At 60.5% G+C, this 456,172-nt stretch carries 436 protein-coding genes, 3 tRNA genes, 1 pseudogene and 1 riboswitch (2 of these 441 cut by a window edge); of the genes and pseudogenes, 179 read left to right on the plus strand and 261 right to left on the minus strand.

Translation table 11 applies throughout. From position 1 onward, the window contains the following. From ACZ25R_RS15700 to ACZ25R_RS15715, 4 genes are all read right to left on the minus strand, one after another. Positions 1-2,814: the 5' portion of a bifunctional [glutamine synthetase] adenylyltransferase/[glutamine synthetase]-adenylyl-L-tyrosine phosphorylase gene (locus ACZ25R_RS15700; RefSeq protein ID WP_472461489.1), read on the minus strand. Its footprint begins 159 nt before the window's first position; the window shows 2,814 of its 2,973 coding nt (coding positions 1-2,814); the start codon lies at positions 2,812-2,814; its stop codon lies off the left edge, out of view. After that, positions 2,811-4,214 carry a sensor histidine kinase gene (locus ACZ25R_RS15705; RefSeq protein WP_463011476.1) on the minus strand — a complete coding sequence of 468 codons (1,404 nt, stop codon included), beginning with the start codon at positions 4,212-4,214 and terminating at the stop codon, positions 2,811-2,813. Before ACZ25R_RS15705 ends, ACZ25R_RS15700 begins: the two co-directional genes overlap by 4 nt. After that, positions 4,211-4,897: a response regulator transcription factor gene (locus tag ACZ25R_RS15710; protein WP_223611368.1), complete on the minus strand. Its 687-nt coding sequence runs from the start codon at positions 4,895-4,897 to the stop codon at positions 4,211-4,213. The genes ACZ25R_RS15705 and ACZ25R_RS15710 overlap by 4 nt, the downstream gene beginning before the upstream one ends. A gap of 157 nt (positions 4,898-5,054) precedes the next feature. Then, positions 5,055-6,590 (minus strand): Do family serine endopeptidase, encoded by a 1,536-nt coding sequence (locus tag ACZ25R_RS15715; RefSeq protein WP_346307422.1) that lies wholly within the window; start codon positions 6,588-6,590, stop codon positions 5,055-5,057. A 185-nt stretch (positions 6,591-6,775) separates the two neighbouring features. Between ACZ25R_RS15715 and ACZ25R_RS15720 the strand changes: the two genes are divergently transcribed. Beyond that, positions 6,776-7,642 (plus strand): MBL fold metallo-hydrolase, encoded by an 867-nt coding sequence (locus tag ACZ25R_RS15720; RefSeq protein WP_472461490.1) that lies wholly within the window; start codon positions 6,776-6,778, stop codon positions 7,640-7,642. 10 nt (positions 7,643-7,652) lie between these two features. On the opposite strand, the gene ACZ25R_RS15725 is transcribed toward ACZ25R_RS15720, so the two are convergent. The 12 genes from ACZ25R_RS15725 to ACZ25R_RS15780 form a co-directional block, all read right to left on the minus strand. Further along, on the minus strand, positions 7,653-8,132 hold the full coding sequence (locus tag ACZ25R_RS15725) for a cytochrome c-type biogenesis protein (protein ID WP_346307420.1): 480 nt from the start codon (positions 8,130-8,132) through the stop codon (positions 7,653-7,655). Further along, positions 8,129-10,123, minus strand: coding sequence for a heme lyase CcmF/NrfE family subunit (locus tag ACZ25R_RS15730; protein WP_472461491.1), 1,995 nt, complete (start codon positions 10,121-10,123; stop codon positions 8,129-8,131). Before ACZ25R_RS15730 ends, ACZ25R_RS15725 begins: the two co-directional genes overlap by 4 nt. Further along, positions 10,120-10,566: a cytochrome c maturation protein CcmE gene (ccmE, locus tag ACZ25R_RS15735; RefSeq protein ID WP_346307418.1), complete on the minus strand. Its 447-nt coding sequence runs from the start codon at positions 10,564-10,566 to the stop codon at positions 10,120-10,122. Before ccmE ends, ACZ25R_RS15730 begins: the two co-directional genes overlap by 4 nt. After that, a complete protein-coding gene (gene ccmI, locus ACZ25R_RS15740; protein ID WP_472461492.1) occupies positions 10,566-11,756 on the minus strand; it encodes a c-type cytochrome biogenesis protein CcmI in 1,191 nt (396 codons plus the stop codon). Before ccmI ends, ccmE begins: the two co-directional genes overlap by 1 nt. 86 nt (positions 11,757-11,842) lie before the next feature. Beyond that, on the minus strand, positions 11,843-12,280 hold the full coding sequence (locus tag ACZ25R_RS15745) for a hypothetical protein (RefSeq protein ID WP_288194122.1): 438 nt from the start codon (positions 12,278-12,280) through the stop codon (positions 11,843-11,845). Positions 12,281-12,368: 88 nt separating this feature from the next. Further along, complete coding sequence (locus ACZ25R_RS15750; RefSeq protein WP_223612369.1) at positions 12,369-13,712, minus strand: ATP-binding protein; 1,344 nt, start codon at positions 13,710-13,712, stop codon at positions 12,369-12,371. Between the two features lie 80 nt (positions 13,713-13,792). After that, entirely contained in the window at positions 13,793-14,464 is a 672-nt protein-coding gene (locus ACZ25R_RS15755) for a response regulator transcription factor (RefSeq protein WP_105736062.1), read from the minus strand. Positions 14,465-14,516: 52 nt separating this feature from the next. Then, positions 14,517-14,816, minus strand: coding sequence for a hypothetical protein (locus tag ACZ25R_RS15760; protein WP_374042749.1), 300 nt, complete (start codon positions 14,814-14,816; stop codon positions 14,517-14,519). Between the two features lie 99 nt (positions 14,817-14,915). Next, entirely contained in the window at positions 14,916-15,134 is a 219-nt protein-coding gene (locus tag ACZ25R_RS15765) for a hypothetical protein (RefSeq protein WP_223611376.1), read from the minus strand. A 28-nt stretch (positions 15,135-15,162) separates the two neighbouring features. Beyond that, the gene (locus tag ACZ25R_RS15770; RefSeq protein ID WP_472462499.1) at positions 15,163-17,559 is read right to left on the minus strand and encodes a phage tail protein; all 2,397 of its coding nucleotides are present in this window, start codon (positions 17,557-17,559) and stop codon (positions 15,163-15,165) included. Further along, a complete protein-coding gene (locus ACZ25R_RS15775; RefSeq protein ID WP_472461493.1) occupies positions 17,444-17,980 on the minus strand; it encodes a hypothetical protein in 537 nt (178 codons plus the stop codon). Before ACZ25R_RS15775 ends, ACZ25R_RS15770 begins: the two co-directional genes overlap by 116 nt. Positions 17,981-18,123: 143 nt before the next feature. Further along, a complete protein-coding gene (locus ACZ25R_RS15780) occupies positions 18,124-18,759 on the minus strand; it encodes a LysE family translocator (RefSeq protein WP_472461494.1) in 636 nt (211 codons plus the stop codon). A 276-nt stretch (positions 18,760-19,035) separates the two neighbouring features. On the opposite strand from ACZ25R_RS15780, the gene ACZ25R_RS15785 reads away from it, so the two are divergent. The 9 genes from ACZ25R_RS15785 (at position 19,036) to ACZ25R_RS15825 (ending at position 28,544) form a co-directional block, all read left to right on the plus strand. Further along, on the plus strand, positions 19,036-21,204 hold the full coding sequence (locus tag ACZ25R_RS15785) for a transglycosylase domain-containing protein (RefSeq protein ID WP_472461495.1): 2,169 nt from the start codon (positions 19,036-19,038) through the stop codon (positions 21,202-21,204). 579 nt (positions 21,205-21,783) lie between these two features. Then, entirely contained in the window at positions 21,784-22,299 is a 516-nt protein-coding gene (locus ACZ25R_RS15790) for a Csu type fimbrial protein (protein ID WP_472461496.1), read from the plus strand. Positions 22,300-22,394: 95 nt separating this feature from the next. Beyond that, positions 22,395-22,697 (plus strand): spore coat protein U domain-containing protein, encoded by a 303-nt coding sequence (locus tag ACZ25R_RS15795; RefSeq protein ID WP_472461497.1) that lies wholly within the window; start codon positions 22,395-22,397, stop codon positions 22,695-22,697. Next, entirely contained in the window at positions 22,684-22,989 is a 306-nt protein-coding gene (locus ACZ25R_RS15800; RefSeq protein WP_472461498.1) for a spore coat protein U domain-containing protein, read from the plus strand. The genes ACZ25R_RS15795 and ACZ25R_RS15800 overlap by 14 nt, the downstream gene beginning before the upstream one ends. Positions 22,990-23,154: 165 nt before the next feature. Continuing rightward, positions 23,155-23,892, plus strand: coding sequence for a fimbrial biogenesis chaperone (locus ACZ25R_RS15805; RefSeq protein ID WP_472461499.1), 738 nt, complete (start codon positions 23,155-23,157; stop codon positions 23,890-23,892). After that, positions 23,858-26,275 (plus strand): fimbria/pilus outer membrane usher protein, encoded by a 2,418-nt coding sequence (locus ACZ25R_RS15810; protein ID WP_472461500.1) that lies wholly within the window; start codon positions 23,858-23,860, stop codon positions 26,273-26,275. The genes ACZ25R_RS15805 and ACZ25R_RS15810 overlap by 35 nt, the downstream gene beginning before the upstream one ends. A 14-nt stretch (positions 26,276-26,289) precedes the next feature. Then, complete coding sequence (locus tag ACZ25R_RS15815; protein ID WP_472461501.1) at positions 26,290-27,351, plus strand: Csu type fimbrial protein; 1,062 nt, start codon at positions 26,290-26,292, stop codon at positions 27,349-27,351. 70 nt (positions 27,352-27,421) lie between these two features. After that, positions 27,422-28,006, plus strand: a complete 585-nt coding sequence (locus ACZ25R_RS15820) for a DUF1214 domain-containing protein (protein WP_464663051.1) — start codon at positions 27,422-27,424, stop codon at positions 28,004-28,006. Then, a complete protein-coding gene (locus tag ACZ25R_RS15825) occupies positions 27,999-28,544 on the plus strand; it encodes a DUF1254 domain-containing protein (protein WP_346305130.1) in 546 nt (181 codons plus the stop codon). Before ACZ25R_RS15820 ends, ACZ25R_RS15825 begins: the two co-directional genes overlap by 8 nt. 41 nt (positions 28,545-28,585) lie before the next feature. On the opposite strand, the gene ACZ25R_RS15830 is transcribed toward ACZ25R_RS15825, so the two are convergent. Then, the gene (locus ACZ25R_RS15830) at positions 28,586-29,515 is read right to left on the minus strand and encodes a TauD/TfdA dioxygenase family protein (protein WP_472461502.1); all 930 of its coding nucleotides are present in this window, start codon (positions 29,513-29,515) and stop codon (positions 28,586-28,588) included. 183 nt (positions 29,516-29,698) lie between these two features. Then, the gene (locus ACZ25R_RS15835; protein WP_472461503.1) at positions 29,699-29,986 is read right to left on the minus strand and encodes a YciI family protein; all 288 of its coding nucleotides are present in this window, start codon (positions 29,984-29,986) and stop codon (positions 29,699-29,701) included. 161 nt (positions 29,987-30,147) lie between these two features. Here ACZ25R_RS15835 and ACZ25R_RS15840 point away from each other — a divergent pair, with 161 nt between their 5' ends. Next, the gene (locus tag ACZ25R_RS15840) at positions 30,148-31,200 is read left to right on the plus strand and encodes a YdcF family protein (protein WP_472461504.1); all 1,053 of its coding nucleotides are present in this window, start codon (positions 30,148-30,150) and stop codon (positions 31,198-31,200) included. Positions 31,201-31,269: 69 nt separating this feature from the next. Here ACZ25R_RS15840 and ACZ25R_RS15845 read toward each other — a convergent pair whose 3' ends face one another. Further along, complete coding sequence (locus ACZ25R_RS15845) at positions 31,270-35,103, minus strand: autotransporter outer membrane beta-barrel domain-containing protein (protein ID WP_472461505.1); 3,834 nt, start codon at positions 35,101-35,103, stop codon at positions 31,270-31,272. On the opposite strand from ACZ25R_RS15845, the gene ACZ25R_RS15850 reads away from it, so the two are divergent. Further along, complete coding sequence (locus ACZ25R_RS15850; protein ID WP_472461506.1) at positions 35,102-35,437, plus strand: hypothetical protein; 336 nt, start codon at positions 35,102-35,104, stop codon at positions 35,435-35,437. The two genes, ACZ25R_RS15845 and ACZ25R_RS15850, sit on opposite strands and share 2 nt — an antisense overlap. 353 nt (positions 35,438-35,790) lie before the next feature. Here ACZ25R_RS15850 and ACZ25R_RS15855 read toward each other — a convergent pair whose 3' ends face one another. Beyond that, entirely contained in the window at positions 35,791-35,982 is a 192-nt protein-coding gene (locus ACZ25R_RS15855) for a hypothetical protein (RefSeq protein ID WP_403170910.1), read from the minus strand. Between the two features lie 255 nt (positions 35,983-36,237). On the opposite strand from ACZ25R_RS15855, the gene ACZ25R_RS15860 reads away from it, so the two are divergent. After that, entirely contained in the window at positions 36,238-37,215 is a 978-nt protein-coding gene (locus tag ACZ25R_RS15860; protein ID WP_472461507.1) for a DUF2336 domain-containing protein, read from the plus strand. Between the two features lie 17 nt (positions 37,216-37,232). Here the strand turns inward: ACZ25R_RS15860 and ACZ25R_RS15865 are convergent, their stop codons facing one another. The 3 genes from ACZ25R_RS15865 to ACZ25R_RS15875 are packed head-to-tail and all read right to left on the minus strand — an operon-like array spanning position 37,233 to position 40,303. After that, positions 37,233-37,580 carry a DUF1491 family protein gene (locus ACZ25R_RS15865; RefSeq protein ID WP_472461508.1) on the minus strand — a complete coding sequence of 116 codons (348 nt, stop codon included), beginning with the start codon at positions 37,578-37,580 and terminating at the stop codon, positions 37,233-37,235. A 28-nt stretch (positions 37,581-37,608) separates the two neighbouring features. Beyond that, entirely contained in the window at positions 37,609-38,517 is a 909-nt protein-coding gene (locus ACZ25R_RS15870; protein ID WP_472461509.1) for a peptidoglycan-binding domain-containing protein, read from the minus strand. Beyond that, a complete protein-coding gene (locus ACZ25R_RS15875; RefSeq protein ID WP_472461510.1) occupies positions 38,492-40,303 on the minus strand; it encodes a sensor histidine kinase in 1,812 nt (603 codons plus the stop codon). Before ACZ25R_RS15875 ends, ACZ25R_RS15870 begins: the two co-directional genes overlap by 26 nt. Positions 40,304-40,678: 375 nt before the next feature. On the opposite strand from ACZ25R_RS15875, the gene ACZ25R_RS15880 reads away from it, so the two are divergent. After that, positions 40,679-41,161: a DUF5330 domain-containing protein gene (locus tag ACZ25R_RS15880; RefSeq protein WP_472461511.1), complete on the plus strand. Its 483-nt coding sequence runs from the start codon at positions 40,679-40,681 to the stop codon at positions 41,159-41,161. A 76-nt stretch (positions 41,162-41,237) separates the two neighbouring features. Further along, the gene (locus ACZ25R_RS15885) at positions 41,238-41,678 is read left to right on the plus strand and encodes a SufE family protein (RefSeq protein ID WP_472461512.1); all 441 of its coding nucleotides are present in this window, start codon (positions 41,238-41,240) and stop codon (positions 41,676-41,678) included. 186 nt (positions 41,679-41,864) lie between these two features. On the opposite strand, the gene ACZ25R_RS15890 is transcribed toward ACZ25R_RS15885, so the two are convergent. Together ACZ25R_RS15890 and ACZ25R_RS15895 are read right to left on the minus strand one after the other, a co-directional pair. Then, positions 41,865-42,671 carry a DUF6456 domain-containing protein gene (locus tag ACZ25R_RS15890; RefSeq protein WP_472461513.1) on the minus strand — a complete coding sequence of 269 codons (807 nt, stop codon included), beginning with the start codon at positions 42,669-42,671 and terminating at the stop codon, positions 41,865-41,867. Beyond that, a complete protein-coding gene (locus ACZ25R_RS15895) occupies positions 42,668-43,123 on the minus strand; it encodes a helix-turn-helix domain-containing protein (protein WP_472461514.1) in 456 nt (151 codons plus the stop codon). Before ACZ25R_RS15895 ends, ACZ25R_RS15890 begins: the two co-directional genes overlap by 4 nt. Before the next feature lie 196 nt (positions 43,124-43,319). Between ACZ25R_RS15895 and ACZ25R_RS15900 the strand changes: the two genes are divergently transcribed. Next, on the plus strand, positions 43,320-43,607 hold the full coding sequence (locus tag ACZ25R_RS15900) for a cytoplasmic protein (RefSeq protein ID WP_464663039.1): 288 nt from the start codon (positions 43,320-43,322) through the stop codon (positions 43,605-43,607). 94 nt (positions 43,608-43,701) lie between these two features. Here ACZ25R_RS15900 and ACZ25R_RS15905 read toward each other — a convergent pair whose 3' ends face one another. Next, positions 43,702-44,139 (minus strand): Ros/MucR family transcriptional regulator, encoded by a 438-nt coding sequence (locus ACZ25R_RS15905; RefSeq protein WP_091880604.1) that lies wholly within the window; start codon positions 44,137-44,139, stop codon positions 43,702-43,704. 757 nt (positions 44,140-44,896) lie between these two features. Between ACZ25R_RS15905 and ACZ25R_RS15910 the strand changes: the two genes are divergently transcribed. Further along, complete coding sequence (locus ACZ25R_RS15910; RefSeq protein WP_472461515.1) at positions 44,897-47,002, plus strand: S9 family peptidase; 2,106 nt, start codon at positions 44,897-44,899, stop codon at positions 47,000-47,002. Between the two features lie 170 nt (positions 47,003-47,172). Then, a complete protein-coding gene (locus ACZ25R_RS15915) occupies positions 47,173-47,511 on the plus strand; it encodes a metallophosphoesterase (RefSeq protein ID WP_346307906.1) in 339 nt (112 codons plus the stop codon). A gap of 2 nt (positions 47,512-47,513) precedes the next feature. Here ACZ25R_RS15915 and ACZ25R_RS15920 read toward each other — a convergent pair whose 3' ends face one another. Then, the gene (locus ACZ25R_RS15920) at positions 47,514-48,617 is read right to left on the minus strand and encodes an FAD-dependent oxidoreductase (protein ID WP_472461516.1); all 1,104 of its coding nucleotides are present in this window, start codon (positions 48,615-48,617) and stop codon (positions 47,514-47,516) included. 73 nt (positions 48,618-48,690) lie between these two features. Between ACZ25R_RS15920 and ACZ25R_RS15925 the strand changes: the two genes are divergently transcribed. Continuing rightward, on the plus strand, positions 48,691-49,137 hold the full coding sequence (locus tag ACZ25R_RS15925) for a MarR family winged helix-turn-helix transcriptional regulator (RefSeq protein ID WP_472461517.1): 447 nt from the start codon (positions 48,691-48,693) through the stop codon (positions 49,135-49,137). Positions 49,138-49,156: 19 nt separating this feature from the next. Here ACZ25R_RS15925 and ACZ25R_RS15930 read toward each other — a convergent pair whose 3' ends face one another. The 5 genes from ACZ25R_RS15930 to ampC form a co-directional block, all read right to left on the minus strand. Then, a complete protein-coding gene (locus ACZ25R_RS15930; protein WP_472461518.1) occupies positions 49,157-50,128 on the minus strand; it encodes an aliphatic sulfonate ABC transporter substrate-binding protein in 972 nt (323 codons plus the stop codon). A gap of 186 nt (positions 50,129-50,314) precedes the next feature. After that, positions 50,315-51,238 carry a cytochrome c gene (locus ACZ25R_RS15935; RefSeq protein ID WP_472461519.1) on the minus strand — a complete coding sequence of 308 codons (924 nt, stop codon included), beginning with the start codon at positions 51,236-51,238 and terminating at the stop codon, positions 50,315-50,317. Positions 51,239-51,259: 21 nt separating this feature from the next. Further along, a complete protein-coding gene (locus ACZ25R_RS15940; RefSeq protein ID WP_472461520.1) occupies positions 51,260-51,712 on the minus strand; it encodes a c-type cytochrome in 453 nt (150 codons plus the stop codon). A gap of 188 nt (positions 51,713-51,900) precedes the next feature. Further along, on the minus strand, positions 51,901-52,245 hold the full coding sequence (locus ACZ25R_RS15945) for a hypothetical protein (RefSeq protein WP_464663031.1): 345 nt from the start codon (positions 52,243-52,245) through the stop codon (positions 51,901-51,903). Positions 52,246-52,461: 216 nt separating this feature from the next. Beyond that, the gene (gene ampC, locus ACZ25R_RS15950) at positions 52,462-53,640 is read right to left on the minus strand and encodes a class C beta-lactamase (protein ID WP_472462500.1); all 1,179 of its coding nucleotides are present in this window, start codon (positions 53,638-53,640) and stop codon (positions 52,462-52,464) included. Positions 53,641-53,864: 224 nt separating this feature from the next. On the opposite strand from ampC, the gene ACZ25R_RS15955 reads away from it, so the two are divergent. Continuing rightward, positions 53,865-54,734 (plus strand): LysR family transcriptional regulator, encoded by an 870-nt coding sequence (locus ACZ25R_RS15955; protein WP_223611406.1) that lies wholly within the window; start codon positions 53,865-53,867, stop codon positions 54,732-54,734. Here ACZ25R_RS15955 and ACZ25R_RS15960 read toward each other — a convergent pair whose 3' ends face one another. Then, complete coding sequence (locus ACZ25R_RS15960) at positions 54,735-55,208, minus strand: SRPBCC family protein (protein WP_472461521.1); 474 nt, start codon at positions 55,206-55,208, stop codon at positions 54,735-54,737. 195 nt (positions 55,209-55,403) lie between these two features. Here ACZ25R_RS15960 and ACZ25R_RS15965 point away from each other — a divergent pair, with 195 nt between their 5' ends. From ACZ25R_RS15965 to ACZ25R_RS15985, 5 genes are all read left to right on the plus strand, one after another. Beyond that, a complete protein-coding gene (locus tag ACZ25R_RS15965) occupies positions 55,404-56,288 on the plus strand; it encodes a carbon-nitrogen hydrolase family protein (protein WP_472461522.1) in 885 nt (294 codons plus the stop codon). A 178-nt stretch (positions 56,289-56,466) separates the two neighbouring features. Then, positions 56,467-57,135: a hypothetical protein gene (locus tag ACZ25R_RS15970; RefSeq protein WP_472461523.1), complete on the plus strand. Its 669-nt coding sequence runs from the start codon at positions 56,467-56,469 to the stop codon at positions 57,133-57,135. A gap of 61 nt (positions 57,136-57,196) precedes the next feature. Next, a complete protein-coding gene (locus tag ACZ25R_RS15975; protein ID WP_472461524.1) occupies positions 57,197-57,889 on the plus strand; it encodes a helix-turn-helix transcriptional regulator in 693 nt (230 codons plus the stop codon). 69 nt (positions 57,890-57,958) lie between these two features. After that, complete coding sequence (locus ACZ25R_RS15980) at positions 57,959-58,345, plus strand: VOC family protein (protein ID WP_472461525.1); 387 nt, start codon at positions 57,959-57,961, stop codon at positions 58,343-58,345. Continuing rightward, entirely contained in the window at positions 58,342-58,851 is a 510-nt protein-coding gene (locus ACZ25R_RS15985; RefSeq protein ID WP_472461526.1) for an EVE domain-containing protein, read from the plus strand. The genes ACZ25R_RS15980 and ACZ25R_RS15985 overlap by 4 nt, the downstream gene beginning before the upstream one ends. Here ACZ25R_RS15985 and ACZ25R_RS15990 read toward each other — a convergent pair. Next, complete coding sequence (locus ACZ25R_RS15990; RefSeq protein ID WP_472461527.1) at positions 58,769-60,061, minus strand: MFS transporter; 1,293 nt, start codon at positions 60,059-60,061, stop codon at positions 58,769-58,771. The genes ACZ25R_RS15985 and ACZ25R_RS15990 overlap by 83 nt on opposite strands. Before the next feature lie 134 nt (positions 60,062-60,195). Between ACZ25R_RS15990 and ACZ25R_RS15995 the strand changes: the two genes are divergently transcribed. Then, positions 60,196-60,639, plus strand: a complete 444-nt coding sequence (locus ACZ25R_RS15995) for a winged helix-turn-helix transcriptional regulator (protein ID WP_346307893.1) — start codon at positions 60,196-60,198, stop codon at positions 60,637-60,639. 215 nt (positions 60,640-60,854) lie between these two features. Here the strand turns inward: ACZ25R_RS15995 and ACZ25R_RS16000 are convergent, their stop codons facing one another. From ACZ25R_RS16000 to ACZ25R_RS16020, 5 genes are all read right to left on the minus strand, one after another. Further along, on the minus strand, positions 60,855-61,454 hold the full coding sequence (locus ACZ25R_RS16000) for a superoxide dismutase (protein WP_105737248.1): 600 nt from the start codon (positions 61,452-61,454) through the stop codon (positions 60,855-60,857). Positions 61,455-61,881: 427 nt separating this feature from the next. Further along, a complete protein-coding gene (locus ACZ25R_RS16005) occupies positions 61,882-62,760 on the minus strand; it encodes a branched-chain amino acid aminotransferase (RefSeq protein WP_472461528.1) in 879 nt (292 codons plus the stop codon). Between the two features lie 383 nt (positions 62,761-63,143). After that, positions 63,144-63,851 carry a L,D-transpeptidase family protein gene (locus ACZ25R_RS16010; protein WP_223611415.1) on the minus strand — a complete coding sequence of 236 codons (708 nt, stop codon included), beginning with the start codon at positions 63,849-63,851 and terminating at the stop codon, positions 63,144-63,146. Positions 63,852-64,082: 231 nt separating this feature from the next. Then, positions 64,083-64,979, minus strand: coding sequence for an alpha/beta hydrolase family protein (locus ACZ25R_RS16015; protein WP_472461529.1), 897 nt, complete (start codon positions 64,977-64,979; stop codon positions 64,083-64,085). 29 nt (positions 64,980-65,008) lie between these two features. Then, on the minus strand, positions 65,009-66,544 hold the full coding sequence (locus ACZ25R_RS16020) for a helicase HerA-like C-terminal domain-containing protein (RefSeq protein WP_223611417.1): 1,536 nt from the start codon (positions 66,542-66,544) through the stop codon (positions 65,009-65,011). Positions 66,545-66,817: 273 nt separating this feature from the next. On the opposite strand from ACZ25R_RS16020, the gene ACZ25R_RS16025 reads away from it, so the two are divergent. Beyond that, on the plus strand, positions 66,818-67,180 hold the full coding sequence (locus ACZ25R_RS16025; protein WP_403170800.1) for a DUF2267 domain-containing protein: 363 nt from the start codon (positions 66,818-66,820) through the stop codon (positions 67,178-67,180). A 188-nt stretch (positions 67,181-67,368) separates the two neighbouring features. Here the strand turns inward: ACZ25R_RS16025 and mctP are convergent, their stop codons facing one another. Further along, positions 67,369-68,841: a monocarboxylate uptake permease MctP gene (gene mctP / locus ACZ25R_RS16030; protein ID WP_223611418.1), complete on the minus strand. Its 1,473-nt coding sequence runs from the start codon at positions 68,839-68,841 to the stop codon at positions 67,369-67,371. Then, positions 68,831-69,028: a DUF3311 domain-containing protein gene (locus tag ACZ25R_RS16035; protein WP_223611419.1), complete on the minus strand. Its 198-nt coding sequence runs from the start codon at positions 69,026-69,028 to the stop codon at positions 68,831-68,833. Before ACZ25R_RS16035 ends, mctP begins: the two co-directional genes overlap by 11 nt. 339 nt (positions 69,029-69,367) lie before the next feature. Here ACZ25R_RS16035 and ACZ25R_RS16040 point away from each other — a divergent pair, with 339 nt between their 5' ends. Further along, entirely contained in the window at positions 69,368-70,846 is a 1,479-nt protein-coding gene (locus tag ACZ25R_RS16040) for a DUF2778 domain-containing protein (RefSeq protein WP_472461530.1), read from the plus strand. Positions 70,847-71,201: 355 nt separating this feature from the next. Beyond that, on the plus strand, positions 71,202-72,731 hold the full coding sequence (locus ACZ25R_RS16045) for an ABC-F family ATP-binding cassette domain-containing protein (protein ID WP_472461531.1): 1,530 nt from the start codon (positions 71,202-71,204) through the stop codon (positions 72,729-72,731). A gap of 42 nt (positions 72,732-72,773) precedes the next feature. On the opposite strand, the gene ACZ25R_RS16050 is transcribed toward ACZ25R_RS16045, so the two are convergent. After that, positions 72,774-74,729: an elongation factor G gene (locus ACZ25R_RS16050; protein ID WP_472461532.1), complete on the minus strand. Its 1,956-nt coding sequence runs from the start codon at positions 74,727-74,729 to the stop codon at positions 72,774-72,776. A gap of 202 nt (positions 74,730-74,931) precedes the next feature. Beyond that, on the minus strand, positions 74,932-75,141 hold the full coding sequence (locus tag ACZ25R_RS16055; RefSeq protein ID WP_162700345.1) for a cold-shock protein: 210 nt from the start codon (positions 75,139-75,141) through the stop codon (positions 74,932-74,934). Between the two features lie 231 nt (positions 75,142-75,372). Between ACZ25R_RS16055 and ACZ25R_RS16060 the strand changes: the two genes are divergently transcribed. Next, a complete protein-coding gene (locus ACZ25R_RS16060; protein ID WP_472461533.1) occupies positions 75,373-76,581 on the plus strand; it encodes a TIGR03862 family flavoprotein in 1,209 nt (402 codons plus the stop codon). Here ACZ25R_RS16060 and ACZ25R_RS16065 read toward each other — a convergent pair. Then, complete coding sequence (locus ACZ25R_RS16065) at positions 76,509-77,726, minus strand: MFS transporter (protein ID WP_472461534.1); 1,218 nt, start codon at positions 77,724-77,726, stop codon at positions 76,509-76,511. The two genes, ACZ25R_RS16060 and ACZ25R_RS16065, sit on opposite strands and share 73 nt — an antisense overlap. 106 nt (positions 77,727-77,832) lie before the next feature. On the opposite strand from ACZ25R_RS16065, the gene pdxR reads away from it, so the two are divergent. Then, positions 77,833-79,326, plus strand: a complete 1,494-nt coding sequence (gene pdxR / locus ACZ25R_RS16070; RefSeq protein ID WP_472461535.1) for a MocR-like pyridoxine biosynthesis transcription factor PdxR — start codon at positions 77,833-77,835, stop codon at positions 79,324-79,326. Positions 79,327-79,759: 433 nt separating this feature from the next. On the opposite strand, the gene ACZ25R_RS16075 is transcribed toward pdxR, so the two are convergent. Both ACZ25R_RS16075 and ACZ25R_RS16080 read right to left on the minus strand, forming a co-directional pair. Continuing rightward, positions 79,760-79,900: a hypothetical protein gene (locus tag ACZ25R_RS16075; protein ID WP_223611426.1), complete on the minus strand. Its 141-nt coding sequence runs from the start codon at positions 79,898-79,900 to the stop codon at positions 79,760-79,762. A gap of 384 nt (positions 79,901-80,284) precedes the next feature. Beyond that, a complete protein-coding gene (locus ACZ25R_RS16080; protein ID WP_472461536.1) occupies positions 80,285-81,049 on the minus strand; it encodes an SDR family oxidoreductase in 765 nt (254 codons plus the stop codon). A gap of 226 nt (positions 81,050-81,275) precedes the next feature. Here ACZ25R_RS16080 and ACZ25R_RS16085 point away from each other — a divergent pair, with 226 nt between their 5' ends. The 19 genes from ACZ25R_RS16085 to ACZ25R_RS16175 all read left to right on the plus strand — a co-directional run bounded on the left by ACZ25R_RS16085 (position 81,276) and on the right by ACZ25R_RS16175 (position 94,004). Further along, positions 81,276-81,455 (plus strand): hypothetical protein, encoded by a 180-nt coding sequence (locus tag ACZ25R_RS16085; protein WP_472461537.1) that lies wholly within the window; start codon positions 81,276-81,278, stop codon positions 81,453-81,455. A gap of 40 nt (positions 81,456-81,495) precedes the next feature. Further along, positions 81,496-82,344, plus strand: a complete 849-nt coding sequence (locus ACZ25R_RS16090) for a class I SAM-dependent methyltransferase (RefSeq protein ID WP_472461538.1) — start codon at positions 81,496-81,498, stop codon at positions 82,342-82,344. 131 nt (positions 82,345-82,475) lie between these two features. Further along, on the plus strand, positions 82,476-82,865 hold the full coding sequence (locus ACZ25R_RS16095) for a DUF930 domain-containing protein (protein ID WP_464663013.1): 390 nt from the start codon (positions 82,476-82,478) through the stop codon (positions 82,863-82,865). 161 nt (positions 82,866-83,026) lie between these two features. After that, positions 83,027-83,356, plus strand: a complete 330-nt coding sequence (locus tag ACZ25R_RS16100) for a hypothetical protein (RefSeq protein WP_472461539.1) — start codon at positions 83,027-83,029, stop codon at positions 83,354-83,356. A gap of 74 nt (positions 83,357-83,430) precedes the next feature. Continuing rightward, positions 83,431-83,682, plus strand: coding sequence for a GlsB/YeaQ/YmgE family stress response membrane protein (locus ACZ25R_RS16105; RefSeq protein ID WP_223611432.1), 252 nt, complete (start codon positions 83,431-83,433; stop codon positions 83,680-83,682). A 288-nt stretch (positions 83,683-83,970) separates the two neighbouring features. Further along, a complete protein-coding gene (locus tag ACZ25R_RS16110) occupies positions 83,971-84,396 on the plus strand; it encodes a hypothetical protein (protein WP_472461540.1) in 426 nt (141 codons plus the stop codon). A gap of 67 nt (positions 84,397-84,463) precedes the next feature. Next, complete coding sequence (locus tag ACZ25R_RS16115) at positions 84,464-84,976, plus strand: hypothetical protein (RefSeq protein WP_464663010.1); 513 nt, start codon at positions 84,464-84,466, stop codon at positions 84,974-84,976. 108 nt (positions 84,977-85,084) lie between these two features. Continuing rightward, entirely contained in the window at positions 85,085-85,348 is a 264-nt protein-coding gene (locus tag ACZ25R_RS16120; RefSeq protein ID WP_223611436.1) for a hypothetical protein, read from the plus strand. Positions 85,349-85,661: 313 nt separating this feature from the next. Next, positions 85,662-86,006 carry a hypothetical protein gene (locus tag ACZ25R_RS16125; protein WP_472461541.1) on the plus strand — a complete coding sequence of 115 codons (345 nt, stop codon included), beginning with the start codon at positions 85,662-85,664 and terminating at the stop codon, positions 86,004-86,006. Between the two features lie 84 nt (positions 86,007-86,090). Then, complete coding sequence (locus tag ACZ25R_RS16130) at positions 86,091-86,405, plus strand: cupin domain-containing protein (RefSeq protein ID WP_472461542.1); 315 nt, start codon at positions 86,091-86,093, stop codon at positions 86,403-86,405. Between the two features lie 92 nt (positions 86,406-86,497). After that, positions 86,498-86,905, plus strand: a complete 408-nt coding sequence (locus ACZ25R_RS16135; RefSeq protein ID WP_472461543.1) for a hypothetical protein — start codon at positions 86,498-86,500, stop codon at positions 86,903-86,905. Between the two features lie 163 nt (positions 86,906-87,068). Then, complete coding sequence (locus ACZ25R_RS16140; protein WP_204276690.1) at positions 87,069-87,299, plus strand: hypothetical protein; 231 nt, start codon at positions 87,069-87,071, stop codon at positions 87,297-87,299. A gap of 51 nt (positions 87,300-87,350) precedes the next feature. Then, on the plus strand, positions 87,351-87,917 hold the full coding sequence (locus ACZ25R_RS16145; protein WP_472461544.1) for a GNAT family N-acetyltransferase: 567 nt from the start codon (positions 87,351-87,353) through the stop codon (positions 87,915-87,917). A gap of 183 nt (positions 87,918-88,100) precedes the next feature. Next, complete coding sequence (locus ACZ25R_RS16150; protein WP_472461545.1) at positions 88,101-88,463, plus strand: hypothetical protein; 363 nt, start codon at positions 88,101-88,103, stop codon at positions 88,461-88,463. 303 nt (positions 88,464-88,766) lie between these two features. Beyond that, the gene (locus ACZ25R_RS16155; RefSeq protein ID WP_472461546.1) at positions 88,767-90,209 is read left to right on the plus strand and encodes a methylmalonyl-CoA mutase subunit beta; all 1,443 of its coding nucleotides are present in this window, start codon (positions 88,767-88,769) and stop codon (positions 90,207-90,209) included. Beyond that, positions 90,206-92,338 carry a methylmalonyl-CoA mutase gene (gene scpA, locus ACZ25R_RS16160; RefSeq protein WP_472461547.1) on the plus strand — a complete coding sequence of 711 codons (2,133 nt, stop codon included), beginning with the start codon at positions 90,206-90,208 and terminating at the stop codon, positions 92,336-92,338. Before ACZ25R_RS16155 ends, scpA begins: the two co-directional genes overlap by 4 nt. Before the next feature lies 1 nt (position 92,339). Next, positions 92,340-93,332, plus strand: coding sequence for a magnesium/cobalt transporter CorA (gene corA, locus ACZ25R_RS16165; protein WP_223611443.1), 993 nt, complete (start codon positions 92,340-92,342; stop codon positions 93,330-93,332). 64 nt (positions 93,333-93,396) lie between these two features. Further along, positions 93,397-93,627, plus strand: a complete 231-nt coding sequence (locus ACZ25R_RS16170; RefSeq protein WP_472461548.1) for an AbrB/MazE/SpoVT family DNA-binding domain-containing protein — start codon at positions 93,397-93,399, stop codon at positions 93,625-93,627. Beyond that, positions 93,624-94,004 carry a type II toxin-antitoxin system death-on-curing family toxin gene (locus ACZ25R_RS16175; protein ID WP_472461549.1) on the plus strand — a complete coding sequence of 127 codons (381 nt, stop codon included), beginning with the start codon at positions 93,624-93,626 and terminating at the stop codon, positions 94,002-94,004. The genes ACZ25R_RS16170 and ACZ25R_RS16175 overlap by 4 nt, the downstream gene beginning before the upstream one ends. A gap of 13 nt (positions 94,005-94,017) precedes the next feature. Here ACZ25R_RS16175 and ACZ25R_RS16180 read toward each other — a convergent pair whose 3' ends face one another. Continuing rightward, positions 94,018-94,503, minus strand: coding sequence for a GreA/GreB family elongation factor (locus ACZ25R_RS16180; protein ID WP_472461550.1), 486 nt, complete (start codon positions 94,501-94,503; stop codon positions 94,018-94,020). A gap of 107 nt (positions 94,504-94,610) precedes the next feature. Between ACZ25R_RS16180 and ACZ25R_RS16185 the strand changes: the two genes are divergently transcribed. Then, the gene (locus ACZ25R_RS16185; RefSeq protein WP_472461551.1) at positions 94,611-95,939 is read left to right on the plus strand and encodes a TIGR03808 family TAT-translocated repetitive protein; all 1,329 of its coding nucleotides are present in this window, start codon (positions 94,611-94,613) and stop codon (positions 95,937-95,939) included. Here the strand turns inward: ACZ25R_RS16185 and ACZ25R_RS16190 are convergent. The 4 genes from ACZ25R_RS16190 to ACZ25R_RS16205 form a co-directional block, all read right to left on the minus strand. Further along, positions 95,932-96,951 carry an asparaginase gene (locus tag ACZ25R_RS16190; RefSeq protein ID WP_472461552.1) on the minus strand — a complete coding sequence of 340 codons (1,020 nt, stop codon included), beginning with the start codon at positions 96,949-96,951 and terminating at the stop codon, positions 95,932-95,934. The two genes, ACZ25R_RS16185 and ACZ25R_RS16190, sit on opposite strands and share 8 nt — an antisense overlap. A gap of 103 nt (positions 96,952-97,054) precedes the next feature. Then, positions 97,055-97,765 (minus strand): class I SAM-dependent methyltransferase, encoded by a 711-nt coding sequence (locus ACZ25R_RS16195; protein ID WP_346305655.1) that lies wholly within the window; start codon positions 97,763-97,765, stop codon positions 97,055-97,057. A 113-nt stretch (positions 97,766-97,878) separates the two neighbouring features. Then, the gene (locus tag ACZ25R_RS16200; protein ID WP_472461553.1) at positions 97,879-99,045 is read right to left on the minus strand and encodes an acetyl-CoA acetyltransferase; all 1,167 of its coding nucleotides are present in this window, start codon (positions 99,043-99,045) and stop codon (positions 97,879-97,881) included. 1 nt (position 99,046) lies between these two features. Continuing rightward, positions 99,047-99,370, minus strand: a complete 324-nt coding sequence (locus ACZ25R_RS16205) for a hypothetical protein (protein ID WP_472461554.1) — start codon at positions 99,368-99,370, stop codon at positions 99,047-99,049. 84 nt (positions 99,371-99,454) lie between these two features. Here ACZ25R_RS16205 and betI point away from each other — a divergent pair, with 84 nt between their 5' ends. The 4 genes from betI (at position 99,455) to betB (ending at position 104,885) form a co-directional block, all read left to right on the plus strand. Then, positions 99,455-100,048: a transcriptional regulator BetI gene (gene betI, locus ACZ25R_RS16210; protein ID WP_464662999.1), complete on the plus strand. Its 594-nt coding sequence runs from the start codon at positions 99,455-99,457 to the stop codon at positions 100,046-100,048. After that, positions 100,045-101,568, plus strand: coding sequence for a choline-sulfatase (betC, locus tag ACZ25R_RS16215; protein WP_472461555.1), 1,524 nt, complete (start codon positions 100,045-100,047; stop codon positions 101,566-101,568). Before betI ends, betC begins: the two co-directional genes overlap by 4 nt. Before the next feature lie 11 nt (positions 101,569-101,579). Beyond that, on the plus strand, positions 101,580-103,229 hold the full coding sequence (gene betA, locus ACZ25R_RS16220; protein WP_472461556.1) for a choline dehydrogenase: 1,650 nt from the start codon (positions 101,580-101,582) through the stop codon (positions 103,227-103,229). Between the two features lie 192 nt (positions 103,230-103,421). Further along, positions 103,422-104,885 (plus strand): betaine-aldehyde dehydrogenase, encoded by a 1,464-nt coding sequence (betB, locus tag ACZ25R_RS16225; RefSeq protein ID WP_472461557.1) that lies wholly within the window; start codon positions 103,422-103,424, stop codon positions 104,883-104,885. Positions 104,886-104,924: 39 nt separating this feature from the next. Here the strand turns inward: betB and ACZ25R_RS16230 are convergent, their stop codons facing one another. Next, positions 104,925-106,118 (minus strand): serine hydrolase domain-containing protein, encoded by a 1,194-nt coding sequence (locus ACZ25R_RS16230; RefSeq protein WP_472461558.1) that lies wholly within the window; start codon positions 106,116-106,118, stop codon positions 104,925-104,927. Positions 106,119-106,203: 85 nt separating this feature from the next. Here ACZ25R_RS16230 and ACZ25R_RS16235 point away from each other — a divergent pair, with 85 nt between their 5' ends. Then, positions 106,204-106,845: a TetR/AcrR family transcriptional regulator gene (locus ACZ25R_RS16235; protein ID WP_472461559.1), complete on the plus strand. Its 642-nt coding sequence runs from the start codon at positions 106,204-106,206 to the stop codon at positions 106,843-106,845. Here ACZ25R_RS16235 and ACZ25R_RS16240 read toward each other — a convergent pair. Then, complete coding sequence (locus ACZ25R_RS16240) at positions 106,842-109,076, minus strand: AGE family epimerase/isomerase (RefSeq protein WP_472461560.1); 2,235 nt, start codon at positions 109,074-109,076, stop codon at positions 106,842-106,844. The genes ACZ25R_RS16235 and ACZ25R_RS16240 overlap by 4 nt on opposite strands. A 257-nt stretch (positions 109,077-109,333) precedes the next feature. On the opposite strand from ACZ25R_RS16240, the gene ACZ25R_RS16245 reads away from it, so the two are divergent. Next, positions 109,334-109,410 (plus strand) — tRNA-Pro (locus tag ACZ25R_RS16245). Between the two features lie 56 nt (positions 109,411-109,466). Here ACZ25R_RS16245 and ACZ25R_RS16250 read toward each other — a convergent pair. Further along, positions 109,467-109,745: a hypothetical protein gene (locus tag ACZ25R_RS16250; RefSeq protein ID WP_472461561.1), complete on the minus strand. Its 279-nt coding sequence runs from the start codon at positions 109,743-109,745 to the stop codon at positions 109,467-109,469. A gap of 188 nt (positions 109,746-109,933) precedes the next feature. Between ACZ25R_RS16250 and ACZ25R_RS16255 the strand changes: the two genes are divergently transcribed. Together ACZ25R_RS16255 and ACZ25R_RS16260 are read left to right on the plus strand one after the other, a co-directional pair. Next, entirely contained in the window at positions 109,934-110,578 is a 645-nt protein-coding gene (locus ACZ25R_RS16255; protein ID WP_472461562.1) for an FMN-binding negative transcriptional regulator, read from the plus strand. Further along, positions 110,550-111,488: a phosphotransferase gene (locus ACZ25R_RS16260; protein WP_472461563.1), complete on the plus strand. Its 939-nt coding sequence runs from the start codon at positions 110,550-110,552 to the stop codon at positions 111,486-111,488. Before ACZ25R_RS16255 ends, ACZ25R_RS16260 begins: the two co-directional genes overlap by 29 nt. Before the next feature lie 15 nt (positions 111,489-111,503). Here ACZ25R_RS16260 and ACZ25R_RS16265 read toward each other — a convergent pair whose 3' ends face one another. From ACZ25R_RS16265 to ACZ25R_RS16310, 10 genes are all read right to left on the minus strand, one after another. Then, complete coding sequence (locus ACZ25R_RS16265; protein WP_464662990.1) at positions 111,504-112,607, minus strand: GGDEF domain-containing protein; 1,104 nt, start codon at positions 112,605-112,607, stop codon at positions 111,504-111,506. Between the two features lie 213 nt (positions 112,608-112,820). Continuing rightward, positions 112,821-113,609, minus strand: a complete 789-nt coding sequence (locus ACZ25R_RS16270) for an ABC transporter ATP-binding protein (protein WP_472461564.1) — start codon at positions 113,607-113,609, stop codon at positions 112,821-112,823. Beyond that, positions 113,606-114,412, minus strand: coding sequence for an ABC transporter ATP-binding protein (locus ACZ25R_RS16275; protein ID WP_472461565.1), 807 nt, complete (start codon positions 114,410-114,412; stop codon positions 113,606-113,608). The genes ACZ25R_RS16270 and ACZ25R_RS16275 overlap by 4 nt, the downstream gene beginning before the upstream one ends. Continuing rightward, positions 114,409-115,227 carry an ABC transporter permease gene (locus ACZ25R_RS16280; RefSeq protein WP_472461566.1) on the minus strand — a complete coding sequence of 273 codons (819 nt, stop codon included), beginning with the start codon at positions 115,225-115,227 and terminating at the stop codon, positions 114,409-114,411. Before ACZ25R_RS16280 ends, ACZ25R_RS16275 begins: the two co-directional genes overlap by 4 nt. Next, positions 115,224-116,204: an ABC transporter permease gene (locus tag ACZ25R_RS16285; protein WP_472461567.1), complete on the minus strand. Its 981-nt coding sequence runs from the start codon at positions 116,202-116,204 to the stop codon at positions 115,224-115,226. The genes ACZ25R_RS16280 and ACZ25R_RS16285 overlap by 4 nt, the downstream gene beginning before the upstream one ends. Before the next feature lie 121 nt (positions 116,205-116,325). Then, positions 116,326-117,942, minus strand: a complete 1,617-nt coding sequence (locus tag ACZ25R_RS16290; protein ID WP_472461568.1) for an ABC transporter substrate-binding protein — start codon at positions 117,940-117,942, stop codon at positions 116,326-116,328. A gap of 13 nt (positions 117,943-117,955) precedes the next feature. Next, on the minus strand, positions 117,956-119,077 hold the full coding sequence (ppaT, locus tag ACZ25R_RS16295) for a pyridoxamine--pyruvate transaminase (RefSeq protein WP_472462501.1): 1,122 nt from the start codon (positions 119,075-119,077) through the stop codon (positions 117,956-117,958). A 261-nt stretch (positions 119,078-119,338) separates the two neighbouring features. Next, the gene (locus ACZ25R_RS16300; RefSeq protein WP_472461569.1) at positions 119,339-120,217 is read right to left on the minus strand and encodes a transglutaminase family protein; all 879 of its coding nucleotides are present in this window, start codon (positions 120,215-120,217) and stop codon (positions 119,339-119,341) included. Positions 120,218-120,228: 11 nt separating this feature from the next. Continuing rightward, complete coding sequence (locus tag ACZ25R_RS16305) at positions 120,229-122,625, minus strand: circularly permuted type 2 ATP-grasp protein (protein ID WP_472461570.1); 2,397 nt, start codon at positions 122,623-122,625, stop codon at positions 120,229-120,231. A gap of 186 nt (positions 122,626-122,811) precedes the next feature. Continuing rightward, the gene (locus ACZ25R_RS16310) at positions 122,812-126,132 is read right to left on the minus strand and encodes a transglutaminase family protein (protein WP_472461571.1); all 3,321 of its coding nucleotides are present in this window, start codon (positions 126,130-126,132) and stop codon (positions 122,812-122,814) included. Between the two features lie 154 nt (positions 126,133-126,286). Continuing rightward, positions 126,287-126,499, plus strand: a riboswitch (cobalamin riboswitch). Positions 126,500-126,605: 106 nt separating this feature from the next. Between ACZ25R_RS16310 and ACZ25R_RS16315 the strand changes: the two genes are divergently transcribed. The 4 genes from ACZ25R_RS16315 (at position 126,606) to ACZ25R_RS16330 (ending at position 129,868) form a co-directional block, all read left to right on the plus strand. After that, positions 126,606-126,968 carry a DUF1636 family protein gene (locus ACZ25R_RS16315; protein WP_472461572.1) on the plus strand — a complete coding sequence of 121 codons (363 nt, stop codon included), beginning with the start codon at positions 126,606-126,608 and terminating at the stop codon, positions 126,966-126,968. A 126-nt stretch (positions 126,969-127,094) separates the two neighbouring features. Then, complete coding sequence (locus ACZ25R_RS16320; protein ID WP_472461573.1) at positions 127,095-127,901, plus strand: ABC transporter ATP-binding protein; 807 nt, start codon at positions 127,095-127,097, stop codon at positions 127,899-127,901. Then, the gene (locus ACZ25R_RS16325) at positions 127,901-128,848 is read left to right on the plus strand and encodes an ABC transporter substrate-binding protein (RefSeq protein WP_472461574.1); all 948 of its coding nucleotides are present in this window, start codon (positions 127,901-127,903) and stop codon (positions 128,846-128,848) included. Before ACZ25R_RS16320 ends, ACZ25R_RS16325 begins: the two co-directional genes overlap by 1 nt. A 33-nt stretch (positions 128,849-128,881) precedes the next feature. Continuing rightward, complete coding sequence (locus ACZ25R_RS16330) at positions 128,882-129,868, plus strand: FecCD family ABC transporter permease (protein WP_472462502.1); 987 nt, start codon at positions 128,882-128,884, stop codon at positions 129,866-129,868. Between the two features lie 174 nt (positions 129,869-130,042). On the opposite strand, the gene cysQ is transcribed toward ACZ25R_RS16330, so the two are convergent. From cysQ to cysD, 3 genes are read right to left on the minus strand one after another with little or no spacing between them, the layout of a single operon-like run. Then, on the minus strand, positions 130,043-130,855 hold the full coding sequence (cysQ, locus tag ACZ25R_RS16335; protein WP_472461575.1) for a 3'(2'),5'-bisphosphate nucleotidase CysQ: 813 nt from the start codon (positions 130,853-130,855) through the stop codon (positions 130,043-130,045). Positions 130,856-130,859: 4 nt separating this feature from the next. Next, positions 130,860-132,797, minus strand: a complete 1,938-nt coding sequence (gene cysN, locus ACZ25R_RS16340; RefSeq protein WP_472461576.1) for a sulfate adenylyltransferase subunit CysN — start codon at positions 132,795-132,797, stop codon at positions 130,860-130,862. Beyond that, positions 132,797-133,702: a sulfate adenylyltransferase subunit CysD gene (gene cysD, locus ACZ25R_RS16345; RefSeq protein WP_472461577.1), complete on the minus strand. Its 906-nt coding sequence runs from the start codon at positions 133,700-133,702 to the stop codon at positions 132,797-132,799. The genes cysN and cysD overlap by 1 nt, the downstream gene beginning before the upstream one ends. Between cysD and ACZ25R_RS16350 the strand changes: the two genes are divergently transcribed. The 6 genes from ACZ25R_RS16350 to ACZ25R_RS16375 all read left to right on the plus strand — a co-directional run bounded on the left by ACZ25R_RS16350 (position 133,701) and on the right by ACZ25R_RS16375 (position 139,675). After that, positions 133,701-133,844 carry a hypothetical protein gene (locus ACZ25R_RS16350; RefSeq protein WP_472461578.1) on the plus strand — a complete coding sequence of 48 codons (144 nt, stop codon included), beginning with the start codon at positions 133,701-133,703 and terminating at the stop codon, positions 133,842-133,844. The two genes, cysD and ACZ25R_RS16350, sit on opposite strands and share 2 nt — an antisense overlap. 238 nt (positions 133,845-134,082) lie before the next feature. Continuing rightward, positions 134,083-134,880 carry a glycosyltransferase family 32 protein gene (locus ACZ25R_RS16355; protein ID WP_130268888.1) on the plus strand — a complete coding sequence of 266 codons (798 nt, stop codon included), beginning with the start codon at positions 134,083-134,085 and terminating at the stop codon, positions 134,878-134,880. Between the two features lie 197 nt (positions 134,881-135,077). Continuing rightward, a complete protein-coding gene (locus tag ACZ25R_RS16360) occupies positions 135,078-136,013 on the plus strand; it encodes a sugar ABC transporter substrate-binding protein (RefSeq protein ID WP_464662973.1) in 936 nt (311 codons plus the stop codon). Between the two features lie 73 nt (positions 136,014-136,086). Beyond that, entirely contained in the window at positions 136,087-137,646 is a 1,560-nt protein-coding gene (locus ACZ25R_RS16365; RefSeq protein WP_472461579.1) for a sugar ABC transporter ATP-binding protein, read from the plus strand. Next, positions 137,633-138,634, plus strand: coding sequence for an ABC transporter permease (locus ACZ25R_RS16370; protein WP_472461580.1), 1,002 nt, complete (start codon positions 137,633-137,635; stop codon positions 138,632-138,634). The genes ACZ25R_RS16365 and ACZ25R_RS16370 overlap by 14 nt, the downstream gene beginning before the upstream one ends. A gap of 57 nt (positions 138,635-138,691) precedes the next feature. Continuing rightward, positions 138,692-139,675, plus strand: coding sequence for a LacI family DNA-binding transcriptional regulator (locus ACZ25R_RS16375; RefSeq protein ID WP_472461581.1), 984 nt, complete (start codon positions 138,692-138,694; stop codon positions 139,673-139,675). A 165-nt stretch (positions 139,676-139,840) separates the two neighbouring features. Here the strand turns inward: ACZ25R_RS16375 and ACZ25R_RS16380 are convergent, their stop codons facing one another. From ACZ25R_RS16380 to ACZ25R_RS16405, 6 genes are all read right to left on the minus strand, one after another. Continuing rightward, positions 139,841-140,296 carry an RbsD/FucU family protein gene (locus ACZ25R_RS16380; RefSeq protein WP_472461582.1) on the minus strand — a complete coding sequence of 152 codons (456 nt, stop codon included), beginning with the start codon at positions 140,294-140,296 and terminating at the stop codon, positions 139,841-139,843. Between the two features lie 31 nt (positions 140,297-140,327). Then, complete coding sequence (gene rbsK, locus ACZ25R_RS16385) at positions 140,328-141,257, minus strand: ribokinase (protein ID WP_472461583.1); 930 nt, start codon at positions 141,255-141,257, stop codon at positions 140,328-140,330. A gap of 72 nt (positions 141,258-141,329) precedes the next feature. Then, entirely contained in the window at positions 141,330-142,325 is a 996-nt protein-coding gene (locus tag ACZ25R_RS16390) for an ABC transporter permease (protein ID WP_130268883.1), read from the minus strand. Between the two features lie 17 nt (positions 142,326-142,342). Beyond that, a complete protein-coding gene (locus ACZ25R_RS16395) occupies positions 142,343-143,320 on the minus strand; it encodes an ABC transporter permease (RefSeq protein ID WP_472461584.1) in 978 nt (325 codons plus the stop codon). Beyond that, positions 143,317-144,816 carry a sugar ABC transporter ATP-binding protein gene (locus tag ACZ25R_RS16400; protein WP_223611482.1) on the minus strand — a complete coding sequence of 500 codons (1,500 nt, stop codon included), beginning with the start codon at positions 144,814-144,816 and terminating at the stop codon, positions 143,317-143,319. Before ACZ25R_RS16400 ends, ACZ25R_RS16395 begins: the two co-directional genes overlap by 4 nt. A gap of 181 nt (positions 144,817-144,997) precedes the next feature. Further along, positions 144,998-146,041 carry an autoinducer 2 ABC transporter substrate-binding protein gene (locus ACZ25R_RS16405; protein ID WP_223611483.1) on the minus strand — a complete coding sequence of 348 codons (1,044 nt, stop codon included), beginning with the start codon at positions 146,039-146,041 and terminating at the stop codon, positions 144,998-145,000. Between the two features lie 428 nt (positions 146,042-146,469). Between ACZ25R_RS16405 and ACZ25R_RS16410 the strand changes: the two genes are divergently transcribed. Then, positions 146,470-147,438: an NAD-dependent epimerase/dehydratase family protein gene (locus tag ACZ25R_RS16410; protein ID WP_472461585.1), complete on the plus strand. Its 969-nt coding sequence runs from the start codon at positions 146,470-146,472 to the stop codon at positions 147,436-147,438. 46 nt (positions 147,439-147,484) lie between these two features. Here ACZ25R_RS16410 and ACZ25R_RS16415 read toward each other — a convergent pair. Beyond that, positions 147,485-147,559: transfer RNA gene (locus ACZ25R_RS16415), tRNA-Gln, on the minus strand. A gap of 442 nt (positions 147,560-148,001) precedes the next feature. Here ACZ25R_RS16415 and ACZ25R_RS16420 point away from each other — a divergent pair. Next, a complete protein-coding gene (locus ACZ25R_RS16420; RefSeq protein WP_472461586.1) occupies positions 148,002-149,003 on the plus strand; it encodes an MraY family glycosyltransferase in 1,002 nt (333 codons plus the stop codon). On the opposite strand, the gene ACZ25R_RS16425 is transcribed toward ACZ25R_RS16420, so the two are convergent. After that, on the minus strand, positions 149,004-149,927 hold the full coding sequence (locus ACZ25R_RS16425; protein WP_472461587.1) for a glycosyltransferase: 924 nt from the start codon (positions 149,925-149,927) through the stop codon (positions 149,004-149,006). Between the two features lie 86 nt (positions 149,928-150,013). Beyond that, positions 150,014-151,882: a polysaccharide biosynthesis protein gene (locus tag ACZ25R_RS16430; protein WP_464662967.1), complete on the minus strand. Its 1,869-nt coding sequence runs from the start codon at positions 151,880-151,882 to the stop codon at positions 150,014-150,016. 253 nt (positions 151,883-152,135) lie between these two features. On the opposite strand from ACZ25R_RS16430, the gene ACZ25R_RS16435 reads away from it, so the two are divergent. After that, entirely contained in the window at positions 152,136-153,311 is a 1,176-nt protein-coding gene (locus ACZ25R_RS16435) for a DUF2793 domain-containing protein (RefSeq protein ID WP_472461588.1), read from the plus strand. Between the two features lie 163 nt (positions 153,312-153,474). Here ACZ25R_RS16435 and uraH read toward each other — a convergent pair whose 3' ends face one another. The 7 genes from uraH to ACZ25R_RS16470 form a co-directional block, all read right to left on the minus strand. Then, a complete protein-coding gene (gene uraH / locus ACZ25R_RS16440) occupies positions 153,475-153,831 on the minus strand; it encodes a hydroxyisourate hydrolase (protein WP_472461589.1) in 357 nt (118 codons plus the stop codon). A 10-nt stretch (positions 153,832-153,841) separates the two neighbouring features. Further along, positions 153,842-154,345 carry a 2-oxo-4-hydroxy-4-carboxy-5-ureidoimidazoline decarboxylase gene (gene uraD / locus ACZ25R_RS16445; RefSeq protein WP_223611490.1) on the minus strand — a complete coding sequence of 168 codons (504 nt, stop codon included), beginning with the start codon at positions 154,343-154,345 and terminating at the stop codon, positions 153,842-153,844. Then, positions 154,332-156,677 (minus strand): xanthine dehydrogenase molybdopterin binding subunit, encoded by a 2,346-nt coding sequence (gene xdhB, locus ACZ25R_RS16450; RefSeq protein ID WP_472461590.1) that lies wholly within the window; start codon positions 156,675-156,677, stop codon positions 154,332-154,334. The genes uraD and xdhB overlap by 14 nt, the downstream gene beginning before the upstream one ends. Continuing rightward, the gene (gene xdhA / locus ACZ25R_RS16455) at positions 156,674-158,089 is read right to left on the minus strand and encodes a xanthine dehydrogenase small subunit (protein WP_472461591.1); all 1,416 of its coding nucleotides are present in this window, start codon (positions 158,087-158,089) and stop codon (positions 156,674-156,676) included. Before xdhA ends, xdhB begins: the two co-directional genes overlap by 4 nt. Before the next feature lie 203 nt (positions 158,090-158,292). Further along, positions 158,293-158,793, minus strand: coding sequence for an ureidoglycolate lyase (locus ACZ25R_RS16460; protein WP_472461592.1), 501 nt, complete (start codon positions 158,791-158,793; stop codon positions 158,293-158,295). Next, positions 158,790-159,707, minus strand: a complete 918-nt coding sequence (puuE, locus tag ACZ25R_RS16465) for an allantoinase PuuE (protein ID WP_472461593.1) — start codon at positions 159,705-159,707, stop codon at positions 158,790-158,792. The genes ACZ25R_RS16460 and puuE overlap by 4 nt, the downstream gene beginning before the upstream one ends. Before the next feature lie 72 nt (positions 159,708-159,779). Then, entirely contained in the window at positions 159,780-160,367 is a 588-nt protein-coding gene (locus tag ACZ25R_RS16470; RefSeq protein ID WP_346306500.1) for a biotin transporter BioY, read from the minus strand. Positions 160,368-160,472: 105 nt separating this feature from the next. Between ACZ25R_RS16470 and ACZ25R_RS16475 the strand changes: the two genes are divergently transcribed. Further along, positions 160,473-161,378 carry an MBL fold metallo-hydrolase gene (locus tag ACZ25R_RS16475; RefSeq protein WP_472461594.1) on the plus strand — a complete coding sequence of 302 codons (906 nt, stop codon included), beginning with the start codon at positions 160,473-160,475 and terminating at the stop codon, positions 161,376-161,378. Here the strand turns inward: ACZ25R_RS16475 and ACZ25R_RS16480 are convergent. Together ACZ25R_RS16480 and ACZ25R_RS16485 are read right to left on the minus strand one after the other, a co-directional pair. Next, entirely contained in the window at positions 161,363-162,163 is an 801-nt protein-coding gene (locus ACZ25R_RS16480) for a DUF1499 domain-containing protein (RefSeq protein ID WP_472461595.1), read from the minus strand. The genes ACZ25R_RS16475 and ACZ25R_RS16480 overlap by 16 nt on opposite strands. Before the next feature lie 117 nt (positions 162,164-162,280). After that, a complete protein-coding gene (locus ACZ25R_RS16485) occupies positions 162,281-164,569 on the minus strand; it encodes a phosphocholine-specific phospholipase C (RefSeq protein WP_472461596.1) in 2,289 nt (762 codons plus the stop codon). 341 nt (positions 164,570-164,910) lie between these two features. Between ACZ25R_RS16485 and ACZ25R_RS16490 the strand changes: the two genes are divergently transcribed. Both ACZ25R_RS16490 and ACZ25R_RS16495 read left to right on the plus strand, forming a co-directional pair. Further along, positions 164,911-165,252, plus strand: coding sequence for a hypothetical protein (locus ACZ25R_RS16490; protein WP_223611498.1), 342 nt, complete (start codon positions 164,911-164,913; stop codon positions 165,250-165,252). 92 nt (positions 165,253-165,344) lie between these two features. Further along, positions 165,345-166,739 (plus strand): aminotransferase, encoded by a 1,395-nt coding sequence (locus tag ACZ25R_RS16495; protein WP_472461597.1) that lies wholly within the window; start codon positions 165,345-165,347, stop codon positions 166,737-166,739. Positions 166,740-166,827: 88 nt separating this feature from the next. Here ACZ25R_RS16495 and ACZ25R_RS16500 read toward each other — a convergent pair whose 3' ends face one another. Together ACZ25R_RS16500 and ACZ25R_RS16505 are read right to left on the minus strand one after the other, a co-directional pair. Then, a complete protein-coding gene (locus ACZ25R_RS16500) occupies positions 166,828-169,662 on the minus strand; it encodes a glycosyl hydrolase 2 galactose-binding domain-containing protein (RefSeq protein WP_472461598.1) in 2,835 nt (944 codons plus the stop codon). 39 nt (positions 169,663-169,701) lie between these two features. After that, entirely contained in the window at positions 169,702-170,493 is a 792-nt protein-coding gene (locus tag ACZ25R_RS16505) for a hypothetical protein (RefSeq protein ID WP_472461599.1), read from the minus strand. 351 nt (positions 170,494-170,844) lie between these two features. Here ACZ25R_RS16505 and ACZ25R_RS16510 point away from each other — a divergent pair, with 351 nt between their 5' ends. Beyond that, a complete protein-coding gene (locus ACZ25R_RS16510; protein WP_472461600.1) occupies positions 170,845-171,309 on the plus strand; it encodes a GNAT family N-acetyltransferase in 465 nt (154 codons plus the stop codon). Here ACZ25R_RS16510 and ACZ25R_RS16515 read toward each other — a convergent pair. From ACZ25R_RS16515 to ACZ25R_RS16525, 3 genes are all read right to left on the minus strand, one after another. Further along, positions 171,306-172,565: an RNA polymerase sigma factor gene (locus ACZ25R_RS16515; protein WP_472461601.1), complete on the minus strand. Its 1,260-nt coding sequence runs from the start codon at positions 172,563-172,565 to the stop codon at positions 171,306-171,308. The genes ACZ25R_RS16510 and ACZ25R_RS16515 overlap by 4 nt on opposite strands. Before the next feature lie 53 nt (positions 172,566-172,618). Then, positions 172,619-173,029, minus strand: a complete 411-nt coding sequence (locus ACZ25R_RS16520; RefSeq protein ID WP_472461602.1) for a YciI family protein — start codon at positions 173,027-173,029, stop codon at positions 172,619-172,621. Between the two features lie 137 nt (positions 173,030-173,166). Then, positions 173,167-174,315 carry a citrate synthase gene (locus ACZ25R_RS16525; protein WP_472461603.1) on the minus strand — a complete coding sequence of 383 codons (1,149 nt, stop codon included), beginning with the start codon at positions 174,313-174,315 and terminating at the stop codon, positions 173,167-173,169. Between the two features lie 87 nt (positions 174,316-174,402). On the opposite strand from ACZ25R_RS16525, the gene ACZ25R_RS16530 reads away from it, so the two are divergent. Further along, positions 174,403-175,494, plus strand: coding sequence for a citrate synthase/methylcitrate synthase (locus ACZ25R_RS16530; protein ID WP_472461604.1), 1,092 nt, complete (start codon positions 174,403-174,405; stop codon positions 175,492-175,494). Positions 175,495-175,711: 217 nt separating this feature from the next. After that, the gene (locus tag ACZ25R_RS16535) at positions 175,712-176,128 is read left to right on the plus strand and encodes a hypothetical protein (protein ID WP_472461605.1); all 417 of its coding nucleotides are present in this window, start codon (positions 175,712-175,714) and stop codon (positions 176,126-176,128) included. A 72-nt stretch (positions 176,129-176,200) separates the two neighbouring features. On the opposite strand, the gene ACZ25R_RS16540 is transcribed toward ACZ25R_RS16535, so the two are convergent. Together ACZ25R_RS16540 and gnd are read right to left on the minus strand one after the other, a co-directional pair. Next, the gene (locus ACZ25R_RS16540) at positions 176,201-177,196 is read right to left on the minus strand and encodes an OmpA family protein (protein WP_472461606.1); all 996 of its coding nucleotides are present in this window, start codon (positions 177,194-177,196) and stop codon (positions 176,201-176,203) included. 337 nt (positions 177,197-177,533) lie between these two features. Then, entirely contained in the window at positions 177,534-178,556 is a 1,023-nt protein-coding gene (gene gnd / locus ACZ25R_RS16545; RefSeq protein ID WP_472461607.1) for a phosphogluconate dehydrogenase (NAD(+)-dependent, decarboxylating), read from the minus strand. Between the two features lie 333 nt (positions 178,557-178,889). On the opposite strand from gnd, the gene ACZ25R_RS16550 reads away from it, so the two are divergent. Further along, positions 178,890-179,924, plus strand: a complete 1,035-nt coding sequence (locus ACZ25R_RS16550; RefSeq protein WP_464662944.1) for a calcium:cation antiporter — start codon at positions 178,890-178,892, stop codon at positions 179,922-179,924. On the opposite strand, the gene ACZ25R_RS16555 is transcribed toward ACZ25R_RS16550, so the two are convergent. Then, a complete protein-coding gene (locus tag ACZ25R_RS16555; RefSeq protein WP_472461608.1) occupies positions 179,914-180,813 on the minus strand; it encodes a LysR family transcriptional regulator in 900 nt (299 codons plus the stop codon). The genes ACZ25R_RS16550 and ACZ25R_RS16555 overlap by 11 nt on opposite strands. Before the next feature lie 175 nt (positions 180,814-180,988). Between ACZ25R_RS16555 and ACZ25R_RS16560 the strand changes: the two genes are divergently transcribed. After that, positions 180,989-182,197 (plus strand): MFS transporter, encoded by a 1,209-nt coding sequence (locus ACZ25R_RS16560; RefSeq protein ID WP_472461609.1) that lies wholly within the window; start codon positions 180,989-180,991, stop codon positions 182,195-182,197. A gap of 51 nt (positions 182,198-182,248) precedes the next feature. Here the strand turns inward: ACZ25R_RS16560 and ACZ25R_RS16565 are convergent, their stop codons facing one another. From ACZ25R_RS16565 to ACZ25R_RS16595, 7 genes are all read right to left on the minus strand, one after another. Beyond that, positions 182,249-183,001: a polysaccharide deacetylase family protein gene (locus ACZ25R_RS16565; RefSeq protein ID WP_472461610.1), complete on the minus strand. Its 753-nt coding sequence runs from the start codon at positions 182,999-183,001 to the stop codon at positions 182,249-182,251. An 89-nt stretch (positions 183,002-183,090) separates the two neighbouring features. Next, positions 183,091-185,754: a pyruvate, phosphate dikinase gene (ppdK, locus tag ACZ25R_RS16570; protein WP_472461611.1), complete on the minus strand. Its 2,664-nt coding sequence runs from the start codon at positions 185,752-185,754 to the stop codon at positions 183,091-183,093. Positions 185,755-185,928: 174 nt separating this feature from the next. Further along, positions 185,929-189,387: a chromosome segregation protein SMC gene (gene smc, locus ACZ25R_RS16575; RefSeq protein WP_472461612.1), complete on the minus strand. Its 3,459-nt coding sequence runs from the start codon at positions 189,385-189,387 to the stop codon at positions 185,929-185,931. Between the two features lie 72 nt (positions 189,388-189,459). Then, positions 189,460-190,173 (minus strand): DsbA family protein, encoded by a 714-nt coding sequence (locus ACZ25R_RS16580; RefSeq protein WP_223611515.1) that lies wholly within the window; start codon positions 190,171-190,173, stop codon positions 189,460-189,462. Between the two features lie 138 nt (positions 190,174-190,311). Then, positions 190,312-190,812 carry a DUF721 domain-containing protein gene (locus ACZ25R_RS16585; RefSeq protein ID WP_472461613.1) on the minus strand — a complete coding sequence of 167 codons (501 nt, stop codon included), beginning with the start codon at positions 190,810-190,812 and terminating at the stop codon, positions 190,312-190,314. A gap of 35 nt (positions 190,813-190,847) precedes the next feature. Continuing rightward, positions 190,848-191,822, minus strand: coding sequence for an SDR family NAD(P)-dependent oxidoreductase (locus ACZ25R_RS16590; protein ID WP_472461614.1), 975 nt, complete (start codon positions 191,820-191,822; stop codon positions 190,848-190,850). Between the two features lie 27 nt (positions 191,823-191,849). Continuing rightward, positions 191,850-193,160, minus strand: coding sequence for an O-antigen ligase family protein (locus ACZ25R_RS16595; protein WP_472461615.1), 1,311 nt, complete (start codon positions 193,158-193,160; stop codon positions 191,850-191,852). 87 nt (positions 193,161-193,247) lie between these two features. Between ACZ25R_RS16595 and mutY the strand changes: the two genes are divergently transcribed. Both mutY and ACZ25R_RS16605 read left to right on the plus strand, forming a co-directional pair. Continuing rightward, positions 193,248-194,327 carry an A/G-specific adenine glycosylase gene (gene mutY / locus ACZ25R_RS16600; RefSeq protein WP_472461616.1) on the plus strand — a complete coding sequence of 360 codons (1,080 nt, stop codon included), beginning with the start codon at positions 193,248-193,250 and terminating at the stop codon, positions 194,325-194,327. After that, positions 194,324-194,935, plus strand: coding sequence for an HAD family hydrolase (locus ACZ25R_RS16605; protein WP_472461617.1), 612 nt, complete (start codon positions 194,324-194,326; stop codon positions 194,933-194,935). The genes mutY and ACZ25R_RS16605 overlap by 4 nt, the downstream gene beginning before the upstream one ends. Before the next feature lie 89 nt (positions 194,936-195,024). Here ACZ25R_RS16605 and ACZ25R_RS16610 read toward each other — a convergent pair whose 3' ends face one another. Beyond that, positions 195,025-196,158, minus strand: a complete 1,134-nt coding sequence (locus tag ACZ25R_RS16610; protein WP_472461618.1) for a DNA methyltransferase — start codon at positions 196,156-196,158, stop codon at positions 195,025-195,027. A 213-nt stretch (positions 196,159-196,371) separates the two neighbouring features. Between ACZ25R_RS16610 and ACZ25R_RS16615 the strand changes: the two genes are divergently transcribed. After that, positions 196,372-197,058 carry an HAD family hydrolase gene (locus ACZ25R_RS16615; protein ID WP_223611522.1) on the plus strand — a complete coding sequence of 229 codons (687 nt, stop codon included), beginning with the start codon at positions 196,372-196,374 and terminating at the stop codon, positions 197,056-197,058. A 246-nt stretch (positions 197,059-197,304) separates the two neighbouring features. Here the strand turns inward: ACZ25R_RS16615 and ACZ25R_RS16620 are convergent, their stop codons facing one another. Then, on the minus strand, positions 197,305-197,898 hold the full coding sequence (locus tag ACZ25R_RS16620; RefSeq protein WP_223611523.1) for a hypothetical protein: 594 nt from the start codon (positions 197,896-197,898) through the stop codon (positions 197,305-197,307). A gap of 127 nt (positions 197,899-198,025) precedes the next feature. Between ACZ25R_RS16620 and thrC the strand changes: the two genes are divergently transcribed. The 4 genes from thrC to ACZ25R_RS16640 are packed head-to-tail and all read left to right on the plus strand — an operon-like array spanning position 198,026 to position 204,249. Further along, positions 198,026-199,423 carry a threonine synthase gene (gene thrC / locus ACZ25R_RS16625; RefSeq protein WP_472461619.1) on the plus strand — a complete coding sequence of 466 codons (1,398 nt, stop codon included), beginning with the start codon at positions 198,026-198,028 and terminating at the stop codon, positions 199,421-199,423. Positions 199,424-199,433: 10 nt separating this feature from the next. Next, positions 199,434-200,729 carry a M16 family metallopeptidase gene (locus tag ACZ25R_RS16630; RefSeq protein WP_464662931.1) on the plus strand — a complete coding sequence of 432 codons (1,296 nt, stop codon included), beginning with the start codon at positions 199,434-199,436 and terminating at the stop codon, positions 200,727-200,729. 20 nt (positions 200,730-200,749) lie between these two features. Further along, positions 200,750-201,334, plus strand: a complete 585-nt coding sequence (locus ACZ25R_RS16635) for a GNAT family N-acetyltransferase (protein ID WP_426137223.1) — start codon at positions 200,750-200,752, stop codon at positions 201,332-201,334. 35 nt (positions 201,335-201,369) lie between these two features. After that, the gene (locus ACZ25R_RS16640; protein WP_223612378.1) at positions 201,370-204,249 is read left to right on the plus strand and encodes an EAL domain-containing protein; all 2,880 of its coding nucleotides are present in this window, start codon (positions 201,370-201,372) and stop codon (positions 204,247-204,249) included. A gap of 3 nt (positions 204,250-204,252) precedes the next feature. Here the strand turns inward: ACZ25R_RS16640 and ACZ25R_RS16645 are convergent, their stop codons facing one another. Then, positions 204,253-204,855, minus strand: a complete 603-nt coding sequence (locus ACZ25R_RS16645; RefSeq protein ID WP_223611527.1) for a YqgE/AlgH family protein — start codon at positions 204,853-204,855, stop codon at positions 204,253-204,255. Between the two features lie 115 nt (positions 204,856-204,970). Here ACZ25R_RS16645 and ACZ25R_RS16650 point away from each other — a divergent pair, with 115 nt between their 5' ends. Together ACZ25R_RS16650 and ACZ25R_RS16655 are read left to right on the plus strand one after the other, a co-directional pair. Then, complete coding sequence (locus tag ACZ25R_RS16650) at positions 204,971-205,837, plus strand: protein-disulfide reductase DsbD domain-containing protein (protein ID WP_472461620.1); 867 nt, start codon at positions 204,971-204,973, stop codon at positions 205,835-205,837. A gap of 76 nt (positions 205,838-205,913) precedes the next feature. Next, the gene (locus tag ACZ25R_RS16655) at positions 205,914-206,399 is read left to right on the plus strand and encodes a peroxiredoxin (RefSeq protein ID WP_223611529.1); all 486 of its coding nucleotides are present in this window, start codon (positions 205,914-205,916) and stop codon (positions 206,397-206,399) included. Between the two features lie 55 nt (positions 206,400-206,454). Here the strand turns inward: ACZ25R_RS16655 and rnhA are convergent, their stop codons facing one another. From rnhA to coxB, 11 genes are all read right to left on the minus strand, one after another. Next, positions 206,455-206,898: a ribonuclease HI gene (gene rnhA / locus ACZ25R_RS16660; RefSeq protein ID WP_105737018.1), complete on the minus strand. Its 444-nt coding sequence runs from the start codon at positions 206,896-206,898 to the stop codon at positions 206,455-206,457. Beyond that, the gene (locus ACZ25R_RS16665; RefSeq protein ID WP_403170403.1) at positions 206,895-207,875 is read right to left on the minus strand and encodes a homoserine kinase; all 981 of its coding nucleotides are present in this window, start codon (positions 207,873-207,875) and stop codon (positions 206,895-206,897) included. The genes rnhA and ACZ25R_RS16665 overlap by 4 nt, the downstream gene beginning before the upstream one ends. A gap of 2 nt (positions 207,876-207,877) precedes the next feature. Then, the gene (ispH, locus tag ACZ25R_RS16670) at positions 207,878-208,885 is read right to left on the minus strand and encodes a 4-hydroxy-3-methylbut-2-enyl diphosphate reductase (protein WP_346306381.1); all 1,008 of its coding nucleotides are present in this window, start codon (positions 208,883-208,885) and stop codon (positions 207,878-207,880) included. A 51-nt stretch (positions 208,886-208,936) separates the two neighbouring features. Next, complete coding sequence (locus ACZ25R_RS16675) at positions 208,937-209,704, minus strand: SURF1 family protein (protein ID WP_472461621.1); 768 nt, start codon at positions 209,702-209,704, stop codon at positions 208,937-208,939. Between the two features lie 7 nt (positions 209,705-209,711). Further along, complete coding sequence (locus ACZ25R_RS16680; RefSeq protein WP_223611534.1) at positions 209,712-210,107, minus strand: DUF983 domain-containing protein; 396 nt, start codon at positions 210,105-210,107, stop codon at positions 209,712-209,714. 193 nt (positions 210,108-210,300) lie between these two features. After that, complete coding sequence (locus ACZ25R_RS16685) at positions 210,301-211,179, minus strand: cytochrome c oxidase subunit 3 (protein WP_223611535.1); 879 nt, start codon at positions 211,177-211,179, stop codon at positions 210,301-210,303. A gap of 58 nt (positions 211,180-211,237) precedes the next feature. Beyond that, on the minus strand, positions 211,238-211,879 hold the full coding sequence (locus ACZ25R_RS16690; RefSeq protein WP_223611536.1) for a cytochrome c oxidase assembly protein: 642 nt from the start codon (positions 211,877-211,879) through the stop codon (positions 211,238-211,240). Then, positions 211,879-212,034, minus strand: coding sequence for a hypothetical protein (locus ACZ25R_RS16695; RefSeq protein WP_165401776.1), 156 nt, complete (start codon positions 212,032-212,034; stop codon positions 211,879-211,881). The genes ACZ25R_RS16690 and ACZ25R_RS16695 overlap by 1 nt, the downstream gene beginning before the upstream one ends. A 1-nt stretch (position 212,035) precedes the next feature. Continuing rightward, complete coding sequence (gene cyoE / locus ACZ25R_RS16700; protein ID WP_223611537.1) at positions 212,036-212,980, minus strand: heme o synthase; 945 nt, start codon at positions 212,978-212,980, stop codon at positions 212,036-212,038. A gap of 77 nt (positions 212,981-213,057) precedes the next feature. After that, complete coding sequence (gene ctaD, locus ACZ25R_RS16705; RefSeq protein ID WP_346306384.1) at positions 213,058-214,710, minus strand: cytochrome c oxidase subunit I; 1,653 nt, start codon at positions 214,708-214,710, stop codon at positions 213,058-213,060. A 39-nt stretch (positions 214,711-214,749) separates the two neighbouring features. Further along, positions 214,750-215,595, minus strand: a complete 846-nt coding sequence (gene coxB, locus ACZ25R_RS16710) for a cytochrome c oxidase subunit II (RefSeq protein WP_105737343.1) — start codon at positions 215,593-215,595, stop codon at positions 214,750-214,752. A gap of 363 nt (positions 215,596-215,958) precedes the next feature. Here coxB and ACZ25R_RS16715 point away from each other — a divergent pair, with 363 nt between their 5' ends. Further along, positions 215,959-216,498, plus strand: a complete 540-nt coding sequence (locus tag ACZ25R_RS16715) for an invasion associated locus B family protein (RefSeq protein ID WP_464662927.1) — start codon at positions 215,959-215,961, stop codon at positions 216,496-216,498. A gap of 80 nt (positions 216,499-216,578) precedes the next feature. Next, on the plus strand, positions 216,579-217,991 hold the full coding sequence (gene tldD / locus ACZ25R_RS16720) for a metalloprotease TldD (protein WP_472461622.1): 1,413 nt from the start codon (positions 216,579-216,581) through the stop codon (positions 217,989-217,991). A 16-nt stretch (positions 217,992-218,007) separates the two neighbouring features. Here tldD and ACZ25R_RS16725 read toward each other — a convergent pair whose 3' ends face one another. The 6 genes from ACZ25R_RS16725 to ACZ25R_RS16750 form a co-directional block, all read right to left on the minus strand. Then, on the minus strand, positions 218,008-219,237 hold the full coding sequence (locus ACZ25R_RS16725) for a class I SAM-dependent RNA methyltransferase (protein WP_464662926.1): 1,230 nt from the start codon (positions 219,235-219,237) through the stop codon (positions 218,008-218,010). Positions 219,238-219,244: 7 nt separating this feature from the next. After that, positions 219,245-219,982, minus strand: a complete 738-nt coding sequence (locus ACZ25R_RS16730; RefSeq protein ID WP_472461623.1) for a TlyA family RNA methyltransferase — start codon at positions 219,980-219,982, stop codon at positions 219,245-219,247. 6 nt (positions 219,983-219,988) lie between these two features. Continuing rightward, positions 219,989-221,908: a 1-deoxy-D-xylulose-5-phosphate synthase gene (gene dxs, locus ACZ25R_RS16735; protein ID WP_472461624.1), complete on the minus strand. Its 1,920-nt coding sequence runs from the start codon at positions 221,906-221,908 to the stop codon at positions 219,989-219,991. A gap of 102 nt (positions 221,909-222,010) precedes the next feature. Continuing rightward, positions 222,011-222,934: a pirin family protein gene (locus ACZ25R_RS16740; protein WP_472461625.1), complete on the minus strand. Its 924-nt coding sequence runs from the start codon at positions 222,932-222,934 to the stop codon at positions 222,011-222,013. A 65-nt stretch (positions 222,935-222,999) separates the two neighbouring features. Continuing rightward, positions 223,000-223,254 (minus strand): exodeoxyribonuclease VII small subunit, encoded by a 255-nt coding sequence (locus ACZ25R_RS16745; RefSeq protein WP_472461626.1) that lies wholly within the window; start codon positions 223,252-223,254, stop codon positions 223,000-223,002. A gap of 4 nt (positions 223,255-223,258) precedes the next feature. Continuing rightward, a complete protein-coding gene (locus tag ACZ25R_RS16750) occupies positions 223,259-224,185 on the minus strand; it encodes a histone deacetylase family protein (RefSeq protein ID WP_472461627.1) in 927 nt (308 codons plus the stop codon). 249 nt (positions 224,186-224,434) lie between these two features. Between ACZ25R_RS16750 and ACZ25R_RS16755 the strand changes: the two genes are divergently transcribed. Both ACZ25R_RS16755 and ACZ25R_RS16760 read left to right on the plus strand, forming a co-directional pair. Beyond that, complete coding sequence (locus ACZ25R_RS16755; RefSeq protein WP_472461628.1) at positions 224,435-225,478, plus strand: hypothetical protein; 1,044 nt, start codon at positions 224,435-224,437, stop codon at positions 225,476-225,478. Then, positions 225,475-226,152 (plus strand): hypothetical protein, encoded by a 678-nt coding sequence (locus tag ACZ25R_RS16760; protein ID WP_472461629.1) that lies wholly within the window; start codon positions 225,475-225,477, stop codon positions 226,150-226,152. Before ACZ25R_RS16755 ends, ACZ25R_RS16760 begins: the two co-directional genes overlap by 4 nt. Here ACZ25R_RS16760 and ACZ25R_RS16765 read toward each other — a convergent pair. After that, on the minus strand, positions 226,127-227,410 hold the full coding sequence (locus ACZ25R_RS16765) for a cystathionine gamma-synthase family protein (RefSeq protein ID WP_464662919.1): 1,284 nt from the start codon (positions 227,408-227,410) through the stop codon (positions 226,127-226,129). The two genes, ACZ25R_RS16760 and ACZ25R_RS16765, sit on opposite strands and share 26 nt — an antisense overlap. Before the next feature lie 125 nt (positions 227,411-227,535). Here ACZ25R_RS16765 and ACZ25R_RS16770 point away from each other — a divergent pair, with 125 nt between their 5' ends. The 3 genes from ACZ25R_RS16770 (at position 227,536) to ACZ25R_RS16780 (ending at position 228,760) form a co-directional block, all read left to right on the plus strand. Next, positions 227,536-227,994, plus strand: coding sequence for an Lrp/AsnC family transcriptional regulator (locus tag ACZ25R_RS16770; RefSeq protein ID WP_464662918.1), 459 nt, complete (start codon positions 227,536-227,538; stop codon positions 227,992-227,994). A gap of 65 nt (positions 227,995-228,059) precedes the next feature. Next, the gene (locus tag ACZ25R_RS16775) at positions 228,060-228,356 is read left to right on the plus strand and encodes a type II toxin-antitoxin system HigB family toxin (protein WP_464662917.1); all 297 of its coding nucleotides are present in this window, start codon (positions 228,060-228,062) and stop codon (positions 228,354-228,356) included. After that, positions 228,356-228,760 (plus strand): helix-turn-helix domain-containing protein, encoded by a 405-nt coding sequence (locus tag ACZ25R_RS16780; RefSeq protein WP_464662916.1) that lies wholly within the window; start codon positions 228,356-228,358, stop codon positions 228,758-228,760. Before ACZ25R_RS16775 ends, ACZ25R_RS16780 begins: the two co-directional genes overlap by 1 nt. 40 nt (positions 228,761-228,800) lie before the next feature. Here the strand turns inward: ACZ25R_RS16780 and ACZ25R_RS16785 are convergent, their stop codons facing one another. From ACZ25R_RS16785 to aroC, 3 genes are read right to left on the minus strand one after another with little or no spacing between them, the layout of a single operon-like run. Then, positions 228,801-229,013, minus strand: a complete 213-nt coding sequence (locus ACZ25R_RS16785; RefSeq protein WP_472461630.1) for a helix-turn-helix domain-containing protein — start codon at positions 229,011-229,013, stop codon at positions 228,801-228,803. A 20-nt stretch (positions 229,014-229,033) separates the two neighbouring features. Continuing rightward, complete coding sequence (ribB, locus tag ACZ25R_RS16790) at positions 229,034-230,137, minus strand: 3,4-dihydroxy-2-butanone-4-phosphate synthase (RefSeq protein ID WP_229490889.1); 1,104 nt, start codon at positions 230,135-230,137, stop codon at positions 229,034-229,036. 24 nt (positions 230,138-230,161) lie between these two features. Next, positions 230,162-231,256 (minus strand): chorismate synthase, encoded by a 1,095-nt coding sequence (aroC, locus tag ACZ25R_RS16795; protein WP_472461631.1) that lies wholly within the window; start codon positions 231,254-231,256, stop codon positions 230,162-230,164. A 171-nt stretch (positions 231,257-231,427) separates the two neighbouring features. On the opposite strand from aroC, the gene ACZ25R_RS16800 reads away from it, so the two are divergent. Then, the gene (locus tag ACZ25R_RS16800; RefSeq protein ID WP_182547647.1) at positions 231,428-231,682 is read left to right on the plus strand and encodes a DUF1344 domain-containing protein; all 255 of its coding nucleotides are present in this window, start codon (positions 231,428-231,430) and stop codon (positions 231,680-231,682) included. Positions 231,683-231,715: 33 nt separating this feature from the next. Here ACZ25R_RS16800 and ACZ25R_RS16805 read toward each other — a convergent pair whose 3' ends face one another. The 4 genes from ACZ25R_RS16805 to ACZ25R_RS16820 form a co-directional block, all read right to left on the minus strand. Next, entirely contained in the window at positions 231,716-232,306 is a 591-nt protein-coding gene (locus ACZ25R_RS16805) for a histidine phosphatase family protein (protein ID WP_472462503.1), read from the minus strand. A gap of 13 nt (positions 232,307-232,319) precedes the next feature. Continuing rightward, the gene (gene fabI, locus ACZ25R_RS16810; protein WP_091880942.1) at positions 232,320-233,138 is read right to left on the minus strand and encodes an enoyl-ACP reductase FabI; all 819 of its coding nucleotides are present in this window, start codon (positions 233,136-233,138) and stop codon (positions 232,320-232,322) included. 110 nt (positions 233,139-233,248) lie between these two features. Continuing rightward, on the minus strand, positions 233,249-234,163 hold the full coding sequence (locus ACZ25R_RS16815) for a DnaJ C-terminal domain-containing protein (RefSeq protein WP_464662913.1): 915 nt from the start codon (positions 234,161-234,163) through the stop codon (positions 233,249-233,251). Positions 234,164-234,379: 216 nt separating this feature from the next. Continuing rightward, the gene (locus tag ACZ25R_RS16820) at positions 234,380-234,730 is read right to left on the minus strand and encodes an RT0821/Lpp0805 family surface protein (RefSeq protein WP_464662912.1); all 351 of its coding nucleotides are present in this window, start codon (positions 234,728-234,730) and stop codon (positions 234,380-234,382) included. Positions 234,731-234,874: 144 nt separating this feature from the next. Between ACZ25R_RS16820 and pdxH the strand changes: the two genes are divergently transcribed. Next, a complete protein-coding gene (gene pdxH, locus ACZ25R_RS16825) occupies positions 234,875-235,495 on the plus strand; it encodes a pyridoxamine 5'-phosphate oxidase (RefSeq protein ID WP_403177461.1) in 621 nt (206 codons plus the stop codon). A 6-nt stretch (positions 235,496-235,501) separates the two neighbouring features. Here the strand turns inward: pdxH and ACZ25R_RS16830 are convergent, their stop codons facing one another. Further along, the gene (locus ACZ25R_RS16830; RefSeq protein ID WP_472461632.1) at positions 235,502-236,254 is read right to left on the minus strand and encodes a crotonase/enoyl-CoA hydratase family protein; all 753 of its coding nucleotides are present in this window, start codon (positions 236,252-236,254) and stop codon (positions 235,502-235,504) included. A 9-nt stretch (positions 236,255-236,263) separates the two neighbouring features. After that, a complete protein-coding gene (locus tag ACZ25R_RS16835) occupies positions 236,264-238,036 on the minus strand; it encodes an acyl-CoA dehydrogenase (RefSeq protein WP_472461633.1) in 1,773 nt (590 codons plus the stop codon). Between the two features lie 281 nt (positions 238,037-238,317). On the opposite strand from ACZ25R_RS16835, the gene ACZ25R_RS16840 reads away from it, so the two are divergent. After that, entirely contained in the window at positions 238,318-239,568 is a 1,251-nt protein-coding gene (locus ACZ25R_RS16840; RefSeq protein ID WP_464662909.1) for a glycoside hydrolase family 25 protein, read from the plus strand. Positions 239,569-239,637: 69 nt separating this feature from the next. Here ACZ25R_RS16840 and ACZ25R_RS16845 read toward each other — a convergent pair whose 3' ends face one another. After that, positions 239,638-240,702: a calcium-binding protein gene (locus ACZ25R_RS16845; protein WP_472461634.1), complete on the minus strand. Its 1,065-nt coding sequence runs from the start codon at positions 240,700-240,702 to the stop codon at positions 239,638-239,640. Between the two features lie 433 nt (positions 240,703-241,135). Here ACZ25R_RS16845 and ACZ25R_RS16850 point away from each other — a divergent pair. Next, a pseudogene (locus ACZ25R_RS16850) lies at positions 241,136-242,749 on the plus strand (peptidoglycan D,D-transpeptidase FtsI family protein); the annotation flags it as partial. On the opposite strand, the gene ACZ25R_RS16855 reads toward ACZ25R_RS16850, so the two are convergent. Next, entirely contained in the window at positions 242,746-243,276 is a 531-nt protein-coding gene (locus ACZ25R_RS16855) for a GNAT family N-acetyltransferase (RefSeq protein WP_472461635.1), read from the minus strand. The pseudogene ACZ25R_RS16850 and the gene ACZ25R_RS16855 overlap by 4 nt on opposite strands. Positions 243,277-243,283: 7 nt before the next feature. Continuing rightward, a complete protein-coding gene (locus tag ACZ25R_RS16860) occupies positions 243,284-243,826 on the minus strand; it encodes a helix-turn-helix domain-containing protein (RefSeq protein ID WP_472461636.1) in 543 nt (180 codons plus the stop codon). A gap of 177 nt (positions 243,827-244,003) precedes the next feature. Between ACZ25R_RS16860 and ACZ25R_RS16865 the strand changes: the two genes are divergently transcribed. Together ACZ25R_RS16865 and ACZ25R_RS16870 are read left to right on the plus strand one after the other, a co-directional pair. Continuing rightward, the gene (locus ACZ25R_RS16865) at positions 244,004-244,402 is read left to right on the plus strand and encodes a VOC family protein (protein ID WP_472462504.1); all 399 of its coding nucleotides are present in this window, start codon (positions 244,004-244,006) and stop codon (positions 244,400-244,402) included. Positions 244,403-244,520: 118 nt separating this feature from the next. Continuing rightward, positions 244,521-245,153: a LysE family translocator gene (locus ACZ25R_RS16870; RefSeq protein WP_472461637.1), complete on the plus strand. Its 633-nt coding sequence runs from the start codon at positions 244,521-244,523 to the stop codon at positions 245,151-245,153. 1 nt (position 245,154) lies between these two features. On the opposite strand, the gene ACZ25R_RS16875 is transcribed toward ACZ25R_RS16870, so the two are convergent. The 3 genes from ACZ25R_RS16875 to purD all read right to left on the minus strand — a co-directional run bounded on the left by ACZ25R_RS16875 (position 245,155) and on the right by purD (position 248,481). Further along, positions 245,155-245,592: a VOC family protein gene (locus tag ACZ25R_RS16875; RefSeq protein ID WP_472461638.1), complete on the minus strand. Its 438-nt coding sequence runs from the start codon at positions 245,590-245,592 to the stop codon at positions 245,155-245,157. A gap of 109 nt (positions 245,593-245,701) precedes the next feature. Beyond that, positions 245,702-247,033, minus strand: a complete 1,332-nt coding sequence (locus ACZ25R_RS16880; RefSeq protein ID WP_472462505.1) for a TolC family outer membrane protein — start codon at positions 247,031-247,033, stop codon at positions 245,702-245,704. Positions 247,034-247,200: 167 nt separating this feature from the next. Further along, positions 247,201-248,481 (minus strand): phosphoribosylamine--glycine ligase, encoded by a 1,281-nt coding sequence (gene purD, locus ACZ25R_RS16885; protein ID WP_472461639.1) that lies wholly within the window; start codon positions 248,479-248,481, stop codon positions 247,201-247,203. A 139-nt stretch (positions 248,482-248,620) separates the two neighbouring features. Here purD and ubiA point away from each other — a divergent pair, with 139 nt between their 5' ends. Beyond that, complete coding sequence (gene ubiA, locus ACZ25R_RS16890; RefSeq protein WP_472461640.1) at positions 248,621-249,631, plus strand: 4-hydroxybenzoate octaprenyltransferase; 1,011 nt, start codon at positions 248,621-248,623, stop codon at positions 249,629-249,631. On the opposite strand, the gene ACZ25R_RS16895 is transcribed toward ubiA, so the two are convergent. The 4 genes from ACZ25R_RS16895 to ACZ25R_RS16910 all read right to left on the minus strand — a co-directional run bounded on the left by ACZ25R_RS16895 (position 249,628) and on the right by ACZ25R_RS16910 (position 254,278). Then, complete coding sequence (locus tag ACZ25R_RS16895; RefSeq protein ID WP_472461641.1) at positions 249,628-250,920, minus strand: aminotransferase class V-fold PLP-dependent enzyme; 1,293 nt, start codon at positions 250,918-250,920, stop codon at positions 249,628-249,630. The genes ubiA and ACZ25R_RS16895 overlap by 4 nt on opposite strands. 94 nt (positions 250,921-251,014) lie before the next feature. Further along, positions 251,015-251,587, minus strand: a complete 573-nt coding sequence (locus tag ACZ25R_RS16900; protein ID WP_472461642.1) for a DUF6101 family protein — start codon at positions 251,585-251,587, stop codon at positions 251,015-251,017. A 286-nt stretch (positions 251,588-251,873) separates the two neighbouring features. Next, positions 251,874-253,289 (minus strand): FAD-binding oxidoreductase, encoded by a 1,416-nt coding sequence (locus ACZ25R_RS16905; protein ID WP_472461643.1) that lies wholly within the window; start codon positions 253,287-253,289, stop codon positions 251,874-251,876. Then, positions 253,286-254,278, minus strand: coding sequence for an L-threonylcarbamoyladenylate synthase (locus tag ACZ25R_RS16910; protein ID WP_472461644.1), 993 nt, complete (start codon positions 254,276-254,278; stop codon positions 253,286-253,288). Before ACZ25R_RS16910 ends, ACZ25R_RS16905 begins: the two co-directional genes overlap by 4 nt. Positions 254,279-254,445: 167 nt before the next feature. Here ACZ25R_RS16910 and ACZ25R_RS16915 point away from each other — a divergent pair, with 167 nt between their 5' ends. After that, positions 254,446-254,865: a hypothetical protein gene (locus ACZ25R_RS16915; protein ID WP_472461645.1), complete on the plus strand. Its 420-nt coding sequence runs from the start codon at positions 254,446-254,448 to the stop codon at positions 254,863-254,865. Positions 254,866-254,916: 51 nt separating this feature from the next. On the opposite strand, the gene glyS is transcribed toward ACZ25R_RS16915, so the two are convergent. The 4 genes from glyS to ACZ25R_RS16935 form a co-directional block, all read right to left on the minus strand. Continuing rightward, positions 254,917-257,211 carry a glycine--tRNA ligase subunit beta gene (gene glyS, locus ACZ25R_RS16920; protein ID WP_472461646.1) on the minus strand — a complete coding sequence of 765 codons (2,295 nt, stop codon included), beginning with the start codon at positions 257,209-257,211 and terminating at the stop codon, positions 254,917-254,919. Then, the gene (locus ACZ25R_RS16925) at positions 257,211-258,146 is read right to left on the minus strand and encodes a glycine--tRNA ligase subunit alpha (protein ID WP_472462506.1); all 936 of its coding nucleotides are present in this window, start codon (positions 258,144-258,146) and stop codon (positions 257,211-257,213) included. The genes glyS and ACZ25R_RS16925 overlap by 1 nt, the downstream gene beginning before the upstream one ends. A gap of 179 nt (positions 258,147-258,325) precedes the next feature. Further along, positions 258,326-260,143 carry a tetratricopeptide repeat protein gene (locus ACZ25R_RS16930; protein ID WP_472461647.1) on the minus strand — a complete coding sequence of 606 codons (1,818 nt, stop codon included), beginning with the start codon at positions 260,141-260,143 and terminating at the stop codon, positions 258,326-258,328. A gap of 153 nt (positions 260,144-260,296) precedes the next feature. Beyond that, a complete protein-coding gene (locus ACZ25R_RS16935; RefSeq protein WP_223611574.1) occupies positions 260,297-261,313 on the minus strand; it encodes a polyprenyl synthetase family protein in 1,017 nt (338 codons plus the stop codon). A gap of 173 nt (positions 261,314-261,486) precedes the next feature. Between ACZ25R_RS16935 and ACZ25R_RS16940 the strand changes: the two genes are divergently transcribed. The 6 genes from ACZ25R_RS16940 (at position 261,487) to moaB (ending at position 265,129) form a co-directional block, all read left to right on the plus strand. Beyond that, on the plus strand, positions 261,487-261,708 hold the full coding sequence (locus ACZ25R_RS16940) for a putative signal transducing protein (RefSeq protein WP_117282345.1): 222 nt from the start codon (positions 261,487-261,489) through the stop codon (positions 261,706-261,708). A gap of 3 nt (positions 261,709-261,711) precedes the next feature. Beyond that, on the plus strand, positions 261,712-262,485 hold the full coding sequence (locus ACZ25R_RS16945; protein ID WP_472461648.1) for a methyltransferase: 774 nt from the start codon (positions 261,712-261,714) through the stop codon (positions 262,483-262,485). Between the two features lie 79 nt (positions 262,486-262,564). Next, entirely contained in the window at positions 262,565-263,422 is an 858-nt protein-coding gene (locus tag ACZ25R_RS16950; RefSeq protein WP_472461649.1) for a S49 family peptidase, read from the plus strand. A gap of 85 nt (positions 263,423-263,507) precedes the next feature. After that, positions 263,508-263,693: a hypothetical protein gene (locus ACZ25R_RS16955; protein WP_091880998.1), complete on the plus strand. Its 186-nt coding sequence runs from the start codon at positions 263,508-263,510 to the stop codon at positions 263,691-263,693. Between the two features lie 6 nt (positions 263,694-263,699). Beyond that, positions 263,700-264,584, plus strand: coding sequence for a 4-(cytidine 5'-diphospho)-2-C-methyl-D-erythritol kinase (locus tag ACZ25R_RS16960; RefSeq protein WP_472461650.1), 885 nt, complete (start codon positions 263,700-263,702; stop codon positions 264,582-264,584). 2 nt (positions 264,585-264,586) lie between these two features. Continuing rightward, positions 264,587-265,129, plus strand: coding sequence for a molybdenum cofactor biosynthesis protein B (gene moaB, locus ACZ25R_RS16965; RefSeq protein ID WP_472461651.1), 543 nt, complete (start codon positions 264,587-264,589; stop codon positions 265,127-265,129). Positions 265,130-265,132: 3 nt separating this feature from the next. Here the strand turns inward: moaB and ACZ25R_RS16970 are convergent, their stop codons facing one another. Next, positions 265,133-265,639 carry a glycosyltransferase family protein gene (locus ACZ25R_RS16970; protein ID WP_464662892.1) on the minus strand — a complete coding sequence of 169 codons (507 nt, stop codon included), beginning with the start codon at positions 265,637-265,639 and terminating at the stop codon, positions 265,133-265,135. Positions 265,640-265,787: 148 nt separating this feature from the next. On the opposite strand from ACZ25R_RS16970, the gene ACZ25R_RS16975 reads away from it, so the two are divergent. Both ACZ25R_RS16975 and ACZ25R_RS16980 read left to right on the plus strand, forming a co-directional pair. After that, positions 265,788-266,939 carry a PA0069 family radical SAM protein gene (locus tag ACZ25R_RS16975; RefSeq protein ID WP_472461652.1) on the plus strand — a complete coding sequence of 384 codons (1,152 nt, stop codon included), beginning with the start codon at positions 265,788-265,790 and terminating at the stop codon, positions 266,937-266,939. Positions 266,940-267,076: 137 nt separating this feature from the next. Further along, positions 267,077-267,736, plus strand: a complete 660-nt coding sequence (locus ACZ25R_RS16980) for a ribonuclease HII (protein WP_472461653.1) — start codon at positions 267,077-267,079, stop codon at positions 267,734-267,736. A 68-nt stretch (positions 267,737-267,804) separates the two neighbouring features. Here ACZ25R_RS16980 and ACZ25R_RS16985 read toward each other — a convergent pair whose 3' ends face one another. The 9 genes from ACZ25R_RS16985 to ACZ25R_RS17025 form a co-directional block, all read right to left on the minus strand. After that, positions 267,805-268,284, minus strand: coding sequence for a F0F1 ATP synthase subunit B (locus ACZ25R_RS16985; RefSeq protein WP_464663208.1), 480 nt, complete (start codon positions 268,282-268,284; stop codon positions 267,805-267,807). Positions 268,285-268,295: 11 nt separating this feature from the next. Continuing rightward, positions 268,296-268,922 (minus strand): F0F1 ATP synthase subunit B, encoded by a 627-nt coding sequence (locus ACZ25R_RS16990; protein WP_223611583.1) that lies wholly within the window; start codon positions 268,920-268,922, stop codon positions 268,296-268,298. A gap of 93 nt (positions 268,923-269,015) precedes the next feature. Continuing rightward, complete coding sequence (locus ACZ25R_RS16995; RefSeq protein WP_008125314.1) at positions 269,016-269,243, minus strand: F0F1 ATP synthase subunit C; 228 nt, start codon at positions 269,241-269,243, stop codon at positions 269,016-269,018. Positions 269,244-269,314: 71 nt separating this feature from the next. Then, positions 269,315-270,067, minus strand: coding sequence for a F0F1 ATP synthase subunit A (locus ACZ25R_RS17000; protein WP_223611584.1), 753 nt, complete (start codon positions 270,065-270,067; stop codon positions 269,315-269,317). A 35-nt stretch (positions 270,068-270,102) separates the two neighbouring features. Continuing rightward, positions 270,103-270,513, minus strand: coding sequence for an AtpZ/AtpI family protein (locus ACZ25R_RS17005; RefSeq protein ID WP_223611585.1), 411 nt, complete (start codon positions 270,511-270,513; stop codon positions 270,103-270,105). A gap of 603 nt (positions 270,514-271,116) precedes the next feature. Continuing rightward, complete coding sequence (locus ACZ25R_RS17010) at positions 271,117-272,232, minus strand: cell wall hydrolase (protein ID WP_472461654.1); 1,116 nt, start codon at positions 272,230-272,232, stop codon at positions 271,117-271,119. Between the two features lie 252 nt (positions 272,233-272,484). After that, the gene (gene der / locus ACZ25R_RS17015) at positions 272,485-273,957 is read right to left on the minus strand and encodes a ribosome biogenesis GTPase Der (RefSeq protein WP_223611587.1); all 1,473 of its coding nucleotides are present in this window, start codon (positions 273,955-273,957) and stop codon (positions 272,485-272,487) included. 17 nt (positions 273,958-273,974) lie between these two features. Next, positions 273,975-274,655, minus strand: coding sequence for a tetratricopeptide repeat protein (locus tag ACZ25R_RS17020; protein WP_464662887.1), 681 nt, complete (start codon positions 274,653-274,655; stop codon positions 273,975-273,977). A 152-nt stretch (positions 274,656-274,807) separates the two neighbouring features. Next, complete coding sequence (locus tag ACZ25R_RS17025) at positions 274,808-275,389, minus strand: NnrU family protein (RefSeq protein WP_464662886.1); 582 nt, start codon at positions 275,387-275,389, stop codon at positions 274,808-274,810. Between the two features lie 198 nt (positions 275,390-275,587). Between ACZ25R_RS17025 and ACZ25R_RS17030 the strand changes: the two genes are divergently transcribed. Then, positions 275,588-276,580, plus strand: coding sequence for a polysaccharide deacetylase family protein (locus ACZ25R_RS17030; RefSeq protein ID WP_472461655.1), 993 nt, complete (start codon positions 275,588-275,590; stop codon positions 276,578-276,580). A 21-nt stretch (positions 276,581-276,601) separates the two neighbouring features. Here ACZ25R_RS17030 and sbmA read toward each other — a convergent pair whose 3' ends face one another. The 6 genes from sbmA to ACZ25R_RS17060 all read right to left on the minus strand — a co-directional run bounded on the left by sbmA (position 276,602) and on the right by ACZ25R_RS17060 (position 282,689). Further along, positions 276,602-277,852, minus strand: coding sequence for a peptide antibiotic transporter SbmA (gene sbmA, locus ACZ25R_RS17035; protein ID WP_472461656.1), 1,251 nt, complete (start codon positions 277,850-277,852; stop codon positions 276,602-276,604). A 107-nt stretch (positions 277,853-277,959) separates the two neighbouring features. Then, a complete protein-coding gene (locus ACZ25R_RS17040; RefSeq protein ID WP_472461657.1) occupies positions 277,960-279,111 on the minus strand; it encodes a YbfB/YjiJ family MFS transporter in 1,152 nt (383 codons plus the stop codon). Between the two features lie 108 nt (positions 279,112-279,219). After that, positions 279,220-279,810 (minus strand): class I SAM-dependent methyltransferase, encoded by a 591-nt coding sequence (locus ACZ25R_RS17045; RefSeq protein ID WP_464662883.1) that lies wholly within the window; start codon positions 279,808-279,810, stop codon positions 279,220-279,222. A 134-nt stretch (positions 279,811-279,944) separates the two neighbouring features. Further along, a complete protein-coding gene (locus ACZ25R_RS17050; protein WP_472461658.1) occupies positions 279,945-281,315 on the minus strand; it encodes a sensor histidine kinase in 1,371 nt (456 codons plus the stop codon). After that, positions 281,315-281,989: a response regulator transcription factor gene (locus tag ACZ25R_RS17055; protein WP_472461659.1), complete on the minus strand. Its 675-nt coding sequence runs from the start codon at positions 281,987-281,989 to the stop codon at positions 281,315-281,317. The genes ACZ25R_RS17050 and ACZ25R_RS17055 overlap by 1 nt, the downstream gene beginning before the upstream one ends. Before the next feature lie 247 nt (positions 281,990-282,236). After that, positions 282,237-282,689, minus strand: a complete 453-nt coding sequence (locus tag ACZ25R_RS17060) for a MarR family winged helix-turn-helix transcriptional regulator (protein WP_223611597.1) — start codon at positions 282,687-282,689, stop codon at positions 282,237-282,239. Positions 282,690-282,761: 72 nt separating this feature from the next. Between ACZ25R_RS17060 and ACZ25R_RS17065 the strand changes: the two genes are divergently transcribed. Continuing rightward, positions 282,762-283,709 (plus strand): PLP-dependent cysteine synthase family protein, encoded by a 948-nt coding sequence (locus ACZ25R_RS17065; protein ID WP_472461660.1) that lies wholly within the window; start codon positions 282,762-282,764, stop codon positions 283,707-283,709. A gap of 24 nt (positions 283,710-283,733) precedes the next feature. On the opposite strand, the gene ACZ25R_RS17070 is transcribed toward ACZ25R_RS17065, so the two are convergent. Continuing rightward, positions 283,734-284,324, minus strand: coding sequence for a 2'-5' RNA ligase family protein (locus ACZ25R_RS17070; RefSeq protein WP_472461661.1), 591 nt, complete (start codon positions 284,322-284,324; stop codon positions 283,734-283,736). 93 nt (positions 284,325-284,417) lie between these two features. Further along, positions 284,418-285,035, minus strand: a complete 618-nt coding sequence (locus ACZ25R_RS17075) for a TetR/AcrR family transcriptional regulator (RefSeq protein ID WP_472461662.1) — start codon at positions 285,033-285,035, stop codon at positions 284,418-284,420. A gap of 92 nt (positions 285,036-285,127) precedes the next feature. Between ACZ25R_RS17075 and ACZ25R_RS17080 the strand changes: the two genes are divergently transcribed. Further along, positions 285,128-285,745: an NAD(P)H-dependent oxidoreductase gene (locus ACZ25R_RS17080; protein WP_472461663.1), complete on the plus strand. Its 618-nt coding sequence runs from the start codon at positions 285,128-285,130 to the stop codon at positions 285,743-285,745. Between the two features lie 9 nt (positions 285,746-285,754). Here the strand turns inward: ACZ25R_RS17080 and ACZ25R_RS17085 are convergent, their stop codons facing one another. Further along, positions 285,755-286,654, minus strand: a complete 900-nt coding sequence (locus tag ACZ25R_RS17085; RefSeq protein WP_472461664.1) for a LysR family transcriptional regulator — start codon at positions 286,652-286,654, stop codon at positions 285,755-285,757. 102 nt (positions 286,655-286,756) lie between these two features. Here ACZ25R_RS17085 and ACZ25R_RS17090 point away from each other — a divergent pair, with 102 nt between their 5' ends. Further along, positions 286,757-287,746 carry a zinc-dependent alcohol dehydrogenase family protein gene (locus ACZ25R_RS17090; protein WP_472461665.1) on the plus strand — a complete coding sequence of 330 codons (990 nt, stop codon included), beginning with the start codon at positions 286,757-286,759 and terminating at the stop codon, positions 287,744-287,746. A gap of 18 nt (positions 287,747-287,764) precedes the next feature. On the opposite strand, the gene ACZ25R_RS17095 is transcribed toward ACZ25R_RS17090, so the two are convergent. Next, positions 287,765-288,658: an SDR family oxidoreductase gene (locus tag ACZ25R_RS17095; protein WP_472461666.1), complete on the minus strand. Its 894-nt coding sequence runs from the start codon at positions 288,656-288,658 to the stop codon at positions 287,765-287,767. Positions 288,659-288,780: 122 nt separating this feature from the next. On the opposite strand from ACZ25R_RS17095, the gene ACZ25R_RS17100 reads away from it, so the two are divergent. Continuing rightward, positions 288,781-289,761: an AraC family transcriptional regulator gene (locus ACZ25R_RS17100; RefSeq protein WP_472461667.1), complete on the plus strand. Its 981-nt coding sequence runs from the start codon at positions 288,781-288,783 to the stop codon at positions 289,759-289,761. Here the strand turns inward: ACZ25R_RS17100 and ACZ25R_RS17105 are convergent. Further along, entirely contained in the window at positions 289,744-292,503 is a 2,760-nt protein-coding gene (locus ACZ25R_RS17105) for an autotransporter domain-containing protein (protein ID WP_472461668.1), read from the minus strand. The genes ACZ25R_RS17100 and ACZ25R_RS17105 overlap by 18 nt on opposite strands. Before the next feature lie 345 nt (positions 292,504-292,848). On the opposite strand from ACZ25R_RS17105, the gene ACZ25R_RS17110 reads away from it, so the two are divergent. Then, positions 292,849-293,466, plus strand: a complete 618-nt coding sequence (locus ACZ25R_RS17110; protein WP_472462507.1) for a LysE family translocator — start codon at positions 292,849-292,851, stop codon at positions 293,464-293,466. A 22-nt stretch (positions 293,467-293,488) separates the two neighbouring features. Here the strand turns inward: ACZ25R_RS17110 and ACZ25R_RS17115 are convergent, their stop codons facing one another. Continuing rightward, the gene (locus tag ACZ25R_RS17115; protein WP_346307309.1) at positions 293,489-294,151 is read right to left on the minus strand and encodes a response regulator transcription factor; all 663 of its coding nucleotides are present in this window, start codon (positions 294,149-294,151) and stop codon (positions 293,489-293,491) included. 415 nt (positions 294,152-294,566) lie between these two features. Between ACZ25R_RS17115 and ACZ25R_RS17120 the strand changes: the two genes are divergently transcribed. Continuing rightward, complete coding sequence (locus ACZ25R_RS17120) at positions 294,567-295,997, plus strand: hybrid sensor histidine kinase/response regulator (RefSeq protein WP_472461669.1); 1,431 nt, start codon at positions 294,567-294,569, stop codon at positions 295,995-295,997. A gap of 4 nt (positions 295,998-296,001) precedes the next feature. On the opposite strand, the gene ACZ25R_RS17125 is transcribed toward ACZ25R_RS17120, so the two are convergent. The 8 genes from ACZ25R_RS17125 to katA all read right to left on the minus strand — a co-directional run bounded on the left by ACZ25R_RS17125 (position 296,002) and on the right by katA (position 302,822). Then, entirely contained in the window at positions 296,002-296,355 is a 354-nt protein-coding gene (locus ACZ25R_RS17125) for a hypothetical protein (protein WP_223611609.1), read from the minus strand. An 85-nt stretch (positions 296,356-296,440) separates the two neighbouring features. After that, positions 296,441-298,003: a glutamine-hydrolyzing GMP synthase gene (guaA, locus tag ACZ25R_RS17130; protein ID WP_472461670.1), complete on the minus strand. Its 1,563-nt coding sequence runs from the start codon at positions 298,001-298,003 to the stop codon at positions 296,441-296,443. A gap of 128 nt (positions 298,004-298,131) precedes the next feature. Beyond that, positions 298,132-298,461 carry a type II toxin-antitoxin system HicB family antitoxin gene (locus tag ACZ25R_RS17135; protein ID WP_223611611.1) on the minus strand — a complete coding sequence of 110 codons (330 nt, stop codon included), beginning with the start codon at positions 298,459-298,461 and terminating at the stop codon, positions 298,132-298,134. After that, positions 298,458-298,718, minus strand: a complete 261-nt coding sequence (locus ACZ25R_RS17140; protein ID WP_464662861.1) for a type II toxin-antitoxin system HicA family toxin — start codon at positions 298,716-298,718, stop codon at positions 298,458-298,460. Before ACZ25R_RS17140 ends, ACZ25R_RS17135 begins: the two co-directional genes overlap by 4 nt. Positions 298,719-298,772: 54 nt before the next feature. Beyond that, entirely contained in the window at positions 298,773-299,417 is a 645-nt protein-coding gene (locus tag ACZ25R_RS17145; protein WP_464662860.1) for a 5'-methylthioadenosine/S-adenosylhomocysteine nucleosidase, read from the minus strand. Between the two features lies 1 nt (position 299,418). Further along, entirely contained in the window at positions 299,419-299,877 is a 459-nt protein-coding gene (locus ACZ25R_RS17150; RefSeq protein ID WP_472461671.1) for a TspO/MBR family protein, read from the minus strand. A gap of 43 nt (positions 299,878-299,920) precedes the next feature. Continuing rightward, positions 299,921-301,210 carry an RsmB/NOP family class I SAM-dependent RNA methyltransferase gene (locus ACZ25R_RS17155; protein ID WP_472461672.1) on the minus strand — a complete coding sequence of 430 codons (1,290 nt, stop codon included), beginning with the start codon at positions 301,208-301,210 and terminating at the stop codon, positions 299,921-299,923. A gap of 115 nt (positions 301,211-301,325) precedes the next feature. After that, a complete protein-coding gene (gene katA / locus ACZ25R_RS17160; RefSeq protein ID WP_403170232.1) occupies positions 301,326-302,822 on the minus strand; it encodes a catalase KatA in 1,497 nt (498 codons plus the stop codon). A gap of 146 nt (positions 302,823-302,968) precedes the next feature. On the opposite strand from katA, the gene ACZ25R_RS17165 reads away from it, so the two are divergent. Next, on the plus strand, positions 302,969-303,898 hold the full coding sequence (locus tag ACZ25R_RS17165; protein WP_472461673.1) for a LysR substrate-binding domain-containing protein: 930 nt from the start codon (positions 302,969-302,971) through the stop codon (positions 303,896-303,898). Between the two features lie 34 nt (positions 303,899-303,932). Here ACZ25R_RS17165 and ACZ25R_RS17170 read toward each other — a convergent pair whose 3' ends face one another. Both ACZ25R_RS17170 and ACZ25R_RS17175 read right to left on the minus strand, forming a co-directional pair. Continuing rightward, complete coding sequence (locus tag ACZ25R_RS17170; RefSeq protein WP_464662855.1) at positions 303,933-304,358, minus strand: MAPEG family protein; 426 nt, start codon at positions 304,356-304,358, stop codon at positions 303,933-303,935. Between the two features lie 54 nt (positions 304,359-304,412). Beyond that, positions 304,413-305,294, minus strand: a complete 882-nt coding sequence (locus ACZ25R_RS17175) for a LysR family transcriptional regulator (RefSeq protein WP_472461674.1) — start codon at positions 305,292-305,294, stop codon at positions 304,413-304,415. Positions 305,295-305,418: 124 nt separating this feature from the next. Here ACZ25R_RS17175 and ACZ25R_RS17180 point away from each other — a divergent pair, with 124 nt between their 5' ends. Continuing rightward, positions 305,419-306,477: an SDR family oxidoreductase gene (locus ACZ25R_RS17180; RefSeq protein ID WP_472461675.1), complete on the plus strand. Its 1,059-nt coding sequence runs from the start codon at positions 305,419-305,421 to the stop codon at positions 306,475-306,477. A gap of 20 nt (positions 306,478-306,497) precedes the next feature. On the opposite strand, the gene ACZ25R_RS17185 is transcribed toward ACZ25R_RS17180, so the two are convergent. The 3 genes from ACZ25R_RS17185 to ACZ25R_RS17195 form a co-directional block, all read right to left on the minus strand. Further along, positions 306,498-307,037, minus strand: a complete 540-nt coding sequence (locus ACZ25R_RS17185; RefSeq protein WP_472461676.1) for a DinB family protein — start codon at positions 307,035-307,037, stop codon at positions 306,498-306,500. Positions 307,038-307,053: 16 nt separating this feature from the next. After that, the gene (gene guaB, locus ACZ25R_RS17190; RefSeq protein WP_223611621.1) at positions 307,054-308,559 is read right to left on the minus strand and encodes an IMP dehydrogenase; all 1,506 of its coding nucleotides are present in this window, start codon (positions 308,557-308,559) and stop codon (positions 307,054-307,056) included. Positions 308,560-308,735: 176 nt separating this feature from the next. Continuing rightward, positions 308,736-309,155 carry a lysozyme inhibitor LprI family protein gene (locus ACZ25R_RS17195; protein ID WP_464662851.1) on the minus strand — a complete coding sequence of 140 codons (420 nt, stop codon included), beginning with the start codon at positions 309,153-309,155 and terminating at the stop codon, positions 308,736-308,738. Positions 309,156-309,333: 178 nt separating this feature from the next. On the opposite strand from ACZ25R_RS17195, the gene ACZ25R_RS17200 reads away from it, so the two are divergent. Further along, entirely contained in the window at positions 309,334-310,653 is a 1,320-nt protein-coding gene (locus ACZ25R_RS17200) for a chloride channel protein (protein WP_472462508.1), read from the plus strand. On the opposite strand, the gene ACZ25R_RS17205 is transcribed toward ACZ25R_RS17200, so the two are convergent. After that, positions 310,638-311,621, minus strand: coding sequence for an MBL fold metallo-hydrolase (locus ACZ25R_RS17205; protein ID WP_464662849.1), 984 nt, complete (start codon positions 311,619-311,621; stop codon positions 310,638-310,640). The genes ACZ25R_RS17200 and ACZ25R_RS17205 overlap by 16 nt on opposite strands. Before the next feature lie 249 nt (positions 311,622-311,870). Between ACZ25R_RS17205 and ACZ25R_RS17210 the strand changes: the two genes are divergently transcribed. Next, entirely contained in the window at positions 311,871-313,271 is a 1,401-nt protein-coding gene (locus ACZ25R_RS17210; RefSeq protein WP_464662848.1) for an MFS transporter, read from the plus strand. 8 nt (positions 313,272-313,279) lie between these two features. On the opposite strand, the gene ACZ25R_RS17215 is transcribed toward ACZ25R_RS17210, so the two are convergent. The 3 genes from ACZ25R_RS17215 to ACZ25R_RS17225 all read right to left on the minus strand — a co-directional run bounded on the left by ACZ25R_RS17215 (position 313,280) and on the right by ACZ25R_RS17225 (position 316,344). Beyond that, positions 313,280-313,987, minus strand: a complete 708-nt coding sequence (locus ACZ25R_RS17215; RefSeq protein WP_346307323.1) for an RlmE family RNA methyltransferase — start codon at positions 313,985-313,987, stop codon at positions 313,280-313,282. Between the two features lie 20 nt (positions 313,988-314,007). Next, positions 314,008-315,471 carry a Ppx/GppA phosphatase family protein gene (locus tag ACZ25R_RS17220; protein WP_472461677.1) on the minus strand — a complete coding sequence of 488 codons (1,464 nt, stop codon included), beginning with the start codon at positions 315,469-315,471 and terminating at the stop codon, positions 314,008-314,010. A 273-nt stretch (positions 315,472-315,744) separates the two neighbouring features. Next, positions 315,745-316,344, minus strand: a complete 600-nt coding sequence (locus tag ACZ25R_RS17225) for an NADPH-dependent F420 reductase (RefSeq protein WP_472461678.1) — start codon at positions 316,342-316,344, stop codon at positions 315,745-315,747. Between the two features lie 119 nt (positions 316,345-316,463). On the opposite strand from ACZ25R_RS17225, the gene ACZ25R_RS17230 reads away from it, so the two are divergent. Continuing rightward, the gene (locus ACZ25R_RS17230) at positions 316,464-317,393 is read left to right on the plus strand and encodes a LysR family transcriptional regulator (RefSeq protein WP_472462509.1); all 930 of its coding nucleotides are present in this window, start codon (positions 316,464-316,466) and stop codon (positions 317,391-317,393) included. Between the two features lie 56 nt (positions 317,394-317,449). Here the strand turns inward: ACZ25R_RS17230 and ACZ25R_RS17235 are convergent, their stop codons facing one another. Next, positions 317,450-317,638, minus strand: a complete 189-nt coding sequence (locus ACZ25R_RS17235) for a hypothetical protein (protein ID WP_472461679.1) — start codon at positions 317,636-317,638, stop codon at positions 317,450-317,452. A 345-nt stretch (positions 317,639-317,983) separates the two neighbouring features. Between ACZ25R_RS17235 and ACZ25R_RS17240 the strand changes: the two genes are divergently transcribed. From ACZ25R_RS17240 to ACZ25R_RS17270, 7 genes are all read left to right on the plus strand, one after another. Continuing rightward, positions 317,984-318,250 carry a hypothetical protein gene (locus ACZ25R_RS17240; RefSeq protein WP_464662844.1) on the plus strand — a complete coding sequence of 89 codons (267 nt, stop codon included), beginning with the start codon at positions 317,984-317,986 and terminating at the stop codon, positions 318,248-318,250. Positions 318,251-318,296: 46 nt separating this feature from the next. Next, complete coding sequence (locus ACZ25R_RS17245) at positions 318,297-318,437, plus strand: hypothetical protein (protein WP_171974043.1); 141 nt, start codon at positions 318,297-318,299, stop codon at positions 318,435-318,437. 218 nt (positions 318,438-318,655) lie between these two features. After that, positions 318,656-318,853, plus strand: coding sequence for a hypothetical protein (locus ACZ25R_RS17250; protein WP_464662843.1), 198 nt, complete (start codon positions 318,656-318,658; stop codon positions 318,851-318,853). Between the two features lie 50 nt (positions 318,854-318,903). Further along, entirely contained in the window at positions 318,904-319,170 is a 267-nt protein-coding gene (locus tag ACZ25R_RS17255) for a hypothetical protein (protein ID WP_105736820.1), read from the plus strand. Between the two features lie 363 nt (positions 319,171-319,533). After that, complete coding sequence (locus tag ACZ25R_RS17260) at positions 319,534-319,743, plus strand: cold-shock protein (RefSeq protein ID WP_091881096.1); 210 nt, start codon at positions 319,534-319,536, stop codon at positions 319,741-319,743. A 257-nt stretch (positions 319,744-320,000) separates the two neighbouring features. Further along, positions 320,001-321,257, plus strand: a complete 1,257-nt coding sequence (locus ACZ25R_RS17265) for a D-amino acid dehydrogenase (RefSeq protein WP_472461680.1) — start codon at positions 320,001-320,003, stop codon at positions 321,255-321,257. Between the two features lie 201 nt (positions 321,258-321,458). Further along, positions 321,459-321,785, plus strand: a complete 327-nt coding sequence (locus ACZ25R_RS17270) for an RcnB family protein (protein WP_472461681.1) — start codon at positions 321,459-321,461, stop codon at positions 321,783-321,785. Positions 321,786-321,831: 46 nt separating this feature from the next. Here ACZ25R_RS17270 and pbpC read toward each other — a convergent pair whose 3' ends face one another. From pbpC to ACZ25R_RS17285, 3 genes are all read right to left on the minus strand, one after another. After that, positions 321,832-323,916, minus strand: a complete 2,085-nt coding sequence (gene pbpC, locus ACZ25R_RS17275) for a penicillin-binding protein 1C (protein WP_472461682.1) — start codon at positions 323,914-323,916, stop codon at positions 321,832-321,834. A gap of 30 nt (positions 323,917-323,946) precedes the next feature. Beyond that, positions 323,947-329,394, minus strand: coding sequence for an alpha-2-macroglobulin family protein (locus tag ACZ25R_RS17280; RefSeq protein ID WP_472462510.1), 5,448 nt, complete (start codon positions 329,392-329,394; stop codon positions 323,947-323,949). 77 nt (positions 329,395-329,471) lie between these two features. Further along, on the minus strand, positions 329,472-330,368 hold the full coding sequence (locus tag ACZ25R_RS17285; protein WP_472461683.1) for a LysR substrate-binding domain-containing protein: 897 nt from the start codon (positions 330,366-330,368) through the stop codon (positions 329,472-329,474). Positions 330,369-330,479: 111 nt separating this feature from the next. Between ACZ25R_RS17285 and ACZ25R_RS17290 the strand changes: the two genes are divergently transcribed. Continuing rightward, on the plus strand, positions 330,480-330,671 hold the full coding sequence (locus tag ACZ25R_RS17290; RefSeq protein ID WP_472461684.1) for a hypothetical protein: 192 nt from the start codon (positions 330,480-330,482) through the stop codon (positions 330,669-330,671). A gap of 58 nt (positions 330,672-330,729) precedes the next feature. Here ACZ25R_RS17290 and ACZ25R_RS17295 read toward each other — a convergent pair whose 3' ends face one another. The 12 genes from ACZ25R_RS17295 to urtA all read right to left on the minus strand — a co-directional run bounded on the left by ACZ25R_RS17295 (position 330,730) and on the right by urtA (position 345,427). Further along, complete coding sequence (locus ACZ25R_RS17295; protein WP_472461685.1) at positions 330,730-332,385, minus strand: OFA family MFS transporter; 1,656 nt, start codon at positions 332,383-332,385, stop codon at positions 330,730-330,732. A 167-nt stretch (positions 332,386-332,552) separates the two neighbouring features. Continuing rightward, positions 332,553-332,804 (minus strand): formate dehydrogenase subunit delta, encoded by a 252-nt coding sequence (locus tag ACZ25R_RS17300; RefSeq protein WP_223611636.1) that lies wholly within the window; start codon positions 332,802-332,804, stop codon positions 332,553-332,555. After that, positions 332,797-333,732 (minus strand): formate dehydrogenase accessory sulfurtransferase FdhD, encoded by a 936-nt coding sequence (gene fdhD / locus ACZ25R_RS17305; RefSeq protein WP_472461686.1) that lies wholly within the window; start codon positions 333,730-333,732, stop codon positions 332,797-332,799. The genes ACZ25R_RS17300 and fdhD overlap by 8 nt, the downstream gene beginning before the upstream one ends. 2 nt (positions 333,733-333,734) lie before the next feature. Further along, complete coding sequence (gene fdhF / locus ACZ25R_RS17310) at positions 333,735-336,614, minus strand: formate dehydrogenase subunit alpha (RefSeq protein ID WP_472461687.1); 2,880 nt, start codon at positions 336,612-336,614, stop codon at positions 333,735-333,737. A gap of 9 nt (positions 336,615-336,623) precedes the next feature. Further along, entirely contained in the window at positions 336,624-338,180 is a 1,557-nt protein-coding gene (locus ACZ25R_RS17315; protein ID WP_472461688.1) for a formate dehydrogenase beta subunit, read from the minus strand. Continuing rightward, positions 338,177-338,650: a formate dehydrogenase subunit gamma gene (locus tag ACZ25R_RS17320; protein WP_463011657.1), complete on the minus strand. Its 474-nt coding sequence runs from the start codon at positions 338,648-338,650 to the stop codon at positions 338,177-338,179. Before ACZ25R_RS17320 ends, ACZ25R_RS17315 begins: the two co-directional genes overlap by 4 nt. Before the next feature lie 102 nt (positions 338,651-338,752). Then, positions 338,753-339,649 (minus strand): LysR family transcriptional regulator, encoded by an 897-nt coding sequence (locus tag ACZ25R_RS17325; RefSeq protein WP_223611641.1) that lies wholly within the window; start codon positions 339,647-339,649, stop codon positions 338,753-338,755. Positions 339,650-339,714: 65 nt separating this feature from the next. Next, a complete protein-coding gene (gene urtE, locus ACZ25R_RS17330; protein WP_223611642.1) occupies positions 339,715-340,410 on the minus strand; it encodes an urea ABC transporter ATP-binding subunit UrtE in 696 nt (231 codons plus the stop codon). Positions 340,411-340,447: 37 nt separating this feature from the next. Beyond that, complete coding sequence (gene urtD, locus ACZ25R_RS17335) at positions 340,448-341,194, minus strand: urea ABC transporter ATP-binding protein UrtD (protein WP_472461689.1); 747 nt, start codon at positions 341,192-341,194, stop codon at positions 340,448-340,450. Between the two features lie 5 nt (positions 341,195-341,199). After that, positions 341,200-342,387: an urea ABC transporter permease subunit UrtC gene (urtC, locus tag ACZ25R_RS17340; protein ID WP_472461690.1), complete on the minus strand. Its 1,188-nt coding sequence runs from the start codon at positions 342,385-342,387 to the stop codon at positions 341,200-341,202. Next, positions 342,384-344,006, minus strand: coding sequence for an urea ABC transporter permease subunit UrtB (urtB, locus tag ACZ25R_RS17345; protein ID WP_472461691.1), 1,623 nt, complete (start codon positions 344,004-344,006; stop codon positions 342,384-342,386). Before urtB ends, urtC begins: the two co-directional genes overlap by 4 nt. Before the next feature lie 116 nt (positions 344,007-344,122). Beyond that, on the minus strand, positions 344,123-345,427 hold the full coding sequence (urtA, locus tag ACZ25R_RS17350; RefSeq protein WP_223611646.1) for an urea ABC transporter substrate-binding protein: 1,305 nt from the start codon (positions 345,425-345,427) through the stop codon (positions 344,123-344,125). 347 nt (positions 345,428-345,774) lie between these two features. On the opposite strand from urtA, the gene ACZ25R_RS17355 reads away from it, so the two are divergent. Both ACZ25R_RS17355 and ACZ25R_RS17360 read left to right on the plus strand, forming a co-directional pair. After that, a complete protein-coding gene (locus ACZ25R_RS17355) occupies positions 345,775-346,113 on the plus strand; it encodes a protein tyrosine phosphatase family protein (protein ID WP_130268767.1) in 339 nt (112 codons plus the stop codon). A gap of 81 nt (positions 346,114-346,194) precedes the next feature. Next, positions 346,195-347,481, plus strand: a complete 1,287-nt coding sequence (locus ACZ25R_RS17360; protein ID WP_472461692.1) for an aspartate aminotransferase type Ic — start codon at positions 346,195-346,197, stop codon at positions 347,479-347,481. Positions 347,482-347,484: 3 nt separating this feature from the next. Here the strand turns inward: ACZ25R_RS17360 and ACZ25R_RS17365 are convergent, their stop codons facing one another. Then, positions 347,485-348,336 carry an MBL fold metallo-hydrolase gene (locus tag ACZ25R_RS17365; RefSeq protein WP_472461693.1) on the minus strand — a complete coding sequence of 284 codons (852 nt, stop codon included), beginning with the start codon at positions 348,334-348,336 and terminating at the stop codon, positions 347,485-347,487. 2 nt (positions 348,337-348,338) lie between these two features. Further along, positions 348,339-349,529: an acyl-CoA dehydrogenase gene (locus ACZ25R_RS17370; RefSeq protein ID WP_426136772.1), complete on the minus strand. Its 1,191-nt coding sequence runs from the start codon at positions 349,527-349,529 to the stop codon at positions 348,339-348,341. Positions 349,530-349,669: 140 nt separating this feature from the next. Between ACZ25R_RS17370 and mutL the strand changes: the two genes are divergently transcribed. The 3 genes from mutL to ACZ25R_RS17385 all read left to right on the plus strand — a co-directional run bounded on the left by mutL (position 349,670) and on the right by ACZ25R_RS17385 (position 352,291). After that, the gene (mutL, locus tag ACZ25R_RS17375) at positions 349,670-351,529 is read left to right on the plus strand and encodes a DNA mismatch repair endonuclease MutL (RefSeq protein ID WP_472461694.1); all 1,860 of its coding nucleotides are present in this window, start codon (positions 349,670-349,672) and stop codon (positions 351,527-351,529) included. 66 nt (positions 351,530-351,595) lie between these two features. Further along, complete coding sequence (locus ACZ25R_RS17380) at positions 351,596-351,832, plus strand: DUF2093 domain-containing protein (protein WP_223611652.1); 237 nt, start codon at positions 351,596-351,598, stop codon at positions 351,830-351,832. 3 nt (positions 351,833-351,835) lie between these two features. Continuing rightward, complete coding sequence (locus ACZ25R_RS17385) at positions 351,836-352,291, plus strand: hypothetical protein (RefSeq protein ID WP_472461695.1); 456 nt, start codon at positions 351,836-351,838, stop codon at positions 352,289-352,291. Here ACZ25R_RS17385 and lpxK read toward each other — a convergent pair. The 6 genes from lpxK to ACZ25R_RS17415 are packed head-to-tail and all read right to left on the minus strand — an operon-like array spanning position 352,286 to position 357,870. Then, positions 352,286-353,317 carry a tetraacyldisaccharide 4'-kinase gene (gene lpxK / locus ACZ25R_RS17390; RefSeq protein WP_472461696.1) on the minus strand — a complete coding sequence of 344 codons (1,032 nt, stop codon included), beginning with the start codon at positions 353,315-353,317 and terminating at the stop codon, positions 352,286-352,288. The two genes, ACZ25R_RS17385 and lpxK, sit on opposite strands and share 6 nt — an antisense overlap. Then, positions 353,314-354,636, minus strand: a complete 1,323-nt coding sequence (gene waaA, locus ACZ25R_RS17395) for a lipid IV(A) 3-deoxy-D-manno-octulosonic acid transferase (RefSeq protein WP_463011663.1) — start codon at positions 354,634-354,636, stop codon at positions 353,314-353,316. The genes lpxK and waaA overlap by 4 nt, the downstream gene beginning before the upstream one ends. Further along, a complete protein-coding gene (locus ACZ25R_RS17400; RefSeq protein ID WP_472461697.1) occupies positions 354,633-355,406 on the minus strand; it encodes a lysophospholipid acyltransferase family protein in 774 nt (257 codons plus the stop codon). Before ACZ25R_RS17400 ends, waaA begins: the two co-directional genes overlap by 4 nt. 30 nt (positions 355,407-355,436) lie before the next feature. Beyond that, positions 355,437-355,685, minus strand: a complete 249-nt coding sequence (locus tag ACZ25R_RS17405) for a DUF4170 domain-containing protein (protein WP_105736221.1) — start codon at positions 355,683-355,685, stop codon at positions 355,437-355,439. Between the two features lie 45 nt (positions 355,686-355,730). Further along, a complete protein-coding gene (locus tag ACZ25R_RS17410; RefSeq protein WP_472461698.1) occupies positions 355,731-356,540 on the minus strand; it encodes a 3'(2'),5'-bisphosphate nucleotidase CysQ in 810 nt (269 codons plus the stop codon). Continuing rightward, entirely contained in the window at positions 356,527-357,870 is a 1,344-nt protein-coding gene (locus ACZ25R_RS17415) for a TldD/PmbA family protein (protein WP_472461699.1), read from the minus strand. Before ACZ25R_RS17415 ends, ACZ25R_RS17410 begins: the two co-directional genes overlap by 14 nt. A 143-nt stretch (positions 357,871-358,013) precedes the next feature. Here ACZ25R_RS17415 and ACZ25R_RS17420 point away from each other — a divergent pair, with 143 nt between their 5' ends. Both ACZ25R_RS17420 and ACZ25R_RS17425 read left to right on the plus strand, forming a co-directional pair. Beyond that, complete coding sequence (locus ACZ25R_RS17420; protein ID WP_472461700.1) at positions 358,014-359,834, plus strand: monovalent cation:proton antiporter-2 (CPA2) family protein; 1,821 nt, start codon at positions 358,014-358,016, stop codon at positions 359,832-359,834. 81 nt (positions 359,835-359,915) lie between these two features. After that, entirely contained in the window at positions 359,916-360,086 is a 171-nt protein-coding gene (locus ACZ25R_RS17425) for a hypothetical protein (RefSeq protein ID WP_472461701.1), read from the plus strand. A gap of 44 nt (positions 360,087-360,130) precedes the next feature. Here ACZ25R_RS17425 and ACZ25R_RS17430 read toward each other — a convergent pair whose 3' ends face one another. Genes ACZ25R_RS17430 through ACZ25R_RS17450 form a run of 5 tightly spaced genes read right to left on the minus strand, consistent with a single transcriptional unit; the run spans position 360,131 to position 366,318 of the window. Next, entirely contained in the window at positions 360,131-361,033 is a 903-nt protein-coding gene (locus ACZ25R_RS17430) for a patatin-like phospholipase family protein (protein ID WP_464662822.1), read from the minus strand. A gap of 17 nt (positions 361,034-361,050) precedes the next feature. Next, positions 361,051-362,337 carry a M16 family metallopeptidase gene (locus ACZ25R_RS17435; RefSeq protein WP_472462511.1) on the minus strand — a complete coding sequence of 429 codons (1,287 nt, stop codon included), beginning with the start codon at positions 362,335-362,337 and terminating at the stop codon, positions 361,051-361,053. Between the two features lie 29 nt (positions 362,338-362,366). After that, positions 362,367-363,833 carry a M16 family metallopeptidase gene (locus ACZ25R_RS17440; RefSeq protein WP_472461702.1) on the minus strand — a complete coding sequence of 489 codons (1,467 nt, stop codon included), beginning with the start codon at positions 363,831-363,833 and terminating at the stop codon, positions 362,367-362,369. 56 nt (positions 363,834-363,889) lie between these two features. Then, positions 363,890-364,447, minus strand: coding sequence for a 16S rRNA (guanine(966)-N(2))-methyltransferase RsmD (rsmD, locus tag ACZ25R_RS17445; RefSeq protein WP_223611663.1), 558 nt, complete (start codon positions 364,445-364,447; stop codon positions 363,890-363,892). A gap of 11 nt (positions 364,448-364,458) precedes the next feature. Then, positions 364,459-366,318: a pseudouridine synthase gene (locus ACZ25R_RS17450; protein ID WP_472461703.1), complete on the minus strand. Its 1,860-nt coding sequence runs from the start codon at positions 366,316-366,318 to the stop codon at positions 364,459-364,461. 108 nt (positions 366,319-366,426) lie between these two features. On the opposite strand from ACZ25R_RS17450, the gene ACZ25R_RS17455 reads away from it, so the two are divergent. Continuing rightward, the gene (locus tag ACZ25R_RS17455; protein WP_223612392.1) at positions 366,427-366,858 is read left to right on the plus strand and encodes a nucleoside deaminase; all 432 of its coding nucleotides are present in this window, start codon (positions 366,427-366,429) and stop codon (positions 366,856-366,858) included. Here ACZ25R_RS17455 and ACZ25R_RS17460 read toward each other — a convergent pair. The 7 genes from ACZ25R_RS17460 to ACZ25R_RS17490 all read right to left on the minus strand — a co-directional run bounded on the left by ACZ25R_RS17460 (position 366,855) and on the right by ACZ25R_RS17490 (position 375,410). Next, the gene (locus ACZ25R_RS17460) at positions 366,855-367,841 is read right to left on the minus strand and encodes an Lnb N-terminal periplasmic domain-containing protein (RefSeq protein WP_472461704.1); all 987 of its coding nucleotides are present in this window, start codon (positions 367,839-367,841) and stop codon (positions 366,855-366,857) included. The two genes, ACZ25R_RS17455 and ACZ25R_RS17460, sit on opposite strands and share 4 nt — an antisense overlap. A gap of 144 nt (positions 367,842-367,985) precedes the next feature. Beyond that, positions 367,986-368,660 carry a hypothetical protein gene (locus ACZ25R_RS17465; protein WP_472461705.1) on the minus strand — a complete coding sequence of 225 codons (675 nt, stop codon included), beginning with the start codon at positions 368,658-368,660 and terminating at the stop codon, positions 367,986-367,988. A gap of 191 nt (positions 368,661-368,851) precedes the next feature. Then, complete coding sequence (gene ileS, locus ACZ25R_RS17470; protein WP_472461706.1) at positions 368,852-371,770, minus strand: isoleucine--tRNA ligase; 2,919 nt, start codon at positions 371,768-371,770, stop codon at positions 368,852-368,854. Positions 371,771-372,052: 282 nt separating this feature from the next. Continuing rightward, complete coding sequence (locus ACZ25R_RS17475; RefSeq protein ID WP_346307509.1) at positions 372,053-372,901, minus strand: MipA/OmpV family protein; 849 nt, start codon at positions 372,899-372,901, stop codon at positions 372,053-372,055. Between the two features lie 104 nt (positions 372,902-373,005). Then, positions 373,006-373,986, minus strand: coding sequence for a bifunctional riboflavin kinase/FAD synthetase (locus ACZ25R_RS17480; RefSeq protein WP_472461707.1), 981 nt, complete (start codon positions 373,984-373,986; stop codon positions 373,006-373,008). A gap of 12 nt (positions 373,987-373,998) precedes the next feature. Continuing rightward, the gene (locus ACZ25R_RS17485; RefSeq protein ID WP_472462512.1) at positions 373,999-374,847 is read right to left on the minus strand and encodes a TIGR01459 family HAD-type hydrolase; all 849 of its coding nucleotides are present in this window, start codon (positions 374,845-374,847) and stop codon (positions 373,999-374,001) included. A gap of 227 nt (positions 374,848-375,074) precedes the next feature. Beyond that, the gene (locus ACZ25R_RS17490; protein WP_472461708.1) at positions 375,075-375,410 is read right to left on the minus strand and encodes a winged helix-turn-helix transcriptional regulator; all 336 of its coding nucleotides are present in this window, start codon (positions 375,408-375,410) and stop codon (positions 375,075-375,077) included. Positions 375,411-375,543: 133 nt separating this feature from the next. Here ACZ25R_RS17490 and ACZ25R_RS17495 point away from each other — a divergent pair, with 133 nt between their 5' ends. The 4 genes from ACZ25R_RS17495 (at position 375,544) to ACZ25R_RS17510 (ending at position 379,021) form a co-directional block, all read left to right on the plus strand. Then, complete coding sequence (locus ACZ25R_RS17495) at positions 375,544-376,248, plus strand: glutathione S-transferase family protein (protein ID WP_472461709.1); 705 nt, start codon at positions 375,544-375,546, stop codon at positions 376,246-376,248. Positions 376,249-376,382: 134 nt separating this feature from the next. Beyond that, a complete protein-coding gene (locus ACZ25R_RS17500) occupies positions 376,383-377,378 on the plus strand; it encodes a cation diffusion facilitator family transporter (protein WP_472461710.1) in 996 nt (331 codons plus the stop codon). A gap of 5 nt (positions 377,379-377,383) precedes the next feature. Further along, positions 377,384-377,680 (plus strand): ArsR/SmtB family transcription factor, encoded by a 297-nt coding sequence (locus ACZ25R_RS17505; RefSeq protein WP_472461711.1) that lies wholly within the window; start codon positions 377,384-377,386, stop codon positions 377,678-377,680. Positions 377,681-377,776: 96 nt separating this feature from the next. After that, the gene (locus tag ACZ25R_RS17510) at positions 377,777-379,021 is read left to right on the plus strand and encodes an MFS transporter (RefSeq protein WP_472461712.1); all 1,245 of its coding nucleotides are present in this window, start codon (positions 377,777-377,779) and stop codon (positions 379,019-379,021) included. A gap of 44 nt (positions 379,022-379,065) precedes the next feature. Here ACZ25R_RS17510 and ACZ25R_RS17515 read toward each other — a convergent pair whose 3' ends face one another. After that, entirely contained in the window at positions 379,066-380,079 is a 1,014-nt protein-coding gene (locus ACZ25R_RS17515; protein ID WP_472461713.1) for a zinc-binding alcohol dehydrogenase family protein, read from the minus strand. A gap of 100 nt (positions 380,080-380,179) precedes the next feature. Between ACZ25R_RS17515 and ACZ25R_RS17520 the strand changes: the two genes are divergently transcribed. From ACZ25R_RS17520 to groL, 3 genes are all read left to right on the plus strand, one after another. Continuing rightward, on the plus strand, positions 380,180-380,554 hold the full coding sequence (locus ACZ25R_RS17520; RefSeq protein ID WP_472461714.1) for a winged helix-turn-helix transcriptional regulator: 375 nt from the start codon (positions 380,180-380,182) through the stop codon (positions 380,552-380,554). Between the two features lie 240 nt (positions 380,555-380,794). After that, a complete protein-coding gene (gene groES, locus ACZ25R_RS17525) occupies positions 380,795-381,091 on the plus strand; it encodes a co-chaperone GroES (protein ID WP_105736255.1) in 297 nt (98 codons plus the stop codon). 65 nt (positions 381,092-381,156) lie between these two features. After that, on the plus strand, positions 381,157-382,803 hold the full coding sequence (gene groL, locus ACZ25R_RS17530) for a chaperonin GroEL (protein ID WP_105736257.1): 1,647 nt from the start codon (positions 381,157-381,159) through the stop codon (positions 382,801-382,803). 114 nt (positions 382,804-382,917) lie between these two features. On the opposite strand, the gene ACZ25R_RS17535 is transcribed toward groL, so the two are convergent. Continuing rightward, the gene (locus ACZ25R_RS17535) at positions 382,918-383,325 is read right to left on the minus strand and encodes a winged helix-turn-helix transcriptional regulator (RefSeq protein WP_403170093.1); all 408 of its coding nucleotides are present in this window, start codon (positions 383,323-383,325) and stop codon (positions 382,918-382,920) included. Between the two features lie 92 nt (positions 383,326-383,417). On the opposite strand from ACZ25R_RS17535, the gene ACZ25R_RS17540 reads away from it, so the two are divergent. Together ACZ25R_RS17540 and ACZ25R_RS17545 are read left to right on the plus strand one after the other, a co-directional pair. Continuing rightward, positions 383,418-383,978, plus strand: a complete 561-nt coding sequence (locus tag ACZ25R_RS17540; protein WP_464662808.1) for an NADPH-dependent FMN reductase — start codon at positions 383,418-383,420, stop codon at positions 383,976-383,978. A 71-nt stretch (positions 383,979-384,049) separates the two neighbouring features. Beyond that, positions 384,050-384,730, plus strand: a complete 681-nt coding sequence (locus tag ACZ25R_RS17545) for a glutathione S-transferase family protein (RefSeq protein ID WP_223611686.1) — start codon at positions 384,050-384,052, stop codon at positions 384,728-384,730. Between the two features lie 9 nt (positions 384,731-384,739). Here the strand turns inward: ACZ25R_RS17545 and ACZ25R_RS17550 are convergent, their stop codons facing one another. The 3 genes from ACZ25R_RS17550 to ACZ25R_RS17560 all read right to left on the minus strand — a co-directional run bounded on the left by ACZ25R_RS17550 (position 384,740) and on the right by ACZ25R_RS17560 (position 386,357). Beyond that, on the minus strand, positions 384,740-385,093 hold the full coding sequence (locus ACZ25R_RS17550) for a VOC family protein (protein WP_403170087.1): 354 nt from the start codon (positions 385,091-385,093) through the stop codon (positions 384,740-384,742). Between the two features lie 10 nt (positions 385,094-385,103). Then, entirely contained in the window at positions 385,104-385,511 is a 408-nt protein-coding gene (locus ACZ25R_RS17555; RefSeq protein ID WP_464662807.1) for an SRPBCC family protein, read from the minus strand. Between the two features lie 69 nt (positions 385,512-385,580). After that, positions 385,581-386,357 (minus strand): helix-turn-helix domain-containing protein, encoded by a 777-nt coding sequence (locus tag ACZ25R_RS17560; RefSeq protein ID WP_472461715.1) that lies wholly within the window; start codon positions 386,355-386,357, stop codon positions 385,581-385,583. A gap of 159 nt (positions 386,358-386,516) precedes the next feature. On the opposite strand from ACZ25R_RS17560, the gene fumC reads away from it, so the two are divergent. Together fumC and ACZ25R_RS17570 are read left to right on the plus strand one after the other, a co-directional pair. After that, positions 386,517-387,908 (plus strand): class II fumarate hydratase, encoded by a 1,392-nt coding sequence (fumC, locus tag ACZ25R_RS17565; RefSeq protein WP_223611690.1) that lies wholly within the window; start codon positions 386,517-386,519, stop codon positions 387,906-387,908. A 108-nt stretch (positions 387,909-388,016) separates the two neighbouring features. After that, the gene (locus ACZ25R_RS17570) at positions 388,017-388,424 is read left to right on the plus strand and encodes a DoxX family protein (protein ID WP_464662804.1); all 408 of its coding nucleotides are present in this window, start codon (positions 388,017-388,019) and stop codon (positions 388,422-388,424) included. A gap of 63 nt (positions 388,425-388,487) precedes the next feature. Here the strand turns inward: ACZ25R_RS17570 and msrA are convergent, their stop codons facing one another. The 6 genes from msrA to ACZ25R_RS17600 all read right to left on the minus strand — a co-directional run bounded on the left by msrA (position 388,488) and on the right by ACZ25R_RS17600 (position 393,941). Continuing rightward, positions 388,488-389,174, minus strand: a complete 687-nt coding sequence (gene msrA / locus ACZ25R_RS17575) for a peptide-methionine (S)-S-oxide reductase MsrA (RefSeq protein WP_472461716.1) — start codon at positions 389,172-389,174, stop codon at positions 388,488-388,490. A 22-nt stretch (positions 389,175-389,196) separates the two neighbouring features. Further along, a complete protein-coding gene (gene msrB / locus ACZ25R_RS17580) occupies positions 389,197-389,691 on the minus strand; it encodes a peptide-methionine (R)-S-oxide reductase MsrB (protein ID WP_472461717.1) in 495 nt (164 codons plus the stop codon). A gap of 112 nt (positions 389,692-389,803) precedes the next feature. Then, complete coding sequence (hisG, locus tag ACZ25R_RS17585; protein ID WP_472461718.1) at positions 389,804-390,502, minus strand: ATP phosphoribosyltransferase; 699 nt, start codon at positions 390,500-390,502, stop codon at positions 389,804-389,806. After that, positions 390,499-391,629, minus strand: coding sequence for an ATP phosphoribosyltransferase regulatory subunit (locus ACZ25R_RS17590; RefSeq protein ID WP_472461719.1), 1,131 nt, complete (start codon positions 391,627-391,629; stop codon positions 390,499-390,501). Before ACZ25R_RS17590 ends, hisG begins: the two co-directional genes overlap by 4 nt. A gap of 6 nt (positions 391,630-391,635) precedes the next feature. Continuing rightward, positions 391,636-393,150 (minus strand): histidine--tRNA ligase, encoded by a 1,515-nt coding sequence (hisS, locus tag ACZ25R_RS17595; protein ID WP_472461720.1) that lies wholly within the window; start codon positions 393,148-393,150, stop codon positions 391,636-391,638. A 143-nt stretch (positions 393,151-393,293) separates the two neighbouring features. Continuing rightward, entirely contained in the window at positions 393,294-393,941 is a 648-nt protein-coding gene (locus ACZ25R_RS17600; RefSeq protein ID WP_464662798.1) for a DNA-3-methyladenine glycosylase I, read from the minus strand. A 195-nt stretch (positions 393,942-394,136) separates the two neighbouring features. On the opposite strand from ACZ25R_RS17600, the gene ACZ25R_RS17605 reads away from it, so the two are divergent. Next, the gene (locus ACZ25R_RS17605) at positions 394,137-394,931 is read left to right on the plus strand and encodes a L,D-transpeptidase (RefSeq protein WP_472461721.1); all 795 of its coding nucleotides are present in this window, start codon (positions 394,137-394,139) and stop codon (positions 394,929-394,931) included. Positions 394,932-395,007: 76 nt separating this feature from the next. Here ACZ25R_RS17605 and glcF read toward each other — a convergent pair whose 3' ends face one another. From glcF to ACZ25R_RS17630, 5 genes are all read right to left on the minus strand, one after another. Then, entirely contained in the window at positions 395,008-396,333 is a 1,326-nt protein-coding gene (gene glcF / locus ACZ25R_RS17610; RefSeq protein ID WP_472461722.1) for a glycolate oxidase subunit GlcF, read from the minus strand. A gap of 1 nt (position 396,334) precedes the next feature. Further along, positions 396,335-397,546, minus strand: coding sequence for a glycolate oxidase subunit GlcE (gene glcE / locus ACZ25R_RS17615; protein ID WP_472461723.1), 1,212 nt, complete (start codon positions 397,544-397,546; stop codon positions 396,335-396,337). Beyond that, the gene (locus ACZ25R_RS17620; RefSeq protein WP_472461724.1) at positions 397,543-398,115 is read right to left on the minus strand and encodes an ASCH domain-containing protein; all 573 of its coding nucleotides are present in this window, start codon (positions 398,113-398,115) and stop codon (positions 397,543-397,545) included. Before ACZ25R_RS17620 ends, glcE begins: the two co-directional genes overlap by 4 nt. Before the next feature lie 3 nt (positions 398,116-398,118). Continuing rightward, the gene (locus tag ACZ25R_RS17625; RefSeq protein ID WP_472461725.1) at positions 398,119-399,615 is read right to left on the minus strand and encodes an FAD-linked oxidase C-terminal domain-containing protein; all 1,497 of its coding nucleotides are present in this window, start codon (positions 399,613-399,615) and stop codon (positions 398,119-398,121) included. A 117-nt stretch (positions 399,616-399,732) separates the two neighbouring features. Continuing rightward, positions 399,733-400,374: a TetR/AcrR family transcriptional regulator C-terminal domain-containing protein gene (locus tag ACZ25R_RS17630; RefSeq protein ID WP_472461726.1), complete on the minus strand. Its 642-nt coding sequence runs from the start codon at positions 400,372-400,374 to the stop codon at positions 399,733-399,735. A 68-nt stretch (positions 400,375-400,442) separates the two neighbouring features. Here ACZ25R_RS17630 and tet point away from each other — a divergent pair, with 68 nt between their 5' ends. Together tet and ACZ25R_RS17640 are read left to right on the plus strand one after the other, a co-directional pair. Continuing rightward, positions 400,443-401,642: a Tet(A)/Tet(B)/Tet(C) family tetracycline efflux MFS transporter gene (tet, locus tag ACZ25R_RS17635; protein ID WP_472461727.1), complete on the plus strand. Its 1,200-nt coding sequence runs from the start codon at positions 400,443-400,445 to the stop codon at positions 401,640-401,642. A gap of 32 nt (positions 401,643-401,674) precedes the next feature. After that, positions 401,675-402,574 carry a LysR family transcriptional regulator gene (locus ACZ25R_RS17640; protein ID WP_223611704.1) on the plus strand — a complete coding sequence of 300 codons (900 nt, stop codon included), beginning with the start codon at positions 401,675-401,677 and terminating at the stop codon, positions 402,572-402,574. Here the strand turns inward: ACZ25R_RS17640 and ACZ25R_RS17645 are convergent, their stop codons facing one another. Next, a complete protein-coding gene (locus ACZ25R_RS17645) occupies positions 402,575-403,882 on the minus strand; it encodes a DUF3422 family protein (RefSeq protein ID WP_472461728.1) in 1,308 nt (435 codons plus the stop codon). It lies immediately after the preceding gene. Between the two features lie 181 nt (positions 403,883-404,063). On the opposite strand from ACZ25R_RS17645, the gene ACZ25R_RS17650 reads away from it, so the two are divergent. Further along, on the plus strand, positions 404,064-404,846 hold the full coding sequence (locus tag ACZ25R_RS17650) for an FCD domain-containing protein (RefSeq protein WP_472461729.1): 783 nt from the start codon (positions 404,064-404,066) through the stop codon (positions 404,844-404,846). Further along, positions 404,843-405,580, plus strand: coding sequence for a metallophosphoesterase (locus ACZ25R_RS17655; protein ID WP_464662790.1), 738 nt, complete (start codon positions 404,843-404,845; stop codon positions 405,578-405,580). The genes ACZ25R_RS17650 and ACZ25R_RS17655 overlap by 4 nt, the downstream gene beginning before the upstream one ends. A gap of 8 nt (positions 405,581-405,588) precedes the next feature. On the opposite strand, the gene ACZ25R_RS17660 is transcribed toward ACZ25R_RS17655, so the two are convergent. Together ACZ25R_RS17660 and ACZ25R_RS17665 are read right to left on the minus strand one after the other, a co-directional pair. After that, positions 405,589-405,729: a hypothetical protein gene (locus ACZ25R_RS17660; RefSeq protein ID WP_165401767.1), complete on the minus strand. Its 141-nt coding sequence runs from the start codon at positions 405,727-405,729 to the stop codon at positions 405,589-405,591. A gap of 174 nt (positions 405,730-405,903) precedes the next feature. Then, the gene (locus ACZ25R_RS17665) at positions 405,904-406,602 is read right to left on the minus strand and encodes a type 1 glutamine amidotransferase (RefSeq protein ID WP_472461730.1); all 699 of its coding nucleotides are present in this window, start codon (positions 406,600-406,602) and stop codon (positions 405,904-405,906) included. Between the two features lie 72 nt (positions 406,603-406,674). Between ACZ25R_RS17665 and ACZ25R_RS17670 the strand changes: the two genes are divergently transcribed. After that, entirely contained in the window at positions 406,675-407,280 is a 606-nt protein-coding gene (locus ACZ25R_RS17670; protein WP_472461731.1) for a hypothetical protein, read from the plus strand. Positions 407,281-407,295: 15 nt separating this feature from the next. On the opposite strand, the gene ACZ25R_RS17675 is transcribed toward ACZ25R_RS17670, so the two are convergent. Next, entirely contained in the window at positions 407,296-407,823 is a 528-nt protein-coding gene (locus tag ACZ25R_RS17675; RefSeq protein ID WP_472461732.1) for a GNAT family N-acetyltransferase, read from the minus strand. An 86-nt stretch (positions 407,824-407,909) separates the two neighbouring features. After that, the gene (locus ACZ25R_RS17680; RefSeq protein ID WP_472461733.1) at positions 407,910-408,809 is read right to left on the minus strand and encodes a DMT family transporter; all 900 of its coding nucleotides are present in this window, start codon (positions 408,807-408,809) and stop codon (positions 407,910-407,912) included. Positions 408,810-408,942: 133 nt separating this feature from the next. On the opposite strand from ACZ25R_RS17680, the gene ACZ25R_RS17685 reads away from it, so the two are divergent. From ACZ25R_RS17685 to ACZ25R_RS17710, 6 genes are all read left to right on the plus strand, one after another. Continuing rightward, complete coding sequence (locus ACZ25R_RS17685; protein ID WP_472461734.1) at positions 408,943-409,380, plus strand: Lrp/AsnC family transcriptional regulator; 438 nt, start codon at positions 408,943-408,945, stop codon at positions 409,378-409,380. A gap of 46 nt (positions 409,381-409,426) precedes the next feature. Then, on the plus strand, positions 409,427-410,161 hold the full coding sequence (locus ACZ25R_RS17690) for a 16S rRNA (uracil(1498)-N(3))-methyltransferase (RefSeq protein WP_472461735.1): 735 nt from the start codon (positions 409,427-409,429) through the stop codon (positions 410,159-410,161). A 107-nt stretch (positions 410,162-410,268) separates the two neighbouring features. Then, the gene (locus tag ACZ25R_RS17695) at positions 410,269-411,642 is read left to right on the plus strand and encodes a glutamate--cysteine ligase (RefSeq protein WP_472461736.1); all 1,374 of its coding nucleotides are present in this window, start codon (positions 410,269-410,271) and stop codon (positions 411,640-411,642) included. Positions 411,643-411,664: 22 nt separating this feature from the next. Further along, on the plus strand, positions 411,665-412,408 hold the full coding sequence (locus ACZ25R_RS17700) for an SDR family oxidoreductase (RefSeq protein ID WP_472461737.1): 744 nt from the start codon (positions 411,665-411,667) through the stop codon (positions 412,406-412,408). A 75-nt stretch (positions 412,409-412,483) separates the two neighbouring features. After that, positions 412,484-413,422, plus strand: coding sequence for a phosphoribosylaminoimidazolesuccinocarboxamide synthase (locus ACZ25R_RS17705; protein ID WP_472461738.1), 939 nt, complete (start codon positions 412,484-412,486; stop codon positions 413,420-413,422). Between the two features lie 258 nt (positions 413,423-413,680). Further along, positions 413,681-414,640 (plus strand): DUF937 domain-containing protein, encoded by a 960-nt coding sequence (locus ACZ25R_RS17710; RefSeq protein ID WP_472461739.1) that lies wholly within the window; start codon positions 413,681-413,683, stop codon positions 414,638-414,640. 111 nt (positions 414,641-414,751) lie between these two features. Here ACZ25R_RS17710 and ACZ25R_RS17715 read toward each other — a convergent pair whose 3' ends face one another. Beyond that, the gene (locus tag ACZ25R_RS17715; protein WP_223611725.1) at positions 414,752-415,039 is read right to left on the minus strand and encodes a DUF1127 domain-containing protein; all 288 of its coding nucleotides are present in this window, start codon (positions 415,037-415,039) and stop codon (positions 414,752-414,754) included. 206 nt (positions 415,040-415,245) lie between these two features. On the opposite strand from ACZ25R_RS17715, the gene ACZ25R_RS17720 reads away from it, so the two are divergent. Beyond that, positions 415,246-416,202, plus strand: a complete 957-nt coding sequence (locus ACZ25R_RS17720; protein ID WP_346305508.1) for a LysR substrate-binding domain-containing protein — start codon at positions 415,246-415,248, stop codon at positions 416,200-416,202. 4 nt (positions 416,203-416,206) lie between these two features. Here ACZ25R_RS17720 and ACZ25R_RS17725 read toward each other — a convergent pair whose 3' ends face one another. Beyond that, positions 416,207-416,776: a DUF2585 domain-containing protein gene (locus tag ACZ25R_RS17725; protein ID WP_472461740.1), complete on the minus strand. Its 570-nt coding sequence runs from the start codon at positions 416,774-416,776 to the stop codon at positions 416,207-416,209. Positions 416,777-416,860: 84 nt separating this feature from the next. Here ACZ25R_RS17725 and xseA point away from each other — a divergent pair, with 84 nt between their 5' ends. After that, a complete protein-coding gene (gene xseA / locus ACZ25R_RS17730) occupies positions 416,861-418,444 on the plus strand; it encodes an exodeoxyribonuclease VII large subunit (protein ID WP_472461741.1) in 1,584 nt (527 codons plus the stop codon). 1 nt (position 418,445) lies between these two features. Here the strand turns inward: xseA and ACZ25R_RS17735 are convergent, their stop codons facing one another. The 5 genes from ACZ25R_RS17735 to ACZ25R_RS17755 form a co-directional block, all read right to left on the minus strand. Continuing rightward, complete coding sequence (locus ACZ25R_RS17735; RefSeq protein WP_472461742.1) at positions 418,446-419,549, minus strand: ABC transporter substrate-binding protein; 1,104 nt, start codon at positions 419,547-419,549, stop codon at positions 418,446-418,448. Then, a complete protein-coding gene (locus ACZ25R_RS17740) occupies positions 419,546-420,931 on the minus strand; it encodes a sensor histidine kinase (RefSeq protein WP_472461743.1) in 1,386 nt (461 codons plus the stop codon). Before ACZ25R_RS17740 ends, ACZ25R_RS17735 begins: the two co-directional genes overlap by 4 nt. Next, on the minus strand, positions 420,921-421,598 hold the full coding sequence (locus ACZ25R_RS17745) for a response regulator transcription factor (RefSeq protein WP_223612394.1): 678 nt from the start codon (positions 421,596-421,598) through the stop codon (positions 420,921-420,923). Before ACZ25R_RS17745 ends, ACZ25R_RS17740 begins: the two co-directional genes overlap by 11 nt. 207 nt (positions 421,599-421,805) lie before the next feature. After that, positions 421,806-421,882: transfer RNA gene (locus ACZ25R_RS17750), tRNA-His, on the minus strand. Positions 421,883-422,107: 225 nt separating this feature from the next. After that, the gene (locus tag ACZ25R_RS17755; RefSeq protein WP_105736338.1) at positions 422,108-422,563 is read right to left on the minus strand and encodes a phasin; all 456 of its coding nucleotides are present in this window, start codon (positions 422,561-422,563) and stop codon (positions 422,108-422,110) included. Between the two features lie 290 nt (positions 422,564-422,853). On the opposite strand from ACZ25R_RS17755, the gene ACZ25R_RS17760 reads away from it, so the two are divergent. Both ACZ25R_RS17760 and ACZ25R_RS17765 read left to right on the plus strand, forming a co-directional pair. After that, entirely contained in the window at positions 422,854-426,018 is a 3,165-nt protein-coding gene (locus tag ACZ25R_RS17760; RefSeq protein ID WP_472461744.1) for a histidine kinase dimerization/phospho-acceptor domain-containing protein, read from the plus strand. A 183-nt stretch (positions 426,019-426,201) separates the two neighbouring features. Then, entirely contained in the window at positions 426,202-428,142 is a 1,941-nt protein-coding gene (locus ACZ25R_RS17765; RefSeq protein ID WP_472461745.1) for an AsmA family protein, read from the plus strand. Between the two features lie 12 nt (positions 428,143-428,154). On the opposite strand, the gene ACZ25R_RS17770 is transcribed toward ACZ25R_RS17765, so the two are convergent. From ACZ25R_RS17770 to ACZ25R_RS17795, 6 genes are all read right to left on the minus strand, one after another. Next, on the minus strand, positions 428,155-428,973 hold the full coding sequence (locus tag ACZ25R_RS17770) for an ABC transporter permease (RefSeq protein ID WP_223611740.1): 819 nt from the start codon (positions 428,971-428,973) through the stop codon (positions 428,155-428,157). A gap of 1 nt (position 428,974) precedes the next feature. Then, positions 428,975-429,886, minus strand: coding sequence for an ABC transporter permease subunit (locus ACZ25R_RS17775; protein ID WP_288192018.1), 912 nt, complete (start codon positions 429,884-429,886; stop codon positions 428,975-428,977). Between the two features lie 9 nt (positions 429,887-429,895). Next, positions 429,896-431,041 (minus strand): ABC transporter ATP-binding protein, encoded by a 1,146-nt coding sequence (locus tag ACZ25R_RS17780; protein ID WP_426136737.1) that lies wholly within the window; start codon positions 431,039-431,041, stop codon positions 429,896-429,898. 67 nt (positions 431,042-431,108) lie between these two features. Then, positions 431,109-432,200 (minus strand): polyamine ABC transporter substrate-binding protein, encoded by a 1,092-nt coding sequence (locus tag ACZ25R_RS17785; RefSeq protein ID WP_464662775.1) that lies wholly within the window; start codon positions 432,198-432,200, stop codon positions 431,109-431,111. Between the two features lie 166 nt (positions 432,201-432,366). Beyond that, positions 432,367-433,314, minus strand: coding sequence for a DMT family transporter (locus ACZ25R_RS17790; protein ID WP_472461746.1), 948 nt, complete (start codon positions 433,312-433,314; stop codon positions 432,367-432,369). Between the two features lie 96 nt (positions 433,315-433,410). After that, positions 433,411-434,832 (minus strand): helix-turn-helix domain-containing protein, encoded by a 1,422-nt coding sequence (locus ACZ25R_RS17795; RefSeq protein WP_472461747.1) that lies wholly within the window; start codon positions 434,830-434,832, stop codon positions 433,411-433,413. Between the two features lie 250 nt (positions 434,833-435,082). Here ACZ25R_RS17795 and aceA point away from each other — a divergent pair, with 250 nt between their 5' ends. The 6 genes from aceA (at position 435,083) to ACZ25R_RS17825 (ending at position 440,339) form a co-directional block, all read left to right on the plus strand. Next, positions 435,083-436,372 carry an isocitrate lyase gene (aceA, locus tag ACZ25R_RS17800; RefSeq protein ID WP_403170000.1) on the plus strand — a complete coding sequence of 430 codons (1,290 nt, stop codon included), beginning with the start codon at positions 435,083-435,085 and terminating at the stop codon, positions 436,370-436,372. 105 nt (positions 436,373-436,477) lie between these two features. Beyond that, positions 436,478-436,711: an SMc00767 family acetate metabolism repressor gene (locus ACZ25R_RS17805; RefSeq protein WP_027230260.1), complete on the plus strand. Its 234-nt coding sequence runs from the start codon at positions 436,478-436,480 to the stop codon at positions 436,709-436,711. A gap of 149 nt (positions 436,712-436,860) precedes the next feature. After that, a complete protein-coding gene (locus ACZ25R_RS17810; RefSeq protein WP_346307600.1) occupies positions 436,861-437,163 on the plus strand; it encodes a type II toxin-antitoxin system RelE/ParE family toxin in 303 nt (100 codons plus the stop codon). Further along, the gene (locus tag ACZ25R_RS17815) at positions 437,160-437,453 is read left to right on the plus strand and encodes an addiction module antidote protein (protein WP_288192023.1); all 294 of its coding nucleotides are present in this window, start codon (positions 437,160-437,162) and stop codon (positions 437,451-437,453) included. The genes ACZ25R_RS17810 and ACZ25R_RS17815 overlap by 4 nt, the downstream gene beginning before the upstream one ends. Before the next feature lie 155 nt (positions 437,454-437,608). After that, the gene (locus ACZ25R_RS17820; RefSeq protein WP_105736357.1) at positions 437,609-439,042 is read left to right on the plus strand and encodes a glutamine synthetase family protein; all 1,434 of its coding nucleotides are present in this window, start codon (positions 437,609-437,611) and stop codon (positions 439,040-439,042) included. 10 nt (positions 439,043-439,052) lie between these two features. Next, positions 439,053-440,339, plus strand: a complete 1,287-nt coding sequence (locus ACZ25R_RS17825; protein ID WP_472461748.1) for an NAD(P)/FAD-dependent oxidoreductase — start codon at positions 439,053-439,055, stop codon at positions 440,337-440,339. Positions 440,340-440,346: 7 nt separating this feature from the next. Here the strand turns inward: ACZ25R_RS17825 and ACZ25R_RS17830 are convergent, their stop codons facing one another. Continuing rightward, a complete protein-coding gene (locus tag ACZ25R_RS17830) occupies positions 440,347-441,138 on the minus strand; it encodes a crotonase/enoyl-CoA hydratase family protein (RefSeq protein WP_472461749.1) in 792 nt (263 codons plus the stop codon). Between the two features lie 91 nt (positions 441,139-441,229). On the opposite strand from ACZ25R_RS17830, the gene ACZ25R_RS17835 reads away from it, so the two are divergent. Then, entirely contained in the window at positions 441,230-441,853 is a 624-nt protein-coding gene (locus tag ACZ25R_RS17835; protein WP_472461750.1) for a TetR/AcrR family transcriptional regulator, read from the plus strand. Here ACZ25R_RS17835 and ACZ25R_RS17840 read toward each other — a convergent pair. Beyond that, complete coding sequence (locus tag ACZ25R_RS17840) at positions 441,838-442,590, minus strand: YiiX/YebB-like N1pC/P60 family cysteine hydrolase (protein ID WP_472461751.1); 753 nt, start codon at positions 442,588-442,590, stop codon at positions 441,838-441,840. The two genes, ACZ25R_RS17835 and ACZ25R_RS17840, sit on opposite strands and share 16 nt — an antisense overlap. Position 442,591: 1 nt before the next feature. Next, a complete protein-coding gene (locus ACZ25R_RS17845; RefSeq protein ID WP_472461752.1) occupies positions 442,592-443,716 on the minus strand; it encodes a beta-ketoacyl-ACP synthase III in 1,125 nt (374 codons plus the stop codon). 131 nt (positions 443,717-443,847) lie between these two features. Here ACZ25R_RS17845 and ACZ25R_RS17850 point away from each other — a divergent pair, with 131 nt between their 5' ends. After that, positions 443,848-445,452, plus strand: coding sequence for an inorganic phosphate transporter (locus ACZ25R_RS17850; protein ID WP_223611766.1), 1,605 nt, complete (start codon positions 443,848-443,850; stop codon positions 445,450-445,452). A gap of 44 nt (positions 445,453-445,496) precedes the next feature. Here ACZ25R_RS17850 and ACZ25R_RS17855 read toward each other — a convergent pair whose 3' ends face one another. The 3 genes from ACZ25R_RS17855 to ACZ25R_RS17865 all read right to left on the minus strand — a co-directional run bounded on the left by ACZ25R_RS17855 (position 445,497) and on the right by ACZ25R_RS17865 (position 448,757). Beyond that, positions 445,497-446,342: an oxidoreductase gene (locus ACZ25R_RS17855; RefSeq protein ID WP_472461753.1), complete on the minus strand. Its 846-nt coding sequence runs from the start codon at positions 446,340-446,342 to the stop codon at positions 445,497-445,499. 135 nt (positions 446,343-446,477) lie between these two features. Next, positions 446,478-447,227 carry an SDR family oxidoreductase gene (locus ACZ25R_RS17860; protein WP_472461754.1) on the minus strand — a complete coding sequence of 250 codons (750 nt, stop codon included), beginning with the start codon at positions 447,225-447,227 and terminating at the stop codon, positions 446,478-446,480. A 54-nt stretch (positions 447,228-447,281) separates the two neighbouring features. Continuing rightward, positions 447,282-448,757 (minus strand): aldehyde dehydrogenase family protein, encoded by a 1,476-nt coding sequence (locus ACZ25R_RS17865; RefSeq protein WP_472461755.1) that lies wholly within the window; start codon positions 448,755-448,757, stop codon positions 447,282-447,284. Positions 448,758-448,916: 159 nt separating this feature from the next. Between ACZ25R_RS17865 and zwf the strand changes: the two genes are divergently transcribed. The 3 genes from zwf to edd are packed head-to-tail and all read left to right on the plus strand — an operon-like array spanning position 448,917 to position 452,916. Beyond that, complete coding sequence (gene zwf, locus ACZ25R_RS17870) at positions 448,917-450,386, plus strand: glucose-6-phosphate dehydrogenase (RefSeq protein ID WP_223611772.1); 1,470 nt, start codon at positions 448,917-448,919, stop codon at positions 450,384-450,386. A 2-nt stretch (positions 450,387-450,388) separates the two neighbouring features. Further along, positions 450,389-451,087 (plus strand): 6-phosphogluconolactonase, encoded by a 699-nt coding sequence (gene pgl, locus ACZ25R_RS17875; RefSeq protein ID WP_472461756.1) that lies wholly within the window; start codon positions 450,389-450,391, stop codon positions 451,085-451,087. Between the two features lie 11 nt (positions 451,088-451,098). After that, on the plus strand, positions 451,099-452,916 hold the full coding sequence (gene edd, locus ACZ25R_RS17880) for a phosphogluconate dehydratase (RefSeq protein WP_472461757.1): 1,818 nt from the start codon (positions 451,099-451,101) through the stop codon (positions 452,914-452,916). Here edd and ACZ25R_RS17885 read toward each other — a convergent pair whose 3' ends face one another. Together ACZ25R_RS17885 and folD are read right to left on the minus strand one after the other, a co-directional pair. Next, complete coding sequence (locus ACZ25R_RS17885) at positions 452,917-453,879, minus strand: GlxA family transcriptional regulator (RefSeq protein ID WP_105736378.1); 963 nt, start codon at positions 453,877-453,879, stop codon at positions 452,917-452,919. Between the two features lie 38 nt (positions 453,880-453,917). Beyond that, positions 453,918-454,817: a bifunctional methylenetetrahydrofolate dehydrogenase/methenyltetrahydrofolate cyclohydrolase FolD gene (gene folD, locus ACZ25R_RS17890; RefSeq protein ID WP_223611778.1), complete on the minus strand. Its 900-nt coding sequence runs from the start codon at positions 454,815-454,817 to the stop codon at positions 453,918-453,920. Between the two features lie 211 nt (positions 454,818-455,028). Between folD and ACZ25R_RS17895 the strand changes: the two genes are divergently transcribed. Continuing rightward, on the plus strand, positions 455,029-456,172 hold the 5' portion of the coding sequence (locus ACZ25R_RS17895; RefSeq protein ID WP_105736383.1) for a sarcosine oxidase subunit beta family protein. It continues 110 nt past the right edge of the window; only the first 1,144 of its 1,254 coding nucleotides appear in the window; it begins with the start codon at positions 455,029-455,031; its stop codon lies beyond the right edge, outside the window.

The following is a 456,172-nucleotide window of genomic DNA, read 5'->3' on the forward strand; positions in this document are numbered from 1 at the left end:
GTCGCTGTTCAGGCACAGCCGGATGATCTGCGTCAGCTCCGTATAAAGATTGGCCGCGCCCACCAGCTGATCCGTCACGACAGGTTCGGCAAAACCGGCCTTGAGCTTTGTCAGGACTTCCGCCGTCGAATGGGCGATGATCGGACCCTCGACATTGCCGGTGAGTACGGCAAACTGGGCGATGAATTCCAGATCGATGATGCCGCCGGGAACCAGCTTCATGTCCCAGGCATCGCGCGGCGGCTTCTCCGTTTCCAGCAGTGCCCGCATTTCGGCCACGTCCTTGGCGATCTTTGCCGGGTCGCGCGGCAGGCTGAGAATCGCGCTGATTTCTGTCTCGATCTCGCCGAACAGCGCGGTATCGCCTGCCACGGGCCGTGCCCGGGTCAACGCCATGTGTTCCCACGTCCAGGCTTCCGTGCGTTGATACTTACGGAAGGAATCGATATGCGTCGCCACCGGCCCCTTGTTGCCGGAGGGGCGCAGGCGGAAATCCACCTCGTAGAGAACGCCCTCCGCCGTCGGGGCGGAAAGCGCCGCAATCAGACGCTGGGTCAGCCGCATATAGTATTGCGATGGCGCCAGCTGCTTTTCGCCATCGGATTCCTCGGCATCCGCATCATGGTCATAGAGCAGGATGAGATCGATATCCGAGCCTGCGGTCAGCTCGCGGCTGCCGAGCTTGCCCATGCCGAGAATGGCGATGCGCCCGCCGGACACTGTGCCGTGCTTGCTGGCGAATTCGCCGATCACCGCCTGCAACGCCCGGTCGATGACCAGATCGGCGAGATCGGAAAAGGCCTTGCCCGCCCGGATACCGTCGATGGCGCCGGTCAGAAGCCGGATGCCGATGAGAAAGCGATGCTCGGCTGCAAAAATCCTCAGGCGGTCGAGAATATCCTCATAGACCTGGGCCGGCCCGAGAAAGTTTTCCAGCCGCTCGGCCAGATAGGCGCGGGTCGGAATATCGGCAAAGATAGCGGGATCCAGCATGCCGTCAAACACATGCGGCTTGCGGGTGATGATATCGGCAAGGCGCGGCGCGGCGCCCATGATCAGCACAAGCAGGTCGAGCAGCCGCGGGTTGGACTGCAAAAGGCTGAACAGCTGGATGCCGGCGGGCAGGCCCTTGATCATCTCGTCGAAACGCATCAGCGCTTCGTCGGCGCGGCTCGTCGCGCCGAAGGCCTTGAGCAGCACGGGCGTGAGTTCGGTCAGGCGCTCGCGCGATTCCGCCGATTGGGTGGCGCGGTAGCGGCCGAAATGCCAGGTGCGGATGACGCGGCAGATATCGCTCGGGCGTTCGAAGCCGAATTTCGCCAGGGTTTCCAGCGTATCGGGATCGTCGACATCGCCGGTGAACACCAGATTGCCGGCCTCGCCCGCCAGCTCCTGCGCCTGTTCGAACAGCGCCGCATAGTGCGTTTCGACGGTTTTCAGCGACTGGCGGAAATCGGCGGCAAAGGCGTCACCGTCGCGATAGCCCATCATGTGGGCCACCCGCAGGAAATTCTCGTCGTCTTCCGGCAGCATGTGGGTCTGCTCGTCGGCGATCATCTGGATGCGGTGCTCCACATCGCGCAGAAAACCGTATTTCTCCACCAGCGTGTCGCGTGCCTCCGCACTGATCCAGCCAAGGCCGTTGAGCGCCGCCAGCATGTCCACCGTGCGCGAGCCGCGCAGCTGCGGAAAGCGGCCGCCGGCAATCAGCTGCTGGGTCTGCACGAAAAATTCGATTTCGCGGATGCCGCCCCGGCCAAGCTTGACGTTGTGCCCGCGTACGGCAATTTCGCCATGGCCCTTATGGGCATGGATTTGCCGCTTGATCGAATGCACGTCGGCAATAGCCGCATAGTCGAGATATTTGCGCCAGACATAGGGGGCAAGCTCCGCCAGCACCTGCTTGCCCGCCGCGATATCGCCGGCGACCGGCCGCGCCTTGATCATGGCCGCGCGTTCCCAGTTCTGGCCGCGCCCCTCATAATAGTTGAGCGCTGCGCCGACGGGAATTGCCAGCGGGGTTGATCCGGGATCCGGGCGCAGGCGCAGATCGGTGCGGAAGACATAGCCGTCGGCGGTGCGGTCCTGCAGGATGCGCACCAGACGCCGCGTCAGCCGCGAAAACGTTTCGACGCATTCATAGGGATCGGGAATGGCCGGGCTGTGCTCGTCAATGAAGACGATCAGGTCGATATCGGAGGAATAGTTCAGTTCGAACGCGCCGAACTTGCCCATGGCGAGGATGATCCAGCCGCACTGCTTTTCCGGGTGTTGCGGGTCCGGAAGCTTGAGTTTGCCGGACTCGTGCGCATCGCGCAGCAGGAACCGCACCGCCGCCCGCACGCATTCTTCCGCCAGCCGCGACAGCCAGCGGGTTGTTTCTGCCGTATCGAACACGCCGGAAAGATCGCCCAGCGCGATCAGCACATGCCCCTCCAGCTTCAGCTGGCGCAGGACAGCCATAATGCCGGTTTCGGTGATGTTTTCGGCTTCCGAGCTTGCCGCCACGCTCTGCATGAGCGCGTCAAGACGCTGAGCCAGCGGCATGGCGAACAGCGGTTCCAGGATGGCGGGGCGGCGGATGAAGACCGTGCGCAGATAGGGCGAGAGGTCGAGGACAGCCGCGAGGAAGGCCGCCGCTTGTCCATGGCCCTTCACGCCAGCGGTGGCAGGGCATTCCTTCCCGGCGGCGCTGTCGGCGAGCTCGGCCAGAAAGGCGGCGGCCGCCTTCTTGTCCAGCGGTGTCAGCGGGCGCAGATCGCGGGCGAAAAACGCTGCATCATCAAGGCCGGATGCCCTGGTCCTGACATTCATTTGGTCTCCTCCCCCACCGGGAAAGCGAGCACAGCGCGCAGCCCCGGAGCATTGTCCTGCAATTCCAGAGTGCCACCGTGCAATTTCATCACCGCCTTGGCAAGACTGAGACCCAGTCCTGACCCCGGTTGCGAACGGCTTTCCTCCAGGCGCACGAAACGCTCCGTGGCCCGATCCACCTGATCGGGCGGGATGCCCGGGCCATTGTCGGTGACAATCACCCGGATCGTGTGATCCTGCTTTTCCACAGCGAGGGATATTTCCACCGGCTTTTCACCGCCGCCGGCATATTTGATGGCGTTGTCGACCAGATTGGAGATGGTCTGCCCGACCAGTTCGCGGTTGATGCGGACCGGCGTTGCATCCTCCGCGCCCAGAACGAAACGGATGCCCGCCTCTTCGGCCGTGGGCTCGTACAGCTCATAGACGTCCTGCACGACCGTCGACAGCGGCAACAGCTCCATCGTCTCGGATGAATAACCGGATTCCAGCCGCGAAATCATCAAAATGGCATTGAAGGTACGGATCAGCTGGTCGGAATCGGCAATCATCCCGTCCAGCGCCGCCCGATAGGCCTTGGTGGTCGTGGCATTGGCAAGGGCGGATTCCGCCCGGTTGTGCATGCGGGTCAGCGGCGTCTTGAGGTCATGCGCGATATTGTCGGAGACGTGGCGCACCCCCTCGTTCAACTCCTGGATACGCGCCAGCATGCCGTTGAGATTGGCAGCCAGACGGTCGAACTCATCGCCCGACCCGCTGACCGGCAGGCGTCCGGCGAGATCACCGCCCATGATGCGCTGCGACGCGGCGGAAACCTCATCGATCCGGTGCAATGCGCGCCGCCCGACGAAAAACCAGATCAGAAACGCACCGATGCCCATGATGCCCAGCGCCGCGCCAAGCGAACGCCGGACCACGAGCCGGATCTTTTCCGGCTCGCCCAGATCGCGGCCGACCATGACGCGGATGCCATTGGGCATGACGATCACCCGCGCGATGGCGGTATGTACCTGCGGATCGCTGCTGGTTTCGCCGTAGCGTTCATAGGCAATCGGCCGCTCGATCCAGCCGTCTGTCTGCAGAACACCCGCCTCGATGCTCTGCACATTGCCGGCGACGATGCGTCCGGCGGGATCGGCGACGAGATAGAGATAGGCGCCGGGCTGACGGCTGCGCCGGTCAACCGAGCGCACAAGACCGGCAATGCCGGCGCGCTGATAGGACTGGCCGACGCTTTCGACCTCCTCGTTGACGGCGGCTTCAGTCTGGGATGTGAGAAGATTGACGGAAAGACTGGTCATGTAGAAGACCAGCACGATGGCGCAAACGGTAAAAAGCAGAAGATACAGCGCTGACAGCCGGACGGCTGTCATTTTCATCATGGCAAGAAAGCGGCTCATGCATCGATTCCGCCAGCCTTGAGCATGTAGCCGGCGCCGCGCACCGTGTGCAGCAGGGGCGTGTCGAAACCCTTCTCGATCTTGCCGCGCAGGCGCGAGACGTGCACGTCGATCACATTGGTCTGCGGGTCGAAATGATAATCCCAGACATGCTCGAGCAGCATGGTGCGGGTCACAACCTGGCCGGAGTGACGCATCAGATATTCCAGCAGGCGGAATTCACGCGGCTGCAGAACAATGGCCTGTCCGGCGCGCTTGGCCGTGTGGGACAAGCGGTCGAGTTCCAGATCGCCGACCCGGTACATGGTTTCCGCCTCTTTCGGGCTGGAACGGCGCTGCAGCACTTCGATGCGCGCCAGCAATTCCGAGAATGCATAGGGTTTGGTGAGATAATCATCGCCGCCGGCGCGCAGGCCGGTTACCCGGTCATCCACCTGCCCCAGCGCGGAAAGAATGAGCGCCGGCGTATCGATGCCTTGGGCGCGCAGGGCCGCGACAACGGACAGGCCGTCACGGCGCGGCAGCATGCGGTCAACGATCAGCGCATCATAACTGCCCTGCTCCGCCAGGGTATAGCCGGTCTCGCCATCACCTGCCAGATCGGCGGAGTGCCCAGCCTCGGCAAAGGCCTTTTCCAGATAACGGGCCGCTTCACGGTCATCTTCAATAACGAGAATCTTCATGACGTTCATTCTAAGCCGGTTTAGAGACAGAGGTAAGCACCATCGCAATGGCACCCTTTACGGCAAGCGGGCAGCAGATCTGTCGACAATCTGCTGCCCTTTGCTTTGGCGCTAACGGGGGACAGGTGCAGCGCCGCTGCAATCCTATCCGGACCGCTTAGCCCTGGTTGATGGGCAGGGCCACGAACCGCGACTGGTCGTTGGTCTGCACCTGCAGGAGAACGGCCTTGCGTCCGCTCTTCGTCGCTTCGGCTATCGCCGCATCGATGTCGGAGCCGCTCTTGACCGGCTTGTTGTTGACCGAGACGATGATGTCGCCGGTCGTGATGCCCTTGTCGGCGGCATCGCCGGAGCGATCCACATCGGTCACCACGACACCCTTGCCATCGTCGGAAGGAACAACCGTCAGGCCGTAATCATCCAGCACCGAAGCCGGATCCTGATGCTTGCCGCCGCTGTCCTTGTTCGATGCCTGCTTGTCATCGCCGGGCATCGACTTGATCGACACGTTGAGCGACTTGGCCTCGCCCTTGCGCCAGACGGTCAGTTCGGCATCCTTGCCCGGATTGATCGCGGCAATCTTCTTGGCCAGATCGCGCGGATCGGAGACCGTCTCGCCATTGACGGCGGTGATCACGTCGCCCGACTGGATACCGGCCTTGGCAGCGGGCCCATCGGACTGCGGTTCGGCAACCAGCGCACCCTTCTCTTCGGAAAGGCCAAGCGATTCGGCGATTTCCTTGCTGACCGGCTGAATCTGCACACCGATCCAGCCACGGGAGACGGTGCCGGTCTTGATCAGCTGGTCGACGACCATCTTGGCCGTCGTCGACGGGATGGCGAAGGCGATGCCGACGCTGCCGCCGGACGGCGAATAGATCGCGGTGTTGATGCCGACGACTTCACCGTTCAGGTTGAAAGCCGGACCGCCGGAATTGCCCTTGTTGACGGCCGCATCGATCTGCAGGAAGTCATCATAAGGACCGGCGCCGATATCGCGGCCGCGCGCCGAAATGATTCCGGCCGTCACCGTGCCGCCGAGACCGAAGGGATTGCCGACCGCAACGACCCACTGGCCGACACGCATCTTGTTGTCATCGCCGAAGGACACGTAGGTGAACTTGCGCTTGTCGTCGACCTTGAGAACGGCGAGATCGGTACGCTTGTCCTTGCCGATCAGCTTGGCATCGAGTTCGGTGCCGTCATTGAGCACAACGGTGTAGGTGCTGCCGTCTTCGACCACATGGTCATTGGTGACGAGATAGCCATCCTCCGAAATGAAGAAGCCTGAGCCCTGCGCGGTGGGACGCATGCGGTCCGGACGGTTCTGGTGATCGCGCTGACCCTTGCGCGGCTGCATGCCGCGCTGGCCGTTCGGGCCACCGAATTCATAGAAGAAGCGCTTGAGCGGATGATTGTCGGGAAGCTGGTCGAAGCCGGGAATGCCCGAACCGTCATCGGCGGTCTGCTGAACGGAGCTCTTCACCCGGACGCTGACAACAGCGGGGCTCACCTTTTCAACGACATCGGCAAAGCCGGGCTGCTGCGCGCCGTCTACACGCACGGCTTCAGCCTGCGCAGGCACAACGGCAGCAAGCGGGCCTGTGGCCAGCAGTCCCCCGGCGAGCGCCGAGGCGAGCAGCGCGGCAGCAATGCCCTTGCGGTATGTGGAGGACGTACGATTGTTAGACATAAAACTTTCTCCTTGGACGCCCGATCGGAAATCCGACCGTTTAATAACCAACAGTGATACAGATAAGAACGTTACGCCGCCATTTCCGCAACATGACAAATTTGTAAGATAATTTTCTGGCGCTGCGATTCGTCAGCCACTGGAGGATAGCCCATATGCCATCAATGCCGCCGCTCGGATCCACAATGCGCACGCACCAGCCCTATCCGGGCGTTTATGCATTTTACGATGGCAGGATAGACGGCGCGCGCGCCTATTCCGCCGATCCGAACTGGCTGGATGACGGAGCCTATACGCTTGGCCTGTGTTCCTACGCCGTCGTTTCCGGCGAGGAAGCCCTGGTTTATGACACCAGCATTTCAAACCAGCATGCGGCGCTGATCCGCAACACGCTGCAGGAAGCAGGCGTGCGGCATATCCGCGTGGTGCTCAGCCACTGGCATGTGGATCATGTGGCGGGCAATGCGGTGTTTGCCGATTGCGAGATCATCGCCAATGACCTGACGGCCAAGGCGCTCACCGACAACAGGGAACGGCTGGAGAACGGCACGCCGCCCATCCGGCCGCTGGTCATGCCCAACAGCATCTTCACGGGCGAACGCGACCTGAAGATCGGCGATATCGCGGTGCAGCTGCGTCACGTGGATATTCACAGCCATGATGGCACGGTGATGATCCTGCCGCATCTGAAGCTGCTGTTTGCCGGCGACGCGCTGGAGGAGCCGATCACCTATGTGGCGGAACCGAACCGGCTGGAAAACCACCTGCTCGATCTGGAACGGATTTCAACCTGGGATATCGAAAAAATCCTGCCCAATCACGGCGCGGAGAATGTGATCGTGGCCGGCGGCTACGGGCCGGAGCTGATTGCGGCCACGGGGCGCTATGTCAGCAAGCTGATGCGCCTGCGCAACGAACCGGAACTGGCTGGCGATGATCTGCAGGCGTTTACCGCGGACGATTTCCGTTCGGGCGTGCTGACCTATTATGCACCCTACGAGCCGGTCCACAGGCAGAATGTGGAATCGGTCATCGGCGCGCATCGCAAGTAGCGGTTGCGGATCAATCGTTGGAAGCAGCCAGGAGTTTCTTGAGCTGCTTCTTTTCGCTGTCGGACAGCGGCGGCGTTTCCAGTGGAGAACGGCGCCGGCGGCGAATCGAAACCACGATGGCGATTGCACCGGCAACCAGCGCCGCAACGGGAAAGCCCCACAGCAGGATCGTGCTCAGCATCAGGCGCGGCTTCAACAGGACGAATTCGCCGTAGCGGGCGACGATGAAATCAAGCACCTGCTCGTCCGTATCGCCTGCCGTCAGCCGTTCACGCACCAGCACGCGCAAATCCCTGGCCAGATCCGCGTTGGAATCATCGATCGACTGGTTCTGGCACACCATGCAGCGCAGCTCGGTGGAGAGGGTGCGCGCCCGTGTCTCCAGCGCCGGGTTGGCCAGCATCTCGTCGGGCGAGACGGCGCGTGCGCCGGTCGCCGCGAAGCTCAGGGCCGTCAGCAACAGCAAAACCGCGGCGAGCGCGCGCCTCATGCCACGGCTCCCCTCGCCCGCTGCGGCTTGGCAGCTTTTGCCTTGCCGGGTGCGCCGACCCGCAGGCGCCGGTCAGCCAGGGACATGGCACCGCCCGCCATCATCACCAGCGCGCCGAGCCAGATCAGCGTGACATAGGGTTTCCACCAGACGCGCACGACCATGCCGCCATCCGGCGTGGCGTCACCCAGCGAGACATAGAGCTGGCTAAAGAGGAATGTCTTGATGCCCGCCTCGGTGGTCTGCATCTTGCGCACGGGGTAGAAGCGCTTGGACGACATCATCGTGTCCACCTCCCGCGCCGCGCTGTCGAGGATGGTGAACTTGCCCTGATCCTCGGTGAAATTCGAATCCTTGACCGGATCGATGCGATCAAAGCGGAGCGTGTAATCGGCCACACGGACGGTCTGGCCAGGCTTCATCACCGTCACGTCTTCCGTGGCAAAGGTCGAGACGACAACGATGCCCAAAAGGGTGACGCCAAGGCCGAAATGGGCGAAGGCGGTGCCGAACACCGATTTCGGCAGGCCGGCCAGCCGCCGCAGCATGACGCTGACGGGCGCCTTGCCAAAACCGGCTTTCAGGGAAAGATCGGTAAGTGCGCCCAGCATCAGCCAGAATGCCAGGCCGATGCCGAACGCCGAGAAGATCGCCGTGCCCGAGGTCTTGTAGAGAACCACGGCCACCACCAGCAGGGCGAGGAAGAACGCCATCATCAGCCGCTGGGCAACGCCAAGGATATCACCGCGCTTCCATGCCAGCAGTGGTCCGAACGGCACGGCGGCGAGCAGCGGGATCATCAGCGGACCAAAGGTCATGTTGAAGAACGGCGGCCCGACGGAAATCTTTTCGCCGGTCAATGTTTCCAGGAGCAGCGGATAGAGCGTGCCGATCAGCACCGTTGCGGCCGCCGTCGTCAGGAAGAGGTTGTTGAACACCAGCGCCCCTTCGCGCGAGATCGGTTGGAACAGCCCGCCCGGCGCCAGCGTCTGGGCGCGGCGCGCGAACAGCGCCAGCGATCCGCCGATGAAAAGCACGAGAATGGCAAGAATGAACAGGCCACGGCCCGGATCGGTGGCAAAGGTATGCACCGAGGTCAGGACGCCCGAGCGGACGAGGAAGGTGCCGAGCAGCGACAGGGAGAAGGTGAGGATCGCCAGCAGCACCGTCCAGATTTTCAGGGCCGAGCGTTTTTCCATCACCAGGGCCGAGTGCAGCAGCGCGGTTCCCGCCAGCCACGGCATGAACGAGGCATTTTCAACCGGGTCCCAGAACCACCAGCCGCCCCAGCCAAGCTCGTAATAGGCCCAGTAGGAGCCCATGGCGATGCCGCCGGTCAGGAACATCCAGGCCGTCAGCGTCCATGGCCGCACCCAGCGCGCCCAGGCGGCGTCGATACGCCCGTCGATGAGCGCTGCCACGGCAAAGGAGAAACAGACGGAAAAGCCGACATAGCCGAGGTAAAGCAGCGGCGGATGGATGGCGAGACCAATGTCCTGCAGGATCGGATTGAGGTCCTGCCCTTCGATCGGTGCAGGACTGGTGCGTGTGAACGGATTGGATGTGGCAACGATGAACAGCAGGAAAGCCGAGCCGATCCAGGCCTGCACGCCCAGCACATTGGCTTTGAGCGAAGGCGGCAGATTGTTGCCGAAAAAGGCAACCAGTGCGCTGAAGAACGTCAGGATGAGCACCCACAGCAGCATGGAGCCTTCGTGATTGCCCCAGACGCCGGTGATCTTGTACAGCATCGGCTTTTGCGAGTGCGAGTTCTCCCAGACATTCTGCAGGGAGAAATCCGACACGATGTAGGCGGATGTCAGTGCGACAAAGGCAAGTGCGATCAGGGCAAACACCGTGAAGGCAGCGGGAACGGCAACGGCCATCATGCGGTCATCATTGCGCCGCGCACCCCACACCGGCACCACGGCCTGCACGATGGACAGGGCGAGCGCCAGAACCAGTGCGAAATGTCCGAGTTCAACGGTCATGGCTGCTTGTTCTCCCCCTGCCAGACGCCCTTGGCCTTCAGACTGTCGGCAACTTCCTTGGGCATATAGTTTTCATCATGCTTGGCAAGCACACTGTCCGCCTGAAACGCGCCGCCCGGCGCAAACGTGCCCTCGATCACCACGCCCTGATCCTCGCGGAAGAGATCGGGAAGGATACCGTCATAGGTCACCGGAACGCTCTTGATGTGATCGGTGACGGCAAAGGTGATCCGTGTGCCCGTGCCGCGCACCACGCTGCCCTTTTCAACCAGGCCGCCCAGCCGGAACCGCGATTCAGACTGCAGGTCCGCAGCGGCGATATCCGACGGCATGCGGAAAAACGCGATCCGCTGCTGCAGCGCAAACAGCACCAGGCCGGCCGCGCAGGCCAGCACCACCAGGGCGCCGCCGATCACCGAAAGCCGTTTCTGCTTGCGCGTCATTATTTCTTCTCCCGCGGCGTGTCACCGGGCTGATCCACCAGACCCAGATCATCGGCGACTGCGTCGAGACGCGCAACCTTGTCGGCGCTCAACACTTTGCGAGCATTCGCCAGCGCTTCCAGCGCATCGTTGGGGCGGTTGAGAACCACATAGGACCGGACCAGCTTTTCCCAGCCCTCTGCGTCGTCGGGCGACTGCTTGAGTTTTTCGGCAAGGTTGGAGACCATGCCCTCGATCATGGCGGCGCGATCCTGCACATTCATCCCGGCCGCCGCCTCGACCTGCGACGCATCGGGACCTGTCGCCCTGTCGATGTCGCTGACATCGGGTGCATCGCCGGCAATCTCCTTGTCGAGCCGTGTCAAAGCCGCCTGCGCCTCGTCGCGCCACGGCACGTCGCTGGGCGCATCGACCAGCAGCTTGCGGATCAGGTCGCGCGATTCAACCAGCTTGCCCTGCTGCATCCAGCCGTTGATGATGAAGAACTGCGGGCGCATGTCGCCGGGATTGAGCGTGAGCGCCCGGTTGAAACTGGCTTCTGCCTCGGGCGTCATCGTGCCGCCAGCCACTGCGCTCAACGCTTCGCCCAGACCCATTTGGCGCGGACCGCTGTCACCGTTCAGGCGGACGGCATTGCGGTATGCGGTCACCGCATCGGCGGGGCGTCCCGTGCGAAGGTAGATCGGCGCCAGCACTTCCCATCCCTGCCCGTCATCGGGATTGAGGGTGAGATGCGCTTCGGCACGGGCAATCAGTTCGGCGGGTGTCGCCTGATCCGCCGGACGGGACAGGCGCTCGGCCAGCGGCTGCGCCGGCAGATCCGGCGAGCCGGTCTTGGCATAAATGCTCCAGGAAAGCAGCGGAATGGCCAGCACGGTCACCAGCGTCAGCCATTCGCGGGTGGCGCTCTTCTGCGGGCGATAGACCGTTTTGTCGGCTTCGGCGGCTGCCGCCGACTTCAGCAGACGCCGGCTGATTTCAGCGCGCGCCTGTTCGCTGCTGGCAGCATCGATGATGCCGCGCTTCTCATCAGCCTCCAGCTCCCGCAACTGGTCACGGTAAACCTCGACATCATATGTGTTGTCCGACACGCTTGTTTTGACGCGGCGTGTCAGCGGCAATAGCACCACGAGCGTTGCGATAACGGTCAACAGTGCGGCAGAAATCCAGAAAACCATGCGTTGAGACATAGTCTGCAAGCGCCGTAAAATCCAAATGGATTTCACGGCTAGGGCAATTCGCCGCAAAGCGGGCAAATGATCGGGCTATGGAAGCGTCAGATCAGTGGCGTCCAGCTGCCGTCTTCGTTGCGGCAGGCCGTCCCGCGTGACGTCTGCGGCGTTCCGTCGATGCGGATGGTGTGGGTATACTGGCGGCAGTTCTGCGAGCCGACCTGGTATGGCTGCGCCGCCACCACTTCGCCGCTGCGGCTGCCCGAACTGTTCTTCCAGTCGACAGCCTTGCCGGCAGGCGAATATTCCAGCGCCTGATATTCGGCCTGAAGCGCGCTCTTGCGGTCAGCCGGATCGAGTGAAGCCGCCAGGCGGCTGCCGAGCAGGCCATTGCCGAGCGGCGCAAGCACGCCCGAGGTCGCCGGCTGGGACGATTTGCCGGTCAGGCGGGCAAAGGTGCCTCCACCCTTGGCGCCCGACGTGGTCGAGCACGCGGAAAGAAGAAGAACGGCAATAAGCGAAAGAGCAATCTGGGATTTCATCATGGGTCCGTTTTTACGGGGCCTCGCAACAAAGGCAATAGCTGGCAACCATTTATGACCCGATTGGGCGTATGGTTGCAAGCGCCATTCAGTCGCCGGCCACCGGAAGCGTGATCCGCGCGCGCAAACCGCCGAGGTCCTCGCTGCGTTCCAGGCGCAGCGTTCCGCCATATTCGCGCACGGTGTCATGGACGATGGACAGCCCGAGGCCGGTTCCCGGCTTGCTCTCATCCAGGCGTTTTCCGCGCGTCAGTGCATCCTTGATCTGGCCGGGCGCGAGACCCGGACCGTCATCCTCGACGCTGATATCGAATGCATTGTCCATGGTTTCCCGATTGGCGGCCGACACTGTAAGCCGGATGGCGCTGCGTCCCCATTTCCCGGCATTTTCCAGAAGGTTGCCGACGATCTCCTCAAGGTCTTCCTGCTCGCCTGCAAACACGGCATCGGGCATCCTGTTGTCGAAGCGCATATCCATGCCCGGATTGAGCTTGGCGGTGACACGCACGAGACGCGTCAGGATCGGGGTGACGGACGCGCGAAAGACCACGCTGTCGCGCTGCGCCGCCACGCGGGCCCGCTGCAGATAGTGCTGGATCTGCACCTGCATGGCCGCGCTTTGTTCGGCGACGATCTTGCCCTTTACGCCGCCGATCGTCCGGCTTTCATTGGCCAGAACCGACAGGGGCGTTTTCAGGGAATGGGCGAGATTGCCCACCTGCGTGCGCGAGCGCTCCATGATGCGGCGGTTGTTTTCGATCAGCGCATTCATTTCACGCGCCAGCGGCGCAATCTCGATGGGCAGATCCTCGTCAAGCCGCGAAACCTTGCCCTCGCGGATATCGGCGAGCGAACGGCGCACGCGGTCAAGCGGGCGCAAGCCGAACAGGATGACCGCCGCATTGATCAGCGTTCCGGCAATCCCGAAAACGCCGAGGTAGAAATAGAGCGTGTTGCGGAAATCGGCGATTTCGCCTTCCAGCTCGCTCAGATTGCCCATCACACGAAACCGGGCGACGCGGTTCTCCGCATCCAGCACCACTTCCGTCTCGACGATGGAGAGCTGTTCACCCTTCAGGCCCGGCTCCGTATAGGAACGCTGGAACGAGGTGTCGAAGGGAACCATCAGGGTTGATGGAGAATCGATGCTCTTTCCGCCAAGCGAGATCGACCGCAGCGAACCCTTGAGATTGTCCGCGACCGGATCGACGGACCAGTACCAGCCGGAAAACGGGCTGGAATAGCGCACTTCGCCGGGGTCCGGCCGTCCGACCAGCGTGCCGTCATTCACGCTGACGGAGGCGATGACGCTGAACAGATGCGCCGAAAGCAGCTGCTGGAAGCTGTGCTGGCGCGCTTCGCCATAGAGCGCCGAAATGATGGTCGCGATGGCAACGAAGGATACGATGGTCCACAGCGTCGAGAAGAGGATGACGCGCAGGGAGAGTGACCGGACATTGGGGAGGTAGCGGGTCAGCCGTATGATCACGCGTGTGCCCTGCTCCTGCCCCGTCAGGCCTTGTTGTCCTGGGATTTGATGCGATAGCCCATCCCGCGGATGGTTTCGATCAGATCGATACCCATTTTCTTGCGCAGCCGCCCGACAAACACTTCAATCGTGTTCGAATCGCGGTCGAAATCCTGATCGTAGAGGTGCTCCACCAGTTCAGTGCGCGAAACGACCTCGTCCATGTGGTGCATGAGATAGGACAACAGGCGGAATTCATGCGAGGTCAGCTTCAACGTCGTGCCGTTGACCGCCGCCTTCGACGTCTTGGTGTCGAGGCGCAGCGGGCCGCAGGTGATTTCCGACGAGGCATGCCCCGCCGCCCGGCGAATCAGCGCGCGCAGGCGCGCCAGCACTTCCTCGATGTGGAACGGCTTGGCGACGTAGTCATCGGCCCCGGCATCGATACCGGCCACCTTGTCGCTCCAGCGGTCGCGTGCGGTGAGCAACAGCACGGGCATGATGCGCCCGTCGCGCCGCCACTTTTCAAGCACCGTCAGCCCGTCCATCTGCGGCAGGCCGATATCGAGGATCACCGCGTCGTAGGGTTCCGTATCGCCGAGAAAATGCCCCTCTTCGCCGTCGAAAGCGTGATCCACCACATAGCCGGCTTCGGTCGTTGCCTCGACCAGCTGGCGATTCAGATCACGGTCATCTTCAACGATGAGTATTCTCATGCACAACTTTCCCCGCCGGACAGGCTGAACAACAGATCAAACGGCATCCGGCTCAGTTCGCTGGAACCGCAACCTCGACGCGGCGCGGACGTTCACCGTCCTTGCCGGGAATGAGCACCACGACCACGCAAACCTCGCGGCCGTTCTGCGTCTGCGAGGTGGCGCGCGCCAGGGTGCCTCCCTGGGACTGGGCCACCTGCTGGCCGACCTGCGAGCAGTCGGCTGCAGCCAGCTGAAGCAACGCACCGTTCTGCGATGCATCGGGTGCAATCGGAACAGCCCCGGCATGAAGCACGCCGGATGCTGAAATCAGGGCCGCTAGGGGCAAGGAGAAAAGTGTGTGTTTCATCATGGCGCTATTATTATCAATCGCAGTCTGAACGATGCATGAACAGTTGGACGTGGCGTGAGCCTTTGATAACAGGTTTGCCACAGGTCACGTCTTTTAACACTATATTTCTTTACGTGAAATGAGCGCCGTTGCACTCAGCCGGCCAAAAAGCGCGGCGATGCCGCTGAGCGCCGTCAGAAACTGCATGATGGTATCGGCAAGCCGGGCCTCGAGGTCATGATCCAGCGACACATTGAAGAAGCTTGAACAGGACAGGACGATCGTTGCGATTGCTGCCCAGATGGTCTTTGACAGGTACCATTGTTTTTCATTGGTCATAATCAATTCCTTTTGAAACAGTTTGATTTTAAAGGGCTTTTGTCTGCGTATCAAAAACGGCACGGGCGAATCTTCCCGCACCGGCAGCGCTGGAAATCATGGCGACGCTGAAATCGACTGCGCTTGCAAGACTGCCGAAATCCGCCAGGCGCAGCGCCGCCGGATAAAGCCATTCCGGCCGCACAACCTCGGTCGACCGGATCAATTTGCCGCTGCTCCGTATTTCGATCCGATAGGCCTCGCGCTCCTCACCCAGCGGAATTTCCGCAGCCAGCCAGCTGTCCGCATCGATGCGCCCGCGCCGTATCCAGGCAATATGCAGATTGCCCTGCTCATCTGCCCTGCCGCTGAGGTGGACGGGTTCGAGCGGCTCGAGCGCCCGGATGCCTCCCGTCATTGTCACCGTGCTGAAATAGCGGTCGGAAAAATCCTGGCCCGCCGCACCAATGCGCCAGCGCAAGGCCAAGCCCGTTTCCCGGGCTTTCAATCCCGCCGGCATCACCGCACCGTCCAGAAGGATGAAGGGCGTATGCCTTTCCCGCGGCTGCAATGCCTCCCGCTCGGTTCCGCATTGCCCGCGCAGCAGGCCGGACAAACGCCACCGGTCGGCAGCAACCTCCTCGGCATGCAGGAACTGCAGGATTTCCCATTGGCCGTCGGGGGATGCCAGAAGCGCCGAATTCGCCCCGTTGAAGAGCTGCGGCAGCGTGGTGGAACGCAGCTCGCCGAAGTCAAGATCGACCTCCAGACCGGCATTGCCGAGCAGGCGGCCGCTGACACCGCCCGGCAGGGTTTCCGCCAGCCTGCCCATCACCGCCCGATCCGGCAGCGCGGCCCGCGCCTCAAAACCGGTGTCTTCCGGCGAGGCATGAACGGATGCGCCCGCCCACGGCCTGGCAAAGGCGGCAACCCGCAACTGATCAAGCGGATTTTCAGCACCCGGCCACATCGGCAGATCGCACAGATGAAACCGCGGACGGCCGAACACCGCCACCGTTGCCGTTGCCGCGGAAGCGGGCAATCCCGCCCTGTCCGCATACTGTACATGCCGGGGCAGGCCTTTTGCCTCGACACGGCGGGTTGCGCCGTCTTCAATGGAGGTGACGAGATAATCCTTGACTGGCATGGAGCCATCCAGCCGGATGCGGCTGCCCACCTTCAAGGCGGCATGCTTCCACGGCAATTCGAATGATACGGTCCGCCGGGCGGCACGGTGTGCCTGCAGCCAGTCCTCCGCCAGGCCTTTGACCTGACCCGCCTCAAGCATGGCCGCAATGGCGAGATTTTCCGTCCCCTTGCCGTCGGCCCTTCCAGCGGATGCCATCGCCACCTGATAGTCGAGCATCGGATCGCGATAGGCGATTTCGACCCGGGCGGGCTGCTCCATGATTTCATGCAGTTTCCGCTGCACCGGCCCCCTGTCATCGGGCTCGACGAATTCATCGATCAGTGCGGTTTGCGCGGGCATACGCGCCGCGCTTTGAAACACCAGCGTCGCACCGTCTTCGAAAGCGTTGATGCCAAACACCTCAAGCAGCGGCTCAAGGACCGACCGGGCATGTGCAGGCTCTTCGACGATCAAACCGCTGACAAAGCCATCGGCCGCACTCGCATCCACCCCGGCAACGCCGAAATCGGCGAGAACAGCGCCAATCAGCTCATCGAGCGCAACCCCGGAAAGCCTGCCGTTCAGCCAATGCCCCGAGGTCCAGTTGTCGCCGTCGGACCAGAGCTTGCGGTTGAGGGGAAACTCCGGAAACGGCCTCGTATCCCAGGCCCAGACATAGACGCGGCCCGTATTCAGCATGGCGCCGCCATGGCTGTGCCAATGGTCCAGATGGGCACGCAGAAAACGGTTCTGTGCGAGGTCGCTGCGGCCGTGATCGGAAAAATACGGAAACGCTCCCTCGGAGGATTTGGCATCGGGAAAGACATTGGGCTGGTTGGGGCCCTTGTCGACTGCCGGACAGCCCAGTTCGTCGCCCCAGGCGGCATCGAATTGCGGCCCGCGCAGGCTGTCGGGATCCTCCGAGGAGAACATTGCCGCCGTCGCGCCATTGGCCCAGACGAGCCGCCGGCGCGTCACCTCGAAACGCGGCCGCTCGGCCCGCGATACCGCCATGATCCCGGACGGGCCGTCGACCATGACCTCGCGCACATCGGCAAGCGTTTCGCCCACCAGCGCGATGCTGAGGGATGGCCGCGGCCGGAAGGGCGGAAAGCCCTGCACGATGCTGTTGACCCACTCCGCCCCGGCGCGGGTCTTGCCGGAACCGCGCCCGCCAAGGATCAGCCATGTCCGCCAATCCCTATGCGGCGGTTGCTGGTTCGCCCGTCCCTGGAACACCCATTCGTTGATCAGTGCCTGCATCTGCACCGGGCTGAGATTGTCGCTGCACCAGTTCGTCGGCGCGGCAGAGGGCAAGTTCATGGATTCTTCCGTCGATGCGCACCAGCGCTTCGCGCAACTCTTCCGGGCTCAGCATGAGCATGGACCGCTGCTGTTCAACGCGCTTCTCCTGCATGTCGCTGAGGCGATCCATGGTGCGGGCAAGCTGCGCCAGGGCATCCAGCCGTGTCTTCGCCGTCGCCGTCTCGTCTCCCAGTTGCAGTTGCTCCAGCTCCTTGCGCACAAGCGCCATGAGATCGTGAATGAGGGTCATTTCCGTGTTCTGGCATTCCAGATATGCAAGCGTCAGCCCGTCATCGAGGATGCGCTGCTCGAATTCCGTCCGGCCGATGCCGAACACCGGCGCCATTGCATCGGCTGAAATCCCGTAGTGCCGGCAGAGATCATAGGCGTGCCGGCGGCACAGCGCGCTCTCGCCGCGCTCCATCACTGTCATGGCCAATTCCTGGAAGATCAGATCGCCCGCCACCGGAATGATCCGGGCACATTTCTGATGATAACCAGACCCTACACAAGTTCCGTCACGCAGTCAAGGACTATTTTCCTAAATATGATTATTTTCTTTCAATACCCCCGCCGTCAGGCGGATGCCTTCCTCCAGCCGAGCGCCAGCAGCCCTGCCCCGATCATCAGCGAACCGCCGGTGCGGTTGACCACCCGCTGCACCCTCGGCTTGCGGATGGTCTGGCGCGCCATGGAGGCCATCAGCGCATAGGTTCCGGCGTTGAGCGTTGCCAGCACCAGGAATGTCGTCTCGAAGATCAGCATCTGGGTGAAGACCGGCCGTGCCGTATCGAGAAACTGCGGCAGGAACGCCACGAAAAAGATGATGCTCTTGGGGTTCAGCGCCGTCACCACATAGGTGTGCAGGAAGATACGCAGCGCGCTTCCATCGCTCTCCTGCGCTTCGCCTGCGGCGGCGGTGTCCGCCACCGGGGCGCGCCACAGCTTGATGCCGAGATAGATCAGATAGGCCGCGCCGATCCATTTGAGCACGGTGAAGATCGCGGCGGAGGCGGCAAGCAAGGCGCCAAGCCCCAGCATGGAGGCCGTCATGGCGGTGAAATCGCCCAGCGCCACACCCGCAACGGTTGCAGCGGCAAAGCGGCGGCCATGGCCGAGCGCATAGGAAATGACCAGCAGGATGGTCGGGCCGGGAATGGCCAGAAGGAGTGCCGATGCCGCAACAAATGCCAGCCAGTGTTCGATGGACATGCTCTTTCGCTCCCGCCAAAAACCACAGCAATCCATCACCGGAACACAATTGCAAGTGGAATTTTTGCCGCCCCGGACTCCATCAAATCTCGGTGTTGGCGGCTGCGCCCCTTGTCGCCCGATCAGAAAAAGAGTTAAATTTTTCCTTGAGATAGAAAGGGACGAAACGGACTGCCGCGGTCTTATAACGGCCATCATAAGAAGCTGTTAAGCGTAATCGGTTACATCATATCTTCGCGCGCGATGTGGCTGACGACAGGCAGACAAGAGATTGGCATGATGAACGAGCCTCGGGCCAAAAACACTCTGACCGAGAAGAAACGCAAGCGATTCAAGGTCTCGCCTCTGCTTGGACTTGATGCCTGGATCGATTCGTCGCTGTACGAGCTGCGTTTCCGTCTCGCCGAATTCTGGGAAGACACCACCATCTTCTTCCGCCGCTTCCATGTATCGGGCTGGCGGCGCGGCGTCGTCGAACTCCTCAGCGAAGGCTTTACCTGGGGCACCGCCGGTTCCGTGGTCATGCTGACGCTCGCCATTCCCGCCTTCCACGACACGGAAAAGAACTGGCGCACGCGCGACGATTTCGCCGTCACCTTCCTCGACCGCTACGGCAACGAGATCGGCCAGCGCGGCATTCTGCACCGCAGCGCTGTGCCCATCGACGAATTGCCGGACCACGTGATCAAGGCGGTGCTGGCCACGGAAGACCGCCGCTTCTTCGACCATTTCGGCATTGATTTCCTTGGTCTTTCCCGCGCCATGACGGAAAACCTGCGTGCCAATTCCGTGGTCCAGGGTGGCTCCACCATCACCCAGCAGCTGGCAAAAAACCTGTTCCTGACCAATGAGCGCAGCCTCGACCGCAAGATCAAGGAGGCGTTCCTGGCGCTGTGGTTGGAATCCAACCTGTCGAAAAAGGAAATCCTGCAGACCTATCTCGATCGCGCCTATATGGGCGGCGGCACGTTCGGCATCGCCGCGGCCTCCGAATTCTATTTCGGCAAGAGCGTCAAGGATGTGAACCTCGCCGAAGCGGCCATGCTTGCCGGCCTGTTCAAGGCCCCGGCCAAATATGCGCCGCATGTCAACCTGCCTGCCGCCCGCGCCCGCGCCAATGTGGTCCTGAGCAATCTCGTGCAGGGCGGACTGATGACCGAAGGCCAGGTGGTGGGTGCCCGGCGCAATCCCGCAACGGTTGTGGACCGTGCCCGCTCGGAGAGCCCAGATTATTTCCTCGACTGGGCGTTTGACGAGATCCGCCGCGTCGGCCAGAAACTGCCCTCGCACACCCTCGTCGTGCGCACCACGCTCGATACCGGCATCCAGAAGGCGGCGGAGGAATCGGCGGAATATCACCTGCGCCAGTTCGGCAAGGAATACCATGTGACGCAGGCGGCCATCGTCGTCCTGGAAACCAACGGCGCGGTGCGCGCCATCGTCGGCGGGCGCGACTATGGCGAAAGCCAGTTCAACCGCGCCACGGCGGCGCTGCGCCAGGCCGGTTCCTCGTTCAAGCCCTATGTCTATGCCGCTGCCATGGAAAAGGGCATGACGCCCAAGACCATGATTTCGGGGGGCGCCGTGTCCTGGGGCAACTGGTCGCCGCAGAACTATTCGCGGCAATATCTCGGCCAGATCGACCTCACCACCGCGCTGGTCAAATCCATCAACACGGTGCCGGTGCGCCTCGCCAAGGATTATCTGACGACGGCGCCCATCGTGGCGCTGGCGAAAGCCATGGGCGTGGAATCGGTGATCAGTTCGCACAAGACCATGGTGCTCGGCACCTCGGGCATGACGGTCATGGATCAGGCGACGGGCTACAACACTTTTGCCACCGGCGGCCTTGCCGGCGTGCGCCATGCCTTCACCCAGGTGAGCGACCAGAACGGCAAGCTCCTGTGGGACTGGAAAACCGACGGGAACAAGCCGCACCGGGCGCTCACCGAAAAGGCGGCCTTCAACATGAACATCATGCTCAGCCAGGTGCCGGAATGGGGCACGGGACGGCGCGCCGCCCTGCCGATGACGCGCGTGGCGGGCAAGACAGGCACGACCCAGAGTTACCGCGATGCCTGGTTCGTCGGCTTCACCGGCAACTACACCGCGGCCGTCTGGTTCGGCAACGACAACTTTACCCCGACCAAGGAACTGACCGGCGGCATCCTGCCGGCGATGACCTGGCAGCGCTTCATGAACTATGCCCACCAGAACATCGATCTGAAGCCCATTCCCGGCATCGATCCGGCGATGCCGAAGCAGGACAAGGTGGCGGCCGCCAAACCGGCCACGGGTGATGATGCAGAAGCGCTGAAGGCAGCCGAACGCCCGCGCGTGCTCTCCAATGCCACCGTCACTTCGCTGCGTGAAATCGGCCAGGCGCTGAAGGAGGCACCGGCACTGAAACTGCCCGATGTGCCGACGAAAATCTCCGCCCGCTGAAGCCACTTGCCGCGATGCCGTGCGTGGTTCGACAAGCTCACCATGAGGGAGGTGGGGATTGCAGGGATCTAAAATCTGCAAGGTCGACGGCTGGCTTGAAACTCGCTCACCATGAGGAACGTGGGGGATTGCAGGGAGCCAGTTCTGCAACGGTTGTGATTAACCTCGCACCAAACCACCTCCCTCATGGTGAGCTTGTCGAACCACGCACCATGCGGTGAGCTTCCTGAGCTTTTCGAAGGGTGAACCCGCACGAACAACCGCGCGGAATACTGATTCGCCATGCCCCGCGCGCAGCGGAAATGCGGGCCAGGTTGTGCTTGCAGCGATCACCTGCCGCCGCACGGCAACATATTCAAGGTTGAATCTAAGGTTGAATTTAAGCATTAAATGCAATCTATAGTACGCTAAATACGCGATATACTATACTAAAGTATTATGAATAAGTTGAAATTTACGGGTTGAAATCCTGTGTCTTCTGGCTATCGTTGAACCGGTAATTATACTGCTGCGTGAGTAACGTTGTACTCGCCAGTCATTTTCAGACATTGATTTTGAACCATCCCTTTAGGAGAAATGATGAAAGTTTTCGTCCCCATTATCGCCGTATCCGCCCTCCTTGCCTCCACCGTTTCCGGCTGGTCTGCCGGCTCCACTACCGGCAATTTGACCGTCAAGATAACGATCAGCCAGGAATGCAAGGTCAATCCTGACGGCGAGGCCACTCTTAATTTCGGAACGCCGGCTATTCTGAATCAAGATGCCGATAACGCGGGCACCATCAAGGTCATGTGCACCAATAACACGCCTTACAGCATTGGCCTGAATGCCGGTGCCAATCCCTCCAATCTGGGTGATGTTGCCACCCGCCGGATGAAGGGCCCTGGCGCCAATGACTACGTCGGCTATCAATTGTATGCGGACGAGGGCCGCAAGACCGTCTGGGGAAATACTGACAAAAAAGACACCGTTACCTCTAAAATCGGAGACGGCACCGTGCAGTCTTATCAGGTCTACGGCCGCGTGCCGAAGTTGGCAGCGGTCGTTGCTACCGGCGCGTACAGCGACACGGTGACAGTAACAGTCACTTTCTGATTGTCCCGAACATTTTTCGACTTTCATGTGGCGAGCAGCGTGCAGCCAATGCACGCTCTCGATCAGCTACTTTGAACCATATTTTAGGAGCGACAATGAAAATTGTTATCCCCGTCATTGCCCTGTCCGCGCTGATTGCATCCAGCGTTTCCGCCTGGTCCGGCTCCCCGTCCACAAACAACCTGCAAATCAAGATGACAATTGACAAGGGATGTACGGTCAATCCCGGCGGTGATGCCGTTCTTGATTTTGGAACCATTGGTCTTGTGACCGGAAACATCGATATAGAGGGTGCCCTTACGATCCAGTGCACTAAAGGCGTTGATTACACGATTGGTCTTGGTTCAGGTAGTAATGAGGGAGAAAAAAAAGAGCTCACGCCGAATGAAAAACGATAAAGGCGACTATATCGCCTACCAATTATTTTCGCGCGCCACGCGCAATGAGAAATGGGCATCCTACTCAGTACCGATGAATCCGCCGAAAATACCAAAATCAGACCCTTCTTATCCTTCTGTGAGTCAATTATTGCGGGATAAAACCTCTTTAGATAACGGCGCTCTCGCCGGTGGAAAGGCAGACGGCGCTGTGACGTCTGTTCCGGTTTACGGACGTATCGAGGCAACGGATGTAGCCTCGGCTGCCAGTGGTACCTATACGGACACGGTGACTGTGGAGGTTCGTTTCTGATCGGCATTCTGGTCGGCAACAGCAATGTCGCCGATCCGGCCGCGTTGTTCATACGCACCCCTATTCCCCGACCCACCCGGCCGAAAATCGGGCAGACCTGCTTTTTCACGATCCTCTTTTATACCAATTTATTTATATTTTTCAAATATTTAGACTGGATTTTTTATGATTTTTCCCCGTCCCGCGAAGCTGCTCTTCGCCATAGCCTCTTTTACCTCCATGCTGGCTTTCAACAACACCGCCCTGGCAGCGCCGCTGCAGGTTTCGCCTGTCTCCGTCGATCTGACCGCCCCGGGCCAGACGTCCACGGTCAATCTGCGCAATGAGGGTGACCGTCCCGTCAATGTCCAGGTCCGGGTGTTTTCCTGGACCCAGGTGAACGGCGAGGATCAGCTCACACCAAGCCGCGATGTGGTCGCCAGCCCGCCCGCCGCGACGCTGCAACCCGGCACAACCTATACGATCCGCATTGCCCGCATCGCCCCGCCGCTGAAATCCGGCGAGGAAACCTACCGGCTGCTCGTCGACCAGCTGCCCGAGGTCAATATACGCCGCCCGTCAAGCGCGGTGGATCTGGCCATCCGCTATTCCATCCCGGTGTTTTTCGCCGAACGGGCCGCCGGTGCCGAGCTCAAATGGAATATCAGCCGCGCCGGCAAGACCCTCATTGCCGAGGCCACCAATGTGGGCAACCGCCATGCCAAGATCGCCGGTCTCGCGGTCGCCTCCAAGGCCGGGACGGTTTCCTTCGGTGAAGGGCTCAACGGCTATGTCCTGCCCGGCTCGACCCGGCGCTGGACCGTCAGTGCGGGTGCGCAGCGCATCCAGCCCGGCGCCAGCGTCAATGTCACGGCCAAGGGGGATGACTATGCGGTCAATCAGACAGTTGTCGTCACGCCTTGATCTGCGTCTTGCCTGCATGGGGTTTTGTCTGGCGGGCGCCCTGTCGCCCGCCCTGGCCCAGGAGGCACCGCCGATCACACCGCAATTGCCCGCATCCGGGCAGGAGCTCTTGCTTGGCGTCAAGGTCAATGACAATGCCTCGCGCGTGCTTGCCCGTTTCCGGCACCTGCCCGACGGCAGGCTGGCGGCGACGCCGGACGAGCTGCGCAAGGCCGGGTTCCGCGCGGAGCGCGGTGTCGCCGGCAAGGATGGTTTCATCTCGCTCGACAGCCTGCCGGGCGTTGCCTGGGAATATAATGACGTGGACCAGATGATCGCCTTCACCGCGCCGGATCAGGCGCGCGAGCCGACGACGGTCGATCTCGGCAGCGAGAGCGAGCCGATCGATTATTCCGCGGTCCGTTCGGATTTCGGGCTGGTGACGAACTACACCCTCTATGCCACGTCAGGCTCCAACTGGCATGGCGACAATCTTGACGGCAGCCTGAGCGGCAGTGCCGAGTCACGGCTGCTGACGCCCTTCGGCACGCTGTCGACGAGCGGTCTCGGCCGGATGAACCCCTTCGATGCGGGACGCTATGACATCGCCCGGCTGGACAGCAACTGGCGCTATGTCGATCCGAAGCGCATGCTGACCTATCAGATCGGCGATACCGTTTCCGGCGCGCTTTCGTGGAGTTCGTCCTATCGGCTGGGCGGCCTGCAGATCAGGCGCAATTTCGGCATCCGCCCGGATCTGGTCACCACGCCCGTCCCCAGTCTCAGCGGCAGCGCCTCGGTGCCCTCGACACTCGATCTCTATCTCAACAACATGAAGGTCTATTCCGGCGAGGTGCCGTCCGGGCCGTTCGATTTCAGCGGCCTGCCCTTTCTTGGCGGTGGCGGCGATGCGCGCATTGTCATGAAGGACGCGCTCGGTCGCGAATCCGTGATCCAGCGTTCCTATTTTTTTGCGCCGGGCATGCTGCGCAAGGGCTATGTGGATTATTCCGCCGAAATCGGCTTTCCGCGCCTCGGCTATGGCTATACCTCGTTCGACTATGTCAGCGATATCGCCGCCTCCGCCAGCATCCGCTATGGCCTTGCCGACTGGCTGACCCTGGAAGGGCATGCGGAAGGCATCCGCAGTCTGGTCAATACCGGCGCGGGTTTTGTCGCAAGCCTCGGCCCCTACGGGTCCGTCAATGGCTCGGTGGCGGCAAGCCGTTATGAGGGCGATTTCGGCGGCAAGGTTTCGGCCTTCTATCAGGTCTCCCGCAACGGCTATTCCTTCTATATCGGCGGCGACCGCATGGTCGGCGATTATAATGATGTCGGTCTGGTGGCGGACCGGCGCAACAATTACGAGACACCGGTTTCCGCCCGCAGCCGTCAGGTCGATCGCGTCGGCCTCTCCTTCCCGCTCGGTTTCGATCCCTCCTCGCTCAGCCTCGGCTTCTCCCGCATTCATGGCGCCGGGCGCGACAGCGATTCCAGCCTGGTCAGCGCATCCTGGTCGCGCACGGTGTTCGACAAGGTCTCGCTCTATGTCACCGGTTATGGCGATCTCAGCCGCGGCGGGGATTTCGGTGTCTATGCCGGCCTGTCCATGCCCATCGGCAAGGACATGACCGCCTCGGCCAGCCTGTCGCGCAATGGCGATCACATCGGCGTCGATACCAGCCTGTCGCGATCCTCCGGGCTTGAGGAAGGCGCTGTCGGCTGGACCATACGGGATCGCGAGGGTGGCGGCGGCAACAGCGCCCGCTCGGTCAGTGCCAATTACCGCACGCGGCTGGCGCAGCTTTCGGGCTCCGTCGAGCAATCCGGCGATCAGGGCCGCGTGACCGGCACCATCGAGGGCTCCGTCGTTGCCGCTGGCGGCGGCGTGTTCCTGGCCAATCGCGTCGATGATGCCTTCGCCGTGGTCAAGGCAGGCGGTCCGAATGTCGATGTCTCGGTCAACAGCCGCCGCGTCGCCAAAACCAATTCCCGCGGACGCGCCCTCGTTCCCTCGCTGGATTCCTACCGCAACAACCGCATTTCCATCGATCCGGCCAATCTGTCGTTCGATCTGCAGCCGGAACAGACGCAGGCCATTGTCGTGCCCGCCGACCGTTCCGGTGCGGTGGTCGATTTCGGTGTCAGCAAAGTCGATGCCGCCATCGTCAATCTGACCGGGCCGGACGGCAAGCCTTTGCCGCTCGGCGCCGCGGTGCAGCTTGACGGCTCCAGCCAGTTCACCGTTGCCGGCTATGACGGCCGCACGTACCTCACCGGACTTTCCGGCCGCAACAGCGTCACCGTCACCCTGCCCGAAAACGCCGGCACCTGCCGCGCCACGTTCGATTATGCGGCCAAACCCGGCGCGCAGCCGGAAATCGGCCCGATTCCATGCCGCTAGAAAGAGGAAGTTCAATGCCTGGTCCAAGCCCTGCCCGCCACGAACCTGCGATTCTGGCTGGAGCCTTGAAGATCATAATCCTGCGTCGATGGTTTCTCGCCCTGTCGGTCCTGACTGTCCTGCTGTCGATATCACCAGCATCGGCGCATTTCTGCAAGGTCAAAAACACGCCGTCATTTGCTTCCGTAGTGATAGGAAGTTTGGTTTCAGCCGCCAAGGGTCCGCTCTCCACTAAGGCCGAAATCGACTATGAATGCCCTCAGGAAGCCTCTTATAGGAGCGCTTTGATTTGTGCCTATATCGAGCCGGTCAATCCGACAGAGAGAGGCAATGGCAACGTATTTTATCAGGGACAGGACTGGAACGATTCGCGCCTCGCCTGGAGGGGAAAATTCAGTTCGGTAGACTCTGCTCGAGATGACGTAGGCGCTCTGAAAATAGAGAAGCAAGGAAAAATCTCCAATGGCACTATGGATTTGAAGGCCGACTACCTTCCCCGCGCGAACCAGGATAAGGTGCGGGCAGGAAGATATACGTCGACATATAATCTCGTCAGCCTCACGATCCTCGACCCGGGGGACCGCGACTGCCCAGGAGTATCGGAGCGTGATGCCTACCCGATGCGCGTTACGACACCATTCCAGTTGCAAGCCGATGTCCTGACAACCTGCCAGCTCGAGAACAAGGGCGAAAAGCAGGACACGTTCGATCCGATTGATTTCGGCACAAGAGGCGCCCTTTCCGCAGCAAATGCCGGCGCCGGAGCGATCCGCGCAACGACCAATATCGATGTGCGCTGCACCTATGAAACGCCCTACACGCTTGATCTCGACAACGGCAAAAACTTCGACGGCGGCACGCGGCGCATGAAGAATGGTGACAATTTCCTGGCCTATCAGCTGTTCAACAAGTCCGCGTCGGGCGAATCCTCGCCCTGGAGCAAGCTTTCGGGGATTGGCAACACGGTCAATGCGGTCAACAAACATACGGTCGAAGGCCAATTGACCACGCCCATCGCCATTGCGCCCGCTGCGGGCTCCTATGCGGATACGGTTGTCGTGACGCTCACATTCTAGGACATCGGATACAATCGTAATTGTCAGCACCACCTTGCCTCACCGCACCGTTCGCGTGTAGTCATCGTTCATGCTTCGAAATGTGCTTCTTGCCCTCATCGCTCTTGTCATTGCCGTCGGCGGCGGCACGCTGAGCGCATGGTATGCGGTCAACCGCTTCGACGGTTTCGGCACGCTGACCATCGGGCAATGGACCGGCTATCCCGATGCGGGCACGCCGCAGTCCGACCCCTATGCCAAGGCGCGCGCGGCGCGCGAGGGTGCGTTTCCGCTCGGCAGCGCCGAGGGCCTGGCCTTCTACGCCTACCGCGACGACCAGGGGCAGGCGCTCAATCGCCAGTGCACCTACCGCATGGCCGGCAACAGTCCCAATTCGCGCTTCTGGACGCTTTATGCGGCGGATCTGGCGCTGATTCCGCTCGATCCCGGCGCGGACCGGCCGCCGGCCCTGCACTCGCGCCAGATTTTCCGCGGTGACAACGGCGCATTCATCGTTGCCGTCTCGCCCAAAGCCCAGGCCGGCAACTGGCTGGCAACGGCCGGCTCCGGCCGCATGGTGCTGGTGATGACGCTCTACGATACGCCGGTCGGCGGCAATTCCGGCCTGGTCGACATGACCTTCCCGGCGGTGAAAAAGGTGAGCTGCGATGGGTAGACTGATCCGCGCCCTGCTCTTCGGCCTGGTCGGCGCCGGCATCGTGCATGTGGCCGTGGTGCTACTTGTGCCGCTCTATTCCGACCGCAATGCCTGGTCGCGCATATCAGACTATGGCGAAGACTGGGCCTTCCACCCCGTGGTGCGGCAGGCGACGGCGCAGACCGTGCCGCTAGCGCTCGATCCGCTGTTCGAAGCCGTGGCCTGCCGCTTCGACATCACCGACCTTCCCGCCCGCATCACCGGCGTCGGCACCGCGCCCTACTGGTCGATTTCCGTCTATGACCGGCAGGGCGAGAACATCTATTCGATCAACGACCGCACCGCCATTGCCGACCAGCTCGATCTCGTCATCGCCCGGCCCCTGCAGATGATCGAACTCAACAAGACCAAGCCGGTATCGGCGGCCAATTCCGTGCTGATCGAGGCGGACATGAACGAGGGCTTTGTCGTCGTGCGCGGCTTTGTGCCCGACCAGTCCTGGAAAGCCCAGGTCGATGCCTTTCTGAAAAGCGCCAACTGCGCGCCGCTGCTGTGATTGCGTTCAGCGGCGCGCCGGCAGATCCTCGGTGTGGATGATCAGGCCGCCTGCGCTGAAGCCTTGGCTGTCTTGCGGTGGGTAAAGCTGCGCCTTCCGTCGACACTGACCGGCACATCCCCATCGACCGTGGCCCGGCGTACGACACGGTGCTGGTCGCCATAATCATTGACCGCGTAGTGCTGGGTTGCGCGATTGTCCCAGATCGCCACATCCCCGGCGCGCCAATGCCAGCGAATGGTGTTTTCCGGGCTGGTAATGTGGGATTGGAAAAGCGCGTAGAGTTTGGCAGAATCGCTCTTGGAAAGACCGGACAGACGCTGGACAAAATTGCCGAGCAGCAAGGTGCGCTCGCCGGTTTCCGGATGCACCCTGACCACCGGATGCTCGGTTTCGTAGATTGTTGAGGTGAAGACGTCCTCATAGTGCCGGCGTTCCGCCTCGGTCGCATGCGGCCGGGCCGCAGCATAATCATAAAGATTGCTGTGAACGGCCCATAATTGTTCAGCCAGAAGCTTGAGCGGTGCAGGAAGATTCTCATAGGCAGCGTGCGTATTGGCCCAGATCGTGTCCCCGCCCGTTGCCGGGATAACCACCGCCCGCAGGACCGAGAATTTTGGATAGGCATCAACGAACGTCACATCCGTGTGCCACTGGTCCGCGCGTCCCCCGCCCCGGCTTGTGTCCAGGTTGAGAATGGAAGCTGTGCCTTGTACGGCGCCCTGCGTGGGATGAGGAACGAGGTCGCCAAGACGCCGGGCGAAAAGCTCCTGCTGCGCATCGTCAAGATGCCCCTGATCGCGAAAGAAAACCACCTTGTGGCGCAGCAGCAGACTATTGATCGCGGCTATATCGGCATCAGGCAGGTCGCCATCAAGTCGAATATTCTGGATTTCGGCACCAATACGGCCGTTGAGTTCTACTACATTGAATTTGAAAGTACCGGTATCAATAAAATTTGCATGGGTCATCGTACCACCCGTATAAATCGGTTGAAAGATCGCGGCGGGCAGCCGTCCACTGCCCGCCCCATCATTCAAATCCGGCGGAAGCACGATTCACAGGCATAAACGTTTAAAACCGGCGCTCCGGATGAAAAACACCATCGCGCAAATCCCATGAGAGAGCCGGAACCGTTTCAAACCGCGGCGATGTCAATCCAGCAGGCCTTCCAGTCCCTTCTGCGTCTTTGTCGCCGTGAATTGCTGGATGTCATAGGTCGCAAGTTTCTTCTGCCAGAACGGATCTTCAGCCAGAATGGCGCGCAGCGCCTCCTCGCTCTCGCTCCGCGCCAGAATCACCCCGCCGGTGCGCGGCACCTTGCGGCCCGAGGCGAGAAAAGTTCCGCTGGCATAATGGCGGTCGAGAAAGGCGATGTGCGCGGGAACGGCCGCATCGAGCGCGTCGAGCGGCGCGATATAATTCAGCGAAACGATGTACATGGGAGAGCTCCGGCGGAGATGATCGTACCCCTGTCATATAGACGTGCGAGCCCTCGGACAAAACCGGTGCGGCGTCAAAAAGCGGTGATCACGGGCGATTGCAAAACCGTGCGTCGCGGTTAACCTGCGCCCGTCCCAACAGCCCGCTGGAGAAAGCGCCCATGAAACGTCTCGTCCTTGCCGCAACCGCCGCCCTTCTCGCCCTCACCGTAGCACTGCCCGCCCGCGCCTTCGATCCGCAGAATGCCGAGCGCATAAAAACCCTCGTCGACACCGGCATGCAGTATTACTGGTCGGGCGGCGACGTCAAAAAGGCGGAAGCCGAGATTTTCAAGGGCATCACACTGCATGGCCGCTACGACGTGGTGGAACAATCCTTCGCCGAGGCGTCGAAGCTGGCGCCGGAGCAGCTGAATTTCCGCTTTGCCGTCGCCTCCTCGCAGATCCTGCAGAAGAAGGTGAGCGAGGCGCGCGCCACCTATCAGGACATCCTGGCCAAGGACCAGACCTCGTTCGAGGCGCAGGCGTGGATCGAGGCGCTGGCCCATGTCGGCAACGATGAAACAGGCGCCGCGCTGGCGCATCAGGCGCTGGCCGGGCTCGACCGCGACAGGGCCGAAGCCTATCGCCAGCGCTTCGTGCGCGCCGAACAGATCATCGCGGACAAGCCCAATGCCGATGTGCCCGTATTGGCCGGCAAGGTGATGATCGTGGCGCTCGGCTACGCGCTGGCCAAGGATGGCACGATGGAAAAGCCGCTACTCGACCGGCTCGATGTGACGCTGAAGGCGGCGCAGGCCAACCCGGCGGCGCGCGTCATGGTCACCGGCGGCCAGCCGCAGGCGGGTGTCACCGAGGGCGATCTCATGACCAAGTGGCTGGTGGAAAAGGGCGTCGACCGCGACCGGATCCTGATCGAGGACAAATCCAAGGACACGGTCGGCAATGTGCTGAATGTCGCCAATCTCCTGAAGCGGCACACGGCCGACAGCGTCATTCTGGTCACCAGTTCCAGCCATATGCGCCGCGCCCGGACCCTGCTGGAAGATGCGCTGAAGCAGTATGGCATCGGCGCCAATGTCGTACCTGTCGTGGCACTCGATGCACCGTCACTGGACGAAGCGGCCAAGGTTTCGGCGGATGAGCGGCTGGTGATCTATCGCGACCTGATGCGCGTGTCGGGCCTGTGGGCCTATCCCGGCCTGCAGCAGTAGCAGCCTCGTCCGGCCAACAAGCAAACGGTAGGCCACTTGCGCAGCCTGCCGCTCTGTTCAAACCACGGCTCAGAACCGTACCGTCAGATCGGCTTTGACCGCGTTGTCGTTGACGCCGGAGGAGAACTGGCCGGCATAGGTGAGGCCGAGTGTGGTGGCCCTGCCGATATCGAAGGCGAGACCGGCTTCGACAAGCGCCGCATCGGCGGCAACAGGCAGGCCGCTGACGTCGAAGTTTTCGCCGCCGCTGGCAAAGGCCAGCTGCGCCTGCGGTGTCACATCGCCATAGGCATGCCGCCAGCCGGCCATGCCGCGCGCCGTCAGCGTCGTGGCATGGCCGAGGGTGAAGGCGCGCGATGCCCTGAGCCCGAGTGTCGTCGTCGTCAGGTCCGTGCTGGATGATGGCGCCGACAGGGCGGCGATGCCACCGGTTTCGGTAAAGCCTGCCGTCTTCAGGTGGGTATAGGCCGCCGCGGCAAAGGGTTCGAGCGCCGCATAGGGCGTCTCGATGCGGTAGGCGGCTTCACCGAAGAGCTGCACCGTGTTGGCGCTGTAGCCGGCGGTGTCCGTCTCCTCCAGCGTGCCGAACGACACCGTGCGGCGCGTATCGATCTCATGATGCGCCAGCACCGTGCCGAGGCTCAAGGTCAGCGCATCGATCCTCGTGCCGCCATAGATACCAACCTGATAGCTGTCGGCGGAGACGGACGACCCCGCCCCATGCAGCGACGTCGAGCCGTAACCGGCCAGCACGCCCAGCCGCCATGTCCCGGCAATCAGGGCATCGATGCCGGTGACGATGCCGCCGGTGTTTCTGCTATAGGCGGCCGCATTGCCATCGCTGGCGCCATGGCTCCAGCCGCCATAGGCCTGTCCCCACACAGCGGTGGTTGCGGCGACTGGTGCGGGCGTTGCGGCATCAAACGCCTCACCGGCATTCCGCTTGTCCTTCGCCTCCGGCCCATAGGCGAGCGGCGTTGCAACCGGCGCGGCTTTGGCGGCGACGCCGTCAAAGGCGGCGCGCACCCGCTCGCTCGCCGCCCCGCTGACCAGCCCGGCATCCTGCAACAGCGTGCCGCGCAACGAGGCATGCGCCTCGCCCGACAGGCTGTCATAGGCGAGCGCCTGACCCTTTTGCGAGAACAGCACGGTCTGCAACAAACGGTTGCCGAGACCAAGTTGCATCACCGCATGGCCGGTGCTCTTCTGGTTGGGTGTGACCGCATCGACCAGAACGAGGTTCTTGACCCGTTCTTCCAACAGCTGGGTTTTGAGGCGCTCCGCTTCGGCCAGTGCCGCTGCCTCTTGCTTGGCTTTTTCCTCTGCGGCCTTGGCATCGGTTACCAGCTTCGCCTGTTCTTCGAGCTTCTGCTTCTCAGCCTTCAGGCTGCCGGCCTCGTCCTGCTTCTGCTTCAGCTGGCCGTCAAGTTTCTGTATCGTTTTCTGAGCGGCCTGCTTCTCAGCCTTCAGGCTGTCGGCCTCGCCCTGCTTTTGCTTCAACTCGGCGTTAAGCTTCTGTATCTTATCCTCATTGGCCTTCGCCTCGGTTGCAACCTTCGCCCGGTCGGTATCGTCAACGTCTTTCTGCGTCTTCACCTGTTCCTTGAAATTCTGCATCTCGGCCTTCACCCGGTCAATCTCTGCCTCCTTCAGCCTCAGCTGGCCGCCAAGATCCTGTATCGTTTTCTGGGCGGCCTGCTGCTCGGACTTCAGCCTGTCAGCCTCGTCCTTCTTTTGCTTCAGCTCGGCGTTAAGCTTCTGTATCTTATCCTCATTGGCCTTCGCCTCGGCTGCTACATTGTTCCGGTCGGTAAGCTTCTGCTTCTCGTCGATATCTTTCTGCGCCTTCGCCCGGTCAATCTCTGCCTCCTTCAGCTTCAGCTCGTTGCCAAGGTCCTGTATCGCTTTCTGAGCGGCCCTGGCATCATCCTCGTCCTGCTTCTGCTTCTTGGCGGCAAGCTTTTCCGCTGCCTCGTTGTTCTTGGCCGCTTCGGTCAGCTCAAAACCAAGCTTGACTGTCGTGTTATCGTAGGCAAGCGAGGGCGTGATGTACTTATAATTGGCTTGTTGCTCGACCTTCTCGAACTTCCCCACCACGCCGTTCTTGGCTTCCAGAACAACAAAGCTTTTCTGGAACAGTTTCCTGACCTGCTCCTCGCTCAGTATTGCCAGCTTGCCTGTTTCTTTGTCGATATCTTGCGCACGCACCTGGACGACACCACCAAGAAGCTCGGCCTTTCCTTGCACGTCCAGTTTATCGGCCTTGGTGCCGTTATTGGCGATACTCACGGAGAAAAAGCTGTCCTTGTCAAACGTCACATTGCCGGTTGCTTTCAGTGGAGAAAACATGCCGTCTCCCGCGCCCGCGCCAGGAAAGATCCCGCCACCCGCATGCACCATCACATTTCCGACAGTGCCGGCACCGTTGAGACTACCTTTTTTGTTGATCGTGATATTGCCTGCGGTTCCGGCCACCGTCACGACACTGGCATTGATAGCTGATGGACCGCCATTCAGTATGATATCTCCGGCCTTGCCGCCGGGCGCAACACCAAACCGTCCGCCATTGTCGATGGTGCTCTTGCCGGTGATTTGGCCTTGATCAAAGACAATTGCAGAGCCGCCATTCATGCTGATATTAGCCATCTTTCCGCCCGCGTTGACATCGACTGCGCCACCATAGAAGGTACTTCTGCCCGTGATTTCCCCTGAGATCTGAGCATTGCCGCCAGCGGACGTGATGTCAGTCACCGTGCCCCCGGCAGAAACAACAAGTCCACCATTTCCTGTGTTTTCACGCAGGGTGACATCACCGGCCTTGCCGCCAGCCTGAACAGTGAGCACGCCATTCGAATTCACGACGGCTTTGACGATCTCGCCGCTGGTATAGGCGGTGCCGTGATCTTTTACGGTGACATCGTCCGCCTTGCCTCCGGCTTTGACATCCAGCTTGCCGCCTTTGTTGACAGTGGCTTTTACGATCCTGCCCTTGGTCACAGCGCTGCCGCCATCCAGGGTGACGTCCTCCGCCACACCTCCAGCCTCGACACCAAGCGCACCGCCCACATTGATGTGGGCAGCGCCTGCCGTTCCCTCGTCGAGAACATCCAGTACGCCAACCGTGTCACCGTTTTTGCTGACAGTAGCTTTATTGATACGGCCAACGGTTGAGACATAACCGCCATTGACGGTGACATCATCGATCTTGCTTTGTTTTTGTACAACCAGCATGCCGCCATTGTTGACGGTGACAGTGCCAGCGCTTGCCTCACTATAAACCTGCATGAAGCCGCCTTGATTGACGGTACCTGTTTCGAGCCTACTTCCATTGCCGAGGATGTACGCGAGACCGCCGACGCCGCCTTTCCCAGATGCATCCCACGCTTTGTCACCTTGAACGAGGACATCTTTCACCCAACCACCAGTCGAGACATTCAGCCTGCCGCCATTGCGGACAGTGACCTTGTCAGCCGTTGCCTGATTGTAAACTTGCAAAAAGCCGCCAAGATCGACTGTACCGCGTTCAATGCTGCTCCCATTGTCATGGATAAATGCAACGCCGCCAATGCCGCTATTCTCAGTTGTATCCCACGCCTTGTTGCCCTCGACAGTCAGGTCTTTCACTTTGCCCCCATTCCTGGCTACCAGCTTGCCGCCGTTGCGGACAGTGACCGTGTCAGCCGTTGCCAGGTCGCCGACTACTAGTCCGCCGCCCAGATCGACTGTGCCACTTTCGAGGTTGCTCTCTTTGTCGCGGAAAAATACAAAGCCGCCGATGCCGCCATTCTCAGTTATATCCCACGCCTTGACACCCTGAACGAGGACGTCTTTCACCAAACCAAAACCATGATCACCCCAGGTGTTCAACTCGCCGCCGTTTTCGACGACGAAGCTATTGTCCATGTCACCAGGAGAAGCTGCTCTGGTCTCACCGCTTTTAACCGTGATCCGCGTGGCTTTGGGCGTATCGGTTTTTGCTGTCGGAACCGGTGCCAGGGATCTCGCGGCCGGTTCTGCGGTCGCAGTTGCCGCCGGCGTGGTTGAATCAGGTTTTGCGGCAGCGGGCTGCGATGTCGGTGCGGCGGTATCAGCCGCAGGCGGAGGCGTCTCAGGGGCGGCCAACGCTATTCCCCCGGACCCAGCCATAAGCATGGCCGTGCAGACGCTGCACAGGAGATGGTTGCGGAAGGTGGAGATGCCGTTCGGACGTGCGGATACGGCCGCAGCCGTGGCGTGAAAAGGCATGAAATATGACTCCCAATATAAATCTCAGTCAAAAAACAAAAGTACCGTCAAAACGACGAATCGAAATAAAATGTAATGTGTCTCGATAGATTCATAGGAGACTGCAAAGTTCAAGCAAACCTTGCCGAAACGCATACAGTTTTCGCCAGACGTGGCAAAGAAACAATAGTTTTTATACTTATAGTTGTATTGATTTCTAATTTTCTATCATGGGTAATGTCCCGCGACATTACAATCCCTGCGTGAAGCCAAGTGCAATCGCCGCGTGTGCCGGTCAGGCGAAGCGCCGGCAGAACGGGCGCGCGGAAACCCCACAAACGCCTTTGCGCAACAACACGAAAGCCCCTAACCCGGCTGGGGTGTGGGATCAAAAAACCGGTGGCCCGGCTTGTCCGTGTCGCGCGGGCGGGCGGGCAGCGCCGGGCGCTCATAGCGCACGCCGGGAAAAATCATGATCTGCGCGGTTGCCGGCCGCTTCGTCTCGGTGGTGGTGCGGCGCCGCGAGGCGCTGCCTGGAAAGGCAATGACAAACCCCATTTCATCCATCCGTTCGGCTCGTTGATCTCCTTGATACGCAAACGCTCATGCTGGTCTTGGCATCCGGCCAAAGCGCCGGACAACCTGGCTGCCTTGCTCCCCGTCGGGGGTGCGGACCGGTCCCGGTCCGCTCGCGCGCGATCATTTCGCGCATAATTTCATTAGACACCCGCAGGGTTAACGGATTGCTAACGCTTCATGGCTCATTTTAGCCATTGTCTGGCAGCGTCGTGCGTAATCGAGTGGAGTGTGTTCGTGAAGTATCCTGAGTTTCGGGCACTTGAAGACCGCAATGGCGGCAGCAAGGCTGACGATCTCCTGACCGCATCGATCACCGCCTTCTGCTGCGTCGCAAGACCGGCAAAGAGCGATGCCCAGCAGCTGGAGGATCTCGCCGTTCCGCTGCTCGCCCTCGCCTCGCCGCGCGTGCGCCGCCATGCCGCCGCTGCCCTGTCCGAAATGCCGCATGCGCCCAAGCGCCTGATCCTGGCGCTCGCCGAGGATGATGTGGATATCTCCGCGCCGCTGCTCCTGCGCTCGCCGGTGCTCAAGCCCGGCGATCTCATCGGCCTGATCCAGCGCCGGGGCATCGGCCATGCCCGCGTCATTGCCCGGCGCACGGTGGAGGACGCCGCGCTGCTGCAGACCCTGCGCCATTTTCACGACCCGGCCATTGACCGCGCCCTGGCGCTGCAGAGCGGATTGCCCGCCCATGAGGAGAATGAAGCCTTGGACCGTGCCGAACCCGAATCGCCGCGCCTGCGCGAAACCCGCGAGGCGCTGCGCGCTTTGATGCGCGCATCCGATGCCGGCCATTCCGCCGATCAGGCCCTGGCCGACCGGCTGATCGATGCCGCCCTGCTCGACGAAACCCATACGTTCCGCGCCGCCTTCACCACGGCGCTCGATCTCGACGGTGAAACCGCCGAGCGCATCATCGGCCACGGGCTCAATGCCGAACTGACCATCGCGCTCGCCGCGCTCGGACTTTCGGCGGAAGCGGCGCATCTGGTGCTGACCGGCCTGTTCGGCCTCGTGCACAAGGACCTGCATTCGCTGCGCCTGTTCGTGCAGTCCTACCGCCAGATCGACCAGGACAAGGCGCAGGCGACGATCCAGCGCTGGAAGACCGAGGAAAACTCGCAGAAGCTGCGGCAGAAACTGCGGGAAATGGCGGCGGATTTCGAACGCGGCGGCACAGCGCCCGGCCCGGCCAAGCGCCGGGTGTCGTAACAACCGTCCGTCCGTGGTCAGTCGCGGGCGAGCGGAAACAGGTCCCCGCGCTCGCCGCGATAATCCTCAATCTCGACGATCCACAAATCCCGGTCCCAGCGCTTCTGCTTGTCCAGCGCCGCATCCGCCTCGGCTTCGGCGACGGCCGATTGCAGCAGGGTGAACTGCCGTTCGTCCGGCTTGGTCTCGTCATAGACCATCTGCGGCGCCGGGCCGAACAGGTCGTAGCTGCCGTCGGCATTGCGGAACTTGATGAAGATCGCCCCGGCTTCCGCCGCGCCTTTGTTGGCAAGCGCCGCAAAGGCACCGCTGCCGTTGATGCGGCGCACCAGCGCGGAAACCCAGAATTCCGATGTCAGACGCATATGCCGTAACCGCCCATGCCCAGCCTCATCAGTTGATCAGGCCGATTTCCTGCATCTTGGCCAGCAGTTTCGCATCGGGCTCGCCGGTGACCGGCAGCTTGAACAGGTTCTGGAATTCCCGGATGGCGGTCTTGGTGCTGGCGCCGACCTTGCCGTCGATCTCCACCTTGTCATTGCCGAAGGCGCGCAGGCCCGCCTGGATGCGGACGATCTCCGCCGGGGCGAGGCTGTTGCCTGCGGGCGGCTGGGCGGTGCCCGCCGTCAGCTTGTCGGCCGGGGTGGCCGATACGGTCTGGACGGTGGCTTTTTCGGCGGAGTGGCCGGGCTTGGCGGCCGGGATCGCAATGCTGGCGGTGGTGTCGCTGGCGCTGCCGACGGCGGGCTGCGCCGTCTCGATGCCCATGTCGGCCGAAGCCTTGCGGTAGGCCTCGATGGCGGCGCGGGTGCCCTTGCCGGCGAGGCCGTCGACCGCGCCGTTGTAGAAGCCGAGCGACAGCAGTTTCTGCTGCATCTTCGCCACTTCCGGATCGCCGCCAGGTGCCAGCACGGGCGTGCCGCCATTGCCGGCGGCATTGTTGATGGCCGCAGCGACCGGATCAGGATTGCCCTGCGGCACGGGAACCGAATTGACCTTGCGCACCGGCGCATCGACGGCGCTCTGCTTCTGCGGCGTGCCGAACACGCCGCCATCGTGCTTGATCGGCTTGAACACCAGCTCCGGCCGGGTGCGGAAGAACACGCCGTCATGCACCTGCGGCTGATACCACAGCGCATTGGCGGAGATGAAGCCGAGGGTCACCAGAAACGCCGTCGCGCCGCCGGTGATCGTCGGGTTGCGGGCAATCAGCCCGCCTGCCCCGATGGCGATACGGGCCATATGGCCGCGCTTGGGGGCGCGGCGCTTCCTGCTGTCAGGCCGATTTGCGGGCTTGCGCATGCGAACCTCCCTCACTGTCGCCGTCGGCCCGGAATTCGACGATATTGACCGGTTCCGCCGGAACCGGCTCGATCCGCGGACCGGCGAGTGGAATGAGAACATTCACCACCGTGCCCTCACTGGGACGGCTGCGGATGTCCATCTGGCCGCCATGCAGGCCGATCAGGCCCTTGACGGTGGCAAGGCCAAGGCCGGTGCCTTCGTGCCTGCGCGTGTAATCGTTCTGCACCTGGCGGAATGGCTGGCCGAGCGTCAGCAGATCCGCCTCGGCAATGCCGATGCCGGTATCGCTGACGGAGAAGGCCAGCATGTCGCCGTGCAGCCCGGCGTCGATGGTGACCACGCCGCCGCTCTCGGTGAACTTGACCGCATTCGACACCAGGTTGATCAGCACCTGCTGGATGGCGCGCTGGTCGGCAACGACAGTGCCGATGTTGCGGCTGACACGGTCGCACAGCGTCACGTTCTTCTGCGAGGCCTGATGCGCCATCATGTCGTGTACCATGGTCACCGCATCCTTGAAGGCGAAGGGCTCGGCCATGATCGGGTAGGTTCCGGCCTCGATCTTGGATACGTCGAGGATAGCATTGACCACGGAAAGCAGATGCGTGCCGGACTGGTGCACCAGCTCGACATATTCGCGCTGGCGCGCATCGGGCAGCTTGCCGCAGATTTCCTGCAGCAGCACATCGGAGAAGCCGATGATGGAATTGAGCGGGGTGCGCAGCTCATGGCTGACCGAAGCCAGGAAGCGGCCCTTGGTCACCTCGGCTGTCTCGACCTGGGTGCGCGCGGCATCGAGCGCAAAGCGGTCGGCGACTGCGCCGGAGATATCCGTTGCCACGACGACGAAACCATTGTCCCGGCTCTGCGGCACGCCGGAAAGGCGATAGGTGGCAAAGCGCACGGTATGCGCCGGTTTCGCCGCATCGCCCGGTGCAACGCAGCGCAGCTTTATCTCCGCCGCCGTGGCGGCCGTACCGCTGCGCAAATCCGACAGGAACGCCAGGAAATGCACGCGGTCCGAGACGTGCACGCGGTCGACCAGCGCCGTGCCGATCAGCAGGCTGCGGGCCACGCCGAAATGCTCCTGCGCCTTGCAGGACAATGCCGTGATCATGCCGTCGCGGCCAAGCCCGATCACCACGCCGTCAACGGCGCTCTCCAGATCGGCAACACGGTCGTCGCGGCGCGCTTCCTGACCGCGCGCCACCAGCGCACCGGCGGAACGGACCAACAGCGTTGCCCCGTAAGCGAGCGCGGCCAGCAGGGAGAATGCCGTCAGGGTGACGTTGCCGCCCATCCACACGGACACGCCGAGGAGAACGGCAAGCACCGCCGCGGCAATGCCGCCGGAGAGGACAAGCGCCTTTTGCGAGCGCATGACGAACCAGGCTTCGAGCGGGATCGCCGCGCCCATGATCCAGAGCAGGAGATTGGCGGACGGCGCCATGACGGCGATCAGCGCGATGGCAGCGCCGTAGGATGCCAGCGCAGCCAGACCCAACCGCGTGCTGTTGCGAACCAGCGAGAGCGTTCCGCAGAAAATCATCGGCAGGGCAAAAACACCGACGCCGAGGCTGAGCATGCCACCGGCTTCACTGAACAGGGAGTGGCTGGCGGCCAGCGCAACGGCCAGCAGGAACGGCATGGCGAGGAAGGCACCGGCCATGCGGGCGTCCCTGTCGCGTTCGGATGCGCCGGCAACAGATGTGCTCACCCAGCGTTTGCAATGGCGCCGGTAGGCATCAGCAATTCTGGGCAGTGTGACGGAATGAATCGGCACCAGTTTTTTCCTGCTATCCGGACGGTCCGGCCGGGGCCGGATGCGTCACGGTCATTTCAATGTCGCCGTTAACTTTTGCAGACGAGGCTTTAAGGAAAGGATAAAACCGGGGACGCAGATGTCCCGCACAACCGGTTTCAGCCGAATGTGAGGACGCTTTTCAATGCATGGTAAATGAAGGGTTTCGGGTTGCCGGCGATTTGCTGGTCGAATCGCAAAACCGGCATTTCGGGCTCCAAGATTTCTTAATCCTTGGTTTCTATGATCGCTCAAATGCAAAACCGCGTCTCAACCGGTTTTTGCCTTGTCTGTGGCAATGTCTCGGCATGGGCTGCTCCTGGGAAGCGGTTCCGGTGTTGGCAGAGGATATCTGAAATGTTCTTCCTGATCAGGTTTGCGATCAAGTTCTGCTTCTGGATGTTTTTGATTTCGCTGTTCATTCCAGTGGATTCGAAAGACAATCCGCAAGGAGCCCCGCAACCCGGCCCGCTCGAGGCTTTCTTTGCCGCACGCGAGACGATCAGCGATCTCAGCCAGTTCTGCACGCGCAATCCCAATGCCTGCGAAACCGGCAAGGCGGCCCTGAACAATGCGGGCGTTCGCGCCGGCGAAGTGGCCAAGGTCGGTTATCAGTATCTCGATACGCAGCTGGGCGCCAAGGCCAACGGCGCCGATGCGACCGTTGCCGCCGCCCATGGGGACACCGCCGATGCCGCCACTGCCACGGACAAGAGCGATCTGATCAAGGCCAAGCTGCGCGAGATGGCGATGCGCGAAATTCTGGAAGCGGCCATCCGCCAGCGCGAACAGGCCAATGCCGTCGACGGCAAGACAACGGGCACAATCGCAAAGAAGTAGCCTGCGCGACAGGAAAAACGATGACGTACGGCTTTCGCATCACTATATGTGCCACATCACATGCGAGACTGGACCTATGGCACAGACAATTGACGACATCATCGCGGATTTCGACTTCCTGGACGATTGGGAAGACCGCTACCGCTATGTCATCGATCTCGGCCGCGAATTGAAGCCCTATCCGGATGCCGCCCGCGATGCGCAGCACAAGGTGAATGGCTGCGTCAGCCAGGTCTGGCTGAAGAGCACGCCCAGCGACGGCGCCGATCCGGTCATCGATTTCCTCGGCGATTCCGATGCGCATATCGTGCGCGGCCTCGTCGCCATCATGATGGTGCTCTATTCCGGCAGGAAGGCGTCGGAAATCCTCGCCATCGATCCGGAAGCCATCCTGAAGAAACTGGGCCTGAACGAAAACCTGACACCGCAGCGCTCCAACGGCCTGCGCTCGATGGTCGCCCGCATCCGCAACGAGGCGCAGGCAGCCCTCGGATCAGCCAGCGCCACGCAGCACTGAGGACACGCCCTGACAGTGGGATTTTCATCGGGGCATTCCCGCCAATGCGTGGTGCGTGGTTCGACAAGCTCACCATGAGGGACGTTGAGGGCGGCAGGGAGCTACTTTCTGCAACATCTGCAAGTGGCATTGCAGCCCACCTTTCTCCCTCATGGTGAGCTTGTCGAACCACGCACAACAACGCTGCTACCGCGCAAGCGTGGGACGGTAATCCCCGGCTCCCCAGTGAATGATGCGCGGATTGCGCCGGGCGGGCGATGGCGGGCAGTAATGTCTGTCCAACGCCGCCAGCGCCGTCTTGAGGATGAGCTTGGCGGAACGGACCGGCCACTGCCGTTCCCGCTCGACACTCTCGAGGCCCTTGAGAAAGCAGCAGACATCCACCAGCACGCCGGACAGTTCCGGCCCGACCGCATCCAGCGCCCGCTCGACCCGCTGCCGTGCCGCCAGTACGGCATCGGTGATTTCCAGGACACCATTGCCGGATCGGCGGCTGGCACCGCTTCCCACGGCGCTCCAGTTGGCGCCAAGCGGCGGCATGAAATTGCCGAGCGTATAATCGTTGCGCAATTGCTCCCCGGCCTTGAAGGCGGCCTCGCTGATCAGCGGGACGCCGGACGAATCCCTGCGCCGGCGCAACAGGCCAAGCGGCGATTCCGCTTCGTTGCGCCGGACCCGTGCCGCGCCGGGCCGGTTGCCCGGTGCCGCCAGCGTTTCAAGGCGATGCTGGGCGGCGAAGGCATCGGCCCCGCCATCCAGCCGGCGCAGGAACGCCCTGCCCGCATCGGTGATGATGAGCATGCCGTCAGCGGAGCGCGCCAGTCCTTCGCGCAGGACATGGTCAAGCACCGCCGTCCCGATGGAAATCGCGCCGCCCGCGGCACTTTCCAGCGTCATCTTGCCATTGCCTGCAGTTGCAGGTTCTGCAGCAGCCTTAGCCAGAAAGCACAGCACCCGGCGCACGCCGGCACCGCTTTTGCCCCGGACGCTCATTGGCGCACCATGCCGCTGCGCAGGAACGCCGCCCGCAGAATGTTTTCAAGAGTCTGCACAACCCGGTCGAACTCCGGCTCGTCGCGCATATCCTCGATCAGATGACAGGCATGGTTGACCGTGCTGCGGTCGCGCCCGAAGGCACGCCCGACCTCCGTCATGGTCAGCGACAGCGTGACATGCGCCACATACATGCCGATCTGCCGGACGCGGGCCACCGACCGCTCGCAACGGGAATGCGCGCGCAGTTCGCGGCCGCTGACATTGAAGAAGCTGGCGAGAATGTCGATCACGCAGTCGCAGACATGAAAAAGACGGCCGTCCGGCGGTTCGCCCCCATCCGGGGCAACGGGCTCTGCCCGCTTCGGTTTCGGACGCGCTTGACGGAGGATCTCAATCATCGCCCGCGCCTCGGCGGCAGAGCGGATCAGATGGGGGAAATTCTCGGACATGCTCGCTCCACTTCATATATAGGAATATCTTCTTATATTATTCCCAGCAAGACCGTGGATAAGTTTTCCCGCGCACAAACATCATGTCGTTGTTTTCACGGATTCTTTTCTGAAACCACTCACGTAATCTAGGACTTTTGTCCTACATTCCTCAAAGCAAGGCAAAGTGTGTCCATCCACCATCGAGGACGGAAACATGGTTCAAAGCGAATGGACGAAGCAGAGGGCGGCATTCCTGGCTGCGAGGGACGCGCAGCGCAGTATGGCGCGGCAACGCCTGGCGCTGCAAATCCTCTGCGGCGAAGATCTTGACGCGGTGATCGCGCTAGGCGCCGCCGAGAAGCAGACCTATTGCAGGCGGTTAAAGCGTTTGATTGAACGAGAGAGGATCAAGGGCGGCAAGGGGCACTGGAGCTATGACCTCAATCGTCATATCGGTCTCAAGCAAGCCCTGGATACTTTGCTGAAATCCATGAGGGGCTGAAATCCGTGCCGGCGCCCGCGCGCGGGAAACAGAGCCCGGATAACAAAACGGCGCCCGAAGGCGCCGTCTCGCAAATAGTCTGAACCGCTTGCTGTCAAGCAGCCTTCTTGCGCTTGCGGCCGAGGCCCATGTTCTTGGCCAGACGCGAGCGCGCAGCAGCGTAATTGGGTGCAACCATCGGATAGGAGGCATCCAGATCCCACTTTTCGCGATACTGCTCAGGCGTCAGACCGTAATGGGTCATCAGATGACGCTTCAAAGACTTGAACTTCTTGCCGTCTTCGAGGCAGACAATGTAGTCATCCGCAACGGATTTCTTCGGGTTGATTGCAGGCTTTGGCTTTTCCTGAATCGCGACGACTGCTTCTGCACCACTACCGACCCGACCAAGAGCAGCGTGGACATCAGCGATAAGCGCGGGAAGATCGCCAGATGGCACTGAATTGTTGCTTACGTAAGCAGCAACCAATTCAGCGGTCAGTTCCAGGAGAACGTCTCCAGCAGCTGTATTTGAATTGTCGAATGTTGTCATCAAAGTCCAAATCCTTCATCTAATTTGAAAAGTTGGTATTACACGGGAAAGCAAGCAGTATAAATCTGCAAATATCAGAAACCCTGACACTGATGACGACACTGTATTCAGGATGGAGCTCTAATTGTCAAATCAATACTTCACCTAAAAAAGAAATATTTGTAATTTTTCCTTGATATTGAATTTACTGCGAACCTGGCGCTGATTGGACCAGGAAAGCTAAAATCCCGCTACACATATGATAACATAAATGTTCACACGTGAACATCCGCACAACACCACTAAGACCAAAAATGGCAAAAATGAGGAACCAATCCGCATTTCACAAGCATTCTATAACAACGGAGGCCGCTCAGTGCAGTGCCAGACCTACTTTAGTGCAACATGAGACAATATTAAGTAATTCTGTTTTTGATCAAAAAGACAAATTACGTGGAAATATGCGCGAAAAATCCTACTCGCGAGCCCCGATCAGCGGCCGAACGGCTGTAAAACCGGCAAAAGATGCGACTTTCGTCACCGGATTGGCGACGGGCGCGGGAGCGCGGCAATAGTGTTGCAGGCGGCGCGCCACAGTATTCGCAGATGAACCGGCGGATCTCGTCTGTCGGCACGCCCGGAGCAAGGCGCTGTTCCGGACAGGCAGGATTGACGAATCCTTCGCAGATGTGATTGTCATCGTGTTCTCCGGCAAAGTGCGACATTGTTCCGTTGCAAAGTCATCAGCCCGTTCCATCCACTGTACTGAGAGTATTTCATGACCAAAACATCACGTTTCACCTCTCTCCCCGCCCCGCAATCCGCCAAACACCCGGTATCGGACACGCGCCACGGCATAACCCGTGTCGACAACTATGCGTGGATGCGCGCCGACAACTGGCAGGACGTGTTCAAGGATCCGTCCGTGCTCGATCCGGCCATCCGCAGCCACCTGGAAGCGGAAAACGCCTATCAAACTGCGCTGATGGCCGACACGAAGGCGCTGCAGAGCACCCTGTTCGACGAGATGAAGGGGCGGATCAAGGAAGACGATTCCTCGGTGCCCTCCAAGGACGGCCCCTTTGCCTATGGCACGTCCTACAAGACCGGCGGCCAGCATCCGCGCTTCTTCCGCATACCGCGCGACGGCGGCGCGGAGACGATGCTGCTGGACGGCGATCTGGAAGGCGAAGGCAAGGCCTATTTCAGCCTGGCTTCCGCCGATCATTCGCCGGATCACACCAGGATGATCTGGGGTTTCGATGACAAGGGGTCCGAGTTCTACACATTGCGGGTGCGCGATCTGACGACGCTGGCCGACGCGACCGATGTGGTCACGGAAACATCGGGCGACGGCGTGTGGAATGCCCAGTCAACCGGCTTTTACTACACCAAGGTGGATGCCAACCACCGCCCGTCGCGCCTGTTCTACCACGTGCTCGGCCAGCCGGAGAGCGCGGACCGCCTGATCCATGAGGAAATGGATCCCGGCTTTTTCATGGGTGTCAGCGGCAGCGCGCTCGATGATTTCATCTTCATCGATTGTCACGATCACGAAACGTCGGAAGTCTGGCTGCTCGATGCCAGGGATGCCGCGTCCGAACCCCGCCTTGTCGCCGCGCGCCAGTCCGGCGTGGAATACAGCATGACCGAAGGCGGCGATGTCTTCTACATCCTCACCAACATCGACGGTGCCAAGGATTTCAAGATCATGCGCACGCCGGTCACCGCGCCGGAACCGGCCAACTGGACCGAGGTGGTGGCGCACAAGCCGGGACGCCTGCTGCTCGGCCATGGCGCCTACAGGGATTATCTGGTCTGGCTGGAGCGGGAAAACGGCCTGCCGCGCATCATGATCCACAACCGCCACACGGGCGAGGAACACGCCATCGCCTTTGACGAGGAAGCGTTTTCCCTCGGCCTGCAGGGAAGCCCCGAATATGACAGCGAGGTCATCCGCTTCTCCTACTCCTCCATGACCACGCCATCGCAGCTCTACGACTACAATATGCGCACGCGCGAGCGCACGCTGCTGAAAACCCAGGAAGTCCCCTCCGGCCACAACCCGGACGACTATGTCACGCGGCGGCTGCTGGCTCCGGCGGCGGACGGCGAAACCGTGCCGGTTTCCATCGTCTATCACCGCGATACGAAACTGGATGGTTCCGCACCCTGCCTGCTCTACGGCTATGGCTCCTACGGCTCGACCATGTCGGCAAGTTTCAGCACCACGCGCCTGTCGCTCGTCGATCGCGGTTTCATCTACGCCCTCGCCCATATTCGCGGCGGCAAGGACAAGGGCTATGCCTGGTATGAGAACGGCAAGCGCCTGCACAAGAAGAACACGTTCAGCGATTTCATCGCAGTCGCCCGCCATCTCGTGGCGGAAGGCTTTACCAATCCGCAAGGCACCATTGCCCATGGCGGCTCGGCCGGCGGCCTGCTGATGGGCGCGGTTGCCAACATGGCGCCGGAGGCGTTTGGCGGCATCATCGCCGAAGTGCCCTTTGTCGACGTCATCAACACGATGCTGGACGATACCTTGCCGCTCACCCCGCCCGAATGGACCGAATGGGGCAATCCGATCACCTCGCCGACGGACTATGCCTACATGGCGTCCTATTCGCCCTACGACAATATCCGGGCGCAGGCCTATCCGCCGGTTCTGGCGGTTGCCGGGCTGACCGATCCGCGCGTCACATACTGGGAACCGGCCAAATGGGTGGCCAAATTGCGCGAGCTCAAGACCGACGATCATCCCGTGCTGTTCCGCGTCAACATGGATGCCGGGCATGCGGGCGCCTCCGGCCGCTTCTCCCATCTGGAGGAAGTCGCCTATGTCTATGCCTATGCCCTCAAGCTCGTGAACAAGACCGCTGCCTGATCACTGGCACCTCATCCCCGCCGCCCGTTGACACCAGCGGGCGGCTGGGTCGCGCAGATGTGTTCGCCCGTGCACCGCGTCACGGTTACACGTGCTGCGGTTTCGGCTATAAAGACACAAAGCGCTTGTGGGGAAGCAATGTCAGACTTGGTTCACTGCGGAGGTTTATGATGAAACGAAGCGCTCTTGTCCTGATGCTCGGCGTGGCGTTCGCCGCCCAGCCCCTGCTTTCGGTTCTGGATACAACCGGGGTGCAGGCAGCGGTTCGCAAGAATGTCAGCGAATTTGCCGGGCAGCGCTGCAACAACCCGCCGCGCGGATCGGGCGTGATCGTCGGCCGCTATTCCGGCACCACCGACAATCCGATCATTTCCATGGGCAGCGACAATGTGCCGGTTTCCGACTTTCGCTGCTTCCGCACGATGGAAGAATGCCGCGGCTGGCTCTACACCATGCGCAGCAAATATGTCGACGGGAATTCCGTGCTGATCGGGTGCAACAGGCGCTGAGTTCAGGCCGCGCCGCTGATCCGCTTCATCGTTGCTTCCAGACTGTCCTCGGCAAAACCGGCGGCCATCGCCTGCATCGCCTCGCCCGCAGCCGTCGCGGCCCGTTCCCACATCGTGGCTTCGTAAGCCCGCACAGCCGTGTTCCGGTCCTCGTCCCCGGTCAAGGCATCGGCGAGATCGGCGGCATCGCGCAGCGCCAGATTGCCGCCCTCGCCCGCCGGTGGCATGACATGCGCCGCATCGCCGATCAGCGTCACACCAGCGCGGCTCTGCCAGCGGTGCCCGACGGGCAGCGCGCAAATCGGCCAGGGCCGCACCGTGTCCTTTGCCGATTCTATGAGCTGCAGCAGACTGCCGTCCCAGCCGGCGAACTGCGCGGCGAGGCTTGCCTTCGTCGCCTCGAACCCCGGCGTCTCCTCGCCCCGCAGCGCTGCATAGACGCGGATATGCGCATTGGCGTTGCGCTGCGCGAAGACCGACTTGCCGTCGCCCTTGGCAATCATCGTGCCGCGTCCGACCAGCGCCGCGATATCGGGATGGCGCGTGTCGGCATCGTCGATCGCAAGTTCATAGAGGGTCAGTCCGATATGCCGGGGCTTTTCGTCCGACACCAGTGCACGCACCCTTGACCCGACGCCGTCAGCTCCGACAACGAAATCATGCCGGGCGACGGAACCGTTTTCGAAATGCAGTTCGAACGTGCCGTCATTGCACCCCAGGGCTTCCGTCAAACGGCAGCCCCAGCGAACGCTGTCTGCCGGAATGGACCGCAAAAGCAGGTCTCTCAATTGGCTGCGGTCAATCTCCGGGCGGTCCCCGTCGGAGGCATCGTCCTTGTACACAAGCAGGCCGTGCTTATCATAGAGCCGCGTGCCCTGGTCTTCGTAGCGCGCAAAATGCTGAAACTCGGCAAACAGCCCGGCTCGCTTCATGGCATACTGCCCGGTTCCGGGATGCAGGTCGAGCATGCCGCCCTGCCCGCGATGCATGGGCGATTCATCCCGCTCATAAACGGTGAAGGCGACGCCCTTCAGATACAACATACGCGCGAGCAACAGCCCGCCTGGGCCACCGCCGACAATGGCGATCCCTGAATTCTTTGACATGTTCATCATCTCACTGGTAGATTGCATAGGGTCCTATTATTATATCATAGGGTCCTATGCAAGGAGAATCGCCATGCCCGACCCGGACCCGAGACAAACCCCATCTTTCCTCATCAAGCAGGCAGCGCGAGAGCTGATGCGCAGAGGCGAGGAGCGGCTGCGGCCGCTTGGTCTCGGCGCGGCCTATCTCCCGGTTCTGGTGGCGGTGAAGAATGGCGAAGCATCGACGCAGGCCGATCTGGCCCGGCTGCTGCAGGTGGAACAGCCGTCCATGGCCCAGGCGCTGGCCCGGATGGAACGGGACGGCTTCATTCAGCGCAAGCCCGATCCGGCCCATCGGCGGAGCCAGATCATCGAGCTCACCGCGCTCGCCTTCGAGCGCCTGCCGCAGGCTTATGCGGCGCTGAATGAGGGCAACATCCTGGCCATGACGGGTTTTTCCGCCGGCGAGACGGCGCAGTTCGTGGCCTTTCTCAATCGCGTCAATGCCAATTTGCGCAATGAGGACAGCAAGTCCTGACTCCCCCCGAATGGGCGGCTCAGGCGGGCCTGCCCTTCCAGACGATATCGCTGACGTTGAGTTTTTTGGGAATGATCTTCAACGCATAGAACTCATCCGCCAGCGCCTGCTGATAGGCGACAACCTCCGGGGTGACGGCTCCGACATTCCCCAGCTGGGCACCGTCGCGAGTCAGCGTGACCCTCTGGATATCCTCAGGCACGCCGGTGATTTTCGACAGGGCGGCGACGGTTTCGTCCAGATTGTCCTGCGCCGCCCGGCCAACCCGCGCCAGTTCGTCCAGCACATCGCTCAGGATATCGCCATGGGCGGCGGCGAAATCGCCGTTGCTGAGGAAATACGACCAGCTGTCGACGATTCCCCGGCCCGTTGCCAGAACACGGGTTTCGGGACGTTTTTCAGCAACCGCCAGATAGGGGTCCCAGATCGACCACGCATCGATCTGGCCGGAGGAAAAGGCCGCCGCCGCATCCGGCGGCGATAGGTCCGACGCCGTGATGTCGTTCACCGACAGGCCCGCCGTGCGCAGCGCCTTGACCGTAAAATTGTGTGCGCTCGAGCCGCGCTTGAAGGCAACGCGCTTGCCTTTGAGATCGGCAAGACTGTTGATCGGCGAATCCCTGCGCACCAGAATGGCCGATCCGTCCGGCGAGCCCTTGTAGGTGCCGGCATAGACCAGATTGCCGCCCGCGGCCTGTGCAAAGAGCGGCGGCACATCGCCGGTCGGACCGAAATCGACCGCACCGGCACCCAGCGCCTCGAGCAGCGGCGGACCGGAGGAGAATTCGGCCCAGCTCACGGCGATGCCGCGCGCTGCCAAGCGTTTCTCCAGCGCGCCCGTCCCTTTGGCCAGGGCGAGGACACCATTTTTCTGCCAGCCGATGCGTAGTGTTTTGACCGGCACCGTAGCGGCCGCCCGGACGGACAACGGCACGAGCGCAGTCACGGCCGCCGCCCCGATCAGCGAAAAAGTCTGTCTGCGTGTAACCATCGATGCCATCCTTTCCATCTCCTGCGGGCTGCCACGGGCAGACACCTCACACGCAAGGATGGGGTAAACGCGGAACCGGATCGACGTCATAAATATTGAACAATGGGCGGGATCGGGAAAATCATGCTCCGCCAGGCCGGACGAAATGAAATCCTTTGGCCGAAAGGCCGCCCCGGCGGCGTGCGTTCAGGGCTTGGGGAAACCCCGGGGATGGGCAGGAATGGCTTTCAGGTACGCCGCGATCGCCGCCCGGTCGGCCGGCTCCAGATGCGCCGTGTTCAGCACGACATCGGTCATCGACCCGCCGAGCGAGTCGAAATCGGGCGTAAACCCGCTTTCCAGGGCATAGGCGATATCCTTTTCCGACCAGCTGTCGATACCGCCCTCGCCGCCCGTGATGTTGGGAACGACACCCTTGCCCTCGGGTGCCTTTGCGCCGGCCAGCCAGCGGCTCTTGTCCAGCCTGCCAATGGCGTTGCGCGGTGTGTGGCATTCACCGCAATGGCCGGGGCCTTCCACCAGATACTGGCCGCGCTTGATCGCATCCGTGGTATCGGCGATCGTGAGAACCGGATCGGATGCCAGATAGAGCCGCTTCCACAGCCCCAATCCCCGGCGAACGGTGAAGGGGAAACGCAGCCGGTGATCCGCCGCCACATTGTCCGACGGCGGCAGCGTTTTCAGGTAGGCATAGAGATCGGCGATATCCTGCACCTGCATGCGCGCATAGGAGGTGTAGGGAAAGGCGGGATAATAGTGCCTTCCATCCGGCGATACCCCGGCGAGCATGGCATTGGCCAGGTCTTCGAACGACCAGGCGCCGATGCCCTTGCCGGAGGGAGAAATATTGGGGGTAACGAAGGTACCGAACGGCGTGACCAGCTCATGGCCGCCTGCCAGCACCAGGCGCGCATCGCCTCTGGCGCCCGGCGCGGCATGGCAGGAGGCGCAGCCGCCTGCCCAGAATACCCGTTCGCCGCGCTTGGCATCACCGGGAGCTACGGCGGCAAGCCGTGCCGGATCAACCCGCGACGGCGCCGACAGCAACCAGAATCCGGCGCCCCCGGCCAGGGCAACCACAATGACGAGCAGCAGCAGCTTGCGGATCATTGTGTCTCCCCGCCTGTCCGGTCAGTTCTTCTTGACGCGGAAGGTCTGATGGCAGGCGCCGCAATTCTGCGAGACCTGCGCGAAGACAAGCTTGAAGCTGTCAAGGTCCTGCGGTTTGGCGGCAGCCGCCGCTGCGGCATCGGCCTTGTACTTGTTGACAGCCGCGACGAAGCCCGCATTGTCTTCCCAGATTTTCGGCGAAGCGGTGGTCTCGCCGCCGGTGTCGCTGCCGGCCGGAAACAGCGCTGCCGGATCGATCTTCTGCGCATCCTCGTTCAGCCTGCTGAGAGCCGCCAGCACCGCAGCCGCATCAAACGGCTTTTCGCCTTTGGCAATCGGGACGATACTGCCGATGGTCTTGCCCTGATCCTTCATAATCGCCTGCCGGTCCGCAATCGGATCAGCGCCTGCGGCAGCCGAAAACACTGTCATGGCCAGCAAAGGCGCCGCAGCGAATGCAATCAGTCTCTTCATGGATGTCTCCAACTCTCGTGGCTTCAAGAACATGTGGCTTCAAGGGTTTTCAGGGGCATTCTCGGGTCCGAACCCTACAGTAAACATCCCGGATTGCACCCGCCCCATACGATCACATTTTCGTATGACAGAGATTGGTTCGCATACGAAAAACCCCGGCTTTCGGCCGGGGTTTTGCTGTCTGTCCGTCAGATACGGCGCCATCTGCGATCATGGCGGTGATGCCAGTACGGGCGATCCCAACGGCGGTCATAGCGATGATAATAGCGCCGGTCCCAACGACGGTCCCAACGGCGATCATAGCGGTGACGCCAGTGCGGGCGATCCCAGCGGCGGTCATAGCGATGATAATAGCGGCGGTCGTAGCGGCGATCGTAATAGTCACGGTAATACTGAACGCGCTGCACATTGCTGTCTGCAGCCGCTGGCCCTGTTGCGGTGATGGGCCTTTCGACAGTCATCGGGGCGGCGGACACCGGTCCGGCTGCTCCGAGGGCCCCGATCGACATCACGACGGCAAAAAGAGCTGACATCAACTTTTTCATAGTGCCTCCAGTGAAATGCGCCCTGAGTGAACGTGCATTTCGACATGTTAAGTCCCTTGGGAATAGACTTAAGTCTAATCCCATGAACCAGAGATGAATAATCAATATGGCGCAGCAATGGCACGGGGGACGCGGGCGATCACATATAAAAACCGGCCGTGCGAATATGTGAAAACACCTTCGCACGGCCCGCCGGGGCATCCCTTATTCGTTCGCGCCGTTGTTGGCATCCAGCCGTGTCAGTATCTGATAGGCCATGCGGATGCGGTCCTCATTGGGATAGTATTTGTTGGCCAGAATGACGATGCCGAACTGCTTTTTCGGCACGAAGGCGACATAGCCGCCGAAGCCGTTGGTGGAACCTGTCTTGTTGATGAGCACATCGTCGCGGGCAGGCTGCGGCGGCGTCAGCGCGGTCACCGGCGTCGGCTTGAGCATATCGGGAGAGTTGCCGCGCAGCAGCGTCTTCAGATCGACCGGATAGGCATATTGTTCCCAGATCAGATCCTGCGTCATCGCGCCGACCTTGAAATAGCCGGTATGCGTATCGGCGATCGCCCGCTGCAGCTTGCCTTCCAGCCTGGCCATTTTCATGTTGGCTTCCAGGAAGCGGATCAGGTCCGTGCTGGTGGTTTTCACGCCATAGGCTTCCGAGGAAAGGACCGCCTTGCTCACCCGGGCCGGGACATCCTTCCTGGTGTAACCCTGGGCATAGTCCGCCATTTTGGTGTCCGGCACGTTGATATAGGTGCTTTTCAAGCCAAGGGCCGGAAACAGCTGGCCTTCCATCAGCGCGGCAAAATTCCGGTTCATCGCCTTTGCCGCGATGTAACCCAGCATGCCGATGCTCGGATTGGCATAGGTCCGGTATGTTCCGGCGGCATAGGCCGGCTTCCAGTTCTGCAGATAGGTCATCAGCTGGTCGTCGTTCTTCACCTCGTCGGGAACCTGCACCGGGAAGCCGCCCGGCGTATGGGTGCCAAGATGCATCAGGCTGACATTGCCGAAGGCCGTATCCCGCATGGACGGCAGATACTTGCTGGTCTTGTCCGACAGGGAAAGCTGACCGTTTGCCTGCGCATAGGCCGCAAGCGTGACCACGAAGGTCTTGCTGATCGATCCGATCTCGAAGAGCGTATCGGCCGTGACCGGCTTGCCGGTTTCCCGGGAGGAAACGCCGTAGTCAAACAGATAGGGCTTTCCCTTGATCGTGACGGCGACGGCCATTCCGGGAATATTGTATTTTTCCATGACCGGCCTGATTGCCGCATCCACGACGGCCCTGACTGCCGTCGCCGGTTTGTCGGCCGCATGCCCCATGGCGGCCGGCGCACAGGCGGCAAACAGGATGGAGAGCAGAACTCTGGTGGCTTTCGCTGGCATTTCTTCGACTTCCTTTGCTGGTTCGGCATTGTAGACGGGTCCGCGACCGGCGCGGATTGCGCGCCGGTTGAAAACCCCGCAGGTGCTGGTCATGGAGATCGCCTGACATAAGACTGGCTTCCGCATTGCATCGCAGACCTGCTGAGCCGCATCTATCTAACCGGCTGGGATGCCCTGTCAAAACATGATATCTCGGGGCAGACATAAGAAAAACTAGGGCACACATGGTTCGGCCATTTCTCCCTCTCAACGGCCTCAGAGCCTTCGAAGCTTCCGCACGGCACCTGAGCTTCACCCGCGCGGCCATCGAATTGTGCGTGACGCAGGCTGCGGTGAGCCAGCAGGTGAAGAGCCTGGAAATGCGCCTGGGCGTACCGCTGTTCCTGCGTCTGCCGCGCGGCCTGAAGATAACGGCGGAAGGCGAAGCGCTTTTGCCCGTGGTCACCGGTTCCTTCGACCGGATGGCCGACACGCTTGACCGGATCGAGGGCGGACAGGTCCGCGAGCTGCTGTTTCTGGGCGCGGTCGGCACATTCGCCGTCGGCTGGCTCCTGCCGAGACTGCCGGATTTCCAGCGGCAGTTTCCCTTTATCGAGGTCCGGCTGTCGACCAACAACAATCGCGTCGACATGGCGGCGGAAGGGCTGGATTTTGCCATACGGTTCGGCAACGGCGCCTGGCACGGCACGGATGCGACCCGCCTGTTCGAGGCGCCGCTCTCGCCGCTGTGCGTGCCGCAGCTGGCCGAGACGCTGCTGGAGCCCGCCGATCTTGCCAGTCACACGCTGCTTAGAAGCTATCGCATGGATGAGTGGAACAACTGGTTCGCCGCGGCCAACGTTCCCGCCTCGCCGCAATTGAACAAAGCCATCGTGTTCGACTCGTCCCTGGCCATGATGGAAGCCGCCCTGCAGGGGATCGGCGTTGCTCTTGCGCCGCCGATGATGTTTTCACGCCATCTGACCGCAGGCGCCATCGAACAGCCGTTCCAGACCTCGATCTCGCTGGGAAGCTACTGGCTGACGCGGCTGCAATCGCGCACGCCGACACCAGCCATGACCGCCTTTGCCGAATGGATCGTTTCAGCGCCCTGATCAGGCCGGTGCGGCTTGGCTTTTCAATGCCTCGCCGAGATTGTCGAGCATGGCGCTCCAGCCGGCCTGGCGGTATTCCGGCTTGTCTTCATCATCAAGAAAGGCTGCCTGCTCGGTGAGAACAAGGCGGCAGCCTTTGCCCGACGGCGTGAGGTCAACGGTCACGATGCTGCTGGAAATGGGCGTCGTTTCGCGTCTCATCGTGCCGGCGGAAATGATCCGTTCATTCGGCACGATATCCTGGTAGGAACTGGTGCTGATATAGGTTTCGCCGCCGGTCTTGCCGAAACGGAAGATGTCACCGCCGCCGACACGAAAATCGAAGTGATCATAGGCCGCGTGCCAGCCATCGCCCATGGCGTTCCAGCGCAGGAGCGCCTCGACACTGGACCAGGCAGCAAATACGCGCTCCGGCGAGGCATCATAGGTGCGCTCGACAATGATGGTTGCATGGTTGACGGAACCTCCGGTCATGATGTCCTCCCTTGCCGGCCAATTCATTAAGTGATTGCTTAAGTATCACGCGATTGGCGGTCACGCAACTAATACTTAATTGTTGACTTAAGTGTCTTGCCACCGAAAATGTCCGCTGCCAGCGCAGCGCACCGGTTCTTGCATAAGCGGCAATCGGGTAAACTCCATGGTGCTGGTGAGTCGAAGGAAAAGCCTGTGAAGAAAAAACGCGCCGACCATGTCTGGGATGTCCCGCCTTCCGCGCGCGGCAAGCCTGCCCGGCTGACGGTGGCCACCTGCCAGTTTCCGGTTTCGCATGACATCAACGCCAATCTGGCCCACATGCTCGATCTCATCGCCCGCACCGCATCTGCCGGTGCTGATGTCGTGCATTTTCCCGAATGCGCCCTCTCCGGCTATGGCGCCGCGACATGGCCATCCTGGGATGATTTCGAATGGGCAACGCTCAACGCCGCCATGGACAGGGTTGCCGAGGCGGGCCGCACCCACGCGATCTGGATCGTCACCGGTTCGGTGCATTGGGATCACGCGCACACCCGGCCCACCAATGCGCTGTTCGTGTTTGACGATAGGGGAGCGATTGCCGGGCGCTATGACAAGCGGCGCTGCTCGATCAACGATCTGCGCGCCTTTGCGCCGGGCGATACACCGTTGATTCTCGATATCAAGGGCGTGCACTGCGGTTTTCTCATTTGCCTCGACTGGGCCTTTCCCGAACTCTGGCAGGAACACGCCGGCAAGGTCGAGCTGGTCTTCCATTCCTGCTACGCGGACAATGTATCGCGCGACCGGATCGAGGCCCACACGATCCAGCCGCTGATCCAGGGCTATGCCTGGCTCAACCAGTATGCCGTCAGTTCATCGAATTCATGCCGGCCGCGCCAGAATTTTCCCAGCTTCTGGATCGAGCGCACCGGCCATCACGGCGGCAGCGCGGCACGGGACGAAACCGGTTTCATCCTAAACGTGCTGACCGACGATCCGGAGCTTGACGCCTTTTGCCAGCGGGTGCTGGAATTCCGGCGTTCAGCCAGCGACGGCAGCCTCTATGCGCCCTATCTGGAAGCCAACAAGGCTTAACCTGAATACGACCAAAATCGTATAGCGTCCAGGCACGCAATATGCAGATCTGAAGGGATTGAAAAGACGAAGGCGGCGCCTTCCGGCCCGCCCTCACTTTTGTCTGCAGCAGATTTACGCTTGGCGCAGTGATCACATCCGCAGCTCATGCTCGAAATTTAAGATACGGTGGAAAGGAATGCAATATCCGTTTTCGTGCGTGCCGGCCGTCCACTCCGACATCGAAAGCACACTGTCTCCGGCCCGCCTCGCTCGCTACCTGCCAGCCGCTGGAGGCGACCGGCATCTGGCACTGCGGCTCTACATCTGGAACGCGCGTCTTTGCGAATCCTTATATCTGCCGATGCAATTCGCGGAAGTCGCGGCGCGTAATGCCATTCAAAAGCCGGTCGTCGGACGATTTCACAACCGCTGGTACGAGAATCCCCGGTTCATCAATCTTCTTCCGGCGCGAATGAAGGATGAACTGATCGATACCAAGCGAAGGGAGCAAAAGAAGCACGCCGCGATGCTCAGTCAGGACCATATGGTCGCCGGCTTGTCGCTCGGTTTTTGGGTCTCTCTCATGACCGCTGCCTACGACAAGCAGTTATGGGCACAGGGGGTCAAGGCCGCATTCCCGCATGCGGATCCGCGAGAAAGCCGCGAAAGTATCCGTGCCCGTCTCGATAGCATGCGGCGCTTTCGCAATGACATTGCGCATCACGCGGCAATTTTCGACCGCTCTCCGCAGAAAGAATTTCAGAACGTCATCCATATCACCGGCCTTGTATGCGAAAATACCTGCTGGCTTTCAAAGCAACTGTCCAGATTGCAAAACGTCATCAACGACCGACCAAGACTATGAATTTCCAACCACTGCCAAAATATGGCATGATGTGGCAACGCATCCCCGCAGGTGAGTAACCGTGTCCCGATCCCAGCGCCTTCTCGACCTGATCCAGACCATGCGCCGCTATCGGCGTCCGGTCAGCGGCAAGGTGCTGGCGGAGGAAACCGGCATCAGCATCCGCACGCTCTATCGCGACATCGCCACCCTGCAGGCGCAGGGTGCGCATATCGAGGGCGAACCCGGCCTCGGCTATGTGCTGCGCCCCGGCTTCATGCTGCCGCCGCTGATGTTCACCGAAGAGGAGATCGAAGCGCTGGTGCTCGGCTCGCGCTGGGTGGCCAAACAGCCGGACAACCGGCTTTCCACGGCGGCGCGCGATGCCCTCAACAAGATCGCGGCGGTGCTGCCGGATGATCTGCGTGAGAGCGTCGACACCTCTGCCCTGCTGGTCGGTCCCGGGGACGGATCGGCAACCGATGGCGTCGATCTTGCCGACGTGCGCAAAGCGATCCGCAGCGAGCGCAAGCTCGATATCACCTATTGCGACGGCAATGGCAGTCAATCCAGCCGCCTGATCTGGCCCTTCGCGCTGGGTTTCTTCGATAAAATGCGCGTCATCGTTGCCTGGTGTGAACTGCGCCAGGACTTCCGGCATTTCCGCACCGACCGGCTGTCGCGGCTCGAAGCAACGGACATACGCTATCCCAAGCGCCGGCAGGTCCTGTTGCAGGAGTGGCGCGACGCGCAGGGCATCGCCCAGCCGCGCTGATCACTACTGCCAGAAACTGGCAGCATGCCGTTTTATGGTGTTCCCGTCACAACCTGAAGGAGAAATGCCGTGGCCAACCCCAATCTCATCATTCTCTACGTTGCCAATGCCCCTGCCAGCCGCGCCTTCTATGCGGCTCTGCTGAAGCGCGAACCGCTTGAAGAAACGGTCAATTTTGCCATGTTTGCCCTCGACTCCGGCCTGCTGCTCGGCGTCTGGGCGCACAACAAGGTTGAACCGGCCGTTACCAGCATTGGTTCGGGCAGCGAACTCGTGTTCAGCGTGGATACGGACAGCGAAGTCGAGGCAACCCACAGGGACTGGGCGGCACGCGGGTTGCCGATCGTTCAGGCGCCGGTGCACATGGATTTCGGCTATACCTTTGTTGCCCTCGATCCGGATGGTCACCGGCTGCGGATGTTTGCCGCCACCCCGGAACAGGGAACGGCGCAATGAGCCGGCACTGGATCGCAGTTGCTTCGGCGGACCATGTCCGCCGCGGCCTGCAGGACGGCTTCATGCAGGTGTGCCACGGCAAGGAAGGCCCGCTGAAGCGCATCAAGCCTGGCGACGGGGTGGTCTATTATTCGCCGACCGAGATATTCGGCGGCAAGGACCGCCTGCAGGCTTTCACTGCCATCGGCATGGTGCAGGCGGAAGACGCCTACCGCCACGACATGGGCGGAGGATTCGTGCCGTGGCGCCGCAATATCGGCTGGTTCGATGCCACGGAAGCGGACATCCGCCCGCTGCTCGACAGTCTCAGCTTCACCAGGGGCAGGCAGAACTGGGGCTACCAGTTCCGCTTCGGGGTGCTTGCCATCGGCCCGGAAGATTTTGATGTCATCGCCGGGGCCATGCATGCCCATCGCCAAGGGTTTAATGTTGCCCCGCCACTGCCATCGCTCCGGATGGCGTGCGATGACGGGTTGCAGCCCAGAACATCAGGGCAAGCGCACTGATGCCCGCCCCAGCGAGGCTGACCCCTGCCCAGCCGGCGGAGGCGTAGACCAGCGTGGAGCCGAGCGAGCCTGCCGCACTGCCGATCGAATAGAAGATCATATAGCCCGCCGTCAGGCGGCTCTGCGCTTCCGGACGCACGCGGTAGATCAGGCTCTGATTGGAAACATGCACCGCCTGCAGGGCGAAATCGATGGTCACAATGCCGATGATCAGGAACCACAGTGACGTCTGCATGAAGGCGACCGGTATCCACGACAGGAGCATGATGGTCAGGGCAATGCCGGTGGTGCGCTGCGCATGGCCCCGGTCGGCCCAGCGCCCTGCCCGCGAGGCCGCCAGCGCTCCGGCAGCGCCGGCAAGACCGAACAGCCCGATTTGCGTGTGCGACAGCGAAAACGGCGGCGCGCTCAGCGGCAGCACCAGCGGTGTCAGCAGCATGGTGATGTCGGCGAAGATGAACATGGCAATGACGGCACGGATGCGCAGCACCGGCTCTTCGATGAACAGGCGGAAAACCGATCCGATTAGCTTCGGATAGGCGATTTTCGTCCGCCGCACTTCGTTGCGTGGCAGGAAGTGAAACAGCAGCGCTGCAATGATAAGCGTCAGCACCGCCGAGACGGCATAAACCGAGCGCCAGCCCGCCAGATCGGCCATGCCGCCGGCAATGGTGCGGGCCAGCAGAATACCGATGACGATGCCGCTGGTGACGATCCCGACCACCTGCCCGCGCTCATGCGGCTTTGCCAGACTGGCGGCATAGGCGACGAGCGCCTGCGTGACAACGGCGAGCAGGCCGATGGCGGCCATCGCCACCAGCAGCGCGAGCGCGGTCGGGGCAAAACACACCGCCAGCAGGGCCAGCGCGGAGAGAACCGATTGGCCGGCGATCAGCCGGCGGCGGTCGATCAGATCGCCCAGCGGCACGATCAGCAGCAGGCCAAGCCCGTAACCGACCTGCGAAATCGAGACGATCATGCCGATGGTGGCGTGGCTCATGCCAAAACTGTCGGCAATGGCATCGAGCAGCGGCGGCGCAAAATAGACGTTCGCCACGGCCAGTCCGCAGGCGACGGCAAACAGAAGTGCCAGGGGGCGGGAGAATTCTATGGCCTGCGGCCCGCTGAAAGGCGTTTTTTCAGCAATTTCATCCGTATAGACCGCTTGTCCGCCGCCAATGACCAGATTATCGTCCTGCTCAAGCTTCATCGCATCCTCCTGCGAATGTGGTTGCAAATTAAAACCTGTTGCGTCTTAGCTCCATCGGTTTTATATTGCAACTACCCTTCGCAGAGGGAGAAACAAGATGAGCACTGCTCTGCGACCAAAAAAGGGGGACTACAATGGTCAAGCGAACGAGCCACAAGGATGATCCGTGCCCGGTGGCAAGGCCACTGGATGCGATCGGAGACTGGTGGTCACTGCTGATAATACGCGACGCGTTTGAGGGATCGCGGCGTTTTGGGGAATTTCAGAGAAGTCTTGGCCTGGCCAAGAATATTTTGTCGACGCGGCTGCGCAATCTCGTTGCCCATGACATTTTCACCATCGCGCCCTGCGCCGATGGCAGCGCCTACAATGAATATGTGCTGACCGAAAAGGGCCGCGATCTCTTCCCGCTGCTTGTCGCCCTGCGGCAATGGGGCGAAGAATACTACTCCGACAGCTATCAGGCGAAAGTCCAACTGGTCGACCGCGAAACGGGCAAACCGGTGCGGCGGCTGGAGCTGCGCTCCGATGACGGGCGCCTGCTCGGGCCTGACGATACGGTGGTTGTCGGGAACTAGATTTCCCTGCCCTCGCCCTGCCTGACATCGCTCCTCGGTGTCTGGTATGGTCATCGCGATAAAATGCAAATGAAAATCATTTGCAATAAGACTTGACGACGATCCGATTATTCGTATTCTGTGATGGTGCAAGTGGGACGCTGGCTCCGGGCGGACAATAGAAAAAGGCCCCATCCTTGACGGGGCCTTTCCATCGATATCACTCGGGAAAAAGCTTATTTGGCTTTTTCGTAGAGTTCGAGGACGTAATCCCAGTTGATGAGACTGTCGACGAAAGCTTCGAGATATTTCGGGCGGGCATTGCGGTAGTCGATGTAATAGGAATGTTCCCATACGTCGACGCCGAGGATCGGCGTTGCGCCATGAACCAGCGGGTTTTCGCCGTTTGGTGTCTTGGAGATCTCAAGCTTGCCGTTCTTGACGGAGAGCCATGCCCAGCCGGAGCCGAACTGTGTGGTGCCGGCAGCGATGAAATCGGTGCGGAACTTGTCGTAGCCGCCGAGATCCGAGTCAATGGCCTTTTCCAGAGCGCCCGGAAGCTTCTTGCCGCCACCGTTCTTCTTCAGCCAATGCCAGAAATGCAGGTGGTTGTAATGCTGGCCGGCATTGTTGAAAAGGCCGGCATTCTTGCCATAGGACTGCTTGACGATCTCTTCAAGCGAGAGATTTTCAAGACCGGCTTCGGCAGCCAGTTTGTTGCCGTTGTCAACATAAGCCTTGTGGTGCTTGTCATGATGATATTCCAACGTCTCGCGCGACATGAAGGGGGCGAGCGCGTCGTAATCATACGGCAGTGCGGGCAGTTCGAAAGCCATGGAAGTCTCCTCTTCGATTCAATCTGTGATCAGAATTGGTTAGCCCGTCGGGGCGCGCACCAATCCTGACAAAACCTGCGTTCGTTACATAGAGCCTTTCTCACCTAAATAGAATAGTTCTGCCGGAAAGAATTTGGTTCAAGGTCGAGGGGGTTGACGAGACCGATGTTTACCCATCGGGCGAAGTCAAACCCCGATGGATTTGAACCAAATTCATCCGGCCCTTCGGGTTTCCGGCTGGCGGACACCCACTTTGTCAGGCAGCTTCGTCCGATGGGTAAACATCGGCCTCGCTACCTTCCGCGTGGATTGTCTCGCCATCCGAGAAACAGAACTGTTTCTATTTAGGCGAGAAAGGCTCTCGGTCCGTATTTCCCCGGGGGCAATGCGGAACGGATCAATATTTCGGTTTGATCCGGTTTCGGCGTTAAATTTTCGGCGTGGAGTGGGCGAACTCCCAATAGAGCTCCCTCGCCTTCTTGGTGATCGGACCCGGCTGAAGGTCGCGGCCTTCGATACGGGTAACGGGCACGACCTTCGAATGGTTCCCCGTGGAGAAAATCTCGTCGGCGCTGAGGAAATCCTGCACCGTCAAGGTCGCCTGCGTCGTGCGGAAACCGTAATCAGCCAGCACGTCGATCGTGCGGGCGCGGGTGATGCCGGACAGGAACGTGCCATTGGGGGCGGGCGTGAAAATGTGCCCGTCCTTGACCATGAAAATGTTCGAGCTGCCGGTTTCAGCGACATTGCCCAGCATATCAAGCACCAGCGCATTGTCGAAACCGCGGGATTTGGCCTCGAGAATGGCGCGGCCATTGTTGGGGTAGAGGCAACCGGCCTTGGCATTGGTCGGCATCGTCTCGAAGCTCGGACGGCGGAAGGGCGAAACGGTGACGGAAAAACCCGTGGGCTCCTGCATCGGCGATTCGTACAGGCTGAGACAGAAGCGGGTTGAAGCGGGATCGGCGGGCACACCCATATAGCCGCCATGCTCGGCCCAGTACATCGGCCGGATATAGACGGCGATCCGGCCATCGAATTTTTTCAGCCCGTCGCGGGCAAGACCGGCAATGTCTTCCGCGCTCATGGTCGGCTGGAGACCAAGCGCGGCGGCGGAGGCATTGACGCGGGCGCAATGGCGGTCAAGATCGGGCGAGACGCCCTCGAACCAGCGCCCGCCGTCAAAAACCGTCGAGCCCAGCCACATGGCGTGGCTGCGCGGCCCGATCAGAGGCACGTTGCCCTCGTGCCAGTCACCGTCGACATAGGTCCAGGTGGTTGATTGCGCTGCTGTATTGACTGCCATGAGAGTGATTCCGTCGCTGAGAATAGGTCGCCCTATCGAAGGGTTATTCGACCGCAAGGTCAATGGTTCAGACGCTGCGGAAGGCAAATTGCGACAAACGGACCGCCACAACCAGCACTTTTCGGCGTCAAACCAAGACTTCTCATACTTTTGATGAATTGCGCATCGGAATATCGCCGGTCCACTATGACACGGCAGCATTGAGCCGTTTGTCAGTTCCGGACTTCAAATGTTGTGAGAAAACGCACCGTATCATTTCCCCCCGCTCCCCTCAGGATACGGCTTCTTGGCGGACCCCTTGCCGGGTCTGCTCTTCTTTTGGCTCAAAGAAAAAGGCCGGCAACCCCAGGTCACCGGCCTTTCATGTGGATAAAGGCGACAGATTACATCACCAGGATCGGCGTCTTGTTCGGCACGCGATCATAGAGATCGATAATGTCCTGGTTGATCAGGCGCACGCAGCCCGACGAAACCGCCTTGCCGATGGACCACCATTCCGGCGAGCCGTGCAGGCGATAGAGCGTGTCCTGGCCATTCTGGAAGATGTAAAGGGCGCGGGCGCCGAGCGGATTGGTCAGGCCGGGCTGCATGCCGCCATTGCGGGCGCTGTATTGCACCAGTTCCGGCTGGCGGGCAACCATCTCATCCGGCGGAGTCCAGGTTGGCCAGTGGCGCTTCCACTGGATGACCGCGCGTCCGGACCAGGCAAAGCCTTCGCGGCCGATGCCGACGCCGTAGCGGATTGCCTGACCGCCTTCGCGCACCAGATAGAGGAACTTGTTCTGGGTATCGACAACGATGGTGCCGGGCTGTTCGCCGGTCGGGTCCTGCACGACCTGACGCAGGTAGCGCTTGTTCATCCTCTTGATCGGAATGGCGGGCAACTGATAGCCGTCATCCTCGCGCGCCGCATACATGGCTTCGTAGGAGCCAAAGGCCGGATCGACATCCGCCTGCGGTGCGAGCGGCTGGCCATTGTCGTCAACCTTGATAACCGGCATATCCGGGATTGCGGCGCATCCGGCGAGGCCGACGGCCGCTGTTGCGGTCAATGCAGTCAGGAAACCGCGGCGGGAAATCATGTTTTGCATCATTGAACCAATTTAGCGGTGGGAGATGGAGTGTGAGATAGCATGGATCGGGTTTACCAGCTCTAAACGCACATAAAATATGGCAACGGACCGTTGGCAATATGGCGCAAACAAGGCGGGTGGCGGACTGTTGCCCTCCCGCAACAGAAAGGCGGCCCGAAGGATGCCTGCACCGTTCACCGGGCGATAAACAATTCGTGAGACCGCGAAATCCGCATTCCAATCGCCGAATCACCGGGGTTCATAGCGAAAATCCGACACGCCGAACCGCCCGGCAAGGCTGCTGAGCGGCGCATCGCCGGTCTTGCCTCTGACATAGCGATCCATGAAGGCGACACTGGCTTCGCTGATGCGCGTACGGGTGAACAGGCCGAGATCGGTCCACGTCAGATGACCTGCCCCCAGGAATTCCACGTAATATTTCGGGCCTTTCGACAGGTCGTAGCCGCCACCCGGCCTTCTCACCTTGGGCGTGACAAAAATATCGCGCGTGCCGCCCTGGTACATGACCGGAGCTTCGAGATGCCGCAGCGCATCCCGGTGCAGATAGGGACCGACATAGGGCGACAGGGCGAGCGTTGCCTTGACGCCGCTGATGCGCCAGCCGGGCCAGGCGCCGCTCATGCCCAGCACGGTATAGCCGCCGAGGGAATGCCCCGCGAGCCCCATCTCGTTCCAGTTGATCCGGCCGTTCCACTGCCGGTCGCGCTTCAGGGCGGCAATCACCTTGCTGAAATCATCGGCGCGGTTCCTGAACGTGGCCTCCGTCCAGCGCAGCGGTTTGCGCAGGGAAACCTGCGGCTTGTCGAGAATGCTCTGGTCGCCATTGTTGCAGGTCGCGTCGTGATGATTGGGCGCGAAGACGATGTAGCCCGCCTTGGCAAAGGCCCGCATCAGGAATTTCGATTGGGTCGAACAGCCGTGGAACCCGTGCGAGAAGAAAATGACCGGCTGGCGGGCAATCGTCCGCTGGTCGGGTTCCCACACATGGACCGGCACGCCGCCGATCACCGCTTCGCTGTCCCTCGCATGGGCGGTTCCCGCCGTGGCCAGCACGGCGGTGAGAACGACGGCGATCAATCGCAACAGGGGGCGCGGCGGAGCGAAAGATTGGCCTGTGCTGTTCATCGGCGCCCGCCTTGTCCGCTGTCGTAGTCCTAGCGCTTGCTCAGGCTTCCCAGGATGCCGCGCACCAGCGCGCGGCCGAGCGAGCTGCCCACCGAACGGACCACCGATTTCATCGCCGCTTCCGCCACCGTCTGGCGGGCACGGGGCTGGCCGCCGCGCGGACCCGGCGCGCTGCTGCCGCCGCCCAGAATATCCGGCAGGCGCCAGCCGCTGGTGCTGTCGGCTTCCTGTTCCTTCGTGGCTGCAGCTTCCGCCTGTCCCTGCGCCGCCTTTTTCTGCAGGACCTCATAGGCGGATTCGCGATCGATCATCTGGTCATACTGGCCGGCGACCGGGCTGGCGTTGATCAGCTTCTGCCGCTCGTCAACGGTCAACGGGCCGATGCGTCCCGCGGGCGGGCGGATCAGCGTGCGCTGCACGACGGACGGCACGCCTTTTTCCGCCAGGGTCGACACCAGTGCTTCGCCGGTGGACAGGTTGGTGATCGCCGCGAAGGTGTTGAAATCCGGATTGGGGCGGAAGGTATCGGCCGCCGTCTTCACCGCATTCTGCTCCCGCGGCGTATAGGCGCGCAGCGCATGCTGGACGCGGTTGCCGAGCTGGGCCAGCACGGTTTCCGGCACATCCAGCGGGTTCTGCGAGATGAAATAGACCCCGACCCCTTTGGAGCGGATGAGGCGCACCACCTGCTCCACCCGGTTGAGCAGGGCTTTCGGGGCCTCATTGAACAGAAGATGCGCTTCATCGAAGAAGAAGACGAGGCGCGGCTTTTCCGGATCGCCGATTTCAGGCAGTTCCTCGAACAGCTCCGACAGGAGCCAGAGCAGGAAGGTGGAATAAAGCCGCGGATTCATCATCAGCTTGTCGGCGGCCAGCACGCTGACCACGCCGCGGCCATTGGTGCTCGTGCGCATGATATCGGCGATGCGCAGGGCCGGTTCGCCAAAGAATTTCGTGCCCCCCTGCTGCTCAAGCACCAGGAGGGAACGCTGGATGGCACCGACGGAAGGCTTGGTGACATTGCCGTAGCGCGCGGAAATTTCCTCCGCACGCTCGGCGATATTGACCAGCAGAGCCTGCAGGTCCTTCATGTCGAGCAGCAGCAGCCCCTCTTCGTCCGCGATCTTGAAGGCGATGTTCATCACTCCTTCCTGCGCTTCGGTGAGGTTCATCAGGCGCGACAGCAGCAGCGGCCCCATTTCGGAGATGGTGGCGCGGATCGGATGGCCCTGTTCGCCGAAAATATCCCAGAAAATAACCGGCGACGCCTCGAGCGCATAGGGATCGAGCCTGACTTCCGCCGCCCGCTTGACGAGAAAATCCTTTTCCTCGCCCTTCGCGCCGATCCCCGACAGATCGCCCTTGATGTCGGCACAGAAGACCGGAACGCCCGCACGCGAAAACCCTTCCGCCAGAACCTGCAGCGAGACGGTCTTGCCCGTCCCTGTCGCGCCGGTGATCAGGCCGTGGCGGTTGCCGTATTTCAGCAGCAGCGCTTCGGCCTGCTGATAGCTGTCATCCGGTTTGCGGCTCGCACCAAGGAAGATACTGTCGTCAGCGGCCATGGGGGGTGATCCTCTTCACTGTGGTGTTTCTGCCATCCGATATAAAGGCCGGATGCCCGGGGGACAATGCCTTGCGGCCGGGACTCATGCATAAGATTGCAAGGCGGCGCTGAAATTGCTGACGTTTTTGTGTCATCTTCCCGTGCCACAACGGGAGCGGCGCCGCCTGAAGAATGTCATGCCGGCTGATCCAGATTGACGCAGTGGCTTGCAAGGCGGATGATATCCGCATATTACGTAAACGTAATTCATGACACACGGGAGATTAGGCTCATGGACGAACTTATCGCGCGCATTACCGCCAATGTCGGCACCGATCCGGAAACAGCAAAGAAGGCCGTCGGCCTCATCCTTGCTTTCCTGCAGAAGGAAGGCCCGGCCAAGGCAACCGACCTGATCAGCAGCATCCCCGGCGCGGATGCGGCCATTGCCGAAGCCAATTCCGGCGGCGGCTTCCTGTCCGGCCTGATGCCCGGCGTCATGGGCCTCGGCTCCAAGCTGATGGGCGCTGGCCTCGGCATGAGCGAAATCTCCGGCATTTCCAAGGAAACCATTGCCTTTGCCCGTGAAAAGGCGGGCAGCGACGTGGTGGACGAAGTCGTCAATTCGATCCCGGGCCTCAGCCAGTTCGTCTGAGACACGCGGCGCGACCGCTCACAACCAGCATGTCAAACGCGCGCCTCCTGGCGCGCGTTTTTGTTTGGCCATTCCCTCGGTGCGTGGTTCGACAAGCTCACCATGAGGGAGGTGGTTTGATTGCAGCCCACAAGCTTCCCTCATGGTGAGCTTGTCGAACCACGCACCGCATATTTCTGCTCGTTACCTCACGCAGGCTTGCGTGCCGGGACCGTGACGAGATTGACCAGCACCGCCACGACAACATTGGCAGCCAGCGCCAGCAGCCCGATATAGACCGTGAACGGTGCGCCGCCGAGGCTGATGGCCTGCAGCGGTTTCAGGCCGTTGATCCACACCAGATAAGTGCCGCCGCAGAAGCCGACGAGCCATCCGGCCAGCAGGCCCGGTGCACGGAACCAGTTTGAATAGAGCCCGAACACCAGCGCCGGCAATGTCTGCAGGATCCAGATGCCGCCGAGCAGCTGCAGGTCCAATGCAAACTGCGTCGGCAGGAAGGCAATAACCAGCAGCGCGCCGATCTTGATGATCAGCGATGTCACCTTGGCGACCTTCGCCTCCCCCGCATCCGTCACCTGAGGATTGACATAGGCCTTCCAGAAATTGCGGGTGAAGAGGTTGGACGCGCCGATGCTCATGACGGCGGCGGGAACCAGCGCGCCGATGGCAATGGCGGCGAAGGCAAAGCCGGCGAACCAGCTGGGGAACAGGGTCTGGAACAGCGCCGGAACCACCTGGTTCGGGCTGGAGACATTGAGATGGGCGGCGTGGCCCATATAGCCCAGCAGGGCAAGCAGGCCGAGGAGCAGCGTATAGGCCGGCAGCATCACCGCATTCTTGCGGATGGTGTTGCCGCTGTTCGACGCGAAGATGCCGGTCAGCGTATGCGGATACATGAAGGCCGCCAGCGCCGAACCGAGCGCCAGCGTCGCATAGGCCACATACTGGTTGCCACCGAGCAGCAGATTGCCGGAGCCCTTGGCCTTGAAGGCCGCATCCGCCGAGGCGAATACATTGGCATAGCCGCCGAGTTTCGACGGGATCAGCGCCACCGCGGCGATCACCGCGATATAGATCATGATGTCTTTGACGAAGGCGATCAGCGCGGGCGCGCGCAGGCCCGCCGAATAGGTGTAAAGCGCCAGGATGACGAAGGCGACCGCCAGCGGCAGCTCGCCGGTCAAGCCCAAAGCCTGCAGCACGGCAGCCATGCCGACCAGCTGCAGCGCGATATAGGGCATGGTTGCGATGACGCCGGTGAGCGCCACCGCCAGCTCCAGCCCGCGCGAGCCGTACTGTCCGAATACCACATCGCCGGCAGTCACGTAGCCATTGTCCTTGGCCCGTTTCCACAGGAGCGGCATGACCATGAAGACGAAGGGATAGACGATGATCGTGTAGGGCAGCGCAAAGAAGCCATAGGCGCCGACCGCATAGACCAGCGCCGGAACCGCGATCACCGTATAGGCGGTGTAGAAATCGCCGCCGACGAGAAACCAGGTGATCCAAGTGCCGAAATTGCGGCCGCCCAGGCCCCATTCATCGATATGCGCCATGGTCTTGGGCGCCCGCCAGCGGGAAGCAATGAATCCGAGCACCGTGACAAGGGCGAAAAAGAAGACAAAAACCGAAACGGCAACCGGATCAAGATTAGTCGTCATAGCGCACACTCCGGTAGACGATCCACGTCACGAAAGCTGTCAACGGCACAAAAGCCAGCTGATACCAGTAGAAAAAGGGGAAGCCGAGCAGTTCCGGTTCGCGGGAATTATAGAAGGGAACCCAGAGAAGTCCGATGTAGGGAATCGCAAGTAGCCATAATATGGCCTTTTTTGAACCGTTTTCCATGGATATGTCCTCTCGAAATTAACTTTTGAGGAAAGATGAAACCCGAGGGTTTCATTAATAGGCTCCGCCATCATTTGCGCAAGACGCGATCGATGCGGGCAGCGCGCGGATATGGTTCCAAACGCGCATTATCAACAATGTTCTTTTCGGCACTGTGGCAATTCGTGATCAACAAGACCTCGATACATAAAGAAATTAGTAACCAAGATTCTTCATGCTCCCAGGCAGTCGGCAATTGACGCCAGACACGCGTGTTCCGTGCCTGATGGTTGGTATTGGCCGTGGCGGACCCCTTCGGGGCAGTCGCAGGTTTGAGTAAGCGTTTGGAAAAAGAGTACGATGGCGTTCGCGACCGATACATTCAGGCAGGCTGGTTCCTTTAACCCTTCGGCCTTTCGCGTGGGCAAACCGCGCGGTGCGCTTGTCAGCGCGCTGGCCATCGGCGTCGGCATTGCCGCCACCGTGTGGGTTCTGGCAACCGTGAGCACGACGCAGAAAATGGTGGCCTCCTTGGGCGCAAGCCCGGCGGTGCTGCACCATGGCTCCCATGCGCTTGACAGCATCGCGCTTGTCGACCCGAACAATCAGAAGGTCCGCAGGCCAAGCAGCGCCGCACTCGCAGCACTCAATCCCGAATTGCGGCATCGCATTCCCCACGGCGCACCGACGGACGCCAAAAACGCCAATACAGCCGACCGCGTCGTGGTCAGCCATGACGATGCCTTCGCCGAGCCCGCATCCGCACTGGTGATGCTTGAGACATCGCCATTGTCCGAATCCGACGTCACCGCGCTTCTCAACACGCCATCCGGACCGGTCGACGCCGAGGTGCAGAACGCAATCCGCGCCGCAATGGTGAACAGCGCCCTGGCGCTGGCAGCAAATGGCAGATCCGCGCCGGCGCTCGACAGCAGGCCGGTTGGTTCCATACCGCTGCCCGCCAACGCCCCCGACCGGGAAAAACTGGAGATCGCCGCGGCAGGCGCGGCCCTGGCCACGGCATCGGACAATCCGTTCAGCGCCCAGCCTGATCTCGTGGACAAGCGCCGCCACGAACCGGAAATACCGATCCTCGCCAGCTACGCACCCTCTGCAACCGAGAGCAACCCGATGATGGGGCCGCTCGCGCCGGACCTTGAAGTGGCCGTGCCCGTGCCGGAAGATGCGCCGGACAGAAAGACCGCCAGCGTGGCGCCGGACGATGCGGCCTCTTCCGATGATACGCAGGACACGGTTGACGTTCCGCTCCCTTCGAAGCGGCCGAAACTGGCTGCCGGGACCGCTCCTGCAGCCCCCACCGCCCCGGCAAAACAGCGGCCTAACGTGAAGATGGCTTCCATCCGCCCGGATGATACAGCCATCGAAGCCATGCCCAGGTCGAAAAGCCTGTTCGGATCGCTGTTCGGCGGTTCGCGCAACGGTGTCGCTGTCTATGACATCTCGGCGCGCACGGTTTACCTGCCTAACGGCGAACGGCTTGAAGCGCATTCCGGCATGGGACACATGCTGGACAATCCCCGCTATACGCGCGAGTCGAACCGCGGGCCGACACCGCCGCATACCTATAATCTGACCATGCGCGAACAGCTTTTCCACGGTGTCGCGGCGATCCGCCTGACACCGGTCGACGGCCGCAATGCCTTCGGCCGCAACGGCCTGCTCGCCCATACCTACATGCTGGGACCGCGCGGCGATTCGAACGGATGCGTGGTTTTCAAGGATTATCGCCGCTTCCTCAAAGCGTTCCAGCGCGGTGAAGTCTCGCGTCTCGTCGTGGTGGAACGCATGTCGTCGTTCTCACGCATGGCCACGCGCTAAGGTCTGGCTTTAATGTTTTATGCCAAGGCAATAGACATTTATTACGACTGGTGTTATTGAGCACGCAGCTCAATTCAGGAAAGGAGGGCTGCGCATGAATACGTTCTTCCGGCATCATCGCCAGCGTGGCCCCGTCAACGCCCTGCAGATACGTTTGCAGGGCTGACCGGAAACAGCTTTCCATACCCATTCCAGGTCTGCCCTTCGTGGTCACGCAGCGTCTGCTCGCTTTTTGAGCGGCCTTGCGTCTCTTCACAACCCACCGAGCCAACACGGTTACCTCACCGTTTCGTGCACCGACGACAGCAGAAGAGAACTGCGTCGCAGCACATGGCCCGGCAGACCAGAGAATAAAATGGCACTGATCAATGTAAGAAACCTCGGCGTCACCCTTGGAGCCCCGCTTTTCACCAATCTGAGTTTTGTCGTGGGCGCGGGTGACCGGCTCGGCATCGTTGCCGCCAATGGCCGCGGCAAGTCCACCCTGCTGCGCTGTCTCGCGGGAACGCTCGATTCCACCACCGGCGACATCACCCGCACGCGCGGCCTGCGTATCGGTTATGTCGAGCAGGCCGTACCGGACGCTCTTCTTAGCACCACCTTCTACGACATGGTCCTGCAGGCCTTGTCCGCCGAACAGCAGGAGACCGAAAGCTGGCGCGTCGATGTCGTGCTCGCCTCGCTCGACGTGCCGGATGTCTTGCGCGAGCGCACCGTCAGCCAGCTCAGCGGCGGCTGGCAGCGGCTTGCGCTGATTGCCCGCGTCTGGGTGACCGATCCCGATGTGTTGCTGCTGGACGAGCCGACCAACCATCTCGACCTTGCCAAGATCGCGCAGCTGGAAGACTGGCTGAACACGCTTCCCCGCGATGTGCCGGTGGTGATCTGCAGCCACGACCGGGCCTTTCTCGATGCGACGACCAACAGGACCCTGTTCCTGCGGCCGGAGAATTCGCATGCCTTCGCCCTGCCCTACACGCGGGCCCGGGTAGCGCTGGACGAGATCGACGCGGCGGAAGCGCGGCGTTACGAGCGCGATATGAAAGTGGCGCAGCAACTGCGCCAGCAGGCGGCCAAGCTCAACAATATCGGCATCAATTCCGGCAGCGACCTCTTGGTTGTGAAGACGAAACAGCTGAAGCAGCGGGCGGAAAAGCTGGAGGATGCCGCGCGGCCCGCCCATCAGGAACGGTCAGCCGGGACGATCCGGCTTGCCAACAGCGGCACGCACGCCAAGGTGCTGGTGACGCTCGACGATGCGTCCGTCGAGACGCCGGATGGTACGCCGCTGTTCAAAACCGGCAGGAAATGGATATGCCAGGGCGACCGGATCGTGCTTCTGGGTGCCAACGGCACCGGCAAGTCGCGTCTCGTCGGCATGATCCGGCGCGCCATCACCGATCCGCTGAGCTCGCCGGACACCGTCAAGGCGACACCCTCGCTGGTGCTTGGCTATGGCGACCAGGCGCTGGCCGACCTGCCGGACCGCGACACGCCGTTCGACACGATCAGCCGGCGGTTCGATATCGGCGACCAGCGCACGCGCACCCTTCTGGCCGGGGCCGGACTTGGCATCGATATCCAGAACAAGCCCAACAGCGTGCTGTCGGGCGGGCAGAAGGCGCGGCTGGGCATGCTGGTGCTGCGGCTGGCCAATCCGAACTTCTTTCTGCTGGATGAACCGACCAACCATCTGGATATTGACGGGCAGGAAGCGCTGGAATCCGAACTGATGGCGCATGAGGCCAGCTGCCTGCTGGTCTCGCATGACCGCAGCTTTGTCCGGGCGGTCGGCAACCGGTTCTGGCTGATCGAGAAACGGCGCCTTGTCGAGGTGGAAAGCCCGGAAGCGTTCTTCGCTTCCGTCAGCGGCACCCCATCGTGAAAGGGGCACCGGGCCGTCTCGCCGAGGCGGCCCGGTGCCGGTTCAATGGGCGTGCGCGGCCTGCGCCGTGACGATGGCGTCGGCCTCCTTGCCGTAAAGCTCCTCGAAATGATCGAAGGCCTTGGAAAAGCTGCCGATGCCCTGCGTGGCGGAGCGCAAGGCCCGCCCCAGTTCATCCAGCGAACTGCCGGGGATCATCGCCCGGAAAACGTCCCAGCCCTTGGTGTTGTCATCCCGGTCAAAACCCAGAACCTGTCCTTTGAAGGCGGATACAATAGGCACGAGATTACCTGAGTAGACCGATGGTATGTGAATTTCGATGCGGAAGACCGGCTGCATGAGCACGGCCGAGGCTTCCGACAACGCCTGCCGGACACCCATTTTTGCCGCCGCCCGGAAGGCAAATTCCGAACTGTCGACCGAATGGTGCTGGCCATCGGTCAGCATCACGCCGACATCGATGACAGGAAGGCCGAGCGGGCCCCGCTCCATCGCTTCGCGCGAGCCCGCTTCCACCGCGGGGATGTAATTGCGCGGCACCGCCCCGCCCTTCACCGTTTCGCCAAAGGAAAAGCCCTCGCCGCGCCCGTTGGGATGCACGCTCAGTTTCACGTCGGCAAACTGGCCGGCACCACCGGTCTGCTTGCGGTGGCGGTAGTGAACATCGGCGGGTTTGGAGATCGTCTCCCGGTAGACCGGACTTGGCATGCGGTCGGTGACATTGACGTGGAAGACCTCCGCCAGGGTTTTGCACAGGTCGCGCAGATGCACCGGCCCCTGCACGCTGACAAGCTGGGCACCGGAGCCCTCTTCCTGCGCCACCTTGAGCCCGCGGTCCGTTTCCACCAGTTTCGCCAAAGTTTCGGAAAGCTTTGTTTCGTCCCGCTCGCTTTCGGGAACGAGAATACGCTCCAGCATGGGTGTGGGCGGTGTCGTCCATTCCGGCGCCGCTATGGCTGCATCCACTGTCAGCAGGGACGGCACCGGTAAGTGATCCGACTTGACGGTGCTGAACACATCGCCCGGCGCCGCGGTTCCCGACGCCGTGGGGCGCCCGGTTCCAGGGTCCTGCACTGGGCCAAGACGCCCGCCGCCCAGAAGCGCGCCCTGCTTGAGACCCTCCTTCAGCGCGCGCACCAGCACGGTCTTGCCGATGTTCTGGCGGTGATAGGCATGAAAACTGACGGCTGCCAGTGCATTTTCCGGCGTGCTGTTGGCCGCGGCAAGGCGCTTGCGCAGGGCATCGACCGGCGGCGCTTCATGGCGCAGGGCTTTCATCAGGCGCAGCATGCCGTTGCTGTGGCTGGCCGCGCCAAGCAGGACCGGAATGATCTTGTTCTCCCGCAACACGCGCGACGAGATGGCAAAGACGGCGTCACTGGGCGGCTCGCGGTCTTCGATCAGCTCTTCCAGCAGCCAGTCATCGAATTCTGAGAGATGTTCAAGCAGCTCGGCGCGCGCCTCGTGTTCCCGTTCAAGCTCACCTTCCGGTATGGCGATCAGGGCGGATGTCTGGCCTTCGCGATAACGCCAGGCCCGTTCCGAGATCAGGTCACAGGTGCCGACGATCTTGTCGCCTTCGCGGATCGGGATCTGCCGCAGGACAAGGGAATGGCTGCAATAGCCCTGCAGCGAGGCAATGACATCGCGTATCCGCCCTCGCGGTTCATCGATGCGATTGACAAAGACGATGCAGGGCGTTCCCGACGCTTCGATAACTCTGAGGTACGGGGCGGCGAGCACCGCCTCTTCCGGCACGGGCGAAACGCAAAGGATACAGGCATCGCTGGCGATCAGTGCATCCTGCGCGTGGGCCAGGGCTTCATTGCCACCCGGCGTGTCCAGCGCGCACCATGCCTCGTTTCCGAAGGTGAATTCCGTCAGATTAAGCCCGTAGGGCGAGACCGACTTCTTTGGCGCGCCCTCCAGCGCGCCGAGTTTTTCCACGAGCGTGGATTTTCCGGTCTGCGAGGGCCCAAGTACCGTAAAGCAGCGCATTCGCGTCCTCCCCTGCTACGATCATAGTCTCGCCTGACAGGATGCCTCAACATGGCCAAAAGCGCCAGAGTGCGGTTGTTTTTCTTGGTTTGGCAGCGCTTTTCCCGCCATGCAAACGAAAACAGGCCGGACTTTCGTCCGACCTGTTTCATTCCGGTCTGTCATCGCGGACCGCCATGACGGCGGTCCCGCTGGCGACGCTTTAAGCGGCGCTCAGCTGATCCGCTGACATTTTGCCCGACTTCTTGTCGCGCACCAGTTCGTAATTGATTTTCTGGCCGTCGTTGAGATCACGCAGACCTGCGCGTTCAACTGCAGAGATGTGTACGAATACATCTGCACCGCCATCTTCAGGCTGAATGAAGCCGAAGCCCTTTGTAGAATTAAACCATTTAACTGTGCCTGTGGCCATAATGAACCTCCGTAGGGCAGATGTATCGAGTGTCGCGCATAGCGCACGACGCACCCTTGTAGCGATTTTTTATAGAAGCCGTAAAGCCCATATGCGTGAAAGTGTTAACGTGTCTTGCAACTGTTTTATTACAATGGCGCGACAGAGCCCGGTTCTCCGGCCGGATGGCCTTGCACTTGCGGCGCGTCCGCGCCATGAGTGGGCGCAGGGTTTCGGGCGTCGGACAGACATATGCAGGGTAAGAAAATAGCGATTATCGGCGGCGGTCCCGCCGGGCTCATGGCGGCGGAAATGCTGTCCGGCACCGGGCACGCCGTGACCGTCTACGACGCCATGCCGACCGTCAGCCGCAAATTCCTGCTGGCGGGAAAATCCGGCCTCAACATCACCCATTCGGAAGATTATGACCGCTTCGTCACCCGTTACGGCGCCGCATCGGCACGGTTGCGCCCGGCAGTGGACGGGTTCACACCGGCCGATGTGCAGCGCTGGGCGGCAGATCTCGGCACGGAAACATTCACCGGATCATCCGGCCGGGTTTTCCCGACGGCGATGAAAGCCTCGCCCCTGCTGCGGGCCTGGCTGCGGCGGCTCGAGGCACGCGGCGTCCGTATCCTGACCCGGCATCGCTGGACGGGCTTTGCCGAAAACGGCTTCGCCTTCGACACGCCCGAAGGCCCCAAAACCATCGATTGCGATGCCGCCCTGCTGGCACTCGGCGGTGCAAGCTGGCCCCGCCTCGGTTCCGATGGCGCATGGACCGCATGGCTGAGCGGGAAAGGTGTTGAGATCGCCGCATTTCGTCCGGCCAATTGCGGTTTTGACGTCGCGTGGGACGATAGGTTCACGCAGCGGTTTGCCGGCCAGCCGGTGAAATCCGTCACGGCAACGTCGGATGCCGGTACATTTCCCGGCGAGTTCGTCATCACCCGGAACGGGATCGAAGGCAGTCTGGTCTATACCCATGCGGCCAGTCTGCGCGATCGGCTCGAACGCGAAGGCAGGGCCGCCCTTACGCTCGACCTTGCACCGGGCCGGAGCGTGGAAAGGCTGGCAAGGGACCTGGCACGGCAGGACAACAAGGCCAGTTTCGCCAATCGCCTGCGCAAGGGCGCCGGCATCGACGGCGTGAAAATCGCCCTGCTGCGCGCATTCGCGCCTCCCGCGGCTCTCGCCGATCCGGAAAAGCTGGCGCGGCAGATCAAGGCCACGCCGCTGGCGGTCTTGCGCCCGCGCCCCATCGCCGAAGCCATTTCCTCGGCGGGCGGCATTCGTCTGGACGCCATCGATGACGGATACATGCTCAAGGCGCTGCCGGGCGTTTTCGCCGCCGGGGAGATGCTGGACTGGGAGGCACCGACCGGCGGTTACCTCCTGACCGCCTGCTTTGCCACCGGCCGCGCCGCGGCGCGGGGCATGGAAGCCTGGTTGAACCGGTAGGCAATCTTGCCCGTCCACATGGCAAGCGCCAGCTCTGCCAGGCCGCACGCCAGGATCAACAGCAAAAGCCCGTTCTTGCCCGCATGGACCAGCATCCAGCCGCCGACCGACGGGAAGCCGAATACCCCGACAAAATAGGACAGGACGAACCATGTCAGTGCGGCAGGGCGATGGTCGGCAGGCGAGTCGTTGACCGCCTGCGTCTGGATGATGGAGTAGACGAGCCCATAACCGATCCCGAGCAGCAGCGCGGCCAGCACGTGAAACACGGCACTCGCCGGAACGGCAAACATGGCAATGATGCCAAGAACCATGATGAACAGGAGGACTTGCGCACTGATTTCCTTGGGTGCCCGGTTGACCAGCGGTGCCAGCAGCCAGCGCGACAGGACAACCGTAACCGCATAAATGGCAAAGAATGTGCTTGCCCGTGCCGCGGTACCGGCGACCAGCGCGGTCTGGAATGTCAGGATGCCGGAGAAGACGCAGGCGCCAAGGGCAACCATGACAATGGGATAGATCGCCGCCGTGCGGCTGATGGCAGGAAAATCGCGCAGCCACCGGCGTGAACCGCTGGCCGGATGCAATGCCACAGCCACCCGCTGGAAGGCCGCAAGCAGGACCGCGGCAGCAAGAGCAATGCCGCCGACAATCAGGAATGTCGTGACTGTCGCAAAATGCAGCGTGCGGATGGCAAAATCCGCCAGAATCGGACTGCCGCCGATGCCAGCCATCTGGAACGCACCGAACCGGGTGAACCAGAATGCACGATCCGCATCATCCGTTCTTTCAATGACCGCCATGGGCGCCGCGAGATAGAAGGTGCCCCAGCCGAGGCCAATGAGAAACCCGCCAACGGCGATCAGCGGCGTGATGGACGTCAGCATCGCAAGGAGAACAAAACCCGCCGCGACGCTCAAGGCGCCGCAGGCCGCCAGATTTGCGGCACCGGCCCGGCCGGAAAACCAGCCGACAAGCGGCACGCCGACGAAGGTACCGGCCATGGCCGCCGCCAGCGCCAGGCCCGTATCGACTTCATTGCCGCCGAGCGTGTGGAAATAGTCGTTGAGCAGGAAGGTGGCGCCATAACCGGCGGAGGTCAGCAAGGTGCCGAGGAACAGAAAAATCGCAGTGGTGAAGCGCATGGCCTTGACTCGCACGAGGAGGAATAAGTGGCTTCATAAAAGCTGCAATCCTGTATAAAATACAGGTCCACTTCACGCCGCCTGCGTGGACCACTTGGGAGAGGAAATGGCCGTTCCCCGCAAAACGCGCCGGCGTGAAAGTCCCGTGCATTCGTTCCAGCCGTTCATTGACAGGGACGTCGCCTCACCCGTGACGCGCCAACTCTACCTGTCGCTGCGCAAGGCAATTCTGACCGGCCAGATCCGTCCCGCCTCGCGCCTGCCGTCGACGCGCCTTGCCGGCATGGAATGGGGGCTTTCGCGCGGCGTGGTTGCGGAGGCCTATGACATCCTCATCACCGAGGGGTATGCGCGCGGCGTGCACGGTGCGGGCACATTCGTTGCGGCCAGCATTCCTGCCCGGCAGCAGACGCCGAAGACACCCCAGACGGAGAAACCGGCGGAGCGCACCATTTCCGCAGCCGCCCGCCGCGCCCTCGCCAGTGCAGGCAGCTTCGATACCAGCACGCAGGTGCCGTTCGTCACCGGCCGCGTGGTGCACGACGAACGGACGAGCGCGCTGCTGCGCAGGCTTTCGGCCCGTCATCTGAATTTCAGCCGCGACCATTACCGCCATGTGCAGGGCCAGGAAGAGCTGCGTGAAGCCATCGTGGCGTATCTGACGGCTTCGCGCAGCGTCCGCTGCGACGCCAGCCAGATCTTCATCACCTCGGGCACACAACAGGCCATCGATCTGGTGGCCCGGACCCTGGTCACGCCGGGTGACCGGATTTTGATGGAAGACCCCTGCTATCCCGGCGCCCGCCACGCATTCGCGCTGCACGGCGCGGAACTTACAGGCATAGAGGTCGATGAAAACGGCCTGCAGACGGCGCTGCTGCCTCCGCTATCCGGCCAGGTGCGTGCAATCTATGTGACGCCGTCGCATCAATACCCGGCAGGCGCAGCCATGTCGCTGCCGCGCCGCCTCGCACTGCTCAATTGGGCGCGCGACAATCACAGCTGGATCATCGAGGACGATTACGACAGCGAGTTCCGTTATGATGGCAGGCCGCTGGCTTCGCTCCAGGGGCTGGATGAAAACGAACGCGTCATCTACCTCGGCACGTTCAGCAAGGCGCTTCTTCCAAGTTTCCGTGTCGGCTACGCCGTTGTGCCGCATGATCTCGTGCCGGCGTTTGCAGCCATACGCCCGTTTTTGGACCGCTTTCCGCCCCCGTTCCAGCAGAGTGTTCTGGCGGATTTCCTGGCGGAGGGCTATTTTTCCAGCCATCTGCGGCGGCTGCGGGAGAGCTACCGCAAATCACGCGACCTGCTGGTTGCACTGCTGCAGGAGCAGGTTGCCGATCACCTGACGGTCGCGGTCCCGCACCAGGGCATTCATCTTGTCAGCCGCAGCACCGGAACGTGGCAGGCAGATCGGGCAGTTGCGGCGGCCTGTGCCGCTCGAGGGGTCAAGGTGATGCCGGTTTCGCCCATGCATATCTCAGCAATGCCGCGCCAGGGTCTGCTCCTGGGTTTTTCGGCGCTGACATCCGGCGAAGCGGAACCTGCCACGGCGCGCCTGCGTGCGGCACTCGATGAGGTGGCTATCTGTTGACCACAAGCATCTTCATCCGCATGCGCCGGCGCAATCGCCGCACGGCAGCCTGAAAATGGGCGTGGGCCATTTCACTGCATCCCTGCGCCCGGACACATATCTTGTTCCTGTGGTTTTGCGGATCGACGTAAGTAATCCTGGCACGCACAACCATGCTATCCTCACATTGTCTCATGACATTGTATGAGAGATGCTGGTTATGCGCTTTTCCAGTTATTTTTAGAATAGCTCTATTGTGAGTAACGTTAACAGCGCTGGTGCAGACGATACTGCCTCCATAGACCCAAGAGATGGGAGGAGGCTCGACAACAGCTAATTTCGAAGGACTGGCAGCCGTCGAGCCCCATGCTGGCCCCACGACAAACCAGCGCCGCCATGGTGATCCCCGGCGCGGCGCGGGTCAAATTACAAATCGGCAATGAAACCTGTCGGGTTAGATAAACAGCTTGAACGCAACCGGTATCGCAACGCCAACCATGAAGATTGCCAGAGCACAGGTGCGGCAGACGAAATCGGTCCAGATGCTGTCGTTGTCATTGTCGCTTATCATCGGATCAGCCTTCACATCCAACATGGAATATACGCCCTCCAAGGCTTCAAGAATAAGCCTGCATGCTTAACGACCTGTAAATGCGGTGCGGCGGCTGGAGAAAACGTGCCTGCCGGCCACTGCCCGAACCGGCAGTGGCCAGATGATGGAAGACAAAACAGAGAGATTGTGAGGCTCGACACCGGCCATTGCATGTCACTACCATGGAGAGCACCGAGCCTCTGCCAACAGTCGTTCCATATGCGGTCTGGGCACTTTCGTCTTTGGGGGACCAGTTCGACAGATCGCATACTCACCATCAGCATGCTTACATTTATTGAACGGAACAGGGTGTCAATGGAATAGGTAAATGTACCCAGAAATGTCCGTGAGCCAAGTGCGCGCCGTCACCTCAAACGACGCCCGGCACTATGTCCGGTTGATCGATACGCCGCCATCGACCAACATGGCCGTGCCCGTGGTGAAGCTGGAGGCATCCGAGGCCAGATAGAGCACGGAACGGGCTATTTCCGCTGGTTTTGCCAGCCGCTTGAGCGCATGCATCCCTTCGACAAAGGCACGCTTTTCCGGCGTGTCGATCCAGGCTTCCGCCATGGTCGTATCGGTACCGCCCGGCAGCAGTGCATTGACGCGAATACCCTGCGGCCCGAATTCCACCGCCAGCGTCTGCATCAATCCGATAAGCCCCGCCTTGCTGGCCGCATAGGCGGCTGTGCCGGGCATGCCGGCGGTATGTCCGACAAAGGTCGATGTGAAGATCAGCGATCCGCCGCCCCGCCTCTGCATGGCGGGCAACTGATATTTTGCCGCCAGGAAAGCCGATGTCAGATTGATGTCGATGGTCTCCTGCCAGCCGCCAAGCGAAACATCCGGCGTCGGGCCCATTTCGCCATTGGTCGCGGCATTGTTGAAGGCGATGTCCAATCCGCCGAATTTTTCTTCGGCCAGCTCCACCAGAGCCCTGGCATAGGCGGCATCGCCGACGCTGCCCGCGAGCGCCGCCGCCTCACCGCCCTCGCCGGCAATCTCCGCCACCAGTTTGTCCAGTTCATTCCCGCGCCGTGCGGCAACGACCACACGGGCGCCCTCCCGCGCCAACAGCTTGGCCGTTTCGTAGCCGATGCCGGAACTGGCACCGGTGACAATGGCGGTTTTTCCATTCAAACTATGCATATCATCGCCTCTTGGATTTCAAAAATGCCGGCATGACAGCCACGCCAGCGCGGCAATCAATGGCTTTCGTGCCCGCACCGCGCCACCCGAAACCTGCGGGCTCCGCCCCTCGCCTTGACGGCTCATGACTTCACTCCCATAATTGTGCCATGCAACCAGACACTCCCCGGCTTCGACTGCGCCAATGGCGTGCGAAAGATCGTGCGCCGAAGGCCGGAGAATCCCCATGAGCAACGAACAGACCTGCCATGTCGCCGTCAGCCAGAAGAATGATACAAGCTGGTATTATGTTCTGGTGATCGATGGTGACGCCGGCCCGCAGATCGGCCCCTACAGGACCGAGCAGGAAGCCCGCAGCGCCGGCGAAAAGGAACTTGCCGATCTCGATCTCGGCGCGGACGAATGACCGCGGAGCAGTGACGCGCCCGCCAACAGCAAGGATTGCCATGTCAGATCCCCATGCGAGCCAACCGGAGACAGGGACACCGGGTGTTTGGGACGACAGCCGGTCGCACAACTGGATCGTCCTGCAGGACGCACTGGAACGGATGCTCGGCCCGATCGGCGACGCGGCGATCACGGCGCTCGCGCCGCGGCAGGGCGAGACCTTCCTCGATGTGGGCTGCGGTTGCGGCCGCACATCGCTGGCGCTGGCCCGTGCCGTGGGGCCGGATGGCAGCGTCACGGGCGCCGACCTCTCCCCGTCGATGCTGGCCACGGGCCGCGCCGAGGCGGCCGCCGAACGTCTCGGCAATGTGCGTTTCATCGAGGCCAATGCGCAAACCCATGACTTCGGCCCGGCCCGGTTCGACGGCTTGTTCTCGCGCTTCGGCGTGATGTTCTTTGACGATCCCGTCGCGGCCTTTGCCAATCTGGCCAAGGCGCTGAAACCGGGCGGGCGGCTTGCCTTCGCCTGCTGGCGCGACCGGCGTGAGGTGGAATGGTTCGAAATGCCGATCCGGGTTGCAAGCCGGTACCTTCCCGCCCCCGATCTGCCGGGCCAGGGGCCGGGCGCATTTTCGCTGGCAAGGCCGGAGCGTATTCACTCTGTCCTGACAGCGGCCGGTTTTTCCGACATCGGTGTCGCGCCGCTTGATCTGACGACCGGCGGCGGCGACATCGACGAAGTGCTGAGCATCCTCAAGATCGGCTTTGTCGGCGAGCATATCAGGCAGTTTCCCGGCGAGGCAGAGGCCGCCTGGGAGGCCATCCGGCGCGAACTTGCCGCCTATGCGGCACCGGACGGCGTCTTCATTGGAACGGGCACATGGATCGTAACCGCGCGGCGGGCATAAGTTTTTGACATTCCTGCCGCTTTGGGCAAATTTCCTCTCCCCGCGATTCGACAAGCAGGCCACCGCCTGATTCCTCAACATCGCTGCCAAGGGCACGGCCCGCCGGCAGATAGAGAAGGCTGATCCCATCCATGAAAAAGCCAACGCTGCTGTGCGCCATTCTTGCCGTGTCCCTGCAATCGGCAGCTGCCATGGACACGAGAATGGAAACCGGCCTCGAGAAACTCGATCCGCAGACCCGGCTCGAACAGCGCTGCGATGTGGAGGCGATGGAGCGCATCCGCAAGGACCAGAACGGCTACAATCCCGACAAGGTGCTGGCCTACGCCTTTGCCGACCCGAAAGTCGACCAGCACGCGATCAAATCGCGCGGCGCGGCCTTTCGCAGCCGGGGCGAATGGTATCACCTGGCATTCAAATGCGCGACGAATGACGACAATATGGAAATCGTCGCTTTCAAATACCGCATCGGTGAAAAAATCCCCAGGAACGAATGGGGCCAGCACTACCTGGTGCCCTGACCGCATCTTCGGGCAGCGGCGTGCCGGGCGCGCGCCGCAAACCGCGCAAATAAGTTACCTCGGCCCATAATTTTGCAATGCTATGGCAATGGTGCACGCCGATTGCTGTTGCGGACCGATGCCTCTCGCCACTCCCATCGCATCGGTTCCGGAGAACCACCATGCGACGTTTCTGCCATGCCCTGCTCTCAGCCACTCTCGTGATGAGCCTTGCTCCCGCCATGGCGGCCGAGCCGCCGGCCCTTTTCGTCCAGTACGACACGGACCCATGCACCGATGGCCGCTACAGCGACGGCAAACCGCGCAGCTGCCGTGAACTCCTGCGCATGCTCGAGCGCCGTGACCGCTACCGGGAACGGCCGGAGCGCTACGACCCCTGCACCGACGGCCGGATCAGCGATGGCCGCCCGCGTAGCTGCCGCGAAATCAGGCGCTGGCTGCGTGAACGGGACGACGAGGACGACTGGCGGCCGGGCAAACAGTGGAAATAGATTTTGCAGCGCGGAACAAACGGCGCGATCCGCCGTTTGAATGATCGTGAATGTTCACAACGGAGGGTATTGATATGGGAACTGCAGGCGTGGGCTGGATTGCAGCCATCATTATCGGCGGACTGGCCGGCTGGCTGGCCGAGATGTTCATGAAGAGCGACACAGGCATCGTCATGAATATCATTCTGGGTATCGTCGGCGCGGTTCTTGCCAATGCCATTCTATCGGTGTTCGGCATCGTTCTGACCGGCTGGATCGGCTATCTCATCGCCGGATTCATCGGTGCCTGCATTCTGGTCGGTGTCGGGCGAGCCATCCGCCGCTGACAGCCGCTGCCCGGCCGGTTGCGTGTGACCGGGCAGTTTTGACGATTTCAGCCGTTTGCCGAAGCGATAACCCGGCAAATGGCGGTTTTCGTTGTGCCTTCGGGTGCCACCTGCCCCGGTGCAGGAAGACCGAAAAGGAATTTTAAAGCGCTTGATGACAGCCGTTCGAGCTTGCGCGATGCCGGAAAAAGCCTATTAGATCAATGCCAAGACGATTGTTGCAAAATCGTCCAGAAGGGGTGCGGCAGTATCGCGATCCATCCCGACAGGTTTGACCGGAGGGCCCGCATGCATTACCGCTTACTTTATCTCCTGCCCGCCACCTTTTTCATTCTCGCCGCCCAAGGCAGCCAATCACGGGCCGATGGTGACACCTATACAGCCTACAGCAACACGGCCCAGAGCATCACCGGCGATATAGAAATGGACGATTTCAGCATTACCTTTGCCAATGGCGAGGCGCTGGCTTTTTCGTCGTTGCTCGGCGACCACTTCATTGTCGATGGAAAGAATCTCAACGCATCGGTCTACAAGGTCGAAACCCCTGCGGATCCCGAACTGGAAAACGGCAACAGGCTGTGCGGGTCCGGCGATGTTTCCTATGTCGCCACCTGGCGCGCAGGCGAAGGGCTGACGGAGGTTGCCGTGTTCACCGGCGACAAGGCGCCGGCCAGCAACAGCGATATGTGTGCGTCCTATATTTATCAGGATTAGCAGACGTTCTTGCTTTCGCCGGAACAACGCGATTGATTGACCCGGTGAAAACATGCAGGGGACAGTCATGAGTTTGTTGGCCTGGACCGATGAGCGCTGGTACACACTTCGCAGCGGCTATCGTGATCTCTACAACCCGTCCGATGCGCTTCAGGCCCTCGAACAGGGGGATTTCACCCTCGCCTGGGACGAATTGTGGGAAAACCTGCATCATCACGGGGATGTGGACACGGCTGCCTATGCCGCCGTCCCGGAAATCGTGCGGATCGCCTGGCAACTCAAGCTCAGGGATTGGAACGCCTTTGCCCTTGTCGCCACCATTGAAGCGGCCCGCCTGAACAATGACCGCAATCCCCCGATCCCGGAATGGCTGATGGACGCCTATGAACGGGCGTGGGTCGATATGGCAACCCTTGCATTGCACATCTATCCGAAAGCCGAAGACCCGGCCCTGGTGACAGGTCTCCTGTCGGTCCTGGCCTTTGCCAAGGGAAACAGGACCATTGGCACCTTTGCGGTGGATCTGACCGAGGACGAACAGCGCACTCTGCCCGGGTGGCAAGCCAGCGATTCGCCCTAGGATTGCAACAGTGCCTTCCCGGCGCCGCCGAACCTAAAATTTTTGTCATGTGGGAACCGGGCGCAAAGCCAATGTATTGTTGTCGTGTCAACAGCTCAGAGGTTCAACATGAAAAGCCTGATACTTGCCACTGCGATTGCCGTTACATCCCTGATGGCGTTCAACGCGCCGTCCGAAGCGGCCCCGCTCTCCGTACCGCTGGTCCAGACCACCAGCCCTTCCGGCACGACGGGCAGCGTTGTCCAGAACGTCGATTACCGGCCGGGTTACCGGCGTCACTATCGCCGATGGAATCGCCACTGTTTCGTCCGGACGGAGCGGCACCGTGTACATGGCCGAATCATCGTCAGAAAAGTCCGCGTCTGCCGCTGATTTCCATCTGAACCAAAACCCGGCAAGGCTGTTCTGCCGGGTTTTTTCTTGTCTGCATCGCCCATTCGGCGCGCGCCAGCGGACCGAATTTGACCTGCGACCCGATTGCTGCCAAAAAACTGTTCCACAGTCACATCGACGTCACAATGGAGATGCCTGATGAGACACAAATGCCTTGTGATCGGCGTGCTTGTTCTTATGTTTGCCCTTCTGGGAGCCCTTGCGCTGTTCTCAAAGAAACAAGCCGGGCCCGGCCAAGTACCGCCCCATTCCCTGCAGGATCCCCTTCGCGCTCCTTGAGATCACAGTGTTCATGGCAAGCATCCGTCTGAAATGGCTGGGATATTTCATACTGGCTGCAGCATTGCCGCTGGCGCTTCTGGCGGGCGGACTACCCGTCAACGAATACGAGGCGCAGGGCATCGACGGCGTGGATTGCGACGGCCCGATTCAGGTGCTTTTCTATGCCGTGCCGGCCCTGCTGGTGTATGGCGCCGGCCTCGCGCTGCACGCCAGAACGCTGCGAAAGCCGTTCAGTCTGGCCGTCGCGCTGATGTGCGCGGCCCTGTGCCTGTTCGCCGGACTGAATGCGGCGGCGGCACTGCGCGAGCAACGGCAACAGGACCGCACGGCGGAAACCTGCAGCCCCGGGCTGTGACAACGGGCCAAGCCACTTGCATTCCCGCCGCGGGCAGGATTGGATCGGCAACGAAAACTGCACCATCAATCGGGAATATGACAATTGGCCTTCCAGTGCGATCTGCCCGCAATACCGACCGTTCAGCAAGACGATGATGCCGTGCGCATAACCCGCTGGGATTTTCAGCCGGGCGCCGTCACGGGCTGGCATGAGCATGGATGGCCCTATTTCGTCGTCATGCTGGTGGACGGAACCCTGCGCATTCACAACGGAACCGATATCACCGACGTGCCGCTGGCCGCCGGCCAGTCCTATCAGCGCCCGTCCGGCATCAAGCACGATGTCATGAACGGTTCGCCGCATGCGATTGCCTTTGTCGAGATCGAGATCAATAAGCCGGAAGCGCTCATCGCCTAGCTCTTGGCGCAATCCGTAAAATACCATCGTTTCTTGCAATTTTTTATTGGTATGGAGACTATAGATTGCTCGGCAGCCACTGGAGCCTACCGATGTTTCGCAACCTGTTTCTGTCTTTAGCCGCCATCCTCCTGCTTGTTACTGCTGCACAGGCAGAATCGGGGTCATTCGAAGGAAAATGGCAACAAATCGGCTCGAACGCAGGCGATTGCAAAACCTGCAAGATTGAAATCACGAAAACAGGCATGTCTTTGAATGTAATGTCAAACAACGGCTGGGCTGCTACGTTTAAAAAGCCCAAAGCCGACACTGTCAAAGTCGTGGAAGGTACGGGCGAATGGCGCAGCAATAGCGGCGGTGCCTATGCCGGGAAATTGTTCCTCGCCCACATGCAGATCCGCAACGCACGTCTTTATCTGAAAATGATGGTGAGACAGAACAATGGCGTGATCTCGATCGTGGAAGCCAGTTTTCAACGGTCTAAGGCATTGGATATATAGGCTTTCCTTTTAACTTTGATTGTTTCCGGGCTCGTTGCGGTCATGACGATGTCAACATGGACAGCAGGCAGGTTATCCACAGCGCAGGTTTTTCGCAGCTTGGCATTGCTGCCGTTTGCCGTAAAATCGGTGCTCGCAAGTCAATGAGCACCAGGAGCAGACCGTGATCGATCCATCTGATGTCAATCGCGACGCAGAAACAATCGTGCTCACCCTCGACAACAATCTGGCTTCGACAGAGCACAAATATCCAAGTGTTGATCAGGCGTGCATGGCCATTCCCCAGCTTCGGGACGTGTCGAGAATTTACATCAACGGCGATACGCCCATCGAGGCGACCGAGTTCGTGCAGCTGTGCGCCGTACTCGACAAGGGATCTGCCATCCGATCCTGACCGGCCGCTGCCCGCTTGATGAGCTTCATTCGGGCGGATAGGTTGCTGCGCATGATCACAGACCGTACCGCACCCGCCGTCGACGACATCGTCACCCCCCGCCTCACCCTTCGGCTCATGCCCGCCGATGCGGTCACCGCCTGTCTGGCCGGTGATCTCGCCCACGCCGGCCGCATGACCGGAACATCCATACCGCACGAATTGCTTGAGGACCCCGGTGCGCTTGAAGCTGGCCGGATGCGTCTGGACGAAGACCCGGATTATCTACCATGGTCCGTGCGCGCGATCATATTGACCGCGGAACGGCGCATGATCGGTCACATCCGGTTTCATACCCGGCCCGATCCCGATTATCTGCAGTCCTATGCGCGCAATGCCGTCGAGTTCGGCTATCTCATCTTCCGAAGTGACAGGGGCCACGGCTACGCTTCCGAAGCGGCCAAAGCCGTCATGGAGTGGGCGCGCGATGTCCATGGCGTCCAGCATTTTGCCGCCTCCGTATCGCCGGACAACCCGCCTTCGCTTCGCATCGTACAGCGCCTGGGCTTTGCCAAAGTCGGCGAGGAAATGGATGAGATTGACGGGATCGAATATGTTTTCCTGCGCGCGGCGCGTTGATTTTGACGTGGGGCCGCACGCCAACTTTCTATAAAGAACACAATAGATTACCGGAACAGCTGAATTGTGACTGCGCATCGGGTGTTGTCGTACAAAATATGCTGGAACAGCAGAAGAATTTAAGGAACCATTCACGGCTGAACTTGTTTGAGTAAACAAGTATGATGTTCGGGAGTACATCCGATGTCTATCAAGTCTCTTATCGTCGCAGCCGTGATCGGCTTTTCGGGCCTGGCGCTGTCCGGGTGCGTCGAAGGTACCTACTACCGGGGATATAGCGGCTATGGCGGTTATTATGGTGGCTACGGCGGCTACTATGATTCGGTCTATTTTGGCGGTCCGCGCTATGGACGCAGCTATTACGGGCGCAACTACTACGGGCGGAACTATTACCGCCGCGATTATGGCAGGCGCTACTGGGACAACCGCGGCAATCGTCCGGGTTGGAATGGACGTTCCGGAATGGCACGGTCAGACGGCCGCCGGGTCTTCATTCCCCGCTACCGGACCAGCAATGACGGCGGTCCCGGCCGGTCAAATCAATAACCGGATCGAGGCTGCTGCCGGCCGCATCGATCCCGCGAAAGCAGGGATTTACCGGTCCGTCACGTCGACGGTGCCGACAGCTGGACCATATCGACCAGCCGAAGCGGGTTTTCCAGACCCAATATCTCAGGGCCCTATGTTTTGTTTTATTGCGAAGCAGCATAACACCCCCTAAAGTTGGCAGGAAATATCGGGCCTGACGCAAATTGCGTTTTTGCGTACCGAAAACCAACAGTGACGCCGGTTTCCGGCCGAAATGATCTCATTCGGCGGAAAGCCGGTTTGATTCGACCGGGAGTGAGCATGGACGCGTCTATCCTAAAGGACACGGCGTTTGCCGCGGCAAACCGCGAGGGCTGGGTCAAACTGGCGCAAAAGGCCCTGAAGGGTGCGGATTTCCATGAGGCCCTCGTCTCGCGGACCGACGACAACATTCCCATCGAGCCGCTGTATGAACGCCGCAAGAATGCCAAACTGACCCCGCGCCGCAATCCGGCGCAGCCATGGCATATCGTCCAGCGCATCGACGACCCGGACCCGGTTCGCGCCAACAGGCAGCTTCTGGAAGATCTGGAAAACGGCGCGACCGGTATTTCGCTGGTGTTCGAAGGGGCGCCCAATGCGTTTGGCTACGGTTTGCCGTCAACGCGCGAGGCGGTCGATCAGGTGCTGCGCGGCGTGCATCTGGAGATGATCCACCTGCGCATGGACGTGCATCCGAAAAGCCGCGCCTGTGCCGACTGGTTCGTCGATTACATGCGTCCGCGCAACATCAACCCGAAGACACTGAGCTTCTCCCTGGGGATCGATCCCGCGGCAACGCTGGCCGGAACCGGCCGCCTGCGCATGACGCTGGCAGCGCTCAAGGCATCCCTGCCGCAGTCGCTGGCCGGGTTCTTCTCCACCGACCTGCCGGGGATCGTGCTGGAAGCCGATGGCCGCGTCTACCACAATGCCGGTGCAACGGAGGCGCAGGAGCTGGGCGCCATGCTGTCCATCGCATCGGGCCATTTCCGCCTGTTCGAGCAAGCGCGCCAGCCGATTGTCTACGCCGCGCCGCATATCGGTTTTTCCATCGCCGTCGATCAGGACCAGTTCCTGTCCATCGCCAAGCTCCGGGCGCTGCGCCGCCTCTGGGCTCGCCTGCAGGAGGCCTGCGGCATTCCCCCGTCTGCCGCAACCATCCATGCGGAAACCTCCATGCGGATGATGACGAAAAAGGACTGCGAAACCAACACGCTGCGCACCACGATTGCGGCTTTTGCCGCGGCAGTGGGCGGTGCCGACAGCCTCGCCGTCCTGCCGCACACCATCACCCACGGCCTGCCCGACCCGTTTGCCCGGCGGCTTGCCCGCAACACCCAGCTGGTACTGGCGGACGAGAGCAACCTTGCCTTCGTCGCCGATCCGGGAGCTGGTTCGGGTGCGATCGAAGCCCTGACCGACGCCCTTTGCGAGGCCGCATGGAAGGAATTCCAGATGCTGGAAAAGGAAGGCGGTATCCTGCAAAGCCTGGTCGAAGACCGCTTCCAGCAGCGCATCATCGCGGCGCGGGCGGCGCGCACCGAAGAATACCGGTCCGGCACGCGTGCGATCATCGGAACGACACTTTTCCCTGCGAAGGAGGAGCGGCCAGTGACCGTGCTTGATGCCCCCCATATGTCGCTGCCGACGGACGGCGTGGTTCACTGCGAGCCGCTGACCTTCCCGCGCATCGATGAAACATTGCAGGCTTCCGCAGAATGAGAGTTCCCGATTTTACCCAGATCGACTGGCAAGAGCCCAAAGCGTCTGCCCGCAAGCCCGAAGCAGCGGTGTGGAAAACCCCGGAAGGTATCCGCGTCAAGCGTGCCTATGGCGATGCGGCACTGAAGGGCCTGTCCCACCTCGACACGTTTCCAGGATCGGCCCCGTTCATCCGCGGGCCCTACCCCACCATGTATGTCCAGCAGCCCTGGACGATCCGGCAATATGCTGGTTTTTCGACCGCCGAAGAATCCAACGCGTTTTACCGGCGCAATCTGGCGGCCGGCCAAAAGGGCCTTTCCGTCGCCTTCGATCTTGCCACGCACCGCGGCTATGACAGCGATCATCCGCGCGTGGCCGGTGACGTCGGCATGGCGGGCGTGGCCATCGATTCCATTCTCGACATGCAGCAATTGTTCGACGGCATTCCGCTCGGCGAAATGACCGTGTCGATGACCATGAACGGCGCGGTCCTGCCGATTCTGGCGCTTTACATCGTTGCCGCCGAAGAACAGGGCGTCGACCAGAAACTGCTCGCCGGAACCATTCAGAACGACATTCTGAAAGAGTTCATGGTGCGCAACACCTACATCTACCCGCCGCAGCCTTCGATGCGGATCATTTCGGACATTTTCTCCTATACCTCGCAGAATATGCCGAAATTCAACTCGATCTCGATTTCCGGCTATCACATGCAGGAAGCGGGAGCGACCGCCGATCTCGAGCTTGCCTATACCATAGCCGACGGCATCGAATATGTCCGGGCCGGTGTCGCCGCCGGGCTCGACATCGATACATTCGCGCCGCGCCTGTCGTTCTTCTGGGCCATCGGCATGAATTTCTTCATGGAAGTTGCCAAGATGCGCGCCGCGCGCCTGCTCTGGGCGGTGCTGCTGAAGAAGAACTTCAACCCGAAAGACGAGCGCTCGCTCTCCCTGCGCACCCATTCGCAGACGTCCGGCTGGTCGCTGACCGCGCAGGACCCCTACAACAACATCATGCGCACCATGATCGAGGCGATGGCGTCGACCCAGGGGCACACCCAGTCGCTGCACACCAACTCCTTTGACGAGGCGCTGGCGCTGCCGACCGACCATTCGGCCCGCATCGCGCGCAACACCCAGCTGATCCTGCAAAAGGAATCCGGCACCACGCGCATCATCGATCCCTGGGGCGGTTCGGCCTATGTGGAGCGCCTGACCCACGATCTGGCGACGCGGGCGCTCGCCCATATCGAGGAAATCGAGACGCTCGGCGGCATGGCGAAAGCCATCGAACAGGGCATTCCCAAACTGCGCATCGAGGCGGCCGCGGCACGAACCCAGGCACGCATCGACAGCGGCCAGCAGCCGGTGATCGGGGTCAATTCCTACCGGCCGGTCGATGACGTCAAAATCGATGTGCTGAAGATCGACAATGCGGAGGTGCGGGCCCGCCAGCTGTCGAAGCTGCAGCAACTCAAGGGCACGCGCGATGTGACCGCCGTGGACGGTGCCTTGACCGCCCTGACCAGCGCCGCCAAATCCGGCGCCGGCAACCTCCTCGATTTTGCCATCAAGGCCGCACGGGCCCAGGCAACGGTCGGCGAAATTTCGCTGGCACTGGAAAAAGCCTATGGCCGCCATGTCGCCGATATCCGCACCATTTCCGGCGTCTACCGCAAGGAAGTCGGCAAGAGCGCGGTGATCGACCGGGTGCAGGCCAAGGCCGCCGCCTATGAAAAGCGCACCGGCGAAAAGCCGCGCGTCCTCGTTGCCAAGATGGGCCAGGACGGCCACGACCGCGGCCAGAAGGTGATTGCAACGGCGTTCGGCGATCTCGGCTTCGACGTGATCGTCGGCGCCATGTTCCAGACACCGGATGAAGTGGCGGAGCTTGCCATTGAGAGCAATGTCGACATTGTCGGCGTGTCCTCGCTGGCAGCCGGGCATCTCACCCTTGTCCCCGAACTGAAAGAGGCGCTGAAGCGGCGCGAGCACGACGATATCCTGATCATTGTCGGCGGCGTCATTCCGCCCCAGGATTTCGATGCCGTGCTGAAGGCCGGCGCGACTGCCATCTTCCCGCCGGGGACCGTGATCGGTGAAGCCGCGGAAAAGCTGATTGATACCTTGCTGGGTTCATTGTGACATGATCGTTGTTTATACGCTTGAAGCAGATCATCTGGCCGCACGCCCGGCCAAGGCCGGCGATGCCCTGCCTGACAATACGGTCTGGATCGACCTGCTCAATCCCACCCATGACGAGGATGTCCAGACCGAGACCTGGACCAAGACCGCCATCCCTACCCGCGAGGATATGGTGGAGATCGAGGAGTCCAGCCGTTTCTATACGGAAAATGGCGGACAGTACCTGACGGCACCAATCCTCTATTTCACCCAGGACAAGCATCACGCCATCAGTCCGATCTCGTTCATCCTGACGGGTTCGTTCCTTGTCACGGTGCGCTATGCCGAGCCGCGCGCCTTCAGCCTCTATGTCAGCCGGGCGTCGAAGCCCGGCAACGGGCTGATCAACGACAAATGCAGCGGCGTGACCATTCTGCTCGGGATCATCGAAGCCGTGACGGATCGCATTGCCGATATTCTCGAAGGCGTCGCCTCGGATATCGACCAGAACTCCCACACGATCTTCCGCCGTTCCGACAATGACAAGCCGATGACGACGAAGAATTTCCGCGACAGCCTCACGCGGATCGGCGGCCAGGGTGCGTTTCTGTCGAAGGTGCGGGAAAGCATTGCCGGGGTGAGCCGCCTGCTGGTCTACCTCGCCGCCATTACCGAGCAGAACAGCTACAAGAAAGAGACGAAGGCGTGGATCAAGTCGCTGGAGCGTGACACGCAGTCGCTGAGCACCTATGTCGACTTCCTCTCCAACAAGATCACCTTCCTGCTCGATACGGTGGTTGGCCTCATCTCCATCGAACAGAACGCCATCATCAAGATCTTCTCGGTGGCGGCCGTCGCTTTCATGCCGCCAACGCTGGTGGCCTCGATCTACGGTATGAATTTCGAGTTCATGCCGGAGCTCAAGACGATGTGGGGCTATCCCATGGCTATCGGCATGATGATTGCCTCGGCCGTCATCCCGCTGCTGATCTTCCGCAAGAAGGGCTGGCTGTGACTCCACCTTGATTAGCGCCAAACACTAAGTTATAATCTTTGTTATAACATTGGAGTTTGGAGCTATGAACGTGACGGTGAGAAAGATCGGGAACTCGGGCGGCGTTCTTTTTTCAAAGGACGTACTTGAGAGAAATAATATCAAGATCGGTGACCATCTAACCCTAACGGAAGATGCAAATGGCCTGCATTTGCGTCCTTCCGAAGAAGATTCAGAAGAATTTGAAAAAAAGATGAAAGTCGCTCGCGAGCGAATGAAGAAATACGAGGCCGTCTATCGCGTTCTCGCAAAATGACAGAGTTTCATTCACGCGAGTTTATCGAGGCGATACACAGCGAGCAATTGAATCTTTACGGTGGTGCCTTCGGCATACGCGATCAGGGGTTGCTCGAATCTGCCCTTGGCAGGCCACTACAGAAAGAGGCTTACGGCACCCCTGATCTATGCGATCTCGCCGCTGCTTACCTGTTTGGGATCGTAAAAAATCATCCGTTTGTTGATGGCAACAAACGGACTGGTTTTGCCGCCGCCGATCTCTTCTTGTTTTTCAACGGTTATAGCCTTGAAGCGCCGCACGAAGATATCATTCAATTGGTTCTTCTTGTTGCTTCGGGCGAAATCGATGAAACCGGCGCTGCGGCCTTTTTCCGAGACCATATCGAAAAGCTCTGAAAAACTTCTTCTCTTATTCCGATTCAACCTGCGGCAGTCCGATCGCGATGATTTCCCATTCGCGGCCGTTGAGTTCGAAAATATCGCCGAGCGATTTGCCGAACATCAGTTGCGCCATGGGCGAGACGTGCGAAATCTTGCCGTGGCTGGCATCGGCCTCATCTTCGCCGACAATGGCCCAGCTGTGGCGGGCATCATGCTCGTCGGCGATGGTCACCGTCATGCCGAAGCGCACCACGGAGCTGGCGGGGTCGGGATGGGAAACCTCCGCCGTCTCCCGCCGCGCCGTCCAGTAACGCAGGTCACGCGATGCCCGCGCGATCAGGTCGCGGTCGGCCTCGGCATTGCCCTTGGCCAGTTCCTCGTGCAGGGCAGCAATTTCCGCATCGATCATGGCAAGACCGTTTTCGGTCACCAGATTCCGGTGCGGACTGACGGGGCGCTCGCCCAGATCAATCGATGAATTGCTGTCGTCTTCCTTGGTGAAAGCTCTGCTCATCCGGTGAAGGTATGCCTTGCCTGACCAAGCTGCAAGTGCCATCAATCGATTGGCCAAAAGACACACAATCCTCGGCCTGTCCAAACGCTGAACCTGAGGTAAAGCCCGTGATCGACAGACGTCTTGTTCTCGGTGGAATGGCCGGGCTTGGTGCCGGGGCACTCCTGCCCGCCCGGACTTTTGCGGCGGCATCCGCAGGGCTGAATCCGGGATCGCCTGACGATCAGGGCAAGGCGCTCAATGCCCTCCTGCAGAAGGCGAGCGCGACCGGCGACCAGATTTTCCTGCAACCCGGAACCTATATTGTTTCCGGCGTGGATTTGCCCGCTCGGACCAATCTCGCCGGCATTCCCGGCGCAACCCGCCTCGTTTATGGCGGCGGCGGTTCCTTTCTGAGGGCCAGCAGCGGCGCGCAGATCCGCCTCAGCGGGCTTGTCGTCGACGGCGCGAACCAGCCGCTTGCCGGCGGCGCCAAGGCGCTGGTCGATGCTGCCAATGTCGCCCGGATTGTCATCGAGGATTGCGATGTCGCGGCATCGGGCAAAAACGCCATCGCGCTTTCTCAATGCGGCGGCAGTATCCGCAACAACCGTATCAGCGGCGCCCGTGATGCAGGTATTTTTGCGTCGCAATCCGCCGGGCTCGACATCACAGCCAACCATGTCGGCGATTGCGGCAATGGCGGCATCCTGATCTTTCGCGATGCGCAGGGGCCGGACGGGACCATCGTCAGCGGCAACCGCGTCGAGAATATCCGCGCCGATGGCGGCGGCACCGGCCAGAACGGCAATGGCATCAACGTGTTCCGTGCCGGCAGCGTGCTTGTTTCCAACAATGTGCTGGTGGGGTGCGCCTTCTCTGCCGTCCGCGCCAATGCCGGGAACAATGTGCAGATCATCGGCAACAATTGCACGGGCAGCGGCGAGATGGCGCTTTATTCCGAATTCGCCTTCGAAGGCGCGGTGATTGCCAACAACATCGTCGATGGCGCGGCCAGCGGCATTTCCATGGTCAATTTCGATGGCGGCGGGCGCATGGGCACCTGCAGCGGCAATGTGGTGCGCAACCTCACCGCCATCGGGCCCTATCCCGCCGATGCGCCTGGTTTCGGCATCGGCATCAGCGTCGAAGCGGATATTGCCGTGACGGGCAACGTCATCGAGACTGCGGCCCTCTACGGCATCAAGCTGGGCTGGGGCCCCTATATGCGCAACCTCACCGCCACGGGCAATGTGATCCGGCAGGCGGGCACCGGCATTTATGTCAGCGTCGTCGACGGTGTCGGCTCCGCTGTCATCACCGACAATATCATCGAGAAGGCCGTCCGAGGCGGCATTCTCGGCCATCGCTGGATGGATGCGGTGACCAAGGATCTCGCCCGGCAGAATGCCAGCGGTTACGACAAGCTGATCGTCGCGCGCAATATTCTCAGTTGATATCGGCTTCCGTCAGGATATCGGCCGGGCTGACAACACCGTAGGTGATGCCGTTCCAGTTGCGCATTTCGCGGTCGGCAAACCGGTCGAGCTTCGATTCCAGTTCCGCATCCCCACGGAAAATCCGCGCGAGAACCGCTCCGATCATCGCTTCGGAGGCGCGGGTCGCGCCATCATCGCATTTGAGCGCGATGCCGAGACCGAATTCCGGCAAAGCCGCAACAAAAACGCCTTCCGCACCGGTCTTGACGAAGATGCGCCCCGGCGCCATTTCCATCAGCCGCGTGCAGGCGCGGTTGGTGCCTGCGACATAATATGGGGCCGCCATGGTGGCATCGAGCAGACGCTTTGCTGCCTTGGCCCGTACCGGCGGCAGGCCGGTGCCGGTCGCCATGCGGGCAAAGCCATGGGCAAGGCTATTCAATGGGATGGCATAGGTCGGGATGGAGCAACCGTCCGTGCCGCAATGATCCAGCGAATGAACCGCGCCGGTCACGCTCTCCATGGCTTCGCATACCATGGTCTGCGTCGGCGATCCCAGGGTCGAATAGCCTGCGGTCTCGATGCCGAGATGCACGCAGGTGCAGAGAAATCCGGAATGCTTGCCGGAGCAGTTGTTGTGCAGCGCCGTCGGCTCCTGCATGCTGCGGGCCTGGGCGATCAGCACGGACTGATCGGATGACCAATGCGCACCGCATTCCAGCGCGGAGAGGTCGAGACCGGCGCGGCCGAGCATGTCGGCGGCCTTGCTCACATGCAGCGGTTCGCCCGAATGCGACGCGCAGGCCATGGCCAGTTCCTCATTGCCGAAGCCATAGGCATCGGCAGCGCCGCTTTCCACCAGCGGCAGCGCCTGGATTGCCTTGATCGCCGAACGGGGAAAGGTCGGCCGTTCGATATCGCCGGCCGAATAGACAATCCTGCCGTCGCCATCTGTGACAACAACCGCGCCGCGATGGCGGCTCTCCACTGTTTCGCCGCGAAAAACTTCAACCAGAACCGGATTGCTCATAACGCCCTACATTGCTCAGGAAATCGACCGGCGTCCGCCGGAATTGATGGTCTTATAGGATGCCCCGTTTGCCTTTCCAATGGCGAAAACGGCACAATTGCGCTCAGCCGCCCTTCTGCCACTCCATGACAAGGAAATAGGGTACCCGGCGGTAGCGATCGGCCTTGTCGGGATCGCCGCCATAGGGTGCCGGTTCGGCAAAATGGCGCAGGGTGAGACCATGGCCAAGGAGAAGCGACATGTAAGTGCTCAGCGGCCGATGCCAGTTCTGGATGCGGATGCCGCGCCACTCCACCCAGTCCACACGCTCCTCAAGATAATGATCCACGTAGAAGCGCGGATCGCCGTTGATATCGGGCTGCCAGCCCCCCGGTTGTCCCGCCGTGTTGAAACTGTTGAGATTGGCAATCAGCAGGGTCCCACCCGGCGCAAGCACCCTGACCATTTCAGTGATGGCCTTGCGCAGATAGGGAATATCGATGAGCGAGAGGTAGCTTACCACCAGATCGAAAGAGGCATCCGGAAACTCCAGTGCCTCCGCATACCCGAAACGATAGTCCCCTTCGGGGTCCCGGGCCTGCGCCTGCGCCAGCAATTCCTCGGTCGGGTCAATACCGACCGGCTCGATTCCAAGGCCCTTGAGGATGCGGCAGAAGCGGCCTTCGCCGCAGCCGACATCGAGCGCGTTTTTAAAGCCGCGGCCGCTGACGCGTTCCAGCATCGGCTTGTCGAGAACATAGACGCGGCCGTAGTCACCGTCTTCCGCCTGTTCGGCAATCCAGGCGGATGCCGATTCCTTCCATCCGTTCGACATGTCTTTTTCCTCTGCCGGAAAAGATGATTCAATTCATGGATTTGCCGGATGCTTTTGACACGGCGAATCCGGGACTTGAAGTCCCGGATTCGAAAAGAACGCTATTGGACGGTTTATTTGATGCGTTCGAGGATCGACACATAGTTGGCGACGGCAGCGCCGCCCATGTTGAAAATGCCGGCAAGCTTGGCATCCGGCACCTGAATGCCGCCGGCTTCGCCCGTCAGCTGCATGGACGAGAGCACATGCATGGAGACGCCGCTGGCGCCGATTGGATGACCCTTGGCCTTGAGACCGCCGGATGGATTGACCGGCAGGCGCCCGCCCATGGCCGTCTGGCCTTCCAGGGCAACCTTGGCACCCTCGCCCGGCTTGGCCAGACCCATCGCCTCATATTCAATGAGTTCGGCGATGGTGAAGCAATCATGGGTTTCGACAAAGGACAGATCGTCGATGCTGACACCGGCCTGATCGAGGGCGCGCTTCCAACCTTCGGCGCAGCCTTCGAACAGCAGGATGTCGCGCTTGGAGATCGGCAGGAAATCCTGCACATGGGCAGCGCCACGGAAGGCCACGGCGCGCTTCATCTTCAGTGCCGTCTGCGTGTCGGTGAGAACCAGCGCTGCCGCGCCGTCCGACACCAGCGAACAGTCAGTCCGCTTCAACGGACCGGCAACGAAGGGGTTCTTCTCGCTTTCATGCCGGCAGAATTCATAGCCCAGATCCTTGCGCATCTGCGCATAGGGATTGCCCACACCGTTCTTGTGGTTCTTCGCGGCGATTGTCGCCAGCGCATCGGACTGGTCGCCATATTTCTGGAAATAGGCCGCCGCAATCTGGCCGAACACACCGGCAAAACCGGCGGGAATATCGCCTTCTTCCGGCAGGTAGGAGGCTTTGAGAAGGTTCTTGCCGATCTCGGGTCCCGGCGTCGATGTCATCTTCTCGACACCCACCACCAGTACAACACGGGCAGCGCCGGCGCGAATGGTCTTGATGCCCTGATGCACGGCCGCCGAACCGGTGGCGCAGGCATTTTCCACCCGGGTGGCGGGCTTGAAGCGGAAGGCATCGCTGGCCTGCAGGACGAGGCTGGCGGTGAAATCCTGCGGCGAGAACCCGGCATTGAAGTGGCCGAGGACAATCTCGTCGACATCCTGCGGGCCGATGCCTGCATGATCGAGCGCAGCGACGGCCGCCTTGACGATCAGGCTTTCCACGCTCTCGCCTTCCAGTTTTCCGAAAGGCAGATGCGACCATCCAACGATACAGGCTGTCATGTCATTCCTCCAAAATGTCATTCTTGTTGAGGTAACCATGAACCCGCATCGTTTCAAGGTAAAGGGCTTTGTTGCAGTGCAATACCGGAGCCTGTGGTTTGGCAATTATCGTGCGGTTGGGAGCATCGTGGAGAGTCGTTTGTTGCTTGCCGGTGGTTGCACCAGTGCTGCCAGAATGTGGTGCGTGGTTCGACAAGCTCACCATGAGGGAAGTGGTTTGGTGCAGGGCCAATTGCAATCCTTGCAGAATATACTCACTGCAGCCCTCATCCTCCCTCATGGTGAGCTTGTCGAACCACGCACGGAGGCTTTGCGCCGCTCCCATCAAATACCGCTCCAAAACGTCGCTATTTTTATTGATTGATCAGTCAATCAAGAATAATAATTCCTCCGAACGAGGTTTTTCAGCATGCCCAAAGTCGGAATGGAACCACTGCGCAAGCGGGAGTTGATCGATGCGGCGATCCGCACCATCGGCCAGCGCGGCTCGCTTGATGTGACCGTCGCGGAGATCGCCCATGAAGCGGGGGTTTCGCCGGCGCTGGCGCATCACTATTTCGGCGGCAAGGAACAGCTGATCCTGGCCACCATGCGCCATCTCCTGAAAGAACTCGGGCAGGATCTCCTGGCGGCGCTGGCGCCAGCGCAGACACCGGCGCAACGCATTGCCGCCATCATCGCCGTCAATTTCTCCGCCTCGCAATTCGCACCGCAGACCGTGGCGGCATGGCTGACCTTTTACGTGCATGCGCAGCAATCGACCGAAACCCGCCGCCTCCTGCGGGTCTATGCCCGGCGCATGCATTCCAACCTCGCCTTCGCGCTGAGCAGCATGACCGACCGGGCGACCGCTCTGCAGATCGCCGAGGGCACCGGGGCGATGATCGACGGGCTCTATATCCGCCATGCGCTGCGCAATGGCGCGCCTGAGGCAGCTTCGGCAATCGCGCTCGTGGAAGATTATGTGACGACGAAATTAGCCGCCGCCGGAGCATGCCAATGACAAGACCGAATATTCTCATCCTGATGGTCGATCAGCTGAACGGAACCCTGTTTCCGGACGGTCCGGCCGATTTCATCCATGCCCCGCATCTGCTTGCGCTGGCGCAGCGTTCGGCCCGCTTTGCCAACACCTATACGGCATCGCCGCTCTGTGCCCCGGCCCGTGCCTCGCTGATGTCCGGGCAGCTGCCGTCCCGCACCCGCGTCTATGACAATGCCGCCGAGTTCGCCTCGGATATTCCGACCTATGCGCACCATCTGCGCCGCGCCGGTTACTACACCGGCCTTTCCGGCAAGATGCACTTTGTCGGCCCTGACCAGTTGCATGGTCTTGAAGAACGCCTGACCACGGATATCTATCCCGCCGATTTCGGCTGGACCCCCGATTACCGTAAGCCGGGCGAGCGCATCGACTGGTGGTATCACAATCTCGGTTCCGTCACCGGCGCTGGCGTCGCCGAAACCAGCAACCAGATGGAATATGACGATGAGGTGGCGTTTCACGCCACGCAAAAACTCTACCAGCTGTCGCGCACGTCGGATGATCCGGCGCGCCGCCCGTGGTGCCTCACCGTTTCCTTCACCCATCCGCACGACCCCTATGTGGCACGGCGCAAATACTGGGACCTCTACGAGAATTCGCCAGCGCTTGAACCCGCCGTTGCCGCGATCCCCTTCGAGGCGCAGGATCCGCATGCGCAGCGCCTGATGCAGGCCTGCGACTACACACAATTCGATATTACTCCCGATAACATCCGCCGGGCGCGCCAGGGCTATCTCGCCAATATTTCCTATGTCGATGACAAGATCGGCGAGATTCTGGAGGTACTGCAGGCTACGCGGATGCTCGACGACACCATCATTGTCTTCACGTCAGACCATGGCGACATGCTGGGCGAGCGCGGCCTGTGGTTCAAGATGAACTTTTTCGAGGGCTCGGCCCGCGTGCCGCTGATGATTGCAGGCAAGGGCATCACGCCGCAATTGGTTACCCAGCCGGCCTCGACGCTTGACATCAACCCGACCCTTGCGGCACTCGCCGGTATCGACATTGCCGCCGTCAAACCATGGACCGACGGCGAGGACCTGACCGGCGTCATCGCGGGCGGCAAGCGGCAGGGCCCGGTGCTGATGGAATATGCGGCGGAGGGCTCCAATGCCCCGCTCGTCTGCATCCGCGACGGCCGGTACAAGTTCGTGCATTGCGAGATCGATCCGCCGCAACTGTTTGATCTTGAATCCGATCCGCGCGAGCTGACCAACCTTGCCGGTGATCCCGCCCATGCGGCACTGCTTGCCCAGTTCACGGCTGCCGCCAAGGCGCGCTGGGACATAGCGGCCTATGACGCCGCCGTGCGTGAGAGCCAGGCGCGGCGCTGGGTTGTCTACGAAGCACTGCGCAACGGCTCCTATTATCCCTGGGATTACCAGCCGCTGCAGAAGGCCTCGGAGCGCTACATGCGCAATCACATGGATCTGAATGTTCTGGAAGAAAACGCGCGCTTTCCGCGCGGCGAATAATGGGGCCAGCTATGGAAGCAGATTTCGTCATCATCGGTTCGGGTTCGGCCGGTTCCGCCATGGCCTACCGCCTGTCGGAGGATGGCAAGCATTCGGTCATCGTCGTCGAATTCGGCGGCACGGATATGGGGCCATTCATCCAGATGCCTGCCGCCCTCTCCTTCCCGATGAACATGAGCACCTATGACTGGGGCTTTTCGTCCGAGCCGGAACCGCACCTGGGCGGGCGCACGCTGGTGACCCCGCGCGGCAAGGTGATCGGCGGCTCCTCCTCCATCAACGGCATGGTCTATGTGCGCGGCCACGCCCATGATTTCGACCATTGGGCGGAGAGCGGCGCGGCTGGCTGGTCCTATGCGGACGTTCTGCCCTATTTCAAGCGCATGGAACATTCCCATGGCGGCGAGGCTGGATGGCGCGGCACCGATGGCCCGCTGCATGTGCAGCGCGGGCGGCGCGACAATCCCCTCTTCCACGCCTTTGTCGATGCGGGCAGGCAGGCCGGTTTCGAAGTCACCGAAGATTATAACGGTGCCAAGCAGGAAGGCTTTGGCGCCATGGAGCAGACCATTCACAATGGTCGCCGCTGGTCGACGGCCAATGCCTATCTGCGCCCGGCGCTGAAGCGGCGGAATGTGAGTCTCGTCAATGGCTTCGCTCGGCGTGTGGTCATCGAGAATCAAAGAGCGACGGGGGTGGAAATCACCCGGCGTGGCAAGACGGAAATTGTGCGCGCGCGGCGTGAGGTGATCGTTGCGGCATCATCGATCAACTCGCCAAAACTTCTGATGCTGTCGGGCATCGGCCCGGCACAGCACCTGAAGGAGCATGGTATTGCCGTGGTGGCCGATCGCGCCGGTGTCGGCCAGAACCTGCAGGACCATATGGAAGTCTATATCCAGCAGGAAAGCCTGAAGCCGATCACGCTCAATTCGAAACTCGGCCTGTTCTCCAAGGCGAGGATCGGCGCACAATGGCTGTTCTTCAAGACCGGCGACGGCGCCACCAACCATTTTGAATCCGCCGCGTTCGTGCGTTCAAAACCCGGTGTCGACTACCCTGATATCCAGTACCATTTCCTGCCCGCCGCCATCCGCTATGACGGCAAGGCGGCAGCCAAGGGCCATGGATTTCAGGCGCATGTGGGACCGATGCGCTCGAAGTCGCGCGGCAGCGTGAGCCTGCGCTCGTCCGATCCGCTGGAGAAGCCGAAGATCGTCTTCAACTACATGTCGCATCCCGACGATTGGACGGATTTCCGCCACGCGGTGCGCCTGACCCGCGAGATTTTCGGCCAGGCGGCGCTCGATCCCTATCGCGGCCGTGAGATTTCGCCGGGCGCGCATGTGCAGTCCGACGAGGCCATCGACGACTTCCTGCGCGAACACGCGGAAAGCGCGTTCCATCCCTGCGGCACCTGCAAGATGGGTGCGGCAAGCGATCCCATGGCCGTGGTGGATCCGCAATGCCGGGTGATCGGTGTCGAGGGCCTGCGTGTGGCCGATTCCTCAATTTTTCCGCGCGTCACCAACGGCAATCTGAATGGTCCGTCGATCATGACCGGCGAAAAGGCGTCCGATCATATTCTTGGCCGCGATCCCCTGCCGCGCTCCAATCAGGAACCGTGGATCAATCCGCGCTGGGAAGTGAGCGACCGGTGATGGTATCGGATTTTACTTTGCACAACCGGTGTGCGTGGTTCGACAAGCTCACCATGAGGGATGTCGTTTGGCTGCAATGTCAATCGCAAACCCTGCAGAATAGTGCTCCCTGCAATCATCACCCTCCCTCACGGTGAGCTTGTCGAACCACGCACAAAGCCTATGCTGAAATTACAACTCCAGGAGAACACCATGCGCGCGCAGCCGAAGGCATCGCATTTCATCAATGGCCGCTTCGTCGAGGACAAGGCCGGCAAGCCGCTCGATGTGATCTATCCGGCGACCGGCGAAATCATCGCAAAGCTGTTTGGCGCAACGCCGGCCCTGATCGAACAGGCCGTGCAGGCTGCGGCGGCTGCGCAGCCCGCCTGGGCAGCGCTCAAGCCGGTGGAACGCGGCCGCATCCTGCGCCGGGCGGCGGACCTTCTGCGTGCCCGCAATGCCGAGATCGCCGAGCTGGAAACGCTCGATACCGGCAAGGCCATTCAGGAAACGCTGGTTGCCGATCCGGCATCGGCGGCCGATGCCCTGGAATTCTACGGTGGCATCATCGCCGGGTTCAATGGCGAGATGATCGAGCTTGGCGGCTCCTATGCCTATACGCGCCGCGAGGCGCTGGGCGTCTGCGTCGGTATCGGCGCATGGAACTATCCGATCCAGGGTGCAGGCTGGAAATCGGCCCCGGCGCTGGCCGCAGGCAATGCCATGATCTTCAAGCCTTCGGAAAACACCCCGTTGTCTGCCCTTGCGCTGGCGGAGATTTACAAGGAAGCCGGCCTGCCCGATGGCCTGTTCAATGTCTTGCAGGGATTTGGCGATGTCGGTTCGCAGCTCGTCGATCATCCGCTCGTGGCCAAGGTTTCGCTGACCGGCTCCGTCCCCACCGGCAAGAAGGTGCTGGCGCAGGCCGGTTCGCACATGAAACACGCCACGATGGAGCTCGGCGGCAAGTCGCCGCTGATCATTTTCGATGACGCGGATGTGGAAAACGCCGTTGGCGGCGCGCTGCTCGGCAATTTCTATTCCACCGGGCAGGTCTGCTCGAACGGCACCCGCGTTTTTGTCCAGAAGGGCATCAAGGACAGGTTCCTCGACCGGCTGGTGACGCGCACCAAGGCAATCCGCCTTGGTGATCCGCTCGATCCCGAAATCCATCTGGGACCGCTGATCAACGCGGCGCAGCGCGACAAGGTTGTTGCCTATATCGAAAAGGGCAAGGCCGAAGGAGCCACGCTCGCCTTTGGCGGCGGCGTACCGAAGATGCAGGGCTTTGAAGGCGGCTGCTATGTCGAACCGACGATTTTCACCGATGTAACCGATGGCATGACCATCGCGCAGGAGGAAATTTTCGGCCCCGTCATGGCTGTTCTCGATTTCAACGACGAGGACGAGGTTGTCGCCCGCGCCAACGATACGGAGTTCGGCCTGTCAGCGGGCGTCTTCACCAAGGATTTGTCTCGCGCCCACCGGGTCATCAGCCAGCTCAAGGCCGGCACATGCTGGATCAACACCTACAACCTCGCCCCGGTTGAAATGCCGTTCGGCGGCTTCAAGCAGTCCGGTGTCGGCCGTGAAAACGGTCTGGCTGCGCTTTACCACTACAGCCAGATCAAGTCGGTCTATGTGGAAACGGGCAAGGTCGAGAGCCCTTATTGAGGCATGGAGGCGGGACATTTATCTGTCCCGCCATGTCCATCATTTGCCGTAGATGGCGTCGCGCACACCATCGGGAAATGCCCCGATCATGCCGGCATAGGCCGTGTTGGTCAGCGCGACGACGGTGAGCTTGCGCTTGGGGTCGACAAACCACGACTGGCCGTAGACCCCGCCCCATTGCCACGTGCCTGCCGATTGCGGCGAGGCCGCCGCCGCAGGATCTTTCAGAACGGAAAACCCGAGACTGAAACCCCAACCCGGCGGCGTGGCCGTCACGACGGTATCGCCAATCTGGTTGTCGGACAGCAGCTTGACGCTGTCCGCCTTCAGCAGGGGCGAGCCGCCCTTGCGCAGGGTTTCGAGGAAGCTGATGTAATCATCGGCGGTTCCGGCCATGCCCGCACCACCGGACGCGTAGGAAGCGGGATCGAAGATGCGGTCCGGCGCAAAGCTGACGACGCCGTCGAAAAACGGCACGACATACGGTCCGTCCATCCGCACCGGCGGCTGGGCATCGCCATAGGCTACCGCCAGCCTTGCCCGGTCACTCACGCTGAATGCCGTATCCTTGAGACCCAGCTTTCCCGTGACATTTTCGCTTACCAGCTCGGGTAGTGTCTTGCCCGTGGCCTTGGCGAGCACCGCACCCAACACGTCGATGCCAACCGAATATTCCCAGGCGGTGCCGGGTTCGAACGACAGGGGGACCGTTGCGATGCGCCGCAGATTTTCATCGATGGAGAGCCCCGGCTGGTCAAGACCGTCGGATATGTTGGCCTTGCGATAGGGGCCATCGGCGGGTTGCAGGAAACCGTAGCTCAGGCCTGACGTATGGTCCATCAGCTGCCGGATGGTGATGACAGGTTCACGGCCATCGGCCAGTTTTGGCCGGAAATCCGGCAGATAGTGCGTGACGGGATCATCGAGCTTCAGCTTCCCCTCTTCCATCAGCCGCAGGGCTGTAACCGCGACAATCGGCTTGGTCATCGACGCAAAGCGGAAGATGGCATTCTCCCTGATCGCAACCCTGGCCTCGCGATCGGCAAACCCCGCTGCGCGGCGATAGACGATCTCGCCATTCTCGGCGACCAGGATGACGGTGCCCACGATGGTCTGATCGGCGATGGCGCGATCAATCACGGCGTCGAGCCGGTCCTTGAAACTGGCCTGTGTAGCCAGTGCCGGAGCGGTCAAGGCAAGTGTTGTCAGGGCGGTAGCAACTGGTATGTTCATCGGCCTGTTCCTTTTTAATAGTGGTCGCTATATAATAGAACTAGCACAAGCCTGCCTCGCGTCAACAAATTTATTAGTGGTCACTATGAAAATAAATGAGCCATCTGTCAGCACCGTTGAAGAACCCGCCCGCAAGCGCGGCCGTCCGCGCAGCTTTGACCGGGAGGCGGCGCGGGAGAAAGCACTGCAACTTTTCTGGGAGCACGGCTACGAGGGCACGTCGATCAATGACCTGACGGCGGCGATGGGCATTACCCCGCCCAGCCTCTACACGGCCTTCGGTTCGAAGGAAGCGCTCTATGCGGAAGTCCTCGACCTCTACCGCAGCAGCCACGGCGCCTATTTCCCCGCAGCGCTTACGGAGGAAAAGACGATTTATGACGGGATCAGACGTCTGTTGCGCGGCGCGGCGGAAACGTTCACCGCAGGCCCGGGCGGCTGCATGATCTCGACGGCAGTTCTCTCCTGCGCATCGGAAGTGAAAGGGGTCGCCGATAGTCTGGCCGCCATGCGCAGCGGCAGCCTGAATATGATTGAGAACTATATCCGCAAGGGCATCGGCACCGGCGAACTGCCGGAGAACACCAATACACGCCAGCTTGCCCGTTTTTATGGCACGATCATTCAAGGCATGTCGGTGCAGGCGCGCGATGGCGCGACCATCGAGGAATTGACAGGCATTGCCGAAACGGCGATGTGCGCCTGGCCCGTGAAAGCCCCGGATTAAGCCTTGCCGATGTAATCCACATACTGCGTCAGGGCGCAGACGAGATGATAGAAGATCGAGGCCGGCACGTCTTCGGCCCGTGCCCTGCCCTTTTCATCGATCAGGTCGATCCACAGGCCCTTCGGCGCCTGTTCGATATGCCAGCGGAACAGACGGCCCACGCGTGCCTCGACTTCCGGCTTGAGGTCCGGCCCGCCATTGCCGTCCAGTGCAATCGCGGCCTTCACCGCCTCCGTCTGCGGCCAGCTGCGTGAATTGGTGTCGAGCGGCAGGCCGTGCCGGGACACAGCGCCATAGGCGAGTTCCGTGGTGCGGTTCAGCCCGTTGGCAATGGCCGAGGCATAGAGCTTGCGCGCGTGGCGGATGATGTCTTTCTGGCCCGACGCCTTGGCAAAATTGGACAGGAGGTAGGCCCATTCGAAATGGTGCCCTGGTTCGGTCCACTCGCCTTTTTCGCCAGGTGCCCGCTCCCAGTCATCGGTAAAATATTCGCCGAGCGTCCATGTCTCCGCATCGAAGAGGTGATGCCGGAACAGATCGACGATGCGCGCGGCACGCTGCAGATAATCACGGTTGCCCGTCACATCGTACCAGGCAAGGAATGATTCCAGCAGGTGCATATGCGGGTTGGACCGGCGCAAACCGGTATCACCCGGCATTTCCAGAAAACCGCGCAATTTGGAATCGGCGAGATACTCATCGATGAAGGCAAAGGTTTCCGTGGCAAGACCAAGCGCCTGCGGATGGCCCGCCCGATGGGCATGCGCCAGCGCCAGCAGCACGAAGGACTGGTCATAGGCATCTTCTGCCCCGTCAAGCACCGTACCGTCGGGGTTGAAGGTCTTGACCCAGCCGCCGCGCTTCGTCCGGCCATTGGCCGTGATGAAGCGGATACCATGGTCGATCAGATCATGGGCCGGGCCATCCCAGCCCATTTCGTGCGCCACCGCGAAGGCATAGATCTGCCGCGCCGTGGTGCGCATCCGCTTGGTCTTGACGATGGGGGTGGCGTCGAAGGTCAGCGCCTCATGGAAACCGCCATAGCGCCGGTCGACGCCGACCGTCGACCAGAGCGGCAGCGTCTCCTCGAACAGCCAGTGGCGTACACGCTTTTCATAGGCGCCGACCTGTGGCAGCCGGTCCTGCGCTGGCGTGAACTTGGTTTCAAGCCGCCCCGTCTTTTCCAGCTGTTCAACGATCTTGCGGACATTCTGGCTTTCGGTAACGGGAGCGACGAATGTTGCGTCGGAGGTCGACACGACGGCAAGATCGCGCAGGCCGATGGCGGACAAAAGGCGGCCATTGCTGCGCAGATAGCTGTTCTCGCAATCGATGGCCACGACATCGCCGACAATCACATTGCCGCTGCCGTCGCTCGAGCTGACTTCGAGCAGGGATTGCCACGATCCGAGATCGTTCCAGCGGAAGCGCGCCGGGACCAGCGCAATGTCCTGCGCATGCTCCATGATGGCATAGTCGACGGAAATGGATGGCACGTCCGCATAGAGATCGTGCGGCAGGTAGGTGCCGGAGACATTGCTTGTCGCCTCGTCGAGCGCCGTGACGGCACCATCCCAGATTTGCGGCGCATGGGCACGGAAGGCATCGCGCATGGTGCTGGCGCGGAACAGAAAGATACCGGAATTCCAGAGGAAGTTCTTCGATTCGAGATACTGGATCGCGGTTTCCTCGTTCGGCTTTTCCACGAAACGGATGACATCGCGTGTGTTTTCGTTCTGCGGTCCGACCTCGATATAGCCGTAGCCCGTCTCCGGCCGGTCCGGCTGGATGCCGAAGACAACGATCCGGCCGGCCATGGCCGCATCGGTGCCCGCTTCCACCGTGTTCCAGAAATCCCGGTCCGTGGTGATTTCATGATCGGAGGGCACGACCAGCACCAGATCATCGCCATGTTCGCGCAGCGTGATCTCGGTTGCCAGCACGACGGCGGCGGCGGTGTTGCGCCCCATGGGTTCGAGAATCGCCCGCCCGCCCGCCAGATCGACGCCGGAAAGATCCTGGCTGATGCGGTCGGCATGCCGTTCGGAGGCAAGCAGATAGACCGGAACAGGCATTTCGCTGCCGCGTGCGCCCATGCGCTTGACGGTGCGCAGCAGCATAGAACCTTGACCGGAAAGATTATGAAACTGCTTGGGAAAGTCTTCGCGCGACAAAGGCCAGAGCCTCGAACCAACACCGCCACTCATCACAAAGCTGATAATCCGCTTCATTCCCGATGTCATTGCATGCAACCCCATTGTTTCAGTCGATATCTCGTCCGATATACAATTCGCTCTCTTCCGGCAGACTTTGCGATACATCGCATCATCCGTATTTTACCGATACAAGACTTTCTGCAGCGATCACAAGGCCGGTTCAACCATTTCCGGAACAAGGTTTATGTTTGCACGGGTATAATTGAAGAAGTGCTTATGAAACGACTTGCAGGCACAAAAACTCGGCGGTATATACCCCGCATCGCTGGTCACGGAGTGTAGCGCAGCCTGGTAGCGCACGTCGTTCGGGACGACGGGGTCGGAGGTTCGAATCCTCTCACTCCGACCAGCGTTTTCAACAGCTTTCCCATTCGATGTCCGATCTGCGGACATGTCACGCGCATGTCAGTGCAGCGTATCGCCGCCGTCGGGATCGATCAGGCCGGCCAGCCCCTCGTCCTCGACCGCACGCAGAAATTCGTCAAATGCAGCCTGGTCCGTTTCGAACGGATCGTCCCAGACAATCGAATCCTTGTCTTCGGTCACCACTTCGAGCGTCCATTCGCTCTGCTCGGCAAGGCGGTAAATCTCAACGCTGACGGTGATTCCATCGCGCGTGAACTCCTTCGACAAACGCGATACAACCAGTTCGGGTTCTTCGTCCATCATCAGCCCTCGGGACATTCCTTGTTTCTCGCTTCATCATCTTACGACGCGTCGTGAAATAGCAAGCGGGAAAATCCAGATTCATCCGTGCCGGCGGGCACGGCCATGCATGTGCCTTGCGCCGCCGTACCGATCCACTATTATTCCAGTCCACGTTCCATGCATGGCATGAAGCCATGACCACTCCAGATCGAGCGGAGCAATCCATGTACAGACCACCCGCGTTTCGTGAAGATCGCCTTGACGTGATGCACGCATTGATCCGCAAGCATCCGCTGGCCATGCTGGTGACGAGCGGCGAACACGGGTTGATGGCCAACCTCATTCCCTTCGAGCTCGATGCGGATGCGGGGCCGAACGGAACCCTTCGCGCGCATCTGGCCAGAGCCAACGAGCAGGTGGCGGCCTTGCAGGCGGGTGCCGAGGCGCTGGTCATTTTCCAGGGCCCCAACACCTATATCACGCCGTCCTGGTATGCGGCCAAGCGCGAACACGGCAAGGTTGTACCAACCTGGAACTACGTCGTTGTCCAGGCCTGGGGTACACCGCAGATACAGGACGATCCGGAATGGCTGCGCCGGCAGATCGGCAGCCTCACCCGCACCCAGGAAGGCGGCCGCGCCCAGCCATGGGCGGTGGAAGATGCGCCCGAGCCATTCATTGCCGGGCAGGTGAAAGGCATTATCGGCGTTGAAATCCCGATCACGCGCATCGAAGGCAAATGGAAAGTCAGCCAGAACCGGGCTGAAGCCGACAGGACCGGCGTTGCCGAAGGCCTGCAGAGGGAAGGCCCCGAAGCGCAGGCCATGGCGCGGATCGTGCATGAACGGGGAAAAACCGGCGGCGCCTGACCGCCTTCCCGTCATGCAAAAACCTGACATTTCACTGGCCGCCGCCGCAGGCAAGCTCCGGCAATTGACGGGCGAGACCGTCCGGCTCGTCCCGATCGCGGAAGGCGAGGATTCGCGCGCCTTCCGTTACAATCTGGGCAACGAGCGCTTTGTCCTGCGCATCAACCGGTCCGCTGACGGATTTGCCAAGGACGCCTATGCGAGCCGGCATTTTTCCGCGCCCGCGCTGCCCATTCCGGCCGTTGTCGCTCACGGCGCTCTCGATGACGGCAACGGGTTTTGTGTCTCGCACATGGCAGAAGGTGTCACCCTGCAGGATTTGCCGCCGCAGGATCTGCCGCCGGTTCTTGCTCCGGTTGCCAATGTCCTGCACACCATTGCTGTCTCAGACATTGGCTCAGCGCGCGGCTACGGCCCGTTCGATGCGTCGGGAAACGGACGCAATGCAAGCTGGCAGGAATTCCTGTCCACCGTGTCAGCCTATGACTGGGGTAGCGTGACCGGCGATAACCAGGTCGCGGATATGGCCGGACGCTGTGCCGAACTGGCCAGGCACTGCCCCGATGTGCGGGCGCTTGTGCATGCGGATTTCGGTTCGAACAATGTATTGACCGATGGCCGCAGGATCACAGGTGTCATCGACTGGTCGGACGCCATGTATGGCGACCCGCTCTACGATATCGCCAATATCCTGTTCTGGCGGCCGTGGCTGGACTGCATAGAGCAGCAGGCCCGCTATTTCGAGATTCACCGGCCGGATCTCGTCCGGGACAAAACCGTACTCGCGTGTTATCAGCTGCGCATCGGGCTGCAGCAGGTCCATGAGAGCGCCGTCGACGGAGCACTCGACGACATGCGTTGGGCGTTGCAACGCTGCCGCGCCATCGACAGCCTACTGAGGGCAGCGTAAGGTCCAGACCAGACCCTAGGCAGCCATGGCCGCCAGCTCGATGCGGTTTCGACCGAGGCGCTTGGCCCGGTAGAGCGCCACGTCCGCCTCCTCGATCAGTTCCGTCATTGACTGATGCTGCGCTGTAAAAGTGGCGACACCGGCGCTGACGGTGACATGGGCCCGCGTGCGCCCGAGATCGAAAAAGGTCTCGTTGACGCGCCGCCGGATCGCTTCGGCCATCGCCATGGCTTCGCCAGCGGCTGCGGACGGCATCAGGATCGCTATCTCCTCCCCGCCATAGCGGGCGACCAGATCGGATTTGCGCACCAGCGAGCGAATGATGGTGGAAATTTCGACCAGCACCAGATCGCCATTGGAATGGCCCCAACGATCGTTGATGCTCTTGAATGAATCGATGTCGATCATGACAAGCGAAAAGACGTCGCCGCCGGTCGATGCCGCCTTGCGGAAGGTGCGCCGCGCGACCCGGTCAAACAGGCGGCGGTTGGCAAGGTTGGTCAGCGGATCCGTATGGGCGTCCACCTCCAGCGTCTTCACCCGGTCGACACGCAGGCGTTCGCGATGCAGGAACATGGAGATGAGAAAAATCCCGGCAACGCTCAAGGTCAGTATCGGCAAGGCAATGCGCTGGAAAATCGGCAGCGCCTGCTCGAACGGCAGGATGAAGATGCTCAGCGTGTAGAGCGGAACCGTCAGGCCGAGAATGAGGAAATGTTTCCAGGAATAGGTCTGGGGCCGGTAGACCAGCGTGAAGATCAGGCTGATCAGGCCGATGATGACAATGCCGACGACACCAGCCTGCACACCAACCCCTCCGATCAGGACGCGGGACAGGATCGTTAGAGCTGTCGACACCAGCACCGCCACAACGCCGCCGAACGGTGCGCTGAGCGCCAGCAGGATGGAACGCGCATCGACAATGATGCCCTCATCGACGATGACGGGGTCGAGCATGGAAATGATGGCGGCACCGCCGAACAGAAGCCCAACCATCAGGCCGCGCGTCCAGGGCAGGTTGAAAGCGCGAATGATGGAGCCATAGGCCATGCTGACCAGGGCAACCAACCCAAGACGATGGACGAGATCGGCAATGACAGGGAAATATTCAGCGTACAATTATCAACCTCAATTCCACTTCACGCGACACTAGCGTTTGCGGGCTAATTTCGTGCGAAGGACATCCCTAAAAATTGAACTATTGGGCGATACCACGCGAATCTTCTACCACAGGTTGTATTGACTGACGACCTTTGAAACAAATTTTACCAATCGATTGCTTGAAAAGCATGGGAGCGGATTTTCATTCCCGGAGCGGGGATCACCGGGTTCTCAACCGGCGGGAACCTGCAGTCTGGGCACGGCATCGATCAGAACCCGGGTTGCTTCGGCCTGCGGGGCAGCAAGAACCCGTTCGGTCTCGCCGCTTTCGACAATCCGCCCCTCGTCCAGCACGATCATGCGGTCGGCCACGGCCCGGACCACGGCGAGATCGTGGGAAATGAAGAGATAGGACACACCCGTTTCCTCCTGCAGATCGAGCAGGAGATTGAGGATCTGCGCCCGCACGGAAACATCGAGCGCGGATACCGGCTCGTCCAGCACGATCAGGTCGGGACGGGTGGCGATCGCCCGGGCAATGGCAATGCGCTGGCGCTGGCCGCCAGACAGTTCCAGCGGGCTGCGCTGCATCAGATCAGGGCTCAGCCCCACCCGTTCGAGCGCGGTGGCGATAAGCTGGCCATAGCTGTCCCGTGGCGCCAGATCGTGCAGGCGCAGCGGGTCTTCCAGGATGCGCCGGACCGTGGCCCGCGGATTGAATGCCGCCAGCGGATCCTGGAACACCATCTGGAATCTCGGGCGCAGCAGCCGCAAGGCTTCGCCCCGCAGGGCCGTGATATCGTGGCCGCACAGGTGGATTGATCCCGCATCCGGATTGCCCAGCCGCATGACGAGGCGGGCGAGCGTCGTCTTGCCCGAACCCGATGCCCCGACCAGCGCCAGCGTTTCACCGCGCCGCAAGGTAAATCCGATATTCTTCAGGCCCGATGCGTTGCGCTCGCCAAAGCGCTTGGCAACATCCTTCACTTCAAGAACAATTGGATTGTCGATTTCACTCATGGCACGTTCAGGCTGTCAGGGTTGATTTCAACAAGCCGCCTTTGTCGCGGCGTGTCCAGTGACAGGTGCGCGCCGATCAGCGCCCTGGTGTAGGGATGCGCGGGTTGGCCGAGAACATCGGCTGCGGTGCCCTGTTCGACCAGTTGTCCCTTGTAGAGAACAGCGATCTGGTCGGCGCGTTCGGACGCCAGCGCGATGTCATGGGTGACGAACAATAGCGTCAGCCCGTCCTCGCGCACCAGCTCGTCCAGCAGGTTGACGATATGGCGCTGTACCACCGTGTCGAGCGCGCTGGTCAACTCATCGGCGATGACAAGCGACGGATTGGCCGCCAGCGCCAATGCGAGGGCGATGCGCTGGCGCTGCCCGCCGGAGAATTCATGCGGATAGCTGTTGAGGCGCGACAGGGCTTTCGGGATGCGCACCCGGTCCATCAGATCGGCGGCACGCACCCGCGCGGCGATCCAGCTGGTGTCCTCATGCGCCCTGATGACCTCGGCAATCTGGTCGCCGACCCTCATGACCGGATCGAGGCTGCCGCCCGGGTCCTGGAACACCACGCCGATGTCCCGGCCAAGGCGCGGCCGCGCCGACGTGCCGGGAAAGACGATCGAGCCGGTCTGGCGCGCCTGTTTTGGCAGAAGCCCCGCAATGGCCATGGCGAGAGTGGATTTCCCCGAGCCGCTTTCACCGATCAAAGCCAGCCGGCCGCCCCGGTCGAGGTCGAGCGAGATATCCGCCAGGGCAACGGTCTTGCCGTAGGTCACGCCGGCATTTTCCACGCGCAGCAACTTATCGCTCATGGCTGGAGGAACCTCTCATTGCGCGACAGGCCGCGCCCGATCAGATGCACGCTGAGAACCGTCACCACCAGCGCCAGACCCGGCACGATGGAAAGATAGGGCGCCGCGCGCAGCACCGTGCGCCCTTCGGCAATCATGCTGCCCCAGGTTACCCGGTTCGGATCGCCGAAGCCGAGGAACGACAGGGCGGCTTCGATGAGGATGGCCGCGGCCACGGAAATGGCGGCGAGCGAGGCGGCCGGACCAAAGGCATTCGGCAATATTTCCCGGAAGGCAATCTCCAGCGGCCGCATGCCAAGCGTGCGGGCGGCGGCCACGAAATCGCGCTCGCGCAGCGACAAAACCTCCGCCCGTGTCACCCGCGCGGCTTGCGTCCATGTGCCGAGGCTGATGGCCAGAATGAGAGTCGGAACGCTCGGCCCGGTCACGCTGATTGTCGCCAGCGCCAGCAAAAAGCCCGGAACCGTCTGGAACGCCTCGGTGATCCGCATCAGCACCGCATCGGCAATACCGCCGAGAAAACCGGCCAGCGTGCCGACCAGACTGCCGATGACAAGCGATGCCGCAGCCGAGAAGAACGCCACGAGCAGCGTCGTGCGCGTGCCGTAGAGAAGCTCCGACAGCACATCGCGGCCAAGACGGTCGGTGCCCAGCCAATGCGCCTGCGATGCGAAAGGCCGCAGCAATGGTTCGCCGACGATGGCGAGCGGATCGCCCGGCACGATCCACGGGGCGAGCAAGGCCATGAGAACCAGCGCAAGCAACAGCACCAGTCCGGCACGGCCTTCAAGGTTGAGACGCCGCCAGATCGTCATCGGCCGATCCTGACGCGCGGATCGAGCCTGCCATAGGCCAGATCGACCAGCAGATTGGCGATGATCACCGTTATGGCGCTGCACAGAATGACACCCAGCAGCAGCGGCGTATCGCGCCGCGAGACAGCCTCCGCCGCCAGCCGTCCGAATCCCGGAATGGCAAAAACGCTTTCCACCACGACGCTGCCGCCCAGCATGACCGCCGCCTGCAAGCCGAGCATCGTAATGACCGGCAGAACCGCATTGCGCGCCACATGCCGCCAGACGATTCGGCCACGGCTGAGACCGCGCGCCTTCAGGCCGGTGACGAAGGGATCGCGCCAGACCTCGCTCATGCGGTCGCGCATCAGGCGCAGATACAGCGCGAAGTACACCATGGCGAGCGAGGCAACGGGCAGGACCAGATGCGCGGCGATATCCGCCATGCGCGCCCATCCGCTCTTGCCGGACGCGATGGTCTCGATGCCGCCAACCGGCAGCCAGCGCAGATCGACGGCGAAGACCACGATCAGCACCAGCCCCAGCCAGAAGCCGGGAACCGCATAAAGCGCCAGCGAACCGATCGACAGGAAACGGTCGCGCAGGGAGCCGGGTTTCGCACCGGCGATGACGCCGAGCAGCGAACCGAGGAAGAAGGCGAGTGCCGTGGCAATGCCCATCAGCAGCAGCGTCACCGGCAGGCGCTCGAAAATCACCGAAAGCACCGGACGTTGAAACGCCGTCGACCAGCCGAGATCGCCGTGGCCAAGCGCCGAGACATAGGCGATGAAACGATGGACTGGGCCCTGATCAAGGCCCCATGCCTGGCGCAACTGTGCCAGCTGGTCGGCATCCATGCCGCCGGAACCCGCGACATAGGAATCCACCGCATCACCGGATGCCGCCTCCAGCAGCAGAAAGCTGCCGATGAGCACAACGGCCAGAACCGGAATCGCACCCAAAAGGCGTTTCAGGAAAAAGGATGCGAGTGGCGGCAAGAAGGGCTCCGACAGGTCATGCGAATGGAGGGGGACACTAGAGCCAATAATGCCGGAAGACAAACGGGTTTGTGTTCAGGAGGGAAGATGCAGTATCAAGATAAAACCATACCCTCAACCCCTACCCTCTCAGCCAGACATTGGACCAGTTCGACACCGCCCAGCGCGGATTATCGGAAACATTCTGCACGGTATCGCGGGCAACGGTGATGAAGGAGAATTCCGCCACATTGATCAGCGGCAGGTCCTCAGCCACCACTTTCTGCAACTTCTTGTAGAGACCGGCGCGCTTGTCGCTATCCACGGTGGAAGCGGCATCCTTGATCAGCTTGTCCACATCCGCATTGGCATAGCCGTACTGGTTGGAGAACGGCACACCGGCGGGCAGCCCGCTTTCGAACAGGATGGTGGTGGAGATCGCCGGATCGGAACGGTAGACCGGCGTTGCCACGGTGATATCGAAATCGTGGTCGGTATAGACCGCCTTCAGATGGGCTGGCGTATCATTGCTGACCACCTGCGCATCAATGCCCACCTTGGCCAGCGCCTGGCGCAGATAGTCGCCGAACTGCTTGGTTTCATTGAAGAATGGCGCTGGCAGGAGCTTGAGCGTGAAGCGGTTGCCATCGGCGCCGCGCTTGTAGCCCGCCGCGTCGAGCAGCGCTTCCGCCTTGGCCGGATCGAAGGCATGGGCGGCCACATCTGGCTCATAAAACGCCTTGTCATAGGCAGGGACCGGCCCGGTGGACGGTTTTGCATAGCCGAGGAAGATCGTCTTGACGACAAAATCCCGGTCGATGGCATGGGCAAGCGCCTGACGCACCTTCGGATCGGCCAGTTCCTTGCGGCGATGGTTGATTTCGACGATGAGCTGATAGGTCAGCCCTTCATAGCCATTGGCATAGACCTTCAGGCCCGGTACCTTGGAGATGCGGGCGAGATCGGCAAGCGGCACTGCGGAGAAAGCAGCCAGCTGGATCTGTTCGGCCTCCAGCGCATTGCCGGCGGATGAACGGTCGGGCAGGATCTGATACACGATCTCATCCAGCAGCGGCTGGTCCTTCTGCCAGTACGCCTCATTGCGCTTCAGCAGATAATATTCGCCCGGCTTGTGTTCGCCGTATTTGAACGGGCCGGTGCCGACCAATGCTTGGTTGGCCGGATTCTTGGCGATATCCGTGCCTTCATAGAGATGTTTCGGCACGACGGAGGTGACCACCGGCAGCGCATTGCGGATGAGCTGGAACGGTGTCGGCTGGGAGAATTTGAAGATGGCCGTGTGGTCATCCGGTGTTTCGACACTCTCGAGGTTCTTGAAGACCACGCGGCCAAGATTCTGCAGCTTCTTCCACACTTCCAGCGCGGAGAAGGCAACGTCGGCCGAGGTGAACGGCTTGCCATCATGCCAGGTCACGCCTTCGCGCAGTTTGAACGTTGCGGTCAGGCCGTCGGCCGAGCCCTCCCAGGCGGTGGCCAGGCGCGGCGACAGGCCGTCCTTGCCGTCATAGGACTGTTCGGCCAGCGGCTCGACAATCTTGCTGGCGACAAAGAACACGCCGTTGGACGCGACGATTGCGGGGTTGAGATTGGCCGGTTCGCTGTCCCCGGCGACGATCAGACGCCCGCCTTTGACAGGCGTTTCCCCCTGCGCCCAGCCAAGACCCGGCATGGCGGTCAGCGCGGCGGCGCTGGCGGTCAGATGGAGAAAAGAGCGTCGGTTCAACAGGATACGGGACATGCTTGCGATCCTCTTATGCATAGGTTTGGCCGAGGGGGCGGGACAGAATCTGGCTGAGAGCCCTGATGGTGGCGCGGGCAAAATCGGGTTTGGCGGACGCGCCCATGTGCCCGACGCGCAGCAGTTTGCCCGATGTGTCGGCGCGGCCGAGCGACAGGAGGATGCCGTGCTCATCGCGCAACCGGTCGCGCAAGGCCGTGTCGCTGAAACCGTCGGGCAGCTTGAAAGCGGTCGCCGTCGGCGCGCAGAATTCCAGCTTTTTCGGCCACAGCTTCAGGCCAAGCTCAAGCAGGCCGTTGCGGGTGATTTCAGCCGTTTCCGCATGGCGGGCCCAGACGTTTTCGGCGCCCTCCTCGGCATAGAGATCCAGCGCCGCATCCAGCGCATAGATTTCCGCAATGGACGGCGTCACCGGAAAGGGCTTTCCGGGCTCCGAGGCGCCTTTCCAGCCGAGAAGGCTGAGGAACGAGCCGCGCGGCGCATCCGGGTTGGCCTCGATCTTGGCCCAGGCCCGCTCGCTCACGCCGATAAGGCTGAGGCCGGGCGTGCTGCCCAGGCATTTCGATGGCGAGGTGATGAAAATGTCGGCATGCGTCTCACGAGGATGGGCATCCAACCCGCCAAAGGACGACACGGCATCGACAATGAGATAAGCCCCGTGCTCGGCAACGACAGCACCGATGTCCCGCAGCGGATTGAGCGTGCCGGACGGGGTGTCGTGATGGCAGAGTGAGACAATTTTGATATCCGGGCGCTGGCGCAGCACCGCACGCACCGCCTGCGGGTCGATGATGTCGTCATAGGGCACGGCAAGCTCGATGACTTCCTTGCCATAGCGCGCGGCCCAGCCGGCAAACCCCTTGCCATAGACACCGGAGACAAGGTTCAGAACCACATCGTCACGGGCAATCAGCGCGGCAGCAGCGGCTTCGATGCCGAGAATGGCCTCACCCTGCATGATGACGGGCGCCGTGTCCTGCCGCAGCGCCAGCCGCAGCTTTTCGATCACCTCGGCATAGAAGGCCTGGAAGGCGGGATGATAGTCATAGAGAACAGGCTTTCCGAGCGCGGCAAGCACTTGCGGATAGGCGGGAACCGGACCTGTGGTCAGCATCAGCGGCGGAATGGGGAGCATGGATCGCACTTCGAAATTTCATCCCATTCACCGGCGCAAATGGCACTTGAGGCAGACCATATTCTCCCGTTTGCTGGAAACCAAGAAAAACTATTCCAATATTCCAAAACGCGCTGGCAAAACCATCATACGTGGTTCGACAAGCTCACCGTGAGGGAACCCGGTGGGCTGCAGCGCTAATCTTGAACGTTGCGGAATATGGCTCCCTGCAATCCCCCACCTCCCTCATGGTGAGCTTGTCGAACCACGCACAAAAGCTCTTCACTCCAGCGGGATCACATCCACCGATTGCTTCGCTTCCTGCGAGCCGCTGGTTTTCAGCACGCCGACGATGGGCGAAACATCGGCATAATCCCGGCCGTAGCCGACGGTGATATGGTCATTGCCGGCCATCATCGCATTGGTGGGATCGAACTCCTGCCAGCCCGCCTCGCGCCCGCACCAGACACGCACCCAGGCATGCATGGCGTCGGCACCTTCCAGCCGCTCCTTGCCGGGTGGCGGGATGGTGCGCAGGAAACCGCTGACATAGCCCGCCGGAATGCCGATGCCGCGCAGGCCGGCAATCATGATGTGGCTGAAATCCTGGCAGACACCGGCCCGCAGTTCGAACGCCTCGCGCGCCGTGGTGCGCACATTGGTGGCGTCGGAATCATAGGCGAAATCCGTATGGATGCGGTTGCACAGATCGCCCGCCGCCTCCATGACCGTGCGCGTCCTGCCGAGGCTTGTCGCGGCGTAGGCCGATATGTCAGGGTCGATGGCAGCGTGGGAGCTGGATGTCAGAAAGTGATGCGGCGCGTCGGATGCCACCGACCAGACGCCGCGTATTTCCCGGATCAGGCCGGCAAGATCGGGCGAAACATCGAGCATGGTCTGCGGCCGCGCTACATTGATGCGGGCCGTCATCGTCACGTCGAGCGTCTCGTGCGGATTGCGGTAGACGATGGAGGTCACCGTATTGGCGAAGAAATCGGTAAAATCGGAGCGTTCCGCCGCGGCAGGGTCAAAGGAGAGACTCGAGGCGACCACGCGCTGAATACCCGGCAGGGTCTGCGGCATCACCCGGATGTGGTGGCGCCCGCCCGCTGCGGAGCGCTCATAGTCATAATGCAGGTGGAGGCGGATGTTATAGAGCATTCCTCACCCCCTCAGGCAAAATACGTATCGGAGATGGTGTCGGACAATGCACCGATTTCATTGGCGAGTTCATGCAGCTTGTCAGCGGTCAGTTCGCTGGATTCCATGATGGCAAGCTGCGTGTGCAGGCGCAGCACATCCTTGGAAAAGGCGGACATATGCGCGCCCGCCTCGCGCTGCGGCAACAGATTGAACTCGGTTTTGAGCGCATCGAGCTGGAAAATGATCGAGCGCGGATTGAGCGGATCGAGCGCCAGAAGATCGAGCACGCTCAGGCGGCCGGAATAGACGCTGTATTGCCGGCGATGCGTCATGACGCTGTCGCCGATTTCCAGCAGCATTTCCAGCGCCCCTTCCGGCGCTTCATGCCGCGACAGGTTCGCCAGGATGCGCGCCATCTGGATACCGCGCTCCAGCCGGCGGCCGATTTCAAGAAAACGCCAGCCGGTGAAACGATACATGTTCTCGTGCACCAGACCGGAGAACCCGGCCAGCTTGCGCAGGATGATCGTCATGGCGCGGGTGCCGTCATCGCCCTGCGACACCACCCCCTGGAACCGGTGCACGGTCTTCGACAGATCGCGCAGCGCCAGCCAGCCATCGGGTGAAAACCGGTCGCGGATGCGTCCCGCACTGAGCATGGCGCCATCTATGGAACGCAAGAGGCCCTTTGGAATGGCTTCATCGAGATCAATGCCGAGGGGTTTGAGCTGATCGCGCATTTCCGTCAGAAGCGGCAATTCCGCATTGGCCGTCTCGGCATAGCGGGCATGGCACGCCCGCAGGATACGTGCCGTGGCTTCGGCACGTTCGATATAGCGGCCCATCCACATCAGGTTTTCCGCCGCACGGCTCGGCAGCGTGCCCGGCACATTGCGGCGGAAGGCGTCATCCTCGCGCGGCAGCAGCGTATCCTTGCGCACGGGCGCCGAACTGGTGATCCAAACATCCGCCGCCTGCCCGCCGCGCTGCATGGCAATCGCCGCCGTGTCGAGCGTGAACCCGACGCGGGCAAACCCGCCGGGCATGAAACTCCAGCCATCGCCATGACGCGCCGCAAAGACGCGCAGGACAAAGGGGCGCGGTTCCAGCCTGCCGTCCACATAGACCGGCGTCGTCGACAGTTTGACGGCTTCCTGCCCGACCAGTCCGCGGCCGTCGGTTTTGAGCTTGTGCAACAGGGTCTGACGCGCCGCATCGTCGAGGGCGGAGCCCAGAACCGTGGCCTGCACGTCTTCGAACGGCAACCGGGTCGACAGCGCCGGGCCGACCATCATCTGGTCGAGCCGGTTCATGACGTGCTGGCGTTCCTTCTCCTGGCCGCACCACCAGGTGGCGATGCTCGGCAAGGCGAGATCGCGGTCGTGCAGGGCCTTCGAGATCGCAGGAAGGAAGGCCAGCAGCGCCCGGGTTTCGAGAATGCCCGATCCCAGCGCATTGACCAGCGAGACGGAACGCTGGCGCAGCGCGCCGACCATGCCCGGGGTGCCGATCCACGAATCCGACTTCAGCTCCAGCGGGTCCATATAGGCGGCATCCATGCGCCGCCACAGAACATCGATGGGCTTCAGACCGGACACGGTGCGCACCATGACCCGGCCCTTGCTCACGGTCAGGTCGTCGCCTTCCAGCAGCATGATGCCGAGATAGCGGGCGATATAGGCGTGTTCGAAATAGGTTTCATTGTTCGGGCCGGGCGTGAGAATGGCCGCGCGCCCTGCGGGATCGTGGATCAGGCTCTGCAGGGAATCGCGGAAATCCTTGAAGAAACCGGCAAGACGATGAACGTTCATCGCGCCGGAAATATCCGAAAGGGCGCGGGTGGTGGCAACGCGGTTTTCCAGGGCGAACCCGGCACCCGAAGGCGCCTGCGTGCGGTCGCCCAGCACCCACCACTGGCCATTGGGCGCACGCCCCAGCTCGAAAGCACAGAAATGCAGGAAATGCCCGCTGGCCGGCTTGATACCGGCGACGGGATGCAGGAACTCGGGGTTCGAGGCAATCAGATCCGGCGGCAGCAGGCCATCACGCACCAGCCGGTTGTCGCCATAGATATCGGCAACGACAGCCTCCAGGAGATCGGCGCGCTGGGTCAGCCCTGATGTGATGGCGCGCCAGTCATCCTCGTTGATCAGAAGCGGAACATGAGCGAGCGGCCATTCGCGCTCCTGCGTGCCGGTCTCGTCATAGACCCGGTAAAACACACCCGCATCGTGCAGATACTGGTTGGCGCGGGCAAAGCGGGTGGCGAGTTTTTCGGGGCCGAGCGTGTCGAGCGAACGCAGCAGCTTTTCCCAGCCGGGCCGCACTGTCCCGCTGGGATCGATCATCTCGTCCGCCACGCCCTGCAGGGGCTTGTAGCTGGCAAGGAGACCGGGGAGTAGGTTGGTTTTCACGCTCTGTGACATGTGTCTATCGATAACCGGTTTGTGAGTGCTGCAGGACAGGAGTGCGTGGTTCGACAGGCTCACCATGAGGAAAGGCGTGGTTTGCAACGTCAATCTGCCACGTCGCAGGATATGTCTGCCTGCAATCCTCCCGCTCCCTCATGGTGAGCCTGTCGAACCACGCACAGCCATGATGCCAACCATATCTCAATGCCTCGGCCTTCTCAGATCAAGGGTCATCGGAAATTCCCCCGATGGCTGCTCCCTGCGCAATTCATATCCGCCGGCCGTATGGCCGCGCGGCTCGAAACGCGCCAGCCGGCGCGCCTCGGCCTCGTTCGAATTGACCGGGAACGTATCATAGCTGCGCCCGCCGGGGTGTGCGACATGATAGACGCAACCGCCGATCGCCCGTTGCGACCACTGGTCGTAAATGTCGAAAACCAGCGGCGTGTTGACCGGGATCATCGGATGCAGGCCGGAGCGCGGCTGCCACGCCTTGTAGCGCACGCCGGCAACCGCCGTGCCCTGGCTGTCCGTCATCTTCAGCGGCACCTCGCGCCCGTTGCACGCAACGCTGTAGCGGGCCGGGTTGAAGCCGTCGACCTTGACCTGCAGCCGTTCCACCGAGGAATCGACGAAACGCACCGTGCCGCCGATGGCACCCTGCTCGCCCATCACATGCCATGGCTCCAGCGCCTGCCGGATTTCCAGTTTCACACCCTCATTCTCGATTTCCCCGCAGAAGGGGAAGCGGAATTCCAGCTGGGCCTCGAACCATTCCGGGCGGAAATCAAAGCCGTTCTCGCGCAAATCGGCGAGAACATCGATGAAATCCTGCCAGACATAGGCCGGCAGCATGAAACGGTCATGCAGCGCCGTGCCCCAGCGGACGAAACTGCCCTGAATCGGATTGTTCCAGAACCGGGCGATCAGCGCGCGGATCAGCAATTGCTGGGCAAGGCTCATGCGCGCATTGGGCGGCATCTCGAAACCGCGGAATTCGACCAGCCCGAGCCTGCCGGTCGGACCATCGGGGGAGAACAGCTTGTCGATGCAGATTTCCGAACGATGCGTGTTGCCGGTGACATCCACCAAAAGATTGCGGAACAGCCGGTCGACCAGCCAGGGCAAAGGCGGCGTGCCCTCGCCCGGCCGCGGCACCTGCGAGAGGGCAATCTCCAGCTCGTAGAGACTGTCATGCCGCGCCTCGTCGATGCGCGGTGCCTGGCTGGTCGGCCCGATGAACAGGCCGGAGAACAGGTAGGACAGCGATGGATGCCGCTGCCAGTGCAGGACAAGGCTTTTGAGCAGATCAGGACGGCGCAGGAACGGGCTGTTGGCCGGTGTTTCGCCGCCGACCACCACATGGTTGCCGCCGCCGGTACCGGTATGGCGGCCATCGATCATGAACTTGTCGGCACCGAGCCGCGTCTGGCGGGCTTCCTCATAGATTGCCGTTGTCGTTGCCACGCAGTCGCGCCAATTGGCGGCCGGATGGATATTCACCTCGATCACGCCGGGATCGGGTGCGACACGGATGACGTTGATGCGGTGATCCTGCGGCGGGCTGTAACCTTCGATGTGAACCGGCAGCCCGAGCTTGTGGGCGGCAGCTTCCGCCGCCGCAACCAGTTCCAGATAGTCCTCGAGCGCCTCCACCGGCGGCATGAACACGCTGAGACGCCCGTCGCGCGGCTCGACCGATATGGCGGTGCGCACGGCCCCGCCGATTTCCCCCAGTTCCTGCTCGACCCGCTCCTGCTGGTTGCCTTCATCAGCGTTGAAAGAGGCAACCGCCAGGATGTTCTCACGCGCCTGCGGTGCCGGGTCCGGCAGCGCCCCGCGATCCACCGACGGATCGACCGGCACGATATAGGGATATTCCGAGGCCGGAACATGCGGCAGGGCGCCGAGCGGCAGACGGTATCCGACGGGCGAATCGCCCGGCACCAGGAACAGCTTGCCGCGCCGCGTCTTCCATTTTTCGCTGCGCCAGCGCGGGCCGGAGGCCTGGCTGTTCCAGCGCTGCACCGGCAGGACAAAACCGCTTGGCTCGGTCAGGCCCCGCTCGAAAACCCGGGCGATGCGGCTGCGCTCTTCCGGATCCTTGAGCCTGGAGTTGGACGGATCGACATTGTCGGGAAGATTGCCCTCCTTGATGATCCATTCAGCCGGATCTTCATAGGCGGGCGCCACCATCTCTTCTTCAACGCCAAGCGCCTGCGCCAACGCGACGAGGAGTTTTCCGGCATCTTCCGGCTTGACGTCAGCCTTGCCGTTCTCGGGCGCGATCAGATCGGGGTTGACCCAGATCGGCTTGCCGTCCTTGCGCCAGTAAAGCGAGAACGTCCAGCGCGGCAGGCTCTCGCCCGGATACCACTTGCCCTGCCCGTAGTGCAGAAAACCACCCGGCGCAAAACGCTCGCGCAGCCGCCGGATCAGCTTGTCGGCCTTTTCGCGCTTGGTCGGCCCGACCGCATCGGTGTTCCATTCGCCCGATTCGAAATCGTCGATGGACACGAATGTGGGCTCGCCGCCCATAGTCAGGCGCACATCCCTCTCGTTCAGGATCGCGTCCACCTTTTCGCCGAGCGCATCGAGCGCATTCCAGGATTCGTCGGAAAAGGGCTTGGTGATGCGCGGGTGCTCGGATACGCGCGTCACCCGCATATCGAAACCGAATTCCACATTGGCGAATTCCGCCATGCCGGAAATCGGTGCGGCATTGCGGTAATGCGGGGTGGCGGCAAGCGGTACGTGGCTTTCACCGGTCAGAAGCCCGGAGGTGGGGTCGAGACCGATCCAGCCCGCCCCCGGCAGGTAGACTTCGCACCAGGCATGCAGATCGGTGAAATCCTTGTCCGTTCCGGCGGGACCATCGATGGCGACAAGATCGGGCTTCAGCTGGATGAGATAGCCGGAGACGAACCGCGCGGCAAAACCGAGATTGCGCAACACCTGCACCAGCAGCCAGCTTGAATCCCGGCACGATCCCGAGCGCAGGTTCAAGGTTGCGTCCGGTTCCTGAACCCCGGTTTCCATGCGGATGACATAGCCGATCTCGCGCTGGATACGTGCGTTGAGATCAACGACGAAATTCACCGTGTTCGTCGGGCTGCGATCGATGGTTGCAAGGAAAGCCGAAACCAGCGGTCCTGCCGGTTCCGGTTTCATATAGATCGACAGGTCGTCGCTGATCTCTTCGGGATAGCTGAACGGCCAGGTCTCGGCGACCGGTTCGACGAAGAAATCGAATGGATTGTAGACGGTCATATCAGCGACGAGATCGACCTCGATCTTCAGCTCCGTCACCGGTTCGGGAAAGACGAAGCGGGCGAGGAAATTGCCGTAGGGGTCCTGCTGCAGGTTGACGAAATGATTGGCCGGACTGACTTTCAGGGAATGACTGAGAACTTTTGTCCGGGAATGGGGTGCCGGCTGGAGCCGGATGATCTGCGGCCCGAGCATGATGGGCCGGTCATACCTGTAGTGTGTCAGATGATAGACTGCTGCGTGAATTGCCATATCGCCTCAAAAGTCTGATTCAAAAAACTGCGGTTCCACAAATGCTCCCAGCACTCTAACGCGTTACCGGCCAATTGAAATCTTTCATTTGCCAAAAATTTTGGCAGCGGCAAAAATTGCCGCATAAACGTGCTTGCAACTGCGCGGCTGGCCGCATAGCATCCGCGCCGATGGTTTCTTCCGCACGACAACGCGGGAGATGAAAAGGGAACACGGTGAGGCGTACCCAAAAGGGACCGAGACCGTGGCTGCCCCCGCAACTGTAAGCGGTGAGCGATGCCTGACATGCCACTGACCGGAAGGTCGGGAAGGCAAGGCGAAGCTGAGACCCGCGAGCCAGGAGACCTGCCATCTCATCTACAATTCGAACCGGACGGGGTGTGCCGGGAGCGATGCGATGTCCTCTCCCGCATTGTCGCGATGGTGCATTGGCCGCGTTCCCCTAACCTTTGTCCACAAGGCAAGGCACCGGCATGACCACGCCAAGACCCGATCACCAGATTATCGTCTGCACCCTGTGCAAGGCGGTCGACGGCCTGTCACGACCGGGACAGGCCCTTGCCCACAGGCTGCAGGCGGAACTCGATGGCCAGCTCGGCTATGAGGTGCGCGGTGTTGGCTGCATGGCGGGCTGCGAACGACCCTGCACGGTGGCGTTCCGGGCGCCCGGCAAGGCGCAATATCTCTTCGGCGATATCGATCCCGCCACGGACTTTGCCGATCTTCTGGACTTCGCCCGGATGTATCACGCGCTCGCCGATGGCTGGTCCAAGGCATCACAGCGCCCGCAAGGCCTTTGGGACAAGACTCTCGCACGCATTCCGGCGCACCTATGATACATCAGGCATTGACCAATGTTATAACGTTACTATACGAGAACGACGCGTCCGCGATAACGCGACGACGTTTACCGGTTGGGATTTGACACCATGTGCCTTGCCTGCAGTCACGGATATCCGCCCATGAGCCATGTTGCCCTGCGTGCCGACGAGGTGACGTTCCGCACCGCCGGCCAGACGCTGGTGGACGAGGTATCGCTCGACATCGTGCGCGGCGCGCGACTTGCCATTATCGGGCCGAATGGCGCGGGGAAATCCACGCTTTTGCGCATGCTGGCCGGGCTGCTGCGCCCCTCCTCCGGCAACGTCCATCTCGACGGTACGGCAATAGACCGGCTGCCGCCGAAGGAACGGGCCAGGAGATTTGCCTTCGTCGGCCAGACCGACATGCCGGACCCGCAATTGCTGGTTGACGATTATGTCTCCCTTGGCCGCATTCCGCACACCGGCACCCTGACCAAGGCGAAGGACCGGGATATCGTGACGGAAGCCCTGCTCCGCGCCGGGATCGCCGCGTTTTCGCGCCGTCCCATCGGCTCGCTCTCCGGCGGCGAAAGGCAGCGCGTGCAGCTGGCGCGCGCCATCGCCCAGCAGCCTGACATCCTGTTTCTCGACGAACCCACCAATCACCTCGACCCGAAGGCGCGCAGCGAATTGCTGGCGCTGGTGGCCGGTCTCAATGTGACTGTTATAGCGGTGCTGCACGACCTGCCGCTGGTGGCGCCGTTTGCCACCCACGTTGCCGTCATGCATGCCGCCCAGCTCGTCGCCGCCGGCACGCCCGACGAAACGCTGACGCCGCGCATCGTCAGCGATGTCTTCGATCTCGATGTCCTGCGCCTGCGCCATCCCTCGCAGGATCGCGATCTCATGGTGTTCGAAGCACCCGGACCAACCACAAAACAAACTGCTCAGCTACGGAGAATTTGATGAAAAGAATGCTGCTCGCCCTCGCCTTGTCGGCGCTGTCCGCCCCCGCATGGGCGTTTCCCGTGACGGTCGACAGTTGCGGCAAGCCCGTCACCTTCGAGGCCGCGCCCAAGCGTGCGGTCATCCAGGACATCAACATGAGCGAAATGGCCTTCGCCCTGCACCTGCAATCCTCGATGGTCGGGGTTTCGGGCATTACCGGCTGGTACAAGCTCGACGACGCCTTCAAGAAACAGCTGGGCGCCATTCCCGAGCTTGCGCCGAAATATCCGACCCTTGAAAATCTCATTGCGGCGGAACCGGATTTCTTCTTCGCCGGCTGGAATTACGGCATGAAGCCGGGCGGTGAGGTCACCCCCGACACGCTGGCGCCGCACGGCATCAAGACACTTGAACTGACCGAAAGCTGCATCCATCTCGACAAGTCCCGGCCCGCCGCCACCATGGACCTGCTCTATGGCGACATGGAAAAGCTCGGCAAGATTTTCGATAGGGAAGACGAGGCGAATAAACTCGTCAGCGCCTGGAAGACAGAACTCGCGGCGATCAAGACAAAGATCGGCGACAAGAGCGGCACCCGCGTCTTCCTCTACGATTCCGGCGAGGACAAGCCGTTTACAGCGGGCAAGTTCGCCATTCCCACGGCAATGATCAGCGAAGCCGGCGGCACCAATATCATGGCCGATCTCGACACCAGCTGGGGCACCACCTCGTGGGAAACCGTGGCGACGCGCAATCCGGAATTCCTTGTCCTCCTCGATTATCAGGATGATGCGGGTTACCAGAAGCTGCTCGACTTCCTCAAATCGCATCCGGCAATGAAGGAAACCGACGCCGTCAAGAACAACCGCTTCGTCGCCCTGCGCTATGCGGAACTGACGCCCGGACCGGCCAATATCGAGGCCATCGCCAAGATGGCCAAGGCCATGCATCCGGAAGCCTTCTGAGTGCATCTGCCTTTCCGTCAGCATCTGACACTCATGACGGGGGTGATGGCCATTCTGGCCCTCGCCCTCGTGTCGATTGCCTATGGGGCAACGGTCATTCCGCTCGGCGATGTCCTGCGCGCTCTCGCCCATGCCTCCGGCCTCTCCGATACCGCCGTCAATGGCCCGGTCGGCAAGATCATTGTCGACCTGCGCCTGCCGCGGGTCATCCTTGCCATCTGCGTTGGGGCCGGGCTCGGCATCATCGGCGCGCTGCTGCAGACCGTCACCCGCAACGATCTCGCCGATCCGTTCCTGTTCGGCCTTTCCAATGGTGCGGCGGCGGGAGCAGTCTCGGTGATTACGGTCATCGGCGACCGCTTCGGCATCTGGACCCTGCCGATTGCCGCCTTCAGCGGCGGCATGCTGGCGGCCATCGTCGTGCTGATGCTGGTGCGGCGCGTGCAGGGACAGGGGCCGGAACGGCTGATCCTGGCGGGCCTTGCCGTCTCCTTCCTGTTTGCTGCGCTGACCAATTACATGGTGTTTGCCGGCGACCAGCGCGCCGCGCATTCGGTGATGTTCTGGACGCTCGGCGGCCTCGGTCTTGCCCGCTGGGAGAACCTGCCGCTCGCCCTTGTCGGGCTTGCCGCCATCCTGGTCTACGCCCTGTACAACCACCGCAATCTCGATGCGCTGCTGGCCGGCGAAAACACGGCGGAAAGCCTTGGCATAAGGGTGACGCGCCTGCGCAACACGGTGTTCATCGTCTGCGCCTTCTCCACCGCGATCTTTGTCTCGGTGGCGGGCGTCATCGGCTTTGTCGGCCTGATGATCCCGCACATTGCCCGGCGTTTTTCCGGTCAGCTGCATGCGGGACTGATCGTCACCTGCGCCGTGCTCGGCGCCCTGCTGATCCTGCTCAGCGACCTCGCGGCCCGTCTGCTGCTGGCGCCGCAGGAATTGCCCATCGGTATCGTTACCAGTTCCATCGGCGCGTTTTTTGTGGTGACGATCCTGTTGAGGAAGCGACCGGGATAACCGGTGATCGGATGGCAACAGCACAGTGCGTGGTTCGACAAGCTCACCATGAGGGAGGGTATGGATTGCAGGGAATTACACTCTGCAACCTTCGCCATTGATCTTGGACCAATCCACATCCCTCATGGTGAGCTTGTCGAACCACGCACCACGCACAATGGCATTGCGATCAGACTATAGCTTCCCCCAGGCCACGAAATCCGGATTGGCGAAATCGGCGTCGTCGGCCTGATTGCGGCGGCCATAGGTCAGCGGATTGCCGTCCAGCGTGAGCGTGATCCCGCCCGCAGCCCGCAGGACCGCATCGCCCGCCGCCGTATCCCATTCCATGGTCCGGCCGAAACGCGGGTAAATATCGGCCTCGCCGCGCGCCAGCAGGCCGAATTTCAGTGACGACCCGACGGACACACAGTCGGCAATACGGAATTTTTCCAGATAGGCATCGGTTTCCGGCGTGCGGTGCGAGCGGCTGGCAACGGCAATGAGATCGTCCGGACTGGTGCGGCAGCCTATGGCTTTGCGCGCGGTGACCGCACCGCCCTCGCCGATAGCAACTTCCTGTGCACCGGCAGTGCCGCCGGTGAACAGCACACCGCGGACGGGGGCATAGACAACGCCGAGAACGGGCGCTGCGTTTTCGATCAACGCAATGTTGACGGTGAAATCACCGTTGCGGCTGACAAATTCCCGCGTTCCGTCGAGCGGATCCACCAGATAGAAGCGCGCGCCGAGATCGCCGGGCACGTGCCCGCCGGAGATTTCCTCTTCCGCCACGACGGGTATGTCAGGCGTCGCCCTGCGCAGAGCCGCCAGGATGATGGCTTCGGCGGCATGATCGGCTTCCGTGACCGGCGACTGGTCATCCTTCAGCGCGAAATCACAGCCCTCCGCGTAAATGCGCAGGATTTCCTGTCCGGCGGCAATGGCCGCTGTTTCCAGGACGGCAAGAAGGGCGGCATGATCGAGGGGCGGGAGGGTGATGGTCATGCCCTTAAATCGACCACGAGCTTTGATCGTAGTTGAAGATGATGCCGTGTTCGACCAGCAGCTTCTCCACCTCCGAGGCAAGTGCCTCCGTCGTGTGGCCGACCGTGTGCAGATGCAGTTCCGGATTCTCCGGCGCTTCATAGGGCGAGTCGACGCCAGTGAAATTCTTGATCTCGCCGCGCAGCGCCTTCGCGTAGAGCCCCTTCGGGTCACGCCGCGCGCATTCCTCGAACGGCGTATCGACAAACACTTCGAGGAATTCGCCGTCGGCCAGCAGTTCGCGCACCATGCGGCGCTCCGAACGGAACGGCGAAATGAACGAGACCAGCACGATCAGGCCCGCATCCACCATCAGCTTGGCCACTTCGCCGACGCGGCGGATGTTTTCCACCCGGTCCTCTTCGGTGAAGCCAAGATCACGGTTGAGCCCATGGCGCACATTATCGCCATCGAGAATATAGGTGTGCTTGCCGAGCGACGACAGGCGTTTTTCAACGAGATTGGCGACCGTCGACTTGCCTGAACCGGAAAGGCCGGTGAACCATATCACCGCCGGCTTCTGGTTCTTCTGGTCGGCGCGTGAGGCCTTGCTGACATCCAGCGCCTGCCAATGCACGTTCGATGCGCGGCGCAGGCCGAAATCGATCATGCCGGCGCCGACCGTCGCATTGGTCAGGCGGTCGATCAGGATGAACGAGCCGGTCGAGCGGTTCGACTTGTAGGGGTCGAAGGCAATCGGCTCCTGCGTTGAAATATTGACGACGCCGACTTCATTCAGGTCAAGCGATTTGGCCGCCTCCTGGGCGAAGCTGTTGATATCGATTCGGTATTTGAGATCGGTGATCGTGGCTGTCGCCTGATCGGTCTCCGTGCGCAGGATATAGGAACGGCCGGGGATCAGCGCATGTTCGGCAAACCAGACGAGGTGCGCGGCAAACTGGTCCGCCACCTCGGGGCGGGCGCCGGGTGCCACCAGCATGTTGCCGCGCGACACCTCGACCTCGTCCTCCAGCACCAGCGTCACCGCCTGCCCTTCGACAGCCCGGTCGAGGTCGCCGTCCAGCGTCACCACACGCTTGACGCGCGAGGACTTGCCGGACTTGGCCACCACCACCTCGTCCCCCGGCGCGACGACACCGGAGGCGACGGTGCCGGAGAAGCCGCGGAAGTCGAGATTGGGCCGATTGACATATTGCACCGGGAACCGGAACGGGCGCTCCTCATCCGCATCGGCGAGCGGCACGTCTTCGAGATGTTCAAGCAGCGCCGGGCCCTTGTACCAGGGCATGTTGGTGGAGGCGGAAATCACATTGTCGCCGAAGCGGGCGGAGAGCGGAATGGGCTGGATCGACTGGAAACCAAGCTTGCCGGCAAAATCCTGGTAGTCGGCGACGATCCTGTCAAAAATGGCCTGGGAGTAATCGACGAGATCGATCTTGTTGATGGCGAGGACGATGTTGCGGATGCCGAGCAGCGAGGCGATGAAACTGTGGCGGCGTGTCTGCCGCAGGATGCCCTGCCGCGCGTCGACAAGCACGATGGCAAGATCGGCGGTGGAGGCGCCGGTCGCCATGTTGCGGGTATATTGCTCGTGGCCGGGCGTATCGGCGACGATGAACTTGCGCTTGGGCGTGGAGAAGAAGCGGTAGGCGACATCGATGGTGATGCCCTGCTCGCGTTCGGCTTCCAGACCATCGACCAGCAAGGCGAAATCGATGTCCTCGCCATTGGTGCCATGTTTGCGGCTGTCATTCTGCAGGGCGGCCAGCTGGTCCTCGAAGATCAGCTTGGTGTCGTAGAGCAGACGGCCGATCAGCGTCGACTTGCCGTCATCGACCGAACCGCAGGTGAGAAAGCGCAGCAGCGACTTCTTTTCCTGTTCGGCCATGTAAGCGCGGATTTCCTCGGCGGCGGAAGCCTTAATCGGGGCAACGGTGTTCATCAGAAATAGCCCTCGCGCTTCTTCTTCTCCATCGAACCGGCTTCATCCTTGTCGATCATGCGGCCCTGCCGTTCGGAGGTGCGGGCGATCAGCATTTCGCTGACGATTTCCGGCAAGGTCACCGCGTCGGATTCAATCGCACCGGTCAAGGGATAGCATCCGAGCGTGCGAAAGCGAACAAGCTTCTCCTGCAGCTTTTCGCCGGGCAGCAGCTGCATGCGTTCGTCATCGCGCATGATCAGCATGCCGTCGCGCTCCACCACCGGCCGCCTGGCGGCGTAATAGAGCGGGACGATCGGGATATTCTCCTGCAGGATGTACTGCCAGACATCGAGCTCGGTCCAGTTGGAGATCGGGAAGACGCGGATGGATTCGCCCTTGGCGACCCGCGTGTTGTAGATCTTCCACATTTCCGGGCGCTGGTTCTTCGGGTCCCAGGAATGCTGCGCGTTGCGGAAGGAGAAAATGCGCTCCTTGGCCCGCGACTTCTCCTCGTCGCGCCGCGCGCCGCCGAAGGCTGCATCGAAGCCGTATTTGTCAAGCGCCTGCCGCAGGGCGACGGTCTTCATGATATGGGTATGGGTGTTCGATCCATGCACGAAGGGGCTGATGCCCTGGTCAATGCCTTCCTGGTTACTGTGCAGCAGCAGGTCGAAGCCGAGACGTTTCGCTTCTGAATCACGAAACGCGATCATCTCCTTGAATTTCCACGTGGTATCCACATGCAGGAACGGAAATGGCGGTTTGGCCGGATAAAAGGCCTTCATCGCCAGATGCAGCATCACGGAGGAATCCTTGCCGATCGAATACAGCATCACCGGCTTGGTGAATGTTGCGGCAACCTCGCGGAAAATATGGATCGCTTCGGCTTCAAGACGCTGAAGGTGCGTCAGGCTCTTGGTCATGAAAATCACTGTCCACTGTTTTTCGGCGTCTTACGATGCGCCGATACGAGCGGCAACCATAGTGGAACGCATCGCCGGAAGAAAAGGATGGTTTCACAACCCGGGGCAAATTCGCGCCAATTTATTGCTGCCGGCACAATGAATGAAAGAACTTCATTCCAGTGAAGCGGAATGCGGGAGTCCGGCTTTTTTAAAAATGCGGATCCGTGGAAAATTGATCCACCCTGATTTCCGCTCCCCGGCCGTGCCTTCCCTCACGTTTTGCGTCGTTGAAATGCGGCCAAACGTCTACGACTTTAGTCTAACAATGCGATTGACCAGGATGAGCAACTCTCATAGATGGACTGGCACTTTAACAATTTTTTCCGCTGGAATAGTTCATGGATATTTGCACCTTCTGGTATGGCCCGCGCCTTCGGGAGGTGGACCGGGTCTGTCTGGCATCGATGGTGATGACCGGACAGCGGGTGAAACTCTACGCGTTCGACGAGATCGCAAACCTTCCCAAGGGCATCGAGATTTGCGATGCGGCACCGATACTGGACAAAAAATATCTTCGGCGCATCGACCCGGATTTTCCCGATATCGAGAACCCCGGTCACGTCGTATCCCAGTTCAGCGACCTGTTTCGCGTCACGTTGATGAAGAAACAGCAGGGCCTTTGGCTCGATACAGACATCTATCTGATGAAGCAGTTTCATCCGGCGACCGACAAGCCTTACCTCGCCCGGGAAAACCACTTCCGCCTCGGCGTATCGGCGATGTACCTGCCGCCGGACAATCCCGTCATCGGCGAATTCGACGCCTATATGGAAGGAACGGTCGTCGTTCCGCCATGGCTGGGCTTTCGCCGCCGCGTCATGCGCCCTGCATGGTTCCGCATGACCGGACAGAAGGTAACCCCGGCCACAATCGGCATCACGGCCTTCGCCAATGACGGCATTTCGCGCATGGCCAAGCGTTACGGTTTCTTCAAGGATGCCGCGCCGAAGGAAAATTTCTACTACTGGACGGCGCGCGATGCCTTGCGCATCTTTGACCCGGCTTATGGACTGGAACCGCTCGACCATCCAGATTTCATCGGCTTCCACGTCCACAAGAAAGACCCGACCAATCAGCCGCTTGTTCCCGGCAGTTTTTACCACTGGGCTGCCAACCGCGTTGCGGACTATCTGTAAGGTTCTGCAGGCAGCGTTCCGTTAGCAGCAGCCCGCCCATCTCTTGAATGAAACGTTTCATGTTGACAAATCCGTGATCTTCGGGCTCCTATTGAGCTGAGACGCCGCTATTGCGCCCGCGCAATGAAACGTTTCATCGCCATGTTGGAGGACGTGGCAAACCGCTGAACGTCTTTTGTCATTCTGGGAGGAATACAATGAAATTCGCACGTTTTATTGCCGCCAGCCTTCTGGCCGGCACGCTCGCCATGCCTGCAGCCAGCTATGCCGCCGACAAGCCCGTGGTCGGGCTTGTGATGAAATCCCTTGCCAACGAATTCTTCAAGAACATGCTCGAGGGCGCAAAGGCCCACGAGGCCAAGCGCGGCGACTACACGCTGAAAGCCGTCGGCATGCAGTCCGAGACCGATGTCGAGACGCAGATCAATGCCATCGAGAGCTTCATCACCCAAAAGGTCGATGCCATCGTTGTTGCCCCGTCTGATTCCCGCGCGCTCGTTCCGCCGATCAAGCGAGCCGTGGATGCCGGTATCACCGTCGTCAATTTCGACGTGGCGCTCGATGACAAGGCCAAGCAGGAGGCAGGCCTGAAGCTCGCCTTTGTCGGCCCGGACAACCGCGAAGGCGCCAAGATGGCCGGTGATGCGCTGGCCAAGAAGCTCGGTGCAGGCGCCAAGGTCGTCATCATCGAAGGCAATCCCGGCGCCGACAATGCGGCCCAGCGCAAGCTCGGCTTCATGGACTCCGTCACGGCGGGCAAGCTCGACCTGCTCGACTCGCGTACCGCCCACTGGGAAACCGAAGAAGCCAACACCGTATTCTCCAACATGCTGACAGCCCATCCGGATATCCAGGGCGTGATGGCGGCCAATGACTCCATGGTTCTCGGCGTCGTCAAGGCCATTGAAGCGGCTGGTAAAACAGGCAAGATCGAAGTCGTCGGCTTTGACAACATCCCGGCGGTCCAGCCGCTGCTGAAGGAAAAGAAGCTGCTTGCCACGGTCGACCAGTTCGGCCAGCAGATGGCCGCCAACGCCATCGACAAGGCGCTTGGTGTCGTGGCCGGCGGCAAGCCGCTCGAAGGCTGGGTCAAGACCGACATCAAGCTCGTGACATCGGACGACGTGAAGTAACACGGGGTAAACTGCGGCTGTGTCTGGTTCGGCACAGCCGCCAACCGGGTCGATGATCATGGAAAACACTGACATGGCAGGCGCAGCCGCTCCGGCACCGGCCGGTGCTGGTGCCGAGCCGGTGCTCGAACTCTCCGGCGTCAAGAAACGCTTCGGCGGCGTTGTCGCCCTCAACGGCGTCAGCTTTTCGCTGCGCCCCGGCGAGGTGCATGCGCTGGTCGGTGAAAACGGCGCGGGCAAGTCGACGCTGATCAAGATCCTGTGCGGGATCATCCAGCGGGATGCCGGGGAGATCACGCTGGACGGCGGGACCTATGATCCGCACACGCCGGGCGACGCGAAGAAGGCCGGCATTCAGGTGGTGCACCAGGAATTCAACCTGCTGCCCTACCTCTCGGTTGCCGAAAACATCTGCTTTGAGGACATGCCGCGCAAGGCGTTCGGCATGGTTGATTACCCCACGCTCTACGCAAAAGCCCACAAGGCGCTCGATGCGATCGGGCTGGGGGATGTCGATGTGCGCCGCCCGGTGGAATCCCTCGGCGTGGCGCACCGCCAGCTGGTGGAAATCGCCCGGGCGCTGATGGGCGAAAGCCGCATTCTCATTCTCGACGAGCCGACAGCAACCCTGACGGCACGCGAGACCGAACGGCTGTTCCAGATCATCGCCGCCCTGAAGGCCAAGGGTGTCGCTGTCGTGTTTGTCTCACACCACCTCAACGAGGTTTTCTCCATCTGTGATCGGGTCACGGTCCTGCGCAACGGCGAATCCGTCATGACGGCGGATATTGCGGGAACGACGACCGATCAGCTGGTTACCAACATGGTCGGGCGCCAGCTTGCCGCAGCCATGGCCGCCGCGCGCGATCTCGACACGAGCGGCCGCACCGCACTTTCCCTGCGCAACCTGCGCCATCCCGCCTCCCCGCACGCCGAAGGCGTTTCGTTCGATCTGCATTACGGTGAAATCCTCGGCATTGCCGGACTGGTCGGCTCCGGCCGCACCGAACTGCTGCGCTCGATCTTCGCCGCTGACCTGCCGCTGTCCGGCACGATTGAACGCGACGGCCAGCCGCGCCACTACCGCAATCCCAAGCAGGCCATCCGTGACGGCATCGGCTTCGTCACGGAAGACCGCAAGGAGGAAGGCCTGATCCTCGGCATGGCAATTGCGGCCAATGTCACGCTGGCGAGCCTGCGCAAGGTCTCGCGGCTCGGCCTTCTCGACAAACGCGAGGAAACCCGGCTGACGCGTGCGCTCGGCGGCGAGATCAAGCTGAAATACGGCGACACCGCCGATGCGGTCTCCACGCTGTCGGGCGGGAACCAGCAAAAGGTCGTCCTGGCCAAGTGGCTGGCGAACAACCCGAAAATCCTGTTGCTCGACGAGCCGACCCGCGGCGTCGATGTGGGCGCCAAGGCCGAAATCTACGCGCTGCTGCGCGGCCTTTCGGAAAAGGGGCTGGCGCTGCTCATCGTCTCGTCGGAACTGCCCGAGCTCATCACCCTCAGCGACCGCATCCTCGTCATGTCGAAACACCGCATCGCCGGTGAAGTGGCACGTGCGGAGTTTTCCGAAGAGCGCATCCTGAACTTTGCCTACAAGGACGAACGCAACCATGGACACCACTGATTTGACCGCGGCACAGGCGGGCAGCAAAACCATCGCCACCACAACCAAGACCGTGCTGCGCGAAGCGGGCATCGGCATCGCGCTCATCGCGCTGATCATCGTGTTTTCCTTCACGCCGCACTTCCTGTCCTCCAGCAATGTCACCAATATCCTGACGCAGGTGACGATCAATCTGGTGCTTTCCATCGGTATGACCTTCGTCATCCTCATCGGCGGCATCGATCTTTCGGTGGGCTCCGTCCTGTCCTTCTGCGCCGTCGTGGCTGGTACGGTGATGACCCTGCCCGGGCTCGATCCTGCCGTTGCCGTGTTCCTCGCCACCATCAGCGCCATCGTGGCCGGCATCGCCTTCGGCCTCCTCAACGGCCTGATCAGCGCCTGGTGGGCCATCCCCTCCTTCATCGTCACGCTGGGCACGCTCAACATTGCCCGCGGCGCGGCACTGCAGGTCACCAATGCATCGACCATCTATTCCTTCCCGGCCGCCTTCAACGCCTTCGGCTCGCAGACCTTCTACGGCATTCCGCTGCTGTTCCTGATTGCGCTGGTGCTGGTGGCAATCGGCTGGTTCGTGCTGACCAAGACCGTGTTCGGCCGCGTGCTCTACGGCATCGGCAACAATGAGGAAGCGGCCCGCCTCGCCGGCCACAACGTGTTCTTCTACAAGGTGGCTGCATTCACCATCTGCGGCGTTCTCGTCGGCATCGGCGCGATCATCTACATGGCCCGCCTGAACATCGCCAGCCCGATCATCGGCATCGGCTTCGAGCTCAATGCCATTGCCGCTGTCATCATCGGCGGCACCAGCCTGAGCGGCGGACGCGGCAGCATCGTCGGCACCCTGCTCGGCGCCTGCATCATCGGCGTGCTCGCCAACGGCCTCATCCTGCTTGGTCTCAGCGATTTCATGCGCCAGATGATCACCGGATTTGTGATTATCCTTGCAGTAATCCTTGACAAATATCGTGAAAGATTGACGAAAGCATAAGGGGAAAACACAGTTGTCCGCATTGGTCGGCACCCGCAACAGGTCAGGCATGGGAAGATGGTCAACATCAAGGATGTAGCAGCACGGGCCAATGTTTCCGTCGGCACTGTTTCACGCGTTCTGGCAAAGAACGAGACCGTCGGCAAGGAGTTGCGCGAACTGGTGGAAGCCACCATTCGCGAGCTGAATTTCCGGCCGAACGGCGTGGCGCGCGGTCTGCGCCGCAGCCGCACGGACATGATCGGCCTCGTCATTCCCGATATAACCAACCCGTTCTTTGCCGAACTGGCAAAACATGTGGAGGCGATTGCCTCGCAGGCCGGTTTCTCTGTGCTGCTGTCGATCACCAATGACGATCCGAAGATCGAACTGGCGCAGATCGACAGCCTGCTTAAAAGCTATCCCACCGGCCTCATCGTCGTGCCGACGCAGTTCGGCGCCTCAAAGGGCTGGAGCAGCGACGTGGCGACGGTTGCCGTCGACCGGCGCTTTACCGGATTGCCGCTCATTTCCGTCAATCACTACCGGGGCGCAGCGCTTGCCGCTGCGCATCTCGTGGCGCTCGGCCATGAGCGTATCGCCTATATCGCCGGTTCCGCCGATGCGCCGGTTTCACGCGAACGGCGCGCCGGTTTCCTCAACCTGCTTGGTACGGCAGGCGTGCGCTGCGAGGCGGTCGAGGGCCATTTCGACTATGCGTCGGGCGAAACGCTCGGGCGCTTCCTGCTCGACCGTCCGCCGCATGAGCGCCCGACCGCCATTGCCACGGCCAGCGACCAGCAGGCCATCGGCCTTCTGCGCGCCGCCAGCGATCTCGACCTCAAGGTGCCGGACGACGTGTCGATCATCGGGTTCGACGATATTCCGCTGGCCAATCTGGTGACGCCGCGCCTGACCACCATCAGCCAGCCCGTCGAGCAGATCGCCGCGCGGGCGTTTGCCGCCATCACAGGGGCCGACGATGTGCCTCTGCAGGATGACTATCTCGAGGCAACGCTGGTGGTGCGTGGTTCGACAGCTGCACCGCGCCGGGACGTCTGAAGGCGTTGGGTCGTGCGTGGTTCGACAAGCTCACCATGAGGGAAGTGGTCTGGTGCAAGGTTGATCACAAACGCTGCAGAACATAGTTTCCTGCAGCTCGTTCCATCCCTCATGGTGAGCTTGTCGAACCACGCACCACGCTCAGTGCAACGGCAACAAAAGATTTCAGGCTGCGTCCAGCGCAATCACGCCCTTGGTCAGAATAAAACAGCCGTAAAAACGCCGCTCGCCGGTGGCGATGACGCAATAGGCATTCTTGGCGTGCTCGTAGAAGGCCATGCGGTCGATCGAGACCATCGGCCAGTGCTTGCCCTCGGCGGCATCGATTTCCGCCTGCAGTTCCTTCTGCACATCCGGAATCTCATCGGGGCTGCCGACGATTTCCATGCGCGCGGCGGCGTCATCGATGAAGGTATCGAGCGGCATGACCGAAAGAATGGCCCTGGCGGCGCGCGGCGCGCTCACATTATCGATCCGCAGCAGGCGGCCGAGACGGGTCTGCCGGGCGACGGAATCGCCGGGGAAATTCGTATCGCAAATGACCAGGCGATCGCCGTGCCCCATGGACTTCAGCGCATAGAGGACATCGGCATTCAGCAGCGGATCGAGATTTTTCAGCACGGTTGTTTCCTCATTCTAGCGGGTATTGGCCTTAAGCCCTGTTGGCAGCGACGAAGGCCTCGAACTCCGCCGTCGTCGCATAGGATTTCTGCGTGCCCGGACGCGTGATGGAATCCGCCGCATAGAGCGCCGCCTTCTTCAGCGACGCTTCCAGCTCCTTGGTCTCGACGTAGAAGCGGGCAAAGCTGCCGATGAAGGCATCGCCGGCACCGGTCGTGTCCTTTGGCTTGACCTTGACCGGTTCGATCATGGTTGACTTGTCGGCGGTGATCAGCCGCGCACCGCGCGAGCCGAGCGTGACGATGACGGTGCGGATACCCCGGGTGATCAGCGCATGGGCCGCCTGTTCGATCTGTTCGTCGGTATCGGTGGGCATGCCGGTCAAAAGCGCCAGCTCGCTCTCGTTCGGCACCACGAAAGTGACTTTGGCAACCTTCGCGGCATCCAGATCGGGCGCGGCGGGGGCGGGATTGAGGATGGTCTCGATACCGTGTTTCTCGGCAAAGGCAGCGGTGTAGTAGACCGTCTCCAGCGGCACTTCCAGCTGCATCAGGATCAGGTCGCATTGCTTCAGGTCTTCGGCGGCCGCATCGATGTCGGCGGGCTTGAGATCATTGTTCGCGCCCTTGATGATCAGGATCGAATTCTCGCCTGTTTCGTCGACAAAAATCGGTGCGACGCCGCTCGACTGCCCGGCCACCATGCCGACATGGCTGATATCGATACCGTTGTTCCGCAGATTGTCGATGGTGCTCTGGCCGAACACGTCATCGCCCACCTTGGTGACCATCATCACGTCGGCATCAAGCCGGGCGGCGGCCACGGCCTGATTGGCACCCTTGCCGCCGAACCCCATGGCGAATGCCGGTGCTTCCAGGGTTTCGCCGGGCGCCGGCATGCGGATGATCGACGTGACGAGATCGGTCATGTTGCTGCCAACGACTGCAATGCGACGAGCCATATTATGTTCCTTGCCTTATCCGTAGTGTTTGAAATTGCTCTATATCAATGACTTCACGAAAGAAACATGCCCCTACCTGTCGCTGTTCCTGAAAGCGTTGAGCGCGATGACCAGCAGCAGGAAACCACCCCAGATGAAGTCGATCAGGTGGTTGGAAAAGCGCAGGATCTGGAAGCCGGAGGACAGCAGCATCAGCGCGATCAGGGCAATCGAAACCCCGAGCACCCTGCCCTTGCCGCCCGCCGGATTGGTACCGCCGAGCACGGCAATCAGAATGGCCTGCAGGAGATAGGACGCGCCGTAATCCGACTTGGCCGCGTTGGTCCGGCCCGACAGGATGATCCCGGCAATGGCTGCGAGCAGCCCCGTCATCATGTAGGAGTAGAAAATCATCCGGTCCTTGCGCAGACCGGCAAAGATCGCGGCGCGCGGATTGGTACCGATCAGCATCAGGTTGACGCCAAGCGTGGTGCGCGTCAGCAGGACAGCGACGGCACCCGCAACGATGACAAACAGGATGAACGGGGTGGCAATGCCCAGAATCTTGCCGTTGCCGATGAAATTCCACGCATCCGGGAAGCCGACAATCGCCGGGCCGCCGGTGAGGACCACGGCAAGACCGGTAAAGATCTGCCCGGTGCCCAGCGTCGCCAGGATCGGCGTGATGCGCAGTTTCGAGATGAGGAAGCCGTTGAGCACCCCGGCGAGAAGGCCGATGGCGAGCGCCATCAGGACGCCGATGCCCGTATAAAGCAGTACCATGCCGGTGGACTGGCTGGTTCCGACGATCACCGAATGGAAGAACACACCAGCGAGGATGCCGGCGAGATTGGCAATGCCCACCACCGAAAGGTCGATGCCGCCGGTCAGCATGGCGATCATCATGGCAATGGCGAGGATGCCCAGTTCCGGCATGATGTAGGTGATGGACTCGAAATTGTAGTAGCGCAGGAACTTGTCCGGGTTGAGATAGGACATCAGCGCGAAGACGAGCACGGTGATGACGAGCAGTTGCAGGATGTTGCGATCCTGTCCGAAAATGCGCTTGGCGAATGAGCTGTTTTGCATGATGACGTTCTCTGCTCTCACACCAGTTTCTTGCGGTCGCGCCAGGCGGTCAGCGCTGTCGCAACGATAATGATCAGGCCGACGACGACACGCTGCCACGTGGTGTCGACCTTCATGATGATCAGGCTGTTCTTGACCATGACAAGCATGAACACCCCGAGCAGCGTGCCCATAACGCTGCCGCGTCCGCCGAAGATCGAGGCGCCGCCAAGCACGACGGCGGCGATGACGTCGAGTTCGAGCCCGGCAAAATCACGCGGATTGGCGAGCCAGATCATCGAGCCGTGCAGGAGACCGGCAAAACCGGCCAGCGCCCCGGCAAAGCAATAGACGAAGAACAGCGTGCGGCGGGTGTTGAAGCCGACGCGGCTCGCCGCTTCCGGTGCGCCGCCCAGCGCAAAGATGCTGCGCCCCGCCATGGTGTAGCGCAGGAAAAGGTGGGTGACGAGGGCAAGGCCGAGATAGATCAGGATCATCGCCGTCAGGCCGAAATTGGTGCCGGTGGCCGAGGTCAGGCTGATCAGATCGGTCTTGGCGAACGCGATCAGCTGCTGGGGCATTTTGTCGATGTTGATGACGCTGGTGCCGACAAGGCCAAGCAGCAATCCGCGCACCACACTGCCGGTGCCCAGCGTGACGATCAGCGGGATCATCCGGAACGTGTGGATGAAAAACGCATTGAACGCGCCGAGAAACAGGCCGATCAGCGTCGCCGCGACGAAGGGCAGAAACACGCCCTCATAGCCCATATAGATCATCAGCTTGATGGTCAGATACATGGCCGCGGCGGCAAAGGCCGTGAACGACACGTCGATGCCGCCCGAGATCATCACCACGAGCACGCCGAGCGCCATGATGCCGATGATGACGTTGCTGCGCAGAAGCCCGAACAGGTTGTCCAGCGACCAGAAGGCCGGGTTGATCAGTCCAATGATGATCATGGCGGCAAAGAGGATGCACGCGATGATGAATTCCGATCGGCGAAACAGAGTCATTTCAAGGCCTTCAGGCGGTCGTTTAGAGTGTCTTCATCCAAAGCATCAGGTCCGACTTCATCGACGAAACGGCCGCGGTGCATGATGATGACGCGGTTGCAGTTCTGCACAAGCTCGGGCACATCGTCGGATATCATCAAAACGGCAAGGCCATCCTGGGTGGCGAGATCGCGGATCTTGCGATGAATCTGCGCCTTGGAACCGACATCGACGCCGACGGTCGGGCCGTTGAGGATGAGCACCCGCGCCCCGGTCAACAGCCAGCGCGCCAGAACCACGCGCTGCTGGTTGCCGCCGGAGAGATGGTTGACGGGCGTATAGGGTCCGGGCGCGGCAATCTGCATGGCACCGAACATGGCGGTGGTGGCCTTCGCCGTCTTCTTGCGGTCGATGAACAGGCCCCGGACAAAATTGTCGAGCGATGTCGCCAGCATGTTGCGCTCGATCGACTGGGTCAGGAACAGGCCTTCCGTCAGCCGGTCTTCCGGCACATAGGCCAGGCCGCTGGCAATGGCCTCCTGCACGGTCTTCGGATGCACGCTGGTGCCGTCGATCTTGACGGTTCCGGTAAACTTGGGATGCATGCCGAACAGCGCCAGGGCCAGTTCGGTGCGGCCGGAGCCGATGAGGCCGGACAGGCCGACAATCTCGCCCGCATGCAATGTCAGGTTGATGTCATCGAGGCTGCCGGCAATGCTGAGGTTGCGCACGTCGAGACGCGGCAGCGTATCGCCCTTTGTCGGCTGCCAGCGATAGACCTGATCGGTCAGGTCATGACCGGTCATGGCGCGGGTGATCGCAGGCTCATCGAAATCGCTGATCGGGCCTTCGGCGGCCTTCTTGCCGTTGCGCAGGACCGTCAGCCGTTCGCTGATCTCCAGCATTTCGCGCATCTTGTGACTGACGAACAGCACGGCGATACCCTGCGCCTGGATATCGCGCACAATGCGGAACAGCGCGTCGACCTCGTGCCGGGTCAGCGCCGTCGTCGGCTCATCCATGATGATCAGGCGCGCATCGGCCATGACCGCACGGGCGATCGCCACGATCTGCTTGCCGGATGTCGGCAGCGTCTCAACATCGGCGTCGAGGTCCATCGTCACACCGAGCCGGGCGAGCGCCTTTTCGGCGAGTTCACGCACACGGCGCCAGTTGACGGTGCGCTTGCCTTCGAGAAGCAGCGTGTTCAGCGCCAGATTTTCTGCGACGGTCAGATTTCCGAACAGGGAAAAATCCTGATAGATGACCTGAATGCCATGCTGCACCGACTGGGCAGGCGTCATGCCGGAGACCGGCTTGCCATCGATCAGGATTTCACCATCGGTCGGCTGGTAAACACCGGCCATGATCTTGATGATCGTCGATTTGCCGGAACCGTTCTCTCCGGCGAGACAGTGGATTTCACCCGGCTTGATCGAGAGCGAGACAGCATCCAGCGCCACAAGGCCACCAAAGCGCTTGCCGATATTTTTCAGTTCCAGAAGGTGTTCGCTCATGTGTTTCCTTTTACCCCCCTCTGGGCTGCCGCCCATCTCCCCCACAAGGGGGGAGATCAGCCTTCACTACTGTATCGATCATTTCTGAAATGTTGCAAAGTAAGTGAGAGAGTTGATGGCAATGTGATCTCCCCCCTTGTGGGGGAGATGTCCGGCAGGACAGAGGGGGGTGATTGTTCCCTTAGAAGTTGTAATCGCCCATATTGGCCGAGGTTACGCCAACCCAGCCTGCACCATAGAGCAGGTTTGGCTTGGATGCATCGGGAACGAGCAGGCTGTTGTAGCCGGGCAGGCCCAGATCAAGACCGGCCTTGATCTCGCCGTTCTTCTTTTCCAGCGCCATGACGGCCAGTTCGTTCATGGCGTAACCGGCAACGGCCGGATCCCAGAACTGGATGTACTGGATGTCGCCATTCTTGAGGTATTGGCCCGCAACGGAAACCAGACCCGTACCGGCAAAGAAGACCTTGCCCTTCAGACCGCCTTCGGCGATCAGGCGGCCAGCGCCGGCGGAGGTCGGCATGGGCGCACCCAGGATGCCCTTGACATCCGGATAGGTGGTCATGGCTTCCTTCAGCTTGGTGTAATCCTGGTTGGCATCGTCATAGGTTTCCAGACGCTCCGTTGCCAGGGACATGTCAGGGAAATTCTTCTTCTGGTATTCGATGGCACCATCGATCCAGTCCATCTGCGACTTCGAGGTCAGGCTGCCGACGGTGGCGAGATACTTGCCCTTGCCGCCCATATCCTTGGCCAGAACTTCCATCAGCTTCGCGCCGTAGGCCTTGTTGTCGAAGGCTTCGAGCTCATAATCGACATTGACGATGTTGGAGGCTTCGTGCGCGATGACGACGATGCCGCGATCGCGCGCCTTTTTCAGAACCGGCTCGACCGCTTCCACCGAGAACGGCACGATGCAGATGGCATCGACGCCCTGGGCGATCAGATTTTCAACGATCTGCACCTGCGCGGCGGCATCGGCCTGGCTTGGGCCGACCATCCATGCGTCTGCGCCGGTTTCCGCCTTGAACTGTGCAACGCCGGTGCGCATGCGATCGAACCAGGCGATGCCGTCGACCTTGACGACCGTGGCAATCGAATAGGTCTTGCCGCTGGCGGAGGTGACGTATTCCTTCTTCACCTTGGATGTATCGACAGCGCTGTCGGCCATGGCCGGTGCGGCCAGTGCCGCAACGATGGCGAGTGATGCGAGCAGTTTCTTCACAGGTTTATCCTCCCTTGGTTTTGCCTTGTATTTTCCCGGCTGTGCGCGAAGCGCCCACCCTGAAATCCTTCTCATGTCGCGGAAAATGCCTTGGCCTGACGATGCACATCAAAACCGGTCCGCCCTCGATGGGTGCCGCGGTACGATGCCAAAAACTGTCAGATCAATTTGCGCCCGAGATTCTCCCAAACCGGCGCAAATGTGCCTCTCCCTGCGATTCATGCCTTCATGAAACGTTTCATTTAACATTTCGGATCATGCGGGACTTGTCAATACGACTCGGCCGAGATTGAACAAATGTTTATCGGGATATTGAATTGTCACGAATTTTTGGCGCGGCCGCAGCAGGAAATCCGCTTTCCCGGCGATGAATATGGATTGGCGCATTGATTGGCGGCGACACCTCTTGATATGAGTGAGGTTCAGGAATGGGGTTTCACACAATGGTCAAGGGCAAGGTCCTCGTCACGGGCGCTTCCGGCTTCATCGGACAGGAGCTTGTGCCGCACCTCATGGCCGCCGGTTATCAGGTGACCGGCGCTTCGCGCTCATCGGCGAGCCCGGCGACCCTCCCGATTGAAACGATTCCTCTGCCCTCACCCGCCGCCCCGGACGACGATTTCGCGCGGCTGCTCGCCGGGTTTGATCATGTGGTGCATCTGGCCGCCATCGCTCACACGCGGCTGCCGGAGGCGGCACAGCTCTACCACGATGTGAACTGTGTCCTCGCCGCCAAACTCGCCAGGGCTGCGGATCAGGCGATCATCGGCAAGCTGGTGTTCCTTTCGTCGATACGGGCGCAATCGGGGGCCACGCAGGAGGGTCTGGTCACCGAGCTGTCGCCGCCCCGGCCAAGCGATGATTACGGCCGGACAAAACTTGCCGCCGAGGCGGAAATCGCCGCGGCGATGCCAAGGCGCAACTTTACCATCCTGCGTCCCGTCCTTGTCTACGGGCCCGGCGTCAAAGGCAACATGGCGGCCCTGATCAGGCTCGCGGCCCGCAAGATACCCCTGCCGCTGCAATCACTGACGGGACAACGCTCGGTGCTTGACCGCTCGGCGCTGTGCCGCGCCATCCTGCACAGCCTGTGCAGCACGAACACGGACGGGGGCATCTATATCGTCGCGGACAAGAGGCCCATGACAGCGGCGGCAATCGTCAGGGCGATCCGGCATGGCCTGGGCCGGGATGCCGGACTGGTCAGCATTCCCGCCGGACTGCTGCATCTCGCCGCCGCCGTGACCGGCCAGCAGCAGCGCTGGCAGACACTCAACGGCAATCTCGTGGCAAGCGCCGCCCTGCTGGAATCAACCGGCTGGGAACCGACTATTGATTCCGGGTTGCGGATCGCGCAGTCAGTTTTGCCCGCGAGCCGTGCAGCCGCACGCGATTGATTACGGTTATATGAATATATTCAATGGCTTGGATATTGCTGTGACATGGCTGGGGCGCCTGGATTCGAACCAGGGAATGGCGGTACCAAAAACCGCTGCCTTACCACTTGGCTACGCCCCAAAATGCCGATGCGGGTGCATTGCACCGCAGGACAGCGCGGCCTTATAACCTCTGGTTCCAGCTTGCGCAACGTGAATGATTGCCCAGTTTGTCGCTCTTTCACAATTGTTTCGGCATTATTTTCATGACAAGGGTGTGAACAATTCGCCAAGCTCTAGGGGCAGGACTCATTAATATGATCGAAATGGCGCCTGAAACGGCAAGAAGATGCGAGGAGAGATGCGAAGGGCGGGGTCTTCCCCCCGGCCGAGCAGTTCGACACGGCAGCTTGCAGCCGTTTCGGCGTCCGCAGGATATGGTCCATTTGCCCGGCTCCATCGTCGCAAAGACTCGACAATGAACCACATTGCCTTCGTCTTTGCTCCTTGTAACCAAACAAATGGCCTCATACCATTTCGACCAGATTAATGGGTCCTGACCCTAGATTAAGGGTGCCGCTGCCTTGTCGCCGATCCTCACCATCTTTGTCCTTGCCGCCATTGCCAGCGCCGTGCTTCTTGCCGTTCTCATCCGGTTGCTGCCCCGTCATTTCCTGGCCGCCGGAATCAATGAACGCTCCAACCACACCCAGCCTGCACGCCAGCTTGGCGGCCTTGCCATCGTGCCGGTGGTCGTGGCGCTCCTCTGGCTGTTCGGCGCGCGGATGGGTCTCGACCAGCGCTTTCTCGTCACCGCGTCCATCGGTGCGCTGATCCTCTGGATCACCGGGATGCTCGACGACCGGCATCACCTGCCGGAAAGCATCCGGATCATCGCGCAGCTGATCGCCGCCTGCCTTTGCGTTTACGGCCTCGGGCCGGATTTTCGCCTGCTGCCGGATTTTTTCCCGGTCCTGCTTGAGCGGGGCCTGCTTGTTCTGGCGCTGGTCTATTTCATCAACCTGACCAATTTCATGGATGGCCTCGACCTGATGGTCGTGTCCGGCATGGGCATTCCGCTTGCCTTTCTCGCGGGCTTCGCGGCCTTTGGCCTGGCGGGCGTGGCCAGCGGCAGCATCGCAGCGGCCATAGCCGGGGGGCTCTGCGGCTTTGCCCTGTTCAATCGCCCCAAGGCCACGGTTTTTCTCGGCGATTCCGGCAGCCTGCCGCTGGGGCTGCTGTGCGGCCTCGCTTTTTTCATGGTTGCCCGCGATATGCGCATTGCCACCGGACTGATCCTGCCGCTGTTTTTCATTGCCGATGCGACGACGACGCTGATCAAGCGCCTGCTCGAGGGCGACAATATTTTCGCCGCCCATTCCAAACATGCCTATCAGGTTGCCAAACGCGCGGGATGGAGCGTGTGGCAGGTGGTGCTGACCGTGGCTGCACTGAATGTCATTCTGGGCATCTGCGCATTTGCCGCGAGTTCCACCAGCATTCCGGTCCGCCTCACCGGTATTGTGGTGGCGGTTGTATGCGTTTCCGCCGTGCTGCTGCGCTTCCGCCGACGGATAGCGGCCTGATCAGAGCCTGCGGAAGATGGCGGCGAGATAAAGCCCGACCTGGCCCGGGAGGGTCTGCCGGTAAACACCAGACTGGCGCAGGGCGAGAATGCGCCGGATGACGTTGTCCGATCGCACCTTCCAGTAGAGATCGCAGGTCGCCTGCGCTTCGGCGGTCAGCAGATCGCGGTTGCGCACCAGCCCCTGAATGTTGAGATCGGCCCGATCGGCAAACCGGACGGCGAAGCGGGCGCGCAAGGCAGCCAGTTGCCCCTGCCAGCCCTCGCCACGGCTCGGCTGGCGGTGCCGCACCAGCGGCTGCGGGTCAAAATGCACCACGCCACCGGCGCCGGAGACAATCAGATACAACCACCAGTCATGGCTGGAAAATTGCGTCGTCCGGCACGACGCCGTGAGCAGATCATGCGCCTTGCGGTTGAAAAGCATCGTGCTGCCCGCGGCGATGTTCTGGACCAGCGCATTGCGGAATTCCGCCGGGCGCGCATAAAGCGGCGACGAACCGACGATGGCGCCATTTTCGGCAATGGTAAGCGTCCGCGAACAGAAGAGGGATGGCACGGCAAAGGCATTGTGCTCGATCCAGCGGATGGAGGCGGCAAGCTTTTCCGGCTCCCAGATATCGTCCTGATCGGCAAAGGCATAATATTCCGCCTGGATGGCCGGATTGGTGATCAGTGACCGGAAGTTTTCGCTTCGCCCTTCACCGGCGCCGTGCAGCAGGGTCACCCGGCCCTTGGTCCAGCGCCGTGCCCATTGCTGCAGGATCGCCCGGCTGCCATCCGCCGATCCATCGTCCGACACCCACAGATCGATATCGGGATAGGTTTGCGCGGCGATGGAGGCCAGTTGCGCGTCGAGACATGCGGCACCATTGAAGGTTTCCAGGAGGACGGCAACCGTTCCTGATGATGGAGCCCTTTTCAACAACCGCTATCCCGCTCTGTGTCTGTTTCGGTGAAACCAGTGCAGCCGTTTCTGCACGGGAATCTCGCCAAGATTGAGGTCCCGTGTTAACTGAGAGCCTTCTCGAAAAGCAGGGCCCGCACGGCGTCCGGGTTTTGTTGTGCGATCAGCCCGCGCAGTTCTTCGACCGCTGCAGGCAGATGGTCGACCGGCGCCACCCGCCGTCTGGCGCGCAGAATCTTGGAATGGCTCGTCGCCGAAACACCCGTCGGATCGTAGAAGAGTTCCTCATGCAGCTTTTCGCCGTCGCGGATACCGATCGTGACGACCTCGATGTCGCCATGGGGGTTTTTGCCGTCCTTCACCGACAGCCCCGCCAGGAGGATCATATTTTCGGCGAGATCACGGATACGCACGGCGTCGCCCATTTCCAGAAGCAGGATGTCGCCGCCCTCCGACAATGCGCCGGCCTGAATGATCAGTTCCGCCGCCTCGCGGACGGACATGAAATAGCGGGTCATCTCGTCATGGGTCACCGTCAGCGGACCGCCATGGGCGATCTGCTCGCGGAACAGCGGAACGACGGAACCGCTGGAACCAATGACATTGCCGAAGCGGACGCAGGTGAAGATCTGGCCGGTGCCGTGCGTCTTCGCCACGTCGCCATGGTAGCGCACGATCAGCTCGGCCCAACGCTTGGTTGCACCCATGACATTGGATGGACGCACTGCCTTATCAGACGAGATGAGGACGAAATTGCGGACACCCGCCTCGCGGGCCACGGCCGCCAGAACATCGGTGCCGATGACATTGTTGCGGGCGCCTTCGACGACGTTTTCCTCGACCAGCGGCACATGCTTGTAGGCGGCGCAATGGTAGACGTTCTCCACCTTGTGCTGATCGAGCACCACCTTGAGCAGCGGGCCATCGCTGATCGAGCCAAGGACAGGCACCAGAACGCAATCGCTGATACCGGCGAGTTCGCGGTGAAGCTGATAGATGCTGTGCTCGTTCACATCGAACAGCACGAGTTTGGCCGGGGCCAGCTTGACGATCGTCCGGCAGAGTTCCGAACCGATGGATCCGCCGGCACCGGTCACCAGGATGACGCGGTTTTCCACCGTCTTGTCGAGAAGGTCAGGGTGGGCCGGCACCGGCGAGCGCCCCAGGAGATCGTCGATATCGATATCGCGCAGATGGCTGACGATGTATTTTCCGGCCGTCAGGTCGGAAATCGCCGGCAGAATGCGCACCTTGACATTGAGCGACTTGAGCTTGCCCATCAGCAAACGGCGCTGATTGCCGCTGAGCGACGAGGTGGTCACGATCATTTCGTTGATGCCGAAACTGTCGATGAGATCTTCGATCTGCGCGGTCGGGTAGACGCGGATGCCGAGGATGTCCATGCCGTGCAGCGTGGCATCGTCATCGATGAAACCGGCGACGAAAACCTCGTTCTGGCTGCGCAACGCATTGGCCAACTGCCGTCCCGCATCGCCGGCGCCGAATATCAGGCACTGCCGGGCCAGGAGTTTTTCGCGAATCGGGCTCCACAGCAGCCATTTGGCGGCAAAACGGCTGCCGCAGATCAGGACAACGGCGAGGACCCAATACAAAAAGGGGACGGCGCGCGGCACGCCTTCGGCACCGGTCATCTGGGTCAGAAACGCGACAACCACCCAGATGATCACCGAAAAGGTCACCGCCTGCATCATGGTCCAGATGGCTTTATCCGGCAGATAGCGAATAACCGCCCGGTAAAGGCCAAACCGGATAAACACCGGCGATGCGATCAGGGGGGCAGCGATCATCAGCATCGCCTGCTCGGTATTGGGCATAAACAGGGTGTTGAACCGCAGCACGTAGCTGAACCAGGCCGCAAATGTCAGCACCACCATGTCAAAGCTGACAAGGAGCACCTGCTTGTAACGACGCGGCATCATGGCGATGCGTTGCCGAAAATTTTCCAATTTCATTGATCCTCGGTGCTTACGGAATGCCTGGGTGACATGAGAAACTGCAATTTTCCTTAAAGTCCAATTTGAGGCATTTGTGAGATGGAGATGCTCATCCCTGGATTCCCCAATAGTTTCAAGACCAGTAACATAGGGTTACATAAATGCAATCATCGTCTGGCGGTCAATCGGCGGTTGTCCTTTCAGCCACTTTATCCAACACAGACTGGCTGCGTTTATCCTTGGCTTTTTTCCAACGATGGAACAACGCCCCATGGACCAGACACCGAACCTTCAGCTCCCCTACATCGCACCGTCGCAAGCCCAGAAGCATGTCACCCATAATGAGGCCATCCGGGCGCTGGATGCCCTCGTGCAGCTTTGCGTGGTCAGCAGAACACTCAAGGAGCCGCCGGCCGAGCCGCGGGAAGGCAACCGCTATTGTATCGCATCCGGCGCGTCCGGTGCGTGGGGCGGCAAGGACGGGCACGTCGCGGCGTGGCAGGATGGCGCGTGGGCATTCTTCCAGCCGCGGGACGGATGGCGCGCATGGATCGTTGCCGAGAACTGCCTTACAATTTTCAATCAGGGACAGTGGACCGATTTCCGTCCGGCAACAAATCCCGTCGACCGCGTCGGCATCCAAACGCAGGCGGATGACACGAACCGCCTGAGCGTGAAGAGCCCCGCCTCGCTGTTCGATCATGCAGGCAGCGGGCATCAGCTGAAAATCAACAAGGCAGGCGACCAGCAGCTCGCATCCATTCTTTTTCAGTCGGCCTATCAGGGCCGCGTCGAGATCGGCACGATCTGGAACCGGGATTTTTCCATCAAGGCCAGCATCGACGGCAAGGACTGGCGGGATATCCTGCTTGCCGACAGCAGAACCGGGGCAGTGCAGTTTCCCGGTGGCATCGTCCAACCGAGGACGGGCAAGAAACTGTCCGGGCTGATTTTTCTGCCCGATGGCGGCGGTACCGCCGTTCTCGAACCCGCCGCCGGCAGCGCTGTCTGTGCGTCCGTCTCCGCCGACCTGTTGTCGCTGAAAGGCAAGGCGGCGGCGGGCATCTTTGCAACGGGCATGCGCGGCGTCGCCATGGTCCGCATCTGGAACACCAGCAAATCGCCGGCCCAGTCCGCCTGGGCGAAATGGGATACCGCTGCCGATCAGCTGCAGGTCAGTGATCCCGCCCATATCCGGCAATGGGCCGCGGGCGATGCGATCCAGACGGCCGATCAGGCCAATCAGACCATCGCTCTCGATATCTCGCCGCTCATGCAAAAGCAGCTCGGCGGGGCCTTCCCGCAGGACGGGGTATTGCTGGGCAACGGGGCGGGCGGGGATGTGACAATCCCATGCCCCATCGCTTCACCGGTATCATCCGGCAATCTGCTCATCTTCAAAGCGGACGAGCGCAGGCGATTCAATGTGATCGGGATTTTCGGATGAGCGGCACTGGTTTTTATCGTGCGTGGTTCGACAAGCTCACCATGAGGGAGGTGGTTTGGTGCAAGGTTAATCACAGACGTTGCCGAACTTAGCTCTCTGCAGCCCGCTCCATCCCTCATGGTGAGCTTGTCGAACCACGCACCACTGCACTGCAAAACTTTCCTCAGCTGCCGCGATAGGTTGAGTAGGACCATGGCGTCACCAAGAGCGGCACGTGGTAATTCGCCTCCACATCCGCGATGGCAAAACGGATGGGCACCACGTCGAGAAAGGCGGGTTCCGCCAAAGCAGCGCCCTTTGCCCGAAAATATGCCTCGACAAAAAAACTGAGCTCGTAGCGCCCGGCCGCCATTTCGCCGGGCGACAACAGCAGCGCGTCGGTACGGCCATCGGCATTGGTGACCGTCGTTTTGAGCAGATGCCTGATCTCATCCGCATCGATCCGATGCAGTTTCAGCGTCATGCCTGCGGCGGGACACCCGGCCGCCGTATCCAGCACATGTGTGGACAGTTTTCCCATGGATGACCTCTCAGGCTAGCAGATCGTCGAGGCGGAACCGGGCGATCAGGGCAATCTGGCGCAGGGCTTCGGCCACCTCTTCGCCGGCATTGTTCTGCAACCGCGTCCTGAATGCCGCCAGGATGGAATGCTTGTCATGACCGCGTACGGCGAGAATGAACGGAAAGCCGAACCGCCGCTGATAGCCGTCATTCAACCGGTGGAATTCGTCGAATTCGCCATCCGTCAGCCGGTCAAGCCCGGCGCCCTTCTGTTCGCTGGTCGAGTGCACCGTCAGGCTGCCCTGGCGGGCGGCCTTGCCTGCAAGGTCCGGGTGGGCACGGATGAGGCCAAGCTGCGCCACCTGCCCGGCCTTGTCGACGGCACCGGCCATGGCCGCGTGCAGGAGTTCCACACTGGCGAAGGGCCGCAGCGGCACCACGGCTTCCGCAACCCACGGCGAATGCTCGAAAATACCGCCCAGCGCCTTGACGAAGGTTTCAGGCGCGGCATCGTTCAGTTCATCGAGAGTCATCGGCATCTTTCTTCATGCGTTGTTTCAGTGCGTTCACCGCACGCAGCACGTTTTCCGGCGTCGCGGGCGCATCGAGCCGGGGAGCGATGGCACCCTGCGCCAGCGAGGCAATGGCATCACGGATGGCGAGCCAGACGGAGACCCCGAGCATCAGCGGCGGCTCGCCGATGGCCTTGGAACGGAACACCGTTTCCTCGCGGTTGGGCGCGTTGTCGAGAATGCGCACATTGAATTCCGGCGGGACATCGCGCGATCCGGGAATCTTGTAGGTGGACGGCCCGACAGTGCGCAGCCTGCCCGTCTTGTCCCACCAGAGTTCCTCGCAGGTCAGCCACCCCATGCCCTGGACAAAGGCGCCCTCGATCTGGCCGAGATCAATCGCCGGGTTCAGCGGCGAGCCGACATCCTGCAGGATATCGGCGCGCAGGCAGCGCGTCTCGCCGGTCAGCGTATCGACGGCGACTTCCGTCACCGCCGCGCCATAGGTGAAATAGAAGAAGGGCCGGCCCTTCATCGTCTTGCCGTCCCAATGGATTTTCGGCGTGGCGTAGTGCCCGGCTTCCGACAGCTGTACCCGCTTGAGCCAGGCCATCTTGGCCAGTTCGCCGAAGGATATGGATTCGTTATCGGCGTGAACACGGCCTTCGCGATAGACGATGGTCGCCTCCTGCACGCCGAAATGTTCGGCGGCAACGGCGGTCATGCGCGCCTTGATCGCCGTGGCCGCCTTGAAGGCCGCCATGCCGTTGAGATCGGAGCCGGTGGACGCCGCCGTGGCGCTGGTGTTCGGCACCTTGCCCGTCGCGGTGGAGGAAATGCGCACCATGTCGAGTTCGACCTGGAAGACTTCCGCCACGACCTGCGCCACCTTGACGAACAGGCCCTGCCCCATTTCCGTGCCGCCATGGTTGAGGAAAATCGAACCGTCGAGATAGACGTGCACCAGCGCGCCGGCCTGATTGAGTGAGGTCAGGTTGAAGGAAATACCGAACTTGACCGGCATCATCGCCAGCCCCCGGCGGATGACCGGATTGGCAGCGTTATGCGCATCGATCTCGGCGCGCCGCTGGCGCCAGTCGGCCGAGGCCAGCACCGCTTCGGTCACCTCGATCAGCCGGTTGTCTTCCACCGGCTGGCCATAGGGCGTCACCGCGCCTGTTTCATCGCCGTAATAGTTGATGGCGCGCACATTGTTGGGATCGAGCTGCAGCTCCCGCGCGATGGTATCGATGATGTTCTCGATGGTCAGGATGCCCTGCGGCCCGCCGAATCCCCGGAAGGCGGTGTTGGAAACCGTATTGGTCTTGCAGGCATGGCCGATAAAGCGGGCGTGGGGAATATGGTAGGCATTGTCCGTATGCGTCAGCGTGCGGGTGATGACAGGGCCGGTGAGGTCAGGCAGGTTTCCGGCGCGGGCGAGATATTCCACATCCAGCCCGCGAATGCGGCCGCGTGAATCGACACCGACTTTCCAGTTGGCCACATAATCGTGCCGCTTGCCGGTTCCCGCCATGTCGTCGCGGCGTTTCAGCCGCAGCTTGCATGGCTTTCCCGTCTTGGCAGCCACCAGTGCCGCCGCCCCGGCGATGATCGTCGCCTGGCTTTCCTTGCCGCCGAAACCGCCGCCCATGCGCCGCACCTGGCATTCCACCGCATTGGCATGCAGGCCGAGGATCAGCGCCACATGGTGCTGCACCTCAGTCGGATGCTGCGTCGAGGAGTGCACCAGCATCTCGCCATTTTCACCGGGAATGGCATAGGCGATCTGGGTTTCCAGATAAAAGTGATCCTGTCCGCCCATGTGCAGCGTGCCGGAAAAAACATGCGGTGCACCGGCAATCGCCGTCGCGGCATCGCCGTCGATAACTTCCTGCGGCGGCAGGACATAGCTCCTGCGCCGGTGCGCCTCCTCGATATCCAGCACCGGCTCCAGCGGTTCGATGTCGACCTTGACCTTCTTCGCGGCGCGATAGGCCGTTTCGAAATCGCGGGCGGCAACGACGGCGATGACCCGCCCTTCATGATCGACGATATCCTCGGCGAACAGCGTTTCGCCATTGAGGATCGGGCCGACCTCGTTGTGGCCGGGCACATCCCTGGCCCACCAGACACCGGCCACGCCCTCCATCGCCAGCGCCTGCGCCGGATCGATGGATTTCAGCCGCCCATGGGCGACCGGCGAAAGAACAAAGGCCGCATGCAGCGTGCCCGGCAGTTCGGGCATGTCGTCGATGTAGTTCGCCTCGCCCGCCACGTGGCGTGCGGCGGAATCATGGGCAATGCCCTTGCCGACGATGCTGCGCTGGACAGTATGGGGAGCATTGTCGGTCATAGCGCCATCACTTCCACGGTCTCGCCGGAGACATCCCGCCAGAACCGCTCAACCAGATTGGCTGCTACCTGCAGCCGGTAATCCGCGCTGCCGCGCCAGTCGTCGAGCGGCTTGAACGTCGCGGTGATTGCCGCCGCGCAGGCTTCGACCGCTTTCGCATCGAACTGCGTGCCGACCAGCGCCTGCTCTGCGGCCACCGCCCGGCGCGGTGTTGCCGCCATGCCGCCGAAGGCAATGCGCGCGCTGCGGACCTGGCCATCCTCGCGGGTGATGGAGAAAGCGGCGCAGACCGTCGAGATATCCTGATCGTAGCGTTTGGAAATCTTGTAGACGCGAAAATCCTGCCTCGGCTTCGGCTTGGGGATGGAGACCGATGCGATCACCTCGTCGGTCCGCAACTCCGTCTTGCGATAGTCAAGGAAGAAATCCTCCAGCGCCATGAACCGGCGGCCGTTGAGCGAGGCCAATTCCACATCGGCACCCAGCGCGATCAAGGCAGGCGGGCCGTCGCCGATGGGGCTTGCGGTGCCGATATTGCCGCCAATGGTTCCCATGGAGCGGATCTGGGTCGAGCCGAAACGGCGAATAAGCGTGGCAAAGGACGGATAGGAACCGGCGACGCGCGCAAGCACCTCCTCCCAGGTCACGGCAGCGCCGAAACTCAGGTGGTTGTCCGTCTCGCCGATGGCCCGCATTTCCCGCACATGCGCCAGCGAAATGACCTCGTCCCAATCCGCATGGTAGTCGGCCAGCGCCACGCCGAGATCGGTGCCGCCGCCGAGCAGCAGGGCATCCGGTCTGTCCTTGCGCAGTTGCAAAAGGTCCGCCAGCGTTTGCGGCTGGTGGAAGGTCGAACCATCGGCCGATACCGCCTTTTGCGGCTCCATCTCGGCGAATGCCCTCACCTCAAGGCCCGGTATCGGGGCGCCGCCAGCGCCTGCCACCTTGCGGGCGGCTTCAACGATGGGGCGGTAGCCGGTGCAGCGGCACAGATTGCCCGCCAGCGCATCGTGGATTTCGTGGTCATCGGGATGTGCCGTGCTGGCGGCAAGGCCGGCCAGCGAAATGACGATGCCCGGCGTGCAGAAGCCGCACTGCGACGAGCCGTTTTCCGCCATTGCCGCCTGTACGGGATGCAGGATTTCGGTTTTCAGGCCTTCGACGGTGACCAGCGCCCGCCCATCGAGCTGACCCATGGCGAGAATGCAACTGTTGGCGGCGTGATAGCGCACCGAATCACCGGAGGGATCGCCGATCAGCACCGAGCAGGCGCCGCAGTCGCCCTCGGCGCAACCTTCCTTGGTTCCCGTCAGGCGCGGCGCGCTGCGCAGCCAGTCGAGCACCGTCATATCCGGCCGGACCGACGCCAGCTGTTTTTGACCATTGAGAAAAAATTTGATCGTTTGTGACATGGTGCACAGCTTCATCCGGCAGCGATGAAGCGTCAAGGGGCAGAGGGAAGTTCGTGGTGTCTTGGTGCGTGGTTCGACAAGCTCACCATGAGGGACGTGGTTTGGCTGCAATGCCAATCGCAAAGGTTGCAGAATATAGCTCCCTGCAATCCTCACTCTCCCTCATGGTGAGCTTGTCAAACCACGCACCGCCTATCTGCGATTCAGACCGTTTCGATCCGATAAACCACATCCCCGAAGAAAAACTCTTCAAGATTGTCCCCCGCACCGCCGCGATCGACCACGAGGAAATCCGACGCCGCTTCCAGCGAAATCAGCGGGTGATGCCAGACATTGCGGCCGTAATTGACGCCCTGATTGCCCTGTGCCAGGAACGCCCTCGGCTGCCCCGGACGGCCCGCATCGTCTTCCGCCGCGACGACGAGAAACGGCCGGTCCTGCAGCGGATAGAATGCCTGGCTGCCGAGGGGATGGCGCTCGAGCATCGCGATGTCGATGGGCGGGGCGAAAGCCTGCCCGCGAAAAATATTGACCAGAACCCGCGCCTCCGCCCCGCTCACATCGACATGGGCCAGATCGTGAAAACGCTGCGTGGTGCCATTGTTGATCAGGCGTATGTCGGCACCCTCGGTTTCGATCACATCGCCAAAGGGTTCGAACGCCGCGCGGGTCAGCGGCTGGACGGCAAGCAGAGAGATGGTCATACGGCACTGTCCGGGCGATGATGCTCGTGCCAGTGGCGTGCGATATCGATGCGGCGCGTCACCCAGGCAGCCTCGTGCCCCTGCACATAATCCAGGAACCGCTCCAACGCCGCCGCCCGTCCGGGGCGTCCGACAAGACGGCAATGCAGGCCGACGGACATCATCTTGGCCGCGCCTTCCTGCCCTTCCCGGTAGAGCACGTCGAACGTGTCCTTGAGATAGGTGAAAAACTGGTCGCCGGTGTTGAAACCCTGCGGCGTGGCAAACCGCATGTCGTTGGCATCGAGCGTATAGGGAACAATCAGATGCGGACCCTTCGGCCCTTTTACCCAATAGGGCAGTTCATCGGCATAGCTGTCGGCCGAATAGACGAAACCGCCCTCTTCCATGACGATCTTCAGCGTGTTGTCCGAGGGCTTGCCCTGATAGATGCCAAGGGGGCGCGCGCCGGTGATTTCGGTGTGCAGCCGCACGGCTTCAAGGATGTGCTGGCGCTCGATGTCTTCCGGAAAATCCTTGTACTCCAGCCAGCGCAGGCCGTGGCTGGCGATTTCCCAATCGGCTTCCTGCATGGCGGCCACCGCTTCCGGGTTGCGCGCCATGGCCAGCGTCACGCCATAGACCGTGACCGGCAGGTTGCGGCGGGTAAAGATGCGCCACAACCGCCAGAAGCCAGCACGGGAGCCGTATTCGTAGATGGATTCCATGTTGAGATTGCGCTGCCCCGGCCACGCCGCCGCACCGACGATTTCCGAGAGCAGGTTTTCCGACGCCGGATCATTGTCGAGAATGCAGCTTTCGCCACCTTCCTCGTAATTGATCACGAACTGCACGGCGATACGGGCATGGCCCGGCCATTTCGGGTCTGGGGTATTGCGGCCGAAGCCGATGAGATCGCGGGGGTAATCGGACACGGAGTGCCTCTCCAACAGACAATGCGGCACCCCCTCCGTCCGGCAGGACAGAGGGGGTGCAAAAAGCAGGAATCAGCGGCGCTTGAGCAGCGAGCCGACGGCCGGGACAATGGCGGCGGCCAGCGCCAGCTTCAGGATATCGGCAACGATGAACGGGCCGACGCCGAAGGCAAACGCCTTCTCGAAGCCGAGCAGGTAAGCCATCCAGAGGAAGCCGAGGCTGAGGATGATCGCCTCACCGGCGAGCATGGCAACGCCCATGGCGACAGGGTTGCGGGCAAAGCCCTTGTCAGCGGCAAGACCGACAACCCAGGCTGCGGCGAGATAGGCGACGAGGTAGCCGCCCGTAGTGCCGACCATATAGGCAAGGCCGATGCCCTTTTCCGGCGTTCCGGTGAAAACCGGCATGCCGAGCGCACCTTCGAGCAGGTAAAGCGCCATGGTGGCCACGGCCAAGCGCGAGCCATAGGCGGCGGCAATGGCGAAAACGGCGAAGGTCTGCATGGTGACATTGACGAAAACCATGTCGATCTTGGTCTTCGCCGCAAGGGTCATCAGCGCCGTGCCGACAAGGGCAAGCGAGACAAACCATACGGCTTTGGCAAGCTGGCCTTCCGGCTGGAAGGTTTCAGCAAGGGAACGGGTCTGGGCAGCAATCATGTTCTATCCTCCGGATCGGCTTTCGCCACGCGTTGAAAAGGGTATATTGGGGATGACGCCGCAGCGCAATATGCGCAAGGCCATACACAAGGTCCGCACACCCCCATGTCCCTCGTTTTCGACAGTTCTTTTGCGCCGCATTATGGCGAAGCCGTCGAGATTGCGCCTGATATCAAGCGCATCACGGTCAACAATCCCAGCCCCTTCACCTTTTTCGGCACCAACAGTTATCTGATCGGTCGCGATACGCTGGCGCTGATCGATCCGGGTCCGGTTGACGATGCCCACCACGCGGCATTGCTGCGCGCCATCGCCGGGCGGCCGGTCAGCCATATCTTTGTCAGCCACACGCACCGGGACCATTCGCCGCTCGCCATGGTTTTGAAAGCGGAGCTTGGCGCCACGCTGGTGGCGGAAGGCCCGCACCGCCCGGCCCGGCCGCTGCATATCGGCGAGATCAACCTGCTCGATGCCAGCGGCGACTATGATTTCGTGCCCGATGTCGCCGCTGCCGACAATTCGGTCATTGCAGGCGATGGCTGGGCCCTGCGCACCATTCATACGCCCGGCCACACGGCCAACCATGTGGTGTTCGGGCTTGAGGGAACGGACATCCTGTTTTCCGCCGACCATGTGATGGCCTGGGCCACATCCATCGTGGCACCGCCCGACGGCTCGATGTCGGACTACATGGCTTCGCTCGACCGGCTCCTCGAGCGGCATGACCGGGTCTATCTTCCCGGCCACGGCGGGGCGGTGACCAAGCCGAAAACCTTCGTGCGCGGCCTGAAAGCCCACCGCAAGATGCGCGAGCGCGCCGTGCTCGAACGGGTCAAGCTGGGCGACCGCACGATCGCCGCCATGGTCAAGGTCATCTACCGGGAAACCGACCCGCGCCTGCACGGCGCGGCGGGACTGTCGGTGCTTGCCCATCTGGAAGATCTCGTTGCCCGCGGCAAGGTGCATACGGAAGGCAACCCCTCCATCGACGGCGTCTACTGGGCCGGCTGAGTGGTGTCTTCCTCCGGCTGCGCATTCTGCACCTGCGCATCGAGGTCTGCCATGAACCGGGCGATGCGGCCGGCATTTTCGCCGAGATCGTGAATACCATAGCGCGAGACCGAGCGCATATCGACATAGGTGGTCTCGCCCTCGTCGCTCAGGCGGATGACGACGTCGCTGGTGAAGCCCAGCAACCAGGTCCGCGCCACGACTTCCATCAGTATTTCCTCGTCGTCGCCGGGCACGCCCTTCTGATCGATGATGGTCCAGCCATTGTTGGTGATCACCGTCACGGCGGCATCGAGAATGCGGTCCGGCGAGCCTTCGTAGCGCCGGCCCGTCACTTCGGGATAGGCCTTGGCCTGCAGGGCGCGGCTGTGCGGATCGTTGACCAGCGGGTTCATGCGGTCCGTCCGTTGCCCGGCAAGGGCAAACAGCGCCGGAGGCTCGGTGACATCGGTCGACACGTCATAGATCGCCGGCAGGGTCATCGCCTGATAGACCGTCACGACAAAGGGCCCGAGGACCACCAGCGCGATTACCGCGCCCCAGAAGGCGGACGGGCCGCCGCGGTCGCCTCGGCGCCACAGGCTGGTGAATCCCTTGATGCCGAGCAGCAGCGCCAGCACCGCGAGGGCCGCCACGATGGCGAGCAGCCAGAGAAACTCGGGTGTTTCGATCCGCTCGAAGCGGTGCCCCAGGCCGGACAGGACGAACAGGATGGCCGACAGGAACGCGATCCGCACCGACCATTTGGCGGAAATCGATTGGCGGCGTCGGATGTGGTGTCGCATGGAATCCCGATATGGCTGGTCTGTGATTGACATGAACAGCTAACCGTATTTCCCCGGTGAGACAAGCATTGCAACGGCAGGCCTCGTAGTGCCTGCCGTTGCCAAGGCTCCTGCCCGCTAGACCACTGCCGGGATATAGACCCGCGCCGTCTCGTCGTAGATCATCCCGATGGCGGGATCGGTCCGGCTCATTTTGCCGGTTTCAATGTGGCCCGCATAGCGGCGCAGATACTTGCTGGCCGTGTTCACCGCATCGACGAAGGAAACATCGTACCAGCCGTCCTTTGTGGCGACGTCAACCTTGTCGGTACCATTGGAAACAATCGTCGGCTTTTCATCGGGATAGTAGGCATTGATCATTTTCAGTTTGCCGTTGGCCGTGGGCCATGTTGCAAAGGTGAATTTCATGGTTTTTCCATCCGCAGACGGACTTATATCAACAAAATCGGGAAATGCTGTGTGCAGTGGATTTTCTGCGCTGCCACGGAATTCGGCCAGATAACCATTGGGGCCATGAACCGAATAAAAGTAATCGTCTTCAACCCAGCCGGGCGCCTTAAAATCCTTCAAATTCCAACTATCTGACACGACGACCCGCGAAGCATTGGGTTTCATGCCCTCGACAGCGTAAAACCAGCCTCCGTCCTTCCTGTCATGCGACAAAACTGTAAAGGCGGCGCCAAGCTTCCCGCGGTTCTTAAAGTCAAGCTTGAGCCGTTTGGGAACACTCGCTGTAAAGGCAGAAAAAACCTGAAAGTCGTAGCCGACCGGCAAGAGATCGCAGCATGTCTGGTCCTGCTTTGCCGCAATCGGCTTGTCCTTGTAAGGATCGGCATCGACGTCAGCAATGGTTGGCCGATAGGCTTTCGCGTCATGTGCGGCTGTCCTTTTTTTGGCCGCATAGATTTTTGCCGGGCTTATTCCGTGAATCGCTTCGACATTGGTGTGATCAAAATCAAACGCGCTGGTCAGATCACCGGCAACAGCGCGCCGCCAGGACGAAATGTTGGAAAAGACGGACTCATCCTCCCGCTGCTTGCCTTTCTCCTTGAGCCAGGTGTCGAGAAACCGGATGACCGAGGTGTGGTCGAACGTCTCGGAGCAAACCCGCCCGCCGGAAGTCCACGGCGAAATGATGAGCATGGGGACACGCATTCCCATGCCGATAACCGTATGGTCATCGACTGAATATTCCGTGTCGATGTTGCGGGCCGTGTCTTTGGCAGGTATTTTAATAGCTGTCGACGTCAATCCGATATCCGAATTCAACGGCGGCACTGGCGGAAGAACATGATCAAAAAATCCGCCATTTTCGTCATAGGTAACGAGCAGAACCGTTTTGTGCCAGACATCCTTGTTGGCGACAAGCGCCCGCAAAATCTCATTGAGATAGTATTCGCCAAAATGCGGCGGATATTTCGGGTGTTCGGAAAAAGCCTCCGGGGCAACAATCCATGAAACGGCGGGGAGCTTATTGTCAATGATATCCTGCTCGAACCGCGACGTCGTGTTGACCTCAGTCCGTAAAACCGAATTGATGCTCTGGTTTTTCTCATAGATCGTGCTCTTGTCAGGGGAAGCGGTTTTCACCCTGTACTGCTGGAAATATTCAAGGGTATTGTCACCATAGTTTCCATCGAAGGCGTCGACTGTCCAAGTCAGACCGTCCTGATAAAACTTCCAGCTGACACCACGCTCTTGTAAACTTTCTGGATAGGACTTCCAGTTCGGCCTCGAAACCTCGTCAGTGGCCTTAATGCTGCTGAAATACTTATTGTCGGTCTTGCCATTGCACGTCCCGGTCGAGAGATAACTGCGATTGGTGTCGGTTCCGCCGTTGTGCGAACAAAAATAGGCATCGCAGATGGTGAAAGCCTTGGCCAAGCTGAAATAGAATGGAATGTCCTCCTCGGTATAATGAGCCATGGACACAATGTCTTTCTGGGGAATCCATTTGTCCATGAGACCCATGTTCCATGCGCCAAGACCGCTCTTGTAATCATGGGCTGGGTCTTGCAGAAAAACACCGCCGGCAAGGCCTTGTTTGCCCGTCAAATCCCCTTTCGGCAGATGATACGGCCTTATCCTTTGCGCGGCGCTATCCCCTTGCGCCTGCTCCCACACAGGTTTGCCGTCCTTCAATCTCAGCGGTCGAGGATCGCCAAATCCCCGCACGCCGCGTAAAGTACCAAAATAGTGATCGAAGGACCGGTTCTCCTGCATGAGGATGACAACGTGCTCGATATCGGCGAGCGACCCCTTCGGACCCTCTGTCGGCGCACTCAACGCCTTTACCAAGTCTTGTGCATTGGCCAATGCGTCCTGCATGTAGGATGAGCATGCCGCATAGGCAGCCGCATCGACGCCCGCAATACCGAGTAATTTAATGAAATGACGTCTTTCCATAATGGTTTCCTCTAAAATGCAGATTCTTCAAACGAATATTGCTGTGCTGGATCAGCTGACGAGCGACTGAAAATGCAGTGTCTAAAAAATGAAATCGGTTTTTGAGTTTGAATATGGGCAACGGCACATGAATGCCCGCGATGTATGAAGCTCTGATGACGCAATCGCCCACAACCCGGCGCCGGGCGGCATCTGCCCGCCACCGAACCATCTCAACCGTTTACACTTTATGAGTAGATCGGCTGTCACATAGCTGACATCATCGCCCCGGTGATTCAGGGCAGGATAGAAGGCGGGCAAGCAAGCCGCTTTTACAACGCAAAATGACGAGGCCGGATAGAATGCCTGAGACTGGCAAAGCGGTTTCGCTTGAAGTTGTCGAGATCGAACTGGCGCTTGGCGCACAGGATATTGTTGCCGACGGTTTCGAAGGCGTTTTGCAGAAGGCCGCAACCCTCGTCGGCGGGGAGGTTGTTTTCAACATTCGCGCACCGGAAGACGGGGACCAGCAGCGCATTGCGGCCATTTCCTTGTCGGACGGTGCCGTCGACCAGCTCGTTTTCGTCATGCTCGGCAATGACGGCACCAGCCTCACCGTTTCGGCCGAAGATGATGAAACCACGCTGCTCACCCGGCTCGGCAAGGATTATGCGGCCGTGATGAAGGGCCTTCGCCCGGAATAACGACGCAGGCGACGTTTTCTTTTGGAAGCCGCTTTGCTCTTTCCGGCAAGTCTGGCTAAGCTCGCCCCATCCCATCAAAATGGAGTCATGAAATGGCGAGCAGCCGCCCCCTTACAAATGTCCAGCAGCGCGATATCGATTCGATCCTGCATCCCTATACCCCCCTCCATAAATTGCAGGATCAAGGACCGCTGGTGATGGGCCATGCCAAGGGGGTCTATATCTATGACACGCAGGGCAAGGAATATATCGAGGGCATGGCGGGCCTGTGGTGCGCCGGTCTCGGCTTCGGCGACGAGGAAATGATCGATGCTGCAACCGAGCAGCTGCGCACCCTGCCCTATTACCACCTCTTTGGCGGCAAGGGCATGGAACCGGCGATAGAGCTTGCCGAAAAGCTCAAGGAAATCGCGCCCGTTCCGATCTCGAAGGTTTTCTATACCTCGTCGGGTTCCGAAGCCAATGACACGCAGGTCAAGCTCGCCTGGTATTACAACAACGCGCTGGGCCGCCCGAAGAAGAAAAAGATCATCTCGCGCGTCAAGGCCTATCATGGCGTGACCATCATGGCCGCGTCGCTGACCGGCCTGCCCTATAACCACAAGGGCTGGGATCTGCCGGTGGAAGGCATCCTGCACACCGACTGCCCGCATTACTACCGTTTCGGCCAGGCGGGCGAGAGCGAGGCGGAATTCGTGGCGCGTCTTGCCGATTCGCTGCGCGACATGATTGAACGCGAAGGCCCCGACACCATCGCCGCCTTCATTGCCGAGCCGGTGATGGGTGCAGGCGGCGTGCTGGTGCCGCCATCGGGCTATTTCGCTGCCATCGAGCCGATCCTGCGCGAGCACGACATCCTGATCATTGCCGACGAGGTCATCAACGGTTTTGGCCGCACCGGCCACTGGTGGGGCAGCCAGGCCGTCGGCATGACGCCGACCACCATCTCGGCGGCCAAGCAGCTGACATCGGCCTATGCACCGCTCGGCGCCGTGCTGGTTCCCGAAGACGTCTACCAGGCCTATGTGGATCACAGCGCCCAGATCGGCACATTCGGCCACGGTTTCACCTATGGCGGCCATCCCTTGGGCTGCGCGCTCGGGGTCAAGGCCATCGAGATCTACCAGCGCCGCAACATCGTCGACTATGTGCGCGGCCTGACGCCGACTTTCGAAGCACGCCTGAAGAAGGTCATCGATCATCCGCTGGTCGGCGAAGTGCGCAATTCCGGCCTGATGGGTGCGGTGGAACTGGTGGCCGACAAGGCAACCAAACGCTCTTTCGATCCGGCGCACGGCGTCGGCGCACAGCTCGCCCGCTTCCTCGAAGGCCACGGCGCGGTGCTGCGGGCCATCGGCGATTCCATCGCCTTCTGCCCGCCGATGATCATCACGGAAGCGGAGTTGAACGAGCTCTTCAATCGCTTCGAGCTGGCATTGGCCGATACCGAGGCGCATGTTTCGACCGGTGGCCTGCGCGCGGCTTAGGGTAACGACAAGAGGGTGCCGCCCTATGGTTGCACCCTCATCCGCGTCTGACAAGTTTCGTCTGCTACGGTCTGCGTTGGTCCCTTTTCTACTTGCAAGACGCAAAGGCTGCGCCTTTCGGTTGCAGATTCAAGGCGTTTTCATTGAAGCTGATGGGCACATCCACAGTGCTCAGCTTTGAGCCTGCCCTGTCGATTTTCCAGCCGTCTATCCTGATCGCGAGATTTTCTACAGCTTTGCCGTCCTTATGCGGGACTTCAACAGTAATTTCCGTTGACTTATTCGGCAACATATTAAGGTAATTATTACTATAAAATGCCGGCAATATTCGCGCTCCGGTGACTTTATCAAATATCTGCAGGTGAACCATCAAGGCAATTGCATCGCTGATATTTTCTACCTTCACATTGAGTTTTGTTGCCGTCTTCCCCGTCTCCACAACTTTCGCCGAAATACCGAGCGATGCAGGCTTCATTGTGTCCAGCAGCTTGTAGTCATCATCGTCTCCGCTTTTCTTGCACCAATAGAAATTCTCGGACTGGAAGTTTCCATTTACGATAAGCCGAAGCGAAATAAAGCAAATGTCGGATGTGGAGGCCGAAATCTTCGAGCTGATATCGACAATACTGGCTGAAGATGCCGGTTTGATCTCAGGGACATTTTCGACAGTCCGGCTGACTTGTGTACCATCGAGATTGTGGATGGCGATCTCAACGCTCCCGCGCAGCGGATTTGCCGTATGATTGACAACAAAGATTTTTCGAGTGTTCGCATTCATCAAGACATGAACACGCCTGCACCCGTGTTGAACCGCAAAGAAGGATGAGTGCTGTTCAAGATCATGGCTATACATCTGCCAGACAAAACTTGGTTGCGCCGGGTTGGTCATCCACATGATGACGCCCGTTGACGTTGCAGGCGCAGTTGCTGTTATCGGGCCAAAATTGCCGGCGTGGGACTCGTAAATCGCCTTGATGCATTCATAATTCATCAACTGGGATTTGCGGACAAAATCGGCAAGATTGCTGATCTTGCCATAGCGATTTGCAGTGGCGTCAGTAATCCGTCCACCACCACCGTTCCCATTGGAATCTCTGTCCGCCCAATAGTCATCAGGGCATTCCCAGGACGCTTCCGGCAGCATCGACTGAACAAATTCCAGCGTGGGAATCGAATGAGAACCAATTTCATTGTGGAATGGGAGGGAGCTGACATTATTGAAGTGGCTTCCAGGCGTCACCCAATGGTAGGGCCCGCCAGACGCATAGCCGCCCAATGGAGGCTTCGCATAAGGTTCGCTCGTGTCTTCTTTGGAACTTGTCAGGCATTCGCGTTGAGGATCGAGCTCGGTGACCAACTTGTCCAAACCATCGACGATTGTTTGAGGTGACGGCTTTTTTTCATTGCCGCCGCACCAAAGCAGAATCGAAGGATGGTTGCGGAAATTGGTGATGACATCGCGAACATTGTCGAGATATCTGTCGGTATTTTTCGGAGTGCCTCCTTCCCCTGAGAAGAAGAAATCCTGCCAGACGAGAATACCATATTCATCGCAGGCATCATAAAAATCCTTGCTGGTACTTTGCCCGTTCCAGTTTCTGATCAGGTTGAGGTTGGCCTCCTTATGCAATCTGACCTGATTGAAAAGCCGCTCGCGAGGGATGCGCTTCAACGCTTCGTCCAATCCCCAATTGCCACCCATGATCAAAATGGGCACATTGTTGATGGCGATCCCCAGATCAGTACCGGAGCCTCGCTTGCGCGAATAGGTGATTTTGCGCACGCCAAACTTCAAACTGCGCCGGTCGGATATAATCTCGCCAATATGAAGCGTAAGGGATAGTTCATAAAGGTAAGGGTCGCCATAGCCGTTCGGCCACCACAGTTTGGGATTGCTTAACGCAAGTTCCGGCACGTTGTTTTTGGTTAGTTTAAAAGTCTTGGGCTCGCTCCCGGCAGGCAGTGAAACCGCATGGCTGAACGCGATGCCCGATATTGTACCTGTGAGAACACCGTTTTGCGCTACCCCCGATTTATTGCTCAAGGTGATATTGATTTCCAGGCTAGCGCTGGCGAGATCATCCGCGAGGGTTGCATTGACCTGGGTATTCACAATTCTGGTCGTGTCGGTAACGAAGCTGTAGACCGGTTGCCAGATCCCCAGGCACCGGTCGGGTATGGTGGGTAACCAGTCCCATCCGGCTGTGCAAAAAAATGTCGGCCCATTGTTCAGCGTTTGGCCGGACGGACCGCCATTGGTTCCTCCGCGCGTGCGACCGCTGGAATAACTGGGTAGCAGCGGACCTTCCACATGGTCGAGCTGATGAATTCTCACGGCCAGAAATGTTTTCTGCCCCTGTACATTCTTGATAGTGTCCGTGACATCGAAGTTTCCACGCTTGAAGGCACCTTCAATGCGGCCGACCTCCTGGCCATTCAACCATATCGTTGCCAGATAGTTTATGCCGCTGAAGCGCAGCCAGAACCGCTGTCCATCCTGCAAAGCCGGTACGTCGATTTCTGTACGGTACCAATAGTCCGTTTTATGCAGATTATCCGGGATCAATTTGGTGACGATCTGACGATAGAGCGGGTCTGGATAAACACCATTATTGATCATGCTGGTCAAAACAGTGCCCGGAACAGTGGCCTTATTCATTTTAAATGCACCGGCTGAGGACAGGGCTTCGCCGGTAAACTGAGGAGCTTCGTTGACACTGGTAAAAGTCCAGCCGCCTGCGATCTCGCGGATGGTTCCACTGGCGCAATACGGAAGCGCCTCGATATCGGTCAAAGAGGTTGTAGGTCCGACAGCAGACGCCGAACCAATAAAATTCAAGCGCTTTTCGGTACTGTAAAATAGTCCGGTTCCAATAATTGCAGCACTTTGTAATAGAAATGATCTGCGGCTTGCAAAACTCATGAGAAGCCTCCCCTTTAAGTTATTTTGAGAATTTAAAAATCAAGCAATTAATCGAAGGTAATGAGGGCACTCGGTGGCATCCCGCCATTGGGCGTAACGCTGCTGACACAAATCAGCCCGGCATTGTTCTGGCCCTTCAGTTTCCTGATCGCCTCTTCCAACGCGACGATCCGTTTTTTTGAAACCATCGACTGAATCTGTGCTGAGCTTTGCTTTGTCGACCGCATCCTTCAAGCCGTCGAGCTTTGCTTGCAAATCCGCAAGCTTCCCTGCATCGGCCTTGCCGGTCTTCAGCAGATCGATGTCGGCAAGCAGCGGGGCGAGCGCCGCCGCTTCCAGCTTCAGCTTGATCGCCTTGCCGTAATCGTCTTTCAGTGCCGCGAACTGCGCCAGCAATGGTTTAAGCGTATCCGTATCAGCCTGTATGGCCGCCGTTCGCCCTTCCAAAGTTTTGAAATTATCCGTCAGCGACTTGAGGCCGGCATCCAGCTTGCCGATGCGGGGGCCGAGCTCCGTCAACGCGGCAACAGAGGCTTCTGTCTGGCCGGCCCGGCTTTGCAAAAGTTCGATGGGGGACTTGAGTGCAGCCAGTGTCTCTTTCGAGGTCGCTCCGTCCCGTTGCAGAATGACGATGTTCGCCTGCAGGGTGTCCAAGGTGTCCTTGAGGCCCTTGATCGTTGCCTGGTCCACCCCGCCGTTCTGCGGACTGATGTCTTCGGCAAAGCTGCCTTGCGCATCAGGCGCTGCCGGAGCCTTGTCATCCGCATTATTGCAACCCGCCAGCATGGTGCCGCCGACAAGTCCGGCGATGAGGACGCGTCTGAAAATCATTGGTTCCTCCCAAATGAATTTTGCTATTAAATTTGCGCTTGAAATTAAAAGTTGAAAAATAGATGTCGCGCCTGACGCGTGCGCGATTGCGACAGCCGCGCCTTCAAACCATGCTCCTCCCAAAGCAATTTAAAACGATTGAATACGGAGCCGGATTATTTCCTTAAGCCAATGGGTGTCAATTCGCTTTTAGTCAAAGACGTTAGGACGGCTTTGGCCTCCACGACTTGTGGGATATGTCGGAACATCTGACAGGGGTTGGATTTGATACTGTGGAATGAAATGTATTAAAGCTGATTGCCAACGCGTGGTGCGTGGTTCGTGCAATCGTTTTCAGGTGGGAGACCAGTGTTGACCGAACCCCTCATCCGCAAGGCCACAAGCGCCGATCTCCCTGCCATTGTCGCGCTTCTGGCCGATGATCCGCTCGGCAGCCAGCGCGAGGTGATCTCCGATCCGGTCGATCCGCGTTATCGCTCAGCCTTTGCCGCCATCGACAGCGACCCGAACCAGCTTCTGGTCGTGGCGGCAGACGGAGGACTTGTCATCGGCTGCGCCCAGATCACCTTTATCCCCGGATTATCACGCACCGGCATGTGGCGCGGGCAGATCGAAAGCGTGCGGATTGCCGAAGCGCACCGGCGCGGCGGGCTTGGCCGCCGCATGTTTGAATGGGCCATCGACACCTGCCGCGAACGCCAGTGCGGGCTGGTGCAGCTTACCACCGACAAGACGCGGCCCGACGCGGCGCGTTTCTACGAAGCGCTGGGATTTGTCGCCAGCCATGAGGGCATGAAGCTCGCATTACAGCACTAGGCACAGGAAGCCGCGCGCTCCAGGAGGATTGTGCGCTCGCGGGCATTGCGCGTGAGACTTGCGGCCCGCTCGAACTCAGCCCGCGCTTCATCCGGCCGCTTGAGTTTCAGCAGGAGGTCGCCGCGAATGCTTGGCAGGAGGTGATAAGCCTGCAGGGACGGCTCGCCCGTCAGCTGGTCAATGAGGTCGAGCCCGGCTTGCGGACCGAAAGCCATGGAAAGCGCTACCGCCCGATTGAGCTCAACGACGGGCGATGGCATGAGCTTTGCCAGCTGCTCGTAGAACGCGGCGATCCGGACCCAGTCGGTTTCCTCGGCGGTTCGCGCCCGTGCATGGCAGGCGGCGATGGCTGCCTGCAGGCCATAGGGGCCGTAGACGGTGCCCAGCCTTTCGGCCCGCTCCAGCGCCGCCAACCCGCGCCGGATCAGCAGATGGTCCCAGTGCGCGCGGTTCTGGTCGAACAGCAGGACCGGTTCGCCCGACGGCCCGACCCGCGCGGCAAAGCGCGAGGCCTGAATTTCCATAAGGGCGATCAACCCGTGCACGTCCGGTTCATCCGGCATCAGATCAGCAAGGATCCGCCCGAGCCGCATGGCTTCCTGTGCCAGTTGCGGCCTGATCCAGTCATCTCCCGCGGTGGCCGAATAGCCCTCGTTGAAAATCAGGTAGAGCACGGCAAGCACCGAGGCGAGACGTTCCGTGCGGTCCTTGCCGCGCGGCACCTCGAAGGGAATATTCGCCTCCGACAGCGTGCGCTTGGCCCGGACGATGCGTTGGGCAACGGTGGCTTCAGGTGTCAGGAAGGCGCGGGCGATCTCTTCCGTCGTCAGCCCGCCAATCATGCGCAGCGTCAGCGCCGTGCGCGCCTCGGCCGATAGCACGGGGTGGCAGGCGGTGAAGATGAGGCTGAGCATGTCGTCGCCGATATCGTCGTCCAGCGCCGTATCGAAATCCGGCATGGCGGCCTGTTCGATTTCCGCGTCATAGCCCAACTGCCCGTGCTTGCGCTTCAGCATCTTGGTGCGGCGGAAATGATCGATGGCCCGGCGTTTGCCGGTGACCATCAGCCATGCGGCGGGATTGCGCGGGATGCCCTCCGACGGCCAGTGGCGCAGCGCGGCGATCAGCGCCTCCTGTGCCAGTTCTTCGGCAAGCCCGACATCCCTGACAATGCGCGCAAGCCCGGCAATAATCCGGGCCTGCTCGATTTTCCACACGGTTTCGATGGCACGATGGGTTTCGGCGGCAGTCGTCATAAGGGCCGATCACATCACCTTCGGGGCCGTCGCGCAAGATCGCGACGTGCGGCTTACTTGTTCTGGCCGGCGCCCATGTCGCGAAAGCGGTCGATGGCTTCGAATTCGCCGAAATCTTCGAGTTCGAACATCTGCCGGATTTCAATCTCGCCACTGTCCGGATGCGGATTGGGAAACCGGTTGGCCCATTCAATCGCCTCCTCGCGCGTCTTCACCTGAATGATGGTATAACCTGCCACCAGTTCCTTGGCTTCGGCGAACGGCCCGTCGATCACGGTCCGCTTGCCGCCGGAATACCGGATTTTCCAGCCCTTTGAGGTCGGTTGAAGGCCATTGGCGTCCAGCAGCGCCCCGGCTTTCGCCAGCTGCTCGTGATAATCGGCCATGGCGCTGAAGAGTTCCTCCGGCGGAATGACGCCGGCTTCCGAATCTTTCGTTGCCTTCACCAGAATCATGAATCGCATTGTCGTTTCTCCTTCGGTTCGGATGCCGGGCGGCCGGATGGTCCGACCGTTGGTAAACCCTCGCTCCGATGACACGACGCGCGGGATTTACCGGTATCGACATATCGCCTGAATTTTTTCATGGGCGAATGCCGGGTTCAGGACAGGGACAGGGGCGGGCCGGTGTAACGGGCACGCGGGCGGATCAGCTGGTTCATCGACTGTTGTTCCAGAATATGCGCAATCCAGCCGACGGAGCGGGCAATGGCGAAGAGAATGACGGGTGCCGCCGGAGGCAAACCAAAGCCATCCGTCATGGCGGCGAGAGCAAAATCAATGTTGGGTTGCTCGCCGGTCAGCATCTCTGCCGTTTCGCGAATCTGCCGATAGATGGCGCCCGGTTCGAACTGTGCCAGCAGCGCCGCGGCGCGCCGGTCACCATGGGGATAGAGCGGGTGCCCGAAGGCCGGGATGGCCCTGCCCTGGGCCAGCAGTTCGCGTATCGCAAAACCTGCGCCGGTGGCCTGTGCGGTCCGGACCAGCGCCTGCACGCTGAGATAGGCCTCGCCATGCAGCGGCCCGGTCAGCGCGGCAAGACCGGAGAGCATGCCGGCCGACAGCGGCGCTCCGGTCGAGGCGGCGACGCGGGCCGCAAAGGTCGAGGCATTGAGCTCATGATCGGCCAGCAGAACCAGCGCCCGGCGGATGCAGTCTTCCGCCTCCGGCGCATTCCAAGCATGGGCCAGACGGATGTGAACGGCGTGATTGGCGGCGCTGCCGGTGCCAAGCATCGCCGCAACGACGTCCGCAAAGACACCGGATGCCTCGGCAACCAGCACGGCACGCGAGCGGCCATGGGCCGGCAGGTCCGTTGCGGCACGCCTGGCAAGGACAATCATGGCTGCTTCCAGCGGGCGGTCGGGCCTGGGCATATCATGGGCGGAAGGTGACGCGGTGATTTCCCCCGCTTCCCACAACAGCGCTGCAACCTGTTCAAGTGTCGACGAGGCGGCCAGTACGGACGCATCCCTGCCGCGATACCACAAGTGCCCGTCGGCAATGGTCGAGATGCTCGACGGCAGGACCGGATCGCCCCAGCCGATGGCCTCGGCGGCGACATTGGCCACCGTGCGCCGCCCGGCCTTGCGTCCGGCGAGGCGTTTCACATCCTCGCTCTTGTAAAGGCTGCGGCGCGGGTCCTGCGGATCGGGCTTGGCCTGAATCCGTCCCCGGCTGACATTGGCGTAAAGGGTCTGCGGCTGGACGCCAAGGGCCGCCAGAGCCTGCGATGCCGTCAACCACGCCATGGAACCTCACATTGATCATTTACGTCAAGATTGACGTCAATCATAACGCACCTCATCCTGTGGCGGAAACAAAAACTGGAGTTTGCCATGAAAAACGGTCTTGATGACGTTGTCGCCACGGAAACCACGCTGTCGGATGTTGACGGGCTTGGAGGCATATTGATCATTCGCGGCCGGTCGCTGGATGAATTGGCCGGCGTTGTCCCCTATGAGGAACTGCTGGCGCTGCTGCTGTCGGATGCCTTTGACGAAAAGCTCGATGCGGACGGACTGCGCACGCGCATCGGCCTGGCCCGGCAGGAGATATTCAACGCGATACCCGATGCTGCCGCGCCCTTGCTCGCACTGCCGGTCACCGATGCGGTGCGCGCGCTGACCGCCCAATTTACTGATGGGGATGACCTTGCCACCGCCCTGCGTCTGATCGCGGCTCCCGCCGTGTTCACCCCGGCGGTCATCCGGCTGAAGAACGGCCAGGCACCTGTCGCCCCCGACACCGCGCTCAGCCACGCAGCGGATATATTGCACATGCTGCACGGCCGAACCGTCACACCGCAGGAAGCCGCCGCACTCGATACCTATCTCGTTACGGTCAGCGATCACGGCATGAACGCCTCGACATTCGCGGCTCGGGTGGTGGCGTCCACCCATGCGGGACTGGTGTCCTCCGTGCTGGCTGCATTCGGCGCGCTCAAGGGGCCGCTGCACGGGGGTGCACCGGGGCCGGTTCTCGACATGCTCGATGCCATCGGCACACCGGACAATGCCGAAACCTGGCTGGAAAAGGCACTGGACGACGGCGAGCGGCTGATGGGCTTCGGCCATCGCATCTACCGGGTGCGCGACCCGCGCGCGGATGCATTGATGCAGGCGCTGCGGCGGCTGGCTGGAACGGGCAATCACGGTGCGGGCCGCTTCAAGCTGGCGGAGAGCGTCGAAGCGGCGGCCCTGCGCATCCTCGCCCGCCGCAAACCCGACCGCCCGCTCAAGACCAATGTGGAATTCTATACAGCACTGCTGCTGGAAACGCTTGGTTTTCCGCGGGACAGCTTTACCAGCGTCTTCGCCATGGGACGGGTCGGCGGCTGGATCGCCCATGCCAGGGAGCAGACCCAACATGGCCGGCTGATTCGCCCGCAATCGCGGTATATCGGACCGCGCCCGATCAAGGCCGCATAGGTTTTTCAAAGTAATGGGATGGTGGAAACGGCCGGAAATGGCCATCCACCATCACATGTGCGTGTTTAAACCCGGATATCCCAGACAATACTGCAATTACCCCAGTAATGTTCAACCTTAGATAGTATTTTTACTCACTAAAACGGGCTTTTGGTGGTATTCTACCGATGGACTCAAGTGCACCGTCTTTGGACATTCAAAAGGAGCAACTGGGATCATGACACAGCTTCTCAATCGCCTGTCTCTGGCACTCGCCATGACGTTCTCCACCACCCCCTCCGTGATGGCCGGCCCGCTGACCACCATGGATGATGTCGGCAAAGCGCTTCATGCCTGCTGGACTGCGCCGGAGGGTTCACAAAAATCCACCGTGACACTCCGTTTCAGCTTCAAGCGCGACGGCTCGCTGATCGGCCCGCCGCGAACGGCTGCCATCGATTTTCCGGGCAATGACGCGGCGGCGCGCAAATCTTTCATCGATGCGGCCATTTCCGCCGTCAAGGATTGCACGCCGCTGACATTGTCACCGGAACTTGCCCAGGGCATTGGCGGCCAGGTCTTCACCATGCAGTTTGTTTCGCCTGACGCCTGCGGCGGCGATTGCAACCGGGAAGCCAGCGTACGGCCAAACTGACCGGCAGCCATCTACAGTAAAAAGGCGGCTCCGTGAGCCGCCTTTCCTGTTCCGGCAAAGAGCATGCCAATACTACTGGCGATGGAGTTCCACCCGGCGGTTCCTGGCCCGTCCGGCTTCATCGTCATTCGATGCGACAGGCGACTGCAAGCCCTCCCCCTTCGCCTTGAGACGGTTCGCCGAAACACTGTAGGTACTGACCAAATCGGCGACAACCGCATCCGCCCGCGCCTTCGACAACTGCATGTTGAAGTCAGCACCGCCAATATTGTCGGTATGGCCAACCACATCGAGTTTCTCGTTCGGCTGATCCTTCAGGAACTTGGCGATTTCATCAAGGCTCGGGCGCGACTCCGGCTTGATTGACGCCTTGTTGAAGTCGAAATGAATACCGTAGAGCAGAACCTTGCCCGCCGTATCGAGGCTCTTGCTGATCTGCGAGGCGGAAACCACGACCATCTGGTCGGTCAGGTTGCCGACCTGAAGCGACTCGAGGCGGACATAGACCTGGCCCTTGACCGCATCGAATTCCGGCACATAGCCGTCCTCGAATTCGATGACATAGAGCGCAATGTAGGTTTTGACGCCGCCCTCTTCCTTGACTGCCGCCACATAACGCGCCTCGTCCGGGCTGTAGCCGAAAAGCTGGCCGCCGGGGCCCTTTTCGCCAAAGACGTTCTCCAGTTGATAGGTGTCGGCCTGCTTGGCCTGGAACAGGACATTGTAGCCCGCCGATTGCAGATCGTTCAGGTAGTTGCGGAACACTTCGGCCGAGGAAGGTCCGGCAGGGACGGAATAGACATTCTGCGTCAGGCGCCCTTCCAGTGCTTCCTTGCTGGCAAAATCCGACTTGGCGGAGTCATCCTCGTTCTTGACCCACTTTCCGGTCGGCAGGGTATATTCGGCAAAGTTGCGCGCATCGCACAACATGATCGATGACCCCTCAAAGCGCTTGATACCGGGGAAATCCTTGCAGCCCGGCTTGTCTGCCGCATGGGCCGACGATGCGATGAAAACGGCCATGAACATAAGTGCCGCGAAGACTCCACTGCAGAGTTTCGATGTCATGAGTATCTCCAAAATGATGTGACGCTGTTGCACTGCCGGCCTGGAACCTTGGACAAGCCGCGCTACAGGATTGCTTTATAATAATACAAAAATCATTTTGCAATACACAAAAAAATATCCCGCTTTCACCATTGAATGATCAATCGCCAAACAAAATCCGGCGATTCTACAGACCTTTTGTCACAGTTTTAATACATGCGGGATGCCCGTCTTCCGCCAAGAGAAATGTCTAAACAAATAGCAAAATACAAAAACAATAGTTCGAAATTCCAGCGCAATGTACAGACAGCTCCGCTCCGGCCCGCAGCGGGACCGGACCAGAGCTGCGCACGGGGCCTCAGGCTTTGGAAGCGGGTTTTTCCACATGGCCGCCAAACTCGCTGCGCATGGCCGACAGCACCTTGTTGGCGAAGTCGGCATTGCCGCGCGAGCTGAAACGCTCCTGCAGCGCCGCGCTGAGAACCGGCGTGGGTACGGCCTCGTCAATCGCGGCGATGGCCGTCCAGCGTCCCTCGCCCGAATCCGAAACACGCCCCTGGAAATTCGACAGGGTCGGATCGTCGTTCAGGGCGTCGGCGGTCAAATCCAGCAGCCACGAGCTGATCACGCTGCCGCGGCGCCAGACCTCGGCGATCTGCGGCAGATCGAAACTGTATTGATAATGCTCGGGATGCAGGAGTGGCGTGGTTTCCGCGTCCACCTCATGCGAGCGCAGGCCGATATCCGCATTGCGCAGGATGTTCAGGCCTTCCGCATAGGCCGCCATCAAACCATATTCGATGCCGTTATGGACCATCTTGACGAAGTGGCCCGCACCATTGGCACCGCAATGCAGATAACCGAGCGGCGCGGTGCTCTTGCCCGGCGCAGCCACGGCGGGCGCGGCCGGATCATTGCCACCCGGCGCCAGCGAGGCGAATACGGGCGAGAGATGCTCCACCACGTCCTTTTCGCCGCCGATCATCAGGCAATAGCCGCGCTCCAGTCCGAAGACACCGCCGCTGGTGCCGACATCGACATAGTGCAGGCCTTTTGTCTTCAGCTCGCCGCAGCGGCGGATATCGTCGTGATAATAGGAATTGCCGCCATCGATGAGGATATCGCCCGGCTCGAGCAGAGGCACGAGCTTGGCGAGAACGCTGTCGACAACGGCGGCGGGCAGCATCAGCCAGATGGCGCGCGGCTTGGCCAGAAGCGAGACGAACTCCTCCAGCACGACCGTTCCGGTCGCGCCCTGTTTTTGCAGGTCCGCCATGCTTTCGGCGCGGGTGTCGTGAACCACGAGGGCGTGACCACGCTTCATGAGGCGCTGCGCCATGTTGGCGCCCATGCGCCCTAACCCAATCATGCCAAGCTGCATTTCATTCTCCTTGGAGTGTTTGCAATCCGTCGGGGGAGCCCGCGGGCTCCTCATCGGGAGCAAGTTAGGCAGACAGGACCACGGACACAAGCAAGCGTTGCGTCATAAGCGCGTGATTGCAGCGGCCAGGGCATGGGCGAGTATTCGTTGGCAGAGCGAAATCTTTGATAAAGCGTCAGAAAACGGTAAGATCGCCGGTAATTTCCTGTATAGGTTCTGCAAGACGAAATGATACCTCAACCCGATGAAGGAGGGCCGATGATATCCGGATGGATCAGACTGATTGTAGCTTGGGCAACTGTGGGTGCCTTTCTTGTTTTCGGATATGGCTGGATGGCCGATCTGAGTTCGGTGATGAAAGCTTCGTTTCTGTTTGTCTGGCTGTTCGGCGTCATCATCTGGTCGGCCTTCGGTGTCGTGCATGAGGCGGAGGAACTGGCGGAACTGCTGGGCGAACCGCTTGGAACGCTCATTCTCACCCTCTCCATCGTCATCATCGAAGTCGTGCTGATCAGCGCCGTGATGCTGAGTTCGGATGCGCCGACGCTCGGCCGCGACACGATGTTCGCGGTGCTGATGATCGTTTTGAACGGCGTGGTCGGCCTTGGCCTGCTCATCGGCGGGCTGCGTTACGGCCAGCAGGGCTACAATCTGCAGGGCGCGGCATCCTATCTCATCGTCATCATTCCGCTGACGGTTATCCCGCTGATCCTGCCGAACTTCACGGTTTCCACCAGCAATGGCTCCCTCACCGTGGTGCAATCGGTGTTCTTCTCGATTTTCACCATCGCCCTCTATGTGATTTTCCTCGTGCTGCAGACCGGGCGGCACCGCGACTTCTTCGTCTATCCCAAGGGAGACGAGGACGTTCTGCAGGCATCGCCTGAAATCGAAGCGCCCCACGCGAAGCCTGCCGGGTCGATTGGCGGCCACACGCTGCTGCTGATCCTGAACATCCTGCCGATCGTGCTGCTGTCAAAGAGCCTGGCCTCGCTGCTCGACCATGGTATTGCGAGCTTCGGCGCGCCCACCGCACTCGGCGGTTTGCTCATCGCCGCCATCGTCTTCACGCCGGAAGCCATTACCGCGCTGCGCGCCGTTTCCGGCAATGAACTGCAGCGCGCGGTCAATCTGTGCCTGGGTGCGGCAACCTCGACCGTCGGCCTGACCGTGCCGGCCGTGCTTGCCATCAGCCTGTTCACCGGCCAGACCGCCATTCTCGGCCTGTCATCCACCGAAATGACCCTGCTGGCGGTAACGCTGATCCTCAGCACCCTGACCTTTTCCGGCCTGCGCACGACGGTGCTCGAAGGCGCGGTGCATCTGATGATCTTCTTCGTCTATCTCGTGCTGATCTTCAGCCCCTGACCGGCGCTAGATCGAGGTGTTCGGCGACGAAATCGACGAACACCCGCAGCTTGGGCGAGAGATAGCGGCTCGACGGCCAGAGCACGCGGAACGTACCGGAAAACGGGATGAAATCATCGAGAACGCTGACCAGCGTTCCAGCCCGCAGCTCGTCTATTATGGTGAAATCCGGCAGGCAGGCGATGCCAAGCCCCTCCTGCGCCATGTGGATCTGTGGCGCCGACGTGTTGCAGATGAGGGTCGCGGGCAGGTCAAGCTCCACATCCCTGCCATCGCGGGACAGCGGCCAGAGTTGCAATTTCCCGGTGGTCGGATAGCGGTAAAACAGGCAATGATGCCGCGTCAGGTCCTCCGGCACTTCTGGTGTTCCCATGCGCGCGAAATAGTCCGGTGATCCGACAAGGCGCTTGCGGAACGAGCCGAGCACCCGGGTCATCAGCCTCGAATCATTCGGCTCGCCGGTGCGCAGGACCGCGTCGAAACCGTCCTCGATTACATCGACCAGCCGGTCGGAGCAGTCAATGTCCAGCTCGATGTCGGGATAGGCGCGCATGAAGGCGGAAAGCACCGGCATCATCAACCGGTCCGCAATCGGCATGCTGACACGCAACCTGCCGCGCGGCGCCTCATTGGCCTGCGACAATTCCAGTTCAGCCGCCTCGATCTCGCAGAAAATGCGGCGGCACCGCTCCAGGAACAGCGAGCCTTCCGGCGTCAGCGTGATGCTGCGGGTACTGCGGTGAAAAAGCCGGGCACCAAGCCGCTCCTCCAGCCGCGCAATGGATTTGCCGATGGCAGAGGGGGAAACGCCGAGGTGGCGGCCGGCGGCAACGAAACTGCGGTATTCGGCGGCCTGCACGAAGGCATTCCACGAGCCCAGATTGTCCATCGACACCACCTCTTCATTGCCGACAAAAATGTCCCTTGTGAAAGGAACTATAGCCTGTTTTTCCGTTTTGCGAAGATGACTAGGTTCGGTTTCCCATCGCAGGTGTGAAGCTTTGCACTGTAAAGGCATCGCCTCTCCGCCTGCCCAACCCCGTACCTATTGACCAGGCAAAGACATGACATCGATCACAACATCGCTGGACGAGGCTACTCCCGCCTCCTCCTTCCGGCTGCCGCTCAGCGGCCTGCTTGCCCTTGCAGCAGCCGGTTTCATCACCGTCCTCACCGAAGCGCTGCCGGCGGGTCTGCTGCCCCAGATGGGCGCCAGTCTGGCAGTGCCCGAATCGCTGGTGGGCCAGCTCGTCACCATCTACGCTCTCGGCTCCCTCATCGCCGCTATCCCGCTGACCGCAGCCACACGCGGATGGCGGCGCAAGCCACTGCTGCTCAGCGCCATCGGCGGATTTGCCATCGTCAACACGATCACGGCGGTTTCCACCAGCTACACGCTCACGCTCGGCGCCCGATTTTTTGCCGGTGTTTTCGCTGGATTGCTCTGGGCGCTGGTTGCCGGTTATGCCGGGCGCATGGTGCCCGACCACATGAAAGGCAAGGCCATGGCCGTCGCCATGCTTGGCGCGCCCGTCGCGCTGTCCCTCGGCGTGCCCGCCGGGACATTTCTGGGCGCGTTTGTCGGCTGGCAGTACACGTTCGGCATCATGAGCGGGCTGACGGTGCTGCTGGTCGGCTGGACCATCTGGAAATTGCCGGATTTTCCCGGCCAGGAAGCGGGAAGGCAATTGCCGATCTCCGGCGTCTTCGCCATTCCCGGCGTCAAGGCGGTGCTGTTTGTCACGCTCACCTATGTGGTGGCCCATAACGTGCTCTATACCTACATCGCGCCGTTTCTGGTTCCCGCCGGGCTCGCCGGAAGCATCGACAAGGTGCTGTTCGTCTTTGGCCTGTCCGCCATTCTCGGCACCTGGATGATCGGCCTGATGATCGACCGCTGGCTGCGTGAACTGACGCTGATCTGCATCGCGGCCTTTGCCGTGGCGGCCGTTCTCCTTGCCATCTGGTCCGCCAACAGCACGATGGTCTATCTCAGCTTCGCCATCTGGGGTGTGACCTATGGCGGCGTGCCGACCCTGTTCCAGACCGCATCGGCCAAAACCGCGGGTGATGCGGCGGATGTCGCGCAATCGATGATCGTCACCGTCTGGAACATCGGCATTGCCGGCGGCGGCATCATTGGCGGCTTCCTCCTGGAAACGACCGGCGTCACGTCGTTCTCATGGGTGCTGCTGGCACTGCTCGCCCTGGCCTTCATCGCCGCCGTCCGGGCACGAAGCCACGGCTTTCCGGCTGCAGTAACAGCGGCATAAACAAGATTGTGAAAAATCAAAACCGGCGGCGGTCTTTCGCTGCCGGTTTGATCAGACCCCGGAGCGCACCGGCTGGGCAGAAACCGTCACGTCCTGCAGCCGCACGAAGCGAAAACCCTTTTGCTGCAGGGCCAAAACGCCTTTGGCAACACCGGCACCGGCCACACGGCCCGGCTGGTTGATATGGGCAATGATGACATCGCCATCCTTGGCAGCGGTAATGCGCTTTTCCACCAGCCCGGCCATCAGCGAGGCGCCCATATCGGCATTGAGCGAATAACCGGCCACCCGGTAGCCCATCTCATGGATGATGCGGATACCGTTTTCGCTGTAGCGGGCGGTCGCATCGCGATACCAGACCGGCTTGGCGACGGAGGCTTTCAGCATGGCGTCGACACCGCCCTGGATTTCACTGCGGATGGCGGCTTCCGAGCCTGCCGTCTTCAACCCGAACATGGCGGGCTGGTTGTCGATGGCGGGGATGTGGTTGAAGCCGTGATTTTCCAGCTCAAACAGGTCGGGATGCGCCTTCATGACCGCAAGCGCCTCGGCATTGTGCCGCATCCAGCGGGCGGTGACGAAGATCGTTGCCGGGATGCGGTTTTCGACCAGCGTGTTGAGAATGCGCAGGTCCGTCTGCCCCGAACAGGCATCCAGCGTCAGGGCCACCTGCGGCGCGGCGACGCCGCCCTTGGCAATATAAAGCTTCGGCTCGACGAATGGCGCCGGATGATCCCCGGCGGTTGCGATCCCCGCAGGCGTGACGAGAAGAAGAGCAGCGATGATGGCAGAAGCTGAGCGCACGGTGTTTACCAATCTTGAGAATTGCCCGCAGATACACGCGCAGATCACGTCCAAAATGCGGCACCGGCCCTGCCAACAGGGCCAAGGCGCTATTTTTGCTTGGCCGAGGCCTGTGCCGCCGCCAGACGCGCGATCGGCACGCGGAACGGCGAGCAGGAGACATAGTCAAGGCCGGTCTCTTCGCAGAAGTGAATGGAAGCCGGATCGCCGCCATGTTCACCGCAGATGCCAAGCTTGATGTCCGGGCGGGTTATCTTGCCCTTTTCCACGGCAATGCGCACCAGTTCGCCGACGCCGTCCACATCAATGGAGACGAACGGGTCCTGCTGGATGATACCCTTCATCTGATAGGTCATCAGGAAGGCGGATGCATCGTCGCGCGAAATACCGAAGGTTGTCTGGGTCAGATCGTTGGTGCCGAAGGAGAAGAACTCCGCCACCTCGGCAATCGAATGCGCACGTACCGCAGCGCGCGGCAGTTCGATCATCGTGCCGACGAGATAATTGATCCTGATATCCGCTTCCTTCATCACGTCGGCGGCGACCGCATCGATCCGGGCCTTGACGAAATCAAGTTCGGCCCGCAGGCCAACCAGCGGCACCATGATTTCCGGTTCGACCGGCGCGCCGGTGACTTCCGCCGCCTGCACGGCGGCTTCGAAAATCGCCCGCACCTGCATTTCGGCAATTTCCGGATAGGAAATGGCGAGGCGGCAGCCGCGATGGCCGAGCATCGGGTTGAATTCATGCAGGCTGTCGGTGCGCTCGCGCAGCTTCTCCGGGCTGACATTCATGACAGCAGCAACTTCTGCGATTTCCTCTTCCGTCTTCGGCAGGAATTCGTGCAGCGGCGGGTCGAGCAACCGGATCGTCACGGGAAGGCCGTTCATGATTTCGAACAGTTCCTTGAAATCGGCGCGCTGCATCGGCAACAGCTTGTCCAGCGCGGCGCGGCGGCCCTTCTCGCTGTCAGCCAGGATCATTTCGCGCATGGCAATGATGCGCTCGCCGTCAAAGAACATATGCTCGGTGCGGCAAAGACCGATGCCCTCGGCCCCGAACGAGCGCGCCATGCGCGCATCATTCGGCGTTTCGGCATTGGCTCGCACCTTCATGCGGCGCGTCGTGTCGGCCCATTCCATGATCTTGGCAAAATCGCCGGAGAATTCCGGCTGCAGCATGGGAACGGCGCCCTTGAGCACCTGGCCGATACCGCCATCGATGGTGATGATGTCACCCTTCTTCAAAAGCACGCCTGCGGCCAGCAGGGTTTCATTGCGGTAATCGACGCGCAGGGAACCAGCACCGGAGACGCAGGGCTTGCCCATGCCGCGCGCCACCACGGCCGCGTGGCTGGTCATGCCGCCGCGGGTGGTCAGGATGGCCTCGGCCGCGTGCATGCCGTGAATGTCTTCCGGGCTGGTTTCGATGCGCACGAGGATGGCCTTGCGGCCTTCCGACTTCAGCTGTTCGGCATCTTCCGACGAGAACACGATCTCACCCGTCGCGGCACCCGGCGATGCGGGAAGCCCGCTGCCGATGACATTGCGCTTGGCGGAAGGATCAATCGTGGGATGCAGCAGCTGATCGAGCGAAGCCGGATCAATGCGCAGAACCGCTTCTTCCCGTGTGATCAGCCCTTCATTCGCCATTTCGACGGCGATCTTCAGCGCAGCCTTGGCGGTGCGCTTGCCGGATCGCGTCTGCAGCATCCACAGCTTGCCGTTCTCGATGGTGAATTCGAGATCCTGCATATCGGTGTAATGCTTTTCCAATCGGTCCGACACGGCGCAGAATTCGGCAAAGGCGGCCGGCATCAACTTTTCCAGCGACGGCTTGTCGGAACCTGCGGCAATGCGCGCGTCTTCCGTGATGTTCTGCGGCGTCCTGATGCCCGCAACCACGTCTTCGCCCTGCGCATTGACGAGAAACTCGCCATAGAGCTTCTTTTCGCCGGTCGACGGATTGCGCGTGAAGGCAACGCCCGTTGCCGAACGCTCGCCCATATTGCCGAACACCATGGCCTGGATATTGACGGCCGTGCCCCAGCTTTCCGGGATGTTGTGCAAGCGGCGATAGGTGATGGCGCGCGTGTTCATCCAGCTCGAGAAAACAGCGCCGATCGCGCCCCAAAGCTGCTTTTCCGGGTCCTGCGGGAATGGCTCTTCCAGCTCTTCCTCGATCTTGGCCTTGTAAAGGTCGATAATGCCCTTCCAGTCGTCGGCCGAGAGCGCCGTATCGATCTCGACGCCGAGATTGGCCTTGGTATCCTCGAGGATTTCCTCGAAGACCGAATGGTCGAGCCCCATGACCACGTCGGAATACATCTGGATGAAACGGCGGTAGCTGTCATAGGCAAAGCGCGGATCGCCGGATTCGCGGGCGATGGCTTCCACGGTCTGATCATTGAGGCCGAGATTGAGCACGGTGTCCATCATGCCCGGCATGGAAGCACGGGAGCCGGAACGCACGGACACCAGCAGCGGCTTGGACGGGTCGCCGAAATCGCGGCCCGTCACCGCAGCAATGTGACCGAGCGCCTTCTTGGCATCAGCTTCGAGCGTATCGGGATAACGATGGCCATTGTCATAGAACCAGCTGCAGACCTCGGACGTGATGGTAAATCCGGGCGGGACCGGCAGCCCGAGCGCGCACATCTCGGCCAGATTGGCCCCCTTGCCGCCCAGAAGGTTGCGATCGCCGGCAGAGCCTTCCGCCTTGCCGTCCCCGAATGTGTAAACCCACTTCACCATTGCAGCCTCCCATGCCGCCGTCCACGCGCCGCAAAGCGCTGAAGAAGGTCTATTCGATAGGTTCGCGAAGCACCACCAAAAAATGCTGCATTGCACCATTCAAATCGATTAGCAGAGTAAATCCGCGTTAATCTTTGAAATCCTTCGTCATTTCAAGCTTGAAGCAGTCTGGTATCAGCTCGCCTCGCGCAGTTGCTCGGCGGTCTGGAGATCGACTGACACCAGCTGGCTGACGCCCTGCTCGGCCATCGTGACACCGAAGAGACGGTTCATGCGCGCCATGGTGATCGGGTTGTGGGTGATGACGACAAACCGTGTTTCGGTGGAGGCCGCCATCTCGTCCATCAGGTTGCAGAAGCGCTCGACATTGTGATCGTCGAGCGGCGCGTCCACCTCGTCGAGCACACAGATCGGCGCCGGATTGGTCAGGAACACGGCAAAGATCAGCGCCATTGCGGTCAGGGCCTGCTCGCCGCCGGACAGCAGCGTCATGGTCTGCGGCTTCTTGCCGGGCGGACGGGCGAGAATTTCAAGACCGGCTTCGAGCGGGTCTTCCGATTCAATCAATTGCAGCTCCGCGGTGCCGCCGCCGAACAGGTGTGTGAACAGGCGCTGGAACTGCGCATTCACTACCTCGAACGCAGCAAGGAGCCGTTCGCGCCCCTCGCGATTGAGGCTCTGGATCGCCTGGCGCAGTTTCTTGACCGCCTCGATGATGTCTTCGCGTTCGCTGACAATCGCCTCGAGCCGCGCCGACAATTCTTCCTGCTCTTCCTCGGCCCGCAGGTTGACGGCACCGAGGCGCTCGCGCTCGATCTTGAGCCGTTCCAGATTGCGGTCCGTCGCATCGACATCCGGCAAGGGATCGTTGGGGCCGAGGCCGGTCAGCTTCATTGCTTCATGCGGCGCGCAATTGAGGGCTTCGGCAATGCGTGTTTCGGCATCATGGCGGCGTTCCTGTGCCGCGGCAAGACGCTCTTCCGACCGTGCCCGGCCTTCACGCGCCGTGGCCAGCGCCTGAATGGCATCGGTGGCAGCGCGGTCCAATTCCTGCTGACGCGCTTCCGCCACGGCCAGACGATCACCGGCCTCCTTGCGCAACGCTTCCGCTTGCGAGAGCTGCGACAGCAGCGCCCGGTTGCGTTCGGCAATTTCATCCGGCGCATCGACCAGATCGGCAAACTCTTCTTCCGCTTCCTGCCGCCGTTCAGTCAAAGATTCAATCTGGCGGTCGGCATTCAGCGCGCGGTCGTTCCAGCTCCTGCGTTCAAAACCGATGGACTCCAGGCGCCGCATGCGGTTCTCGGCCTCGCGACGCAAGCCTTCATGCACGGCACGTGCCTCGGCGAGCGCCGCCCGGTCGGTCATGACTTCTGCGGTCAGCTGGCTAAGGCGGATATTGACCTCTTCCAGATCCGGCGCGCGTGCCAGCCGGTCTTCTGCCTCAAGGAACTGCTCCTGTGTTTCTTCAAGCGTTTCGGCGAGGCGGGCCTTGCCCTCGTCCAAAGCGGCGCGGCGGCTTGAAAGCTGCCCGGCCGCCCGTTCGGCCGATGCAAGCGCCTCACGCGCATCACTGACGGCGCGCTGCATGGCGCGCCAGTGATCGCGAGCCATACGCTCATTCTCAACCGACTGGCGCACGGCGGCTTCTGCCCCTGCAATGGCGGCCTCAGCCTCACGCAGGCGCTTCGTCGCTTCGACAACTTCGATATCAAGTTCGGCGAGGCGGTTTTTCTGCGCCAGACGCTGTGCCGCCGGTGTCGGTGCATCGGCGCTTGCCGTATAGCCATCCCAGCGCCACAGCGCACCGGAACGGCTGACCAGCCGCTGACCCGGCTTCAACGACGCCTGAATGCGTGCGCCGTCCGCTTCGTCGACAATGCCGATCTGGGCAAGACGGCGGGCCAGCTGGCGCGGCGCCTTGACCACACTGGCAAGGGTTTTCAGCCCGGCTGGCAGTGCGGGATCATCACCGGCACCGTCCACATCACCCCAGAAAACCGGGGCGCTACGGTCGAGCGGCGCGTCGAGATCTTCACCGAGCGCCGCGCCAAGCGCGATTTCAAACCCCTTTTCCACCTTTACCGCTTCGACAACAGCGGGAAACAGGTCCGACCCGCCGACATTGATCATCTTTGCCAAGGTGCGGGCTTCAGTCTCGATGCGATTGAGATTGCTGCGGGCATCCTGCACCGGCTGGCGCAACTGCGCTTCCGTGCGGCGCGCCGTCTCGACGGCCGCTTCCGCCGCCAAAGCGCCTTCCTCGGCCTGTTCGAGCGTTGCCTCGGCTGCTTCAACCAGCGCCTGCTTCTCGATAGGATCGGCAAGAGCCGCAATCTGCGCTGCTATCGCCGCGAGATCGCGTTCCACATCGCCCATCTGGCGGGCAAGGCGGTCACGGCGCTCGGTGCTTTCGCGCAAATTGCGCTCGATCTGCGCCCGTTCGGCGGTGGCTTCGGCGCGTTCAGCGGTTACCTTGGCAAGGGCCGCTTCGCTTTCCCTAAGCTTGGCATCGGCGCGTTCAAAATCGGCGCGGGTTGCCAGTTCGTGTTCACCGGCATTGGCGTTGTCCTGATTGAGCGCACGCTCTTCCGCATCGAGACGCGCCAGAATATCGGCATTGTCGCGCACCATCTGCTCTTCGCGGGCAATATCGGCGGTGAGCTGGGCCAGACGCTTTTCCAGCTCCGACTGGCGGGCCCGGATGCGCTGGGCTTCTTCCTCGATCTGCGAGCGGGCGATGGTCAGGCGCTGCAGGGCCGCGGCAGCCTTGGCTTCCGCCTCGCGTAAGTCAGGCAGCTTGTGTGCGCCGATCGCCTGTTCCTTGGCGGCGTTCATCTGGACCTGGGCGAAATCACCGACGCCTGAGGTCGCGGCAGACAAAGCCGATTGAGCCTCGGCCTCCTGATGTTTGGCAACAGCCCATTTCAGATGCAGGAGGATCGCTTCGGAACGGCGGATATCCGCCGACAGGCTCTTGAAGCGATTGGCCTGGCGCGATTGCCGTTTCAGGCTTTCGATCTGGGTTTCCAGTTCGCCGACGACGTCCTCCAGCCGTTCCAGATTTTGTTCCGCTGCCCGCAGGCGCAGTTCCGCCTCGTGGCGGCGGGTGTGCAGGCCGGATATGCCGGCAGCTTCTTCGAGAAGTGCCCGGCGGGCCTGCGGCTTGGCCTGGATAAGTTCGCCAATGCGGCCCTGACCGACCATGGATGGCGACCGGGCGCCGGTCGACTGGTCGGCGAACAGCAGCTGCACGTCCTTGGCGCGGGCATCCTTGCCGTTGATGCGGTAGACCGAACCCGCCTCGCGTTCGATGCGGCGCGACACCTGCAGTTCATCGGCATCGTTGAAGGTTGCCGGGGCACTGCGGTCGTGATTATCGAGAAAGAGCGTGACTTCGGCTGTATTGCGCGACGGGCGCGTGCCGGAGCCGGAGAAAATGACGTCATCCATGCCGGATGCGCGCATGTTCTTGTAGGAGCTTTCGCCCATGACCCAGCGCAGGGCTTCCACGAGATTGGACTTGCCGCAGCCATTGGGGCCGACAACGCCGGTCAATCCGCTTTCAATGACGAATTCGGCGGGTTCGACGAAGGATTTGAAACCGAGGAGGCGGAGTTTCGTGAAGCGCATCAGAGGCCCTTCCCGCACAAAACCGCAAGGGCGGACGCGGCAAGGCGTCCGCCTGAATTCAACAGGCAGCTATCAGAGTAGACCGTCGATAATCGCTGACATTTCGTCAACCGATAGGGCTCCTGCATATTTCGTGCCGTTGATGAAGAAGGTCGGCGTAGCATTGACGCCGAAATCCTTGGCTCCGCGGTCACGCGATGCATTCACATCATCCAGAAGTTTTTGGTTCGTCAAGCAAGCGTTGAACGACTCCTGTGTAAAACCGGCCAATTTGGAGATTTGCATCAAAGGTTCTACGGCATTTGCCGATGCGGCCCACTGTTCCTGCTGTTTGAACAGCACATCAACAAGCGGATAGTAGCGGTCTTCCGGGGCGCAGCGGGCGAGCATGAAGGCAGCGGCAGCGCGCGGATCGAACGGGAATTCGCGCAGGATGAGCTTGGCCTTGCCCGTGTCGATGTACTTTTCCTTGATCGTCGGCAGCGTGGCAACGGTGAAGTGGGCGCAATGCGGGCAGGTCATCGACGCGTATTCGACGATGGTGACCGGGGCATCGGCCTTGCCCAGCACGATATCCTTGAGAGGACCCTGCTCCATCAGCTTGGCCTGATCGACCTTTCCGGCGGATTCCGGAATCTTGACGTCGGCGGGCGTACCGGGCACCGGTGTCGCGGCGGGCTTGGCCGCATCTTCTGACCATGCCGGGTTGCCCGCAGTCACAGCGAGCGCCGCCGTCGATACGGCCGCTAGGGTCAGAATGTTTCGGCGTGTCAGCATGTCAGTCATAAGGATCACCTGTCTCCGGTGTTGATTATGCGTTGTTTGACTCCGTAGAGCCCTATGGCAGTCTCTTTAAGGCAGAGCTTGCCATCTGTCTTTGAATTTTTCGTGATCTGAACGGGATAAAATCAGGCAGAACGTGTTTCAGCGCTTGATCTTTTCCGCGTGGATGCTTTGCCCGAGCCGTTCCAGCGCCTCGCGCAGGCTATCGTCCTCGATGGCTTCGACGACGCGACTGATCTTCCCTCTGGTTGCCGCGTCGACCGGCGGCAATGCACGCCGCTTCGGCGCAGGCAGCGTGATGGCCCTCTGCTCGATCTTGATGCGGCCGACCGCGGCAAAGCCGAGAAAGGCGTTGACCCGGCTGATGATTTCACCGGTCTCATGCTGGATGCGCATGGCGGTAAACCCCTGGCAGGCAATCACCAGTGTCGCTGGCTGGAACGGGTCGTCCTCATGCGCACGGCGTGGCCACAGCAGCTTCAGCGGCCGGGACTGGTCACCAAGAGCGGGGCCAACCACTTCTTCCCAAGCCTGAACAAGCTCTATCGTTATCCCCGCGCGCTTGCGCAGGACAGGATCGAGCACGCCCGATGCGGGATCGGCCAATGGCCGGAATCCCCTTTGCTTGCGGTCATCGCTCATGGTGCAAACTGCCTTGCGTGTCCGGAATGGAAGCGTCAGCGGCCATTATAGCCGCGAAACCATTCGACAAACAGGGGAATACCCTCCTCCAGCGTCGTCTTCGGGCAGAAGCCGAGATCACGGGTGGCAAGGTCGATGTCGGCATAGGTCCGCTCGACATCCGCCGGGGGCATCGGCTCGAACTTTTTGACGGCTTCGCGTCCCACTGCCTGCTCGATGATTTCGATAAAGCGCAGCAGCGCCACCGGATTGTTGTTGCCGAGATTGTAGACCGGTGCAGTTTCCGCCGGATTGGACAGGATGCGGTTCACCGCACCAAGCACGCCGCTGACAATATCATCGATGAAGGTGAAATCGCGCGCCATCTTGCCGTGATTATAGACCTTGATCGGCTCGCCCTTTGAAATGGCGTCCGTGAACAGCCATGGCGCCATGTCAGGACGGCCATAGGGGCCATAGACCGTGAAGAAGCGCAGGCCCGTCGAAGCGACCTTGTGGACATGCGCATAGGAATAGGCCAGCAGTTCAGCAGAGCGCTTTGTCGCCGCATAGACGGACACCGGATTGTTGACCGGATCGCTCTCGGAAAACGGCACCTTGGTGTTGGCGCCATAAACCGACGATGAACTTGCATAGACGACCGGCGGCTGCTTCGGCATCACGCGGGCCTGTTCAAACACAGTCACCTGTCCCTGAACATTGGCATCGACATAGGCGGCGGGATTTTCCACGGAGTAGCGCACACCCGCCTGAGCCGCCAGATGCACGATCACATCGGCATCCATGTCGCCGGCAATCGCGGCACGCAATTCCTCGGGCCTGGCAATATTGGCGCGGGCAAAACGGATATTGGACTGGCCATCGAGCGCCGACAGGCGGGTTTCCTTGAGGGCCACCTGATAGTAGTCATTGAGGTTGTCGATGGCGATGACCTCAAAGCCTTCCCTGGCGAGCCGTCTTGCCACGTGAAAGCCGATAAAGCCTGCCGCTCCGGTAACAATCGCTTTCATGTCAGAACTTTATCCCCAACCCTTTTATCATACTGCCAGTGCAGCCTTGTCCTGTTCGGCGCGGTCCGCGATTTCCCGCACCGACAGATAGGGTGTCGGACCGGAAATCGTGCAAATAAGCAGCGTCACGTAGATGAAGACCGCGTCGGTCGCGTCGTGCCCGAACATGATGCCAAACATTCCCGTGATCACATAAGCCGTCACGAGCAGCAAGGAAAGCGCCGTCGTCAAATCCCGCCCGGGTCCAGGTTCCTTCAGGCGCGCGGCGACAATGGGGGCCGACAGCAGCAGAAGCAGCGCCAGAACCCCCAGCACCCCGCCATCGACTGCCGCATTCAAAAAGCCATTATGGACATGCGTGAACAGCAAGTACTTCTCGGGAGGCAGATCCAAAGCCCTGTTGACCGACTGCATGCGGTTTTGCGGGCCCTGTCCGACAAGCGGTGACGCGAGAAATGCCTTTTCAGCCCCGCTCCACAACAGGAGCCGGGCACTCAGCGAGCTGATGTCGTTGGGATCTTCGTCCAGTCGCACGATGTCGGTCTGCAATGCGCTGTAGCGGTCCATGATCTTCGGGACAGCCGCAAGAGCCACGACCACGAGCAGGAGCGCCATCAATAATTTAACGGTTCGATTGATCGAGGGCAGCGTCTGGCCGCGCAGGTACCAGAACAGGATGGCACAGTGAAACGGGATGACGAGCCAGGCCGACCGGGTGCCGGAAAGGAACACGCAGATCAGCCCGCAGGTGAAGCCTGCAACCGCAATCAGCCGTTCGGTTTTGCTTTGTGAGTGGACATTGAGCAGGGCGATGCTGCCGAACAGCACGGCGAAAAGCCCGAAAACCGCAGCGTTGCCCGCACCGCCGGTGGCCCGGCTCTCATGCAGGAGCATCTGGACCACGCTGTAAATCAGGGCGCCGATCATTCCGATGCCAGCGCCGGTCACGAAGAACGGACCGATACGTCCGTCGAGACTCACCCTCAGCCTGGGGATAATGGCCCAGACCGCCAGGAACGGGATCATCTTCAAGAGATATTCAGCACCCTTCGCCAGATTCGGGCTGAGAAGCACGACGAGAACCGTCACCAGGACATAGGCGGTAAAAATCCAGCCGATGATGCGGTCCTGGCGCGTCATCTGCCAGGGAAAGCGCCGCAGGACCAGGGAAATTATCGCCCAGAGGAAGGCGCAGACCAGCGTTACCGAGGTTCCACTGACCAGCAAGCCGGGGAAAAGTGCAAACAGGAAAGTGAAGATGCGATTGTTGCGATCAATACCGACGAGACGCCCTTTTGTGGGTAGCAGCAGGGCGTTGGTCAACTGAGCTGGGAACATTTATGAATCCGAATGTTCTTGAATTTACTTTCGCAACCGTTTCATGAGAAATGTCACTTCACTTCCCTGTAAAGCAGTTTTGAATTGATGCAACCAATAACGAATGAACTGCTCGCCTGGTATGATAGCCATCATCGCATTTTACCCTGGCGCATAACGCCGGGGGATCACAAGTCCGGAATTGTAGCTAATCCCTACCGCATCTGGCTGTCGGAAATCATGCTTCAGCAGACGACGGTCGAGGCGGTAAAACCCTATTTCCTGACCTTCATACGCAAGTGGCCAACGGTCATGGACCTGGCTGCTGCCAGCCAGGATGACGTGATGCGCGCCTGGGCCGGGCTTGGCTATTATTCCCGGGCGCGAAACCTGAAAAAGTGCGCCGATATCGTGGCAGCGGACTTCGGCGGGCATTTTCCCGCCGATCTTGCCGGGCTCAAATCATTGCCGGGAATCGGCGACTATACGGCGGCGGCCATTGCATCCATTGCCTTCGGCATGCCGATTGCCGTTGTCGACGGCAATGTCGAGCGGGTCATCACGCGCCTCCATGCCCTGTCGACGCCCCTGCCCGCGGCCAAGCCCGAGATCCGGCGGCTGATGCAGCTGCTGACCCCCGACAAACGGCCGGGTGATTTTGCGCAGGCGATGATGGACCTTGGCGCAACCATCTGCACGCCCAAGCGTCCGGCCTGCGTGATCTGCCCCCTCAACGACAATTGCGAGGCCCTGAAAACCACGGACCCGGAGTTTTTCCCGGTGAAGGTGCCCAAAAAGGCAAAGCCAATCCGGCTGGGCGCGGCGTTCATCGCCGTTTCCACCAATGGTGAAGTCTATCTGCGCGGACGGGCTCAAACGGGATTGCTTGGCGGCATGACCGAGGTGCCGACGACGGAGTGGAACTCCCGAATCGATGGCGAAACGGGTATCGATGCGGCTCCCTTTGATGCGCAATGGGTGCCCAGCGGCACGATAACCCATATTTTCACGCATTTTGAACTGCGCCTGACGATCTACGCGGCCCGGAACGTGCGCAAGCCGGCCGGCGGGAATGGCTGGTGGATCAGTGTGGAGAATCTGGACAATGAGGCATTGCCGACGGTGATGAAAAAAGCCATTGCTGCCGCAATACCGGATGCTTTCGAGAAAAGAAGGAAAGAGGCATGACACCCGTCAAACACATCGTTTTCGACATCGGACAGGTTCTTATTCACTATGATCCCGATGTTGCTCTCCGCAGTGTCATCCCGGATGCGGCCGAGCGGAAATGGTTCTTCGACAATGTCTGCACCCACGAGTGGAACATCGAACAGGACCGCGGCCGCAAATGGGCCGATGCCGAAGCGCTGCTGATCGCTGACTTTCCCGACCGCGAACACCAGATCCGCGCCTTCCGGCAGAACTGGCACCAGATGATCACCCATAGCATCGACGACAGTGTCGTCATCATGCGCCAGCTGATCGCCGACGGGCACGATGTGACGATGCTGACGAATTTTGCCTCAGACACGCTGCGCGAAGCCTGGCAGCGCTTCCCGTTCCTGACGGAAAGCCGCGGCGTGACCATCTCCGGCGATATCGGCCTGATCAAGCCCGACAAGGCGATCTATGACCATCACGTCGCAACATTCGGCGTGGATCCCGCCGCCACGCTTTTCATCGATGACAGTGCCAAGAATGTTGCCGGGGCGCAGGCCGCCGGATGGCAGTCGGTGCAGTTCATCGATCCGCAAACGCTGCGCGCTGACCTCAATCGCCTCGGCATCCGCGTCTGATCCGCCGCAGATAACGAAACGCCCAAGGTGTACCTTGGGCGTTCCGGGATCAGAGCGGTACTGGAGGTCTCGTCCGATCGGATTGGGGTTTAAACGCCGGCGGAAACCATTCCGTCGCGGACCTGCTTACGCAGTTCGTCGATCGGCTTGAGCTTGCCGTCTTCCTCATAGTGCCAGAACGTCCAGCCGTTGCAGGCATCAAAACCCTGCACCTTGGCGCCCATGCGGTGGATCGAACCCGCATCGCCATTGCTGGCAACGGTTCCGTCGGCGCGCACGATGGCCGCATGCCGCTGGCGAACATCACTCAAGACGACGCCGGGCTTCAAGAGCCCTGCTTCGACGATGCTGCCGAAGGCAACACGCGGCTCGGCCCGCTTGCCGGTCATCACCTTGAGTTCGGCGCCGCCCAGCTCCTCGACCGAGGCAATCCGGCTCATCGCCGCGTCGATGTATTTCTGTTCCCGTTCAACGCCGACAAAATGGCGGCCCAGACGTTTGGCGACCGCGCCTGTTGTTCCCGACCCGAAGAATGGATCGAGAATGATGTCGCCGGGTTTGGACGAAGCCATGAGAATACGGGCCAGGAGGGCTTCCGGCTTCTGTGTCGGGTGGATCTTGTCGCCATTCTCATCTTTCAGACGCTCCGCACCGGTGCAAATGGGAAACAGCCAGTCGGACCGCATCTGCAAATCGTCATTGGCAGCCTTCATCGCTTCATAGTTGAAGGTGTAGCCCTTGCCCTTCTGGTCGCGCGACGCCCAGATCATGGTTTCATGCGCGTTCTGGAAGCGGCGGCCACGGAAATTCGGCATGGGGTTGTTCTTGCGCCAGATGATGTCGTTGAGCATCCAGAATCCGAGATCCTGCATGGTGGCGCCAACGCGGAAGATATTGTGATAGGAGCCGATGACCCAGATGGTGCCGTTCGGCTTCAGGACGCGGCGGCAGGCAAGCAGCCAGGCGCGCGTGAAGGCATCATAGGCCTGGAAACTGTCGAACTGGTCCCAATGATCATCAACAGCATCGACCTTTGACTGGTCCGGGCGATGCAGATCGCCATCAAGCTGCAGATTGTAGGGCGGATCGGCAAAGATGACATCGATCGAATGATCGGGAAGACGATTGAGGGCGGCAACACAGTCGCCTTTGAGGATCGTGTCGAGCCAGGAGGATTGCGGTGCAGCCTGGGGCAGGTCATTGACGAGACGAACAACGGACATGGGATACTCGATTACTGGAGACGCGTTACTGAACTGACCTTATGGTTACCGAGCAGGGTAAACATCGCGTTAAAGCCGACCGATATCCGTGAATGAAAACAATGCGCTTTTCTTTGACGCATCGCGAATAAGAGTGTAGTCGATGCCGGTAATCCCCCAGACTTGACCCAAAGCTGCGCGATGCAGCCATTTTTCACGAACAGGTATGACGTAATGGAACCCCAGCTGATTATTTTCGACTGCGATGGCGTGCTCGTCGATTCAGAGATATTGGCCGCCGAAGTCGAATCGAAACTGTTGACGGAGTCGGGCTATCCGATTGAAGCCGAGGCCATTGCCGAGCGCTTTGCCGGACTGACCTGGACCGACATCCTCATTCAGGTGGAGAAAGAATCGGGTGTCCCGATTTCCGCGTCGCTGATCGAGGAATCCGCCCGTCAGATGGATCACAAGCTGCGCCATGAACTGAATGTCATCGAGGGTATCGAACCGGTCGTCGCCGCGCTCAAATACCCCAAATGCATTGCCTCGAACTCGACCAGCGCGTCGCTGAAGATGATGCTGGAGCAAAGCTCGCTCTACGAACTCTTCGCTCCCAATATTTTCTCGGCGCGCGAAGTGGGAACCCGGAAATCAAAGCCGGCGCCGGATGTCTACATCTACGCCGCCAAGCATTTCAACGTCGATCCTGCCCGCTGCATCGTGATCGAAGACTCCGCGCACGGTGTGCATGCGGCAGTGACCGCAGGCATGCGGGTTATCGGCTTCACCGGCGGCGCCCATACCTATCCGGGCCATGCGGACAAGTTGACCGATGCCGGCGCTGAAACCGTCATCAGCCGCCACCGCGACCTCCCCGCCGTTATCGAGGCCATGGCCGTCTGGTCCGAGGCCGTCTAGGATCGAACCGAGCAAGCTGAAATAGCTGCAACGCTGTCGTGCGTGGTTCGACAAGCTCACCATGAGGGAGAGTGAGGATTGCAGGGAGCACTATTCTGCAAGCTTTGCGATTGGGATTGCAGCCAAACCACTTCCTTCATGGTGAGCTTGTCGAACCACGCACCACAGATTTCTGCCATTCAAACAAAACAAAAGGCACCGCCAAGCGGTGCCTTTTTCACAAAGCGGGCGGCGCCAGCCTTGTTTTTACTTCTTCTTTTTCGTCTTGGTTTTTGCCTGGGAATCATCCGGGCCTTCGTCGAATCCGATGAAGACCTGAATGTCCTTCGCCGTCGGCGTCGGGAAGCTGACATTGGGGTCGTTGAAAATGAACTGCGATGCGGCCGAGGTATCGGTCGCCGAAATCGGCTGCCGGTAGAGCTTGGAATACAGCACATTCGATCCCTGCATGACAGCAACACGGATCGGCATGGTCAGCGTGCCGGGGCTGAATTTCGGGCCGGGAACGACCTTGCCGGAAATGGCGACATTCATCCCGAGCGCGCCGCCGTTGCGCTGGCAGGAGCGCGTCTCGTCGGCGATCGATGCCTGATAGATCAGGTTTTCCGGTGCCTTTGGCGCCTTGCCGTAATTGTTGAAGATGGCTGTTCCCTCACGAATCGTCACCGGCGGGCAATAGGCGGTCAGTTCCGTTGCGGTGATACGCGCCTGCGCTTCCTGTACGGCCGGATCCTTCGATGCATCCTTGGCACCGCTGGTGGAGCATCCCGCAAGACCCACAGCGAAAATCATGCCGCAAAGTTGATAGAAGGGCAGAGATTTATGTGTTTCTGACTTCATGAACTGAACTTTCCTTGACGAACGGACCTGTTCTATACCAACGGTGAGGTAAGAATGCGACGGTGCTTTCCAGCTTTCTGCCACAGGAGTTGGCTGGCTCGCAAGCGCGGTACAAAAGGCGAATGATATGAAATATGCAAGCACTCGCGGAGAAGCGCCGGTTTTGGGCTTTTCCGATGCCCTTCTGGCTGGTCTGGCGCGCGATGGCGGCCTTTATCTGCCTCAGGAGTTTCCACAGTTTTCCCCTGAAGAGATTCGCGCCTTGCGCGGCAAGAGCTACGAAGAGGTGGCAATCCGCGTCCTCACCCCGTTCATTGCCGGCGATATCGATCAGGCGGATTTCGAGCGCATGGTGCATGAAGCCTATGCAACCTTCCGCCACAAGGCGGTCTGTCCGCTGATCCAGACCGGCCACAACGAATTCGTCCTTGAGCTTTTCCATGGCCCCACCCTTGCATTCAAGGATGTCGCCATGCAGCTGCTCGCGCGGCTGATGGACTACATCCTTGCCAAACGCGACCAGCGCGCGACCATTGTCGGCGCCACATCAGGCGATACGGGCGGCGCGGCCATCGAAGCCTTCGCCAACCGTGACCGCACGGATATCTTCATCCTGTTCCCGCATAACCGCGTTTCGCCGGTGCAACAGCGGCAGATGACGACATCGGCAGCGTCCAACGTGCATGCCCTGGCCATCGAGGGCAACTTCGACGACTGCCAGTCGCTGGTCAAAGGCATGTTCAACGACCTGAACTTCCGCGACTCCCTTTCGTTGTCGGGCGTCAATTCGATCAACTGGGCGCGCATCATGCCGCAGATCGTTTATTACTTCACAGCGGCGGTTGCCCTCGGCAGTCCGGACCGGCCGGTTTCCTTCACGGTCCCGACCGGCAATTTCGGCGATATTTTTGCCGGCTATGTCGCCAAGCGCATGGGGCTTCCCATCGACCGGCTGGTGATCGCAACCAACGATAACGATATTTTGACCCGGACAATCGAGACGGGAAAATATGAAACACGCGGCGTCTTCCACACCACCTCGCCGTCCATGGACATTCAGGTTTCGTCGAATTTCGAACGCCTGCTGTTCGAGGCGCATGGCCGCGATGCCGCCGCTGTTCGCCGCCTGATGGATGGCCTGAAGCAGTCCGGCAGCTTTACCATTGCCGACGCGCCGCTTGCGAAAATCCGCGGCGAATTCGACGCGGGGCGCTCAACCACGGCGGATACCGCCCTTGTGATCAAGGATGTTCTGGCACAATCGGGCTACCTGCTCGATCCGCATTCGGCCATCGGCCTGAAGGTCGCACGCGAAAAAGTCGGCGCCGGCATACCCAGCATTGTTCTCGCGACGGCGCATCCGGCCAAATTTCCCGATGCGGTGGAAGCCGCAAGCGGCGTTCATCCGGCGCTTCCGCTCTGGCTCGGCGACCTCATGCAGCGAAAAGAACAGTATACGGTACTTCCCAATGACCTTAGAAATGTGGAAGAGTATGTCAGCCGACGTTCAAGAGCGGCAAGGTAAGGAGCATTGAATGGGCGTTGAAATCAGTCGCCTCTCCAACGGTCTGACGATTGCGACAGAGACAATGCCGCATGTGGAGAGTGTAGCCCTTGGCATCTGGGTCAAGGCAGGATCACGTAACGAGGCGAGCAATCAGCACGGTATTGCCCATCTTCTGGAACATATGGCCTTCAAGGGAACGGAAAATCGCTCCGCCTGGAAAATAGCCGCCGATATCGAGGATGTGGGCGGCGAGATCAACGCCGCCACCAGTGTTGAAACAACATCCTTCTATGCCCGCGTCCTGCGCGATGACATGCCGCTGGCCATCGATATTCTCGCCGACATTCTCAACAGCTCCAAATTTGATGCGGAAGAGCTGGAACGCGAGAAAAACGTGATCATGCAGGAGATCGGCGCGGCGCATGACACGCCCGACGATGTGGTCTTCGACCGCTTCACCGAAACCGCCTTCCGCAATCAGACGATCGGGCGCACCATTCTCGGCACGCCGGAAACCGTCCAGTCCTTTTCATCGGCCGATCTGCGCCGCTATATGGATGACCAGTACAGCGCCGAGCGCATGGTTGTTGTCGCGGCCGGCGGCGTCAAGCACGACGACTTCGTCCGGGAAGTGGAAAGCCGCCTTGGCTCTTTCCGGGCAAAGACGACGGCGCCGGAACCCGATGTCGCCCATTATGTCGGCGGAGACTTCCGCGAGCAGCGCGACCTGATGGATGCGCAGGTCGTTCTCGGCTTCGAGGGCCGCGCCTATCACGTGCGCGATTTCTATGCCTCGCAGCTCCTTGCCATGATTCTTGGCGGCGGCATGTCCTCGCGGCTGTTTCAGGAAGTGCGGGAAAAGCGCGGGCTGTGCTATTCGGTCTATGCCTTCCATTGGGGTTTCTCCGACACCGGCGTTTTCGGCATCCATGCCGCAACCGGACGCAGTCACCTGAAGAAGCTCGTCCCCGTCATCATCAACGAACTGCACGAAGCGGCCCGCAATATCGGGCAGGACGAATTGAACCGCGCGCGGGCGCAGTACCGTGCCAGCCTGCTGATGTCGCATGAGAGCGCGGCAAGCCGGGCCGGACAGATTGCCCGCCAGATGCTGCTCTACGGCCATGCGGTTTCCACCGAGGAACTGGTGGAGCGCCTGTCCAAGATCACCACGGAACGCCTGACCGATCTTGCCGGGCGGCTGTTCATCGACGCATCGCCGACTTTGGCTGCCGTTGGTCCAATCGCCCCCTTGATGAAGTTCCCTGATATTCGACATGGGCTGGCAACGGCAACGCCGAGCCCACGAAAAATAGCGGTCTAGAGCGTCAACGGCACATCGCCATGATCGCCCTGCCCTTCCTGAAAAGCGCTTCGCCCTTGCTGCAGGGCGAACGGCTTTATCTGCGCCCTCCACAGGTTTCCGATTATCGGGCCTGGGCAAATTTACGCGCAACGAGCCGGGATTTCCTTGCGCCATGGGAACCGCTGTGGGCCGATGACGATCTGGAACGCAGCGCATTCCGCCACCGGATTCGGCACTATGACGACGAGGCTGCGGCGGGAACGGCGCATCCCTTCTTTCTTTTCCACAATTCAGATTCCCGCCTTCTCGGCGGCATCACGCTTGGCAACATCCGGCGGGGTGTCGGTCAAAACGGCATGATTGGTTACTGGATGGGTGCGCCCTATGCCGGTCAGGGCTATATGAGCGAAGCGCTGCGCCTGCTGATATCCCACGCTTTTACCAAAGTCCGGTTGCACCGGCTGGAAGCCGCCTGTATTCCAAGCAATGAAAGATCGATCCGCCTTCTCGAAAAAGCCGGATTTCAGAGGGAAGGACTGCTACGCTCCTACCTGAAAATAAATGGTACGTGGCAAGACCATCTGCTCTTCTCGCTCATAGAAGACGATGTGCGCGCCAAATAACAAAGGTTGAATTCGTGGCATCATTGACCGGACACATGCTGAAAGGCCTATCGAGGATTTTTGTCCTCCTCTTTTTGATGATGTCCATGCTGTCGGCTGCCAGCGCCTTTGAAACCATCAAGATCACCAAGGAAAGCACCGCACTCGATCTGTCCAAGGCCGTGGAGATTTACCGGAACCAGGGCGAGACCTTCCAGATATCCACGGCGCCTGGCACCGACGGCATTGTCCGCCGCATCGAGGTGCAGGCCAATGACAGCCGTTCCACCGGCGACTGGGCGGCCTTCTCGCTGGCCAATCCCACCGATGAACAGATCGACCGCCTGATCGTCGCGCCGCATTTCCGCCTGGTCGGATCGGGTTTCATCTGGCCGGATCTCGGCTCGACGCGCATCACCTCCATCACCCCCAGTGAGGGCTTTGCCCTCGACAGGCAGGCCAGCGAAGACGCCGATATTTTCCTGGTCACGCTCAATCCGGGTTCGGTTATCACCTTCGTCGCCGAGCTCGCCTCGCCCAACCTGCCGCAGGTCTATGTGTGGGAGCCGAATGCCTACAAGGACACGGTCAATTCCTACACGCTTTACCGAGGCATCCTGCTCGGTATTGCCGGTCTTCTCGCGCTGTTCCTGACCATTCTTTTTGTCGTCAAGGGAACATCGCTCTTTCCCGCGACCGCCGCCATGGCCTGGGCAGTTCTTGCCTATATCTGCGTGGATTTCGGCTTCTGGAACAAGCTGATCGAGATCACGCCCGGCAATGAACAGGTCTGGCGGGCGGGCACCGAAGTGGCGCTTGCGGCGACACTGGTGATCTTTCTCTTCACCTATCTCAATCTCAACCGATGGCACGACAATTTCAGCTACGGCGCGCTGACCTGGATTCTGGGTCTCGGCATTCTCTCCGGCGTGGCCATCTTCGATCCGCCCATCGCGTCCGGCATTGCGCGCTTTTCCTTTGCCCTGACGGTCATCGCAGGCATCGTCCTCATCGGCTTCTTTTCATTCCGAAGTTACGACCGGGCGATCATGCTCATACCGACCTGGCTGCTCCTGCTTGTCTGGCTGCTGGGAAGCTGGCTGACCGTCTCCGGCATTCTTGCCAATGACATCGTCCAGCCGGCACTCGGCGGCGGCCTCGTGCTGATCGTCCTCCTCATCGGGTTCACGGTGATGCAGCACGCCTTTTCCGGCGGCGCCCTGCAGCAAGGGCTGTTCTCCGACGTGGAGCGGCAGGCGCTGGCCATCATCGGTTCCGGCGACATCGTCTGGGACTGGGACGTGCCGCGCGACCGCGTCGTCACGACGCCGGACCTTACCAATTTCCTCGGCGCCTCGGCGAGCTCGCTGCATGGCGCCGTGCGCAACTGGCTGCCAACGCTGCATGCCGATGACCGCGACCGTTTCCGCACCACGCTCGACGTCATTCTGGAAAACCGCCGCGGCCGCATCTCGCAGACCTTCCGCCTGCGCGCCAATGACGGCCACTACTACTGGTACACGCTGAAAGCCCGCCCGGTGATCGGTTCCGACGGTGAGATTGTCCGCTGCGTCGGCACCCTCATCGATGTGACCGAGCAGAAAAAGGCCGAAGAGCGCCTGCTGCACGACGCGGTCCATGACAATCTGACCGGCCTGCCCAACCGTGAACTGTTCCTCGACCGCCTCGGCTCCGTCATCACCATGGCGCAGACCGAAAGCAAGATCCGCCCGACCGTGTTCATCATCGACATCGACCGCTTCAAGCAGGTCAATGACGGGCTCGGCATGTCGGCAGGCGATACGTTCCTTCTAACCGTCTCGCGGCGCCTGCACCGCCTTTTGCGACCGCAGGACACGTTGAGCCGTCTTTCCGCCGATCAGTTCGGCCTTATCCTGGTATCGGAAGTCGAGCCGGCGCGCATCGCCGCCTTTGCCGAAGCCGTCAAACAGGCCATCCGCGCGCCCATTGCCTTCGCCAAGCGCGAAATCGTCCTGACCGCATCGCTTGGCCTGATCACCTGGACCAGCGGCAGCACGGCCTCTCCGGAAGACCTCGTGAAGGACGCCGAGCTTGCCATGTTCCAAGCGAAACGCTTTGGCGGCGACCGGATCGAACCCTTCCGTCCGGCGTTCCGTGCGGTGGGCAGCGACAAGCTGCAGCTGGAATCCGACCTGCGCCGCGCGCTCGAACGCCACGAAATCCACATTGCGTATCAGCCGATCGTGCGGCTGGAGGACAACACCATCGCCGGTTTTGAAGCCCTGATGCGCTGGGATCACCCGCGCCGCGGCTCGATACCGCCATCCGAATTCATCCCGATTGCCGAAAGCTCGGGGCTGATCGTGCAGCTTGGCCTGTTCGTCATGCAGCATGCGGCGGAAGACCTCGTTAATTGGCAGCGCACCATCGGCGCCACGCCGCTGTTTGTCTCGGTGAACATATCGAGCAGCCAGCTGATCCGTCAGGATCTCATCGACGATGTGCGCTCCGTGCTGACCCAGACACAGATCGACCCGGCCAGCCTGAAACTGGAACTGACGGAATCCCTGATGATGGAGAATCCCGAGCGGTCCGCCCATGTTCTCTCCAGCATCAAGGCCATGGGCGTCGGTGTATCGCTGGATGATTTCGGAACGGGCTATTCGTCCCTCTCCTACCTCACCTCGTTCCCCTTCGACATGATCAAGATCGACCGGTCATTCCTCAAGGCCGAACAGCCGCAGAAAGTCACACTGCTGCGCTCGATGATCAGCATGGCGCATGACCTCGGACTGTCGGTTGTGACGGAAGGCATCGAGAATGAGAGCGACGCGCTGCAATTGCGCCAGATGGGCTGCGAATACGCCCAGAGTTTCATGTTCAGCCCGCCGCTGACGCTCGATGTCGCGACAAAGCTGCTGCGCGAGCAGTTCCAGCAGTCAAAGGCATCGTAGGGGTCAAGCGTGGCCGGCGACGGTGGCGAGGCGTGACGGGTCAACGCCCATATGCGCCAGCAAGCGGTCGTACTTGCTCTCGAGGTCGGTGTCGAACAGCAGTTCCTGTGGCGCGCGGCAGGTAAGCCAGCCATTGTTGGCGATCTCGTTTTCAAGCTGCCCCGCCGCCCAGCCGGAATAACCCAGGGTCATCAGGGCGCAGCGCGGACCGCGGCCGCCGGATATGGCACGCAGAATATCCACCGTGCCTGTCAGGCAAATCTCTTCCGAAACCGGCATGGTGGAATCCGTCAGATAATCGTCAGAATGCAGGACAAAGCCGCGGCGCATCTCCACCGGTCCGCCATTGCGCACGATGAAATCGCGGGTGCAGTCAGGCAGCATGATGGCCTGATGTTCATCGAGAACGCCGAGCTGCACGAGAATGTCGGAGAATTCCATCTCCTGGGGGCGATTGATGATCAGCCCCATGGCACCCTTTTCCGAGTGCGCACAGACGTAGATAACCGAACGCGCGAAGCGGCTGTCGTCCATTCCCGGCATCGCCAGAAGGAATTGACCATTCAGAAATCCGGTCTCTTTGTTCGCCGTTCTGAAAATATCCATCGAATAAAGGTATCAAGGATTGCGCAAATGACAACGGTTTTGAACGACGAATTGTAAAAGAGCCGCAATCCGGGCGCGTTCGCGCAGGATATAACGCGCGCCTCACATAGAAATGATGAGCAAATTCCGTGACATCCTTGATAAGGCCGAAAAGGCCTGCAATGGTCCGCGCATGAACACGAACATGCCCATTTTTCTCGCTGCAGCGTTGACTGTTGCGGCTTTTGCCTCGCCGTCACAGGCTGGAACCTCCGAGTGGACAAAGACACCCGGCGGCAGCGTCCGGCTGATAGTCGACAATCCCCAGAAGGGCGCGAGCGAGGTACACGGCGCGGTACAGATCAATCTCGATCCGGGCTGGAAAACCTATTGGCGCGAGCCTGGCGATGCCGGTGTGCCGCCGGAACTCGCGCTCTCCCAGGAGGGCAACATCAAAAGCTATTCGCTCGGGTTCCCTGCGCCACACCGGTTTGAGGACGGCACTTCGAAGTGGTCAGGATACAAGAAATCCGTGGCGCTGCCGGTTATCCTGACACTCGCCGACCCCTCCAAACCAGCCCAGTTCAAGGGCCATGCGTTTCTCGGTATCTGCGAGGCGATCTGCATTCCCGTCACCGCCGAATTCGATATTTCCATCGACAACAGCCCGTCGGATGCGCTGACGAAAACGCTTGTCAGCGATGCATTTGCCGCCCTGCCCGACAAGGCATCGGCTTCGTTCGGCGTGAAAAGCGCCGTGCGCCGGGATGATCATGTCAAGGTTACCGTTCAGCTGCCGACGGATCAGCCGCAGACCGACCTCTTCGTTGCCGGCGAGGGCGGCGTGACGTTCGGCATGGCGAAACTGAAAAGCCGCGAGGCGGCAACCGCCGTGTTCTCGGTGCCGGTTCTCACCGGCAAGGACAAGAAGGCCGTGACGCTGAACTACACCCTGGTCCAGGGCGAGAAGGCGGTTTCAGGCAAGCTTGAGGCACAGGAATAGCACCGGTCCACCCTCGACTTTTGGTCATGCACGCCCTATCTGCATAGGGCTAATTTTGTTCATATGGAGCCAATTCATGACAATCAAGGTAGGCGAGCGTTTGCCGGACGCCACGTTCAAGACAAAATCCGATGACGGTGTCAGCGAAGTCAGCTCGGACACCCTGTTCAAGGGCAAGAAGGTGGTGCTTTTCGCTGTACCGGGTGCCTTCACCCCGACCTGCAGCATGAACCATCTGCCGGGTTATCTTGAAAACCGCGATGCCATTCTGGCGAAGGGTGTCGACACCATCGCCGTTGTCGCCGTCAACGATCCGCATGTGATGGGCGCCTGGGCCAAGGCCACCAATGGCGAAGGCAAGATTCAGTACCTGTCCGATGGCAATGCGACCTTCACCAAGGCTGTCGGCCTGGATATCGACCTTGCCGCCGGCACGATGGGCGTGCGCTCCAAGCGCTATTCCATGCTGGTTGAGGATGGCGTGGTCAAGGAACTCAACATCGAGGACTCGCCCGGTCAGGCTGTGACCTCAAGCGCAGCGACCCTGCTCGGCCAGCTGTAAACAGCGATAGAGCCAACCCATGCAAGGGGCCGGTCTGACCGGCCCTTTTGTTTGCTCAGGATTTGTTTTTGAACGGCGCCATGCCGGTTCGGGCAAGCTCGTCGGCACGCTCGTTCTCCGGATGTCCCGCGTGGCCCTTGACCCAGTGCCAGACAACCTTGTGGCGCTTGCGTGCCTCATCCAGCGCCTGCCAAAGCTCGGCATTCTTCACGGGCTTCTTGGCGGCGGTTTTCCAGCCGTTGCGCTTCCAGCCCTCGATCCAGCCGGAAATGCCATCACGGACATAGACCGAATCCGTATAGAGATCGACCGAACAAGGCTCCTTCAGCGCATTGAGCGCGGCAATGGCAGCCATCAATTCCATGCGGTTATTGGTGGTATCCGCTTCACCGCCGGAAAGCTCTTTCTCATTGCCGTTCCAGCGCAGGACAGCGCCCCAGCCGCCAGGGCCGGGATTGCCGGAACAGGCGCCATCGGTAAAAACCTGTATCGACTTCACGAGGCGGCACCCGCTGGCAGAAGGCCATACTCTTCGGCGGATTTGATCTGGCGATGGAAGCGCATGCGGCGGACATACTCCATCGGGTCCTTCTTGACGACGAAACTACCCTCGGGAACGGTCAGCCAGTCATAGAGCCGGGTGAGCATGAAACGCAGCGCCGAGCCGCGCGCGAGGATGGGCAGGCTCTCCGCCTCCTCCGCCGACAGGGGGCGAACGGAATTATAACCGCGCAGCAATGCCGTGCCCTTGGTCAGATTGAAGGAATGGTCCTTTTCAAAGCACCAGGCATTCAGGCAGACCGCAACATCATAGGCGAGCAGATCCGTGCAGGCGAAATAGAAATCGATCAGGCCGGAGAGCTTGTCGCCGAGAAAGAACACATTGTCCGGGAAAAGATCGGCATGGATGACGCCGGCCGGCAGGTGTTGCGGCCAATGGGCTTCGAAGAAAGCCAGATCGGCTTCCGTCTCACTGGCAAGGCCCGGCTCGACCCGGTCGGCATTGGCCTTTGAGTTATTCCACAATGGCCGCCAGCCGGCGACGGAGAGCGCGTTCTTGCGGCGCATGGGGAAATCCGCCCCCGCCACGTGCATGCGCGCCAGCGCCTCTCCCAGCGCGTGGCAGTGCTGCACGGTGGGCCTGCGCATCCACATGCCTTCAAGGAAGGTCACGATGGCGGCCGGGCGGCCAGCGAGTTCGCCGATGCTGGAACCGTTCTTCTGCCCGACGGGCAAGGGACAGCTGATCCCCTTCCCCGCAAGGTGCTGCATCAGCCCCAGAAAGAACGGCAGATCATTGCTGTTCACCCGCTTTTCATAGAGCGTCAGGATGTAGGAGCCCTTGCTCGTATGCAGCAGATAGTTGGAATTCTCGACGCCTTCGGCGATGCCCTTGTAGGAGAGCAGGTTGCCGATGTCATAATCCCGAAGGAAGTGCGCGAGATCGATTTCGTTGATATCGGTATAGACAGCCATAATCAGTGACTTCCGTTGACGAATGCCATGTCGCCGCTGGTCAGTTCCACATCGCGCAGATCGCGCATGACATGGAAATTCTCGGTTTCGATGGTCGTCTCGGCAAGTTCAATCGACACGGAATAGCGCTCCGAAAAGGACTGGATGATTTCATCGACAATGATTTCAGGTGCGGACGCACCGGCGGAGAGGCCGACGGTCGCAATATCGCCGATCAGGTCCCAGTCGATATCCGCGGCCCGCTGCACCAGCAGCGATTGCGAAGCACCGGAGCGCTCTGCAACCTCGACCAGCCGCTTCGAATTGGACGAATTCGGCGCACCGACGACGAGGAACAGATCGCAACCGGGCGCCGCTGCTTTCACAGCGTCCTGACGGTTCGTCGTGGCATAGCAGATGGATTCGGCGGCCGGCGCAGTCAAATCCGGAAAGCGGCTCTGCAAGGCTGCGATGATCCCGGCAGTGTCATCGACCGACAGCGTCGTCTGCGTGACGAAGCCGAGGTTTTTCGGGTCCGCCGGCTGATAGTTCTCAGCGTCTTCGATGGTTTCGATCAATGTAACCGCGCCCTCCGGCAATTGCCCCATCGTTCCGATGACTTCAGGATGACCGGAATGGCCGACCAGAATGACGTGGCGCCCAAGCCGCTGATGGCGCATGGCCTGCTTGTGCACCTTGGAGACAAGCGGACAGGTGGCATCGAGATAGAAGAGGTTCTTGTGTTCCGCGTCTTCCGGCACCGACTTCGGCACGCCGTGTGCAGAGAAAACCACGGGCTGGCTGCGATGTTCTGCCGGGATTTCGTCGAGTTCTTCGACGAAAACGGCACCGCGCGCCTGCAGGCCCTGCACCACATAGCGATTGTGCACGATCTCGTGCCGGACATAGACCGGTGCGCCATATTTCTTCAGCGCCAGGACGACGATCTGGATGGCGCGATCCACCCCGGCGCAAAATCCGCGCGGTCCGCACAGGCGGATTGTCAGTGGTTTCTTGTCAGCCATGGTCATAGGTCTCGCGGAAGTCGAAGCGTTGGATGTGCCCATGGAATTGGGCGGCAATCAACGGGAAGTCAAGTCCGAAGGTTGAGTTTCTGCTTTGTCGCCCTGCCTGCGCCGTACCATGGAGATGATCACGATGGTGAGCAGCGTCGCCGCCAGACCATACCACGTGACCGCATATTGCAGATGGCTGTTGGGAAGATCGATGATGGTGACACCGCCGATGGGAAAGCCGCCGGGATTGGGCGTTTTATCAGCATCGATGAAGAACGGCACCAGCTGTTCGGGATTGATGCTGGACTGCGCGGCCATAACAGGCAGGTCTTTCCAGAAATAGATGTTCTTGACGAGATCATTATCGGGAAGAATGGAGGACGGTTTTCCTGCCAACGGATTGCGCGCAAGCCCGGTGACGGTCACCGGTCCCGCCACTTCGCCCTGTTGGCGTGTCGACGCGTTCTTCTGGTCGTAGGGCACGAAGCCGCGGTTGACGAAAACCGCCCGGCCATCATCGAGTTGCAGCGGGGTATAGATGAAGTAACCGGAATAGCCCTCATAGGTGGCGAAGAAATGCCGCTCGCGGTCATTGAGCAGACGCCCGGTGACTGTCACGGGACGGTATTCGACATCATGGTCCTGCGCCCAGATCTTTTCGATCTCCGCCAGCGGCTGCGGTGCGGAATGGGTGCGCGCGGCGATGGTTGCCAGCAGCGCTTCCTTCCATTGCAGGCGTTCCACCTGCCAGGTACCGAGCCCGATCAGAATGACAAAGAGGATAGCGCTGAGGCTCAGCGTGATCCATGGAAACCGGGGGGGCCTTACTGGCATTGCGATATCACTCATGGGCCGCGGGAATATCAAGGCGCCCTTCCGCAGCCTTGTGTTTGTATTGAAGGGCAATCAGGACACCTTTCATCCAGCGTAGAGCGGTCAGGCAAAGCACAAGCGCCAGCGGAATCCACAGGATGAAATGCACCCAAAGCGGCGGATCGAGCGTGACTTCCATCCACAGCGCCAGACCGACGACGATAAACCCGATCAGCAGCATCACCAGCACGGCCGGACCATCGCCCGAATCGATAAAGGAATAATCGAGCCCGCAGCTGGAGCATTGCCGTGCGGGTGTCAGAAAACCATCGAACAGCTTGCCCTGCCCGCAGCGGGGGCAACGTGCCTTGACGCCCGCAGTGAACGGGTCAACTGGCGGATAAAGGGCTCTGTCTTCACTCATGGGTTGGTCTCGATCGGTGTTCCATCCTGGACCAGAGCCCAGATTTCATCCATTGCGCGATTAGTGACGCCATTGCACCCCTGTGTCCAGTCGATAAGTTGAAGCACCCGCCCCTCATCGGGATTGCGCCCAAACAATAAGGGCGGCCATGTTTCCATGACCGCCCTCTTTATTTCTGTTTGCAGCGGCTTGCCTATTCGACGGCCAGCGTCGCGCCCCATGAGGCCCAGACGTAGATCGAGAAGAACAGGAACAGCCAGACCACGTCAACGAAGTGCCAGTACCAGGCGGCAGCCTCGAAGCCGAAATGCTTCTGCGGGGTGAAATCGCCGCGCATGGCGCGCAGCAGGCAGACCAGCAGGAAGATCGTTCCGATGATCACGTGGAAGCCATGGAAACCCGTGGCCATGAAGAACGTCGCGCCGTAGATCGAATCCTTGAACGCGAACGGTGCGTGCATGTACTCGTAGCCCTGCACGAACGAGAAGAGCATGCCGAGCAGGACAGTCAGCGTCAGGCCGGTGATCAGGCCCTTGCGGTCCTTGTGGATCAGCGCATGGTGCGCCCAAGTGACCGTCGTACCGGACAGCAACAGGATGATGGTGTTGTACAGCGGCAGATGCAGCGGATCGAGAACTTCGATGCCCTTGGGAGGCCAGTGACCGCCGGTGAATGCCGCACGGGCAACCTGCTCAGCTTCGCCCGGGAACAGGCTGGCATCGAAGAAGGCCCAGAACCAGGCAACGAAGAACATCACTTCCGACGCGATGAACATGATCATGCCATAGCGCAGGTGCAGGGAAACGACGCGGGTGTGGTGCCCTTCCTTGCTCTCCCGGATGGTATCCGACCACCAGCCGAACATGGTGTAGAGAACGATGGCCAGGCCGATGAAGAACAACCATGGCTGTGCCAGGTTATGCCCAAAGAGCGGCAATTCCCCGCCGCTGTGATAGCGCATGTAAGCGATGCCGCCGATAGCCATGACAAAAGCACCGACAGAGCCTAGGAACGGCCATGGGCTTGGGTCGATAATGTGGTAGTCGTGGTTCTTTGTGTGCGCTTCGGCCATTTTAACCCCCGCAAGTTCTATTCATCTGTTTAGCCACTGACAAAATGTCAGCGCAAGTTCAAAGCTGTCCCGACGGCTTGTCTTTCTTCACGTCCGCACTGGCGGCAACCGGTGCCGGCATCGCGATCGGAAAGAATGTGTAGGACAGGGTAATCGTGTTGACGCCCTTCAGTTCTTCCGAATTGACGATATCCGGATCGACGAAGAAAACGACGGGCATCTGCATGTCTTCGCCCGGCTTCAGGACGGTGTCGGTGAAGCAGAAGCACTCGACCTTGTTGAAATAGGCACCGGCGGCCTGCGGCGTGACATTGAAGGCTGCACGGCCGGCAGACGGCTTGTCCAGCTTGTTGATCGCCTCATAGTGAATGAGCTTGGTCTCGCCAATGTTCATCGTCACTTCGCGCTGCACAGGCTTGAACTGCCACGCCAACCCATCAGATGTATTGGCGTCAAAGCGAACCGTGATCTTCTTGTCGAGGATCGTGTCGGACATCTGCTCGACCCGCTGGGTCGTGCCGCCATAACCGGTGACCTGACAGAACATGGCGTAGAGCGGCACGGCCGCGAAGGCCATGCCAACCATGCCGAAGAAGAAGGCAAGGCAGGAAATCGCGATTGTCCGGTCGGAAACCCGGCGCTTTGGCGCAGGGGTGCTATCCGCAGCTGGTATCTGGTTATCTTCCACAGGAGCGCTCATCACATCTGCCGTTCGAGAATCCTGGCACCGAGCTTGGCCCATGTGCCGACATAAACGAGGATCACAAACGCGGCCAAGGCCAGGGCAAGCGCGATGGAGCGGCTGCGCTGCGCCCTTTTCTGTTTGGGTGTCAGTGTAACGCGATCATCACTCATGTCATGCACCTGCCAGGAAAAGTGCTTTGCGCACAAGGATTTCGCCGAGAAGTACGGCGTAGAGACTGAAAAGATAGAAGATCGAGAAAGCGAACATCTTCTTCGCTGGCTTGATCATCGGCGCGCCAACCGGCGCACGCCAGACGGTCCAGGCGTAGAAAAGGAACATTGCTCCGGCGCCGATGGAAAACACGCCATAGACAATGCCGGCAAAGCCCATGACCCATGGCAGCACGGCAACCGGCGCCACCAGCAGCGTATAGAGGAAAATCTGGAACTTCGTCGACGCTTCGCCCATGACATTGGGCATCATCGGGATTTTGGCTTTCTCGTAATCATCCGACATGAACAGCGACAGCGCCCAGAAATGCGGCGGTGTCCACAGGAAGATGATGAGAAAAAGCACGATGCTTTCGATGCCGACCGAATTGGTCACGGCAGCCCAGCCGATCATGGGCGGAAATGCACCCGCAGCTCCGCCGATGACGATGTTCTGCGGCGTCGAGCGCTTCAGCCACATCGTATAGACCACCGCATAGAAGAAGATGGTGAAGGCCAGCAGGAACGCCGAGAGAAGATTGACGAAAAGGCCGAGCGTGACCACCGAGAATGCGGACAGCAACAGACCGAAGGTCAGCACCTCTTCGCGCGTGATCCGGCCAGCCGGAATGGGACGGTTGGCGGTGCGCTTCATCACGGCATCGATATCGGAATCGTACCACATGTTCAGCGCGCCCGAAGCTCCGGCACCAACGGCGATGCAGAGAATGGCGATAACACCGAGAATGGGATTGATATGACCGGGCGCGGCCATCATGCCGACAATGGCGGTGAAGACAACCAGTGACATCACGCGCGGCTTGAGCAAGGCAATATAGTCCGACGCATTGGCTTCAGACAGGCCAATCGCGGTATCTACGGTTGCATTTTTCTCAATCAGGGCCATTCGATCAGTCTTGTTGTTTCGGTCGTTTCAACTTGAAGATACCCGGGCCGCTGGGGTTCAGCGGCCCGGTTGTATTGTTACTTGATGCGTGGAAGCTGTTCCCACTGGTGGAACGGGGGCGGCGAAGACAGCTGCCATTCCAGTGTGGTCGCACCTGGACCCCAGGGGTTGGCGCCGGCTTCACGCTTCTTGGCAAAAGCCTCGAAGACACCGAAGAGGAAGATCAGCACGGCAACACCGGAGATATAGGAACCGATGGACGATACTTCATTCCAGCCGGCGAATGCATCGGGATAGTCGATGTAGCGGCGCGGCATGCCGGCAAGTCCGAGGAAGTGCTGCGGGAAGAACACCAGGTTAACACCGACGAACATCACCCAGAAGTGCGTGTGCGCAATGGTGTGGTTGTACATGTAGCCGGTCATCTTCGGGAACCAGTAGTACCAGCCCGCGAAAATTCCGAATACAGCACCCAGCGACAGCACGTAATGGAAGTGCGCGATCACGTAGTAGGTGTCATGCATCGCACGGTCGAGACCGGCATTGGCCAGCTGCACACCTGTCACACCACCAACGGTGAACAGGAAGATGAAGCCGATTGCCCAGACCATCGGCGGCTTGAACTCGATGGAACCGCCCCACATGGTCGCGATCCATGAGAAGATCTTCACGCCTGTCGGCACGGCGATGACCATCGTCGCGAAGACGAAGTAACGCTGTGTGTCGAGCGAAAGGCCAACCGTATACATATGGTGCGCCCAGACGATGAAGCCGACCACGCCGATGGCAACCATGGCATAGGCCATGCCGAGATAACCGAAGATCGGCTTGCGCGAGAAGGTCGAGACGATGTGGCTGATGATGCCGAAGGCCGGCAGGATCATGATGTACACTTCGGGATGACCGAAGAACCAGAAGAGATGCTGGAACAGCAGCGGATCACCGCCACCTTCCGGCGAGAAGAACGTCGTGCCGAAGTTGCGGTCGGTCAAAAGCATGGTGATGCCGCCTGCCAGAACCGGCAGAGCCAGCAGCAGCAGGAATGCGGTGATCAGTACGGACCAGGCAAACAGCGGCATCTTGTGCAGCGTCATGCCGGGGGCACGCATGTTGAAGATCGTGGTGATGAAGTTGATCGCACCCAGGATCGACGATGCACCGGCAATGTGCAGCGACAGGATGGCAAAATCCATCGCCGGGCCGGGCTGGCCGGTTGTCGAATACGGCGGATAGATGGTCCAGCCGCCACCCGTGCCGTAGCCGCCGGCAGGACCCGGAACGAACATGGACAGGAGGAGCAGAAGCAGCGCGGGCGGAAGCAGCCAGAACGAGATGTTGTTCATGCGCGGGAAGGCCATGTCAGGCGCACCGATCATGATCGGAACCATCCAGTTGGCGAAACCGCCGATCAGCGCAGGCATGACCATGAAGAAGATCATGACCAGACCATGTGCCGTCGAGAACACATTGTACATCTGCTTGCCACCATCGATGGCGGCGTCACCCTGGAAGCCGTAGACCATCGATGCAAGACCGCTGAAAATCTGGATGCCGGGCTGCTGAAGCTCGGCACGCATGGCGATCGAAAGACAACCGCCAATGATGCCGGCAACGATCGCGAAGATCAGATAGAGCGTGCCGATATCCTTGTGGTTGGTCGAATAAACCCAGCGCGTCCAGCCTGTCGGCTTATGGGCGCCATGGTCCTCGTGAGCTGCAGAACCTGCCATCAAAGTGCTCCCGTTCCTCAATAATTCGCGTCAACCAGCTCAGTTGCCGGCTACGTTTATGTTCTTGTCTGCGTCGATTTTAGCGGTGAGTGTCTTGTATGCGCCTGGAAGATCCTTCCCGGCTGCAGCAAACCACGCATCATACTGGCTTTGCGAAACCACATGGATCGCAATCGGCATGAACGCATGATCCTTGCCGCAAATCTGCGAGCACTGACCATAATACATGCCTTCCTTGTCTGCCTTGAACCATGTTTCATTGCTGCGGCCGGTGACGGCATCCATCTTGACGCCGAAGGCCGGCATCGAGAAGGAGTGGATCACGTCGGCACCCGTCACCAGAAGACGAACGGTTGTGTTCACAGGAACAACCATTTCATTGTCTACGGCAAGCAGACGGGGATAGGCCTTGCGGTCTTCCTTGCCTGCGGCAGCGCGATCGGCATCTTTGAGCATGACGGAGTCGAAGGAGACCGGTGCATCACCCACCTGGTATTCATATCCCCAATACCACTGGTAACCCGTCGCCTTGATCGTCATCTTGGCTTCTTCGGGCGAATACTGCGCGGTGAGAAGCTGGAAGGAAGGAATTGCCAGGAACAGAAGAATAACAACCGGACCAACGGTCCAGACCACTTCCACCGCCGTGTTGTGGCTCGTCTTGGACGGAACCGGATTGGCACTGGCGCGGTAGCGAATCATGACCCAGCCCAGAAGGACCATCACAAACAGTGTAATCGGGACGATGAACCACAATGTATAGTGCTCGAACCAGATGATCTGCTCCATAATGGCAGACCCTGCCGGCTGGAACGTCATCTGCCAAGGCTCAGGCTGTGCAGCATATGCAGTACCGGCACTTAACAGGCCCCCCAGGACACCCATCAGCGTGACAATGTTCTTCTTCACCTAGAAATCTCCCGAATGAAGCTTCAATTCCATACGTTAAGACCGGGCTTCAAAAGTGGCCCGGCGATATGCCGCGTTCAAATCACACATTAGCCTACATCGCAAGGAAGGCGAACGTGATGCCGTGCGGCATTTTTGCGCGCAGCGCGCCGCCTGTGGATGACAGCATCTTGTAAAGACGTATCTTTTTTCACTTTCCGGACGATTTTGACCGGCGACACGTGTAGGGCTCACAATCCGGCCATTTTTGCATTACACCAGAGATGACAGAGCCGCTGTATGCTGGGGAGTGTTTGAGCGGTATTCTTTTCATCCGGGCCGTGGCGGTTTAACGTCTGGATGATTCGTTTTGGAGCCTACATGTCCTCTTTCGCGCTACGTAGCATCGCCCTCGGTCTGCTTTCCCTGTCCATTGCCGGTTTTTCCGGCAGTGCCATGGCAGCGCAGCAGAGCGGCACGGTCAAATCCACACACGGCGCATGGTCGATCCTGTGCGACACGCCGGCAGGCGCGAAATCGGAGCAATGCGCCCTGATTCAGAATGTCGTCGCGGCGGATCGCCCGGAAATGGGTCTTTCGGTCGTGGTTCTCAAAACCGCCGACAACAAGGCCAAGATCCTGCGCGTGCTTGCACCGCTCGGCGTGCTCCTGCCCAACGGGCTCGGCCTGAACGTGGATGGCAAGGATATCGGCCGCGCCTATTTCGTCCGCTGCTTCGAAGACGGCTGCTATGCGGAAGTCATTCTGGAAGATCAGCTTGTCCAGACCTTCAAGACCGGCAAGGCGGCAACCTTCATCGTCTTCCAGACGCCGGAAGAAGGCATCGGTATTCCCGTTGAACTCAATGGATTTGGTGAAGGTTTCGACGCCCTCCCCTGATCGCTCCATAAGTTTTCTGTTGTAGCGGGCCGGGCGAGGCCCTACATCCGCTTCATAATCACCTGAACGGATGAATGATCATGAAAAGCCTCATCGACAGTTTTGACGCACCGCGCGAAAAAATCCTCGAAACCGTCAAGCAAAGCCTTGAGGGCGCCGATGACGGCGAGCTTTTCATCGAATACCGGGAATCGGAAGGTCTTGCCTTCGACAATGGCCGTCTGAAGAACGGCACATTCAATCAGGATCAGGGATTTGGCCTGCGCGCTGTTGCCGGTGAAGCTGTCGGCTATGCGCATGCGGGCGAGCTTTCGCTGGGCGCGCTCAAGCGTGCCGCCGATGCGGCCTCGGCCGTGCGCACCGGCTACGCCGGCGCCTACACCGCTGCCCCTCCGGGAACCAACCGCAGTCTTTACGGCGACGAGAACCCGATTGGCTCGCCCGGTTTCGAGGCCAAGGTCAAACTGCTGCAGGAAATCGACGCCTATCTGCGCGCTAAGGATCCGAAGGTCCGACAGGTCAGCGTTTCGCTGGCAGGATCGTGGCAGCAGGTCGAAATCCTGCGTGCCGACGGGCATTTCGTCCGCGACATCCGCCCCATGGTGCGCCTCAACGTTTCCGTTGTCGTCGGCGATGGCGACCGCCAGGAAAGCGGTTCCTATGGAGCGGGCGGGCGCAAGGGTTTTGGCGAGTTCATCACTGCCGAAAAATGGCAGCATGCGGCGGATGAAGCGCTGCGCCAGGCTCTGGTCAATCTCGAGGCCATTCCTGCCCCGGCGGGAACATTCGATATTGTCCTGTCCAACGGCTGGCCCGGCGTGATGCTGCACGAAGCGGTCGGCCACGGGCTCGAGGGCGACTTCAACCGCAAGAAGACATCGGCCTTTGCCGGGCTGCTCGGTCAGAAAGTGGCATCGAAGGGCGTTACCGTCGTCGATGACGGGACGATTTCCGAGCGTCGCGGCTCGCTGACCGTCGACGACGAAGGCATGCCGACCAACAAGACCGTTCTCATCGATGACGGCATTCTCGTCGGCTATATGCAGGACCGGCAGAACGCGCGCCTGATGGGTATGCAGCCAACCGGGAACGGACGGCGCGAATCCTATGCACACGCGCCGATGCCGCGCATGACCAACACCTACATGCTCGACGGCGACAAGACGCCGGAAGAAATCATCGCCTCGGTCAAGAACGGCATCTATGCGGTTTCGTTCGGCGGCGGCCAGGTGGATATCACCTCCGGCAAGTTCGTGTTCGGCTGCACCGAGGCCTACATGATCGAGAACGGCAGGATCGGCGCGCCGGTCAAGGGCGCAATGCTCATCGGCAATGGCCCCGATGCCATGCAGCGCATTTCCATGATCGGCAACGATCTGCAGCTCGACACGGGCATGGGCAATTGCGGCAAGGGCGGCCAGTGGGTGCCGGTCGGCGTCGGCCAGCCACACCTGCGCATGGACCAGATGACCGTGGGTGGAACGGCGGTCTGAACCGCCGTTCTCCTGCCTATTTCTTCGAGAGCAATGCCACGGCTTCGACATGCGACGACCAGAGAAACTGGTCGATCGGGACGACGCGGTCTATCTTGTAGCCGCCCTTGACGAGGATGCTCAGATCGCGCCCGAGCGTCACCGGATTGCAGGACACCGCAGCCACTTTCGGCACATTCGATTTTGCAATCTCGATGGCCTGGGCTTCCGCACCGGCGCGCGGCGGATCGAAAACCAGTCCGGTATAGGGCGCAAGCTCACGCGCCAGAAACGGCCGGCGGAACAGATCGCGGCGCTCGACACTGACCGGCTTCAAGCCCTGAACATGACGCGCGCCACGATCCAGCGCATCAATCGCGACCTGTTCGCTTTCCACGGCATGAACGGCAGACTTTTCCGCCATCCGCAACGCGAACGTGCCGGAGCCGCAGAACAGATCGAGGGTTTTCTTGGCCTTGGCGAGATGCCCTGTCACCAGCGCAGCCATGGCCTCCTCCGCCTCGACAGTTGCCTGCAGGAATCCGCCGGCCGGAAGATAGACCGGAACCTTGCCGAAATGCACCAACGGCTTTTTCGGTTCGACGATGATTTCACCCTCGAAGCTCAACCGGGCAAAGCCCTTTTTCAGAACAAGGTTCGTCAGGGCATGCCGCTTGGCAGCATCAGGCGCGCCGCATCCCGATGCGGTGATATCGAGCCCGGAAGCAGTGGCGGTGACAGTCAGCTTGAACGGCTTCATGCCACCGCCCAGCACCGCAACCACTTCGCGCAGGTCATCCAGCCGTGAAACGATTTCCGGAACCGTGACAGCACATTCGGTGATGTCGATGAGTTCGTGGCTCTGGTGTCTGTTGAACCCGAGCACGGCGCCATGGTCGCTGGTGCGGACGGCAAAGACTGCCCTGCGACGGGTCTGCGGCGCGCAGGGCACGAGCGGATCAAGCTTGAACTGCAATCCGCGCCCGCCGAGCGCGTCCTGCACCAGCGAACGCTTCCAGTCCTGATAGGCGCTGTCCTGCCAATGCTGGAGCGCGCAACCGCCGCATTCCTCAAAATGGCGGCAGGCGGGATCAATCCGCTCTGCCGATGCCTCAAGCAGGGCCATCATCGTCGCACGGCCGTTTTCCAGCGCGACATTGGCGACCTCGCCGGGCAGCGAGAACGGCACATAGACACTGCCTGCCGTCGTTGCGGCAATGCCGTCGCCACCGGCGCCCATCCGCTCAATTGTTACGCGCGTGCTCATCAGCTCTTCAATCTTTTCTCTTCAAACCGGCCAGAAGATATTCGCGATTGCCATCGCCGCCCTCTATGGGCGAAGGGCACAGCCCCAGGGCTTTCCAGCCCGGCAATCCATCCAGCCAGTTCCTTAGAGCATTTGCAACGCGTTCGCCATCCATTGGATCGCGCAAAATGCCACCCTTGCCGATCGCCTCGCGGCCGGCCTCGAACTGCGGCTTGACCAGGAGGACGCAGTGACTGCCGGGTTCGGCCAATTCCAACGCAGGCGGCAAAGCGAGTTTCAGCGAGATGAAGCTGACATCCGACACCACCAGCCCGATACTTTGCCCGCCCAGATGATCGCGGGACAGCACCCGTGCATTCAGGCCTTCGAGATTGGTGACGCGCGGATCGGTGCGCAGGCTGTCATGCAACTGGTCGTGGCCGACATCGACGGCAACGACGTGCGTTGCGCCGCGCTCGAGCAGGACCTGGGTGAAACCGCCGGTGGATGCGCCGATATCCAGCGCACTGAGGCCATGCGCATCGATGGAAAACCGGTCAAGACCGGCAATCAGTTTCAATGCGGCGCGCGAGACGTAACCGCTTGCCGGGTCGTCGACACCGATGACGGCCGTGCCGGAAAACGTTGCTCCGGGCTTGGTGACCACCGCATTGTCGACGGTGACCGTGCCGCGCACAATCGCGTCTCTTGCCCGCGAACGGCTGGCAAACAGGCCCTTTTCGACAAGCAGTTGATCCAGCCGCATTGCCGCCTATGCCCTGGCCGGCGCTGCCAGATAGTCGCGGCCGAACGCCCCGAAGACGGTCTGGACGATGCCGGCCCGGTCGAGCCCCGAACGCGCATACATGGCTTCCGGCTTGGCGTGATCGAGATAGAGGTCAGGCAAGGTCAGAGTGCGAACCCGCAGGCCATGGTCAAGCAGACCATCGCGGCTGAGGAAGTGCAGGACGTGCGAGGCAAAGCCGCCGATTGCCCCCTCTTCCACCGTCACAAGCACCTGATGCTCGCGCGCCAGACGGCGGATCATGTCTTCATCCAGCGGCTTGGCGAAGCGGGCGTCCGCGACCGTGGTGGAAAGCCCCGCCGCATCCAGCTCATCGGCAGCCGCCAGGCATTCCTGCAGGCGCGTGCCGAAGGAGAGCAATGCGACCTTGCTGCCTTCGCGGATGATGCGGCCCCTGCCGATCTGCAGGATCTGTCCGCGTTCGGGCAGATCGATGCCGATGCCGTCGCCGCGCGGATAACGGAACGAAATCGGACCCTCGTCATATTCCGCAGCTGTGCGCACCATGTGGCGCAGCTCGGCCTCGTCGGAGGCTGCCATCACCACGAAACCCGGCAGGGCCGCGAGAAAGCCCGTATCGAACGAGCCTGCATGGGTCGCGCCGTCGGCGCCGACAAGCCCAGCGCGGTCAATCGGGAAACGCACGGGGAGATTCTGCAGGGAAACGTCATGCACGACCTGGTCGTAGCCGCGCTGCAGGAACGTGGAATAGATCGCGGCAAACGGCTTGAAACCTTCCGTCGCGAGGCCCGCGGCAAAGGTGACGGCGTGCTGCTCGGCAATGCCGACGTCGAACACCCGGTCCGGAAAGACTTCGCCGAAGAGATCGAGCCCGGTGCCACCCGGCATGGCGGCGGTGACGGCGACGATCTTGTCGTCGTGGCGGGCTTCCTCGATCAGGCTCGTGGCAAAAATCTTGGTATAGCTCGGCGCGTTCGCAGGCGGTTTGGCCTGTGCGCCGGTGATGACGTCGAATTTGTTGACGCCATGATATTTGTCAGCGGCGGCTTCCGCCGGGGCATAGCCCTTGCCCTTCTGGGTGACCACGTGAACCAGCACGGGGCCATCCATCGTATCGCGGACATTTTTCAGAACCGGCAGGAGGTGGTCGAGATTGTGCCCGTCAATCGGGCCGACATAGTAGAAGCCGAGCTCCTCGAACATCGTGCCGCCGGTCCAGAAACCGCGCACATATTCTTCAGAGAGCCGGGCTTTTTCCTGCAGGAATTTCGGCAGTTTCTTCGCCAGCTGCTTGGCGGTCTCGCGAATGGAGCGGTAGGTCCGGCCGGATACCAGCCGCGCCAGATAGGCGCTCATGGCTCCCGTGGGCGGCGCAATCGACATGTCATTGTCGTTGAGGATCACGATCAGCCGCGCATCGAGCGCGCCGGCATTGTTCATCGCCTCATAGGCCATGCCCGCCGACATGGCGCCATCGCCGATGACCGAGATCACATTGCGCTTGATGCCGGAGAGATCGCTGGCAACCGCCATGCCGAGGCCGGCGGAAATGGACGTCGAGGAATGGGCGGCGCCAAAAGGGTCATATTGGCTTTCGCTGCGCTTGGTGAAGCCGGAAAGCCCGCCCTCCTGCCGCAGCGTGCGGATACGGTCGCGGCGGCCTGTCAGTATCTTGTGCGGATAGGCCTGATGGCCGACATCCCAGATGATCCGGTCATGCGGCGTATCGAAAACGTGATGCAGCGCAACCGTCAGCTCGACAACGCCAAGACCGGCTCCGAGATGACCGCCCGTGGTCGAAACGGCATCCACCAGCTCCGCCCGCAGCTCCTGTGCCAGTTGCGGCAGGTCGGTCTCCGGCAAGGCGCGCAAATCCGCGGGGATTATGACGCGGTCGAGCAGCCGTGTTTCCAGTTTTTTCGCCAAAGCACAGGTTCCAGTTCCAAGGTCAATTCTTGCCAGAAGGCTGGCGCTTCCTAGATGAATTCCGCCAAAGCAGCAAGAAGGCCAGCCTTCCCGCTGCGCATGTCAATTTTCAGGCAGAGGGATGAATTCTTCCTCGTCGCCCGGCACGATATCGAAACGGCCCGAGCGCCATTCCTCTTTCGCCTGTTCGATCCGCTCTTTCGATGACGAGACAAAATTCCACCAGACATAGCGCTTGGATGGCATGGTCGCGCCGCCGAACAGCATGAAATGCGCACCCTGCGGTGCCGATACGACAATTTCGTCTCCGGCGCGGAAGGCCAGCAGGCGGTCGGCAGGAAAACTCTCGCCCGAAATCTCTACCGACCCATCCAGCGTATAGATTGCCCGCTCTTCCGCCGCATCCGCCGGTATCTGGATATGCCCGCCCGGTTGCAGGCGGATATCGACGTAGAGTGTCTCGGCATGCTGCTTTACCCGCGATCCCGCGCCATGGAATGTTCCCATGACAACACGGGCTTCCATGCCGGCCTCGCGCAGCACCGGCAGTTCGCCCGCCGCCGTATTGGCAAAGGTGGGGTCGATTTCCTCGAGATGGTCGGGCAGCGCCAGCCATGTCTGCAGGCCCGATATGGGCAGCGGCTGGGTGCGCAGCTCTTCCGGCGAGCGTTCGGAATGGACAATGCCGCGGCCGGCGGTCATCAGATTGACGTCGCCCGGCCGGATGACCATTTCGGTGCCGAGACTGTCGCGATGACGGATATTGCCGTCAAAGAGATAGGTTACCGTGGACAGGCCGATATGCGGGTGCGGCCGGACATCGAGCGCATCGGTGGGACGCAGGATGGCCGGTCCCATGCGGTCAAAGAAAATGAACGGGCCGACAAGCCGCCGCTTGGCGGTGGGCAGCGCGCGGCGAACCTGCAGGCCGCCGACATCGCTCGTGCGCGGGATGATCAGCGTTTCAATCGAATCAACGGCCGTGGTGTCGCCGGGTTGCGGATCATTGCCGGGAAAAAAGCTCATCAACGCTGCTCCAACTCATCGGAGCCGCATCATAGCGTCTCGCAGCCCGGCTGAACAGCCGCGGTCTATTCCGGGTCGAGCGGCTCGGTGCCGGCGGGCTGGCCGTCACGGCCCAGCCGGATTTTTTCGACCTTGTCCTCCGCGGCGCGCAACAGCGTATCGCAATGTTTTTTCAGGGCTTCGCCGCGTTCATAGATGCGGATCGACTGCTCAAGCGGCACATCGCCGCGCTCGAGATCATCGACAATCTTTTCCAGTTGATCGAGCGCCTGCTCGAAGCTCATGGCGGCGATATCGGTATTGGGTTGTACATCGGCCATGGTTTCAACCTTTCATCAAACGTTTGATATGTGCGCCGGCAGACAGCGACATGCCCTTGAGGTCGTAGCCGCCTTCCAGCAGGCTGACAAGCCGGTTCGACGCGTACTTCCCAGCTCTTTCCAGCAAAACACCGGTGGCCCAGTCGAAATCATCCTCGTCCAGATTGATCTCGGCCAGGGGATCGCGATGATGCGCATCGAAACCGGCCGAAATGATGATCAGGTCCGGCTGGAAGCTGTCGAGCGACGGCAGGATACGCGTCTTGAACGCCTCGCGGAAATCCTCGCTCCCGGTCTGGGGGGCGAGCGGCGCATTGACGATATTGCCTGCGCCCGTTTCATCCCTGGCGCCGGTGCCGGGATAGAGCGGCATCTGGTGGGTCGAGCAGTAAAGCACGGACGGATCGTCCCAGAAAATGTCCTGCGTGCCATTGCCGTGGTGCACATCCCAGTCAACGATGGCGATCCGCTCCGCCCCATGCGCCTTCTGGGCGTGGCGGGCAGCGATGGCCGCATTGTTGAACAGGCAAAAGCCCATGGCCCGGTTGCGCTCCGCATGGTGGCCCGGCGGGCGCGACGCAACAAAGACATTGTCCGCCTGGCCGGTAAAGACATCATCGACCGCCGCATTGGCCGCGCCGATGGCGGCAAGCGCCGCCTCCCAGCTCTTCGGGCTGACGGAGGTATCGGCATCGACCCGGGTGATTCCCGCGTCCGGAATGGCCTCACGGACCCGCTCGAGATAATGATCCGGATGGGCATAGAGAATGGTTGCCGCGTCGCCCGGCGGCGCCAGCGCCCGGTCCAGGGCATCGAACGCACTGTCCTCCAGCACCTTGTTCAGCGCCCGCAGCCGGTCCGGCCGCTCGGGATGGCCGACGGGCGTCAAATGCTCGAGATAGATCGGGTGCGTATAAAGACGGGTGACCATATCGGCTTTCTGCAACTGTGAATGGACATCGGCACAAGGCTTGGGTTGCGCCGGGAGAATGTGCACAGACACCGCGCTTCGCACAAGAGCCAAAGCAGCGGACCTTGCATGGTTTTCCCGAACTTCGGGCGGGATCAATGGCGCCACCGCGCCTGAAATTCTGCATATTTCAGCGAAAACCTCGACCAATGTCTAATTGACGGCCTCCCACCCGATGTAGGAATATTATCCCTTTAAAGGATAGTATTCATGACTTTGCACAATGAGCATTCTTCCAGACACCTCCGGCTCCGCTGGCATCTTTCCGCCAACGCGCTCCAGCTCAAGGCGCTGAAACTCGCACCGCCCAACAGCCTGCGCAGCGATCAGTACCGCCAGCTCGACTATCAGCGCGCCTTGCTGGAGGCCGAGCTGAGGCTGCAGGAGGAAATCGATCTCCTGCGGAAATACGATCCCGACCAGCCGCGCGAACCAGCCGGAGTACCGGAGGGTGGACAGTGGATCAGTATTGGGGGAGGTGCTGCGGCCGGTCGTTTTGTTCAGGGCAGCGATCCAGTTCCTCCAGAGCCCACGCCTTACGGGAATGGCGGGAATGCTGCGAAGTTTCCCCTGTTGAGATTCCCTAAAATGGGACTATGGGGCGGCCTTATCACCGCATTCGAATTTCTGAATGATCCAGAATTTGCCTACCCGCTGGAAGAGGCTCTTGACCGTTACAATTCTGCGGTCGCGGTAAAGGACAACGACACAGTTCCGTCGATCACATTTCGTGCGCACGCGTTTGATACCGGCAGCAGCCCGCAACGCGTGTTTGCCACCATGAAGGAGCTTGAGCGGGACGAAGCCAGTAAACTTTGCCCCAAGTACACGACCGTCCAAACACAGACCGATATTGCAGCTTTTGCGGCCGGACCAAGATCAACATACAAAAGCCCTGCAACCTACGGCACTGCGGTCCATACCCATCTCGAACACCAAATAAGAGCAATGGAAGATCCCGACTTGCAGGCTGAAAGATCGTACATGAAGTACCACGACGAGATGCCAAAGGGATCATACCACCATGGCGAGGTGACCCGCGGCAAGGCTGATTCTCTTCGGATAGATGTTTTTGAAAAGGCCAGTCCGAAACTGGTCTGTGTTTACGACGTTAAAACTGGTCCCACTCGCTTAAGTCTGCGCCGCATCAAGGAGATTTCCTATGCCGTTGCCAAAAACTTCGGACCATTCGGTTTCACGATCATTGAAATGAGGCCAAAACAAAAAGCCCACAAGGGGGGCGCTCGACCATGACAACAGGCGCTGAAATTCGCAAGATGGTAAAACCATTGCTCGAACGTCACGATGATCTGGCAATGGTCGGGCGTTTCATGGTCGTCAAACCCATTCACCACTTTCGACGCGGCGTCTACATCGACTATTGCAGAAATCCGTGGATGTTTGATCCAAGAACCGTCGTTGCTCTCCTGATTCCGCCAAGTGACGTCATCACATTGGGGTTTGGCGATTTCCTTTCTGATCCCAAAACAGGATATTGGGACGCTACGAATCCGGACTCCGTTCAGCGGCTTTTCAATCTGCTCGAAGAAAAGATTCTGCCAAAGCTTCGTTCCACAACGACATTTGAACATTATCGAGCACTGGCAGCACAGTACGAGGCTTCCGGTGACTATTATGACTGGGATCGCTTCTTTGAAATGCTGGTTGCGACGGCGACAGGCAATCTGGACCTTGCTCAATCCATCGTCGAACCATTGCCGAGCATGCAACACTATCTCGCGCAATTGGCACCGTCCTTCTGCCCCGCCCTGCTGGCGCGGGACCGTGTCGAAATCGCCAGGATTCTGCACGAATGGGAGGCGCTGGCTGTCCAGAAATGCAAACTGGAGAAATTCTGGGAGCCAACGCCCTTCCCGCTGGAACTGGAGGACGCTCCGCCGGTCAGGCCGCCGCCAGGGCCTGGGTAAGGTCGGCGATCAGATCGTCGGGGTGTTCGATGCCGATCGACAGCCGGATCGTCGAATCGAGCACGCCGATCCGCTGGCGCACATCCACGGGCACGCCGGAATGGGTCATGGTGGCGGGGTGGCTGGCGAGGGATTCGGTGCCGCCGAGGCTGACCGCCAGCTTGAGGATTTGCAGCGCATTCAGGAATTTGAAGGCTGCGGGCTGGCCGCCGCGAATATCGAACGAGAAGGTGGAACCGGCACCGGTGCACTGCGCGGCAAAGGTGCGGCCGAGCGGTGAGTTCGCATCGTGATAGGGCAGATAGTGGATTTTTTCCACTTTCGGATGATCGCGCAGGAAATCCGCGACGGCGCGCGCATTGTTATCGGCCTTTTCCATGCGGATGCTCAGGGTTTCCAGCGAGCGGCCGAGCATCCAACAGGAATGCGGGTCGAGCTGCGTGCCGATGGCACCGCGCAGCGCTTTGACCTGTTTCATCACGGCTTTCGAGCCGAGCGCCGCACCGGCGATCAGATCGGAATGGCCGCCGACATATTTGGTCAGCGAATACAGGGAGATGTCGGCGCCGTGCTCGATCGGGCGTTGGAACACCGGTCCGAGCAGCGTGTTGTCGCAGGCGATCACCGGCGTGTGCCCCTGCTTTTTGCCGATGGCGTCGGCAATGCGGCGGATCATCGCCACATCGACCAGGCTGTTGGTCGGGTTGGCCGGCGTTTCGATGAGGATGATGGAGACGCGGCCCCTGCTCATCGCCTCATCGGCCGCCGCCTGCACCGAGGCTTCGTTGACGCCATCGGCAAAGCCGACGGCAGCCACACCCATATTGAGAAATGTCCTCGCCAGCAGGGTTTCCGTGCCGCCATAGAGCGGCTGCGAATGCAGCACCGCGTCGCCCGGGCGCACGAAGGCCAGCAGGGTCGTCGCAATGGCCGACATGCCGGAGGAGAACAGCGCGCAGCTTTCCGTGCGCTCATAGACAGCCAAGCGGTCCTCGACGATTTCGCTGTTGGGGTGGTTGAAACGCGAATAGACGAGGCCGGCACCGACGCCGGCCGGCGGCTCCTTGCGGCCGGAGACGAAATCAAAGAAATCGCGGCCTTCCTCGGCGGATTTGAACACGAAGGTCGAGGTCAGGAACACCGGCGGCTTCACCGCGCCTTCCGACAGTTCCGGATCGTAGCCATAGTTCAGCATCAATGTTTCGGGATGCAATTTGTGGTTGCCGATATGGGTCTTGGACGGATGGGGAGCGGCCATGCGAATCTCCTCGCGTGAGGGGTGGGGTGCTATCAAGCAAATTATATCAAATGCAGGGATCAATCCTTGCTTTTTACGATCAAATTGCATTGATTGACGCTAACAATTGCCATGAATGAGAGATTATGACGCAGAAAATTGCTGACGAGACCGACCGGCGCATTCTCAGGGAACTGCAGGCGGATGCGCGCATCACCAACAACGATCTGGCCGAACGGGTCGGACTGTCTCCATCCCCCTGCCTGCGCCGACTGCGGCGGATGGAGGAAGCCGGCATCATCCGAGGGTACACCGCCCTCGTCGACCCGGTCATCGAGGGCTGGACCATGGCCGCCATCGCCACGATCCGGCTCAGCCGCCAGCATGAGGATGAGATCGTCATGTTCGAGGAAGCGATCCGCGGCTGGGACGAGGTGCTGGAATGCCACCTTGTCACCGGCTCGCGCGATTATGTGCTGAAAGTCATGAGCGCCGGGCTGGAACACTATGAGCGCTTCATCAAGGAGAAGATCGCCCGGCTGAAGTGCGTCGCCTCCATCGAGACCAGCTTTGTCATGAACACAATCAAGGAGCGGCGGGTTTAACAGGGTATTCCCAAGATGGGAATTTTTTACTTGTTCCCAATATGGGAAATTGCTATATATGCCTGATGCAGATCATAGCCAAGAAAGCACTGCGGGCATTTTGGCTTGTTCACAACCAAGCTGAAGCACCCTTAACGGCTTGGTATGTGGCTGTGAGCAGGGCTGAATGGAAAACACCGGCGGACGTGAAATTGCAATTCGGCAACTCTGTCGACTTTGTCCGCGACAACAGGGTGATCTTTGACATTGCCGGCAACAAGTACCGCCTTATCGTGCATGTCGCCTACCCGTTCAAACGTGTGCTCATCAAATTTATCGGCACGCATAAAGAGTACGATGCAATCGACCCGGAGACTGTGTAATGAAAAACATTCGGCCGATCAAAACTGAAGAAGACTATGACTGGGCGATTGGTGAAATCACGCACTATTTCGACAATCAACCCGAGCCGGGAACACCTGAGGGTGACCGGTTCGACGTTCTTGCGACCTTGATCGAAGCCTATGAAGACGATCATTATCCCATTCCGGCATTGGACCCAATTTCCACCATCGCCGCGCACATGGAAATGGCCGGGCTGAATCGCCGGGCCCTGGCAGAGGTTCTTGGCTCTGCGCCAAGAGCCTCTGAAGTTATGGCCAGAAAGCGCGCGCTGACGATGGATATGGTGTTCAAGCTTAATCGCGAATGGCATATTCCTGCCGAACTTCTCGTACAGCCCTATCATCTCGTGCATGATGAGAAAAAGGTTCAAAGAAGGGCCTGACCGCCCCGATCAGTCTTTCCCCGGAAACCTCATCAACACGTCATCCGGCTTCGCCAAGCAGCGCTGCAACGTCGCAATGCATTGCCGCTGCAACCTGCTCGGCGGTTTCCAGCGTAACGTTCGTCCGGCCCGCTTCCATGCGGCTGATGTAGGCCTGGTCTGCGCCAATGCGCATCGCCAGTTCTTCCTGCGAGATGCCCAAGGCACCCCGTCTTTCCTTCACAGCCAGACCAAATCGCTTCTTGATGTCCATAAGAGGCACGAAGCCACGCGTCAGATAATATCCGTCCGCGTGATCTGGATGCCAAAGCCTTCGAGACCGACATAGTGCCGCTCACGCGATGACAGCAAGCGGATCGAGGTGATGCCGAGATCTTTCAGGATCTGCGCGCCAAGGCCAATCTGGCGCCATTCCTCCTCGCGCACCTTGGCTTCCGCATGGGCCTCGCGGTCCTGCAGCGTGGCGCGGTTACGGTCATCATCGCGGCCGACACCGACGGAGCCCTCGCGCAGGTAGACGATGACACCGCGTTTTTCCTCGGCAATGCGCTTCATGATGCTGTCGAGCGTGTTGCGCGCACCAAAGACATCGCTGAGAATGTCCTCACGCTGCAGGCGCACAGGCACGTCCTCGCCATCGCGGATATCGCCGAAAACAATGGCCGCGTGGTGCATCGGCTCCCATGGCAGCGCATAGGTGATCGCCTTTGCCTGTCCGGCACAGGTATCGATCTCATATTCGCCGATGCGCTCGATCAGGGTTTCCTTGCGCTGGCGGTAGGCGATGAGATCGGCCACCGTCACCTGGTGCAGCTTATGCGTTTCGGCAAAGCTTGCCACCTGCGGGCCGCGCATCACCGAACCGTCGTCGTTGACGAGTTCGCAGATGACGCCGACCGGCGGCAGGCCGGCGAGCTTGCACAGGTCAACGGCCGCCTCCGTGTGGCCGGAGCGCATGAGCACGCCGCCCTCGCGCGCGATCAGCGGGAAAATATGCCCCGGACGCACGAAATCGGCAGCGCCGGCATTGGGATTGGCGAGGTTGCGCACGGTCAGGGTGCGGTCATCGGCGGAAATGCCCGTGGTAGTGCCGTGCTTGTAGTCGACGGTCACGGTGAAGGCGGTGGAATGCGGCGCGTCGTTCTCGGCCACCATCGGCGCCAGATTCAGGCGCTTGGCGTGGTCGCGCGGCATGGGCGTGCAGACGATGCCGGAGGTGTGGCGCACGATGAACGCCATCTTCTCCGGGGTGCAATGCACCGCAGCGACGATCAGGTCACCCTCGTTCTCGCGCCCGTCATCATCCATGACAACGACGATTTCACCGCGTTCGAACGCACGCAGCGCATCGACGACCCGTTTCTGATTGTAAGCCATGTATGCGCCTCTTGATTAGATGCTTTAGATGCGGCCGGTCTGGCCGCGATGTCTGAGATAATGATCGGCAATCGCGCAGGCAACCATGGCTTCGCCGATGGGGACAGCGCGAATGCCGACGCAGGGATCGTGCCGGCCCTTGGTCATCACATCCACCTGTTTGCCATCGGCATCGATGCTCTGGCGCGGGGTGAGGATGGATGAGGTGGGCTTGACGGCAAAGCGCGCGACGATGGGTGCTCCGCTGGAAATGCCGCCGAGAATGCCGCCGGCATGATTGGACAGGAAAATCGGCTTGCCATGATTGTCCATGCGCATCTGGTCGGCGTTTTCTTCGCCGCTCAGCGTGGCCGCTGCGAAACCATCGCCGATTTCGACGCCCTTCACCGCATTGATGGACATGAGATAGCTGGCAATATCCTGATCGAGCTTGCCATAGACGGGCGCACCGAGCCCCGCCGGTACATTTTCAGCGACGATTTCAACGACGGCGCCGATGGAGGAACCCGCCTTGCGGATACCGTCGAGATAGCCGGCGAAGAGGTCGACGGAGCCGGGGTCCGGCGTGAAGAACGGGTTGTTGTCCACCTCGTCCCAGTCCCAGCGGTCACGGTCGATCGTGTGAATGCCCATGCCCACCAGCGCGCCGCGCACGATCAGGCCGGGGACGACCTTGCGGGCAATGGCCCCGGCGGCAACGCGCGCGGCGGTTTCGCGCGCCGATGAGCGCCCACCGCCGCGATAGTCGCGGATGCCGTATTTGACATCATAGGTGTAATCGGCGTGGCCGGGACGGTACTGGCGGGCGATATCGCCATAATCCTTGGAGCGCTGGTCGGTGTTCTCGATCATCATCGAAATCGGCGTGCCCGTGGAGATCATGGTGACGCCGTCGTCCTGCAGCATGAAGCCGGACAGGACTTTCACCTGATCCGGCTCGCGCCGCTGGGTGGTGTATTTCGACTGGCCGGGCTTGCGTTTGTCCAGATAGGCCTGAATCTCGGCTTCGGTAAAGCTGATACCGGGCGGACAGCCGTCGACCACGCAACCAAGCGCGATTCCATGGCTTTCACCCCAGGTGGTGACACGAAAAAGATGACCGAAAGTATTATGCGACATGAGATTACCCGGCGTTATGTCAGGGGGTTTTATGAGCGTTTACGCCTGTGGTCAAACCCGCCGCTGAAATTCCTTTGTCCACCACGAAAAAAGCAATTGTTTTGCCACAAATGCGCGCTTTAAGGTGACGGACAAATCGACCACCAGATTTTGATTAAAGAGGATATCAAAATGCGTTTCATCGTCGCGACCTTCATGTTCGTCGCTTCCCTGCTTCCGGTCGGCGCGCTCGCTGACGATGCGCAGGGCACCATCACCAAAATCGACGAAGACAATTCGACCATTACGCTCGACGATGGCAAGGTCTACAAATTGCCGGGCGAATTCGACTTCAGCGCCATCGACAAGGGCATGAAGGTCACGATCATGTTCGATCTGGTCAACAAAGAGCGCTTCATCACCGATATCGAAGAATCGGTGCAATAAGCACCTGTTCGTCACAAGCCGAGGCCTGGATGGTTACATCCAGGTCAGATTGCCCTTCTCAAGGCGCAGAATTTTATCCTGGGTGATGGCGAGGTTCGCCGCATCATGGCCATCAAGGCCCTCCACCATCTGGAAAATCGTGCGCATGCAGCCGCCATGCGTCACGCATACGGTCGGCTCCCGCACTTCTGACAGCCAGCTCCCTATCCGTATTGCCAGAATGGCATAACTTTCGGCCGTAGGTCCCGGCGGAACAAAGTTCCATTTGTCCCGGGCGCGTGCGGCCACGAGGTCGGGTGAACGGGCTTCGATGTCTTCCAGCATATAACCTTGCCAAGCACCGAAATTCACCTCCATGAGGCGGGCATCGGTGCGGTAGGTCCAGGGATCGATCCCCATGCGGGTTCTGATGCGCTCCATCGTATCGCGCGTGCGGCGCAAAGGGCTGGCGACAAAGTCGAAACCCGCGCCCTCCCCGATCAGGGATTTGAGCATATCGCCGTTGCGTGCGGCCTGCTGCTGGCCGCGCGCATTGATATCGACGTCTTCCTGCCCCTGGATTCGCTCGGACACGTTCCAATCCGTCTCGCCGTGACGCGAGAAATAAACAATCGAGTCCGGCAGATGCACTTTGGAGCTAGTCCTTGACGACAGAGATATCCGGCGCGTCCACAGCCTTCATGCCGACGACATGATAGCCGCTGTCGGCATGGTGAATTTCGCCCGTGACCGAACGGGACAGGTCGGAGAGGAAATACAGGCCGGCATCGCCGACTTCCTCGATGGTAACGGTACGGCGCAACGGGGCGTTGTATTCGTTCCATTTGAGGATGTAGCGGAAATCGCCGATGCCCGACGCGGCCAGCGTCTTGATCGGACCAGCGGAGATCGCATTGACGCGGATATTGTCCGGGCCGAGATCCACTGCCAGATATTTCACGCTGGCTTCCAGCGCCGCTTTGGCAACGCCCATGACGTTGTAATTCGGCATGACCTTTTCCGCACCGTAGTAGGTCAGCGTCAGGATCGAGCCGCCATCGGTCATCAGCTTTTCCGCGCGCTTGGCAACGGCCGTCAGCGAGAACACCGAAATCAGCATGGTCTTGGTGAAATTCGCTTCCGACGTATCGACATAGCGGCCGGTCAGTTCGTCCTTGTCGGAGAAACCGATGGCATGCACCAGAAAGTCGATCTTGCCCCACTTCTCTTCCAGAGCGGCAAAGCACGCATCGATGGTCGAGGCATCCGAAACATCGCAATGGCCGCAGAGAAAAGCCCCGAGTTCCTGCGCCAGAGGCTCGACGCGCTTCTTCAGCGCATCACCCTGATAGGTGAAAGCAAGCTCGGCACCGGCATCATGGGCCGCCTTGGCAATGCCCCAGGCGATCGACCGATTATTGGCAACGCCCATAATAAGTCCGCGTTTACCTTGCATCAAACCAGTTTTGGCGGTCATTTACCAACCCTTCACGAAAGACATATGATTGATTTGCGGTATCGCACAGCCCGCGCCGGGCTTCAAGCATCGTGTCAGTTTCGTCAAGGATTTTCGGGAACCGTTGATTTTCAGAGACTCGAATCGCGCAGAAATGCTTCCAATGCCGCATCACCATGCTCGGGCAACATGACGCGAACATGAACAAAGAGATCGCCGTGACCATCCGGCTTTTTCGGCAAACCCTTGCCTTTCAGGCGCAAAACCCGGTCAGAACTGGTCCATGGCGCTATTTTCACCGCCACACGGCCATTCAGGGTCTCGACTTCCTGCCGGGAACCGAGCGCCGCATCGCGCAACGACACCGGCAGGTCGAGATGCAGGTCGTGGTCTTCCACCTTGAATTTCGGGTGCGGCTTGAAACGTATCGTGACCAGCGCATCGCCGGGTGTTCCGCCGGGAATGGCCTCGCCCTGCCCCTTCAGGCGAATCGTTTGACCATTTTCAACCTGCGCGGGCAGCTTGATCGCCAGCCTTTTACCGTTTGGAAAAACCGCTTCAACCTTCTCGGCACCGACAGCCTGCTCAAGCGTCACGTCGATGGTGGCCTGGAGGTCCGTGCCTTTGCGCGGGCCTGCGCGGCGCTGTCCGCCGCCAAAAGCGCCGGCGCCCTCGCCGAAGAGGCTGCTCAGAATATCTTCAGCACCAAAACCGGCCGTGCTGCGGTAGTCGAATCCGCCGGACCGCGCACCGCGTGCACCGCCAAAACCGGCGAAGGGATCGCCGCCGCCGGAAAACCCTTCGAAACCCTGCGGCGCGCGCTGCTTGCCCTCGGCGTCGATCTCGCCCCGGTCAAACTGGCCGCGACGTTCCTTGTCGCCGATGATCTCATAGGCCTGGTTGATCTCGGAGAAATTTGCCTGCGCCTTCGGGTCATCCTGGTTCTGGTCAGGATGATATTTCTTGGCGAGCTTGCGAAACGCCGACTTGATTTCTTCAGGCTTCGCCGTCTTGGCGACGCCCAGCACGGTATAAGGATCGCGCATGTGTGTGCCCTTCCTAGTGGAACGAATGTGACATTCGCATATTCCTCGTCATGTACAATGGGATGCGAATGTCACATTCGTTCCACTGGCATAAACGGGGTGCGTTGGGGATTTGCCCGTTATATGCGCATCAATAGGAAGAAATTCCAGACTTTCTGTCAAGAAATCTGCAATCGCTGCCCGGTTCCATCGAAAATATCATTCAGTTGCAGAGAATCAAATCGGCGCGAAGGATTTCAGCGTCCATTGTCCGCCATCCTGCATGCAGGTCTCACCCTTGTAGAGCATGACGCCGTCAAAAGATTCGCGCGATGTCTGGAATTCACGGCAGAGCCCTGTCTCGGTCTTCTTCTCGGCGATTGCCGTGATCGTGCCCTGACTGCCGGTCTCCGGATTGGACCATGGCAGGGGCTTGTTGCCCCATTGGGTGAAATTCAGCGCGGAGACGATATTACGGACCGTCGACTGGTCGGCGGCACCCTTGGCATCCACCTGCGGCGCTGGAGCAACCGAACCCGTCACCGTCGCCTTGTCCGGGACCGCGCTCTCGACGCTGAAGCTTTTCATGGCACAGCCGGAGAGAAGACAGAGCACAAAAACAGCGGCGAACGGCGCAGTCCGCACCGGAATTTTCGCCCCAAGGTTCTTGATATCTGGTATTGCCAATGCCAAACGCATATCTCTCTTTAACAAGGTCAACCAGCTATGACTATGGGTGAAATGAAGTTAACAACCGGTGACTTCACAGAAAAAACCGAACCCTTCGCGCTCTTCGACGAATGGCTCAAAGATGCAACCAAATCCGAGCCGAATGACCCGAATGCTGTTGCTCTGGCAACGGTGGATAGTGATGGCCTGCCGGATGTCCGCATGGTTCTTCTTAAAGGTTTTGACGAGCAAGGCTTTGTTTTTTATACAAATTTTGAAAGTCAGAAAGGTCAGGAAATACTGGGCTCAATGAAGGCCGCCATGTGTTTTCATTGGAAAACGCTGCGCCGTCAAGTGCGTGTGCGCGGTCCCGTGGAAATTGTCAGCGATGCGGAAGCCGATGCCTACTACGCCACCCGCCCGCGCGGCAGCCGTATCGGTGCCTGGGCTTCCAAGCAATCGCGGCCGCTGGAAAGCCGTTTTGCCCTGGAAAAAGCCGTCGCGGAATACACTGCCCGCTATGCCATCGGCGAGATACCCCGCCCCGCCCACTGGTCGGGCTTCCGCATTCGCCCGACATCCATTGAATTCTGGCACGACCGGCCTTTCCGCCTGCACGACCGCGTGGTTTTCAGCCGCGCGACGCCGGATGGCGACTGGGGCAAAACCCGCTTGTACCCATAGGGCTCCTCAGCCCTTCTTGCGCGTCAGGAAGGCCATCAGGGCGCTCCGTGCTTCTTCCGACTGGAGCCGTTCCGCAAAATGCCCGGCTTCCAGTTTGATGCGCTCGACCGTTTCGGCGCGCGGCATGCGGAGGAGATCGCGCGAGATCTGCATGGCTTCCGGCGGCTTGGCGGCGATTTCCGTCGCCACGGCCAGAACAGTGCTTTCCAGCTGGTCCGCCTCGACGATCCGGTAAACAAGACCGGCGTCCTTCGCTTCGGCCGCGTTCAACCCGGCGCCCATCGCCAGGAAGGCAAAGGCCTGCTGACGGCCCATCAGGGCAGGTCCGAGCAGGCTCGAACCCGCTTCGGGTACAAGACCCAGATCGACGAAGGGCGTCTTGAACAGGGATTGCGGCGTGGCGAAGGTCAAGTCGCAATGGAAATTGAGCGTCGAGCCGATGCCGATGGCAAGCCCATCCACACCCGCAACAACCGGCTTTCTGCTGTTGGTCAATGTGATGAGGAAGTCAACAACCTCAGTGCCCATCGTACCCGACGTGGCAAAGGCCATGAAATCCTGCAGATCATTGCCGGAGGAGAAGGCGCCCGGCACCCCCAGGAATACATGGGCGCGAATATCCGGATTCGCATCGCCTTCCACCAACGCTCCGGTCATGGCCGTATACATGGCCCGTGTCAGGGCATTCTTCTTGTCCGGGCGGTTCATCCGGATGGTCTGGACGGCGCCATGGCGCTCGATGACGATATGATCTGACATGAAGTTTCCCTATTGCAATGCGGCACGGGCACCGAGCAGGCTCGGCGCACCGTTGACGACGCGATCTTTCAGCGCCGACGTTTCGTTGAGAAGATTTTCGGCGAAGAATCGCGCAAGGGCCGTCCGGCCGGTATTGTCGCCACCCAGCGCACCCTTGGCGAGATAGGTTGCACCGGCAGCCAGGCCGAAGAGACGCAGATAGGGCGTCGCTCCGGCAAGCGCCTTGCTGATGTCACCGCCGGCAAGGGTCTGCTGCAGCCAGAGCGTCGTTGCCTCCAGATCGTCAAGACCGGCCTGCAGGCGCTCCGCCGTGTTGCCGAAATCGATGCTGTTGCTCAGCGAAACGGCTTCGGCCACCGTGCGCAGCTCGGCGATATAGGCCTTGACGTGGTTGCCGCCGTCGAGCGGCAGCTTGCGCTGGACGAGATCGATGGCCTGGATGCCGTTGGTTCCCTCATAGATCGGGGCAATGCGGGCATCGCGCAAAAACTGTGCGGCGCCAGTCTCTTCGATGAAGCCCATGCCGCCATGAATCTGGATGCCGATCGAGGCAACGTCGACGCCGACATCAGTGGAAAACGCCTTGGCGACCGGCGTCAGCAGGTTGGCGCGATCTGCCCAGTGCCTTTTGTCGTCATCTGCGCCAGTCCGCGCCATATCCAGCGCGTGCGCGCAGGCATAGGCGATGGAGCGAGCCGCGCCGGTCAGGCCCTTCATGGTCAGGAGATTGCGCTGCACGTCGGGGTGTTCGATGATCGGGCTCATGCCCTCACCCGTCCAACCCGGCGCGCGCATCTGGCGGCGCTCCTGCGCATAGGCCAGGGATTTCTGATAGGCGGCCTCGGCAACCGCGACACCCTGGATGCCCACGGCCAGCCTTGCATTGTTCATCATGGTGAACATGCAGGCCAGACCGCGGTTTTCTTCGCCGATAAGCCAGCCGATGGCCCCCGGCTTCGCATCCTTGGCAAAACCATCGCCATAGATCATGGTGCAGGTGGGCGAGCCGTGAATGCCCATCTTGTGCTCGACGCCGCTGCAGAACACATCATTGCGGGCACCAAGTGAACCATCGACATTCACCAGGAATTTCGGCACCAGAAACAGCGATATCCCCTTGGTTCCGGCAGGCGCATCGGGCAGGCGCGCAAGAACCAGATGGATGATATTGTCCGTAAGGTCATGCTCGCCATAGGTGATGAAAATCTTCTGACCGAAAATGCGGTACGTGCCGTCATCGGCCCGCTCGGCCCGCGAGCGCAATGCTCCCACATCGGAACCGGCCTGCGGTTCGGTGAGATTCATGGTTCCCATCCACGCGCCGGAGACGAGCTTTGGCAGATAGGTGTGTTTCAGATCATCCGTCGCGTGGGCTTCGAGCGCCTCGATGGCGCCAAGCGTCAATGTCGGTCCGATGCCGAAAGCCATGGAACCGGAATTCCACATTTCCAACGCCGCCACTGCGAGCATCATCGGCAGACCCTGTCCGCCGAACTCTTCCTTGCCGGTCAGGGCGTTCCAGCCGCCGCCGATCCAGTCGCTGTAAACGTCTTTCCAGCCGGGCGGCATGGTGACTTCGGCATCTTTCAGCGGCGTTCCGTGCTTGTCACCAACCTCCAGGAGCGGCGCAACGCGCGTAGACGCGAATTTACCCGCCTCTTCCAGGATGGCATCAACCAGATCGTCGGAAAGGTCGGCAAAACGCCCGGCGGCGATGGCCTCGTCCAGACCGGCAATTTTCTTCAGTGTGTGTGCGATTTCCTCGACGGGCGCCCGGTACATTGATCACAAGTCTCCTCATCCAGTGATGCTGCGTCGTTGCGGATAGACATTGCCGCCCCCAGCCTGGCAAGGCAAGTGGATTTTTACGTAAACGTAAGAAAACCTGCCCTTTGACCCTTCTGCGGCGCGGTCTGCTCGGCACCGCAGATACATGATCCCGCGACTCCGACAGGCGTTCTCACCGATCAACCCTCTTGCTTTACGGCATTTTAACCATGAACCAGCGATCATGGGCGCTTGTATCCGAAGCCGCAGACCACGAGGTGTGAAGGGACAGGCATTTGACAATCCGAGCGCAGGTTTTCGCCCTTGCTGCCCTTGTCACCGCGTTGATGTCCAGCGCCCCTTCCCGTGCGGACTCCCAGTTCCAGACCCCCTGGTCCAACCAGCAGCGCGCCATCGTTCTCGACGGCTATGAGCACAATTCATTCAATCTCCCGGAAATCGTCAGGGATCCGCGTATTGCCGCCTTCATTCACAAGGCATCCGATGGCATGCCTGCCGCCTATCATTGCGGACGCATCGCCGATGTGAAGGATCAGGAAATATGCCGCCGCATCTGGCGCAACTACGCTGTGTCGCGCGAGCTCTACCAGACGCGGCGCGTTCTGGCCAAAGCGCTCGGCCTGAAATGGGGCTCCTACCACCTGGCCCGTCCCGGCAATCCCATAGAACAGGCGAACCATTTCATCGATTATGCCGAGCCGACAAGTGACGAGTTGATGGCCATCGATATCGAGGACAATGACCCCGCCCGGTTCATGTCGCTGGCGGACGGTGAGATATTCGTCGCCCAGATCAAACTGCGCACCGGCCGCTATCCCGTGCTCTACACCAATGGCACCACGGCCAAATACATTGCCGATCACCGGCTGGCACTGCCGATTCTGTCGCGCCTGCCGCTCTGGTATGCGCGGTATGAGGCCGACATCGCCCCGCATTTCCCGAAAGGCAACTGGCAGGACTATGCGCTCTGGCAATTTGCCTCGCAGAACAATTGCAGCAAGACGCGCTGCCCCTACCGGCCCAATGGCACGAACCGCGACATCGATGTGAACATCGCCGATATGACCGTTGCGGAATTGAAACGCGCATGGCCGTTCGACACCCTCGTACCGGCGGTGCTGCCCGACGACATGCCCAGACCCGGCGAGCGGCCTGCCTTGCCCAGCGATATTCTGATGGCGTCGATGGAGCCGCCGCTTGTCGATTATAGCGGGTTGCGGCAGATACCGGGCCTGCTCATCGCCGCTGCGAAAGGACTGGCTGCTACCGTGCAAGCCTCTATCGATGGCCTGGGCGACACACCGCAGGCGGTCGATACCATGGTGACGGCGTCCGTCATCCGTATTGCCAAATCACATCCAAGTGAAAAACTGACACTGGAAACGATCAGGACCAGCCTGCGAGAACCGGTGACAACACCCGATGACCACCCGGACAGCCATCTGATCGCCGGCTTGGTCGGTTTCTGCTTTGATGAAACCAGCACGGGCATGAGCCATCTGCCGGCCTATGCCATGCAGCGCTGACCTTCAGAGAGAAGCAGGCACGCGAGCGTATGCGCCTGCTTCAAAGCTCATTCGCGTGTTTGCGCAATCTCAAGAAAAAACAACGTCATCCGGCGAGAGATCGGCAAGGGATACATGCTCGATCAGAATGCCGCTGGAATCGCCGTCAAAGCTGACATAGACGCCGTCAGCCGTGTCGTGCGACGCGGCGAGAAAACTGTCGAAATCGTGAATGCCGCTGCTGCCCGCGGTGAAATCGCGAAGATTGATCACGTCGCCTTCCGCCACATTGAAATCCGCGATGTGGTCGACACCGCCAAGGGTTTTGGCATCGAATATGAATGTATCCGCGCCCGCGCCACCGAAGAGATGGTCCGTGCCGGTACCGCCATCCAGGAGATCGTTGCCCGACCCGCCCTTGAGGATGTCGTCACCCGCACCGCCCAGCAGCGTGTCATTGCCGTCGCCGCCATTCAGCGTATCGTTGCCGGCACCGCCATCGAGGTAATCATTGCCGCGGCCGCCGAAGAGGACATCCTTGCCGTCACCGCCCCAGATTCTGTCATCGCCATTGCCGCCGTCGATGTAATCGTTGCCGGCATCGCCATGGATCTCATCATTGCCGCCGCCGCCGAACAGCGTGTCATTGCCATCGCCGCCAAATATGCGGTCGTTGCCATCGCCGCCTTCGACGCGGTCGTCACCGGCGCCGGCGTTGACATCGATATGGGAAAAATTCGTTGCAATGATCTTGTCATTGCCCGCTCCCGTCGTCAGCTCAAGCCGCTCCAGGTCGACGAAATAGAGATGATTGGCCGGAACCGTCGCATCCCCGAAAAAGAGGTGGCCGCTGGAACCGTTGAAGGTGACCGGTTCGGCAGAGTGGGAAAGATCGACCGCAAGGGTGTCGATACCCGCGCCGCCGCGCCCCGCGCCGCCAACGCCGTTGAACACCAGCCGGTCGTCTCCATCACCGCCTTCAAGCTGGTCAAAACCGCTCGAACTGGTCAGGACGTCATTTCCAGCCCCGCCATAGAGAAAGTCATTGCCCGCGCCGCCGTCGAGAATATCATTGCCGCCAAGACCCCAGAGATTGTCGTTCCCGTCCGTCCCGTGCAGAACATCGCTTGTGCCACCACCCACTATTTTCGCCATCGAAATGATCTCCCAAAAAGCCTGTGATGGCGGAGTATATGTAAGGACATGTGACAAGCAAGTGTCGTTTTAGAAAAACAAAACATAGTATGTATACTTATTTTACTTGTAAAATATTTCAAATTTATAAGTAAAATTTCTGATATTGTGGGATCAAAGCGCACGAACGAATTTCCCGCATCGTGCCCCCGCGGCCTGCGGCGGAGGCCCGTGCAAAAACCCGTTTTCGCGGAACGGCTGCCATCGGATTTTGACCAGAGGTGACCGGCATTTTCCCGGAGTTATCCACGCTAAAAACCTATGTTAAGCATCTGTTCAGGTTAACAAGACATTCCGGAAATCGTGAGAATTGCAGCTGATCAAACGATGCTACCTTTGCGCGATCAGCCCCAATCCACAGTTTCATAAAGAGATAATGACCCAACGCAGCGCCCGCGCCCAAAACCGTATCCTGATCATCATGGCCTGTTTCATCGGGATTTTCTGCATTATCAGCGGGCGGCTGGTCTTTTACGGCATGAAGGACGATCCGGTGGATTTCAATGGACCGACGGGCTCCATTCTGGCCTCCCGCCCGGACATTCTCGACCGCAATGGTGCGGTGCTGGCAACCGATATCAACACCGTCTCGCTCTATGCCGAACCGCGCAAGATCATCGATCCGGACGAGGCGTTCGAGCTGCTTGCCACCGTCCTGCCCGATCTCAATTTCGAACAGACCTACGCCCGCCTGAAGGGCAAGGCCGGCTTTGCCTGGCTCAAGCGCGGCCTGACGCCGAAGCACAAGAGCCAGATCATGGCGCTGGGCATACCCGGGATCGGCTTTCGCACGGAGAAATCCCGCTTCTATCCCGGCGGCCCGACGGCGGCGCATATTCTCGGCCTGGTCAATGTCGACAATCAGGGCATTGCCGGTATGGAGAAATATATCGACTCGCAGGGTCTGTCGGACCTGCGCGATGTCGGCCTTGCCCATGCGCGCAAGCTCGCACCGGTTAAGCTCTCCATTGACCTCAGGGTCCAGCATGTGGTGCGCGACGTGTTGGTCAATGCGGTCGAACGCTACCGCGCCATTGCCGCGGGCGCCGTGGTGCTCGACGCCGATACCGGCGAAGTCCTGGCGATGGGTTCGGTGCCGGATTTTGATCCGAACAATCCGTTCAACGCGCTGGAGAAGGACCGGCTCAACCGCATGTCGGCCGGTGTCTACGAGATGGGCTCGACCATCAAGACCTTCACCACGGCCATGGCGCTCGATTCCGGCAAAGTGGACCTCAACAGCACCTTCGACGCCACCCGCCCCATCACCATCGGCCGCCAAACCATCCACGATTTCCACGGCAAACGCCGCGTGCTGACTTTGCCGGAAGTATTCCTGTTTTCTTCCAATATCGGTTCGGCCAAGGAAGCGGATGTGGTCGGCATCGAAGGGCATCGCGAATTCCTGGTCCGGCTCGGCCTGCTCGACCGGATGCAGACGGAATTGCCCGAGGTGGCGCGGCCGACAGAGCCGAAAGTCTGGAAGAAGGTTCACTCGATCACGATTTCCTTCGGCCATGGCATGGCCACCACGCCGCTGCAGACCGCAGTCGGTGCCGCGGCCCTGCTCAACGGCGGCATGCTGATCGCGCCGACATTCCTGCCGCGCGGCGTTGAAGAAGCGCGGACCTTGGCCAAGCGGGTGGTCAGCAAGAAGACCAGCGATGATCTGCGCTATCTCTACCGGCTCAATGCCCAGAAGGGCACCGGCGGCTCTGCCAGCCGGACGCAGGTTCCCGGATATCGCGTGGGCGGCAAAACCGGAACCGCTGAAAAAGTCATCAACGGGCGCTACTCCAAGGATGTGCGCTTCAACACCTTCATCGCCGCCTACCCCATCGAGAACCCGCGCTATGTCGTGCTGACGATCATCGATGAACCCAAGCCTGTCGACGGGCAGGTTGCCGCCGGCGCCGGCCTCAACGCGGCGCCGATGGCCGCGGAAATCATCCGGCGCTCGGCCAATATTCTCGGCGTGCTTCCGGTGTTCGAGACGGCAGAGGATTAGGCCGGGATGGCCTTGAACATGATCGTGGTGGCGTCGAGATGATCCTTGAACGGATCACGGCAGTAGTCCGGAATGATCCCGGCAATCTGATAACCCAGACCGAGGTAAAGCGGTTCCGCCTTGTCGCCGGTCCGCGTGTCCAGGGTGATCAAACCCCGCCCCAACCGGTGCGCCGCGCTTTCCAGCTCGACCATCAACGCCTTGGCGATTCCCTGGCGGCGGAAATCCGGATGCACCATCACCTTGCGGATTTCGGCCCGGTGCGGCTGATTGGGCGGCGTATCATAATCAAGCTGGCCGGTTCCCGCGATCCTTCCGTCTTTACGGACCACGAGCAACAATCGTTTGCCTTGCCGGACCGCTGGAAGCACGCTCATCATCCAGAACGCCTCCCCGTCCGCTTGCGAGAACGGCAAGACAAAGCCGATGCTGGCACCGCCATGCACACAGGCATGCAGGAGCGCGCCGAGCGCCTGCACATGGGCCTCGATGTCATCGGCATCAAAAACAGCAATATCGTTGATCAATGGGGCCTCACAGCATGAAAAGCACATAGCGTGCACCGGAATGTTCGGATGTGGCGAAGGCGCTGGGCCCGAACAGCTGATAGCGCAGGCAGTCGCCGGGATTGAGAGCATGGGTCTGACCATCGACGGTCACCTCAAGCTGGCCTTCGATCAGCAGCAAATGGTGTTCGAGACCCGGGCGTGGCGGGTTGTCATAGGAAATGCGGGCGCCCGGATCGAGTTCGCATTCCAGCATCTCGCCCGCCAGGGTCTGCGCCGGCGGCGATACGGAACGGCGGCGGAAGCCGACACTCGGATCAATCCACACGGCTTGCGCCTCGCGGCGGATCAGCGGCGCGAACTCATCCTCGACCATGTGCATCAGCCGCGACATCGTGAGGCCATAGGTGGAGCACAGCTTGCCGAGCACCTGGGCGGTGGGACTGACCTCGGCATTTTCGAGCCGGGACAGCGTGGCACGGCTCACCATGCTGCGGCGGGCAAGCTCATCCAGCGACCAGTCGCGCTCCGCCCGCAATCCTTTGAGGCGCTTGGCGATGCGTTGATCCATAGCAGCGGTATCAATCGAAATACTTTCCATATATGAGAAATTATCTCTATATAGGAAATATGTCAACCGCGTCTCGTGGAGGTATTCAGGATGTTGGCGCCGCTTGTGTCCCAATCGATGGGCGCTTAGCATTTCATCACATCCTGTCAAACTGCGCCGGAGTTCCCCGCCATGCACATGCTTCATCACATTTCGCTCGGCGTTGCCGATATCGAGCGCGCGGCATCATTTTACGACGCGGCGCTTGCCCCGCTTGGATATGTCAGGGTCTGGGAGGATTTGCGGCCGGGTGAAGCGGATCAGGCGGTCGGCTATGGCGCGCCGGGTGGCGGCGACAAGCTGGCGATCAAGCATCGCCCGGAAGGCAGGCACGTGCCCGGGCCCGGCTTTCATCTTGCCTTTGCCGCACCGGACCGTCGGGCAGTCGACCGGTTTCATGCGGCTGCCCTCAGCCATGGCGGCAGCGACAACGGCAAACCCGGCTTGCGGCCTCATTACGGCGCGCATTATTACGCAGCCTTTGTCATCGATCCCGACGGACACCGCATCGAGGCCGTTTTCAATCAGCCGGAATGATCAAAGTGACGGATAGGCGACATGACATCCGGACCAGGACCGAATGCCGCTTCCGCCCGGACACTTTTTGTCTATAGTTCCAGTTCCATTACCCTGGGACCCACGTCCGGAGCCGCACATGCCATCCACCGAACTTTTGATCGCTTTTTTCATCACCACGGCGATCTTTGCCTATATTCCCGGTCCCGCCATGCTGTACGCGGCGGCGCAAACCATTGCGCGCGGCCGCTGGTCCGGGCTGATGGCGGCATTCGGCATTCATCTTGGCGGCTATGTGCATGTGTTTGCCGCGGCGGCCGGATTGTCAGTGCTGTTTCATGCCGTGCCGGTGCTCTATCTCGCGGTCAAGTTCTGCGGCGCGGCCTATCTGGTCTGGCTCGGCATTTCGCTGTTTCGTGCCAAGGTCAATGGCGACGTCACCATGCCGGGCGTGGAGCAGAAATCCGCCCGCCGGGCCTTTCTTGAAAGCATCAGCGTCGAGGTTCTCAACCCGAAGACGGCGATTTTCTTCATGGCGTTCCTGCCGCAGTTCATCGACACTTCTGCGGCGTTTCCGGTCTGGCTGCAGTTCGTGCTGCTCGGAACCATGGTCAATCTGATGTTCTCTTCCGCCGATCTGGCCTGCGTGATCCTGGCGGGAGCCGTGGTCACGCGCCTCAAGCGCTCAAGCCATGCCCAGCGGCTGATGCAGCGCGCCGGCGGAACGATCCTGGTAGGGCTCGGCGTTCATCTCGCCCTGCAGAAGAGCTGATCTAGCCTCGTCCGTCCGGATAGACCGCCGGTCCCTTGATCTCGATCTTGTTGCCGAAGGGATCGCGGATGTAAAACGAGTGTCCCATACCGCGGGCGCCGCCATGCATCGCCTCCCGCTCGATCTCGACCCCATGGGCATCGAGATGGGCGCGCAGCGCATCGTGATCGAACGGCCCGGTTGCGATGCAGACATGATCGACGTTGCGCCCGCCCGTCACCGGCGGAACAGCACTGGCGGCGCCGGGGTGAGTAATGTCCCACAGGACGATCAGCGCCGACCCGCACCAGACCTGCTCCATCCCGAGCGCCGGATAGATATAGCCAGGCCGGCAGCCGAGAACCTCATAGTAAAATTTCAGCGCGGACGGCATGTCATCGACGAGAAAGACCACATGATCGATGCCCACCAGAGAAAACGGAACACTCGCTGCCTGCATGGATGTCTCCTCGGGTTCTGATGTCCTGCGTGTAAACCGCACCCCATAAAGCAAAATCCGGAACGCCCCTGCCAGGGCGCTCCGGAACTGTCATACTCAAAGGGCCTGTTCAGCGGCCGTCGGGGGTTTTTGTACCGCCCCATTTGTCCTTCACGGCGTCAAAATGCTCTTCCGGCTTGTATTCGGCAACCTGCAGGCCAACCTGCTTTGCTGTCAGGCGGCCCATGGCGGAAAGAACCTGATAGCTGCTGACGACACTGTCATGCTCCGCCTGCACCAGCGCGAGCTGGCCCGTGATGACATCGGCCTGAGCATTCAAGACGTCGAGGGTGGTGCGCTGCCCGACCTTGCGCTCTTCTATCACGCCATTGAGCGCGAGCTGGGCTGCGGCCACGACGCTCCTCTGCGCCACGATGGAGGCTCTGGCGGCATCCAGTTTTGACCACGCGGCGGCAACGGCCTGACGGACGCTGTCTTTCGACACATCCACCTCGATGCGCCGCTGGCCGAGATTCTCCTTCGACTGGCGCACTGCTGCCGCTGTTCGACCGGCTCCATAGATCGGAATCGTCACGTTCAGTTTGGCCGATGCCGCGGAGTTGTTGGGTGTCGTCGCCGATCCGCCCTGGAAAACATCCGTCCGGCTGAGGGTTCCCGTTGCCCCGGCCTGCGGCAGCAGCACACCCTCGTTCACCTTGACCTGATACCCGGCAACGTCGGTGTTGAGTTTCGCCGCACCAATCAGCGGATGATTGGCATCGGCGATGGAATAGGCCTGATTAAGCGATTTCGGCAAGGATTTGGCGGTTGCCGCCGCCGTCAGAGACCCTGGAGTGGCCCCGACGGTCTGGATGTAGGTGGCTTCGGCAATCTTCACATTGGCACGGGCGGTATTGCGGTCGTTGACTGCCGTCGCTTGCGATGCCTCTGCCTGGGCGACGTCGGTGCGGGTGCCCTCGCCCACATCGAACCGTGCACGGTTGGAGCGCACCTGCTCGTTGAGGAATGCCAGGTTCTTTTCGCGCAGGGCAACGATCTGGCGGTTGAGGTAGACATCCATATAGGCCTGCACGGTCGTCGCCAGAATGGTCTGCTCACTGCCGCGCAAGTTTTCGCGGGCCGCAAGCACGCCGGTCTCTGCCGCCGCAACGTTGTTCCTGGTCTGGAAACCGTCGAACAGCATCTGGTCAACCTCGACACCTTCGGTGGAAGAGCTTTTCGTTCCTGCCCTTTGGCCATCAATTTTGCTGCGCTCTGTATTGACCGAGACCTGGCCGGTCACGCGCGGGCGGTAACCGGATTTGGCGATCGCCACGTTCTCGTCCGTCACCCGCACACCGGCGCGGTTCGCATTCAGCGTCGAATTGTTCTGATAGGCCTTCGACATCGCGCCGAAAATCGTTTCGGCCGTGGAAGGCGTTGCTGTCAGAACCGAAGTCATCAGCAGGATCGCAGTGAGGCTTCGCTTGGCTGTTATGGACACGGTGAATTTCTCCGACAGTTTGAACAGAGGACTCGGCTCAGCGAACCGTTCGTTCCGATTTGCAAGAGACATTGCGCTACGAACCGCCGATGTCAATGTTGAAAACCGGATGAGCGGCGTTTTTACTATACCTCACCCTTCTCGCGGGCGATAGCGCGCCAGCCGATATCACGCCGGTAAAAGCCTTCCGGCCAGTCGATCCGGGCAATCGCGGCATAGGCGGCGTCCTGCGCCTGCTGCACCGTTTTGCCGCTGGATGTGACATTAAGCACACGCCCGCCATTGGCGACAAGCGCGCCGTCTTTCTCGGCGGTGCCCGCGTGGAATATTCTTACCGTGTCCGACTGCGCCGCATCGGCACCCCGGATTACGCTGCCCTTCTGCGGAGATGCGGGATAGCCCTTTGCGGCCATGACAACCGTCAGCGCCGGATCGTCATTCCAGCGCACCGACATCTGGTCCAGCGCGCCATCGGCGGCTGCCTTCAACAAAAGGAGCACGTCATCCTTCAGCCGCAGCATCAGCACTTGTGTTTCCGGGTCACCGAAGCGGGTGTTGTATTCGATGAGCTTCGGGCCGTCCCCGGTGATCATCAGGCCGGCAAACAGCACACCGCTGAACGGCGCACCGATTTCCGCCATGCCGCGCATGGTCGGCTCGATCAGCTCGCGCATGGTGCGGTCGATGATCGCCTGCGTCATCACAGGTGCGGGTGAATAGGCGCCCATGCCGCCGGTATTGGCACCGGTATCGCCGTCGCCGACGCGCTTGTGATCCTGTGCCGTGCCGAAAGGAAGGGCTGTCTTGCCATCGCAGAGGCAGAAGAAGCTGGCTTCCTCGCCATCGAGAAATTCTTCCACCACCACTTCGGCGCCGGCGCCGCCGAAGGCACCGTCAAAGCAGGCATCCACCGCATCGAGGGCTTCCTGCACGGTCATGGCCACCACGACGCCCTTGCCTGCCGCCAGACCATCCGCCTTGACCACGATGGGTGCGCCCTGCTTTTCCACATAGGCCCAGGCGGCTGCGGCATCGCTGAAGCGGCCATAGGCGCCGGTCGGGATGTTGAAGCGGGCGCAGAGATCCTTGGTGAAGCCCTTTGAGCCTTCCAGCTGCGCGGCCGCCTTGGACGGGCCGAATACGGAAATGCCTGCGGCGCGCAGATCGTCGGCGATACCGGCAACCAATGGTGCTTCCGGGCCGACAACCACGAAATCAACCGCCTTTTCCTTGCAGAATGCCACGATGGCGGCGTGATCGGCCGGATCGAGCGCCACGCATTCGGCCTCTTGCGCAATGCCGGGATTGCCGGGAGCGCAGTAGAGCTTTGTCAGCACGGGAGACGCCGCGATCTTCCAGGCCAGAGCGTGTTCGCGGCCACCGGAACCAATAAGCAAGACGTTCATCGTTTTCTGCTCCGTGCATGAAGGGGTTGCTGTGTCGGTATGGCCTCGGGCACGAAGGGTCAAGCACGCAATCACAGATTTGCCCTGAATTCAGGCGTAATTTACTTGACTGGCGCAGCGCCCGCTGCAAGGTCACGCCATGACACCGGAAAAAGACATCATACAGTCAAGCCAAGGCCGGGGCCGCGTTTTCGACGCGCCATCGGGACATTGGGTTTATCGCGCACTGCCAGCCTGGCTGTGGCCCTACGCGCAGCTGGCGCGCTGGGACCGCCCTATCGGCTGGTGGCTCCTGCTTTGGCCCTGCTGGTGGTCCGTCGCCCTGGCGTCCAGTGCCGGCGCCAAGGTGGGCGATTCCGTCTGGTCGATCATTCCTTCCCCCTGGCACCTCGCCCTGTTCCTGATCGGTGCGGTCGCCATGCGTGGCGCGGGCTGCACCTACAATGATCTGGCCGACGAGGACATCGACAACCAGGTGGCGCGCACCCGTTCGCGTCCGCTGCCTTCGGGCCAGGTGACGCGCAAACAGGCCAAAATATTCATAGTGCTGCAGGCGCTTGTGGGGCTGCTGGTGGTCATCCAGTTCAACCTCTTCACCATTCTTCTCTCCATCGCCTCGCTGGTGATTGTTGCGATCTATCCGTTCATGAAGCGCATCACCAACTGGCCGCAGCTCGTGCTCGGGCTCGCCTTCTCCTGGGGTGCCCTTGTCGGCTGGTCCGCGCATTTCGGGGCACCAGCGACGCTGAAAGACTTTCTCCCGCCGCTGCTGCTTTATGCCGGCTCGATCCTCTGGGTGATCGGCTATGACACGATCTACGCCCACCAGGACAAGGAAGACGATGCCCTCGTCGGCGTGGGTTCGACGGCGCGGCTGTTCGGCAGCCGCACCCGCGAAGCGCTGATGGTGCTCTATGGCGGCGCGCTGGTGCTGTTCCTCGGGGCGTTTGCCGTGGCGGAAGTGCCCATGCCCGCCGTCGCCGGTCTTCTGGCGGCAGGAGCACATATGTACCGCCAGATCATGGTGCTCGACATCGACGATCCCGCACAATGCCTGCGCCTCTTCCACTCCAACAAAGTTGTCGGCTGGCTGATTTTTGCCGGGCTGGTGCTCGGCGCGCTGTGGACGGTGGTCAAACCGTTCTTTTAGCTTGAACTGATTGCACTCAAGCCTTCAACCAATCGGTCAAGCTCAGCCTCTGTCGTGTAGAGCGCTGGCGAAACCCGCAGGCATTGGCCTTTGGCCACCCCGGTGCGCCGGACGGTCAGGACACGATGCTTGTCGCGCAATGCCGTCATCAAGGCATTGTTGTCGTCCTTGCTGATCTTGCCCTTGATGCGGAACGACGTGATGCCGGCATGCATGGTGTCATCGTCGGGCGTGAGGATTTCGACAGTTTCGATCGCTCGGGCCTGCTTCACCCAGTAATTGCGAAGATAAGTCAGGCGTGCCTGTTTGCGCTTCGAGCTGATCATCTCGTGCAGATCGAGCGCGGCAGGCACGCTCAAGGTCGCGGCGAAGTTGGTGGTGCCGGTATGAACACGTGAGCGGATATCGTCCTTCGGCCAGTCTTCATCGGCCAGATCGCGGTCGATATCGGCCAGCCTTTCCTTGCGAATGTACAGGAAGCCCATGCCAACCGGTGCGCCGATCCATTTATGCAGGTTGAAGCCGACGAAATCCGCGCCGAGATCGGTTACCTTGAAATCCATTTGACCCCAGGAATGGGCTGCATCGACCACCACATCCACACCGCGGGCACGGGCCATGTCGGCAATCTCGCGAATGGGCATGACAAGCCCGGTGCGATGGGACAGATGGGTCAACAGGAGCAGCTTTGCCTTGGGAGTCGCCTCCAGCACGGTGCGATAGGCATCGAGCACGGCTTCCCGCGTCGCCGGCTCCGGAATGGCGAAGGTCTTGACCTCGACACCCCTGCGGCCCGCCAGCGCATTCATGGCATACTGCATGGAATCATAATCGAGATCGGAATAGATCACCGCATCGCCCGGCTGCAGCTTGTTGTAACCGGTGATCAGCTTTTGCAGGGCTTCGGTGGCGCCGCGCGTCAGGGCGACTTCCTCCGGCGCTGCACCAACCGCCCCGGCAACCCGGTTGCGCACATCCTCGGCGTCCTTGCCAAAGGCATTGCGGGCATAGACCGTATTCTGCCGGTTTACGCGCTGCGTGTTTTCCAGATAGGCCTGCAGCACAGGGCGGGCCATGATACCCCAATAGCCATTCTCAAGATTGGCGATCGAGCGCTCTACATCGTAGAGATCGCTCACGGCGGCCCAATAGGCACGGTCCGTGGCAATGGCCGTGTCATTGGCGGCAGGAAGCACCGCTGTTTCCATGGCTGATGCCTTGACGATTGTTGCGGCGAGCGCGGTTGCCGCGCTGCCCATCAGAAAATGACGACGTTCTATACCTGGCATCGGACCGATCCTTCACGCGCTGTGTTCCATCTGGTTCCTGATTAGGACTCCAATGTCACAGCTGCATGAAGGAATTGACGGTGAAGCCGATTGTTCAGCGATTGCTGGAGGCGATGATTTCCTCACCGCCGACGACGAGACGCAGCCCGAGATTGCCCATCTTGCGGCGGGCCAGAAAACGCGGACGGCGGCGGCGCGGTTCACGGCCCTGGCGGCGTTCCACGGGTTCGCCCACGGCAACCGGCCCGATGCTCTGCTCGAGCTGGCGGGCTTCGCCGTCTTCCTCGACCAGCATCATCGGCAGCTTGAACAGATTGGACCAAGCGCGCCAGTCTGCGGCGATGTCATTGAGATCGTGAGCGACCAGCAACGGCACCGAAAGATGCGGATCGCTGTGCATCAATTCGAGTGTCACGGTGATGTCGCCGAGCTCGTCCTCGGCGGCACGGGCCGTCACGCCCTGAAAGGCGCAGACCGGCAGGGCCAGCGACACCGGCAGGTTGCTGTTCGGCAGTACGCGCTTGACCACCGCGCCGCGCTCATGCAGCGAGAAGGTAATGTCGCCCCGGTCATCGCGCGTGGCGTAGGTGACGGTCTGTGGCAGGTGGAATGGGTCGAGCCGGAATTCCTGGCCTGCCCAAACCGGCTTTGCTCCGGCTTTTTTCATGTGACGCCTTCTGTCGATCCTGAGAGCCGGTTTTCCGGTCTTCTCTTTTGTATTTCCCTGTAGAAGCGGACCAATTTTTTCTGGTCTCGTATGGGAAAACAATAGGCGCCAATCCCCCCGCTTCCGCTTAACGAACGCGGTTAACCGTTTCTCATCGCGGGGAATGGTTATCGAAATTCGACCATCGGTAAGGTTTCAAAAAGAGAGATAAACAAAAGACTGACGGGGAAGCTCGACTTGCATCGAAACGCTTCCCCACCATCGACAGAACCATGAAACAGCGCGCTCAGATCACCTTGCCAGGATTCATGATGCCGGCCGGATCGAAGGATGCCTTGATCCGGCGCATCAGATCGAGCGCCACCGGCGACTTGGTTTCCGACAATTCCTTGCGCTTCAACTGGCCGATGCCGTGCTCGGCGGAGATCGATCCCTTGTAGGCGCGGACGATCCCATGCACGCGGGCATTCACCTCGCCCCAGCGCGCAAGGAACGCTTCCTTGTCGGCACCGGCGGGCTGGGTGATGTTATAATGCAGATTGCCGTCGCCCATATGGCCGAAGGACACGATGCGTGCCCCGGGTATCATCTCAAGCACAGCCGCATCGGCTTCGGCAATGAATTCCGGGATGCGGGCCACGGGCACCGAAATGTCGTGTTTGATCGAGCCGCCCTCCGGCTTCTGCGCCATCGACATGGCTTCGCGCATATGCCAGAAGGATTTTTCCTGCGCGGTGCTGTCGGCAATCGTGGCATCTTCGACCAGTCCCGCCTCAAACGCCTCCGTGAGAATAGCCTCGATGGTCTCGCGCGCATCTTCAGCGGAGCGCGACGAGGAAATATCAATCAGCACATACCAGTTGTGCACGCCCTGCAGCGGATCGCGCGCACCTTCCGTATGCGCCACCGAAAACTCGACGCCAATGCGCGGCATCAGTTCGAAGCCGGTCAACGCCGCACCGGCATGGCTCTGCGCCAGCCCCAGAAGTTTCAGGGCGTCCTCGGGGCTGTTCAGCCCGGCATAGGCAACGCCCTTGCCCTTGGGCAGCGGGAAGAGCTTCATGACAGCCGCGGTAATGACGCCGAGCGTGCCTTCCGCGCCGACAAACAGATCCTTCAGGTCGTAGCCGGTATTGTCCTTCTTGACGTAGCGCAGATCGTTGAGAATCTCGCCGGTCGGCAGCACCACCTCGACGCCAAGGCAGAGTTCACGCGTGTTGCCGTAAGCCAGCACCGCCGTGCCGCCCGCATTGGAGGAGAGATTGCCGCCGATCTGGCAGGAGCCTTCCGAGCCCAGCGAAAGCGGAAACAGGCGCCCGGCCTGTTCTGCCGCTTCCTGCAATTTCTGCAGGACGACACCGGCTTCGACGATAATGAGATTGCCGGCGGGCTCGACCGAGCGGATCTTGTTCAGGCGCGACAGGGACAGGATGACCTGCTGCCCCGTTTCATCGGGCATCTGGCCGCCGACAAGGCCAGTATTGCCGCCCTGCGGCACGATGGCTGTTGCCGTCTCAGTGGCCAGCTTCAGGATTGCCGATACTTCATCCACGGTGGACGGCCGCAGGACCAGCGCCGTCTTGCCGCCGAATTTTTCCCGCGGTTCGATCAGGTAGGGTTCGATGTCCTGCGCGTCATGCAAGGCATTTTTCTCACCCACGATGGCAGTAAAACGGGCAACAAGGTCTGGCGTCAGGGTCATTTGATCTGTTCCAACTCTTCTATGGGAGGCACGCGCGGCGCGGCAGCGCGGACAAGGCGGTCATTGATGGCTTCGCCCAGTCCGGTGAAGGGGATCGGCTCGACAGCAATGACGGCACCGCCGAGACGGTCGAGACGCTTCATGTAATCGAAAAGATTGGTGGCGGCCTCCCGCAGATTGCCCGTCTCGCTGAGGTTGAGACACGCGCTCGCCCTATGGGCATCCGCAGCGCGGTCCGGACCGAAGGCCAGCAGTGCCTCGCCATCCCGCACCTCGTGCACATTGAGGCGGACACCGGCGGCAGGAGCGTAGTGCGAGGCCATCATGCCGGGCGCCTCGATCGCGGCACGCTGGTCCATGCGCCGCAGCGATTGACCAATGAGCGCTTCGATATCCTCGGCGGCAAGCCCGCCGGGCCGCAGCAACAGAACCGCGTCGCCATCCACCTTGACGATGGTCGATTCCAGTCCGACCTCGGACGGACCGGCATCGAGGATCAGGGCAATCTTGCTGCCGAGATCATCGGCGACTGCCTGGGCACTGGTGCCGCTGATCCTGCCGGATGTGTTGGCGCTGGGGGCGGCCAGCGGATGACCGAGCGCTGCGATGATCTTTCCGGCGATACCGCGCGGCATGCGCAGTGCCACCGTATCGAGACCGGCCGCCACCAGGGGATGAATATGGGTGTCGGGCCGCAGCGGCAGGACCAGTGTCAGGGGACCGGGCCAGAACGCATCCATCAGTTTGCGAGACAACGGATCGATCACCGCATAGCGTTCCGCCATGGCGATATCCGAGACATGGCAGATCAGCGGATTGAAATGCGGCCTGCCCTTCGCTTCGAAGATACCGGCAACGGCATCGCCATTGGTGGCGTCAGCCGCCAGGCCATAGACTGTCTCGGTCGGAATGGCGACAAGCTGGCCTGCAGCCAGCGTCTGGGCCGCCTTCAGAATTGCCTGTTCATCTGGTGCTATTGTCTCGGCCAAGGGCGCTTCTCCGATCGTGCGCATTGCCTACACGATGGGCAGGGCTCGCCGCAAGCCTGCGCTGATGAACTCACCGTATGAGGTGATGCGTAAAATTGAATCCACCCGTGGTAAAAATTAGCAAGGTTTGGCTGATAGAGATGGGCGGTCAACGAGGATAGAGCCACATGTTCCGCCATCTGCTTGCCATCATAGCTGCTGCCCTTATCGCACCGGCCATTGCGCACGCCGGAGAATCCATCAAGCTCAAGGGCCCGTCGGCACGGCCAAACTCGGTCACCTTTGTCGGCTATGACAGTTTCGATGCCAATGGCAATCCTGTCTGCACGCCCTGCATCGAGCAGCGCGCGGCAGAAGCCGCCAAGCTTCAGGCCTATCTGGAACGCCGCGAACGCTCGCGCCAGTACATGGCCCGCCTTCAGGGCAACGGCCCCAAACCGGACTCTTTTATCGCCACCGCCAATGCCGCGACACTGCCGGCAGCACACGCAGCACCGGTCGCGAAAACCACGGCACCAACGGCACCCGCCGCCGCCAGCGGATTGCTTGCAGTCGAAGCGACGCCGCTGCGCGCCAGCATGCAATAAGCCAGCGCAAGGCCAGCGGACAAGCGCGAGCTTTTCGCGCCTGCCCGTTGATTATCCAGCAATTTTCGAGAAGTCAGCGACCGTGTTCGTGGCTGTGCGGATACGGGCAAGCAGCGCCAGGCGATTGGCTCGAACGGCCGGATTCTCGTCATTAACCAGCACATCTTCAAAAAATGAATCAACCGGTTCACGCAAAGCACTCAGTGCAATCATGGCGCCGGAAAAATCCTGTTTTTGAATCGCTTGCGCCGCGTCCTTCTCAGCCTGATTCACCGCGGCGAAGAGCGTCTTTTCCGCGTCGAGTGCAAGCAGCGCCGGGTCAACCGTATCGGCGACAACCGTACCCTTCTTCTCCTCGGCACTCAGAATATTGGCTGCGCGCTTGGTGCCGGCCAGAAGGTTCTTGCCCTCTTCCGAGTTGAGATAGACCACCAGCGCTTCAACGCGGCGAGCGATCAGCAGAAGATTATCGGCGCCGTCCGTCAGCACGGCATCGATCAGGTCATGCCGTGCGCCGAGTTCGCGCAGATGCACTTTCAGGCGATCATGGAAGAACGCCAGAAGGTCGAGCAGAACCGGCTGCGCATGCTCGGCCACCTCGCCGCGCAAACGCTTTTCAAAACCGGAAATGGCATTGGTGACATCTTCCTCACCATCGACATCGCCGGAATTCTGGGCGGCCTGCTGCGCCTCGTAGCGCTCGACATGCTTTTCGACGGCGTCTTCGCGCAGTTGCGCAAAGGCGGCCTGGAACAGCGGCAGAAGCGCGATCTGCCAGTCGCTTGAAAGCAGCAGGCGGATGACGCCAAGCGCCGCACGGCGCAGGGCGTAGGGGTCTTTCGAGCCCGTCGGCTTTTCGTCGATGGCCCAGAAACCGACCAGCGTATCGAGCTTGTCGGCAAGCGCCACAGCCACGGAAACCGCATCGCTTGGCACAAAGTCGGATGGCCCTTGCGGCTTGTAATGTTCTTCAATCGCGGCTGCGACCGATGGATGTTCCTTCTGCAGCAGCGCATATTTGCGGCCCATGCCACCCTGCAGTTCCGGGAACTCGCCGACGATTTCCGTCGTAAGGTCGGCCTTGGCCAGTGCGGCCGCACGGGCGGCCAGTACCGGGTCGGCCCCGACCAGCGGCGCGATATCGCGTGCCAGCGCCTTGATCCGCGTGACGCGCTCGCCCTGGGTGCCGAGCTTGGCGTGGAAGGTGACGTTCAGGGCGTCGAGCCGCGCCATGCGCTGATCGAGCGGCTTCTTCAGATCGAGATCGAAGCGGATGGCGGCAGCCGCGAGCTTTTCCATATCGGGCAGATCGTGCTGGTCGGTCGTCCAGAAGTAGAGCGCGTCGGAAAGACGGGCACGGACGACCTTGCCATTACCGTAGGCGATCTCCTTGCCGCCGTCGCTGGCCACGATATTGGAAACCAGGATGAACTTGTTGGAGAGCTTGTCCGTCTCGCCGACTTTGCGCGTGACAAAGCACTTCTGGTTCGTCTTGATGGTGAGACGAATGACCTCCGGCGGGATGGCAAGGAAATTGTCCTCGAATTCGCCCATCAGCACGACGGGCCACTCGACGAGACCCGACACCTCTTCCAGCAGGCCTTCGTCCTCGACCAGTTCAAGGCCCGACGCAAAGGCTATATTCTGCGCATCCGCCAGAATGATCTCCTTGCGGCGATCCGCATCGAGCACGACCTTGGCCTTTTCCAGCTTGGCGACATAATCGTCAAAGCGGCGAACGGTGATCGGCTGGCCGTCGCTCAGGAACCGGTGCCCATAGGTGATATTGCCGGAACGCAGGCCACTCACCTCGAAATCAACGACAACCGGTTCTTCGGTCTCACCGCCGAACATGCAGACGATCGACTGAAGCGGACGCACCCAGCGCAGGCTGCCTGCCTTTGCCGAGGCTGCCCCCCAGCGCATGGATTTCGGCCATGGAAATTCGCGAATGATTTTTGGCAGGAGTTCCGCGATGATTTCTTCGGCGGGCCGGCCCGGCTTTGTCAGATGGGCGACGTAGAAATCACCCTTCTTCGGATCCGTGTGCACGTGGGCCTGTGCAATATCCGTCAGGCCGGCGGAACGCAGAAAGCCTGCAATGGCTGCCTCCGGCGCGCTGACGCTCGGTCCCTTGCGATCCTCATGCACGTCTTTCGACCGTGCGGTCAGGCCGCGGATATCCAGCGTGAGACGGCGCGGCGTCCAGTAGTCACCAGCCGCTTCATAGGTGAGGCCAGCCTCGACCAGACCATCGGTGACGAGCTTTTTCAGATCGCCGGCCGCCTTGCGCTGCATGCGGGCGGGAATTTCTTCCGAGCGAAGTTCGAGCAAAAGATCGGGCATTATACGGACTCACTCTTGAAATTGACGCCGCCGGCTTCGGTCAGAAGGAACGCCTCGCCGCACTGCCGGGCGAGATTGCGGACCCGCAGGATATAGCTCTGCCGCTCCGTCACCGAGATCACACCGCGCGCATCGAGCAGGTTGAACGCATGCGAAGCCTTGATGCACTGGTCATAGGCCGGAAGGACCATCCGGTGCACCGGGCTGTTGTCGCCGTCCTTGGGTGCGCCCGCGTGCAGAAGCGCCGCGCACTCGGCTTCCGCATCCTCGAAATGCCGCAGCAGGACCGACGTGTTGGCATGTTCGAAATTGTGCCGCGAATATTCCTGTTCCGCCTGCAGGAACACATCGCCATAGGTGACCTTTTCATCGCCCTCGAGGCCATTGAAATTCAGGTCGTAAATGCTGTCGACGCCCTGGATATACATGGCGAGCCGCTCCAGACCATAGGTCAGCTCACCCGAAACGGGCGCGCATTCAATGCCGCAGACCTGCTGGAAATAGGTGAACTGCGACACTTCCATGCCATCGCACCAGCATTCCCAGCCGAGCCCCCAGGCGCCGAGCGTCGGGCTTTCCCAGTCATCCTCGACGAAACGCACATCATGCAGCAGCGGATCAAGGCCGATGGCCGCCAGCGAGCCGAGGTAAAGCTCCTGCAGGTTGGCAGGCGATGGCTTCATGATCACCTGATACTGGTAATAGTGCTGCAAGCGGTTGGGGTTTTCGCCGTAACGGCCATCCTTGGGGCGGCGCGATGGCTGGACGTAGGCTGCCTTCCATGGCTTGGGACCGAGCGAACGCAATGTTGTCGCCGGGTGAAAAGTACCCGCGCCGACTTCCATGTCATAGGGCTGCAGGATGACACATCCATGCTGGGCCCAGTAATTATGAAGCGTCAGGATGAGACCCTGGAACGAACGGGTCGGGTGCATATGATCGGGCAATGGGACGGTCACCGGTCAGGCCTTTTTGACGGGAAATGGAGTGCCCGTCCTAAGGCGTGCCGTCTGACCGGTCAAGAGAAAGGAAGCCATGACAATGGCTTTCGCAGGTACCCGCAGCGGAAATCATGGCAAGGGTGCCGGGAAAGCACCCTTGTTTTCAACGATGATCAGCCCTTGTTGTCCGGAGCTGGAACGGGGGCCGCTGGTTGCGGCGCTGGAGGTTCCGGTGCTTTCGGGGCATCGCTACCATTCTTGGCAACGCCCGGTTCCTTTGCATCGGGAAGGCCGTTCTTCAGCTTTTCCTCGATCTTGACCAGATCTTCCGGCTCAGGCTTGGAATCGCGGGCGTGGGCCCATTGGAAAGTCGCTTCCAGCTTGCGCCCCGCACGCCAATAGGCATCGCCCAGATGATCATTGATGGTTGCATCTTCGGGACGCAGCTTCACCGCCTGCTCCAGCTGGATGACAGCATCGGCATAATTGCCCATCCGGTAATAGGCCCAGCCGAGCGAGTCGACGATATAACCATCCTGCGGACGGGAGGCGACGGCCTTCTTGATCAGGTCCAGCCCCTGCTCCAGCTTGATATTCATGTCGATCCAGGAATAGCCGAGGTAATTCTGCACCTGCGGCTGATCCGGATAGAGTTCAAGCGCCTTGGTGAAATTCGGCTCCGCCTTGTCCCACTGCTTCAGCCGCTCATAGGCAATGCCACGCTGGTAGAAAATCATCCAGTCGTTGCGTTCGGGCTTTTCGATCGCCGCAACAGCCTTGTCATAGGTTTCAGCGGCTTTGGCGTAGTTCTTGTCCTGCGCATAGATGCTGCCGATGGCAAGGTAGGTGCGGATATCCTTCGGATCGGCCGCCAGAAGTCCGTTCAAATGCGTGATCGCCTCGTCGTGGCGCTTCAAGATGGCAAGATTGATGGCAATCTGCATTTCCGCATCGCGGTTATAGGCGGAATCGGCAGGAATGCGCGTGAAGTACTCGACAGCCTTTTCCGGCTGCTCCAGCTTGGCACTGATGTCACCGATCTGGAAAAGGGTTGCATCGTGATCGGGGCGCAGCGGCAGCGACATCTGCAGATAGAGTTTGGAAAAAGCTTCCGCTCCGCTGCGGTTGATCGCGGTTGCCAAGGTATAGAGCACTTCCGCCGCGCCCTGCTGCGGGGTCTCTACAAGCGGCTTGACGGCCTTGCCGGACGAAAGCTGCTTGCCGAATTCGACCAGAACCATCCGGCCGGACAGCACTTCCGATGCGTCCTTGATCAGCGTTTCCGCGCCGGCTTTGTCACCGTTGCGCATCTTGAACGAGGCATAGGCCTCGATCAGCCGCTCATAGGTATCGGGCGCGGCAGCCAGGCTCGGGCGGTCCTCGAGAGCGCTCTGATAGAACGCTGCCGCCTTGTCTTTCTGTCCGGCCATGTCGGCGATGAGCGCCGAATTGTAGATCTTGAACAGGGCAAAACCGTCCGGGCCCTTCAGCTTGCTGATCATGGCCAGCGCTTCATTGGGCTTGCCTGCCCCGGCCTTGGCCCAGGCCGAAATCAGACCGGTGATCATTCTGTCGAGATCCGACTGGAGCGACAGCATCATCAGGGTATCCACCTTCTGGTACTGCTTCTTGTTCAGGGCATCGATGCCGAGCGCCAGGCGCGAGAAGCGTTCGATCTCCGGAACCGATTTCAGTTCCTGCGCAATCGGCAATGCTTCCTTGAACTGACCGTCGGTCAGAAGCACCAGCAGAAGGCTCTGGCGCAGTTCCTTGTTTTTCGGATCATAGGCAAGAGCCTGCCGGTAGAAGGAAATGGCGCTGTCGAAATCATTGCTGCGTTCAGCTGTGCGGGCAGAGAGGAAGGCGCCGGACAATGATCCCGCAGCAGTTACCAGATCTTTGCCGGTCGCAGCCGGTGCGGAAATGACACTGATGGTCAAGGCAGCGAGTGTTGCGCCCATCACGGAGCCAAGCAATTTACTGCGCTGCATATACAAAATCCCTCTTCATTGTCGTCATGATGAAATGATCGCCCGAATCCTCAGGAAAAGCATGGCCTTTTTACGGTCCACTCTCAAGTTTCATCGAAAGAATAAAGGCAATTGCCGGCCAGAGGCCATGGCAGGCGTTCGATCCACGACGGATCAGTTCACCCGACTGATGCAAAAGTCGATGACCTCCAGAAGGGCATCCTTCTGCGGCGACTGATCGAGCGGGGCCAATGCATCGCGGGCAATCCCGCCAAAATGCCGGGCGCGCTGGATCGTATCGCTGAGGGCGCCATAGCGGGTCATCAAGCCCTTGGCCTTTTCCAGCGCCTTGTCGTCGTTGACACCGTTCTCCAGCGCTTCCTTCCAGAACAGGCGCTCTTCCGCCGTGCCGCGACGATAGGTCAGAACCACCGGAAGAGTGATCTTGCCTTCGCGGAAATCATCGCCGGTGTTCTTGCCGAGATCCTTGGCATTGCCGCCGTAATCCAGCGCGTCGTCCACCAGCTGGAATGCGAGGCCGAGATTGAGGCCATAGGAGCGCAGTGCCTGGCGATCCGTGCGCGAGGAGGATGCAATGATCGGCCCCACTTCCGCGGCGGCGGAAAACAGCGCGGCTGTCTTGGCCTTGATCACCGCCAGATACTCATCTTCGGTTGTCTCGAGATTTTTTGCCGCCGCAAGCTGCATGACTTCGCCTTCGGCAATGACCGAAGCGGAGGTTGCCAGCACATCGAGCGCTTCGAGCGAGCCGACATCCACCATCATCTTGAACGCCTGGCCGAGCAGGAAATCACCAACGAGAACGCTGGCCTGATTGCCCCAGATCATGCGCGCCGTGCTCTTGCCCCGGCGCAGGTCGCTCTCGTCAACCACGTCGTCGTGCAGCAGCGTTGCCGTGTGCATGAACTCGACGCTGGTGGCGAGCTTGACGTGGCCATCGCCCTGGTAGCCGAACATGCGGGCAGCCGCGAGCGTGATCATCGGGCGCAGGCGTTTGCCGCCGGACGAGATCAAATGGTTCGCCACTTCGGGAATCATCTCGACGTCCGAACCTGCTTTCGACAGGATCAGTTCGTTGACACGGGCCATGTCGGCCTTGGTAAGATCAATCAGCGGCTGCACCGATCCCGTGCTGCTCTTCTTATCGTCCAGACTGACAACAACGCCCAAAACGAAACTCCTAAACTTCTCGCATAATGCGGCGACACCTTATTTTGACAGGCTATAACCCGCAAGCGGCGAATTGGCGCGCAAAAATGGCAGGGGTTACAAATTCGTGATAAAGCCCACACATATGCTACAGGACTTACGGCACTTCCGGGCCAGTCATATGGGTAATGGCAATGATCGAAATCATGCGTACGAACGATCCTGTTCTCATCTCCTTTGTCGAATCACTGCTCAAGGATGCCGGCATCCGGCACTTTATCGCCGATTCCAACATGAGCGTCCTTGAAGGTTCCGTCGGCATTCTCGCACGCCGGGTGCTGGTCGATGCCAACCGGGAGGACGAAGTCCGGCGGTTGCTCAAAGACGCCTGCCTCGAGCGCGAGCTGCGCGGCTGATCCATGCCATCGACCGATACGCCCCATACGCTGGATGCATTCCATCGCGGCCGGTTCCACCTGCTCCAGCCCGCGCTGAAGGGGCACCGGTCCGGGGTCGACGCCATGGTGCTTGCGAGCGCCGTACCCGATGATTTTTCCGGCCGTGTCGCCGACCTTGGCGCCGGTGCCGGGGCGGCAGGTCTTGCCGTTCTCGCGCGCTGCAGCAAGGCCAAGGCGGTCTTGATCGAGCGTTCCGATTTCATGGCCGACTTTGCCCGCAGATCACTCGCGCTGCCGGAAAATGCCGCCATCGCGGCGCGCACCGAACTTGTGCAGGCGGATGTCACCCTGACCGGCAAGGCGCGGGTTGCCGCAGGGCTTGCCGACAATAGTTTTGACTTCGTGATCATGAACCCGCCCTTCAACCGGCCCACCGACCGCGCAACGCCCGATCCGGTGAAGGCGGAAGCCCATGTCATGACCGACGGCATGATGGAGCAATGGATCCGCACGGCCGCTGCCATCGTCAAACCCGGCGGGGCGCTGGCCATCATCGCCCGCCCGGCTTCGACAGCCGAACTGCTCGGCGCCTTGCAGCGCCGCTTTGGCGGACTGATTATCGTGCCGGTGCAGCCAAGACCGCAGGATGCGGCCATCCGCATCATTATCAAAGGTATTCGCGGCAGCCGTGCGGGCCTTACGCTTGCCCCGGCCCTGATCATGCATCACGAGACCGGCAACGGCTTTACCGAGCGTGCAACGGCGATAAACAATGGCCTGACGTCACTTTTGTAGCATTTTCCGCACGGTGCCATTGTGATTTGATGTGCACCGCTTACATGCGCATGACCTGAAAGCATCAAAGGAGAAAGCATTGGCCCGATTGATCCGAAAATTGCTGCCGCGCCGCTGGCGCCCCGATTTCGTGGAGATACCGGTGGTTCGCCTGCACGGCGCCATCATGTCTGGCGGTGGTCAATTCCGGCAAAATCTTTCCCTTGCGTCCGTCGCATCGGTTCTGGAAAAAGCCTTTGACGACAAGGATTCGCCTGCAGTGGCGATTTCGGTCAATTCGCCGGGTGGTTCTCCGGTGCAGTCGCGCCTGATTTACCGGCGCATCCGTGACCTGGCAGCCGAAAAGAACAAGAAGGTCTATGTCTTCGTCGAGGACGTCGCGGCTTCCGGCGGCTATATGATCGCCGTTGCCGGTGACGAGATCATTGCCGATCCGTCATCGATCGTCGGCTCGATCGGCGTTGTCTCGGCAAGCTTCGGTTTTACGGAACTGATCAAGAAGATCGGCGTGGAACGGCGCGTCTATACGGCAGGAAAGAACAAGGCGACGCTCGACCCCTTCAAGCCGGAAAACAAGGCTGATATCGAACATCTGAAGGCGTTGCAGCTGGAAATCCATGACACCTTCATCGATCTGGTCAAGGAACGGCGCGGCGACAAGCTGAGCGACAGCGCCGATCTCTTCACCGGCCAGTTCTGGACGGGAACACGCGGTGTTGAACTCGGTCTGGTCGACGGTCTTGGCGACATGCGCTCCTATCTCCAGTCGCAATATGGCCCCAAAACCAAGCTAAAATTGATCTCGCAGCCGCGCGGCCTGTTCGGGCGCAGAATACCATCCGCCAGCGTGCAGATCGAAGGGCTTGGCAGCGGTTTGGCCAACGGGCTGATGGACGCGGCCGAGGAACGGACGCTCTGGTCGCGTTTCGGACTGTAAACCGGCGCAGGATTTTTTGGCAAGGCCGGAACTCCGTGCTATGAATGCGGATAGGAATGATATCGGTAGTTGAGGGTTACAGACGATGCCACAATTGATCTTTTTTGCTCTTGTCGGCGCCGCCGCCTATTACGGCTATCGTTCGTTCAAGAAGGAAGCACAGCGCGTCTCGCAGCGCGTGCGCGAGGCCGAAAAAGAGGCACAGAATCGTGCACAGGGAACACTGGTCCAGGATCCCGAAACCGGTGAATACCGCCTGCGCAAAGACTGAGCGTCCATGCTTGCCAGTCCTGACCATACAATCAGCCTGACCGCCCCGGCCAAGATCAATCTCGCGTTGCATGTGACCGGCAGACGTGACGACGGCTACCATCTGCTCGACAGTCTCGTCGTGTTTGCCCGTTTCGGCGACCGGCTGAGCGTGACGAAAGCGGCGGCGGATTCCTTCACCCTGTCCGGTCCCTACGGCATGGGGCTTCCCGCCGACGATACGAACCTGGTGCTCCGGGCGCGGGATGCCCTGCGCCGGCGGTATGGCGGGCAGGCAACGCCCGTCGCCATCCATCTGGAAAAACATCTGCCCGTCGCCTCCGGCATCGGCGGCGGCTCCAGCGATGCCGCTGCCGCCCTGCGGGCTCTGGCTGCCCTGTGGGCTATCGATGCCAGCCTGACGGAGCTGGCCGCACTCGGCCTGCCGCTGGGTGCCGACGTACCGATGTGCCTGCACGGCGAGGCGCTGATCGCGCGCGGCATCGGCGAAGAGATCGAGCGCATCGCAGCCTTTCCGCGCCTGCCCATGGTCCTCGTCAACAATGGGGTGACAGTGTCGACACCGCAGGTCTTTTCCGCACTGACCCGCCGCGACAATCCTCCCCTGCCCGCGCTGCCTCCCCTGACATGCCTTGCGGAGGTTTGCGCCTATCTGCGGCAGACGGACAACCATCTTTTCGCAGCCACGCAAAAGCTTGCGCCCTCGATCAACGGAAGCATGCAGGCATTGCTGGACACCAACCCGTTGCTCGCGCGCATGTCCGGCTCGGGCGGCACCTGCTTTGCACTCTACAGCGATGACGCGGCGGCTGATGCAGCCGCAATGCGGTTGCGCCAAAGCCAGCCCGCGTGGTTTGTCGTCGCCACCAGCAGCACTATGGAAGGGAACTGATCTTGGCCCGCATTGACGAGACACGCCCCTTTGTACCCGTCGGGATTGCCGTGCTGACCGTTTCCGATACGCGCACGCTCGATGACGACAAATCCGGCACGACGCTGGCCGACCGCATCACGGCAGCAGGACACCGCCTGGTGGACCGCGCCATCGTGACCGATGACCGCGACGCGATACGCGACAAGGTGCTTGCCTGGTCAAACAGCCCCGATGTGGATGTCGTTATCACCACCGGCGGTACGGGCTTTACCGGCAGGGACGTGACCCCTGAAGCGCTGGAGCCGATCTTTGAAAAGCGCATGGACGGCTTTTCCGAGGTATTCCACCGGATCTCCTACGACAAGATCGGCACGTCGACCATCCAGTCCAGGGCAACCGGCGGTGTGGTCAATGCCACGTTCGTTTTCGTGCTGCCGGGCTCACCCGGCGCCTGCAGGGATGCCTGGGATAATATTCTCCAGTTCCAGCTCGACTACCGCCATATGCCCTGCAATTTCGTCGAGATCATGCCTCGGCTGGACGAACATCTCAAACGGGGCTAACAGCTATTTCGACGCGCCGGGAATAATCTCCGCCCGCAGACGCTTCATGGCGAGACCGCGCGCCAGGTCCGCCGCACTCTTGCCCGGAGCTGACAAAGCCATCGCCTGACGCTTTGAAATCAGCAGCCCGTTGGCCAGAGGATTTCCTGGCGCGAAAACCCGCGCGAAGAACGGCTTCCGATGCGCGTGGGAACGGGTGAAACAGGCTGGCCCCTGCATGCGTTCCACATGAAGGGAGACAGCCTCGATCCAGCCGTCGATCAACCGCGCACCGGGTTCGATGAACAAAATCCAGTCGCTGCGCGCGCGGCGCAGACCGTCGATCAATGTCTGGTCCTGCAGGAAAATACACCCGGCCGCATCAGCCACACGGTGAGTCTGGTCGGTCGAGCCGTGATCGATGACGATGACATCGCTCAACACACCTTCGACAGCTCCGCCCACCAGTCCGCCGAGCGTTCTGGCCAAGGGTTCATCGGCATTGCGGGTTTCGATCAGGACGGAAATCATTCATTTCAGTTATAGTATTATTATTGAAATTTCCATCATCCTTTTTCAGCAGATTGTTCTTGCTTTGTTCTCATAATTTGCTAGGAATACATTCATGTTGCGACGGTATGAGCGACTCAGTCTCGCTCCGGTCTCAAGGAGAATGTCAATGAACATCATGGTACAGGCGGACAAGGCCGCTTTCGGGCAGGGCCGGGCCGAACATGCCAATGTGCTGGTCGACGAAGCCGGGTTGCGGATCGACCATGGACGCCGGCGCGGACGCGGCGCGGGCGTGAACCCATCCGGGCGGTTCGAGCCGGAAACGCGCCATGTCTTTGACGATGGCTGGGAGACAATCGAGGACTTGCCCGCCTTCAAGACCGAGGTGCAGATCGAGAAGCCGCGCACCATCATTACACGCAATGACTCGCCAGATGTCGGATTCGACCGTTCCATCAATCCCTATCGCGGTTGCGAGCATGGCTGCATCTATTGCTTCGCCCGGCCCACCCACAGCTATATGGGCCTGTCGGCCGGTCTCGATTTTGAATCGAAACTGTTTGCCAAGCCCGATGCCGCCAGGATGCTCGACCGCGAACTGTCCAAACCAGGTTACACCGCCAAGACCATCGCCATCGGCACCAATACGGACCCCTATCAGCCGATCGAGAAGAAATGGCGCATCATGCGCGAGATTCTGCAGGTGCTCGAAGAGCATCAGCACCCCGTCGGCATCGTCACCAAATCGGCGCTGATCATGCGTGATATCGATATTCTCGCCCGCATGGCCGAGAAGGGTCTTGCCAAGGTCTGCCTTTCCGTCACGACGCTGGACGGCAAGCTTGCCCGGACGATGGAACCGAGGGCCTCAACCCCGACGCGGCGGCTGCAAGCGCTGCGTGCACTCTCCAACGCGGGCATTCCGACGGGAACCCTGGTGGCTCCGATCATTCCGGGTCTCAATGATCACGAGATCGAGCGCGTGCTTGACAGCGTGTATGCCATGGGTGCGCGCGAAGCCGGCTACGTGCTCCTGCGCCTGCCGCTCGAGGTCAGTCCCATCTTCAAGGAATGGCTGCTGCGCAATTACCCGGACCGTTATCGCCATGTTCTTTCCCTCGTGCGCTCCATGCGCGGCGGCAAGGATTACGATGCGGAATGGGGCAAGCGCATGCGCGGCGACGGTCCCTATGCCTGGCAGATCGGACGCCGGTTCGAAATCGCCGCCAAGCGCCTCGGCATCAATCTCGCCAAGCGCCGTCTGCGCACCGACCTGTTTGTACCAACCGCAGGCAGCGAACAGTTGTCGCTGTTTTAACCAATCAAACGGGTCTCTGACCTGTTTCTGAAAATCCGTCGGGCGCCCCCCATCCCGCTGACGGAAGTCCCGATGCCCTACCCCATCCGCATCGGGGCCTTGCAGAGAATCAGAACGAATGCGAGTCTCGCCGCAACATGGCTCGATCGCGTTCTGATTCTCTGCTTCTTCCTCTCGATACCGGCAAACCCGATTTTGCGACGGAGCGTCGGCTGATGCGCGATGGCGTGCCTTTTGTCGTGGGGATCGACGAAGCTGGTCGCGGGCCCCTGGCAGGCCCTGTTGTCGCTGCGGCGGTCATCCTTGACCCCGAGCGGATTCCCGATGGTCTTGACGATTCAAAACGCCTGACCGCCAGGAAGCGCGAGGAATTGTTCGATATCATTTTGCAGACAGCGCTGGCGTCGGGTATTGCCAGTGTCGCCGCGCCGGCAATCGATGCCACAGATATTCTGAAAGCCGCGCTGGAGGCCATGCGCCGCGCCACCTGCGGCCTTTCCATCCTGCCGGGCCACGCGCTCATCGACGGGCGGGATGTGCCGCGCGGCCTTCCCTGCCCCGGCACGGCGATGATCAAGGGCGACCAGCGTTCGGTTTCCATTGCCGCGGCCTCCATTCTCGCCAAGGTCAGCCGCGACCGGATGATGGCGCAGGCCGGCCGCCACTACCCGGCCTATGGGCTCGAGACCCATGCGGGCTACGGAACAGCGTTTCATCGCAGCGCGATGCTAACCCACGGACCGGTGGTTGGCCTGCACCGTTTCAGTTTCGCTCCGCTGAAGAACCGGGACGTTTAGGGCGGGGCTACGCGCCCAAAAGAAAAAGCCGCCTCGCGGCGGCTTTCCCAAATTCCATTTGCCCTCAATCAGTTCAGGCGGGTCTTCACTTCACCCAAGGAAGACTTGAACAGGTCAGCCGATGTCTTGGCGTCGACCTTGTCCTTGAGGATACGGCCAGCAGCAGCAACAGCGATATCGACTGCGGAAGCGCGAACGTCGTTGACGGCCTCGGTCTCGGCCTGGGCGATCTTCTGCTCGGCAAGCTTGTTGCGGCGGGCAACATATTCTTCCGTCTTCTGCTTGGTTTCCTCAATGATAGCATGGGCTTCGCGCTGCGCAGCGGCAACGATCTCGCCAGCTTCCTTTTCGGCTTCCTTGCGCTTGCGCTGATACTCGGCCAGCAGCGACTGCGCTTCCTCGCGCAGGCGGCGGGCTTCTTCCAGCTCGTCGCGGATACGCTCGGCGCGGCCGTCAAGCGACTTGCCGACAACGCCCGGAACCTTGAGGTAAACCATCAGCGCCAGGAAGATAACCAGCGCAATCAGGGCCCAAAATGTTGCGTCCATCATGCTTCTCCTTAACCGCGCACGGCTTTGACCGCAGCGGAAACACTTGCCGTATCGACAGTTCCACCGATGATCTTCTTGACGATTTCCGCCGCCGTTTCCTCGGCGATGGCACCGACGCCAGCCATTGCCTTGTCCTTGATGGACGCAATGCTTGCCTCGGCTTCAGCCAGCTTCTTTTCCAGGGCAGCAGAGATTTCCGCTGTTTCAGCGTCTGCCTTGGCCTTGGATTCATCACGGGCGGTCTGAGCAATGCTACCGGCCTTTTTCTTGGCTTCGGCAAGTTCCTGCTCATAGGCGGCGAGCGCCTCATCCGATTCCTGCTTCATGCGGGCAGCCTGATCGAGATCGGTTGCGATGCGATCGCGGCGGGTCTCGATGATGCCGCCGATACGTGGCAGAACCACACGCGACAGGAACAGGTAGAAAAATGCAAATGTCAGTGCCAGCCAGAGCAGCTGCGAAGCAAAATGGCTGGAGTCGAAAGGCGGGAAAACACCTTTATGCGCCACACCCGTTTCGGAGTGGGTCGCAGTGGCATGGGCATCAGACGCGCCACCCGTTGCAGCCGTGTCGGCGTGCGCAGGTGTCTCGGTCTGAGCGGTTGTGGATGCGGCATGAGCCGAAGACACAAACATATGTTGTCCCCTTGGTTCGGGCATTTCCCGATCTGCTGACTTTAAATATTATACTGGCCGCGCAGAGCGCAGCCAGTATGAATTGCTTGCTGATTAAACAGCGAACAGAAGCAGAAGAGCGATGAGCAGCGAGAAGATGCCCAGAGCTTCAGTAACGGCGAAGCCGAATACCAGACGGCCGAACTGGCCATCAGCTGCGGATGGGTTGCGCAATGCACCGGAGAGGTAGCTGCCGAAAATGTTGCCAAGGCCGAGGGCCGTTCCGGCCATACCAAAGCAGGCGAGACCTGCACCGATGTACTTTGCTGCTACGGGATCCATGTTAAACTCCTTTGGATAGAATAGTTATTGATCGATTGCGTTTGGCGGAGCCCCGCCGGCGAAGTTCGTTCTCAGTGACCGCCAGGATGCACTGCGTCATTCAGGTACATGCATGTCAGCACGGTGAAGACGTAGGCCTGCAGGAAAGCCACCAGGAATTCGAGACCGGTCAAAGCGACCGTCATGGCGAGCGGCAGAATCGCGCCGCCAATACCGGCAGCTCCGAGCGCACTCAGCGACACCACGAAACCAGCAAACACTTTCAGCGTGATGTGGCCAGCAAGCATGTTGGCGAAAAGACGAACTGAAAGGCTGATCGGGCGGGAAAGGAAAGAAATGATTTCAATCGGCACAACGAGAAGCAGCAGCGGCGCCGGAACACCGGACGGCACAAAAACACCAAGGAATTTGAAGCCGTGCTTGGCGAAACCATAAACGAGAACCGTACCGATCACGAGGATCGCAAGCGCAAATGTCACGATGATCTGGCTGGTAATCGTATAGAAATACGGGAACATGCCGAGCATATTGGCCACAAGCACGAACATGAAGAGCGAGAAGACAAACGGGAAGAACTTCATTCCCGAGGTTCCGGCCGAATCGCGCAGCGTTGAAGCCACGAATTCATAGGCCATCTCGGAAACCGACTGCAAACGGGTCGGGATCAGACCGCGATTGGAGGAAGTCAGGTAGAGAAACGCCGAAGCAACCGCAACCGTCGCAACCATGAAGGCGGACGAATTGGTGAAGGACAGGTCAATTCCACCGACATCAATGGGAATCCATCGTGCAATCTGGAATTGATGGATCGGATCGTTGGCCACGCTAACCTCGTCTATATCGTTCCATGCCCGCAGGCTTATTCCGGTTTCTCACGGTCATCGCTCTTGTCGAGCTCAAATCCGCGGTTCTCCGCCACACGTCCTGCGGAGCGCAGGATGTTCAGCGTTCCGGCACAAAAACCCAGAAGGAGCAGAATGATCAGCCCCCAGGGTGAAGTGCCCAAAAATCGGTCAGCTAACCAGCCCAACCCCGCACCAACCAGAACGCCGGCGATAAACTCGCTCGACAGTTTCATGGCCTGCGCGACACCGGAGGCGGTCCCCGTCCCCTCGTCTTTCGAACCGGTCTTCCCGCCTACGCCCTTTGAAGCCAGTTTTGCTTCCAGATCGCGGCGGCGACTTTCCAGTTCATCCGAAGTCAGCGGCTTTCCGGCATCCGGCGTATTACCGACAGAACCTGACTGATCGGGCTTGTTTCCCGTGGCCAATGGCATGTCCTTTACACGCTGAATGCGAGGCTTCACCCCCGCTTCGAAGTCGCGCGCAACATATTGTTACGATCCGCGCTAGTCAAGGCGCAGAAGCAGGAGTCTCAAGGGTAATTTTCGCGGGAAATTTCAATACCTTAGGTAAATATGACTTTATGTCTCACCTCTGAGGGCAAAAATCGCGCGCGAATCCTGTGGATGAGACAGGTGTTCAGATGCATTTCAGCATCATCGCAACACAGCTTTCCATGACCAATCACGTCGTGCTGCAACCCTGCGTTTCTTGCGGCGCAGATCGAACCAAACGATAAATGATACAGGCCAACAAACATGGCGATTTGAGGGGAAAGCAGAAAACACCGAGCCAGCCGGTGTATCGGGACGATGGGCCTCCCGACCATGGCAATGGCCTTGCCCTCAAACTTGGAGGTGAAACTATGTGGTACCTGCCACTTAGTATCACCCTGATATTGAAAAGAACCCGGACGAGCTGGCAACTCACCATCCGGGTTCAATTCACATAATCAGGAAGGAGGGGCGGGCGAAAGCCTGTCCCTCACTCCAAGGACAGTATAGCAGCTTTTGTTTAGCTTCCAAGGGCCGTCAAATCCAACCACCGCCATAGGTGCGGTAGAAGACGTGCTGGCCAATCTTGTCGACGCGTTTCATGGTGTGCGCCCAGTTTGGCCGGACATAGACGGCGTGATAGTGGGTGGCCGAGCCGACCTCCGGCAGGAAGATGCGCCCTGACGTAACAGCCATCGCTATTTCCTGCGCCATTTTCCAGTATTTCGGCTCCGTCACGACCAGCTTGCGTCCTTCACAGGCGAACGAGAACTGACAGCGGTTGATCCAGTCGTCGTTCTGGTAGACGACACCGCAAATGGTCTTTGGATAGGCAGGGTTGCGGACGCGGTTGAGAATGACCTGCGCAACGGCGGCCTGCCCCTTCAGGCTTTCGCTTCTCGCCTCAAAGTAAATGCCTGTCGCCAGGCATTTCTGTTCTTCCTTGGTGAAAACAACCGGCGGCAGCGGTGATGCCAGCCAGGCATGATCGCCAGCGCCCAACTGCGGGACAAATCGCCCGGGCTGCTTTGGCTCATTGAGAATGTTGTCGAAAGGCGAGGTTTTCGCGTAATCAGGTTCAGCTGGTGCGTAACCCAATGCCAGGACATCCGGCGTGTTGTTGGTGATCAGGCTGGCCAGCATGGGCGAGACCTGCGGATCGGCCTTGGCCGGTGCGCGATTATGAAATGCCAGCGCGATCTGGATTTCCTTGCCGGCGATCTTCGGCTTGGCAAAAGCCATTTCGACTTCAACACCATGGGTCGGACGGATCAGCATGCTCGATCGCTGGAGGATGGAACCTGCACTGAACGCCTTGGGCGGAGCCTTCTTGCTGATGGTGACGATGCGCCCCTGCTTCTCGGCCCGGTTGATGCGATCTTCATCGGGTGTCGCGCCGGGTGATTTCCCGGTACCGTTGACAACGATAGGACCGATGCCCGGCACGTCGATACCACTGGCCGGAACACTCGATGTGATGGCCTTGTCATCGACAAGGGACATATTGGCTTTCTGGATGGAGCCGGCGGGTGACTTTTCCAGATAGGCCGTCCAGCGGCCCTTGCCGGATTCAGTACCCGACAACATGCTGGCCATATCCTGATAGGCGACGATCGTGGGCGAGAACAGATAGATGGCCGTGCCGATAATCACCGGACCGATAAAATTCCTGTTTGTCCGATTCTTTTGCAGGGGCTTCAATGCCCTAGAAAACTCAGAGAAACGCACGCCGATACCCCACTCACAACCGAACAATACTGGTTGCAAAAATGAAGCATTAACCTTGATGGAGAGTTAACAGCCCTCGCAAAAGCGCGTAGCCGATTGGTTTGGCGGACCAGCGCAAATGCAAACCGCCCCCGTGCAAAAACACGAGGGCGGCAGGATTGGTTGCGGAGAAATAGGTTAGCGCTTCTTTTTTGCCCGTCCGGCAAACGGATTATCCGACGTGCGCAGGACCAGCCGCAGCGGCACACCCGGCATATCGAACGTCTCGCGCAGTCCGTTTGTCAGATAGCGCACGTAGGAGGTCGGGAACGCTTCCGGCCGCGAGCAGGAGATGACAAAGCCCGGCGGGCGGGTTTTGACCTGCGTGATGTATTTGATTTTAAGGCGCCGGCCGGCCACGGCGGGCGGCGGGTGATGCGTCGTCACACCTTCCATCCAGCGATTCAGGCGACCGGTGGAAATACGGCGGTTCCATACCTCGTCCGTCGAGGCAACGGCGGCCATCAGCTTGTCGATGCCCTGGTTGCGTTCACCCGAGATCGGGACGGCACGGATACCGCGAATCTGCGGCAGCAGCCGCTCGGTCTTTTCGCGCAGATCGGCCAGCACCATCTGGCGGTTTTCGACCAGATCCCATTTGTTGAAGGCGATGATCGGTGCGCGGCCCTCTCGGATGATCAGATCGGCGATCTGCAAATCCTGCTTTTCGAAGGGGATCGTCGCATCAAGCACGATAATGACGACCTCGGCAAACCGAATGGCCCGCAGTGCATCGCCCACGGACAATTTTTCGAGCTTACCCTGAACACGGGATTTGCGGCGCAGCCCAGCGGTGTCGAACAGCTTGATCTTGCGGCCATTCCACTCCCAGTCGACGGAAATGGAATCGCGCGTGATCCCCGCTTCAGGCCCTGTCAGCAGCCGATCCTCACCGAGCATCGTGTTGACCAGTGTCGATTTACCGGCATTCGGGCGCCCGACGATGGCGATGCGGAGCGGCTTGCTGGAATCATAGGCCGGGATATCTTCGGCATCCGGGTCGTCGATGTCGTCGCCGATCAGATCGTCCTTCGGCCCCGCAACAGCGGGAATGGTGACGGCGACCGCGTCGCTCTCGGGATCTTTCGTCTCGTACTCATCCGGGAAAACGCGCTCTTCTCCCAGTATTTCGACGATCGCGTCGCGCAGATCAGGGAAGCCCTGCCCGTGCTCGGCCGAAATCGGGCAAGGTTCGCCCAGTCCCAGCTGATAGGAATCGTACATGCCGGATTCGGCACCGCGCGCCTCGGCCTTGTTGGCAACCAGAATAACCGGCTTGCCGGAACGGCGGACGAGGTCGGCGAAGGTTACGTCGGTGGGCGTGATACCAGCCTTGGCATCGACAAGGAACAGGATGAGATCAGCCTCCCCGATGGCCAGTTCCGTCTGGGCACGCATGCGGCCTTCCAGCGAATCGCTGGGGACCTCCTCAAGACCTGCGGTATCGATGACATCGAACTTCAGGTCGTACAATTTGGCGGCATGGACGCGGCGGTCGCGCGTAACGCCCGGCAGATCATCCACCAAAGCGATCTTGCGGCCGACAAGCCGGTTGAAGAGGGTGGACTTACCGACATTCGGACGGCCGATAATGGCGAGGGTGAAACTCAAAGACTCAAATTCCTGTGTTAACCGGCAGCAGCAGCGGGTGCTGCGCCAGTGCTGCGAAGCATGTCGAGCATCGTGTCGGCAAACTGGCGGATATTGGCGGGAGCGGCCTGATCATCGGAAATCTGCTTGAACAGCTTTTCCGCATCACCGCCGCGACCAGCTTTCCATGCGGCAAGGCCAAGGGCCTCACGCGCGGAATGGCGCATCGGATTTCCGTCGGACGAAAGAGATTCGACGCGTTTGGCAACATCGTCGTAGGAGCCCGTATCGAGAAGCAGCAGGGCAGCGCGCAGTTTTGCCAGATCCCGGAGGGATTGGGGAACAGAGGCATCCGCCGCAACTTCGTCAAACGCAGCCACTGCGGCCGCCGGGTCACCCTTTTGCGCCTGCACGCCGGCAGCGCGCATGCGTGCCAGCACCGGATAGGCGCCGTAACCGGTCTTTTCCAGTTCACTCAGCGTCTTCAGCGCTTCATCATTCTTGCCGTCCCGGACAAGATTGAGCGCAGCCAGAAACTGGTCGCCGGATTTCGACGCCTGCTTTTCGGTCCAATATTCATAGAAGGCGAAAACACCCGTGCCGACGACAAGGGCCACGGCAGCGCCGATCAGCAGGCCGCCAAAGCGCTTCCAAAACGCCCGCATCTTGTCGGAGCGGAGTTCCTCATTTACCTCACGGAAAAAGCCGTCGTCAGTCATAGTGCCTCATTGGTGCCCTTGGGGCCTGCGATGAAATGAATTGCAGATGCGCGAAGCAGCCCTCGCCGCTCCGCGCACACAGTTAGAGCGCTTTTAGTCGGAAAATCCTCGGGATGTAAGGGCCAAGTGAAAAATAGCCCTCAGCCGGCGGTTTAAACTGGTGATACCCCGATCAGCCAGACATGCAGTTTCCAGACAAACAGGGCATAGAGCACCACACCGGCGACAATGGCCATGATATCGTTGGAAACCGGTCCGGGCACAATCACCGTGCGCATCAGGCCCGCCCGCTCCTGCCGTTTGATGGAAATGCGATCGACCACGGCCCAGGCCAGAAATGACAGGAACAGGACGAGCGACGCCAGATCGCCATTGGCCATGAGATGCGCCAGCGCCCAGATTTTGACGGCAATCAGCGTGGGGTGCTTGAGAATGGGCTTCAGCTTTCCCGGCTTGAAATTCGAAATCATCAGCGAGATGAACGAAAACAGCATCAGAAGCAGGGTGATGTGCTTCAGCCAGACCGGCGGCTCATAAATGAACAGCGAATAAGGCCGCGCCAGCACATACCCCCAGATGATAAGTATCAAACCTAGGAAGGAAATGACGGAGTAAAACCCCTTCCACTTGTTCTCGCCCCATGCGGCGATCTTGTCGAGACGCCATTGCGGCGCAACGATGCGGACCGAGTGAATTCCCAGAAAGACAACAATACCCAGAATCAGCACAAGCATGACCGGTTCCCCCGTTTTCCGGGAGAGTACAGCGGCTTCAGAACAGTTCCAAGACAGGTGCTTGCGGTGGATCGACGCGTCCGATCATCGCCACAATTCCCCTGTAGCGAGAATCGTTCCTCCCATTGATAGCGTCGTATCAGCATTATGCGTTTGATTTCTTGTGCCCTTGCCGCGTCCCTTGCCCTCACGGCATGCATGCCCGCTTTTGCCAGCGAAGGCACGGAACTGCGCGGTTCCCTTGGCAGCAAGCCGCAATATGTGCTGATCTCCTTCGACAATTCCGGCAGCAATGCCCTGTGGGAGCGCAGCCGGGCGCTCGCCGAGCGCTCCAACGCCAAATTCACCTACTTTCTCTCCTGTGTCTTTCTGATCGACCGCGCTGACCGCAAATCCTATCAGGCCCCCGGCGAATCCAATGGCCGCTCCAATATCGGCTATGCCGCATCGAAGGATGACATTGCCAAACGGCTCGACAATATCTGGCGGGCGCGCAATGAGGGCAATGAGATTGCCAGCCACGCCTGCGGCCACTTTGATGGACGCACCTGGTCGAAGGCGGACTGGATCAGGGAATTCACCGCCTACAAGCAGGTGCTGCGCGCGGCCTGGGCAAAATATGGCAGCGATCCCGAGCCGGAGGGTTGGAAAGCCTTTGTCGACACGGAAGTGCGCGGGTTCCGGGCTCCATATCTCTCCGCCAGCCCTGCCCTGCTGTCAGCATTGAAAGACATGGGTTACGCCTTTGACGCCAGCAGCGTTTCCAAGGGTCCGGCTCTGCCGATCCATGCGGGCGGGCTATATCAGTTTGCGCTGCCCACCATCAGCGAAGGCCCGGAACACCGCCCGGTTGTGGCGATGGACTACAACATGTTCGTGCGCCACTCCGGCGGCTTCGAGCGGGCGGATCACCTCAACGAATTTGAAAACCGCGCCTATGACGCGTTCAAGGGTGCCTTTGACCGCCAGTATAAGGGCGAGCGCATTCCCTTCCAGATCGGCATCCATTTTACGCTGATGAACGGCGACGCCTATTGGCGGGCACTGGAACGCTTCACATCCGACGTCTGCACGAAGCCTGACGTACGCTGCACGACCTATAGCGATTACCTCAAACAGACCGGCGCCGAAGCCCCCTCCGCCGTCGCTCCGGCGGTCAACCGGAGGAAGGTAACGGACAGCGGCATCTGACCGCCGCCCGTCACAGCTTTCTTAGCGCTCAGTCCCTGTTTCCAGATAAAGCTGATCGATGGACGGCAGAGGCTCGCCCTCCAATGTAGCCTCGAAGGCTTTCAAACGCTTCTGGATTGAAAGCAGTTCGATGACTGTCGTCCACGAATTGACCAGAAATTGGAAAGAGTTCGTCACATTCGAAAACGCTGACAAGATCTGCTGGAAGATACCCAGGGTGATCGTGCCGGCTGCCAATGTCGGAACAAGCAGGAAAAGACCAAAGACATTATCGGCCTGCAGATAGACGTAGCGGAAGACGTTGAAGTAGACGTAGTGGAAATACAAACGGAAATAATTCTTCCGGACGTTTGCAAAGAGCTCCTTTACGGCAAGCGGCTGGGCGCGATCTCCATGATCTTCACCATAAACAAGTTCTTTTCGGTAGGCCGCTTCAACTCTCTGATTGCGAAACTGCAAACCCGGAAGCTTTACACCGACCATTGCCAGCAAGCCGGTTCCGAAGATTGCCCAAGCAATGGCCGCGAAAACCAGCGGATGTGGTATGACGCCGACAACAGGCAAGGCGACGATGTGGCTGGAGAGCTGTGCGAGCAACGGCAGGAACGCTATCAGTGTCATGGCCGACTGTATGAAGGTGATACCCAGACCTTCAACAATCGATGCAAAACGCATCGTGTCTTCCTGAACGCGCTGTGCGGCACCCTCAATATGCCGAAGCCTTTCCCAATGTTCCATATAGTAGCTGTTCATGGCTGTTCGCCATCTGAAGACGTAATGGCTGGTAAAGAAAAGCGTTGCGACCGCTACTGCAATTGCCACGCAGGCGATCACCGCGAATGTGATAACGCCGGCATAAAGATCCGGGGCAGCAACAACATTTTTACCGCCCATTGCCTTTTGAACCATGTCGAAGAACGAGCCGCGCCAGTTGTTCAAAACAACATCGACCTGGACGGAAAAATACGACGAAAACAGGATAAGAGCGGAGCCCAGAATTGACCAATTCTGCCACGGGTGAGGCGAATACCACGCCCAGAACGCATAAAAAATACCAATGAATACAGCAAAATAGACATAGACCCAAAGATAGGGCTTTGTGAAAAAGACCGTGATGCCAACGATGGGAGGTACCGCCGGGTCAGCGGGAGCCAGTCCCACGTAGGAACCAAATTGTTGACCTCCGGCATACCAGAGCAGAACTGCGGCCAAGGCCCACAGAAGCGCCGAGATGAAAAAAAACTTCGGCTTGGGAAAAAATGAGACAAACACGGCAGATGGACCCTCGCATAAACACATAAATCAGGGTTGATTTGATGTGAACCTACCACCACGAATAGGGCAAAGAATGAACGCCAGCAATTAAATTGCTGTAATGTTCACGGTCTGGAAAGAAACGCAAAGGCCGCCCCGACGACGAGGCTGGCGGCGGCGGCAAGGGTCGCGATGGTAAAATTGCCGGTGATATTGGCGAGATAGCCGCCAACGAGCGGCCCGATGATCTGGCCGATGCCGAAGGCCGCCGTCATGACGGCCATGACCCGGCGCGGCGACTGCGGCAGAATGGCCCGCCCCGCCTGAAAACCGGCGGCGGTGATCACGATGAAGGTCAGCCCCAGGAGCACGCCTCCGAGAAGCGGCCCCACGGGAGGCGGCAGGACCACACTGGCGGCCACGCCCACGGCCTGCACCAGCATGCCGAGCGCCACGACGGCAAACGGGCCGACCTGGCGCAGCAGCGGCCCCCACAACCAGACGGACAGGGCAGCGCTCACACCGGTCACAAACCAGACCAGCGCTTCCATGGACGCGCCGCCATGACTGGTGCGCACGATGGCAATGATGAATGTGGCGGTGATGATGTAGCCGAAGCCGAAAATGCCATAGGCAATATTGATCTTGAGGAAGGCGGGCGTCCAACGCACCGGCGGTTCCTTGATGTGGGTTCCGGCACGAACCGGCCCTTCACGCAGCAGCCACAGCACGGCAAACAACCCGAGGATGGAGAGGATAGCCGCACCGACCCAATCCTGACGCCAGCCGTAACCGCTTGCGGCGCTTGCCGCCACCAGCACGGAGGAGAGCGCAATGCCGGCACCGACGCCGCCGAAATGCAGTGCCTGCAAACCCGGCCGGTTGGCCGCAGCGAGGTGACTGAAGACGATGGTTGCAGCAAGCACCAGCATGAACGCGCTGGCCATGCCGGCCAGGAACCGCAGGATCGAGAAGACGATGATGCCGTCGCCGAGGCTCATGGCGAGACACAGTGCCGCACTGCCGGCAAGGGAGGCCAGAACCACGGCGCGCTCTATGCCTGACGCCCAGCCGTAACCCGCAATGATCGCACCGAGGAGATAGCCGACATAATTGGCTGAAGCGATGATTCCGGCATCCCCCGGCGACAGGCCGAGATCGGTCATCATGGCCGGCAGGATCGGCGTGAAAATGAAACGGCCGATCCCCATTGCGACGGCCATCGTGACAAATCCGCCAAGGGCGTAACGAACGGGAGAAGAGGCTGGTGGGGTCATGCCGCGGACTTTATCGCTGCGATGCAGCATGACAAGACAATAAAATTGATCGACCGATGACGATCGGTGATCGTTCGGATCACCCACCACCTGTCCGCCGGACAGGGATCAGATGGCGACAGGTGTGGTGACGCCCTTGCGGGTGATCCTGTAGACCGCCGCAGGCGGCAGGTTGCGGAATGCCCGGCCAATGCAGACGGCCTCCAGCTGCAATTGATCCAGCACCGGTTTTGGCACCGGGCAGCGGAAGCCGTAGGTGAACTGGTAATAGGCGCCTTCCGGCCGCAGATTGCTGAATGCGCCGCCGAGAATTGCCGCCACCTTTTCCTGCGTCATGCTGAGAAGCGGCAAGCCGCTGACAACGGCACCGGCAGGCTGAATGTCGAAGAACTCGTGCAGGTCGAGCTGGGCCGCGTCCATCTGCAGGATGCGCATGCCGGGAAAGCGCGCCTGCAAAAGCCGCGCAAATTCGGCACCGTATTCAATCAGGGTCAGGTCCTTGGGGCGAACACCGCGGGCAAGCAGCGCGTCAGTGAACACGCCGGTGCCCGGCCCCAATTCAAGCACGGGACCCGAGGCCGGGGTGATTTCGCTGGTGATCAATCTTGCAAGGGCCGCTCCCGAAGGGGCAATCGCACTGACGCGAAACGGATCGGTCAGCAGTGCCCGCACGAAAGTCCAAACACTTCCCGTCGTCATAAAAATCAAGCTCCAACGTTCTTAAGGCTGCGTCTGTATGGCGCGCCAATATTGAGGGAAGATTGCGTGCACCTTCTGAGGCAACGATACCCACAGCAAAATGGCTTAAACAGGACTGAACTATCGGTAAGTTATTACGGCATTATAGATGCGGCAGCAAACTTCATGGTGAAACAGGCGCCGCCGCCAGATGCCTCTGTTACCACAACCTGCCCCCGATGCAATTGCACGATTTCCTGGACGAGGTTGAGGCCCAGACCAACGCCGCGATCCCGGGCGTGCAGGCGCCGGAAAGGCTCGAAGATGGCACTGCGCTGATCGGGCGGCACGCCCGCCCCCTCGTCTTCCACCGTGATGGCCGCATCCGGCTTCACCCGGATGGTGATGGTGCCCTTGCGTCCGCCGTGCTGGATGGCATTTTGCACAAGGTTGATCATGGCCCGTTCCAGCGCCGCCTGATCGCCCCGCACGGCGACACGCGCGATTTCGGGTTCAAACGACATGGCATAACCCGCCGCGATGGCAAGCGGCGCGAGATCGGCCGCCACCCGCCGTCCGACGGCGACAAGATCAACGGCAGCAAATTGCATTCCGTTCTGGCTGAGGCGCTGCAGATCCAGCAATTGTTCGGCGAGAATGCCAAGACGGGCGACATCCTCCAGCAGACGCCCGTTGACCGGGCTGGCCGGGAGCGATTCCAGGCGGGTCTGCAGGATGGCGATCGGGGTGCGCAATTCATGGGCTGCATCCAGCAGAAACCGTTTGTGCCGTTCATAGCCGTCGTCGAGACGGCCGAGCGCGCTGTTGACAGCCGTCACCAGCGGCGTGACCTCCTGCGGCACATCATCCAGCGGCAAGCGCGTTCCTCGCTCGTCAATATTGATCTTTTCAGCCTGGTTCGCCACATGCCCCAGGCCCCTATGGGCCCTGCGCACGACAAATGGTGTTACCAGGAGCGTCGCCAGCGCCATCACAAGGATGAGCGGGACAATGATGGTTGCAAGAACCGTACCAAGCGCCGAGAGATAAAAGCCGAAGGGGACTGTACTTCCGGGTCCGGCAAGGATCTGGACCACGCCGGCTGTGGTTGTCACGCGTTTGAACCGGGCGTTGGAACGGGGCGGATCACCGAGATTCCAGCCAAATCGCGCCTGTCCCACGGCGCTCAAGGCATCGCCGATGCGCGCATATTCCGGCGGGACCTCGCCCTCCGACAAGGTCTGTCCCTGCATGTCGCGCGCCACAAACCAAAAACTCGGGCTTGTCGCCCGCTCGCGCGCCAGTGCGGGTGTTTCGCGCAGGACGAGAGCGCCATTGGCACTGCGCCCGATGGAATCGCGCACGGCGTTGATCGTCGTATCTTCAGGATCGATCGACCCGAGAAATCCGGTGTACCAGAGCGCACAGAGCACCAGCACCACGAACAGCGTCAGCATGACCGCCTGCAGAAGGACAAGGCGGCTGACGAGCCGCCATTTCAATGAATGCGGCCTTGCCTGCGCCATCAGGAGAGGCGCTTCAACAGGTAGCCGACGCCGCGAATGGCGTGAATTTCAACGCCGGCGCCGGATTCCGTCAGCTTGCGGCGCAGCCGGGAAACATGGGTGTCGAGGGCGTTCGACTGGATTTCATCGTCAATGCCGTAGACTGCTTCTTCCAGCGAAGAACGCAGCACCGTGCGCCCCATGCGCCGCAACAGCGTTTCCAACACCAGAAGTTCGCGGCGCGGCAGGTCGAACCGGTTGGCGCCGATGCTGGCTTCGCGGTTGATCAGGTCAAAGGACAGGTTGCCGACATTCAGCGGTTCCGAGGGCATGTTGAGGGGCCTGCGCAGCACTGCGCGCAGCCGCGCCAGCAGTTCTTCCACGGCGAAGGGCTTGGCAAGATAATCGTCCGCCCCCTTGTCGAGACCGGTGACACGGTCCGCCAATTCACCGCGCGCCGTCAGCACGATGACCGGAACGCCCTCACCTTTTGCCCGCAGACGCGGCACGATGGTCAGGCCATCGCCGTCCGGCAACTGCCGGTCCAGCAGAATGGCCGCATAGGCGTTGAGCGACACGGCCTCCTCGGCATGGGCGAGCGAGCCCACGTGATCAACGATCATGTCGTAATTCTTGAGAGCCTCCCCAAGGGCAGCGGCCATTTCAGGCTCGTCTTCCACCAGCAAAATACGCACTATTCAGGACCAGTCATGTACGGGGTTAAAACATGGCGACACAAGGAATTTGGACACCGGCCGTTGCTTTGGCAAAATAGTACCGTTCAGGCCGCCATGGCGAGGCCCGTTCCCATTTCATACGCCGCAATCGCTGTGCCCTGCCCGCACTCTTCATTCGCCGCAACACAATTAGGCCACTCACATTGCACCAAGGTTGCGCCCTGCAACATCAGGGCAACTGCGCATCGGGCAGGCTTTTCCCGCCTCAGAGCGCCTCGCTTTGATCCGCCAGCTGGCGAACAATATCCGTCGGCACGACTTGCGCGAGCCTGGCCTGCGCTTCCCGCCACACGGGTATTGCCGCTTCGAGACGGCGCGCGCCGGTTTCCGTCAGCCACACCGCGCGGCGACGCAGGTCGGTTTCCACCAGGGTGATTTCGATCAGCTGTTCGCGCTCAAGCGTGCGCAAGTTGCGCGACAAGGTCGATTGCTCCAGGCCGCTGCGCTGGGCCAGCGCGCCCAGCGTATCATCGGTCAGGGCGGCAATCTGCGCCATCAGGCCAAGCTGCGCCGCGCTAAGGCCAAGATCCGCCAATTCGCGATCCAGAAAAGCCGTGATGCGGCGCGCCGCCAGCCGGCTGTTCCAGCCCGCGCAATTCTCAACCAGCGCGCGGGCGTCGGTCCGCAAGGTTTTTTTCGGTTGTTTTGCCAAGGTCATGGATATATGCATATACATAATATGTATATACATGGAAACCGGTTTTTGCGTATCCGAACCGGATAGTGCAGTTTGACGCGGAGTATCGAGACCATGCGCGCCTCGCAACGAACGATCCTTGACACCATCGGCCACACATCGCTGCTGGCCCTGCGGACCATCCGCCCCGCCAACGGCGCCCGCATCCTCGTGAAACTCGAAAGTGAAAACCCCACCGGCAGCATGAAGGACCGCATGGCGCTTGCCATGATCGAGGCGGCGGAAGCGGATGGGCGGCTAGCTGCCAACGGCTCCGTGGTGGAATATACCGGCGGCAGCACCGGCGTTTCCCTGTCGCTTGTCTGCGCGGTCAAAGGCTATCCCCTGCACATCGTCACCTCGGACGCCTTTGCCCGGGAAAAACTCGACCACATGGCAATTCTTGGCGCCACATTGCACATCGTGCCAAGTGACAGCGGACGCATGACCGAGAAACTGACGCGCGACATGATTGAGGCGGCGCGTATCATCGCGCAGCAAACCCCCGGCAGTTTCTGGACCGACCAGATGAACAACGGGGATCAGCTGGCGGCCTATCACGCCATGGCCGCCGAAATCTGGGACCAGACAAACGGACGCATCGATGGTTTTGTGCAGAGTGTCGGCACGGCGGCTTCCCTCCGGGGAACCGGCGAGGCCTTGCGCCGGTACAATGACCAGATCCGCATCGTTGCGGTGGAGCCGGCGGAATCGCCCGTCCTGTCCGGCGGCAAGACCGGCGCCCATAAAATTGACGGGATTGGCGCGGGCTATGTCGTGCCGCTCTGGCATGACGGCATTGCCGGCGGGATCGAACAGGTGTCGACGGAGGAAGCCATTGCTATGGCTAAGCGGCTGGCCCGCGAAGAAGGACTGTTTGCCGGAACCTCCACCGGAGCCAATGTGGTTGCGGCGCTGCGGCTGGCCGATACGCTTGCCGCTGGTGCAACCGTCGTCACCGTCATGTGCGATACGGGCATGAAATATCTGAGCAGGAAATAGGAATGCGGACCCCAACGGAGCGCGTCAATGCAGCGTCCAGCGCTGCAGTATCTCGTATTCGGAGAGCCCCCGCTTGCTGTGGATCAAGACAAAATCCCTGACGACAAAGCGGATCGGCTCAATCGGCTGTTCGCTGATCGTTCGGGAATTGTAGAGAAGCGTCAAATGCGGGGTGAATGCGCCGCGATTTCCCGGCAGACCGTTGCGCGTGAGGCAGGCGCCGAGAATCGTGTGGAGCCGGGTCAACCCCTCGCCCTCGCCGATCAGCACCAGCGGCTTCCGGCCCGGCTGGCCACCCTCGAAACTCTTAAGTGAACGTAGTGCCACCTCAAACGGCGGTGTGGACACGGCACTCCCGGCCCGCTTGGCCGCGAAAAGGATAGGACTGGGCAGACGCGGGTAATCCCCCAGGTGGTGCAGCGAAATGTGAAAACGGCAAGACCCGATGAGGCTCTTTCGCGTCAAACCATGATCGTTGATTACGCCGGTCCTGCGGACATCGACAATCTCCTGCACATCGCCATCGAGCATGATGCCGAAGAAAAGCCGCTCCGGCAAAGCAGGCCGTTTCGGCCGGTTTTGCCAGTTATCACCCAAATTCAATTCGCCCTGCATGGCCGGCCTCCCGAAATGCAACCGCATTTCCGATCGGACACTTTAGAACAAAAAGGGAACAATCTGCAAGTATTTTTGCGAATGCTCGTCCGTTCAACCGTTCCTGGCAACCATGGCAATGATGGTCTCGAACAGCTCGTGCTCCGCCTGCGCAGCGGTGATGTCGCCCGTTGCGGCGGCATAGGACAGCGCTTCCGCGGCACCGAGCATCGCCCACAAGCCCGCCGAAGCAATGGTCCCGGCTCCGGCAAACGGCGCGAGCATCACCCGGCACTTCTCGATGAAGACGCCGTTATATTCACGCTTGATCTTCTCCAGCTCGGGCGATCCGGCAAGCGCTGCGATCACACCGGGGATTTCGCGCCCCTGCACCAGCACGCAGTCCACATAGGATGAGGCGATGACCGCAGCCCGGTCCGCCAGCGCCGGTTTGCTCGCGGCGAGCGCCGCGTCCATCAGCATTGTCTGGCGGGCATCGAAGTCCCGGTAAAGCGCTGCCAGCAAACCGGCGCGCGTGCCGAAATGATCGTAAACCACCGGCTTCGTCACCTCAGCCTTTTCGGCAAGCCAGCCGAGCGTCAAGGCTTCCGTCCCCTCCTCACGGACAATCCGCCAGGCGACATCCAGGAGCTGGCGGAAGCGGTCCTCCCGCGTCAGCCGCCGGCGCGGACGGACAGCCGCCGTTTCATCCCTCGTTCGCATGCTTGACATCGCTATATACCAAAAGTAACTTGCAGATTATAACTTACCAAAAGTATATAACATCAACCCGCCATCTGCAATCCGTTGACAGGAGTTTTGTCATGCACGCCCTCATCGTTGTCGCACATCCCGAACCCGCATCCCTCACCCACGGCATTGCCGCACAGATCGCTGAGGGTTTGTCGCTGCGCGGTTCCGGCAATTCCCACGAAATCGCCGACATCGCGGCCGAAGGGTTCGATCCGCGCTTCTCCACCGCCGATCTTGCCGTTCACCGCACCCGGGCGGCACCGCCCGCCGATGTCGCAGCCGAACAAGCGCGGATCGACCGTGCCGATGCTGTGGCGCTGGTCTTTCCCGTCTACTGGTGGTCGATGCCGGGACTGCTCAAGGGATGGATCGACCGCGTCTTTTCCAATGGCTGGGCTTTCGACTTCAGCCTGGACGGCGGCCTGGAAAAGAAGCTCCGCCACCTCAAGGTGCATCTCATCGGCGTTGGAGGCGCCGATGCGCGAACCTATACCCGGCGCGGTTACTTCGATGCCATGAAGACGCAGATCGATCACGGCATCTTCGATTATTGCGGTGCCTGTGTCGTCACGTCGGAGCTGCTGCTCGATTCGGAAACGCAGGATCCGGCAATACACCTCGACAGGGCGCGAACCATCGGCAGCAGGCTGTTTGAAGCATCGCCGCAATGCGGGATGCAGGCAGCCTGAGGGCGCCGTTCACCCCATCAGCCGGGGCAAAGCGGCGGCGAGTGCGTCCACGGCCAGCCGGACCCGCAGCGGCAAATGCGGCACCGGCAGCCACAACGCATAGGCGTCGTAGAGATAATCCGGCTGATCCGGCAGCAATTGCACAAGTGTTCCCGCGGCAATCCGGTCGCGGATGAGCCAGGACGGCAGCCAGGCCAGCCCCATGCCCGCCATGGCAGCGTCGGCTATGGCGTCCAGGTCATCCAGCCGCACGCGATTGACCGGCATCGCCTCGGCCGGCGGCTGGTCGCCGCGCGGAAACAGCCATGGGCGGATGCGGCCCGACCGGCGATACATGATGGCCTGGTGCCCGGCAAGGTCATCGACCACCCGTGGTTCGCCATGGTTCGCGATATAGGCGGGCGCGGCGCAGACAACCATGCGCTGGCGGGCGATCCGCCGCGCAATCACGCCGCCCCTGTCGTCGGGAGTGCCGGTCCGGATGGCAAGGTCATATTCGTCCTCGGCGAGATCGACGAAGCGGTCGCTCAGCGACAGGTCAAGTTCCAGCATGGGATATTGCCGGGCGAGCCCGAGCAATACGGGGGTGACGCAGTGCCGGCCGAAATGCGCGGGCATCGTCACCCGCAGCCGGCCGCGCGGTTCGGACAGCCGATCATCCGCGAGCGCATCTGCGGCCTCCGCTTCGGCCAGTATCACCTGGCAACGTTCATAATAGGCACGCCCGAAATCGGTCAGGTTCTGGCGGCGTGTCGTGCGGTTGATCAGGCGTACGCCCAGCCGCTCTTCCAGAAACCGGACATGTTTGCCGACCATCGGGCCGGACAGGCCAAGCGCGTCCGCAGCCGCGGCAAAGGAGCCGAGATCAACGGCCCTGACAAACACGGCCATACTGGCGAGGCGATCCATATTCGAAACTCCTGGTTTCTACAGAACTTCATTATGCGCCATTTATCCGCATTTCTCCTGCTGGCATAGCTTATTCCGTTCAAATGGTTTGGAGTTATGACTATGGCACGTGTTGTTCGCTTTCATGAATTCGGTGGTCCCGAGGTTTTGCGCATCGAGAACGTCGAGATTCCCCAGCCCGGCCCGGGCGAGGTTCAAATCCGCGTCAAGGCCTTGGGGCTGAACCGTGCCGAAGCGCTTTTGCGTACCGGCACCTACATCGAAACGCCGGTTTTGCCGTCTGGTCTTGGCCTTGAGGCAGCGGGTATCGTTGAAGCGATTGGCGAAGGCGTCGAGAACTTTGCGCCGGGTGATGCGGTCAGCATCATACCGCCCAAATCGATGGTGCGCTGGCCGGCCTACGGTGAACTGGTGACATTCCCCGCAGGATCGGTTGTCAAACATCCGCAATGGCTCAGCTGGGAAAAGGCGGCGGCGCTGTGGATGCCTTACCTGACCGCTTACGGCGCGCTGATCGACATCGCCAAGCTGCACCGGGGAGATTTCGTCATCATCACCGCCGCCTCCAGCAGCGTGGGACTTGCGGCGATCCAGATTGCCAACAGGGTTGGCGCAACGGCCATTGCCGTGACGCGCACCTCCGGCAAGAAACAGGAGCTGCTGGCTTTCGGCGCCGCCCATGTCATTGCCGCCGCCGAGGAAGACCTGGAGACGCGGCTGAAGGACATCACCGGGCCGGGCGGTGTGCGCGTGGTGCTCGACCCCATCGGCGGTCCGATATTCGGCCCGCTGACTGCCGCCATGGCACCGGGCGGCATCCTCGTGGAATATGGCGGCTTGAGCCCGGAACCGACCCCTTTCCCGCTGTTTACGGTGCTGAGCAAATCCCTGACGCTGCGCGGCTATCTCGTGCACGAGATCATTGGTGATCCCGCGCGGCTGGAAGCAGCCAAGGCTTTCATCCTGGACGGGCTGGCATCCGGCGCCCTGCAGCCGGTCATTGCCAGAACCTTCCCGTTCGACCAGATCGTCGATGCGCATCGCTTTCTGGAATCGAACGAGCAGTTCGGCAAGATCGTCGTGACAATTTGAGCAAACAGGGCTCCTCCCTCACGTTTCGAAATAGCGCGGCCGGTCGAGATCGGACATCAGCCCGGGCTGGTTCGGCTGCCAGTTCAACAGTTCGCGGGTGCGCGTGCTCACCGCATGCGCATTCATACCGGCAAAGGTGGCAAACCAGCCGAAATGTTCGGCCGCCGCCTCGGGGGTCTTGGCCACCACAGGCACATCCAGCCGGCGGCCGATCATGGTGGCGATGTCCTTGAACAGCACACCCTCCTCGGCAACCGCATGATAACGGTCGCCGCCGGTCCCCCGTTCAAGGGCAAGCCGGTAGACGGAAGCCGCATCCAGCCGGTGCACCGCGGGCCAGCGGTTGAGCCCTTCGCCGACATAGGCCGACACGCCCTTTTCGCGCGCGAGGTTGATGAGGTGCGGTACGAAGCCATGGTCGCCGTCGCCGTGGACCGACGCGGGAAGACGGACCACCGACGCCCGCACGCCATCGTCTGCCAGTGCCACAGCGGTCGCTTCCGAAACGCGGGGCACAGCCGCGGAAGCCGGGCCGGGCAGGTCTTCTTCAGTCGCCGGGCGATCCCGTCCCAGATGCGCCATTCCCGTGGTGACGAGCAAGGGGCGATCCGAGCCTTTGAGCACAGCGCCAAGCGTCTCGATGGCGCGGCGGTCCATCTCGCAGTTCTGCGCGAATTTCGAGAAATCATGATTGAACGCCGTGTGGATCACCCCATCTGCGGCAGCAGCGCCATCGCGCAGGCTTGGCAGATCGTCGAGATCGCCGCGATGCGCCTGCGCGCCGAGGGCGGCAAGCGATTTCGCCGCCGCGTCCGTGCGGACAAGACCAAGCACCTGATGGCCCGCCTTGACGAGTTCCTCCACGACGGCAGAGCCGACAAAGCCTGTGGCACCGGTAACGAAGACACGCATTCCACTTCTCCATTTAAAATGACATGACCGCAATCAAGGCCGTAGTGGAGAAGATAGGCGGTTGGAGAAATACGATCTATGCTGTAAAGTCCGCATTATCTTCGCAATCGTCCGGAATGACCATGGATCCGCTCTCAGACGTCCTGTCTCTGCTGAAACCGCATAATTACATGTCCGCCGGCTTCGATGCCGGGGGCGAATGGTCGATCCAGTTTCCGGAAAGCCGGGACAGTATCAAATGTGGCGCCGTGGTTTCCGGTCAATGCTGGCTGTCCGTGGAGGGCGTTGCCGATGCCGTGTACCTCGGCACGGGTGACTGCTTCCTGTTGCCGTACGGCCGTCCGTTTCGCCTGGCAAGCGATCTGACGTTGTCGTCCGTCGAGGCTGTCACGGTTTTTTCCGCTGCGCGCAATGGCGGCATCGCCGTACACAAAGGCGGCGGCGATTGCTTTCTTGTCAGCAGCCGTTTTGCCCTGACCGGCAATCATGCCAGCGTGCTTTTGGGAATGCTGCCGCCGATCGTGCACATCCGCAAAGACTCGGATCAGTCCGTGTTGCGCTGGCCCGTGGAACTGATGATACGGGAGTTGCGCGAGCGGCAGCCCGGCGGCTTCCTCCTCGTGCAGCACCTGGCCCATATGATGCTGATCGAGGCGCTGCGACTGCATCTGGCCGGAGGATTGCAAGGCGGCGTCGGCTGGCTGTTCGCTCTGGCGGATAAGCAGATGGGCGCGGCGATCAACGCCATGCACGAGAATCCGGCGCGCCACTGGACGTTGCAGACACTGGCGGAACGGGCCGGCATGTCACGCTCAACCTTTGCACTCAAATTCAAGCAGACCGTCGGAAAGTCCCCCATGGAATATCTGACACGCTGGCGCATGCTGGTGGCGGGAGACAGGCTGGCGAATTCAAGAGATCCCGTGTCCGCCGTTGCCCTGTCGCTCGGTTATGACTCGGAAAGCGCCTTCAGTACCGCCTTCAAGCGGGTCATGGGCTGTTCGCCGCGCCAATACGGCCATAGCGGGAGGACCGCCTTATCATCGGAGAGCCCCCTCGCATCGCCCCTCGTGCGGCGTGCCCTTTCAGAATCGCCAGCTTAGATCACCACGCACCCCATGCGCCTGCACCGCCGACGACATCTGGCCGGTATAGGAAACACCCAGCGTGACAGTCTTCGTCACCGAGAAATCCAGTCCGGCTTCAGCAACGAGAGCATCCCGCGCAATGGGTGAACCCTCGACCGGGAATGGCGACCCTCCGGCCAAGGCGAATGTCGTATCCGGAGCAACATCGCCAAAGGCATGCTGCCATCCGAGCATTCCCCTGGCCGCCAGCTTGGCCGTGTCACCGACGGGAATATCCGTCCGGGCACGCAGGCCCAGCGTTGCATAGACGTTGTCATCATTGTCGCCGTGGGATTTGAGCCCTGCAGTCCCGCTTTCCCCGATGCCATCGGTGTGAAGGTTTGCATAGGCGAGACCTGCGAATGGCTCCAATGCCACACGATTGTAATCGAAGGCATAGCCTGCCTCCCCGAAAACCTGCACCGTTCTCGCGGTGTAATCGGCTGCGGATGCACCAAATGCCGTGGAACGGCGTGTTTCCACCGTATGCCACGTGTGGGCCGCGCCAAAACGCAAGGCCAGCGCATCCATCTGCGTAGCGGCATAGGCAGCGATCGTATAGCTGTCGACGGATGCCGAGGACGCGCGTGCCGGAGCGTCAAGCGAACTGCTGCCATATCCTCCGGCAAAGCCTGCGCGCCATGACTGCCCGAATTCGCCATCAGCCCCCATATAGAATCCGCCCGAGGAGCGCTCGAGTTTCGCAGCATTCGCATTGCCGGACAGGTGCCCCCATGAACCGTAGGCCTGTCCCCAGACTGCCGAGGACGCATCGGGTGCGGCGGGGATCTGACCACCCGGACCGTAGGCCAGTAGAGGCATCGACAGAGACGGAGTAGTCCCCGATGCCGCGCGCAGCCGCGCGGAAATGACATCCCGGGCAAACCGGCTTTCGTCGAGCAATGCCGATTTGACGCTTGAATGGATTTCACCGGAGAGCGAGTCGAATATTGTCCGCGCATCATGGGCATTCGACCCGATGATCAGGTCGTAGATGGATGCGGCGGGATTGCCTGTCCCGGCAGTACCGGACAGCACCAGCCCGCCGAGACTTTCCACACCGGCACCCACCGATCTCTGGTTCTTCGTCGTGCCAATATCGGCAAAAGCCGTCTTGTTCCGCAAAACGTTCAGATAGACATTGGTGGCATCGTAGCCGAGTGTCAGGTCGAGGAAGGCGTAGTCAGCCTGCACACGGCTGAACGTTCCGGTGAGCCCGCCCGAAGCAAGGATCGTGTATCGGGCATCACCGCGAAACGTGCCCGGATTGAGGAAAGCATCAATCGTGCCACCGTCAAGCTGCGCCCTGCCCGTCACGTCGACGCGGCTGGTACCCTCCGCTGCGCCGATCTTGACCCGCATGCTGGCATCGGCGGATTGGTGATAGTTGCCATCAATTGTCAGCGTTCCACCGGCGCCGCCCCAGCCGCCATAGACGATGCCCTGATTGTCGACATTCCCGTAAATGATGCCGTCTCCGGAAAGGGCCCCGCCACGACCTACCAGCGTATCGGATGCGATACTGCCTGCCAGCGCCAGAGTACCGCCATCAATCCGGGTTTTGCCGGCATAGGTGCTGTCGCCAAACATCAACAGCGCGCCATCGCCTGATTTGACCAGACCGCCTGCACCGGTAATGTCGTTGAACCATCGGCTCTGACCACCGTCAAATTTGACGTTGAAATCGCCCCAATCAAATTTCCCCGGCCCGAGCACGGCACGACCGGCATCGAGAAGTCCGTATCCGTAGACATCATCGACGCCGGGAGCGCCAATGTCGAAGGCGGTTCCAAGCAGGACCTGCCTGACCTGATCCATCGTCATGTAGGGGAACATCTGCTTGACCAGGGCTGCGGCACCCGCAACGTGCGGCGCCGCAAAGGAGGTTCCGTTGATCTCCTGATAGCCGCCTCGTCCGTCCACGGTAATGACGGAATAAGCGGGCGCAGTCAGACACCAGTTTTTGGCAACGCCGCACTGATTGCCATATTCATAGTCATAACCGGTCACCGCCAGCCAGCCGCGTTCCAGCTCCGGAATGAGATAGGGCAACCTAGCTTCAATGGAGGGCTGGCTACGACTGTCGTTGCCGGTTCCCCAGATAAGCAGGGTGTCGTTGGCTACGGCGTGCCTGTACGCGGCGATTTCGGCCTTATACGTCGAAGCGACGACATCGGGCGGATAATCCGTGATGCCAGCTTCCGTGCCATAGCTGTTGTTGATGATATGCACGTTGCGGGAAACCAAACCATATATTCCCGCAACGGCAGCCTTTGCATCGATATACCCGTCTTCCTCTTCAGCATTCACGGCAACGATCGTCGCGCCTGGCGCAATACCATGCATTCCCTTGCCGTCCCTGTTTGCTGCAATCACACCTGCGACCGCAGAACCGTGCGTCACCGAGCTTGAATCGACATACCAGGGCTTGTCGGGCTGGACGGTGATACCCTCATCATAGCGTCCGGCAAATTCGGGGTGATCCCTGGCAAAACCTGAATCGATAACGCCAACTTTAACGCCGCTGCCGTCCACGCCCATGGCATAGGCATAATCGGCGAAAATGTAATCGAGCCAAAACTGAGTCTTGTATTCAGGTGTCCGCCACGTTTCTGGATTGGTGGGATCGCCTGCCGTTTGCGCGAATGCTGTTCCGGAAAAGCATACGGCTAAAAGCAACACGGCGACGTGCTGCCGGCACTTGCTGGCAAGTTTCATGGTCGTTTCCCCCAACCCCACCGTGCCCCCCCTGGGAACGACAGCACAACTTCTAATTGTTGGAGGGATATAGTCCAACGATTCAATCAGCCATACGGCATTTGCCGTATTTCGTGCCATACAGACGGCGAGGAAGCTCCCCGCGCTTTCCGCTGCAGACTGTTAACCCTGTCGTTCTGTTCCGGCGCCCGTGCAGTCGAAGTACGGCGAGTGCCGTATGTTCTCTGCGCATTTCCGGGCGTAATTGTCCCTCCGCATGATGTCGTCGCTTGGTTCGATCAATGTCGCGATCGTCCAAAATCGCTCCGGATAATGAGAGCGGTCCCATCTGCTGGAGGAATAATGATGTTGCCGCTCGAACAACTGATGCCATTTGTCCTGGCAACATTGCTCTTTGCCTGTATGCCGGGGCCGGCCATTCTGTACATGACCGCCCAGACGCTGACGCATGGAACCAGTGCCGGGCTGAAGGCTGCCTGCGGTATTCATCTCGGCTGTTACGTGCACATTGTCGCGACGGCGCTGGGCTTGGCAGCACTCCTTCATAGCGCACCACTGCTTTACACGGTGATCAAGTTTGCTGGCGCCGCCTATCTCGTCTGGCTGGGCATCACCATGTTCATGGGCGGAAAAGGCGGGCACAAGGACACCGTTTCCGCTGATCCCGGTGTTTTTCGCGACAGTGTCGTCGTTGAGGTCCTCAACCCGAAGACGGCGCTGTTCTTCCTGACATTTCTGCCACAGTTTATCGACGCTAATCTGAGTGCACCGGTCTGGCTGCAGTTTCTGCTGCTTGGCATCATCGTCAATCTCGCCTTTTCAGCGGCTGATGTTGCGGCTGTGGGCATTACCTCCGTCACGCTTGGCCGTATGACGAAGGCCGGATCCGGATGGGTTGTTCCAAAGGTCTGCGGGTCCATTCTGATTGGTCTGGGCGTCACATTGGCAACCAAGAATATCTGACGGGACACGGCCTTGCCGGCGTTCAGCCCGCGGACAGTCCAAGACGGATGGCATAGGCCGTCAGTTCGGCTCCACTGTGCAGATTGAGTTTACGCATGAGGTTTTCGCGATGTTTGCGTGCCGTGAGCGGACTGATCCCGAGACGCTCGGCAATATCACGTGTGGAGATGCCGTGAGGAATAAGGGTCAGGATTTGCTGCTCACGCCGCGTCAGTTCGACCGGAGACGCAATAGCAGGTTTGGGCTCATGGAAGCCGTCTTGCTTGCCGTGCTGGTCGACGGCAAAGCGCACTTCTTCGGCAACATAGGGTTCGCCGCACCGCATGGCCTCGATGGCGGCAAGAAATTCTGTCGCGTCGCCGCTTTTCGTCAAATAGCCGTTCGCGCCGGCATCAAAGGCGGCGCGAACAGAACGCGGTTCCAGATTTGCCGTCACAATCAGAATCTTCAGCTCGGGCCAGGCCGCCCGCACATTCCTGATGAACTGAAATCCGTTCACGCCCGGCATGCCGAGGTCGAGAATGAGAAGATCGGCGGCCGTTTCCCGGAGCAGGCGGTCGACCGTGTCGCCATCCGCCGCTTCGCCGGCAACCGTCACGCCGTCGATGGTCGAAAGCAGGAGCTTGAGCCCTTCACGCACAAGAGCATGATCGTCAGCAAGGATGACCCGCGAAAACTCGAGCATAAGGCGTACCTTCTTGTTAAAAAACCAACGGCGTGCATCATGCTCGCATTCCCGAGCCAGAGTTAAAACAGCAATGAGAATTGATCAACGTTTACAACCTCATCTTATCGATCTTTTATACCGACAATCTTACGCAGTATTATTTGCCAACTTCATTATTCCTCTTCCGGTTTTGTATGTTCTCTGGAATTTTGTACAAAGCGAGCTTCTTTTGTCGTGGGTGGGGGCGATTTACTGCCTGACAATCGCCCGTGTCCTGACATCAAGACGCTATTTCGGGCGCTCTAAATCCGAGGCAGGACAATCCGGCCCGGCTTTGTCTTCCTGGGCCTGGCGTTTCACGATCCTGTCCTGGGCATCGAGTGCATTGTGGGGTTTGCTTGGCTGGTTCGGGTTTTTATCGGCAGAGCCGCAAATGCAGGCTTTCACCACCATCGTGCTCACCGGCCTGGTATGCGGCGCCATTCCATCACTGTCCGCATTTCCACCGGCCTATGCGGGTTCGCTGATTGCCATGCTGTTGCCTATGGCAATCCGCGCGCTGACGGCGGAGGCAGCAATCAATGACGTTTATCTGGTGTTTGTTGTTTGCCTTGCCGGTGTCAATCTCTACTACAGCCGCGTGTCGTACAAATCGATGGTCGAGACCGTTCTGCTGCGTTTCGAGAACGTGACACTCATTACCCAATTGAAGGAAGAGCGGGACAAGGCCCGGGCGGCCGATCGCGCCAAATCGCGTTTTCTGGCGGCGGCAAGCCATGACCTGCGCCAGCCCCTGCATGCGCTCAGCCTTTTCAATTCGACGCTGGCCACGCTGGGCGAACGGGGCGACGTCCGCAGTGCAGACGCACGCACGCTGGCGAAGCGGGTAAAATCGATCACGGGAAACCTCGGCGGCTTGCTGAATGCATTGCTCGACATGTCGCGCCTGGACGCCGGCATCGTCACAACCGCGAGAGAACCCGTTTCACTGTCGCGCTTGTTCGATGATCTGCATGACGAATTCAGCGGAACCGCGCGGGAGCGCAACCTCGAATGGCGTCTGGCTGATCGCGATCTCTGGGTCTACACCGACCCGATGATGCTGCGGCGTATCCTGGCAAACCTCCTCACCAACGCATTCAACTACACCGACCACGGGAAAATTCTCCTGGGTTGTCGCAAGCGCGGTTCAAATGTCGAGATACAGGTGCTCGATACCGGTATCGGCATTCCTCCCGACCAGCAGGAGACGGTGTTCGATGAATTCCACCAGTTGAACAATCCGGCGCGGGATCGCGACAAGGGGCTGGGCCTTGGTCTGGCAATCGTCCGCCGTACGGCACAATTGCTCGGTCATCCCTTGAGGCTCGTGTCGCGGGAGGGCCGCGGTTCGATGTTTTCGATCCTTGTTCCGCTGACGTTGCGCCCGCCGGCGTCTCTCCCCGCGCGGCAGGCTGCACTTTCCGGCTCTCTCTGCATCATGGTGGTCGATGATGAACCGGATGTTCTCGACGCCATCACTCAGTTGCTGACGGTCCTGGGGCATAGGGTTTACGCGGACAAATCTGCGGCGGCTGTGATACGGCTCCACGCTTCGGCACCGGAACGGACGCCGGTGGATTTGATCATCGCCGATTACAGACTGGCCGCCGGAACAACCGGATTGGAGGCGATTGCCGACCTGTTCAACCATCTGACCTATACGGTTCCGGCGTTCCTGCTGACAGGCGACACATCCCCGTCCGTCCTGAAACAGATTGCCGAAAGCGGCCTGCAAATGCTCAACAAACCCGTCGATGGCGACGCTCTTCAGGCCGCTATCGACAAAGCCGTGCACCGGAACATGCCTCACAGCCTTTCCTGATCAGCTAGGATGGTATGATGCGGACCTTGTACGTGCCTACTTTGGGCGAGGAACCGGTAATCTGCAGCTCATTGTTTTCGAACTGGAAATGCGAGGACGTGACCCGGAATTCCGTATGGACAAAGACCGGATTGAGCTCGCCCTTCTCGGCAAACCGCACGGACGAGACATCGTCGTCGCGAAAGCTGAGATATACCCGCGTGTGTTCATGTGCCAGCCGCGCACTTTGAAAGATAACGTCGGCGTCGAAACGGCACCGCTCACCCCGGTCCCGGTTGATGCCAAAATGCTCGATGAAATTGCCCATAGCCTCAAAATTCCTGGCTATGTTTGCACTGTCCTGTTCGGAGTCGTTCATGATTGCCCTTTCGTGTGGCGCCGAACGATTAAATCACGGCTTCGTCGCGCTCCCGCCAAAGGAACACGATGGCCGTCAATTTTTCTTACTCCCACTCGATCGTGCCTGGCGGCTTCGACGTGACGTCATAGACGACGCGGTTGATGCCCTTGACTTCATTGATGATCCGCGTGGCCGCCTGGCCAAGGAAGCTCATGTCGTAGTGGTAGAAGTCGGCGGTCATGCCGTCAACGGAAGTGACGGCACGCAGGGCGCAGACGAATTCGTAGGTCCGGCCATCGCCCATGACACCGACGGTCTGTACCGGCAGAAGCACAGCGAATGCCTGCCAGATCACATCGTAAAGGCCCGCCTTGCGGATTTCATCGAGATAGACCGCATCAGCCTCACGCAGGATTTCCAGCTTCTCGCGGGTGATGCCACCGGGGCAGCGGATGGCAAGGCCGGGACCGGGGAACGGATGGCGGCCGATGAACGAATCGGGCAGTCCGAGTTCCTTGCCAAGCACGCGTACCTCGTCCTTGAACAGCTCACGCAGCGGCTCGACCAGTTGCATGTTCATGCGCTCGGGCAGACCACCGACATTGTGGTGCGACTTGATGGTCACCGAAGGGCCGCCGGTGAAGGAAACACTTTCGATCACGTCGGGATAGAGCGTTCCCTGTGCGAGGAAATCCGCGCCGCCAAGCTTCTTGGCTTCTTCTTCGAACACTTCGATGAACAGGCGGCCAATGGTCTTGCGCTTCTTCTCCGGATCGGATTCGCCTTCCAGCGCGTCGATGAAACGATCCTGCGCGTTCACGAGGATGAGCGGCAGGTTGTAATGTTCGCGGAACATGGCGACCACATCGGCTGCCTCGTTCTTGCGCATCAGACCGTGGTCGACAAGAATGCAGGTGAGCTGATCGCCAACCGCTTCATGGATCAGCAAGGCAGCAACGGAGGAATCAACACCGCCCGAGAGGGCGCAGATCACCTTCTTGTCGCCAACCTGCTTGCGGATCGCGGCGACGGCCTGTTCGCGATAGGCGGACATGGTCCAGTCGCCCTTGATGCCGGCAATGCGATGCACGAAATTCTGCAGGAGCTTGGCGCCGTCGGGCGTGTGCACGACTTCCGGATGGAACTGCACGGCATAGAATTTCTTGGCTTCGTTGGCGATGGCAGCGAACGGCGCGCCGGTCGATGTGCCGACAACCTTGAAACCGTCAGGGATGGAAACGACGCGGTCGCCATGGCTCATCCAGACCTGATGGCGTGTCCCCTTGGCCCAGATGCCGTCGAACAGGGCGCATTCTTCCTGAATGTCGAGGAAGGCGCGGCCGAACTCGCGGTGATGGCCGCTTTCGACCTTGCCGCCGAGCTGCGCGCACATGGTCTGCTCGCCATAGCAGATGCCGAGAACCGGGATATCCGATTCAAACACGGCCTGCGGCGCGCGCGGGCTGCCGATATCCACCGTGGAATGCGGACTGCCGGACAAAATGACCGCCTTCGGCTTGATGCGGCGGAATGCTTCGTCAGCGGATTGGAAAGGAACGATCTCGGAATAGGCACCAGCTTCGCGCACACGGCGTGCAATCAGCTGCGTTACCTGGCTGCCGAAATCGACGATGAGGACTGTATCGGGATGAGTGGGTGTGTTCATGGCGGGCCTTTAAAGCAATTGCCGAGTCGATGCAATGGGTCACTCCACCACACGCGGATGCCAATTGCATTTGTTCACAATTTGGAAGGAACATCCTTGTGTTGTGGTGTTTGTTCGCATCCGAACCTCTAGCGCAACGATCGCTCCAACGTCATGACAACCCATTTGTTGAGACTCACCCCGGCGCGGCGCGCGGCACTGGAAATGGCCTTGTGCAGGACCGGTTCCGCACGCACGACAAACTGACCGGAAAATGGCTTCTCCGGCTCCTCGCCACGCTCGGCGCAAAAGGCCAGATAATCCTCGATGGAGCCGGCAAGCGCTTGCTTCAGCTCTGCCGCAGATGTTCCCTGAAAGGTAATGACGTCGCGAAGATTGATAACCTCACCGTGGAAAAGAGAAGCATCTTCATCGTATTCGATAACCGCTTCATAGCCCTTGTAGTGCATCGTACTCATGGTCGTATCTCCGCTTCCAGCAGAAAGCGCCTCACTGATTTCACCGCGCCCTTATCCGTTTCCTTTTGCGGATGCGGTCGATGAAACACCGCACGGATGCCATTCAGGGCGATACGAACCCGCGAGCCCTGCCCTTCCGTAATCTCGCCTCCACAAGCGAGGATGAGCGCCTCAATATCCCGCCAAGCAATACCTGCACGGACGGGTTCGGCAAAAATGGCGGCAAGCGTCGCCCGATGCTTCCGGTTGAGATCCATATAATGATATCACTTTTCAGTATCAATAAAATAGTCGATAAGAAAATCGAAAAATTATAGCGTGATCGCCCCGGTCTCCAGCGCCTGGCCCATGGCTTCCACGGCCAGCGCCAGTTTTTCGTCGATTACATGCAGATATTCGGTCCAGTCGCCGACATGGCGCAGGTCGGCAGCACCGTCGGAAATGCCGCGCAACCCGATCAGCGGCAGGCCAAAACGCTGGCAGGCGCGCAATATGGCGAAGGTTTCCATCTCCACCATATCGGCATCGATCCGGTCATAGGCGCTGCCCGAGACGATGTTCGCGCCGGTTGAAAGCGATGCTTCCTTCACGCCCGGAATCCGCAGCGGCAAAGGCACGGTGACCGGCAGATCGAGAAACGGCGTTGCCCCCTTGGTAAAGCCAAGCGGCGAAGCGTCCATGTCGCGATAGGAGACGCTTGTCGCCTGGTAGACTTCGGTCTGCTCCAGCGTCCGCGACCCGGCTGATCCCAGCGATACAACGAGGTCCGGTACGATTCCATCCCGTTCCAGCGCGGCGAGATTGGCCGCAAGGCTGACCGCTGCCTCCACCGGCCCGACACCGGTCATCAGCGGCCGGAACAGCCGCTGTAGATGCGCCCCATACTCCGCATCCACAGCCATGACGAACAGCACCTGTTTGCCGCCAATAGCGGCCAGTTGATAGGGCAAACTCATGTCAGGACACCGGATTGAGCAGATACAGCGATGCGTTGAGAAGCGTGGCGAAGGCGACCCAGACGAGATAGGGAATGAACATGAGCGCGGCGGGCCGTTCAGGCTCCCATGTCACCCGGATGAAGGCGATGATCGAGACCAGCAAAAGCGCGATGACCAGCAAGGCAAATCCCATCTGCTGGAAGCCGAAAAAGGTCGGAGACCACAGGAAATTCAGGACGAGCTGCGCCCACCAGAATTGCTGGGCGGAGGTCATATCGAGATCCCACACCCGCCACCCGGCAACGGCGATCAGGACATACAGGATCGTCCACACCGGCGCGAAAATCCAGTTCGGCGGGTTGAATGAAGGCTTGACCAGCCCGGCATACCATTCGCCAGGCAGCGTGATATAGCCGATGGCAAGCCCGCCACCGACAGTCAACACGAGAAACAAGAGAAACCCTACGGACCGGGACATGGTAGAACCTTTCCTGCGGACAATGTCGCGGATGGTTGTACCGTTATTTCTCGCGTCTGAGAACAGAAATGAAGAAGCCGTCCGTCGACGTCGACAATGGCGACAGGATCGTATTGCCATCCTTGAACAAAGGCTCGAGACCGTCGCTCGCCGAGACCGCCTCCTGCCACAGCGGGCGGGTATCGACCGGGGTATAATCAGGGTTTGCCCCCAGGAACGCAGCGACCTGCTGGCCGTTTTCCGGCGCAAACAGCGAGCAGGTGATGTAGACCAGCCGCCCGCCCGGTTTCACATAGGCCTTGGCCGCGTCAAGCACCTCATGCTGTTCCACCTCGCGCCGTTCCAGCTGCTGCTCGCTGAGGCGCCACTTCGCGTCCGGCCGGCGCCGCCAGGTGCCGGAACCGGTGCAAGGCGCATCGACCAGAACGAGATCCATCTGGCCTTCAAGCGAAATGAGTTCGCTGGAATTGGCGTGGGCCTGCGCATTGCGCACCCCTGCCCGTTTGAGCCGGTCAAAAATGGGGGCAAGCCGGGCACGTTCCGCGTCATAGGCGTGAATCTGCCCCTTGTTGCCCATCTGGGCCGCCAGCGCCAGCGTCTTGCCGCCGGCTCCGGCGCAGTAGTCCAGCACCTGTTCGCCAGGCCTCGCACCACTGAGTTTGGCAGCGATCTGCGAGCCGAGATCCTGCACCTCGAAAAGGCCGCGCTGGAAGGCCGGTTCCGCCTGCACGTTCGGATGACGGCCCATGGCGCGCAGTGGCGGTACTCGGACGGCGGTTTCCAGCAGCGGCGCGGCGCTGGCTCCGGCGCGAACCAGTTCCTTCAGCACCTTTTCGCGATCGGCCTTCAGCGTGTTGACGCGCAGATCGACCGGCGGGCGGTCGCTGAGGGCAGCAGCTTCACCCACCCAGGCATCGCCGAAAATCGCCTGGAAATGCGGCACACACCATTCTGGCGTGTCGGCGCGCACATGATCGGGCGCCGCCGCGAGGTCACGCTCCAGCCAGACGGCCATGCGGTCGGCTTCGAGCGGTGCGGGCGCAAACTTGTCACCATCAAGCGCGGCATTGATTTCATCGATAACCAGTTCGGCATCGGACAAGAGCACGCCAAAGGCAATATGACGGGCCGCGTTGCTGTCCATGCGCCAGCCGAGCGACAATTTCCGCCGCAAGGCATCATAAACGATATTGCCGATGACCGCGCGGTCACCCGCGCCGGCAAAGCGGTGCGACAGTCCCCAATCTTTGAGCGCATCGGAAGCCGGGCGTTTGCGGGTCTCAATATCGTCCAGTACTTCGATTGCCGCCTGCAGGCGTCCGCCAAGTCGCATGGGAATTCCTTCTTGTTGTCTACCGGCTTCGCATACATGGCAAAGCCAATAAAAGAAAGCCGGAGCATCACGCTCCGGCTTTCACATTGAACAACAAAGTTGTTGCAGGCAGCGATTACTCGGCCGCGGCGTGCTTTTCTTCATTGGAAATCGCGTTGGCTTCATAGCCATGCGCTTCCTTTAGGGCGGCCCGCACGCCGGCTTCATACGCGGGATGAACGCGCTTGAAGTGCGCCAGCTGGCGCTCGATGATAGCGCCGGGAACACCGCCCATTGCCGCAGCAATGTTGGAGAACAGGCGTGCACGCTGACCGGCGTCGAACAGGTTGAACAGTGCCGTCACCTGACCGTAGTCATCGTTGCCGATGCGGTGGTTGTAGCGATCCGCATTGCCGGAAAGAGCCAGCGGCGGCTCTTTTGCCGACGGCTGTTCGACGGCGCCCGAGAAGCTGTTGGGCTCGTAATAGGCATCGACATTGCCGGTCTTCTGGCCAAAGAAGTTCATCTGGCCATCCTTGTGGTAGTGATGGACCGGGCACTTCGGCTGGTTGACGGGCAGTGCTTCATAGTGCGTGCCAAGGCGGTAGCGATGCGCATCCGCATAGGAGAACACACGGGCCTGCAGCATCTTGTCCGGCGAATGACCGATGCCGGGAACGACGTTCGACGGCGAGAAGGCAGCCTGTTCGATTTCGGCGAAATAGTTGTCGGCATTGCGGTTGAGTTCCATGACGCCGATTTCGATCGGCGGGAATTCAGCATGCGGCCAGACCTTGGTCAGATCGAACGGATTGTAGGAAGTCTTTTCCGCATCGCTTTCGCTCATGATCTGAACCTGGACGGTCCATTTCGGGAATTCACCGCGTTCAATGCCGCCAAACAGCTCTTCCTGGTAGGTTTCACGCGACTTGCCGATCAGGGTTTCAGCTTCCGCATTGGTGTAATGCTTGTGGCCCTGCTGGGTCTTGAAGTGGAATTTTACCCAGAAGCGCTCGCCATTGTCATTCCAGAAGGAATAGGTGTGCGAGCCGTAACCGTTCATGTACATCGGCGCGACCGGCAGACCGCGATCCGACATCAGGATTGTAACCTGGTGCAGGCTTTCCGGCGACAGCGACCAGAAATCCCACATGGCGGTGGCCGAACGCATGTTGGTGCGCGGATGGCGCTTCTGCGTGTGAATGAAATCAGGGAACTTCAGCGGATCGCGCACGAAGAACACCGGCGTGTTGTTGCCGACCAGATCCCAGTTGCCTTCGCTCGTGTAGAATTTGAGGGCGAAACCGCGCACGTCGCGCTCGGCATCGGCAGCGCCAAGTTCACCGGCAACCGTGGAAAAACGCAGCAGCAACGGCGTTTCGGTGCCCGGCTGCAAGGCCTTGGCCTTGGTGTAGCGGGAGATATCGCCGGTGATCTTCAGCGTGCCGAATGCGCCCCAGCCCTTGGCGTGAACAACACGTTCCGGGATACGTTCACGGTTCTGGTGGGCAAGCTTTTCGAGCAGCTGATAGTCGTCCAGGAGAACAGGACCGCGTTCGCCCGCAGTCCTCGAATTCTGATTGTCTGATACCGGTGCACCGGCAGTTGTTGTCAACGTCGGACGGTCAGCCATTGGCTTCTCCTTGAATTTCGTTTTTGACACTATTTTCAGAATCGCACGGCGCGCGGGCTCTCTGCGATCTCAGGGGTGACCATAGAACTATTCCAATCATAGTTTCCAATTGAATTTAGAATTATTATTGATAGGATTTGGTTATCATGTTTTCCGTCCGTCAGATGCGCTATTTCGATATCCTCGCCACCACCCTGCATTTCCGCAAGGCAGCAGAACTCGCACGCATTTCGCAGCCGGCGCTGTCGGCGCAGATCGCGGAGATGGAGCAGCGGCTGGGAACCCCCCTGTTCGAGCGGACGCGCCGCACGGTGGTTCTGACCGATATGGGCAAGCGGCTTTTGCCGCGGGTTCGCGGCATCCTGAACGGCATCCGATCGCTGGAGGAACTGGCGTCGCAGCGGCGCGGCATTCTGCAGGGCCGCCTGCGGTTGGGGATCATCCCGACCATAGCGCCCTATCTCCTGCCCATTCTCATTCCGGAACTGCGTGAAGCCTATCCGGAGCTGACCATCGAGTTGCGCGAGGCGGTGACGTCAAAGCTGGTCGAGGATCTGCGGCTCGGCGATCTCGACGCGCTGATCGCCGCCTTGCCGATCGACAGCGATGGCATTGTCGCCAAGCCGCTGTTCCGCGACCGGTTTCTGATTGCCACGTCAAGCAATGATACCGACATTCTCACCTCGCCGATGACCCAGGAGAGCGTGGCGCTCGAACGGCTGCTGCTGCTCGAGGAAGGTCACTGCCTGCGCGATCAGGCCCTGGCGGTGTGCACCAGCGTCAAGCAGCGGCAGCTGGTCAATTATGGCGCCACCAGCATGACAACCCTGCTGCAGATGGTCAGCCATGGCATGGGCCTGACGCTGATCCCGGAAATTGCCGTGCGCACGGAAGCCAGCCGAAACAATGTGCGCATCCTTGCCTTTGCCGATCCCGAACCCTCGCGGGAGATCGGCCTGATCTGGCGCCGGCAAAGCGAAAGACGCGACGATTTCGAGGCGCTTGCCGCTACGATTGTCGAGTGCGGCAGGCGATTGCTGATCTCAGCCGAAGAGCTGGACGAACTGGCGGCTTAATTCCTGACCGTTCCCGGCAATCCCCTCACCGCTTCTAAGCCGTTGCGGGTATCGCCAGATGCAGCGCGAGAATGAGCCAGAGAATACCGTTCAAGAGATAGCCGATGGTGAAAATCGGCTGGCGCAGCCTCAAACGGTTCGACGTCACATGCACGACGGTGTGGGCGACGCGTGCAGCCACAAACAGCCAGGCAACAATGACGGCAAGAAACGATGAGCCATTGACCACATAAAGCGAAATGCAGACGGCGTAGAACAGGACGGGCAGCTCATAAAGATTGATCAGGTTGCGGATCACCGTGACGCTGACCTCCGGCTCCTTCAGCGGCAGCTTGAAATCGCGGGGCGACGCCTGGCCGCTCTTGACCGCCTCCATGCGGCGAAGGAATACCAAGCCATAGACGATATAGATCAGCGCGGTCAGTGCGATCATCGGCCAGAAAATTGCGGTCTGCGACATGGCTCCTCCAAGGTTGGCGCATCTTACGTTTACGTTCATTTTTTTCGCAAGCTGTTAATTCAACCCGGGAATTCCGGACAAGCCAGCCGCGAGATGATCGACAAACGCCTTTACCTTGCGCGGCAGAAACTTGGCCGAGGCATAGACCACGTGCATATCCATGGGGGCATAGCGGTAAGCGGGCAGCACGCGAACCAGCGTGCCGTCGTCGAGAAACGGCTGGACCAGCGGCACCTGCGCCCCGCCAATGCCCACGCCCGCACACAAAGCCTGATTGAGCACGAAAGCGTTGTTGGCAAGAAAGCCTGATTTGACCGGCACGACAATCGGCCCCTCCGGGCCGATCAGCGGCACCGCCTCGCCCTGCGGCGACCAGATGAACCTGACATGCCGGTGCTCTGACAGTTCCTCCGGCAGCAGGGGGCTGCCATGGCGCGCGAGATAATCCGGCGAAGCCACGAGAATACGCTCGAACGTTGCCAGTTTCCGTGCCACCAGCCCGGAGGAGGCCAGCGCGCCGAACCGGATGGCAACGTCCACACCCTCGGCCACCAGATCGGCAAAGCGGTCATCGAGAATGAATTCAACAGTCACGTCCGGGTGCTGGCGCTGAAAATCGATCAGCATCGGCGTCAGGTGCATCTGGCCGAACCCGACAGGCGCGTGCACGCGAAGGTTGCCTTGAACCGAAGCTGTGAGGCCAGCCACCGCCTCTTCCGCCTCGTCGACACTCTGCAGGATATGCCGCGCCCGCTGGTAATAGGTCTCGCCGCTGTCGGTCAGGGCCAGCTGGCGTGTTGAGCGATACAGCAGCCGCATGTTCAGATGACGCTCCAGCGCCGCCATCTGCTGGCTGACGGCCGGTTGCGTGAGCCCCAGTTCCCGTGCCGCCGCCGACAGCGAGCCAAGCTCCGCCACCCGTACGAACGTCTTCATTGCAGCAAAGCGATCCACTCATCACCTCAAATATTTTCTTATGAATGATATCACTATTGATAGGCTACGCAAACCTATGCAAATGGATGATGCTGACGGCACCAACCAATATGGAGCTGTTGAAATGACGCAGGACATGAAAAAGGCCGTGATTGTGGGTGCCAATGGCATCATCGGCGGCAACCTCATCGCATATCTCAAGGAATTGGGTGACTGGCAGATCGTCGGCCTGTCCCGGCGCGGCGGGATTGCGGATGGCAGGCTCAGCCACATCGCCGTCGATCTGCTCGATGCGGTGGATGCCAAGGCAAAGCTCGCGCACCTCACCGATGTCACCCATATCTTTTATGCGGCCTATCAGGACCGCCCGACCTGGGCGGAGCTGGTGCCGCCGAACCTTGCCATGCTGGTCAACGTGGTCGATGCCATCGAACCCATCGCACCCGGCCTCCGGCACATCAGCCTCATGCAGGGATACAAGGTCTACGGTGCGCATCTCGGCCCGTTCAAGACACCGGCGCGCGAGAGCGATGCCAATCACATGCCGCCGGAATTCAACATCGATCAGCAGGATTTTCTCGAAGCCGCACAAAAGGGAAAACGCTGGACATGGTCCGCGCTGCGCCCATCCGTCGTTATCGGATACGCGCTGGGCAACCCGATGAACCTTGCCTCGGTAATCGCCGTCTATGCCTCGATGTCCAAGGAACTTGGCATTCCCCTGCGCTTTCCCGGAAAGCCCGGGGCCTATGACAGCCTGCTTGAAATGACCGATGCCGGTCTGCTGGCGCGGGCGACGGTGTTCATCGCCACCGATCCGGCTGCAGGCAATCAGGCCTACAACATCAACAATGGCGATCTCTTCCGCTGGAGCGAGATGTGGCCGAAAATTGCCAAGTTTTTCGATCTGGAGGTTGCCCCGCCGCTGCCTATGTCCCTGAACGTGGTGATGGCCGACAAGGAACCGCTCTGGGAGAAAATGATTGGAAAGCACGGTCTTGCGGCAGTCCCCTACAGGGATGTCTCGTCATGGGGATTTGGCGATGCGGTGTTCGGCTGGAATTACGATTTCTTCGCCGACGGCAGCAAACTGCGGCGCGCCGGCTTCCACGACCATATCGATACGGAAGAAATGTTCCTGAACGTCTTCCGGAATCTGCGGGCGCGGAAGATTATTCCGTGAACTGCCCCCCTTTAGGGAGGTCAAGTCGCGAAAGGTTCGCCCTTGCGGCGCGCAATATCGTAGTTCAGGAAAAACTCATCAAGCTGCGGCGGGGGCACTTTTGTTCCCGCCAGCATCGCATGTGCCTGCCCGCGATGATGAATCTGGTGCACGAACAGATGGGACAGAACAAGCCGGATCGGCTCCTGTGAAACCTGCCCGTCATGCCATTCGATCATAACGATCCGGTCGAGATCCGGCGCACTCAGACTGTCGCAAAAGGCGATCAGATCGGCGTCGAACGCCTCCTGTGCTTCTCTGAGATCAGCCAGTTTTGGAAAGGGAATATCCCCGACGAGGCTGATGTTCTTGCGCCCAACGCCGGTCATGTCAGCCAGATAGATGTGATCGACAATGAGATTGTGGTTCAACGTCATCTGCAGCGACGGGAAGAAACTGACCCGTTCCCGCGCGAATTCCGCATCCGTCAGCCCGGCACAGGCGCCAAGCAGCCGATGGTTCGACCAGGCGCTGTTGCGCGCCATGGCCGAGAAGTGGTCGCGGAGGGCGTTGTCAGACATGGCCTCCGCGCCCCGATCAGTTGCCGCCCGGATAGTTCGGGCTTTCGCGCGTGATCGTCACGTCGTGGGTGTGGCTTTCCCGCAGGCCCGCATTGGTGATACGGACAAAGGTCGCCTTGTCGCGGAACTCTTCCAGGTTCTTGGCACCGACATAGCCCATCGATGCACGAAGGCCGCCGGCAAGCTGATGCAGCACGCCCGACACCGGCCCCTTGTAGGCCACCTGGCCTTCAATGCCTTCCGGCACAAGCTTGAGCTCGTCGCGGACTTCCGCCTGGAAGTAGCGATCCGCCGAACCACGGGCCATGGCGCCGACCGAGCCCATGCCGCGATAGGCCTTGAAGGAACGGCCCTGGTAGAGATAGACCTCACCGGGGCTTTCCTCGGTTCCGGCAAGGGCGGAACCTGCCATGGCAGCGGCGGCACCGGCCGCAAGCGCCTTGGCGAAATCGCCGGAATATTTGATGCCGCCATCGGCAATGACCGGAACACCGGCCTTGTGCGCGGCTTCCACGGCCGACATGATGGCTGAAAGCTGCGGCACGCCGACACCGGCAACGATACGCGTGGTGCAGATCGAGCCCGGTCCGATACCGACCTTGACCGCATCGGCACCCGCATCGATCAGCGCCTGCGTGCCCGCAGCCGTTGCAACGTTACCGGCAATGATGCGCACGGCGTTCGACATCTTCTTGGCGCGGGTGACCGCATCCAGAACACGTTGCGAATGGCCGTGAGCGGTATCGATGACGAGCACGTCGACACCGGCGGCAATCAGCCGTTCGGCGCGCTCGAAACCGTCTTCGCCGACGCTGGATGCGGCGGCAACCCGCAGGCGTCCCTGTGCATCCTTGGCCGCGTTCGGGTTCAGCTGCGACTTTTCCATATCCTTGACGGTGATCAGACCGACGCAATGGCCCTTGCTGTCCACCACCAGCAGCTTCTCGATGCGGTGCTGATGCAGAAGGCGCTTGGCTTCCTCGTGCTGGACATTGTTTTCGCGCACGGTGATGAGGTTTTCACGCGTCATCAGCTCGTAAATCTTCTGATTGGGATCGGACGCAAAGCGCACGTCGCGGTTGGTCAGGATGCCAACAAGGCGACCCGGCTTGCGGCTGCCCTCGCCGGCGTTCTCGACCACCGGAATGCCGGAAATGCCATGGGCGCGCATCAATGCCTGCGCATCGGCAAGCGTTGCGTCCGGGCCGATGGTGACCGGGTTGACGACCATGCCGGATTCGAACTTCTTGACCTGCCGGACCTCTTCGGCCTGCAGCTCCGGTGTAAGATTGCGATGGATGACACCCATGCCGCCAGCCTGAGCCATGGCAATGGCAAGGCGCGACTCGGTAACGGTGTCCATGGCAGCGGAGAGCAGCGGCAGGTTCAGTTCGATATCGGGAGCAATGCGGGTGCGAATGTCAGTCTGGCCGGGCATGACTTCGGAATGACCCGGCTGAAGCAGGACATCGTCAAATGTCAGTGCCAGCGCGCCCGTCGCGGATTCAACAATTTTTGCCATAACCAATTCCTTAAAATGCGACAAGCGCACCACGATGGCGGTGCGCCGAGTCAGTAATGTTCCGGTGAATTGGCACGGGCTGGTAACATGGATATGTCGGTTTGGAAAGGTGGAAACGTATTTATTCCCCAATCAGCAATACATGATCTCCCTCTAGGGGTGGATGGAAACCGGCCTTACTGCGCATAATATTGAAGTTCCTTGATGCGCGCCCGCACGGCGTCCACATTCAGCGCCTCGATATCCATGCTGGCAATGGAACCCCTGTCGGCGCGCCATGGGCCGTTATCGGCCTTGATCTGGGCCTCGCGCCACGCCACCCATTTGCGCTGCGCGTCGCGGATCTGCTTGGCTGATTCCGGATCGACCGATGCCAGGACTTTCTTGTAGACAGCGTTCAGCTGCTTGTCATAGGCGACAAAGGCCTTGTGCGAGCAGTCGACCATTCCTGAAGTCGTCTGCCCTGCCGGGCTGTTCAGACATTCCGTTGCCGCCTTGTCGATCGGATCGACCTTTTCCTCCGGTGAAGCGGCGACCGCTGACGACACAGCCCCGAGCGACAGTGAGACACAAAGCATGGCAAAGAATCGTTTCATGGCGTCCTCCTTGGTGGCAAAATGCCCTGTGCATCTTGGCAGCAAAAGGGTGAATTGTTGAGACTGGCCCATCGTTTTCCCGCATGTTAGGACCATACGACCCCTTGGACGGTTGAATGCAGGAGATATGGTGCGCCCGATTTACCGAAAAGTTTCCTTCCTGCGCCGGTCCCGCGCCATGTGGGGCAACACGCGGGTCTGGCGGCCGCGCCTGGTGTTCTGGGCGGGGGCGATTGCCATTGGTGTGATCAGCGTCCTCTTCGCCAAGCTGGCGGATCTTGCCCAGGAAACGTTTCATGGCGTGATCGGAACCAGCGGCTGGACGACATTCCTGCCCTTGATCATCACGCCGCTCGGCTTCATCTTCTGCGCCTATATGGCCTACAGTTTCTTCCCCAATGCCCAGGGCAGCGGCATTCCGCAGGCCATCGCGGCCCGTCATCTCAACGATCACGAGGATCGCGTCAGGCTGCTTTCCCTGCGCATGGTTTTCGGCAAAATCCTTTTGACTGTTGTCGGCCTGTTCTCCGGCGCCTCCATCGGCCGCGAAGGCCCAACCGTCCAGGTCGGCGCGTCGCTGATGCTGCAGGTGGCGCGCTGGGGCGGCATGGCGCAGGCGCGCGGGCTCATCCTTGCAGGCTCCGCCGCCGGTATTGCCGCGGCGTTCAATACGCCGCTCGCCGGCATCGTCTTTGCCATCGAGGAAATGGGCCGCTCCTATGAGGCACGCACCAACGGCCTTGTTCTGACCGCCGTCATCCTCTCCGGCCTCGCCGCCATCGGGCTTGTCGGCAACTACACCTATTTCGGTGCATCCGTTGCCGTCGTAACCAGCTTTTCCGATTGGCTTCTGGTGATCCTGTGCGGTGTCGGCGGCGGTGCGTTCGGTGCCTTTTTCAGTGCCGGTGCCGTCAAGGCATTGCGCAGGATCAAGCGCTGGACGGCACCCGATCCGTTTCGCCGTACCCTGCTGCTCGCCGCTGTGTGCGGTTTTGCCGTTGCGCTGATCGGGGTTGCCTCAGGCGGTACAACCTTCGGCACGGGCTACGAACAGGCGCGCGGCGCCGTGGAAGGCCATGCCCTGCCGTGGTATTTCTTTCTGGAGAAACTGCTCGCCAGTTTCCTTTCCATGGTCTCCGGCATTCCCGGCGGCATTTTTGCGCCTTCGCTGTCCGTCGGCGCGAGCTTCGGCAGCACAATCGGCCTGCTCACCGGCAGCAATATCGGCCTCGCCGCCGTGCTCGGCATGGCCGGCTATTTCGCCGGGGTGGTGCAGGCACCGATGACGGCTTTTGTCATCATTCTGGAAATGACCGGCAGCCATGACAGCGTCATTGCCCTGATGTGCACATCCATGCTCGGTTACGGCACGGCACGCATCATCTCGCACGAACCGCTCTACCACGCATTGTCACGGGTGTTCATTGCGGATGCGATCCGGCGCAAGCGCGCCGAAGCCGCATCGGCAACGCCTGGACAGGGTCAGACGTCGAACTGATAGGTCACCGGTACGAAACGGTAGCCGCTTCCCTGCCGGTCGAGATAACCAGCCGACGGGAACGGCATGTGATAACCGATGAACGGCACGCGGTCGGTGGCGATCATGTCGAGCACCCGTTTGCGCGTCTCGATGCCCTTGGCCCGGTCCGTATCGAAAGCCACCTCCCATTCCGGATGCTGCAGGGCTGCGACGTAGTGATTGGCGGTATCGGCGGTCAGCACCAGACGCTTGCCCGCGGATTCCACGTGGAAAATCATGTGGCCGGGCGTATGGCCGTAAGCCGCTTCGCTGGTAATCCCTGACACAACCGCATCACCCGCTTTGATGAAGGTGGTCTTTTCCGCCAATGGTTTCACCTTGGCCGCAACACCCTTGGCACCCGCTTCCGCCGGCGTGCCCGCCCGGGCCGGATCGGTCCAGAAATCATATTCGATCTGCCCCGCGATATAGCGCGCATTGGCAAAGGCAGGCTTCTCGCCGTTCATCAGGCCACCGATGTGGTCACCATGCATATGGGTGATGACGACAACGCTCACCTGATCGGGCGTGTAACCCGCCGCTTTCATATTGGCTTCCAGCTGGCCGAAACCGTTGTCGCGCCCTGCAGCGCCAAAACCCGTGTCGAACAGGATCAGTTCAGCACCGGTATTGATCAGCACCGGGGCAAAACCATTGACGAACTTCGTTTCGGGCAAAAAGTTGGCGCGCATCAGTTCTGCCACCTTCTCCTGCGACTGATCGGCACCGAAGGTGGGAAACGGGCCGTCGGAGAGGCGCAGGCCATCGAGAAGCGTGGTGACCTCAAATTCACCCAGCTTGAAGCGCTTGAAACCCGGCGACTTCACCGGCGAAAGCGGAACCGCTGCGGCGGCAGCATCCGGCATGACCTGCGACATGGCGAGCCCGCCGGCTATGGCGCTCGACGCAAGAAACAGATCGCGGCGGGAAATCTCGTATGACGTCATGAGTTCATCTCCTTCTGGCAGTCTTGGGGTCTGCGGTTGAGATCGTGCACAGGCAACGTCACGGCTGCCGGGCCGTTCCCTTTTGCATAGCGGAAAATCGTATTGTGCTGGATCACATCTGATTGATCGGTGCTTGAGCACCCGCCACACTGGTGCTATCGCAGCGCCAGCAAGGGTTGCTTTTCATTGTGAGTCCCGCGACGGACCCCGATTGCTGACGAAGCTCTTTATTGAGAACTGGAATTCATTGTGAATCGCATTGTTCCGCTCGTGCTCGCTGTCGCCCTGTTCATGGAACAGATGGACTCGACCGTCATATCCACATCCCTGCCCGCCATTGCCGCCGACATCGGTACGAGCCCCATCGCGCTGAAACTCGCGCTGACCGCCTATCTCGTCTCGCTCGCCGTGTTCATCCCGGTCAGCGGCTGGATGGCCGACCGGTTCGGCGCCAAAAATGTGTTCCGCGCGGCTATCGTCGTGTTCGTGCTTGGGTCGATCGCCTGCGCAGCCTCCAACTCGCTGCTGGCCTTCGTCGTCTCACGCTTCGTGCAGGGTGTCGGTGGTGCCATGATGACGCCGGTCGGCCGCTTGGTTCTGGTGCGTTCGACGCCGCGCAGCGAGCTTGTCGGCGCCATGGCCTGGTTGACCGTGCCCGCATTGGTCGGGCCACTGGTCGGGCCGCCCATCGGCGGGTTTCTCACCACCTATTTTACCTGGCACTGGATTTTCCTGATCAACGTGCCGATCGGCCTGCTTGGCATCTGGTTTGCGACACGTTACCTGCCGGATGTGGAAACGCTGATCCAGCGCAAGCTTGACGTGCCCGGTTTCTTCCTCAGCGGCATCGCCGCTTCCGGCGTGGTGTTCGGGCTTTCCGTGGTCAGCCTGCCGGCGCTCCCCGCATGGGTCGGGTTCTCGACGCTCGGCGTCGGCATCGTTTCGACGGTGCTCTACCTCATCCATGCCAAGCGCACGCCGGAACCTCTGCTGGCGCTCGATCTGTTCAAGAACCAGGTGTTCCGTGCGTCGATTTTTGGCGGTAGTCTTTTCCGCATCGGCGTCGGTGCGACACCGTTCCTGCTGCCGCTGATGTTCCAGATCGGCTTCGGCATGACACCCTTCCAGTCCGGCCTCATGACCTTCATATCGGCTGCCGGTGCCATCGGCATGAAATTCGTGACCAAATGGTTCTTCCGCAAGACGGGCTTCCGCAATGCGCTGATGTATGGATCGCTGATCGCCGCAAGCTTCATTGCCATGAATGGTTTCTTCACGCCGGCAACACCGACCGCGCTCATTCTTGGCCTGCTTCTGGTCAGCGGCTTCTTCCGCTCACTGTTCTTTACCGGGGCCAACGCACTTGCCTATGCGGAAGTGCCCAATGAACAGACCAGCCTTGCAACACCGATCGCATCGGTGGCCCAGCAGATATCCATTGCCCTGGGCGTTGCGGTTGCCGGCGGCATTCTGGAAGTGTCCACCAATCTGCATGGCGGGCCGTTGCAGCTCTCGGACTTCCACACGGCATTCTTCCTGGTGGCCGCCATATCGTCGCTGGCATTCTTCTTATTCATGCCGATGAAGCCGGATGCGGGCGCCGAAGTATCGGGGCATTACCCGGATGCGAAGCCCGCGCCTGCCGAATAGACCGTCGTTTAAGACCGGCCCTTGAAATCACGGGCGAGCAGGTAAAGCTCCACCGACTCGGCGCGCGAGGCCGGCGGCTTGACGTGATGCACGGATTTGAAGTGCTGCTTGAGCAGGGTCAGCACTTCGTTTTCCGTGCCGCCCTGAAAGGTCTTGGTCAGGAAGTGACCACCCGGCCGCAGCACGGAAACCGCAAAGTCCGCCGCCACTTCGCACAGATGCGTCGTGCGGATATGGTCGGTGCGGCGGTGCCCCGTGGTGGGAGCGGCCATATCCGACAACACGATATCCGGCTGGCCGCCCAGCGCTTCGATCAGTTTGTCCGGCGCGGCATCGTCGAGGAAATCCATCTCGAGCAGCGTTACGCCCGGCAAAGGATCGATGTGCAGATAATCGATGCCGACAACCGTCGGCGCATCCTCGGGAGAGCCGACAATCCCCGCAGCTATCTGGCTCCAGCCACCGGGGGCGGCGCCCAGATCAATGATGCGCTGACCCTTTTTCAGGATCTTGTAACGGTCATCGATCTCGATAAGCTTGTAGGCCGCGCGCGACCGATAGCCGTCGGCCTTTGACCGCTGCACATAGGGATCGTTGATATGACGTTCCAGCCAGCGGCGCGACGATTCCTTGATCGTGCCCGCCTTCTTCTTGATCTTGGTATGCAGGCCGCGCGTACCCGTACCGCCGCGCCCGCCTGTTGTTGTCTTAGCCATTGGGAATGCACGCCCCTCTTTTACGCGACATTGGCGCGAAACCACCGATTGCGCCACGCGCCATCGCGCGACATGAGTTCAGTCAAAATACCTTCGCGCAGGCCGCGATCAGCCACGCGCAGCTTCTGGCTGGGCCAGACATTGCGGATTGCATCCAGAATGGCGCAACCGGCAAGAACAAGATCCGCGCGGTCGGCACCGATGCAGGGATTGGCAACCCGTTCGTCAAAACTCCACGACAGGAGCCTGCTCGTCATCTCGGTCACGTCGTCGTTCTGCATCCAGATACCATCGATGCGGCGCCGGTCATAGCGGTCGAGACCAAGATGAATGCCGGCAAGCGTCGTCACCGTGCCGGAGGTGCCGAGCAGGTGAAAATTCTGGCTGTTGACGAGATCGCCGAGCTTGTGCCGTTCGGAGAAATCATTGAGGAGTTCTGCCACATGATTGACCATGACGGCGAAATTGTCGGTCGTCACATCGCGGCCGCCAAAACGCTCCGCCAGCGTGACGACGCCAACGGGAAGCGATGTCCAGGCAATGATATGCTCGGCCAGACGCGGCGAACGGCGCTCCGACAGGTCGATCAGGGCAATTTCGGAGGAACCGCCGCCAATATCGAACAGCACAACCGCATCGGTTTCGCGCTCGACCAGCGTGCCGCAGCCGGAAACGGCAAGGCGGGCCTCGGTCTGGCGGTTGATGATCTCCAGATCAAGGCCGGTCTCGTGTTTGACCTGATGCAGGAATTCGGCACCGTTTTCCGCCTGGCGGCAGGCCTCGGTGGCGATGAGGCGGGCGCGCCGTACATCGTGGTTTTCCAGCTTGTCGCGGCAAATCTTCAGCGCCTCGATGGCTCGGCTCATGGCATTCGGGCTCAAGCGCCCGGTTGCACCCAGCCCCTCGCCAAGACGGACAATGCGCGAAAACGCATCGATCACACGGAACTGGCCCGGCCGCGTCGGCGTTGCCACCAGCAGGCGGCAGTTGTTCGTGCCCAGATCCAGCGCTGCATAGAGCGGAGCACCGGCATATCTGGGTTCGCGCCGCGGGCTGTCAGGTTCGGATGGTTTGGCCGGACTGTTCTGTTCCACAGTCGCCGCGATAACGGTTTCCTGCTGTTTTGCGCCGGAACGCCCCCGGCGCCTGTGGCGGTTGGGGCGGCGCTTTTTACCGGTTTTGACCGGCGCTGCGGCATCGGCTTCTCCCGCCGGATGCGCAGGTGCGGCGGAGGCAACAGGGTTTTGCGCCGAAACAGCACCGTGTTTCGACTTGCCACGCCGACGGCGGCGCGCCCGTTTCTTGGGGTTTTTCTCGAAGCGTCCTTCCTGGGAATCGGACCGGCTCTCCTGCGGTTGACGCGCAGAATCCCCTTGTGGTCCGGGTCCGTTCTTGGCGGGACCTGGGATGCCATTCGACACCGTATGACCGCCAGACGCCCCTTCGTTCGACGCTTTGCGGGCGCCCGATTCGGGGTCTTTCAAAATCTTATCCTTCGGGCGCCGCGCGAACCTCTGGAGGACGCAGGCAAGGCGCTTGTTCATTAACGTTGAAGCCAATGTAACATCATTTGCCGAATATAAAAGTGCCTGAGGCAAATTAGGCGGCCAGGACAGCATGTTGAGAGGTGGAACCGGGCGTTTCCATGCACCCGATATCGGCGGCAATGAGCCCCAGCCGATGCGGGCCTGCAGGCCGCGCTGCGGCCGCATAATTCTGCAAGGGCCTGCCTCGTGGGACAGGCCCTTCGCTTGTCGTCAGCCGAACTTCACCAGATTAAGGACGGCGAGCGGGCCGCCGGGGAACCCCGCCATCTTCTCACCCGTCGCCAGGCTGCCCAGATCGAGCGGGAAAAAGCCAAGCTTTTCAAACAGGGCGCCGACCTTCGCCTTGGCGTCCGCATCGTCGCCGGAATAGAACAGGACGCGCTGACCGCCTTCAGCCTTGGGGTCGCCTGCAAGCAAGGCTGCGGGCAGATGGTTGAGCGCCTTCACCAGTTTTGCACCCGGCACGAGATCGCCGACGACGTCGCTCGGCAGGCGCCCCTTGAGATCAACGGGCTTGAAGGACGGGGCTTCGATGGCATTGTTGGCGTTGATGACGATGCGGCCGTTCCAGGCGGGCAGACCGGCCAAAGCCTGCGGCAGTTTCGACCAGTTGACGGCAATCACGACAATATCCGCGCTTGCCGCCTGCTCTACGGTGCCGGCCTTGATGGACGGCCCGAGTTCACCAACCAGTTCCTTCAACGAGTCCGGTCCGCGGCTGTTGGAAATGGTTGCTTCGATACCAGTCCGGGCCAATGCCCGCGCAAAAGCCGTGCCGATCAGCCCGGCTCCGATAATACCAATGCTCATGATCTTGTTCCTTTTTGCGAATGCATGAAATTGCATGACCTGAGAATGGGCTATCCATTCATTGACGAAAAGCAGGTAATAGCTTTAAATATTTTCAATTATCAGTTGAAGGTATGGATATGGAAACCCTGGCCAATCTGGAGTCGTTCGTGCGCAGCGCCGAAACCGGAGGTTTCTCAGCAGCAGCGCGACGCCTGTCGCTGACGCCTGCGGCGGTCAGCCGGAACGTGGCCATGCTTGAACGCAATCTTGGCGTGCGGCTGTTTCATCGCAGCACGCGAAATCTGGCCCTGACGGAGGAAGGCGAGCGCTTCCTGCAGGCGGTCCGCACAAACCTCGAGGATCTGCAGGCGGCGATCGCCAATGTTGCGGCGCATCGCGACGAACCCGCCGGTGTGCTCAAGGTCAGCATGAGCCCGACGCTCGGCATCGGGTTTGTCATGCCGCTGCTCCCGGCCTTTCTCGAGCGCTTTCCGTTGATCCGGCCGGAATGGCATTTCGAGAACCGGCAGGTCGACCTGATCGCGGAAGGTTTCGATGCGGCCATCGGCGGCGGCTTCGAACTTCTGCCTGGTGTTGTGTCCCGATCGCTTGCAACCCTTCATCTCGTAGCTGTGGCGTCTCCGGCCTACATGCGGGGCCGCGCATTTCCCGCGGATCCGGCCGGGCTGGCGACGATGGACGGGATTGTGCTGCGCCAGCAGCGCACCGGGCGCATTCCGGTGCGCATGATGCGCAACAGCGCTGGCATGGAAATGCCGGCGCATATCCGGGACAGGATTGTGGTCAACGACCCCGCCGCCATGCGTCAGGGGGCTCTGCTCGGCCTGGGCGTGACCATCCTCTCGGCCCCCGTTGCCCTGCCGCACCTGGAAAATGGCGAGCTCGTGCGCCTCTTGCCGGACTGGTATGCCGACGCCGGGGCCGTATCGATTTATTATGCCAGCCGCAGGCTGCTGCCCGCAAAAACGCGGGTATTCGTTGATTTTATCGCCGAGGCGTTCCGGCAGGGAAAGCTGACGAAAAGCTTTGCGGGCGTTCTGGGATAGAATGAACTCTCTTGAGAACGGCGCCACCGGGGAGCGGCGCCACGTCCTGCTTCAGATCAGATCAGCCGGTTGCATTCAACCATATGCTTTTGACGCCGTATTTTACCGTCACTGTCCGCAATGTCGCGCCGCGTCTTGCTCTTGACCGGCGGGATCGGCTTGGCTGGTTTGACACTGGTAACCGGTGCTTGGGTAACCGGCATCCTCATGCCTTTCAGAAAGCTCAACACTCGTAATAACATCATGATTTTTCCTCCAACGGAAATGCCATAGGGCCGCTGTGGACCGATGATCCAGCGGTTGGACGTGCAGCATTTTGGCAAGTGAACGCACCCTATCACCGTTCCGCCACCAGAGATACAGGGCCGCAAATAAACCGCAAATCATGACGATTGTTTTGCTATCGCCTTTTGGATATCCTCATTTCAGATTTGGCTCTTCGCAGCGTCAGAGGTTCTCGACCCGCCAATCTCGTTCCAAAATGACGACGGTTTTTTGAACGTTGCATGACGACTGATCTCCGGCACCCGCCGGGATGAGAACACAGCAGGCCAGCTTCCGCTGCTTGCCACTTCCAAAGGAGGATTGGCATGTTCACGCGCACAACACATTCCATCGTCCACTTCGACGCACCATTCGTGTTGAAGGGTGTGGACAAGCCATTGCCCGCCGGCGATTACGACGTGGATCAGGATGAAGAACTCGTTGACGGGTTGTCCCGCGCTGCATATCGCCGCGTGGCCACCTACATCCATGTTCCGGCCCGGTCGTCGAAGCTTGGCACCCAGCAGGTTTTCCCGATCGACCATTTCGATCTGGAAGCTGCGCTTCTCGAGGATCAGTCCCGGCCCGGCTAATCACTTCCCGCCCCGATCCCTACCCGAAACCTGAAGGAGAACCACCATGGCTAAAGGTCAACAACGCAGCAACCGCGAAGTACGCAAACCAAAGAAGGACAAGGTAGAGGTAAAGACCGCTGTTCCGTTTGCAAGTTCGATCGGCAAACAGACGGAAGTCGCCAGCAAGGGCAAGCCCAAGAGCTAAGGGCATGCCCGGCACGCCAACACCCGATTGTTCAGGTGCGGCGCCATCCCGATGATGGCGCCGCACCGCACATGCATACCCCCGTCCCTGCGGCCGCCCCCCTTCGTCCAGCAATACAACCCGAAACACGCGTCAAGACTAAAATTAGAACAAAACAGGAACAAATTTCTTTTCACATGAACCGGATTGTGCCATTCTGAATTGCGAAGGAGAATCCAATGAATGCGATATTGAAACAGCCGGACGACGAAATTGACGAGGCATTGGCTTATCATCAGGGTGATGTCCGGGCGACAATAGCGGCGCTTCTGGCCGAGCGTGAGTTCCTGTTGCGGGAGATTGAATATGCCTCCCTGGCCATGTCCTATGGCTTTGCGCGGGGCTGGGCACCGGGACAGAATCGGAATGCACGATAGACTTGTGAACCGCCGCGTGCGATGATTGTGGCTCAAAAATGCGAGACACGATGAAACACAGTCCAAAACAATTGCCTGAAGTTGGTGTCCGCCCGAAGCGGGTTCTCAGTCCTTCGGAACAGAAAAGCCTGGCCACAACCGCAGCTGCATCCGCCATTATCAATGACGAGACCGCAAAGTGGGAAAGCAAGACCGCGCGCCTGAAGGCATTGCGTCTGGCCAAGGAAGCGGAAGAAGAAGCTGAGAACGCCTTGAAGCCAGCCAAGAAGCCGGCAAAAGCCAAGGCAAAGGTGACGCTCGCCACCAAGGGCAAATAGCGCCCCATACGTATCATGCCCGACGTTGACGAGGCCTTGCGGCCGCGTGGGAACCCGTTTATCCGCATCGGGAAATGCTTGCGCTTTATTAAATGATCGCTGGTATTGGCGAAATATTGTTCAATAAAAACATCAGAATCATTAGTCGAATTCCGCTAAGTTTTTATAATTAAATTATTTTTTCTGGCGCAGCATTGACGGAATGTCTCACAGTCACTATGTATGACCCATCGGTATTTGGTAGTTTGTTATTAGTTTTATTGCGCCAAAGCGCTCTCAACGATCCTTCTTCAAAAATCGAGCTAAAACTATCGTGCAGTCGCATGGTAGGTGACCAAAACATATTCCTTGAAAGGGTTCATTATGAGCACTGGAACAGTAAAGTGGTTTAATTCCACAAAAGGCTTCGGCTTCATTCAGCCAGACGATGGTTCGGCAGACGTGTTCGTTCACATCTCCGCAGTTGAGCGCGCTGGTATGCGCAGCCTCAATGACGGTCAGAAGATCAGCTTCGAGCTGGTTCGTGACAACAAGTCCGGCAAGATGACTGCTGACCAGCTTCAGGCTGGCTAAAAATAATTCGTCTTCGCGTCTTTGACCACGGATGTACTGGCACTGACAGCAGAGATGAATTTGAGAAGGTCGGGTTTACCCGGCCTTTTATTTTGCCCTGAATTCAGGCGCGCACTCCAAAAAACCAAGACATTTCAGCGCATTCCCCAAGAAAACTCTGGAAAGAATTTTCGCGGCATCCCAGAGTGCGAGTCACTCTTGCGCCGGCATCGGAAATGGCTGGCATATCTCGCGTTGTTTGAAGGAGCGTTCCGCTTATGAAAGTTCTCGTCCTTGGAAGTGGCGTCGTCGGCGTCACGTCAGCTTGGTATCTCGCCCAGGCGGGCCACGAGGTGGTGGTGGTCGACCGGCAGCCCGGTCCGGCTCTGGAGACGAGTTTTGCCAATGCCGGTGAAATCTCGCCCGGCTATTCCTCGCCATGGGCGGGTCCCGGCGTTCCCCTCAAAGCCATCAAATGGATGCTGATGCATTTCGGTCCGCTCGTCGTGCGGCCGAAATTCGACCCCTATATGGCGCTGTGGCTGGTGCGGATGCTGCGCAACTGCACGTCGGCGCGCTATGCCCGCAACAAGATCCGCATGGTCCCCATCGCCGAATACAGCCGCGATTCGCTGCGTGATTTGCGTGCGGAAACCGGAATTGCCTATGATGAGCGCAGTCAGGGCACCCTGCAGCTCTTCCGCAAGCAGAGCCAGTATGACGGCACGGGCGGCGATATCGAAGTGCTCAAGCAGTTCGGTGTGCCCTTTGAACTCCTTGATCCCGCAGGCTGCATCGCCGCCGAGCCGGCTCTTGCCAATGTGCGGGAGAAATTCGTCGGCGGTCTGCGTCTTCCCGGCGACGAAACCGGCGATTGCAAGATCTTCACGGAGAAGCTGGCGGCCCTTGCAGCCGAGAAGGGCGTCACCTTCCGCTACAACACCACTGTTACCTCGATCAACACCAGCGGCAATCGCATTGCTAGCGTGTCGACGGAGACAGAAGAACTGACGGCGGATGCCTACGTGGTTGCGTTCGGTAGTTATTCACCATTTCTGCTGCGCCGCATCGGCGTACCGGTACCGGTCTACCCCATCAAGGGCTATTCCATCACCGTACCCATCGCCGATGCCAGCTGCGCGCCGGAATCCACGGTCATGGACGAGACCTACAAGGTGGCAATCACGCGGCTCGGCGACCGCATCCGCGTCGGCGGCACCGCGGAAATCTCCGGCTATGACCTGACCTTGCGCGATGCGCGCAAAGCCACATTGCAGCATTCGGTCGGCGATCTCTTCCCCGGTGGCGGCGATCTGTCGAAGGCAACCTTCTGGACTGGCCTGCGCCCGATGACCCCGGACGGCCCGCCCATTATCGGTGGCGGCACCAGATACCAGAACCTCTACCTCAACACCGGCCACGGCACCCTTGGCTGGACCATGTCGTGCGGTTCCGGCCGGGTACTGGCTGACATTGTTTCCGGCAAAACGCCGGATGTCGACGCATCGGAACTCGGCATCGGCCGCTACGCCTGAGCTTTGTGAAGCAGATGCCTTCCGCCCCGCGCATGTTGCCCGCGGGCGGAGGGCAACCAATCCACGACACCATCCATGCGTCAGCTAAGCCATTTAAAACATTACAAATTGTTTAGGTTGACGTTCAGTTTTGGTTCATCTCGCCCCTCGTAAAACAGCATGGTGTTTGATCATAAACCCTGCAATGAACGAGGAACCAACATGAAAAAGATCACCCTGGCAGCCCTTGCCATTTCCCTGATTGCAACGCCTGCAGCCTTTGCGCAGCAGCAGCAAGGCTATGGCCATCAGCAGCAGGACCGGATGGTCAAGAAGCGGGTCGTCAACGAACGCACCGTCGTGAAGAAGACGCGCTGGGTGCGCGGCCACAAGCTGCCCAGCAACTATCGCCGCAACGTGGTGCGCGACTATCATCGCTATCACCTGAAGACACCGCCGCGTGGCTATCATTGGGTGCGCGTCAACAATGACTACGTCATGGTCAGCATTGCATCCGGCATCATCGCATCGATGATCCAGGGCCGGTAATGATCCCGGTCAAACCAGAGCGGCGCTTCGGCGCCGCTTTTTGTTTCTAGTCGACAAAGATCCGGACGCTTGCGGCACGGCCGGCAGAATCGATGACCGTCAAGGTCGAATAACCGGCTCCGTCCGGCACCCACTGATTGTCACGACGGCGCGACATATCGGGCAGAGGCTTGCCATTGGCCAACCAGCGGAATGGCGCGCGGCCGCCCTGCAGTTTCAGCGCGAGGGGTGACAGGGTCCCGCCGGTCTTCGCCCCGAGCTCGATCCGCGCGCCTTCGGGCGGATAGACGATCTGCGGTGCCGGTTCGCGCGTCGTTGCAGCCAGCAGACCATTCGATGTCCGGGTGAAGCGGCGCTGGCTGATCGGCAGTTGCGCCTGCGCGATGCGCACCGCACCGCCCGGCGCACGCGGCAGCGGCGTGACCGGCACACCGGATTTGACAAATCCCTCGAACAGGATCGGTGCCGCCGTTCCGAAACCGGTGATACCTGGCACAGCGCCATTATCCGGACGGCCGACCCAGACGCCAAGCACGTAATTGCCGTCGAAACCGACCGACCACGCATCGCGGTAGCCGTAGCTCGTGCCCGTCTTGTAGGCGATGCCGCGCTGCGCTGCGCCCAGCGGCGGCATGACACCCGACAGAATATCGGCGACATGCCATGCGGCCACCGGTTCCAGCAGCGGTTCGGCTTCGATGGGCTGCGGTTTGCCCTGTATGCCATCCCCCAGAAGCACCGGCCTGCCGCGATTGGCCAGCGCGGCGTAGAGCTGCACCAGGTCTTTCAGCGTAATGCCGACACCGCCGAGGCCGATCGCCAGGCCCGGCGCTTCATTGGCGGGAAGCACGGGTCTCACCTCCGCCCGGCGGAAGCGGACCAGCAGCCGCGTCGGGCCCACCGCGTCAAGCAGGCGGACGGCAGGCACGTTCAGCGACAGTTGCAGCGCCTGCCTGATGCTGACGTCGCCCTGATAACTCATGTCGAAGTTGCGCGGCCGGTAACCGAAGAAGTCGGCTGGACGGTCCTCGATGATCGTCTCCTGCGAAACGAGCCCGTCCTCGAAGGCGAGGCCGTAGATGAAGGGTTTCAGCGTTGATCCGGGCGAGCGCATCACCCGTGTCATATCGATCCAGCCGGAGCGGCTGGCATCGAAATAATCGGCAGAGCCCACTTCGCCGACGATTTCACCGCTGCGGGCATCGGCCATCACCATGGCGATCGATACTTTGGGGCCAAGCTTGGCCGCCGCAGCCTTGGCAACGGCTTCAAGGCCCTGCTGGATCGGGCGGCGCAGCGTGGTCTGGTGCCGGTTGACCTGCGGCTCCCGGCGCAAGGCGGCTTCCGCCAGATGCGCGGCATAGGCCGGAAGCTGCAGGCGGCGGGCAGGAATGGGTACCAGCCCGGCACGTTCGGCCTCACCCTCACCCACCACCTTGGCAACGGCCATGCGGTCCAGAACGCGCTCGCGCGCTGTCTCGGCTGCAGCGAGATTGCGGTCGGGACGGCGCTTTTCCGGCAATTGCGGCAACGCCACAAGCAAGGCGGATTCAGACACGGTCAGGCGGCGCGGCTCCTTGCCGAAATAAGCGAGGCTGGCGGCACGGATACCTTCGAGATTGCCGCCATAGGGTGCGTGGGTGAGATAGAGATCGAGAATCTGCGCCTTGGTCAGACGGCGTTCGATCTGCAGCGCACGCACCAACTGAGCAAACTTCGCGCTGAGCGAGCGCCCTTCCCGCGGTTCGATCAGCCGCGCCAATTGCATGGACAGGGTCGAACCGCCGGAAACGATGCGGCCGTTGCGGACCAGTTGCAGTGCGGCGCGGGCCACGGCCCGCGGGTCGACGCCGCGATGCTGCCAGAAGCGCTGATCCTCGTAGGCGACAAGCATGCGAATGAACTGCGGATCGACATCCGCGGCCGTCGTCCGCAGGCGCCAGCGCCCCTCCGATGTGGCGAAGGCACGCAGCAGCTGGCCATTGGCATCGACCACTTCCGGCGAGACTTCCACCGCCTTTTCCAGCGGCGGCGGAAACCTTTTGTCGGCAAGATCAAGGCCGAAGGCCAGCGCCGTCGCCACCACCAGATTGGCGGAGATGCCGATACAGAATGTGCGCCACGTGATCATCGGATCAACCGGTCTTGAGCCAAGGTTTGTTTACTGTGCCGCCACGACCTCCATCCGGCCCGTGGCCGTGCGTGCGGAGAATTGCGGACGATACATGTCCTCAACGCTGGCTGCCGGATGATCGTAGGTACCCGGCGTCACGGCCCGGACCACATAGGCCAGGGTGATTTCCCTGTTGTCGCCGGTGTTGCGATCGAAGGCGGCAACGAAACGGTCGCTGCGGAATTCCGTGTGGGCGGCTTCGACCTCACCGATCCAGTCGAAATTCGACAGTTGTGCACTGTTGACGAGGCCGGGATTGTCGATCTCGAAACCGGCGGGCAGGAGATCGGTGATCAGCACCCGCGACGGCCAGTTGTTGTTCTCGGTGACCTTGAGGACAACGACATAGCGCTCATTCTGCTTGGCTTCGCTGACATTGGCTTCCGATCCGTCGAGCGTGTAGTAGGTCCGCTGGATGTTGAAGCCATCGCCGCCAGCGGGCAAAGGCTGGGCCGGTGCGGCAACGGTTGTCACGACAGCCGAAACGGCCTCGGTCGATCCGTTGGTGATGCTGACCGGCTGGGCGATCAGCTCGTCGCCAGTCATCCGCGCGGCATAGCCACCCGTGTGCGCCACGCCATTGATGGCAAGCTTCAGATCGTTGTCGCCGCCCTGGATGGCGCGGGCCGCCAGCAGCATCCAGGTCTGTTCCTGCGTGCTGGTATAGATCTTGCGCTCCCATTCCTTGGCAACGATCTGCGACAGCTGCGGAATGATGGCCGGGACCGGCCGGCTTTCCGCAGCGAGCGCCAGAACCGCCGCATCGTCACGCAGGGACGAGCCATAATCCGAGCGCACAAGGCTGACATTGGTGGCCTTGGTCGACATCTGCAGCGAATTGGTAAAGATGCTCTGCGACCGCTGTGCATCCCCGTAAAGCGCCAGCGCCGCCGCCAGATGGGCGCGCGACAATGGCGTCGGGAATTCCGACAGCTTCGTATCGGCGTAGTAACGCAGATCGCTGACGGCAGCCTTGCGGTTGCGGGCGAGAACATAAAGCGCATAGGCGATTTGATTGCCCTGATCCTTGACATTCACGTCGTAGCTCAGCGAATTCTGCAGGTTTTCCAATGCCTGAACGAGCGCCTTTTCCGGCACGTCATATTTCTGTTCGCGTGCGCGGGTCAGGAAGTCCGTGACATAGGCATCAAGCCAGAGATCACCGGAACCCGGACCCCACAGGCCGAAACTGCCGGAAGAGGACTGGTAGGACAGGACACGGAAGATTGCCTCCTGCACCCGCTTCTGCACATCGCCATCGTCGGCAAGGCCCGACTGCTTGGCCAGCTCGCTGAGATAAAGCAGCGGCATGGCGCGGCTTGTCGTCTGCTCCGCACAACCATAGGGATAACGGTCGAGCGTCATGAGCAAGGCCGGTATGTCGAAGGCCGACGACCGCGACACGTTGAGGCTGACCGATGCGCCCTGCAGCAGGCTGCTTGCCAGCAATTCGCGGTCGATCTTCAGCGTGCTGTTCGGTGCGATCTTGATGGGATTGCGCACCGTGATCGGCAGCGACGCCGGGCGGACCGGAATGTTCAGCGATTGCTCCAGCGAAATACCCGCGGCGTTTGACAGTTTGACTGAGACAACGCCGTCACCCGGCTGCTGGCCCTTGAGCGGCAGTGTCAGATTGAACTTTCCGCCCGCCGTCAGCTTGACGGTCTGTGCGGCCGCCTGCTGCTCGACGCCGACGGCCTGATTGCTCGTCACCTGCAACTGGTAGTCGCCTGCCGGGGCATCCGTATTGGCGATGTCAAGCCGTAGCGCCGTCTTGTCTCCGGGCGCCAAGAATTTCGGCAGGCTTGCCGTTACCACGACGGGATCGCGAATGATGACATCCTTGCTGGCATGGCCGACACCGGCCTTGGACCAGGCAACCGCCATGACCCGCGCCGTCCCGTTGAACTGCGGGATATCGAAGCTCACATTGGCCTTGCCCCCCGCGTCAAGCTTGACCGGACCGGAGAAGAACGCAACGAGCTTTTCCGTGGGCGGGCTGCCCTGCAACGGCATCTGTGCGCCATCGCCGCCGGTGCGCAGACGGCCGGCGGCACCCTGCGAGCCATCGATCAGACGGCCATAGAGATCGCGGATTTCCAGGCCCAGCTGCCGCTGGCCAAAATACCAGCCGTCGGGATTGGGCGCCTCGTAACGGGTGAGATTGAGGATACCGACATCGACGGCGGCAACCGTGACATAGGCCGTATCGCCAACGCCGGCGCCGGTCACCTGAACCGGAATGTTCAGCGGCTGACGCGGCAATGTTTTCTCGGGCGTATCCAGCTTCACCGCAAGATTGCGGTCCCCCGGATTGACCCCCAGCCACTTCACGCCAATGGCGCGCATCGGCATGTGACTGTCCCGGTCATTGCCGGGACGATAGAGTGTTGCGGTGACATAGGCACCGGCGCCCCAGTCCGCGGTGACCGGAATTTCCACCTCGCCACCTTCAGCGGGAATGCTCTGGCGCTTGGTCGCCACCAGGCTCTCGGCACCGACCGTCACCAGAAGCTCGCCGGCAAAACGCGGCGATACCTTTAGCTTTGCCGTATCGCCCGGCGCATAATTCTGCTTGTCGAGGGCGATCTCCAACCCGTCCGGGGTTTCGGTCGACGTGGCGGCAACATAATATCCCGCGTCGAATTCGACACTGGATGTCGGGCCTTCAACGTCTACCGTTTCAACCTCCAGGCGGAAGCGGCCCCAGGTCACGGGAACGGAAATCTCCGCGCCATCGGCGGTTGCATCGACTGTGCCATTGGCAACCAGCTTGGTCGAAACGATGGGCTCATATTTCCATGAACTGCCATCCCGGTACCATTGGTAATTGCGCTCGACCGCAACAAGTTTCCAGCTCAGGCCGCTCATGGCCTGTTTCTGGCCATTGTTGTCGACGCCGATCACATGGAATTTACCGATGGCATTTTCGGCCAGATCCCCATCGAACTCGGGCTTGATGCCAATCTTCGCGCCCTGTGATTTCACCGGCAACGTCAGATTGCGTTCAATGGCCCGCCCGCCCGCCTCCTGCATGCGCACGACGATATTGGCGTTGAGCAATTGGGTGGTTGACGGGACTTCGTTCAACGTCACATCGAACGTTGTCTTGCCGTTCTCATCGAGTGCCTGCAAATCCTCGAGCGGAATGCGCGTATCCTGGTTGCCCTGTTCATCGGCCAGCCCAAAGCGATAGCCTTTGAAATTGGCATCCTCGTGCGTCGGCTTGAGGCTGACCTCGCCCTCCAGCGTGAGACCTGCCGCCGGCGCACCATAGAGGAAGCGGCCATCGACACTGACCGGCGTGGGCGTGCCCACGGTGATGGCCTTTGCCTCGCTCGTCAGGTCGAACTCGACCCGGTCGGGCACAAAATCTTCGACCATGAAGGACTTTTCGGCGATGGGCGAGCCCTTCGGGTCGGTGTAGATCTGCATGTTCCAGGTGCCACGCATGGCGTTGGCCTGCAAGGCCAGATCAAGCGTGTGGCCGCCAAGGGCTGCGCCATCGCTGACCATGCGGCGGTCTTCGACCCCATCCGGGCGGCGGAATACAAAGGTCAGCGGCAGATTCTCGATCGCCTTGGCGCCGATATCGCGGGCAAGGGCCGATGCATGCACGGTTTCACCGGCACGGTAGATGCCGCGCTCGGTCCAGGCGAGCACATCAATTGCGCCGGGAGCCGTGCGGCCGGTCACACCGCGGTCGGACAGGTCAAAACCGGCCCGCGTCATATCAAGAAAGACATAGTCCGCGTCGCCGTTCTTGGCGGTGATGACAGCCGGTGTCATGGCGGCCGTGCCGCGCAGCAATCCGGCGGTAAATGTCGCACGCCCGTCCGTATCGGTGATCGCCGTGCCGAGAATTTCATTGTTCTTGGCCAGGAGCTGCAGTTCCACGCCGATCAATGGCTGGGCGGTTGCGAGCGACCGCGCAAAGACATTGAGCCCATCGGTACCGGTATAGGTGGAGAGCCCGATATCGGAAACGACGAACCACTGGGTCGCCTGCGAATCCCATTCATTGCTGTGGGCATCGGTGGAAACGGCGGTCAGGACATAGACGCCCGGCTTGCGTTTCGGCAAAGCCTCGTCAACCGGGAAACTGGTGACGACATCCTTGTTGAGGTCGGATTGGATATCGATCGCCCCCTGCCAGACCAGTTCACCGGACTCATCCTGCAGTTTCTGGGCGTTGTAGCTGTCAATCTGGGTGAGGAACTGCGAGCTGGTGAGCAGCGAGGCGATGCCGCGGTCGCCGATGCGGTACAGCTTCAGGTTGGCGCTGGTGGTATTGACCGAGACAATCGGGATGCCGCGGCGCGCGGTGCTGGGCAGCACGAAACTGTCGCCGGTAAAGCGCACGACGGCCGAGCGGTCCTTGACGTAGATATCGAGATCAACCTGGCCTTCCAGCGCTTCGCCGACCGAAGACGGCAGGCCGGCACGCAGCGCCAGCTTGTAGCGCTGGCCGTGGGTCAGGCCTTCCACGCAGATCTCACTACCCTTGGCTTCGACCGCCTTGGGGGCGACGCCGTCCAGCGTCACGAACGGCGCATAATCCGTACCCATTTTGACCAAGGGCTCGGAGAACTGCACGCAGGCGCGCGGCGCGGCGCTATCCGCATCGATGGTGTGATTGACGATACGGAATCCCTGGCGGGCCTTCAGATCGAGATAGGCGGCGTTGACGGTCTTCGCATCGACAAGCGCAAGGCTCGCCTTGTAGGCGTTGAGCGCAGCGCGATAGTTCTGGGCATTCTGCAACGCGGTTGCCAGCACCGCGAGAGCGTCGGCCCGGCTCTGGGTCGTGCGCGTCAGGAGATAGCCATTATAGGCGGCCAGCGCCGCCTGGCCGGCAACATAGGTGTTCTTGTCGGCGCGGTTGGCAGCGCGGGCGGTCTCCACCCACAGATCCGCATCCTCCGGCGAAACCGCCAGCGCGCCCTTGAAGGCATTCAGCGCATTTTCGATATTGCCGGCGGCGAGCTGCGCGCGGGCCGTTTCCTTCAGGCTGGCGGCGCCCTGCCCCTTCTGCTCGTCCGTCAGTGCGAGACGTGCCTTGACCTGGCGCGCATCCTGCACAAGCTGGTCGGACAGGAATACCAGTCTTGGCGGCGCGCCGATATCCGGCTCGCTCGTCGTTTCGACCACCTTGCCGGCGATGGCGCCGGGAAAACTGTGCAGTTCATTGAAGTCGGACTTCATGAAGCACCATTTCACCTTGGGATTGTAGGTGAAGGCCTTGCAGCTTGTCTCGGCCAGACAGACCGCCTCGCACTGGTCGAGGGTCACGTCCTGTTCGGTGCGCAGATCAAAACCGAAATAGTCGCCATCCTTGGTCGTGACAATGTCGCGATTCGTTTCGGCGGCACCCGCAGGTGCCCCTGAAACCAAGGCTGAGAGAAGAAAAACCGAAAAGCCGATAACCGCGCGCATAGACATGAAGTCCTCCCAACGCAACCCGTATGGTGGTGAGCCGCACTGTTCAAACTTCAGTATAACTTGTCAACAGATCATGCGGTGGGCGCGCGGTTGTCTTCGGCGATTTCCGAACGGATCCACGCCTGGAAATGCTGCATTTGCTGGGTCGGCTTGCGGTTTTTCGGCGAAACCAGCCAATAGGCGATATTGGAGGGCACGCGCAGCGGAAAGGGTGCGACCAGCCGGCCGTCTGCCAGTGCGTCTTCGACGAAGAGCTCCCAGGCCAGCATGATGCCTTGCCCGCTGATCGTTGCTTCGACCGCTAGCCATGGATCGGAGAATGTCGGGCCATCAAAGGCGAGCGGGCCATCGAGCCCGGCAGCGGCCTGCCATTCGTCCCAGCTGAACATGGGGTTCTCGTAACAGATGATCGGCTGGCGGAAAATATCCGCCGGTCCGGTCAGGCGTTCGGCAAAGCCGCGTGTGCAGACCGGGAACATCCTTTGCGGCAGCAGGCATTCCGGCGCGCCATCCCGCCACTCGCCGCTGCCAAGCCGGATCGCGAGATCGATGTCGGAACTCTTCAGGTCGAGCACCCCAGGCGACGGATCGATGCGGATCTTCATCTCGGGATGCGCGGCCCGCAGCCGTCCCAGACGCGGCACCAGCCATTTTGACGCGAAGGTCGGGGCGACGGAGAGAAGCAGGGTCTGTTCGACATCGTCCGCCAGCGCCACAGCGCGCGACAGATGCTGAAAACCCTCTTCAAGCCGGGCGATGAAGGCCTTGCCGAAGAAGGTCGGGACCAGCCCCGCCCGGGTCCTGTCGAACACCGCATGGCCGATCTGTGCTTCCGTCCGGATCAATTGCTGACTGACCGCACTGACCGAAACACCAAGCTCGGCGGCGGCTTTCGGCAATGACCCCAGCCGCCCGATTGCCTCGACAGCGCGCAATCCGTTGATGTGAACCCTATTCAAATTCTTCATCATGCAAATTCTTCATCCAGTTTTTCTACATCAAGATATCGCCATTCTTGATTGCTGACCGCGGAGAACGGGATCAAAATAGCACATTCCTCGATTCATGGGAGCTTTGTAATGAAGATTTTCTGGCTAACAAAATGGTTTGCAGAGACTCTCGTTCCGCCCAGCGAGGAGAGTAGTCCTGTCGATCATGATGCGCTGGATCACTGGCGCCGTGATCCGCTCTCTCACCCTGCCCTGCAAGCCATGGGCCTCGATGAACTGGCCGACCTGCCCTTCGATCCATGCGGCCTGCGCAGCTGCTGAACGGGAATCAAAAAACAGGCCCCGCGAACGGAGCCTGCCTTGACCTAGATGAACGCTGTTATCGGAACAGCACGACCGCCTGCTGCACGGTCACCCAGACACCCCAGAGAATGGGAATACCCACCGCGGCCCAGGCGAGCACCGCCTTGGCGTCGAGTCCGCCATGGCCGATGCCGAACGAGCCGGTGGCGCCGATATCCGCTGTCTTGGTCTTGGCCTGCAGGGCAGCGACCTCGGCGTCGGACATGAACCATTTCGATGCAAGCGGGCGGATAAAAAAGTTGGCGATGAAGCCCAGCGCCAGCATACCCGCGAGAATATACATGGTGCGGTCATAAACCTGATCGCGCGGCACGCCCGCATTGATCTGGAACTCACGGATGTAATTGACCACGACAGGCCCGACGATGCCCGCCGTTGCCCAGGCCGTCAGCAGCCGGCCGTGGATGGCGCCAACGAACTGCGTCCCGAAAATATCGGCGAGGTAGGCCGGGACCGTGGCAAAGCCGCCGCCATACATGGACAGGATCACGCAGAAAATCGCGACGAACAGCGCTTGGCTGCCCATATGGGCGGCGGTCGGCGCCAGCGCATAGAGCACGATGCCAAGCGCGAAGAAGGTGAAATAGGTGGCCTTGCGGCCGATCCGGTCGGAGAGCGAGGCCCAGAAGAACCGCCCGCCGATGTTGAACAGGGAAATCAGACCGGCAAAGCCCGCGGCAATGGAGGCGATGGCGGTTTTCTGGCCCGCATCCAGCTGGGTGAAGCTGACATCAGGCAGGCCGATGAGCTTGCCCGCAAAGATTTCCTGCAGCATGGGCGAAGCCATGCCGATCACACCGATACCGGCGGACACGTTGAGGCAGAGCACGGCCCAGATCAGCCAGAACTGTTTCGTCTTGTGGGCATCGCGCAGATGCACGTGCCGCGTGGTGATCATCGCCTTGGCGTCCGTCGGCGGTGTCCAGCCTTCCGGACGCCAGCCGGCCGGCGGAATACGGTAGCCGAAGGCGCCGCACATCATGAAGACGAAATAGCCGGCGGCCATGACCAGAAAGGTCTGCCAGACGCCGACAGTATCCGGTGCCTTGAAATGATTCATCAGAAGGTTGGCCAGCGGTGCCCCGATCATGGCACCGCCACCAAAGCCCATGATGGCCATGCCGGTCGCCATGCCGCGCCGGTCGGGAAACCATTTGATCAGCGTGGAGACCGGAGAGATGTAACCGAGCCCGAGGCCGATACCGCCAATCACGCCGGCACCGACCCACATCAGCCAGAGTTGGTGCGTGATTACGCCAATGGCCGCTAGCACCATGCCCCCGCACCAGCACACCGCCGAGACCACGCCAGCCTTGCGTGGCCCGACGCGTTCAAGCCAGCCGCCCCAGATGGCGGCGGAACAGCCAAGAAGCACGAAAAACAGCGTGTAAATCCAGCCGAGATCGCTGACGCGCCAATCACAGCTCGTGGTGAAAAGCGCTGTCAGAAGGTTGAGATCCGCGCACGCAACCGATTGCTCGACACCGATGGCGCGCGACAGCGGCAGCCAGAACACGCTGAACCCGTAGGCCATGCCGATACAAAGGTGAATGGCAAGCGCTGCGGGCGGCACCAGCCAGCGGTTGAAACCCGCTTTGGCAACGATGCGTTCCCGGTCGAGAATACCCGGGTTTTCATAAATCCGCGGCTCTGCCCTGTCGGTTGCTGACATGTGAATTCCTCCTCCAAGCCCTTGTGGCGGTGATTCATGTTTTAGTATTTCAGTTTAACGGCCGGTTCCGGTGCGGCCTGATCGTCTTCTTGTTCGGGTGTTCTCCGGCCTTCTGGTAATCAAGAGGCAACGCATGTCGAGCAGCCAAAATGCCGCCCTTGCAACGTTCAAGCCGAGGCGGGAGCCGGCTTGCGGATATGGGACGCCGCCTCGACCACGAGCGGGTCAAGGCCATTGTCATCCTTTTCCAGGATGGCAAAGAGCTGGGCACGCATGCGCGGCTCCCAGAAATTGTTGATGTGGCCGGCTACACCCTCTACCGCCTCATCCTTGGGCTGGGTGTGAAAGAAGGTGGCGATCTGGTTGGCCATATAGACCAGCTTGTCGGCGGTCGACTGCCGGTGATTCTCATTATCCATATTGCACCAATCGAACGGTTGGACTTTGCACAAGGGTGGGCGAGGCCTGATCCAGGTTGGATTTTCCGGACGCAGCGGTGTCATCGGTTGCACCCGCCACTGCATTTACAGCAATCGGAATACGCTCGGCACGCGTGAAGACATCGAATTCATCGCCGCGTACCAGCGCAACAAGCGTCATGCCCGCCGCCTGCGCGGTGCGCACAGCCAAGGCCGTCGGCGCAGATACGGCAATCAGGACGGAAGCGCCGATGATTGCCGCCTTCTGCACCATTTCGATGGAGACGCGGCTGGTGATCACAACGGCGCCCGATGCACCGCTGATGCCGGTTCGGCACAGGGCACCGGCAAGCTTGTCGAGGGCGTTGTGGCGGCCGACATCCTCGCGCGCGGCCACGATACCCTGGCCGGGAACATAGAATCCGGCCGCATGCACCGCACCGGTTTCATTGTGCAGCGGCTGCAGCGGCGATAGCAGCCGCACCGCCTGCGCCAGATCGCCCGGCGTCAGGTGCAGGCGCGTCGCGTCGACCGAAGCCACCGGCTTCAACGCCTGCTCGATGGACTCGATGCCGCACAGCCCGCAGCCAACGGGTCCCGCCATGCGGCGGCGGCGGTCGGTGAGTTCCTGTCCGGCGGCGTCCGCGAGGCGCAGCTGGATGTCAATGCCCTCGCCATGCTCTTCAACGGCGATTTCGCTGATTTCGTCGAGCCGGGCAATAATGCCCTCCGACAGGCTGAAGCCGACTGCGAAATCCTCCATGTCGGCCGGGCTTGCCATCATCACCGCGTGGGTGGTGCCATTGTAGCTGAATGCGACGGGCGTTTCCTCGGGCACCATGCGGCTGCCGGTCGCGTAGACATCGCCCTCGCCCTTGCGGCGGCGGGTGATGCGCGGGACCTGCAACCGTGTGGGGCGCCCAGCCATGGTTATTCCGCCGCGTCGAGTGTCTGGGCGATGCGCCGGCTCTGGCGGGCCTGCTCGTCATATTTGACCTGCCAGTCACTCGGCCCGTTGGACGCACCCACCTGCACCGCCGTCACCTTGTATTCCGGGCAATTGGTTGCCCAGTCGGTGAAATCCGTGGTGATGACATTGGCCTGCGTCGTCGGATGGTGGAAGGTCGTATAGACCACACCCGGCGAAACCCGGTCGGTAATCAGCGCGCGCAGCGTGGTCTCACCGGAGCGGCTTGTTATCTTCACCCAGTCGCCGTCGCGGATACCGCGCTGTTCGGCGTCGTGCGAATGAATCTCCAGCCGGTCTTCCTCGTGCCAGACCACGTTGTCCGTGCGGCGGGTCTGCGCACCGACATTATACTGGGAGAGAATACGTCCGGTGGTGAGGAGAAGCGGGAATCGCGGCCCGGTCTTTTCGTCGGTTGCCACGTACTCCGTGCGGACGAACTTGCCCTTGCCGCGGGCAAAACTCTCGATGTGCATGATCGGTGTGCCCAGCGGCGCCTTTTCATTGCACGGCCACTGAACGGAACCCTCCTTTTCCAGGAGGTCATAGGACACACCGGCAAAGCTTGGCGTCGTCAGGGCAACTTCATCCATGATCTGCGACGGGTGCGTATAATTCCAGTTGAGGCCCATGGTCTGCGCCAGTTTCTGGGTGACTTCCCAGTCGGCAAAACCGTTCTTGGGGCTCATGACCTTGCGCACGCGGTTGATGCGGCGCTCGGCATTGGTGAAGGTGCCGTCCTTTTCGAGGAAAGTCGAGCCCGGCAGGAACACATGGGCGTAGTTGGCGGTCTCGTTGAGGAAGAGATCGTGAACCACGACGCATTCCATGGCGGCAAGACCGGCTGCCACATGTTTGGTATCGGGATCGGACTGGAGAATATCTTCGCCCTGGATGTAGATGCCCTTGAACGTGCCATCGACGGCGGCGTCCAGCATATTGGGGATGCGCAGGCCCGGTTCGTCCTGCAGCTTCACGCCCCACAGCTTGTCGAAGATATCGCGGGTGGCTTCGCCGGAAACATGGCGGTAGCCGGGAAGCTCGTGCGGGAACGAACCCATGTCGCAAGAACCCTGCACATTGTTCTGGCCGCGCAGCGGGTTCACGCCAACGCCCTTGCGGCCGATATTGCCTGTGGCCATGGCGAGGTTGGCGATGGCCATGACCGTTGTCGATCCCTGGCTGTGCTCGGTCACGCCGAGGCCATAGTAGATGGCGCCATTGCCGCCGGTGGCGAACAGCCGGGCGGCTTCACGCAGCGTCTGCGGCGGCACACCGGTCAGTTGTTCGATCGCTTCGGGGCTGTGTTCGGGTGCGGATACAAAGGCAGCCCAATCCTGGAACTCATCCCAGTCGCAGCGCTCGCGGATGAATTTTTCATCGAACAGGCCTTCCGTGACAATGACGTGGGACAGCGAGGTGACCACGGCCACATTGGTGCCGGGGCGCAGCGGCAGGTGGTACGACGCCGCCACATGGGGCGAGCGCACGAGGTCGATGCGGCGCGGGTCGATGACGATGAGCTTGGCGCCCTTGCGCAGACGCTTCTTCAGGCGCGAGGCAAAGACCGGATGACCATCGGTCGGGTTGGCACCGATGACGATAACCACATCCGTGTGCTCGACACTGTCGAAATCCTGCGTGCCGGCGGATGTGCCGAATGTCTTGTTCAGGCCGTAACCGGTCGGCGAATGGCAGACGCGGGCGCAGGTATCGACATTGTTGTTGCCGAAACCGGCACGAACCAGCTTCTGCACGAGGTAGGTTTCCTCGTTGGTGCAACGCGACGAGGTGATGCCGCCGACGGAGTTGCGGCCATACTGGTACTGGATGCGGCGGAATTCATTGGCAACGTGCTTGTAGGCCTCATCCCAGGAGACTTCGCGCCATGGATCGGAAATCGTCTCGCGGATCATCGGGTTGAGGATGCGATCCTTGTGGGTCGAGTAGCCATAGGCAAACCGGCCCTTGACGCAGGAATGACCGCGATTGGCCTTGCCGTCCTTGTAGGGAACCATGCGCACCAGTTCCTCGCCGCGCATTTCCGCCTTGAACGAGCAACCGACACCGCAATAGGCGCAGGTGGTCACTTTGGAATGTTCCGGCTGGCCGATCTGGATAACCGACTTTTCTGTCAACGTTGCGGTCGGGCAGGCCTGCACGCAGGCACCGCAGGAAACGCACTCGCTGTCGATGAAATGTTCGTGCATGCCGGGTGAAACGCGGCTGGAAAAACCCCGGCCTTCGATGGTCAGCGCAAACGTGCCCTGCACTTCCTCGCAAGCCCGCACGCAGCGCGAGCAGACGATGCATTTCGATGGGTCATAGGTGAAGTAGGGATTGGATTCGTCCTTGGGCAGCCAGCGGTCATTGGCGACGTTGTCCGCCTTGGCAAAGACGTGGTTGTCGCCCTGATAGCCATAACGTACATCGCGCAAGCCGACCGCACCGGCCATGTCCTGCAGCTCGCAATCGCCATTGGCCGCGCAGGTCAGGCAGTCCAGCGGATGATCGGAAATATAGAGCTCCATCACACCCTTGCGGATGTCCTTGAGGCGCTGGGTCTGGGTGTGAACGACAAGACCGTCCATGGCTGGCGTGGTGCAGGAGGCAGGCGTGCCATTGCGCCCCTCGATCTCGATCAGGCAAAGACGGCAGGAACCGAAGGCATCGACCATGTCGGTCGCGCAGAGTTTCGGAACCTTGATGCCCGCTTCCATCGAGGCACGCATGATCGAGGTGCCCTCGGGAACGGTCACCTCGTTGCCGTCGATGGTCAGGGTGATCATCTTTTCGGATTTGGAGGCGGGCGTACCGAAATCGATTTCGTGGATCAGGGACATTTTGGGCTCCTATTCCGCCGCTTGCGCGACCGGCGCAGGACGAAAATCTTCAGGAAAATGCGTCAGCGCGCTCATCACCGGATAGGGCGTAAAACCGCCTAAGGCGCAGAGCGAACCGAACTTCATCGTGTTGCAGAGGTCGGTCAGAACCGCGATCTGCTTTTCCGGCTCGATATTGGCGGCAATGCGATCGACAACCTCGACACCGCGGGTCGAACCGATGCGGCACGGCGTGCACTTGCCGCAGGATTCGACAGCACAGAACTCCATGGCGAAACGTGCCTGTTTCAGCATGTCGACGCTGTCATCGAAGACCACGAGCCCGGCATGGCCAATGAGCCCGTCCTTGGCGGCAAAGGCCTCGTAGTCGAAGGGCGTATCGAAGAGTTCGCGCGGGAAATAGGCGCCGAGCGGGCCGCCGATCTGCACCGCCTTGACCGGACGCCCTGTCGCTGTCCCGCCGCCGATATCATCGACGATTTCGCCGAGTGTCAGGCCGAAAGCGGTTTCGAAGAGCCCGCCATACCGAACGTTACCGGCGATCTGCAGCGGAATGGTGCCGCGCGAGCGCCCCATGCCGAAATCCTTGTAGAACGCCGCGCCCTTGTCGAGAATGACCGGCACGGAGGCAAGCGATATCACGTTGTTGATGACCGTCGGCTTGCCGAAAAGCCCTTTATGTGCGGGCAAAGGCGGCTTGGCGCGGACGATGCCGCGGCGGCCTTCGAGACTTTCCAGCAGCGCCGTTTCCTCGCCGCATACATAGGCACCGGCGCCAACACGCACTTCGATGTCGAAAGCATGGGCAGACCCCAGCACCGAAACGCCGAGCACGCCAGCCTTGCGGGCGACATCAAGGGCCTCGTTCATCACGGCAATCGCATGCGGATATTCGGAGCGGGTATAGATGTAACCCTTGGTGGCACCGACGGCGATACCGGCAATGGTCATGCCTTCGATCAGAACGAAGGGATCGCCTTCCATGATCATGCGATCGGCAAAGGTGCCACTGTCGCCTTCATCGGCATTGCATACGATGTATTTACGTTCGCCAGCCGCATCGAGAACGGTCTTCCATTTGATGCCGGTTGGGAAACCGGCCCCGCCGCGTCCGCGCAGGCCGGATTCCGTTACCTGGGTGACGATTTCAAGCGGCGAAAGAGCAAGCGCCCTCTCCAGCCCCCTCAAGCCATCACGGGCGCGGTAATCATCGAGCGAGACAGGATCGGTTATGCCGCAACGGGCAAAGGTCAGGCGGGTCTGTTTTGCCAGGAACGGCAGGTGCTCGGTCAGGCCAAGCCAGAGCGGATGGGTCCGGCCTTCGGCCATACCCGTATCGAGAAGCGAAGCCAGATCGGAAGGTTTGACCGGGCCGTAAGCCACGCGGCCGGACGGTGTTTCCACCTCGACCATCGGTTCGAGCCAATACATGCCGCGCGACCCGTTGCGAACGATACGCGCATCGAGATTGCGGGCAGCAATCTCATCCTGCAGTGTCCGGGCAACCTTTTCGGCGCCGAGGGCAAGCGCGCCGGAATCGCGCGGGACAAAGAATGTGACCGTCATAGCCGCACTCCCGTCGCTATTTCTTCGAGTTTTTCGTCGTCCAGACGGCCAATGACCTCGCCGTCCAGCATCGCGGCGGGCGCACAGGCGCAAAGGCCGAGGCAATAGACCGGTTCGAGCGTCACCGCACCGTCGGCGGTTGTTCCATGCCAGTCGATGCCGAGCAGTTCGCGGGCTTTTCGGGCCATGGCATCGCCGCCCATCGACTGACAGGCCTCCGCACGGCACAGCTTCAGCACATGCCGGCCTGCCGGATGATCGCGGTAATCGTGATAGAACGTGACAACACCGTGCACCTCGGCGCGCGATATGTTCAGCGCCTGGGCAATCAGCGGCAAAGTCTCCTGCGGCACATAGCCGAACTCGCCCTGCAACTCGTGCAGAATTGGAAGGAGCGGGCCCTCTTGACCCTTCAACTGATTGATAATGTCTATCGCTCTCCCAGCGATATCGGTACTTGCGGTCTGCATTTCGTGCAGCGCCCTCCCTAAATGCTCCTCGTAGCCTAGAACAGATCAAAAACGACGCAACTAATCAATATACCAGTCCCGTTGGTCGATAGAAGATTTCTATCAAACCATATTGAGTTCGATGGCAAGCGCCCGGGCCTCGTGCAGCAGGGCGGACACCAGCGGCGTATGGGGTTCGCGGTCAGCGGCCACCAGCCCGACAAGATGGCGTGCATCGGGCTCGACAATGGGAATAGCGCGGATCGGCTCGGAAAAACCCAGTGTTTCCGCAAGGTTGAGCGGCATGATGCTCGCCCACTTGCCGGTCCGTATGTGCGAGAACAGCACAATCATCGAATTGGATTCCAGCGTCGGATGCACGTCCACCCCCGCTTCGTGCAGGTGTTTGTTGATGATCCGGCGGTTCTGCATGTCCTGGGTGAGCAGGCAGAGCGGCAACTGACCAACCTCCGCCCAGGTCACAAATTCGCGATCCGAATAGGTGCTGCCCGTCGAGGTGATCAACTGGTAGCGTTCCGAATAGAGCGGAACCGAAGTCACCCGCCCGAGCGGCTCATTGTCGAGATAGCTGATTCCCGCATCGATCTCGAAATTGCTGAGCAGCGTCAGGACTTCCAGCGAGGTGCGCGAGGTCACCGAAAAGGTCACATCGGGGTGTTTTTCGCGAAATGGCGTCGTCAGGCGCGAGACCATGGCAAGCGCCGTGGGGATTGCCGCTATCTTCACATGCCCGGACAGACCATAGCGTGCAGCGCGGATTTCTTCGCGCATCGTCCGTGTATCGCCGACAATGCGCCGCGCCCATTCGAGCACCCGCTGGCCCTCCGGCGTCAATCCCTTGTAGCGTGAGCCGCGCTGAACGAGGACGACGCCCAGCGTATCTTCAAGCTGGCGGATCGCGGCCGACAGGGTTGGCTGCGTGACGCCGCATTCCTCCGCCGCGCGGCCAAAATGCTGGTTGCGCGCCAGAGCGATAAAAAATTCCAGCTTGTCGATCATCGAAATCCGTCCTCCGACAAGACTCTATCGATGATTACCCGCCGACAGCAAGAGCGGTGGTCCATTCAGACCGTCAGGAACTTGCGCACCTCCGGTCTGTCGAGACTTGCGGCATCGCCGGAATGGACGATCTCGCCGCGATCCATGATGTAGACATGGTCTGCCAGCTCGCGGCAGAAATCGAGATATTGTTCGACGAGAAGGATGGCGAGACCGGTCTGATCGCGCAGAAACCGGATGGCGCGGCCGATATCCTTGATGATCGACGGCTGGATGCCTTCGGTCGGCTCATCCAGAACAAGCAGCCGTGGACGCGTGACCAGCGCACGGCCGATGGCGAGTTGCTGCTGCTGACCGCCGGACAGGTCCCCGCCGCGCCGGCCCAGCATGGTCTTGAGCACGGGGAACAGCTCGAAGACCTCCGGCGGCACATTGCGGTTGCCGCGTCTGGCGGCGGCAAAGCCCGTCGCCAGATTTTCACGCACGGTGAGCAGCGGAAAGATCTCGCGCCCCTGCGGCACGAAAGCAATGCCGGCCCGCGCCCGGTCGTAGGGCGGCTTCCTGCCGAGCGGCGCACCATCGAAGCTGATCGACCCCGACGATAGCGGGTGCTGGCCGACAATCGCCCGGAGCATGCTCGTCTTGCCGACACCGTTGCGGCCAAGGACGCAGGTGATGGATTGCGGCTTCACCTCGAGCGATATGCCGCGCAACGCTTGCGCGGCGCCATAGTGAAGAGAAGCATTTTCAACCGTAAGCATCAGAAAATTCCCTCGCATTGATGTGCCACACACCGCCTCATCGCCCGAGATAGACCTCGATAACGCGCGGGTCGTTGCTGACATGATCGAGCGAGCCCTCAGCCAGCACCGAACCCTCGTGCAGGCAGGTGACCTTCACGCCGAGCTCGCGCACGAAATGCATGTCATGCTCCACCACGATCACCGAGCGGGTGCGGGCGATGTCGCGCAGGAGTTTCGCCGTCTCCGCGGTTTCCGCGTCGGTCATCCCGGCGACCGGCTCATCCACCAGCAGCAATTTCGGATCCTGCGCGAGCAACATGCCGATCTCCAGCCATTGCTTCTGGCCGTGCGAGAGACTGGCCGCCAGCCAGTGGCGCTTTTCAAACAGCCGGATCGTGTAGAGGATTTCGTGAATGCGGTCGGCTTCATCCCTGCTCTGGCGATGAAACAGCGCTGACAGGGCCGAGCGCGGCCCGGACAGGGCCAGCACCAGATTGTCCTCCACCGTGTGGCTTTCGAAGACCGTCGGCTTCTGGAACTTGCGGCCGATGCCGAGCATGGCAATGTCGGCTTCGTCATGCCCGGTCAGGTCGACCGTGCCGTTGAAATAGACATCACCGCTGTCCGGCTTGGTCTTGCCGGTGATGATATCCATCATGGTGGTTTTCCCCGCCCCATTCGGACCGATGATGGCCCGCATCTCTCCCGACTGAAGTACGAGCGAAAGGTTGTTGATGGCACGGAATCCATCAAAGGAAACCGAAACGCCGTCAAGATAAAGCAATGTGTCCTTGGCCTTCATGGGCGCTACTCCGCAGCCTGGGGTTCAGGTACCGGGGCGAGCTTGCCGCCCTGTTTCACCACCGGCGACAGCACCTCCTCGTCTTTGCGTGCCGCATGGCTGGCTCTGCGGGCTTGCCACGAGCCATAGAGCCCGAGAATGCCCTTGGGCAGGAACAGCGTGACGAGGATGAACAGCGCACCGAGCGCAAACAGCCAAATCTCCGGAAATGCCGCGGTAAAGTAGGTCTTGCCGAAATTAACGAGGATCGCGCCGATGATCGGACCGATGATCGTGCCGCGCCCGCCGACCGCCACCCAGATGACCGCTTCGATGGAGTTGGCGGGTTCGAACTCGGATGGGTTGATAATGCCCACCTGCGGCACATAAAGCGCCCCGGCAATGCCCGCCATCATGGCAGAGACCGTCCAGACGAACAGCTTGTACCGGTCAACGCGATAGCCGAGGAAGCGCATGCGGCTTTCCGCGTCGCGCACGCCGACCAGCACCTTGCCGAGCTTCGAGCGAATGATGAAACTGGACACAAGAACGGCCAGCGCCAGAAACACGGCGGTTGCTGCGAACAGCGCTGAACGGGTCGTTCCCGCCTGCACATTGAAGCCGAGAATATCCTTGAAATCCGTGAGGCCATTATTGCCGCCAAAGCCCATGTCGTTGCGGAAGAAGGCGAGCAGCAGCGCATAGGTCAAGGCCTGGGTGATGATGGAGAGGTAGACACCCGTCACACGCGAGCGGAAGGCCAGCCAGCCGAAGCCGAAGGCCAGCACCCCCGGCACCAGCACGACCATCAGGGCCGCGAACCAGAAATTGTCGAAACCGTACCAGAACCACGGCAGTTCCTTCCAGTTGAGGAACACCATGAAATCCGGCAGGACCGGATCGGCATAGACACCGCGCGGGCCGATCTGGCGCATCAGATACATACCCATGGCATAGCCGCCCAGGGCAAAGAACGCGCCATGGCCAAGCGAAAGAATGCCGCAAAAACCCCAGACCAGATCAAGCGCCACGGCGAGCAGTGCATAGGTCAGGTATTTGCCGAGCAGCGAAACCAGATAGGTCGGGATATGCAGGGGCGAGGTGTCCGGCACCAGCAGATTGAGGACGGGCACGAGACAGGCAACCGCCACCAGAATGATGACCGCAATCAGGCTGCGCCGGTCGCCATGTCTGAAAAACCATTGGGTGATCATGCCTCGATGGCCCTTCCCTTGAGTGCGAAGAGACCGCGCGGGCGCTTCTGAATGAACAGGATGATGAGGACCAGCACGAGAATCTTGCCAAGGACGGCCCCGGCAAAGGGCTCGAGGAACTTGTTGGCAATGCCGAGCGACATGGCACCGACCAGCGTTCCCCAGAGATTGCCGACACCGCCGAAGACCACGACCATGAAACTGTCGATGATATAGCCTTGGCCCAGATTGGGGCTGACATTGTCGATCTGGCTGAGCGCGACACCGGCAATGCCGGCAATACCGGAACCAAGACCGAAGGTGAGCGCGTCGACCCATGGCGTGCGGATGCCCATGGAGGACGCCATGCGCCGGTTCTGCGTGACCGCCCGCATGCGCAGGCCGAGCATGGTTTTCTTCAGCACCAGCTGCAGCACGGCAAAGACCGACAGGGAGAACACGATGATCCAGAGGCGTGACCATGTCAGCGTCAGCATGCCGACATCGAAGGAGCCCGACATCCATGACGGGCTGCTGACCTGAACATTCGAGGCACCGAACCACGACCGCGTCGCCTGCTGCAGCACCAGCGATATGCCCCAGGTGGCCAACAGGGTCTCCAGCGGCCTGCCATAGAGAAAGCGGATGATCCCGCGCTCAATGACGACGCCGATGCCGCCGGAGACGAGAAAAACGGCGGGCAAGGCAAACAGAAGCGAATATTCGAACAACCCCGGCATCGATGTGCGGATGATCTGCTGCACCACGAAGGTCGTGTAGGCGCCGATCATCACCATTTCGCCATGGGCCATGTTGATGACACCCATGACACCGAATGTGATCGCAAGGCCGATAGCCGCGAGCAGCAGGACCGAGCCAAGCGACAGGCCGTAAATGACATTCTGGATACCGTTCCAGATTTCGAGTTCTGCGTTGATGCTGGATATGGCGGCACTGGCGGCTTCGCCGACCGGCCCCGGAACACCGGCGAGCGGCGTCAACAGACCGAGCGCCTCGCGCCCGTTCCCGGATTTGATTGCGGCGATGGCGGCGATCTTCACATCGTCTGCCGCGCTGGAATTGAGAACAGCAGCAGCCTTGGCCCGCTGCATCAGCGCCTTGATCCCCGCATCCTTCTCCGCCGACAGGGCCTGGTCCAGCAACGGAATGGATTCAGGATCGCGGTTCTTCAGGATTGCTTCGGCAGCGGACCGACGCTCCGCCGCGTCGGTGCTCATCAGTGTCAGGCCGCCGATGGCAGCGGCAATATCGCGGCGCAGCCGGTTGTTGACCTTGATCTTCTCGGCCGTGTTGCGCGGAACGGGAGGCAGTTTTGCACCGCTCAGCGGATCGGTTGCCGCATAATCCGCGCCATCGCGCGTACCGATAAACACCGCTTTGTCAGCCTTCGAAACATATAGATCGCCGGCACTCAATGCGTTGAGAATGGCAGCGGCGCGCGGCGTACCGCTTTTGGCAAGTTCTGAAACCGCCTTGCTCGTCTCGTCGAAATTATCACCGGCCAGCGCCTGCACCAGCGATGTGAGTTTGGCGTCATCCATGGCTTGCGCACCGGCGACCGCAGGAAACAGGCAAAGCCCGAGTATCGCGATGATGGACAGGAAGCGGCTCAATGACATTCAACAATCCTGCATTTGAAATTCCAGGGAGGAGCTCCATCCCCGCCATGAGACGGGGATGGAGTTGGCTTCGGCGTTGTCGCCCCCGACCCGAAGCCGGAGCCTGATTTTAGCGCTTAGTTCGTCTTGGTCGCGCCGCCGCACTTGCCGGTGACAACGTTGAAATTGCCGCACGACATCGGCTTGCGCCAATCGGAGATCAGGTCCTTCGAGCCTGGCAGATAGTCGGACCATTCATCGCCGACGACGAGGCCCGGCGTCCTGTAGACGATGTCGAACTGGCCATCGGCCTGCACTTCGCCGATGAGGACCGGCTTGGTGATGTGATGGTTCGGCATCATCGCCGCGTAACCGCCGGACAGGTTCGGGACGGAGACGCCGACGATCGAATCGATGACGGCATCCGACTTGGTGGTGCCGGCGGCTTCGACGGCCTTCACCCACATGTTGAAACCAATGAACGTTGCTTCCATCGGATCATTGGTCACGCGCTTGTCGTTCTTGATATAGGCGTGCCATTTCTTGATGAAGTCGGCATTGGCGTCGGAATCGACGGATTCGAAGTAGTTCCAGGCGGCGAGATGGCCGACCAGCGGCTTGGTGTCGAGACCGGCCAGTTCTTCCTCGCCCACCGAGAAGGCGACAACGGGAATGTCTTCGGCCTTGATGCCCTGGTTGGCCAGTTCCTTGTAGAACGGCACATTGGCATCGCCATTGATGGTGGAAACAACAGCGGTCTTCTTGCCGGCCGAGCCGAACTTCTTGATGTCGGACACGATCGTCTGCCAGTCGGAATGACCGAACGGCGTGTAGTTGATCATGATGTCCTCATCCTTCACGCCCTTGGCGTTGAGGTAGGCCTTCAGGATCTTGTTGGTGGTCTGCGGATAGACATAGTCAGTACCGGCGAGAACCCAGCGCTCCACGCCTTCCTGTTTGGCGAGATAATCCACGGCGGGAATGGCCTGCTGGTTCGGCGCAGCACCCGTGTAGAAAACGTTGCGCGAGCTTTCCTCGCCTTCATACTGAACCGGGTAGAACAGCAGGGAATTCAATTCCTCGAAAACCGGAAGCACGGATTTGCGCGAGGACGATGTCCAGCAGCCGAAAACCGCCGCAACCTTGTCCTGTTCGATCAACTGACGGGCTTTTTCTGCAAACAGCGGCCAATCCGACGCCGGATCGACAACGACGGCTTCAAGCTTCTTGCCGAGAACCCCGCCTTTCTTGTTCTGCTCGTCGATAAGGAAGAGCATCGTATCCTTGAGCGTGGTTTCGGAAATCGCCATCGTACCGGACAACGAATGCAGAATACCGACCTTGATTGTGTCCTCGGCTGCCTTTGCCGGTGCAAGGGTCAGTGTCGCTCCCACGGCGGCGGCCGCCAAGGTTCCAATAAATCTGGCTGTTAGACTGAACATTCAGGTAAACCCCTCTTTATGGTTGTTTGTACCGAGGGAATACTATGCAACGACCGTGCCAACTGCGGATTGCAGCGTCCTGCTCGTGTGAAATCTTTGGATTAGCCCGAGATTACAACGGTCAAGCGCCACAGGCCTTCAATATTATGAAGACCGCAGCGGCGGAAACAACGGTGCGGCCGGCACCGTTTCGGCAATCAAATGCCTATATTATTATCAATTAGTCGCATATGCCTATTTATGGAGCAATGCTCGCAATTTGCGGCCCCGATCAATCGGCTTTGATGTGGCATTGGTCAGCGTTTGATGTATGGTGCTGCCACCAATCACATTCTCAAGGAAAGAAAATGGATATCCGTCAGATTGACGAAGGCTTTGCCGTGACCGGACAGATTTCACCCGACGATGTACGCGATATTGCTGCGGCAGGCTACCAGACCCTGATCTGCAACCGCCCCGATGGTGAATCACCGGATCAGCCGGAATTTGCCGAAATCGCCAAGGTCGCCGAAAAGGCAGGCATCCCGATCTACTACGTCCCCGTGGTTTCAGGCCAGCTGACCCAGGACGACGTGGATGCAATGGCCGCTGCACTCGAAGAAGCGGACGGCCCGGTGCTGGCCTATTGCCGCTCCGGCGCCCGTTCGACCAATATTTACGGCATCGTTCAGCAGCAGAAAGGCTGACCATGCAAGGGCGGCTGCGGACCCCGCAGCCGTCTTACCGTTGACCTCCCCAAGCCTATAGACAACAGAGCTGACCTTCCCATGAGCCGTATTGCCGATCTGAACAGTGACGATTTCGCCGCCCTGCGCCAAAAGACTTTGAAAGAATACGAGGCCTTCCGTGCCCGTGGACTGAAAATCGACATGACCCGCGGCAAACCGAGCCCCGAGCAATTGGCGCTCGCCAACGGCATGTTGACCCTGCCCGGCAATGGCGATCACTTCAGCGAAGCCGGTGAAGATGCCCGCAATTACGGCAATCTGCAGGGACTGGCGGAAGTGCGCACGCTGTTCGCGCCAACGCTCGGCACGTCGCCGGATCGGATCGTTGTCGGCGACAATTCCAGTCTGGCGCTGATGCACGACTGCCTGCTCTGGGCCTGGGTCAAGGGCGTTCCTGGAGGCACCGAACCCTGGCAGAAGACGGAAGCTCCGGCTTTCATCTGCCCGGTTCCCGGCTATGACCGGCATTTCTCCATCCTCGAAGAATACGGCATCCGCATGCTGCCCGTACCGCTCAAGGGCGATGGGCCTGACATGGACATTGTCGAGAAACTCGCTGCCGATCCGAGCGTCAAGGGCATGTGGTGCGTGCCGAAATACTCGAACCCCTCCGGCGAGACCTATTCCGATGCGGTGATCGAACGTCTTGCCGCGATGAAAACCGGCGCTCCGGATTTCCGCCTGTTCTGGGACAATGCCTATGCGGTGCATCATCTCACGGAAACCGAGCATCAGATCCCCGATATTCTCGACCTGTGCGAAAAGGCCGGACATCCCGACCGGGCCTTTGTCTTCGCCTCCACGTCCAAGGTAACGCTGGCGGGTGCCGGCCTTGCCTTCTTCGCCTCGTCGGCAGCCAATGTGCGCTGGTACCTTGCCAGCGCCAGCAAACGGACAATCGGACCGGACAAGCTGAACCAGCTGCGGCATGTGCGGTTCCTCAAAAACGAGCACGGCATACGCAAGCACATGGCGGCGCATCGCGCCCTGATCGCGCCGAAGTTCGACATGGTCAACGCTGCCCTGGAAAAGCGCCTCGCCGGCACGGGTGTCGCCGAATGGTCGAAGCCGCAGGGCGGCTATTTCATCTGCGTCGATGCCATGGAAGGCACGGCCAAGCATGTGGTCGAACTGGCCAAGCAGGCAGGGGTGACCTTGACGCCGGCAGGATCGACCTCACCGCACGGCAAGGACCCGCACGACCGTACTTTGCGGCTGGCGCCGACATTCCCTTCCCTGCAGGAAGTGGAACTGGCCTCGCAGGGCATCGCGCTGTGCATTCTGCTGGCGGCACTGGAAAAGCTGCATTCGGCCCGGAGTGGCTGATATCTAGAGCGGGATGACCAGACCGTCGCGGCCGACGGTCAATCGGCCATCCCACTTGCCATCCAGAGCCTTTACCCAGTCGGCTTCGCCGAATTGCGGATCGTCGGCCGGAATGAGGTGATGCAGCACAAGATGCTTCACCTCAGCGGCCACCGCGATCCGCGCGGCATCTTCAACCAGCGTATGGCTGGCGAGAAGATGTTCTTTGAGGCGTGCGCCGTTGCCCGTCCGCGCGACGAGACGGTCCACGCCTTCTGGCAGCATCGCTTCATGCACGAGAAGATCGCTCCCACGGGAAAAACCGGCCAGCGGCGGGAAATAGGCCGTATCCGCTGAAAAGACGATGGATTTGCCTGCCGCTTCGATCTTCAGCGCAAAACAATCGACAACCGGCGGATGATCGACGCGCAAGGCGGTGATCGTCAGGCTCGCGTCCTGATAGACCAAACCATCGGCGTAAACCCGCAGATCGACAAGATCGCGCAGATCGGGCCGACCCTCGTCCTCGATGCGCAGATCAATGTCGTAGCGCATGGATTGCAGGAAGCCTGACCAGTAGTCTTCAATTCCGGCCGGGCCGTAGACCGTGACTTTGTGCGACAGCCCCGACGTCCATGCCGTGTGCATGAGCGGGCCGAGTTCGAGCACATGGTCGGAATGCAGATGTGTGATCAGGATCATATCCAGATCCTTCAGTGACAGATCCGCATTGACCAACGCGCGAGTCACACCAAGACCGCAATCGATGACGACCCGCCGGCCTGATATGTCCAGCAGCGACGATGTCGGCGACGGGCCGCCCGGACGGATTGCCGGGCCACCCTTGGTTCCAAGCAGGACGAGCCTGTCGGCCATTCCTAGAAGAATGCCTGAATGCCGGTCTGGGCGCGCCCGAGAATGAGCGCGTGCACATCATGCGTGCCCTCATAGGTGTTGACTGTTTCAAGGTTCTGCGCATGGCGCATCACGTGATAGCCGATCTGGATGCCGTTGCCGCCATGCATGTCACGGGCAACGCGGGCAATATCCAGAGCCTTGCCGCAATTGTTGCGCTTGACCAGACTGATCATCTCCGGCGCCATCCGGTCTTCATCCATGAGGCGTCCAACCCGCAAGCTCGCCTGCAGGCCCAGCGTGATTTCCGTCTGCATGTCGGCGAATTTCTTCTGGAACAGCTGGGTTGCAGCCAGCGGCTTGCCGAACTGCTTGCGGTCGAGACCGTATTGCACGGTGCGCTGCCAGCAATCTTCCGCGGCCCCCATCACACCCCAGGAAATGCCGTAGCGGGCACGGTTGAGGCAGCCGAACGGCCCCTTGAGGCCCGAAACATTGGGCAGAAGGTGTTCTTCGCCAACGACAACCCCGTCCATGACGACTTCGCCGGTGATCGAGGCGCGGAGCGAAAGCTTGCCGCCGATCTTCGGAGCGGAAAGCCCCTTCATACCCTTCTCGAGCACGAAGCCACGAATCTGGCCGTCATGCGCATCGGACTTGGCCCAGATCACGAAGACATCCGCGATGGGTGAATTGGAAATCCACATTTTCGAGCCGGAAATCCGGTACCCGTCGGCAACCTTTTCGGCGCGCGTTTTCATCCCGGCCGGATCGGAACCGGCATCGGGCTCGGTCAGGCCGAAGCAGCCGATCCACTCGCCCGAAGCCAGCTTCGGCAGATATTTCTTGCGCTGTTCTTCGGAGCCATAGGCGTAGATGGGATACATGACCAGCGAGGACTGCACGCTCATCATCGAGCGATAGCCGCTGTCGACACGCTCGACTTCACGTGCAACCAGACCATAGGCGACGTAGGATGCACCGGCGGTGCCGTATTCTTCCGGCAGCGTCACGCCGAGAAGCCCGGCCTCGCCCATCATGCGGAAAAGCGCCGGATCGGTCTTTTCCTCGAGATAGGCTTCCTCGATACGCGGTGCCAGCTCTCCCTGCGCGAAGGCGCGCGCACTGTCCCGGATCATCCGTTCGTCTTCGGTCAACTGATCTTCCAGCAGAAACGGATCCGTCCAGACAAAGGAAGCTTTGGAATGCGCCATGTAATTTCCTCCATAATGCTTTTCCCAGACCTAGCACCAAAATCGCGTCGATGGCCAGATAGTTTTGGCTTAAAATATATTCCGGTGCGCTTTGGCTGCGAACAATTTCCGTCGCCGGACGAATCCCCTATATGTATGGCATGGCCATCAAACAGCTTACCGAAACCATCATCAACCAGATCGCTGCGGGTGAAGTCATCGAACGCCCCGCAAGCGTGGTAAAGGAGCTTGTCGAGAACGCCATCGATGCCGGGGCAACCCGCATCGAAGTGGTGACGGCGGGCGGCGGCAAGAACCTCATCCGCATCACCGACAATGGATCGGGCATCCCTTCGGATGAACTGACGCTAGCCGTTTCGCGCCATTGCACATCGAAACTGACGGATGACGTGCATGATATCCGGGCGCTGGGTTTTCGCGGCGAGGCCCTGCCCTCCATCGGCTCGGTCTCGCGGCTGTCGGTCAAATCTCGCACGGCACAGGCCGATTCCGGTTTCGAGATCAGCGTGCATGGCGGCCATATGGACGGACCGCGCCCGGCGGCGATGAACAACGGCACGATCGCCGAGGTGCGCGATCTGTTCTTTGCTACACCCGCACGCCTGAAATTCATGAAGACCGACCGTGCTGAGGCCTCCGCCATCAGCGATATCGTCAAGCGCGTTGCCATTGCCTTCCCGCATATCCGCTTTTCCCTGGCGGGCAGCGACCGTACGCCGCTCGAGCTCGCGGCGACGGGCATTGGCTCCGCCGGCATGCTGGAACGGATTTCGCAGGTGCTGGGCAGGGAATTCCCGGAGAACGCGCTTGCCATCGATGCGGAGCGTGACGGGGTGCGCCTGACCGGGTTTGCCGGGATACCGGCCTTCAACCGCGCCAACAGCCTGCATCAATTTGCCTATGTCAACGGACGGCCGGTGCGCGACAAGCAGATATGGGGCGCCATCCGCGGCGCCTATGCGGATGTGATCTCGCGCGACCGGCACCCGGTCGTGGTGCTGTTCCTCAACCTCGATCCGGCGCTGGTCGACGTCAATGTGCATCCGGCCAAGGCCGATGTGCGCTTCCGCGATCCGGGTCTGGTGCGCGGGCTGATCGTCGGTGCAATCCGCCAGGCGCTCGGCCAGTCCGGCATTCGCGCCGCCACCAGCGGAGCGGAAGCCATGCTGCAGTCCTTCCGGCTCGGCGGAGCGGAGCCTTTGCGCCCGGCCCAACCGGCACAGCACTGGCAGGGTTCGCCATCGGTCAACCAGAACTATACAACCCAGCAGTCTGCCTTTCGTCCCGTCACACCGGACCCGGCGCCATTCCATGCGGGCAACGGATTTGCGGAACCGCCACGCGGCTTCCTGGCTGAAGCGGACGTGCTGGCTACCGATACGCGGGCCAGCACAACGGAGGTGCCGCAAGCCCTGCTGGCCGCACCGCTCGGCGCTGCACGCGCGCAGATGCATGCGAACTACATCGTCTCGCAGACGGAAGACAGTCTCATCATCGTCGACCAGCACGCGGCACATGAGCGGCTTGTCTACGAGGCATTGAAGACGGCGCTGCATTCAAGACCCCTGCCCGCGCAGATGCTGCTCATTCCCGAGATCGTCGATCTGCCGGAAGAGGACGTGGAGCGGCTGGTGGCCCATGCGGAAACCCTGTTGCGCTTCGGTCTAGGCGTGGAGGCCTTTGGTCCCGGTGCGGTCGCCGTGCGGGAAACCCCGTCCATGCTGGGCGAGATCGACGTGCAGCAGCTCATCCGCGACCTCGCAGACGAGATTGCCGAACACGATACATCCGATGGTTTGAAGGCCATTCTCGACCATGTTGCCGCCACGATGGCCTGCCATGGCTCCGTGCGTTCCGGCCGGCGGCTGAAGCCGGACGAGATGAACGCACTGTTGCGCCAGATGGAAGACACGCCCGGCTCAGGCACGTGCAATCACGGCCGGCCCACCTACATCGAACTGAAGCTCACGGATATCGAGCGGCTTTTCGGCAGGCGCTGACGTCTTGACCCGCGGGGCATCTGCCGCCTAAATGAGCTGACGAAAAGAATTGGAAACCACCGGACAATGAACAGGTTTGAAGGCCCCGGCTCACGCGAAGCCAAGATACGCTACCTCGACGGCGACTTTCAGGTCCTGTCGCCGGGCTCCTACGTGCTGTGCGCCGTGACGTCGGAAAAGATCGCGCTGGATGAGCTGCGGTACTGGAGCGTTGCCCGCCAGGAAGCCTATGCGGATGCAACGATTTCGCTTGAGCGCGAGCTTGAAATGAACCCATCGCTGCGCCAGCGCAGCAAGGCCTGACCGGTGATCAATCGCCGGTCCACGCTTTTGGCCCTTGCCGCGACCGCGTTTCTGGCCGGCGGCTGCACCACGATGGGCGCCAAACGCGAACCGGCCTACAGCGGACCGACCAAGACGATCAAGGGCTATCTGCGCGGCTCGCCGCTGGCACGGCTTTCACCAAGCTCCGTCGTTTATATCACCGCCTATGATGCGACCAACGGCAACTCCAAACCCATGCCGGTGATCGGCGAGACAAGCTTCACGCTGGGCCGCAGCGGCTATTTCCCCATTGCCTACGAGATTGAAATCCCAGCGGCGAAATCGGCGCCAAAGGTAGCCCTGTCCGTGCAGATCGGTACGCCAGGACGAATTCTCTTTTCCAACGACCGGCAATACAGCCAGACAACCGGCCGCTCCATGGATATACCCATGGGTGAAACGCCGCCGCGCATGCGCAACTTTCGCCGCGGCCTATAGGCGCCGGATCGTTCGCAGGCGCGCCCTTTCCCGGGTTTCACTGATGACGCGCGATACGGTTCGCGGGTGCGCAAAAACCAGCTCCACATCCAGAACCTGCGTTCTCGCGGCGAATGCCCTGGCGATTTCGCTGCCATCGAGCAGGCGGACATGATCCTTCGCCGTGGTGATCAGGGTCAAACCATCCGCATCGGCACTTTTGATGAGATCGGCGATTTCCTCATCCGTATAGGGATGGTGATCCGGAAAGGGGCGTGCCTCTGTGACCGTTCCACCGGCTTCTTGCAGCGTGCGGAAGAATTTCGCGGGATCGCCGATGCCGGCAAAGGCGAGCAGCGGCTTGGCCGCAACCGCAAGCGGCGCCTTGGGCCGGAGCATGGCTTCATACACCGGCTTGGCCGCGCGTGCAGCGTTCCTCACAAGCTGGTCCGCGCCATTGGCCGAACCGATCTTGAGCAGGGCATCGGTGCGCACCAGCTGATCCGTCAGCGGCGCGCGCAGCGGGCCGCCGGGAATAACGTGGCCATTGCCGATACCCCGCCCCGCATCGACGACCATGAGCGCATAGTCAAAATGCAGGCGGGCACTCTGGAACCCGTCATCCATGATGATGAAATCGCATCCCGCCGCCTGCAGTGCAGTGGCACCGGCAAACCGGTCGGCACATACGACCACCGGCGCATGGCGGGCGAGCAGCATGGGTTCATCGCCGACATGCCGGGCGCTGTCGTGATCGGGATCGACCCGGTACAGTCCGGAGAAGGCGCCGCCATAACCGCGCGAGACAATGCCGGGTTTCAGACCAGCGGCAACAGCGGCCTTAGCAAAGGCAATGGACGTCGGGGTCTTGCCCGCGCCGCCGACGGTGAAATTACCGATGCACAGAACGGGAATGGGAACGGCAGGCGGCTTGGCGCGGCGGATGCGCCGTCCGGCAACCATGCCGTAAATCTTTGACAGGGGGCTGAGGGCCCGCGCGCGCCAATCCGGCTTTTCCCACCAGAAAGGAGGCGCTTCGCTGGTCATTTCCAGCCACCTTCACGCGCGCTCAACCGCGCCTTCAGCACCAGGGGCTGGATGAAGGGCTCGAGCGCCGTCATGGTCAGATCAAGCGAACCGCGCATGTCCTCAACCGTCTTCGTTCCCGCATCAATCATCACCTGGCGTTCAGCCGGATTGTTGAAGAGGTAGTTGACGGCCCCAGCCAGCATGTCCTTGTCACGGATGAGCTTGGCTGCGCCATTCTTGATCAGGCGCTGGTAGGAATCGCGGAAATTCTGCACGTTGCGGCCCGAAAGGATTGCCGTCTTCAACATGGCGGGTTCCAGCGGATTCTGGCCGCCCTGCGCCATGAGCGACCGCCCGACAAAGGCGATTTCCGTCAGCCGCAGATACAGGCCCATCTCGCCGATCGTATCGCCGAGATAGATGTCGGTATCCGGCGCGATGACATCGCCGCGGCTGCGCAATGCCACCTTCATGCCGAGCTTTTCGATTTCTTCGGCAATTGCCGGGGCGCGGTCGGGATGACGCGGCACGATGATCGTCAGGAGATCGCGATGCCTGACCTTCAGCATGTGATGAACCTGCGCGACGACATCTTCCTCACCCTGATGGGTGGAAATCGCTGCCCAGGTCTTGCGCTTGCCGATCTGCCTCTGCAGAGCCTCAAGTTCCGACTCCACGACCGGCGGGATTGCGGTGTCGACTTTGAGATTGCCCGATACCGTGACCGGACGGGCCCCGAGCGCGCGGAACCGTTCGCCGTCAATGTCGGACTGGGCCACCACATGGGCGAGATTTTCAAACAGCGCTTCCGCGATGGACGGCCGTTTCTGCCAGGCAGCAAAGGATTTGTCGGACAGGCGGCCATTGACCAGAACCTGCGGCACCCGCCGCAGCCCCAGTTCAAGAATGGTCATCGGCCAGATCTCGGATTCGCAGATAACGGCGAGATCGGGCTGCCAGTGGCTGAGGAACCGGTCGACCGCCGGCTTCAGGTCGAGCGGCACATATTGATGGATGACCCGGTCACCCAGACGTTCCTGCACCATCTTGGCGGAGGTCACGGTCCCGGTGGTGAGAACGACACTGATTCCCATGTCGACGATGGTTTCAACCAGCGGCGTGACGGCAGAGGTTTCGCCGACGCTCGCCGCATGGACCCAAACCAGCGGTCCCGCCGGCCGTGCAACGCTGGCCACGCCATAACGTTCGCCCTGACGTCCGCGTTCTTCCTTGCCCTTGCTGGCGCGGAAGGCGACATAGGCGCCGACAGCCGGAAAGACCATGGCACCCACCCAGCGATAGGTGCTCAGGACAATGCGCGCCCACCGTTCGCTCATGCCCGGCCATCCACAAGCGCCTGCACCCGTACCGTATTGGCGTTCAGGCTGGCGGTCAATTCGACACGCTTGGCTTCAAGCATTGCATCATCGGCATCCTCGGGGACAAAGATCGGGTCGCCGACAATCAACCCTGACCTGCCGAATGGCAAGGGAATGGTTGTCTTATCCCAGCTCTTCTCGAGAATTTTCCTGCGCGACGTCATATAGCAGATGGGAATGATCGGGCGGCCCGACAGTTTGGCAAGGAGAATGACCCCCTGACCGGAATCGCGGGGTGTCCCATGGGGAATATCAGCAATCATTGCCGCCGTCTTACCGTCCTTCAATGCCTTTTTCAGGGCGAGCAAGGCCCTTACCCCACCCTTTTCGATGCTTTTCGTCGGCTCCCGCCCGCCGGAACCGCGGATGATCTCGACACCGAACCGTTCCGCTACGCGCGCGTTGAGTTCCGCATCCTTGCTCTTGGAGAACATGGCGGCGAAGCGTACGCCGCGCGGCATCAGAAAGGGCGCCATCAGATGCTGGCCATGCCAGGCCACGGCAATGAACGGCTCACCGCCCCGCTTCATATCCTCCAGATCGGACGAGCCGGGCAGACGCGGGTTGGTGGCATTCACCAGCCGGAAGAACAGAGTGATCAGCCAGACCACGAGGAAGCGGACGAAACGCGACTTCGCCAACGGGCCCCGGATGGAACGCCAAAACCGTTTCAGCACCCCGTTCTTCTTGCGGGGCGCCTTGGCGGTTGCTGTGCTGTTATCAATCATGCCGTTGTCAATGCGCGACCGGAGAACCGGTCAGCTTGCCTTGCCCGTGTCGGGATCGAGCAATTTGTGCATGTGCACGATGAAATAGCGCATATGTGCGTTGTCGACGGTCTGCTGGGCTTTCGACTTCCAGGCGCGCTGTGCCGTTTCGAAATTCGGGTAGATGCCGACGATATCCAGCTTTTCCAGATCGCGGAATTCAACACCGCCGAGCTTCTTCAGTTCGCCGCCAAAAACCAGGTGAAGCAACTGCTTCGGTTCTGCTGTATTTTCGCTCATGGTCGCCCATCCGTTCAGTGATCAATCGTTGAATTTTCAGTCTGTTTAGCCGAAGGCGGTTTCGGCGACAACGTCCAACATGTTGTCCATCAATAAACCGCTGGCAGCGACAAGCGCGCCATGGCGATAATCGCCTGTCTCATTGTTGCGCAAACCATAGGTCAGCGGCTTGCCATTCGCCGTCAGGACATGACCGCCCGCCTCCGCAAGAATGAGATCGGCCGCCGCCAGATCCCAGTCATGGGAATTCGGCCGGACGAAGGTCCCGGCAATGTCACCCCGGGCAACCATGGCAATGCGATAGGCCAGCGAAGCGACGTAGGGCGCAGCAATCATGGATTGCTGGAAATGATCCGGCAGCTTCTTCAGGAATGGCCCCGGACCCGCCACCTTGAACGGAACGCCGCTGGTGCTGACATGAATGGCTGTGCCGTTCTGTTCAGCCCCCTGCCCTGGAAGCGCTGTGATCGTCTCGCCGCGCGCCGGACATTCCAGCACACCGGCCACCGGACGGCCATCCTCGATAACCGCCACGCTGACGCACCAGACATCCGACCCTTCGATGAAGGCGCGCGTACCGTCGATGGGATCGACGACGAAAAAGCGCCAACGCGCTGTCGCCGCGCGGTCATCGAGGGTTTCTTCGGAAATCCAGCCATAATCAGGACGGGCTGTCAGAAGCATGTCCTTGAGATATTTGTCCGCCGCAAGATCTGCCTCGCTCACCGGCGAATTGCCGGTCTTCATCCAGACCTGCGGGTCCTGGCGGAAATAGGACAGGGCGATACGCCCGGCGCCTTCAGCCGCCTCCCGGATCAGGGCTAGATCATCGCGATTTTTTTCACTTGCCGGCAAGAGTCATGCCTTCGATCAGGAGTGTCGGACTGGCGACGCCAAAGTTACGGTCAATATCGTTCGCCGCAACCATGTTCAGGAACATATCCTTCAGGTTGGAGGCTAGCGTGACTTCACTGACGGGATAGGCCAGTTCGCCATTTTCAATCCAGTAACCGGATGCGCCACGGCTGTACTGCCCGGTGATCATATCGACGCCCTGGCCAAAAAGCTCCGTGACATAGAAGCCATTGCCGACAGCGCGGATCAGGGCCTCCGGCGTTTCATCCCCAGGCTCAATGGCAAAATTGGTGGACGACGGAACAACGCTCGATCCTGAACGCACACCGCGGCCATTGGTGCTCAGCCCCAATTCCGCAGCCGTTGATGTGGACAGGAACCAGTGCTTCAAAACACCGTTCTCGACCATGGTCAGTGCTTCGCCTTCAATTCCTTCGCCGTCGAAGGGCCGCGAGGACGAGCCGCGGATGCGCAGCGGATCATCCGTGACATTGATGCTGTCCGCGAGAATCTTCTGGCCCATGCGGTCCTTCAGAAAACTGGTCTTGCGCGCAACCGATGCGCCATTGATGGCGCTGGAAAGATGGGACGCGATGCCGCGTGCCACGCGCGGGTCGTAAACCACATTGACCACGCCGGTCTTGGCCTGCCGGGCGCCAAGGCGTTTGACCGCGCGCGCGGCGGCAGAACGGCCGATGGCCGCCGGGTCCTCGAGTGCATCGAAATGCTGGCGCGAGGAAAAATCATAGTCGCGTTCCATCCCGGTACCCGTACCGGCGATGGCACTGACCGAACGGGAAAAACGCGACCCCATGTAATGGCCGACGAACCCGCCCGATGTCACCAGAACCATGCCGCCGAGCCCGGCGGAAGCCGACGCACCGCCGGAATTGGTAACGCCGTCAACTTCAAGGGCGGCAGCCTCCGCAGCCAATGCATCTTCGGTCAGCCGCGCTGCCGCAACGACCGTCGGATCATAGAGATCAAGATCACGGATAGTGCGCACCAGATTGGCCGGATCAGCCAGGCCTTCAAACGCATCGTCCGGCGAAACCTTGGCCATGGCGACGGCGCGCTCGGCCAGAATTTTCGGGTCGGAACCGGCGGTTGCCGATATGCTTGCCACTTTCCTGCCAACAAAGACGCGCAGGGAAAAATCGTCACTTTCCGACGATTCGGTCGCCTCGACCTTGCCAAGCCTGACGCTGACACCCGTGGACCGCGAACGCACGACAACCGCATCGGCGGCGTCGGCTCCGGCCCGGCGGGCGGCTTCGACAAGCGCAGCAGCATTGTCAACGAATTCGCGGGAATTGGCCGGCTCGATCATATTCATCCCTAGAGTTGATTGCATGATAGGATGCAAGGACATATCTGACCAATGATCAGACAATGCACTGCCTCCTATATGGTGCAAATTGGGGTCTATCAAGGCAAACACTGGTAACATTCGCAACAGACTGGGTCAGACTCATGCTTTCACAAAGCGGCAATCTCTACTTTCAGGCTCTGGCTCTGTTGGCTGGGGCGATCATTGCCGCCCCGTTGTTCAAACGGCTCGGGCTTGGGACGGTGCTGGGTTATCTCGCGGCGGGCCTGCTGATCGGGCCGCTGGCGAATCTCATCACCGATGGCGAACAGGTCCTGCATTTTTCCGAACTGGGCGTGGTTTTCCTGCTGTTCGTGATCGGCCTCGAATTGAAACCCACGCGCCTGTGGAACATGCGCCATGCGATTTTCGGCCTCGGCGCGGCGCAGGTCATTGTTTCCGGTGCGGCATTGACCGGGCTCATCCTCGCCTTCCATCTCGTCAACTGGCAGGCGGCTCTGGTCATCGGCTTTGGCCTTGCCCTGTCGTCCACGGCGTTCGCCATGCAGATCCTGGAAGAGCGCGGCGAGACCAATATGCCGCACGGGCAGACATCCTTTGCCATCCTGCTGTTCCAGGATCTGGCGATCGTTCCCTTGCTGGCCATGATTCCCGTGCTTGCACCCGGTTCCGCCCAGCATCAGGCGGATCCGCTTGGTAAATTCCTCATCGCCATCGTTTGCATCGGCGCCATCGTTGCGGTGGGCCGCTATCTCCTCAATCCGCTGTTCCGGTTCATTGCCAATACCGGCGCGCGGGAAGTGATGATTGCCGCCGCTCTGTTCGTCGTGCTCGGCGCCGCGCTGCTGATGCAGTTTGCCGGGCTGTCCATGGCCATGGGCGCGTTCATCGCCGGCGTCCTGCTGGCCGAATCGTCCTACCGGCACGAGCTGGAGGCGGACATCGAACCGTTCCGCGGTATTTTCCTCGGCCTGTTCTTCATGGCCGTCGGGCTGTCGATTGACCTCAAGGTCATCCTTGCCGACTGGGAGGCGATTCTTCTTGCGGTGCCCATGTTCATGGCGGTGAAGGCGCTGGTCGTCTACATCCTCGCGCGGCTGTTCCGGTGCAATCACAATGATGCGACCCGCATCGCCTTCTTCCTGCCGCAGGGCGGTGAGTTCGGTTTCGTCCTGTTCACCACGGCGGCGGCGGCCGGATTGCTCAGCACCTCGACGGCATCGGAGATGATCGCGGTGGTCACGCTGTCCATGGCCGTGATGCCGCTGTCGGTCGCCCTTGGCAACCGCTTCCTTGTCGACGCCCACGCGGAAGAACAGATCGACGAGGATTTCGACGGTGCTGCCGGTGCCGATGTGCTCATGATCGGCTTTTCCCGCTACGGGCAGATCGCCGCGCAGATCCTTTTGGCGGGCGGCACCAGCGTCACGCTGATCGATGCCTCGGCCGACCGCATCCGCGCCGCCTCGAAATTCGGCTTCCGCATCTATTTCGGCGATGGCACGCGCAAGGAAGTGCTGGAGGCAGCCGGTATCCGCCAAGCGAAAATCGTTGCCATCTGCACGCACAAGAAGGAGACCACCGACCGGATCGTCGAGCTCATCCAGTCGGAATATCCCGATATCAAGCTGTTCGTGCGGTCCTATGACCGGGGCCACACGCTGAAACTGCGCGCCCGCGGCGTGCAGTACGAATTGCGCGAGACCTTTGAATCAGGCCTGCTGTTCGGCCGCCGTACGCTTGAAGAGCTCGGAACCAGCGAAGATGTGGCCTACGAGATCATGGAGGACATCCGCCGCCGTGACGAGGATCGGCTGCACATCCAGGCGGCCGAAGGCCTGATGGCGGGCAATGACCTGCTGCTGACACGCCCGGTCACGCCGGAGCCGCTGATCAAGCCGACCCGCGAATCCAAGCGCATCGACACGGAAGAGATGCTTCCCGATCCTGAGCCGGCGGAGTGAGGTCGGTAAGACTACGGATTCTGATGAAACCGTGATCCTGATAAAAAGCGACGAACGTACACTCAGTCAGGCTCATTTATCATGGTGACATTCGCACTTGCAGCCGCCGACACACCAAAACCCGCCCTGCATCGCGGGTTTTGGACAGGAAAGCGCAACCGTCTTGCCATGGCACTCCTGTGGTATGCCATGGCGGCGTTCGGTATAGGTTTCTGGTGGGCCGTCTATCTCGAGGTATTGTCGTTCCTGTGAATGGACGCGGCCAACGGAACAGGCCACCTCTTGATTATAAGCCGCTATTCCTGTTCGGCATGTTCCGTATAGGCAATGGCGGCATCAACAGCCCGCTTCAATTCATCCTTGATACCGATCGACTCGTTCAGCACCTGTTCGACCCGTAGAAAATCCAGCACGCCAAACCGGGCAACGCTGGGCCGCAGGAAGATTGCCGGCGGATCGGTCCGCAACCGTGTCGCGATGATCGACTGCATCATCAGCTGGCTTGCGCCGAACATCGCATCAATCGACGACGGAAACTTGCGGCCGTCGCCTTCCGGGCCGCCGACCACATCGATACCGATGACGAACTGGGCCCTGTCCTTGAGATGATCGAAGGGCACCGGATTGTAGATGCCACCGTCGATCAGCACACGGTCGTCGCGGCGCACCGGGCGGAACAGCGCCGGGATGGCCGCGGAAGCGGCTATGGCGCTGAAGAGATCACCCTGATGGATGGGAATTTCCCGCTGGCCGTAAAAATCCGTTGCGGTGACGCTGAGCGGAATGGGCAGTTCCTCGAACGTATCGGGTATCTGTTCCGGCAGGAAGGTCTTGAGCAGCTTTTCAATGTTGAACTGGCTGAAGCGGATGCCGCCGCCGAACATTTCGCCAAAGGTCGCCGGGCGCAGGCGCCAGAGCCGCGCGGCGATTTCGGCGCGCCGCGACAATGTTGCCACCGCATAGTCGCGTATGTCCCGGCCGGACATGCCCGCTGCCATGCCCGCGCCCATGATGGCGCCGATGGAGGAACCGGAAATGGCGACCGGCCTGATGCCGAGCTCATCCAGCGCCTCGATGACATTGATATGCGCCAGTCCCCTCGCCCCGCCGCCGCCAAAAGCAATCGCAAAGCTTGGCGAACTGCTGACGACGCCGGTTCCCGCAGAACCGGAAACACTTTCGAGATCGCGTGCGCTCATGTCATATCCCCGGCTGATCAGGATTGGGGCGGCCCGATGATCAGAATGGCCGGATCGGTTTCAAGCAGTTTCCGCGCCGCTGCCTTCACCTGATCCAATGTCACAGCATTGATCAGATCCGCGCGCTTGTCGATATAGTCGCGGCCCAGATGCTCATCCTGCAGGCCGATCAGCGTGCTGGCGACGGCCGATGACGAATCCAGATTGTTGATGGCATAGGAGCCGACGAGATATTTCTTGGCCTCGACCAGTTCCTGCTCGGTCGGACCGTCCTTGGCCATGCGGGCAACCTCATCCTTGATGATCTGCAGGGTTTCCCCGGACCGGTCGGAGCGGGTTGCCGTGGATATGGTCAGGGCGGCCATATGATCCCTGCTGATGAGGGCTGAACCGGCGGAATAGGCAAGGCCGCGCTTCTCGCGCACTTCGCTGTAAATTCTCGAGGAGAAGGTACCACCACCCAGAATGTGATTCATGATGTAGGCCGGGAAGAAATCCGCATCCTGGCGCCGCACGCCCGGATAGACCATGGAAATGGATGTCTGCGGCAGGGGATAATCGACGCGGGTTGTCTTGCCCAAGGCCAGCTTGGCATCGCCAATCGGATCAAGCTGGGCCTTGTCCGGCAGATCGCCAAACACTTTGTCGAGCAACGGTCCCAGCTGTTCTGGACTGATTGCGCCGACAACACCGACAATAAGATGGTCACGGGCAAAGACCCGCTTGTGATAAGCGGCGAGATCATCGCGGGTGATCGATGCCAGGCTGGCTTCGGTGCCCTGCGACTGGCGGCCATAGGGATGATCGCCATACAGCGCTTCGGCGAACTTGCGGCCGGCGATGGTGTTCGGATCGCGCTCGGCGGCTTTGATGTTGGCGACCACCTGCTGGCGGATGCGGTCAATCGGCGCCTGATCGAAGCGCGGCTTATTGACGGCGAGCGCCAAGAGATCGACCGCTTCATCGCGCTTGTCGGCAAGCATGCGCATGGCGCCGGAAATGCGGTCATCCCCGGCACTGAAGCTCATTTCAGCGCCGACATCGTCGAGCTTTTCCTGAAACGTATCGGAATCGAGATCGCCGGCGCCCTCATCGAAAAGGCCGGTCATCAGATTGGCGAGGCCTTCCTTGCCCTTGGGATCCTGCGCCGAACCGCCCTGAAAGGAAAACCGCAGGGCAATCAGCGGAACGAAATCATCCTGAACCAGCCAGGCGCGAATCCCCTTGGGAGAAACGACTTCCTTGATTTCCACCGCATAGACCGGTGCCACGGCGAGGATGACCAGCAGCAAGGCGGCGGCCATCCGGTTGAAAGCGGGCGTCAACAGGCGGATCATTGGATGACTCCCTCGGTCTGTGGTTGCATCGGCGCGGTCTCACCCGTCGACGGTATCTTCTCGTCAGGCTTGCCGTTCTCCGGCATCAGGTAACTGGTCACCGAGCGCGCATCGACGAGATAGCGCTTGGCCACATCCTGAATATCCTGAACCTTCACCGCCTGGATGCGATCCGGCCATTCCTGAATGTCCTTGATCGTCTGACCGGTCGACAGCGTCGAGCCATAGATGCGGGCCATGCCCGCCTGGCTGTCACGGGCAAAGATGACGCTCTTCAGAAAGCGGTTGCGGGCTTTCTCCAGTTCATCTGATGTAATGCCGTCCTTGATGATGCGGGCAATCTGCGCATCCACGCCGGCTTCCACTTGCTGCAGGGAGGCTGAACCGCGCGGTGCGCCATAGACGGCAAACGTGCCGTCATCGAGCGCGCCGCCCTGGTAATAGACGCCGGCGCTGGCGGCCAATCCATCCTGCACGACCAGTGCCTGATAGACCCGGCTGCGCGTGGACCCGCCGAGGATTTCGCTCAGGAGGTCAAGCGCCTCGGCTTCACCGGGCTTGGCATTGTTGTAGGATGGCACCAGCCATATTTTCTGGAAGCTTGGCTGCGATACGCGCGGGTCGGCAAGGGATACGGTGCGCTTGGTGTTCTGTTCCGGTTCCTGCGGCCGCATGCGTTTGCCGGGTTCCGAACGGCGCGGCACCTTGCCATAGGTCTTTTCCGCCAGCGCCTTGACCGCCGCTGCATCGACATCGCCCGAGACAACCAGCGTCGCATTGTTTGGCGTGTAGAATTTTTCGTAGAAGGCGAGCGCATCCTTGAGGTTGAGCTGCTGCATCTCGTGCAACCAGCCGATAACCGGGAAGCGGTAGGGGTGGTTCTGATAAAGCGTCGCGTTGACCTCTTCCGACAGCAGGGCGGCGGGATTGGTATCGGTGCGCGACCGGCGCTCTTCGAGCACCACGTCGCGCTCGGTCTTCACCACATCCTCGTTCAGGATGAGGTTTTCCATGCGGTCCGCCTCATAGGTCATGACCATTTCAAGCGCCTGCGGCGACACCTGCTGGAAGAAGGCGGTGTAATCATAGGAGGTGAACGCATTCTCGCGGCCGCCGATTTCAGCCACCTTGCGGGAGAATTCACCGGCCGGATAGGTCTTGGTGGCCTTGAACATCAGATGTTCGAAGAAATGCGCAATGCCCGACTTGCCCGGGTCTTCGTCGGCTGATCCGACATGATACCAGAGCATATGGGTAACGACCGGCGCGCGATGGTCGGGTATCACCACCACTTCCAGACCATTGTCCAAACGGAAGGACGAGACGCCGGCACTATCAGCCTTTTGGACCTCCGCGGTGAGCTGCGCCATCGTCTGGGCATATGCGGGAAGAATGAAACCGGCGGTCGATACTGTTCCGGCCAAAACCAATGCCGCAATGGTACGGCTCACTATTTGCGACATCAATCTTCCTTCGCAATTCTGTTCAAAGCCGGAAGTTTTCCGGTCCGGTCGTTTGCTTAGCCGTTCAACGTGACAAATCGTATGATTGTTCCGCCGTAGTGGCGTTCTTCGGCCACCGAGAATCGCGAATCCAGGTTGATCACGGCCTCGGCTTCTTCTTCAAGCACGAGAAGTGTGTCGGGATTGAGCCAGCCGCCTTCAAGAGCGGATTTGAAGGCGAGCTCGCCCAGGCCCTTGCCATAGGGCGGGTCGGCAAAAACGAGATCGAACGGCTCGATCGTGCCGGCATCGCCGAGTTTGGCGGCATCGCGGCGGAAAATCTTGGTGTTGCCCAGCAAACCGAAAGCTTCGACATTGGTGCGGATCAGGCCGCGCCCTTCCGTCGACTCCTCGATGAAGACGCCATAGCGCGCGCCCCGCGATATGGCTTCAAGCCCCAGGGCGCCCGTGCCGGCGAAAAGATCCAGCACGCGCGTCGCTTCAAACTTTTCCGGATAATTGTGCACCAGAATGTTGAACAGGCTTTCCCGCGTCCGGTCCGTGGTCGGCCGGATGGCATTGGTATTCGGCGTCGCCAATGCCCGCCCGCGAAATTTGCCGCCGACAATCCGCATGAAGTCCACGCCTATGGCTTGGGCTTGCGTGGCGGACGGCCTGCGCCACCGCCGGAACCGCCGCGCGGACCTTTGGGGGCGCCCGATGGCGCACCACGCGGTGCCGCGCCTTTCGGTCCGCCATAGGGCCGGTCACCGGAGCGGCCATCCTGCCGGGTTGGGCGGCCACTGGTGCCGTATGGACGTTCGGCGCGATTGGGGCGCTCGGACTGGAAGGACGGCTTGCCGCCGGCGGCTTCCCGCTCCTTCAGTTCGGCGCGTTCGCGCTTGCCCACCCGTGGCGGGCGCGGTGGACGCGGGCCATCACGAGAACCTTCCGGCCGATCCGATCCGAAGGAACGCTTCGGACGCTCGGCCCGCTCGTCATCGCCGCGAGGCGGGCGCGGGGAATAGCTGCGCGGCTTGTCGCCGCCCGCATAGGCACCGGCAGGACGTTCACGCTGCGGGCGGTCACCCGCAGGACGCGCGGAACCTTCCTCGAAACGGCGCGGCCGTTCCGTGCGCGGCGCATCGGAATGGCGGCGCTCGCCGCGCGGTTCGCCGGTCTTTGCCTTGGGTTTGCCAACCGGGCGCGCGCCCGGCGCCATCCAGACATTGGCCGAACGGGCACGTGGAGGCGCGGCCTCTTCAGCCTTTGCGCCGCGCACACCCTTGGGGCCAGCGGCATCGCGCGGCTTGCGGTCGTCCGCACGCGGTGCACGGGCCGGACGTTCGTCGCGGCCGCCGCGTGCGTCGCGCGAGGCTCCTGGCCGTTCGCTGCGATCGGTCGTCAGGCGCGACAGGCCTTCTTCGCGCCTTTCGTCCTTGGACTTGCGCGGGCCACGGCTTTTCGCCACCGGCGCACTCGATATCCATTCGGAGGAACGGCGCGCCGGACGATCGGCAGCCGGCTGCTGTACCGCTTCGCCCTTCACCGCATCGTTGGAAAAGACATTGATGATCGGCGCCTCGAAATCGGCACCGGATTCTTCGATCAGGCGCTCGCCAAGCTGGTCGCGCAGCGTACGGCCGTTCATTTCCCGCACCGAACCCTCGGGCAGATCGCCAAGCTGGAACGGGCCATAGGAAATGCGGATCAGGCGATTGACGGACAGGCCAAGCGCACCAAGCACATTCTTGACTTCGCGGTTCTTGCCCTCGCGCAGACCCATCATGATCCAGACATTGGAGCCCTGCTCGCGTTCGAGCGTGGCTTCAATCGCGCCGTAGAACACGCCTTCGACGGCAATGCCGTCCTTCAGCGTATCGAGCTTTTCCTGGGTCACGCTGCCATGGGCACGCACGCGGTAGCGGCGCAGCCAGCCGGTGGATGGCAGTTCAAGCGCACGCGACAGGCCGCCATCATTGGTCAGCAGCAGAAGACCTTCGGTATTGATATCCAGACGTCCGACGGAAAGGACACGCGGCATATCCTTCGGCAGGGATTCAAACACCGTCTGGCGTCCTTCCGGATCGCGATTGGTCGTCACCAGACCGGCCGGCTTGTGGTAGAGCCACAGGCGCGTGCGTTCTTTCTGCGGCAACGGCTTGCCGTCGACTTCGATGCGGTCTTCACGCTTGACATTGATCGCGGGGCTGGCAAGCACCTTGCCATTGACCGAGATACGGCCTGCAGCAATCATTGTCTCGGCTTCGCGGCGCGAGGCTATGCCTGCGCGGGCAAGACGCTTGGCGATGCGCTCGCTGTCGTCGACCGGCGCTTCCTCATGCGATGATCTGCGCGGACCGCGCGTCGCGGGATCCCGCGCTCCGTCATCAAACTTGCGCGGAGCCGGACGGCCACCGCGGCCGCCATCGGCGCCCTTCTTGTCGAAGCTGCGCTTTTCAAAGGGACGTTTACCGCCCTTTCCGTCATCATTTGAACTGGTCATGGAATGTTTGCCTTTCAGCGGGGCTAACTACCAGCTATGACGGCAGCTTGCGAGTAAATTCTGGACCATGAGTGCAGCGTGAACCAAAAAACTGATCCTATGGGACCGATGGACCTTGCCCTGGCCGAGGCGAAGGCAGCGGCAAAACGCGGCGAAGTGCCCGTCGGTGCCGTTCTGGTGAAGGACGGCGTGGTTCTGGCGCAGGCCGGAAACCGCACCCGGGAACGCAACGATCCCACCGCCCATGCGGAAATTCTGGTCATCCGGCAGGGCTGCGAAGCGCTGAACGATGAGCGCCTGACGGGTTGCGATCTCTATGTCACGCTCGAGCCGTGCACGATGTGCGCTGCCGCCATTTCCTTCGCCCGTATCCGGCGATTGTACTACGGGGCGCAGGACATCAAGGGCGGCGGCGTGGAAAACGGCGCGCGATTTTTTGCCCAGCCCACCTGCCATCACGCGCCGGAGGTCTATTCCGGCTTCCGCGAGCAGGAAGCTGAAACCATCCTCAAGGAATTCTTCCGCGCAAAGCGGCTCTAATTGTCGGTGCGTATCCGGGCGGTAAAGTCCTCCGCCTTGTCGGCATCCATGGCGCGCTGGTTGATCAAAGCCGCCTCAATCTCCGCTTCGAGCGGCTTGCTCCGGTCGATGGCACCAAGATCATAGAGATAACCGGGCAGGTAACCGGAAAGGATGACGCGGTAGTCCAGCGGCACTCCGGGCGTGATTGCCCGGATCATGTCAAAGATCACCGTCGTGCAATTGGCCGTCACCGTGTTGTAGAATTGCGCCTGCTTGGACAGCCGGTTGCCGGTGTCGAGGTAGGAGAGAAACAGCGCCTGCCGCATTTCCGGTGTCAGGTTGACCCGATACCGATACACATCCTCCTTGCGGATATTGCTGCGCAACCGGATGATGTCGCGCTCGTCGGCGGCGATCATCGCCAATTCGAACTGTTTGAAAAAGCCGCCGATTTCCGAGAACTGCTCGTGCCGCTTCTTGCGGATCTCGGCCGAGAAAACCACCTGATCACCATTGTTGAAACCGAAACTCACCAGCGTATGCGCAATGGCCGGGCTCGACCAGTACGACAGAAACACATCCACCGACGCCAGATTTTCCAGATCGTAGGACCGGACTTCCCAGCGCGGCGTGTAATCCGTCTGGCTGCGCCATTCGAAATTGCGGACATTGGCCAGCGTCACATGATTGCCCACCAGTGTTCCCGTAACGGTCTGCGCCACGTCATCCGCCCAGATGCGATTGAGCGACGGAGTTATGGTGCTCCACCAGAACAGGAGGGCCGCCATGACCGGAATGAGCACAATCAGGGCGCGCCGAACCCGCCCCGTTACCTCGAGCCAAAGAACCACAAGCCCGATCAGGACCCAGACAATCACACCGCCCGTCACACCGGGCAGGTCCAGAGGAAGTTGATACCAGAGCGCAAATCCGCCCCAGAAAAAACCGAAGGCTGTCAGGAGAATGAGAATAATCAATCCGGGAAGACGCAAAAGACGCAAGATCGGTGGCCCTCAACTGACAAGCTGTGACGCAATAGTCTCGGTACATCAAGGCAAAGGCAAGACGCTTTCTGACGTCCAAAAAAGAAAGGCTCCCTGAAGGAGCCTTTCACGTGTCATGCAGCGGTTCAAATTCCGGTGGCATCAATTCCAGGGAATGAGGTTCTTGAAGCTGAAGCCCTTGTCCTTGCGGGCAGCGGCCTTGCGGTCGCGTTCCTTCTTGGCTTCGTCTTCGCCAAGCTCATCGGCAGCGGCCGTCGCCGCCGGGGCGCGATAGGCCAGCGGCGGCTCGCTCAGATAACGCCGCGTGGTCGCCGAGCCGGCGGTCGAAGCAAGGCGGCGGGCGCGGAATTCCGCAGACTGCTTGCTTGCCGTGCTCACGCCCGAGGGTGGCGGGTTTCTGTCGTTGTAGACGCCATGCTCGCCATTATCGACAGCCCGTGTTGCGGGCGGCGTGTCATTTTCGATCTGCGGCACATAGTTGGGATTGTTCTGATTGGCCGTAGCGTCGTCACGCAAACGCTTGCGCCGCTGTTCCGGTGATTCCGGCCACTTCGCAGCGTTCGCGGCGACGGCATTTTCCTGCGGCGCCGGCAATTGGCCTGGCTTGCCAGCGACAGGGCGAACGAGATCCGGGCGCGGATTATAGGTTATCGGGTCTTTTTTCTTGGGACTGAACGAAGCGATATTGGAAACGTCGTCCAGCAACTGGCTGCCAGATGTCTTGTTGGTGCCATAGGTTGGTGACGACATGCACCCGGCCAGCGTCAAGGACGCCAGCATTGCACCAAGAACCGTAATACGTCCGTTCAAATCCATACTCGCCACTTTCGCCTCAAGCTCATATTGCCGACTCCGCCGAGTCAATATGCTTGATCAATGCCCTGCCTGTTAAATCAGGCAACTCAATGGCAAGCCTTTTACATGAGGCCCGTCCCAATAAGCAAGCCGAAGCAACCTATTGTTAAGCAAAATGCAGATCATCCAGAGAATGATCCGCATTTATACACTTAAATGGCGAGTTTGCCGAGTTTTGCCAGTTCATGCAGTGCCGCCGCATCGCGGGCCGAGACATCCGGGTAGGCCGGATCGCAGCCAACATCATGGGTATAACGCCATGAACGGGCACATTTTGTACCCGATGCGCGCTCGGGAACGACCGCCACGCCCTTCACGTCCTCGGCAATGAATGCGCCGGCCGGAGCCGCTTCGTTCCTGATCGTGATGGCGCTGGTGATGCAGATTTCGGCCATATCGAGATCGGAAACGGCAGCGAACAGTTCCGGATCGCTGACAAAAACCACCGGCGCCGCCTCAAGCGACGAGCCGATGCGCTTGTCCGCGCGCTCCAGTTCCAATGCACCGGTGACGGCGCGCCGGACATCGCGCACCTTGCGCCACTTCTCGGCCAGGGCTTCGTTCTTCCATTCGGCCGGCGTCGCGCGGAACTGCTCCAGATGCACCGACACCGCCGCGGGATACTGGTCGAGCCAGGCTTCCTCCGTGGTGAACGGCAGCATGGGCGCAAGCCAGGTCACCAGACGGTCGAACAGGTGACGCACAACCTGCAGGGACGCACGGCGCTTGATGCTGGACGGCGCGTCGCAATACAGCGCATCCTTGCGGATATCGAAGTAGAACGCCGACAATTCGACGTTCATGAAATCGATCAGGGAACGCGTGATGCGCTTGAATTCGAAGGCATCGTAACTCGAGCGGACCACCTCATCGAGCTCGGTGAGACGGTGCAGCATCAGCTTTTCCAGTTCCGGCATCTCAGCATAGGCGATTTCATCCCCGGCATCGTGGGCCAGGGTGCCAAGCATCCAGCGGATGGTGTTGCGCAGCTTGCGATAGGAATCGATGTTCGTCTGGATGATGTTCTTGCCCAGACGCTGGTCTTCCCAATAATCCGTGGTCATGACCCACAGGCGCAGGATATCGGCGCCGGAATCCTTGATCACATCCTGCGGCGTGACCGTATTGCCGAGCGACTTCGACATTTTGCGCCCTTCCTCGTCCATGGTGAAACCATGGGTGACGAGGGTGTTGTAGGGCGCACGGCCACGGGTACCGCAGCTTTCCAGCAGCGACGAATGGAACCAGCCGCGATGCTGGTCGGAGCCTTCCAGATAGACATCGGCAGGCCATTTCAGGTCAGGACGGTCTTCCAGCGTGAAGACATGGGTCGAGCCGGAGTCAAACCAGACATCGAGAATGTCGCGCACCTGCACCCACGGCTCGTTTGCCTTTTCGCCAAGGAAACGCGCGCGCGCGCCTTCGGCAAACCAGGCATCGGCGCCTTCCTGTTCGAATGCTTCGAGAATGCGGGCATTGACCGCATCGTCCTTGAGCACGTTGCCATTCTCATCGGCAAACACGCAGATCGGCACACCCCAGGCGCGCTGGCGCGACAGGACCCAGTCGGGACGATCTTCGATCATGGCACGCAGCCGGTTCTGGCCGCCGGCGGGTACGAAACGGGTCTCGTCGATCGCCGCCAGGGCGCGCGAACGCAATGTGGTCAGATCGCCCAGATCCTTGTCCATATAGACGAACCATTGCGGCGTGTTGCGGAAGATGACCGGCTTCTTCGAACGCCATGAATGCGGATACGAGTGCTTCAGCCGGCCGCGGGCAAACAGCGCACTGCGCGCGATAAGCTCCTCGATGACGGCCTTGTTGGCGTCGCCCTTCTTGCCGTTGTCGTCGATGACGCGCGCGGCTCCGCCTTCGCGGTCCGGACCAAAGCCCGGGGCGTCCTTGGTATAGAAGCCGGCATCGTCAACGGTGAACGGGATAGCCGGAGAAATACCCTTCGCCTCGAGTTCACGCGCAGCAGCGGTCCACGCGTCAAAGTCCTCGCGGCCGTGGCTTGGGGCGGTGTGCACGAAGCCGGTACCGGCATCGTCGGTAACGTGATCACCGGCAACCAGCGGAACAACAAATTCATAGCCGCCGCCAAGCCCCTTGAAAGGATGCGCCAGGGTCATGGCGGCAAACTCGTCGGCCGCAACGGTCTTGATCCGCTTGAAGGTCAGCTTGGCCTTGGCCGCGGATTCCTCCGCAAGCGCGTCGGCGAAGATCAGCCTTTCGCCCGGCCGGGGTCCAAAATCATTTTCAGCGGTTTCGACCTCGTAAAGCCCATAGGCAATGCGCGGGGAATAGCTGACCGCACGGTTTCCCGGGATGGTCCATGGTGTCGTGGTCCAGATCACCACATGCGCCGCGCCAAGATCGCCCGCGCCATTTGCGACCGGGAATTTCACCCAGATGGTGTCGCTTTCATAGTCCTGATACTCGACTTCGGCTTCCGCCAGCGCCGTGCGCTCGACCACCGACCACATCACCGGCTTCGAACCGCGATAGAGCTGGCCTGACATGGCGAATTTCAGCAATTCCCCGGCGATGCGGCTTTCCGCATGGAAAGCCATCGTCGTATAGGGATTGTCGAAATCGCCCTCGATGCCGAGGCGCTTGAACTCGGCGGACTGGATCTTGATCCAATTGGCGGCAAACTCACGGCACTCCTTGCGGAATTCGTTGATCGGCACGTCGTCCTTGTCCTTGCCCTTGGCGCGGTACTGTTCCTCGATCTTCCATTCGATCGGCAGGCCGTGGCAATCCCAGCCGGGAACATAATTGGAATCGAAACCGCGCATCTGGAACGAGCGGGTGATGACGTCCTTGAGGATCTTGTTCAGCGCATGGCCGATATGGATATTGCCATTGGCATAGGGAGGACCGTCATGCAGCACGTAGAGCGGGCGCCCCTTCCCGTCTTCGCGCAATTTCCTGTAGAGATTCATCTCGCCCCAGCGCTTGACGAATTCCGGCTCCTTGGCGGGCAGGCCGGCGCGCATCGGAAAATCGGTCTGCGGCAGATAAAGTGTTTTCGAATAGTCGAGTGGGTTGGCGGTATCGGTCATTTTTCCAGCTTGTGAACAGGCCCGCGCGTGATCGCAGCAGGCAAAGATGTGACGAAAATCAAAAAAGAGCGCGATGGCGCATCCGGAAAACCCGGACCTTCCGCACCCGCAAGCCTAGGCTTCAGGCAAACCGGAAGGCCGGGCCAGTAATTCGTGGTGTCTGAAGCGGTATGGACTGTGCAAGGGTCCAGGAAACAGTTTTCATGAGCGCGCTTTTAGCAATCACTGCTTCCAGAATAAAGGGGCTGACGCAATAAACTTCGCATCAGCCCGATATATCGGTCAAAGCGCGAAGTCGAAACGGTAGGTTGCCTGCAGGCCGAAGGTCGCCTGATTGGCCGACCCGCGCTCCTTGACGATGCTGGAATCGGCTGCCGGTCCCATCAGGCGGCTATACTCCGCATAGGCACTGGTTTCGATCTTGTCCGTCGCCTTCCAGGTGATCTGGCCGCCGAGACCAAGCGATTTCAGACCGCCGCCATCGGGACGGTAGGTCGACAGGCCGGATGCAGCCGCTTCCGTCGGGTTCACCCCGTAATACTGCTTGAAGTAATCCCGCGACGCCACGGTGGCGCGCGGCCCGGCCGAAACGCGCACGGTCGGCGTCAGGTCCTTGAAGGCATCGACGGCAAAGTCGGCAACGACGCCGTCATGCGAACCGATACCCCGGCGCACCTCGACACGGCCGCGAATATTGTCCGTTGGATAGAATTCGGCGAAGCCGCCCACTTCGACACCCCAATCGACATCATGCACGCCCTTGAGATTAGCATCGCCGCTGTCGCGGCCGGTGATCAGCTTGCCGGTGATACCGGTGCGGAACACGCCCGTATCGATCAGGCCGATCGACGCATTGTCATTGAGGGAGCTGAAACGGGCGGCGGCTCCGGCACGGCCCAGCGAGATAACCGGCGCGGCCCGCAGAAGATAATCCTTTGCGCCTTCATAGCGCGGGGCGATGAAGCCCTTGGCGCCGAGGGTCAGATACCAGTCACCCGACCACCAATGCTGGCGGGGCGCAGCCGCCGTCTGGTTCTGCTGGCCTTCGTAATAATAATCATCGGCAGAGCCCGGGACGGCACCGGCAAGTATAAGGGCGCCCGAAAGAGCGGCGACGAGACGAACATGCATGAAATCACTCCAAAATTTCGCCTGGGAGGGCGGCAGATTTGAGAATGACGCTAGCGAAGGATAGATAAAATTGGATTTATTCTTATGGTAAACAATTTACCGTTTCATCGAAAATTAATCGTGTCGTCCAGAGCGGATAACGGTTTCACTCCCTGCAACAGAGCACGCGCTTCTTCCTCGTCGCGCCTGATCTGCTGCATCATCGGCTCAAGCCCGTCGAACTTTTCCTCGCCGCGCAGATAGCCGAAGAACGAAACCGCGCAGATTTCGCCGTAGAGATTGCCGGTGAAATCGAAGACATAGGTTTCAAGCAGCGGCGCGCCATCGGTATCCACGGTCGGCCTGCGGCCAAAGCTGGCCACACCGTCATGGAGCGTGCCGTCCGCACGGCGAAAACGCACGGCATAAATGCCTTCCTGCAGATGTGTCTCGGGCGGCAGCACCATATTGGCCGTGGGGAAGCCGATCGTGCGGCCAAGCTGCTTGCCATGCACCACTTCCGCGCGAATCCGGTGGCGGTATCCCAGGAGCCCCGACGCTTCGACAATGTCGCCCGCACCCAGAAGTTCGCGAATGCGGCTGGATGAAATGGCCTGCCCGCCCTCGTCGCGGAACGCATCGACGAGCGTGACCTGAAAACCGCGCTTTTCCCCGGCATCCATGAGAAAGGCCGGACCGCCCTGCCGTCCCTTGCCGAAGTGGAAGTCAAACCCCGCCACGATACGGCTCGCTCCAAGACCGGCAACGAGAATCTCGTCCACAAACACATCGGCCGTGAGCTGCGAGAAATCCCGGGTGAAATGGCACTCCACCACGGCGTCGAAACCGAGCGCTTCCAGGATGGAAGCTTTTTCCGCCGCGGGTGTCAGCCGGTCGACCGGCTGATCCGGCACGAAGACGCTGCGCGGATGCGGCTCGAAGGTCAGAACCAGCGAAGGCTTTCCGGCGGCGCGGGCGGCATCAAGCGCCCGCCCCAGAACAGCCTGATGGCCGCGATGCACACCGTCAAAATTACCGATCGCCACCACGGCGCCCTTCAGATGCTGCGGCAGATGCGAAGGGTCGGTCAGGCGTAGAATCGGCATGGTGCGTATACCTCAGGCGAGAGCCGGCATGGTGGCAACGGGGTTGCTGCCATGCTTCTTGAGAAAGCCGAGCAGCTTTTCCAGATCAAATATGCCGCCTCTCACATAATCGCCGGCGTGAATGCCGCCGGAAATATAGAGCACGTCGATTCCGAAGAGATCGGCGCCCTTCACATCCGTCAGCATGCCGTCACCAATGGCGAGCACGCGCGCGAGGTCGACCGGCCCGCCGCGCACGGCCTCCGCCGCGGCAATGGCCGCTTCGTAGATGGGGCGATGCGGCTTTCCGGCAATGAGCGTGCGCCCGCCCAACTGGCCATAATCGCGCGCCAGGGCACCCGCGCACCAGATCAGCCGGTCGCCGCGCTCGACAACGATGTCGGGATTGGCGCAGATGAACGGCAGATTGCGCGAGCGGAAGCGCGTGAGCATGTCGGCATAGTCATCCGGACCTTCGGCATCATCATCGAAGAAGCCGGTGCAGACCACGACATCCGCTTCACGCTCTTCGGTCAGCTCGACATCAAGCCCTTCATACAACGTTTCATCGCGTTCCGGCCCCAGATGGAACACACGGCGCGGCGCGTTGCGGATCAGGTCGCGCGTGACATCGCCCGATGTGACGATGCGGTCATAGGCGGCATCCGGCACACCGAGCATCTTGATCTGCTGAACCACACCGGCGAAGGGCCGCGGCGCATTGGTGATCAGGATCACCGTCTGCCCGGCTTCCCGTGCCCGCTGCAACGCGTTGGATGCGGCGGCAAAGGAATCAATACCATTGTGCAGAACACCCCAGACATCACACAGGAGAACATCATATCGGTCTCTGAGCGCATCGAGACGCTGCAAATGTACCATGTCGGTCATGCCGATCCTTTCAGATTGCCGGAGCGAATAAGATGGCATCGCTTAGCCGATAGCGGCAATCGTGTCACCTGTGATTGTCGCTTCTGGCTCTTCAGTTCATCTGGAATGTGGCGGAACAATCGTGCGTGGTTCGACAAGCTCACCATGAGAGAGGTGGTTTGATTGCAGCCCGCAAACTTCCCTCATGGTGAGCTTGTCGAACCACGCACCCCTGGTAATTACGCTGCAGCCTTGACGTAGCCGCGGCTGGCCAGCCGGTCACCGCATTCGCCGAGCACATCGACCAGCGTCTTGAGGCGCCGCCCCTCCTCCGTCAGGCTGTATTCGACACGCACCGGAACCTGCGGGATGATCGTGCGGGTCACGTAGCCGGCCTCTTCGAGTGCGCGCAGGTCGAGGGTGAGCATGCGCTGAGAAATTTTCGGCATGTCACGGCGCAGTTCGCTGAAACGCTTCGTCCCCTCCAGCAGATAGTAGACGAGCAGGATGCGCCAGCGCCCGCCCAGCACCAGCATGGCATTTTCGACGGGGCATTCGGAAACCAGGTCTTTCATGACGACCATTCCATCTGATTGTTGGTATAAAATTTGTACCAACATGACATTTTTGTGCCTTCTTTACAATAGTGACCGATATCGCCATCTTGGATTTCACCGCGGTATGACATTCAAAAATGAGGAAATGAAAATGGAACCCGTATTGTTTTATGGCGTGCCGCATGGCTGCTCGTTCGGTTCAATCGTCGCGCTGGAATGGCTCGGCCAACCCTATCGTCTTGCCCGTATCGACATGCTGGCCAAGTCGAAGAGCGCAATCTATGGCCGCGTCAACAGCATGCACCAGACACCGACGCTGCTTCTGGAAAACGGCAGCAGCCTGCGCGAAAGCTTTGCCATTCTCCACAACATCGCCGCACGCCATCTCGGGAAACAGCTGGGGTTTGCCCAGGGCACCGAGGCGCATGACAGGCTCAACCAGATGCTGGCCTATCTGCACACCAGCTTTCACTCGGCCTTTGCGTCGGCCTGGACCGCCTACAAGCTGAAAGAGGGCGATCCGGCGATCAAAATACTGCGCGACCTGGCGCGGGAGAAAGCCGCCTCCTGCTATGCCTATCTGCAATCCCATCTGCAGGGGCGGGATTGGCTTGTCGGCACCAACAGGACGATTGCCGATGCCTACATGATCGGCATCGCCCGCTGGGGCGAGGATCTCGGTCTCTTCGACCTCAAAACGGAGTATCCCGGCCTTCATGCCTATCTGCAGAAGCTGGAAGCCGACAAGGCCGTGATGTTTGCCCATGCCATCGAGGACGAAACCCCAGCTGTCACCAGCGGCCAGTTTCTCGGCCACATCACATTGGATGAGGCTGGAACGCGGCTGGCCGCCTGATCGCGCCGATGACGGTCCGCCGGGAGCCCTTCCGGCGGATCGAACAAACCACCGTTCGGACCCGCTGCGATTGACATACAATATATGAACATGTATTTATATGTTATATGTCACCAACGAGACGAGCCGGAACAATGTCGCAGTCGCACGCAGGGCACGACCATGGCCCCAAAATAACCAATGACAATCAGCGCAAGGTGCTGATCGCCTTCATCATCACGTTCTCCTATATGATCATCGAGGTGATCGGCGGCGTCATGTCAGGCTCCCTGGCGCTGATTGCCGATGCGGGACACATGCTGACCGATGCCGGTGCGCTTGCCCTGTCCTATGCCGCGTTCCGCTTTGGCGAGCGCGCGGCAGACCAAAGCCGCACCTATGGCTATCTGCGTTTCGAGGTTATTGCCGGCCTCATCAATGCCATCGCCCTCTTCGCCATTGTCGTCTGGATTGCCATCGAAGCGATCAACCGCTTCCGCTCACCCGGTGAAATTCTGGCGGGCCCCATGTTCCTCGTGGCCGTCGTCGGGCTGCTCATCAACATGCTGGTGTTCTGGATCCTGACCCGCGGCGACAAGGAACATGTGAACATCAAGGGCGCCGTCCTGCACGTCATGGGCGACCTTCTCGGCTCCGTCGGTGCCATCAGCGCCGCCATCATCATCTATTTTACCGGCTGGACGCCCATCGACCCGATTCTCTCCATCCTGGTTTCCGTGCTGATCCTACGCAGCGCCTGGGCCCTGCTGCGCAACGCGCTGCACATCCTGCTGGAAGGCGCGCCTGAAAATGCCAAACCGGAAGAAATCCAGACATATCTCATGGGAGCGGTTGCAGGGCTTGCTGCCGTCAGGCACGTGCATGTCTGGCTGATCACGTCAGGCAAGGCGCTTGCCACGCTGCATGTCCAGCCAAAGGATGGCACCGACCCGCGCCATCTTGTGAAGACCGTCGAGGCGGAGCTCGCCAAACGCTTCGACATCCAGCACGCCACCATCGCTATCGATTGGCCGGATATGCCGCATGACGAAGGCGAAATCGGGCAACAGACCGCATCCGCCTCGGCAGATCACGAGACGGACGGCAATCACGCCGGCCATGATCACAGCCACGCTGGACACAAGCATTGACGGCCATGACGATGCCAACGGAATCCGATACCGCAAGCCTCGCTGAAACCTTCAAACTCCTCGGCGATCCGACCCGCCTGCGCATTCTGTTCTATTGCCTCGATGCGCCGCGATCCGTCGGCGATATCGCGGAAAGCCTTCACCTGTCGCAATCGCTGGTCAGCCATCACTTGCGCCTGTTGCGCAGCGCCCGCCTCGTGCACGGCGACCGGCGTGCCAGGCAAATCTTCTATGCGCTTTCCGACGCGCATGTCAGCGGCATGCTGATGGATATGGCCCACCACGTGCGCGAGGACGGTTGAACGCTCCTGACATAAACCGTCAGGGGCGTCATATTCACTGCAAAGATTTTGCAATAACCTTGTGGCATTGATCCTCCACAAGCCTGTTTTCGCCCCATGCAATTCATCACACTGCTTCGCCGACGCTCCATCGGTTTGCTCTGGTCCGGCCTTGCCTTGTCCGCTGTCGGCGACCAGCTCTATACGGTCGCGCTGAGCTGGATTGCCGTTGATATATTCGGCCCGGCCGCCGGTTACATCGCCGCGGTCAAATCGGCGATCATCCTTGCCGTGCTGTTTTTCGGGGGCGCCATGTCGGATCGCTGGGACCGCCGCCGCACGATGATCGGCGCCGACCTTTGCCGCTGCGGCGTGCTGGTTCTCGTGGTTCTCTTCTGGATGATCGAAGGACAACCGGACGCCTGGGTGCTTGCCTTGGCCGTCGCGGTTCTTGCCGCCGGTGAAGCTCTGTTCCTGCCGGCGCTGCAGACCATTCTGCCGCAGCTGATCGCCAATGAACCGGGCCTGCTGGCCGGCACCAATGCGCTGCTCGATGCGACGAACCGGCTGGCGCGATTGCTTGGTCCCGGACTGATTGCATTGGCTGGCGCGGTCATTGCCCCCATTCATTTCTTCACCGCCAATGCCCTGAGCTTCCTGCTTTCAGCGGCAGCGATCATGGCATTGCCTTTGTCTTCGACACCGGTCGCGCCGCCCGTGAGCCAGCAGAAAAAACACCCGCTCGCCAGCCTGTCCTACGGCTATCGCGCCATGCACAGGCAACCGCTGCTCGGCTTCCTGCTCGACAGCAATGCCTTCATCGGCGGTGCATGGTATGTGGCCTTCTTCCTCGCTGTTCCCCTCATCATTTCCAGCCAGTTCGATGCGTCGCTGACAACCGGTTTCGGGCTCTACGGTCTGGTGATCGCGGCATTCGGGGTGAGCAATCTCATCGCCAATCTCATTGTCGGCAACCGTCCCATGCCGGAACATCCGGCGCGGATGATCTATCTCGGCGTGTGTACAACCGGCACAGGCATCCTGCTGATGGCGCTGGCCGCCCTTGCACCCATCCCTGTGCACTGGCGTCTCGTCGGCTTTGTCATCGCTTCGGGAGTGTCGGGTTTCGGTGGCCCTTTCAAGGACGTCGCCTTTGCAACCCTGCGCCAGACCCTGCTGCCGTCAGCCGATATCGCACCGGCCACACGCATCTATATCGTGACCTCCCACGCCGGCATGCTCTTCGGCATGCTGGTGGCCCCGATGATGAGCAGCCGCGTCAGCCCTGGCGATCTCCTCCTCGTCTGCGGCGGCACCTATCTTGCGGTGGCCATCATCGGCTGGCTGCGGTTTGCGCGATAACGCGATAGCGGGCAGAGCATGGACGCCCTGCCCGCTGCAGTTGTTTAAAAGCCGGTCAGGACAATCTTGCCGCGGGCACGGCCGCTTTCAATAAGCGCATGGGCCTTTTTCAGATTGGCGGCTGAAATCGTGCCGAGATCGTCGGCAAGGGTGGTGCGCAGCGTGCCGGCATCCACGAGTTCCGCCACCCGGTTGAGCAGCTTGTGCTGCTCCTCGATATCGGCGGTATCGTAACGCGAGCGGGTGAACATCACCTCCCAGTGGATGGAAACACTTTTCCATTTGAACGGCATGATATCGTAGCTTTTCGGATCATCGATCAGGCCGAACCGGCCCTGCGGCGCAATCAGCGCCGCAATCTCCGTGCGATGCGTATCGGAGTTCGTCGTCGCAAAGACGAAGGCGGGTGCGCCGAGACCGAGCGCTTCCACCTGCGCGGCGAGTGGCTTTGAATGATCGATGACATGGTGTGCGCCCAGTTCCTCCACCCATCGGCGGGTTTCCGGGCGCGAGGCCGTGGCGATCACCGTCAGGTTGGTCAGTTTGCGCGCAAGCTGCACCGCAATCGAACCGACCCCACCGGCACCGCCGATAATCAGAATGGCGTTGGCTGCGCCAACCACCGGAATGTCGATGTGGAGCCGGTGAAACAGCATTTCCCATGCGGTAATCGACGTCAGCGGCAGGGCAGCCGCGGCGCTGAAATCGAGGGATTTCGGCTTCGTGCCAACGATGCGCTCATCGACAAGATGATACTCGGCATTGGTTCCCGAGCGATCCACCGCTCCCGCATAGAACACCTCGTCCCCAACCTTGAAGTGCCGGACATCCGGCCCCACCGCTGTAACGATACCGGCCGCATCCCAGCCGAGAACTCTTGGCTGGCCCGCTTCCGGCTTTGCACCGGCGCGGATTTTCGTATCGACGGGATTGACCGATATGGCTTTCACTTCGACCAGAAGGTCGCGCCCCTGCGCTTCGGGCTTGGGCAGATCGATATCGACGAGTGAGGTTTCCGCAGTGACCGGCTGCGGTTCATAATAGGCGACAGCGCGCATAGGCATTCTCCAGATAAGTTGACGCTGTTCAAATGCGCGCTATGTTTGAACAGTGCAAGAATGCACATAAATTGCATATAGTGTCATAAAGGATACCGTGATGCCGCGCATCCGCCATACGAATTTTGATTGCGCCCCGGGTTGTCCGGTGGAAGGAACGCTCAATCTCATCGGCGGCAAATGGAAGGGCATGATCCTTTTTCACCTGATGTCCGGTACGCTGCGCTTCAACGAAATCCGCCGTCACCTGAACAGCGTTACCCAGCGCATGCTGACCAACCAGCTGCGCGAGCTGGAGGCCGACGGCTTCATCACACGCAAGGTCTATGCACAGGTACCACCCAAGGTGGAATACTCCCTGACGGAACACGGCCGCAGCCTGGAGCCGATCATATCGGCCCTCAAGGTCTGGGGAGATACCCATCTGCGTTCCGAAGCGGCAAAGGCAGCAGCGGCGCGGCGCGAGGCCGCATAACGACAAGCGCGTCATCATTGGTTCACAATTGCATGGGATGATTTCGCATGGGCTGAAGACGCGCCAGCGTGCATTGCTTTTCAGTCATTCGCCGAAAATTCGGCAAACCTCTCCCTTGACTCTTCCATGGCTGCCCACTATTTCCGAGCCCAGTTAGCACTCGTCACTTGTGAGTGCTAATAACGCGGACGATCACTCGTTCGCTTCACCGTTTTGACACCAACATCAAGGGTTCTAACCATGGCCAAGACCAAGTTCCGCCCGCTTCACGATCGCGTCGTCGTACGCCGTATCGAATCCGAAGCAAAGACTGCAGGCGGCATCATCATTCCGGATACTGCCAAGGAAAAGCCACAGGAAGGCGAAATCGTCTCCGTCGGTACCGGCGCTCGTGACGAAGCCGGCAAGCTCATCCCGCTCGATGTCAAGGCAGGCGATCATGTCCTGTTCGGCAAGTGGTCGGGCACGGAAGTCAAGATCGGCGGCGAAGATCTGCTGATCATGAAAGAATCCGACATTCTGGGCATCCTCGGCTAATCAGCCGGTTTTCCCTTTAATCAACGAATTTCGATCAAACCGGGTTCAATCCCAGGAGAGATAAAATGGCTGCCAAAGAAGTAAAATTCGGCCGCGACGCGCGTGAGCGCATGCTGCGCGGTGTCAATATCCTTGCGGACGCTGTCAAGGTAACGCTCGGCCCGAAAGGCCGCAACGTCGTTATCGACAAGTCCTTCGGCGCTCCGCGCATCACCAAGGACGGCGTAACCGTTGCCAAGGAAATCGAACTTGAAGACAAGTTCGAAAACATGGGCGCACAGATGGTCCGTGAAGTCGCTTCGAAGACGAACGACATTGCCGGTGACGGCACCACGACTGCGACTGTTCTGGCCCAGGCAATCGTTCAGGAAGGCGGCAAGGCTGTTGCTGCCGGCATGAACCCGATGGACCTGAAGCGCGGCATCGATCTTGCTGTTGCAGAAGTCGTCAAGCAGCTCGGCAAGAGCGCCAAGAAGATCAAGACTTCGGAAGAAGTTGCGCAGGTTGGCACGATCTCTGCCAATGGCGAGACTGAAATCGGTGAAATGATTGCCAAGGCAATGCAGAAGGTCGGCAACGAGGGTGTTATCACCGTCGAAGAAGCCAAGACCGCTGACACCGAACTCGAAGTCGTCGAAGGCATGCAGTTCGACCGCGGCTACCTCAGCCCATACTTCGTCACCAACCCTGAAAAGATGGTTGCTGACCTCGAAGACGCCTACATCCTTCTGCACGAGAAGAAGCTGTCGAACCTCCAGGCTCTCCTGCCGGTTCTCGAAGCTGTCGTCCAGACTTCCAAGCCGCTCGTCATCATCTCCGAAGACGTCGAAGGCGAAGCTCTTGCAACGCTCGTCGTCAACAAGCTGCGCGGCGGCCTGAAGATTGCTGCCGTCAAGGCTCCTGGCTTCGGCGATCGCCGCAAGGCCATGCTGGAAGACATCGCGATCCTCACCGGTGGTCAGGTTATTTCCGAAGATCTCGGCATCAAGCTCGAAAGCGTTACGCTGGACATGCTCGGCCGCGCCAAGAAGGTGTCGATCACCAAGGAAAACACCACGATCGTTGACGGTCATGGCAAGAAGGGCGAAATCAACGCCCGCGTCGGCCAGATCAAGCAGCAGATCGACGAAACCACTTCCGACTACGACCGTGAGAAGCTGCAGGAACGTCTTGCCAAGCTCGCTGGCGGTGTTGCCGTTATCCGCGTTGGCGGTGCAACGGAAGTTGAAGTGAAGGAAAAGAAGGACCGCGTCGACGACGCTCTCAACGCAACACGTGCTGCTGTTGAAGAAGGCATCGTTCCCGGCGGTGGCGTTGCCCTGCTCCGCGCTTCGGCAAACCTGACACTCAAGGGTGCAAACTCCGATCAGGACGCTGGCATCAACATCGTTCGTCGTGCGCTGCAGGCTCCGGCTCGCCAGATCGCAACGAACGCAGGTGACGAAGCTTCCATCGTTGTCGGCAAGATCCTTGAGAGCAAGAAAGAAACCTACGGCTACAATGCGGCCAATGGTGAATATGGCGATCTGATCGTCATGGGCATCGTCGACCCGGTCAAGGTTGTTCGTACGGCTCTGCAGGACGCAGCATCGGTTGCCGGTCTTCTCGTTACGACAGAAGCCATGATCGCCGAAGCTCCGAAGAAGGACAATGGCGGCGCTCCCCAGATGCCAGGCGGCGGAATGGGCGGCATGGGCGGTATGGACTTCTAATCAGTCCACGCCAATCACATACGGAAAAGGCGGGCCTTGGCCCGCCTTTTTTGTTGTCTATCTGGCAACCAGTACGCTACAGCAGCAGGCATCCGCCGCAAAGCGTTGAGTCCGTTACTCCGCCGCTTCCGCGAATGAGGCGGCGATGTCAGCCACGCCGGTGGCGTTGTCGAACCGTGCCCGCGCATTGGCGATACGTTGCTCGTTCTGAATGGCAAAATCTGCCAGCCCGCGAACCGGCACCAGCAGTTCACGGCCAAGATCGGTCAGCTCGTAATCCACGCGCGGCGGAATGGTCGGATAGACGGTCCGGGTGACGAAGCCGTCACGCTCAAGCCCGCGCAACGTGCTGGTCAGCATCTTCTGCGAAATCCCGTTGATGGTTCGCTTCAGCTCGTTAAAGCGCATTGAACCATTGCCGAGATAGTTGATAACCAGCACGGTCCATTTGTCACCGACACGGGCCAGAATGTGATTCACCGCCGTACAGGCAGAGGTTACTTGGAAGTGCTTCGGTTTCAAAAAAGTGCCTCCTTGCGGGTATTTTCAACAGTCACTTATATAGCGCCAGTAACCAATAGTTACCACAGCAAAAAACCTGAGGAATTCTGAATATGACGAAACTGAAGATCGGCATCATCGTTGGCAGCACGCGCATTGGCCGCTTTGCCGAGTTCCCGGCGAAATGGATCGCCGACGTTGCGGGCAAACGCGACGATGTCGCGGTCGAAATCCTCGATCTCATCGACTATCCGATGGCGTTTTTCGGCGAAGAGCGCACAACCACGGAACAGAGCGAGACGGCGGAACGCTGGAAGAAGAAGCTGCGTGAATTCGATGCCTATGTCGTTACGGTCGCCGAATACAACCACGCGCCAACGGGCGTTCTGAAAAACGCGATCGATCTTGGCGACTTCATCCACAAGCCGGTCGGTTTCGTCGGTTATGGCGGTGTCGGCGGCGCACGGGCCATCGAGCACCTGCGTGGGATTTTCGTCGAGATGAGTGCAGCCTCGGTTAAGACAGGCATCCACATCTCGTTCCCGGAATATCTGAGCGTGGTCAAGGGCGAAAAGACGCTTGGCGATTATGCCCATCTGAATGAGGCAGCCACCAACCAGCTCGATCAGCTCGTCTGGTGGGGCAAGGCTCTGAAGGCAGCGCGCTCCGCATAAATTCCAAAGGGCGGCCGTTTCGACGGTCGCCCTTTTTGCTTGTTCAGCCATCACGAATAGGGAGACCCGCCATGACCAAGAAACTTACCCTGATCAGCCATCTCCTTTGCCCCTACGTGCAGCGCGCGGCGATTGCACTGGCGGAAAAAGGCGTGCCCTTCGAAAAGATCTACATTGATCTCAATGCCAAGCCGGACTGGTTCCTCAAGATATCGCCGCTGGGCAAGGTCCCGCTGCTGAAGGTGGAACAGGACGATGGCTCCGAGGCTGTCCTGTTCGAAAGCACGGTCATTGCCGAATATATCGAAGAGACCGAAGGTGAACCGCGCCTGCATCCGGACAATGCCCTCGAGCGTGCCCGCCATCGTGGCTGGATGGAATTCGGCTCGACCATCCTTTCGGATATCTGGTCGCTGGAAACCACAGGGGATGCGGCGCTGTTCAACGACAAGCTTGCGACACTGAAAGCCAAGTTCGCCCGGCTCGAAGAGGTTCTCGGCGACGGGCCGTTCTTTGCCGGCAAGACATTCAGCCTTGTCGATGCGGTGTTCGCCCCGGTCTTCCGCTATTTCGACACCTTCGACACACTCACGGAACATGGCGTGTTTGCCGCTTACCCGAAGGTCCGGGCGTGGCGCCAGGCCCTGTCGGAGCGTCCGAGCGTCAAGGCGGCGGTCACGCCGGAATATCCGCAGCTGCTGCGCCAGTTCATGGAACGCTACGACGCGCACATGCTGAAACTGGCCGCCTGAACGGCCCGCCTATTTGTCGGACCAGACCGCGAGTTCATAGCCATCCGGGTCGGCGAAGTGAAAGCGCCGCCCGCCCGGGAAATCAAAAACAGGCTTGACGATTTTCCCGCCGGCGCTTTCGACACGTTTCTGGGCATCGGCAAGGTCATCGGCGAACAGAATGACCAGCGGGCCGCCGGTTCGCACGTCACCGCCGGCAGCAAAGCCGCCCGTGAGATTGCCATCGGAAAATTCGCAATACTCCGGACCGTAATCCTTGAAGGTCCAGCCGAACGCCTCGCCATAGAATGCGCGCATGCGGCCGATGTCGCTGACGTTGAATTCGATATAGTCGATCCGCTTGTCCCTGCCCGATTGAGCCATCATCCGTCCTTCATATCTGCTGCGTTTCCAAAACGGCTTTCAATGCCGTCAAATCTCTCAAAACCCATGCGGCGTCTTCCGCAAACTTGCCCTCGCTCATGTCAGGCATGCGGAACAGCGTGAAACTGACCTCGCAGCCGTCATTGTTCGGGATCACGCGCAACGGCACATAGACCTCCTCGCCGGTTTCCGTCACAACCCAATGATCCAGAACCCCATAGGCGTTCAACGGGGCGAAGCGGATGCGCAGTCTCCCGACCGGCCCGTCCGCAAGCCACTCATCTCCGAGCTTTTGCAAACCGGATGCCAGCCCGGATGCCCATTTCGGCACATTCTCTGGATTGGACGCGAAGTCGTAGACCGCATGCCAATCCCGTTCGATGGAAACCTGTAGAGTTCGCGAGTCACGCGTCACCACGGCCTGTCCTCCCCATTTGCATGTTACCTATCGCTTGTCGCACCGGCCTGTCTTGAACAAAACGGCCAATCAGGCCGCCATCTGCTGCACGACATCGCCGGGCGATATGCCCGCCAGCGCTTTGACCTCCCGGCTCAAATGCGCCTGATCGGCATAATCCGCCTCAAATGCCAGCATGCCAAGGCTGCTTTCCGGCGTACACTGTGCCAAACGGAGGAAATGCTGGAAGCGCAGGATGCGTTCGAGTGTTTTCGGACCATAGCCGAAATGTGTCCGGCAGTGTCGCCGCAAGGTGCGTTCGCTCATATCGAGAAGCCTTGCGAGCCGGGATACGTGCGACCCCTCACCCACCCGGCTGAGCGCCGAAAAGGTACGGGACATGGCCTCATCGGGCTGGTCCATCGAACCCGCCATTGCGGCGATAGCCGATTCCAGCCGTTGCATTGCCTCTGTCTCCGATTGCGCCGGGCTCAGCGTGTCCACAAGCGCCTCGGCTTTCGCACCCCACAATTCACCGAGATCAACCCGCAATCCCACGAGCTCGGACATGGGCAGGCCGAGCCATTTTACGGCAGCACCCGGTGCGAAGCGCATGCCGACAACGCTCGTAATACCCGGATCAACCACATGGGGTGCGATATCGGGACCGGCCACGCTCAAACGGCCTTGCGACCACAGAATATCGACGCAACCATCGGGAACAACGGTCACCGGCTTTCCCACCGCATGCGGGCTTACATGGCTCCAGACGCAGAGAAAATGCGGCTTCAGCGCCGCCTGGGGCACCGACTCACGATACTGTCCCGAGCAATTGGCAAGAACAGGCGTCTCCTGGGGTGAATTCATGGGTAACCTTGCCGAAATTTTCATTTGCGCAGAACGCCGTATAATCGATTTTATCCCATTGCCGAACGATTTCCAGAACAACATTCTCCTGGCAAACCTTGCCTCGCGCGGAGGTTAGCAGTAGTTCTTCCGGCAACTTCCAACAGGATAGAAAGCACGATGAGCAATACCCGCACCGAAACAGATACGTTTGGTCCCATCGAAGTTGCCGCGGACAAATACTGGGGCGCGCAAACCGAGCGCTCGCTGCATAATTTCAAGATCGGCGGCGAAAGAATGCCGATCCCGCTCGTCCGCGCCCTTGGCATCGTCAAGCGCGCTGCCGCCGAGACCAACATGGCGCTCGGCAAGCTTGATGAAGTCACCGGCCGCGCCATCACCGTTGCGGCGGAAGAAGTCATCGAAGGCAAACTGGACGATCATTTTCCGCTCGTCGTCTGGCAGACCGGTTCCGGCACCCAGTCGAACATGAACGCCAATGAAGTCATCTCCAACCGCGCCATCGAGATGCTCGGCGGGGAAAAGGGCTCGAAGAAGCCGGTTCATCCGAACGATCACGTCAACATGAGCCAGTCGTCGAACGATACGTTCCCGACCGCCATCCATATCGCCACTGCCGTCGAGGCGACCAAGCGGCTCTATCCTGCCCTTGACCATCTGACCGCCGCCCTGGCGAAGAAGGAAAAGGCCTTTGCCGACATCATCAAGATCGGCCGTACGCATACGCAGGATGCGACACCAGTCACGCTCGGCCAGGAATTCTCCGGCTATCGCGCCGCTTTGGAATATGCTCGCAAGCGCATCGAACAGAGCCTTGCCGATGTGTTCCTGCTGGCGCAGGGCGGCACAGCCGTCGGCACCGGCCTCAATGCCCCTGTTGGCTTCGATACCGGTTTTGCCGAAGCCGTGTCGGATATCACCGGTCTCAGCTTCAGGACAGCACCGAACAAGTTCGAAGCGCTTGCCAGCCATGGCGCGCTCGCCAACTTCCACGGCAGCCTGAACGCGCTTGCCACCGATCTCTTCAAGATCGCCAACGACATCCGCTTTTTGGGTTCAGGCCCCCGCTCCGGCCTCGGTGAATTGAAGCTGCCGGAAAACGAACCGGGCTCGTCGATCATGCCAGGCAAGGTCAACCCGACGCAGGCGGAAGCGCTGACGATGGTCGCGGCACAGGTATTCGGCAACCAGACGACAGTTACTGTCGCCGCCAGCCAGGGCCATTTCGAGCTCAACGTGTTCAAGCCGGTCATAGCGCTCAACGTCCTGCAGTCGATCCGCCTGCTTGCGGATTCGATGGTGTCCTTCGCCGACAATTGCGTCGAGGGCATCGAAGCGGACGAAGTGCGCATCAAGGACCTGCTCGAGCGTTCCCTGATGCTGGTCACGGCGCTTGCGCCCGCCATCGGCTACGACAATGCAGCCAAAATCGCCAAGACCGCCCACAAGAATGGCACGACCTTGCGCGAGGAAGCACTGGCCAGCGGCCACGTTTCGGCCGAGGATTATGACCGTCTCGTTCGTCCAGAACGCATGATCGCACCGGAATGAGAAGAGAAAATCATTTCATTGTGAACAATGCGTCGAGAAAATAGTGGCTTTGTTTGACAATCGAATTTAGGTATTCGGTTGTCACGACAAACTCTGGAGAACGATCCCATGTCAGACAACGCACTTGCCAACTCAACAACGTCCAGCAATGCCATCGCCACACTGATCAGCCGCATTCTGCTGACCCTTTTGTTCATCCCGGCGGGATATGGCAAGCTGACCAACCTGGCCGGTACGGCTGAATATTTTGCAGCCAAGAGCCTGCCGCTGCCAACCGTAACAGCTGCTGTCGTCGGTCTCGTCGAACTCGTGGGCGGCCTTGCCGTTCTCTTCGGCTTCCAGACGCGCTACGCAGCCATTCTTCTCGGCCTCTTCACGCTCGGCGCCGCCTATGTCGGTCACTGGGCACCCTTCGAAAGCATCCAGTTCTTCAAGAACCTGGCTATCGCAGGCGGTTTCTTCGTTCTGGCCCAGCATGGTGCAGGCACGCTTTCGGTCGATGCCAAGCTTCGCTGAAATCGATCCATGTTGCATGAAAAAGGCCGCTTAACGCGGCCTTTTTATTGTCCCGGTTTCCCGTCAGTTTGACGCTTTCGCCTCGCTGACCAGAACAGGTTTGTCCCGGTAGTCCTGCGGGAAGAGTTTGCTAAGGCCCTCGATCTTCGGCAGATCATAATAGGCGATATAGGGCTGCGAAGGATGCAGCGTCGCGTAATCCTGATGATAGCCCTCCGCGGGATAGAACTTGTCCAGAGCGGAAATCTTGGTGACGATCGGTCCCGAATAGGCCTTTGCCTTGTCCAATTGGGCGATATAGGCGTTGGCAATCTTCGCCTGATCCTCATTCGTGGTGAAAATCGCCGAGCGATACTGCGTTCCCGAATCCGGGCCCTGCCGGTTCAACTCTGTCGGATTGTGCACCACGGAGAAATAAACCTGCAGGATCTTGCCGAGGCTGACCACCTTGGGATCGAACGTCACCTCGACGGATTCCGCATGACCGGTGTTGCCGGAACTGACAATCTCGTAGCTCGCCGTTTCCTTCTTGCCGCCGGAATAGCCGGACACGGCATTGGTGACACCCTTCAGATGCTGGTAGACACCCTGCACGCCCCAGAAGCAGCCGCCGGCGAGAACGATCGTTTCCGTCTTCGTGGTTGCCGTCTGGTCCATGGCGGGTGGCGGAACCATGGTGATGCTTTCGGCAAGGGCAGTGACCGGCGTGAAGATGAGGCAGGAAGCGAGCAGAATTTGACGCAATTTCATATCGATAATCCTTTCCCGGGTATCAGGCGGCGGCTGGTTTGAAGGTAAGGGCCACGCCGTTCATGCAATAGCGCAGACCGGTCGGCTGCGGCCCGTCGTCAAAGACATGGCCCAGATGGCCGCCGCAGCGGTGGCAGTTGACGGCGGTGCGTGTCATGCCAAAGGAACTGTCCGACACTTCCGTCACAGCACCCTTGATCGGCGCCCAGAAACTCGGCCAGCCGGTGCCGCTGTCAAATTTGGTGTCGGAATCGAAGAGCGGCAGATCACACCCGGCGCAGGCAAATGTACCCTTGCGCTTTTCGTGGTTGAGCGGGCTGGTGAACGGGCGCTCCGTGCCTTCCTTGCGCAGCACGTCATATTGATCCGCGGTGAGCAGCTTCTTCCATTCGGCATCCGTATGCTCGACTTCAAAAGTACCGGCTGCATAGGCTTTGGGCTGGGAGGAAAAGCGCGCGGCGATCAGCGCTCCAAGCCCCAGAACAGCTCCGCCAAAAAGCGATCGGCGTGTCATCATGACAAAGTCTCCCTGAACAGGATGACCGAAACATATCAGTCATCTCGTTGGGAAATACGTATGAGCGGCCGTAAAAGTTACAAAGCCACGTGATATCACGGATAGTTGATGCTTAGCCGTGCGCTATCGCCGCCTGTATGCGTTGCGCCAGAGCCGCACCCCCCGCGGGATCGGCACTGCGGCGCGAGGAAACGAGGCACGCCTCGGATTTGAGGATGATGCCGTCTTCCAGAACCTTGAGGTGATTGGCCTGCAGGGTCGAGCCCGTCGAGGTGATATCGACGATGATATCGGCGGAGCCGGATGCCGGAGCGCCCTCGGTGGCGCCAAGGCTTTCAACGATGCGGTAGACCTGGATACCGTGCATCTGCGAGAAAAACTGCTGGGTCAGGCGCCAGTATTTGGTGGCGATCCGCAAACGCCTGCCATGACGCTGGCGGTACTCGGCCGCCACATCGTCAAGGTCAGCCATCGTCGACACGTCGTACCAGACCTCGGGCACGGCCACGACAACATCCGCATGGCCGAACCCCAGCCGCGCTTCGATCTGCACGCGCTCGTCGGCTGCCGATAGGCTCTCACGGATCAGGTCCTCGCCGGTTACCCCGAGATCAACGCTGCCATAGCCAAGCTCGCGGGCAATCTCCGAGGCGGACAGAAACAGGATGTCGATCCTGCTGTCGCCCTCAACCTGCGCACGATAATTGCGCTGATCCTTCGGCAGGATGACCTTCAGTCCGGCCTTTTCAAGCACGTCCAGCGCCTGTTCCTTGAGGCGGCCCTTGGAGGGAAGCGCGAGCGTGATGGTCATTGCGCCTCTCCGGCAATTTTCTCCAGCCGGTCGAGCCAGATCGAAAAACCGACGCCGGGAATGGAATCGACAGCGCCGAGCATGGTCAAGAGCCGGTCATAGCGGCCGCCGCCGACAATGGCGCCGAGGTCGGGGCTGTTCAGGGCGCGGGTTTCGTAGACAAGGCCGGTGTAATAATCGAGCGGGCGGCCAAAGGCAGCGTCGTAGACGATGTTTTCCTGCTCGATCCCCGCTTCGCGCACGGCAACAACCCGGGCTTCGAACTGGTCGAGAGCAGGACCGAGGTCAAATTCATTGGCACGCGAGAACGTGCGCAGATGGGACGACGCAGCCTGCAACGGCACGCGTATGGCAAGAAAAGTTTCGAGCGCGGCAAAAGCCTGCGCCGGCAGCTTGACCGAGGCCAGATTGGCCTTCTCGATCAGGCGGCGCGCAATCTCCTGCGGGCTGCGCCCGGCACCGGGCGACAGACCCGCCACCTGCATGTCCTGCTCCAGCGCGGCGGCAAGTCCGGTCTCGTTACTGTCCGCTACCAGCGCAGTGAGACGGTCGGGCAGAGAACCGTTCTTCTGGCTGGACGAGAGATCGGCAAGCAGGCTTTTGAGTTGGCCCGGATTGCCAAAGGCGCGCGCCAGCTTTTTCTGCCAGCCGCGCGGCAGGCCGAGTGCCGCCAGAACCGCTTCGAAAATCGCCTGATCGCCGAGCAGCGTTTCAAGCTCGGCCTTCGGCGCGACGAGACGGATGGAGGCAATGGCGTCTGCCAGCGACCGGGCATCGGCGCGGGCGCGGTTGGCATCGCCCAGATCCTCAATCCCGGCCTGAAAGAACTCGTTGCCGCCCTCACGCCGCTGGCGGAAGACTTCGCCGAGATAGCCATAGCGCTTGGGTGTGGCGGCATTCAGCTCGATGTGGTTGCGGCAGACCGGTATGGTAAATTCCGGGCGCAGGCACAGGCTCTGGCCATTCTCGTTCTCGGTGAGGAAAATCCGGCGGCGCAAGTCTTCGCCCGCCATATCGAGAAACTGGTCAGCCGGTTGAATGACCGGAATATCCACAAGCTCCGCATCCCGCGCTGAAAGCAGCGCGGCAAGATCACGGGCAAAGACAGGAGCGCGGGAACCGGTCATATCAGATCAGCCTGCTTTCGCGGCGTTGGCACGATCCTCAGCCTGGGCTTCGAGAATCTTGCGCACTTCCGCCACGAGATCGCTTTCCCTGGCGGTGATCTGTGCCTGACGGCCTTCACGCCACACGGTATTGTCCTCGATCTCGGCCGAAAGACGCGCCCCTTCGATCAGATCCTTGATCTGCACTTCGCCATTGTCGCGTTCCTGCGAACCCTGAATGATGACGCAGGGTGCGCCGCGCCGGTCGGCATATTTCATCTGCGGCTTCATGCCGGAACCGCCAAGATACATTTCGGCGCGAACGCCCGCCTGCCTGAGGTCCGAAACCATCTTCTGGTAGCGGCCGAGGCTTGCCGTATCGCGGTCCATGACCAGCACGACCACCGGCCCGACATTATCCGACGTGTCAAGCTTGCCGAGGTTCTTCAATGCCGTCATCAGGCGCGATACGCCGATGGAAAAGCCCGTTGCCGGCGTGGGTTCGCCGCGGAAACGCGACACCAGACCGTCATAACGGCCGCCGCCGCCAACGGAACCGAAAACGACCTTTTCGCCCTTCTCATTGGTCACGTCGAAGGTCAGTTCGGCTTCAAAGACCGGGCCGGTGTAATATTCGAGACCGCGCACCACGGACGGATCGATGCGGATGCGCGCGCCATAACCGGCAGCCGAGGACAGAGCCTCGATGGTAGCCAGTTCGGCAACGCCTTCGACACCCTTGTCGTTTCCGGCGACAACGGCTTCCAGATTGGCAATGGTCTCACTGCCGTCGGCACCACCGGCTGAGGTAAATGCCAGTACCTTGGCGATCGCCGCCTCGTCGAGGCCCGCGCCCTTGGTGAAGTCGCCGCTTTCGTCGAGACGGCCTTTACCGAGCAAGAGACGCACGCCGTCGACACCGAACTTGTCGAGCTTGTCGATGGCGCGCAGCACGACCAGACGCTGGCCCATCTTGTCATCGCCGCCCAGCCCGATGGATTCCAGCACACCGTCCAGCACCTTGCGGTTGTTGACGCGGATGACATAATCGCCGCGCTTGATGCCGACAGCTTCCATCACGTCAGCCATCATCATGCACATTTCCGCATCCGCCGAGACGGAGGGCGCGCCGACCGTATCGGCATCGAATTGCATGAACTGGCGGAAACGGCCGGGACCCGGCTTCTCATTGCGGAACACCCAGCCCGCGCGGTAGCTGCGATAAGGCTTTGGCAGGCTCTCGAAATTCTCGGCCACAAAGCGCGCCAAGGGCGCCGTCAGATCGTAGCGCAGCGACAGCCACTGCTCGTCATCGTCCTGGAAGGAAAACACGCCCTCGTTCGGCCGGTCCTGGTCGGGCAGGAACTTGCCGAGCGCATCGGTATATTCGACGAGCGGTGTTTCCACGGGCTCGAAACCGTAGAGGTCGTAGACCTTGCGGATGTCGGCCATCATCGTTTCGGCAGCACGCAGATCATCGGGAACCCGATCCACAAAACCGCGCGGCAGCCGCGCCTTCAACCTGTCTGCCTTCGTTGTCATGATTTTGATCCGATGCCTTGAAGTATCAACTTTGAATTGGAGTTTGCTCTAACCGATCAGGGCATGGAGGGCAAGGAATTACCGGCTCGCAATTGCCGCAGCAAAGCAAGCCCGCATGCCGTTTTCAGTTTACTACAGGTGGATCAGACAGGCCGTTTGAAATTGGCGCGGATTTTTTCGATCTCCGCCCGGCACTTGCAGCCTTCCACATGGTCGTTCACCAGCCCCATGGCCTGCATATGCGCATACATGGTGGTGGGTCCGACAAAGCTGAAACCGCGTTTTTTCAAATCCTTGGAGAGGCGCACCGACGCCGGTGTCGTGGGATTGGCCATCAGCGTGCCATAGTCGACAATTCTGGGCCGCTCCTCAACAGGCGGTTCAAAGCTCCAGAAATAGGCGGCAAGCGAACCTTTCTCCGCAAGGAGTTCAAGGACGCGCCTGGCATTGTTGATGGTCGAGGTGATCTTGCCGCGATGGCGGATGATCCCGGCATTGGCCAGCAGCCGCTCGATATCCTTCTCGCCATAGCGGGCGATGCGCTCGAAATCGAAACCGTCGAACGCCTCGCGGAAGTTTTCGCGCTTGCGCAGGATGGTCAGCCACGACAGGCCGGATTGAAAGCCTTCCAGGCATATCTTTTCAAACAGCCGGCGGTCGTCCGTGACGGGACGTCCCCACTCGTGATCGTGATAGTGGATATATTCCGGCAGCGCTCCGGGCCAGGAACATCTGGTCTCGCCGTCCTCGCCCGTCATCAAACCCGTCTTTACCGGCGCTTCGTCCGTCATCTGCCTGTCCTTCCGGAACATGTTCACCTGGCATTAACCAGTGACCGAAACCATCCGGTAACCACAACAAATAGTTTCCGGAAAGAATCGCTTTTTATTGATCCACGTTCACTTTTTTCTACCGCCACGCGCGCAAACTCAATCCGAAACCTGACAAATCCTGTCAGGAGCGTTGATTGCCAAGAGAATTGCCCGATGAAGACCGCATTGCTGCTTGTCACCTCCTGCCTGACCGCCTTTACAGTCCACGCCAATGCCAGCGAGCGCTACGCGACCCGGCCGCCGGTGGTGATGAGCCCCGACCTGTCCGCGCCGTGGGTGATGCAACTGCGGGAACGCCCTGTTGGCACCTCGGTCAATATACGCGACCGCGTTGTCCTGAGCGACCCGCCGGCGCGCGGCTCAAGTGTGCATCGCCGCGAGGCACGCCGTCCCGCCCGGACCGAAGAGGCGGCAAACCCGGCCGTACGCGAAGTGTCGTTCCGCCGCCCGGCAGAACCTGCCGCCGAAGCGCAGCCCAAAAAGCGCGCCATGGACCCGAAATTCCTGCCGCAGACCGTTGCCTATAGTGGCCCGCAGGCACCCGGCACCATCGTTATCGATACGTCCCAGCGGTTCCTCTTTCTCGTCGAAGCCGATGGCCAGGCCCGCCGCTATGGTGTTGGCGTCGGCAAGGAAGGCTTTGGCTGGAACGGCACCAACAACATCACCCGCAAGGCGGAATGGCCGGACTGGCGCCCGCCTGCTTCGATGATCGAGCGCGAGAAAGAAAAGGGCAAGATTCTCCCGGTTCACATGGAAGGCGGCCCGGCCAACCCGCTCGGCGCCCGCGCTCTTTATCTGGGCAATACATTGTATCGCATTCACGGCACCAACGCGCCCTGGACGATCGGCCACGCCGTCTCCAGCGGCTGTATCCGCATGCGCAATGAGGATGTCACGGATCTCTACGAACGCGTCAAAGTCGGCACGAAAGTCGTTGTGATGTGAGAGTTAGTGGGGACGGCACCGGGGGCGGTGCCGAAACTGGGCGGTGGTTCCGATGGAGCCACCGCCTTTCTTTTGCCTACTCGGCAGCGCGCAAGACAGGCGCAGGCACACCTTCCGGCCGCGGCCCGCCATAGACCCAGTCCAGCAATTCGACCGTGTGGACGATGGGCAGTTTCGCTGCACTGGCAATCTGGGTGATGCAGCCGATATTGCCTGTCGCAATGACGCTGGCGCCCGTCGCCTCGATGTTTTTCACCTTGCGGTCGCGCAGCGTGCGGGCAATCTCCGCCTGCATGATGTTGTAGGTCCCGGCGGACCCGCAGCAAAGATGCCCCTCGGCGGGCTCGCGGACGGTAAAACCGGCGGCTTTCAGCAGATCCTTCGGCTGCCGTGTCAGCTTCTGGCCATGCTGCATCGAACAGGCGGAGTGATAGGCGACGACGAGATCCGCCGGTTGCGACGGTGCAGGCAGATCGAGGGTCGTCAGATATTCGGTGATATCCCTGGCAAGCCCGGAGATGACTGCCGCCTTGTCGCGGTAGTCCGGATCGAGCCGCAGCATATGGCCGTAATCCTTGATCGTCGTGCCGCAGCCCGAAGCCGTGACGATGATGGCGTCGAGCCCACCCGCGTTCAACTCACGTGTCCAGACATCGACATTGCGGCGGGCATCATCCAGCGCAGCCTCGTCGCGGCCCATATGGTGGACGAGGGAGCCGCAGCAGCCCTCGCCCTTCGGCACGACGACTTCAATGCCGAGGCGGGTCAAAAGGCGGATCGTCGCCTCGTTGATGCCGGGTTTCAGCACCGGCTGGGCGCAGCCGGTCAGGATGGCGACACGGCCCCGCTTTGCGCGCGCCGGCTTGTGCAGGCCCGGTTCGGCAAAGCGGGATTTTGCCGGAACGGATTTCGGCGCGAGTTCAAGCATGGCTGCAACCGGTTTCAGCGCCGGGATGGACCGGAACAGCGGCGCCAAGGGACGGCCGAATTTCGCTGCCGTCAATGACAGCCGGAAGCGCTGGGGATGCGGCAGAATAAACGCCAGCAGCGCCCGGATGAAACGGTTCATCACGGGGCGTTTATAGGTTTTTTCGATGTGGGCACGGGCATGGTCGACCAGATGCATGTAGTTCACACCAGACGGACAGGTCGTCATGCAGGCAAGGCAGGACAGGCAGCGGTCGACATGCCTGACAATCTGCTCATCGGCAGGACGGCCATTTTCCAGCATGTCCTTGATGAGATAGATGCGGCCGCGCGGGCTGTCGAGTTCGTTGCCCAGCGTGACATAGGTCGGGCATGTGGCGGTGCAGAACCCGCAATGGACGCATTTGCGCAGGATCTTTTCGGATTCGGCAACACCGGGGTCAAGCAATTGCTGCGGGGTGAAATTGGTCTGCATGCTACACTCCTGCAACCATGCGGCCGGGATTGAGGATACCGTCCGGGTCAAACTGCTGTTTCAGCCGCTTCGACAGGGCCGCCAGTGCTGCGGGCTGCGGTTCGAAGACGGGGGTGGCCGCGCGGACCGCGTCGGGCGCGCGCACCAGCGTGGCATGGCCGCCGCCATATTTGCGGATGAGGGCCCGGACTGCCTCCGCTTCGGGTTCACCGTCGAGCCGCATCCAGATGAGTCCGCCCTGCCAGTCATAATAGGCATCGGCCGCGGCGCCCATGCGCATGGATGCCACCAGCTTGTGGGCTTCCATCGGTGCCATGGACACGCGCCAGACCGGCCGCTCGGTTCCATCGGCGAACGGAATGACGTCGCGCACCTCCTGCCAGAGCTTGCGCGATATCTCCCCTGAAATTTCCTCGATGGCACCGGCGGACGACAGCAGGTCGCGCAGCATCGCCACGCGGTCGGCAACGGAGGGGGCAAAGCCCTCCAGCCGGAGCAGCGTCGAAGACTCGCCTTTCAGAACGCCGTCGATAACCCGTCCGCAAATGTTCACCGGCAAATGCGCGGCAGACGCCACCTCGCCGCTCGACCCCATGGCGATAGCCATGGCCCGTGCGGCCTCGTCATCCATCAATCCGCGAACGACCAGTGTCGTCTCCGTCTCCGGCGCAGGCAGGACCTTGAAGGTGATTTCCGTGGCAATGCCAAGGGTACCCCAGGAATTGGCCATGCCCTTGGACAGATCATAGCCAGTCACGTTCTTGACCACCCGGCCGCCTGATTTGAACAGTTCGCCGCGCCCCGAGACGACGCGCACGCCCAGCACGTGATCGCGGGCGGACCCCGCCTTCAACCGGCGCGGTCCGCACAGATTGGCGGCAAGGACGCCGCCAAGACTGCCCTGCCCCGCCGCCTGTCCCAGCAACGGTCCGTAATCCATGGGCTCGAACTGAAAGGCCTGGCCCTTGGAGGCAAGCAGGGCCTCCAGCTCGGCGATGGGTGTTCCGGCCCTGGCGCTCAGTACCAGTTCATCCGGTTCGTAGAGCGTCACGCCGGAATGGTTCGACAGGGCAATCGTGTGCTCGGTCTGCAGCGGACGGCCGAGTCCGCGCTTCGACCCATGGCCGCAGACTTCCACCGGCGCGCCCTCGGACAATGCCCATTGCACCGCCTCGACAATTTCGGTCTCGGTTGAAGGGATCAATATGGTCATGTCAGCGCGCCCAGAAAGCTCCGGCCGCGTGGCGACAGCCGGTAGCCAATGCCGAGACTGATGGTCAAACCGACCTCCTTGAGTTTGCGCACATCGCGTTTCAGTTTGAGTTTTTCAACACCGAGTTGCGCGGCGAGATCACTCGCCGCCATTCCCGGATGGTCAGCAATCACTTGCAGAATGCGTTGGTGATAGCCGGAGAGCCCAGCCGCCTTGTCCCAGCGGGCAAGCCGGTCCGCCAGACCGGCAGTATCCGCTTGAGACAATGCCTCCTCGCGCAAGGCGGTTCTCTCGTCCGCTTCCACACCCGCAATGGCGATACGGTAGATCGCGCCATCGCCCTGGCGCAGGTCCCGCTCCAAGGCGGCAACGTCAGAAAACCCCGCCCGCTTTGCCTCGTCTGCCGTGATCTTTTCCGGTGCGGCCAGAGAGACCTCGCCTATGATCAATGAGCCGATGGCCGTCCGCAGGCGCGACCCTGTTTTCACCGTCGGCCGGGTCCAGCGCCGGAACGCCAGATCGACATCCCCTCGTGCAATGGCCTCAAGCGTATTTGCCTTGAACAGCATCGATCAGAATCTCGGAATATCGGGAAAGGGCAGCTGGCCGCGATGCACATGCATGCGTCCCAATTCGGCACAGCGATGCAACTGCGGAAAAACCTTTCCAGGGTTGAGCAGGTGCTTGTCGTCGAAGGCGCATTTCACGCGAATCTGCTGGTTGAGATCGATCTCGTTGAACATTTCCGGCATCAGCTCACGTTTCTCGACACCCACGCCATGTTCACCGGTGAGAACGCCGCCCACCTTGACGCACAGCCGCAGGATATCGGCGCCAAAATCTTCCGCCTTGCGCAGCTCATCGGGAATATTGGCATCGTACAGGATGAGCGGATGCAGATTGCCGTCCCCCGCATGGAAGACATTGGCGACGCGCAGCCCGTATTTTTCCGAAAGCGCGCGCATGCCCGCCAGAACCTGCGGCAGTTCCTTGCGCGGAATCGTGCCGTCCATGCAGAGGTAATCCGGTGAAATGCGCCCGACGGCCGGAAAGGCCGCCTTGCGGCCCGCCCAGAACGTCATCCTTTCCTCTTCACTCTGCGATATGATGCAGGAGGACGCGCGGTTCCTGCCGGCGATCTTCTCGACCATGTCGATCAGGTGGTTGACCTCCACCGCCGGACCGTCGAGTTCGATGATCAGCAGCGCTTCCACATCAAGCGGATAGCCTGCATGAACGAAATCCTCGGCAGCATGGATCGCCGGACGATCCATCATTTCCATGCCCCCCGGAATGATGCCCGCAGCGATAATATCGGCAACGCATTGCCCGGCGGTTTCGCTTGAGGGGAAACCGACCATCAAGGCCCGCGCCGTTGCGGGCTTTTGCAGGATGCGGACGGTGACTTCCGTCACCACGCCGAGCAGCCCTTCCGAGCCGGTCATCAGGCCGAGCAGGTCATAGCCCTCCGAATCGAGATGCTTGCCGCCAAGCCGCACGACCTCGCCGCTGATCAGAACCATCTCCAGCCCGAGGACATTGTTGGCCGTGAGCCCGTATTTCAGGCAATGCACGCCACCGGAATTTTCCGCGACATTGCCGCCGATCGAACAGGCGATCTGCGATGAGGGGTCCGGCGCGTAATAGAAACCTTCGTGTTCCACCGCCTTGGTGATGCCGAGATTGGTCACGCCCGGCTGCACGACAGCGACGCGATTGGGATAATCGATTTCAAGGATGCGGTTGAAACGCGACATGACCAGCAGCACGGCGTCTTCGAGCGGCAGGGCGCCGCCGGACAGCGATGTTCCCGACCCGCGCGGCACGACCTTCACATTGTTGTCGTGGCAATATTTCAGGATTTGCGAAACCTGCCGCACGGTCTGCGGCAGGACGACGACGAGCGGAAGCTGGCGATAGGCGGTCAGTGCATCGGATTCGAATGCGCGCATTTCGTTGGTAACGTCGACAACGCCTTCACCCGGAACGATGGCCTGCAAGGCAGCAACGATCTCCTTGCGGCGCGACATGGTCGCCGCATCGGCCTTCGGCATCACCAATCCGGACATGAAACCTCCTCCCAGCAAACTCCATCAACTGGTAAATTATGTTTACCAGTGTCCATTCGAGTTTGTAAACAGTCTAAACTGTTGAACGGAGGTGGCACACAGCCAAAGTGACGCGTCTCACAGCAGACTTTCAAAACCCGCAACAAGCGCGACAAGCCCGAATTCAAAACCTTCATCCGGCGAGACATTTTCGAGCTTCCGGAAGGCTTGACCGAGCAGCGGAAACTGCGTGCCTATTTCCGATACCAGATCGGCCCCTGTCCCGTGGTCCGGCAGACTGTTTGCTGCCATGGCGGCCTGCTGTTCGAGCACCGAACCGACGACATAATGCCCGGCCGCCTGCAGGATGTACCCGGCTGCCACACTATCAAATCCTGCGGCAACCATGAAACCGAGCTGCGCTTCCGCAGCGGGATAGAGTGCCGGACTGGGCCGCGACCCGGCATGGACCCTGGCTCCGTCGCGGTAGGCGAGCAGAGCGCGCCGGAAGCTGCGCGCATTCTCGATCAGGAAATGCCGCCAGTCCTCATCCGGCAGCGGCAGGGAGCGGCTGTGGTTTTCAATCAGGATGGCCTCGGCCAGCGCATCGAGCAAGGCGGCCTTGTCCCTGAAATGCCAGTACAATGCCGGCTGCTGAACACCCAAAGCCGCCGCAATGCGTCTTGTGGTCAGGCCATCGACCCCGGTTTCGCCGAGCAGATCCAGAGCGGCCCTGATGACCGCCTCGCGCTGCAATTTGATATCACTTCGTTTTGCCATGCTTGACAATTTATCACCGATAAGGGATATGCGTCCATCTACTTATCAATGATAAATAAGAGTTATCCATGACTTTCGACAAATCCCTGATCGTGATTCTGACGACTGTTACCCTTGATGCTGTCGGCGTGGGCATGATCATGCCCGTCCTGCCGGAATTGCTGACGGGGCTGACGCATGCGGACAACGTTGCCGCGCATTACGGCATTCTCCTCGCTCTCTATGCGCTGATGCAGTTTCTGTGCGCGCCACTGCTCGGCGCATTGAGCGACCGCTTCGGCCGGCGGCCGGTGATCCTTGTCTCCCTGGCCGGGGCGACGCTGGATTATCTGGTCATGGCGTCAGCCATGGTGCTGCCGCTGCTCTATATCGGCCGCATCATTTCGGGGGTCACCGGCGCAACCATGTCCGTCGCAAGCGCTGCCATCGCGGATATCACCCCGCAAGACGGCCGCGCGCAGCGCTTCGGCATGATCGGCGCCTGTTTCGGCCTCGGTTTCATCGCCGGTCCCCTGCTCGGCGGCATTGCCGGAGGATTCGGCATCCACTACCCGTTTCTGCTGGCCATGGCGCTCAACGGCGTCAACTTCCTGCTCGCGCTCTTCTGCCTGCCGGAAACCAGAAAAGGTGTGAAAGCGCCGTTTGCGGCCCAAAACCTCAATCCGCTGGGTGGTTTCCGCTGGGCGACCGGCATCAAAAGCCTGACGCCGCTCATTGTCGTGTTCACCCTCATGCAGCTCGTCGGTCAGGTCCCCGCAGCGCTGTGGATCATCTACACGCAGGACCGGTTCGCCTGGAGCGTTTCGACTGTCGGTCTCTCACTCGCCGCATTCGGCCTCTGCCATGCGCTCGTCCAGGGGCTGCTTACCGGTCCCATCACTGAAAAACTCGGCGAAAGGCGCACGCTGATCCTCGGAATGGGCATGGATGGCATCGGCTATGTGCTGATGGCCTTTGCCAGCGAGAGCTGGATGGTCCTGCCGATCCTTGTCTTCCTGTCCATGGGCGGCATCGCCAGCCCCGCGCTCCAGTCGATCATCACGCGGCAGGCGGATGAAACCAGGCTCGGCGAAGTCCAGGGCATCCTCGCCAGCGCGACAAGCCTGACCGGCATCATTGGGCCGATGGCGTTTACCGCCATCTACGCGGCCACCCCGACCGACTGGAGCGGCTTTGTCTGGATTTCCGGCGCGCTGCTGTACATTCCCTGCGTTCCGTTGCTGCGCGCCATCGTCTATCGCCGGGCGACAGGCCCTTCAGGGGCTTGACCTTGTGCTGATCCCGCGGAAAGAGTGCGCCGATGGATCATCTGAATGATATGGAAATTTTTGCGCGCGTGGTTTCATCGGGCAGCATGTCCGCGGCAGGACGGGAGCTCGGCGTATCGCCCGCCGTCATTTCCAAGCGGCTGCGGCGGCTTGAGGAACGGCTGGGCACGCGCCTCCTGCAGCGCACCACCCGGCAGATTGCCCTGACCGAAACGGGGCAAGGCTATTACGAGCGGGTCCTGGCGATCCTGTCGGGCGTCGAGGAAGCGGAAGCTTTCGTATCGCGCCGTTCCGAACAGGCACATGGCCTGCTGAAAGTCTCGGCGCCCACCACGTTCGGGCGCATGCATATTGCGCCGCATCTCGAACCCTTCATGCGGGCCAATCCCGATCTGTCCATCAATCTCGTGCTGACGGATGAATTCGTCGATATCGTCGGGGAAGGCTATGATCTTGCCATCCGCATTGCCGAACTGTCCGATTCCAGCCTGGTGGCGCGCAAGCTCGCGCCGGTGCAACGGTATCTTGTCGCGTCGCCGCGCTATATCGCAGAACACGGAGCCCCGCGCTCCATTGCCGATCTCGACAACCACATCTGCCTCGCCGCCCACAACGGCGACCCCTGGCGGTTGAACGGACCAGATGGCAGCGTATCCCTGCGCCCGACCGGGCCGATCCTGACCAATTCCAGTGAAGTGGTGCGCGCCGCGGTGCTTGGCGGACTTGGCATAGCCTTGCGCTCCACCTGGGACATCGGGCCGGAACTTGCCGCCGGCCAGCTTGTCCGTGTGCTGACCGACTATGCCGCCTCGCATAATATCGCGATTTATGCGATTTATCCCTCGCGGCAGTTTCTCCCGGCAAAGGTGCGGGTGTTCATCGACTATCTCGCGGGCCTTTACGGCCCCGTGGCGCCGTGGGACCGGGTCTGATCATTCATCCTTGTGCGATCTGCGGATCGATTTCACCACGAACCACATGGCGAGGATCGCTATGGGAACGAAAGCCGCGGTGACAACCGACGAGTGCAGTTCCGGCATATAGGCCTCGGCACCCTTGGCTAGATAATAGAACAGGCCAACGACATAGTAGGAAATCGCGGCCACCGACAGGCCTTCCACCGTCCGTTGCAGGCGCAATTGCAGTTGCGCGCGCCGGTCCATCGAGCTCAAGAGATCGCGATTCTGCCGTTCCAGTTCCACATCAACCGACGTGCGCAGCAGCGTGGCGGCGCGCGACAGCTTTTCCGACAGGTTTTCCTGTCTTCCGCTAACGGAATGGCATGTGCGCATGGCCGGCGCCATGCGCCGCTGGATGAACGCCGCCCAGGTTTCGTAACCGGTCACCGGCTCTTCCTGCAGCGCTGCCAGCCGTTCCAGCACGATGCCATTGTAGGCCCGGCTCGCCCCGAACCGGTAGAGGCTTGAGGCCGCATCGGCTTCGAGTTCCGCCGCAAGGGATGTCAACTCGTCCAACAGTTTGTGATTGTCGGCATCCGGCGCGCGCATTTCCGTCGTCAGGCCCGCCAGGCGGTCTTCGATGCGGCGAATGCGCGGCGACAGGGAATGCGCCAGCGGCAGTCCGAGCATGGCGAGGGTACGGTAGGTCTCGATTTCGATCACACGCTGCGACAAGGCGCCGGCGCGGGCGGGCGACAGGCCGTTGTCGAGGATGAGAATGCGGGTCATCCCGTCGCCGTCCTGCCGGAAATCCGTCACGATGGAAGCAAGTCCGTTCTCGACATCGCTGTAGCAGAGGCTGGTCGGATCGAATGCCTCGATCAAAGCCGCGGCGCCGGCATCCTTGCGGATGATCTCCAGCCGCACACCGTCGATCACCGTACCGGGCGGATTGAAGCCCTCTCCGAAGGGATGCTGTGCAGCCTGGCCGGTGCGCGGCAGCGGACCTTCCCACAGATAGGTCGAGAATTCCGTGTGCCGCTCCCAGCGCAGCGTGCCATTGCCCCAGGGCATGATGTGGTGACGGGCATCGCGCGCCGGAGAGGCGACACCTATGCTGCGGCTGAGTTCCGCCAGAACCGCATGATCGACGGTGGAACCACCCTCGGTCATGAATGCAAGCTGGATAAGAATGCGCGGCGTATCGATCAATGGATAGGGCCGCGCATGCACTTCTCCCAGCGCCACGGAACGCTCCGCATGCCCCGGAAAGCCCATCACACCCGGACTCGTGGCGGAGTTTGAAAACGCCGCTGCGGTTTTCAGTCTTTTCCCCTTCATATCGGCCCCTTGGTATAGACTGTTCACAAGATGGTGAACGCAATGACCGGCCCTTTCAATGTTCCTTTACGCCGGAAGGCTGCGGCTATGCGACGCTTGCCCACTGGATCAAAGAATTGACCAGTTTCGTGATTTGCCGATACGCTGGCACGACACATCACTCCTGCGGACGACTTTCAACATGAGCAGCCCGGTCTTTGCCCGCATCCAATCTTCCCGAACGGCCGACGACATCGTCAGCCAGATCGAAACATTGATCCTTGAGGGTGTTCTGCGCGTGGGCGACCGTTTGCCCGGCGAACGGGACCTTGCCGTACAATTCGATGTCTCCCGCCCGATCCTGCGCAGCGCATTCAAAGTGCTGGAGGCCAAGGGATTGCTTGTCGTCCGCCACGGCGGCGGAACGTTCGTTGCCGATGTCATCGGCGAGGTTTTTTCCAAGCCGGTCATGGACCTGATCTCGAGCCATCCGAAGGCCGCGGCGGACTATCTCGAATACCGCCGGGAGATTGAAAGCATCGCAGCGGATTATGCCGCCCGCCGGGCAACGGATGATGACCGCCTGCTTTTGCGCGGGATCGTTGACGCGATGCAGCGCGCCTACGAGACCGATGACTTCAAGAGAGAAGCCGAGCTGGATGTCGAACTGCACAGCACCATCGGGGAATGCGCCCACAACATCATTCTGCTGCACACGCTGCGGTCGTGCTACCGGCTTCTCGCCGACGATGTGTTCTACAATCGTACGATCATCTACGGTTTTCCCGGCGCCCGGGAAAAGCTGCTGCAACAGCACACGTCCATCGCCGATGCCATCATGGCGTCAGACCCCGAGGGGGCGCGGGCTGCCGTGCACAGGCACATCGACTTTATCGAACAGGCACAAAAGGACGCGGCACGCAGCAATGCCTGGCAGGAAACGTCGCGGCTGCGGCGCAGGCAGAGGGAGCTGGACCGCCCATGAAGACAGTCGACTTCAAGCATGCGCGCGGTCCCGACCGCCTGCGGGTTTATGCCATCGGCGACGTGCATGGCCGCCTCGATCTGCTGCAGGAGATGCACCGGCGCATTCTGGCTGAAAACGCCAAGTCGCCGCCGTTCGACTGGGTGGCGGTGCATCTTGGCGACTATGTGGATCGGGGCCCGGATTCCAGGGGGGTGCTGGACTATCTGGTCAATGCCCAGAGGAAGAATCACCGCATGCTGACGCTGGCGGGCAATCACGATATCGGATTTCTGGATTTTCTGGCTACCGGCGACATCAATGGGATCTTCGCCCGGCATGGCGGCCGGCAGACGGCGCGCTCCTATGGCGTGACGATCGATTTTGACGATCCGGCCTCGGTATCGGCGGGACGCTCCGCCCTGCTGCGTGCCGTGCCGGCAACCCATGTGGAGTTTCTGCGCGGCTTGCGGCGCTCGATGACACTGGGCGATTTTTTCTTCTGTCACGCCGGCATCAGGCCCGGCGTTGATCTCGACCGGCAAAATCCCGAAGATCTGATCTGGATTCGCTGGGAATTTCTCGACGATCCCCGGTTGCATTCCAAGGTTGTCGTGCATGGCCATACACCGGCCAGCGATGTGGAAGTGCGGCAGAACCGGGTCAATCTCGATACCGGCGCCTATGCCAGCGGCCGCCTCAGCGCCATCAAGATCGACGCTGAAGGCAAGTCTTTTCTGGAAGCGATTGTCTAGAACAAGTCTTAACGCGAGGCGGAGCTGATTCCGTAGCCGTCGCTTGATACGGTGCGGCCTCCGGCATCAACCGATACCAGTTCGGCGCCCATGAAAAGGATCGATGCAAGCATCATTGCGGTCAAAAGGGCGGCACTTTTCATAGTCATTCGGGCGTTTCCATCAGTCTCTACGGCCTGGCTTCATGCCAGCTAACCGGCCCGGCAACTACAGCGCACAATTCTTTCCAGCAAGTGAACGAAAGCCACGCTCCCCATGAATACCGACGGGGCAATTTGATTCAAATTTTGCCTGTTGCACAGATGCAACTGAATCGCCCGCCGCTAGATCAGCGCGACCCAGGCGCGCGCCAAAGCAAGACCCGCGGCATCGGCAGCAGCGCCACTTTCCGCGACCCGCGCCGGATAGTTTTCAAGCCAGACCGGGTTGTCCCTCATGATCTCGTCGTGAAAAACATGCCGCCATTCCTCGACCAGTGCAGTGTCCGCCTCGAAGTGGAACTGGATGCCGTACACCGCCCGCCCGATGCGGAAGGCCTGATTGCGGGTCATCGCGCTCGAGGCGAGATGCACAGCGCCTTCCGGCAGGGAAAATGTATCCCTGTGCCAGTGGAAGATCGGAAAGGCGTGGGGGACAGCGGACAGCACGGGATCGGCTGCCGCTTCGGCCGTCGCCGTGACGGCATGCCAGCCGAATTCCTGCGGGCGTCCGAGAATGTTTTCGGCATCATAGCCGCGTGCGACAAGCTGGCTGCCCAGGCAGATGCCAAGCACCGCCTTGTCCGCATCGCCAAAGCGGCGGATCAACCTGGCAAGCGCGGGAAGATAGGGAAACTGGCCATCGGCAAGGGCATTCTGATCGCCGCCGAGCGAGATCAGTGCATCGTAACCCGCATCATCGGCAGGCAGCGGTTCACCGGTATGGGCCTGCACCAGATCAATCTGTGCACCGGCCTCCGCCAAGGCCTGTCCAACCAGTCCCAATCCGGTATTCTGATAATTCTGTACGACAAGAACGCGCATTCTACCTGCCTGATGATCGCATTGACGATGATCCTGCGATAGCATGGACCCCTCACAGCCGGAAGCCATCAAATGCCCCTGCAAAACCGTGTCACCCCCTTCGGCGATATCACCGCCGTTCCCCAGCGCGGGACCTTCATGGGCAATCGCGGCATCATCCACGACCCGTCCACCCGCACCCTGCTGAAACGGCGCTGGTCGACGAGAGCGTGGATCATCTGCGTCTGCGAATTCAAGAACGTCCGGCGCGCCGTCATGGCGCTGCAAAGCTGGACCGAGCTGTTCTTCCTCGATGAAGCGACGGCGCTCAGCGCCGGACACCGCCCATGCTTCTATTGCCAGCGGCAACGGGCGAAGGCTTTTCAGGCCGCATGGGCCGATGGCGCGGCCAAACCATCGGCGCCGGAAATGGATCGCGTGCTGCACGGGGAGCGCCTCGAGGGGAACGGCGGCAAGAAACACCACCCGCTTGCAACGGCGATCCTGGACCTGCCGGACGGCAGCATGATCGCCTCCGGCGACAATGCCTATCTGGTCTATCAGGGCCAGACCTATCTCTGGTCGTGGGATGGCTATGCGGCCTGCCCGCCGCCCACAAAGGATATCAGCCTGCTGACACCGCCCTCGACGGTGCGGGCTTTGGCCGCCGGTTATATCCCGGTTGTTCTGGGGATATAACTCATATGCATTATTCTACTTGAAAATGCATTCCAATTGAATGTCGTCCGGCTCCAGGGCCGCCAGCTCCGCGTCTGGCGCTTCCGATACGACACACCCGAGACGCCGGTAAAAATTGACCGTGTTTTCGGATGGTATCGCAGAAACGTACAGCCCCCGTGCACCCATTTCCCTGGCAACATCCTTGCAATGCTCAAAGAGCTGCATACCCAGGCGCCGGCCGCGATAGTCATTGCCGACATGGAGGAAACTCAACTGCAGGAGATCCTTCCCGGAGCCACGCCAGATGGTATCCACGGCCCCAACGCCCGCCAGTGTATCGCCGTCGAAAAAGCCGAAGAATTTTCCACCGCGATCGAAACTTTCCTGCAGCAGGGGCGTGTATTTCTCCGCCTCGCCTTCTTCCCAGCCGGGAACATCAAAATATTCCGCGTGCAGGACGAGCTTGCCGCCCCGCAGCGCATAAAGGTTTTCAATGATCTCGCGGCGATCGATGGTCCAGACCTGTTCGATATCGCTGCGTTTCAGTGCGCGGAGTTCCATGTTCCTGCTCTATATCCGTCAGACACAATATGCTCTTTAGTCGCATATAGAACAAATACAGTGTGGCAATCAAGTGGTATCCGCGATCAGATTTTGACACTGGCCGGCACCGACCGGCCCAGCTTCCATCCAAGGCTGGTGCCGGCCGCTGCGACGAGAATGGCTGCGGAACCCAGGAACTGTATCGGTTGCAGCTGATGCCCGAAGGCAAAATAGTCAACCAGAATGGCAGCGATGGGATAGATGAAGGACAACGATCCCGTGAGATGGGTCGGCAGCTTCTGGATGGCGCTATAGAGCAGAATGTACATCAATCCCGTATGGACCACACCGATCGTGAGGATGCTGCCCCATTCGGCTGCGCCTTTCGGCATGACACTGAAATCAGCAAGCGGCGCCATCAGCACGATGCCGACACAGACCTGAATCAGCGCAATCAGATGCGGCGGCGTGCCCTTCAGCCGCTTGGCCACGATGGATGCGATGGCGTAGAGGAAGGCTGCACCCAGCGACAGGCCGATACCGGCCATGTAGTTCGTGCCCGTGTAGCCGCCGCCGGGCTTGGCTTGAACGATCAGCAGCATGCCGGCAAATGCGACCGCCAGCCAGAACAGCTTGGTGAATGTCAGCTTCTCCTTGAAGATCAGGGCGCCCAACACGACGAGCATGAACGGCTGCACGTTGTAGACCGTCGTCGCAATGGCAATGGACGCACGGGAATAGGCGGCAAAGAGCAGAACCCAGTTGAGCACAATGGCGATGCCGCCAAGAACAGCAAGGCCGAACAGCTTCAAAGAAATAACATTCGGACGCAGCAGACCGAGTGCGGCGCAAACGCCGAGCAATGTCAGTGCACCAAAGGCGCAGCGCCAGAACACGACGGATAAGACCGGCTGACCGGACATCAGTACAAACCAGCCAATCGTACCCGAAATCATCATCGCAGCGGTCATTTCCACGCTGCCTCTCGCCATATCCCGTTCCATGCCACTTGTCCTTTCGTCTCGCACCACGAGACTATTCGGAGCAATGGCAATTTGATATATATGGAAAAAGGCGTAAAATTCACTCGACCTGTTTAATGCAGGCAAAACGCCTGATCTGCCTTACGAGGTTGCTATGCTCGATGAAATGGACAAGACCATCCTCGGTATCCTGATCGAAGATGCGCGAATCTCGCTGAAGGAACTGAGCCAGAAAGTCGGGCTCTCGTCTCCCAGCGTGTCCGAGAGGTTGCGGCGGCTCGAGGAAAAGAAGGTGATCCGCGCCTTCACCGTCGATATCGACCCGGCGGCGCTCGGCTATAATCTGACGGCCATCGTGCGGGTCAGGCCCCTGCCCGGCATGCTGCACATTGTCGAGCGGCTGATCCAGGAGATGCCTGAAATCACCGAATGTGACAAGGTGACGGGCGACGATTGCTTTGTCGGCAAGCTGCATTTCCGCACCATGGAACAGCTGGATACGCTGCTCGACCGGCTGGCGGAAAAGGCCGAAACCAATACCTCCATCGTCAAATCCTCGCCGGTAAAACGGCGCCTGCCGCCTCTCAGCTGACATCGCCTGCTTGACCGCCCCATCCCCTCTCTGGCATCCATCTCCCATGCGCGCAAATTACAGAATGCAACGGCTTTATATTACCGCGGATCTGGCGGCCGGCAGGCGGGCGGACGCCCCGGCGGAAGCCGTCAACTATCTCGCCAACGTGCTGCGGATGAAGGATGGCGATGAAATCCTCGTTTTCAACGGTCGGGATGGCGAATGGCGCGCTGCCCTGCGCTTTGAAAGCAGGAAGAAGCTGGCGCTGGAGCCGCTCGAATTGACGCGGGGGCAGCCGGAATCACCCGATCTCATCTACTGCTTTGCCCCGCTCAAACAGGGACGGCTCGACTACCTCGTGCAAAAGGCCGTCGAAATGGGTGCTGGCATTTTGCAACCGGTGATTACCCAGCACACGCAGGTCGCCAGAATCGGCGTGGATCGGATCGAGGCCAACGCCATCGAAGCGGCGGAGCAATGCGGCGTTCTGGCCATCCCGGAAACGCGCGAGCCGGTCAGGCTCGAGAAACTGCTGGATGGCTGGGATCCGGACCGGCGCCTGATCTTCTGCGACGAAGGTCATGATACCCATAACCCGCTGCCGCTGCTACAAAGTCTGCCGCGCGGGCCGCTCGGCGTTCTCATCGGGCCGGAAGGCGGGTTCTCGGATGCGGAGCGCGAAACCCTGCGCAAGCTGCCGTTCGTCACCGCCATTCCGCTGGGTCAACGCATCCTGCGCGCCGACACTGCCGCCGTTGCCGCACTCGCGCTTATTCAGGCGACGATCGGCGATTGGTGAGTTACAAATTCTCTTGATGAGTGCATCAGCGAAATTTGCTTGCGCTCGTTTCCGAAAACAGCCAATCACGCCGCACGTTCAAAAATTCTAGTGGGGAAGCACCATCCATGGCGCGCGATACAACAGACGAGACGCCCCTTTCCGGCACGGAAGAACTGGCGACCTACCTCGCCCAGGGCTCCAAGCCGCAATCCGCATGGCGCATCGGCACAGAGCACGAAAAATTCCCGTTCTATACCGAAGACAACAGCCCGGTTCCCTATGACGGTCCGCGCGGCATCCGCGCCATTCTGGAAGGCATGCAGTCGAAGCTGGGCTGGGAACCGATCATTGACGAAGGCAATATCATCGGCCTCGTCGAACCGACCGGACAGGGCGCGATTTCGCTGGAGCCGGGCGGCCAGTTCGAACTGTCGGGCGCACCGCTCTCCACCATCCACCAGACCTGCCGCGAAACCAATGCGCATCTGGCGCAGGTGCGCGAGATAGCCGAGCCGCTCGGCATCCGCTTCCTGGGTCTTGGCGGCAGTCCGAAATGGTCCTTGGCCGAAACGCCGCACATGCCGAAATCCCGCTACAACATCATGTCCAACTATATGCCGAAGGTCGGCAAGGACGGGCTGAACATGATGTACCGCACCTGCACCATCCAGGTGAATCTCGACTTCGCGTCGGAAACCGACATGCGCCGCAAGATGCAGGTTTCGGTGAAACTGCAATCCATCGCCACGGCGCTGTTCGCCATGTCACCGTTTACCGAGGGCAAGCCGAACGGCCTGTTGTCCTGGCGCTCCAATATCTGGCGCGATACGGACAACAACCGCTCCGGTGTGCTGCCCTTCATCTTCAATGAAAATTTCGGCTTTGTCGATTACGTGGAATGGGCGCTCGACGTGCCGATGTATTTTGTCCTGCGCCATGGCCGTTACCACGACTGCACGCATGTGACCTTCCGCCAGTTCATGAACGGCGCGCTGAAGGATTCCATTCCGGACGCCACGCCCAATATGGGCGACTGGACGAACCATCTTTCAACGCTGTTCCCGGAAGTGCGGCTGAAGCGCTTCCTGGAAATGCGCGGCGCCGACGGCGGCCCGTGGCGGCGTATCTGCGCGCTGCCGGCATTCTGGGTCGGCATTCTCTACGACGCCGAGGCACTGGATGCGGCGGAAGCCCTCACCCGCGACTGGACTTACCCGGAAGTGCAGGCCCTGCGCGACGAGGTGCCCGCAAAGGGTCTGCGCGCCACGCTGCGCAACCGCTCGGTGCACGACATTTCCCGCGACGTGCTGGCGATTTCGCGCCTTGGCCTGAAAAACCGCGCGCTGCTGAACAGCGAAGGCTTTGACGAGACGCATTATCTCGCCTCGCTCGAAGAAGTCGTCGCGCGCGGCACGACCTCCGCCGAGCAGATGCTCAGCCAGTACAACACGGTCTGGGGCGGTTCGGTTGAACCCGCTTTTCTGGAGTATGCCTACTAATTCCGCCTTTGGGAGACATGCGATGAGCAAGACCATCCTGATCACCGGTGCGAGCCGTGGCATTGGCCGCGCGGCGGCCATTCTTGCGGGTCAAAAGGGATGGTCGGTCGGCGTCAATTACATCGGCAACAAGGCCGCTGCTGACGAGGTGGTTGCGGCAATCATGGCAGCGGGCGGCAAGGCCAAGGCCATACAGGGCGACGTCGCCAGCGAGGCCGACGTCATCGCCATGTTCAAGCAGACCGAGGAACTCGGCCCGCTCGATGGCCTCGTCGTCAATGCCGGTATCGTAGCGCCCGCATCCAAGCTGATGGATATCGATACCGAACGTCTCAAGCGCATGTTCGATGTGAACATTCTCGGCGCCTATGTCTGCGCCCGCGAGGGTGTCCGCCGGATGGCACGGTCTCGCGGCGGCAAGGGTGGATCAATCGTCATCCTGTCGTCCGCTGCAGCCCGTCTTGGCGGGCCGTCGGAATATGTCGACTACGCCGGATCAAAAGGCGCAATGGACACGCTGACCATCGGCCTTTCCAAGGAAGTCGGCCCGGAAGGCGTCCGCGTCAATGCCGTCCGCCCCGGTCTGATCGAGACCGACATCCACGCCAGCGGCGGCCAGCCGGACCGGGCCCAGCGCCTCGGCGTGATGGCACCGCTCGGACGGCCGGGTACGGCTGACGAAGTGGGCGAATCCATCGTCTGGCTGCTCAGCGACGCGGCATCCTATGTGACCGGTGCACTCCTTGACGTAACCGGCGGGCGCTAACTCAGAATTTGACTCCCGTTCCCCGACTTATGTGTTATGCGGAAGCCAGATTGTCTGATGCGGATTCTTCACACCATGCCCACACACAAAGCGCTTACTGAAGCCTTCATTCCCGAACTGCCGAACTATTACCGCGGCAAGGTCCGGGAGAATTATGATCTGGCGGATGGACGGCGCATCATTATCGCCACGGACCGCATCAGCGCGTTTGACCGGATTCTTGCCTGCATTCCGCTGAAGGGCGAAGTGCTGACGCAGACCGCGCGCTACCAGTTCGAGCAGACCAAGGATATCTGTCCCAACCATGTGCTCGACTATCCCGACCCGAACGTCGTGGTTGCCCGCCGCCTCGATATCCTGCCGGTCGAAATCATCGTGCGCGGCTATCTCGCCGGAACCACCGGCACATCGATCCTGACGCTCTACAAGGCCGGCAAGCGGGAGATGTATGGCACGACCTTCCCCGACGGCCTGCAGGACAATGAAAAGCTTCCCGCCCCGATCATCACGCCGACGTCCAAGGCGTTCGATGGCGGCCACGACGAACCGCTGACCGCCAAGGAAATACTTGAGCAGAAGCTGCTGACGCAGGAGCAGTGGGATACGATTTCCGCCTATGCGTTCAAGCTTTTCGCGCGCGGACAGGAAATCGCCGCCAGCCGCGGCCTTATCCTGGCCGATACCAAGTATGAGTTCGGCACGGATGCGGATGGCAACATCGTGCTGGCCGACGAAATCCACACATCGGATTCCAGCCGCTACTGGTTTGCCGACAGCTATGCGCCGGGCAAACGCCCGGTCAGTTTCGACAAGGATTTCATCCGCACCTGGGTGGTCGAGCGCTGCGATCCCTACAAGGACGATATCCCCGAGATTCCGCAGGATATGATCGACGCTACGACCAAGGTCTATATCCAGGCCTATGAAACGATTACCGGTGCAACATTCACGCCCGGCGATCCCGCTATCGATCCGCTGGAACGTATCCGCAAGAATCTGGCCCAGTATTTTTAAGGTTTAATGGTCGAATTCATATCCCTGAACCGACCTGACTGCATCTGCGCCGGGCGTGGTTCGACAGGCTCACCATGAGGGAGGGTGAGGATTGCAGGGAGCCTTATTCTGCAACCTTCGCGATTGGTGTTGCGCCAAACCACTCCCCTCATGGTGAGCCTGTCGAACCACGCACTCTAACCCGATAAAAAGATTGAACTTTGCTTATCGGCAGGGCTACTCTTCCCTCGTGCATCAGCCCGAAGGAGGATCGGCGCCATGAATCTCGTAGACATGTTCCTGAAGGGACAGGGTGGGCAGGCCGTGGAGGCATTGTCCCGCCAGTTTCAGCTCTCCCAACAACAGACAATCGCCGCCATCGAGGCATTGATGCCCGCCTTTTCGCAGGGCTTGCAGCGCAATACCGCCGATCCCATGGGTGTCGGCGCCTTCATCCAGTCGCTGTCGTCTGGCCAGCACGTCAATTATTTTGATAATCCGCAGGCGGCCTTTAATCCGGCAGGCATTGCCGACGGCAATGCCATTTTGAACAATCTGTTCGGCTCGAAGGAGTTGTCACGCGCCGTCGCCGATCATGCCGCGCGAATGACCGGGATCGCCGTCAGCACGCTGCAGCAGATGCTGCCCGTGCTCGCATCGATGACGATGGGCGGGCTCTACAAGCAGTCGACGGGCCAGTTTGCGGCGGCCGGGCTCGGCGGCGGCAATGTCATTGGCGATTTCATCGAGCAGATGATGCGGCAAAGCGGTGGTATCGGCGGCCAGACCGCCCCCAACCAGCCGGGCGCCGCCAACCCCTGGGGCCAGATTCTGGAAAGCATGCTCGGCGGCGGCGCAGCCGGAGCGCCGCAGCAGCCGCAGGGCCAGGTCAATCCGTGGGGTAACAATCCGCTTGGCCAAATCCTCGAGCAGATGACGCGCAGCGGGTTTCCCGGCGCCACGCCGCAAGGGCAGCAGCCGGCGGGAAACGCGCAGAACCCGTTCGGCGACAATCCCCTCGGGAAAATCTTCGGCGATATGCTCGGCGGCGGCGCGCAACAGCGCACGGCACCGGAGCCTCAGCCCCGGCAGCCGGACCAGCCGCCCGCGGCCAACAATCCGTTCAAGGATGTCCTCGACCAGATGTTTGAAACGGGCCGGAAAACCAACGAGCAGTATCAGAAGGGTGTGGAATCGATTTTCGACCAGTATCTACGCGGCATGGATCGCAACAAATAGCCTGCCCCATAAAGAAAAAGCCCGGCCAGAAGGCCGGGCAGTGGGCAGGCGGGGCACCGGGAGGGGATTCCGGTGTGAATGGGACGCCTGCTAAACCGTCAAAATCGATGCTCAGCTGATCGAGCGTGCTGCGCGCAAACGGGCCCGTACATCGGCCAATGCGCCCAGTTTTTCGCTCGGATCTTCAAGCAGCGACGTGCCAAGGGCCGAATGCAGATCACCGCGCGTGACACCGATGTCATGCAGCATTTGATCGTTCCACTCACCGAGGCTCAAAATCGTTTTGCGATTGCGGCGGGCGACGATCATTCGGGTGACAAAGCCAAAGGCCTGAGCCAGCGCGAAAGTGATCGCGGGCACCAATCCATTTACTTCAGTCGTTCTCGTTGTCGTCGTCATCGCCCTACTCCTTTTTTGAATGGCGCTGATCAAGAAGGGTTGAATCGCGTGGAAACCATTTTCTACGCATTACGCCCGGTATCGTTTCAACACAGGCGTCTCCTGAACATCCGTAGAATGATCCACAAAAATTGATTATTCAAACGAATGTTTTTCATGTAAACGTTCAATAATAATGATGGATTGAACCGTCCGGGAGCAAAGCCATGAGTGCGCCTCTTGATCTTGACCAATTGCAGACATTTATCGCCATTGCCGACAGCGGCAGCTTCACCAGAGCGGCTGATGCGGTCAACAAGACTCAGTCAGCGGTCTCCATGCAGATGCGCCGGCTGGAAGAGCGGGTTTCCAAGGCCCTGTTTGAGCGCGATGGCCGCACCAACAAGCTGACCGAAGACGGCGAACGTCTGCTGGCCTATGCACGGCGCATGATGCAGCTCAACGGCGAAACCATCGCCGCCTTTGACGATACGCAGCTGCAGGGCCATATCCGCATCGGCACGCCCGACGATTATGCCGATCGCTTCCTGCCGGAAATCATGGCGCGCTTTTCCCGCTCCAACCCGCGTGTCGAACTTTCGGTGGTGTGCGAACCCACGGTCAATCTCGACGAGATGATCCGCAAGGGGCAGCTCGATCTGGCGCTGGTCACCCAGTGCGACGACATGCGCCGTTCGGAAGTGGTGCGAAGCGAGCAATTGCTCTGGGTCACCTCGGCGCACCATACGGTGCATGAGGAGAAGGTGCTGCCGCTTGCCGTTGGCCGACCGACCTGCATCTGGCGCGCCGCGGCAATCGACGTGCTCGACACCATGCATCACGACTATCGCATCCTGTTCACCAGCTGGTCGGCGACGGTCCTGGCAGCAGCGGTGCTTGCCGGCCTTGCGGTCTCGATCCTGCCGGAATGCGCCCTGCGCCCCGGCATGCGTGTGCTTAGCGAAGCCGACGGCTTTGGCCGCCTGCCGGAATTCGGCATCGGCATCATGCGCGGCCACACCAAGCCCTCCGCCATCGTGGATGCGCTGGCGCAGCATATCGTCGAAAGCCTCGACAACCTGTCGATGCCAACCCCGGTCAGCATGGCCCCGGCGGCCGCGCCGAACCAGGTCAACCAGCGCCTGCGGCAGGTGCGCTCGACAGAGCTGGTTCCAGGCTGGTAGGCGGTTACAGCCCGCCCTGCCACGCCTTGATGGCATCGAGCGGATAGACCAGCATCAAGACATTGAGGGTGAGATTGTCACGAATGACATATCCCGCCAGCAATTCGAAGACGATGGCGATGATGATCGTCAGCCAGAGCGGCGCGCGGGACGCAAAGAAAAAGCCGATCACCATGAACAGGATATCGCACACCGAATTCAGCACGCTGTCCCCGGTATAACCGAGCGCAATGGTCGCCTCGCGGTAGCGATTGATGACCATGTCGGTGTTCTCAAAAATCTCCCACGCTGCTTCCACCACGATGGCAAGGAGCAGGCGGAAGCCCACCGGCTTGCTGCGCGCAACCAGCCACAAAAGGCCGTAGAACAGAAAGCCGTGGATGATGTGCGACAGGGAATACCAGTCGGAAATATGCTGGGAATTGTCGGACGAGTTGACTTCGCCCACCCAGAGCTTGACGGTTCCGCAGGTGCAGATGGGATTGCGGCCCATCCACAGCAGGATGATGGCGGTCAGAGCGATCATCGCAGCGCCGATCATCAGATAATGGCGCAGACTGAGACGTTGCGTCATGAGCATTCCCCTTTTTCATCCCCCGGCCCTGCAACACAGGCCTCCAACACTTGACGCCATTCATCACCCCGTTAGGAATAAGGAATGACCGAAAAGTCCGAATCGACGTCCAACGTTGCCGAATATTCCGTATCCGAAATCTCGGGAGCGCTAAAGCGCACTGTTGAGGACACGTTCGGCCATGTGCGCGTGCGCGGCGAAATTTCCGGTTATCGCGGCCCCCATTCCTCGGGCCATGCCTATTTTTCCCTGAAGGACGACAAGGCCCGTATCGAGGCTGTCGTCTGGCGCGGCAGCATGAGCCGGCTGAAATTCCAGCCCGAAGAGGGCATGGAAGTCATCGCGACGGGCAAGCTGACCACCTATCCCGGCTCGTCGAAATACCAGATTGTTATCGAGCAGATGGAACCGGCCGGTGCCGGGGCTTTGATGGCGCTTCTGGAGGAACGCAAGCGCAAGCTCGGCGCCGAAGGCCTGTTCGATCCGGCCGCCAAGCAATTGCTGCCCTTCATGCCGCGCGTCATCGGCGTGGTCACCTCGCCGACCGGCGCTGTTATCCGCGATATCATTCACCGCATTACCGACCGCTTTCCGCTGCATGTGCTGGTCTGGCCGGTGCGCGTGCAGGGCGAAACCTCCGGCGCGGAAGTGGCCGCCGCCGTCAATGGCTTCAACACCCTGCAGCCGGGCGGCGCCTTGCCCCGGCCCGATGTTCTCATCGTGGCGCGTGGCGGCGGCAGCCTGGAAGATCTCTGGGGGTTCAATGACGAAATCGTCGTGCGCGCCGTTGCGGCCTCCGATATCCCCGTCATTTCAGCCGTCGGGCATGAAACGGATTGGACGCTGATCGATCTTGCCGCCGACGTCCGCGCGCCGACCCCGACCGGCGCCGCCGAGATGGCGGTACCGGTGCGGGCCGACCTGCAGGCAAGCGTCGCCACCTATGGCGCGCGGCTGGCGGCGGGCATGTCGCGCTACCTCGACAATCGCCGTCAGGCCCAGCGCGCCCTGTCGCGCGCCCTGCCCTCCGCCGACCAGCTGCTTGCCCTGCCCCGGCGGCATTTCGACGAGACCGCCGCCCGGCTCGGCCGCGCGCTGCAGGCGAACACCCAGAAAAAGCGTGCGCATTTCGATGGCCGCGCCCGGCAATTGTCGCCGCGGGTGCTGCAGCAGCGGTTCCGCGAAAAGCAGCGGGAAGTGACTGTTTTCGGCGACCGCCTGCCGCGCAGCCTGAGCGTCTTCCTGCGTGACCGGCGCGCCGTCTTTGCCCGTCATACCCAGCGTCTGTCGCCTGAACCGATTGCCCGCCTTGCCGTGCGGGGGCGCCAATCGCTCACCCAGCTGGAACGGCGGCAGGATCAGGCCATCGGCATCACGCTGGACCGGGCCAGGCGGCGCGGCAGCGAACTCGAACGGCTGATGAAAACCCTTTCGCATGAGAGCGTACTCGAGCGCGGTTTTGCCATCGTGCTCGACACGGCGGGCGCTCCTGTAAAACGCGCCGCTGCCATTGCCAGCGGCGATCATCTGACGCTGCGCTTCCAGGATGGCGAGGTTCAGACCGTGGCCGGGGAAGGTGAAGCCAATCCGGTGCGGCCAAAGCCGGAACGCCCGGCTCCGGCAAAGAAGCCTGCCGCACCCGGCACGGACCAAGGCTCGCTTTTCTAGCTTATTCCCGTGTCCATTCCGGGCTGTTGAGCTCGATCAATGAGCGCGACCAATCCTCGATGAAGCGCTGTCTCTGCGCCCAATCCTGCACTGCCAGCAGCCCCGGCCCGATGCGGATGGGCTGGGCAATTCCCGATTCCTTCAGGTTCTGTGGCCCGTCAACATCCGGCGGCAGGCCGCCCGTTTCGGAAAAATAGAACGCATTGCTCCGCGCAATCGACTGGCCGCGCTCCGACAGGAGATAATCCAGGAACTGCGCGCCAAGGTCGCTGCGCTCTGCGGATTTGGGAATGAGCGCTCCGCGGCTGAGCACCAGCGTATAGTCCCGCGGCACGACAACCCTGAGGTCCGGATGCCTTCGCGCCGCATCATAGGCATAGGAACCCAGCATGTTGTAGCCGATATAGAGGCGGCCGCTCGCCACCTCCTCAAGAATTTCGCCGGTGCAGCATCGCGCCACCGCAGAAGCCCGCGCCATGCTTTCCAGCAAGCGGCCGAAGACGGTGTTCGTCTGCCGGGCGTCGTTGAAGGCCAGCAAATAGCCAACGCCGGACAGGCGGATGTCGTAGGTGCCGACGCGGCCGCGATAATAATCAAGACGTTCGCGCAGGAGGTCGGCGAGTTCCACATGGGTGCGGGGCACCTCGGCCGGCGGGACCTTGCGGGTGTTGTAGACGAAGACGGCCGGTTCGTAGGTGAAACCAAAAACCTCGTCGCGCCAGTTGGCCCAATCGGCCACACGCTGCGTTTCCGGCGATGTGTGGGACGCGGCACAGCCATCATTGGCCAGTTTCAGCAACTGATCCACTGACGACGACAGAAGCAGGTCTCCGAGCGGCTCGTCCTTGCGGCAGGCTTCGCTGGCCAGCGCATGCAGTTCATTGGTGAGATACTCGATGTAATCAATCGATATGGCCGGTGCGGTGCGCTGAAAATCGTCGATCAGCGGCTTCATGGCAGCCAGGTCGGTGGTCGAATAGATCGTCAGCTTGCCGGTTTCCGTCTGCAGCGCCGGAAACCGCGTATGATTGTCCGTTGCCGCCGGAACCTGCGATGTCAGGGCAAGGATCGTGGCAATCATCGTAGCCGTGAAACGTTTCATCATTTCGCGGGGCCCTTGTGCAACGGCAATGTCAGGATAACCGTGAAGCTCTTCTCGTCCCGTGCGCGAAAACCCAGCGTGCCGCCATGGGCATTGACGACTTCCTGGGCAATGGCGAAGCCGAGGCCGGAACTGCCTTCGTGCGATTTCGATGTCGCGAAACGCTGGGTGGCTTTTTCCCAACCATCCGGCGGAATGCCGGGACCGTCATCCTCGACCTCGACATAGGCATCGAGCGCATCGGAGCGCACCCGCACCTCAAGTCGCTGATCCGTCCCGTGCCGCAGGGCATTGTCGATGACATTGACGATAGCCTCGCGCAGGCTGACCGCATCGCCAAGGACAAAGGGGCGGTCATCGGGCGCTTCGAACGAGATGACGATATCGGGGTCCACGGTGATGGGAATGGCGGCGCGGTAGGCACGGCGGGCCACATCGACGAGGCTGATCGGCTCAAGCTGGATGGAGTCGGCGCGGTGGATGACCATGGCGTGGCTGAGCAACTGGTTGGTCAGGCGCGCCAGCTCGCCGGTGCGCTGCTGCACCCGCTCGAAATGCTGCCGTCCGGTCTTGTCCAGCTTGTCATGTCCGAGAAGATCGATCTGCGCGGACAGGGCCGTCAACGGTGTCCGGATCTGATGGGCGGCATCGGCGATGAACCGCTGCAGCAGGTCAACACGTTCATTCAGGCGGCCCATGAAATGATTGATGGAACTGACAAACGGATCGAGTTCGCGCGGAACGCCGACCGAGACGGGCGTCAGGTCATGCGGGTCACGGCGGCGCACGGCGGCCCCCAACCGCTCCACGGGCTGCAGCGCATAGCGGATGGCCAGCATGGCACCGGCAAAGGCGAGAAAGCTCATGACGACGACAAGGATGGTGGCACGCAGCGTCAGTTCCCGCGTCAGGGCGGAGCGCGCCTCGTTGGTCTGCGCCACGACGACATAAGCATGCCCCGTCACCGACGGGTCCGCCAGCACGCGGGTGGCGCGGGCTATGCGCACCGCCTCGCCCTTGTAGATACCTTCGCTGATGCTGACGGCGTCGCGCGCGCCATCCGGTGGCGCCGGGCTTTGCAGATCGTCATAGCCGGTCACGGTTTTGCCGTTGGTATCGATGACGCGGTAGAAAATCCGGTCGCGTTCGGCAAGACCGAGCAATTCAAACGCCGATGTGGGCAAACGGGCGCTGAGCGCGCCTCTTTCGACGGAAAGACTCTCTGCCATTTGCAGGGCAGCCCCGACAAGCAGCCGGTCATAGGCCTTGTCGGCAGCCGTTTCCGCGTAATACCAGGCCGCGCTGACAAGAATCGCCGCACCGATACCCAGAACTAGCGAAATACGCCGGGCCAGACGGGCAAAGAGGGACGGCTCATGCTGCATCGCCGGCCACCAGTTGATAGCCCAGCCCGCGCACCGTCACGATGCGCGCCTGCGCGCCTTCCAATTTCTTGCGCAACCGCCCGACATAGAGTTCGATGGCATTGGCATTGGCAGCCTCGTCGAACCCGAAGATCTGGTCGAGCAGTTCGTCCTTGCTGAAAACACGGCCCGGACGCGCCGCCATGACTTCAAGCAATGTCAGCTCGCGCCGCTTCAACTGGACTTCGCGCTTGCCGACATGGACGGACCGTGCGCCGCGGTCGATGGCGATATCGCCGCATTTGATCAGATTGGTCGCCTCGCCGCCGGTGCGCCGCCGGATCAGCACGCGGGCGCGCGCCTCAAGCTCGCGAAAATCGAAGGGCTTGACGAGATAATCATCCGCCCCCAGATCGAGGGCGCCGACGCGGTCCTCGATCTCGGAACGCGCCGTCAGCACGAGGACGGGAACGGCATTGCCGGATCTGCGCAGGCGCTTGAGAATCTCAAAACCGTCCATGCCCGGCAGCATGACATCAAGGATGATCAGCGAATATTCAGTGAAATCGATGATTTCCGCCGCCGCACGCCCGTCGGTTTCCCAATCGACAGCATGGCCGATCGCCTCGAAACGCTTGGCGATAGCCTCCCCCACATCATGCGTATCCTCAACCAGCAATATGCGCATGGTTTTCATTGGCATGAACGCCCGCCGGGATCAATTGACGATGAATGGTTTTACCATGCAGGGATTGAATGCAACGGCCAGCCGGTGCGGGCTTGAGAACAGCGCCATTACCGGCGCGCGGCATCAGCCGCGGTGCGCAAAAGCAACCGGACCGCTGGTGCGGGTGGTTTGATCCGGCTTTGTATTTTGGGGAGGTTTTGGAAGAAGTGGTACGGACGGGTGGATTCGAACCACCGACCTCAGGAGCCACAATCCTGCGCTCTAACCAACTGAGCTACGACCGCGCACCGTCTTCTTTTCGACAGGGGTCACATACGTAAGATTGATGCTTTTGGCAAGCACCCGATGCAACAGAAAGGTAAAAACCAACAAAAAAAGAAAAGGCCGGGGGAGGAACCGGCCTTTTCCATTAATGCAAGACCCATACGGGAGGAACTATCGGGTCTTGCTTGTCCAGCGGCCGGGAGGAGGAGTGCCGCCGGAGTATTTTTTCATCAAAGGCCTTTAAATCAGGCGACCTTGACGTCCTTGATTGCCTTCTCGACCGCCGACTTGACCGGAGCGGAGATTTCTTCAACAGCCTTGGTTGCAACTGTCTGGAATTCCTTGGCCTGGTCGGTCAGGGCTTCAGCCTGCTTGCGAACGAACGCGCTCTGCAGTTCGATGACTTCGCCGAAAGACTTAACACCAATCAGGGCTTCGATATGAGCGAAGCTGGCTTCGGTGTTGGCGCGCAGCGCAGCCAGAGCCTTGAGGGAGAGAGCAGCAGTGTTCGACTGTGCAGTTTCAAACGTGCTTTCGAGTGTCTTCTGGGCAGCTTCGGCCTGATCCTTGATCTTGGCATAGGCTTCCTTGGACTGGGCAACGCCCTTCTCGGTGAATTCGCGAACCTGATCGGTTACAGCGGTCGCATCAAAGGCAGGGATCGAGAACGCATCAGCAGTCTGTTTGGTGGTCTTGCTCATAACATGTTCCTTCCATGTGCAGCCGGTCTATGCGGCTGCTTGTGAATTCATGACACGTGTATAACTCAATTTATTGTGCATTGCAACATTTCTTTTGCACCGCACAATCAAACGTCTGATTTTTCATCCAAATATTTTTGTGGAGCGTCTTCCAAGTTAACTAAACCAAGAGAAAGACGTGTGACGTAAGGGACTGTGAGTGGACGATTGATCGCCAGACGATTATTAACAGAGTATTAAGACAATCCGCAGACAGCGGATGCTTTATTGTGGAGTGCACCGGTCAAACGATGACGTCTGGAACTTACCCATTCATCGATATCGCCGTTCTGGATGAAATTCGCGAGCATTTTGCCAATGGCGATGCGCTTGTGGTGATTTCGCCGGATCTGGAGAATGTCATCTGGGCGAATGGCCAGGGTGCAAATGCGCTTGGCTATGCGACCATCGACGATATTCTCGATGCCGGCTCCGTGCTCAATGTACAGGCAAGACGCCAGCTCATGGCGCTCGACGGTTTCCCTGCCATCGGCCATGGCCGCACGGTGTCATTGCGTGTGGCCTTCGGCCTGGCCAGCCGCATCCTGACATTCCAGGCAAGCGACCTGACCCTGCCGCGCGGCGAAGCCGCCATCCTGCTGTCCATCGCCAATACGGCTCGACTGACATCCGAAGCGGAGATCGCCGCGCTGGCCATCAAGGGCTTCGGTGACAGCACCACCCATGCGGCCATGATCGATGCCGCCGGCACGGTCTTGGCAGCCTCCGACCAATTCCGCAGCATCGGCTTCAATGACAAGATGCTGGGCGATCTGGTGCGCGAAGTGCGTCTCGAACGCAACCGGCTGGTGAAGCGCCCGGTGCAGACAGCCAACGGTTTTGTGCCGGCCGGCATAGCGCGGCTGACCGACAGCCCTGCCCTGCATCTTCTCTTTGCCATCCGCGACGTCAATGCAAGCGCAGAGCAACCGGTAAAAGCCGCGGACAAGCAGCCCGAACCGCCCGCAGCACCGCCCATCACCGTTGTCCATGATGTCCGGGACAGCAGCGTCGAAGCCACGGAACCGCCGCACAGCACCACTGCCGTTGAACCAGCAGGGCAACAGGCGGAGAACGCGGCGCCCGAGGATGGGCCTTTTCAGTACAGGCCCTCCGACAACCCCGTCCGTTTTGTCTGGAAGGTGGATGCGGATGCGCATTTCGACGAAATATCTCCCGAATTTGTCGGTGCGGTGGGCCCCAACTCGGCGGCGGTCATCGGAAAATCCTTCCGCGACGTCGCCAATGTCTACGGGCTCGACAGCAGCGGCGAGATTGCCGAACTTCTCGAACGGCGCGACACGTGGTCGGGCCGTTCGGTGCTGTGGCCGATCGAAGGCACTGATTTACGTGTGCCCATCGAACTGGCGGCCCTGCCGATCTATTCGCGCGAGCGGATGTTCATGGGCTTTCGCGGGTTCGGCGTTGCCCGCATGGGTGATGTTACGACCGATCCAGAGGCGATTGGCAAGGCGCTCGCGCCCGAGCCCGTTGCTCCCGTCGATGTATTCAATGGCGAAAAACCCGCCATTGCCATCACACCCGCCGCACCGGTTGAGCCTTCCCGCGACGAAGCCAGAGCCGAAACCATCGAAGGCAATGTCATCCCATTGAAGACCAACCGTCTTCCGCGCGATGACGGGCGCTTGAACGATGCGGAACGCAATGCCTTCAGGGAAATCGCCGAACGGCTGCGCCGCGAAGTTTTGGCCGACAACCCGAAGGAAGCCGCCCCTGCGGCGGCTGCAACCAACGCCGAAGCGCCATCGGATCAGCCGGCAGTGCCCGCTCCGGTCGTGCCACCGGTTCCCGATGCGGAAGTCGTCGGCCCCGGCTTCGCCGTGTTGGCAGACAAAGAGGCAAAGGCACCTGCAGCCGATCCGGCACAGCAGACGGATTTTGCCGAGAATATCCGCACACAAGCCCGGCAAGGCGTCGATACCGCCGTTCTGGCCGCCCTGCCTCTTCCTGTCCTCATCCATCGCCATGGCATTCTTCTCTATGCCAACAGGGCTCTGCTCGACGCCACGCTTTATGAAACACATGAGAGCATCAACGCGGCAGGCGGCCTGAATGCACTTTTTGCCGAAAATCCGGAACAGGCCGACAGCGAGACAGCCGACGGTGTGAACCTGCGTCTGAGCGACGGCACGACCCGGCGCGTCCAGGCGCACCTTCAGGCCGTGCGCTGGGACGAGGACGGCGAACGCGCCCTGCTGCTGGCCCTGTCGCCTGAGGCGCAGCCGCCCGTCGTGCAATCGCCGGAACAGCGGTTTGACGACAGCGAGCGGCAGCTTCTGCAAACCCGCATCGACGAGCTGAATGCGATTCTGGATACCGCGACGGATGGGGTTATCCTGCTTGATTCCGCCGGTGCCATCCGTTCGGTCAATCATTCGGCGGCGGCGCTGTTTGGCTATAATCCGGAAGACGTGGAAGGCAAGGCGTTCTCCCTGCTCTTTGCCATCGAGAGCCAGCGGACGGCCATGGACTATGTCAGCAGCCTGTCGGACAACGGGGTTGCCAGCGTTCTCAATGACGGCCGCGAGGTCATCGGCCGCGAAAGCAAGGGGCGGTTCATCCCGCTGTTCATGACCATCGGCAAGCTCGATGCGTCAAAAGGCTTTTGCGTCGTGCTGCGGGACATCACCCATTGGAAACAGGCCGAGGAAGAGCTGCTCAGCGCCAAGCGCGAGGCAGAGCGCACCTCCAGCCAGAAGAGCGAATTCCTCGCCCGGATCAGCCATGAAATCCGCACGCCGCTCAATGCCATCATCGGTTTTTCCGAGTTGATGGCGGACGAAAAATTCGGCCCTGTCGGCAATGAGCGGTATCGCGACTATCTCCACGATATCAGCCGTTCCGGCAATCACGTTCTGTCGCTGGTCAATGACCTCCTCGACATTTCCAAGATCGAGGCGGGTGCGGTGGAGTTCGACTTCCAGGCGGTTTCGCTGAACGACGCTCTCACCGAGGCCGTGGCGATCATGCAGCCGCAGGCAAACCGCGAACGGGTGATCATCCGCTCCAGCCTTACCTCGCGCCTGCCCGACATTGTCGCCGACCAGCGGTCGATCACCCAGATTGCCCTCAACCTCCTGTCGAACGCCGTGCGTTTTACCGGACCGGGCGGACAGGTGATCGTTTCGACCAGTTACGAACCCAGCGGCGACGTGCTCCTGCGTGTGCGCGATACCGGTATCGGCATGACGCGGCAGGAAGTCGAACAGGCCCTGCGCCCCTACAAGCAGATCACCACGCCCAAACATGCGCGCACCGACGGCACGGGTCTCGGGCTGCCGCTGACAAAGGCCATGGCCGAGGCAAACCGCGCAAGCTTCGCCATCGATTCCACGCCGGGGCGCGGCACGATGGTCGAAATCAGTTTTCCGTCGACCCGCGTCCTCGCCGACTGAAAATTGTAAGACAGCTTCCCATCGCCTCATTCAGTCCGCAATGCGATGGCAAACGCTCTGCAACAAATTGGCGCCTGACGATCTCTGGCCCTTGAATTGCAACGCATCATCGCTAAACCGTAGATGGAGAAGCGTAAAACCTTCCGGCGTGCAGCCGGAAGAACAGCAGACATCGGAATATTCATGTCCTGGTACCGGCCGAGGAACATATTCGCGACAATCATCGCATTGGCTCTCGTTGCCGCGGGACTTCTCGCCGCTATTCCCTATCTCGTCAGCACGGATGTCATCCGTGCCCGGCTCATTCAGGAACTCAGCAACTGGACCGGCTACAGTGTCGAATCGCGGCAGACGCCGCAGATTTCGTTCTTTCCGGTCTTTTCCGCCTCGCTCGCCGACGTGACCATCCGCAATCCCTGGCAGAGTGAAGGCACGCCCTTCATGAAGGCGGAACGCATCGAGGTTGACCTGTCGCTGCTTTCCGCGCTGATGGGCCGGACGGAATTCACCGAGACAACCATCATCCGGCCGCGTTTTGTCATCGACGAGCCGATCAAAAGCCTGTCGCAGATCGGCGAATCCCTGGCAAAAACCGATGGGCGCATCGGCGACGTCATGCGCGAGGCACGGGCTGCCATCGAGGCCAATCCGGCAAAACCGGATATGAGCAATGTGTCGTCGCAGCCGTTCGGACGTATCCGGCTTGAAGATGCGATGGTGACGTTCAAGCGGCCGCTCAACGGGTCGGAAGAGCAGATTTCCAGCATCAGCGGCGTTTTTGAATGGCCGCAGACCTCGGGCGTCGCCAGTTTCCGCGGCAATGCCATCTGGCATGGCGAGGAAACCGAGATCGACAGCTCCGCCAGCAAGGCGCTGCTGCTGCTGGCCGGCGGCACCAGCCCGCTGCAGGTGAACCTGACATCGACGCCCCTCACCCTTGCTTTCAACGGCTCGGCCAATATTGCCAAGAACCAGTTCTTTCAGGGCACCCTGTCGCTGACCTCCCCTTCCCTGCGCCGGACGCTGGAATGGTCGAAGACCCCATCCATTCCCGGCGCGCCGATTGGCAGCTTCGCCCTCGACGCCACGGTTTCCGGCTCCGCCAACCGCATGAAGCTCGACGGTTTGACGGCAACGCTGAACAACAATCCGGCAAAGGGCGGCATTGAAATCGTCCTGAACGATGGAACGCCAAGCATCACCGGCACGCTCGCCTTCGAGACGCTTGACCTCCGCTCCGTACTGTCAGGCTTCATGCCGCTGCCCGACGGATCGGCCAACGCCAATGCGGTTATCGATACCCGCTTCCTCAAGCAGGCCAATGTGGACCTGCGCGTCTCCACGCAAAAGGCCACGGTAGGCTCGGTCAATCTGACGAATGTTGCCGCAACCGCGCAGGTTCGCAACGGCCGGGCCATTTTCGACATCGGCGAGGCCGCAGCCTTCAACGGCTCCATTGCCGCAAGTTTCCAGCTGGCCGAAGAAGGCGATGGCGGCGCCACGGGTGAACTGCGTCTCAACGGCACGGACGTGAACAGCGCGGCCATCGCTCCGCTGCTGGGGCTTGGCAACCGGTTCGAGCTCGGCAAAGGCACGATGTCTCTCGTTCTCAAGGGGCCGATCACCCGCTGGTCATCGGCCATGGAGAACGCCAAGGGCACCCTCAGCATGCGCTTCGGCACCGGGCAGATCAAAAGCATCGATTTCAACAACCTGCTCAACCGGGCCAAAACGGACCGGTTTTTCAGCCTGAACGAGAAAACCGACGCCTGGCTGGCATTCGACCGGATGGAGATCAAGGCCAATATCATGGACGGCGTGGCAGCCCTCGAGACCGCGCAAGTCCAGATGAAATCCGGCGTGCTGAGTTTTGCCGGTATTGTCACCCTTATCGGTAAGAGCCTGGCCTTGACGGGAGACTATGCGGTGCCTGTTCCTGCTGCTGCGGCACCGGCACCCGCGCCAGCGGCAACGCCAGCCCCTGCTCCAGCGCCCGCTGACGCGACGGCACAAGCCGCACCCGCCGAGCAGAAGCCTGCGCCAGTATTCAACCACACGCGCTTCTTTATCGGCGGTTCCTGGGACAATCCGTTTATCTCGCCGATCATCGCACCGGCGAATTAGTGCATCGAGAGGTTAGTGACGGGCAGCGGCCTGCTCGTCGCGCGCCTTCTGCACCTCGCGGCGCTTGTTGGCAATCGACGCGATCACCACCCCCACCGCGACGACGGCGATCAGGATGGTACAGGCGGCATTGATCTCCGGCGTCACTCCGAGACGCACCTGCGAATAAATGCGCATCGGCAGGGTGGTGGCGCCGGGACCCGAAGTGAAGCTTGAAATAACGAGATCATCGAGCGACAGCGTGAAGGCAAGCATCCAACCGGATACCACCGCCGGCATAATCACCGGCAGGGTAACCTTGAAGAAGGTGGTGACCGGCGTCGCGCCGAGATCCATGGCCGCCTCTTCGAGCGAGCGGTCGAACGTGACCAGGCGCGACTGCACCACGACGGCCACGAAACACATGGTGAATGTGATGTGGGCGAGCGTGACGGTCCAGATACCCCGGTCAAAGCCAATGGCGACGAACAGCAGGAGCAGCGACAGGCCGGTAATGACTTCGGGCATGACCAGCGGCGCATAGATCATCGCTGAAAACAGCATCCGCCCACGGAAGCGCGTATAGCGGGTGAGCGCGAGGGCACCGAGCGTTCCGAGGATTGTCGCGAAGGTCGCCGAGATCAACCCGACGCGGATGGTCACCCACGCCGCATCGATAAAGCTCTTGTTGTTGAACAACGACACATACCATTTGGTCGAGAAGCCGGCCCAGACGGTGACGAGGCGGGATTCATTGAACGAGAAGACAACCAGCAGCACAATCGGCAGATACAGGAACGCGAAACCGATGACCAGCGAGACGATATTGAAGCGGGACCAGGTGGTGTTCATGTCACTTCTCGCTTTCCTGGGCTTTGGCTTCCGACCGCTGGAACAGCACGATGGGCACGACGAGCAGCGCCAGCAGAACCACGGCGACCGCAGAAGACAGCGGCCAGTCGCGGTTGGCGGAGAACTCGTTCCACAGGGTTTTGCCGATCATCAATGTCTCCGACCCGCCGAGAAGATCGGGAATAACGAATTCGCCGACGGCCGGAATGAAGACAAGGAAACATCCGGCGACAACGCCGGGCAGCGACAGCGGGAACGTGATTTTCCAGAAAGCGGTGATGGGCGGGCAGCCAAGATCCTCCGCCGCCTCAACCAGGGAATAATCCATCTTCTCCAGTGTCGAATAGATCGGAAGCACCAGGAACGGCAGATAGGAATAGACGATGCCGATCAGCACCGCGGTATTGGTGTTGAGAATGTTCAGGGGCGTGTGGATGACATTGGCCCACATAAGAAACTGGTTGAGCAGCCCCTCGGGCTTGAGAATACCGATCCACGCATAGACGCGGATGAGGAAGCTTGTCCAGAAGGGCAGGATCACCAGCATCAGCAGGGTTGACCGGACGGTGGCGGGCGCCCGTGCCATGCCGTAGGCGATGGGATAGCCCACCAGCAGCGTCAGGAATGTCGAAATGGCGGCAATGATCACGCTGGACAGATAGGCTTTGACATAGAGCGGATCGCTGCCGAGGAAGGTATAATTGTCCCAGGAGAACTGCGACACGCTGTTGATCAGCCCCTGCCAGCCCGCCCAGACATCAATCGTCGGCGTGTAGGGCGGTATCGCCATCGTCACTTGCGAGAGTGAAATCTTGAAGACGATGATGAACGGGATCAGGAAGAAAATCAGCATCCACAGATAGGGAACGCTGATGACGAGGCGGCTGACGACGGACGCGATCAGTTTTTGCATGGCAGCCCCCTAAGCCGTCAACAGAATGCCGGCGTCGGTATCGAAATTGACCCAGACCTTGTCGTCATAGCCAAGCGGGTCTTCGACCGTGCGCACCGCGTTCAAACTGGCTGCCTTGATGATCCGGCCACTTTCAAGCCGGACGTGGAAAACCGTCATGTCGCCGAAATAGGCGATATCGTAGAGTTCGCCATGGGCCGCGTTGACGGCAGTGTTTGCCGGTTCCTTGCGGCTGAGGCGGATTTTCTCCGGGCGGATGGCAAACCCGACGGACTGGCCGGTGGAGCAGTCGCGCGTTGCATCCGTGCGAATGGTGATCCTGTCGGCCGGGACATCGATGTCGACCTTGCCGGGCATCACTGTCGAGGCTGTACCTTCGAACATGTTCACATTGCCGATGAAATCCGCCACAAACTTGGAATTCGGGGCTTCGTAGACTTCCGCGGGCGTTGCCACCTGCTTGACTTTGCCCTTGTCCATGACGGCGATGCGATCGGCCATGGTCATGGCCTCCTCCTGGTCGTGCGTCACGACGACGAAGGTCAGGCCAAGCTTCATCTGCAGGTCCATCAGCTCGAACTGCGTTTCTTCACGCAGCTTCTTGTCGAGCGCCCCCAACGGCTCGTCCAGCAGCAGAACCTTTGGCCGTTTTGCAACGCAGCGGGCAAGCGCCACGCGCTGGCGCTGGCCGCCGGACAGCTGATGCGGTTTGCGCTTGGCGAACTGCTCGAGCTTGACCAGCTTGAGCATTTCCGCAACACGCGCGTCGATTTCATTCTTCGGCATGCCATCCTGCTTCAGGCCGAAAGCGATGTTGCCCTCGACCGTCATGTGCGGGAACAGGGCATAGGACTGGAACATCATGTTCACAGGCCGCTTGTAGGGCGGGATGCCGCGCATATCCTGGCCGTCAAGCAGGATACGGCCAGAGGTCGGTTCTTCAAATCCGGCCAGCATGCGCAGGAGCGTGGACTTGCCGCAGCCGGATGCGCCGAGAAGGGCGAAGAATTCACGATCGTAGATCGTCAGGGACAAGTCATCGACAGCGGTAAAGTCACCAAACTTTTTGGTTACATTCTCGAAGGAAATATAGGGTTTTGCTTCAGGATCATTCCAAGGTGCGAATTTACGGCGAAAGCTTCCCAGTGATTTCATGATTGCCCCGGCATTTTGGTCTTGACGTTAAAAACCCCGGCATTTTCTGCCGGGGTTTTCTCGAGATTTACTGGCCTGTTACCACTTTGGTCCAGAGCCGCGTGACGGTTCGCTGCGTTTTCGTGTCATAAGGCGTCACGGTAAAGAGCTTGGCCAATGTGGCCGCATCCGGATAGACCGACGGATTTTCCAGAATGGCCTTATCGATGAATTCCTGCGAGGCCTTGTTGCCATTGGCATAGGACACGAAGTTCGAGGCTTTCGCTGCAACTTCCGGACGCATGATGTAGTTGATGAACTCGTGGGCTTCGGCCACATGCGGTGCATCGGCAGGGATGGCCATCACGTCAAACCACATCTGCGCACCCTGCGACGGAATGGCGTAGTCCAGCTTCACGCCGGCATTGGCCTTTTCCGCACGCGACTTGGCCTGCAGGATGTCGCCGGAATAGCCGAGCGCCAGACAGATATCGCCGGCAGCGAGTGCATTGATATATTCCGACGAATGGAACTTGCGGATCGACGGGCGAACCGCTGTCAACAGGTCCGCGCCCTTGGCGAGATCGTCGGGATTCTTGCTGTCCGGATCGAGGCCGAGATAGGCCAGCGTGGACGGCAGGACATCCGAGGCAGAATCAAGCACATGGACACCGCAATCCTTGAACTTGGCCGCCATTTCCGGTTTGAACAGGATATCCCAGTTCGGACGCGCATCCGATCCGAGAATTTCCTTCATCTTGTCGACATTGTAGCCAAGGCCCGTGGTGCCCCACATGTAGTCGACGGCGTACAGATTGCCCGGATCATATTTTTCGATGCGCTGGTTGATCACATCCCACATGTTCTTCAGGTTCGGCAGCTTCGACTTGTCGAGCTTCTGGAACACACCGGCGGCAATCTGGCGTTGCAGGAAGGATGCGGTCGGAACAACGACGTCGTAACCGGTTCCACCTGCCAGCAGCTTGGTTTCGAGGATTTCATTGGAGTCGAAGGTATCATAGACAACCTTGATGCCCGTTTCCTTGGTGAAGTCAGCCAGGATGCTGTCATCAATATAATCGGACCAGTTGTAGACATTGACAACGCGTTCCTGCGCGCCGGCTGCCGTGGCAAGCCCAAGGGCGAAAGTGGCCGTTAAAAGGATGGATTTGATACCCATAAAATGCCTCCATGCTGCTGGCACCTGATCTTTCAGCCGTGCCAGGGGTTCCCAAATTTTCCCTACCTTTTTAGATTGCGATCACTTCGTCAACAGGGTTGCAGCAACTCCCTCATCTAAAGTTGCTGATCAACGCAATTTTGATTGCGCATTTTGGCGCACGGCGTCAGGCTGGTGGCTTCCGTGTCAAAGCCGCACGCTGGCGCCGGTATTCCCAGCCCAGATGAAAGAGCAATGCACAAAGGATGATACCGCCGCCGATGATGGTGCGCTGCGTCGGGACTTCATTGTGCAAAAGCCAGACCCAGACGGGCCCGAGCACAGGCTCGAGCGTTCCGATCAATGCGGCGAGCGCCGAGGGGATAAGACGGGCGCCACTGACGAAAAGGGCAAGGCCGAGACCAAGATTGACGGCCCCAAGAGCAAACAGGAAACCGAAATCCCGCGCGCTCGCCGAGAATGATCCGCTCATCACCGAGGCCGCACAGGCGGCCATCACCACGCCGAGAAAAACCGCGGGTGTCATGCGCAGATGCGCCTTGCGCCGCGTGATCACCGTGGCGGACGCAAAGGCGATGGCAATCAGCAAGGCGAGAAGGTCGCCGATGGGGGAAACTGCGCCATCCAGCGAATCGGAAACCATGATGGCAACGCCGGCAATCACCACGGCAATGGCACCCCAGGTTGCAAGGCTGACCCTTTCGCGAAAGAGCACCCAGGAAATCAGCGCCGCCAGCAGCGGCACCGCCGCCTGGAGCAGCAGGACATTGGCGACCGTCGTGTAGGACAGGGCAACGATGAAGCAGGACGACGCGATGGCAAAACAGATGCCGACGCCCACCCCGGCCAGCCCCATGTTGCGGAACAGCCGCAACGTTCCGTGCGGACCATCGCGAACCAGCATGAAACACAAAAGGAAAAGCCCGGCGAATACGGACCGCCAGAACACCACGGTCCAGTTGTCCGTGGTTTCAAGAAAACGGGTCAGGGCGCCGCCCGTACTCCAGGCGATTGCCGAGCCTGCAACCAGCAGGCAACCGACCGCGGTCTCCGACGCGCTCTTGGCGGGATCGGGCGCAGCAACCGGCGGCAGCGGGACGGACGAAACACTCATGCGGGTACAATGCCAAATTTCAAATCTGCGGTGAGTTTGGGAAACGACTGAAGATTGTCGCTTTCTGCATCGTTTTCGCCCGCAAATCCAGCGGCATCATTGAAAATCGAAGGCACTGAGACCCGTCACCATCTCGTCCAGCCCCAACGGACGGGTGACCGGCGGCTCGGCACGCGAAAGACAGGCAGAGCGCTCGCAGAGACGGCAGGCCGGACCAACCGGCGTCGCACCGATATTCCTGCCGCCGAGCGCAGCGCCATAAACCGTTTCATCGGCGAAACCGATATCGCAGCCGAGCAGGATCGCCGTGCGCCGCGGGCGTTCATTGAAGCTGCCTTGCGGCCCCTCAAGCGTGCGGGCAATGGTCATGAATTCAGCGCCACCCGGCATCTCGATCGCTTCCACCAGAATCTGCTCCGGCTGGGCAAAGGCGGCATGCACCGCCAGCTTTGGACACTCGCCACCGAAGCGCGACTGCGGATAGCCCTGTGCCCCCGCCCGGCGGAAGCGGTTGCCCGCATGATCCACCTCCAGCATGAAGAACGGAATGCCCGCAGCCCCCTGTCTTTGCAGGGTCGTCAACCGGTTGGCCGCCTGCTCGAAGGAGACATTGAAACGCGAGCGCAGCACGTCGACATCATAGCGGGCGCGCAGAGCGGCGGTCTGGAATGTCTGATACGGCATCATCAGGGCCTGGGCGGCATAACGGGCGAGCTCGAACCGGGCGATACGGCGCGCTTCGTCGGAGGATAGCTTCAGCTCCTGGATCTCCGCAGCGATGACCACCTGCATGCGGATGAGCACCGCCTCGATGGCCAGTTCGCGCAGCTGATCGAATGGCGACAGCCGCTCCGAGATGAACAGGCGCTGCGAATGGCGGTCATAGCGCCGCCGCCAGTTCGGCATGGTCGCGACCGGCAGGACGCGCACCGTGATTCCATGCTCGCTTTTCAGCCATGCCTTCAAGGCGCCCGAGAGATCATCGCCCGGCTTGATCAGATGGATGAAGCTGTCAACCTCCCCTTCAATCCGGGCAAAATGATTGGGCTTGCGCTCCAGCACTTCGCGCACTTCGCTGAGCGGCAAACGCGTCGCCGACAGCGACGGCACATGCCCTTCCTTTGCCAGCATTCCCGAGAGGTCGGACAGGCGCTCCAGCGATTCCCGGTAGGCGCGGTAAAGCTTGATGACACCGGCCGCCGCATTGGGTGCAGCATCGCCGATCTCGATCAGCTCCTGGTCGCCGGGCAATTCACCATTGAGCAAAGGATCGGAAAACACTTCTTTCAGTGCTGCCATGGACGAGCCGGTTTCGACCTGCAGCGTATCGAGTTCGATCTTGTAGGTCGATGACAGCTTCAACAGCAGCTGCACCGTCAGCGGACGCTGGTTGCGCTCGATGAGATTGAGGTAGGACGGCGAAATGCCCAGCGCTTCGGCCATGGCCGTCTGCGTCAGCCCCTGCTCGTTGCGGATGCGCCGGATGCGGGGACCGGCGAATATCTTGCCTTCAGCCATTTCCACCCCTTATGTCAGCAATATTGACAAAATTTACATAATTTCAGGCAATCAACCAATATTACAAAATTTACAGATTTACAAATCTTATTTGTCAAAGCAGCGACATGCTAACTCGATAAATCCACCGATTATAACGATATTTATTGGAATTACTGCACCGTAATGTAAATTCAGTCACATGAACGCAGCTATCGAAACTCCCAAACGACCTGTCTGCGATCGCGTCAACAGAAGCTGGAGAAAGATAATGACTGATTTTTACAATCTCGTACCCAATGCTCCGGGAGGTCGGTTCGATGGTATTGAACGTCCCTATACGCCTGACGATGTCAAAAAACTGCGCGGTTCGGTTCAGATCAAATATACTCTTGCTGAAAACGGCGCCAACCGACTGTGGCAGCTCATCCACGAAGACGGCTTCGTCAATGCCCTTGGCGCTCTGTCGGGCAACCAGGCGATGCAGATGGTGCGTGCGGGCCTTAAGGCGATTTATCTCTCCGGCTGGCAGGTTGCAGCCGACGCCAATACCGCTTCCGCCATGTATCCTGACCAGTCACTGTACCCTGCAAACGCTGCGCCGGAGCTTGCGAAACGCATAAACAAGACGCTGCAGCGCGCCGACCAGATCGAAACCGCAGAAGGCAAAGGCCTGTCAGTCGATACATGGTTCGCACCGATCGTTGCGGACGCGGAAGCCGGCTTCGGCGGCCCGCTCAATGCCTTCGAGATCATGAAGGCTTTCATCGAGGCCGGTGCTGCGGGTGTGCATTATGAGGACCAGCTGGCATCGGAAAAGAAGTGCGGCCATCTCGGCGGCAAGGTTCTGATCCCGACCGCTGCCCATATCCGCAACCTCAACGCCGCGCGGCTTGCTGCCGACGTCATGGGAACGCCGACACTGGTCATCGCCCGCACGGATGCGGAAGCCGCAAAGCTTCTGACCTCGGATATTGACGAGCGCGACCGCCCATTCGTCGACTATGACGCAGGACGGACCACGGAAGGCTTCTATCAGGTCAAGAACGGTCTCGACTCCTGCATCGCCCGGGCGATCGCCTATGCGCCACACGCGGACCTGATCTGGTGCGAGACGTCGAAGCCGGATCTCGAACAGGCCAAGCGTTTTGCCGAAGGCGTGCGCAAGCAACATCCGGACAAGCTGCTCGCCTACAACTGCTCGCCGTCGTTCAACTGGAAGAAGCATCTGGATGAAGCGACGATTGCCAAGTTCCAGCGCGAGCTGGGTGCGATGGGCTACAAGTTCCAGTTCATCACGCTGGCCGGGTTCCATCAGCTCAACTTCGGCATGTTCGAGCTGGCCCGCGGCTACAAGGAACGTCAGATGTCCGCCTATTCGGAGCTGCAGGAAGCGGAATTCGCCGCCGAGGTAAACGGCTACACCGCCACCAAGCACCAGCGCGAGGTTGGAACGGGCTATTTCGATGCGGTCTCGCTGGCCATCACGGGCGGTCAGTCGTCGACGACGGCCATGAAGGAATCGACCGAGACGGCACAGTTCCGTCCGGCAGCCGAGTAACAGGCACCCAATCCGGACCGCCGGCGAGGCCCTTACATGCCGCCGGTCCACCCCGGGCAGTCACAGGGACTGCCCACTGCAACGCCAGAAACAAGGAGCATCATCATGGCACCGCAGACACGCGTGAAGGAACGGGCCGAGGAGCAATCATCGGCCATGAATGCAGACCAGCAGGCTGTCATTCGCATGGTCGCGAATGATCTGCATCGCCTCAACCAATCCGTCATGAAGGCAGTGGATGCCGGCGTGTCCGTGGAGCTGGTCCGCTCCGCCCGCCACCATGGCGGCGACGGCAACTGGGGCGACCTGCTGATCCCGGTGGTCGTCACCCGGCAATAGCTCACCGTGGCCTTCTCTGGTTTCGGTCTGGAACCAGCACGGCGCGCTGAACCGTTCGCAAGCGATTGCGGACGGTTTTGGTTTTTGACGGCGAATTAGCCGAAAGTCTGGATTGATTGACGTCATCGCATTTGTAATCTAATTATTACATGCTTGAGATACGTCAAACACAGGTCTTCGCGGATTGGCTGGATCGCCTGAAGGATAGGCACGCCAGGCACATGATAGCGCAAAGGATTGTGCGTCTTCGGCATGGGCACAGCGGCGACGTGCAGCCTGTCGGCGAGGGTGTCAGCGAGCTTCGTCTTCACCACGGCCCCGGCTATCGCCTTTATTTTGTCCAGCATGGAACGGTCTTGATCATTCTTCTGTGCGGTGGCGACAAAAGCAGCCAGCAGAAAGACATCCGGAAGGCTAAAGCTCTCGCTGCGGATTTGGAGAAAGAAAAATGACGATCAGGACAACCCCCTTCGACCCGGCGCGCTATTTCGATACGCCGGAGTCACAGGCCGAACTCTTGAGCGACGCATTTGAAACAGGCGATGCAAGCTATATTGCCGACGCCCTTGGAATCGTTGCCCGCGCAAAAGGCATGACACAAATTGCCAGGGAAGCAGGTGTCACGCGGGAAGCCCTGTACAAAACGCTGAGCGCCAAGGGCGATCCTAAACTGACTACCTTGCTTGGCGTCCTGAAGGCGCTGGGTGTGCAGCTTGCTGTTACGCCGAAACACGCCGCATAGAGTTCAGCTTCGTACCTTTGCACCGTCCACAAGCGATTGCGGACGGTTTTGGTTTTTGACGGCAAAAAACACGACCACAATTTTCTCGTGCCAGCCTTCCCATAGCGATGAGTTTTGATCTATCATCCGAAAACCGCAATAAATTCTGGTGATTGATGCCTTCTGAAACCCCTGAGAAGAAACCCGCACGGACCTCAACGCGGCGGCGCACGCCCGCCTATGTCAAAGCCACACGCGGCGTAAAAAACTGGCGTGAAGCTTCCGAGTGGCTGGCCTGGCGGGATATCGAAGACATCGAATGCATCACTCCCGATCAGGCGGGTGTTGCCCGCGGCAAGATGATGCCGTCGAAGAAATTCACCTCCAACACATCCTTGGCGCTGCCTTCCGCCGTGTTCATGGCGACGATTTCCGGTGACTATCCCGAAGACGGCTATGGCTTCTCCTATCCGGAAGACGACGGCGACCTCAAACTGATGCCGGATTTGTCGACCCTTTCCGTCGTGCCCTGGGAGAGCGATCCTACGGCACAGGTCATTTGCGACCTCGTGAACAAGGATGGCGCCGCGGTGGAATTCACTCCGCGCAACGTGCTCAAGCGCGTTGTTGCCGCCTACAACAAGAAGGGCCTGAAGCCTGTCGTCGCGCCCGAAATCGAGTTCTATCTCGTCAAGAAGAACCCCGATCCTGATTATCCGCTGACCCCGCCTGTCGGCCGGTCCGGCCGCGCCATCGGCGGCGGCCAGGGCTATTCCATCGCCGGCGTCAACGAGTTCGACGAGCTGATCGACGACATCTATCATTTCTCCGAGGGCCAGGGCCTGGAGATCGACACGCTGATCCATGAAGAGGGTGCGGCGCAGCTGGAAATCAACCTGCGCCATGGCGATCCCGTCGAGCTTGCTGACCAGGTGTTCCTGTTCAAGCGCACCATCCGCGAAGCGGCGCTGAAGCACGATATGTATGCAACCTTCATGGCCAAGCCCATCCAGGGCCAGCCTGGATCGGCCATGCATATCCACCAGTCGATCGTCGACAAGAAGACCGGGCGCAACGTGTTTTCCAATCCCGACGGCAGTGAAAGCGAGGCCTTCCGCCACTTCATCGGCGGCATGCAGAAGCATGTTCCGGCCTCTCTGGTCATGTTCGCGCCTTACGTGAATTCATACCGGCGGCTGACACCGGCGGCTTCTGCGCCGGTCAATGTCAAATGGGGCTATGACAACCGCACGACGGCCTTCCGCGTGCCGCGCTCGGACCCCAACGCCCGGCGTGTGGAAAACCGCATTCCGTCGTCCGACGCCAATCCCTATCTTGCCCTGGCGGCGTCGCTCGCTTGCGGCCTGCTCGGCATGAACAACCGGATCGAGCCGGATGCGCCTGCGTCGACCACGGTCAATGACAACCTCATCGAGCTGCCACGCGGGCTGATCGAGGCGACCATATTGTTCGAGCAGGACAAGGACCTGACGGCCATGCTGGGACAGTCCTTTGCCATCACCTACGCAGCCATCAAACGGGCGGAGTTCGAGACTTTCATGGAGGTTATCAGTCCGTGGGAGCGTGAATATCTGCTCCTCAACGTCTGATCCATAAAACATGCCCTATCAGTCACCGATTTCCCCTGGCGTCTCCTGGTATGAGTCGACCATTGCGGATCGCACCGAATATCCGGCACTGGACGGTTCGCGCATCGCCGACGTCGTCATTGTGGGCGGCGGCTTTACCGGCCTTTCCGCCGCCGTTCACCTCGCCTCGGCGGGCGTCGACGTCGTCCTGCTGGAAGCCTACCGTTTCGGTGACGGCGCTTCCGGGCGCAATGGCGGTCAGCTCGGCACCGGGCAGCGCGCCTGGGCGGAGGAGCTGGAAGGACAGTATGGCTTTACCCGCGCCAAGGCGCTGTTCGACCTTGCCGAAGAGGCGAAGGCGCACCTTCTGCAGTTCGCCGACACACACAAGATCGACATCGAATTCGTGCCGGGGCAAATGTCCGTTGTGCACAAGAAGCGCTATCTGAAAGATTACCGCGCCCATGCCGAACTGATGGCAACCCGTTTCGGCTATCCGCATATTCATTACATGGATGCGGCGGAGACAGCGGAACGCCTCGGCTCCACGCGCTATCTCGGCGGTGTCTATGATGCGGGCACCGGTCATATCCAGCCGATGAAACTTGTGGTTGGCACGGCACAAGCGGCGGCCCGGGCCGGAGCCCATCTTCACGAGAATACAAGAGTTACCGGCATCACCTCGGACAATGGACGGGTGACGGTGGCAACGGCCAAGGGCAATGTGACGGCCGCCAAATGCCTGATCGCGGTCAATGCCTATGGCGGCAATCTTGAACCGGTCAGCGCTTCGCACGTCATGCCGATCCGCTCCTTTATCGGCGCCACGGTGCCGCTTGGCCAAGACAGTCCGGTCCTGCCCGGCGGCGAAAGCGTCGATGACTCGCGCTTTGTCGTGCGCTATTTCCGCCGCTCCAAGGATGGGCGTCTGCTGTTCGGCGGACGGGAAGCCTATACAGCAGACAATCCGCTTGATATCAGCACCCATATTCGCCGGCAAATCGCCGAGATTTATCCGGCACTCGCCGACGTGGAAATCACGCAGGCCTGGGGCGGCTCCGTCGGCATCACCCTGCCCCGGCAGCCTTTCGTGCGCGAAGTCATGCCCAACGTCATTTCGGCGGGCGGCTATTCCGGTCATGGCGTGATGCTGTCGAACTATGTCGGCAAGCTCTATGCCGAGACCGTCGCCGGCAACCGCGACCGCCTGAAACTGCTGGAAGAGCTGAAAGTACCGGCCTTTCCGGGCGGGCGCACCTTCCGCGCGCCGCTGCTGTTTCTGGCACTCAGCTGGTATGCCCTGATGGACCGGATCTGAATCCCAGCTAATTTCCCCGGTACACGGGGGCCCGCCGCCCGATCCAGGCATTCAACCCCTCCCGCGTATCGTGCGAGGCGGCGACACGGGCAAACTGTTCGCTTTCCATCTGCAGCCCCTCGCCGATGGGCATGTTCAACCCGTGTGTGACGGCGGTGATGATGCCCGCAGCCACCACCGGGGAATGACGCAGAATGCGGCCGGCAAGCTCAAGCGCTGCGGGAAGCAGGTCTTCGTGGGGAACCACCCTGTTGACAAGCCCGAGTTCCAGGGCTCTCGCCGCTGAAAAGGTATCGCCGGTCAACAACAGTTCCAGCGCGCGCTTGCGGCCGGCAAGGCGCGGCAAGCGCTGCGTACCGCCAAAGGTTGGCGGGATGCCGATATTGATTTCAGGCTTGGCAAACACGGCCCGCTCGCTCGCAACGGCCAGATGCACCGCCTCGGTGATTTCACAACCGCCGCCGAAGGCAATGCCATTGACGGCAGCAATGATCGGCTTGCGAAACGCCTCCATGCGCGCGGTCATCGCCTGCCCCCGCCGCACGAACGCCCTGACGGCGATATCCGGCCCCGCGGCAATACTTTGCGAGAATTCATGAATGTCTCCGCCCGCCGAAAATGCCCGGTCGCCCGCGCCCGTCAGAATGACGGCGCGAATGCCGGGATCATCCTCGATGCGATCGAGAAGCTGCAGCAGCAGATCATTGGTTGCGTAGTTCAGGGCATTGAGCTTTTCCGGCCGGTTCAGGGTCAGAAACGCGATAGTGCCTTTGATTTCGAAGAGCACGGGATCGGACATCTATTTTGCCTTTCACTGGGAAGGATCAAGGCCGAAGATGTAATGCTCCATGCGCATTGTGTATATTCACTGGTTGGTATACTTTTTCGTCATGCCAAGGACATCCGACCCGACCCGCGACCGCATTCTCGATGCTGCCAGCCGCCTGTTCTATGCGGAGGGTATCCGTGCTGTCAGCGTGGATGCCGTTGCGGAAGCGGCGGAGCTCACAAAGCGGACGCTATACTATCATTTCAAGAGCAAGGACGATCTGGTTGCCGCCTATCTCCAGTCGCGCGACCAGCCCAATCTTGCGCTGTTTGCCAAGTGGTTCAACGCGGCGGACGGCACGATTGCGGACAAGGTCGAAGCGATCTTCACCCATCTGGCCAGGGCTGCGCGGCACAAAAAATGGAAGGGCTGCGGTTTCCTGCGGACAGCCGCCGAACTGGCCAACATGCCCGGCCATCCCGCCGTCAAGATCGGTTCCGCGCACAAGAAGAAATTCGAGGCGTGGCTGGCGGATGTTCTGGCAACAGCCGGAGTGGAAGGGCCGCAAGGCCTCGCCCGGCAGATCGTGCTGCTGATGGACGGGGCCTTTTCCATCATGCTTGTCCATCGCGATGCCAGCTATGTCGAGGCGGCGGGCAAAGCGGCGGCGGCACTTGTTCACCTGTCTGAAATCAGGGATGCCGAGCGATATTCGCTTGCAAACAAGTCTCAGTCGTCCAGATAGCTTCCGGGACTGTAGAGAAGCTGGACTCGCCTGGCGTTCATCAACTGCTTGGGAGAGAACCAGAAAAATCTCTCGCTCTCCGGATCGTCATCGATGGCAAATTGCAAGCTGCGGAAGATCGCCAGCCAGACAAGCTTGGAACAATAGAAGCCGGAATCGTCATTCAAATCCAGATTGAAGAATTCATAGGGGCGGCCAAGATATTTCTTTGCTTCGGCTGGTATTTTTGAGCGCTGTACCTGCGGCAGGTCCGCAACGCGGCCATGCCAGACCTCTTCCCCAGGACGGGAAGCAAGCCAATTTTCATAGGGTTGCCTGACAACGCCCTTGCCGGAAACGGCTTCAACTACAAACGGCTTGGCATCGGAAATTTCAAGGATAGCCACATGTCCGACGTAGACGATTGATCCCGTACCCAACGACTCCTTAGTCAGCTTCTGCGGCCCGTGATATCGTTTTGCGAACGCTTCAAAATCCAGCCTGTGGAGCCGGGCGTCTCCCGCTGCGGTGAAATCCGGATCGGATTTCGCCACCTGCTCCAGGTAAGCACGCTTCTCGGTCTCGAATTTTTGCCTGTCGTAAAAATCGGTTGGAACCTGCCGCATGTCAGGCGCGTAGGCCGCCGAATAGGGAACGATAACGCCCGGCTTCTTCGGCCACACAAAATCACCTGACTGGAACTCCGGCGGATCGGGCCGCAACGTCTTCGCCGTGGTGACAGGCTCTGATGCCGCCAAGCTACACCTTCCTCACAATCACGCTGCCGACCGAATAGCCGGCACCGAAGGAGCAGATGACGCCGAGACTGCCCGGTGCAAGGTCGTCGGAATATTGGGAGAAGGCGATGATCGATCCTGCAGAGGACGTATTGGCATAGTCCTGCAGGATGTTCGGCTGTTCTCCCGCTTCCGGTTCACGCCCCAGCACCTTCGAGCCGATCAGATCGTTCATGCCCTTGTTGGCCTGATGCAGCCAGAGCCTCGACAGATGCGCCGGTGCGATATTCTCGTCGGCAAGGTGGGTAAGGATCAGGTCGGAGACGATCGGCACGACCTGCTTGAAGACCTTGCGGCCCTCTTGGCGGAACAGCATGTCGCGGCGGTCGGTCATGTGACCCTCGCGCGTGCGGCGCAGGAACCCGTTATTGTTGCGGATATTGTTGGAGAACTGGGTCAGGCAGCGGGTCGAGATGATCTCGAACCGGTCCGGTGCGGTTGCGAGGTCGTCGCGCTCCAGCAGCACTGCGGTGCAGACATCGCCGAAAATGAAATGGCAGTCACGATCACGCCATTCGAGATGGGCGGAGCAAATCTCCGGGTTGACCATGAGGATGGCACGGGCTGACCCCGAGCGGATCATGTCGGCCGCCGCCTGAATGCCGAATGTCGCCGATGAACAGGCAACGTTCATGTCGAAGCCGAAACCCTGTATTCCCAGCGCTTCCTGCACCTCGATGGCAATCGCCGGATAGGGGCGCTCGTGATTGGAAGCGGCGCAGATCACGGCATCCACGTCGGCAGCGGTTCGGCCGGCCTTGGCCAGCGCCGCGGTTGCCGCCTTGACCGCCATTTCGGCCATGACTGACAGTTCATCGTCACTGCGCTCCGGCAGGACAGGATGCATGTTCGCCGGATCGAGAATTCCCGACTTGTTGAGCACGTAGCGCCGCTCGATCCCCGATGCGCGGACGATGAAGTCTTCCGCGGACATCGTCATCGGTGCGCGCGTACCTGCCGCAATCTCATCGGCATGGATTTCGTTCTGCCGCGCGGCATAGCTGTTGAATGCTTCAACGAGTTCGGCATTGCTGATGGAGAGTTCCGGCGTAAAGACACCGGTACCGCTTATGACAACCTTATGCATGGCGTTTCCATAGTTTTTATCTGTCTCAAGCGTTAGACGCTCAAACGTCCGCGCGCAAGTTGTCATCAAGAGTTCACGCGCCGGCCTTAGCGTTCCCCCTAGTGTTTGAAGCAAATACTGGGGATTTTCTGATGACGGTAAGCAATGCGACTGACACACGTCTGTTGAAAGACGAACACCCGCTCGACAAACCAAGCAATTTAGGCAATTGGCCTAATTATGCGGTGGTCGCCATCCTGATCGGCGGCCTTTTTTATGTCGGATATTCGCTCACCCAGGATTTGACCAGCTCGGTCGCCGTGCCGTGGATTCTTCTGGGGCTTGCGCTGGTTACGGCGCTGGGCTTTGAATTCGTCAACGGTTTTCACGACACCGCCAACGCCGTTGCAACGGTGATCTATACGAATTCGCTGCCCGCCGAGATCGCCGTGATCTGGTCGGGCATTTTCAATTTTCTCGGGGTCATGACCGCAAGCGGTGCCGTTGCCTTCGGCATCATCTCGCTTCTGCCGGTGGAACTGATCATGCAGGTCGGTTCGAGCGCCGGTCTTGCCATGGTGTTTTCGCTGTTGACCGCCGCCATTCTGTGGAACCTCGGCACCTGGTATCTGGGCTTGCCTGCCTCCAGCTCGCACACGCTGATCGGTTCGATCGTCGGCGTCGGTCTCGCCAATCAGTTCCTGGCCCCGACAGGCACTGCCACCAGCGGCGTCGACTGGTCGAAGGCCACGGAAGTCGGCATGTCGCTGCTGATTTCGCCGCTCGTCGGCTTCGGCATGGCCGCCCTGCTGCTGCTGGCGATGCGGCTGCTGATCAAAAACAAGGCCCTCTATGAAGCACCGAAAGGCCAGACTCCTCCGCCTTTGTGGATCCGCGGCCTGCTGATTTTCACCTGTACCGGTGTCAGCTTCGCCCATGGCTCCAATGACGGCCAGAAGGGCATGGGCCTGATCATGCTGATCCTGATCGGCGTCGTGCCGACATCCTTCGCGCTCAACCGCACCCCGGATATCAATTATCTCGAAGCCTACAAGTCCGCCGCGACCGCAGCCGCGACAACACTGCGCAGCTATGAAAAGCCCGGCATCACCGTCACCGATGCCAATGCGGTGGTCAGCAATGCGGTGCGCAACAAGACATGGAGCGATGAAACCACCGTCGCCTTGCGCCAGTTCATTGACCAGACCAATGCCAGCATATCGCCCTATGGCTCCGCGTCAACGGTTCCGGTCGGCATGGTCAGCAACACCCGCAACAACATGTATCTGACCGGCGAAGCGTTGAAGCTGATCGACAAGGCCAAGCTGCTGCCGATGCAGCCCGCTGACCTTGCCACCATCAAGACCTATCACCAGGCCATCGACAATGCGACGAAGTTCATCCCGACCTGGGTGAAGGTTGCCGTGGCTCTGGCCCTCGGTCTGGGCACGATGGTCGGCTGGCGGCGGATCGTCGTCACCGTCGGTGAAAAGATCGGCAAGACGCACCTCACCTATGGGCAGGGTGCTTCGGCCGAACTGGTTGCCATGGGGACGATCTTCACTGCCGATACGCTGGGCCTGCCGGTCAGCACGACCCACATTCTCTCGTCAGGCGTGGCGGGGTCGATGGTGGCAAATGGCTCGGGCCTGCAGATGTCGACGGTGCGTAACCTGCTGATGGCCTGGGTGCTGACACTGCCGGTGTCGATTGCCCTGTCCTTCACCCTGTTCGTGATCCTGCGCCAACTGATTTAGGCCAGAATGAAAAATGGCCGGCAATGCCGGCCATTTTCGCTTGATCAGGATACCTTCGGCGCATCGGCGCCTTCGGTTACCTCGGCCCAGGCATCAAAATCCCGCTGCAGTTCGGTAATCTTGCTGCGGGCTCCGGCGAGTGCAAACTTGCCAAGCAGCAGGCGCAACGGCGGCGTGTCCGCTTCCACGGCCTGGACGATCGCCTTGACCGCCCGTACCGGATCGCCCGGCTGATTGCCGCTGGATGTCCTGATCTGCTGCATGCGCTGATCGGATGTCTCGCGATAATCCTCAATGGTCGTGGGTGCCTCGTTGGCCGAGCGTCCGGCCCAGTCCGTGCGGAAACCACTGGGTTCCACGATCAGAACCTTGATCCCAAGGTGCGCGACTTCCTTGGACAGGGCTTCCGAAATCGCTTCGACGCTGAACTTGGTGGCATTGTAGAAGCTCACGGCCGAGTTGGCCACGAGACCGCCAATCGATGAAATATTGACGACGGTCCCCGACCGCTGCTTGCGCATGACGGGCAGGACGGCCCGGGTCATGTTGACGAGGCCCCAGACGTTGATTTCGAACATCTTGCGCACTTCATCGATGTCGCTCTCTTCAAGCGAACCGAAATAGCCGATACCGGCATTGTTGACGAGCACATCGATACGGCCGAAGCGGGCTTCCGCCGCGTTGACGGCAGCGGCGATATCGTCCGCATTGGTCACGTCGAGTTTGAGGACAAGTGCCTTGTCTTCATTGCCCCGCGCCAGATCTTCGACCTGTGCGGGGTTACGTGCGGTGATGACGGTGGGATAACCCAGTTCAAGCGTATGGCGCGCCAGCTCGCGGCCAAAACCGGTTGAACAGCCAGTGATAAACCAGACAGGTTTCGATGTCATGATCATGTCCTTGAAAGATGAGCCGCGCCGCTGATCGGACCACGATCAGCCGGATACAGCCATTGGGGAAATTGGACGACACTCCGGATGTAGGCCGATCTGCTTCCGGTTCAAGACAAAATCAGTTGATCCCGTCTAAATGCAGCGCCCGCCGTCGACTTCCAGCGCCACGCCCGTGATGAACTCAGCCTCGCTGGAAGCGAGCCAAAGGGCCGCATTGGCGATATCCAGCGGTGTCGACAGGCGGCCGAGCGGGATCGAAGCCTTGAACTGCGCGCGCTTTTCCGGCGTGTCCTCGCCCATGAACAGGCTGAGCATGCCGGTATCGCCCGCCACGGGGCACAGGCAATTGACCCGGATATTCTTCGGTGCCAGTTCAACCGCCATGGATTTCGTCGCGGTGATCGCCCAGCCCTTGGACGCATTGTACCAGGTCAGGCCGGGACGCGGGCGCAGGCCAGCCGTCGAGGCCGTGGTGATGATGGAGCCGCCGCCCTGCATTTCCATGATCGGCACCACGGCAAGCGTGGCGTAGTAGATCGCCTTCATATTCACGGCCGTGATCAGGTCGAAGGTGCTCTCATCCACCTCCAGCATGGAACCGTTGCGGTGCGTGAACCCGGCATTGTTGATCATGATGTCAACGCGGCCGAATGCATCCATTGCAGCAGCAACCATCGCATCGATATCCCGTTTGCGCGAAACGTCCACCTCTACGGCAATCGCCTTTTTTCCGATGGCGGCAGCAACCGTTTCCGCGCCCTTGTGGTTCAGGTCGGCGACGACGACATTGGCTCCCTCTTCGGCAAAGCGCTTCGCCATTCCCTCGCCGAAACCGGCGGCTGCGCCGGTGATGATCGCTGTCTTGCCTGCCAAACGGGTCATGTCATTTCCTCATGCTATTGATTTTGAACGGGATTGTTCCGGGCGTCGGCCCGCTCAGTCGTGGCGGAACACGACCGTTTTGGTTGCGGACATATCGAAGAGCGCTTCAAAGCCCTTTTCCCGCCCGTGACCGGACTTCTTGAAACCGCCAAACGGCAGTTCGACACCGCCGCCGGCACCATAGGCGTTGACGAAAACCTGTCCGGCGCGAACTTTCTTGGCGACACGGTGCTGGCGGGCACCGTCCCGGGTCCAGATACCCGCGACGAGACCGTAATCGGTGCCGTTGGCAAGCCTGATGGCGTCCGCTTCGTCATCGAATGCGAAAAGCGACAATACCGGCCCGAACACTTCTTCCTGTGCCAGAACCGACGCGGGATCGACAGCGCCGAAAAGCACGGGGGCGACGTAATAGCCCTCCACCGGCGCATCCACATGAATGGAGCCGCGGGCAACAACTTCGATCCCGGACTCGGCAGCGGAGGTGATGAAGTTCTCGACCTTGCGCTTCTGCGCCGGGTTCACCATCGGGCCAAGGTCAAGATCCATGTCATGCGGTGCGGCGACAAGCTTGCTGAAGCGCTCGCCAAGGGCGGCAGCGACGTCATTATAGAGAGGACGCTCGATCAGGATACGGCTTCCCGCCGAACAGGTCTGACCGCCATTCTGTATGATCGCATTGACCAGAACCGGCAGGGCCTTTTCCACATCCGCATCGGCAAACAGGATTTGCGGCGACTTGCCGCCCAGTTCCATGGTGACGCCGCGATTGTTCGCGGCGGCGGCCTGCTGGATCGCGGTCCCGGTGACGGGCGAGCCGGTGAAGGTGACGTAATCGATCCCCGGATGCGATGACAGTGCGGCACCTGCATCACGGCCATAGCCGGTGATGACATTGAGAACGCCATCGGGAAATCCTGCCTCAATCGCTAGTTCACCGATGCGGATGGTGGACAGCGAGGCGTCCTCGGCCGGTTTGATGACCAGCGTGTTGCCCATCGCCAGCGCGGCGCCAACCACGCGCGCCATGATCTGCATCGGATAGTTCCATGGAATGATGCCGGCAACCACGCCATGCGGCTCGCGCAGCGTCAGCGCCGTGAAGCCGTCGAGAAAGGGAATGGTATCGCCATGAATCTTGTCGGCGGCACCGCCATAGAATTCATAGTAGCGCATGGTCGCGGCGACATCCGCCTTGCCCTGACGGACCGGCTTGCCGGTATCGCGCGATTCGAGCGCCGCAAGTTCGTCGCCATGCTCTTCGACGAGCTGGCCGAGCCGTGTCAGCAGGCGGCCACGCTCGAAGGCCGGCATCCGGCTCCAGGGGCCCTGTTCGAAGGCGTGCCGCGCTGCACGCACGGCACGATCCACATCATCGGCATTGCCCGCCGGGATGGTGGCGAAGGGCAAACCATCGGACGGACACAAAACAGTGATCGTTTCCTGCGAGAGTGCGGCGACCCGCCGGCCATTAATGATATTCAGGAAATTCTTATCCTGTGCGACAATTCGAGAGAGATTCTGATCCATGACGGGTTCCTGCTTTGCGCCGATGGTATTGGAATTGAACCGTCTTGGGAATGCATTTTGACGCAGAAGACGGATCGGTGCTGGCCTTTTTAAATCGATTAGATTATACAGGCCTGCATCAGCGGAACACCTATTTTTGGCATAGCGAGACTTAATCTTATGACAAGCCAGATTATCCCGGTTGAACCTTTTGACTGCATCGTCTTTGGCGGCAGCGGCGATCTTGCCGAGCGCAAACTGATCCCCGCGCTCTATCAACGCCAGCGGGACGGACAGTTGACGGAGCCCACGCGCATCATCGGCGCATCGCGTTCGGCCATGTCCGATGCCGACTACCGCAAGTTTGCGGAAGCCGCGATCAAGGAACATGTCAAACCAGAAGAGATCGACAAGAAGCAGGTCGAGCAATTCCTGCAGCGCCTGTCCTATGTTGCCGTCGACGCAACATCGGACAATGGCTGGGACGATCTCAAAAGCGCGATTGGCGACGCGAACAGGAAGATCAGGGCGTTTTACCTCGCGGTCAGCCCGAGCCTGTTCGGCGACATTGCCAGCCGCTTGAAGAAATATGAGCTGATCACCGATCAGACCCGCATCATCGTCGAAAAGCCGATCGGCCGCGATCTTAAATCCGCCATTGCGCTCAATGACACGATCGGCAGCGTCTTCAACGAACAGCAGATTTTCCGCATCGATCACTATCTCGGCAAGGAAACGGTGCAGAACCTGATGGCGCTGCGCTTTGCCAATGCGCTGTACGAGCCCCTGTGGAACTCGGCGCATATCGACCACGTGCAGATCACGGTCGCGGAAGCGGTCGGCCTCGAAGGCCGAGCCGGCTACTACGATACGGCCGGTGCGCTGCGCGACATGGTGCAGAACCACATGCTGCAGCTTCTCTGCCTTGTTGCAATGGAGCCTCCCGCATCCATGGATGCCGATGCGGTGCGCGACGAGAAGTTGAAAGTCCTGCGCTCGCTTGCCCGCATCGATGGCAAGAATGCCGAAGAGCTGACCGTGCGCGGCCAGTACCGCGCCGGTGCGTCCGCCGGCGGCCCGGTCAAGGGTTATCAGGAAGAACTGGGCGCGACGAGCAATACGGAAACCTTCGTCGCCATCAAGGCCGAGATCGCCAACTGGCGCTGGGCCGGTGTTCCGTTCTACCTGCGCACCGGCAAACGCCTTGCCACGCGGGCCTCTGAAATCGTCGTTTCGTTCAAGCCCATTCCGCACTCGATCTTTGGCGAGAGCGCGGGCCGGGTCGTCGCCAATCAGCTGGTGATCCGCTTGCAGCCCGACGAAGGCGTGAAGCAGTGGATGATGATCAAGGATCCGGGTCCGGGCGGCATGCGCCTGCGTCACGTTCCGCTCGACATGAGCTTTGCGGAATCGTTCCAGGTCCGCAGCCCCGATGCCTATGAACGCCTGCTGATGGATGTGGTGCGCGGCAACCAGACCCTGTTCATGCGCCGCGACGAAGTTGTTGCCGCATGGCGCTGGATCGATCCCATCCTGAAAGCCTGGACCGACAATGACCAGTCCGCAGCAGGTTATACCGCCGGTACATGGGGACCATCCGCGGCCATCGCCTTGATTGAACGCGACGGACGCACCTGGCACGAGACATGATCATGCAGCAGACACTGAACAGTTTTGCCGATGGAAACGCTCTTGCGGAAGCACTGGCGACCGGTGTTGCAGCACACCTGCAGGCCGCATGCGATGCGCGCGGCAAGGCGGTTCTGGCCGTATCGGGTGGAACTACCCCTGCCCGCTTTTTCAAGGCGCTGTCGGTCAAGGACCTGCCCTGGACCCGGATCACCGTCACGCTGGTGGACGAACGTTTCGTGCCGCCAAGCAATGACCGCTCCAACCAGAAGCTGGTGACGGAGCTGCTTCTGCAGAACGCCGCAGCGAAGGCCAATTTCGTCGGGCTCTATCATGCGTCTGTGGATGCGGACGCTGCCGTTCAATCCGCGGCGACCGCCATCGCCGCACTGGGCCAGCCTTTCGACGTGACCATTCTCGGCATGGGCGGCGATGGTCACACGGCCTCGTTCTTCCCCGGTGGCGACCGCCTTGCCGACGCGATTTCGATGACGCAGCCGGCGCTCGTCCTGCCGATGCAGGCGGAAGGTGCCGGCGAGCCGCGACTGACACTCACCCTGCCGGTGATCGTTCATTCCCGGTTCGTTGTCCTGCACATTGAAGGCGACGGCAAAAAAGCCGTTCTCGACAAGGCGCTTGGCGACGGGGCAACCGCTGACATGCCCATTCGCGCTGTCCTGCGCCACACACCCATCAATCTTGAGATTTTCTGGGCTCCATAAGGAGAAAACCGATGACCGTCCTGCAAAGGGTCAAAAGCATTACCAACCGCATCCGTGAGAGGTCGATCCCGACCCGCGATGTCTATCTCGACCGTCTGCGCGAAGCGGCCTCCCACAAGCCGAAACGCTCTGCATTGGCCTGCGCCAATCTCGCCCACGGCTTTGCCGCCTGCGGACCGTCCGACAAGGCCGCGCTGGCTGGCGATGTTGTGCCCAATATCGGTATCATCACGTCATACAACGACATGCTGTCGGCGCATCAGCCGTTCGAAACCTATCCGCAGCTGATCAAGGCGGCCGTGCACGAGGCGGGCGGCGTGGCGCAGGTTGCCGGCGGCGTGCCGGCCATGTGCGATGGCGTGACCCAGGGACAGCCGGGCATGGACCTGTCGCTGTTCTCCCGCGATGTCATTGCCATGGCGACGGCTGTTGGCCTGTCGCACGACATGTTCGATGCGGCTGTTTATCTCGGCGTCTGCGACAAGATCGTGCCGGGCCTCGTCATCGGCGCGCTGACATTCGGTCATCTGCCCGCCGTGTTCATCCCGGCCGGTCCGATGACCACGGGTCTTCCCAATGACGAGAAGGCAAAAACCCGCCAGCTCTATGCGGAAGGCAAGGTCGGCCGCGACAAACTGCTGGAATCGGAATCCAAGTCCTACCACGGACCGGGAACCTGCACCTTCTACGGCACGGCCAATTCCAACCAGATGCTCATGGAAATCATGGGGCTGCACACGCCGGGCTCGTCCTTCATCAATCCGGGCACCCCCTTACGCGAAGCATTGACGCGCGAGGCCGCCAAGCGCGCCCTTGCCATCACCGCGCTCGGCAATGAATACACGCCGGTCGGCGAAATGATCGACGAGAAGACCATCGTCAACGGCGTTATCGGGCTGCATGCCACGGGCGGTTCGACCAACCACACCATGCACCTCGTCGCCATGGCTGCGGCTGCGGGCATCAAGCTGACATGGCAGGATATTTCGGACCTTTCCGACGTGGTGCCGCTGCTCGCCCGCGTCTATCCGAACGGCCTCGCCGATGTGAACCATTTCCATGCGGCTGGCGGCATGGGCTACATCATCCGCGAATTGCTGGATGCAGGCATGCTGCATGAGGACGTCAAGACCGTCTGGGGCGAAGGCCTGCGTGCCTACACCATCGAGGTCAAGCTCGGCGAAAACGGCACGGTACAGCGCAATCCCATTCCAAGCGAAAGCGCCGACAAGAAGGTCCTGTCCACGGTCAAGGAACCGTTCCAGGCAACCGGCGGCCTGAAGATGCTGAAGGGCAATCTCGGCACCGCCGTCATCAAGACATCGGCAGTCAAGCCGGAACGGCGCATCATCGAGGCGCCTGCCATCGTGTTCGACAGCCAAGCGGCGCTGCAGGACGCTTTCAAGGCCGGAAAGCTCGACCGTGACTTTGTCGCTGTTGTCCGCTTCCAGGGTCCAAAAGCCAATGGCATGCCGGAACTGCACAAGCTCACGCCGCCGCTCGGCGTCCTGCAGGATCGCGGCCATATGGTCGCGCTGGTGACGGACGGGCGCATGTCGGGTGCCTCGGGCAAGGTGCCTGCGGCAATCCACGTGACGCCGGAAGCCTTGAGCGGCGGCATCATCGGCAAGATCCGCGATGGCGACATGGTGCGGCTCGATGCGGAAATCGGAACGCTCGACGTGCTGGAAGACCCGGAGGTTCTCGCCGCCCGTCCCGAACCGGTCGTCGACCTCAGCCACAACAGCTATGGCATGGGCCGCGAACTGTTCGCCGCCTTCCGCAACGTGGTGGGTCGCGCCGACGAAGGCGCGTCGGTTTTCGGCTGATCAATAGGTGGTGCGGCGCTCATCGGAGGGTGAGCGCCCGAACTGCGCCCGGTAGCTCTGGGCAAAATAGGAATGGGATGTGAATCCCGTTGCCAGCGCCACGTCGAGAATAGGCGAATGCGTCTGCCGCAGCAGCTCGCGCGCCCGCTCCAGCCGCAAACTCATGTAATAGCGCCCCGGCGTCATGTTGAGATGGCGCAGAAACAAGCGCTCCACCTGCCGGACGGACAAGCCGACAGCCTTGGCCAGCCGCACCGCCGATTTCGGCTGTTCGAGATTGTCGGCCATCAGCTCGACGATCTTGCGCAGCTTCTCGGATTTTCCGGTCAGGTCCCGCTCGGGCCCGATGCGCTGGCGGTCGGTCTGCGAGCGGATGCGCTCATGGTGGAACTGGTTGGCTACTTCATTGGCAAGGCCGGGATCGAAATCCTGCCGGATGATCTCCAGCATCAGATCGATCGAGGTCGTCCCGCCCGCGCAGGTATAGCGCTTGCGGTCGATCTCGAAAACATTGCCGGTGCATTCGATCTGCGGAAAACGCTCCTGAAAACCGGCGCGGTTTTCCCAATGGATCGTGCAGCGATGCCCTTCGAGCTGGCCTGCTTCGGCGAGGATGTAACTGCCAATGTTGAGCCCGCCCAGCGCCGCACCGCGCCGTCCGAGATTGCGCAGCGCTGCAATCACCTTGGGTTTTTCTTCAAATTCGGTGGTCAGCCCGGCGCAGATGAAGAAAATATCGGCGGCGGGAAGCTCTGCCAGCGAATATTGCACATTGATCTGCAGACCGTTCGATGCGGTGACCGGCGCACCCGTGGCGGACACGGTGGTCCACCCGTAGAATGGCTCTTCCGCCATACGGTTGGCCGTGCGCATTGTATCGATGGCAGCGGCAAGGCTGAACATCGGGAATTTGTCGACAAGCAGAAAAGCGAAGGTTCTACTGACCTTGAGGGCTTCGGGCATATGCTGTTCTAACGACAATCCGGTTGCAAACCAATGAATTAGAAGCGGGGCGGTGTTTTTCCGGCACTGCGGTGGGCGGCAACCAGCGTGTTGGCCATCAGCATGGCAATCGTCATCGGCCCGACACCACCGGGAACCGGCGTCAGTGCACCGGCGACGGGAGCCACATCGGCAAAATCGACATCGCCGACAAGACGCGTCTTGCCTTCACCCCGCTCGGGAGCCGGAATGCGATTGATGCCGACATCGATGACAGTCGCGCCGGGCTTTACCCAGTCGGCCTTGATCATCTGCGGACGGCCGACGGCGGCCACCAGAATATCGGCATTGCGGCAAAGGCCCGGCAGGTCTTTCGTCCTGCTGTGGGCAATCGTGACCGTTGCATTGTGTGCGAGCAGCAGGTTGAACATCGGCTTGCCGACAATATTGGAACGGCCGACAACCACCGCATTGAGGCCGGAGAGATCACGGCCGAGAATGCGGTCGATCAGCAGCATCGAGCCCTCGGGCGTGCAGGGGACGAATGCGGTGTCGAGCTCGCCGGTCCCCAGCTTGCCGACATTGATGAAGTGGAAGCCGTCGACATCCTTGTCGGGTGAAATGGTCTGGATAATGCGGCCGGAATCGATGTGCTTGGGCAACGGCAATTGCACGAGAATGCCATGGATGGCCGGATCGGCATTGAGCGTTTCCACCAGCCTGACCAGTTCATCTTCGCTCGTCTGTTCCGGCAGGGTGTGCTGCACGGAATGGAAGCCGCATTCCTTGGCCTTGCGTCCCTTCGAGGCGACATAGACCTGGCTGGCCGGGTCCTCGCCGACGATCACCACGGCAATACCGGGCGTGATGCCAGTGACCTCAATCAGCTCGGCGGCGGACGCCTTGACCTTTGAAACCACGTCTTCGGCAATCTGCTTGCCATCAATCGTCACTGCCATGTGCTGCTCCTGGGCATCGCGCTTCGGGAATGGACGTCATTCTGAGGATTCTTAGGCAATACAATACCGCCAGAACGGCGTTCACTGACGCAATAACGAAAGCGGCCCATAAGGGCAATGCGATGATGTGACCCAAGGATGGTTCTGGGGCTTGCGAATACGCCAAAACCACGCATGATCACACTGTTCCGCCCGCAAACTGGATTCGTCGATGCGCTATTCCGCTTTCTCCCTTCTCAAGAACGCCCTCAACGGCAACAAGGACTGGAAGCCTGCGTGGCGCAAACCCGATCCGAAGCCGGCCTATGATGTGGTGATCATCGGCGGCGGACACGGGCTGGCGACGGCCTATTACCTGGCCAAGGAACACGGCATCCGCAATATCGCCGTGGTGGAAAAGGGATGGCTCGGTTCCGGCAATATCGGCCGCAACACGACGGCGGTGCGATCCAATTATCTCCTGACGGAAAACCAGCACTTCTACGAGGCGTCGATGAAGCTCTGGGAGACCATGTCGCACGACCTCAACTACAACGTGATGTTCTCGCAGCGCGGCGTGGTCAATCTCGCGCACAATCTCCCCCAGCTCGATGTCTATGTCAGGCGCGGCAACCAGATGCGGCTCAACGGCATCGATTGCGAACTGCTCAATCCGAAACAGCTGGAAAAGCTCATACCCGGCCTCGACACCAGCGCATCGGCACGGTTTCCGATCATTGGCGGCCTGATGCAGCGCAGCGCTGGCACGGCACGCCACGATGCCGTGGTCTGGGCCTATGCCCGCGCGGCCGACCAGCTCGGTGTTGATATCATCGAGAATTGCGAAGTCACCGGCTTCATCAAGGACGGCGACAAGGTCACCGGCGTCATGACCACACGCGGTCCGATCAATGCGAAAAAGACCGCCTGCGCCGTGGCCGGACACACCAGCGAGCTGATGCGGCGGGCAGGTGTCGACCGGCTGCCGCTGGAATCGCATGTCCTGCAGGCCTTCGTTTCGGAAGCGCTCAAGCCCGTCGTCGATACGGTTGCGACGTTCGGCGGCGGCCATCTCTATTTCAGCCAGTCGGACAAGGGCGGGCTGGTTTTCGGCGGCGATATCGACGGCTACAATTCCTATGCGCAGCGTGGCAACCTGCCCGTGGTGGAAGATGTGATGAGCGAGTTCGTCGCCCTCATGCCGGCGCTGGCCCGCGTCAAGCTGCTGCGCTCCTGGGGTGGAATCATGGACATGTCCATGGACGGCTCCCCCATCATCACCACCGGTCCATTGCCGGGCATGTATCTCAACACCGGCTGGTGTTACGGCGGCTTCAAGGCAACGCCGATCTCCGGCAAATGCTTTGCCTGGACCA

Source organism: Phyllobacterium sp. RCAM01083 (assembly GCF_055685835.1).

Coding starts and splice junctions, on each gene's coding strand:
- ACZ25R_RS17140 (WP_464662861.1), bottom strand. CDS start 298,718: ATGGATCTCAACCGGAAGCATCGGGCGACGCTTGCCGCCATTTTTGCC.
- ACZ25R_RS17125 (WP_223611609.1), bottom strand. CDS start 296,355: ATGAACGACTCCGAACAGGACAGTGCAAACATAGCCAGGAATTTTGAG.
- ACZ25R_RS16990 (WP_223611583.1), bottom strand. CDS start 268,922: ATGTTTGTGTCTTCGGCTCATGCCGCATCCACAACCGCTCAGACCGAG.
- ACZ25R_RS16395 (WP_472461584.1), bottom strand. CDS start 143,320: ATGACTCTGTTTCGCCGATCGGAATTCATCATCGCGTGCATCCTCTTT.
- ACZ25R_RS17685 (WP_472461734.1), top strand. CDS start 408,943: ATGCTCGATGAAATGGACAAGACCATCCTCGGTATCCTGATCGAAGAT.
- ACZ25R_RS17810 (WP_346307600.1), top strand. CDS start 436,861: ATGCTTGAGATACGTCAAACACAGGTCTTCGCGGATTGGCTGGATCGC.
- ACZ25R_RS16880 (WP_472462505.1), bottom strand. CDS start 247,033: ATGACTTCGGTTCTGACAGCAACGCCTTCCACGGCCGAAACGATTTTC.
- ccmE (WP_346307418.1), bottom strand. CDS start 10,566: ATGACGCGCAAGCAGAAACGGCTTTCGGTGATCGGCGGCGCCCTGGTG.
- ACZ25R_RS16870 (WP_472461637.1), top strand. CDS start 244,521: ATGCCATCCACCGAACTTTTGATCGCTTTTTTCATCACCACGGCGATC.
- ACZ25R_RS17795 (WP_472461747.1), bottom strand. CDS start 434,832: ATGGCTGAAGGCAAGATATTCGCCGGTCCCCGCATCCGGCGCATCCGC.
- ACZ25R_RS17100 (WP_472461667.1), top strand. CDS start 288,781: ATGGATCCGCTCTCAGACGTCCTGTCTCTGCTGAAACCGCATAATTAC.
- ACZ25R_RS16175 (WP_472461549.1), top strand. CDS start 93,624: ATGACAGAGTTTCATTCACGCGAGTTTATCGAGGCGATACACAGCGAG.
- ACZ25R_RS17680 (WP_472461733.1), bottom strand. CDS start 408,809: ATGGAACGGGATATGGCGAGAGGCAGCGTGGAAATGACCGCTGCGATG.
- ACZ25R_RS17560 (WP_472461715.1), bottom strand. CDS start 386,357: ATGAATTCACCCCAGGAGACGCCTGTTCTTGCCAATTGCTCGGGACAG.
- ACZ25R_RS16580 (WP_223611515.1), bottom strand. CDS start 190,173: ATGACTGACATGCTGACACGCCGAAACATTCTGACCCTAGCGGCCGTA.
- betC (WP_472461555.1), top strand. CDS start 100,045: ATGACAAGACCGAATATTCTCATCCTGATGGTCGATCAGCTGAACGGA.
- ACZ25R_RS16645 (WP_223611527.1), bottom strand. CDS start 204,855: ATGGATATTTTCAGAACGGCGAACAAAGAGACCGGATTTCTGAATGGT.
- ACZ25R_RS16485 (WP_472461596.1), bottom strand. CDS start 164,569: ATGGAAAGACGTCATTTCATTAAATTACTCGGTATTGCGGGCGTCGAT.
- ccmI (WP_472461492.1), bottom strand. CDS start 11,756: ATGTCTCAACGCATGGTTTTCTGGATTTCTGCCGCACTGTTGACCGTT.
- ACZ25R_RS16520 (WP_472461602.1), bottom strand. CDS start 173,029: ATGCGATTCATGATTCTGGTGAAGGCAACGAAAGATTCGGAAGCCGGC.
- ACZ25R_RS17665 (WP_472461730.1), bottom strand. CDS start 406,602: ATGCGCGTTCTTGTCGTACAGAATTATCAGAATACCGGATTGGGACTG.
- ACZ25R_RS15775 (WP_472461493.1), bottom strand. CDS start 17,980: ATGACAGTGATGGAGCGCGGCGAGAGCGCGCTGTGCCGCCGGCACGCC.
- ACZ25R_RS17365 (WP_472461693.1), bottom strand. CDS start 348,336: ATGGCCGACAGGCTCGTCCTGCTTGGAACCAAGGGTGGCCCGGCAATC.
- ACZ25R_RS16235 (WP_472461559.1), top strand. CDS start 106,204: ATGAAAATAAATGAGCCATCTGTCAGCACCGTTGAAGAACCCGCCCGC.
- ACZ25R_RS15790 (WP_472461496.1), top strand. CDS start 21,784: ATGAAAGTTTTCGTCCCCATTATCGCCGTATCCGCCCTCCTTGCCTCC.
- ACZ25R_RS16555 (WP_472461608.1), bottom strand. CDS start 180,813: ATGGACAATCTGGGCTCGTGGAATGCCTTCGTGCAGGCCGCCGAATAC.
- ACZ25R_RS16320 (WP_472461573.1), top strand. CDS start 127,095: ATGAGCCATGTTGCCCTGCGTGCCGACGAGGTGACGTTCCGCACCGCC.
- zwf (WP_223611772.1), top strand. CDS start 448,917: ATGACAAGCCAGATTATCCCGGTTGAACCTTTTGACTGCATCGTCTTT.
- ACZ25R_RS16000 (WP_105737248.1), bottom strand. CDS start 61,454: ATGGCTTTCGAACTGCCCGCACTGCCGTATGATTACGACGCGCTCGCC.
- ACZ25R_RS16280 (WP_472461566.1), bottom strand. CDS start 115,227: ATGACGATCTGGCGGCGTCTCAACCTTGAAGGCCGTGCCGGACTGGTG.
- pdxH (WP_403177461.1), top strand. CDS start 234,875: ATGGGTGAAATGAAGTTAACAACCGGTGACTTCACAGAAAAAACCGAA.
- ACZ25R_RS15835 (WP_472461503.1), bottom strand. CDS start 29,986: ATGTACATCGTTTCGCTGAATTATATCGCGCCGCTCGACGCGCTCGAT.
- groL (WP_105736257.1), top strand. CDS start 381,157: ATGGCTGCCAAAGAAGTAAAATTCGGCCGCGACGCGCGTGAGCGCATG.
- ACZ25R_RS16250 (WP_472461561.1), bottom strand. CDS start 109,745: ATGTCCCGAGGGCTGATGATGGACGAAGAACCCGAACTGGTTGTATCG.
- ACZ25R_RS17030 (WP_472461655.1), top strand. CDS start 275,588: ATGCCCGCTTTTGCCAGCGAAGGCACGGAACTGCGCGGTTCCCTTGGC.
- uraD (WP_223611490.1), bottom strand. CDS start 154,345: ATGACTCTCGATGAACTGAACGATGCCGCGCCTGAAACCTTCGTCAAG.
- ACZ25R_RS15785 (WP_472461495.1), top strand. CDS start 19,036: ATGATGAACGAGCCTCGGGCCAAAAACACTCTGACCGAGAAGAAACGC.
- ACZ25R_RS16915 (WP_472461645.1), top strand. CDS start 254,446: ATGTTCCGCCATCTGCTTGCCATCATAGCTGCTGCCCTTATCGCACCG.
- ACZ25R_RS16770 (WP_464662918.1), top strand. CDS start 227,536: ATGACGCAGAAAATTGCTGACGAGACCGACCGGCGCATTCTCAGGGAA.
- ACZ25R_RS17120 (WP_472461669.1), top strand. CDS start 294,567: ATGCAGGCTTTCACCACCATCGTGCTCACCGGCCTGGTATGCGGCGCC.
- ACZ25R_RS17405 (WP_105736221.1), bottom strand. CDS start 355,685: ATGAGCGAAAATACAGCAGAACCGAAGCAGTTGCTTCACCTGGTTTTT.
- ACZ25R_RS16005 (WP_472461528.1), bottom strand. CDS start 62,760: ATGGCAGTCAATACAGCAGCGCAATCAACCACCTGGACCTATGTCGAC.
- ACZ25R_RS16260 (WP_472461563.1), top strand. CDS start 110,550: ATGAACGGGGAAAAACCGGCGGCGCCTGACCGCCTTCCCGTCATGCAA.
- ACZ25R_RS16200 (WP_472461553.1), bottom strand. CDS start 99,045: ATGACAGCCTGTATCGTTGGATGGTCGCATCTGCCTTTCGGAAAACTG.
- ACZ25R_RS16305 (WP_472461570.1), bottom strand. CDS start 122,625: ATGTCACAGAGCGTGAAAACCAACCTACTCCCCGGTCTCCTTGCCAGC.
- smc (WP_472461612.1), bottom strand. CDS start 189,387: ATGCGCTTCACGAAACTCCGCCTCCTCGGTTTCAAATCCTTCGTCGAA.
- rbsK (WP_472461583.1), bottom strand. CDS start 141,257: ATGGCTCGTCGCATTGCAGTCGTTGGCAGCAACATGACCGATCTCGTC.
- ACZ25R_RS15825 (WP_346305130.1), top strand. CDS start 27,999: ATGGGTAGACTGATCCGCGCCCTGCTCTTCGGCCTGGTCGGCGCCGGC.
- glcF (WP_472461722.1), bottom strand. CDS start 396,333: ATGCAGACCAATTTCACCCCGCAGCAATTGCTTGACCCCGGTGTTGCC.
- ACZ25R_RS16845 (WP_472461634.1), bottom strand. CDS start 240,702: ATGGCGAAAATAGTGGGTGGTGGCACAAGCGATGTTCTGCACGGGACG.
- ACZ25R_RS16820 (WP_464662912.1), bottom strand. CDS start 234,730: ATGAAAAGCTTCAGCGTCGAGAGCGCGGTCCCGGACAAGGCGACGGTG.
- ACZ25R_RS16370 (WP_472461580.1), top strand. CDS start 137,633: ATGGACACCACTGATTTGACCGCGGCACAGGCGGGCAGCAAAACCATC.
- ACZ25R_RS16190 (WP_472461552.1), bottom strand. CDS start 96,951: ATGAGCAATCCGGTTCTGGTTGAAGTTTTTCGCGGCGAAACAGTGGAG.
- ACZ25R_RS17040 (WP_472461657.1), bottom strand. CDS start 279,111: ATGACCCCACCAGCCTCTTCTCCCGTTCGTTACGCCCTTGGCGGATTT.
- ACZ25R_RS16195 (WP_346305655.1), bottom strand. CDS start 97,765: ATGTCGAACGGATGGAAGGAATCGGCATCCGCCTGGATTGCCGAACAG.
- lpxK (WP_472461696.1), bottom strand. CDS start 353,317: ATGACCAGCGAAGCGCCTCCTTTCTGGTGGGAAAAGCCGGATTGGCGC.
- ACZ25R_RS15850 (WP_472461506.1), top strand. CDS start 35,102: ATGTCACCAGGAGAAGCTGCTCTGGTCTCACCGCTTTTAACCGTGATC.
- ACZ25R_RS17805 (WP_027230260.1), top strand. CDS start 436,478: ATGGCACCGCAGACACGCGTGAAGGAACGGGCCGAGGAGCAATCATCG.
- ACZ25R_RS17135 (WP_223611611.1), bottom strand. CDS start 298,461: ATGAGTACGATGCACTACAAGGGCTATGAAGCGGTTATCGAATACGAT.
- ACZ25R_RS15805 (WP_472461499.1), top strand. CDS start 23,155: ATGATTTTTCCCCGTCCCGCGAAGCTGCTCTTCGCCATAGCCTCTTTT.
- ACZ25R_RS16610 (WP_472461618.1), bottom strand. CDS start 196,158: ATGTCCGTTGTTCGTCTCGTCAATGACCTGCCCCAGGCTGCACCGCAA.
- ACZ25R_RS16970 (WP_464662892.1), bottom strand. CDS start 265,639: ATGATTTCCGTCCTGATCGAAACCCGCAATGCCGATGAACCCTTGGCC.
- ACZ25R_RS16255 (WP_472461562.1), top strand. CDS start 109,934: ATGTACAGACCACCCGCGTTTCGTGAAGATCGCCTTGACGTGATGCAC.
- ACZ25R_RS16360 (WP_464662973.1), top strand. CDS start 135,078: ATGAAATTCGCACGTTTTATTGCCGCCAGCCTTCTGGCCGGCACGCTC.
- ACZ25R_RS17215 (WP_346307323.1), bottom strand. CDS start 313,987: ATGGCTAAGACAACAACAGGCGGGCGCGGCGGTACGGGTACGCGCGGC.
- fabI (WP_091880942.1), bottom strand. CDS start 233,138: ATGACCGCCAAAACTGGTTTGATGCAAGGTAAACGCGGACTTATTATG.
- ACZ25R_RS17265 (WP_472461680.1), top strand. CDS start 320,001: ATGAAAGTTCTCGTCCTTGGAAGTGGCGTCGTCGGCGTCACGTCAGCT.
- ACZ25R_RS16550 (WP_464662944.1), top strand. CDS start 178,890: ATGGCCGATCTGAGTTCGGTGATGAAAGCTTCGTTTCTGTTTGTCTGG.
- urtA (WP_223611646.1), bottom strand. CDS start 345,427: ATGTTCAGTCTAACAGCCAGATTTATTGGAACCTTGGCGGCCGCCGCC.
- ACZ25R_RS17815 (WP_288192023.1), top strand. CDS start 437,160: ATGACGATCAGGACAACCCCCTTCGACCCGGCGCGCTATTTCGATACG.
- ACZ25R_RS15840 (WP_472461504.1), top strand. CDS start 30,148: ATGAAACGTCTCGTCCTTGCCGCAACCGCCGCCCTTCTCGCCCTCACC.
- ACZ25R_RS15930 (WP_472461518.1), bottom strand. CDS start 50,128: ATGGTTACACGCAGACAGACTTTTTCGCTGATCGGGGCGGCGGCCGTG.
- hisG (WP_472461718.1), bottom strand. CDS start 390,502: ATGACCATCACGCTCGCGCTTCCCTCCAAGGGCCGCCTCAAGGAACAG.
- ACZ25R_RS16085 (WP_472461537.1), top strand. CDS start 81,276: ATGAGCAACGAACAGACCTGCCATGTCGCCGTCAGCCAGAAGAATGAT.
- ACZ25R_RS15905 (WP_091880604.1), bottom strand. CDS start 44,139: ATGACAACATTCGACAATTCAAATACAGCTGCTGGAGACGTTCTCCTG.
- ACZ25R_RS16410 (WP_472461585.1), top strand. CDS start 146,470: ATGGGGTTTCACACAATGGTCAAGGGCAAGGTCCTCGTCACGGGCGCT.
- ppaT (WP_472462501.1), bottom strand. CDS start 119,077: ATGCTCCCCATTCCGCCGCTGATGCTGACCACAGGTCCGGTTCCCGCC.
- ACZ25R_RS16765 (WP_464662919.1), bottom strand. CDS start 227,410: ATGGCCGCTCCCCATCCGTCCAAGACCCATATCGGCAACCACAAATTG.
- ACZ25R_RS15865 (WP_472461508.1), bottom strand. CDS start 37,580: ATGCGTCTGACATCGGAATTCTGGGTTTCCGCGCTGGTGCGCCGCATC.
- katA (WP_403170232.1), bottom strand. CDS start 302,822: ATGGCTGACCGTCCGACGTTGACAACAACTGCCGGTGCACCGGTATCA.
- ACZ25R_RS17515 (WP_472461713.1), bottom strand. CDS start 380,079: ATGCGCGCTGTCGCCTATTATGAACCGCAGCCGGTCACTGCGGAAACC.
- ACZ25R_RS16675 (WP_472461621.1), bottom strand. CDS start 209,704: ATGCCAGTAAGGCCCCCCCGGTTTCCATGGATCACGCTGAGCCTCAGC.
- ACZ25R_RS15985 (WP_472461526.1), top strand. CDS start 58,342: ATGAGCCGGCACTGGATCGCAGTTGCTTCGGCGGACCATGTCCGCCGC.
- ACZ25R_RS17380 (WP_223611652.1), top strand. CDS start 351,596: ATGAACAGGTTTGAAGGCCCCGGCTCACGCGAAGCCAAGATACGCTAC.
- guaB (WP_223611621.1), bottom strand. CDS start 308,559: ATGGCAAAAATTGTTGAATCCGCGACGGGCGCGCTGGCACTGACATTT.
- ACZ25R_RS16240 (WP_472461560.1), bottom strand. CDS start 109,076: ATGAAGCGGATTATCAGCTTTGTGATGAGTGGCGGTGTTGGTTCGAGG.
- ACZ25R_RS17045 (WP_464662883.1), bottom strand. CDS start 279,810: ATGACGACGGGAAGTGTTTGGACTTTCGTGCGGGCACTGCTGACCGAT.
- ACZ25R_RS17285 (WP_472461683.1), bottom strand. CDS start 330,368: ATGAAGAATTTGAATAGGGTTCACATCAACGGATTGCGCGCTGTCGAG.
- ACZ25R_RS17630 (WP_472461726.1), bottom strand. CDS start 400,374: ATGGCAAAACGAAGTGATATCAAATTGCAGCGCGAGGCGGTCATCAGG.
- ACZ25R_RS17705 (WP_472461738.1), top strand. CDS start 412,484: ATGCCCACACACAAAGCGCTTACTGAAGCCTTCATTCCCGAACTGCCG.
- ACZ25R_RS17485 (WP_472462512.1), bottom strand. CDS start 374,847: ATGGTACATTTGCAGCGTCTCGATGCGCTCAGAGACCGATATGATGTT.
- ACZ25R_RS17885 (WP_105736378.1), bottom strand. CDS start 453,879: ATGCCCGAAGCCCTCAAGGTCAGTAGAACCTTCGCTTTTCTGCTTGTC.
- ACZ25R_RS16010 (WP_223611415.1), bottom strand. CDS start 63,851: ATGCAAAACATGATTTCCCGCCGCGGTTTCCTGACTGCATTGACCGCA.
- ACZ25R_RS17495 (WP_472461709.1), top strand. CDS start 375,544: ATGGAACCCGTATTGTTTTATGGCGTGCCGCATGGCTGCTCGTTCGGT.
- ACZ25R_RS16275 (WP_472461565.1), bottom strand. CDS start 114,412: ATGAGCGATAAGTTGCTGCGCGTGGAAAATGCCGGCGTGACCTACGGC.
- ACZ25R_RS17150 (WP_472461671.1), bottom strand. CDS start 299,877: ATGTCCCGGTCCGTAGGGTTTCTCTTGTTTCTCGTGTTGACTGTCGGT.
- ACZ25R_RS17075 (WP_472461662.1), bottom strand. CDS start 285,035: ATGTCAAGCATGCGAACGAGGGATGAAACGGCGGCTGTCCGTCCGCGC.
- ACZ25R_RS17780 (WP_426136737.1), bottom strand. CDS start 431,041: ATGAAATCACTGGGAAGCTTTCGCCGTAAATTCGCACCTTGGAATGAT.
- ACZ25R_RS15845 (WP_472461505.1), bottom strand. CDS start 35,103: ATGGACAATAGCTTCGTCGTCGAAAACGGCGGCGAGTTGAACACCTGG.
- ACZ25R_RS17590 (WP_472461719.1), bottom strand. CDS start 391,629: ATGACCGGTTCCCGCGCTCCTGTCTTTGCCCGTGATCTTGCCGCGCTG.
- ACZ25R_RS15795 (WP_472461497.1), top strand. CDS start 22,395: ATGAAAATTGTTATCCCCGTCATTGCCCTGTCCGCGCTGATTGCATCC.
- ACZ25R_RS15765 (WP_223611376.1), bottom strand. CDS start 15,134: ATGACCAATGAAAAACAATGGTACCTGTCAAAGACCATCTGGGCAGCA.
- ACZ25R_RS17260 (WP_091881096.1), top strand. CDS start 319,534: ATGAGCACTGGAACAGTAAAGTGGTTTAATTCCACAAAAGGCTTCGGC.
- ACZ25R_RS17250 (WP_464662843.1), top strand. CDS start 318,656: ATGAATGCGATATTGAAACAGCCGGACGACGAAATTGACGAGGCATTG.
- ACZ25R_RS16630 (WP_464662931.1), top strand. CDS start 199,434: ATGGGCGTTGAAATCAGTCGCCTCTCCAACGGTCTGACGATTGCGACA.
- betB (WP_472461557.1), top strand. CDS start 103,422: ATGCGCGCGCAGCCGAAGGCATCGCATTTCATCAATGGCCGCTTCGTC.
- ACZ25R_RS16035 (WP_223611419.1), bottom strand. CDS start 69,028: ATGGAAAACGGTTCAAAAAAGGCCATATTATGGCTACTTGCGATTCCC.
- ACZ25R_RS15720 (WP_472461490.1), top strand. CDS start 6,776: ATGCGCACGCACCAGCCCTATCCGGGCGTTTATGCATTTTACGATGGC.
- pbpC (WP_472461682.1), bottom strand. CDS start 323,916: ATGATCACGTGGCGCACATTCTGTATCGGCATCTCCGCCAATCTGGTG.
- ACZ25R_RS17785 (WP_464662775.1), bottom strand. CDS start 432,200: ATGGGTATCAAATCCATCCTTTTAACGGCCACTTTCGCCCTTGGGCTT.
- gnd (WP_472461607.1), bottom strand. CDS start 178,556: ATGCAGCTTGGCATGATTGGGTTAGGGCGCATGGGCGCCAACATGGCG.
- ACZ25R_RS17545 (WP_223611686.1), top strand. CDS start 384,050: ATGACCAAGAAACTTACCCTGATCAGCCATCTCCTTTGCCCCTACGTG.
- ACZ25R_RS17450 (WP_472461703.1), bottom strand. CDS start 366,318: ATGACCAGTTCAAATGATGACGGAAAGGGCGGTAAACGTCCCTTTGAA.
- ACZ25R_RS17200 (WP_472462508.1), top strand. CDS start 309,334: ATGTGGGGCAACACGCGGGTCTGGCGGCCGCGCCTGGTGTTCTGGGCG.
- ACZ25R_RS15960 (WP_472461521.1), bottom strand. CDS start 55,208: ATGACCGGAGGTTCCGTCAACCATGCAACCATCATTGTCGAGCGCACC.
- ACZ25R_RS17080 (WP_472461663.1), top strand. CDS start 285,128: ATGCACGCCCTCATCGTTGTCGCACATCCCGAACCCGCATCCCTCACC.
- ACZ25R_RS16365 (WP_472461579.1), top strand. CDS start 136,087: ATGGCAGGCGCAGCCGCTCCGGCACCGGCCGGTGCTGGTGCCGAGCCG.
- groES (WP_105736255.1), top strand. CDS start 380,795: ATGGCCAAGACCAAGTTCCGCCCGCTTCACGATCGCGTCGTCGTACGC.
- ubiA (WP_472461640.1), top strand. CDS start 248,621: ATGACACCGGAAAAAGACATCATACAGTCAAGCCAAGGCCGGGGCCGC.
- ACZ25R_RS17425 (WP_472461701.1), top strand. CDS start 359,916: ATGGTGACATTCGCACTTGCAGCCGCCGACACACCAAAACCCGCCCTG.
- ACZ25R_RS16205 (WP_472461554.1), bottom strand. CDS start 99,370: ATGGGAGCGGCGCAAAGCCTCCGTGCGTGGTTCGACAAGCTCACCATG.
- ACZ25R_RS17255 (WP_105736820.1), top strand. CDS start 318,904: ATGAAACACAGTCCAAAACAATTGCCTGAAGTTGGTGTCCGCCCGAAG.
- ACZ25R_RS16430 (WP_464662967.1), bottom strand. CDS start 151,882: ATGAAATTGGAAAATTTTCGGCAACGCATCGCCATGATGCCGCGTCGT.
- corA (WP_223611443.1), top strand. CDS start 92,340: ATGATCGTTGTTTATACGCTTGAAGCAGATCATCTGGCCGCACGCCCG.
- ACZ25R_RS17625 (WP_472461725.1), bottom strand. CDS start 399,615: ATGTCCGGATTGGTGATGCCGAAGGCCGATGCGGCGACCATGTCGCGC.
- ACZ25R_RS16300 (WP_472461569.1), bottom strand. CDS start 120,217: ATGCTCTATAACATCCGCCTCCACCTGCATTATGACTATGAGCGCTCC.
- ACZ25R_RS17165 (WP_472461673.1), top strand. CDS start 302,969: ATGTTTTCCGTCCGTCAGATGCGCTATTTCGATATCCTCGCCACCACC.
- ACZ25R_RS17315 (WP_472461688.1), bottom strand. CDS start 338,180: ATGACGGTCACATTCTTTGTCCCGCGCGATTCCGGCGCGCTTGCCCTC.
- ACZ25R_RS17320 (WP_463011657.1), bottom strand. CDS start 338,650: ATGCAGACCGCAAGTACCGATATCGCTGGGAGAGCGATAGACATTATC.
- ACZ25R_RS15715 (WP_346307422.1), bottom strand. CDS start 6,590: ATGTCTAACAATCGTACGTCCTCCACATACCGCAAGGGCATTGCTGCC.
- ACZ25R_RS17155 (WP_472461672.1), bottom strand. CDS start 301,210: ATGCGACTTGGCGGACGCCTGCAGGCGGCAATCGAAGTACTGGACGAT.
- ACZ25R_RS16685 (WP_223611535.1), bottom strand. CDS start 211,179: ATGGCCGAAGCGCACACAAAGAACCACGACTACCACATTATCGACCCA.
- ACZ25R_RS16100 (WP_472461539.1), top strand. CDS start 83,027: ATGCGACGTTTCTGCCATGCCCTGCTCTCAGCCACTCTCGTGATGAGC.
- ACZ25R_RS15760 (WP_374042749.1), bottom strand. CDS start 14,816: ATGATGAAACACACACTTTTCTCCTTGCCCCTAGCGGCCCTGATTTCA.
- ACZ25R_RS17440 (WP_472461702.1), bottom strand. CDS start 363,833: ATGTCGCAAATAGTGAGCCGTACCATTGCGGCATTGGTTTTGGCCGGA.
- ACZ25R_RS16015 (WP_472461529.1), bottom strand. CDS start 64,979: ATGAACAGCACAGGCCAATCTTTCGCTCCGCCGCGCCCCCTGTTGCGA.
- ACZ25R_RS16115 (WP_464663010.1), top strand. CDS start 84,464: ATGAGTTTGTTGGCCTGGACCGATGAGCGCTGGTACACACTTCGCAGC.
- ACZ25R_RS16815 (WP_464662913.1), bottom strand. CDS start 234,163: ATGCGCGATCCTTATACCGTGCTGGGCGTCGCCAAGACGGCGAAGCCT.
- ACZ25R_RS16680 (WP_223611534.1), bottom strand. CDS start 210,107: ATGAGTGAAGACAGAGCCCTTTATCCGCCAGTTGACCCGTTCACTGCG.
- ACZ25R_RS16665 (WP_403170403.1), bottom strand. CDS start 207,875: ATGGCTGTCTATACCGATATCAACGAAATCGATCTCGCGCACTTCCTT.
- ACZ25R_RS17325 (WP_223611641.1), bottom strand. CDS start 339,649: ATGATCGACAAGCTGGAATTTTTTATCGCTCTGGCGCGCAACCAGCAT.
- coxB (WP_105737343.1), bottom strand. CDS start 215,595: ATGGGTGTCCTGGGGGGCCTGTTAAGTGCCGGTACTGCATATGCTGCA.
- ACZ25R_RS15855 (WP_403170910.1), bottom strand. CDS start 35,982: ATGGGGTTTGTCATTGCCTTTCCAGGCAGCGCCTCGCGGCGCCGCACC.
- ACZ25R_RS16560 (WP_472461609.1), top strand. CDS start 180,989: ATGACATCGATCACAACATCGCTGGACGAGGCTACTCCCGCCTCCTCC.
- ACZ25R_RS15755 (WP_105736062.1), bottom strand. CDS start 14,464: ATGAGAATACTCATCGTTGAAGATGACCGTGATCTGAATCGCCAGCTG.
- waaA (WP_463011663.1), bottom strand. CDS start 354,636: ATGAGCGAACGGTGGGCGCGCATTGTCCTGAGCACCTATCGCTGGGTG.
- ACZ25R_RS17820 (WP_105736357.1), top strand. CDS start 437,609: ATGCCTTCTGAAACCCCTGAGAAGAAACCCGCACGGACCTCAACGCGG.
- ACZ25R_RS16535 (WP_472461605.1), top strand. CDS start 175,712: ATGACACAGCTTCTCAATCGCCTGTCTCTGGCACTCGCCATGACGTTC.
- ACZ25R_RS15820 (WP_464663051.1), top strand. CDS start 27,422: ATGCTTCGAAATGTGCTTCTTGCCCTCATCGCTCTTGTCATTGCCGTC.
- ACZ25R_RS17835 (WP_472461750.1), top strand. CDS start 441,230: ATGCCAAGGACATCCGACCCGACCCGCGACCGCATTCTCGATGCTGCC.
- msrB (WP_472461717.1), bottom strand. CDS start 389,691: ATGATGACACGCCGATCGCTTTTTGGCGGAGCTGTTCTGGGGCTTGGA.
- betA (WP_472461556.1), top strand. CDS start 101,580: ATGGAAGCAGATTTCGTCATCATCGGTTCGGGTTCGGCCGGTTCCGCC.
- ACZ25R_RS17435 (WP_472462511.1), bottom strand. CDS start 362,337: ATGGCCGCCGCCTTGCTGCTGGTCATCCTCGCCGTGGCACCGGTCTAT.
- ACZ25R_RS15705 (WP_463011476.1), bottom strand. CDS start 4,214: ATGAGCCGCTTTCTTGCCATGATGAAAATGACAGCCGTCCGGCTGTCA.
- ACZ25R_RS16055 (WP_162700345.1), bottom strand. CDS start 75,141: ATGGCCACAGGCACAGTTAAATGGTTTAATTCTACAAAGGGCTTCGGC.
- ACZ25R_RS16980 (WP_472461653.1), top strand. CDS start 267,077: ATGGCTCGATCGCGTTCTGATTCTCTGCTTCTTCCTCTCGATACCGGC.
- ACZ25R_RS17355 (WP_130268767.1), top strand. CDS start 345,775: ATGGATATCCGTCAGATTGACGAAGGCTTTGCCGTGACCGGACAGATT.
- ampC (WP_472462500.1), bottom strand. CDS start 53,640: ATGCCAGCGAAAGCCACCAGAGTTCTGCTCTCCATCCTGTTTGCCGCC.
- ileS (WP_472461706.1), bottom strand. CDS start 371,770: ATGACCGATACCGCCAACCCACTCGACTATTCGAAAACACTTTATCTG.
- ACZ25R_RS16080 (WP_472461536.1), bottom strand. CDS start 81,049: ATGCATAGTTTGAATGGAAAAACCGCCATTGTCACCGGTGCCAGTTCC.
- ACZ25R_RS17300 (WP_223611636.1), bottom strand. CDS start 332,804: ATGGATAATGAGAATCACCGGCAGTCGACCGCCGACAAGCTGGTCTAT.
- ACZ25R_RS15870 (WP_472461509.1), bottom strand. CDS start 38,517: ATGCGCAAGCCCGCAAATCGGCCTGACAGCAGGAAGCGCCGCGCCCCC.
- ACZ25R_RS16045 (WP_472461531.1), top strand. CDS start 71,202: ATGGCACTGATCAATGTAAGAAACCTCGGCGTCACCCTTGGAGCCCCG.
- ACZ25R_RS16315 (WP_472461572.1), top strand. CDS start 126,606: ATGACCACGCCAAGACCCGATCACCAGATTATCGTCTGCACCCTGTGC.
- ACZ25R_RS15725 (WP_346307420.1), bottom strand. CDS start 8,132: ATGAGGCGCGCGCTCGCCGCGGTTTTGCTGTTGCTGACGGCCCTGAGC.
- ACZ25R_RS17770 (WP_223611740.1), bottom strand. CDS start 428,973: ATGAACACCACCTGGTCCCGCTTCAATATCGTCTCGCTGGTCATCGGT.
- ACZ25R_RS16925 (WP_472462506.1), bottom strand. CDS start 258,146: ATGCACCCGACCCGTTCGTTCCAGGGTCTCATCCTGACGCTTCATAAT.
- ACZ25R_RS17480 (WP_472461707.1), bottom strand. CDS start 373,986: ATGCCGATTCTACGCCTGACCGACCCTTCGCATCTGCCGCAGCATCTG.
- xseA (WP_472461741.1), top strand. CDS start 416,861: ATGACCGAAAAGTCCGAATCGACGTCCAACGTTGCCGAATATTCCGTA.
- cysQ (WP_472461575.1), bottom strand. CDS start 130,855: ATGACCATCACCCTCCCGCCCCTCGATCATGCCGCCCTTCTTGCCGTC.
- ACZ25R_RS17240 (WP_464662844.1), top strand. CDS start 317,984: ATGTTCACGCGCACAACACATTCCATCGTCCACTTCGACGCACCATTC.
- ACZ25R_RS17720 (WP_346305508.1), top strand. CDS start 415,246: ATGAGTGCGCCTCTTGATCTTGACCAATTGCAGACATTTATCGCCATT.
- ACZ25R_RS15880 (WP_472461511.1), top strand. CDS start 40,679: ATGTTCTTCCTGATCAGGTTTGCGATCAAGTTCTGCTTCTGGATGTTT.
- mctP (WP_223611418.1), bottom strand. CDS start 68,841: ATGACGACTAATCTTGATCCGGTTGCCGTTTCGGTTTTTGTCTTCTTT.
- ACZ25R_RS16905 (WP_472461643.1), bottom strand. CDS start 253,289: ATGACCCTGACGCCAGACCTTGTTGCCCGTTTTACTGCCATCGTGGGT.
- ACZ25R_RS17670 (WP_472461731.1), top strand. CDS start 406,675: ATGCCCCTGCAAAACCGTGTCACCCCCTTCGGCGATATCACCGCCGTT.
- ACZ25R_RS17180 (WP_472461675.1), top strand. CDS start 305,419: ATGACGCAGGACATGAAAAAGGCCGTGATTGTGGGTGCCAATGGCATC.
- ACZ25R_RS16835 (WP_472461633.1), bottom strand. CDS start 238,036: ATGTACCGGGCGCCCGTCGAGGAAATCGCACACACACTGAAGAAAATT.
- ACZ25R_RS17105 (WP_472461668.1), bottom strand. CDS start 292,503: ATGAAACTTGCCAGCAAGTGCCGGCAGCACGTCGCCGTGTTGCTTTTA.
- ACZ25R_RS15970 (WP_472461523.1), top strand. CDS start 56,467: ATGCAATATCCGTTTTCGTGCGTGCCGGCCGTCCACTCCGACATCGAA.
- ACZ25R_RS16655 (WP_223611529.1), top strand. CDS start 205,914: ATGACAATCAAGGTAGGCGAGCGTTTGCCGGACGCCACGTTCAAGACA.
- ACZ25R_RS17170 (WP_464662855.1), bottom strand. CDS start 304,358: ATGTCGCAGACCGCAATTTTCTGGCCGATGATCGCACTGACCGCGCTG.
- ACZ25R_RS17605 (WP_472461721.1), top strand. CDS start 394,137: ATGAAGACCGCATTGCTGCTTGTCACCTCCTGCCTGACCGCCTTTACA.
- tet (WP_472461727.1), top strand. CDS start 400,443: ATGACTTTCGACAAATCCCTGATCGTGATTCTGACGACTGTTACCCTT.
- ACZ25R_RS16955 (WP_091880998.1), top strand. CDS start 263,508: ATGCCACAATTGATCTTTTTTGCTCTTGTCGGCGCCGCCGCCTATTAC.
- ACZ25R_RS17430 (WP_464662822.1), bottom strand. CDS start 361,033: ATGAGCGCACGCGATCTCGAAAGTGTTTCCGGTTCTGCGGGAACCGGC.
- ACZ25R_RS17235 (WP_472461679.1), bottom strand. CDS start 317,638: ATGATGTTATTACGAGTGTTGAGCTTTCTGAAAGGCATGAGGATGCCG.
- ACZ25R_RS17370 (WP_426136772.1), bottom strand. CDS start 349,529: ATGGCGCATTCCAAAGCTTCCTTTGTCTGGACGGATCCGTTTCTGCTG.
- ACZ25R_RS17095 (WP_472461666.1), bottom strand. CDS start 288,658: ATGCGTGTCTTCGTTACCGGTGCCACAGGCTTTGTCGGCTCTGCCGTC.
- folD (WP_223611778.1), bottom strand. CDS start 454,817: ATGGCAGTGACGATTGATGGCAAGCAGATTGCCGAAGACGTGGTTTCA.
- ACZ25R_RS17225 (WP_472461678.1), bottom strand. CDS start 316,344: ATGAGCATTGGTATTATCGGAGCCGGGCTGATCGGCACGGCTTTTGCG.
- ACZ25R_RS16050 (WP_472461532.1), bottom strand. CDS start 74,729: ATGCGCTGCTTTACGGTACTTGGGCCCTCGCAGACCGGAAAATCCACG.
- ACZ25R_RS16500 (WP_472461598.1), bottom strand. CDS start 169,662: ATGAGTTTTGCAAGCCGCAGATCATTTCTATTACAAAGTGCTGCAATT.
- ACZ25R_RS16755 (WP_472461628.1), top strand. CDS start 224,435: ATGACTTTGCACAATGAGCATTCTTCCAGACACCTCCGGCTCCGCTGG.
- ACZ25R_RS17745 (WP_223612394.1), bottom strand. CDS start 421,598: ATGCGCATATTGCTGGTTGAGGATACGCATGATGTGGGGGAGGCTATC.
- purD (WP_472461639.1), bottom strand. CDS start 248,481: ATGAACGTCTTGCTTATTGGTTCCGGTGGCCGCGAACACGCTCTGGCC.
- ACZ25R_RS15940 (WP_472461520.1), bottom strand. CDS start 51,712: ATGAAGAGACTGATTGCATTCGCTGCGGCGCCTTTGCTGGCCATGACA.
- ACZ25R_RS17050 (WP_472461658.1), bottom strand. CDS start 281,315: ATGGCGCAGGCAAGGCCGCATTCATTGAAATGGCGGCTCGTCAGCCGC.
- glcE (WP_472461723.1), bottom strand. CDS start 397,546: ATGACCATATTGATCCCTTCAACCGAGACCGAAATTGTCGAGGCGGTG.
- ACZ25R_RS16505 (WP_472461599.1), bottom strand. CDS start 170,493: ATGATTTTCAGACGCGTCCTCATCGCCGGACTTGTCGGCGGCACCATG.
- ACZ25R_RS15920 (WP_472461516.1), bottom strand. CDS start 48,617: ATGTCAAAGAATTCAGGGATCGCCATTGTCGGCGGTGGCCCAGGCGGG.
- ACZ25R_RS16400 (WP_223611482.1), bottom strand. CDS start 144,816: ATGAGCGAACACCTTCTGGAACTGAAAAATATCGGCAAGCGCTTTGGT.
- ACZ25R_RS16760 (WP_472461629.1), top strand. CDS start 225,475: ATGACAACAGGCGCTGAAATTCGCAAGATGGTAAAACCATTGCTCGAA.
- ACZ25R_RS16930 (WP_472461647.1), bottom strand. CDS start 260,143: ATGCAGCGCAGTAAATTGCTTGGCTCCGTGATGGGCGCAACACTCGCT.
- glyS (WP_472461646.1), bottom strand. CDS start 257,211: ATGCCCGATCTTTTGCTCGAACTTCGCTCGGAAGAAATTCCCGCCCGC.
- ACZ25R_RS15815 (WP_472461501.1), top strand. CDS start 26,290: ATGCCTGGTCCAAGCCCTGCCCGCCACGAACCTGCGATTCTGGCTGGA.
- ACZ25R_RS16170 (WP_472461548.1), top strand. CDS start 93,397: ATGAACGTGACGGTGAGAAAGATCGGGAACTCGGGCGGCGTTCTTTTT.
- ACZ25R_RS16595 (WP_472461615.1), bottom strand. CDS start 193,160: ATGTTCCCAGCTCAGTTGACCAACGCCCTGCTGCTACCCACAAAAGGG.
- ACZ25R_RS16065 (WP_472461534.1), bottom strand. CDS start 77,726: ATGCGCTTCACCACTGCGATTTTTCTGTTCCTCGGCACCTTGCTGACC.
- ACZ25R_RS17865 (WP_472461755.1), bottom strand. CDS start 448,757: ATGGATCAGAATCTCTCTCGAATTGTCGCACAGGATAAGAATTTCCTG.
- ACZ25R_RS17600 (WP_464662798.1), bottom strand. CDS start 393,941: ATGACGGACGAAGCGCCGGTAAAGACGGGTTTGATGACGGGCGAGGAC.
- urtC (WP_472461690.1), bottom strand. CDS start 342,387: ATGATCACCCAATGGTTTTTCAGACATGGCGACCGGCGCAGCCTGATT.
- ACZ25R_RS17205 (WP_464662849.1), bottom strand. CDS start 311,621: ATGACGTCATACGAGATTTCCCGCCGCGATCTGTTTCTTGCGTCGAGC.
- ACZ25R_RS17025 (WP_464662886.1), bottom strand. CDS start 275,389: ATGCTTGTGCTGATTCTGGGTATTGTTGTCTTTCTGGGAATTCACTCG.
- ACZ25R_RS16270 (WP_472461564.1), bottom strand. CDS start 113,609: ATGAGTGAAATCGACAATCCAATTGTTCTTGAAGTGAAGGATGTTGCC.
- ACZ25R_RS16495 (WP_472461597.1), top strand. CDS start 165,345: ATGGCGAGCAGCCGCCCCCTTACAAATGTCCAGCAGCGCGATATCGAT.
- ACZ25R_RS16375 (WP_472461581.1), top strand. CDS start 138,692: ATGGTCAACATCAAGGATGTAGCAGCACGGGCCAATGTTTCCGTCGGC.
- ACZ25R_RS15915 (WP_346307906.1), top strand. CDS start 47,173: ATGAAACGAAGCGCTCTTGTCCTGATGCTCGGCGTGGCGTTCGCCGCC.
- ACZ25R_RS17090 (WP_472461665.1), top strand. CDS start 286,757: ATGGCACGTGTTGTTCGCTTTCATGAATTCGGTGGTCCCGAGGTTTTG.
- ACZ25R_RS17640 (WP_223611704.1), top strand. CDS start 401,675: ATGGATCATCTGAATGATATGGAAATTTTTGCGCGCGTGGTTTCATCG.
- ACZ25R_RS17020 (WP_464662887.1), bottom strand. CDS start 274,655: ATGACTGACGACGGCTTTTTCCGTGAGGTAAATGAGGAACTCCGCTCC.
- ACZ25R_RS16775 (WP_464662917.1), top strand. CDS start 228,060: ATGCAGATCATAGCCAAGAAAGCACTGCGGGCATTTTGGCTTGTTCAC.
- ACZ25R_RS17475 (WP_346307509.1), bottom strand. CDS start 372,901: ATGCATGTTCGTCTCGTCGCCGCTCTTTCGGGCGCCCTTATACTTGCC.
- ACZ25R_RS16530 (WP_472461604.1), top strand. CDS start 174,403: ATGAAAAACGGTCTTGATGACGTTGTCGCCACGGAAACCACGCTGTCG.
- ACZ25R_RS17620 (WP_472461724.1), bottom strand. CDS start 398,115: ATGCTGTTCAAGGCAAATACGCTTGAGGCCATTGCACGAGGGGATGTC.
- ACZ25R_RS15895 (WP_472461514.1), bottom strand. CDS start 43,123: ATGTCCGAGAATTTCCCCCATCTGATCCGCTCTGCCGCCGAGGCGCGG.
- ACZ25R_RS17755 (WP_105736338.1), bottom strand. CDS start 422,563: ATGAGCAAGACCACCAAACAGACTGCTGATGCGTTCTCGATCCCTGCC.
- ACZ25R_RS15730 (WP_472461491.1), bottom strand. CDS start 10,123: ATGACCGTTGAACTCGGACATTTCGCACTGGTTCTGGCGCTCGCCCTG.
- ACZ25R_RS16830 (WP_472461632.1), bottom strand. CDS start 236,254: ATGTCAGATCATATCGTCATCGAGCGCCATGGCGCCGTCCAGACCATC.
- guaA (WP_472461670.1), bottom strand. CDS start 298,003: ATGAACACACCCACTCATCCCGATACAGTCCTCATCGTCGATTTCGGC.
- ACZ25R_RS17360 (WP_472461692.1), top strand. CDS start 346,195: ATGAGCCGTATTGCCGATCTGAACAGTGACGATTTCGCCGCCCTGCGC.
- ACZ25R_RS17290 (WP_472461684.1), top strand. CDS start 330,480: ATGAAGATTTTCTGGCTAACAAAATGGTTTGCAGAGACTCTCGTTCCG.
- ACZ25R_RS16355 (WP_130268888.1), top strand. CDS start 134,083: ATGGATATTTGCACCTTCTGGTATGGCCCGCGCCTTCGGGAGGTGGAC.
- ribB (WP_229490889.1), bottom strand. CDS start 230,137: ATGGCTTACAATCAGAAACGGGTCGTCGATGCGCTGCGTGCGTTCGAA.
- ispH (WP_346306381.1), bottom strand. CDS start 208,885: ATGACCATGGCTGACAAGAAACCACTGACAATCCGCCTGTGCGGACCG.
- ACZ25R_RS15945 (WP_464663031.1), bottom strand. CDS start 52,245: ATGTCAGCTCTTTTTGCCGTCGTGATGTCGATCGGGGCCCTCGGAGCA.
- cysD (WP_472461577.1), bottom strand. CDS start 133,702: ATGACCAAGAGCCTGACGCACCTTCAGCGTCTTGAAGCCGAAGCGATC.
- ACZ25R_RS16075 (WP_223611426.1), bottom strand. CDS start 79,900: ATGTTGGATGTGAAGGCTGATCCGATGATAAGCGACAATGACAACGAC.
- ACZ25R_RS16515 (WP_472461601.1), bottom strand. CDS start 172,565: ATGACGACTGCCGCCGAAACCCATCGTGCCATCGAAACCGTGTGGAAA.
- ACZ25R_RS16480 (WP_472461595.1), bottom strand. CDS start 162,163: ATGCGACACCACATCCGACGCCGCCAATCGATTTCCGCCAAATGGTCG.
- ACZ25R_RS16650 (WP_472461620.1), top strand. CDS start 204,971: ATGAGCAAATTCCGTGACATCCTTGATAAGGCCGAAAAGGCCTGCAAT.
- ACZ25R_RS16585 (WP_472461613.1), bottom strand. CDS start 190,812: ATGAGCGATGACCGCAAGCAAAGGGGATTCCGGCCATTGGCCGATCCC.
- ACZ25R_RS17420 (WP_472461700.1), top strand. CDS start 358,014: ATGCTTTCACAAAGCGGCAATCTCTACTTTCAGGCTCTGGCTCTGTTG.
- ACZ25R_RS17850 (WP_223611766.1), top strand. CDS start 443,848: ATGACGGTAAGCAATGCGACTGACACACGTCTGTTGAAAGACGAACAC.
- ACZ25R_RS16865 (WP_472462504.1), top strand. CDS start 244,004: ATGCTTCATCACATTTCGCTCGGCGTTGCCGATATCGAGCGCGCGGCA.
- ACZ25R_RS16860 (WP_472461636.1), bottom strand. CDS start 243,826: ATGGATCAACGCATCGCCAAGCGCCTCAAAGGATTGCGGGCGGAGCGC.
- ACZ25R_RS16715 (WP_464662927.1), top strand. CDS start 215,959: ATGATTCGTTTTGGAGCCTACATGTCCTCTTTCGCGCTACGTAGCATC.
- ACZ25R_RS16435 (WP_472461588.1), top strand. CDS start 152,136: ATGGACCAGACACCGAACCTTCAGCTCCCCTACATCGCACCGTCGCAA.
- ACZ25R_RS17415 (WP_472461699.1), bottom strand. CDS start 357,870: ATGATCGAGCCGGCCAATTCCCGCGAATTCGTTGACAATGCTGCTGCG.
- ACZ25R_RS16785 (WP_472461630.1), bottom strand. CDS start 229,013: ATGGACATCAAGAAGCGATTTGGTCTGGCTGTGAAGGAAAGACGGGGT.
- ACZ25R_RS16995 (WP_008125314.1), bottom strand. CDS start 269,243: ATGGATCCCGTAGCAGCAAAGTACATCGGTGCAGGTCTCGCCTGCTTT.
- ACZ25R_RS17110 (WP_472462507.1), top strand. CDS start 292,849: ATGTTGCCGCTCGAACAACTGATGCCATTTGTCCTGGCAACATTGCTC.
- ACZ25R_RS16095 (WP_464663013.1), top strand. CDS start 82,476: ATGAAAAAGCCAACGCTGCTGTGCGCCATTCTTGCCGTGTCCCTGCAA.
- ACZ25R_RS17860 (WP_472461754.1), bottom strand. CDS start 447,227: ATGACCCGTTTGGCAGGCAAGACAGCGATCATCACCGGCGCAGCCGCC.
- ACZ25R_RS15935 (WP_472461519.1), bottom strand. CDS start 51,238: ATGATCCGCAAGCTGCTGCTGCTCGTCATTGTGGTTGCCCTGGCCGGG.
- aceA (WP_403170000.1), top strand. CDS start 435,083: ATGACTGATTTTTACAATCTCGTACCCAATGCTCCGGGAGGTCGGTTC.
- ACZ25R_RS15995 (WP_346307893.1), top strand. CDS start 60,196: ATGGTCAAGCGAACGAGCCACAAGGATGATCCGTGCCCGGTGGCAAGG.
- ACZ25R_RS17690 (WP_472461735.1), top strand. CDS start 409,427: ATGCGCGCAAATTACAGAATGCAACGGCTTTATATTACCGCGGATCTG.
- pgl (WP_472461756.1), top strand. CDS start 450,389: ATGCAGCAGACACTGAACAGTTTTGCCGATGGAAACGCTCTTGCGGAA.
- ACZ25R_RS17270 (WP_472461681.1), top strand. CDS start 321,459: ATGAAAAAGATCACCCTGGCAGCCCTTGCCATTTCCCTGATTGCAACG.
- ACZ25R_RS16180 (WP_472461550.1), bottom strand. CDS start 94,503: ATGAGCAGAGCTTTCACCAAGGAAGACGACAGCAATTCATCGATTGAT.
- ACZ25R_RS16730 (WP_472461623.1), bottom strand. CDS start 219,982: ATGCGGCTGGATCAACTGCTTGTCGAAAAGGGCCTGTTTGCCAGCCGT.
- ACZ25R_RS16750 (WP_472461627.1), bottom strand. CDS start 224,185: ATGGTCACCCGTCTTTATACGCACCCGATCTATCTCGAGCATTTGACG.
- ACZ25R_RS17660 (WP_165401767.1), bottom strand. CDS start 405,729: ATGACTATGAAAAGTGCCGCCCTTTTGACCGCAATGATGCTTGCATCG.
- urtE (WP_223611642.1), bottom strand. CDS start 340,410: ATGCTTACGGTTGAAAATGCTTCTCTTCACTATGGCGCCGCGCAAGCG.
- ACZ25R_RS17695 (WP_472461736.1), top strand. CDS start 410,269: ATGGCGCGCGATACAACAGACGAGACGCCCCTTTCCGGCACGGAAGAA.
- ACZ25R_RS15910 (WP_472461515.1), top strand. CDS start 44,897: ATGACCAAAACATCACGTTTCACCTCTCTCCCCGCCCCGCAATCCGCC.
- ACZ25R_RS16230 (WP_472461558.1), bottom strand. CDS start 106,118: ATGAACATACCAGTTGCTACCGCCCTGACAACACTTGCCTTGACCGCT.
- ACZ25R_RS16090 (WP_472461538.1), top strand. CDS start 81,496: ATGTCAGATCCCCATGCGAGCCAACCGGAGACAGGGACACCGGGTGTT.
- ACZ25R_RS17845 (WP_472461752.1), bottom strand. CDS start 443,716: ATGCATAAGGTTGTCATAAGCGGTACCGGTGTCTTTACGCCGGAACTC.
- ACZ25R_RS17855 (WP_472461753.1), bottom strand. CDS start 446,342: ATGACATCGAAACCTGTCTGGTTTATCACTGGCTGTTCAACCGGTTTT.
- ACZ25R_RS17645 (WP_472461728.1), bottom strand. CDS start 403,882: ATGAAGGGGAAAAGACTGAAAACCGCAGCGGCGTTTTCAAACTCCGCC.
- ACZ25R_RS17540 (WP_464662808.1), top strand. CDS start 383,418: ATGACGAAACTGAAGATCGGCATCATCGTTGGCAGCACGCGCATTGGC.
- ACZ25R_RS17400 (WP_472461697.1), bottom strand. CDS start 355,406: ATGATTGATAACAGCACAGCAACCGCCAAGGCGCCCCGCAAGAAGAAC.
- ACZ25R_RS15900 (WP_464663039.1), top strand. CDS start 43,320: ATGGTTCAAAGCGAATGGACGAAGCAGAGGGCGGCATTCCTGGCTGCG.
- ACZ25R_RS16120 (WP_223611436.1), top strand. CDS start 85,085: ATGAAAAGCCTGATACTTGCCACTGCGATTGCCGTTACATCCCTGATG.
- ACZ25R_RS17675 (WP_472461732.1), bottom strand. CDS start 407,823: ATGGAACTCCGCGCACTGAAACGCAGCGATATCGAACAGGTCTGGACC.
- ACZ25R_RS16895 (WP_472461641.1), bottom strand. CDS start 250,920: ATGCCAGGTATAGAACGTCGTCATTTTCTGATGGGCAGCGCGGCAACC.
- ACZ25R_RS17115 (WP_346307309.1), bottom strand. CDS start 294,151: ATGCTCGAGTTTTCGCGGGTCATCCTTGCTGACGATCATGCTCTTGTG.
- ACZ25R_RS17465 (WP_472461705.1), bottom strand. CDS start 368,660: ATGGATTTGAACGGACGTATTACGGTTCTTGGTGCAATGCTGGCGTCC.
- ACZ25R_RS17070 (WP_472461661.1), bottom strand. CDS start 284,324: ATGCAGGGCGAATTGAATTTGGGTGATAACTGGCAAAACCGGCCGAAA.
- ppdK (WP_472461611.1), bottom strand. CDS start 185,754: ATGGTGAAGTGGGTTTACACATTCGGGGACGGCAAGGCGGAAGGCTCT.
- ACZ25R_RS17520 (WP_472461714.1), top strand. CDS start 380,180: ATGCCGCGCATCCGCCATACGAATTTTGATTGCGCCCCGGGTTGTCCG.
- ACZ25R_RS17230 (WP_472462509.1), top strand. CDS start 316,464: ATGGAAACCCTGGCCAATCTGGAGTCGTTCGTGCGCAGCGCCGAAACC.
- ACZ25R_RS16780 (WP_464662916.1), top strand. CDS start 228,356: ATGAAAAACATTCGGCCGATCAAAACTGAAGAAGACTATGACTGGGCG.
- ACZ25R_RS16975 (WP_472461652.1), top strand. CDS start 265,788: ATGAACATCATGGTACAGGCGGACAAGGCCGCTTTCGGGCAGGGCCGG.
- ACZ25R_RS17710 (WP_472461739.1), top strand. CDS start 413,681: ATGAATCTCGTAGACATGTTCCTGAAGGGACAGGGTGGGCAGGCCGTG.
- ACZ25R_RS15745 (WP_288194122.1), bottom strand. CDS start 12,280: ATGAAATCCCAGATTGCTCTTTCGCTTATTGCCGTTCTTCTTCTTTCC.
- ACZ25R_RS17715 (WP_223611725.1), bottom strand. CDS start 415,039: ATGACGACGACAACGAGAACGACTGAAGTAAATGGATTGGTGCCCGCG.
- ACZ25R_RS17550 (WP_403170087.1), bottom strand. CDS start 385,093: ATGGCTCAATCGGGCAGGGACAAGCGGATCGACTATATCGAATTCAAC.
- ACZ25R_RS16525 (WP_472461603.1), bottom strand. CDS start 174,315: ATGGCGTGGTTGACGGCATCGCAGGCTCTGGCGGCCCTTGGCGTCCAG.
- hisS (WP_472461720.1), bottom strand. CDS start 393,150: ATGACAACGAAGGCAGACAGGTTGAAGGCGCGGCTGCCGCGCGGTTTT.
- ACZ25R_RS17490 (WP_472461708.1), bottom strand. CDS start 375,410: ATGAAAGACCTGGTTTCCGAATGCCCCGTCGAAAATGCCATGCTGGTG.
- msrA (WP_472461716.1), bottom strand. CDS start 389,174: ATGAAATTGCGTCAAATTCTGCTCGCTTCCTGCCTCATCTTCACGCCG.
- ACZ25R_RS16900 (WP_472461642.1), bottom strand. CDS start 251,587: ATGAAAAAAGCCGGAGCAAAGCCGGTTTGGGCAGGCCAGGAATTCCGG.
- ACZ25R_RS16475 (WP_472461594.1), top strand. CDS start 160,473: ATGTCCCTCGTTTTCGACAGTTCTTTTGCGCCGCATTATGGCGAAGCC.
- ACZ25R_RS17060 (WP_223611597.1), bottom strand. CDS start 282,689: ATGACCTTGGCAAAACAACCGAAAAAAACCTTGCGGACCGACGCCCGC.
- fdhF (WP_472461687.1), bottom strand. CDS start 336,614: ATGTCCCTGATCCACGAAATCGATTTCGGTACGCCCGCCTCCAAATCC.
- ACZ25R_RS16945 (WP_472461648.1), top strand. CDS start 261,712: ATGCCATCGACCGATACGCCCCATACGCTGGATGCATTCCATCGCGGC.
- urtD (WP_472461689.1), bottom strand. CDS start 341,194: ATGAAGGCCAAGGACACATTGCTTTATCTTGACGGCGTTTCGGTTTCC.
- cyoE (WP_223611537.1), bottom strand. CDS start 212,980: ATGGCCCTGATTGAGAAAAATGCAACCGTAGATACCGCGATTGGCCTG.
- ACZ25R_RS16325 (WP_472461574.1), top strand. CDS start 127,901: ATGAAAAGAATGCTGCTCGCCCTCGCCTTGTCGGCGCTGTCCGCCCCC.
- ACZ25R_RS16460 (WP_472461592.1), bottom strand. CDS start 158,793: ATGACCATCTCTCTGCTTGCCGTCCAGCCGCTGACCCGCGCGGCGTTC.
- mutY (WP_472461616.1), top strand. CDS start 193,248: ATGCAACCAATAACGAATGAACTGCTCGCCTGGTATGATAGCCATCAT.
- ACZ25R_RS16060 (WP_472461533.1), top strand. CDS start 75,373: ATGCAGGGTAAGAAAATAGCGATTATCGGCGGCGGTCCCGCCGGGCTC.
- urtB (WP_472461691.1), bottom strand. CDS start 344,006: ATGTCATTGAGCCGCTTCCTGTCCATCATCGCGATACTCGGGCTTTGC.
- fdhD (WP_472461686.1), bottom strand. CDS start 333,732: ATGGCTGGGCGCCCCACACGGTTGCAGGTCCCGCGCATCACCCGCCGC.
- ACZ25R_RS16390 (WP_130268883.1), bottom strand. CDS start 142,325: ATGCAAAACAGCTCATTCGCCAAGCGCATTTTCGGACAGGATCGCAAC.
- ACZ25R_RS16310 (WP_472461571.1), bottom strand. CDS start 126,132: ATGGCAATTCACGCAGCAGTCTATCATCTGACACACTACAGGTATGAC.
- ACZ25R_RS16350 (WP_472461578.1), top strand. CDS start 133,701: ATGAAAATCACTGTCCACTGTTTTTCGGCGTCTTACGATGCGCCGATA.
- ACZ25R_RS17185 (WP_472461676.1), bottom strand. CDS start 307,037: ATGTCTGACAACGCCCTCCGCGACCACTTCTCGGCCATGGCGCGCAAC.
- edd (WP_472461757.1), top strand. CDS start 451,099: ATGACCGTCCTGCAAAGGGTCAAAAGCATTACCAACCGCATCCGTGAG.
- ACZ25R_RS15890 (WP_472461513.1), bottom strand. CDS start 42,671: ATGAGCGTCCGGGGCAAAAGCGGTGCCGGCGTGCGCCGGGTGCTGTGC.
- ACZ25R_RS16640 (WP_223612378.1), top strand. CDS start 201,370: ATGCTGAAAGGCCTATCGAGGATTTTTGTCCTCCTCTTTTTGATGATG.
- ACZ25R_RS15780 (WP_472461494.1), bottom strand. CDS start 18,759: ATGTCCATCGAACACTGGCTGGCATTTGTTGCGGCATCGGCACTCCTT.
- ACZ25R_RS16695 (WP_165401776.1), bottom strand. CDS start 212,034: ATGAGTGATGATCGCGTTACACTGACACCCAAACAGAAAAGGGCGCAG.
- ACZ25R_RS16145 (WP_472461544.1), top strand. CDS start 87,351: ATGATCACAGACCGTACCGCACCCGCCGTCGACGACATCGTCACCCCC.
- ACZ25R_RS16745 (WP_472461626.1), bottom strand. CDS start 223,254: ATGGCCGATGTACAACCCAATACCGATATCGCCGCCATGAGCTTCGAG.
- ACZ25R_RS16110 (WP_472461540.1), top strand. CDS start 83,971: ATGCATTACCGCTTACTTTATCTCCTGCCCGCCACCTTTTTCATTCTC.
- ACZ25R_RS17195 (WP_464662851.1), bottom strand. CDS start 309,155: ATGAAACGATTCTTTGCCATGCTTTGTGTCTCACTGTCGCTCGGGGCT.
- ACZ25R_RS16470 (WP_346306500.1), bottom strand. CDS start 160,367: ATGATTGCTGCCCAGACCCGTTCCCTTGCTGAAACCTTCCAGCCGGAA.
- tldD (WP_472461622.1), top strand. CDS start 216,579: ATGAAAAGCCTCATCGACAGTTTTGACGCACCGCGCGAAAAAATCCTC.
- xdhA (WP_472461591.1), bottom strand. CDS start 158,089: ATGTCACAAACGATCAAATTTTTTCTCAATGGTCAAAAACAGCTGGCG.
- ACZ25R_RS17700 (WP_472461737.1), top strand. CDS start 411,665: ATGAGCAAGACCATCCTGATCACCGGTGCGAGCCGTGGCATTGGCCGC.
- ACZ25R_RS16290 (WP_472461568.1), bottom strand. CDS start 117,942: ATGTCCCGTATCCTGTTGAACCGACGCTCTTTTCTCCATCTGACCGCC.
- ACZ25R_RS17650 (WP_472461729.1), top strand. CDS start 404,064: ATGAGCAGCCCGGTCTTTGCCCGCATCCAATCTTCCCGAACGGCCGAC.
- betI (WP_464662999.1), top strand. CDS start 99,455: ATGCCCAAAGTCGGAATGGAACCACTGCGCAAGCGGGAGTTGATCGAT.
- ACZ25R_RS16605 (WP_472461617.1), top strand. CDS start 194,324: ATGACACCCGTCAAACACATCGTTTTCGACATCGGACAGGTTCTTATT.
- ACZ25R_RS16620 (WP_223611523.1), bottom strand. CDS start 197,898: ATGAAGTCAGAAACACATAAATCTCTGCCCTTCTATCAACTTTGCGGC.
- ACZ25R_RS16615 (WP_223611522.1), top strand. CDS start 196,372: ATGGAACCCCAGCTGATTATTTTCGACTGCGATGGCGTGCTCGTCGAT.
- ACZ25R_RS16740 (WP_472461625.1), bottom strand. CDS start 222,934: ATGAGCTTTTTTCCCGGCAATGATCCGCAACCCGGCGACACCACGGCC.
- mutL (WP_472461694.1), top strand. CDS start 349,670: ATGGCCATCAAACAGCTTACCGAAACCATCATCAACCAGATCGCTGCG.
- ACZ25R_RS17500 (WP_472461710.1), top strand. CDS start 376,383: ATGTCGCAGTCGCACGCAGGGCACGACCATGGCCCCAAAATAACCAAT.
- ACZ25R_RS17765 (WP_472461745.1), top strand. CDS start 426,202: ATGTCCTGGTACCGGCCGAGGAACATATTCGCGACAATCATCGCATTG.
- xdhB (WP_472461590.1), bottom strand. CDS start 156,677: ATGACCGACAATGCTCCCCATACTGTCCAGCGCAGCATCGTCGGCAAG.
- ACZ25R_RS16025 (WP_403170800.1), top strand. CDS start 66,818: ATGGACGAACTTATCGCGCGCATTACCGCCAATGTCGGCACCGATCCG.
- ACZ25R_RS16590 (WP_472461614.1), bottom strand. CDS start 191,822: ATGAAAGCGATTGTTACCGGAGCGGCAGGCTTTATCGGCTTTCACGTG.
- ACZ25R_RS16985 (WP_464663208.1), bottom strand. CDS start 268,284: ATGGACGCAACATTTTGGGCCCTGATTGCGCTGGTTATCTTCCTGGCG.
- ACZ25R_RS17280 (WP_472462510.1), bottom strand. CDS start 329,394: ATGCGCGCGGTTATCGGCTTTTCGGTTTTTCTTCTCTCAGCCTTGGTT.
- ACZ25R_RS17085 (WP_472461664.1), bottom strand. CDS start 286,654: ATGGATCGCCTCGCCAGTATGGCCGTGTTTGTCAGGGCCGTTGATCTC.
- ACZ25R_RS15810 (WP_472461500.1), top strand. CDS start 23,858: ATGCGGTCAATCAGACAGTTGTCGTCACGCCTTGATCTGCGTCTTGCC.
- ACZ25R_RS16155 (WP_472461546.1), top strand. CDS start 88,767: ATGGACGCGTCTATCCTAAAGGACACGGCGTTTGCCGCGGCAAACCGC.
- ACZ25R_RS17655 (WP_464662790.1), top strand. CDS start 404,843: ATGAAGACAGTCGACTTCAAGCATGCGCGCGGTCCCGACCGCCTGCGG.
- pdxR (WP_472461535.1), top strand. CDS start 77,833: ATGGCCGTTCCCCGCAAAACGCGCCGGCGTGAAAGTCCCGTGCATTCG.
- ACZ25R_RS17830 (WP_472461749.1), bottom strand. CDS start 441,138: ATGTCCGATCCCGTGCTCTTCGAAATCAAAGGCACTATCGCGTTTCTG.
- ACZ25R_RS16725 (WP_464662926.1), bottom strand. CDS start 219,237: ATGAGCACGCGCGTAACAATTGAGCGGATGGGCGCCGGTGGCGACGGC.
- ACZ25R_RS16800 (WP_182547647.1), top strand. CDS start 231,428: ATGCGTTTCATCGTCGCGACCTTCATGTTCGTCGCTTCCCTGCTTCCG.
- ACZ25R_RS16960 (WP_472461650.1), top strand. CDS start 263,700: ATGCTTGCCAGTCCTGACCATACAATCAGCCTGACCGCCCCGGCCAAG.
- ACZ25R_RS17735 (WP_472461742.1), bottom strand. CDS start 419,549: ATGATGAAACGTTTCACGGCTACGATGATTGCCACGATCCTTGCCCTG.
- ACZ25R_RS16540 (WP_472461606.1), bottom strand. CDS start 177,196: ATGACATCGAAACTCTGCAGTGGAGTCTTCGCGGCACTTATGTTCATG.
- ACZ25R_RS17825 (WP_472461748.1), top strand. CDS start 439,053: ATGCCCTATCAGTCACCGATTTCCCCTGGCGTCTCCTGGTATGAGTCG.
- thrC (WP_472461619.1), top strand. CDS start 198,026: ATGAAATATGCAAGCACTCGCGGAGAAGCGCCGGTTTTGGGCTTTTCC.
- ACZ25R_RS16940 (WP_117282345.1), top strand. CDS start 261,487: ATGATCGAAATCATGCGTACGAACGATCCTGTTCTCATCTCCTTTGTC.
- ACZ25R_RS17455 (WP_223612392.1), top strand. CDS start 366,427: ATGGACCTTGCCCTGGCCGAGGCGAAGGCAGCGGCAAAACGCGGCGAA.
- fumC (WP_223611690.1), top strand. CDS start 386,517: ATGAGCAATACCCGCACCGAAACAGATACGTTTGGTCCCATCGAAGTT.
- ACZ25R_RS16690 (WP_223611536.1), bottom strand. CDS start 211,879: ATGAGCGCTCCTGTGGAAGATAACCAGATACCAGCTGCGGATAGCACC.
- scpA (WP_472461547.1), top strand. CDS start 90,206: ATGAGAGTTCCCGATTTTACCCAGATCGACTGGCAAGAGCCCAAAGCG.
- ACZ25R_RS15800 (WP_472461498.1), top strand. CDS start 22,684: ATGAAAAACGATAAAGGCGACTATATCGCCTACCAATTATTTTCGCGC.
- ACZ25R_RS15830 (WP_472461502.1), bottom strand. CDS start 29,515: ATGACCCATGCAAATTTTATTGATACCGGTACTTTCAAATTCAATGTA.
- ACZ25R_RS17175 (WP_472461674.1), bottom strand. CDS start 305,294: ATGAAGACGTTCGTACGGGTGGCGGAGCTTGGCTCGCTGTCGGCGGCG.
- ctaD (WP_346306384.1), bottom strand. CDS start 214,710: ATGGCAGGTTCTGCAGCTCACGAGGACCATGGCGCCCATAAGCCGACA.
- ACZ25R_RS17725 (WP_472461740.1), bottom strand. CDS start 416,776: ATGACGCAACGTCTCAGTCTGCGCCATTATCTGATGATCGGCGCTGCG.
- ACZ25R_RS16020 (WP_223611417.1), bottom strand. CDS start 66,544: ATGGCCGCTGACGACAGTATCTTCCTTGGTGCGAGCCGCAAACCGGAT.
- ACZ25R_RS17510 (WP_472461712.1), top strand. CDS start 377,777: ATGCAATTCATCACACTGCTTCGCCGACGCTCCATCGGTTTGCTCTGG.
- ACZ25R_RS16490 (WP_223611498.1), top strand. CDS start 164,911: ATGCCTGAGACTGGCAAAGCGGTTTCGCTTGAAGTTGTCGAGATCGAA.
- ACZ25R_RS15955 (WP_223611406.1), top strand. CDS start 53,865: ATGGTTCGGCCATTTCTCCCTCTCAACGGCCTCAGAGCCTTCGAAGCT.
- ACZ25R_RS16150 (WP_472461545.1), top strand. CDS start 88,101: ATGTCTATCAAGTCTCTTATCGTCGCAGCCGTGATCGGCTTTTCGGGC.
- ACZ25R_RS17505 (WP_472461711.1), top strand. CDS start 377,384: ATGACGATGCCAACGGAATCCGATACCGCAAGCCTCGCTGAAACCTTC.
- ACZ25R_RS17295 (WP_472461685.1), bottom strand. CDS start 332,385: ATGTCAGCAACCGACAGGGCAGAGCCGCGGATTTATGAAAACCCGGGT.
- ACZ25R_RS17245 (WP_171974043.1), top strand. CDS start 318,297: ATGGCTAAAGGTCAACAACGCAGCAACCGCGAAGTACGCAAACCAAAG.
- ACZ25R_RS16635 (WP_426137223.1), top strand. CDS start 200,750: ATGATCGCCCTGCCCTTCCTGAAAAGCGCTTCGCCCTTGCTGCAGGGC.
- ACZ25R_RS17145 (WP_464662860.1), bottom strand. CDS start 299,417: ATGAGTTTGCCCTATCAACTGGCCGCTATTGGCGGCAAACAGGTGCTG.
- ACZ25R_RS16135 (WP_472461543.1), top strand. CDS start 86,498: ATGTTTCGCAACCTGTTTCTGTCTTTAGCCGCCATCCTCCTGCTTGTT.
- ACZ25R_RS17790 (WP_472461746.1), bottom strand. CDS start 433,314: ATGAGTGTTTCGTCCGTCCCGCTGCCGCCGGTTGCTGCGCCCGATCCC.
- ACZ25R_RS15990 (WP_472461527.1), bottom strand. CDS start 60,061: ATGAAGCTTGAGCAGGACGATAATCTGGTCATTGGCGGCGGACAAGCG.
- ACZ25R_RS16330 (WP_472462502.1), top strand. CDS start 128,882: ATGACGGGGGTGATGGCCATTCTGGCCCTCGCCCTCGTGTCGATTGCC.
- cysN (WP_472461576.1), bottom strand. CDS start 132,797: ATGAACACCGTTGCCCCGATTAAGGCTTCCGCCGCCGAGGAAATCCGC.
- ACZ25R_RS17740 (WP_472461743.1), bottom strand. CDS start 420,931: ATGCAGCATGAGCCGTCCCTCTTTGCCCGTCTGGCCCGGCGTATTTCG.
- ACZ25R_RS16105 (WP_223611432.1), top strand. CDS start 83,431: ATGGGAACTGCAGGCGTGGGCTGGATTGCAGCCATCATTATCGGCGGA.
- rsmD (WP_223611663.1), bottom strand. CDS start 364,447: ATGCGGATTGTCGGCGGCAAATTTCGCGGGCGGGCATTGGCGACGCCG.
- uraH (WP_472461589.1), bottom strand. CDS start 153,831: ATGGGAAAACTGTCCACACATGTGCTGGATACGGCGGCCGGGTGTCCC.
- ACZ25R_RS16875 (WP_472461638.1), bottom strand. CDS start 245,592: ATGCAGGCAGCGAGTGTTCCGTTTTCTCTGGTGGGCATCGATCATGTG.
- ACZ25R_RS17775 (WP_288192018.1), bottom strand. CDS start 429,886: ATGCAAAAACTGATCGCGTCCGTCGTCAGCCGCCTCGTCATCAGCGTT.
- aroC (WP_472461631.1), bottom strand. CDS start 231,256: ATGTCGCATAATACTTTCGGTCATCTTTTTCGTGTCACCACCTGGGGT.
- ACZ25R_RS15885 (WP_472461512.1), top strand. CDS start 41,238: ATGGCACAGACAATTGACGACATCATCGCGGATTTCGACTTCCTGGAC.
- ACZ25R_RS16125 (WP_472461541.1), top strand. CDS start 85,662: ATGGCAAGCATCCGTCTGAAATGGCTGGGATATTTCATACTGGCTGCA.
- ACZ25R_RS15925 (WP_472461517.1), top strand. CDS start 48,691: ATGCCCGACCCGGACCCGAGACAAACCCCATCTTTCCTCATCAAGCAG.
- ACZ25R_RS16040 (WP_472461530.1), top strand. CDS start 69,368: ATGGCGTTCGCGACCGATACATTCAGGCAGGCTGGTTCCTTTAACCCT.
- ACZ25R_RS17760 (WP_472461744.1), top strand. CDS start 422,854: ATGACGTCTGGAACTTACCCATTCATCGATATCGCCGTTCTGGATGAA.
- ACZ25R_RS15710 (WP_223611368.1), bottom strand. CDS start 4,897: ATGAAGATTCTCGTTATTGAAGATGACCGTGAAGCGGCCCGTTATCTG.
- ACZ25R_RS17570 (WP_464662804.1), top strand. CDS start 388,017: ATGTCAGACAACGCACTTGCCAACTCAACAACGTCCAGCAATGCCATC.